This is a genomic window from Alkalibacillus silvisoli (assembly GCF_039521975.1).
GTDB classification, from domain to species: domain Bacteria; phylum Bacillota; class Bacilli; order Bacillales; family Alkalibacillaceae; genus Alkalibacillus; species Alkalibacillus silvisoli.
Map to the genome: position 1 here is coordinate 173,014 of NZ_BAAACZ010000009.1, position 347,685 is coordinate 520,698.

374 protein-coding genes, 6 tRNA genes, 2 other RNA genes, 3 pseudogenes, 2 riboswitches and 2 other annotated features (1 of these 389 only partly in view) are annotated in these 347,685 nt (G+C 35.5%); of the genes and pseudogenes, 316 read left to right on the top strand and 69 right to left on the bottom strand.

The window, feature by feature from the left end; translation table 11 throughout:
• The 5 genes in view from ruvB to yajC are tightly spaced (at most 17 nt apart) and all read left to right on the top strand, a layout consistent with a single transcriptional unit that may run on beyond the window.
• Window positions 1-961, top strand: partial view of a Holliday junction branch migration DNA helicase RuvB gene (ruvB, locus tag ABDZ63_RS05020; RefSeq protein ID WP_343782188.1) — the 3' portion only. Its footprint begins 41 nt before the window's first position; the window shows 961 of its 1,002 coding nt (coding positions 42-1,002); the start codon falls outside the window, past its left edge; its stop codon occupies window positions 959-961.
• Window positions 958-1,158, top strand: coding sequence for a DUF2905 domain-containing protein (locus ABDZ63_RS05025; RefSeq protein ID WP_343782189.1), 201 nt, complete (start codon window positions 958-960; stop codon window positions 1,156-1,158). The genes ruvB and ABDZ63_RS05025 overlap by 4 nt, the downstream gene beginning before the upstream one ends.
• A 17-nt stretch (window positions 1,159-1,175) precedes the next feature.
• Entirely contained in the window at window positions 1,176-2,201 is a 1,026-nt protein-coding gene (gene queA, locus ABDZ63_RS05030; RefSeq protein WP_343782190.1) for a tRNA preQ1(34) S-adenosylmethionine ribosyltransferase-isomerase QueA, read from the top strand.
• 16 nt (window positions 2,202-2,217) lie between these two features.
• Window positions 2,218-3,354: a tRNA guanosine(34) transglycosylase Tgt gene (gene tgt / locus ABDZ63_RS05035; protein ID WP_343782192.1), complete on the top strand. Its 1,137-nt coding sequence runs from the start codon at window positions 2,218-2,220 to the stop codon at window positions 3,352-3,354.
• Window positions 3,355-3,371: 17 nt separating this feature from the next.
• Window positions 3,372-3,629 (top strand): preprotein translocase subunit YajC, encoded by a 258-nt coding sequence (gene yajC / locus ABDZ63_RS05040; protein ID WP_343782194.1) that lies wholly within the window; start codon window positions 3,372-3,374, stop codon window positions 3,627-3,629.
• A 71-nt stretch (window positions 3,630-3,700) separates the two neighbouring features.
• On the opposite strand, the gene ABDZ63_RS05045 is transcribed toward yajC, so the two are convergent.
• The gene (locus ABDZ63_RS05045; protein WP_343782195.1) at window positions 3,701-4,081 is read right to left on the bottom strand and encodes a TIGR04086 family membrane protein; all 381 of its coding nucleotides are present in this window, start codon (window positions 4,079-4,081) and stop codon (window positions 3,701-3,703) included.
• A gap of 113 nt (window positions 4,082-4,194) precedes the next feature.
• Between ABDZ63_RS05045 and ABDZ63_RS05050 the strand changes: the two genes are divergently transcribed.
• Both ABDZ63_RS05050 and ABDZ63_RS05055 read left to right on the top strand, forming a co-directional pair.
• The gene (locus ABDZ63_RS05050) at window positions 4,195-5,514 is read left to right on the top strand and encodes an ArsB/NhaD family transporter (protein WP_343782644.1); all 1,320 of its coding nucleotides are present in this window, start codon (window positions 4,195-4,197) and stop codon (window positions 5,512-5,514) included.
• Window positions 5,515-5,588: 74 nt separating this feature from the next.
• Window positions 5,589-6,236 (top strand): DUF421 domain-containing protein, encoded by a 648-nt coding sequence (locus ABDZ63_RS05055; RefSeq protein ID WP_343782196.1) that lies wholly within the window; start codon window positions 5,589-5,591, stop codon window positions 6,234-6,236.
• Here the strand turns inward: ABDZ63_RS05055 and spoVB are convergent.
• Window positions 6,233-7,774, bottom strand: coding sequence for a stage V sporulation protein B (gene spoVB, locus ABDZ63_RS05060; RefSeq protein WP_343782197.1), 1,542 nt, complete (start codon window positions 7,772-7,774; stop codon window positions 6,233-6,235). The genes ABDZ63_RS05055 and spoVB overlap by 4 nt on opposite strands.
• A 242-nt stretch (window positions 7,775-8,016) precedes the next feature.
• On the opposite strand from spoVB, the gene ABDZ63_RS05065 reads away from it, so the two are divergent.
• From ABDZ63_RS05065 to ssrS, 10 genes are all read left to right on the top strand, one after another.
• Window positions 8,017-8,331 (top strand): post-transcriptional regulator, encoded by a 315-nt coding sequence (locus tag ABDZ63_RS05065; protein ID WP_343782198.1) that lies wholly within the window; start codon window positions 8,017-8,019, stop codon window positions 8,329-8,331.
• A gap of 42 nt (window positions 8,332-8,373) precedes the next feature.
• Window positions 8,374-10,647 carry a protein translocase subunit SecDF gene (gene secDF / locus ABDZ63_RS05070; RefSeq protein ID WP_343782199.1) on the top strand — a complete coding sequence of 758 codons (2,274 nt, stop codon included), beginning with the start codon at window positions 8,374-8,376 and terminating at the stop codon, window positions 10,645-10,647.
• A gap of 382 nt (window positions 10,648-11,029) precedes the next feature.
• The gene (locus ABDZ63_RS05075) at window positions 11,030-11,353 is read left to right on the top strand and encodes a LapA family protein (protein WP_343782200.1); all 324 of its coding nucleotides are present in this window, start codon (window positions 11,030-11,032) and stop codon (window positions 11,351-11,353) included.
• A 57-nt stretch (window positions 11,354-11,410) separates the two neighbouring features.
• Entirely contained in the window at window positions 11,411-13,729 is a 2,319-nt protein-coding gene (gene recJ, locus ABDZ63_RS05080) for a single-stranded-DNA-specific exonuclease RecJ (protein WP_343782201.1), read from the top strand.
• Entirely contained in the window at window positions 13,719-14,231 is a 513-nt protein-coding gene (locus tag ABDZ63_RS05085) for an adenine phosphoribosyltransferase (protein ID WP_343782202.1), read from the top strand. The genes recJ and ABDZ63_RS05085 overlap by 11 nt, the downstream gene beginning before the upstream one ends.
• Window positions 14,232-14,661: 430 nt before the next feature.
• The gene (locus ABDZ63_RS05090; protein ID WP_343782645.1) at window positions 14,662-16,851 is read left to right on the top strand and encodes a RelA/SpoT family protein; all 2,190 of its coding nucleotides are present in this window, start codon (window positions 14,662-14,664) and stop codon (window positions 16,849-16,851) included.
• Between the two features lie 12 nt (window positions 16,852-16,863).
• Window positions 16,864-17,307 carry a D-aminoacyl-tRNA deacylase gene (gene dtd / locus ABDZ63_RS05095; protein WP_343782204.1) on the top strand — a complete coding sequence of 148 codons (444 nt, stop codon included), beginning with the start codon at window positions 16,864-16,866 and terminating at the stop codon, window positions 17,305-17,307.
• Between the two features lie 62 nt (window positions 17,308-17,369).
• Window positions 17,370-17,606 (top strand) — a binding site (T-box leader).
• A gap of 143 nt (window positions 17,607-17,749) precedes the next feature.
• On the top strand, window positions 17,750-19,018 hold the full coding sequence (hisS, locus tag ABDZ63_RS05100; protein ID WP_343782205.1) for a histidine--tRNA ligase: 1,269 nt from the start codon (window positions 17,750-17,752) through the stop codon (window positions 19,016-19,018).
• Between the two features lie 11 nt (window positions 19,019-19,029).
• Window positions 19,030-20,811, top strand: coding sequence for an aspartate--tRNA ligase (gene aspS, locus ABDZ63_RS05105; protein ID WP_343782206.1), 1,782 nt, complete (start codon window positions 19,030-19,032; stop codon window positions 20,809-20,811).
• 97 nt (window positions 20,812-20,908) lie between these two features.
• Window positions 20,909-21,094: non-coding RNA, 6S RNA (gene ssrS / locus ABDZ63_RS05110), on the top strand.
• A 73-nt stretch (window positions 21,095-21,167) separates the two neighbouring features.
• Here the strand turns inward: ssrS and ABDZ63_RS05115 are convergent.
• The gene (locus tag ABDZ63_RS05115; protein ID WP_343782207.1) at window positions 21,168-21,824 is read right to left on the bottom strand and encodes an RsfA family transcriptional regulator; all 657 of its coding nucleotides are present in this window, start codon (window positions 21,822-21,824) and stop codon (window positions 21,168-21,170) included.
• A 180-nt stretch (window positions 21,825-22,004) separates the two neighbouring features.
• Here ABDZ63_RS05115 and ABDZ63_RS05120 point away from each other — a divergent pair, with 180 nt between their 5' ends.
• From ABDZ63_RS05120 to ABDZ63_RS05200, 17 genes are all read left to right on the top strand, one after another.
• Entirely contained in the window at window positions 22,005-23,291 is a 1,287-nt protein-coding gene (locus ABDZ63_RS05120; protein ID WP_343782208.1) for a replication-associated recombination protein A, read from the top strand.
• Window positions 23,292-23,407: 116 nt separating this feature from the next.
• The gene (gene cymR / locus ABDZ63_RS05125; RefSeq protein ID WP_343782209.1) at window positions 23,408-23,827 is read left to right on the top strand and encodes a cysteine metabolism transcriptional regulator CymR; all 420 of its coding nucleotides are present in this window, start codon (window positions 23,408-23,410) and stop codon (window positions 23,825-23,827) included.
• 22 nt (window positions 23,828-23,849) lie between these two features.
• Window positions 23,850-24,995 (top strand): cysteine desulfurase family protein, encoded by a 1,146-nt coding sequence (locus ABDZ63_RS05130; RefSeq protein WP_343782210.1) that lies wholly within the window; start codon window positions 23,850-23,852, stop codon window positions 24,993-24,995.
• Window positions 24,996-25,012: 17 nt separating this feature from the next.
• The gene (gene mnmA, locus ABDZ63_RS05135; RefSeq protein WP_343782211.1) at window positions 25,013-26,125 is read left to right on the top strand and encodes a tRNA 2-thiouridine(34) synthase MnmA; all 1,113 of its coding nucleotides are present in this window, start codon (window positions 25,013-25,015) and stop codon (window positions 26,123-26,125) included.
• An 80-nt stretch (window positions 26,126-26,205) separates the two neighbouring features.
• Window positions 26,206-26,874 (top strand): tetratricopeptide repeat protein, encoded by a 669-nt coding sequence (locus ABDZ63_RS05140; protein ID WP_343782213.1) that lies wholly within the window; start codon window positions 26,206-26,208, stop codon window positions 26,872-26,874.
• 14 nt (window positions 26,875-26,888) lie between these two features.
• Window positions 26,889-29,189, top strand: coding sequence for an SF1B family DNA helicase RecD2 (gene recD2 / locus ABDZ63_RS05145; RefSeq protein ID WP_343782214.1), 2,301 nt, complete (start codon window positions 26,889-26,891; stop codon window positions 29,187-29,189).
• Between the two features lie 88 nt (window positions 29,190-29,277).
• Window positions 29,278-29,463 (top strand): hypothetical protein, encoded by a 186-nt coding sequence (locus ABDZ63_RS05150; protein WP_343782215.1) that lies wholly within the window; start codon window positions 29,278-29,280, stop codon window positions 29,461-29,463.
• A gap of 354 nt (window positions 29,464-29,817) precedes the next feature.
• Window positions 29,818-30,017 (top strand) — a binding site (T-box leader).
• Between the two features lie 45 nt (window positions 30,018-30,062).
• On the top strand, window positions 30,063-32,705 hold the full coding sequence (alaS, locus tag ABDZ63_RS05155) for an alanine--tRNA ligase (protein WP_343782217.1): 2,643 nt from the start codon (window positions 30,063-30,065) through the stop codon (window positions 32,703-32,705).
• A gap of 46 nt (window positions 32,706-32,751) precedes the next feature.
• On the top strand, window positions 32,752-33,012 hold the full coding sequence (locus tag ABDZ63_RS05160) for an IreB family regulatory phosphoprotein (protein WP_343782218.1): 261 nt from the start codon (window positions 32,752-32,754) through the stop codon (window positions 33,010-33,012).
• Between the two features lie 12 nt (window positions 33,013-33,024).
• A complete protein-coding gene (ruvX, locus tag ABDZ63_RS05165) occupies window positions 33,025-33,441 on the top strand; it encodes a Holliday junction resolvase RuvX (protein WP_343782219.1) in 417 nt (138 codons plus the stop codon).
• A 14-nt stretch (window positions 33,442-33,455) separates the two neighbouring features.
• Entirely contained in the window at window positions 33,456-33,740 is a 285-nt protein-coding gene (locus tag ABDZ63_RS05170; RefSeq protein ID WP_343782221.1) for a DUF1292 domain-containing protein, read from the top strand.
• A gap of 233 nt (window positions 33,741-33,973) precedes the next feature.
• Window positions 33,974-35,107 (top strand): endolytic transglycosylase MltG, encoded by a 1,134-nt coding sequence (mltG, locus tag ABDZ63_RS05175; RefSeq protein ID WP_343782222.1) that lies wholly within the window; start codon window positions 33,974-33,976, stop codon window positions 35,105-35,107.
• Window positions 35,108-35,213: 106 nt separating this feature from the next.
• Complete coding sequence (locus ABDZ63_RS05180) at window positions 35,214-35,855, top strand: O-methyltransferase (protein ID WP_343782223.1); 642 nt, start codon at window positions 35,214-35,216, stop codon at window positions 35,853-35,855.
• Between the two features lie 30 nt (window positions 35,856-35,885).
• Complete coding sequence (udk, locus tag ABDZ63_RS05185) at window positions 35,886-36,518, top strand: uridine kinase (protein ID WP_343782224.1); 633 nt, start codon at window positions 35,886-35,888, stop codon at window positions 36,516-36,518.
• Window positions 36,519-36,578: 60 nt separating this feature from the next.
• Window positions 36,579-37,055: a transcription elongation factor GreA gene (greA, locus tag ABDZ63_RS05190; RefSeq protein WP_343782226.1), complete on the top strand. Its 477-nt coding sequence runs from the start codon at window positions 36,579-36,581 to the stop codon at window positions 37,053-37,055.
• A 327-nt stretch (window positions 37,056-37,382) separates the two neighbouring features.
• Entirely contained in the window at window positions 37,383-38,078 is a 696-nt protein-coding gene (locus ABDZ63_RS05195) for a YrrS family protein (protein ID WP_343782227.1), read from the top strand.
• Window positions 38,079-38,101: 23 nt separating this feature from the next.
• Window positions 38,102-38,791 (top strand): 5'-methylthioadenosine/adenosylhomocysteine nucleosidase, encoded by a 690-nt coding sequence (locus ABDZ63_RS05200; RefSeq protein WP_343782229.1) that lies wholly within the window; start codon window positions 38,102-38,104, stop codon window positions 38,789-38,791.
• A 95-nt stretch (window positions 38,792-38,886) separates the two neighbouring features.
• Here the strand turns inward: ABDZ63_RS05200 and ABDZ63_RS05205 are convergent, their stop codons facing one another.
• From ABDZ63_RS05205 to sda, 9 genes are all read right to left on the bottom strand, one after another.
• The gene (locus tag ABDZ63_RS05205) at window positions 38,887-39,036 is read right to left on the bottom strand and encodes a hypothetical protein (protein WP_343782230.1); all 150 of its coding nucleotides are present in this window, start codon (window positions 39,034-39,036) and stop codon (window positions 38,887-38,889) included.
• Window positions 39,037-39,108: 72 nt separating this feature from the next.
• Complete coding sequence (sigK, locus tag ABDZ63_RS05210; protein WP_343782231.1) at window positions 39,109-39,837, bottom strand: RNA polymerase sporulation sigma factor SigK; 729 nt, start codon at window positions 39,835-39,837, stop codon at window positions 39,109-39,111.
• Between the two features lie 575 nt (window positions 39,838-40,412).
• Complete coding sequence (gene mnhG / locus ABDZ63_RS05215) at window positions 40,413-40,745, bottom strand: monovalent cation/H(+) antiporter subunit G (RefSeq protein WP_343782234.1); 333 nt, start codon at window positions 40,743-40,745, stop codon at window positions 40,413-40,415.
• Window positions 40,726-41,031 (bottom strand): Na(+)/H(+) antiporter subunit F1, encoded by a 306-nt coding sequence (locus ABDZ63_RS05220; protein WP_343782235.1) that lies wholly within the window; start codon window positions 41,029-41,031, stop codon window positions 40,726-40,728. Before ABDZ63_RS05220 ends, mnhG begins: the two co-directional genes overlap by 20 nt.
• The gene (locus tag ABDZ63_RS05225; protein ID WP_343782237.1) at window positions 41,032-41,508 is read right to left on the bottom strand and encodes a Na+/H+ antiporter subunit E; all 477 of its coding nucleotides are present in this window, start codon (window positions 41,506-41,508) and stop codon (window positions 41,032-41,034) included.
• A gap of 7 nt (window positions 41,509-41,515) precedes the next feature.
• On the bottom strand, window positions 41,516-42,997 hold the full coding sequence (locus tag ABDZ63_RS05230; protein ID WP_343782239.1) for a Na+/H+ antiporter subunit D: 1,482 nt from the start codon (window positions 42,995-42,997) through the stop codon (window positions 41,516-41,518).
• Entirely contained in the window at window positions 42,990-43,328 is a 339-nt protein-coding gene (locus ABDZ63_RS05235; protein ID WP_343782241.1) for a Na(+)/H(+) antiporter subunit C, read from the bottom strand. The genes ABDZ63_RS05230 and ABDZ63_RS05235 overlap by 8 nt, the downstream gene beginning before the upstream one ends.
• Window positions 43,329-45,659 carry a Na+/H+ antiporter subunit A gene (locus ABDZ63_RS05240; protein WP_343782242.1) on the bottom strand — a complete coding sequence of 777 codons (2,331 nt, stop codon included), beginning with the start codon at window positions 45,657-45,659 and terminating at the stop codon, window positions 43,329-43,331.
• 159 nt (window positions 45,660-45,818) lie between these two features.
• Window positions 45,819-45,959: a sporulation histidine kinase inhibitor Sda gene (sda, locus tag ABDZ63_RS05245; RefSeq protein ID WP_343782244.1), complete on the bottom strand. Its 141-nt coding sequence runs from the start codon at window positions 45,957-45,959 to the stop codon at window positions 45,819-45,821.
• A 372-nt stretch (window positions 45,960-46,331) separates the two neighbouring features.
• On the opposite strand from sda, the gene ABDZ63_RS05250 reads away from it, so the two are divergent.
• From ABDZ63_RS05250 to ABDZ63_RS05285, 8 genes are read left to right on the top strand one after another with little or no spacing between them, the layout of a single operon-like run.
• Window positions 46,332-46,847, top strand: coding sequence for a YqeG family HAD IIIA-type phosphatase (locus tag ABDZ63_RS05250; protein ID WP_343782646.1), 516 nt, complete (start codon window positions 46,332-46,334; stop codon window positions 46,845-46,847).
• Between the two features lies 1 nt (window position 46,848).
• A complete protein-coding gene (gene yqeH / locus ABDZ63_RS05255; protein ID WP_343782246.1) occupies window positions 46,849-47,955 on the top strand; it encodes a ribosome biogenesis GTPase YqeH in 1,107 nt (368 codons plus the stop codon).
• 12 nt (window positions 47,956-47,967) lie between these two features.
• Window positions 47,968-48,771, top strand: a complete 804-nt coding sequence (aroE, locus tag ABDZ63_RS05260) for a shikimate dehydrogenase (RefSeq protein WP_343782247.1) — start codon at window positions 47,968-47,970, stop codon at window positions 48,769-48,771.
• A gap of 12 nt (window positions 48,772-48,783) precedes the next feature.
• Window positions 48,784-49,074, top strand: a complete 291-nt coding sequence (yhbY, locus tag ABDZ63_RS05265) for a ribosome assembly RNA-binding protein YhbY (RefSeq protein ID WP_343782249.1) — start codon at window positions 48,784-48,786, stop codon at window positions 49,072-49,074.
• Between the two features lie 11 nt (window positions 49,075-49,085).
• Entirely contained in the window at window positions 49,086-49,643 is a 558-nt protein-coding gene (locus ABDZ63_RS05270; RefSeq protein WP_343782250.1) for a nicotinate-nucleotide adenylyltransferase, read from the top strand.
• A complete protein-coding gene (gene yqeK / locus ABDZ63_RS05275) occupies window positions 49,624-50,214 on the top strand; it encodes a bis(5'-nucleosyl)-tetraphosphatase (symmetrical) YqeK (RefSeq protein ID WP_343782251.1) in 591 nt (196 codons plus the stop codon). The genes ABDZ63_RS05270 and yqeK overlap by 20 nt, the downstream gene beginning before the upstream one ends.
• Window positions 50,215-50,217: 3 nt before the next feature.
• Window positions 50,218-50,562 (top strand): ribosome silencing factor, encoded by a 345-nt coding sequence (gene rsfS, locus ABDZ63_RS05280; protein WP_343782253.1) that lies wholly within the window; start codon window positions 50,218-50,220, stop codon window positions 50,560-50,562.
• Between the two features lie 8 nt (window positions 50,563-50,570).
• Window positions 50,571-51,314, top strand: coding sequence for a class I SAM-dependent DNA methyltransferase (locus ABDZ63_RS05285; protein WP_343782254.1), 744 nt, complete (start codon window positions 50,571-50,573; stop codon window positions 51,312-51,314).
• Window positions 51,315-51,401: 87 nt separating this feature from the next.
• Here the strand turns inward: ABDZ63_RS05285 and comER are convergent, their stop codons facing one another.
• Complete coding sequence (gene comER, locus ABDZ63_RS05290) at window positions 51,402-52,238, bottom strand: late competence protein ComER (RefSeq protein WP_343782255.1); 837 nt, start codon at window positions 52,236-52,238, stop codon at window positions 51,402-51,404.
• A 56-nt stretch (window positions 52,239-52,294) separates the two neighbouring features.
• Between comER and ABDZ63_RS05295 the strand changes: the two genes are divergently transcribed.
• The 3 genes from ABDZ63_RS05295 to ABDZ63_RS05305 all read left to right on the top strand — a co-directional run bounded on the left by ABDZ63_RS05295 (window position 52,295) and on the right by ABDZ63_RS05305 (window position 55,772).
• Entirely contained in the window at window positions 52,295-52,900 is a 606-nt protein-coding gene (locus tag ABDZ63_RS05295) for a helix-hairpin-helix domain-containing protein (protein WP_343782256.1), read from the top strand.
• A 63-nt stretch (window positions 52,901-52,963) separates the two neighbouring features.
• A complete protein-coding gene (locus ABDZ63_RS05300) occupies window positions 52,964-53,533 on the top strand; it encodes a ComE operon protein 2 (protein ID WP_343782257.1) in 570 nt (189 codons plus the stop codon).
• A 52-nt stretch (window positions 53,534-53,585) separates the two neighbouring features.
• Window positions 53,586-55,772, top strand: a complete 2,187-nt coding sequence (locus ABDZ63_RS05305) for a DNA internalization-related competence protein ComEC/Rec2 (RefSeq protein WP_343782258.1) — start codon at window positions 53,586-53,588, stop codon at window positions 55,770-55,772.
• A 70-nt stretch (window positions 55,773-55,842) separates the two neighbouring features.
• On the opposite strand, the gene ABDZ63_RS05310 is transcribed toward ABDZ63_RS05305, so the two are convergent.
• The gene (locus ABDZ63_RS05310; protein ID WP_343782259.1) at window positions 55,843-55,977 is read right to left on the bottom strand and encodes a YqzM family protein; all 135 of its coding nucleotides are present in this window, start codon (window positions 55,975-55,977) and stop codon (window positions 55,843-55,845) included.
• 353 nt (window positions 55,978-56,330) lie between these two features.
• Between ABDZ63_RS05310 and holA the strand changes: the two genes are divergently transcribed.
• The gene (holA, locus tag ABDZ63_RS05315; RefSeq protein ID WP_343782260.1) at window positions 56,331-57,374 is read left to right on the top strand and encodes a DNA polymerase III subunit delta; all 1,044 of its coding nucleotides are present in this window, start codon (window positions 56,331-56,333) and stop codon (window positions 57,372-57,374) included.
• 84 nt (window positions 57,375-57,458) lie between these two features.
• Here the strand turns inward: holA and rpsT are convergent, their stop codons facing one another.
• Entirely contained in the window at window positions 57,459-57,725 is a 267-nt protein-coding gene (gene rpsT / locus ABDZ63_RS05320; protein WP_343782261.1) for a 30S ribosomal protein S20, read from the bottom strand.
• 172 nt (window positions 57,726-57,897) lie between these two features.
• Here rpsT and gpr point away from each other — a divergent pair, with 172 nt between their 5' ends.
• The 13 genes from gpr to deoC all read left to right on the top strand — a co-directional run bounded on the left by gpr (window position 57,898) and on the right by deoC (window position 72,514).
• Entirely contained in the window at window positions 57,898-58,992 is a 1,095-nt protein-coding gene (gene gpr / locus ABDZ63_RS05325; RefSeq protein ID WP_343782263.1) for a GPR endopeptidase, read from the top strand.
• A gap of 103 nt (window positions 58,993-59,095) precedes the next feature.
• On the top strand, window positions 59,096-60,190 hold the full coding sequence (gene spoIIP, locus ABDZ63_RS05330; protein ID WP_343782264.1) for a stage II sporulation protein P: 1,095 nt from the start codon (window positions 59,096-59,098) through the stop codon (window positions 60,188-60,190).
• 17 nt (window positions 60,191-60,207) lie between these two features.
• Window positions 60,208-60,495, top strand: coding sequence for a hypothetical protein (locus ABDZ63_RS05335; protein WP_343782265.1), 288 nt, complete (start codon window positions 60,208-60,210; stop codon window positions 60,493-60,495).
• A 101-nt stretch (window positions 60,496-60,596) separates the two neighbouring features.
• Window positions 60,597-62,423, top strand: coding sequence for a translation elongation factor 4 (gene lepA / locus ABDZ63_RS05340; protein WP_343782266.1), 1,827 nt, complete (start codon window positions 60,597-60,599; stop codon window positions 62,421-62,423).
• Between the two features lie 91 nt (window positions 62,424-62,514).
• Window positions 62,515-63,693 carry a radical SAM family heme chaperone HemW gene (gene hemW, locus ABDZ63_RS05345; protein ID WP_425541950.1) on the top strand — a complete coding sequence of 393 codons (1,179 nt, stop codon included), beginning with the start codon at window positions 62,515-62,517 and terminating at the stop codon, window positions 63,691-63,693.
• A 63-nt stretch (window positions 63,694-63,756) separates the two neighbouring features.
• Window positions 63,757-64,785: a heat-inducible transcriptional repressor HrcA gene (gene hrcA, locus ABDZ63_RS05350; protein ID WP_343782267.1), complete on the top strand. Its 1,029-nt coding sequence runs from the start codon at window positions 63,757-63,759 to the stop codon at window positions 64,783-64,785.
• A 156-nt stretch (window positions 64,786-64,941) separates the two neighbouring features.
• A complete protein-coding gene (grpE, locus tag ABDZ63_RS05355; RefSeq protein ID WP_343782268.1) occupies window positions 64,942-65,541 on the top strand; it encodes a nucleotide exchange factor GrpE in 600 nt (199 codons plus the stop codon).
• Window positions 65,542-65,584: 43 nt separating this feature from the next.
• Window positions 65,585-67,408, top strand: coding sequence for a molecular chaperone DnaK (gene dnaK / locus ABDZ63_RS05360; RefSeq protein ID WP_343782269.1), 1,824 nt, complete (start codon window positions 65,585-65,587; stop codon window positions 67,406-67,408).
• 164 nt (window positions 67,409-67,572) lie between these two features.
• Window positions 67,573-68,685, top strand: coding sequence for a molecular chaperone DnaJ (gene dnaJ, locus ABDZ63_RS05365; protein WP_343782271.1), 1,113 nt, complete (start codon window positions 67,573-67,575; stop codon window positions 68,683-68,685).
• A 27-nt stretch (window positions 68,686-68,712) separates the two neighbouring features.
• Entirely contained in the window at window positions 68,713-69,654 is a 942-nt protein-coding gene (gene prmA / locus ABDZ63_RS05370; RefSeq protein WP_343782272.1) for a 50S ribosomal protein L11 methyltransferase, read from the top strand.
• Window positions 69,655-69,666: 12 nt separating this feature from the next.
• Window positions 69,667-70,434, top strand: a complete 768-nt coding sequence (locus ABDZ63_RS05375) for a 16S rRNA (uracil(1498)-N(3))-methyltransferase (protein ID WP_343782273.1) — start codon at window positions 69,667-69,669, stop codon at window positions 70,432-70,434.
• A gap of 5 nt (window positions 70,435-70,439) precedes the next feature.
• A complete protein-coding gene (gene mtaB / locus ABDZ63_RS05380) occupies window positions 70,440-71,795 on the top strand; it encodes a tRNA (N(6)-L-threonylcarbamoyladenosine(37)-C(2))-methylthiotransferase MtaB (RefSeq protein ID WP_343782274.1) in 1,356 nt (451 codons plus the stop codon).
• Window positions 71,796-71,842: 47 nt separating this feature from the next.
• Window positions 71,843-72,514, top strand: coding sequence for a deoxyribose-phosphate aldolase (gene deoC, locus ABDZ63_RS05385; RefSeq protein WP_343782275.1), 672 nt, complete (start codon window positions 71,843-71,845; stop codon window positions 72,512-72,514).
• 37 nt (window positions 72,515-72,551) lie between these two features.
• Here deoC and ABDZ63_RS05390 read toward each other — a convergent pair whose 3' ends face one another.
• Window positions 72,552-73,496 carry a Na/Pi symporter gene (locus ABDZ63_RS05390; protein WP_343782277.1) on the bottom strand — a complete coding sequence of 315 codons (945 nt, stop codon included), beginning with the start codon at window positions 73,494-73,496 and terminating at the stop codon, window positions 72,552-72,554.
• A gap of 145 nt (window positions 73,497-73,641) precedes the next feature.
• Here ABDZ63_RS05390 and rpsU point away from each other — a divergent pair, with 145 nt between their 5' ends.
• The 24 genes from rpsU to guaA all read left to right on the top strand — a co-directional run bounded on the left by rpsU (window position 73,642) and on the right by guaA (window position 95,707).
• Window positions 73,642-73,818, top strand: coding sequence for a 30S ribosomal protein S21 (rpsU, locus tag ABDZ63_RS05395; protein ID WP_343782278.1), 177 nt, complete (start codon window positions 73,642-73,644; stop codon window positions 73,816-73,818).
• Between the two features lie 19 nt (window positions 73,819-73,837).
• The gene (locus ABDZ63_RS05400) at window positions 73,838-74,290 is read left to right on the top strand and encodes a GatB/YqeY domain-containing protein (RefSeq protein WP_343782280.1); all 453 of its coding nucleotides are present in this window, start codon (window positions 73,838-73,840) and stop codon (window positions 74,288-74,290) included.
• Window positions 74,291-74,439: 149 nt separating this feature from the next.
• Window positions 74,440-75,768, top strand: coding sequence for an NfeD family protein (locus tag ABDZ63_RS05405; RefSeq protein WP_343782281.1), 1,329 nt, complete (start codon window positions 74,440-74,442; stop codon window positions 75,766-75,768).
• Between the two features lie 22 nt (window positions 75,769-75,790).
• Window positions 75,791-76,789, top strand: a complete 999-nt coding sequence (gene floA, locus ABDZ63_RS05410; RefSeq protein ID WP_343782282.1) for a flotillin-like protein FloA — start codon at window positions 75,791-75,793, stop codon at window positions 76,787-76,789.
• A 27-nt stretch (window positions 76,790-76,816) separates the two neighbouring features.
• On the top strand, window positions 76,817-77,302 hold the full coding sequence (locus ABDZ63_RS05415) for a hypothetical protein (protein ID WP_343782283.1): 486 nt from the start codon (window positions 76,817-76,819) through the stop codon (window positions 77,300-77,302).
• A gap of 76 nt (window positions 77,303-77,378) precedes the next feature.
• Entirely contained in the window at window positions 77,379-77,666 is a 288-nt protein-coding gene (yqfC, locus tag ABDZ63_RS05420; protein ID WP_343782284.1) for a sporulation protein YqfC, read from the top strand.
• Between the two features lie 46 nt (window positions 77,667-77,712).
• A complete protein-coding gene (yqfD, locus tag ABDZ63_RS05425) occupies window positions 77,713-78,846 on the top strand; it encodes a sporulation protein YqfD (protein WP_343782286.1) in 1,134 nt (377 codons plus the stop codon).
• A gap of 3 nt (window positions 78,847-78,849) precedes the next feature.
• Window positions 78,850-79,803: a PhoH family protein gene (locus ABDZ63_RS05430; RefSeq protein ID WP_343782287.1), complete on the top strand. Its 954-nt coding sequence runs from the start codon at window positions 78,850-78,852 to the stop codon at window positions 79,801-79,803.
• 26 nt (window positions 79,804-79,829) lie between these two features.
• A complete protein-coding gene (locus ABDZ63_RS05435) occupies window positions 79,830-81,281 on the top strand; it encodes an HD family phosphohydrolase (RefSeq protein ID WP_343782288.1) in 1,452 nt (483 codons plus the stop codon).
• On the top strand, window positions 81,278-81,751 hold the full coding sequence (gene ybeY / locus ABDZ63_RS05440; RefSeq protein WP_425541944.1) for an rRNA maturation RNase YbeY: 474 nt from the start codon (window positions 81,278-81,280) through the stop codon (window positions 81,749-81,751). The genes ABDZ63_RS05435 and ybeY overlap by 4 nt, the downstream gene beginning before the upstream one ends.
• Window positions 81,741-82,097, top strand: a complete 357-nt coding sequence (locus ABDZ63_RS05445) for a diacylglycerol kinase family protein (protein ID WP_343782290.1) — start codon at window positions 81,741-81,743, stop codon at window positions 82,095-82,097. The genes ybeY and ABDZ63_RS05445 overlap by 11 nt, the downstream gene beginning before the upstream one ends.
• A gap of 135 nt (window positions 82,098-82,232) precedes the next feature.
• Window positions 82,233-83,138: a GTPase Era gene (era, locus tag ABDZ63_RS05450; RefSeq protein ID WP_343782291.1), complete on the top strand. Its 906-nt coding sequence runs from the start codon at window positions 82,233-82,235 to the stop codon at window positions 83,136-83,138.
• Window positions 83,139-83,253: 115 nt separating this feature from the next.
• Entirely contained in the window at window positions 83,254-83,397 is a 144-nt protein-coding gene (locus ABDZ63_RS05455) for a YqzL family protein (RefSeq protein ID WP_343782292.1), read from the top strand.
• A 23-nt stretch (window positions 83,398-83,420) separates the two neighbouring features.
• Window positions 83,421-84,158 carry a DNA repair protein RecO gene (gene recO / locus ABDZ63_RS05460; RefSeq protein WP_343782293.1) on the top strand — a complete coding sequence of 246 codons (738 nt, stop codon included), beginning with the start codon at window positions 83,421-83,423 and terminating at the stop codon, window positions 84,156-84,158.
• Between the two features lie 409 nt (window positions 84,159-84,567).
• On the top strand, window positions 84,568-85,197 hold the full coding sequence (ccpN, locus tag ABDZ63_RS05465) for a transcriptional regulator CcpN (RefSeq protein WP_343782294.1): 630 nt from the start codon (window positions 84,568-84,570) through the stop codon (window positions 85,195-85,197).
• 14 nt (window positions 85,198-85,211) lie between these two features.
• Window positions 85,212-86,012: a pyruvate, water dikinase regulatory protein gene (locus ABDZ63_RS05470; RefSeq protein ID WP_343782295.1), complete on the top strand. Its 801-nt coding sequence runs from the start codon at window positions 85,212-85,214 to the stop codon at window positions 86,010-86,012.
• Window positions 86,013-86,423: 411 nt separating this feature from the next.
• Window positions 86,424-88,253, top strand: a complete 1,830-nt coding sequence (gene dnaG / locus ABDZ63_RS05475) for a DNA primase (RefSeq protein WP_343782296.1) — start codon at window positions 86,424-86,426, stop codon at window positions 88,251-88,253.
• Between the two features lie 25 nt (window positions 88,254-88,278).
• The gene (gene rpoD, locus ABDZ63_RS05480; protein WP_343782297.1) at window positions 88,279-89,412 is read left to right on the top strand and encodes an RNA polymerase sigma factor RpoD; all 1,134 of its coding nucleotides are present in this window, start codon (window positions 88,279-88,281) and stop codon (window positions 89,410-89,412) included.
• Window positions 89,413-89,438: 26 nt separating this feature from the next.
• Window positions 89,439-89,981, top strand: coding sequence for a hypothetical protein (locus tag ABDZ63_RS05485; protein ID WP_343782299.1), 543 nt, complete (start codon window positions 89,439-89,441; stop codon window positions 89,979-89,981).
• A 99-nt stretch (window positions 89,982-90,080) separates the two neighbouring features.
• The gene (locus tag ABDZ63_RS05490; RefSeq protein ID WP_343782300.1) at window positions 90,081-90,437 is read left to right on the top strand and encodes a c-type cytochrome; all 357 of its coding nucleotides are present in this window, start codon (window positions 90,081-90,083) and stop codon (window positions 90,435-90,437) included.
• A gap of 110 nt (window positions 90,438-90,547) precedes the next feature.
• Window positions 90,548-91,246, top strand: coding sequence for a tRNA (adenine(22)-N(1))-methyltransferase (locus tag ABDZ63_RS05495; protein ID WP_343782301.1), 699 nt, complete (start codon window positions 90,548-90,550; stop codon window positions 91,244-91,246).
• Window position 91,247: 1 nt separating this feature from the next.
• Window positions 91,248-92,366, top strand: a complete 1,119-nt coding sequence (locus tag ABDZ63_RS05500) for a Nif3-like dinuclear metal center hexameric protein (RefSeq protein ID WP_343782302.1) — start codon at window positions 91,248-91,250, stop codon at window positions 92,364-92,366.
• Window positions 92,367-92,481: 115 nt separating this feature from the next.
• Window positions 92,482-93,945 (top strand): IMP dehydrogenase, encoded by a 1,464-nt coding sequence (gene guaB / locus ABDZ63_RS05505; RefSeq protein WP_343782303.1) that lies wholly within the window; start codon window positions 92,482-92,484, stop codon window positions 93,943-93,945.
• Window positions 93,946-93,975: 30 nt separating this feature from the next.
• Window positions 93,976-94,077: riboswitch (purine riboswitch) on the top strand.
• A gap of 91 nt (window positions 94,078-94,168) precedes the next feature.
• The gene (gene guaA / locus ABDZ63_RS05510) at window positions 94,169-95,707 is read left to right on the top strand and encodes a glutamine-hydrolyzing GMP synthase (RefSeq protein WP_343782304.1); all 1,539 of its coding nucleotides are present in this window, start codon (window positions 94,169-94,171) and stop codon (window positions 95,705-95,707) included.
• Window positions 95,708-95,772: 65 nt separating this feature from the next.
• On the opposite strand, the gene ABDZ63_RS05515 is transcribed toward guaA, so the two are convergent.
• Window positions 95,773-96,732 carry a 4-hydroxy-3-methylbut-2-enyl diphosphate reductase gene (locus ABDZ63_RS05515; protein ID WP_343782305.1) on the bottom strand — a complete coding sequence of 320 codons (960 nt, stop codon included), beginning with the start codon at window positions 96,730-96,732 and terminating at the stop codon, window positions 95,773-95,775.
• A gap of 143 nt (window positions 96,733-96,875) precedes the next feature.
• On the opposite strand from ABDZ63_RS05515, the gene ABDZ63_RS05520 reads away from it, so the two are divergent.
• Entirely contained in the window at window positions 96,876-98,192 is a 1,317-nt protein-coding gene (locus tag ABDZ63_RS05520) for a DEAD/DEAH box helicase (RefSeq protein WP_343782306.1), read from the top strand.
• Between the two features lie 15 nt (window positions 98,193-98,207).
• Window positions 98,208-99,098: a deoxyribonuclease IV gene (locus tag ABDZ63_RS05525; RefSeq protein WP_343782307.1), complete on the top strand. Its 891-nt coding sequence runs from the start codon at window positions 98,208-98,210 to the stop codon at window positions 99,096-99,098.
• Between the two features lies 1 nt (window position 99,099).
• Here ABDZ63_RS05525 and ABDZ63_RS05530 read toward each other — a convergent pair whose 3' ends face one another.
• Window positions 99,100-99,372: a DUF2624 family protein gene (locus ABDZ63_RS05530; protein ID WP_343782308.1), complete on the bottom strand. Its 273-nt coding sequence runs from the start codon at window positions 99,370-99,372 to the stop codon at window positions 99,100-99,102.
• A gap of 385 nt (window positions 99,373-99,757) precedes the next feature.
• Here ABDZ63_RS05530 and ABDZ63_RS05535 point away from each other — a divergent pair, with 385 nt between their 5' ends.
• Both ABDZ63_RS05535 and ABDZ63_RS05540 read left to right on the top strand, forming a co-directional pair.
• Window positions 99,758-100,237 carry a transglycosylase SLT domain-containing protein gene (locus ABDZ63_RS05535; RefSeq protein ID WP_343782309.1) on the top strand — a complete coding sequence of 160 codons (480 nt, stop codon included), beginning with the start codon at window positions 99,758-99,760 and terminating at the stop codon, window positions 100,235-100,237.
• 76 nt (window positions 100,238-100,313) lie between these two features.
• A complete protein-coding gene (locus tag ABDZ63_RS05540) occupies window positions 100,314-100,751 on the top strand; it encodes a hypothetical protein (protein WP_343782310.1) in 438 nt (145 codons plus the stop codon).
• Window positions 100,752-100,916: 165 nt separating this feature from the next.
• On the opposite strand, the gene ispG is transcribed toward ABDZ63_RS05540, so the two are convergent.
• Window positions 100,917-102,020, bottom strand: coding sequence for a flavodoxin-dependent (E)-4-hydroxy-3-methylbut-2-enyl-diphosphate synthase (ispG, locus tag ABDZ63_RS05545; RefSeq protein WP_343782312.1), 1,104 nt, complete (start codon window positions 102,018-102,020; stop codon window positions 100,917-100,919).
• A gap of 170 nt (window positions 102,021-102,190) precedes the next feature.
• Here ispG and ABDZ63_RS05550 point away from each other — a divergent pair, with 170 nt between their 5' ends.
• A complete protein-coding gene (locus ABDZ63_RS05550; protein WP_343782313.1) occupies window positions 102,191-102,826 on the top strand; it encodes an NfeD family protein in 636 nt (211 codons plus the stop codon).
• Between the two features lie 12 nt (window positions 102,827-102,838).
• Here the strand turns inward: ABDZ63_RS05550 and ABDZ63_RS05555 are convergent, their stop codons facing one another.
• Window positions 102,839-103,594 (bottom strand): DUF1189 family protein, encoded by a 756-nt coding sequence (locus tag ABDZ63_RS05555; RefSeq protein WP_343782314.1) that lies wholly within the window; start codon window positions 103,592-103,594, stop codon window positions 102,839-102,841.
• A gap of 231 nt (window positions 103,595-103,825) precedes the next feature.
• Between ABDZ63_RS05555 and ABDZ63_RS05560 the strand changes: the two genes are divergently transcribed.
• From ABDZ63_RS05560 to ABDZ63_RS05585, 6 genes are all read left to right on the top strand, one after another.
• Window positions 103,826-105,433: a Na/Pi cotransporter family protein gene (locus tag ABDZ63_RS05560; protein WP_343782649.1), complete on the top strand. Its 1,608-nt coding sequence runs from the start codon at window positions 103,826-103,828 to the stop codon at window positions 105,431-105,433.
• Window positions 105,434-105,617: 184 nt separating this feature from the next.
• A tRNA-Asn gene (locus ABDZ63_RS05565) sits at window positions 105,618-105,692 on the top strand.
• A gap of 1 nt (window position 105,693) precedes the next feature.
• Window positions 105,694-105,767, top strand: a tRNA-Met gene (locus ABDZ63_RS05570).
• 26 nt (window positions 105,768-105,793) lie between these two features.
• Window positions 105,794-105,869, top strand: a tRNA-His gene (locus ABDZ63_RS05575).
• An 8-nt stretch (window positions 105,870-105,877) separates the two neighbouring features.
• Window positions 105,878-105,954 (top strand) — tRNA-Ile (locus ABDZ63_RS05580).
• A 15-nt stretch (window positions 105,955-105,969) separates the two neighbouring features.
• Window positions 105,970-106,062 (top strand) — tRNA-Ser (locus tag ABDZ63_RS05585).
• 53 nt (window positions 106,063-106,115) lie between these two features.
• Here the strand turns inward: ABDZ63_RS05585 and ABDZ63_RS05590 are convergent.
• Window positions 106,116-107,210 carry an SDR family oxidoreductase gene (locus ABDZ63_RS05590; RefSeq protein ID WP_343782315.1) on the bottom strand — a complete coding sequence of 365 codons (1,095 nt, stop codon included), beginning with the start codon at window positions 107,208-107,210 and terminating at the stop codon, window positions 106,116-106,118.
• A gap of 211 nt (window positions 107,211-107,421) precedes the next feature.
• Here ABDZ63_RS05590 and ABDZ63_RS05595 point away from each other — a divergent pair, with 211 nt between their 5' ends.
• From ABDZ63_RS05595 to ABDZ63_RS05605, 3 genes are all read left to right on the top strand, one after another.
• Window positions 107,422-108,033: a superoxide dismutase gene (locus ABDZ63_RS05595; RefSeq protein WP_343782316.1), complete on the top strand. Its 612-nt coding sequence runs from the start codon at window positions 107,422-107,424 to the stop codon at window positions 108,031-108,033.
• 115 nt (window positions 108,034-108,148) lie between these two features.
• Complete coding sequence (locus ABDZ63_RS05600) at window positions 108,149-109,375, top strand: MFS transporter (protein WP_343782317.1); 1,227 nt, start codon at window positions 108,149-108,151, stop codon at window positions 109,373-109,375.
• A 141-nt stretch (window positions 109,376-109,516) separates the two neighbouring features.
• Window positions 109,517-111,649 (top strand): peptidoglycan D,D-transpeptidase FtsI family protein, encoded by a 2,133-nt coding sequence (locus ABDZ63_RS05605; protein WP_343782319.1) that lies wholly within the window; start codon window positions 109,517-109,519, stop codon window positions 111,647-111,649.
• Window positions 111,650-111,745: 96 nt separating this feature from the next.
• Here the strand turns inward: ABDZ63_RS05605 and ABDZ63_RS05610 are convergent, their stop codons facing one another.
• Together ABDZ63_RS05610 and rpmG are read right to left on the bottom strand one after the other, a co-directional pair.
• A complete protein-coding gene (locus tag ABDZ63_RS05610; protein WP_343782320.1) occupies window positions 111,746-112,312 on the bottom strand; it encodes a 5-formyltetrahydrofolate cyclo-ligase in 567 nt (188 codons plus the stop codon).
• Window positions 112,313-112,597: 285 nt separating this feature from the next.
• Window positions 112,598-112,747: a 50S ribosomal protein L33 gene (rpmG, locus tag ABDZ63_RS05615; RefSeq protein ID WP_343782321.1), complete on the bottom strand. Its 150-nt coding sequence runs from the start codon at window positions 112,745-112,747 to the stop codon at window positions 112,598-112,600.
• A 169-nt stretch (window positions 112,748-112,916) separates the two neighbouring features.
• Here rpmG and ABDZ63_RS05620 point away from each other — a divergent pair, with 169 nt between their 5' ends.
• From ABDZ63_RS05620 to ABDZ63_RS05650, 7 genes are all read left to right on the top strand, one after another.
• Entirely contained in the window at window positions 112,917-113,324 is a 408-nt protein-coding gene (locus ABDZ63_RS05620) for a hypothetical protein (RefSeq protein WP_343782322.1), read from the top strand.
• Between the two features lie 47 nt (window positions 113,325-113,371).
• A complete protein-coding gene (locus tag ABDZ63_RS05625; RefSeq protein ID WP_343782323.1) occupies window positions 113,372-113,854 on the top strand; it encodes a hypothetical protein in 483 nt (160 codons plus the stop codon).
• Window positions 113,855-113,874: 20 nt separating this feature from the next.
• Window positions 113,875-115,422, top strand: coding sequence for a rhomboid family intramembrane serine protease (locus ABDZ63_RS05630; RefSeq protein WP_343782325.1), 1,548 nt, complete (start codon window positions 113,875-113,877; stop codon window positions 115,420-115,422).
• Between the two features lie 13 nt (window positions 115,423-115,435).
• The gene (locus ABDZ63_RS05635) at window positions 115,436-115,621 is read left to right on the top strand and encodes a YqgQ family protein (RefSeq protein WP_343782326.1); all 186 of its coding nucleotides are present in this window, start codon (window positions 115,436-115,438) and stop codon (window positions 115,619-115,621) included.
• 133 nt (window positions 115,622-115,754) lie between these two features.
• Window positions 115,755-117,638 (top strand): LTA synthase family protein, encoded by a 1,884-nt coding sequence (locus ABDZ63_RS05640; protein ID WP_343782327.1) that lies wholly within the window; start codon window positions 115,755-115,757, stop codon window positions 117,636-117,638.
• Between the two features lie 87 nt (window positions 117,639-117,725).
• On the top strand, window positions 117,726-118,427 hold the full coding sequence (locus tag ABDZ63_RS05645) for an ABC transporter ATP-binding protein (RefSeq protein WP_343782328.1): 702 nt from the start codon (window positions 117,726-117,728) through the stop codon (window positions 118,425-118,427).
• Between the two features lie 18 nt (window positions 118,428-118,445).
• Complete coding sequence (locus ABDZ63_RS05650) at window positions 118,446-119,228, top strand: ABC transporter permease (RefSeq protein WP_343782329.1); 783 nt, start codon at window positions 118,446-118,448, stop codon at window positions 119,226-119,228.
• A gap of 30 nt (window positions 119,229-119,258) precedes the next feature.
• On the opposite strand, the gene ABDZ63_RS05655 is transcribed toward ABDZ63_RS05650, so the two are convergent.
• Window positions 119,259-119,441, bottom strand: coding sequence for a DUF2759 domain-containing protein (locus tag ABDZ63_RS05655; protein ID WP_343782331.1), 183 nt, complete (start codon window positions 119,439-119,441; stop codon window positions 119,259-119,261).
• A 153-nt stretch (window positions 119,442-119,594) separates the two neighbouring features.
• On the opposite strand from ABDZ63_RS05655, the gene ABDZ63_RS05660 reads away from it, so the two are divergent.
• The gene (locus ABDZ63_RS05660; protein ID WP_343782332.1) at window positions 119,595-120,215 is read left to right on the top strand and encodes an MBL fold metallo-hydrolase; all 621 of its coding nucleotides are present in this window, start codon (window positions 119,595-119,597) and stop codon (window positions 120,213-120,215) included.
• A 139-nt stretch (window positions 120,216-120,354) separates the two neighbouring features.
• On the opposite strand, the gene ABDZ63_RS05665 is transcribed toward ABDZ63_RS05660, so the two are convergent.
• The 9 genes from ABDZ63_RS05665 to comGA form a co-directional block, all read right to left on the bottom strand.
• Window positions 120,355-120,597 (bottom strand): DUF2626 domain-containing protein, encoded by a 243-nt coding sequence (locus tag ABDZ63_RS05665; protein ID WP_343782333.1) that lies wholly within the window; start codon window positions 120,595-120,597, stop codon window positions 120,355-120,357.
• A gap of 89 nt (window positions 120,598-120,686) precedes the next feature.
• A tRNA-Gln gene (locus tag ABDZ63_RS05670) sits at window positions 120,687-120,758 on the bottom strand.
• A gap of 28 nt (window positions 120,759-120,786) precedes the next feature.
• Window positions 120,787-121,077, bottom strand: a complete 291-nt coding sequence (locus ABDZ63_RS05675; RefSeq protein WP_343782334.1) for a hypothetical protein — start codon at window positions 121,075-121,077, stop codon at window positions 120,787-120,789.
• A gap of 55 nt (window positions 121,078-121,132) precedes the next feature.
• Window positions 121,133-121,600 carry a competence type IV pilus minor pilin ComGF gene (locus tag ABDZ63_RS05680; RefSeq protein ID WP_343782335.1) on the bottom strand — a complete coding sequence of 156 codons (468 nt, stop codon included), beginning with the start codon at window positions 121,598-121,600 and terminating at the stop codon, window positions 121,133-121,135.
• The gene (locus tag ABDZ63_RS05685; RefSeq protein WP_343782336.1) at window positions 121,557-121,889 is read right to left on the bottom strand and encodes a hypothetical protein; all 333 of its coding nucleotides are present in this window, start codon (window positions 121,887-121,889) and stop codon (window positions 121,557-121,559) included. Before ABDZ63_RS05685 ends, ABDZ63_RS05680 begins: the two co-directional genes overlap by 44 nt.
• Entirely contained in the window at window positions 121,873-122,322 is a 450-nt protein-coding gene (gene comGD, locus ABDZ63_RS05690; RefSeq protein WP_343782337.1) for a competence type IV pilus minor pilin ComGD, read from the bottom strand. Before comGD ends, ABDZ63_RS05685 begins: the two co-directional genes overlap by 17 nt.
• Window positions 122,315-122,617 carry a competence type IV pilus major pilin ComGC gene (comGC, locus tag ABDZ63_RS05695; RefSeq protein WP_343782338.1) on the bottom strand — a complete coding sequence of 101 codons (303 nt, stop codon included), beginning with the start codon at window positions 122,615-122,617 and terminating at the stop codon, window positions 122,315-122,317. The genes comGD and comGC overlap by 8 nt, the downstream gene beginning before the upstream one ends.
• 12 nt (window positions 122,618-122,629) lie before the next feature.
• Complete coding sequence (gene comGB, locus ABDZ63_RS05700; RefSeq protein WP_343782339.1) at window positions 122,630-123,676, bottom strand: competence type IV pilus assembly protein ComGB; 1,047 nt, start codon at window positions 123,674-123,676, stop codon at window positions 122,630-122,632.
• Entirely contained in the window at window positions 123,621-124,649 is a 1,029-nt protein-coding gene (comGA, locus tag ABDZ63_RS05705) for a competence type IV pilus ATPase ComGA (protein WP_343782341.1), read from the bottom strand. The genes comGB and comGA overlap by 56 nt, the downstream gene beginning before the upstream one ends.
• A gap of 125 nt (window positions 124,650-124,774) precedes the next feature.
• Between comGA and ABDZ63_RS05710 the strand changes: the two genes are divergently transcribed.
• A complete protein-coding gene (locus ABDZ63_RS05710) occupies window positions 124,775-125,314 on the top strand; it encodes a shikimate kinase (protein ID WP_343782342.1) in 540 nt (179 codons plus the stop codon).
• A gap of 96 nt (window positions 125,315-125,410) precedes the next feature.
• On the opposite strand, the gene ABDZ63_RS05715 is transcribed toward ABDZ63_RS05710, so the two are convergent.
• Window positions 125,411-126,214, bottom strand: coding sequence for a YqhG family protein (locus tag ABDZ63_RS05715; protein ID WP_343782343.1), 804 nt, complete (start codon window positions 126,212-126,214; stop codon window positions 125,411-125,413).
• Window positions 126,201-127,802 (bottom strand): DEAD/DEAH box helicase, encoded by a 1,602-nt coding sequence (locus ABDZ63_RS05720; protein WP_343782344.1) that lies wholly within the window; start codon window positions 127,800-127,802, stop codon window positions 126,201-126,203. Before ABDZ63_RS05720 ends, ABDZ63_RS05715 begins: the two co-directional genes overlap by 14 nt.
• A gap of 164 nt (window positions 127,803-127,966) precedes the next feature.
• Window positions 127,967-128,058: riboswitch (glycine riboswitch) on the top strand.
• 258 nt (window positions 128,059-128,316) lie between these two features.
• Here ABDZ63_RS05720 and gcvT point away from each other — a divergent pair.
• The 3 genes from gcvT to gcvPB are packed head-to-tail and all read left to right on the top strand — an operon-like array spanning window position 128,317 to window position 132,245.
• Window positions 128,317-129,420: a glycine cleavage system aminomethyltransferase GcvT gene (gcvT, locus tag ABDZ63_RS05725; RefSeq protein ID WP_343782345.1), complete on the top strand. Its 1,104-nt coding sequence runs from the start codon at window positions 128,317-128,319 to the stop codon at window positions 129,418-129,420.
• A gap of 13 nt (window positions 129,421-129,433) precedes the next feature.
• The gene (gene gcvPA, locus ABDZ63_RS05730) at window positions 129,434-130,783 is read left to right on the top strand and encodes an aminomethyl-transferring glycine dehydrogenase subunit GcvPA (protein ID WP_343782346.1); all 1,350 of its coding nucleotides are present in this window, start codon (window positions 129,434-129,436) and stop codon (window positions 130,781-130,783) included.
• Complete coding sequence (gene gcvPB, locus ABDZ63_RS05735) at window positions 130,776-132,245, top strand: aminomethyl-transferring glycine dehydrogenase subunit GcvPB (RefSeq protein ID WP_343782347.1); 1,470 nt, start codon at window positions 130,776-130,778, stop codon at window positions 132,243-132,245. The genes gcvPA and gcvPB overlap by 8 nt, the downstream gene beginning before the upstream one ends.
• Before the next feature lie 172 nt (window positions 132,246-132,417).
• On the opposite strand, the gene ABDZ63_RS05740 is transcribed toward gcvPB, so the two are convergent.
• On the bottom strand, window positions 132,418-132,810 hold the full coding sequence (locus ABDZ63_RS05740; protein WP_343782348.1) for a rhodanese-like domain-containing protein: 393 nt from the start codon (window positions 132,808-132,810) through the stop codon (window positions 132,418-132,420).
• A 335-nt stretch (window positions 132,811-133,145) separates the two neighbouring features.
• Between ABDZ63_RS05740 and ABDZ63_RS05745 the strand changes: the two genes are divergently transcribed.
• Complete coding sequence (locus ABDZ63_RS05745) at window positions 133,146-135,698, top strand: vitamin B12-dependent ribonucleotide reductase (RefSeq protein WP_343782350.1); 2,553 nt, start codon at window positions 133,146-133,148, stop codon at window positions 135,696-135,698.
• Between the two features lie 41 nt (window positions 135,699-135,739).
• On the opposite strand, the gene ABDZ63_RS05750 is transcribed toward ABDZ63_RS05745, so the two are convergent.
• The gene (locus tag ABDZ63_RS05750) at window positions 135,740-136,087 is read right to left on the bottom strand and encodes an SA1362 family protein (RefSeq protein ID WP_343782351.1); all 348 of its coding nucleotides are present in this window, start codon (window positions 136,085-136,087) and stop codon (window positions 135,740-135,742) included.
• A gap of 186 nt (window positions 136,088-136,273) precedes the next feature.
• Here ABDZ63_RS05750 and ABDZ63_RS05755 point away from each other — a divergent pair, with 186 nt between their 5' ends.
• The 28 genes from ABDZ63_RS05755 (at window position 136,274) to ABDZ63_RS05890 (ending at window position 160,962) form a co-directional block, all read left to right on the top strand.
• A complete protein-coding gene (locus ABDZ63_RS05755) occupies window positions 136,274-136,756 on the top strand; it encodes a YqhR family membrane protein (RefSeq protein WP_343782352.1) in 483 nt (160 codons plus the stop codon).
• A 51-nt stretch (window positions 136,757-136,807) separates the two neighbouring features.
• Window positions 136,808-137,254: a type II 3-dehydroquinate dehydratase gene (gene aroQ / locus ABDZ63_RS05760; protein ID WP_343782353.1), complete on the top strand. Its 447-nt coding sequence runs from the start codon at window positions 136,808-136,810 to the stop codon at window positions 137,252-137,254.
• Between the two features lies 1 nt (window position 137,255).
• Entirely contained in the window at window positions 137,256-138,317 is a 1,062-nt protein-coding gene (locus tag ABDZ63_RS05765) for a M24 family metallopeptidase (protein WP_343782355.1), read from the top strand.
• A gap of 28 nt (window positions 138,318-138,345) precedes the next feature.
• Window positions 138,346-138,903, top strand: a complete 558-nt coding sequence (gene efp / locus ABDZ63_RS05770) for an elongation factor P (RefSeq protein WP_343782357.1) — start codon at window positions 138,346-138,348, stop codon at window positions 138,901-138,903.
• Between the two features lie 163 nt (window positions 138,904-139,066).
• The gene (gene spoIIIAA, locus ABDZ63_RS05775) at window positions 139,067-140,059 is read left to right on the top strand and encodes a stage III sporulation protein AA (RefSeq protein WP_343782358.1); all 993 of its coding nucleotides are present in this window, start codon (window positions 139,067-139,069) and stop codon (window positions 140,057-140,059) included.
• Window positions 139,995-140,507 (top strand): stage III sporulation protein SpoIIIAB, encoded by a 513-nt coding sequence (gene spoIIIAB, locus ABDZ63_RS05780; RefSeq protein WP_343782359.1) that lies wholly within the window; start codon window positions 139,995-139,997, stop codon window positions 140,505-140,507. The genes spoIIIAA and spoIIIAB overlap by 65 nt, the downstream gene beginning before the upstream one ends.
• Before the next feature lie 15 nt (window positions 140,508-140,522).
• Window positions 140,523-140,732, top strand: coding sequence for a stage III sporulation protein AC (gene spoIIIAC / locus ABDZ63_RS05785; RefSeq protein ID WP_343782360.1), 210 nt, complete (start codon window positions 140,523-140,525; stop codon window positions 140,730-140,732).
• Window positions 140,733-140,745: 13 nt separating this feature from the next.
• Window positions 140,746-141,135: a stage III sporulation protein AD gene (gene spoIIIAD, locus ABDZ63_RS05790; RefSeq protein WP_343782362.1), complete on the top strand. Its 390-nt coding sequence runs from the start codon at window positions 140,746-140,748 to the stop codon at window positions 141,133-141,135.
• Window positions 141,136-141,154: 19 nt separating this feature from the next.
• Window positions 141,155-142,342, top strand: a complete 1,188-nt coding sequence (gene spoIIIAE / locus ABDZ63_RS05795) for a stage III sporulation protein AE (protein ID WP_343782363.1) — start codon at window positions 141,155-141,157, stop codon at window positions 142,340-142,342.
• Window positions 142,343-142,498: 156 nt separating this feature from the next.
• On the top strand, window positions 142,499-143,095 hold the full coding sequence (gene spoIIIAF, locus ABDZ63_RS05800) for a stage III sporulation protein AF (protein ID WP_343782364.1): 597 nt from the start codon (window positions 142,499-142,501) through the stop codon (window positions 143,093-143,095).
• 6 nt (window positions 143,096-143,101) lie between these two features.
• Window positions 143,102-143,728 carry a stage III sporulation protein AG gene (spoIIIAG, locus tag ABDZ63_RS05805; protein WP_343782366.1) on the top strand — a complete coding sequence of 209 codons (627 nt, stop codon included), beginning with the start codon at window positions 143,102-143,104 and terminating at the stop codon, window positions 143,726-143,728.
• A 1-nt stretch (window position 143,729) separates the two neighbouring features.
• Window positions 143,730-144,425, top strand: a complete 696-nt coding sequence (locus ABDZ63_RS05810) for a SpoIIIAH-like family protein (protein WP_343782367.1) — start codon at window positions 143,730-143,732, stop codon at window positions 144,423-144,425.
• A 219-nt stretch (window positions 144,426-144,644) separates the two neighbouring features.
• Complete coding sequence (accB, locus tag ABDZ63_RS05815; protein WP_343782369.1) at window positions 144,645-145,148, top strand: acetyl-CoA carboxylase biotin carboxyl carrier protein; 504 nt, start codon at window positions 144,645-144,647, stop codon at window positions 145,146-145,148.
• Between the two features lie 14 nt (window positions 145,149-145,162).
• On the top strand, window positions 145,163-146,521 hold the full coding sequence (gene accC, locus ABDZ63_RS05820; protein WP_343782370.1) for an acetyl-CoA carboxylase biotin carboxylase subunit: 1,359 nt from the start codon (window positions 145,163-145,165) through the stop codon (window positions 146,519-146,521).
• Between the two features lie 11 nt (window positions 146,522-146,532).
• On the top strand, window positions 146,533-146,931 hold the full coding sequence (locus ABDZ63_RS05825; RefSeq protein ID WP_343782372.1) for an Asp23/Gls24 family envelope stress response protein: 399 nt from the start codon (window positions 146,533-146,535) through the stop codon (window positions 146,929-146,931).
• A gap of 250 nt (window positions 146,932-147,181) precedes the next feature.
• Window positions 147,182-147,562 (top strand): transcription antitermination factor NusB, encoded by a 381-nt coding sequence (gene nusB / locus ABDZ63_RS05830; RefSeq protein ID WP_343782373.1) that lies wholly within the window; start codon window positions 147,182-147,184, stop codon window positions 147,560-147,562.
• A gap of 13 nt (window positions 147,563-147,575) precedes the next feature.
• Entirely contained in the window at window positions 147,576-148,424 is an 849-nt protein-coding gene (locus ABDZ63_RS05835; protein ID WP_343782376.1) for a bifunctional 5,10-methylenetetrahydrofolate dehydrogenase/5,10-methenyltetrahydrofolate cyclohydrolase, read from the top strand.
• A gap of 16 nt (window positions 148,425-148,440) precedes the next feature.
• Entirely contained in the window at window positions 148,441-149,787 is a 1,347-nt protein-coding gene (gene xseA, locus ABDZ63_RS05840; protein ID WP_343782377.1) for an exodeoxyribonuclease VII large subunit, read from the top strand.
• Between the two features lies 1 nt (window position 149,788).
• The gene (locus tag ABDZ63_RS05845) at window positions 149,789-150,019 is read left to right on the top strand and encodes an exodeoxyribonuclease VII small subunit (RefSeq protein ID WP_343782378.1); all 231 of its coding nucleotides are present in this window, start codon (window positions 149,789-149,791) and stop codon (window positions 150,017-150,019) included.
• The gene (locus tag ABDZ63_RS05850) at window positions 150,019-150,894 is read left to right on the top strand and encodes a polyprenyl synthetase family protein (RefSeq protein WP_343782379.1); all 876 of its coding nucleotides are present in this window, start codon (window positions 150,019-150,021) and stop codon (window positions 150,892-150,894) included. Before ABDZ63_RS05845 ends, ABDZ63_RS05850 begins: the two co-directional genes overlap by 1 nt.
• A gap of 830 nt (window positions 150,895-151,724) precedes the next feature.
• Window positions 151,725-152,186, top strand: coding sequence for a hypothetical protein (locus tag ABDZ63_RS05855; RefSeq protein ID WP_343782380.1), 462 nt, complete (start codon window positions 151,725-151,727; stop codon window positions 152,184-152,186).
• A 31-nt stretch (window positions 152,187-152,217) separates the two neighbouring features.
• A complete protein-coding gene (dxs, locus tag ABDZ63_RS05860; protein WP_343782381.1) occupies window positions 152,218-154,110 on the top strand; it encodes a 1-deoxy-D-xylulose-5-phosphate synthase in 1,893 nt (630 codons plus the stop codon).
• A gap of 4 nt (window positions 154,111-154,114) precedes the next feature.
• Window positions 154,115-154,930 carry a TlyA family RNA methyltransferase gene (locus ABDZ63_RS05865; RefSeq protein ID WP_343782382.1) on the top strand — a complete coding sequence of 272 codons (816 nt, stop codon included), beginning with the start codon at window positions 154,115-154,117 and terminating at the stop codon, window positions 154,928-154,930.
• A gap of 24 nt (window positions 154,931-154,954) precedes the next feature.
• The gene (ahrC, locus tag ABDZ63_RS05870) at window positions 154,955-155,404 is read left to right on the top strand and encodes a transcriptional regulator AhrC/ArgR (RefSeq protein WP_343782652.1); all 450 of its coding nucleotides are present in this window, start codon (window positions 154,955-154,957) and stop codon (window positions 155,402-155,404) included.
• A gap of 17 nt (window positions 155,405-155,421) precedes the next feature.
• The gene (gene recN, locus ABDZ63_RS05875) at window positions 155,422-157,137 is read left to right on the top strand and encodes a DNA repair protein RecN (protein ID WP_343782383.1); all 1,716 of its coding nucleotides are present in this window, start codon (window positions 155,422-155,424) and stop codon (window positions 157,135-157,137) included.
• 193 nt (window positions 157,138-157,330) lie between these two features.
• Window positions 157,331-158,416, top strand: coding sequence for a SpoIVB peptidase (gene spoIVB, locus ABDZ63_RS05880; protein WP_343782384.1), 1,086 nt, complete (start codon window positions 157,331-157,333; stop codon window positions 158,414-158,416).
• Between the two features lie 203 nt (window positions 158,417-158,619).
• On the top strand, window positions 158,620-159,399 hold the full coding sequence (gene spo0A / locus ABDZ63_RS05885; RefSeq protein ID WP_343782385.1) for a sporulation transcription factor Spo0A: 780 nt from the start codon (window positions 158,620-158,622) through the stop codon (window positions 159,397-159,399).
• A gap of 216 nt (window positions 159,400-159,615) precedes the next feature.
• Window positions 159,616-160,962: an aspartate kinase gene (locus ABDZ63_RS05890; protein ID WP_343782386.1), complete on the top strand. Its 1,347-nt coding sequence runs from the start codon at window positions 159,616-159,618 to the stop codon at window positions 160,960-160,962.
• 65 nt (window positions 160,963-161,027) lie between these two features.
• On the opposite strand, the gene ABDZ63_RS05895 is transcribed toward ABDZ63_RS05890, so the two are convergent.
• A complete protein-coding gene (locus tag ABDZ63_RS05895; protein ID WP_343782387.1) occupies window positions 161,028-161,249 on the bottom strand; it encodes a DUF2627 family protein in 222 nt (73 codons plus the stop codon).
• A 135-nt stretch (window positions 161,250-161,384) separates the two neighbouring features.
• On the opposite strand from ABDZ63_RS05895, the gene ABDZ63_RS05900 reads away from it, so the two are divergent.
• The 11 genes from ABDZ63_RS05900 (at window position 161,385) to ABDZ63_RS05950 (ending at window position 173,643) form a co-directional block, all read left to right on the top strand.
• Window positions 161,385-163,433, top strand: coding sequence for a sigma 54-interacting transcriptional regulator (locus ABDZ63_RS05900; RefSeq protein WP_343782389.1), 2,049 nt, complete (start codon window positions 161,385-161,387; stop codon window positions 163,431-163,433).
• Between the two features lie 38 nt (window positions 163,434-163,471).
• Window positions 163,472-164,371, top strand: coding sequence for a phosphate butyryltransferase (gene yqiS, locus ABDZ63_RS05905; RefSeq protein ID WP_343782391.1), 900 nt, complete (start codon window positions 163,472-163,474; stop codon window positions 164,369-164,371).
• Window positions 164,372-164,389: 18 nt separating this feature from the next.
• Entirely contained in the window at window positions 164,390-165,487 is a 1,098-nt protein-coding gene (locus ABDZ63_RS05910) for a Leu/Phe/Val dehydrogenase (protein ID WP_343782392.1), read from the top strand.
• A gap of 20 nt (window positions 165,488-165,507) precedes the next feature.
• Window positions 165,508-166,602 carry a butyrate kinase gene (buk, locus tag ABDZ63_RS05915; protein ID WP_343782393.1) on the top strand — a complete coding sequence of 365 codons (1,095 nt, stop codon included), beginning with the start codon at window positions 165,508-165,510 and terminating at the stop codon, window positions 166,600-166,602.
• A gap of 2 nt (window positions 166,603-166,604) precedes the next feature.
• Window positions 166,605-168,026 carry a dihydrolipoyl dehydrogenase gene (gene lpdA / locus ABDZ63_RS05920; protein WP_343782394.1) on the top strand — a complete coding sequence of 474 codons (1,422 nt, stop codon included), beginning with the start codon at window positions 166,605-166,607 and terminating at the stop codon, window positions 168,024-168,026.
• A gap of 19 nt (window positions 168,027-168,045) precedes the next feature.
• Window positions 168,046-169,056 (top strand): thiamine pyrophosphate-dependent dehydrogenase E1 component subunit alpha, encoded by a 1,011-nt coding sequence (locus ABDZ63_RS05925; RefSeq protein WP_343782395.1) that lies wholly within the window; start codon window positions 168,046-168,048, stop codon window positions 169,054-169,056.
• A 2-nt stretch (window positions 169,057-169,058) separates the two neighbouring features.
• Entirely contained in the window at window positions 169,059-170,042 is a 984-nt protein-coding gene (locus tag ABDZ63_RS05930) for an alpha-ketoacid dehydrogenase subunit beta (protein WP_343782396.1), read from the top strand.
• A 37-nt stretch (window positions 170,043-170,079) separates the two neighbouring features.
• Window positions 170,080-171,363: a dihydrolipoamide acetyltransferase family protein gene (locus tag ABDZ63_RS05935; protein ID WP_343782397.1), complete on the top strand. Its 1,284-nt coding sequence runs from the start codon at window positions 170,080-170,082 to the stop codon at window positions 171,361-171,363.
• A 148-nt stretch (window positions 171,364-171,511) separates the two neighbouring features.
• Window positions 171,512-171,943: a BrxA/BrxB family bacilliredoxin gene (locus ABDZ63_RS05940; protein ID WP_343782398.1), complete on the top strand. Its 432-nt coding sequence runs from the start codon at window positions 171,512-171,514 to the stop codon at window positions 171,941-171,943.
• A gap of 143 nt (window positions 171,944-172,086) precedes the next feature.
• Entirely contained in the window at window positions 172,087-173,040 is a 954-nt protein-coding gene (locus ABDZ63_RS05945) for an aromatic acid exporter family protein (RefSeq protein ID WP_343782399.1), read from the top strand.
• A gap of 123 nt (window positions 173,041-173,163) precedes the next feature.
• Entirely contained in the window at window positions 173,164-173,643 is a 480-nt protein-coding gene (locus tag ABDZ63_RS05950) for a GNAT family N-acetyltransferase (protein ID WP_343782400.1), read from the top strand.
• 73 nt (window positions 173,644-173,716) lie between these two features.
• Here the strand turns inward: ABDZ63_RS05950 and ABDZ63_RS05955 are convergent, their stop codons facing one another.
• The 5 genes from ABDZ63_RS05955 to ABDZ63_RS05975 all read right to left on the bottom strand — a co-directional run bounded on the left by ABDZ63_RS05955 (window position 173,717) and on the right by ABDZ63_RS05975 (window position 177,972).
• Window positions 173,717-174,253, bottom strand: coding sequence for a ribonuclease H-like YkuK family protein (locus ABDZ63_RS05955; protein WP_343782401.1), 537 nt, complete (start codon window positions 174,251-174,253; stop codon window positions 173,717-173,719).
• Between the two features lie 265 nt (window positions 174,254-174,518).
• Window positions 174,519-175,619 carry a quinolinate synthase NadA gene (nadA, locus tag ABDZ63_RS05960; RefSeq protein WP_343782403.1) on the bottom strand — a complete coding sequence of 367 codons (1,101 nt, stop codon included), beginning with the start codon at window positions 175,617-175,619 and terminating at the stop codon, window positions 174,519-174,521.
• A complete protein-coding gene (gene nadC / locus ABDZ63_RS05965; protein ID WP_343782405.1) occupies window positions 175,619-176,470 on the bottom strand; it encodes a carboxylating nicotinate-nucleotide diphosphorylase in 852 nt (283 codons plus the stop codon). Before nadC ends, nadA begins: the two co-directional genes overlap by 1 nt.
• Window positions 176,457-177,554 (bottom strand): FAD-binding protein, encoded by a 1,098-nt coding sequence (locus ABDZ63_RS05970; protein WP_343782406.1) that lies wholly within the window; start codon window positions 177,552-177,554, stop codon window positions 176,457-176,459. The genes nadC and ABDZ63_RS05970 overlap by 14 nt, the downstream gene beginning before the upstream one ends.
• On the bottom strand, window positions 177,532-177,972 hold the full coding sequence (locus ABDZ63_RS05975) for an FAD-binding protein (protein ID WP_343782408.1): 441 nt from the start codon (window positions 177,970-177,972) through the stop codon (window positions 177,532-177,534). Before ABDZ63_RS05975 ends, ABDZ63_RS05970 begins: the two co-directional genes overlap by 23 nt.
• Before the next feature lie 97 nt (window positions 177,973-178,069).
• Here ABDZ63_RS05975 and ABDZ63_RS05980 point away from each other — a divergent pair, with 97 nt between their 5' ends.
• From ABDZ63_RS05980 to ABDZ63_RS06000, 5 genes are all read left to right on the top strand, one after another.
• Complete coding sequence (locus tag ABDZ63_RS05980) at window positions 178,070-179,194, top strand: IscS subfamily cysteine desulfurase (RefSeq protein WP_343782409.1); 1,125 nt, start codon at window positions 178,070-178,072, stop codon at window positions 179,192-179,194.
• A 4-nt stretch (window positions 179,195-179,198) separates the two neighbouring features.
• Window positions 179,199-179,735 (top strand): transcription repressor NadR, encoded by a 537-nt coding sequence (locus tag ABDZ63_RS05985; RefSeq protein ID WP_343782411.1) that lies wholly within the window; start codon window positions 179,199-179,201, stop codon window positions 179,733-179,735.
• Between the two features lie 432 nt (window positions 179,736-180,167).
• On the top strand, window positions 180,168-180,629 hold the full coding sequence (locus tag ABDZ63_RS05990; protein WP_343782412.1) for an SAM-dependent methyltransferase: 462 nt from the start codon (window positions 180,168-180,170) through the stop codon (window positions 180,627-180,629).
• A 231-nt stretch (window positions 180,630-180,860) separates the two neighbouring features.
• Entirely contained in the window at window positions 180,861-181,220 is a 360-nt protein-coding gene (locus tag ABDZ63_RS05995; RefSeq protein ID WP_343782413.1) for a hypothetical protein, read from the top strand.
• A 124-nt stretch (window positions 181,221-181,344) separates the two neighbouring features.
• Window positions 181,345-182,184 (top strand): DUF4037 domain-containing protein, encoded by an 840-nt coding sequence (locus ABDZ63_RS06000; RefSeq protein WP_343782414.1) that lies wholly within the window; start codon window positions 181,345-181,347, stop codon window positions 182,182-182,184.
• Window positions 182,185-182,335: 151 nt separating this feature from the next.
• On the opposite strand, the gene ABDZ63_RS06005 is transcribed toward ABDZ63_RS06000, so the two are convergent.
• Window positions 182,336-183,571 (bottom strand): IS110 family RNA-guided transposase, encoded by a 1,236-nt coding sequence (locus ABDZ63_RS06005; RefSeq protein WP_343782653.1) that lies wholly within the window; start codon window positions 183,569-183,571, stop codon window positions 182,336-182,338.
• A gap of 535 nt (window positions 183,572-184,106) precedes the next feature.
• Here ABDZ63_RS06005 and ABDZ63_RS06010 point away from each other — a divergent pair.
• The 11 genes from ABDZ63_RS06010 (at window position 184,107) to ABDZ63_RS06060 (ending at window position 192,479) form a co-directional block, all read left to right on the top strand.
• A complete protein-coding gene (locus ABDZ63_RS06010; protein WP_343782415.1) occupies window positions 184,107-184,658 on the top strand; it encodes a putative glycolipid-binding domain-containing protein in 552 nt (183 codons plus the stop codon).
• Between the two features lie 136 nt (window positions 184,659-184,794).
• A complete protein-coding gene (locus ABDZ63_RS06015; protein ID WP_343782416.1) occupies window positions 184,795-185,538 on the top strand; it encodes an amidohydrolase family protein in 744 nt (247 codons plus the stop codon).
• A 232-nt stretch (window positions 185,539-185,770) separates the two neighbouring features.
• Window positions 185,771-186,232, top strand: coding sequence for a GNAT family N-acetyltransferase (locus ABDZ63_RS06020; protein ID WP_343782418.1), 462 nt, complete (start codon window positions 185,771-185,773; stop codon window positions 186,230-186,232).
• A gap of 132 nt (window positions 186,233-186,364) precedes the next feature.
• A complete protein-coding gene (locus tag ABDZ63_RS06025; RefSeq protein ID WP_343782419.1) occupies window positions 186,365-187,042 on the top strand; it encodes a VOC family protein in 678 nt (225 codons plus the stop codon).
• A 238-nt stretch (window positions 187,043-187,280) separates the two neighbouring features.
• Window positions 187,281-187,640, top strand: coding sequence for a YciI family protein (locus tag ABDZ63_RS06030; protein WP_343782420.1), 360 nt, complete (start codon window positions 187,281-187,283; stop codon window positions 187,638-187,640).
• 168 nt (window positions 187,641-187,808) lie between these two features.
• A complete protein-coding gene (locus tag ABDZ63_RS06035; RefSeq protein WP_343782421.1) occupies window positions 187,809-188,282 on the top strand; it encodes a GNAT family N-acetyltransferase in 474 nt (157 codons plus the stop codon).
• A gap of 79 nt (window positions 188,283-188,361) precedes the next feature.
• On the top strand, window positions 188,362-189,615 hold the full coding sequence (locus ABDZ63_RS06040) for an aminopeptidase (RefSeq protein WP_343782422.1): 1,254 nt from the start codon (window positions 188,362-188,364) through the stop codon (window positions 189,613-189,615).
• A gap of 166 nt (window positions 189,616-189,781) precedes the next feature.
• A complete protein-coding gene (locus ABDZ63_RS06045) occupies window positions 189,782-190,420 on the top strand; it encodes a hypothetical protein (RefSeq protein WP_343782424.1) in 639 nt (212 codons plus the stop codon).
• Window positions 190,421-190,578: 158 nt separating this feature from the next.
• Window positions 190,579-191,058 (top strand): hypothetical protein, encoded by a 480-nt coding sequence (locus ABDZ63_RS06050; protein ID WP_343782425.1) that lies wholly within the window; start codon window positions 190,579-190,581, stop codon window positions 191,056-191,058.
• A 237-nt stretch (window positions 191,059-191,295) separates the two neighbouring features.
• On the top strand, window positions 191,296-191,847 hold the full coding sequence (locus ABDZ63_RS06055; protein WP_343782426.1) for a SurA N-terminal domain-containing protein: 552 nt from the start codon (window positions 191,296-191,298) through the stop codon (window positions 191,845-191,847).
• Window positions 191,848-191,960: 113 nt separating this feature from the next.
• On the top strand, window positions 191,961-192,479 hold the full coding sequence (locus ABDZ63_RS06060) for an HAD-IIIA family hydrolase (protein ID WP_343782428.1): 519 nt from the start codon (window positions 191,961-191,963) through the stop codon (window positions 192,477-192,479).
• A 456-nt stretch (window positions 192,480-192,935) separates the two neighbouring features.
• Here ABDZ63_RS06060 and prli42 read toward each other — a convergent pair whose 3' ends face one another.
• Window positions 192,936-193,076, bottom strand: coding sequence for a stressosome-associated protein Prli42 (gene prli42 / locus ABDZ63_RS06065; protein WP_343782429.1), 141 nt, complete (start codon window positions 193,074-193,076; stop codon window positions 192,936-192,938).
• Window positions 193,077-193,220: 144 nt separating this feature from the next.
• On the opposite strand from prli42, the gene ABDZ63_RS06070 reads away from it, so the two are divergent.
• From ABDZ63_RS06070 to ABDZ63_RS06090, 5 genes and pseudogenes are all read left to right on the top strand, one after another.
• Window positions 193,221-194,879 carry an acyl-CoA mutase large subunit family protein gene (locus ABDZ63_RS06070; RefSeq protein WP_343782431.1) on the top strand — a complete coding sequence of 553 codons (1,659 nt, stop codon included), beginning with the start codon at window positions 193,221-193,223 and terminating at the stop codon, window positions 194,877-194,879.
• 27 nt (window positions 194,880-194,906) lie between these two features.
• Window positions 194,907-195,705, top strand: a pseudogene (mce, locus tag ABDZ63_RS06075) (methylmalonyl-CoA epimerase).
• A gap of 11 nt (window positions 195,706-195,716) precedes the next feature.
• A pseudogene (locus ABDZ63_RS06080) lies at window positions 195,717-197,265 on the top strand (acyl-CoA carboxylase subunit beta).
• 18 nt (window positions 197,266-197,283) lie between these two features.
• Window positions 197,284-198,405 (top strand): M20/M25/M40 family metallo-hydrolase, encoded by a 1,122-nt coding sequence (locus ABDZ63_RS06085; RefSeq protein ID WP_343782432.1) that lies wholly within the window; start codon window positions 197,284-197,286, stop codon window positions 198,403-198,405.
• Window positions 198,406-198,479: 74 nt separating this feature from the next.
• Window positions 198,480-199,739, top strand: a complete 1,260-nt coding sequence (locus tag ABDZ63_RS06090; protein ID WP_343782434.1) for a DNA polymerase IV — start codon at window positions 198,480-198,482, stop codon at window positions 199,737-199,739.
• A 46-nt stretch (window positions 199,740-199,785) separates the two neighbouring features.
• Here the strand turns inward: ABDZ63_RS06090 and ABDZ63_RS06095 are convergent, their stop codons facing one another.
• The 4 genes and pseudogenes from ABDZ63_RS06095 to ABDZ63_RS06110 form a co-directional block, all read right to left on the bottom strand.
• Window positions 199,786-201,159, bottom strand: a complete 1,374-nt coding sequence (locus tag ABDZ63_RS06095) for an aldehyde dehydrogenase (protein ID WP_343782435.1) — start codon at window positions 201,157-201,159, stop codon at window positions 199,786-199,788.
• Complete coding sequence (gene rnz / locus ABDZ63_RS06100; RefSeq protein ID WP_343782437.1) at window positions 201,160-202,089, bottom strand: ribonuclease Z; 930 nt, start codon at window positions 202,087-202,089, stop codon at window positions 201,160-201,162.
• A gap of 22 nt (window positions 202,090-202,111) precedes the next feature.
• Window positions 202,112-203,131, bottom strand: a pseudogene (namA, locus tag ABDZ63_RS06105) (NADPH dehydrogenase NamA).
• Between the two features lie 33 nt (window positions 203,132-203,164).
• Window positions 203,165-203,884: a glycerophosphodiester phosphodiesterase gene (locus ABDZ63_RS06110; protein ID WP_343782654.1), complete on the bottom strand. Its 720-nt coding sequence runs from the start codon at window positions 203,882-203,884 to the stop codon at window positions 203,165-203,167.
• Window positions 203,885-203,952: 68 nt separating this feature from the next.
• Here ABDZ63_RS06110 and ABDZ63_RS06115 point away from each other — a divergent pair, with 68 nt between their 5' ends.
• Together ABDZ63_RS06115 and ABDZ63_RS06120 are read left to right on the top strand one after the other, a co-directional pair.
• A complete protein-coding gene (locus tag ABDZ63_RS06115) occupies window positions 203,953-205,581 on the top strand; it encodes a M20/M25/M40 family metallo-hydrolase (protein WP_343782438.1) in 1,629 nt (542 codons plus the stop codon).
• Between the two features lie 61 nt (window positions 205,582-205,642).
• Window positions 205,643-206,614, top strand: coding sequence for an MBL fold metallo-hydrolase (locus tag ABDZ63_RS06120; protein WP_343782439.1), 972 nt, complete (start codon window positions 205,643-205,645; stop codon window positions 206,612-206,614).
• Between the two features lie 147 nt (window positions 206,615-206,761).
• Here ABDZ63_RS06120 and ABDZ63_RS06125 read toward each other — a convergent pair whose 3' ends face one another.
• Window positions 206,762-207,688, bottom strand: a complete 927-nt coding sequence (locus tag ABDZ63_RS06125) for an aldo/keto reductase (RefSeq protein WP_343782440.1) — start codon at window positions 207,686-207,688, stop codon at window positions 206,762-206,764.
• 81 nt (window positions 207,689-207,769) lie between these two features.
• On the opposite strand from ABDZ63_RS06125, the gene ABDZ63_RS06130 reads away from it, so the two are divergent.
• The 33 genes from ABDZ63_RS06130 to ABDZ63_RS06290 all read left to right on the top strand — a co-directional run bounded on the left by ABDZ63_RS06130 (window position 207,770) and on the right by ABDZ63_RS06290 (window position 236,186).
• A complete protein-coding gene (locus ABDZ63_RS06130; RefSeq protein ID WP_425541946.1) occupies window positions 207,770-208,345 on the top strand; it encodes an NUDIX hydrolase in 576 nt (191 codons plus the stop codon).
• A gap of 1 nt (window position 208,346) precedes the next feature.
• A complete protein-coding gene (locus ABDZ63_RS06135; protein WP_343782442.1) occupies window positions 208,347-209,513 on the top strand; it encodes an endonuclease Q family protein in 1,167 nt (388 codons plus the stop codon).
• Between the two features lie 81 nt (window positions 209,514-209,594).
• Complete coding sequence (spoIIM, locus tag ABDZ63_RS06140) at window positions 209,595-210,230, top strand: stage II sporulation protein M (protein ID WP_343782443.1); 636 nt, start codon at window positions 209,595-209,597, stop codon at window positions 210,228-210,230.
• A 111-nt stretch (window positions 210,231-210,341) separates the two neighbouring features.
• The gene (fur, locus tag ABDZ63_RS06145) at window positions 210,342-210,788 is read left to right on the top strand and encodes a ferric iron uptake transcriptional regulator (protein WP_343782444.1); all 447 of its coding nucleotides are present in this window, start codon (window positions 210,342-210,344) and stop codon (window positions 210,786-210,788) included.
• Window positions 210,789-210,991: 203 nt separating this feature from the next.
• A complete protein-coding gene (gene xerD, locus ABDZ63_RS06150) occupies window positions 210,992-211,879 on the top strand; it encodes a site-specific tyrosine recombinase XerD (RefSeq protein ID WP_343782445.1) in 888 nt (295 codons plus the stop codon).
• Window positions 211,880-211,947: 68 nt separating this feature from the next.
• A complete protein-coding gene (deoB, locus tag ABDZ63_RS06155) occupies window positions 211,948-213,123 on the top strand; it encodes a phosphopentomutase (RefSeq protein ID WP_343782446.1) in 1,176 nt (391 codons plus the stop codon).
• Between the two features lie 37 nt (window positions 213,124-213,160).
• Complete coding sequence (locus tag ABDZ63_RS06160; protein ID WP_425541951.1) at window positions 213,161-213,973, top strand: purine-nucleoside phosphorylase; 813 nt, start codon at window positions 213,161-213,163, stop codon at window positions 213,971-213,973.
• A 15-nt stretch (window positions 213,974-213,988) separates the two neighbouring features.
• Window positions 213,989-215,293 carry a pyrimidine-nucleoside phosphorylase gene (locus ABDZ63_RS06165; protein WP_343782448.1) on the top strand — a complete coding sequence of 435 codons (1,305 nt, stop codon included), beginning with the start codon at window positions 213,989-213,991 and terminating at the stop codon, window positions 215,291-215,293.
• A 109-nt stretch (window positions 215,294-215,402) separates the two neighbouring features.
• Entirely contained in the window at window positions 215,403-216,581 is a 1,179-nt protein-coding gene (locus tag ABDZ63_RS06170; RefSeq protein ID WP_343782449.1) for a D-alanyl-D-alanine carboxypeptidase family protein, read from the top strand.
• 77 nt (window positions 216,582-216,658) lie between these two features.
• The gene (spoIIAA, locus tag ABDZ63_RS06175) at window positions 216,659-217,012 is read left to right on the top strand and encodes an anti-sigma F factor antagonist (RefSeq protein WP_343782450.1); all 354 of its coding nucleotides are present in this window, start codon (window positions 216,659-216,661) and stop codon (window positions 217,010-217,012) included.
• Window positions 217,009-217,452, top strand: coding sequence for an anti-sigma F factor (gene spoIIAB / locus ABDZ63_RS06180; RefSeq protein ID WP_343782452.1), 444 nt, complete (start codon window positions 217,009-217,011; stop codon window positions 217,450-217,452). Before spoIIAA ends, spoIIAB begins: the two co-directional genes overlap by 4 nt.
• Window positions 217,453-217,457: 5 nt before the next feature.
• On the top strand, window positions 217,458-218,210 hold the full coding sequence (gene sigF / locus ABDZ63_RS06185; RefSeq protein ID WP_343782454.1) for an RNA polymerase sporulation sigma factor SigF: 753 nt from the start codon (window positions 217,458-217,460) through the stop codon (window positions 218,208-218,210).
• A gap of 179 nt (window positions 218,211-218,389) precedes the next feature.
• Window positions 218,390-219,001, top strand: a complete 612-nt coding sequence (locus ABDZ63_RS06190) for a stage V sporulation protein AA (protein WP_343782455.1) — start codon at window positions 218,390-218,392, stop codon at window positions 218,999-219,001.
• A complete protein-coding gene (locus tag ABDZ63_RS06195; RefSeq protein ID WP_343782456.1) occupies window positions 218,994-219,410 on the top strand; it encodes a stage V sporulation protein AB in 417 nt (138 codons plus the stop codon). The genes ABDZ63_RS06190 and ABDZ63_RS06195 overlap by 8 nt, the downstream gene beginning before the upstream one ends.
• 9 nt (window positions 219,411-219,419) lie before the next feature.
• The gene (gene spoVAC, locus ABDZ63_RS06200; protein ID WP_343782458.1) at window positions 219,420-219,872 is read left to right on the top strand and encodes a stage V sporulation protein AC; all 453 of its coding nucleotides are present in this window, start codon (window positions 219,420-219,422) and stop codon (window positions 219,870-219,872) included.
• Window positions 219,873-219,890: 18 nt separating this feature from the next.
• On the top strand, window positions 219,891-220,901 hold the full coding sequence (gene spoVAD, locus ABDZ63_RS06205; protein WP_425541947.1) for a stage V sporulation protein AD: 1,011 nt from the start codon (window positions 219,891-219,893) through the stop codon (window positions 220,899-220,901).
• Between the two features lie 2 nt (window positions 220,902-220,903).
• Window positions 220,904-221,254, top strand: coding sequence for a stage V sporulation protein AE (gene spoVAE, locus ABDZ63_RS06210; protein ID WP_343782462.1), 351 nt, complete (start codon window positions 220,904-220,906; stop codon window positions 221,252-221,254).
• Between the two features lie 16 nt (window positions 221,255-221,270).
• The gene (locus ABDZ63_RS06215) at window positions 221,271-222,731 is read left to right on the top strand and encodes a spore germination protein (protein WP_343782464.1); all 1,461 of its coding nucleotides are present in this window, start codon (window positions 221,271-221,273) and stop codon (window positions 222,729-222,731) included.
• A 263-nt stretch (window positions 222,732-222,994) separates the two neighbouring features.
• The gene (gene lysA, locus ABDZ63_RS06220) at window positions 222,995-224,272 is read left to right on the top strand and encodes a diaminopimelate decarboxylase (RefSeq protein ID WP_343782465.1); all 1,278 of its coding nucleotides are present in this window, start codon (window positions 222,995-222,997) and stop codon (window positions 224,270-224,272) included.
• Window positions 224,273-224,299: 27 nt separating this feature from the next.
• The gene (locus ABDZ63_RS06225; protein WP_343782467.1) at window positions 224,300-224,731 is read left to right on the top strand and encodes a peptidylprolyl isomerase; all 432 of its coding nucleotides are present in this window, start codon (window positions 224,300-224,302) and stop codon (window positions 224,729-224,731) included.
• Between the two features lie 148 nt (window positions 224,732-224,879).
• Window positions 224,880-225,221 carry a GNAT family N-acetyltransferase gene (locus tag ABDZ63_RS06230; RefSeq protein WP_343782469.1) on the top strand — a complete coding sequence of 114 codons (342 nt, stop codon included), beginning with the start codon at window positions 224,880-224,882 and terminating at the stop codon, window positions 225,219-225,221.
• 151 nt (window positions 225,222-225,372) lie between these two features.
• Window positions 225,373-226,122: a segregation/condensation protein A gene (locus tag ABDZ63_RS06235; RefSeq protein ID WP_343782470.1), complete on the top strand. Its 750-nt coding sequence runs from the start codon at window positions 225,373-225,375 to the stop codon at window positions 226,120-226,122.
• Window positions 226,113-226,691 (top strand): SMC-Scp complex subunit ScpB, encoded by a 579-nt coding sequence (gene scpB / locus ABDZ63_RS06240; protein WP_343782471.1) that lies wholly within the window; start codon window positions 226,113-226,115, stop codon window positions 226,689-226,691. The genes ABDZ63_RS06235 and scpB overlap by 10 nt, the downstream gene beginning before the upstream one ends.
• A gap of 43 nt (window positions 226,692-226,734) precedes the next feature.
• Window positions 226,735-227,196, top strand: coding sequence for a DUF3907 family protein (locus ABDZ63_RS06245; RefSeq protein ID WP_343782472.1), 462 nt, complete (start codon window positions 226,735-226,737; stop codon window positions 227,194-227,196).
• A 159-nt stretch (window positions 227,197-227,355) separates the two neighbouring features.
• Window positions 227,356-228,249: a D-alanyl-D-alanine carboxypeptidase family protein gene (locus ABDZ63_RS06250; RefSeq protein ID WP_343782474.1), complete on the top strand. Its 894-nt coding sequence runs from the start codon at window positions 227,356-227,358 to the stop codon at window positions 228,247-228,249.
• A complete protein-coding gene (locus ABDZ63_RS06255) occupies window positions 228,250-228,840 on the top strand; it encodes a nucleoside recognition domain-containing protein (protein WP_343782475.1) in 591 nt (196 codons plus the stop codon).
• Window positions 228,840-229,367, top strand: coding sequence for a spore maturation protein (locus tag ABDZ63_RS06260; RefSeq protein WP_425541948.1), 528 nt, complete (start codon window positions 228,840-228,842; stop codon window positions 229,365-229,367). Before ABDZ63_RS06255 ends, ABDZ63_RS06260 begins: the two co-directional genes overlap by 1 nt.
• 103 nt (window positions 229,368-229,470) lie before the next feature.
• Window positions 229,471-230,214, top strand: a complete 744-nt coding sequence (locus ABDZ63_RS06265; protein ID WP_343782476.1) for a pseudouridine synthase — start codon at window positions 229,471-229,473, stop codon at window positions 230,212-230,214.
• A 65-nt stretch (window positions 230,215-230,279) separates the two neighbouring features.
• Window positions 230,280-230,816 carry a thiol-disulfide oxidoreductase ResA gene (gene resA / locus ABDZ63_RS06270; protein WP_343782477.1) on the top strand — a complete coding sequence of 179 codons (537 nt, stop codon included), beginning with the start codon at window positions 230,280-230,282 and terminating at the stop codon, window positions 230,814-230,816.
• A gap of 29 nt (window positions 230,817-230,845) precedes the next feature.
• Window positions 230,846-232,477: a cytochrome c biogenesis protein ResB gene (gene resB, locus ABDZ63_RS06275; RefSeq protein WP_343782478.1), complete on the top strand. Its 1,632-nt coding sequence runs from the start codon at window positions 230,846-230,848 to the stop codon at window positions 232,475-232,477.
• A gap of 27 nt (window positions 232,478-232,504) precedes the next feature.
• Window positions 232,505-233,698: a c-type cytochrome biogenesis protein CcsB gene (gene ccsB, locus ABDZ63_RS06280; RefSeq protein ID WP_343782479.1), complete on the top strand. Its 1,194-nt coding sequence runs from the start codon at window positions 232,505-232,507 to the stop codon at window positions 233,696-233,698.
• 29 nt (window positions 233,699-233,727) lie between these two features.
• Complete coding sequence (locus tag ABDZ63_RS06285; protein WP_343782481.1) at window positions 233,728-234,444, top strand: response regulator transcription factor; 717 nt, start codon at window positions 233,728-233,730, stop codon at window positions 234,442-234,444.
• A gap of 50 nt (window positions 234,445-234,494) precedes the next feature.
• Window positions 234,495-236,186 (top strand): ATP-binding protein, encoded by a 1,692-nt coding sequence (locus tag ABDZ63_RS06290; RefSeq protein ID WP_343782482.1) that lies wholly within the window; start codon window positions 234,495-234,497, stop codon window positions 236,184-236,186.
• A gap of 439 nt (window positions 236,187-236,625) precedes the next feature.
• Here ABDZ63_RS06290 and ABDZ63_RS06295 read toward each other — a convergent pair whose 3' ends face one another.
• Window positions 236,626-237,123, bottom strand: a complete 498-nt coding sequence (locus ABDZ63_RS06295; RefSeq protein WP_343782658.1) for an inorganic diphosphatase — start codon at window positions 237,121-237,123, stop codon at window positions 236,626-236,628.
• A 176-nt stretch (window positions 237,124-237,299) separates the two neighbouring features.
• Window positions 237,300-237,551, bottom strand: a complete 252-nt coding sequence (locus ABDZ63_RS06300) for a ferredoxin (protein ID WP_343782483.1) — start codon at window positions 237,549-237,551, stop codon at window positions 237,300-237,302.
• Window positions 237,552-237,668: 117 nt separating this feature from the next.
• Here ABDZ63_RS06300 and ABDZ63_RS06305 point away from each other — a divergent pair, with 117 nt between their 5' ends.
• The 39 genes from ABDZ63_RS06305 (at window position 237,669) to ABDZ63_RS06495 (ending at window position 271,983) form a co-directional block, all read left to right on the top strand.
• A complete protein-coding gene (locus tag ABDZ63_RS06305; protein WP_343782484.1) occupies window positions 237,669-238,733 on the top strand; it encodes a YpbB family protein in 1,065 nt (354 codons plus the stop codon).
• Window positions 238,726-240,186, top strand: a complete 1,461-nt coding sequence (locus tag ABDZ63_RS06310; RefSeq protein ID WP_343782486.1) for a RecQ family ATP-dependent DNA helicase — start codon at window positions 238,726-238,728, stop codon at window positions 240,184-240,186. Before ABDZ63_RS06305 ends, ABDZ63_RS06310 begins: the two co-directional genes overlap by 8 nt.
• A 4-nt stretch (window positions 240,187-240,190) precedes the next feature.
• On the top strand, window positions 240,191-240,778 hold the full coding sequence (locus ABDZ63_RS06315) for a CPBP family intramembrane glutamic endopeptidase (protein ID WP_343782487.1): 588 nt from the start codon (window positions 240,191-240,193) through the stop codon (window positions 240,776-240,778).
• 5 nt (window positions 240,779-240,783) lie between these two features.
• On the top strand, window positions 240,784-241,038 hold the full coding sequence (locus tag ABDZ63_RS06320; RefSeq protein WP_343782489.1) for a hypothetical protein: 255 nt from the start codon (window positions 240,784-240,786) through the stop codon (window positions 241,036-241,038).
• 163 nt (window positions 241,039-241,201) lie between these two features.
• Window positions 241,202-241,774, top strand: a complete 573-nt coding sequence (locus ABDZ63_RS06325; protein WP_343782490.1) for a genetic competence negative regulator — start codon at window positions 241,202-241,204, stop codon at window positions 241,772-241,774.
• A 15-nt stretch (window positions 241,775-241,789) separates the two neighbouring features.
• The gene (locus tag ABDZ63_RS06330; RefSeq protein WP_343782491.1) at window positions 241,790-242,725 is read left to right on the top strand and encodes a D-alanine--D-alanine ligase family protein; all 936 of its coding nucleotides are present in this window, start codon (window positions 241,790-241,792) and stop codon (window positions 242,723-242,725) included.
• A 119-nt stretch (window positions 242,726-242,844) separates the two neighbouring features.
• Window positions 242,845-244,119: a Glu/Leu/Phe/Val family dehydrogenase gene (locus ABDZ63_RS06335; protein ID WP_343782492.1), complete on the top strand. Its 1,275-nt coding sequence runs from the start codon at window positions 242,845-242,847 to the stop codon at window positions 244,117-244,119.
• Window positions 244,120-244,243: 124 nt separating this feature from the next.
• Window positions 244,244-245,227, top strand: a complete 984-nt coding sequence (locus ABDZ63_RS06340) for a YpdA family putative bacillithiol disulfide reductase (RefSeq protein WP_343782493.1) — start codon at window positions 244,244-244,246, stop codon at window positions 245,225-245,227.
• A 6-nt stretch (window positions 245,228-245,233) separates the two neighbouring features.
• Window positions 245,234-246,193 carry an asparaginase gene (locus ABDZ63_RS06345; protein ID WP_343782494.1) on the top strand — a complete coding sequence of 320 codons (960 nt, stop codon included), beginning with the start codon at window positions 245,234-245,236 and terminating at the stop codon, window positions 246,191-246,193.
• A 179-nt stretch (window positions 246,194-246,372) separates the two neighbouring features.
• A complete protein-coding gene (gene sleB, locus ABDZ63_RS06350; protein WP_425541952.1) occupies window positions 246,373-247,347 on the top strand; it encodes a spore cortex-lytic enzyme in 975 nt (324 codons plus the stop codon).
• A 12-nt stretch (window positions 247,348-247,359) separates the two neighbouring features.
• Window positions 247,360-248,700, top strand: a complete 1,341-nt coding sequence (gene ypeB, locus ABDZ63_RS06355; RefSeq protein ID WP_343782497.1) for a germination protein YpeB — start codon at window positions 247,360-247,362, stop codon at window positions 248,698-248,700.
• A gap of 97 nt (window positions 248,701-248,797) precedes the next feature.
• A complete protein-coding gene (locus tag ABDZ63_RS06360) occupies window positions 248,798-249,457 on the top strand; it encodes a flagellar brake protein (protein ID WP_343782498.1) in 660 nt (219 codons plus the stop codon).
• 48 nt (window positions 249,458-249,505) lie between these two features.
• Window positions 249,506-250,180, top strand: coding sequence for a (d)CMP kinase (gene cmk, locus ABDZ63_RS06365; RefSeq protein WP_343782499.1), 675 nt, complete (start codon window positions 249,506-249,508; stop codon window positions 250,178-250,180).
• Between the two features lie 4 nt (window positions 250,181-250,184).
• The gene (locus ABDZ63_RS06370; protein WP_343782500.1) at window positions 250,185-250,766 is read left to right on the top strand and encodes a lysophospholipid acyltransferase family protein; all 582 of its coding nucleotides are present in this window, start codon (window positions 250,185-250,187) and stop codon (window positions 250,764-250,766) included.
• Window positions 250,767-250,835: 69 nt separating this feature from the next.
• On the top strand, window positions 250,836-251,975 hold the full coding sequence (gene rpsA / locus ABDZ63_RS06375; protein WP_343782502.1) for a 30S ribosomal protein S1: 1,140 nt from the start codon (window positions 250,836-250,838) through the stop codon (window positions 251,973-251,975).
• 94 nt (window positions 251,976-252,069) lie between these two features.
• The gene (der, locus tag ABDZ63_RS06380) at window positions 252,070-253,380 is read left to right on the top strand and encodes a ribosome biogenesis GTPase Der (RefSeq protein ID WP_343782504.1); all 1,311 of its coding nucleotides are present in this window, start codon (window positions 252,070-252,072) and stop codon (window positions 253,378-253,380) included.
• A 14-nt stretch (window positions 253,381-253,394) separates the two neighbouring features.
• Window positions 253,395-254,417, top strand: coding sequence for an NAD(P)H-dependent glycerol-3-phosphate dehydrogenase (locus tag ABDZ63_RS06385; RefSeq protein WP_343782506.1), 1,023 nt, complete (start codon window positions 253,395-253,397; stop codon window positions 254,415-254,417).
• Window positions 254,418-254,497: 80 nt separating this feature from the next.
• Window positions 254,498-254,761, top strand: coding sequence for a stage VI sporulation protein F (locus ABDZ63_RS06390; RefSeq protein ID WP_343782508.1), 264 nt, complete (start codon window positions 254,498-254,500; stop codon window positions 254,759-254,761).
• Window positions 254,762-254,985: 224 nt separating this feature from the next.
• Entirely contained in the window at window positions 254,986-255,186 is a 201-nt protein-coding gene (locus ABDZ63_RS06395) for a DUF2768 domain-containing protein (protein WP_343782509.1), read from the top strand.
• A 17-nt stretch (window positions 255,187-255,203) separates the two neighbouring features.
• On the top strand, window positions 255,204-255,926 hold the full coding sequence (locus ABDZ63_RS06400) for a hypothetical protein (protein WP_343782510.1): 723 nt from the start codon (window positions 255,204-255,206) through the stop codon (window positions 255,924-255,926).
• A gap of 151 nt (window positions 255,927-256,077) precedes the next feature.
• On the top strand, window positions 256,078-257,556 hold the full coding sequence (spoIVA, locus tag ABDZ63_RS06405; protein WP_343782511.1) for a stage IV sporulation protein A: 1,479 nt from the start codon (window positions 256,078-256,080) through the stop codon (window positions 257,554-257,556).
• 456 nt (window positions 257,557-258,012) lie between these two features.
• Window positions 258,013-258,285 (top strand): HU family DNA-binding protein, encoded by a 273-nt coding sequence (locus tag ABDZ63_RS06410; RefSeq protein ID WP_343782512.1) that lies wholly within the window; start codon window positions 258,013-258,015, stop codon window positions 258,283-258,285.
• Between the two features lie 215 nt (window positions 258,286-258,500).
• Complete coding sequence (locus tag ABDZ63_RS06415) at window positions 258,501-259,118, top strand: heptaprenyl diphosphate synthase component 1 (RefSeq protein WP_343782514.1); 618 nt, start codon at window positions 258,501-258,503, stop codon at window positions 259,116-259,118.
• A 26-nt stretch (window positions 259,119-259,144) separates the two neighbouring features.
• Complete coding sequence (menG, locus tag ABDZ63_RS06420; RefSeq protein ID WP_343782515.1) at window positions 259,145-259,849, top strand: demethylmenaquinone methyltransferase; 705 nt, start codon at window positions 259,145-259,147, stop codon at window positions 259,847-259,849.
• A gap of 21 nt (window positions 259,850-259,870) precedes the next feature.
• Window positions 259,871-260,836, top strand: coding sequence for a polyprenyl synthetase family protein (locus ABDZ63_RS06425; protein WP_343782516.1), 966 nt, complete (start codon window positions 259,871-259,873; stop codon window positions 260,834-260,836).
• Window positions 260,837-260,909: 73 nt separating this feature from the next.
• Entirely contained in the window at window positions 260,910-261,356 is a 447-nt protein-coding gene (gene ndk / locus ABDZ63_RS06430; RefSeq protein WP_343782518.1) for a nucleoside-diphosphate kinase, read from the top strand.
• 138 nt (window positions 261,357-261,494) lie between these two features.
• On the top strand, window positions 261,495-262,268 hold the full coding sequence (locus ABDZ63_RS06435) for a CheR family methyltransferase (RefSeq protein WP_343782519.1): 774 nt from the start codon (window positions 261,495-261,497) through the stop codon (window positions 262,266-262,268).
• 16 nt (window positions 262,269-262,284) lie between these two features.
• A complete protein-coding gene (aroC, locus tag ABDZ63_RS06440; RefSeq protein ID WP_343782520.1) occupies window positions 262,285-263,448 on the top strand; it encodes a chorismate synthase in 1,164 nt (387 codons plus the stop codon).
• The gene (gene aroB, locus ABDZ63_RS06445) at window positions 263,448-264,551 is read left to right on the top strand and encodes a 3-dehydroquinate synthase (protein ID WP_343782521.1); all 1,104 of its coding nucleotides are present in this window, start codon (window positions 263,448-263,450) and stop codon (window positions 264,549-264,551) included. Before aroC ends, aroB begins: the two co-directional genes overlap by 1 nt.
• Window positions 264,552-264,594: 43 nt before the next feature.
• Entirely contained in the window at window positions 264,595-265,890 is a 1,296-nt protein-coding gene (aroA, locus tag ABDZ63_RS06450; protein WP_343782522.1) for a 3-phosphoshikimate 1-carboxyvinyltransferase, read from the top strand.
• Window positions 265,891-265,914: 24 nt separating this feature from the next.
• The gene (locus tag ABDZ63_RS06455; protein WP_343782523.1) at window positions 265,915-267,168 is read left to right on the top strand and encodes a tetratricopeptide repeat protein; all 1,254 of its coding nucleotides are present in this window, start codon (window positions 265,915-265,917) and stop codon (window positions 267,166-267,168) included.
• Between the two features lie 13 nt (window positions 267,169-267,181).
• Window positions 267,182-267,730, top strand: a complete 549-nt coding sequence (locus tag ABDZ63_RS06460; protein ID WP_343782524.1) for a ReoY family proteolytic degradation factor — start codon at window positions 267,182-267,184, stop codon at window positions 267,728-267,730.
• Window positions 267,731-267,743: 13 nt separating this feature from the next.
• Window positions 267,744-268,208 carry a DUF2487 family protein gene (locus tag ABDZ63_RS06465; RefSeq protein WP_343782525.1) on the top strand — a complete coding sequence of 155 codons (465 nt, stop codon included), beginning with the start codon at window positions 267,744-267,746 and terminating at the stop codon, window positions 268,206-268,208.
• Window positions 268,209-268,362: 154 nt separating this feature from the next.
• Window positions 268,363-268,872, top strand: a complete 510-nt coding sequence (locus ABDZ63_RS06470; RefSeq protein ID WP_343782527.1) for a ubiquinol-cytochrome c reductase iron-sulfur subunit — start codon at window positions 268,363-268,365, stop codon at window positions 268,870-268,872.
• Window positions 268,873-268,875: 3 nt separating this feature from the next.
• The gene (qcrB, locus tag ABDZ63_RS06475; RefSeq protein ID WP_343782528.1) at window positions 268,876-269,550 is read left to right on the top strand and encodes a menaquinol-cytochrome c reductase cytochrome b subunit; all 675 of its coding nucleotides are present in this window, start codon (window positions 268,876-268,878) and stop codon (window positions 269,548-269,550) included.
• Between the two features lie 30 nt (window positions 269,551-269,580).
• The gene (locus tag ABDZ63_RS06480) at window positions 269,581-270,378 is read left to right on the top strand and encodes a menaquinol-cytochrome c reductase cytochrome b/c subunit (RefSeq protein ID WP_343782530.1); all 798 of its coding nucleotides are present in this window, start codon (window positions 269,581-269,583) and stop codon (window positions 270,376-270,378) included.
• A 66-nt stretch (window positions 270,379-270,444) separates the two neighbouring features.
• Entirely contained in the window at window positions 270,445-271,026 is a 582-nt protein-coding gene (gene lhaT / locus ABDZ63_RS06485; RefSeq protein WP_343782531.1) for a lipoprotein heptaprenylglyceryl N-acetyltransferase LhaT, read from the top strand.
• Window positions 271,027-271,063: 37 nt separating this feature from the next.
• Complete coding sequence (locus ABDZ63_RS06490; protein ID WP_343782533.1) at window positions 271,064-271,261, top strand: sporulation protein YpjB; 198 nt, start codon at window positions 271,064-271,066, stop codon at window positions 271,259-271,261.
• A 38-nt stretch (window positions 271,262-271,299) separates the two neighbouring features.
• A complete protein-coding gene (locus ABDZ63_RS06495; protein WP_343782534.1) occupies window positions 271,300-271,983 on the top strand; it encodes a zinc metallopeptidase in 684 nt (227 codons plus the stop codon).
• Window positions 271,984-272,211: 228 nt separating this feature from the next.
• Here the strand turns inward: ABDZ63_RS06495 and ABDZ63_RS06500 are convergent, their stop codons facing one another.
• Window positions 272,212-273,078, bottom strand: coding sequence for a YitT family protein (locus ABDZ63_RS06500; protein WP_343782535.1), 867 nt, complete (start codon window positions 273,076-273,078; stop codon window positions 272,212-272,214).
• Between the two features lie 222 nt (window positions 273,079-273,300).
• Here ABDZ63_RS06500 and ABDZ63_RS06505 point away from each other — a divergent pair, with 222 nt between their 5' ends.
• The 17 genes from ABDZ63_RS06505 to ABDZ63_RS06585 all read left to right on the top strand — a co-directional run bounded on the left by ABDZ63_RS06505 (window position 273,301) and on the right by ABDZ63_RS06585 (window position 288,826).
• A complete protein-coding gene (locus tag ABDZ63_RS06505) occupies window positions 273,301-273,612 on the top strand; it encodes a nucleotide pyrophosphohydrolase (RefSeq protein ID WP_343782659.1) in 312 nt (103 codons plus the stop codon).
• Entirely contained in the window at window positions 273,609-274,412 is an 804-nt protein-coding gene (gene dapB / locus ABDZ63_RS06510) for a 4-hydroxy-tetrahydrodipicolinate reductase (protein WP_343782536.1), read from the top strand. The genes ABDZ63_RS06505 and dapB overlap by 4 nt, the downstream gene beginning before the upstream one ends.
• A 13-nt stretch (window positions 274,413-274,425) precedes the next feature.
• Complete coding sequence (gene mgsA, locus ABDZ63_RS06515) at window positions 274,426-274,842, top strand: methylglyoxal synthase (RefSeq protein ID WP_343782537.1); 417 nt, start codon at window positions 274,426-274,428, stop codon at window positions 274,840-274,842.
• A complete protein-coding gene (gene bshA, locus ABDZ63_RS06520; protein WP_343782538.1) occupies window positions 274,835-275,965 on the top strand; it encodes an N-acetyl-alpha-D-glucosaminyl L-malate synthase BshA in 1,131 nt (376 codons plus the stop codon). The genes mgsA and bshA overlap by 8 nt, the downstream gene beginning before the upstream one ends.
• Before the next feature lie 5 nt (window positions 275,966-275,970).
• Complete coding sequence (locus tag ABDZ63_RS06525) at window positions 275,971-277,176, top strand: CCA tRNA nucleotidyltransferase (RefSeq protein ID WP_343782539.1); 1,206 nt, start codon at window positions 275,971-275,973, stop codon at window positions 277,174-277,176.
• Window positions 277,152-278,126 (top strand): biotin--[acetyl-CoA-carboxylase] ligase, encoded by a 975-nt coding sequence (locus ABDZ63_RS06530; RefSeq protein ID WP_343782540.1) that lies wholly within the window; start codon window positions 277,152-277,154, stop codon window positions 278,124-278,126. Before ABDZ63_RS06525 ends, ABDZ63_RS06530 begins: the two co-directional genes overlap by 25 nt.
• A gap of 24 nt (window positions 278,127-278,150) precedes the next feature.
• On the top strand, window positions 278,151-278,984 hold the full coding sequence (gene panB, locus ABDZ63_RS06535; RefSeq protein WP_343782541.1) for a 3-methyl-2-oxobutanoate hydroxymethyltransferase: 834 nt from the start codon (window positions 278,151-278,153) through the stop codon (window positions 278,982-278,984).
• Window positions 278,981-279,856: a pantoate--beta-alanine ligase gene (panC, locus tag ABDZ63_RS06540; protein ID WP_343782542.1), complete on the top strand. Its 876-nt coding sequence runs from the start codon at window positions 278,981-278,983 to the stop codon at window positions 279,854-279,856. Before panB ends, panC begins: the two co-directional genes overlap by 4 nt.
• Entirely contained in the window at window positions 279,856-280,239 is a 384-nt protein-coding gene (panD, locus tag ABDZ63_RS06545) for an aspartate 1-decarboxylase (protein ID WP_343782544.1), read from the top strand. The genes panC and panD overlap by 1 nt, the downstream gene beginning before the upstream one ends.
• A gap of 81 nt (window positions 280,240-280,320) precedes the next feature.
• Window positions 280,321-282,981: an ATP-dependent DNA helicase DinG gene (gene dinG, locus ABDZ63_RS06550; RefSeq protein WP_343782547.1), complete on the top strand. Its 2,661-nt coding sequence runs from the start codon at window positions 280,321-280,323 to the stop codon at window positions 282,979-282,981.
• Window positions 282,982-283,045: 64 nt separating this feature from the next.
• A complete protein-coding gene (locus ABDZ63_RS06555) occupies window positions 283,046-283,807 on the top strand; it encodes a hypothetical protein (protein ID WP_343782548.1) in 762 nt (253 codons plus the stop codon).
• Between the two features lie 320 nt (window positions 283,808-284,127).
• Window positions 284,128-284,583, top strand: coding sequence for a cell wall elongation regulator TseB-like domain-containing protein (locus ABDZ63_RS06560; protein WP_343782550.1), 456 nt, complete (start codon window positions 284,128-284,130; stop codon window positions 284,581-284,583).
• Window positions 284,584-284,598: 15 nt separating this feature from the next.
• Window positions 284,599-285,780 (top strand): pyridoxal phosphate-dependent aminotransferase, encoded by a 1,182-nt coding sequence (locus ABDZ63_RS06565; RefSeq protein WP_343782551.1) that lies wholly within the window; start codon window positions 284,599-284,601, stop codon window positions 285,778-285,780.
• 11 nt (window positions 285,781-285,791) lie between these two features.
• Window positions 285,792-287,084 carry an asparagine--tRNA ligase gene (gene asnS / locus ABDZ63_RS06570; RefSeq protein WP_343782552.1) on the top strand — a complete coding sequence of 431 codons (1,293 nt, stop codon included), beginning with the start codon at window positions 285,792-285,794 and terminating at the stop codon, window positions 287,082-287,084.
• A 62-nt stretch (window positions 287,085-287,146) separates the two neighbouring features.
• Window positions 287,147-287,806, top strand: coding sequence for a DnaD domain protein (locus ABDZ63_RS06575; protein ID WP_343782553.1), 660 nt, complete (start codon window positions 287,147-287,149; stop codon window positions 287,804-287,806).
• A 15-nt stretch (window positions 287,807-287,821) separates the two neighbouring features.
• Entirely contained in the window at window positions 287,822-288,472 is a 651-nt protein-coding gene (gene nth, locus ABDZ63_RS06580) for an endonuclease III (RefSeq protein ID WP_343782554.1), read from the top strand.
• Between the two features lie 3 nt (window positions 288,473-288,475).
• The gene (locus ABDZ63_RS06585) at window positions 288,476-288,826 is read left to right on the top strand and encodes a YpoC family protein (RefSeq protein WP_343782556.1); all 351 of its coding nucleotides are present in this window, start codon (window positions 288,476-288,478) and stop codon (window positions 288,824-288,826) included.
• Window positions 288,827-289,171: 345 nt separating this feature from the next.
• On the opposite strand, the gene ABDZ63_RS06590 is transcribed toward ABDZ63_RS06585, so the two are convergent.
• Together ABDZ63_RS06590 and recU are read right to left on the bottom strand one after the other, a co-directional pair.
• Window positions 289,172-291,811 carry a PBP1A family penicillin-binding protein gene (locus ABDZ63_RS06590; protein WP_343782557.1) on the bottom strand — a complete coding sequence of 880 codons (2,640 nt, stop codon included), beginning with the start codon at window positions 291,809-291,811 and terminating at the stop codon, window positions 289,172-289,174.
• A 1-nt stretch (window position 291,812) separates the two neighbouring features.
• Window positions 291,813-292,424 carry a Holliday junction resolvase RecU gene (gene recU, locus ABDZ63_RS06595; RefSeq protein WP_343782558.1) on the bottom strand — a complete coding sequence of 204 codons (612 nt, stop codon included), beginning with the start codon at window positions 292,422-292,424 and terminating at the stop codon, window positions 291,813-291,815.
• 133 nt (window positions 292,425-292,557) lie between these two features.
• Between recU and ABDZ63_RS06600 the strand changes: the two genes are divergently transcribed.
• From ABDZ63_RS06600 to ABDZ63_RS06650, 11 genes are all read left to right on the top strand, one after another.
• Window positions 292,558-293,511 (top strand): DUF2515 family protein, encoded by a 954-nt coding sequence (locus ABDZ63_RS06600; protein WP_343782559.1) that lies wholly within the window; start codon window positions 292,558-292,560, stop codon window positions 293,509-293,511.
• Between the two features lie 100 nt (window positions 293,512-293,611).
• Complete coding sequence (locus ABDZ63_RS06605) at window positions 293,612-293,743, top strand: hypothetical protein (RefSeq protein WP_343782561.1); 132 nt, start codon at window positions 293,612-293,614, stop codon at window positions 293,741-293,743.
• Window positions 293,744-293,799: 56 nt separating this feature from the next.
• Complete coding sequence (locus ABDZ63_RS06610; RefSeq protein WP_343782660.1) at window positions 293,800-294,150, top strand: DUF1798 family protein; 351 nt, start codon at window positions 293,800-293,802, stop codon at window positions 294,148-294,150.
• A gap of 49 nt (window positions 294,151-294,199) precedes the next feature.
• Window positions 294,200-294,607 carry a cytidine deaminase gene (locus tag ABDZ63_RS06615; protein WP_343782562.1) on the top strand — a complete coding sequence of 136 codons (408 nt, stop codon included), beginning with the start codon at window positions 294,200-294,202 and terminating at the stop codon, window positions 294,605-294,607.
• 86 nt (window positions 294,608-294,693) lie between these two features.
• The gene (locus ABDZ63_RS06620; RefSeq protein ID WP_343782563.1) at window positions 294,694-295,275 is read left to right on the top strand and encodes an SLOG family protein; all 582 of its coding nucleotides are present in this window, start codon (window positions 294,694-294,696) and stop codon (window positions 295,273-295,275) included.
• A 6-nt stretch (window positions 295,276-295,281) separates the two neighbouring features.
• Window positions 295,282-295,581 (top strand): cell division regulator GpsB, encoded by a 300-nt coding sequence (gpsB, locus tag ABDZ63_RS06625; RefSeq protein ID WP_343782564.1) that lies wholly within the window; start codon window positions 295,282-295,284, stop codon window positions 295,579-295,581.
• Window positions 295,582-295,658: 77 nt separating this feature from the next.
• Window positions 295,659-296,043, top strand: an RNA gene (gene rnpB, locus ABDZ63_RS06630) — RNase P RNA component class B.
• Window positions 296,044-296,258: 215 nt separating this feature from the next.
• Window positions 296,259-297,389, top strand: coding sequence for a THUMP domain-containing class I SAM-dependent RNA methyltransferase (locus tag ABDZ63_RS06635; protein ID WP_343782566.1), 1,131 nt, complete (start codon window positions 296,259-296,261; stop codon window positions 297,387-297,389).
• 47 nt (window positions 297,390-297,436) lie between these two features.
• Window positions 297,437-298,561: a type III polyketide synthase gene (locus ABDZ63_RS06640; protein WP_343782567.1), complete on the top strand. Its 1,125-nt coding sequence runs from the start codon at window positions 297,437-297,439 to the stop codon at window positions 298,559-298,561.
• The gene (locus tag ABDZ63_RS06645; RefSeq protein ID WP_343782568.1) at window positions 298,562-299,080 is read left to right on the top strand and encodes an isoprenylcysteine carboxyl methyltransferase family protein; all 519 of its coding nucleotides are present in this window, start codon (window positions 298,562-298,564) and stop codon (window positions 299,078-299,080) included.
• Window positions 299,081-299,110: 30 nt separating this feature from the next.
• Window positions 299,111-299,944 carry a sulfurtransferase gene (locus ABDZ63_RS06650; RefSeq protein WP_343782570.1) on the top strand — a complete coding sequence of 278 codons (834 nt, stop codon included), beginning with the start codon at window positions 299,111-299,113 and terminating at the stop codon, window positions 299,942-299,944.
• Window positions 299,945-300,067: 123 nt separating this feature from the next.
• Here the strand turns inward: ABDZ63_RS06650 and ABDZ63_RS06655 are convergent, their stop codons facing one another.
• Complete coding sequence (locus tag ABDZ63_RS06655) at window positions 300,068-300,268, bottom strand: cold-shock protein (protein ID WP_343782572.1); 201 nt, start codon at window positions 300,266-300,268, stop codon at window positions 300,068-300,070.
• Between the two features lie 359 nt (window positions 300,269-300,627).
• Between ABDZ63_RS06655 and ABDZ63_RS06660 the strand changes: the two genes are divergently transcribed.
• On the top strand, window positions 300,628-300,861 hold the full coding sequence (locus ABDZ63_RS06660) for a DUF72 domain-containing protein (RefSeq protein ID WP_343782574.1): 234 nt from the start codon (window positions 300,628-300,630) through the stop codon (window positions 300,859-300,861).
• 505 nt (window positions 300,862-301,366) lie between these two features.
• Here the strand turns inward: ABDZ63_RS06660 and ABDZ63_RS06665 are convergent.
• Complete coding sequence (locus tag ABDZ63_RS06665; RefSeq protein WP_343782576.1) at window positions 301,367-302,359, bottom strand: C40 family peptidase; 993 nt, start codon at window positions 302,357-302,359, stop codon at window positions 301,367-301,369.
• Window positions 302,360-302,463: 104 nt separating this feature from the next.
• Between ABDZ63_RS06665 and ABDZ63_RS06670 the strand changes: the two genes are divergently transcribed.
• The 6 genes from ABDZ63_RS06670 to ABDZ63_RS06695 all read left to right on the top strand — a co-directional run bounded on the left by ABDZ63_RS06670 (window position 302,464) and on the right by ABDZ63_RS06695 (window position 305,519).
• Complete coding sequence (locus ABDZ63_RS06670) at window positions 302,464-303,423, top strand: thymidylate synthase (RefSeq protein WP_343782578.1); 960 nt, start codon at window positions 302,464-302,466, stop codon at window positions 303,421-303,423.
• A 15-nt stretch (window positions 303,424-303,438) separates the two neighbouring features.
• Window positions 303,439-303,921 carry a dihydrofolate reductase gene (locus ABDZ63_RS06675; RefSeq protein ID WP_343782580.1) on the top strand — a complete coding sequence of 161 codons (483 nt, stop codon included), beginning with the start codon at window positions 303,439-303,441 and terminating at the stop codon, window positions 303,919-303,921.
• Window positions 303,922-304,017: 96 nt separating this feature from the next.
• Window positions 304,018-304,200 (top strand): twin-arginine translocase TatA/TatE family subunit, encoded by a 183-nt coding sequence (gene tatA / locus ABDZ63_RS06680; protein WP_343782582.1) that lies wholly within the window; start codon window positions 304,018-304,020, stop codon window positions 304,198-304,200.
• 23 nt (window positions 304,201-304,223) lie between these two features.
• On the top strand, window positions 304,224-304,427 hold the full coding sequence (gene tatA / locus ABDZ63_RS06685) for a twin-arginine translocase TatA/TatE family subunit (RefSeq protein WP_343782584.1): 204 nt from the start codon (window positions 304,224-304,226) through the stop codon (window positions 304,425-304,427).
• A gap of 97 nt (window positions 304,428-304,524) precedes the next feature.
• Window positions 304,525-305,286 carry a twin-arginine translocase subunit TatC gene (gene tatC, locus ABDZ63_RS06690; RefSeq protein WP_343782585.1) on the top strand — a complete coding sequence of 254 codons (762 nt, stop codon included), beginning with the start codon at window positions 304,525-304,527 and terminating at the stop codon, window positions 305,284-305,286.
• Window positions 305,287-305,303: 17 nt separating this feature from the next.
• Window positions 305,304-305,519, top strand: coding sequence for a YozE family protein (locus tag ABDZ63_RS06695; RefSeq protein WP_343782587.1), 216 nt, complete (start codon window positions 305,304-305,306; stop codon window positions 305,517-305,519).
• Between the two features lie 88 nt (window positions 305,520-305,607).
• Here the strand turns inward: ABDZ63_RS06695 and ABDZ63_RS06700 are convergent, their stop codons facing one another.
• On the bottom strand, window positions 305,608-305,697 hold the full coding sequence (locus ABDZ63_RS06700) for a YjcZ family sporulation protein (RefSeq protein ID WP_343782588.1): 90 nt from the start codon (window positions 305,695-305,697) through the stop codon (window positions 305,608-305,610).
• Between the two features lie 228 nt (window positions 305,698-305,925).
• Here ABDZ63_RS06700 and ABDZ63_RS06705 point away from each other — a divergent pair, with 228 nt between their 5' ends.
• The 4 genes from ABDZ63_RS06705 (at window position 305,926) to ABDZ63_RS06720 (ending at window position 308,375) form a co-directional block, all read left to right on the top strand.
• Window positions 305,926-306,582 carry a uracil-DNA glycosylase gene (locus tag ABDZ63_RS06705; RefSeq protein ID WP_343782589.1) on the top strand — a complete coding sequence of 219 codons (657 nt, stop codon included), beginning with the start codon at window positions 305,926-305,928 and terminating at the stop codon, window positions 306,580-306,582.
• Between the two features lie 67 nt (window positions 306,583-306,649).
• A complete protein-coding gene (vrrA, locus tag ABDZ63_RS06710; RefSeq protein WP_343782590.1) occupies window positions 306,650-307,159 on the top strand; it encodes a VrrA/YqfQ family protein in 510 nt (169 codons plus the stop codon).
• Window positions 307,160-307,178: 19 nt separating this feature from the next.
• Window positions 307,179-308,135, top strand: coding sequence for a peptide-methionine (S)-S-oxide reductase MsrA (gene msrA / locus ABDZ63_RS06715; protein WP_343782592.1), 957 nt, complete (start codon window positions 307,179-307,181; stop codon window positions 308,133-308,135).
• 36 nt (window positions 308,136-308,171) lie between these two features.
• Window positions 308,172-308,375, top strand: coding sequence for a DUF6501 family protein (locus tag ABDZ63_RS06720; RefSeq protein ID WP_343782661.1), 204 nt, complete (start codon window positions 308,172-308,174; stop codon window positions 308,373-308,375).
• 243 nt (window positions 308,376-308,618) lie between these two features.
• Here ABDZ63_RS06720 and ABDZ63_RS06725 read toward each other — a convergent pair whose 3' ends face one another.
• Window positions 308,619-309,518 (bottom strand): M14 family metallopeptidase, encoded by a 900-nt coding sequence (locus ABDZ63_RS06725; protein ID WP_343782593.1) that lies wholly within the window; start codon window positions 309,516-309,518, stop codon window positions 308,619-308,621.
• A 165-nt stretch (window positions 309,519-309,683) separates the two neighbouring features.
• Here ABDZ63_RS06725 and ABDZ63_RS06730 point away from each other — a divergent pair, with 165 nt between their 5' ends.
• The 4 genes from ABDZ63_RS06730 to ABDZ63_RS06745 all read left to right on the top strand — a co-directional run bounded on the left by ABDZ63_RS06730 (window position 309,684) and on the right by ABDZ63_RS06745 (window position 316,810).
• On the top strand, window positions 309,684-309,920 hold the full coding sequence (locus tag ABDZ63_RS06730; protein ID WP_307065967.1) for a ferredoxin family protein: 237 nt from the start codon (window positions 309,684-309,686) through the stop codon (window positions 309,918-309,920).
• A gap of 155 nt (window positions 309,921-310,075) precedes the next feature.
• Window positions 310,076-311,128 carry a GGDEF domain-containing protein gene (locus ABDZ63_RS06735; RefSeq protein WP_343782594.1) on the top strand — a complete coding sequence of 351 codons (1,053 nt, stop codon included), beginning with the start codon at window positions 310,076-310,078 and terminating at the stop codon, window positions 311,126-311,128.
• Window positions 311,129-311,144: 16 nt separating this feature from the next.
• Window positions 311,145-314,702 (top strand): dynamin family protein, encoded by a 3,558-nt coding sequence (locus ABDZ63_RS06740; RefSeq protein ID WP_343782595.1) that lies wholly within the window; start codon window positions 311,145-311,147, stop codon window positions 314,700-314,702.
• 119 nt (window positions 314,703-314,821) lie between these two features.
• On the top strand, window positions 314,822-316,810 hold the full coding sequence (locus ABDZ63_RS06745) for a S9 family peptidase (protein ID WP_343782596.1): 1,989 nt from the start codon (window positions 314,822-314,824) through the stop codon (window positions 316,808-316,810).
• Window positions 316,811-316,919: 109 nt separating this feature from the next.
• Here ABDZ63_RS06745 and ABDZ63_RS06750 read toward each other — a convergent pair whose 3' ends face one another.
• From ABDZ63_RS06750 to msrA (ABDZ63_RS06765), 4 genes are all read right to left on the bottom strand, one after another.
• Window positions 316,920-317,306, bottom strand: coding sequence for a transposase (locus ABDZ63_RS06750; protein WP_425541954.1), 387 nt, complete (start codon window positions 317,304-317,306; stop codon window positions 316,920-316,922).
• Entirely contained in the window at window positions 317,210-317,518 is a 309-nt protein-coding gene (locus tag ABDZ63_RS06755) for a helix-turn-helix domain-containing protein (RefSeq protein WP_343782597.1), read from the bottom strand. The genes ABDZ63_RS06750 and ABDZ63_RS06755 overlap by 97 nt, the downstream gene beginning before the upstream one ends.
• Window positions 317,515-317,715: a hypothetical protein gene (locus ABDZ63_RS06760; RefSeq protein ID WP_343782598.1), complete on the bottom strand. Its 201-nt coding sequence runs from the start codon at window positions 317,713-317,715 to the stop codon at window positions 317,515-317,517. The genes ABDZ63_RS06755 and ABDZ63_RS06760 overlap by 4 nt, the downstream gene beginning before the upstream one ends.
• A 609-nt stretch (window positions 317,716-318,324) precedes the next feature.
• Entirely contained in the window at window positions 318,325-318,849 is a 525-nt protein-coding gene (gene msrA / locus ABDZ63_RS06765) for a peptide-methionine (S)-S-oxide reductase MsrA (RefSeq protein WP_343782599.1), read from the bottom strand.
• A 170-nt stretch (window positions 318,850-319,019) separates the two neighbouring features.
• Here msrA (ABDZ63_RS06765) and ABDZ63_RS06770 point away from each other — a divergent pair, with 170 nt between their 5' ends.
• On the top strand, window positions 319,020-319,349 hold the full coding sequence (locus tag ABDZ63_RS06770; protein ID WP_343782600.1) for an SCP2 sterol-binding domain-containing protein: 330 nt from the start codon (window positions 319,020-319,022) through the stop codon (window positions 319,347-319,349).
• A gap of 85 nt (window positions 319,350-319,434) precedes the next feature.
• Entirely contained in the window at window positions 319,435-321,486 is a 2,052-nt protein-coding gene (locus ABDZ63_RS06775) for a penicillin-binding transpeptidase domain-containing protein (protein WP_343782601.1), read from the top strand.
• 38 nt (window positions 321,487-321,524) lie between these two features.
• Here ABDZ63_RS06775 and ABDZ63_RS06780 read toward each other — a convergent pair whose 3' ends face one another.
• On the bottom strand, window positions 321,525-322,454 hold the full coding sequence (locus ABDZ63_RS06780) for a glycerophosphodiester phosphodiesterase family protein (protein WP_343782602.1): 930 nt from the start codon (window positions 322,452-322,454) through the stop codon (window positions 321,525-321,527).
• Window positions 322,455-322,598: 144 nt separating this feature from the next.
• Between ABDZ63_RS06780 and ABDZ63_RS06785 the strand changes: the two genes are divergently transcribed.
• Window positions 322,599-322,838: a CDGSH iron-sulfur domain-containing protein gene (locus ABDZ63_RS06785; RefSeq protein ID WP_343782603.1), complete on the top strand. Its 240-nt coding sequence runs from the start codon at window positions 322,599-322,601 to the stop codon at window positions 322,836-322,838.
• A gap of 48 nt (window positions 322,839-322,886) precedes the next feature.
• Here ABDZ63_RS06785 and ABDZ63_RS06790 read toward each other — a convergent pair whose 3' ends face one another.
• Window positions 322,887-323,234, bottom strand: coding sequence for a carboxymuconolactone decarboxylase family protein (locus ABDZ63_RS06790; protein ID WP_343782604.1), 348 nt, complete (start codon window positions 323,232-323,234; stop codon window positions 322,887-322,889).
• 142 nt (window positions 323,235-323,376) lie between these two features.
• Between ABDZ63_RS06790 and ABDZ63_RS06795 the strand changes: the two genes are divergently transcribed.
• On the top strand, window positions 323,377-324,426 hold the full coding sequence (locus ABDZ63_RS06795) for a CAP domain-containing protein (RefSeq protein WP_343782605.1): 1,050 nt from the start codon (window positions 323,377-323,379) through the stop codon (window positions 324,424-324,426).
• Window positions 324,427-324,596: 170 nt separating this feature from the next.
• Complete coding sequence (locus ABDZ63_RS06800) at window positions 324,597-325,559, top strand: DMT family transporter (protein ID WP_343782606.1); 963 nt, start codon at window positions 324,597-324,599, stop codon at window positions 325,557-325,559.
• A gap of 49 nt (window positions 325,560-325,608) precedes the next feature.
• Here ABDZ63_RS06800 and ABDZ63_RS06805 read toward each other — a convergent pair whose 3' ends face one another.
• Window positions 325,609-326,940, bottom strand: a complete 1,332-nt coding sequence (locus ABDZ63_RS06805; protein WP_343782607.1) for a short-chain fatty acid transporter — start codon at window positions 326,938-326,940, stop codon at window positions 325,609-325,611.
• Window positions 326,941-327,196: 256 nt separating this feature from the next.
• On the opposite strand from ABDZ63_RS06805, the gene ABDZ63_RS06810 reads away from it, so the two are divergent.
• A complete protein-coding gene (locus ABDZ63_RS06810; protein WP_343782609.1) occupies window positions 327,197-328,966 on the top strand; it encodes a methyl-accepting chemotaxis protein in 1,770 nt (589 codons plus the stop codon).
• A gap of 87 nt (window positions 328,967-329,053) precedes the next feature.
• On the opposite strand, the gene ABDZ63_RS06815 is transcribed toward ABDZ63_RS06810, so the two are convergent.
• Both ABDZ63_RS06815 and ABDZ63_RS06820 read right to left on the bottom strand, forming a co-directional pair.
• The gene (locus ABDZ63_RS06815) at window positions 329,054-329,938 is read right to left on the bottom strand and encodes a diacylglycerol/lipid kinase family protein (RefSeq protein WP_343782611.1); all 885 of its coding nucleotides are present in this window, start codon (window positions 329,936-329,938) and stop codon (window positions 329,054-329,056) included.
• Between the two features lie 100 nt (window positions 329,939-330,038).
• The gene (locus ABDZ63_RS06820) at window positions 330,039-330,680 is read right to left on the bottom strand and encodes a lysophospholipid acyltransferase family protein (protein ID WP_343782612.1); all 642 of its coding nucleotides are present in this window, start codon (window positions 330,678-330,680) and stop codon (window positions 330,039-330,041) included.
• Window positions 330,681-330,850: 170 nt separating this feature from the next.
• Here ABDZ63_RS06820 and ABDZ63_RS06825 point away from each other — a divergent pair, with 170 nt between their 5' ends.
• The 5 genes from ABDZ63_RS06825 (at window position 330,851) to ABDZ63_RS06845 (ending at window position 335,657) form a co-directional block, all read left to right on the top strand.
• Window positions 330,851-330,976, top strand: a complete 126-nt coding sequence (locus ABDZ63_RS06825) for a hypothetical protein (protein WP_343782614.1) — start codon at window positions 330,851-330,853, stop codon at window positions 330,974-330,976.
• An 89-nt stretch (window positions 330,977-331,065) separates the two neighbouring features.
• Complete coding sequence (locus ABDZ63_RS06830) at window positions 331,066-332,292, top strand: zinc-dependent alcohol dehydrogenase (protein ID WP_343782615.1); 1,227 nt, start codon at window positions 331,066-331,068, stop codon at window positions 332,290-332,292.
• A 21-nt stretch (window positions 332,293-332,313) separates the two neighbouring features.
• Window positions 332,314-333,402, top strand: a complete 1,089-nt coding sequence (locus ABDZ63_RS06835; protein WP_343782616.1) for a class II aldolase/adducin family protein — start codon at window positions 332,314-332,316, stop codon at window positions 333,400-333,402.
• A 110-nt stretch (window positions 333,403-333,512) separates the two neighbouring features.
• Complete coding sequence (locus ABDZ63_RS06840; RefSeq protein WP_343782618.1) at window positions 333,513-334,973, top strand: alkaline phosphatase family protein; 1,461 nt, start codon at window positions 333,513-333,515, stop codon at window positions 334,971-334,973.
• Between the two features lie 267 nt (window positions 334,974-335,240).
• Window positions 335,241-335,657, top strand: a complete 417-nt coding sequence (locus tag ABDZ63_RS06845) for a hypothetical protein (RefSeq protein ID WP_343782620.1) — start codon at window positions 335,241-335,243, stop codon at window positions 335,655-335,657.
• A gap of 720 nt (window positions 335,658-336,377) precedes the next feature.
• On the opposite strand, the gene ABDZ63_RS06850 is transcribed toward ABDZ63_RS06845, so the two are convergent.
• Window positions 336,378-337,313: a superoxide dismutase gene (locus ABDZ63_RS06850; protein ID WP_343782621.1), complete on the bottom strand. Its 936-nt coding sequence runs from the start codon at window positions 337,311-337,313 to the stop codon at window positions 336,378-336,380.
• Window positions 337,314-337,963: 650 nt separating this feature from the next.
• Between ABDZ63_RS06850 and ABDZ63_RS06855 the strand changes: the two genes are divergently transcribed.
• From ABDZ63_RS06855 to ABDZ63_RS06940, 18 genes are all read left to right on the top strand, one after another.
• Window positions 337,964-338,410: a GNAT family N-acetyltransferase gene (locus ABDZ63_RS06855; RefSeq protein ID WP_017185636.1), complete on the top strand. Its 447-nt coding sequence runs from the start codon at window positions 337,964-337,966 to the stop codon at window positions 338,408-338,410.
• A 14-nt stretch (window positions 338,411-338,424) separates the two neighbouring features.
• The gene (locus ABDZ63_RS06860; RefSeq protein ID WP_343782624.1) at window positions 338,425-338,913 is read left to right on the top strand and encodes an NUDIX hydrolase; all 489 of its coding nucleotides are present in this window, start codon (window positions 338,425-338,427) and stop codon (window positions 338,911-338,913) included.
• A gap of 25 nt (window positions 338,914-338,938) precedes the next feature.
• The gene (locus tag ABDZ63_RS06865) at window positions 338,939-339,283 is read left to right on the top strand and encodes a hypothetical protein (protein WP_343782627.1); all 345 of its coding nucleotides are present in this window, start codon (window positions 338,939-338,941) and stop codon (window positions 339,281-339,283) included.
• Between the two features lie 23 nt (window positions 339,284-339,306).
• Window positions 339,307-339,846: a GNAT family N-acetyltransferase gene (locus tag ABDZ63_RS06870; RefSeq protein WP_425541955.1), complete on the top strand. Its 540-nt coding sequence runs from the start codon at window positions 339,307-339,309 to the stop codon at window positions 339,844-339,846.
• 14 nt (window positions 339,847-339,860) lie between these two features.
• Entirely contained in the window at window positions 339,861-340,256 is a 396-nt protein-coding gene (locus ABDZ63_RS06875) for a hypothetical protein (protein WP_017185640.1), read from the top strand.
• 72 nt (window positions 340,257-340,328) lie between these two features.
• A complete protein-coding gene (locus ABDZ63_RS06880; RefSeq protein ID WP_343782631.1) occupies window positions 340,329-340,685 on the top strand; it encodes a DUF4181 domain-containing protein in 357 nt (118 codons plus the stop codon).
• An 18-nt stretch (window positions 340,686-340,703) separates the two neighbouring features.
• The gene (locus ABDZ63_RS06885; RefSeq protein WP_017185642.1) at window positions 340,704-340,970 is read left to right on the top strand and encodes a DUF3953 domain-containing protein; all 267 of its coding nucleotides are present in this window, start codon (window positions 340,704-340,706) and stop codon (window positions 340,968-340,970) included.
• Window positions 340,971-340,992: 22 nt separating this feature from the next.
• Window positions 340,993-341,427, top strand: coding sequence for a VOC family protein (locus tag ABDZ63_RS06890; protein ID WP_343782632.1), 435 nt, complete (start codon window positions 340,993-340,995; stop codon window positions 341,425-341,427).
• Between the two features lie 128 nt (window positions 341,428-341,555).
• Window positions 341,556-342,191, top strand: a complete 636-nt coding sequence (locus ABDZ63_RS06895) for a uridine kinase family protein (protein ID WP_343782633.1) — start codon at window positions 341,556-341,558, stop codon at window positions 342,189-342,191.
• Window positions 342,192-342,451: 260 nt separating this feature from the next.
• On the top strand, window positions 342,452-343,333 hold the full coding sequence (locus ABDZ63_RS06900; RefSeq protein WP_343782634.1) for a protein kinase domain-containing protein: 882 nt from the start codon (window positions 342,452-342,454) through the stop codon (window positions 343,331-343,333).
• Window positions 343,334-343,786: 453 nt separating this feature from the next.
• Window positions 343,787-344,173: a GNAT family N-acetyltransferase gene (locus ABDZ63_RS06905; protein ID WP_343782662.1), complete on the top strand. Its 387-nt coding sequence runs from the start codon at window positions 343,787-343,789 to the stop codon at window positions 344,171-344,173.
• Between the two features lie 127 nt (window positions 344,174-344,300).
• A complete protein-coding gene (locus ABDZ63_RS06910) occupies window positions 344,301-344,771 on the top strand; it encodes a GNAT family N-acetyltransferase (protein WP_343782635.1) in 471 nt (156 codons plus the stop codon).
• Between the two features lie 2 nt (window positions 344,772-344,773).
• Window positions 344,774-345,097 (top strand): hypothetical protein, encoded by a 324-nt coding sequence (locus ABDZ63_RS06915; protein WP_343782636.1) that lies wholly within the window; start codon window positions 344,774-344,776, stop codon window positions 345,095-345,097.
• A gap of 35 nt (window positions 345,098-345,132) precedes the next feature.
• Window positions 345,133-345,555 (top strand): NUDIX hydrolase, encoded by a 423-nt coding sequence (locus ABDZ63_RS06920; protein ID WP_343782637.1) that lies wholly within the window; start codon window positions 345,133-345,135, stop codon window positions 345,553-345,555.
• 35 nt (window positions 345,556-345,590) lie between these two features.
• On the top strand, window positions 345,591-345,896 hold the full coding sequence (locus ABDZ63_RS06925; RefSeq protein WP_343782638.1) for a hypothetical protein: 306 nt from the start codon (window positions 345,591-345,593) through the stop codon (window positions 345,894-345,896).
• A gap of 219 nt (window positions 345,897-346,115) precedes the next feature.
• Window positions 346,116-346,898, top strand: coding sequence for a class I SAM-dependent methyltransferase (locus tag ABDZ63_RS06930; protein WP_343782639.1), 783 nt, complete (start codon window positions 346,116-346,118; stop codon window positions 346,896-346,898).
• 44 nt (window positions 346,899-346,942) lie between these two features.
• The gene (locus ABDZ63_RS06935) at window positions 346,943-347,344 is read left to right on the top strand and encodes a cytidine deaminase (protein WP_343782640.1); all 402 of its coding nucleotides are present in this window, start codon (window positions 346,943-346,945) and stop codon (window positions 347,342-347,344) included.
• Window positions 347,345-347,436: 92 nt separating this feature from the next.
• Complete coding sequence (locus ABDZ63_RS06940; protein ID WP_343782641.1) at window positions 347,437-347,640, top strand: hypothetical protein; 204 nt, start codon at window positions 347,437-347,439, stop codon at window positions 347,638-347,640.
• Window positions 347,641-347,685: the final 45 nt, after the last annotated feature.

Genomic DNA, 347,685 nt, shown 5'->3' on the forward strand with positions numbered 1-347,685 from the left:
CTCTAAAGTAGAGCAAAGTTTACGTCCATCAAATTTAGCTCAATATATTGGCCAAGAAAAGACAAAAGAAAATTTAAAAGTTTTTATAGAAGCTGCGAAAATGCGTGAAGAGCCATTAGACCATGTGTTACTATATGGCCCCCCAGGATTAGGTAAAACGACTTTGGCTTCTATTATTGCTGAAGAAATGGGGGTTCAATTTCGAACAACTTCAGGGCCAGCTATTGAACGAGCAGGTGATTTAGCTGCAATTCTTTCTTCCTTAGAAGCAGGTGATGTTTTATTTATTGATGAAATTCACAGGCTTCCCCGTTCAGTAGAGGAAATTTTATATCCTGCAATGGAAGACTTCGTATTAGATATAGTGATTGGTCAAGGAGATGCAGCCCGCTCAGTAAGGCTTGATTTGCCTCCATTCACGTTAGTTGGGGCTACAACACGTGCGGGGTTATTATCAGCTCCATTAAGAGACCGCTTTGGTGTATTAAGTCGATTAGAATTTTATAATGAAGATGACCTCTGTTCTATTATTGAAAGGACTGCTTCGGTATTTGATTTTGAAATTGAAGATGAAGCAGCATCTGAAATTGCATCTAGGTCAAGAGGAACACCTCGAATTGCTAACCGGTTATTAAAACGAGTACGAGATCTTTCGCAGGTTAATCATGAGACGGTAATTACAATCGAGAGTGCTAAGAAAGCCCTAAATATGTTACAAGTAGACGCGTCTGGTTTGGATCATATTGATCATAAGTATCTTATTAGTATTATTGATCAGTTTAAAGGTGGGCCAGTGGGGCTTGATACATTATCAGCAACGATTGGAGAAGAATCGCAAACAATTGAAGATGTCTACGAGCCGTTTTTATTACAGCAAGGATTTGTACAACGAACACCCAGAGGGCGAGTGGCAACACATAAAGCGTATGAACATTTCAATCGGGAGGTTCATGAAACTTGACTGGAATAGGAAAGTTATTTATTTTATTAGGGGTACTTTTTATTATAATTGGCATCATTTGGAGTCTGATTGGAAGATTACCTGGTGATATAACGTTTAAAACAGGTAATACGACGATTTATTTTCCAATCGTAACCTCAATTGTAGTTAGTATTATACTAAGTGTCCTATTCATGTTATTTGGTAGGTTTAAATAGAGGGAAGTGTCACAACAATGAGAGTAGAAGACTTTGACTTTGAGTTACCAGAAGAGTTAATTGCTCAAACACCATTAAAGGAAAGAGCTTCTTCTAAAATGATGGTGATTGACCGTGAGAGGCAATCTGTTTCTCATGAGGCATTTGCTAATGTAATTGATTATTTAAATCCTGGTGATTGTATAGTTTTAAATAATACTAAAGTATTGCCAGCTAGACTATTAGGTGTAAAGGAAGAAACAGGTGCTAAAATAGAACTGTTATTGTTACATCAAGTAGAAGAAGATCGCTATGAAGTATTAGCTAAGCCCGCAAAGAAATTCAAGGTAGGTTCAACTGTAACCTTTGGTGAAGGTTTATTACGGGCTACTTGTGTCGAAGCTTTAGACCAAGGTGGTAAAATTGTGGAATTTAGCTATGATGGGATTTTCCTAGAAGTATTAAATGAATTAGGTGAAATGCCTCTGCCGCCTTATATTAAAGAACAATTAGATGATAGGGACCGTTATCAAACTGTATATGCAAAAGAAGCAGGATCAGCCGCTGCTCCAACAGCAGGGCTACATTTTACTGAAGATCTATTGAAACAAATTAAGTCTAAAGGAGTAGAGATTGGTTTTCTGACTTTGCATGTTGGTTTAGGGACGTTTAGACCAGTTCAAGTTGACCAATTAGAAGAACATGATATGCATGCGGAACATTATCATTTATCAGAGGAAACGGCTGAACTTCTAACTCAAACGCGTCAACAAGGTGGTAGAATCATCGCAGTAGGCACAACATCGATTAGAACATTGGAAACGGTTATGCGGGATTATGGTGAGTTTCATCCGACTTCTGGGTGGACAGATATATTTATATATCCCCCTTATCAATTTAGGGCAGTTGACGGTTTAATTACGAATTTCCATTTACCGAAATCAACATTAATCATGCTTGTCAGTGCTTTTGCAACCCAAAATTTAATAATGTCAGCTTATCAACAAGCAATAGAACAGCGTTATCGCTTTTTTAGTTTTGGCGATGCGATGTTAATACTATAAAAGTAGGAGAATTGTTATGGCAATCACATATGAACTGATTAAAACATGTAAACAAACAGGAGCTCGACTAGGAAAGGTTCATACGCCTCATGGCTCATTTGAAACACCAGTGTTTATGCCTGTAGGGACACTAGCGACTGTTAAGACGATGGCACCTGAAGAGTTAAAAGAGATCGGTGCAAATATTATCCTTTCAAATACGTATCATTTATGGTTACGCCCTGGTGAAGATATAGTAGAAGAGGCGGGTGGATTACACCAGTTTATGAATTGGGATGGATCTATTTTAACTGATTCTGGCGGGTTTCAAGTCTTTAGTTTAAGCGATATGCGTCAAATTGAAGAAGAAGGAGTTCATTTCAGAAATCATATTAGTGGTGCTAAGCTGTTTTTATCACCGGAAAAAGCCATGCACATCCAAAATTCATTAGGTTCTGATATTATGATGGCTTTTGATGAATGTCCACCATACCCTGCAACATATGATTATATGAAAGCTTCTGTAGAAAGGACAAGCCGGTGGGCGGAGCGTTGCTTAAAAGCGCACCAAAAACCGGAGGAACAAGGGTTATTCGGCATTGTGCAAGGTGGCGAATATGAAGAATTACGTAAGCAAAGTGCTAAAGATCTAACTAGCTTAGATTTTCCTGGGTATGCAATTGGTGGCTTATCAGTTGGTGAACCTAAAGATGTCATGAATCGTGTGTTAGACTATACAACCCCTTTATTACCAGATGAAAAACCTAGATATTTAATGGGAGTTGGTTCACCTGATTCATTAGTTGACGGTGCGGTGCGAGGAGTTGATATGTTTGACTGTGTGTTACCTACACGAGTCGCTAGAAACGGTACTTGTATGACATCAAACGGTCGCCTAGTTGTCCGTAATGCGAAATTCGCTAGAGACTTCACCCCGATTGATGAGAATTGTGATTGCTATACGTGTCGAAATTATACGAAAGCTTATATTCGTCATTTAATTAAAGCAAATGAAACACTAGGAATAAGATTAACTACTTATCATAACCTATACTTTTTGGTAAAATTAATGGGACAAGTGAGAAATGCCATCAGAGAAGATCGATTAGGTGATTTTCGTGATGAGTTTTTTGAACAATATGGTTTTAATAAACCTGATGCTAAAAACTTTTAGAAAGGGGGCTAATCATTATGGATTTAATTGTGACGTTAATGCCGATTTTATTATTTGTTCTATTGTTTTGGGTTATTTTAATTCGCCCACAACAAAAGCGTCAAAAACAGGTCACTGAAATGCAAAACAATCTACAAAAAGGTGATGACATTATTACGATCGGTGGATTACACGCTAGTGTACACGCATTAGATGAAGGTACTGTAGTGTTAGAGGTCAATGATGGTCAAAGACTTACATACGATCGTACCTCAATTAGAGAGAAAAAAGCATAACAAAAACAGGTTGGCATGTGCCAACCTGTTTTTTATAGATAGAAAGTTTTAGTATATAAAGGTAGAAAGACTCAATAACCTTCACTTCTCCTTTGCATATTAACCCCTAATATACTTCCTGTAGTAGTAGCTACGATAAAGATTAAGAAGTAAAGGATTTGATAGCTTTGAATCCAAGAATCATGAGCTAAAAACTGATAAAGCATAATTCCAAACACATAAATGACACCGACTAGCGCCCCTGTCATCCAACCCTTGTACAACGTCATCCGTCCAGCAATAACCCCACCAGTGATCATAATGAGTATACTCGTAATAAATGTCACCCATTGCAAGGTTCTAGTTGACATCCAATCGAAATTAATAAACAGTGCAAAAACTAAACTAGCTACTAACATTAATACGAGAATAACAGATAAACCATAAAAAGTAGCTTTTAGTCTTTCGTTCATAAAAACGTCCCCCTTTGGCTTTTATAGGATTGTTTTAAGGATTTACAATCTAAAAGCTGTCCATTGTTGTCCCATTGATATAAAACTATGCATGTTTTTCCTGAAAAAGACGTATTTATTTATTAGGACAGTATAATAAAGGGGAAATGAACATGGATGCAATGATTGCTATAATAGTTTTCGCGATCAGCTACATATTTTTATTGCTAGATAAAATTAACCGAGCATTAGTAGCTTTATCTGGTTCAGCTATTTTAATAGTATTAGGGATTTTCTCAATTGATAGTGCATTATCAACTTATGTGGATTGGAGTACAATCGTTCTATTATTTTCGATGATGGTATTAATTACAATCACTCAACGAACTGGTGTTTTTGAATTTATTGCCCTGTGGATGATTCAACGTGTTGATGGACGACCTATTCCTTTGTTTATCTGGGTAGGTGTTTTCACCGCAGTTGGGTCCGCTTTATTGGATAATGTGACGACAGTTCTGTTATTCGTTCCTGTTCTTTTACATATGATTAAGAAATTAAATTTACCGCCATTTCCATACATTGTTATGGTGATTATTACCTCAAATGTTGGTGGCACGGCAACTATGATCGGGGATCCACCTAATATTATGATTGGACAAGCAGTTGAGCATTTTACATTTATGTCATTTGTCATTCACTTAGCACCTATAGTGGTTGTTATATTTGTTGTTACAATGGCTTTATTACTTCTAATGTTTGGTCGTTCATTAGTTAAATCTAGTCAACAACGTTCTTCTGAGGCAATTAATCTTGACCCTTATGCTGCACTAAAAAAATCCCCCTTGTTATACCAGTCTTTATCGATATTATTTTTAACTATTGCTGGATTTCTTTTACACGGGTTTATTCATGTTGAGTTAACCACTGTAGCTTTAGCTGGTGCATTAATCTTACTGCTCTTATCTGAAAAGGATGCAGATTGTGAAACAGTATTTGCGAAAGTTGAATGGACGACACTATTTTTCTTCATTGGGTTGTTCGTATTAGTTGGTGGATTGGAACAAACAGGGATTATTGATCAAATCGCCATGTCATTTATTACATTAACTGAAGGTGATCAAGTTAAGTCTTCTTTTATTATTTTATGGTCAGCTGGTTTATTGTCAGGTTTTCTAGACAACATACCTTATGTCGCATCAATGATTCCGATTCTCTTTGAATTAGAAGAGTTTGGCATGACAGCAATAGACCCAATGTGGTGGGCACTGGCACTTGGAGCTTGTTTAGGTGGGAATGGAACACTGTTAGGAGCTTCAGCAAATGTTGTTGTTGCAGGTATTGCTAGTACAAATGGTGTGAAAATTCCATTTATCCGGTTTATGTTATATGGTTTATTGATTGTTGTTGTGTCACTCATAATTGCGACTGTTTATATGTTAATCCGCTATTTCTAAAGTCTACTAAATACCGTATAAATTTAGCTATATAGTGAATGATAAGAGCGATTAAGACAACGGAGATGTACATTATGGAAGAATTAATTAACTTGGTTGTTCGCACTACAGGTGTTTATTTAGCAATTTATGCGGTTTTTCGTTTAATGGGTAAACGGGAGATTGGTGAATTGAGTATTATGGATTTAATAGTATTTATCATGATGGCAGAGGTTGGGGTTCTTTCTATTGAACAAACGGAAGAATCCTTCTTTTTATTGTTAACACCCATATTCGTATTGTTAATTATTCAACGATTGACTGCTGAGGTTTCATTTAGAAGTAATAAGGCAAGAGTACTTCTAGATGGAACACCTTCAATCATTATTAGAAAGGGTGTTATTGATGAAAAAGAAATGAAAAAACAACGTTACAATATGGATGATCTACTCATTCAATTAAGGCAAGCGGGGGCGTTGGAGTTAAAAGAAGTAGAGCTTGCCATATTAGAAACAAATGGCAAGCTCTCAGTCTTTAAACAACAAGATCAACCGTTAAACTATTTTGATCCTATTATTATCGATGGGCAGTTTCAAAAAGAAGCTTTACAACAACAGGGTGTTACAGAGAATCAAGTCTTAAATCAGCTTAGTCATTATGGGGTTTATGACATTTCTAAAATTACTGTTGCTCAAATGCATGAAGATGGATCTATTTTTCTCGACTTTAAAGAATTGGATTAAAACCGGCCTTGTTTAAGTTGTTCCCATTCATCTTTAGAAACAATTTTAAACAAGAATAAACCAATTATATATAGTATGAGTAACGAAGTAATAATCGTGATCGTCGATACTAGAGGATTATTTGCCATAAACATGGTAGTCATTTGTGAACCCATAAAGTACACAATAACGATTAGTAAAATCATACGAAGTGAAAGCCAAAAAGGCATCCTAAATTTAATTAATTTATAAAGCGTAATAAAATGTAAAAACGTTACGACTAAGACACCGACAACAATCGAGATCACGACGCCATCTATGCCGAATGATGGTTTTGTCGCTAATAGCCATAGGATACCTAATTTTACAATAGCACCGATTAAACTATTAATCATCGCATGTTTAGCGTAATCTAGGGCTTGCAAGGCTGCTTGAAGTGGTGCTTGGAAATACAATAACAAGAAAAATGGTGCCATGAACATTAAAAACTGTGCCCCATTATCATTGCCATACATGAGTTGTAAAATGACAGGTGCTAGTAATAAAAATACAATGGTAGCAATCCCACCTGAGGCAAATGAAAGCCTTAATGCTTGTCTAATACGGTAATGAACTGTTTGGTGATGGTTAAGTGCATTTGCTTCGCTAATAGAAGGAATTAATGCTACAGATAACGAATGTGTAATAAAGGTTGGTAAAAGTAGTAATGGCAACACATACCCTGTTAGTTGCCCGTATAATTTCGTGCTTTCAGCTATCGTATAACCAGCAATCACTAAACTTTGAGAGACTAAAATTGGCTCAAGGAAATAGGTAGTAGAGCCAATCAGTTTAGTTCCAGCAGTTGGTAAAGCAATGTGTAAAATACTATTAAGGGTTGAGCGCATTTTTTGATGAGCTACATTAACCCCAAGCTCTATAATAGAGGTTTTATGCTTTTTAAAACAATAGTACATGTAGATTAGAGAGATAAGTTCACCGATCACAATTGAAACCATTGCTCCAGCTGCTGCGTAAGTAATCCCATAAGGTAACATCACTTTAACAATGATTACGACAAATACGATTCTGACTACTTGCTCGATTACTTGGGCAGTTGCTTGTGGCTTCATGTTTTGCAACCCTTGGAAATAACCGCGTAAAACAGCTGAAATAGCTATAATAATGATAATTGGACTGATCATGAGCATAGGTGTATACGTTCTATCATCTAATATGAGATAAGTTGATACGAATGGTGCTGTAAAGATAAATAGAGTAGTTAATAATATGCTTAATGAGATTGTAATGGTAAAAGAAAGTGCAAGTATTTGATTAATTTTTTGCTTATTATTTTCTGTGTTAGCTTCTGCTACTAATTTCGAGACTGCAACAGGTATTCCAATTTGTGATAATGTGATCATTAGAAATAAGGCAGGTAAGGTTAACATATAGATTCCGATTCCTTCTTCACCTAACAATCGTGCTAGCACAATTCGATTAACGAATCCGAGTAGACGACTGATCATACCAGCAACTATTAAGATAATGGCTCCTTTAATAAAAGTTTGCTTAGACAATTTAAATACCTACCTTCTCAAAAGTATGAAATTTCGGTACAATAATTTATATGCTTGTCTAAGCCCAAGTCATGATAAAACTTTAGAAGTTTGTTTTCATTTAAGCCATAATGGTTTAAGGTAGATAAAAAAGTATTAATTTACTTTTTTACATAACTACAATCAGACTCTAGCATTACTTAGAAGGAGTTTACTTTAGAAATATGAATTGTTTTGAGATTTGATCACAAGGGGGATTAAAGTTGGAACCAGTTAAAAAACACGTTGAAGAATGGCGACCTCAATTGTATGATGTGATTCAAAGTAAAGTAGATGAACTAGAAATGCTAGGCTATGAACGCGTGACACACGATGAAGTGTGGAATTGCTTACTTCATAAAGTATGGCGAAAGAATAAAGAGACGACCTTATTTCAAGTCGTTCAAGATGTATTACATATGAGTGATCGTATATTTATGAGTTTTTTAACGGTTCAAGTGCAACAACAAGATGAAGAGTTATTACAGCAAATAGAAGCCTTATCACAATGGGAAAAGGAACATACTGAAGCAGAGTAGTAAATCCCATTTGCTATTGATCAAAAGGAGGTAACTTAACAGATGAAAAGGAAGGGCAGAATCGCCGCCTTTTTCCTAATTGTTTTACTTTTAGGGGGATTAATTGGTACGACTACTAATTCAATAACGAAAGATATTACATTAGGATTAGACTTACAAGGTGGCTTTGAAGTTTTATATGAAGTTGAACCATTAAGTGAAAATCAAGAAGTCAATGATCAAATGCTAGATGCGGTTGTGCAAAGTCTTTATGAAAGGATTGACGTATTAGGTGTCAATGAGCCATTAATTGATATCGAAGGTGATGACCGAATACGTGTCCAACTTGCTGGTGTCACTGATCAAAATGAAGCGCGTGAATTATTGTCAACAACGGCTAACCTTTCTTTTAGAGGGGTAGATGATGAACAGTTCTTTGATGGTACTGAACTAGTCGAAGGAAGTGCTCGTCAAAACTTTAATGACATGAATCAGCCAATCGTTACTTTAGAAACGAAACGTAATTTTGAAGAAAGTGAATATGAGAATTTCCATGAAGTTACACAAAAAGTTTCACAATTGCCAGAACCTGAAAATTTATTAGTCATTTGGCTGGATTATGAAGAAGGTGATTCATTTGAGGAAGAAGTTGGTAGTGAAGACCCTAAATTTATTTCTGCACCAAGTGTAGATGATCCAATCCCTAGTACTGATGTTCAAATTAGTGGTTCACCTTTTACAGTCGATGAAGCTCAACAATTAGCTGACCTACTTAATGCCGGTTCACTACCAGCAGATTTAAATGAAGTGTATTCAGTTGCAGTTGGTGCACAATTCGGTGAGCAAGCTCTAGACCAAACTGTTTATGCTAGTATTCTTGGTGTTATATTAATCTTTTTATATATGATTAGTTATTATCGCTTCCCGGGATTAATATCAGTTGTAACTTTAAGTGCCTATATTTATTTAATCTTACTCGTATTTGAAGCGATTAATGGTGTTCTCACACTTCCAGGAATTGCAGCGCTCGTATTAGGTGTTGGTATGGCAGTAGATGCGAACATTATAACCTTTGAGCGGATTAAAGAAGAATTAAAATCCGGAAAGACATTAAGATCCGCCTTTAAGGCCGGTAATAAGCGTTCATTAACAACAATATTAGACGCTAATGTGACAACGATTATTGCTGCTACGGTATTATTTATCTTTGGTACGAGCTCAGTAAAAGGATTCGCAACGATGCTTATTATAAGTATCATCTTGAGCTTTATTACCTCAGTATATTTCACTAGATTGTTATTAAACTTATGGGTGAGTAGTAAAGCGTTAAATAACAAACCAAAGTTATTTGGTGTTAAACAAGAAGAGATCAAAGACATTACAAAAGGTGAAGAAGTAAAACCACATTTCTTTGGTAAAACGTTTAATTTCGTACAACATCGTAAAAAATTCTTTATCATATCTGGTGCTTTAATAACTGCTGGTGTCATTTTCCTTTCAACAGCTGGGTTAAACTTAGGTATTGACTTTGAAAGTGGTTCACGTGTTCAAGTCATGGCTGATGAATCTTTAACACCTGAAGAGATTAATGATGAGTTTGGGACATTAGGATTTGAACCAACCCAAGTTGTTATGGCTGGGGATGAAGATGAGATTGGGATGGTACGGTTTGATACGGTTTTAGACCAAGATGAAATTGCTGAGGTCAATAGTCACTTTACAGAACAATATGGAAATGAACCAAGTGTGAGTACGGTATCACCTAAAATTGGTCAAGAACTAGCGATGAACGCCATTTATGCTGTTTTAATTGCTTCAGTCGCAATTATTATTTATGTGACGTTCCGCTTTGAATTGTTCTTTGCATTAACAGCGACTTTTTCATTGTTACATGATGCATTTTTCATTTTAGCTTTATTTAGTATTTTCCAGTTTGAATTTGATATTACAATCATTGCAGCCATTCTGACGATTGTTGGTTATTCTGTAAATGACACGATTGTAACGTATGACCGAATTAGGGAAAACTTAAGGATGGAGAAGAAGGTTAAGACATTTAGCCATTTAGCATCTATTGTGAATAAGAGTTTAATGCAAACATTAGCACGTAGCTTTAACACCGTCATTACGGTTGTGTTTGCAGCGTTAATGTTATTTATCTTTGGTGCACAAGCAATTACTTACTTCGCATTTGCCTTAATTGTCGGTTTACTTGCAGGTACTTATTCTTCACTATTCCTAGGTGCGCAGTTATGGTTAGTATGGAGAGGGCGTAATATCTCAGAAAAACCAGTCGATTTTCAAAAGAAAAAACGCCAAGAAGGTCCACAAGTATAAAATAAAAAAAAGTGATAGAGGAGAGAGCCTCTATCACTTTTTTATACTTAATAAGATGATCTAGACTCCTGAACTTTAAGAAAGGCTCTGTTAAAGCTTAGTGTTGATTATTTAAAAGGTTGCTCTAAGTTGTTGTATTGTGATGAGTGAAGGTGCCGACTCCTGCGGGAATAGCACGAGTCTCGAGACCCCACAGGCAATGTTTTCCTGTCGAGGAGGCTCGAGCCGTGCCCGCGGAAAGCGTCCACCGAAAGCGATTCACAATAACAACAACGGACTTTAACAGAGCGTTAAGAAAAGATGGAAAATTAGTGCAACCAGTGATTAAATTTGAACTTAATCGGGAATCTAATTGATAAGTTATAGAATTGGGGGAAAACAAATGAAACAACAAACGTGGATTATTTTAACAATTGCTTTCACAATCATCATTGCAGTTTTTGCTGTTATTAATGTTGATTCTGTACCTGTTGATTTTCTAATAATTGAAACTGAAGCACCTCTTATTTTAGTCATTTTGCTTTCGGTTTTATTAGGGGCTTTATTAGTAGCAGGTGTTAGCTTCTCGAAGTTTTATCAACTACAAAGAGAAATTAGACAACTAAAGAGTGAGTTGGACCCTTTAAGTCAAGAGGCGATTGATTCAAGTGAAACGGACGTTTCAACAGAAGAACAACCTGTTGAAAAAAATGATCACCAACCATAATAGTAGATTGATACCCCTGATTAGCTCTTGTATAATGAGTTAGTTAGGGGTGAAATTATGTTAAAAAGTAAGATGAATTGGATTAAAGCACAACAAAATCAAACACCTCACTTTGATTTATCCATTTCTTCAGTTATTAAGCGTATGTTATTGAAAAGAGGTATACATACTGAAGAAGAAGCGGAAGCGTTTTTGTACCCAAACATAAATGATTTACATGATCCGTTCTTATTTGATGGTATGGATCGTGTCGTCACAAGAATTAATCAAGCTATAGAAAATGAAGAAAAAATATTAATTTATGGTGATTATGATGCTGATGGGGTTACAGCAACGGCATTATTAGTTAAAACTTTGAGTTCACTCGGTGCAGTTGTCGATTATTATATTCCTAATCGTTTTAAAGAAGGGTATGGACCTAATGAAAATGCTTTTAGGGCTGTAAGTGAAGCTGGTGGCTCATTAATCATTACAGTAGATAATGGGATTGCTGCTTTAAAAGAAGCCAAATTAGCAAAAGGATTAGGTATGGATTTAATTATCACTGACCACCACGAAGAACAAGATGAAGTACCAGAGGCCTATGCTATTATTCATCCTCGTTTATCGGAGGATTATCCTTTTAATGATTTGGCTGGTGTTGGAGTTGCTTTTAAGCTTGCACAAGCCTTATTAGGTGAAGTACCTAAAGATTTAACAGGATTAGTAGCAATTGGAACAGTTGCAGATTTAGTTCCTTTACAAGGTGAAAATCGTGTCCTAGTCAAACAAGGATTATCCATTTTAACTCATACTGAACAACCCGGTGTCAAAGCCATTAAACAGATCGGCAAAATAGATTCACAGATGTCAACAGAACATATTGGGTTTGTGATCGGTCCAAGATTAAATGCTGTTGGTCGACTACAAGATGCTTCTTTAGCTGTTGATTTGTTACTTGAAGAGGACCCAGTCATAGCATTTGATATTGCTAAAGAGATTGATGAGCTAAACCAAGAACGTCAAAAAATCGTTAAATCGATTTCTGAAGAGGCGCTGGAACAAATAGAACAACAATATGCTAATGATCACGTGATTGTAATTGCACAAGAGAATTGGAATCCAGGGGTTTTAGGTATTGTAGCTTCTCGAATTGTTAATAAATATTATAAACCGACGATTGTCTTAGGAATCGACTTAGAGCGTGGGATTGCTAAAGGTAGTGGTCGGAGCATTCCTTCTTATGACATGTTTAAAGAAGGAATGGAAGTAAATGAATTATTCACCCATTTCGGTGGACATGCTCAAGCTGCAGGTATGACTGTTGACGAATCAAAAATAGATGAATTGAGACAAGCGTTAAATGAACGAGCCAAAACCTTCTTAACTAATGAGGACTTTATTCCCACTTTATCAATTGAGGATGAAGTAGAATGGGGAGAGGTAGATCTTAATTTTCCCAAAGAGTTAGATACGTTAGCTCCATTTGGAATGGGGAACGAAAAACCAACCTTTCAAGTAAGTGATATTTTACTAACGGATCTAAGAAAAATAGGGGCAAAACAAAATCATATTAAACTTCAAGGACAAAAAGATGGATTACCTATTGAAATGATTGGTTTTCAACTAGGTGAAGTAGCTGATCAATTAACACCGGGTGTTAGCGTTGATGTTGTCGGTGAAATTGAAGTGAATGAATGGAATGGCCATCGTAAACTACAAATTAAGCTTAAAGATTTAAAATGCGAAGAGTGGCAGTTATTCGATTATCGCGGGAAACCATTAAATCATCAATTAATTGAAAGGCTTCCTACTTCCACTGATGCATTGGTTGTATATTTTAACGAACAAACAACCCCTATATTTGATCAAGCTTATCACATTAGTGAATTAGCTTTATTAAATGGGGAGAATTACAAACGATTAGTGTGTATAGATTTACCGAATAGTTTGGAAGAATTTGAACAAGTTATACAGTTCGCATCGTATCAATCCATTTATTTATGTTTTAGCAATAAGCAAGATCAAATGTTCTCTCTTATTCCGAGTCGTCAAGACTTTAAGATGCTTTATGTTACGTTAAACAAACATCGAAATATAAAAGAAGAGCAAAAAGCTCAACTCGCCGAGGCAAAAAATTGGACCTTAAACCAATTGGATTTTATGCTAGAAGTGTTTTTTGAATTAAACTTTGTTAAAATAACTAATGGTGACATTACTTTTCAAGATGAAGTTGAATTTAAACCATTAGAAGAATCAATTACTTATACTCGCAAACAAAATGCAATAAAGGTTGAAGAAACGTTATATTATTCAACATATGGTGAATTAAAGGATTGGGTCGAGTGCAGGTTAGACTTGCATATGAAGGAAGGGGAAGTTGTATATGGACTATAAACAATATGTAACCATTGTAGAAGACTGGCCAAAAGAAGGAATTAAATTTAAAGATATTACGACATTAATGGACAATGGTCCTGCTTTTAAATCAGCTATAGATGACCTTGTTGAATATGCAAAGAAAAAAGACGTAGATGTTATTGTAGGGCCAGAAGCACGCGGGTTTATCGTCGGTTGTCCAATTTCTTATGCGTTAGAAATTGGGTTTGCTCCAGTTCGTAAAGAAGGGAAATTACCACGTGATACGATTAAAGTAGACTATGGTTTAGAGTATGGTACAGATGCTTTAACGATTCATAAAGATGCGATTAAACCAGGGCAACGTGTACTATTTACTGATGACCTATTAGCAACAGGTGGAACAGTTGAAGCTACGATTGATTTAGTTGAACAACTTGGCGGTGAAGTTGTTGGTTGTGCATTTTTAATTGAATTAAGTTATTTAAATGGTCGAGAAAAGTTAAAAGATTATGATATACTAAGTTTAATGGAGTATTAAGAGTATTGGCTGGCCTTATCAGGTCAGCCAAGTTTTATTTAACGTTAATGATTTTAAATGTTAGCTCTGTTAAAGTCCGTTGTTGCATTTTGATTCGCTCTCGGTGGACGCTTTCCGCAGGCACGGCTCGAGCCTCCTCGGCAGAAAAGCGCTGCCTGTGGGGTCTCGAGACTCGTTCTATTCCTGCAGGAGTCGCCACCTTCGCTTATCAAAACACAACAACTACGTGCTCAAGACGACATCCAAAATATATATATATTAAGCTTTAATAGAACATAAATGTTAAATATTCTTAAAATGAATGTGATATTAAAGAAATTTACGTTCTTAAGGTTTGGTGGAAGATCTTAAGGATATCTCAAACTTTACAATTTTTATTTAATCATTAATAATATTTAAAAATATGACTTTAAAACACCTAGGTGATGTTATGGCTAAGCATGAAACGAAAACAATTGAACAAGTAATCCAAAGTGCAAGTCGTTATCTTAATGAAGAACATACGACGTTTCTTAGGCTTGCCTATGAATATGCTAAAGAAGCACATGAAGGACAAGTACGAAAATCAGGAGAAGAGTATATTATCCACCCTGTTCAAGTTGCTAGTATCCTAGTAGACCTTGAAATGGATCCATCTACGATTGCAAGTGGCTTCTTACATGATGTTATAGAAGACACAGGGATTACTTTTGATGATTTATCGGAAGAGTTTGGAGAAGAAGTAGCATCGCTTGTAGAAGGTGTGACCAAACTAGGTAAAATTAAATATAAATCTAAACAAGAACAGCAAGCTGAAAACCACCGGAAAATGTTTATTGCAATGGCAAAAGACATTCGGGTTATTTTAATTAAATTAGCGGACCGTTTGCATAATATACGTACGTTAGATCATTTATCAGAACAGAAGCAAAGACGAATTGCTAATGAAACACTTGAAATATTCGCCCCCCTAGCTCACAGGCTAGGTATTTCCACAATTAAGTGGGAACTTGAAGATATTTCATTACGTTACTTAAACCCACAACAGTATTATCGTATTGTTAATCTAATGAAGCAAAAAAGAGACGAGCGAGTATATTACATTGAAAAAGTCATTGATGAAATCCAAAATCAACTACATGATGTTAACATTACAGCGGAAATCTCTGGTCGTCCAAAACATATTTATAGTATTTATCGTAAAATGGCAATTCAGAAAAAAGACTTTAATGAGATATATGATTTATTAGCTGTTCGAGTGATTGTTAAGAGCATTAAGGATTGCTATGCGGTCTTAGGAATTATTCATACGTGTTGGAAACCAATGCCTGGGCGTTTTAAAGACTATATAGCTATGCCTAAGCCGAACCTTTATCAATCTTTACATACAACTGTAATTGGACCAAAAGGTGACCCGTTAGAAGTACAAATTCGTACACAAGAGATGCATGAAATTGCTGAATACGGGATCGCAGCTCATTGGGCTTATAAAGAAGGACAATCGAATAATCATGAGGATATGTCTAAACAGTTAGCTTGGTTCCGTGAAATCTTAGAATGGCAAAGTGAAACGAATGATGCTGAGGAGTTTATGGAGTCTTTAAAAGTCGATTTCTTCTCTGACATGGTTTACGTATTCACGCCTAACGGTGATGTGATTGAACTACCAAGTGGTTCTGTCCCATTAGACTTTGCCTATCGAATTCATACAGAAGTAGGGAATAAAACAGTTGGTGCAAAGGTTAATGGGAAGATTGAACCTCTTGATTATAAGCTTAAAACTGGCGATATTGTTGAAATGTTAACTTCAAAGCATTCTTATGGCCCGTCTGAAGATTGGCTGAAAATAACACAAACTTCACAAGCCAAAAATAAAATTAAACAATTCTTTAAAAAGCAGCGCCGTGATGAAAATATTGAGCGCGGCAAAGAATTAATCGAAAAAGAAATAAAGAATTTAGACTTGATACCCAAAAAGGTTCTTGTTGAAGATAATATTCAAAATGCATTAGGACGGTTTCACCTCCATACCTTAGAGGACTTGTACGCTGCCGTTGGTTATCAAGGTATAACAGCACAGCAGGCAACTAATCGTCTAACTGAAAAGATCGTCCAAAAAGAAAGAGCTGAAGACTTAGAGAATTCAATAATAGAGGCTCAGCAGGAGGTCGAAACAAAACGGAAAAAATCAACTGGAATCGGTGTTAATGTTAAAGGTATAGACAACTTAATGGTTCGATTATCTAAATGCTGCAACCCTGTCCCTGGCGATGAAATTACCGGTTATATTACAAAAGGACGAGGCGTCTCTGTTCACAGACAAGATTGTCCAAATATAAAAAATGAAGATGAAAACCGCTTGATTGAAGTGGAATGGGAAAATGTTAATCGACAACGAAAAAATTATGGCGTCGACTTAGAAATATCAGGTTTTGATCGTAATGGCTTACTTAATGAAATATTACAAGTGGTCAATGAGACAAATACAGATATAGTAGCTGTTACTGGCAAATCAGATAAGAATAAAATGGCTGTGATCCATTTAACCATATTAATCCAAAATGTAGACCATCTAAGACGTATCGTAGATCGAATTAAGCATATTAGTGATGTATTTACTGTACAAAGAACTATTCAGTAAGGAGATTTTATTATGAGAGCAGTTATTCAACGGGTTACGACTGGATCTGTAGAGGTCAATAATGAGACAACTGGAGCAATTGAATTAGGGCTAGTCGTTCTGCTAGGTGTTACACATGATGATACAGAAAAAGATTTACAATATATCGCTGATAAAGTAACTAACTTACGTATTTTTGAAGATGAACAGGGGAAAATGAACCGTTCTGTTAAAGACGTTAGTGGAAAAGTATTATCGATTTCTCAATTTACATTGTATGGTGATAGTCGTAAAGGAAGACGCCCTAACTTTATGAATGCTGCTAAGCCAGATATCGCTAATGAACTTTATGAGCAGTTTAACAAACAAGTTGAAAGTCTCGGTGTCCCTGTAGAAGTGGGTGCTTTTGGTGAACATATGAAAGTTTCACTTTTAAATGATGGACCAGTCACATTAATATTAGATTCCAAAGAATAATGATTTAATACTTGACAATTAGACGATTACTATATATGATTATTTAAACATTTGAATAGCTAATAGAGCCAATGAAGGAAAGAGTAGTAAAAGGTAGACAATCACAGAGAGGGTTTATCATGGCTGGAAATAAACCTATCCGTTTCTTTTATGAATGACATTCTGGAGGTATGACATCGAACGCTACAAAGCAAGTAGGTGTTCATCGCAATCTGAGCGTTAACGTAATGAAGTGAAAGCATTATGAATTTTAGGTGCTTTAATCAGGGTGGCAACACGGGTAAAGTCTCGTCCCTATCAAATGATCATTTGATAGGGGCGTTTTTTTCATTTTAAGCGAATAAAATACTGACTTTTGAATGGTAAAAAAAAGTAAAGTGAGCTTTCACAGATAACTGGTTTATAACATGTAAGTTATTTATTACTTAAGGGAGGATTACTTATGAATATTAATGTTCCAAGAGGTACAGAAGATTTGCTACCGGCAAATACTAAGCAATGGCAAGTCATTGAAGAAACGTTGAAAGAATTAGCAGATCGTTACCATTATAATGAAATTCGTACACCTATGTTTGAGAGAACTGAATTATTCCAACGTAGTGTAGGTGATACAACAGACATCGTTCAAAAGGAAATGTATACATTTAAAGATCGTAGTGAGAGAAGTTTAACTCTACGTCCTGAAGGTACTGCATCAGTTGCTAGAGCTTATGTGCAACATAAAATGCATGGAAGTGCTGACCAACCATCAAAATTATATTACTTAGGTCCTATGTTTCGCTATGAACGACCACAACAAGGCCGTACCCGTCAGTTTACACAGTTTGGTATTGAAGCAATTGGCAGTGCCGATGCAGCCATTGATGCAGAAGTCATGGCATTTGCCATGGAATGTTATCAGGCACTCGGGTTAAAGTCTTTAAAGTTAGTTTTAAATAGCTTAGGTGACCAAGAAAGTCGTGAGGCGCACCGCCAAGCATTAGTTGAACACTTTAAACCACATAAAAATGAACTTTGCTCAGATTGTCAAATGCGCTTAGAACAAAATCCATTAAGGCTACTTGATTGTAAGGTGGACCGCGACCACCCATCAATGAATCAAGCGCCTTCAATATTAGAATACTTAAATGATTACTCTAATAACTACTTTAATGAAGTTAAAAAGCACCTAGACTATATGGAAATTCCATATGTCGTTGATGAAACATTAGTAAGAGGTCTCGATTACTATACTCATACAGCATTTGAGATTATGAGTGAAGCAGAAGGATTTGGAGCAATTACAACACTTTCAGGTGGAGGACGTTATAACGGGTTAATTCAAGATTTAGGTGGACCTGAATACTCTGGTATCGGTTTTGCTTTAAGTATTGAACGTTTGTTAATGGCTTTAGAAGCAGAAGGAATTGTAATAGATCCTGATTATGCACTTGATTGTTATGTGATAACGATGGGTGAAGAAGCAAAGTATACCGCTTCTAAGTTAGTTTACGAATTACGTAAAGCGGGCTTTAGAGTGGACCAAGATTATTTAGATAAGAAAATGAAAGCACAATTTAAAGCAGCTGACCGTTACCATGCGAAATACGCTATTATTATTGGCGATGAAGAAGTGGCGAGTGGTGTAGCTAATGTGAAGAATTTAGCTGAAGGCGAACAGAAAACGATTGCCTTAGATGAGATTGTAAGTGAATTAGACATAACACTTTGAGGAGGTTCACTATGAAACAACGTACACAATGTGGGCATATAACAACAGAATTAGTGAATGAACAAGTTCTTTTAAAAGGGTGGGTACAAAGACGTCGTGATCTAGGTGGGTTAATTTTCATAGACCTTCGTGACCGTTCAGGGATTGTACAGGCTGTCTTTAGTCCAGAGCATAATGAAGAAGCCTTACAAACAGCAGAAAAATTACGCAGTGAATTTGTTGTGGAAATTAAAGGAACAGTAAAAAAACGTGATGCAGAAACAATTAATGAAAAAATGGCAACAGGCGAAATTGAAATTATAGTCGATGATATAAACGTATTAAATCATTCTAAAGCTTTACCCATTAAAGTTGATGATGAAAATAATTTAAATGAAGACACACGATTAAAATACCGTTATTTAGACTTAAGACGTCAGCCAATGCAAGAAACCTTAATTTTACGTCACCAAACGACCCAAGCTATTCGTAACTACTTAAATTCAAATGAATTTTTAGAGATGGAGACGCCAATTTTAACAAAAAGTACGCCAGAAGGTGCGAGAGACTATTTGGTGCCAAGTCGTGTTCACCCTGGTGAATTTTACGCCTTACCACAGTCTCCACAGCTATTTAAACAACTATTAATGGTATCTGGTTTTGAAAAGTATTATCAAATTACACGTTGCTTTAGAGATGAAGACTTAAGAGCAGACAGACAACCTGAGTTTACACAAGTGGATATTGAAACATCCTTCCTATCACAGGAAGACATTATGCAAATGACTGAAGAGATGCTACAGTCAGTTGTTAAAGAAGTTAAAGGCACAGATGTATCCCTTCCGTTTTCACGTTTATCTTATGATGAAGCGATGGAGCGTTATGGATCTGATAAACCAGATACCCGTTTCGATTTAGAATTAGTTAATATGAGTGAAATCTTTAAAGAAAGCGGATTTAAAGTATTTAAACAAGCTGTTGAATCAGGCGGGAAAGTTAGTGCGATTAACGTTAAAGGCTATGCTGATCAATTTTCACGTAAAGATATTGATCAGTTAACTGAGTTTGTAGCAGTTTATGGAGCTAAAGGGTTAGCTTGGATGAAAGTTGAAGAAAGCGGTCTGACTGGGCCGATTGCTAAATTTTTTGATGAAAAAGAGCAACAGTCAATTTTAGAGACATTAAATGGAGAAGCGAACGATTTATTATTATTTGTTGCTGATGAATCAAATGTAGTCGCAGCAAGCTTAGGGGCATTAAGGTCTAAATTAGGTAAAGAGTTAAACTTAATTGACGAATCTAAGTTTAATTTCCTATGGGTTACGGACTGGCCTTTATTTGAGTATGATGAAGAAGACCGACGATATCATGCTGCACACCACCCGTTTACTATGCCACAAACCAATGATTTAAACCAATTACATGAAGACCCAGCTAATGTTAAAGCTAAAGCATATGATGTGGTTTTAAATGGCTATGAATTAGGTGGTGGCTCATTACGTATTTACCAAAAAGAAATGCAAGAAAAAATGTTTGAAGCATTAGGGTTTTCAAAAGAAGAAGCTTACGACCAGTTTGGTTTCTTATTAGAAGCCTTAGAATTTGGAGCACCTCCTCATGGTGGAATTGCTTTAGGTTTTGACCGATTAGTTATGATCTTAGCTGGTAAGAATAACTTACGTGATACGATCGCATTTCCAAAAACAGCCTCAGCATCAGATTTATTAACACGAGCACCAGCTCAAGTAGATAATCGTCAGCTTGAAGAATTACATTTACAAACTATTGCTGTAGATGAGGACAACCAAGGCTAATGTATTCAAAAATTGCTACCATTGGACTATTCAATAGCACTTGAAACACGCAAGCGTTCATGCTATTATTTAATTACAAAATACAAAAGCAACCGAATCAATCCTAATGTGTTCGTCTTACTCCACTTAAGTTTTGACCGAACACTTTTATAAAAGGGAGTCCGAACGTTTCCATATTGCGTAAAAGCCTTCGTTAAGGACTTACAATATATATGGAACAGGACACCCACCTGCGTTGAGCGGGTTCAAAACAATACGGATAGACGGCACAATTGGGATTGTTACATAATAAAAAAAGGTTATTTCCTGAAGGTGGAAATAACCTTTTTGTTATTGAACAAAGCGAGACGATTCACTTATTTTGCGATTTGTTGTAAATTGCCATTTTTCTCCATCTTAAATGAAGGAGCAGAAACATCATCTTCATCAAATACCATCATCTTACGCGCTCGGTCCATAATACCAATAAATGTCTGGTAGTCTTCTTGTAAATTTGCGTATTGTAAAGACATTTCTTCAACCTTTTCTTTCAATTGACTGTTTTCTGATTTCATTTCTTGATTTTCTAGTCTTAACGCCTCAAGTTCACTATTCATTTGATTATTCGCTTGATTAACAGTTTTAAACTGTTGTAATTGTTGAATGATAGAATCAATACTAGGCATGTTGATGTCTTCTTCTGTAGTTGGATCTACTGCCATTGGTAGATTTTGTTCTTGTTGGACAGTAGGCTGTGCTTTAGGGCGAGGTAGAGGTTGACTATGTCTTTCTTGTTGTTGTGCCTTCTTCCTCTGTTTTCGTTGTCTTTTAGCTAAATCTACTGCCTTATCATAGTTTTTTCGAACTTCAGCATTCCATCTAAATCCACAGGCAGCAGCGGTACGATTTAATTGATCACCAACTTCTTCAAAGGCATTTAACTGTGTACTACCCTCTCTTATATGTCTTAAGACAGTTTCAGCTAATAATAGATCATCTTCATGAGACCACGCATCTTGGCGTACTTTAACCATTTCATTTTCATCCTTTCATACTATAAATACTTTTATGTTTTGTTGTTTAATTGATAGTTTTCTATTTCTATCATGTGCAAAAAGGTATAATTATATACATCTGCCCTAAAGATTATTCGTCATAACTAAAGCGAATATAGTAAAATAATTTAAGAGTCCGAATAACAAAGGAGAAATACAATGCTATTTAAAGAGCCATTAGCTTATCGAATGAGGCCTGAGGCGATTGAAGATGTCATCGGGCAAGACGATGTAATTGGAGAATCAACGCCACTATATAAAATGATTAGGCAAGGCCATGTTCCATCTATGATTTTATATGGTGACCCAGGAACTGGTAAAACATCATTAGCTTTTGCGATTGCAGGCTCAACAAAGCAAGATTTTTACGCTATTAATGCAACCACTTCAAGTAAAAAAGAGATTGAAGATATTATTTCTAAAGCTAAAATGACAGAAGGTGCGATCTTATTTATAGATGAAATTCACCGCTTCAATAAAAGCCAACAAGATTATTTACTAAAAGCCTTAGAAGAAGGAGTTATTACATTAATTGGTGCGACGACAGAAAACCCTTACCATAGTGTTAATAACGCCATTCGTTCAAGATGTGGTCATATTAAGCAACTATCTTTATTATCACCAGATTCAGTTTTAAAATTACTTAATCATGCACTATCAGATAGCTATAAAGGTTTAGGACATTTATCGATTAAGATCGATGATTCAATGTTAGAAAAAATTGCTTCAGTCACAGGAGATGCTCGCACAGCTTTAACGTTATTAGAAGATATTGTCTTTGCATCGGATCAAAACGAAGAAGACGTTTATGTAGTTGATGAGACAACGGTCGATTATTGTATTAAAAATAAAGGTTTTTCACACGACAAAAAAGGTGACATATATTATAATCTCTTATCTAGCTTTCAAAAGAGTATAAGAGGTAGTGATGTTAACGCAGCTCTCCACTATTTAGCGAGGCTTATAGAGGGTGGTGACATTGAAGCAATTACAAGAAGAATCCTTGTGATTGCTTATGAAGATATTGGTTTGGCAAACCCCGAACTATGCTCTAGAGTATTGCCAGCTATTGAGTCAGTAGAAAGACTTGGATTACCAGAAGGACGTATTCCCTTATCTGTTGTCACAGTTGAACTTTGCTTATCACCAAAATCTAACACAGCTTATAAAGCATTAGACCAAGCAATCAAACATGTTCAAAAGGGTGTAACGTCTGACATACCAGATCATTTAAAAGATACGCATTATTATGGGGCTAAGGACTTAGGTCACGGACTAGAATATAAATACCCTCACAATTATCCCGGTTCTTGGGTTTATCAAGAGTATTTGCCAGAGAAATTAAAAGATGCTAGTTATTACACCCCTAAAAATATCGGTGAAGAAAAAAGGCTAGCACAAGTTTACGAAAAGCTTAATGCTTTAAAAAGAAAAGGAAGAAACTAGTCAAGCTTAAGTGATGCAAGGTTTAATACATCATGCTATAATGTCACATGGTTTTATTGGCGTGTTATACTGATATGAAGAAATCGGATTTTAACGGTTTGAAGGAGGAGCTTTGTTTGAAAATTTCAACAAAAGGTCGTTATGGCTTAACTATAATGATTGCATTAGCTAAAAACTATGGAGAAAAACCAATTCCCTTAAAATCAATCGCAGCTGATTATGAATTATCAGAGCATTATTTAGAACAATTAATCGCTCCCCTTCGAAATGAGGGGCTTGTTAAAAGTGTTAGAGGAGCAAAAGGTGGCTATTTATTAACACGAGAGCCCAAACTCATAACAGCAGCGGATATTATTAAGACGCTAGAAGGACCGATCCGCCCTGTTGAAGAAATGGATGATGAAGAACCATCAAAACGAGAATTATGGAAGAGAATACGTGATGCTGTTAAAGATGTATTAGAGACAACAACATTACAAGACTTAGCAGACTACGATGACAATAATTATCAAGAGGAACACATGTTTTATATCTAGGTTTAAAAGTAGGTGAAAAAGTTTGTCACATATATATTTAGATCACGCAGCTACAACCCCCATGCATGAATCTGTACAAGAACAAATGACAAAAGTAATGCAAAATCATTTCGGCAATCCATCGAGTATTCATTACTTTGGTCGTGATAGTCGTAAATTACTTGATGAAGCCAGAACGACGATTGCCAAAAGTATTAATGCGACCTTTTCGTCGATCATATTCACAAGTGGTGGTACTGAAGCGAATAATTTAGCGATTTTTGGTACGGCTTATGCTAAAAAGAATCAAGGGAAGCATATTATAACGACTTCAATCGAACACCATGCTGTATTACATCCTTTAGAGCAATTAGAATCAGAAGGCTTTGAGGTTACTTATTTAAGTGTTGATGAATCGGGTCGTATAGATTTAGAAGAGTTAAAAAACTCTCTTAGAGATGATACAATCCTGGTGACTATTATGTCAGTCAATAATGAGACAGGTGTTATACAACCTATTAAAGAAATCGGTGAATTACTGGAACATCAACTAGCCGTATTTCATACAGATGCTGTACAAGCCTATGGCATTCAAGCAATAGATGTAAAAGAGCTTAAAGTCGATTTATTAACTGCTTCATCTCATAAGATTTACGGTCCAAAAGGTGTAGGTTTCCTCTATAAAAGTGAAGATCACTATCTCAGACAGCAATTGTTTGGTGGTGAACAGGAACGTAAATGGCGTTCAGGTACTGAAAATACTCTTGCTATAGCTGGGTTCGAACAAGCAGTTAAAGTATTAATGGACGAAAGAGAAAAACGTAAAGCACATTATCAAATGCTAAATGAAACCTTAATAAATCAATTAAATGCTCAATCGATTGATTTTAACATTAACGGTGATTTAACTGAACGAGTACCTAACATTATTAATATTAGCTTTTTGGGTACTGAAGTGGAAATGTTTTTAACGAATTTAGATTTAGCAGGTATTGCCGTATCTTCTGGTTCTGCATGTACAGCCGGTTCCATTGACCCATCACATGTGCTAAAAGCCATGTATGGTGATAATGATAAGCGCATTTACAATTCAATACGATTTAGCTTTGGTTTAAACAACACGAAAGAAGAAATGAAAACCGTAGCTGAAAGAATAAAGCCCATTGTAGAAAGGCTGAAAAATCTTTAATTAAGGTGGTGAAGTAAATGGAAGATCGTTCAAATATACGTGTAGTTGTGGGAATGTCAGGTGGAGTCGATTCATCAGTTACAGCCTTATTGTTGAAGCAACAAGGTTATGATGTTGTTGGCATCTTTATGAAAAACTGGGACGATACCGATGAATTTGGTGTTTGTACAGCAACTCAAGATTATGAAGATGTGGCTAGGGTATGTAATCAGCTAGATATACCTTATTACTCTGTTAATTTTGAAAACCAATACTGGGATAAAGTTTTTCAGTACTTCTTAAATGAATATAAAGCAGGTAGAACACCGAACCCTGATGTTATGTGTAATAAGGAAATAAAGTTTAAGGCATTTTTAGATCATGCAATAGCTTTAGGAGCTGATTATTTAGCAACAGGGCACTATGCCAGGGTAAGAGAAAATGATGGTGTAGTCGAAATGTTAAGAGGTGTGGATGAAAATAAAGACCAAACATACTTCTTAAATCAAATTCCAAAAGATATTTTACCCAAAATTCTCTTCCCACTTGGTGAATTAGATAAAAAAGAAGTTCGGAAAATTGCCGAGCAACATGATTTAGCTACAGCTAGTAAAAAAGACAGTACGGGGATTTGTTTTATTGGTGAGCGTAACTTCAAAGAATTTTTAAGCGAATATTTACCTGCTCAACCTGGAGAGATGCAAACCTTATCAGGTGAAGTGAAAGGGCAACATGATGGACTAATGTATTACACAATTGGTCAACGCCAAGGACTTGGCATTGGTGGTTCGGGTGACGCGTGGTTTGTTGTCGGTAAAAATTTAGAAGACAACGTTTTATATGTTGAACAAGGCATCGAACATGAGGCGTTGTATTCTGATGAACTATTAGCCGTCGATCTCAATTGGTTAGTAGACCGTCATCTTAATGAGCCAATTAAATGTACAGCTAAATTTCGATATCGTCAAAAGGATAGTGCCGTAACGGTTTATGTGAATGACAATGGTACGGTAAATGTTCAATTTGATGAGCCACAGCGTGCCATTACACCAGGGCAAGCTGTTGTGTTTTATGAAGGGGATGTATGTCTAGGTGGTGGGACGATAGATGAAGTTTACCACGAAAAGACAAAGTTAGAACACTTAGCCTAGCTTCCTGTAGAGGAAAGTCAGCACAATACGTGGTGACTTTTTTCTACTTATAATATGTATCAATTAAAGGAGAAAGACAGATGAGTGAATTACAAAAAGGCATAGAGTATATGCAAAATCATCAATTTGAAGAAGCAGCACAAGCTTTTAATGATTATATTGAACAAAATCCTAACGACCCAGTCGGCTTTATTAACTTTGCGAATTTATTAGTTCATTTACAAGAGTATGATTCAGCTGAGCGTTTTTATCAAAAAGCGCTTGAATTAGAAGAACAACTACCTGCAGCTCATTATGGGCTTGGAAATATGTATTATGAAAAAGAACAATATGAACAAGCAACGAAACATTTTCAAGATGCGATGAAGCAAGGATTAGATGATCAAGATATTTACTTTATGCTTGGCATGTCTTTATTAAATCAAGAGATGCCTAAATTATCTTTGCCTTACATGCAACGAGCGAGTGAATTAAGTAAAGAAGATGTTGATATTCAATTCCAGTATGGATTAACATTAGCTTATGCTAATATGATCGATGAAGCATTTGAACAAATGAATGTTGTTTTAGCCTTAGATGAAGGGCATAGTGATGCTTATTATAACAAAGGAGTTTGTTTACTTTATCAAGAAAGGCCAGAAGATGCTTTAGACCAGTTTGAAAAAGCAATTAAAATTCAACCAGACCACTTACTTGCAGGAAATGGGAAGAAACAAGTTGAACAATTATTACAGGAACGAGATTCTTAAAGGGAGAAGCTAATATGGCTGATGAATTATATGCTAAGGGACAATTAAATCACATGATCTTTCATAATCAAGAGACGCAATTTTCGATTGCGTCTGTTTCTGTTAGCGACTCAAACATTGAACTAGATGAAGAAGAGCTCGTCGTTAAGGGCCATTTTCCCCCTTTAACGCATGGAAATGACTATATATTTTATGGAACGATGCAACAACACGCGAAATTTGGAGATCAGCTTCAAGTTTTTACATATGAAAAAGAATTACCGAAAACAGAAGAAAGCTTAGTGAAGTATTTATCCAGTGATTTATTTTACGGTATTGGTAATAAAACAGCTCAAAAAATAGTCGATTTACTCGGAATTAACGCTGTTGATGATATTTTAAGGGACGAAACAAGGCTCGATCAAGTCATCGGTTTGAAGCCTGAAATGAAGAAACAATTCATTTCCGACCTACGAATGCATCAAGGGTTTGAACAAGTTACAGTTGAATTAGCTAAGTATGGAATTGGTTTACAATTAGCACATAAAATTTACGAAGAATATCACGAAAATACACTGAAACAATTAAATGATAATCCGTATCAATTTGTTTTTGATGTCGATGGATTTGGTTTCCAACGGGCAGATGAAATTGCAGAATCAATGGGAATTAAAGATAACCATCCTACTCGTGTTCAAGCTGGGGTTTTACATGTTTTAGACCAAGGGGCTTCTAATGGGCATGTATTTATTGAGAAGAAACAGATCTTTAATCAGCTCAATGCTTTATTATACCAAGGGAAAATAGTTGAGGATGAACAGTCTATAGAAGAGCATTTAGAGTTACTCGTTAAGGAAGAATTAATTGTAACAGAAGGAGTGAGAATTTACTTACCACAACTTTATTTTGCTGAGGAAGGTGTAGCTTCACAATTAACCCGTATATTAGCAACAAAACAAGATATTTCTTACGATGAAAGTGAATTGTTAAAAACGATTGGAGAAATTGAGGAACAAGAAGGGATCGCTTATGGTGAGGAGCAATATGAAGCGGTTAAAAAAGCTTTAGATGAAAAAGTTATGCTTCTAACTGGAGGGCCAGGAACAGGTAAAACAACAGTTGTTAAAGGGATTATTCATTGTTATGAAGTCTTATTTCAAAAAAATCAAAACAAACACCAATCCGATTACGTATTAGCTGCTCCAACCGGAAGGGCAGCTAAACGATTAAGTGAATCAACAGGGTTAAAAGCAAAGACAATCCATAGTTTGCTCGGTTGGTCTGGTGAAGAACATTTTGAATATCATGGTGGTAATCAATTAAAAGGAAAAGTGTTAATTGTTGATGAATGTTCGATGGTTGATATTTGGCTTTTTAATAGTCTCCTTAAAGCAGTTCCTAAAGAAATGAAAGTGATTTTTGTAGGGGATGAAGACCAATTACCTTCTGTTGGGCCAGGTCAAGTGTTAGCTGACTTATTAAAGTCTCAAGCCATCCCTGTTTGTCAGCTTAAAGAAATTTATAGGCAAAAGCATGATTCTTATATTGTAAAATTAGCGCATGATATAAAAAATGGCGAAATTCCCATGCAATCAGTTGGGAAAAAGGATGACTACAATTTTATTGAGACAAATACTGAATATGCGCTTCATACGATCGAACAAATTGTAAAAAAAGCATTAGATAAAGGTTATACGATGAAAGATATTCAAGTTCTAGCTCCCATGTATAAGACAAAAGTTGGTATTCATGATTTAAATGAAACGTTACAAAATATATTTAATCCTAAAGAAGAAAAAAAGCGAGAGTTAGAGCATTTTAAGACGTCATTTCGTACAGGAGATAAAGTCATTCAGCTAGTGAATCAACCGGAAAAAGACGTTTATAATGGTGATATCGGTGAAATTATTGCAATTAAACACGCCAAAGAAGCTAAATCGAAAAAGGATGAATTAATTATTGATTTTGAAGGTCTAGAAGTGTCGTATACAAGACAGGATTTTAATCAGATCATGTTAGCTTATGCTATTTCGATTCATAAGTCACAAGGCAGTGAGTTCCCAATAGTTATATTACCTGTTGTCAGGTCATTTAAACGAATGTTAGTAAAGAACCTAATCTATACTGCCATTACTCGTGGTAAGTCTTCTTTAATAATTTGTGGCAGTTATGATGTGTTTTTAGAAGGTTTAAAGAAACAACTGGCATACGAACGAAACACAAGCTTAGTGTCAAGAATTCAAGCTTATAACTTGTCTAACCCTAACTCAAATACAGAAAACCTTGAGCCAGATTCTGAGCTTGAGGAAAATTTTTCACCTTATGATTTTATGTAATACGTTTAAACTAATAATGTTCTTACCATTGGTATAGAACAATTGTAAGTCGGAGAGGATGTATGCAAAAAGGAAAGAGGGGTTTTGTATGAATTGCCCAAACTGCCATACATCTGATGTCGGTAAAATAGGAGCTCAACAGTTTTATTGTTGGAACTGTTTTATAGAGTTGTCCGTAGAAGGTGGTAAGATGCGCGTGCATGAAGTACAAGAGGACAAGACGGTTTCCTCTTTAGACGACCTGTTTTCTTGGAAAGTTGATTTTTCTTTTTAAAGCGATGGGAACAAACGAGAAAGCATTCAGCTGACTTGTTTAGTGGTCATACCCTATATAAGGAGATAAAGGTTGGTGAACAACTTTGAGTCGAGTCATTTCAACAGGTGTCATGGGAGCTTTTGCCTTTTATTTTATGAGAAATAGAAACAACATTCGTAAAAGCGGGATGTGGAAGCAACTTCGTAGGTCTACACGTAGATTAAGAAAAAGAATGTTTTAAGGCAATCACAACCGTTCAGCTATTCTTTGAACGGTTGTGTTACATATGTAGTTACAGTTGACATGGTTGTATGGTTTAACTATAATATTCTCAAGGTATAGCATGCATTCATTCATTAAAAATTTTAAAATATAAAATCTGTGAAGGAAAGAGTAAATGGCAGACCACTTACAGAGAGGCATTTCATTTGCTGGAAGAAATGCTAAGTGAAGGGTCATTGAAGCTAATCCAGAGAGCGGCTAACCCCCGACGTCTACACTACGTTACGGTGTGAAAGTAGATAGATTTAGATCTATAACTAGGGTGGTACCGCGGATTAGTCGTCCCTACATGAACATGTAGGGGCGGCTTTTTTTATACTTTAGGAGGTATGAAGATGAAACAATTACAATCACATGAAGTAAGACAAATGTTTTTAGATTTCTTTAAAGAAAAAGGTCACGGAATTGAGCCTAGTCGCTCTTTAGTTCCACAAGAAGACCCAACGCTATTATGGATTAATAGCGGTGTAGCTACTTTAAAAAAATATTTTGACGGTCGAATCATTCCAGAAAATCCGAGAATTGTAAATGCACAAAAATCAATTAGAACAAATGATATTGAAAATGTCGGATTTACAGCAAGACACCATACGTTTTTTGAAATGCTCGGCAACTTTTCGATTGGTGAATATTTTAAAGAAAAAGCAATCGAATGGGCATGGGAGTTTTTAACGAGTGAGAACTGGATTGGCTTTGATGAAAATAAATTGTCTGTAACGGTTCACCCTGAGGATGAAGAAGCATATGAAATCTGGCAAAACAAGGTTGGTGTACCAACTGAACGCATTATCCGTATAGAAGAGAACTTTTGGGATATCGGTGAGGGACCTAGTGGGCCTAACACTGAGATTTTCTATGACCGTGGTGAATCATATGGAAATGACCTAAATGACCCAGAGTTATATCCTGGTGGGGAGAACGAACGTTATTTAGAAATTTGGAACCTCGTGTTTTCACAATTTAACCATAACCCTGATGATACTTATACACCATTACCTAAGAAAAACATTGATACAGGTATGGGCTTAGAACGTATTGTTTCAGTAATACAAGATACAAAAACGAACTTTGAAACAGACCTATTTAAACCTATTATTAATCGCACAGAAGTAATCTCTAACATCTCCTATGGTGAAACAGTAAGGCAAGATTCCGCGTTTAAAGTGATTGCAGATCATGTCAGAACCGTTGCGTTTGCAATTGGTGATGGTGCTTTACCATCGAATGAGGGTCGAGGCTATGTATTAAGAAGGCTTCTTCGTCGGGCTATTCGTTTTGCGAAAGATTTAAATATCAATGAACCTTTTATGTATCAATTAGTTGATGAAGTAGCAGACATCATGTATGAATTTTATCCAGAAGTACATGAGAAGAAAGATTTTATTAAAGAAGTCATGAAAAAAGAAGAAAAACGATTCCATGAAACCTTACAAGAAGGGTTAACTATTTTAGAGAAGGTCATGAAAACTGAAAAAGAAAAAGGAAGTAATGTATTTCCAGGTGAAGAGGTGTTCACTCTTTATGATACATATGGCTTTCCTAAAGAATTAACAGAAGAGTATGTACAAGCAGAAGGATTTACAATCGATGAAGCTGGCTTTGAAAAAGAAATGACAAAACAACGTGAACGTGCACGTGATGCCAGACAAAAAGTTGACTCAATGCAAGTACAAGATGAAGTGTTGCAACAAATTGAAACGCCAAGCTATTTTGTTGGCTATAAACAGTTAATAAGTGAAACAACAGTAGATGTTATGATCAAAGAGCAAGAAGAAGTCTCAGAAATCCAAGCAGGTGATGAAGCTACATTAATCCTTGCTGAAACACCTTTCTATGCAGAAAGTGGAGGGCAAATTGCTGATAGGGGAATAATTGAGACTGAAACTGGTAAAGCTTCTGTGATGGATGTGCAAAAAGGACCTAATGGCCAGAACTTACACCAAGTGGACGTCATAGAAGGCTCTTTACAATTAAACCAGAGCGCAAAAGCACAAGTTAAACGTTATGAACGCCAACAAATAATTAAAAACCATACTGCGACACACTTACTACATCAGGCATTAAAGGATGTATTAGGGGACCATGTTAATCAGGCTGGTTCACATGTTGCACCAGACAGACTACGCTTTGACTTTACTCATTTCAATGCGGTTACAGATGAACAACTACAACAAATTGAAGCGATTGTGAATGATAAGGTATGGAATTCACTCCCTGTAATGGTTTCACACCATTCATTAGAAGAAGCAAAGCAAATGGGTGCAATGGCATTATTCGATGCGAAGTACGGTGAACAAGTACGCGTTGTATCAGTTGATCATTATAGTATAGAGCTATGTGGTGGTTGTCATGTTGATAACACAGCAGAAATCGGGTTATTTAAAATTACTCAAGAAACAGGGATTGGTGCTGGTACAAGAAGAATAGAAGCTTGTACTTCTCAAGGTGCTTATGAGTATTATCAAACTAGAGAACAGCTATTAAAAGAAGCAGCAACGAAATTAAAAACGAAAACAGAACAAGTCCCACAACGAATTGATGCACTGTTCCAAGAAATAAAAGATTTACAACGGGAAAACGAATCAATTTCAGCAAAGCTAGCTAACGTTGAATCAGCGAGTATATTAAATCAAGTTGAGACAGTTGAAGAGGTTAACTTATTAGCGCAAAAAGTAGATGTCAGTGATATGAACGCTTTAAGAAATATGGTAGATGAATTGAAACAGCAATTAGATTCAGGTATTATCTTGTTAGCAATGGAGAATAATGGTAAGGTACAGTTAGCATCAGGAGTTTCTAAAGATTTAGTTGAACAAGGCTTCCATGCTGGTCATGTGATTAAAGAAGCGGCAAATCGCTGTGGTGGCGGTGGTGGTGGCCGTCCAGATATGGCACAAGCTGGAGGTAAACAGCCAGAGAAGATTAATGAAGCTTTAGAGTCGGCGAAAGATTACATTAAAACTATTTTAACTTCGTAGCTTTTAAGTATATAATGAAGATAAAGTGGTATGAGGGGGATTCAAGATGACGAACGATCATACAATGAAATTTCAGTTTTCAGATGACTCGCAGGAACAATTAGTCAATGAAATTTTACACCAAGTCTATAATTCTTTAGAAGAAAAGGGGTATAATCCGATTAACCAAATTGTTGGGTACTTACTGTCGGGTGACCCTGCGTATATCCCTCGTCATAATGATGCTCGTAATTTAATCTCTCAAATAGAAAGAGATGAAATTATTGAAGAGGTTGTTAAGACATATTTAAAAACGAATAACGAATAAAGAGGATTGTTAATGAAAACATTAGGTTTAGATGTTGGTGAAAAAACAATAGGAGTGGCTGTATCAGACGCTCTACAATTTACTGCTCAAGGAATTAAAACGATTCATTGGAATGAAGATGATTATTCTACTATTCATGAGTCCTTTGAACAATTAATAAAAGAACATGAAATTAGTAAAATTGTTGTTGGCTTACCTAAAAATATGAATGGTACAATTGGTGAACGGGGTGAGGCAAGTGAAAGGTTTGCTTCATACCTTGAAAAGAAATTCTCTCTACCTGTTGTACTATGGGATGAACGTTTGACGACTATGGCTGCTGAGCGCGTATTACTTGATGCTGACATAAGTCGAAAAAAACGCAAAAAAGTTATAGATAAAATGGCGGCGATGATGATTTTGCAAAGCTATCTTGATTCTAACCGCTAAAAGGAGTGTTACTCATGCAAGAGAAAGAACGGATTATTATTCCTGATGAATCAGGTGAAGAGCATTTATTCGATGTCTTGTTTACATTTGATGTCGACCATACCGAAAAGTCTTATTTAGTTGCTGTACCGGTTGAGCAGGCTGAAGAAGAAGAAGTCGAAGTATTCGCTTTTCGATTTGAGGAAACTGAAGGTGACCCTGATGATCTCACTTTATACCAGATTGAAACTGATGAAGAGTGGGAAATGGTTGAAGAAATGTTATCTACATTTACTGAATCAGAAGAAGAATCAAACTAAAATTTTGATATAAAAAGGCGAACATTGACTAGTATAGTGTGCATATTTCGGACAACGGGTATTAGACCAGTCAGGTTTGCTAGTAGTTCGGATATTTTATTGGCTGAAGACTTTTGTCTTTAGCCTCTTTTTATATGTTATTTAGGTTATTTGTAGACAAAGATAGAAAAATATCAAATTTTATTTTATACTTTTAGTTGTATTATAGAAAGGTAATGATAGGGGGAAGAACATTGGCAGCTTCCAATGATCAAAATAAATTAATAAAAGAACGGATTAAAGAAGCAAGTATCGCTAGAAAGATTGTATTGATTGTCATTTTAGTGTCATTAATTGTATTAGGTGTAGGAGGGTATTTGGCTTATAATTATGTCAACGAAGGATTAAATCCGGTTGACCCTGATGATGATGAATTAATTGAAGTTGAAATACCAATGGGATCAAGCACAGGGGATATAGCAGATATTCTTGAAGATCATAATGTGATTAATAATGCTAATATATTTCAATTGTATGTCACGTTTAAGAACGAGTCAGGTTTTCAAGCGGGTGAATATCAATTATCAAAAAGTTTAGAGCTTGATGAAATTATCGAATCATTGAAAACAGGTGTCATCATGGTTGATCCTCTGTTTTCAATTACAATTCCTGAGGGTACTAATATTGAGCGGATCGCTGAAATAGTTGCCAGTGAAACTGCAATTGAAGAAGACGAATTTCTTGATTATATGACAGACGAAGAGTTTATTGAATCCATGATGGAGCAATTTCCTGATTTACTTAATGAAGAAATTTTAGATGAAGACGTTAGATATCCATTAGAAGGTTATCTTTACGCTATTACTTATCCATTTTTTGAAGAAGACCCTACGATTGAAGAAATCATTGAAATGATGCTAGAGCAAACGCAAAACCAAGTATATGAGTATATTGAGCAAATAGATGCAAGAGGCTTATCTATTCATGAAGCATTAACTTTAACTTCAATCATTGAGATGGAAGCAGTTGGTGAAGAGGATCGTCGTATGATTTCAGGTGTCTTTTACAATCGTTTAGATGAACCGATGCCTCTACAAACCGACCCAACGGTTTTATATGCCATGGGTGAGCATCATCAAAGAGTATTGTATGAACACTTGGAATATGAGAACCCTTATAACACATATGAAAATTCTGGATTACCACCAGGACCTATTTCAAACTTCCACGAAAATGCATTACAAGCAGCTGTGCAACCAGAATATCATGATTATCTATATTTTGTTGCCTCATATGAAGGTGATAATTATTATGCTGAGGATTATGATGAGCATCAACAAAATATTGAAGAACACAGACCACCACGTGATGAAGAGGAAGAAGACTAAAAAAATAGGGAATGCTGAAAATCATTCGCATTCCCGTCTTTTTTTGTGGTAAAATACTTTAATTGTAAAGGAAAATAATATGTCATTGCCTTTTTGGGGGTAAACAATGAATCAAACTAAACAATACATCCAATCATTATACGAGGACAAAGATTCATTAATTCAATCAATGCAACAGTATGCTGAAGAACACGGGATTCCAATTATGGAGAAAGACGGAATAGAATTTTTAAAACAATTAATTCGTATTCATAAACCGAAGTCTATTGTTGAAATAGGTGCGGCTATAGGCTATTCTGCTATACAGATGGCTAGCAGTAATTCTGAGGTTAAAGTTCATACAGTCGAACGTGACGAACAACGTTATCATGATGCCATTTATTTTATTAAACAAGCTGGGTTAGAAGCAAGAATTAACATAACACATGATAATGCGATTAATTGGCTTAATCAATTCTCTAATGATCTACACATCGATTTCGTGTTTGTAGATGCAGCTAAAGGTGAATACAAAGATTACGTAGAGAAAATCGATCCATTTTTAAAACCGGGTAGTCTTTTAGTAGTTGACAATGTGTTGTTTAAGGGGTATGTTTCAAAAGAGAAACAAGAGAACAGACGATTTGTTAAAATCGGAGATAAGATTGCTTCTTTTAATGAGTGGCTATATAAACATCCTCACTATACGACAACAATAGTTGAAACAGGGGATGGTGTAGCAATCGCTATAAAAACTAACGAAGAATGAACATGACCTTAGAAGGGAGTACTCATAAAATTGAACGACAAGCCGATTGTAATTGGTGTTGCAGGTGGTACAGGCTCTGGTAAAACAACCGTGACGCGTACAATCTGTGATCAGTTTGAAAATACATCTATACTTATGCTAGAACAAGATTCATATTACAAAGATCAGTCTCATATACCATATGAAGAGCGTTTGAATACAAATTATGACCACCCTTTAGCTTTTGACAATGACTTGTTATTAGAACAAATCGACCTTTTGAGAAAACGTCAATCAGTTGAAAAACCAGTCTATAATTACGAGCTTCATACACGTTCTAATGAAACAATTACAATTGAACCACAAGAAGTTATAATTTTAGAAGGAATTTTAGTATTAGAAGACGAAAGATTACGTAATATGATGGATATAAAAGTTTTTGTTGATACTGATGCTGATATCCGAATCATAAGAAGAATGATGAGAGATATTAAAGAGCGCGGAAGAACGCTTGAATCAGTTATGGATCAATATATTAACGTAGTTAGACCCATGCACCTACAATTTGTGGAACCGGCAAAACGGTATGCAGATATCATTATTCCAGAAGGTGGACAAAACCACGTAGCAATAGATTTACTATCAACTAAAATAAAAAGCATTATTGATCAAAAACAAATATAAATTATACATCATAACTAATAGTAATGGAAACAGAGAAATGAAATAAAGGAGTGTTAAGTCATGGCAGAAGAAAAAAGCTATTATATGACTGAAGAGGGGAAGCAAAAAATCGAAGAGGAATTGGAAGAGCTAAAAACCGTTAGACGACCAGAAGTGGTAGAACGTATAAAGGTAGCTCGAGGGTTTGGAGATCTTTCTGAGAACTCTGAGTATGATGCGGCTAAAGATGAACAGGCATTTGTAGAATCACGCATATCACAACTAGAGAATATGATTCGCTATGCTGTCATCATAGAAAATGATGAAGAAAATACCGAAGTTGTCCAATTAGGAAAGACAGTAGTATTTGAAGAATTACCAGATGGTGATGAAGAAGAGTATCAGATCGTAGGTAGTGCAGAAGCAGATCCATTTGAAGGTAGAATATCCAATGACTCACCGATGGCTCAAAGTTTAATTGGTAAAGTGATTGGTGATCAAGTGATGGTTCAAACACCAGGTGGCGAATTTGAAGTGAAAATTAAAGAAGTAAAATAATCATCTTATAGTCCTACACAAAAGCTGTGTAGGACTATTTAGAAGCTTCTAAGAGTATATTGTTTGCATTTAAGATTTGTACTTGAGTTTGTCGTGGTAGGATGGTCGAAGGTCGCACATTAGTTTGAATAAATCTGAGTCTTGAGATAAAATCTTCAGTTTGTAAAAATCCTAACTAATACAAATTTGATGGGTGCTATAATGAGCTACTTCGCTTTTAGACTATTTAAACTAAGAAACAAAACCAGTTTATTCTCAAATGTTATGTTTGTTTCTGGCACATTCAATGTCTAAAGAAGGATTTGGTCTTTTAGGGGGGAATCACTTATGGAAAACGAAAATTCAGCATATAGTCGTTCTGAGCGTTTCGAGAAACGCCGTAAAAACACAAAAACGATGAATTATCTTATTTGGATTGTCATTATTCTGATTATTATTTTGATCAGTTTTTGGGTCTTTGGAGGAGATGACGATTTAGATGAAAATGAAGAAAATGAACAAACAGAAGAGCAAACTGATGAAGAAGTAGAAGAATCAGAACAAGAGGAAAACGAAGCCGGTGAAGATAATAGTAACTCTGAGCAAGAAGGCTCAGATGAAAATCGTGATGAAACAACAGAAGAGAATACTAATCAAGAAGAGGCTGAAGAAGAAGTAGTGTATGACTCAGATGAAGACAATGTCAGTCGCGTATTCGAGCGAAATTGGGATCCAATTGGAACAGAGCAAGATGAACCTCACACGACAGAGTATAGTGAGGGAACACAAGATCGTTTGGAAATGGAACAAGCAATCATTTATGCAACAGGTTTATCTGAGGATAACATCGTCTTCTGGCGTTTAGAAAGTCATGGTATTCCCAATCATGTCATTGGTACTGTAACCAACTCACAACAAGATGAGATTTACCGAGTTTATTTAGATTGGATTGAAAACGAAGGCTGGCAACCTCAAAAAGTAGAAGAATTATATGAAAATGACCGTCATCCTGAATACAACACTGAAGAAAATGAAGAAGAATAAAAGTGAAAGAAGGGTATACAACGATGAGATACGGAATTATTGGAGCAATGCAAGAAGAACTAGATTGGCTAAAATCACAAATAGAAATTAACGAAGAGGTTGTTGTCGCTAACTGTAAGTTTTATATCGGGAGTTACGGTGTTCATGAAGTTGTATTACTCCAATCTGGAATAGGAAAAGTTAATGCAGCCATGTCGACAACAATTTTACACGAAAGATTCTCACCTGATTATGTTATAAATACAGGTTCTTCAGGAGGAGTCGAGCCTAGTTTAAATGTTGGAGATATAGTCATTGGCAAAGAAACGATCCACCATGACGCTGATGCAACAGGATTTGGTTATAAATATGGACAAATCCCGCAAATGCCAGAAACTTTTTCATCAAATAACGAGTTAATCGAAAAAGCATTACAAGTAAAAAATGTTTTGCCAGATAATCTTCAAGTAACAGAAGGGTTGATTGGAACTGGTGATTCATTTATGTCCGACTTAGAGCACGTCAATGCTGTGAAGGAACAATTGCCTAATGTTAAAGCTTTAGAAATGGAAGCTGCCTCAATCGCACAAGTCTGTTATCAATACGATACACCTTGTTTAATTATACGCTCCTTATCTGATATTGCAGGAAAAGAATCAAACATTTCATTTAAAGAGTACTTAGACGAGGCTGCTAAGAATAGTGCATCATTTATTTTAGAAATGTTAAAGTAACTGTAACGTAATAAAACACAGCTAGCTATAAATCAGTTAGCTGTGTTTTTAGGTTGGTTTAATATATTTAATTTTAAAAAGCATTGAATGTGCTCCTACCAATAGTGAGAATACCAATAATAACCGCCAAATATAAGCAGTAATAGTAATGTAACGATCAAAAGCGCATAGCCAAATCCAGAATGACCATAACCAAAATTATAAGGCGGGTGAGGTGGGTAAATTGGTTGACCATAATAATACATAACTTCCCACTCCTTTTGACTGTTCTTATAGATAAATTATGACAGTTCTTAAGAATTGGGAAGGTTGTTGGCCTAGTTAGGGCGTTCTCTCTCTTGCTTTTTTCTCTCCTCTTCGCGATAAAAGGCATGAAACATCTTCATTAAGGCCCTTTTTTCTATTCTAGAAACATAACTACGAGAAATTTTTAATGATTTAGCAATTTCTCGTTGTGTATATTCCTCTTGATTGCCTAATCCATAACGTTTTGTAATCACTTCTTTTTCTCTGTCATCTAGTAAATGTATATACTGAAAAATTTGTTCGATTTCGATTGCTGTTTGAATTTTTTCTGTTAGATCGGGTTGGTCTGACTTCAATACATCAATCAAACTAATCTCATTCCCCTCTTTATCGTGCCCTATTGGATCTTGTAAAGATACGTCTTTATTGCTTTTTTTAGACGATCTTAAAAACATTAAGATTTCGTTGTCTATACACCGTGCGACATATGTAGCAAGCTTGGTACCTTTATTTAGTGAAAAGCTTTCAACACCTTTAATTAGGCCGATTGTACCAATGGAAATGAGATCTTCTTGATCCTCTTTATTTTGTTCGTATTTTTTGGCGATATGAGCGACTAGCCTTAAATTGTGTTCGATTAGTTTATTACGAGCGTTGGTATCACCTTCTTGCCACTTCTTTAAGTAATACTTTTCTTCATCTGGTGATAATGGTTGGGGAAATGCATTGCCTTTGACGTAAGCAATTAATAAATAAGGGTTTTGAAAAAGGAGAGCGAGCAACTTTAAGAAACTAAACATGTCATCAACTCCAAATCGTGATGGGTAGTTGCCTATACTTTAATTGTATGGTTGATGAGCATAATTGTGCGTGTACACATAAACTTTTTAATTTGTATACTTATGTACTATGAATTAAAGTAGGGGAGTTTATGTTATGATGCATATGCACGCAACTCCTTTTGTTTATGTGGCATAAAACAAGGATAACAAATCAGGAGCTTGCGTGCTTTTTTGTCTTTCTTCCTTTAGGAGAGGGTTTCCACTAGCCGTTTCTAGCATTCGAGGCATCGCGTGAGGCGGCGACTCCTGCGGGAACAGCGCGAGCCGAAGATCCACTTTGGCAAATGCTTTTCTTGCCAAAGTTAGCTGAGGCCGTGCCCCGGCAAAGAAAACACTGCGACAAATGACCGTAGGGAAGTTTGAGCAGATGTTGCACTTGTGCCCTGCGGGTGAAAGCGTCCGCCGGTAAGCGATGCCTCGAATGCCTCCACCCAAACTTGTCAGAATTTTATCCAAACCCCAACATATATATTAGAGCCCAAAGAAAAACCTCGGATTAAGGTAGTTACTAGCCTTAATCCGAGGTGGAATGATTATTTTCTTTCATTACTTAAATGATCACGTTTTGTTTTTTGCCACAATTCCACACCAGAGTTGTATGCGGCTCTAGAAATCATGTGTCCACTGATTGGAGCTGTAATTAAAACAAATACAATACCTAAAAGAAGTTTTCCACTTACAATTCCTTGATCAAATAACAGGTATAAGAAAGCACCTAATAAAACACCAGCTACACCAAGAGTTGCGGCTTTAGTTGCAGCATGAAGTCTTGAATATACATCAGGGAATCGTAAAATGCCTAATGAACCAGAAAGGGTAAAGAACGTACCTATTAATAACAACAAACTAATGATTATGTCGATCAATGATAACACCCTTTTCTAAGAATTTCGCTATGGCGATTGTACCGATGAATAAAAGGATACCGATTAATAATACGACATCATTTAATCGATCAGTCCCTAAATTAATCGCTTGTAGACCAACTAAGGCCATCATATTAATTCCAATTGCATCTAAAGCAACTGCACGGTCAGGGTTTGTAGGACCAATTATGGTTCTAATTAATAAAATGAAGATGGAGATTGTGACACCAATGAAACTAATCCATAGAACAACCTCTAACATCTGTGCTCCGAATTCATTTAACATTTAGCGTGTCACCTCCATAATTGCTTTTTCAAAGGTTTCTTTAATCTCAGTAATGGATGCTTCAACATCAGGTAAGTCCATTGCATGGATATAAATTTTAGAGTTATCATCTGCAACAGCCACAGACAAGGTACCTGGAGTTAATGAGATTAAATTACCTAACAAAGCAATTTCCCAGCTGCTTTTCAATTCGATTGGTAAAGCAAAAATACCTGGTTCGATATCTAATTTCGGTTTATAAGCAAGTGCAACAATACTCACACTAGACAAAATTAATTCACGTAAGAAAATCATGTTAAGTTTAGCGATTCTATACAAACGAATAACATAGAAAATATCAGGTACGAATCTTCTTAAGAAGAATAGTAGTCCCATACCGATAAATAATCCAATAAAGAACGACAGGACTGTATAAGATTCACTTAAGAACATCCACATAATTGCAATTAAAACGTTAAAAATAATCTGTATGGCCATAATCACATTACTCCTTTAACACAGAACTAATGTAATCTGTTCTGTCTACTAACATATTTGCAATTGTTTCAACATGAGGGTATACGGCCTCTGCACCAACTCCTAAGAATATAGAAATACTAACTAATATTACACCAGGAATGGTTAAGTTTCGGACTCGTTTACGATCATCAGAAATATTCTCCATCAATTCTCCCCAGAATCCTCGGATGAAAATGCGCATCATTGAGAATAAGATTAGTAAGCTTGAGATTAGGGCGACGATGACAAGTAAAAATTCCTCTTGTGCTAGACCGCTACGAAGCAGTAGAATCTTGCCAATAAATCCACTAAATGGTGGTACACCCGCTAATATTAATGAAGCTATGAAGAATAACCAACCTAGTAATGGGAACTTCTGAATGACACCGCTCATCTGTCTTAAGTCTTTTGTTCCTGCTGCTACTATTAAGGCTCCAATTAAGAAGAATAATGCCCCTTTAATTACCATGTCATGCATTAAGTAATAGACAGAACCAGCAATTGCTTCTTCAGAATAAAGACCAATACCCATTAACATAAACCCAACTGCAGGGATAATGTTATACGTTATGATTAATTTGACATTGTTGGTCGATAATGCACCAATCACACCGAATAACATGGTAAACATAGCTAGGTAAATGAATATCTGGTGTGTAACGCCTGTATCATGTACGAATATAAGCGTAAACACACGTAAGATTGAATAAACACCCACTTTAGTTAATAATGCACCAAATAGTGCTGAAACAACAGCATTTGGTACGACATATGAGTTTGGTAACCAATAGTAAAGTGGGAAAATAGCTGCCTTAACAGCGAATACAAAGAATAAGACTATGGCTAAAGTTGATAAAATACCTTGTTGTTCTACAAATTCGACACGTTCTGCTAATTGTGCAAAGTTTACTGTACCTGTAACAGCATAAATAAAGGCAATTGATACAACAAACAGCATAGAAGAGAACAAGTTAAATAGAACATATTTCATAGATTCTCTTAACTGTATTTTTCCATTTCCAAGCACAATTAATCCATATGAAGCTATTAATAATACTTCAAAGAATACGAATAAGTTGAACAAATCACCTGTCATAAACGCACCAGCAACACCAGAGATCAGCAAGAAGTAAAAAGCATAGAAATAAAAGCTTTCTTGCTGTTTATCCAGTGCAGAAGGAGCATAGAAGACAGCTGCAGTACTAACGATATATGTCGTTAGCACTAATAGCATAGATAGCCCATCACCAACAATTGAGATTCCAAATGGTGCATCCCAGCCACCTGACTGTACAACAATCGTACCATTCATAAACACATGCCACGTTAATGCAGCTGTCATAATAGTTAAGAGGACAGAAGTAATCTGAGCAAACCTACGAGATATATTTAATTTTTTAGGAAAGAACGCAGCGACAACACTTGCAATTAGTGGTAGGACAATAGGTAAAAATATTAAATTATTCATGATCACTACCTCGCAATTCTTCCATATTGTCTGTCTCATTTACCGTATAAGTACGATATGCTAAGACTAATAAGAAACTAGTTACACCAAAGGCAATAACAATAGCTGTTAGTACTAATGCCTGTGGTAATGGGTCAGTATATTCCGTAACACCATCAACAACTAATGGAGGCGCACCTCGCTTTAGTTGAGCCATGGTTAGGAAGTATAAGTGTGCCCCATGTGAGACTAATACTGTACCCACTACAATTCTAAGTAATTGCTTTTGTAACAAGTTATATATGCCAGCACCGAATAAAATCGATGCTAGGCCGGTCATAATAATCTCCATTTATTTCGCCCCCTTATCTCGGCGAAGTTTAATCATCGCTATAATCGCTAAAGCTGCACCGAATAACACAGCTACTTCAAATAAAGTATCGATTCCACGGAAGTCAACTAGAATAACGTTAACCATGTTATATCCACCAGCTAATGGATCAGCATTTTCAATGAAATACTCAGAAATAGAATCGAATGCTCTGCTGTTATATGCACTAACACCAATCACCATCAATAGTAAGCCAAAACCGACTGAAATGATAATATTGATTCCTTTTGTAAATAAAGGAGTTGTCGATTTCTTTAAGTTTGGTAAGTGATAGAAACAAAGCATAAATAGTACTACAGTAACTGTTTCAACGATTAACTGTGTCAACGCTAAGTCAGGCGCACGATAAAACACGAACAGAATGGCCAAACCATACCCAACAACACCGACTATTAGAATTACAGCAATTCGGTTGTGTACAAAAATTGTTGCTATAGCAGCAATAGCCATAATTGTAGCTACGATTAATTCTTGTGTCGTGATCGGAGCAACATCTGTTACTTCAAAATTTATACCATTTGTCTTTAGTAATACACCTAAAGTAATAGCAAATATTGCTGTTAACAATAGGACCATATAAAACCTTAACGAGCCTGTCATATAAGATGTTGTGATTTTATTTGAAACCTTCTCAATCATCTCTATAAGCCAATCATATACGCGATTGAAACTTAATCGACCAGGCAAGACAGAATAAATGCCTTCCCATTTGCTTTTCGTTAAGTATAATAAAATTCCTAATACAACAACCGCAATAGACATATAGAATGCTGGGACTAATCCATGCCAGAAATATATGTCTTGATTGTTTTCAGCACCAAATACTGCATCAGCAGCATGAGTGATTAATGATTGGTTAAACACTTCAGGGAATAAACCAATTGTAATGACACCAAGAACTAAAATGAATGGTGGTAATAACATCATCTTTGGTGCTTCATGTGGCTTCTGTGGTAGTTCTTCTTCTTTATATTTACCTGTAAATGTACCAAAGAATAAGTACATTGAGTAAATAAATGTAAAGATACTACCAACAACAGCTAATATTGGAAGAGCAACCACAAATGCTTCTAAAAATGGACTTGTCGCACTATTAACTAATGTTGCATCAAAGAACATTTCTTTACTATAGAAACCGTTTAAGAATGGTAGTGGAACACCGGCCATTGAGAATGTACCAAAGATCATTAAAGTAAATGAGATTGGCATGAAAGTCATAAGGCCACCGAGTTTACGAATGTCCCTTGTACCTGTTTCATGGTCAACGATTCCTGCAACCATAAATAAGCTACCTTTAAAGGTGGCATGGTTTAAAATGTGAAAGACTGCGGCAAATAAAGCAACATCTGTTCCAAACCCTAACATAGCCATAATCATACCTAGTTGGCTAATTGTAGAATAAGCTAAAATACCTTTTAAGTCTGTTTGTCTTACAGCCATGTAAGAACCCCATACTAATGTCACGATACCAAATAAACTTAATATGAAGAAAAAGTTCGGATCACCAGCAAAAATCGGTGAGAAACGAGCCATTAGGTAAATACCCGCTTTAACCATTGTTGCTGAGTGTAGGTAAGCACTAACTGGTGTAGGTGCTTCCATTGCATCTGGTAACCAAATATGAAACGGGAATTGAGCTGATTTCGTGAAAGCACCAAGTAATAAGAATGTTAATATGAATGGGAAATAATGGCTATCTACAATAACATCCGCTTGTCCAACCATTTCACGAATACTTGTTGTTCCTGTCACAATAGTTAAAAGTAATATACCAGCAAGTAAGCTAAAACCACCCAAAATGGTGATTAACATTGATTTTAAAGCCCCGTACCGTGAACGTTCACGGTAATGCCAATAACCAATTAATAAAAATGAAGAAATTGATGTGAACTCCCAAAACGCATATAACGCAAATACGTTATCTGAAAGAACAACACCTAACATAGCGGTCATGAAAATATAAAGATATGTGTAAAAATGGCCTAATTGCTCTTTATGATTTAAATAGTAAATGGAATATAGAACAACTAATGTACCAATACCGCTAATAAGTAATGCGAAAAGTAAGCTTAACCCATCTAGATAAAACGACAGTGAGATATCAAGCGATGGAATCCAATTTACTGATTGCATGTGTGGTTCAAAATTAGGACCCACGTGTAGCAAAAAGTAAAGGAATATAGCAAACGGTACAGGTAGAATAAGCCAACCTGTATGTACTTTTTCCTTCCATCGACTTAAGAAAGGGATAAGTACCGCAAATATTAATGGGGCAAAAACTGCATAGATCATACCTGTTTCATCCTTTCGAAAAATCTAAGCCGCAATAAATACAGTAACATTATAACGATAATTTAGCTCTTTTGAAAAGAAAAACTCTGTGAACATTGAGCAAAAAAAAGAGACACTCAAGCTGAGTGCCAAATCATTATATATAGGAAGAAACTCTTGTCAAGATGACTCTTTTAGTTGGTCAATTAAATTTCTTTTTTTTAATTCTTTTTTTATGAGGTGGATGAAGTCATGATTTAAATCCAACTTTTTAGCTTTATAATAAGAATCAATTAGCAATTGGTCAGATAAGGTTTCCATAATAGATCGGCCGTATTGGCTCGCACCTCCTATGCGTTCGCTTTCGATTGATTACATAATACCACTCATTTTATCTAGCCTCAAATCCACAAAGTTGTGTGTAAGTTGTGAATAAAGTGTTGATATATGTTGAATAAAAGGATGTATAAGTTGTTATATCGCTGTGGATATTGTGTATAAAGTTATCCACAAGCAAGAAAAATGAAAGTATTTGTCGAACGAAACTGAAGTTCTTTTGGTATATTTACACTTCTCGACACATACTTATAAAATTTGTAAAACTTTAATATGATCCTAAATGACTTTGAAAGGTGACGAGTTTTTGTATATGATGTAAAATTAGTGAGAGTAAAGAAGTTAGAGGTGAAGTCGTTGTTAAATAAGTTTTTACCAAATGAGCACGTTCAAACAGTTCAAGAAATAACTCCTAAACAGTTAAAGGACAAAGGTATTAAAGGTGTTATTACGGATTTAGATAACACGTTAGTAGCATGGGATCAGCCTCAGGCTACTCCTGAAATTAAACAATGGTTTCAAAGTTTAGAAGATGAAGGCATTCAAGTGACGATTATGTCAAATAATAGTGAAGAACGAGTTTCTAAATTTAGTGAACCGCTAGACATATCGTTTATATCTAAAGCTAGAAAACCTTTAACACGAGCCTTTCAGAAAGCTAAGTCGGAATTAAGATTAAATGAAGATGAAGTTGTTGTTGTCGGCGATCAATTGTTAACTGATGTATTAGGAGGGAACCGCTCAGGGTTTCATACTGTATTAGTTGTACCAGTAGTAGAAACAGATGGGTTCTTTACCCGGTTTAATCGAATGATTGAAAGAAGAATATTTAATTATTTTAGGAAAAAAGGAAAGCTACATTGGGAGGAATAGCATGGAACAAATTAATTGCCAAGGTTGTGGGGTTTTAATTCAAACACATAGTGAAAGTGAAATAGGGTATGCCCCTCCTTCCGCATTAGAAAGAGAAGATGTCATTTGTAAGCGTTGTTTTCGTTTGAAAAATTACAATGAAGTACAAGATGTCGATTTAACAGAAGATGACTTTTTAAGTATGTTACATGAGATCGGTGATAAAGACGGGTTAGTTGTCAATATTGTTGATTTATTTGATGTACATGGCAGTTTTGTAAGAGGCTTAAATCGTCTAGTAGGAAATAATGAAGTTGTAATAGTAGGCAACAAGGTTGACCTATTACCGCAATCGATCAATTTAAATAAAGTGAAAAATTGGTTGAAGCGTGTGGCTAAAGAGTTTGGTCTGAAAGTAAAAGATGTCTATCTTGTTAGCTCAGTTAAGGGAACTAATATGGAAGAAACGGCTTTTGAACTTGAGCGTTTGAGAAAGGGTAAGGATGTTTTTGTTGTAGGATGTACGAATGTCGGAAAATCAACATTTATTAACTTTTTAATCAACCGTTCAATCGAACAAGAACAAGTGATTACTACGTCTTATTTTCCAGGGACTACGTTAGGGTTTATTGATATCCCATTAGATGATGAGTCATCAATGATTGATACACCAGGAATTATTAATGATCATCAAATGGCACATTATTTGTCTAAAAAAGACTTAAAAACAGTTACCCCTAAAAAAGAAGTTAAGCCTAAAGTTTTTCAATTAGAAAAAGACCAGACCTTGTTTATGGGAGGTCTTGCAAGGTTAGACATTGATAAAGTGGATTATCAAAAAGGGTTTATTTGTTACTTTTCAAATGATATTAATATTCACCGAACTAAAACTGACAAAGCGGACTTGTTGTATGATCAACACTTAGGTGAGCTCTTATCACCACCAACAGATGAAACAATTGAAACGATTTCTGAACTAGAAGGACAAACTTTTCAATTAGACAGTCATCAAAAGCAAGATATTGTATTTTCAGGACTAGGATGGATCACAGTTCCGAAAGGGCAAACGACAGTTACAGCTTATGCACCAAAAGGGGTTAGAGTATTAGTGCGTGATGCTATTATTTAAAGGGGAAAAGTTATGTATCAATTAGGATTAATTGGAAATCCGGTCAGTCATTCTAAATCACCTGATCTTCATCATAACTTTTTAAATCGTGCAGGACTTAAAGGGTCTTATGAGTTGGTCCATGTTGAAGAAGATGAGTTACAAGAAAAAGTAGAAGAGTTAGTCAATCAAGGTTTTTCAGGTTTTAATGTTACGGTACCCTACAAGGAAAAGGTGCTAAATTTATTAGACAGCCTTGAGGAGTCGGCAGAACTAATGGGTTCTGTTAATACCGTAAAAATAGAAAATGGCAAATTAGTCGGTTATAATACTGATGGGAAAGGTTATGTACGTTCGTTAATAGAAAGCTACCCTGACTTTCTTAATCAGTCTAAACACAAGCGTGTCTTACTAATCGGGGCAGGTGGAGCAGCGAAAGGTATCGCTCATCAATTAAATCAATACTTATTCCATGACTTAATGGTTACTAACAGAAGCTATGATAAGGCAGAAGCTTTATCTCATAATTTTGCTCAATTTAGACCGATGTTACTTGAAGATATAAGTGTGATGAAAGGACAATTTGATTTAATCATAAATACAACAACGGTAGGGATGTATCCAAGTGAAAGTGAACAAATTATTTCACTAGAAGGAGTAGGCCCAAGCTGTATTGTTAGTGATATTGTTTATAAGCCTAAGTGGACAGCATTATTAAAAGATGCTAAATATAGAGGCTGCCAATTACTTTTTGGTGAATCTATGTTATATTATCAAGCGTTGAATTCGTTTGAAATTTGGACAAACCGTCAACTTAATTTTAATCTTATGAACTAGGAGGAACTTCTTTTGTTAACTGGTAAACAAAAACGTTATTTAAGGAAAGAAGCACATCATTTAAATCCAATTTTTCAAGTTGGTAAAAGTGGAATTAACAAAAACATGCTCGATCAACTTGATGAAACACTTGAAAAAAGAGAGTTAATTAAGGTAAGTGTTTTACAAAATAATTTTGAAGATAAAAATGACTTAGCAGAACAAATAGCTAAAGGAACAGATGCTTATATTGTTCAAATTATTGGTAATATAATTGTTTTATACCGCGAGTCATTAGAAGATAAACAAATTGACTTGCCGTAGAGGATGATCATATGAAAAAAATCGGTTTGTTTGGAGGAACCTTTGATCCACCTCATATCGGGCATTTGTCAATTTGCCATACGGTTTTAGATAATTTAAAGTTAGATGAAATATGGTTAATTCCGACTTATCAGCCACCTCATAAAAAAGGAGCAAATGAAACGTTTACTCATCGCTTAAACATGTTAAAACGGTTAACCAATGCAAATCAAATTAAAGTTTCGACGATCGAGAGTGAACGAAAAGGCTTATCTTATACTATTGACACCGTTAGACTGTTGAAAGAACAGTTTCCACAAGATGAATTTTATTTTATTATTGGTGGTGATATGGTGGACTTTTTACCTAAGTGGTACGCCATTAATGAATTGAAAAAAATCATACAATTTGTAGGGGTTGCTCGAGCAGGCTCTCACTTTAGTGATGAATCGGTCATCAAAGTGGAAATGGAAGAAGTTAATATTTCTTCTACCCATATTCGAAATCAAATTAAAGCGGGAGAAAAACCTCAAGGGCTACCAACGCGTGTTTTTAAGTATATAAAGGAGCATGACTTATATGCAAATTGATTTTGCTTTACTAAAATCTAAAGAAGTTCTCCCAACCAAGCGGTATGAACATGTTGAAAGAGTAACCCATACAGCGTTAGATTTGGCTAAAAACTTTCAGGCTAATGAACATGGTGTTGGCTTAGCCGCTGCTTTACATGATTATGCTAAACATATGGACCGAGGGCTTTTAAAACATTGGATTGAGTCATCGGTCGATTTGCCAAAGGATTTATTAAATTACCATCATGAGCTATGGCACGGCCCTGTTGGAGCTAAGATGGTGGAGAAATGGTTTAGGTTAGAGCAACCTGATATATTAAATGCAATCCGGTGGCATACTACTGGAAGAGCAAATATGGGGCTAGTTGAAAAGATTGTGTTTTTAGCAGATTATATCGAGCCTAATCGACAATTTGAAGCTGTTTATGAAGCGCGTGAATTAGCTCAAACCGATCTAAACCGCGCTTGCCATTATGCTCTAAAACAGTCTATTTTATTTTTAATGGAAAAGAGACAGCCAATCTACCCAGATACATTTCATGCATATAATGAATTAACAAATGTTTTAAAAAATAATGGAGGTAACTAGTACATGAATAGTCTTGAATTATTACAACTTACTGCAAAAGCTTGTGATGATAAACGTGCAGAAGAATTAGTTGCTTTAGATATGAAAGAACTTTCTTTAATAGCTGATTATTTTCTGATTTGCCATGGTTCAAATGAGCGTCAAGTAGATGCCATTAGTAAAGGAATCAAAGAAGCTGTAGAGGAAAAAGGTGTTGAAGTGAAAAAGATTGAAGGTAAAGAGGGGGCGCGATGGGTTTTAGTAGATTTAGATGACGTCGTTGTACACATCTTCCATAAAGAGGAAAGAAGTTATTACAACTTAGAGAAGCTTTGGGGCGATGCTGAAAAAGTCTCATTATCAGTATAGGATTACGTATGTATACGCGAATGGCTCAAGTCTACGATCAACTGATGCAAGACGCTCCTTATGAAAAGTGGGTTGATTTTACTATAAGTGCTTTAAATCAATTTGGAAATGATCGAAGTCTAAACGTATTAGACGTAGGGTGTGGGACAGGTGAAATATCCGTTAGATTAGCACAAAGCGGCTTAAAGGTAACGGCTTTCGATCAATCTCAAGATATGATTGACCTTGCAGCGGTAAAGGCAAAAAAGGCGGATCAAAATATCCATTTCTTTCAAAGTGATGCGAGAGCGTTTACTGTTAATGATTATTATGATGTTGTCGTGAGTTATTGTGATGTATTAAATTATTTGACTGAAGAGAATGAACTTATTGACGTGTTTACTCACATTTACAATAGCTTATTGGATGATGGTTTATTTGTTTTTGATGTGCACAGTCAACATTATCTAAACTTCTTAGCTGAATCTGAAATTTTCTCAGAAGTTAGAGATGAAATTACTTATATATGGTTTTGTGAACAAACTGAACGTGCTTTTGAAGTGGAACATGACTTAACCTTTTTTGTTCAAGATGAAAATCTACAATACACTCGCTTTGACGAACGACATAAACAACGTGCTTTTACAGTTGATGTTTATAACGATTTACTGAAGAGTGCGGGTTTTACGAATATTTTAATAACAGAAGACTTTACCTTTCAACCTTACACCGAAGAATCTGACCGATTGTTTTTTATATGTAAAAAGACATGACTATATGTAAAAAAGCAACCAAGTGTGAACATGTCCTCACCTTTTTGGTTGCTTTTTTGACTATTTTTATTAAAATATTAATTAGAATTAATTTTTTGTCTTTAACTCGTTAACCAATTCATCTGCATGGTTTTGCTCATTGTAAAACTTCTCATGAGTTTTTTTAAAAACTTCATTAAAACCATCGGGTACACATAATTCTAATGCTTTCATACCCTCTCCGGTGATACCACCTTTAACCATAACTTTTTCTTTTAATGAATTTAAATCATAAATTCCTTCTTCGAGTAACTTACCATATCCAATCATCATAGTTTCAACTAACTGTGTTGCCGTCTTTTCATCCACTCCTGTCTGTTCTTGTGCACCTTTAATTAAAGTTTGTAATAAATAACTAATAAATGCAGGGCCACAAGATACTAAATCTGATGAAACACGAACGTATTGTTCATCCACTTCAACAGGATCTGAGAATAGTTTACACGTTTGTGTTAACATTTGCTTCATCTCTTCAGTTATAGAAGAGCTAAAAGTCAGTAACGTGGTTCCATGAAGTACTCGATTCGTTATACTTGGAATCATTCTGGCGGTTTGACAACCTAGTAATTGCTGTAAGTGATCTACTGAGATTGAACTAGTGATTGAAATGACTAACTGTTTATCATTTAATTGTCCATTTAAACGGTGGGCAATTGAGATAATTTCTTTTGGCTTTGTACATAAAAATATGACATCACAAGTCTCAGCCATCGCATCAACTGTTTGAAGAACGTGTAATCCAGGGTGATCTTCTTTAAGTTGATAAGCTTTTAAAAAAGTACGGTTATTGACATAAATATTACGATCATCTACTGCATTACTTTCAATTAATGCGTTCAAAATGACTGTACCCATATTTCCTGTTCCGATAATTCCCCAATTCATATGGATCCTCCTTTAAAACGAACTTACCCTCATTTATATGAAAGAAGGTCGAAAACATGTTAATTCCAAAAAAGTGGATTATAGTTGTTATTATCATTTTTATGATAGTGATGGTTGTTATATTACAATCGAATCAACAAGATAAAGTGACTGATTATTTGAACGGTATAGAATCAGAAGCGTTAATGGAACCAGATCAAAATTTAGAAATGTTGGAATTCGAATTAGAAGAGGAAGAAGAAGTGGTGTGGGCTGTTGATGTAAAAGGTGAAGTGAAAGAAACAGGTGTGATTAGTGTCGAAGCTGGTAAGCGCGTAGTTGATGTTATTGAATTAGCTGGAGGATTTACTGAAGATGCTGATACAAATCATGTTAATTTAGCAGAATTAGTTTATGACGAAATGGTTATATATGTACCAAATCTGAAAGAGGGTGAAAGTGTGCCTCATTCCAATTTAGAAGCTAATAATCAAATAAGAGTTAATAGCGCAACGATTGATGAGTTAACATCATTACCTGGTATTGGGGAACAAAGAGCGAAAACGATTATAGATTACCGTGAAGAACATGGCCCTTTCTCAAATGTAGAGGATTTATTGAATATAAGTGGTATTGGTGAGAAGACTTTAGAGAATTTTAAAGATGATGTTGTTATTCCTTAAATCAATTATTTACGTTTTAGCAATCGTTATATAAAATGAATAATAATAAAGGGGGAATTAATTATGGAACGAATATCTTGGGATCAATACTTTATTTCACAAAGCCAGTTGCTTGCACTTAGAAGTACGTGCGAAAGGTTAGCTGTTGGTGCAACTATTGTTAGGGATAAACGTGTCATTGCTGGTGGTTATAATGGTAGCCCCTCAGGTAGTGTTCATTGTATCGATGATGGGTGTAAGGTAGTTGACGGGCACTGTGTTCGTACCATTCACGCGGAAGTTAATGCGATTTTACAGTGTGCGAAATTTGGTGTGGCTACTGAGGGTGCAGAGATGTATGTGACTCACTTCCCTTGTCTTAACTGCTGTAAGACGATCATCCAAAGTGGCATTAAGAAAATTTATTATGCTAATGATTATAAAAATAGTCCGTATGCGATAGAATTGCTACAAGAAGCAGGTGTTCAATTCGAAAGGGTAGAAATTGATTATCTACATATCGATACAAACACGAAGGAAAAACTATATTTTATTACATCATTAATTGAAAAGTTAGAAGCAAATGGAGCAGATGAAGAAGAATTAAGAGAACTTAGAATTAAAGCTAATCAATTATTTACGTTTGCTGACTAAGAACATGCGTGGAAAACTATATATACTCGTTTTCTTTTACCTCATAGGATATTTGCCAACAGAAATAAGCTTAGTGTTATTTGGAGTGCTACTATACCTTTTCTCTAACATTTTAAAATACAGTCGATTGCTGTTGGCATTTTCTTTCCTGTTCTTCTTAATCTCTTCCTTTCATTCTCCAAAAACTGATGAACTTCTAACTATTGAACATAATGAACCATATGAAGGAGAGATAACCGTTGTCTCTGACCTTCAAAAAACATCATATTACAACCAATACGTATTCGAATTAAATAATAACAAGCGAATTCAAGCTCGCTTTACTCAAGAATTCCCTTTAGATTATGGTGCTGTATGTCATTTCAATGGTGAGTTAACACCTCCAAACGGACCGAGTAACCCCGGTCAATTTGATTATCCGAACTTCTTAGAGAAGCAAGGGATGATCGCACTTACCAATGACCCTAAAATCTCAAATTGCCATTCAAAGTCTTACCTATCTTATTTATACAACCTACGCACAAAGTTAATCAATTACGTTGAAGCAACATATGAAGAAGAAACTGTCGCCTGGCTTAAAGCTTTACTCTTTGGTGATCGCTCTGAACTCCATGATGAAGTTGTTGAGGCATTTCAGTTTTGGAACATTTCACATTTATTAGCGATCTCAGGATTGCATGTAGCGTTTTTTATCGGTTTTGTTTACGTGGTATTACATTTTATCTTTAGACTTCCAAATGAATATATAAAGTGGTGCCTCTTAGTGATTATCCCTATTTATATATTTGTTGCTGGAGCAAACCCACCTGTTTTAAGAGCAGGATTGATGGCGGTTTTAATACTTATATTTTCTATGATTCAAAGAAGGGTAGATACTACAGATGTTATTTCCGTTGTGTTAATTTTAATCTTGTGGTTTGATCCGTTTTTAATTTATCAATTAGCTTTCCAATTTTCTTTTGTCGTCACATTATCTTTAATTCTTTCTAAGCATTTATTATTCCAAGACCATTGGATCCTCATATCATTAAAGGTCAGTATTATTAGTCAACTCGCTATATTGCCTCTCCAATTTGACCATTTTTATTTTACGAATGTTTTATCATTTTTAGCTAATTTAATTTTTGTTCCATATTATACCTTTTTCGTAATCCCTGTTAGTTTAGTTTTATTAATTTTTATTTGGTTCCCACCGTACTTTAATCAAATGGTTGAGTCAGCATATTTAATTGTTCAAGAACAAGTCCACTCTTTTGTCGTTAAATTAGATGAGCCCTTTATTGCAGCTTGGGTTGTTGGAGATGTTCACTTAATAACTGTTGTAGCTTTTTACTTTCTATTTATTTTAATGATGCGCACTTGGGATTTAGGTAAATTAAAAGTAGCGGCGATATGTGGATGTTTAGCTATTAGTGTATTTTTTGTTGAACAGTTTGCGCCTTATTTCGATCAAACATTTAAAATGACAGTATTAGATGTTGGACAAGCAGAATCCCTTGTAGTTGAACTACCTAAACGTGAAGCGGTATTTGTCATTGATGTTGGCGAACAATTATCGTATCCATTCGGTGAAGAGGATCACAGAAATTATCATAACGTTATAAAACCTTATCTTTGGTCTAATGGTATTAGTCAAGTGGATGCTTTATTTATTAGCCATTTTGATTATGATCACGTAGCTTCTGCTCAATTACTGGTGAATGATTTCAGGCCTTCTTATATTTTCTCCCATCCTTATATTGAAGACCAAACGTATTTAGATGAATCAAGTATGGAAAAGTTTATCCCTTTGTATGAAGGTGTTTCCTTCAATTTGAGTGGAGCTCAATTTTATGTGTTGGCGCCTGAAGGTACCGAACAGGAATCAAGTAATAGTGAGAATGAATTGTCAAATGTGTTTATTTTAGAAGTTGAAGGATACCAAGCGCTATTTACAGGAGATATGTATGAATCAGCTGAACATAAACTAATTGAAAAGTTTGATTTGAGTGGGGTTGAGTTTCTTAAAGTAGCGCACCACGGAAGCGAGACATCAACTCATGAACAATTTTTAAAAGCTATTGACCCAAATACTGCGGTCATTTCAGTGGGCAGGAATAATCGTTATAACCATCCAGATTCAGATGTTTATGAACGTCTGATCAGTGAAGGAATTGAAGTGTTTAGAACAGATGAAAATGGAGCCATTATCATTAAAATAAGAAATGGACAAAGTACAATTTCCCCTTTTATCCCATAATATAAAATACAAAAAGGGACTAAATAGTTAGCCCCTTTTAGCAAATGACACGAACATTACACCTAATCAATTAATTAACGAATAAAGTGAAAATCGTACCAATCGCAAAGATTAAAAAGAAGAAAATGAACGAGAAGCCAAATCCTTTGATGGAATCGACTACATCATTATTCTTGGACTGTACATCCTGTTCGAAATCGTTCACAACCATCCCTCCTAAATCACTAATCAGTATAAGCGATTCATTCAAAAAAATCTATAATTTTTGATGAATGTCAAAAAATCTTAGAAAACCACGAGCAATTTAATTGTAAAGACTTAACAGCCATAAACAATTGGTTAATACACACAATAAGTATAACACCAAACGTCGCTAAAGACAAAGCTTCCCGGGGATTTGTTTTTAGCGTTTATATAGATATCTGGGAGGAGTCATAATGGCTCCTCTCTTTAATATGGTACTGTCAAGCAATTAAACGCCATAACGCTATGAAATACCTTTTCATCTTGTGATTTTTATAAAATCAGTATACGATAAAACAAGAAGGAGGGTCATTCATGCAGGCACAGCAGTTTCTAGAACAAAAACGAATTAAGGTCGCACCTATTTATTTATTATTTGGTGAAGAACCATATTTTATACAAAAAGTAAAAGAACGGATTTTGAATGCTGTTAATGAACAAAAAGATAATCAATATGATCTACAAAGTTATGACATGGAGTCTGTAGTTGTTCAAGAAGCTATCCACGATGCAGAAACTTTCCCATTTTTTAGTGAGCATAAAGTGATCGTAGTGAATCGTGCGAGCTTTTTAACGGGACAAACTAAAAATGAAAATATCGAACATCATTTGGAATCACTACAAGACTATATTGAACAACCAGTTGAATTTACAACATTAATTATTGTAGCCCCTTATGAAAAGCTTGATCAAAGAAAAAAAATAGTTAAATCGATAAAAGGAAACAGTGTAGAAATTGACTGCTCTTCGCCAAATGTTTATGACATGAACCAAATGGTTAAAAATATGGCGAGTTCAATGGAAATAAAATTACCGAATGAAGTGGTAGACATTTTAACAGAACGAGTTGGCGATCACCTAGAAGCTTTACAAAAAGAATTACAGAAATTAGCTCTATATTTTGGTGAAGAGCCCATTACAATTGAGGAATCTGAGCAATTAATTAGTACATATGCTGAAACGAGTACATTTACGTTAATTGATGCTTTAGTCCAAAATGATTTAGGGAAAGCTTTAAATATATTAAAAGAGCTAAAAAAACAAAACGAGGAGCCGATCGCTTTATTAGCTTTGGTGGCTTCACAGTTAAGGTTAATATTGCAATGCAAGCTGTTAAAAAAGAAAGGTTACCACCAACAACAAATGACAAAGCAAATAAAGGCGCATGCTTATGCAGTTAAAATGGCACTTAAAAAAGAACGTTACTTTTCTGAGGAAGCATTAAAGCAAATGATTATTGAAGCTGCAAATACAGATGAGCATTTAAAAACTGGTAAAATGGATAAATGGTTAGCTTTAGAGATGTATTTACAATCGATTGCCTCTAATTTGAGTACAACAGTTAATCAAGGAGTATAAGTATAGTTTCTTCGACAACATTAAACTTTCTATAAAAAACGTTCGCTTACGTGTGGTAAGCGAACGTTTTTTATGTCATATCATTTAGTTAGCGATTTGATTTACCTTAGTCATTAGGCTGCTCTTCTTACGATCACCATTATTTTTCTGAAGGATTCCGCGTTGAACAGCTTTATCAATTTTGCTAACTGCTGTTTTAAGTTGGTCTTGAGCAGAAGTTACATCATTTTGTTTAACTGCTGCCTCAACACTCTTAATTGCACTACGCATATCTGAACGCACGACTTGGTTACGCTCACGCTTTTCTTGGTTTACACGAATACGTTTAACACCTTGTGGGTTGTTTGCCATTTCCTTTCACCTCCTGATGAATCTGTCCGTTCCAATAGTTCGATTTAATCTTGGACAAAAGTCATTTTATCAAAGCATCGGTAAGTTTTCAATAGTTTGGTGTCAAGAAGCAGTGCTTGTCGTTTAAATTATAACAGATTGGTAATGCTATTTTTAGATAGGAGGTATAAAAATGGCAGAGAAACCAATTCAACCACGTACGGACCTAGCGGTAGAGGCTAGAGAAATGTTTATAGAAAGAAACCCGGATAAGAAAGAAGAATTAGATGGCATTATTATTAAGGAATATGAAGAAGATGATCTTAAGCTAACTCGTGTAAAAATTGATGAGGAAGGAAGTGAAAGGGTAGGGAAAAATCCCGGTCACTATATCACGATTGAATCACAATATTTGCGTGATTTAGATTACAAATTCGAAAAGAAAATGGCCACTATTTTAGGAGCCGAAATCGAACGATTAATTCAATTACATGATATCCACCCAGACTCAAATTGCTTAATGGTTGGCTTAGGAAATGATTATGTCACACCTGATGCTTTAGGCCCGCAAGCAATAAAAAAGACTTATATTACACAACATTTATTTAAACTACAGCCAGAAACAGTGGATAAAGGTTTTAGGCCAGTTTCAGCTTTCACACCAAGTGTTATGGGCTTAACTGGTATTGAGACAAGCGACTTAATTTTCGGTGTTGTAAAAGAAACTGAGCCAGACTTCATTGTAGTCATTGATGCACTAGCTGCAAGGTCAGTTGATCGTGTTAATACAACTGTTCAACTTTCTGATACAGGGATTCATCCAGGTTCTGGAGTTGGAAATGACCGGAAAGAAGTAAGCGAAAAAACTTTAGGCGTACCAGTGTTTTCGATTGGGATCCCTACTGTTGTCGATGCTGTGACAATAACAAGTGATACTATTGACTATATTTTAAAGCACTTTGGTAGGGAGATGAGAGAAGGAGACCAACCAAGTAGAGCTTTAACTCCTGCAGGGATGACTTTAGGTCCAAGAGTAGAGTTAACAGATAAAGATTTACCTGATGATGAAGCGAAAGAAAAATATTTAGGGGTTGTGGGTTCATTATCAGAAGAAGAAAAAAGACAGCTCATTAAAGAAGTTTTAAGTCCAATTGGTCATAATTTAATGGTAACCCCTAAAGAAGTAGATGATGTTATAGATCACATGAGTAAATTAGTCGCATCTGGTTTGAACCAAGGGTTACATTCTCAAATTAAACAAGAAAATGCTAGAGATTTTCTGACTTAATTAGTTCTACCTTTTCAACTAGCTGAATAAAGTTTTAATAGAACTTTAATAGAAGGGTTGAAAAGGTTATATGAAAAATCGTGTCAATTTCAATCGTAACAGTATGAACCAGTTAAAACGTAATCCATTTGTTATGTTTATCATTCTTTTTTTGTGTGTTTTAATGCTAATCCCTTTATTCTCCAAAAACTTCTCAGAAGCATCAACGAACATTCTTCAAGGTTGGGTGAATGAAATCGATGGTGCTTCTTTTTCTTATCTAATGTCGATTGACCAACCCATCATGACAGGTGTGTTGGATGAACAAGAAGAGCCATTGACATTTTCAAGTGTTATTTTACCAGCTATTACAGACTTACCGTATCAAGATTTAAGAATGTTGTTTGGACATGAATTACCAAACTTTCCAGGTATGGATAATACGATTGTTATTGCTGGAAGTGGAACGAATTATTTCACTACTTCAATTGAATCTGCACCTCCTGAGGAGTTATTTGAAATTGAAAAAGAAGTTGAAGAAAGTGAAGAGCGACAACAGGAAGATTATGAAAATCAATCCGTTTTCATTTATAACGCTCATAATCGTGAAGGCTATTTACCTTATATGGAAGAAGGCACGAGTGCTAATGAAGCCTTCAATCATAAAGATAATGTAGTTGACCTTAGCTTATATTTACAAGATTTGCTAAATGAACATAGTATTGAATCGCATGTAGATCAAACCGATCATTACCAAATTCTCCAACAAGAAGATCTCCCTTATGCAGAATCTTATAATGTAGCAAGGAATGTATTGAAAGAGACGATGGAAGAAAATGATGACATTGAGTATTTCATAGATATTCATAGAGATGCACAACCACATCATATTACAACCACAACAATAGATGGTGAATCTGTAGCTAAGTTAATGTTTGTAGTTGGCGGAGATCAAGATGATTATGAAGCGAATTTAGAGTTTGCTGCTGAACTTCATCAAATGCTTGAAGAGCGTTACCCGACGTTAAGTAGAGGTGTTCAAGTAAGTCAAGGATCAGGTACAAATGGTGTCTTTAACCAAGATTTATCCGACAACAAGATATTACTTGAAGCAGGTGGAGTTGATAATAACTTTGATGAGTTAAATCGCAGTCTTGAAATGTTTGCAGAAGTATTTGCTGATTATTATCGAAATGAACAAAGTCAAGAGTCCGAATAAGAAAGGAGTTCGAGCTTATGAGGTTAATTGGGTGGGCAGTTGTGATCTTTATCATTTTTCAATTAGGTGTTGAATTTGGTCAAACAGAGGAAACGGTTGATGTCATTCATCAAGAAGAACAATTAGAAGAACAAGAAGCGGACTCCTTTTTAGAAAGGCATGAGCGTGTGATTCAAAACGAGGAATTAAGCGAGAACCAAACAGGCTTATATTCTGTAGCATCGTTAATTGAAACTTATGTGAAACAAATTTTCACTTTCTTATTTCACATTTTCCACCGCCTAGCGGCCACATTTGGACTCTAGTTATAAGTATTGATTGACAAAACTAGATACCGACAATTGAATAAAATGCTCGGTATTGCTATAATCGAGCTAGCGAATGGACGTGACAGGAGTGGTGAATTTTGACTAATAAAAGACAACAATACATTCGAAATTTCTCGATTATAGCTCATATCGACCATGGTAAGTCGACTTTAGCTGATCGTATTTTAGAAAAGACAAAAGCATTAACAAACCGTGAGATGAAAGAGCAGTATTTAGATGCAATGGACTTAGAACGCGAACGAGGCATTACAATTAAATTGAACTCAGTCCAACTAGAATATGCTGCAAGTGATGGGGAGGATTATATCTTTCACCTAATTGATACCCCAGGTCATGTTGACTTTACATATGAAGTTTCACGTAGTTTAGCAGCATGTGAAGGTGCTATTTTAGTTGTTGATGCAGCACAAGGAATAGAAGCCCAAACGTTAGCGAATGTTTATTTAGCTTTAGATAACGATTTAGAAATCATTCCAGTCATAAACAAGATTGATTTGCCGAGTGCCGATGTTGATCGTGTTAAACAAGAAATTGAAGATGTGATTGGTATTGATGGAGATGAAGCGATTCTAGCATCTGCTAAAGATGGACTTGGTATTGATGAAATTATGGAACGTATTGTAACAGATATTCCAGCACCAGAGGGTAAAGAAGAAGACCCAACGAAAGCGTTAATTTTTGACTCCCTGTACGATTCTTATCGTGGAGTGATTGCTTATACGTGTATTAAAGAAGGATCATTGAAGATTGGCGATAAGATTAAAATGATGCAAACAGATAAAGAGTTTGAAATTAATGAATTAGGTGTATTTACACCAAACCCAGTGAAGAAAAAAGAGTTATCAGTTGGGGATGTTGGCTTCTTAACGGCTTCAATTAAAAATGTAAAAGATACCCGTGTTGGTGATACGATTACACTTGCCAATCGTCCAGCTGATGGTCCTTTACCTGGTTATCGACGCTTAAATCCTATGGTTTATTGTGGTTTATTCCCGGTAAGTGCTGATGATTACAATGATTTACGTGATGCGTTAGAGCGTCTTGAATTAAACGACTCTTCACTACAGTATGAGCCTGAAACATCACAAGCATTAGGATTTGGCTTCCGTTGTGGATTTTTAGGTTTATTGCATATGGAGATTATTCAAGAAAGAATTGAACGTGAGTTTGATATAGAGCTCATTACAACAGCACCAAGTGTAATTTATGAGGTTGAGATGAATGATGGTGAGGTTATCGAAATTGAAAATCCATCTCTTATGCCTGAAACCCAACAAATTAAAGAAGTACGTGAACCATTTGTAACAGCATCAGTCATGGTCCCAAACGACTTTGTTGGTCCAGTTATGGAAATTTGTCAAAAGAAGCGCGGCGAATATGCAGATATGCAATACATGGATGAAAACCGCGTGAACATCGTTTATGACATTCCACTTTCAGAAATCGTTTATGATTTTTTTGACCAGCTTAAATCACAAACAAAAGGTTATGCTTCATTCGATTATGAATTGAAAGGGTATAAGCCGTCTGACCTTGTAAAAATGGATATCTTATTAAATAGTGAAACGATCGATGCGTTATCCTTTATTGTACACCGTGACTTCGCATTTCACCGTGGTAAACAAATTGCAGAGAAATTAAAGAATTTAATTCCTAGACAACAATTTGAAGTTCCAGTACAAGCTGCAATCGGAAATAAAATCGTTGCGCGCTCAACCATTAAAGCGATGCGTAAAAACGTTTTATCTAAATGTTATGGTGGTGACATTTCACGTAAGCGTAAGTTATTAGAAAAGCAAAAAGAAGGTAAACAACGTATGAAGATGGTAGGAAAAGTCGAAGTGCCACAAGAAGCCTTTATGTCAGTTTTAGAAATGGACGATGATCAAAACAAAAATAAATAATGCTAAAAAAGGCCGGCCGCTTTTGGTCTGGCCTTTATTATGTTTATCGTAATTGGCAGTGAAAAATATTTTATATGAGAGTAGGGATTATATGAATGCACAAGCTGTTTATATACACATTCCATTTTGTCATGAAATTTGCCATTACTGTGATTTTGCCAAAATGTATTATCATGAGGAAATCGCAGATTCATATTTAGAGTCTTTAGACAAAGAAATAGGGATGTATATTAAAAATACACGAGCGATCGTACGTACTATTTATATTGGTGGTGGTACACCAACTAGTTTAAACGAGAAGCAATTAGAGAGGTTATTTCAAATTATATCTTCTTACTTTAATATCAACGAGATAGAAGAATATACGATTGAAGCGAACCCAGGGGAATTCCAAGAAGGCCATGTACAGCTTATGGCTCAATATGGTGTGAACCGAGTTTCTTTAGGAGTTCAAGTATTAGATAACGATTATTTAACTGAGCTTAACAGAATTCACTCTGTAGAAGATGTCGATCGTTCTGTCTCAATGTTACAGAGTTATGGGTTGAATAATATTAGCATGGATTTTATTTACGCTTTACCCAATCAATCACTAGAGCATTTCCAAAGTACATTAAAACAAGCTTTATCCTATGACTTACCTCATTATTCTTCATACGCCTTGCAAATTGAGCCAAAAACGGTATTTTACATGCGTTATCAAAAAGGGAAATTATCAAAGCCTAAAGAGGAAGAAGAGGCTAAGATGTTTCATGCGTTAATTGACTTAATGGCAGCTCATGGCCTAAACCATTATGAAATTAGCAATTTCTCAAAGCCAGGTTATGAAAGTAAACATAATTTAACATATTGGGATAATGTGCCTTATTATGCTTTTGGTGCAGGTGCTCATGGTTATCTAAATGGAGAACGATACGTTAATTTACGACCTGTTAACCATTATGAAGATCAAATTAAACAAGGAGTGAAGCCTGTGCTTCATTCTGAGGAAGTACCATTAAAAGAACAAGTGGAAGAAGAAATGTTTTTAGGGTTGAGAAGACAAAGTGGTGTGTCAGACCATTTATTTAAGGAAAAGTACGGTTTTTCAATGTTTGACCTTTATAATAAAGAGATTGATTATTTACAGCAACAAGGTTGGATCAATCAGTTCGACCAAACAATCTCGTTGACTCGAGAAGGTATGTTATTTGGTAATGATGTCTTTGCTTCATTTTTAATTGATGATGATGTTTGGAATAAGAAGTTTCCAATTGACAGTCTATCTTGATTTTGATAATTTAATATTAGTATTAGCACTCAAGAGTGGTGAGTGCTAACAGGGGTGATGCACATGCTTACAGAACGTCAGGCATTAATATTACAAGTCATTATTGATGAGTTTATCGAAACAGCCCAACCAATAGGGTCAAGGAACATTGCGAAGAAAGAACACATTTCTTACAGCCCAGCTACTATTCGTAATGATATGGCCGATTTGGAAGAAGAAGGATTTTTAACGAAGACGCATAGCTCATCAGGACGAGTCCCCTCTGAAAAGGGTTATCGATTTTATGTTGACCATATTATGTCACCATTTAATCTGTCTAGTGATGAAGTGCGCCTGATTCAATCTCAATTCGATGAAAGAATGATTGAGATGGAGAAAGTTATGCAAAACTCCGCCCACATTTTGTCTGATCTTACTCAATACACCACTTTGGTTTTAGGGCCAGAAGTTTATGAGACGAAACTTAAGCAATTACAAATTGTTCCGATTAACAAACAATCAGCAATCGCAATTCTAGTAACGGATACAGGGCATGTGGAGCATCGTTCTTTCGCTGTTCCATCAACCATTGACCATTCTGATTTAGAGAAGGTCGTCAATATTTTAAATGAAAAGTTGGTTGGCGTACCGATTATTTATTTAGATCGTATGATTGAAAGTGAAGTCATCGACCTTTTAAATCGATACACATCCAATTTTCAAAAGTCTTATGATTTAATCCAGCAAGCCTTATTTAATCATCAGACATCCAGTTTATACGTGAGTGGTAAGTCGAATATTTTAATGCAACCAGAATTCAATGATATTGAGAAGGCACGTTCTTTATTTAATATTATGGAAAGTGAGGAAACAATCACTCCATTATTAAAAGCAAGCGAAGAAGGAATGCATATCTCAATAGGTCAAGAAAATGAAATTGAAGCTATGAATAACTGCACTTTAATTACAGCGACTTACTCAATTGGTGAGAATCAAATAGGTACGATTGCCTTACTAGGGCCAATACGTATGGAATATGCAAAAGCTGTATCTTTATTGGATTTATGGTCAAACAACATGAGTCAATCACTGCATAATTGGTTTAAAGACTAATATTGCGGGAAAAATGGATTATGTCTAAGTTGACTATATTCACTTGGCGAATGTATAAAATTCGTCAAGTTTCTTAACGTTTAGGTTTTGTTTTAACTCATGAAGTGGTATATTTAACAATTGGAAAAAGCAATGATCTAATAGGGGGTGACTGTAATGGATGAACGAGTTAATAATCAAGAAGAAGTGAAAACTGATGAAGTAACTGAAGAGAGACCAAATGAAGCTCAAGATTCAGATTCTGAGGTAACTGAAGAAGGACAAGTAGCTGAGGGTCAACAAGAGCATACTGATGAAATTAGTGAAGGTTCAGAAGTTGAACAATTAAATCAGGAAAAAGAAGCTCTTCAAGAGAAACTCGCTAGACTGCAAGCTGACTTTGATAACTTCCGTCGTCGTACGAAGAAAGATAAAGAGTCAGACCTAAAGTATAAAGCACAAGATATAGCTAATGACTTGATTCCTGTTGTCGACAATTTCGAGCGTGCGCTTCAAGTTGAAGTAAACGATGATAGTACACAATCATTTGCTGATGGTATAAAAATGGTTTATAACCAATTGAAGCAAGCTTTAGAGCAAAATGGGATAGAAGAAGTTGAAGCAGAGGGTGCCCAGTTTGACCCACAAAAACACCAAGCAGTGATGCAAGTAAGTGAGGAAGGTTATGAATCTAACCAAATTATTGAAGTACTTCAAAAAGGATATCAACTAAAAGACAGAGTTATTCGACCAGCAATGGTTAAAGTAAACGAATAAAAAAACAAAAGGATTTCTTAATATAAAGGAGGATGTTTTACTTATGAGTAAAATAATCGGTATTGATTTAGGTACAACAAACTCATGTGTATCGGTAATGGAAGGTGGGGAATCAAAGGTTATTCCAAACCCAGAAGGTAATCGTACGACACCTTCAGTCGTTGCATTTAAAAATGGTGAACGTCAAGTAGGTGAAGTAGCTAAACGACAAGCAATTACGAACCCTAATACAATTCAATCAGTTAAGCGTCATATGGGTACTGACTATAAAGTTGAAATTGAAGGTAAGGAATACACGCCTCAAGAAGTTTCGGCTATTATTTTACAACATATTAAATCATACGCAGAAGATTACTTAGGTGAAGAAGTATCTAAGGCAGTTATTACGGTTCCAGCATATTTCAACGATGCAGAGCGTCAGGCGACTAAAGATTCCGGTAAAATTGCTGGATTAGAAGTTGAACGTATTATTAACGAACCGACTGCAGCTGCTTTAGCTTATGGAATTGATCAGGATCAAGATCAAACAGTACTTGTCTATGATCTTGGTGGTGGTACGTTTGACGTATCTATTCTAGATATTGGTGATGGTACATTTGAAGTAGTAGCAACAGCAGGTGACAATAAACTTGGTGGTGATGACTTTGACCAAGTAATTATTGATCATATGGTAGCTGAATTTAGAAAAGAGAATGGCATTGACCTATCTCAAGATAAAATGGCACTACAACGCTTAAAAGAAGCTGCTGAAAAAGCGAAGAAAGATTTATCAGGTGTTGCACAAACTCAAATTTCATTACCATTCATTACGGCTGGTGATGCAGGACCATTACACTTAGAAATGAACTTAACACGCGCTAAATTTGAAGAAATTGCTTCAGAGCTAGTTGAGCGTACAATGGGACCGACTCGCCGTGCACTAAAAGATGCAGATATGTCTCCTTCAGAAATTCATCAAGCGATTCTTGTTGGCGGCTCTACTCGTATCCCAGCAGTACAAGAAGCAATTCAAAAAGAAATCGGAAAAGAACCATCTAAAGGTGTTAACCCAGATGAAGTTGTTGCACTAGGAGCAGCTATACAAGGTGGAGTTTTACAGGGTGATGTTAAAGATGTTGTATTATTAGACGTTACTCCACTTTCATTAGGTATTGAAACAATGGGTGGCGTATTTACAAAGTTAATCGAACGTAATACAACAATCCCAACAAGTGAATCACAAGTATTCTCTACAGCTGCAGATAACCAGCCTTCTGTAGATATTCATGTCCTACAAGGTGAGCGTGAAATGGCAGCTGATAACAAAACATTAGGTCGTTTCCAATTAAGTGATATTCCACCAGCACCACGTGGTGTACCACAAATCGAAGTTAAGTTCGATATCGATGCTAATGGTATTGTAAACGTAAGTGCAAAAGATTTAGGTACGAATAAAGAACAATCAATTACCATTAAGTCATCTTCAGGTCTGTCTGATGAAGAAGTTGAAGACATGGTGAAACAGGCAGAAGAGAATGCAGAAGAAGATAAAAAACGTCGTGAAGAAGTTGAACTTCGTAATGAAGCAGATCAATTAGTTTTCACAACAGATAAAACGATTACTGATCTTGGTGAAAACGTCACAGAAGAAGAAAAGCAAAAAGCTGAATCAGCAAAAGAAGAGCTTCAAAATGCACTAGAAGGCGAAGATATGGAAGCTATTAAAGAGAAGAAAGAAGCCTTAGAGCAAGAGGTTCAAAACTTATCTGTGAAAATGTATGAACAAGCACAACAACAAGCCGAGCAAGCACAAGAAAGCGAAGGTCAATCAGATGACAACGTTGTAGATGCTGAGTATGAAGAAGTTAATGAAGATGACAAGAAGTAATTGAAGTCAATGTTCAAAAGTCAAAGTCAAGAACAAGTATTACTTGGCTTTGACTTTATTTATGATTGCTATAAGTGGACGGTCACTTATGGATAATTGCAGGAAACGCAATTAGAATGTTATTATAAACTTTATGCGAGAAGATACGGGAGTGTGGTCTTCAATTGAGTAAACGAGATTATTATGATGTATTAGGTGTGTCAAAGGACGCATCAAAAGATGAAATTAAAAAAGCATATAGAAAACTAGCAAGGCAATATCACCCTGATGTAAGCGAAGAAGCAAATGCTGCAGACAAATTTAAAGAAGCTAAAGAAGCTTATGAAACATTAAGTAATGAACAAAAACGCCAGCAATATGACCGCTTCGGCCATGCTGGTGCTCAGCAAGGTCAAGGGTTTGGTGGAGCAGAAGGCTTTGGCGATTTCGGTGATATTTTCGACATGTTCTTTGGTGGTGGAGGTAGAAGAGACCCGAATGCCCCAAGACAAGGTCAAGATCTTCAATATACTATGGAAATAGAGTTTGAGGAAGCTGTATTTGGTAAAGAAACGACCATTCACCTTCCTAAAGAAGAAAAATGTGAAACGTGTGATGGATCGGGTGCTAAACCTGGTGCTACAGTATCAACTTGTTCGCACTGTAATGGAGCGGGCCAAATGAATGTTGAACAAAATACACCATTTGGTCGTGTTGTTAATAGAAGAGTATGTAATCACTGTTCAGGAACAGGACAATTTGTTGAAGAAAAATGTTCGACTTGTGGTGGTGCAGGGAATGTTAAAAAGCGTAAGAAAATTGATATTAACATCCCTGGTGGTATTGAAGATGGACAGCAAATAAGAGTATCTGCTCAGGGTGGACCTGGAGTGAATGGTGGCCCTCCTGGAGATTTATTTGTTGTTGTACGCGTGAAACGACATGAATTTTTTGAGCGTGATGGCGATGATATCTTATGCGAAATCCCAATTACGTTCACACAAGCAACATTAGGTGATGAGCTTGAAGTGCCGACTGTACATGGGCGGGTTAAATTAAAAATCCCAGCCGGTACTCAAACAGGTACTCATTTCCGCTTGAAAGGTAAAGGAGCACCTAATGTCCATGGCTATGGTCAAGGTGATCAACATATTCTTGTAAAGGTTATGGTTCCTAAAAGCATAAATGATCGTCAAAAAGAATTGCTGCGTGAATTCCATGAATTAAGTGGTGAAGATTCTTTAGATGAACAACAAGATAGTCTATTCAAGCGTTTTAAAAGGGCTTTTAAAGGTTAATAAAATATTAAAGCGAGTTGATGGTACGTGAAATGGTCTGAAATAAAGATTCATACCACTAATGAAGCAATTGAACCAATTTCGAATATTCTTCATGAATCTGGTGCGAGTGGCGTGGTTATTGAAGATCGTCAAGATTTGTTTCAAGAAAGGTCTACACTTTATGGCACAATCTATGATTTAGACCCAAGTAATTATCCTGAGGAAGGCGTTTATATTAAAGCTTATTTACCTGTTAATAGCTTTTTAGGTGAGACTGTAGAAGAAGTTAAACAGGCTATTAACAACCTTGTTAAGTTTGATATTGATATCGGAAAGAATAATGTTACAATTTCTGAGATTAACGAAGAGGAATGGGCAACAGCTTGGAAGAAATACTATAAGCCTGTCAAAATCTCAGAAAAAATTACCATTATACCAACTTGGGAAGAGTATGAGCCGGTAAGTAGTGACGAAATTATTATTGAATTAGACCCTGGGATGGCTTTTGGAACGGGAACACATCCGACAACGGTACTAAGTTTACAAGCACTTGAGCGCTATATTAACAAAGGAGATACCGTGATAGATGTTGGCTCAGGTTCTGGTGTCTTATCAATTGCATCAGCTTTACTTGGTTCTATTAATGTTAAAGCGTTTGATTTAGATGATGTAGCTGTTAAAAGCACAACCATTAACACTAAATTAAACCGTGTCCATGAATATGTTGAATCAAAACAGAATGATTTATTAAAAAACATTGAAACCAAAGCAGATGTCATTGTTTCAAATATTTTAGCTGAAATAATCGTGCAAACAACTAAAGAGGCATTCGACTTAATTAAACCGGGTGGTTATTTTATTACATCTGGTATCATTAAAGGTAAAAAAGAATTAGTGAAATCTGATTTAGAACAGCAAGGGTTTAACATACTAGAAGTAAACCAAATGGAAGATTGGATCTCAATCATCGCTAAGAAGCCAGAATAATGAGGAATTTACATGCAACGATATTTTATCCCAGAGAATCAATGGCAATTGCCTAATGATCGTTTAATTATTAAAAATGACGATTATCATCACATTGTAAACGTCATGAGAATGCAAATAGATGATGAGTTCATTTGTTGCGATCCTAGTGAACAAAGCTATCTTGTTAAAATAGTAGAAATTGTTGACAGTGATAAAACAATTCATGGTGAGATTGTTAAACCACTAGATGAACAAAATGAATTACCGGTAAATGTTACGATAGCTTATGGTTTACCTAAAGGTGATAAGCTAGACTTAGTTGTCCAAAAAGGTACTGAACTTGGCATGCGTGAATTAATTCCTTTAAAGATGGACCGTTCAGTTGTAAAGTGGGATGAGAAAAAAGCCGACAAAAAAATTCAAAGATTACAAAAAATCGCGAAGGAAGCTGGTGAACAGTCTCATAGGCAAACTGTTCCATCAATTGGAAGCCTTCAAAATTTAAGGTCGCTTTTACAAGATCGAACCTTTGATCAAATTATGGTAGCCAGTGAATATGAAGCTAAAAGTTTAGAGAATAAGGATAATTCGTTCGCTCATACGATTGAACATTTTAATGAAGGTGATGATGTGTTAGTCATAGTTGGCCCAGAAGGTGGTATTTCTGAAGCTGAATTACAGCTGTGCCAAGAAGAAGACGTGACACCAATTAGACTGGGACCAAGAATCTTAAGAAGTGAAACGGCCCCACTATACATTTTATCTGCTCTTTCTTTTTATCTTGAAGAATGGAGGTGAATAATGTGACAACAGTTGCATTTCACACATTAGGTTGTAAAGTAAACCATTATGAAACAGAAGCGATTTGGCAATTCTTTAAAGAACAGGACTATGAACGTGTTGACTTTAACCAAATTTCAGATGTCTATGTTATTAATACTTGCACGGTAACAAACACTGGAGATAAAAAAAGTAGACAAATTATTCGTCGCGCTATTAGAAAGAATCCAGATGCTGTAATTTGTGTAACAGGATGCTATGCTCAAACATCTCCAGATGAAATTATGGAGATACCAGGTGTTGATATTGTTGTAGGTACACAAGAGCGTCGTAACATGCTCGAGTACATAGAGCGTTACAAGAAGGAACGTCAACCAATTAATGGTGTAAACAACATTATGAAAACACGTACCTTTGAAGAAATGGATGTCCCTTTCTTTACTGACCGTACTAGAGCATCTCTTAAAATCCAGGAAGGTTGTAACAATTTCTGTACTTTTTGCATCATTCCTTGGGCGAGAGGTTTAATGCGCTCTAGGCCACCAGAAGATGTAGTTAATCAAGCACAACAATTAGTAGATGCAGGGTATAAAGAAATTGTCTTAACAGGTATTCATACTGGTGGCTATGGTGAAGATTTAAAGGATTGCAATTTGGCTGCGTTATTAAAAGACTTAGATGAAAAAGTAACAGGCTTAAAGCGTATTAGGATCTCTTCGATTGAAGCAAGTCAAATAACAGATGAGGTCATTGATATATTAGATCAGTCTGATAAAATTGTTAGACATTTACACATTCCGCTTCAAGCTGGTTCTGATACAGTACTTAAGCGTATGCGTCGTAAATATACAATGGACTTCTATCATAGTCGCCTAGAGAAAGTTAAGCAGGCATTACCAGGCCTAGCTATTACGTCTGATGTTATCGTTGGATTTCCTGGTGAGACTGAAGAGGAATTCATGGAAACTTATCACTCTATTCAAGAAATCGGGTTTTCTGAATTACACGTTTTCCCATATTCTATGAGAAGCGGTACGCCTGCTGCTCGTATGAAAGATCAAATTGATGACGATACGAAAGTTGACCGCGTTCACCGTCTTATTGAGTTATCCGACCAACAAGCAAAAGAATATGCCTCTCAATATGAAGGCGAAATACTAGAGGTTATTCCTGAAGAACCTTATAAGAAAGATTCAAATAGTGGCTTATATGAGGGTTATTCAGACAACTACTTAAAAGTGGTTTTTGAATGCCCTAAAGAATTAGTCGGACAAATTGTAAGAGTTAAGATAACTAAAGCTGGCTATCCTTATAATGAGGGACAGTTTGTTCGTGCGATGACTGATGAGAGTCATAACGAAGCTCTGAATATTTCTTAAACGTATTTTAACTTTTATTTGGATTTAATAATTAAGGAGAGATTACAATGGGACAAACATTAGCAAGCATGATCGATCACACACAGTTAAAACCAGAAACCCAAACTGAAAAAATTAATCAAATCTGCCAAGAAGCAAAAGAGAATAGTTTTGTATCTGTTTGTGTTAACCCAACATGGGTAGCACACTGTTATGAACTACTTAAGGATACAGATGTAAAAGTTTGTACAGTTATTGGGTTCCCTTTAGGAGCAACGACACCAGAAGCAAAAGCTTTTGAAACAAAACAGGCTATTGAAAACGGAGCAACAGAAATCGATATGGTTATTAATATTGGTTCACTAAAAGATGGCCAATATGAAGAGGTCGAAAGAGATATTAAAGCAGTGGTTACTGAAGCGGAAAAACAAGCTTTAGTTAAAGTTATTATTGAAACATCATTATTAACGAAAGACGAAAAAGTTAAAGCATGTGAAATTTCTAAACGCGCCGGCGCTGACTTTGTTAAAACATCAACAGGCTTCTCCGGAGGCGGTGCAACAGTAGAAGATATCCGTTTAATGCGTTTAACAGTGGGTCCTGAAATGGGTGTAAAAGCATCTGGTGGTGTAAAGGGACTTGATGATGCTAATGCGCTGATTGATGCAGGTGCTACACGCATCGGAGCATCTTCAGGTGTTCAAATTGTCAATGGTGAAACATCTACAACAGATTATTAATAGTTTGTTTAAATTTAAAAAGAGAGGTACGCGCGACTTAAGCTCGTACCTCTCTTTTTTCTTTATGAATAGACGTTATAAACTTACTAAATGGTCTTAGAAACAACAAAAATATAATACCTGTAGCAACGTTATATAATATTGAAATAAAAACAATTTGTTGTTCTGGGTTAGATGTAAGCCAAATAGATAACTGGATTAACGGCTCTCTGAATATACTTGGGAATGCGATAATCGCCCCTAAAACATTAATCCATATATGAGCATACGCCGTAATTTTAGCATAAAAGGGCTGACTAATTGAGACAATTAAAATTGTAATACAAGTCCCGATATTAGCACCTAATAGCAAATAGTAAGTATGAGCTAACGGAATTAAACCATCCTGTGAAAAACTCATTAATATTCCGGTTACTGTTGTGGAAGATTGAATAATTGTCGTCATTGTAAACCCTAAAAAGAGTAGGTGCAATGTAGATTGTTGTTCGGCGCCAACTAATTCCTCGATCCTAGATGATGGTATGACACTTGCTAGATTATCAAGTCCATATAAAGCTGTAAAAATCACACCTAAACCAAAAAGGATTACACCAGTAGAAAACCATAAATAATGTTGTAGTGGGATCATAATTAAAAAGAGCCCAACTAATAAACAGAACCACATTAAATCTAAATTATTCCAAACAAATAGTTGAGCAGTAAAAGTTGTTCCGATGTTAGCGCCAATAATATAACAAATAGCAAACTTTAATGACCTGCGCATTGAAGCCATAAAGGTAATCAGGATAGCTATAGATGCAGAACTACTTTGAAGTAAAGCGGTTAAAATTAACCCAGCTAACAATCCGTTTAGTGGGGATAGATTTGGTGTGAATTGTTTAATGTGGGTATAGGTTAAAGTTTGAAAACCAATGCGCATTAAAACAATTCCAAAAATAAATATTGCGATAAAAACAAAAACCAATAAAGTTAATGAATACATAATCAACACCTCGATTCATTTTATGGTAGAATAGGACAAGTCATGCGTAAAAGATTGACCAATTGGCAAATCTTTAATATAATAAGCAAAGATGTGCTAAGGGCACATTTTGATTTATGCGTTTTATTTGGAGGGAGGGTAGAGCATGTCAAATTCAACTCGCGTTAGAAAGAATGAGTCTATTGAGGATGCTCTTCGACGCTTTAGACGTTCGGTTTCTAAGAACGGCACGCTATCTGAGTATCGTAAGCGTGAATTCTATGAAAAACCGAGCGAACGTCGTAAGAAGAAGTCAGAAGCTGCAAGAAAGCGTAAAAAGTAAAAAGAGGGTGTAATTTTTAATGGCTTTGCTTGATCGTTTAAACGAAGATATGAAACAAGCTATGAAAAACAAGGAAAAAGATAAGCTTACGGTCATTCGTGGAATTAAATCTTCATTGCAAAATGAAGCAATCAAGAAAAAAGATGAAGAGCTCACTGAAGAAGAGGAGCTTCAAGTCCTAACTCGTGAAGTAAAGCAAAGAAAAGACTCCCTCCAAGAGTTCAAGGAAGCTAGTCGTGAAGATTTAGTTGACAAAACGGAGCAAGAATTAGCTCTTATTGAGACATATTTACCTGAACAGTTGTCTGATGAAGATTTACGTCAAGTTATTGAAGAGACTATTCAAGAAATTGGTGTAACTTCAAAGCAAGATATAGGTCAAGTTATGAGTGCTGTTATGCCTAAAGTAAAAGGTAAAACAGATGGCTCTAAAGTGAACCAGTTAGTTATGCAACAATTGCAGGTAAGGTAAAGGAAGATAGGTGCTAGCATTTCAATGTAAACATCGTGTATGAATGTTATAATATACAGATGACATTGATTTAGTTAGCACTTATTTTTTAATTATAATTAATGTGAGAATAGTATAACTATTTGAAAGTGGAGGGAGGGATACATAAGATGAGGAAAACAATGTATCTTGTTGTAATCTTTGCTTTGTCATTTATAGGGCTATATCAAGGGCTTGTGGAAGCAGAAGATGATCCTTCAAGGCCGCTTGTATATGTTGTTCCTGTTGAAGAGGAAGTCGAACGTGGATTAGTCGCTTTTATGGACCGAAGTATTCAAGAAGCTGAAGAGAACTTCGCTGATCATATTATTTTTGAAATTGATACACCTGGCGGGCGTGTTGATTCAGCTAATGAGATTGCAGGGTTACTCTCAGCAGTAAATATTCCAACAACCGCCTATATTAAAAGTCAAGCCTTATCAGCAGGCTCATACATATCACTAATGGCAGCTGATATTTATATGAATGAAGGGGCAACTATGGGTGCTTCAGGGGTTGTAACAGGAGATGGGTCAGCTGCGGATTCAAAAGCACAATCAGCTTGGGTTTCAGCTATGGAAGCAGCAGCTGAAAGAAATGATCGCGATCCCATTTTTGCGCGAGCCATGGCTGATGACTCAATTGATATGAGTGAATATGGAGCAGGCCAAGGTGATTTCTTAACGTTATCACCATCACAAGCTTATGAGGTTGGTTATGCTGAGGGTGTTGTGAGTGATCGAGAGGAAGTGTTAGCAAGCTTAGATATTGAAAATCCTCAAATCGTTGAAACATCACCAACTATATCTGAGAATATTGCAAGGTTTGTAACAAGTCCGATCGTGATTCCGATATTGTTATCAGTTGCAAGTATTGGTTTAATCGTCGAATTATACTCGCCAGGTTTTGGTATACCTGGTATCATGGGAGTATCATCACTACTTTTATTCTTCTATGGTCACTTAATTGCTGGTTTTGCTGGGCATGAGGCAATGATTTTACTGCTCTCAGGTTTAATATTAATTATACTCGAAATATTCTTCCCTAGTGGTGTATTTGGTATTATTGGTGGGGGAGCTATCTTAGGAGCTATGCTTGTATCCGGTGCTGATATGGGCCATATGGCAATGAGTATTGGTATTTCATTATTATTGGCCCTTGTTCTAGCATTCATTTTATTTAAAAAACTTGATACTAATAGAGGGTTGTTTAAATACTTAGTTTTAAAAGATCAAACCAGTAATGAATTAGGTTATGTGTCCAATGAAACAAGGCGTGATCTTATTGGAATGGAAGGGTATGCTCTAACATTCTTAAGGCCATCAGGTGCAGCTTTATTTGGTGATGAAAGATTAGATGTTGTAACTGAAGGTGCTTTTATTGACAGGAATAAACCGGTCAAAATTGTTAAGGTGGAAGGTTCTCGAATTGTCGTTCGAGAATTAAATAAAGAAGAATAATATTTTTTAGGAGGAGTTAAACATGGAATTAGCAGATTTATTTCCACTCATTATTGTTGCCGTATTAGTTATTGGTATAGCAATTCTATTCACTTTTGTACCAGTCATGCTATGGATTAGCGCATTAGCAGCTGGTGTGCGTATTAGTATCTTTACACTAGTAGGTATGCGTTTACGTCGAGTTGTACCTAAGATGGTGATTAATCCATTAATTAAAGCACATAAAGCTGGCTTGGCAGTTAATACGAACCAGCTTGAAAGCCACTACTTAGCTGGAGGTAACGTTGATCGTGTTGTTAATGCATTAATTGCTGCTCAACGCGCTAATATTGAATTAAGCTTCGAACGTTGTGCTGCTATTGACTTAGCGGGTCGTGACGTATTAGAAGCAGTACAAATGAGTGTAAATCCAAAAGTAATTGAAACGCCATTTATCGCTGGTGTTGCAATGGATGGTATCGAAATTAAAGCTAAATCACGTATTACAGTTCGAGCTAATATTGACCGCTTAGTAGGTGGTGCGGGTGAAGATACTGTAATTGCCCGTGTAGGTGAAGGTATTGTTAGTACAATTGGTTCTTCTGAAAGCCATAATAAAGTGCTAGAAAACCCTGACATTATTTCTCAAAATGTACTATCAAAAGGTTTAGATGCGGGTACAGCATTCGAAATCCTATCAATCGATATTGCAGATATTGATATTGGTAAGAACATTGGTGCAATCTTACAAACAGACCAGGCAGAAGCGGATAAAAACATTGCACAAGCGAAAGCAGAAGAACGTCGTGCCATGGCCGTAGCACGTGAGCAAGAAAACATTGCTAAAGTACAAGAAATGCAAGCTAAAGTTGTTGAAGCAGAGGCGTTAGTACCACAAGCATTAGCAGAGGCCCTACGTAATGGTAATATGGGTGTTATGGACTATGTCAACTATAAGAATGTTCTTGCTGATACTGATATGCGTGAAATGATTGGTAAGTTAAGCAAGCATGAAAATGATGAACATGATGAGAATAAGTAACCTCCATATTAAGGAGAGTCGATAATTATGGGTGGTTTATTTGAAGTGATCGTTGGCAATATATTTATAATCATCGCGGTATTAGTTGGTTTGTTAAGTTTGTTCCAAAGAGAGCAAAAGGGTGGAGAAAGGCAAGATCGTCCTCCAGTTTTTGGAGAAAACATACCAAAAACCCCTAACCGGGATCAGGCTGAGCAAGCGATGGAAACTGTTCAACAGAAAAACCAAGAGAAACTCGATGAAATATCTAGTCAAACATCTAGTTGGTATGAGGCTATGCAAGATTCTAAAGAGCGCTTAGAAGAAGTTGAAACTCAAGCTTTAGATTCTATACAAAGTGAAGCGATTGGTGGAATGGATGCAATCAAAAGCGGATCACTAGCCGATGAAGACCGACCAACAATTTCAAGGGTTTCAGTCTACCATAATATTACGAGAAAAAGAATTGTAGAAAGTGTGATTATGGCTGAAGTACTTGGTAAACCAAAGTCTAAAAAACAACGTACCATATAATTTTTGTTTTGAAACACAGGATGTAGTATACATCCTGTGTTTTTTTCATACATTGATGATGATAGGGGGTAACAGAATGAAATACATCCCAGGTAAACTTAATCGACTTTTTACAAATTATGGAATGTTACCTAAAGATGTCATCTATGATTATCCGCGCGTTACGATGATTGGAAACATCCATTTATATATTGAAAATCATAAAGGCTTACTAAACTTCAATGAACATGAAATTATTATTAAACAAGACCAAGGTACAATTAGAATTAAGGGAAAGCAGCTGGTTATAAAAAATTTATTAGCTGAAGAAATTGTCATTGAAGGAGTTATTGATTCAGTTGGTTGGGAGAGTTCTAATACATAATTTGAAAGGAGGAGCTTTCATTAGAAAGAAGTTGTCTTATCGGGGAATGGTTGAAGTTGTAGTTAAAGGTGGACAAGTTGAACAATTTTTAACTAGTCTTAGTGTTGAAGGTATCCAAATTGAAAATGTTTCACGTATTGATGAGAATACCGTAATGGTTCAGGTAAATTATTTAGCTATATCAACTATGAAAGCGAAACGGAAGAAGTACAATTGTAAACTAAAGTTTAAAAACAGATATGGAATGCCTTTTTTTTATAGTAAGCGCAAAAAGTGGATTCCACCACTAGTTGGAGTTGTCTTATCATTTTTATTTATTCTTGTTCTATCAAATGTTGTTTGGAATGTTGCAGTTGATGGTGGTAGTCCAGAGACACGTTATGAAGTAAATGAATTGTTAGATACATTAGGATTAAAACAAGGGAATTGGGTTCAAAATATGGAGGATATCAGTACAATTGAAAGAGAAATCATGAATAATATTGATGAGGTTTCCTACGTAGGTATAAGTAAAAGTGGAAGTTCCTATAATATTTTAATCGAAGAATCTGAAACAATGGAACCAAATGTTGAACAAGACCCAGCTAATCTTGTGGCAAGTAAAGCAGGTACTGTTGATTCTATGTTTGTTATTAATGGACGACCATTAGTTGAAATTAGTGATTTCGTTGAAAAAGGTGATGTGTTAGTTACAGGAGAATTGGATGAAGATGGCGAAGTATTAACATATGCTGAGGGAGAAGTTATTGCAGAAGTTTGGTATGAAATCGATGTAACCGTTGATTTATCACAGTATTTACTCTCCTTAAGCTCAGATCCCCAAAAACGTTACTCAATATCACTGTTTGAAAGTTTAGAATGGATGCCTCGTAGTTCAGGTGATAAAAGGTTGCTATTAACCAATGATCGGCCGATTTATTTTTTGAATTGGGAATTACCGATATCTTTTCATGAGCATTACTTTTATGGAGAAGATGAAGAAATAACTGAGACTGAAGTCGACCATCATGTTCAAGAAATTGTAGAAGATCAGTTAAAACGTAAGCTAGGACAATCGGTTGATATCATTTACCAAAAAGTTTTGCACGAGGAGAGGGACAGTGATAAAGTAAAATTAGAAATGTTTGTTAAAGTTCTAGAAGATATTACCGAAGAACAAATAATCGACCAAGGAGATTGATGTATGCAAGCAAGAAAACAAACGATTAATTTACATCTTGAAGACCATAATGACACGTTAAATTTATTTGGCACAAACGATCGTCACATTAAGCAAATAGAAGAATATTTACCAGTTAAAATTATAACGCGGGGCGGTCAAATAAAGATTGAAGGCAATCAAGAAGATATCGAAATGGTTCATGAACTGTTACAAAAAGTCCTTAAAGTTATTAAAAAGGGGATAACCGTAACAGAAAGAGATATCATTTATGGAATAGAGCTAGCTAGAACAGATAAGCTAGAGCAATTCGAAACTTTATTTGAAGATGAAATTACTAAAAATCAAAACGGAAAACCAATAAGGGTGAAAACACTAGGTCAGCGTGATTACGTTTCTGCAATGAAGGCGAACGACTTAGTATTTGGTGTAGGTCCTGCTGGTACAGGTAAGACTTATTTGGCTGTAGTTATGGCAGCTAAAGCTTTACGGAATGGAGAAGTTAAACGGTTAATTCTGACTCGTCCCGCTGTTGAGGCAGGAGAAAGTTTGGGTTTTTTACCAGGGGACTTAAAGGAGAAGGTTGATCCATACTTACGTCCATTATATGATGCCTTACACGATGTAATTGGTACTGAACATACAGCAAGGCTCATGGAAAGAGGTACGATTGAAATCGCTCCTTTAGCGTATATGCGTGGTAGAACCTTAGACGATGCATTTGTCATATTGGATGAAGCACAAAACACAACACCTGAACAAATAAAGATGTTTTTAACACGATTAGGTTTTGGCTCCAAAATGGTCGTTACGGGTGATATTACACAAATCGACCTACCAAAAGGTGTGACATCAGGATTGAAAGTTGTAGAAAATAAATTATCTAGTGTTAAAGGAATCTCTTTTAATTACCTAAAAGGTTCTGATGTAGTTAGACACCCGTTAGTGCAACGAATTATTGATGCGTATGAAGAGTAAATTATTTTTAGTACTGGGGAATGGATATGGGGAAGCGGAAGTGGAGAAAACACAGTAAGGCAAGAGGTGGAAACCTTAGTGTTGTTACTACAGCAATTACAGCACCGATTATTTTTGTGCTTATTATGTCTGCGTATTACTTTCAAGGCTATGTGGGTGAACATGAGTTAATTCTTACGGGTTTAGTAGCTGTTTTGTTTACGTTAATTTTGTCATTAGAAGTTAATTATTATAAAGAGTGGACGAAAAATATGTCATTGGCCAACACCTTGTTAAGTGGTGGTATGCTTCTTTTAATTAGTGCGATTCAAACATTTGGCCCTAATGTAGAATCGCTCTTTTACATTGTTCCAATTGCAGCATACGCCGTATTAACGACTTATTTAGTCCATGAACGCTTTGCAATTGTATCATCAGTTTTAATCGCAATTATGGGAAGTTTGATTTTTACATTACAAGGTGATCTAAATCAGTTTTTATATGTTTTAATCTACTTTTTATTATCACAATGGTTTGCGATTTTTCTATACGATTTTATAACAGACCGGCTATCGTTGTTTAAAACATCGATTCCCGTTATTATTTTACATATTGGTATTGTGGCTGCATTTCAAGTTCGATCTATTGAAGGCTTATTATCAGTAGAAACAGTAACGGCTTTTATATTTGCTGTATTATCGATATTTGTTTCAGCTGTATTAATCTTAGGGTTATTTCCGTTATTTGAAGCGAGTCTTAACTTACTAACAGAGTCCAAACTCTTAACACTAGCGAACCCTAATCACCCGTTATTAAAACAAATTTTAGTGAAAGCTCCCGGCACATATCATCATAGTGTTATGGTGGCAAATTTAAGTGAATCAGCTTGTGAAGCAATTGGCGCTAATGGATTGTTGGCTCGTGTTGCAGCTTATTATCATGATATTGGTAAGTCATTTCAACCTAAATACTTTATAGAGAACCAACATAATATAACCAACCCACATGATGATTTAAGTCCAATAGTGAGCGCAGAAATCATCTTAAAACACCCCTTTGAAGGTGCAGCGGTTCTCCGTGAGTATGGAATTCCAGAAGAAATTATTGATATTACTGAACAGCATCACGGAACAACGTTGTTAAAATACTTTTACTATCAAGCTAAAGAGCAAGGTGAAGATGTATTAGAAGAGAAGTTCCGTTATATTGGTCCAACACCACAGTCTAAAGAATCTGCTGTCATTAATATCTGTGATTCTGTAGAAGCAGCTGTACGTTCCAAGACTAATCCTACCGTCGATGAAATTAGGCAAATTGTTCGTGCTATCATTCATGATCGTCTAATTGATGGACAATTAGACGATAGTCAGTTAACCTTGAAAGACTTAAGAGTAATAGAAGAATCGATATGTGACATGCTAAATGGTATATTCCATTCACGTATAGAGTATCCAGAGTTTGATGACAACGAGGACGTTAAGGAGGGCTCATCATCATGAATATAGATCTAGTCGATGAAACAAATGAAATTAAAAATGATCAATTGAAATTAATTAATGAAGTGTTAGAGTTCACAGCTCAACAAGAGTCAGTAGAAGAAGAAGCTGAAGTGTCTGTCACGTTTGTTAAGGATGAAGACATTAGACAAATTAACCGTGACTACCGTGATAAAGACTATGCAACAGATGTCATTTCTTTTGCTTTAGAAGAGCAAGGTGAAGGGGAATTAGAGGTAGTTGGAGATGACCTTCCTATCCATTTAGGTGATATTATCATTTCAATAGACCGTGCGAAGGAACAAGCTCATGAATACGGGCATTCATTAGACAGGGAATTTGCTTTCTTAGCAGTCCATGGCTTTTTGCACCTATTAGGTTTTGATCATGATTCTGAGGAAGACGAGAAAAAGATGTTTGAGAAACAAGAAACCATTTTACAAAAGTTTGGGTTAAAGCGTTATGAAACATAATCGGGTCGGACTTAAGTATGCTATATCGGGTTTTTATTCTGCTTTAAAAACAGAGCATAATATTAAAGTCCATTTTGTAATCATGTTTATCACACTTTTTGCGGGTCTTTTATTTGGACTTTCGCGTTTGGAGTGGTTATTTGTTTTATTAGCGATTGGCTTAGTTTTAGCACTAGAATTAGTCAATACCGTTATAGAGCTTATTACAGATGTATTATTTGAGGATAAACACGAAAAAGCCAAGTTGATTAAAGATATAAGCGCTGCTGCTGTACTAGTAGCGGCTACTTTTGCAGCTTTAGTAGGAATTATTATTTTCTTACCTAAGATTTTAGGATTATTTTAAATCATAATCGGTTCGTTTCAATAACTCGCTAAATTGCGGGTTTTATTTTATTCGCAAAACATTTGTCGATTATGTGAATTTGAATTATTTTTATAGTACACTAAACTTAACAGCATTGAATAGGAGAGCATTTATATGACAGAACAATTTCACTCAGGTTTTATTGCAATTATTGGACGACCGAATGTAGGTAAATCGACGTTTATGAACCGTGTGATCGGGGAGAAAATCGCGATTATGAGTGACAAACCCCAAACGACGCGTAACAAAATCCAAGGTGTAGTAACTACAGACGAAGCACAATTCGTATTTATAGATACACCAGGTATCCATAAACCTAAACATCGCTTAGGAGATTTTATGGTGAAATCAGCCATTGATACATTAAATGAAGTAGATGTCATTATGTTTATGGTGAATGCCGATGAAGGGTACGGAAAAGGTGACGAATTTATTATCGAAAAGCTTAAACAAGTAAGTAACCCAGTTGTATTAGTCATTAATAAAATTGATCAAGTTCACCCAGATCAATTACTACCAATCATTGATACTTATAGGGAAAAGCTTGATTTTGATGAAATAGTACCCATCTCGGCACTAGAGGGTAACAATACAGACCACCTGTTAGATGTATTAACTAAAAAGCTACCAGAAGGACCGCAATATTATCCAGAAGATCAAATAACAGACCATCCCGAGCGCTTTATCATTAGTGAATTAGTCAGGGAGAAAGTATTACACCATACGCATGAAGAAATTCCACATTCTATTGCTGTTGTTATTGATTCAATTAAATCAAGAGAAGAAAAAGATATAATCGATGTACAGGCTACTATTATTGTGGAACGAAAATCACAAAAAGGCATTATAATAGGGAAACAAGGGAAAATGTTAAAGCAGATTGGTACTGAGGCAAGAAAGGATATTGAAGCTTTATTAGGTTCAGGTGTGTTCTTGGAATTATGGGTTAAAGTTCAAAAAGATTGGCGTAATCGTGTATTTCATCTGCGTGATTATGGCTATAAAGAAGATGATTATTAAACAACCACTTTACAAATTATAACTGGTAATAATTTTTACTTATGAACTGTTTCATTCAGGTGAAAATAGGATTAAGGTTTTTCAGTTAAATTCAAGCTGAAAGGTGGAGAATATGATGTTTGACATACCATGGAAGGTTTTTGAGAAGACAGGGAATGTTGAAGCATATTTATTGATGAAACAGGTAGAGGACTTAAAATCACACACACCAAAAGACAGTCATTCTAAGGATTTGTCGACATTAAACCCCAAAACATAATGAAAAGAGAGTGGTGAGGGGAATTGGAACAAGTTAATGGTATTATTTTAAGAACACAAGATTACGGCGAAACGAACAAAATTATAACATTTTTAACTGAAGAATATGGGATGATTAGCGCTGTTGCAAGAGGTGCTAAAAAGTCAAAAAGTCGAATGGCTGCGGTGACGCAGCCATTTATATATGGACAATACTTAGTTTATTTAAGTAAGGGGTTAGGCACTGTTCACCAAGGTGAAATATTACATAGTATGAGGCATATTAGAGAAGATATTGTTAAAACAGCCTATGCTACATATATGGGAGAATTAACAACAAAGCTTGTTAATGAAAGAGAACCAAACAGACCACTTTTTAATGAGTTGTTAATTAGTTTTGAAAGGATGGAAGAAGATGTACCGCCATTAGCAATTTCATTAATGTATGAATTGAAATTATATCACATTGGAGGCTTTGCGCCCGTATTACACCAATGTGTGAATGGGCATGAGAATGAACCTATTGCCGGTTTCTCTGTAAAAGAAGGTGGTGTAGTTTGTCAGCAATGTAAATACCGTGTTTCCGATTTGTTTGTGCTTTCACCGCATGTTTATCATGTGTTAAGATTGATGAGCAGTCGCAGCTTAGCAAATATTAAAGACATATCAATCAAGGAAGACTCGCTTAACTTAATCAAAACCATTCTAGAACAATATTATGACTATTATGGTGGAATGACCATTAAGTCAAAACGTTTCTTAGATCAAATTCATCTCTTTTAACCGCTCTCGTCACAGGAATAGCACGAGTCTCTAAGACCTCTAAAGGCCACGCTTTTGGGCCGAGAGATGCACCTTTAGTCTGGCTAGTAACGCTCCGAAGTAGGCTTCCTCTAGTGCAAAACACTAAGATGTTTAATCGATGAAGCTGTTTGGCTCTGATTTGTGCTGCGGCAAAGAAAACACTGCGACAAATGACCGTAGGGAAGTTTGAGCAGATGTTGCACTTGTGCCCTTTTGGTGAAAGCGTCCACCGAAAGCGAATCACAATAACAACAACGGACTTTAACAGAGCGTAATTTAAAAGAAATAGTATGACAAATTTTAAAAATATCACTCATTATTTAAAAAATCGCCAAAATAGTATATAATATATGCGGAAGTATGACATCATTAAAGGTGGTGAAAGGCGATGGACTTGACTCACCGTCAAGAGCAAATATTAGAAATCGTTAAAAAACATGGTCCGATTACAGGTGAAAATATTGCAGATGAACTAAACTTAACCCGTGCAACATTAAGACCAGATTTAGCCATATTAACTATGGCTGGCTTTTTAGATGCTAGGCCAAGAGTGGGATACTTTTATACAGGTAAAACAGGTAGTGAATTATTAACAGATAAAATTAAAAAGTTATCTGTAAGAGATTATCATTCCATCCCTGTTGTTGTTAATGATCAAGCAAACGCATATGATGCAATTACAACAATGTTTTTAGAGGATGTAGGGACTCTATTCGTAGTAGATCATCATGGGATGTTAGTTGGTGTGTTATCTAGAAAAGATTTGTTAAGGACAAGTATAGGACAACAAGACTTAACTGAGGTTCCTGTACATATCATTATGACACGATTACCGAAAATTAAAGTGTGTCAGAAAGATGACTTATTAATAGATGCTGGAATTAAGTTGATTGAAAACCAAATCGATGCTTTACCAGTTGTTCAAGAAAAAGGAAAAGGTTTAGAAGTCATTGGAAGATTAACGAAAACAAATATTACAAAAGCTTTTGTAGAGCTTGTAAAAAATGAAGACGTTTAAAGGGGGGAAAAGCAATGCACCCAAAAACTTTCTACATAATTTCTGATTCAGTTGGAGAAACAGCAGAGTTAATGGCAAAAGCGGCTATAAGTCAATTTACCGATGCCAATATGCAAATTCAAAGAATCCCATATGTAGACGACTTCGAAACTTTAGAAGAAGCGGTATATACAGCAAAAGACAACGGTAGTCTAATCGCGTATACATTAGTTAAACCAGAGTACCGACAAAGAATTGAAAATCTAGCAGAAGAGTTAGACCTTGTGACACTTGATTTATTAGGACCATTAATTGAAAACTTAGAAAATCATTTAGGACAACAACCTGTATTAAAACCGGGGTTAGTCCATAAACTAGATGAAGATTATTATAAACGAATTGAAGCAATTGAGTTTGCAGTAAAGTATGATGATGGACGTGATGCTAAAGGGATTCTTAAGGCAGATCTAGTTCTGATTGGAGTTTCCCGAACTTCTAAGACACCATTATCACAATTTTTAGCGCATAAAAAGTTGAAAGTGGCTAATGTGCCAATTGTCCCAGAAGTTGAGCCACCAGAAGAGTTATTTCAAGTCCATCCCAGTAAGTGTATTGGTTTAAATATTAGTGCAGACAAACTAAACCATATAAGAACAGAACGACTTAAGTCTTTAGGTTTGGATGGGAATGCTAACTACGCACAATATAACCGGATTCAAGAAGAAATAAGTCATTTTAACAAAGTAGTTGAGAAGATTGGTTGTAAAACAATTGATGTATCAACAAAGGCCGTTGAAGAAACAGCTAATGCTATATTAAGTACTGTGAAAAAATAAATTAAGTCTGGGAACAAGGTAAAAGGTGTCACCTCAATTAATCAACATTCAGGTTTTTTTAAGAATGTTAGAGAATCGCAAAAATCCGAACGAGTTCAGATCTAATGAATCGTTCGGATTTTCTATTGTTCCAATTAGTTTTAATCTCATTTTAAATTGGGTGTTTTCAAATACGTTTTCTTCTCAGGTTCGTTTCATTGTGTCAAACGACGACATTTTTTAGTTAAACTATTAGCGTTAAACAATATTTTGAGTTATAATTCATATTTGTGATGATTTAAACGAAAAAATGGCATGACTTAAAGTGATTAAAAACGCAAACGCTATTAAAAGAGATTATTTCTTAAAAAATGTCGATTCTTGAAGGGATTTAAGTTCTTTTATCGAATAAATAACTATATGGTGATCTATATGCAACATAAAATCCCAGATGAACTCATTGATCAAATCGTATCTAAAAATGATATTGTAGATGTGATTGGTGAGCATATCCAACTGACAAGGAAAGGTCGGAATTACTTCGGTCTGTGTCCATTCCATGGTGAGAACACACCTTCATTCTCAGTATCCCCCGATAAGCAAATTTTTCATTGCTTCGGGTGTGGTAAAGGTGGGAATGTCATTAAGTTTACCATGGAATTAGATTCGATTTCATTTATTGAAGCGGTTCAAAACCTAGCTGACAAAACGGGTGAACCACTGCCTGAACAATATGTCCAAGGTTCCAATGAGCCTTTTTTATCTGATGCTTTGAAAACAGCATTAGAAGGGTATGAATGGTCGACTAAACTTTTCCATCATGTCTTAAAATATACTTCAGACGGAAAAGAAGGGCACAATTATTTACAAAAAAGAGGATTTGAACAAAGCGATATCGAACAGTTTCAATTAGGATACTCGCCAAACAAGGATCAATTCTTATCAACATTCCTACAGAATAAAGGTTTTAAACTCGAAAACTTGTTAGAGGTAGGTTTATTGAGTAGCCGAGATGGGAATACCTTTTTTGACCGTTTTAAAGGTCGAGTTATATTCCCAATCCAAAACCATCAAGGTAAAGTTGTCGGTTTTGGTGGACGAGCCATTGAAGATGGAATTGAACCAAAATACTTAAACAGCCCTGATTCTAAGCTTTTCCAAAAGGGGAAACTTTTATACAACTTTTATGAAGCTAGGAAACATTTTCAAAAGCAGAAGGAAGTTGTGTTATTTGAAGGATATGCTGATGTTATAAAAGCCTACCAAGCTAATGTTTATCATGCTGTGGCCACTTTAGGAACGAGTTTGACTAAGTATCAATCTAACCTTTTAAAGCGCTATGTTGATCGTGTTGTTATTTGCTTTGATGGTGATCAAGCTGGTAAGGATGCGAGTTACAAAACAGCTGAGCAACTTAAAGAAGTTGGATTAGATGTGTTAGTTGCCAATGTTCCATACCAAATGGACCCTGATGATTTCATTGATACTTATGGACCTGAGAAATTCCAAAACCAAGTTTTAGGTTCAGCTGAATCATATATTGCGTTTGCGTTAAACTACTTAAAAAAAGACTATAATTTACAAGCGAAACATGATCAATTAGCTTACATTGAAAAGGCGCTCGATTTAGTAGCAACCGTTGATCATGCAGTTGAACGTGATGTATATCTTAAAGAATTAGAAGAGACTTTTGACTTATATCGTGAAACCTTAGAAAACGAAATTATAGAGCGCAGAAGAATAAATAACCACCAGAATGAACAAGATAATCGTGTTAAGTATGATGAAAATAGGGAAAAACATACTAGAAAACGCGAAAAAATTTATCCAGCATATCAAAACGCAGAACGTCATTTAATAGCTCATATGCTTCAAAATGACTATATTGCAACTCAAGTGCAAGATCGAATAGGCTCTAAATTTAATATGCAAGAACATCAAGTATTAGTTACTTACTTATATGCATATTATGAGGAAGGAAATGAGCCTAATGCCAGTCGATTGATGGAGAAGTTGCCAGATGAGTCGTTAAAGCAGTTGGTTGCTGAATTAGCTGTTTTATCTATAAATGAATCATTAGAGAGAGAAGAATTAGATGATTATTTGTTTGCCATTTTGAAAGAGGCAGATATTGACCAAGAAATACGGTCTTTAGAAAAAATGTTAAAAAATGCAGAAAAAGAAAGTGATCCTAAATCTGCTGCGAGAATAGGTATGAAAATTCTAGAATTGAGGAAAAAAAGTAATAAATCCAAGCTGTAGCAGTCGGTTTGGAAGGAGGGGTATCATGGCTGAGAAGCCAATAGAATCAAAAGAAGTTGGACAAGATCAAACTCAAGAGCAGGATTTAACTGTTGATCAAGCAAAAGAACAGTTACTTGAAATGGGTAAAAAACGAGGTGTGCTCGTTTACGAGGAAATTGCTGATAAATTAGGTCACTTCGACCTTGACTCTGAACAAATGGATGAATTTTATGAGCAATTAGCTGACCAAGGGATCGATATTATTGGCGAAAATGATGATCCAAATATACAAAAAATCGCTAAAGAAGAAGAATTTGATTTAACTGATCTAAGTGTACCTCCAGGTGTGAAAATTAACGACCCTGTTCGTATGTACCTTAAAGAAATTGGTCGGGTTGATTTACTTTCAGCTGATGAAGAAATTGAATTAGCCAATCGAATCGAACAAGGTGATGAAGAAGCAAAACGACGTCTTTCTGAAGCTAACTTAAGACTAGTAGTAAGTATTGCAAAGCGTTATGTAGGTCGAGGAATGTTGTTTTTGGACTTAATCCAAGAAGGTAATATGGGTCTGATTAAGGCCGTTGAGAAGTTCGATTACCGAAAAGGCTTCAAGTTCAGTACGTATGCGACTTGGTGGATTAGGCAAGCTATTACAAGAGCTATTGCTGACCAAGCGAGAACAATTCGTATTCCTGTTCATATGGTCGAAACAATTAATAAATTAATTCGTGTTCAGCGACAATTACTACAAGACTTAGGACGCGAACCAGTACCAGAAGAAATTGCTGAAGAGATGGACTTAACGCCTGACAAAGTACGTGAGATTTTAAAGATTGCTCAAGAACCAGTCTCATTAGAAACACCAATTGGTGAAGAAGATGATTCACACTTGGGTGATTTCATTGAAGACCAAGAAGCGACTTCACCCTCAGATCATGCAGCTTATGAGCTTCTTAAAGAACAGCTTGAGGATGTGTTAGATACATTAACAGACCGAGAAGAAAATGTGTTAAGATTGCGTTTCGGTTTAGATGATGGAAGAACACGTACATTAGAAGAAGTAGGTAAAGTGTTTGGTGTTACAAGAGAGCGTATTCGCCAAATTGAGGCTAAAGCATTAAGGAAGTTAAGGCACCCTAGCCGAAGTAAACGTCTAAAAGACTTTTTAGAATAACCTCTCCTTATCTTCGGAGGTGCAAAATGGGAAATGGTGATCACAAGCAAGTTATTATTGATGAGATCAAACATTGGAAGCAATCTAAATTATTGCCAGCAGAGTATTGTGATTTTTTATTAGCTTTATATACGTATGGAGAAGGGGTAGAAGAAAGTACAGAACCAAAACAAAGAAGATCACACCATGTCTTCTTTTACATTGATATCGTTCTTTTACTACTCCTTCTACCTCTATCATTAATTTTGATGATCGTGTATCAATTTGGAATGGCATTAGACATTTTAATCTACACGGTGATATTGCTTGTAATTTCATTTCATATTTATTGGTACAAACGTAAGTCAAAATCATTGATTCATATACCAATTATGCTATTTTTTTTAGTCTTATTAATTAGTACTATTTCAATTATTCATTCATTGTATGGACAAGGCTTTGTTTTAAATACAGCAGTAATCTTTCACTGTTTACTATGGATTGTAACAGGCTTTGTTTTTAGGTACCATTATTTGATTGCTTCTGGTTTTATTGGGGTTATATTATTTATGATTTTCATATTTTTATAATAAATTTCACATTTTAACCCTTTCCGTTGAACGCTTTTTCGAGTAAAATATATATAGTTTTGGGATACATATTAGGTGACATAAGGAGGAAGAAAACACATGAGCAGAAATCCAATTATACCATATGTAACAATTGCAATATTAGGTATTGTTGCAATGATTGTTATGGGTGGTATTGGCTTAGATCAATTGCGCCATGCTGAGGATGCAACTGAAGAGACAGAAGAAACAGCAGAAAATCCAGAAGCGATTTATGAACAAAACTGCATGTCCTGTCACGGTGGCGATTTAGAAGGTGCAAGTGGTCCAGAGCTACAAGGTGCTGGTGACCGTTTCTCAATTGAAGAACTAGAAGACATTATTGATAATGGTGTTGAGGGAAGTTCAATCATGACTGGAGACTATGCGACCACTGAAGAAGCAGAGATATTAGCTGAGTGGATAATGGAACAGTAACATCTTAAATAAAGAAGTCCAGGAGCATGTTTGTAAGACGACCTTGCAGACGACCGTTTCTGGACTTTTATTTTTAGAAAAATTTAATATTAAATTACAGGAGAATAATTATGCAGGAGATTGGTTTATCTAAAAGGCTCAACAAAGTTAAGGATATGATTCCTCATGAGGTTCAAACTTTCGCAGATATTGGCTCAGATCATGCTTATTTGCCGTGCCAAGTATGTCTAGAACGTCCAAATGTATTTGCGATTGCAGGTGAAGTAAATGAAGGGCCATATCATGCGGCAGTACACCAAGTTGAATCAGCACAACTAACGGAAAGAATTGATGTAAGATTAGGTGATGGGCTCCAAATTCTTGAGAACAGAGAAGTTGATTGTATCACAATTGCTGGTATGGGTGGCTCATTGATTACAAATATATTAAAACAAGGCATGCACGTATTAGAAGGTGTTAAAACGTTAGTATTACAACCAAACATTGATGCTAGTTCTATTCGGCAATTCGCAATTGATTACCAGTATGAAATCATTAATGAAGATGTCATTTTAGAAGATGGCTATATTTATGAATTAGTCGTCTTAACACCTAGTGACACCTCAGTCGATTATACTGGAAAACAAATATATTTAGGACCTGTTATGTTACAATCAAAAAATAAGGCATTTTATCAAAAATGGAAGCAAGTCTATTACAAAAAGAAATCGATCATCGAACAGATGAAACAAGCAAAACAGCCTAATGAACTAAAAATTAAAGAGTTCAAACAACAAATACAGTGGATTGAAGAGGAGGTTTTTAATTAATATGCACGAGGCAAAAGTGAAAGACGTCATTAAAATAGTTGAAGAAATGGCTCCTAAGCATTTGGCTTTTGAAGGTGATCCAATAGGTTTACAAGTAGGTGATTTTAATGGAAAAGTAAAGCGTGTCATGGTTGCATTAGATGTGTTAGAAAATGTAGTTGATGAAGCTATTGTTAAAGAAATCGACTTAATCATTGCGCATCACCCCTTTATTTTTAAACCGTTAAAATCTATTGACATAAATAGTGAAAAAGGCAGGATAATCAAGAAGCTTATTAAACATGATATTACTGTTTATGCTGCTCATACAAACTTAGATATCACAAGCGGTGGCGTCAATGACATGTTAATGAATCAGTTAGGAATTGAAAGTGAAGGTGTTGTTGTGTCGACTGAGAAAGAACGACTTTATAAGCTAGTCATCTTCGTGCCGACTACTCATGAAACTGAACTAAGAGATGCTTTAGCTGAAGCTGGTGCGGGTCATATTGGGAACTATAGCCATTGTACTTTTAATAGTGAAGGCTTTGGAACGTTTAAGCCACAGGAAGGGACAGATCCTTTTATTGGTTCAACTAATCAGTTAGAAAAGGTGAATGAATTAAGGATGGAAACGATCGTACCAGAGTCACTACTGGGCCAAAGTATTCAATTGGCTAACGAAGCTCACCCATATGAAGAAATGGCATATGACCTTTACCCACTTCAATTACAAGGTGAGGATAAGGGACTAGGTAGAATAGGACGATTAGAAAGTCCTAAGACATTAGAGGAGTTCGCTCAAGACGTTAAGCATTCTTTTAACGTTCCACAGTTAAGGTTTGTTGGGGACCCTAGTAAAAAAGTTAAAAAAGTAGCAGTTATTGGTGGAGATGGTAATAAATTTATAAATCAGGCTAAACTTAAAGGAGCAGATGTGTTAATAACAGGTGATGTATATTACCATACTGCTCATGATGCTCTAGGGATTGGTTTAGCGATGATTGACCCAGGACACCATGTCGAACAAGTGATGAAGCAAGGACTAATGAATATTCTTGAAGAGAAAGCGAATGATCATCAATTTGACCTTGAGTTCACCTCATCAGGCCAAGTAACTGAACCTTTTCAGTTTTTATAATAACTAATAACATTGAATATTTAAAATCTTTTTACTTATTTATGTTTTATTGACAGTAAGGCGACCGATTGATAACCTACTAATAATATTTAGGAGGAGAGGAGAATGGTTAATCGTGTGGGAAAAGAAATTTGCTAAAGAAGGTTTAACATTTGATGATGTATTATTATTACCTGCAAAATCAAATGTCGTGCCACGAAATGTTGATGTAACAACAAGTCTTACAAACACTCTAAACTTAAAACTACCAATGATTAGTGCAGGTATGGATACTGTTACAGAAGCAAAAATGGCGATTGCAATGGCTCGTAATGGGGGATTAGGTGTCGTTCATAAAAATATGTCAATTGAGGAGCAAGCGGATCAAATTGACAAAGTAAAACGTTCTGAACGAGGTGTGATTACAAATCCATTTTACTTAACACCCGATCATCAAGTATTTGATGCAGAACATTTAATGGGAAAATACAGAATCTCTGGTGTTCCAATTGTTAACAATAAGCAAGATCAAAAGCTTGTAGGAATCATTACTAATCGTGATCTACGTTTTATTAACGATTATTCAATTACTATTTCAAAAGTAATGACTAAGGATAACCTTATAACAGCACCAGTTAACACTTCTTTAGAAGAAGCGGGGCATGTTTTACAAAAACATCGAATTGAAAAACTACCGTTAATCGATGATGAAGGTGTGTTAAAAGGATTAATTACGATCAAAGATATTGAGAAGGATGTAGAGTTCCCTAATTCTGCTGTCGATTCGCACGGAAGGCTACTTGTAGCTGCTGCTGTTGGAGTTTCAGGAGATACGGATGTTCGAGTTGAGAAATTAGTTCGCTCAGGTGTTGATGCTTTAGTGATCGACACTGCACATGGACATTCTCAAGGCGTTTTAGAGACAATTAGTCAAATCCGTCAGAAATATCCTAATGTAAATATCATCGCAGGTAATGTTGCCACAGCTGAAGGCACAAAAGCCTTAATTGATGCTGGTGCAGATGTCATTAAGGTTGGGATAGGACCTGGTTCTATTTGTACAACACGGGTAGTCGCTGGTGTTGGTGTACCTCAGATTACAGCAGTTTATGACTGTGCTACAGAAGCAAGAAAGCATGGTGTTCCAATAATTGCTGATGGTGGTATTAAATACTCAGGCGATATTATTAAAGCCCTTGCAGCAGGTGGACATGCAGTTATGCTTGGAAGTATGTTAGCTGGTACGACTGAAAGCCCAGGAGATATCGAGATCTATCAAGGTCGTCGTTTTAAAGTATATCGAGGAATGGGTTCAGTTGCGTCTATGGAAAAAGGAAGTAAAGATCGTTACTTCCAAGAAGATTCTAATAAATTTGTCCCAGAAGGAATAGAAGGAAGAGTGGATTACAAAGGTCCAGTGGCTGAAACACTATTCCAAATGATTGGTGGCATTCGTTCAGGAATGGGATATTGTGGAACAGATACTTTACAAGACTTAAGAGAAAAAGCCCAATTTGTGAAAATTACTGGAGCAGGCTTAAAAGAAAGTCATCCACATGATGTTCAAATTACAAAAGAAGCTCCTAATTACTCTGTATAATTCAATAAAAACACATACGATTAACCATATAGCTTTAATATAGTATGGCTTCATATATCCTCACTAATAGGGAGTGAGAGTCTCTACCGGGTTACCAATAACAACCTGACTATGAAGGCAGTATTTCTTATTACAATTCTGCCTTCTTCCCCCTTTTAGGAAGTAGAATTGTATTTTTTTATGGTTAATCTAGTTCTAAGAAAAAACAAAAGGTGGAACTAGCATGAATTCAATTGATGAGAAAATTATTGTTTTAGACTTTGGTAGTCAATATAATCAACTTATTACAAGAAGGATTAGAGAACTTGGAGTTTATAGTGAACTATACTCTAATCAACTAACCGCAGAAGAAATTAAAGAAATGAACCCTCAAGGCATTGTTTTATCCGGAGGGCCAGGAAGTGTTTATGATGACAACTCTAAACAGATTGATGAAGCGATTTTTGATTTAGGGATTCCGGTTTTAGGTATTTGTTACGGAATGCAGTTAATGGCTAAACAATTAGGTGGCAAAGTTGAAAAAGCAAGTCATCGTGAATATGGAAAAGCAACACTTAAAGTCGAACATTCATCTAGCTTATTTCAAGCCTTACCTGATGAACAAGTTGTTTGGATGAGTCATGGTGACCTTGTAACAGGAGCGCCAAGTGATTTTACAGTAGATGCTACAAACCCTTCATGCCCGGTCGCATCGTTTAGTCATGAAGCGAAACATTTATACGGTGTACAATTCCACCCAGAAGTAAAACACTCAGAACACGGGAATGATTTATTAAAGAATTTCGTTTTTAATGTTTGTGACTGTGATGGCGAATGGACGATGGAAAATTTCATTGAACTTCAAGTTGAAAAAATTCGTGAAGAAGTAAAAGACCGTAAAGTGTTATGTGCTTTAAGTGGAGGTGTTGATTCATCAGTTGTAGCTGTTCTGTTACATGAAGCGATTGGTGATCAATTAACATGTATTTTTGTTGATCATGGGTTATTAAGAAAAAATGAAGCAGAAGATGTCATGAAGATGTTTGAAGAAGGATTTAATATTAATGTTATTAAAGTTGATGCTAAAGATCGCTTTTTATCGAAGTTACAAGGTGTAAGTGACCCTGAGGAAAAACGCAAAATAATCGGCAATGAGTTTATTTATGTTTTCGATGATGAAGCAGAGAAACTTAAAGAAATGGACTATTTAGCACAAGGAACGTTATATACTGATATTATAGAAAGTGGAACAGATACAGCCCAAACGATCAAATCACACCATAATGTTGGTGGGTTACCGGAGCATATGGATTTCAAATTAATTGAACCATTAAAAACGTTATTTAAAGACGAGGTTCGAAGACTAGGGGAAGAATTAGGAATCCCAGAGCACATCGTTTGGCGTCAGCCTTTCCCAGGGCCAGGTTTAGCCATCCGTACTTTAGGTGAAGTAACAGACGAGAAGCTTGAGATTGTTCGTGAATCGGATGCTATTTTACGTGAAGAAATTAAGTTAAATGATTTAGAGAAAGATGTGTGGCAATATTTTACTGTATTGCCTGGGATCCAAAGTGTTGGTGTTCAAGGAGATGAAAGAACATATAATCATACAGTAGGAATTCGCGCTGTTACATCAGTTGATGGAATGACTTCTGATTGGGCTCGTTTACCTTGGGATGTTCTTGAGAAAATCTCAAATCGTATTACGAATGAGGTGAGCGGTGTGAACAGAGTCGTGTATGATATTACAAGCAAACCACCAGCTACTATTGAGTGGGAATAGTGGATAATTGATTAGAGAAATAATGGAGTGAGCCTAGTTTGCTCACTCCATTATTTTAAGTTTAGTTATACGCGTTTTTTAGGCTTGACTTTAGGTAAAATTTTATTATTTGTAATCTTACTATTTTGGTCCCAAGTTAAATCGTCTTGTGGATTGTATTGTTCAATAAATTTAATAACCTCTTTAGTTATTGGAGTAGGTGTAGAAGCGCCCGCAGTAATAGCAACTGTTTCACAACCTTCTAACCATTCACGTTTAATTTCAGATACATCAGCGATTCTGTACGCTTCTGTATTAGCTTTTTCTTTAGACACTTGTGCTAAGCGATTGGAGTTATTGCTTTTCGGGTCACCTACTACTAAAGTTAAATCAGCTTCTACCGCCTGTTCTGCCACAGCTTCCTGGCGAACTTGAGTCGCCATACAAATCTCTTGAATCATCTCAGTTTGTGGATACTTTTCCTGTACTTCTAACATAATGTCGTAAACATCCCATTGACTCATTGTCGTTTGGTTAGTCACAACAATTTTTGAATCTTTCGGTAAATCTAAATCATGTACTTCTTCTTCAGTTTGGATTAAATGTACATGATCAGGAGCTACCCCAACAGCGCCCTCAGGTTCCGGGTGTCCCTTCTTACCTATATAGATTACCTCATATCCTTCACCGACTTTTTCGCGGATAAGATCATGTGTACGTGTTACATCAGGACAAGTTGCATCTAAGACAGTGAGTCCTTTATCTTCAGCGACTTTTTTAACTTCTGGTGACACACCATGAGCTGTAAAAATAACGGTTCCTTCATTTACGTCTTGAAGGAGTTGATCACGAGTGCGGTCTTTACCATCTAAAGTAATCACACCTTCGTCTTCAAACGCTTGTGTGACATGACTGTTGTGTACAATCATACCTAGTATATATATTGGTCGTGGTAAATTAGGATCTTTTGCAGCATTACTCGCAATGACCATAGCATCAACCACACCATAACAATATCCCCTTGGAGCAATTTTAATGACTTCCATGAAATCATAGCCTCCTCATATAATTCATCTCTATTCGTTATTATAATGGTTATAGACTACTTTGACAAAATCTTTCTATGAGTAGCATTTATAATTTGTGTCATTTATAATGTAATTTGATAGCAAAGGAGTTCTGAGTGAATATGAAAAGATACTTTCAATCGTATGATTTAAAACCAAACACGCTTGAGGTCATTGAACAGTTAGGCTTCAAACATCCAACTGAAATACAACACAGAGTGATCCCTCAAGCGTTAAAAAAGAAAAATATGATCGGACAATCCCAAACTGGGACAGGAAAAACACATGCTTATTTAATACCTATGTTTAACCAAATTGACTTTGAACTAAATGATGTACAAAAATTAATCATTGCACCAACAAGAGAATTGGCGATGCAAATATTTGAAGAAGTAAAGAAGGTGAGTGATCTTTCTAATGAGCAATGGACAGCTAAGCTTGTCATTGGTGGTACAGATAAACAAAGATTAAAACAAAAACTTCAAAATCCGCCACATATCATTGTTGGAACTCCAGGGAGGGTTTTAGATTTTATAGAGGAAGGAGCTATTAATCCTTCTACAGTAAATAGTGTAGTCATTGATGAGGCTGATTTATTAATTGACCTAGGTCTAATTGATGAAGTTGACCAAGTGTTGTATCGAATGCATGAGGATGTTCAGACGATGATATACTCAGCAACGATTCCAAAAGGATTACAACCTTTCTTGAAAAAATATTTAACAGCTCCTGAACACATTCAAATTGATGAGAATGTGTTAAGTCCTGAGCAGTTAGAGCACCGCTTAATACCATTAAGGCATAGAGCACCTGCTGAAATTATTGTAGAGGCTTCAAAGTTAATAAACCCTTATATAGCCTTAGTTTTTGTGAATAAAAAAGAACACGCTGATGAATTAGCCAAACAATTACTTGATCGTGGAATTGAAGTCGGCGTTATACATGGTGGTTTAAAACCGCGTGAACGTAAACGAGTTTTAAAGGAATTAAGATCGTTAAGGTATCAATATATTGTAGCGACTGACCTAGCTGCAAGAGGGCTAGATATACCTGGAGTTAGCCACGTGTTTAACGCAGAGATGCCGTTTGATGTTGATACTTATATCCACCGGGTGGGGCGTACAGCTCGAGCAGGTTTAGAAGGTACTGCTGTAAGTTTTTATCAGGAAGAAGACTTAGATCTTATCGAATCATTAGAAGATCGTGGTATAGAATTTCTGAATTATGATATTAAAAAAGGTGAATGGGTCGAAGTTAAAAAGTGGAATGAGCGTAAACAAAGACAGAAAAAAGAGAATGAATTAGAATCTGAAGCATGGAAAAAAGTTAAAAAACGTAAAAAAGTTAAACCAGGTTACAAGAAGAAAATGAAAAATGAGAAAGAACAAATCAAAAAACAATTAAAAAAAGATCAATATAAAAAGGGAAAACGTAGATAGAGAGGGGATATTCAAATGAAGTTAGGATCACACGTATCAATGAGTGGGAAGAATATGTTACTTGGTTCGAGTGAAGATGCGATCTCATACGGTGCTAATACTTTTATGATTTATACAGGAGCTCCACAAAATACGCGTCGTAAAGCAATTGAAGAATTAAATATTGCAGCTGGAAATCAACATATGGCTGAAAATGGCATTGAAGAAATCGTTATTCACGCACCGTATATTATCAATATTGGGAATACAACTAAACCAGAGACCTTCAGCTTAGGTGTTGACTTCCTCCGCTCAGAGATTGAGAGAACTGAAGCCATTGGTGCTAAACAAATTGTTTTACACCCAGGTTCACATGTTAAAGAAGGTGTTGATAAAGGAATAAATAAAATTATTGAAGGTCTAAATGAAGTATTTGGTGAAAAAAGAGATGTTCAAATAGCACTTGAAACAATGGCAGGTAAAGGATCTGAGGTAGGGCGTAGTTTTGATGAATTAGCTCAAATTATTGATGGAGTCACGCATAATGAACGTTTGTCTGTATGCTTGGACACTTGCCACGTACATGATGCTGGATATGATATCGTTAATGATTTTGATGGTGTTCTTAAAGAATTTGATGATATTATTGGTCTTGATCGTCTAAAAGTTTTACACATTAACGATAGTAAAAATGAACGTGGTGCCCGAAAAGACCGACATGAAAATATCGGATTTGGTCACATCGGCTTCGAGGCACTGCATGACATTATTCATCATGATGAATTAATGCACTTACCGAAAATTTTAGAAACACCTTTTGTTGGTACAGACAAAAAGAATAAGAAGCCGCCATATAAATTTGAAATTGATATGCTAAAAGGTGATAGCTTTGATGGCGAATTGAAAGATAAAATTATGGAACAATAACTTATAACCAGTTATCCAATTGATATTCCTTAGCTAGCCGGTATAGTAGTTGATATGCTTGGTCTGCTTCTTTTTTACCAATATTTTTCTCAATAAATTTAAATGTTATTAATCGATCCTTCTCTTTGAAAGGGTCGATTTTTTCTTTTTTTATGAAGTCTAAAATAGACGTTGCATCTTGAACATGTATAGGAATACCATATTCACGACTATACTTAACCACTTCTTGTGGACTAGCATGATATAGCTTAGTCGTAATTAATTGTTTAAGCATTTAAAAACACCCTTTATATTTCCAGTGATGTTTATGTATATGCGATGTAGGGAAAGGTGTGTTTCTATAACTGTTTTGTTTGATTCTTCATCGAAATTTCGTTAGTGTATCTCCTTTGGTCCAAAAGTTACCAATGACTTGTTGGCCAGAAAGGAAAGGGTGTTTTTGTGAAATTAAGGCATTATACAATATTATTTATGATGGTGACTATATTGGTATTTGTTGTGAACAATAACTATTATGAAGGCAAAATAGACGAATTGAAAGAAGATATGAGCATCTAAAGACACAACAAGAGTCAATTCAAAGTCAAAATGAGTATTTTCAAACAGTCAATCTGAAATGGGATTCTGATGTTTCTTATCGTAATTGGAATGACATTGAAATGCAGGCTAATATAATGGTTGAGGATAGCGAAGGGTTATTTGAGAAATCTTGGGCGATGTTCTTAATTCAAAAAGCGAACGCTAATGATTTGGATCCATTCATTGTTTATGAACTCATAAAAATAGAAACAGGCGAAACGTTTGATCCTGAGTTAGTTGGGCCTCCAACTGAGTATGGACATGCTTATGGTTTATCACAATTTATGGAAAATACTGCGCCTTGGATTGCTGATATGGCGGATTTACCTTATGAAAAAGAGTTACTGTTTGAACCGACTTACAGTATTCAGTTAGCAGTTGTATACCTAGATTTCTTATATAGTGAATATGAAAATTGGGATGAAGCTTTAACAGCATATCATCGTGGAATTGGTGGATTAAAGCAATACCAAGAACAAAATGGGCATGCTAAAAGTTGGTATGCCATTGAGATTCAACAGAAAGCTGAGAATAATCGGAGTCTTGTCTTTGCTAATTAATTCAATGGCGCTCTGAGTATAATTTAATGACTACCTCACACACTAAGTGTACTCTTAGGAAAGTGAGGGAAGAAAAATGAGCAACGATGATCGACATCCTAGAAGTTACAGTGAAGATGACAATTATTTTGATCAAAACAATAATAACTTCAATCCAACTAATGATCCCATCACTGGCGTTCATAACGCAGAAGCTGAAATAAATAATCGTAGTGACGACGTAGAATTCTCAAGTGATGCAGCAACATTTAATCCAGATGAATTAGATGAAGAAAAGATGAAGAAAGAAGATAAAGAGTCCCATTATGAGGAACATGTTGATGCTGGTTGGGGTTGGATTGCCCTGGCAGTATCGTTACTTTCTTTTTTCGTATGGACATTACTATTTGCCGTAGTTGGTGTAGTGATGGGTATTTATGCTAAACGTCGTGGTGCTAATACACTTGGTAACATTGCAATTGGTTTAGCCATTGCAGCAGTAGCAATCCGAATGTTTTTATTTCCAGTAATATAGATCAAGGGTCTGCTTTAAAAGCAGACCCGTAATTTTTATTTATAAAATTGTTGGGATAGATCCACAATTAGACAAAAGTGATTAAACGTAAAATTGTGCCGCTATTCAAACAAATAGTTTAAAGCCATAAAAGAAGGCCTACCATATTGGTAGACCTTCTAAATATTATGCTTCTTGTTCTTCTTTTTGTTTTTGATAATGCTCTTCAGCCAATTTATCGACTTCTTTCTTTAACTCATCAACCATAATTTCCTCAGGCACTTTTCGGATAATTTCGCCATGTCTAAATAATAAACCTTCGCCACGTGCACCGGCAATTCCAATGTCAGCTTCTCTTGCTTCACCAGGACCATTTACTGCACAACCTAGGACTGCCACTTTAATAGGTGCTTTAATGTTCTGGATATATTCTTCAACCTCATTTGCAATCGAAATTAAATCGATCTCAATACGTCCACAAGTTGGGCATGAAATCAATGTTGCGGCATTTGATGCTAGACCAAATGATTTCAATAATTCCTTAGCTACTTTTACTTCTTCAACGGGGTCTGCACTTAAGGAAATTCTTAATGTACTTCCAATTCCTTTGCTTAAAATGGCCCCTAAACCAGCAGCACTTTTTACTGTTCCAGCAAACAATGTACCTGATTCAGTGATTCCTAAGTGGATTGGGTAAGAAATTTCTTGAGCAGCTTTCTCATAAGCTTCAACTGCTAAATGAACATCAGACGCTTTTAGAGATACAACGATATTATGGAAATCAAGGTCTTCTAAAATTTTAATATGGTGAAGTGCACTTTCAACCATCGCATCTGCTGTTGGGTAACCATACTTCTCTAATAAATGACGCTCTAATGAACCAGCATTAACACCAATTCTAATGGGAATTCCTTTTGCTTTAGCAGCGTTTACAACTGCTTCTATACGTTCGCGCTTACCAATATTCCCTGGATTAATACGAATTTTGTCTGCACCGCCTTCAATGGCTTTTAAAGCTAAGCGGTAATCGAAGTGAATATCTACTACTAATGGGATATTGATTTGTTTTTTTATTTCAGGAATTGCATCTGCTGCTCTCTCATCAGGACAAGCTACTCGAACCACTTGGCATCCTGCTTCTTCTAGACGATGTATTTCTTTAACAGTTGCTTCTACATCGTGTGTTTTAGTTGTCGTCATTGATTGAATGACAACTTCATCTTTACCACCAATCATAACATTACCAACACGTACGGGCCTTGTATCTTTACGATGTATAATCGTAGACATCATACAACTCTCCTTTTATAAACAATGGAAAATATTATAAACCTCTCCATAAATGATAATAACATATCTTTAGTTTAACATGCTAACTCTGTTAACTGCTATAATAAATATATAGTGTTTTATATGTCAGAAAAATGAATTAAAATATATAACAGAAGGGAGAGAGTATTATGTTAGAAAGTGTACTAGGCGTATTTTTATTAACGCTTATTGCCATGTTTTTCTTTTTTGGTGAGATCTTAATTCGTATGAGGGGATTGGGTGCATTAATTGGTGTCATCACAATAGGATTGTACTTTTCAACTTATCTGTCAACGACTGACATGATTTTAGTTGGTTTAGGTTTTGCTTTAGGACTTGTGTTAATCATTGTTGATGGAAAGTTTATTGGTGATGGAATTATGGGGGTTATTGGCTTTTTAGTTGTGATCTTTTCAGTTGCATTTGCAGCCCCAAATGGATTATATGCGACATATAGTATTGCAGGGGTCATTTTAGGAGCATTAAGTAGTCTTGTTTTACTAAAAGTTAATGCGTTGCCTAAACGTACGATGTGGAAAAAGATGGCGTTAAAAGACCAATTAACGAGTGAAAAAGGTTATAATACAATGAATGAGTCATATAAAGAACTGATTGGCAAGACAGGAGTTACAGAAACGGTATTAAGACCTATTGGCACAATTAAGGTTAATGATGAGAGGCTTAGTGGTGTGTCAAATGGACAATGGATTGAAAGTGGCGAGCAAATCAAAGTTGTTAATGTAGATGGAACTAAGATCTTAGTTGAAAAATTAGAAGAACAGTGAAGGTGTATCTCTTCACTGTTCTTTTTGTTGAGGGATGTTTTTTAATACCATGTATAGAATAATAAAACTACCTAACCAAAAGATGATGCCAGATATGTCTTGTTGGAAGCCAGTCCATTGAATAAGACTAACAATCAAAGTAGGTAAAGTAACTACGTATACTGATAATTTCCAGACTTCGCTATACGTTGCTTGACGATTTATTGATTTAATTCCGACCAAACCAGCTAATGCCAATAAGGAAACCTCAGCCAGTTTAATGACAATTGAAAGGATTAGATAAATGAATGAAGAAACAAAAATTAATGTTAATATAAACTGATCCAAACCTTGGACGAGTTCAAGTAAATTGAAGTCGCCGTTTGTCAAAACATCGTCATATAAGAATGAATAATGGTTTCTTTCAGTTATTAATGTTGCCTCGTTTTCTTGTAAATACAAGATGATACTATTACTCGCATTTTCAAAGCCTTCTTGAGTAATTGCTATTGATATATCATCATCTTCATATAACTCTTCATGATCATTAAAAGTTAAACTATCACCCTCATAATTAAAGTTCAGCGATTCGACATATTCTGAGTTATTAAGTTGATTAACGGCATGTTGTGAATCAACTGCCATAATAACTGCATATGGAATAGCTAAGATTAACATTAAGGTGAACAAATACAATATTGATTTCCTTATTTTTTCGAAACGAAAAGTCGCGATGTTCTTAAATTCATATAAGCTCCATATAAATCGTTTAAATATATTCACATTCATACAATTCCTCCCATACAACTGTCTTAATAATAACTAAGAAGCACGTTGCAAACAATAACTTTATCTCTAAAATTATATTGAAATTAGCTATTGTAAAGTTTTTGTAAAGAATGTCGAAAAGAGGTTTACTTTAGCGTGCGATAAGAAACATAATGGACTTGTTGAAATCGACATAAACAAACATATTTTTGATCTGAGGTGAGGAATGTGGAAGATATTTCAGTTCAACAAATGATTTTTTTATTTGTTGGGGGATTAGGTCTTTTCCTATTTGGAATTAAGTACATGGGGGATGGTTTGCAACGTTCCGCTGGAGATAAGTTAAGAGACATACTTGATCGATTTACGACTAATCCATTTATGGGTGTATTAGCTGGTATTGTTGTTACGGTATTACTTCAAACAAGTACTGGTACGACAGTGTTAACGATCGGATTAGTCAATGCAGGCTTCATGACATTAAGACAAGCAATCGGAGTGATCATGGGAGCGAACATAGGTACAACAGTAACCGCATTTATTATTGGTATTGATATATCTGCCTATGCCTTGCCGATCCTTGCAGTTGGAACATTTTTACTTTTCTTCTTTAAAAATAAAAAAGTCGTTTACTTTGGACAGACTGTTTTCGGTTTTGGTGCGATTTTCTATGGCTTAGAGTTAATGAGTGATGGTTTGAGACCATTACGTGATTTTCAAGCATTCCAAGATTTAACTGTAACCATGAGTGATATACCATTACTGGGAGTGGCAATTGGTACAATATTTACAGTTAGTGTTCAAAGTTCAACTGCAGCTATTGGTGTGTTACAGTCATTGCATGCAGAAGGAGCAATTGAATTACAAGCTGCAATACCTGTACTATTTGGCGATAATATTGGTACGACTATTACAGCAGTGTTAGCAGCAATGGGAGCAAGTGTAGCCGCTAAACGTGCTGCTGCTTCTCACGTTATCTTTAACTTAATTGGAACGATTGCATTTTTATTATTACTCATTCCTTTTACAGCGGTAGTTGAATGGTTTAGAGACATATTAGTGCTAGAGCCTAGAATGACCATTGCTTTTGCACATGGAATATTTAATGTTTCGAATACTGTTATTCAATTCCCGTTTATTGCGTTGCTTGCATTAATAGTAACTAAATTAGTTCCAGGTGAAGACACGGCAATTGATTCTAAACCAAAACATCTAGATCCGATCTTTTTAGAGCAATCTCCTTCGATGGCTATTTCTCAAGCGAAAGCAGAATCGATTCGAATGGGTGAGTTAGCTATAGCTGGATTAGAGAATACTAGAGAATATTTAAACACTAATCAACCGAAGTATTCAGAGATTGCATTATCTCTTGAGGATGGAATTAATAACTTAGATAAGAAAATTACGAATTATTTAGTGCAAGTATCAAGTGCTGATATTACTGAAGCGGATAGTGATACACATTCAACGGTTGTAGATGTTGTTCGTGACATGGAGAGAATTGGGGATCATTTTGAGAATATTGTTGAACTGAATGAATATAAAATTACAAATAAAGTTCTTTTAACTGAACGAGCTATGGAAGATTTAAATGAGATGCTTGATTTAACAGTTGAAACAGTCTCACAAGCGATTGAATCGTTTGAGAAAGGTGATGTTGAATTAGCTAAAAAAGCTATGGAAAAAGAGGATAAGATTGATGAAATGGAACGCGTTTATCGTAAAAAGCACATTATGCGACTCAATGAAGGTGAGTGTTCAGGAACAGCTGGTATTATCTTTGTCGATATTATTAGTAACCTTGAACGTATTGGGGACCACGCATTAAACATTGCTCAAAAAGTTAATGAAAAACAATAAACATGAAAAACTAAGGGATTCAGATTTCCCTTAGTTTTTTTATAGGCACCGTTAAAATATAGACTAAAATTAAATTATTTCGTAAAAAATATTCAACAATGTTGACAAGGGTTTAGTATCGTGGTAAATTATATCTCGTCGCTGTTAATAGAGAATGATTAAAACGGTCGATAATTTTTATTTTTCCAGCGTAGCTCAGTGGTAGAGCAGTTGGCTGTTAACCAATTGGTCGCAGGTTCGAATCCTGCCGCTGGAGCCATGGCGGTGTAGCTCAGCTGGCGAGAGCGTACGGTTCATACCCGTGAGGTCGGGGGTTCGATCCCCTCCGCCGCTACTTATTATTATACATACAAATATATGGCGGTCGTGGCGAAGGGGTTAACGCACCGGATTGTGGCTCCGGCACTCGTGGGTTCGATTCCCACCGATCGCCCCATATAAAGTGGACCCTTAGCTCAGCTGGTTAGAGCTATCGGCTCATAACCGATCGGTCGCAGGTTCGAGTCCTGCAGGGTCCACCATATAATTTAATATTCGGAGGAGTACCCAAGTCTGGCTGAAGGGAGCGGTCTTGAAAACCGCCAGGGGTGTCAAAGCCCGCGGGGGTTCGAATCCCTCCTCCTCCGCCATAATAAATCAAGCTTAATGAAAGCTTGTTTTTTCTTTTTTACGGGAGGAAAGACTAGGAAACCTCGATATGTTTTGTCCAGTCGTTTTCAAATTGCTTGTAAAAGTTGACGATATTCGGTAAATAGTCTTTTAAATCTGGACAATGAATATTTGCCTGATTAAGTTCATTGATCGCTTCAGTACAATCATAGTCAGAGTCACAGTAAAAGTAATCTAATGCCTCTTTTTCAACACGAAACCACCTTCTAAATATCGAAAACGATAAAAATAATCTTCCTGCTGTTAAGGGAACATTCCCAATTGGCTTCTTACCTAAATAACTTTTTGTAAACATCTCATAAACGTCCTGAGCGTGATATGGATTTGGGTCTGTTAAATGAAATGTCTTACCTACTGTCGTTTCACTGTGTGCTAAATGCATCGATCCTTTTATAATATAATCAATTGGAACAAAGTTAGCTAATGCGTTTCCTTTACCTAAATACGGAATGACTGGAACTGCCCTTATACGCCTTAAATAATTCAATATAAAATACGGTCCATCAAATTTACTTGTTGTTCCATGCTCGGAATTGCCAATCACAATTCCAGGCCTGATAATCGTGATTGGCACTTTGGATTTAATGGCTTCTGTCATCTTTTCTGCTTGGAATTTCGTTTGTTCGTAATGATTTTTAAAAGTTTGGTCTTGATCTAATTCATGTTCGTAAATTTTTCCTTCTCGTTTTCCTGATACATATGCCGTACTAAAGTAAATATATCGTTTTAAGTTTTTACATTGTTGGGCAAATGAATTAACATTAGCTGTACCAGTAACATTAACTTTATCTGCTTGGTCAAAAGGCGCTGCTAAGTCATATAGTGCGGCAAGGTGAAAAATGTGGGTGACTTTTTGATTAAGTAGTTCTAATTCTTGGGCTTGCACGCCGATGTTCGATTTAGTTATATCACCTTTAATGATTGTTATTTTATGGGTTGATTTTTCTTCTTCAATTGAAATTTTCTCTAATAATTGTGTAGCGTCATCTACCTTCTCGTTTAAAACAAGCAAGTAAATATGGTCATAGTCATTGTTTTCGATAATAAAGCGAATTAAATTAGCAGATATGAAGCCGGGGAATCCGGTGATTAAATATGTATCATTCATAGATATCACTCCTTAATATTATTTTATATAATTCAGAATATTAAATTCAATAGATATTATGAGTTTAATTGATCTAATCTTTGGGTATTTGGAATATATCACCACTTTTAATGCAAAAAACTTGCATATAAACGGTTCGGTTGATAATCTTTTACTGAGTGGAAATAAAGAAAATACTTTCCACCGTATTATGTTGAAGGAGGAATTAATTATGGCTAAATTTGAACTACCAGAATTACCTTATGCTTATGATGCATTAGAGCCACACATCGACCAAGAAACTATGAAGATTCACCACACGAAACACCATAATACGTATGTTACGAAGTTAAATGCTGCACTAGAGGGGCATTCTGATCTTCAAGACAAATCCCTAGACGAACTACTTCAAAACCTAGATTCTTTACCTAGTGACATTCAAACTGCTGTAAGAAATAATGGCGGTGGTCATGCTAACCATACACTTTTCTGGACAGTCCTTTCACCAAACGGTGGCGGTGAGCCAACAGGTGAACTTGCTGAGAAGATTAAAGAAGCTTTCGGTAGCTTTGACCAATTCAAAGAAGATTTTCAAGCAGCAGGCGCAGGTCGTTTTGGCTCAGGATGGGCTTGGTTAGTCGTTAAAAACGGTCAATTAGAAATTACATCCACTCCAAACCAAGACACGCCAGTTATGGAAGGTGTAACGCCGATTCTTGGTTTAGACGTTTGGGAGCATGCTTACTACTTAAAGTATCAAAACCGTCGTCCAGATTACATTAATGCATTTTGGAATGTTGTCAATTGGGATGAAGTAAAAAAGCGTTACGAAACAGCTAAGTAATTATTATATAGTTTTTAGAAGCTTGTACCATTTTAGGTGCAAGCTTTTTCTTTTTGTTTTAATTGCATAAGCACTTTCTTATTGCAAAAACTACCCTTAGAAACGAGGGAGTTGTATGTTGTTAAACCGCCTAGGACAAGATGTTAGTGATCATGAACGAAAAAATTTATATTTGTTATTAACTATTGGTTTGTTATATACATTAGGTATTTTCCTATCTAATATATTTGTCAATATCTTTCTTTGGAAACAATCAGAGGACATTCAAGTCGTCGCTTGGTACAACTTATTTATAGCTTTATCCCAAATGATTATTTATATTGTTTTTGGAAAATGGGCAAAGAAGATTGACCGGATTTTAATATTACGAGCTGGAATTATTTTAATTTCTATATTTTTTATATCAGTCTTAGCGTTCGGTGAGAATGCGGCTCAGTTTAATTATTTACTTGGTTCTTTACTAGGTGCTGGGTATGGTTTTTTTTGGTTAGCATTTAATGTTCTGACTTTTGAAGTGACTGAACCTTATACGCGTGATTTCTTTAATAGCACTTTAGGAATGTTACAGTCAGCAAGCGGGATGGTTGGACCGATTTCAGCTGGTTTTATTATCACAGTTCTCGAAGGTTATACAGGATATTTAACGATATTTTTTATATCATTTATTTTATTTATTCTAGCTGTTGTTTGTAGCTTTTTTATTGAAAGAAGACAAGTGGAAGGGAATTATTCATTACGTGTAGCTATAAATGAACGAAATAAAAATCCGAATTGGAAAATGCTTTTAAATGCTCACTTTTTTCAAGGGACGAGAGAAGGAGTCTTTTTATTTTTAGTTGGTTTATTAGTTTATATGGGTACAACGAGTGAAATGACAGTCGGTATATATAACTTTACTTATGCTGTTACGTCATTATTAGCTTATCAGCTAGTTGCAAGAGTGGTGACACCATCTAATCGAATCAAATTTATTACAGTCGGTGTCATCAGTTCATATTTATCTGTTTTTTGGTTGTTAATATCGGATGTACCGTATGAATTTTATATTTATGGAGCAGTTATAGGGATTGCATTTCCACTATTTTTTGCTCCTTATATGTCAATTTCTTATGATGTGATCGGTCAAGCTAATCAAGCGAGAGATTATCGGATTGAGTATATTATTTTAAGAGAAATAGCTCTAAGTTTTGGAAGAGGTACGTCATTATTATTGTTTATAGTTGGCTTGCTGTTTATAGAACAATCAACTTGGATCCAATACGGACTTGTTATATTTGGTGTTGGGTATTTGATTGTTAATTTATATCTTGCCAAAATTGTCCGTTATAGTTCGGACTCTTAAGGAAAAGTGAAGCTTAGATCAAGAGAGAGATTAAGATTAATCCTTTATACGTCTGATCACAAAACTGTACCAATCTTCCCTTATCTGCTTTTAAAAAAAATGCTATAATATGAATAGCATTTAAGGGGAGGAGCTAATCTTTTGAATAAAAATAAAAATAAATCACATTTACCTCTTCGCTTAAATTTATTATTTTTCTTGATCTTTTTATTGTTTTCGATGCTAATTTTACAACTTGGTGTCGTTCAAATATTATACGGACAAGATGCTCAAGAGGAAATTGACCGAACAGAACAAGACACATCTCAAACACCTGTTCCTAGAGGGAGGATGTTTGATAGAACTGGTGAGTTAATTGTTGATAATGAACCTGTATTAGCTATTACTTACACACCACCTAAGCATGTACAACCTGAAGATAATTTAGAAACTGCAGAAAAATTGGTGGATTATATAGACTTAGACTCAGGTTCAGTTACACAAAGAAATATGGAAGACTATTGGATTTTGAAAAACTTTGATGAGGCATATGAACGCCTAACTCCTGATGAAAATGAATTAAATGATACAGAGCAGTATTATGCTGTTTTAGACCATATTACAGATGATGATTTAGATGAAATTACAGATGAAGAAGTTGATGTCATTGCCATCTTTAGCGAGCTTAACCAGGCGAGTGAATTAACACCACATATTATAAAACGAGAAGAAGTATCAAATGAAGAGTATGCGATTATTGCTGAGAATCTAAATAAATTTCCAGGGATTAATGTAACGACTGATTGGGATCGGAGCTATTTGTTTAATAATACATTTAGAAACTTTTTAGGTGGGATTACCACTGCCACTCAAGGGATTCCAAGTGATGAGCTGGACTACTTCATGACTCGTAATTATAGCCGTAATGACCGCGTTGGACGTAATGGCTTAGAAGATGAATATGAGCTGTATTTATCTGGTCAAAAGGAAGTTCGCGAGCACATTACAGATTCAAGTGGAAACGTTATTAGTAGCGAGGTAATTCGTGAAGGTGAGCGAGGAAAAGATCTGGTTCTTACTGTTGATATGGAGTTACAGCAACGTTTAGATGAAATCGTAGGGGAAGAATTAGCAGAAGCAATCGAAGAACAGCCATATGAAAATCAATATATGAATGAGGCATTAGCAGTTTTAATGGATCCGAATACTGGAGAAATATTAGCGATGTCTGGTCAAACTTATGATCGTGATGCAGATGATGAAAGTGAACGATTAATTGATGAGTCATATCGAGCTATTTATGACGCTCACATGCCTGGATCAGTCATCAAGGGCGCAACTGTGTTAGCTGGTTTTGATGCTGGTGTTATTTCACCAGGTGAGGTAATTCAAGATAGAACGATCCAATTACCGAGAACAGAACAAGGTGATTCTACGTTTAGTTCACATAATACGTTAGGGAGTATGGATGATATCGGTGCACTACGTGAATCATCGAACGTTTATATGGGCTTTATTGCGTTACGAATGAATGGCGAAACAAGGCATCAGTATGATTTTAGAGGTACAACGATGGTCCAAAGTCAACAAGCTTATCGAGATTTACAAAACTACTACAAACAATTCGGTTTAGGCGTTGAAACGGGAATTGATTTACCTTATGAATCGAGCGGATATGAAGGGCCGAATGATAGCCCAAGTCCAGGTTTACAAATGCAATATGCGATTGGACAGTTCCACTCATATACAACATTACAGTTAGGCCAATACGTATCAACGATTGCTAATGGTGGATATCGAATTGCTCCTTCTATTGTCCGGCAACTCCATAGCTCTGGTGATACGAGTGGGTTAGGGCCATTGTACTCATCTACTGAACCGAAAGTTTTAAATCGAATTAATATGGAAGATCGTTATTTAGAGCGTGTACAAGAAGGATTTAGGCAAGCGTTTCAGTCTAGTGGCGGTACTGGAAGAAGCTACTTTGGTGATAAAGATTATGACCCTGCAGGAAAAACAGGTACTGCTGAAACGGATTTATTTGAAGATGGAGAAAAGATTGCAGAGGTTAACAATATTAATCTAGTCGGGTATGCCCCTTTTGATAACCCAGAAGTCGCGTTTGCAGTTGTCGTTCCACATACGGGTAAGAATTCGAATCATTCAACAAACTTAAGAATTGGAGAGCGTGCATTAGATGCTTATTTTGAGCTTCAAGAAGAACGACAAGGGACTGCTGAGGAAGAATTAGAAGATCAAATTGAAGATGGTGAAGAGGAACAAGAGGAGAATTAAGACACTGTAAATGAATAATATATGTAAACCAGTCGGGGTTGATTTTAAGCCTCGACTGGTTTTATTTAGGCTCTAAAAAACATGATCGTAGCCAAACTAAAAACATTGGTATATTTGTTTATCCGAAATAATATAATCAACAGGGATATCATAGTCATCGTAAGGAATTGACCTAACAATTTGTTCTTCCATAGCAATGGATAGTTTAGTGTTCGGATAGTTTGTTAAGTAACGATCATAATAACCACCACCATACCCAATACGAAACCCACTATGGTCAAATAACAAACCAGGAACGATCATTAAGTTAATTTGAGAGGGTTCAACCAAATAATCATCTCTTTCTTTTGGTTCATATAAGTCAAGATACACATTTTCTAGTTCTAAATCGTTTGTGAACTTAAAAAACTTCATGAGATGACCTTCATGAGGGTAACACTTCGGAATGACGACTTCTTTTCCTTCTTTCCATGCTTGTTTAATAATTGGGTGAGTATCAAGTTCGATTTGTCTAGAAATTGTTATGGCAATTGTTTGAGACTTGTTCCAAAAATCTGTCTTAAACAAAGTGCTACTGATCGCTTTAGCTGCTTGTTCTTTATGCTCTATACTTATGTGATTCAATAAGCGTTTACTTAAAGTCCTAAACGAATGTTTGTACATATAAAATCTCCTAAAAGAATGATTTATTGAACAATTATAATTAAGGGTCATTTTACCTGTGGTATAACTTATCAGTATGGTGAAAAAATATTAAGCCGTTAAAATAGGGTGTTGTTCCAGTAAAGAGTTTGTCTATTAAAACTTGGGTTTTAGTAGTATTGTGATGATTGAAGTTGGCAGCTTCTATTACTTAAAAAAGTAAAAGCTAAAAAGAGATTCACAATATCAACAACAGACATTAACATAACCAAATATAAAGAAAAACAGCAGGGAGTCCCTACTGTTTTACTTCGTTTCACGGTGTAACGTATGACGACCTAATCTTGAAGAGTATTTTTTCAACTCTAAACGGTCAGGGTTCGTACGTTTATTTTTAGTTGAGATATAATTACGATCACCAGTCTCAGTGCAAGCTAGTGTGATTTGTACACGCATGCTAATTCCCTCCGTTTCTACATATCTTTCAATTTGACTTAATTATCATACCAAAATTGACACAAACTTTCAACCTTCTATAAAAGCGGATTTACAATAAACTAATTTCTCTTCTTTTAAATAAAATGATAAAATATAGCTATGAAATGAAAAAGTAAGGGTGAAGATTATGATTTATGTATTATTAACATTATTAGTTACAAGTATAGTTTTGCTCGTTATTTCTTTTTTTATGAGTAATCGCTTTAATGAACTTGAACAGGAAATCGAGCAATTATCAATGTCACAAATACAAGAACAATATGTGATTAAAAATAAATTAAAAGTGCTAGAAGAAGAGCTTCTAACGGATACTTTAGACTTAAGTGTAAGTAGTGATTTATCAACCCCAGGTCATACTGATACTCATCCAACTCAGTATAAAGGCAATCGAAAAGAGCCAGCTGTTGTTGTAAAGGTTAAGGAACTATATGAACAAGGTTATAGCGATCAAGAAATAGAATCACAAACTGGACTAAGTCAAAACGATATTAAGGTGATTATCCAACAAAAGACTAACAACGAGGCATTTGCTTAAGCTATGTAGAAGAAAGGAACGGTTTGTGAAATATGAGACCCATCGTCATGTCATTTTCATTAGGGATTTTATTAACAACACTTATTGTCGGTGTTACTTATTTTTTTGAAAGTCATGAGCAGCACTCTTCTTTTGAAGTCGATACAGAGCATCTTGAGTTCACTGAGGAACAAGCAAGGGAATTAATCGAAAGCTCTGAGAAAGTTATGGTAACTGAAGAGGAATTGAACCAATATAAAGATTATGAACAAGAAAATATAAGTTTAAAAGAACAGATCAAACAATATGAGGATGAATTAGAAAATCAAGAAGGTCAAATAGGTCATGATATTTTTACACTTGAAATAGAAAGTGGGATGAGCACTCGAAATATTGCAGACTTACTAAAAGAAGAAAATATTATTGAAGATGCTACAGAATTTGTAGAGTTTTTAACAGAAAATGATTATAGTCGTCAAATACAAGTCGGACAATATGTTGTTACATCAGCCATGAGTGATCAACAAATAGCTATTACGATTACCAATTAAAAGAGAAAGGGGGGAGTGGTTTGTATATAAGTGAGAAATATACCATGTTGAAAGTGATTGATCATTTGATTAATCAAAAATTTGAAGTTCGTTATATTTCTAATGACCGAGATTTATACATTTTAGAGAAATATGAAAATCAAACAAGTCATGTCATTTTATTAAACCAAAAGCAATTTGATTGGGCTAATCACTTAAAAAGAGATATAAATAACAAGGTCGATTTTTTATTTAAGAAAGTAAGAATGCTACGTGGTCGTAAAGTTCATTATCATATCACTTATTTTGCGGACTTACCCCCCGTAGATTATTGGGAAGAAGTAAGAACAACGAACCAAGTAAAAGATCGTAAAAATAAGCATTTAACAGTATATTATTTTAATCAGGGTGATAAAAATGATGAATTAGAGCGGCTTAAGAAAAACACAGAGCAAGAAGCTACATTTCATCAGAACCTTGAATTACAGCCTTACTCTGAAGAATTAGATCGCCAAACAATCTATTTGGAGCAGAAGATTGTTGGTTATCATAAAGCAAAGGAAAGAGAGTTCAAGGAAGTATTCTTTTTCGGAAAAACAAAATTGACATACTTTCTGATCATGATAAATTTATTAGTATTTGCCTTAATTGAATTAAATGGAAGCAGTACAGATACATTTCACCTTATAGATTGGGGAGCTAAATTTAACCCTGCTATAAAAGACGGTGAATGGTGGCGTATTTTATCCTCGATGTTTTTACATATTGGTGGATTGCATTTATTTATGAACATGTTAGCTTTATATTTTTTAGGTGAAGTGGCTGAGAAGATTTACGGTACGAAACGTTTTTTGTTTATTTACCTTTTAGCAGGCATTTTTGGAGGGTTAGCAAGCTTTGCTACCAATGATGCCGTTGCAGCTGGTGCATCAGGTGCTATTTTCGGTTTGTTTGGTGCCTTATTATTTTTCGGGTTAAATTATCGAGAGTTGTTCTTTAAAACAATGGGAACCAGCTTATTAATCATAGTTGGAATAAATATTGTATTTGGATTTACAGTTCCCCAGATTGATAATGGGGCTCACTTAGGTGGTTTAATTGGAGGTTTTCTTGCTGCACAAATTGTTCAGCTTCCTCATAAAAAAGGAAGAGTTAAACCATTAATAGCCACTATATTGTTTGTATTGTTAACTTTAACGATGAGCGTTTATGGTGTTAATCATGCTGAAACATCTGATGATCCACAGGCATTAGCGCTCATTGCACAAAAGCATATAAATGATGGTGAATATGAACGGGTGATAAATCAATTGTCTTCTTCCTTAGATGATGGTAGCGAGCATGAATACTTATATTTTTATCGTTCAGTAGCCTACATTGAGATGGGTGAATTGTCTAAGGCTGAAAAAGATCTACATCAAGCCATTACCTTGAATGAAAGATTTTCTGAAGCCTACTATAATCTAGGTGTCTTATACGAACAAAGAGGAGAAAGAAACCAAGCGCTTGAGTATGTTGAACGTGCAATGGAATTAAGTTCTAATCAAGAACAATATATTGACTTTTACAATGAACTAACGGATTTTTAGAAAGGAGAAGCAAATGAACAGCTTCATAGATGTACAAAAACTTCTTAAAAGCTTTGGTGTTTTTGTATACTTAGGAGACAGAGATTCTGATATACTATTAATGGAAGAAGAGGTTAAAGAATTATACAAAAATAATTTAATCTCAACAGATGAATTTCAAAAAGCTCTTTTAATTTTGCGAACTGAAAAGAAATCGTAATAAAAATGTAGTTGTAAGATGTTTGAAATGGTGGTAAAAAGGGTATTGGAATTAATAAGTTTTTTGAAACGATTCTCTTTATAATTACGTCTAATTTAGGGGAGAGTTTTTTAGGGGAAGTGGAGGGACACTTATGCATCGCGTAAAACAGATTCCGTTGTTTATTATTGCGGCGATCTTAGTAGGAATAAAAACTTACATTGTATATAGATTTTATTTTGACTTATCGATTGAGTCAGCTTTTCAGGAAATTATACTAGTTGTAAATGCTTTTGCTATTAGTATGTTTATTTTCTCTATTGCTGTATGGTTAAAACCTAAAAGTCAAAAACGCTTTATTATAACGACATCGATCGTTTTATCAGTCATTATTATGGCTAACTTAATGTACTATCGAAATTTCACTGATTTTGTAACGGTTCCAACTTTATTCCAAGTTAATAATGCTGGAGATTTAGGAACAAGCGTTGTTTCATTAGTATATTTTTCGGATCTATTGCTATTTTTGGACGTTGCTTTAATTATGACGTTCATGAAATTAAACACATTTAAGCTAGAACAATTCTCTAGTGTGTTTAGAAGACGAATTATCTCAGTCGCTATGACGGCTGTTGTCATTAACTTAATACTTGCAGAAATTGAAAGGCCAATGTTATTCCAAAGAGGTTTTGATCGAGAGTATTTAGTTAAGAATGTTGGTTTACCAGTATTTCATGGTTATGATATTGTGATGACCACCTCGACTCAGTCCAAGCGTCTATTTGCTGATGGGTCTGGAATTGATGAAATCGATGAATATGTTAATGAGAATGTTAGAGAAAAGGAAGCCCCTGTAGATTTAACAGGTATTGCAGAAGATCGAAACATTATTTACATCGCTGTAGAATCAATGCAAACATTCTTAGTAGACGAAACACTTCATGGTGAAGAAATCATACCATTTATAAATGAATTTAAAGAAGATAGTTATTACTTTGATAATTTTTATCACCAGACAGGATTAGGTAAAACATCGGACCATGAATTTCTTTTAGACAATAGTTTGTATCCCTTGCCAAATAGTGCAGCATTTTTTACTCATGCACAAAATGAATATAACTCATTACCAAAAATAATTAAAGAAGAGCTAGATTATAATTCGTATGTTTTCCATGCGAATAACGAGAGTTTTTGGAACAGAAACGTTATGTATGACTCATTGGGATATGAAGAGTTTTTTGATGTCGAGTCTTATGAGTTTGATGAAAGTGATGAAATTGGTTGGGGACTTAATGATAAAGATTTTGTAGATCAAACGGTTGATTTGATAAAGGATTTGGATGAACCATTTTATTCAAAAATGATCACTTTAACTCACCATTTTCCATTTGAAATGCCTGAGGAAGAAGCAACAATTGACCAATTTGATTCAGACTCTGTTACACTTAATCAATATTTTCAAACAGCAAGATATACTGATGAAGCACTTGAGCAGTTTATCGACCAGTTAAAAGAAGAAGGTATTTATGAAGATTCAATAATTATTATGATGGGTGACCATTACGGTATTAGCTCTTATCATAATGATGCAATGGCTCAGTTTTTAGGTGAAGATGAGATTACACCTTATGATGAAGTGAAGTTACAACGTGTACCGATGATTGTTCATATACCAGGTCATGAAGACACAGGTACCATCTCAACACTTTCTGGCCAAATTGATTATAAGCCAACAATGTTAAATATGTTAGGAATAGAAAACCAAAACGATATCATGTTTGGTAATGATCTTTTCTCACAAGATCGTAAAGATTTCATTGCATTTAGAGATGGTCGTATTGTAGGCGAAGATTACATTTACGCTTCTGGCAACTGTTATGAAAACTCTTCAGGTGAAATTATTGAAGAAGCTCATTGTGACACAATGCGCGAACAGGCTGAACAAGAGTTGAATTATTCAGATGAGATCATTTATGGAGATCTTTTTAGGTTTTATGACTTTGAGCAAGGCGAAATTGCTGATGAAAATGAATCATAATATAAAATTGACCCACTCTATTATTTGAGTGGGTCAGTTTTTTTTAGTATTGTTATGTTTATAAGTAGCTTTTAGTAGGTGAACTGAATGACTAATCATATATTTCAATTTAATCAAGTGAATCGTTTAATCTTAAAAGATGTGAATTTTAAGGTTAATGAAGGGGAACGTTTAATCATATTTGGCCCATCAGGGTCAGGGAAATCGACATTGTTACATCTGTTTAATCGTATGGATGATCCAGATCAAGGTGAAATATATTTTCAACAACAATTGATTAATGATTATGATATTCCTCAATTAAGAAAGAAAGTGGGGCTTGTTTTACAACAACCCCATTTATTTCCAGAAACGGTATTAGATAATTTAAAGTTTGGTCCAAGTATGTTTGATGAATGGGAAGAAGAGAGGGCTTATCAGCTGTTGAATTATGTTAATTTGCCAAAAGAGTACTTAACTAAACCTGTAGAAGAACTATCAGGTGGTGAACAACAAAGGGTTTCTTTAGCTCGTACTTTAGCTAATAAACCAGATGTATTATTATTAGATGAACCAACAAGTGCTTTAGACGACCGGAATATTGAAGCAATCGAAGAAGATCTCATTAACTTAATTGAACAACACAGTTTAACAGTTGTTATGGTGACACATAGTATGGATCAAGCTAAACGAATAGGGACAAAGGGTTTATTCATTGATGAAGGACAAGTTATAGAATTTGGTGATATTGCTCAATTATTAGAAACACCCAAAACGGAGGAACTAAAGAACTTTTTACACAAATCATAAATTCTTTAGGAGGCCATCATGGAGCGAGATATTCCAACATATTCACTTTTATTACTAACTGTTTTTGTTATGATTCCATTCACCATTGCTTACTTTTATCAATTAGGGTTAAAAAAAGATATTATTTGGTCTACGATTCGAGGGACATTGCAGCTGTTTCTGATCGGTCTCATATTAACTTATTTATTCGACTTGCCACCTCTAGTAGGTATTCCAATTATGTTAACTGTGATTATTATCGTTGCAACGTTTCATGCTCGCAAAAAAGGAAAAGAATTGCCGTATATATTCATTACTATTTTAATTGGTTTAATTTCAGTAGAGCTAATTGTCCTAGCTATGTGGTTAGGTTTTGATATGATTTCATTTACACCTGAAGAAGTCATTCCTATGAGTGGTATGGTGATTGGAAATAGCATGGTTGCTATGGGATTAGCGTTAGAACGTCTAAAGTCAGAGTTTGAGCAGAACCGCGGAAAGTTATTGGCTGCTCTATCTTTAGGAGCAACACCCAAGTATGCTGCTCATATGACGGTTAAAAAAACATTAAACGCTGCATTAATTCCTAATATAGATCAATTAAAAACTATCGGATTAGTACAATTACCAGGGATGATGACAGGATTAATTTTAGGTGGAGTAGCGCCGATTGTAGCGATTAAATATCAACTGGTCATCTCAATTAGTATTTTCTCATCTGTCTCTTTGAGTGCTATTTTTATTTCTATGGTCATGTATCGTTTCTTTTTTAATAAACAAATGCAATTACTTAAGTTACAAGACATAAAAAAGAGCGGCTAACAAACTGATTGTTACGCCGCTTAAGTAAAACTATGAGGTAAACAATTGACTATAAATTGTCATTACTGAATACCAACCAAAAAGAAAAAGTGATGCAGTTGCAAAAGCTACAGCGAAGAAGTTACGAGTCTTTAATTCACGTATAACTGCAAATGCACTTAAGATTGCTACAACTAGCATCATAACTCCAAATACGAATTCTCCTACTTGCATGTCTGTTCCTCCTTGAATGAAAAACTTGCTCTTTGTTATGATTACATTGAAACTAAGAAATTATCCGTAAGATTTCTCCCTTATATTTTATATAAAAAGTAGTGGCATGTCGAGTGATTTCAATAAAAATAAGCGAAAAAGGTGGAACGTTTTGTGAACTATTATATTTTCTCACTTGGATTATTAGGTACAAATTGTTATGTAATTGAAAAAGAAGGTAGAGCTTTAGTTGTAGACCCTGGTGGTGATACGGATCAGTTAATTGAATATTTTCAAGAACATGACATCATCCCAGAAGCGATTTTATTAACTCATGCCCACTTTGACCATATTGGCGGAGTAGAGGAGTTAAGAACATACTATAAAATTGATGTTTATATGCATGAACTAGAAAGAGAATGGTTAACAAATCCAGATTTAAATGGGTCATCAAGGTTTCAAGTTGGTCGTATAAGCTCAAATAATGAAGCGGAACATTTCTTGGAAGAAGGTCACTACAATATAGGTGGCTTTGATTTTGAAGTGTTACATACACCCGGCCACTCCCCTGGTAGTTTATCTTTCTGGTTTGAATCTGATCAAAAATTAATTGCCGGTGATACGTTGTTTCAAATGGGCATTGGTCGCACGGATTTACCGTTCGGTGACCATGAAACATTGATTAACGCGATCCGCCAAAAAGTCTTAGTTTTACCTGATGATACTGAAGTATTACCAGGCCATGGCCCTTTGACAAAAGTTAGTACTGAAAAAGTAAAGAATCCATTCTTGTAATGGTTAATGTATGACATGAAAAAAGCTCAACCCCTTAAAAAGGGTTGAGCTTTTTGCAGTTAGGAAAATCCTACTGCACCTAAGTACAAGTAAGCCTATGTTTTTTTCTAAAATTTTTCTTGCCACACGCAAGTTTTCTTTAGTGAGCAAAACCTGGCTCTAATAGGAATGTTACGTAATAAGTAAAACCTACCATAAAAACAGTTAAGTATGCACCAAAAATATACATATAAAGGCGTTCCGATAGGTTTAAGTAACCAACTCCTAAAAAGAAGATCGTCTGTGCTAGAAATAATACGGACATTCCAATATAATCTCCTGCATAAAAAAGAACAGTAAAGATACCAGTCCAAAATGCTAGAACACGAAACATACGATCCATGTCTTTTCCTCCTTTGTACAGGAACTCATCAGACATATTATATACGATGTATTAAATAATGTAAATGAACATTTTATGAAGCGATAAAACTGGGCCACCAGGATTCGAACCTGGGAATCACGAGACCAAAACCCGTTGCCTTACCGCTTGGCTATGGCCCAATCACAGTTGTTATTATAGAACAATTGCTTAGTTATTATACATCATAGTTGTAAAATGTTCATAAGTATAATCATTATTTGTATTAACCACCATTCTTAATTCAACTTCTTGATTATTCAATACTTCGTAAACGATGCTGACTTCACCTGTCTCATACTCAAAAACCATATTTTCTTCGTTGTTTGTTGAAATTACATTGCTATGCCCAAAATCAAAAATAGCATTATTAATCAAGTTTTGGATCGTGAGTTGTTCATCACTCCAATTTAGCTGCTCTTGTTGATAATGAGCTTGTGAAAATAATATTACTAAAGACATAGAGAATGTCAATAAATAAAAGACAAGAGTTGGAAAAATTAAACCATGATCGTTCTTAGTATGATTTAATATTATGGTGGGTATAAACTTTCTCAACCTGCTCCCCCTCTCTTATATAATGGACTTTAAATGCTGTATCATTTAAATCTTCAATAGAGTAATGATCAACGTCGAACATGATAACCTCATGGCCTTGATGATTTGAGCGCCTTCGAATTAAATCATTGTATTGTTCAAATGTAACAATATTTCCATTTGCTCGAACAAAGTGTAATTGGTTATTAGTTAATCTAATTTCAACACTTCGGTTAAGTTCAAAGGAGATCAAAAAATCCATTTGCCTTATTTCTAATTGATTAGAGTCGTACAAATGAGATAGGTCGGCTAGTGGTTTTGTGAAGTAAAACATTATAGGCAAAATCGTGATTAGAATAGATAAAGCAATTAAAGAGGTTAATAACGTAAATCCATTATTATTTTTAACGACTTGGGATATGTCTACATAACTTTTCTTCAGTCTCATTTGTGTTCACCCAACTTATACAAACGACGATTTGTTTGTTTTTCTCTTCTATTTCGATATTATAATCATTATAGTGGTCGCTTTCTTTTGAATTACTGATCTTCTCAGTTACAACTTGTTCCGTTTGTTGATGTAATAAGTGATAAGCGTTTTGACGTAACTCTATGTCTGTTTTATATTCATATAAGTGAACAATAAATGGAAAAAGCACGCTCATCATGATGATGAAACAAGAGAGTGAGAGGAGAGCATCTTGTAAAACAAAGCCATCTTCATGTTTTAGTAACATAATATCTTCCTTTACCAAATGGGAACGTAATCAGAAATTCATTTTCATCTATTATTAGTCTGAAGCTACCTGGGCGAGTAATAGAGCCTGTTGTGTTGAAGACAATTCGGTTATTTATAGCAGAAGTATTGAGGCGAATGTTTTCATCAAATTTCCTTTCAACTAAAGGAGGATTGAAAGGATTTTCATAAATTATATAACCGCTATTTGACGAGTTAAACAACAATGTTAAACGGCGTTGATGAAGAAGAGTGTACTGTTGAATGTAAAACACATCTTGCTCAAATGTTTCAAAGAATTGATTTTCAGCTCTGTTTTGATCAATTAGCTTAATCGCATTCCATGAAAAGTGGGTAATTAATAGAACAATGCTTAGAACTAATAATATTTCAATCAACGTAAAACCTTGGTTATTGAAATTATTTTTAATCATTAATGGTGACACTACCATCACTATTAATAGTTAATGGTCGACTGTCTGGACAAGTTGATTCATCTATATAACCTTCCTGTTTTAACACGCTAATATCTGATGGGTATTCACCTTCATCAAGCTTATATAATTGAACTTGTGATTGGACAAGGTCTATATAAGCTTCACACCCTTTTTCATCTACAAAAGTATTATGTTGAATCACATTCGGAATTGTTAGTAATAGAAGAACAGAAATTATCAGTAGTACAATTAACATTTCAATTAGTGTAAATCCTTTTTCATTTTTTAGCATAAATATTCACCTCTACATATAATTCATAATTTGAAACATGGGTATTAAAGTTAAAATGTAAATAAGGATAATCATAGTGCCTAACACTCCATATAAGATCGGTTGGATGGTGAAGATGAGCCGTTTTGTTTTATCTTCTAATGAGGCTAGTGCGAGTGATGAATAAGCTTTTAAATCTTCCATCAAGGTCCCCTGTTCAGCGCTTCTTAAAATTAAAATCTTGAAATCGGGTTCAAGAAGACTTAAGTCATTAATCGCTTTGGATAAAGTTGCACCTTCTTTTAGTTGATCAATAATTTGGTTTGAGTAATACTTTAGAATGGGTAAGTCATTTTGTTTACTGATGATGATTAGTGCCTCTTTTAATGTTTTTCCGTTATTCATAATTGAAGATAAGTGATAGGAAAGTTGTGCAGTAGTGGATAGTTTTATATATGGTTTTAGAATAGGAATCCGTTCAATCACCTCCAATTTATTTCTTAAATCAGCTCGTTTGTTATATAAGTAAAAAGAGATGCTCAAGACAGTAAGCAATGAAGCGCCAACAAATATGAAGGTTTGAAATAAAGAAATCACGATATTGAGCCAAAAATTGGAGCTGTCGTTGCCAAAACTGTCAATAACTTGGTTAAACATCGGTAAAAGGAAGGTACTCATACAAAAGAAAATCACCATTGAAAAAGTCAATAAAATTAGGGGGTATCGCATAATTTCTTTCAGTTTTTTTCTGAAATCTAACCTCATTTTTAACATGTTATGGCAGTTTATAATTTGTTCTGTCATTTGACCTGTTTCTTTCGAAAAATACAAAAAGGCGATAACAAACGGGTGGAAAGAAAGTTTTCGAAAACAATTTTCAATACTTTCTCCAGTTTGTAAGAGATGAACAAATTGCTTCGCCAAGTCACTATGTTTAGGGTCATATAACATAAATTCTAATGAACGTCTTAATGTGAAATGGTTAGATAATAACTTTGAAAGTCGGTCTAAAAAATCAACTTGTTCAATCAATGGTATTGATGGTTGTTTTTTCTGGATTAATTGTATACCCATAAGCATAAGCTTTTCTCCTTAAATGTTGGAAAGTAATAAAACGGTGACTGTTTTCAGGAGGGAACCCGTTTATAGCTCTTGTTAAGTCTTGACCTTCTAGCAACTCAGCAATGGCTGCTCTACCTTGTCCGTTTTTTCTTTGGATTGTTTTCGTGAGTGGAACTAACTCTTGTGAAGCAATACCTAATAATACTTGATGTAATTCGGTTTGTGTTAACCCCATTTCTAATAGCCTTTCAATTGTCCCATGGGCATTTTTTGCATGGATGGTTGTTAAGACTAAATGACCTGTAAGTGCTGCTCGAAATGCAAAGTGTGCTGTAGACTCATCACGAATTTCTCCAACTGTAATAATGTCAGGGTCATGTCTTAAAGCAGCTTTTAGCCCTATATCATAACTAAAGCCAGCTTTTTCGTTAACTTGGACTTGTAATATTTGATCAACTGAACGTTCGATTGGGTCTTCTAAAGATATTGTTTGATACCCATAACGTTTGATCGCTTCTTTCATTAAGGCAAACATGGTAGAAGACTTACCACTTCCTGTTGGTCCAGTGAATAGAAGTATTCCAGATTGATTGGTAATCCATTTCAAAAGTGTTTCAGATTGATTCGGAAATAAAAATAAGTCTTTTAAATTAGGGGTTTGATAATTTGGTAACACTCTTATAGCCAAACTTTCTGTTAAGGAAAGCGGTAAAGTTGATAACCTTAAGTGATAGGAATCTCTCTGATTTGAAAAGGTAAGTGTACCGTCTTGTGGAATTCGGTTTTCAGCTATATCCATACCAGAAGAAAATTTGTAGTAACTTAATAATGTTTGATATTCTTTTAAGATAAGACGTTTGTAAAACCAGCGATAGCCATTTATTCGGAAGTATGTGGGTACTTCTACTTCCTCAGGTGAAAAATGAATATCTGTTGCTCCGTGTTTTATAGCGTCATGTATGATGTGCTCAGACAGACTTTCCGGTTTCACTTAGTGACTCCTCCTTTAATTTAATTTACGATAGTTTAACTTTAAAATTTCAGATGTGAAAATCTAGACTTTTACCAAGTAGGGGTAGCAGTGAATCGGACTCTTTAAATAGGCAGGTGTGAAAATTGACTTCAATTGCATTAATTGGTTTTATGGGTTCTGGAAAATCCACGGTTGGAAAGATGTTAGCCAGACAGTTAAAAAAGCCTTTTTATGACCTTGATCAAGAAGTGATTAATAAAGTAGGTATGGAAATACGTGACATTTTCAGTAAGTATGGTGAGTCATATTTTCGTGAGGTTGAAAGTGATGTGTTAAGTTCCCTACAAGTTAATAATTGTATTGTAGCAACAGGGGGTGGAATAGTAGAGTCTGAGGATAATCAGCAAATTTTAAAAAGCAAGTATTTAACTTTCTGGCTAAAAGCAGACTTTAATACGATTTCTAACCGCCTAATAGGTGACAAGGCACGACCACTATGGAGTCAAGATCGTGATAAAAAAATGGATTTATTCAATAGGAGACAACTATTGTATGAAAGGTCATCGAATAAGGTGATTGATGTGAATGATCTTGAAATTAAAGAAACTACCGATTTGATCCTGCGCTATATATATTTTTATACACGGTTTTATAATTCGAGTCAATATGACAAAAAGCTTTAAGTTTTGGCTAAACAAAGATAAGTAGAGGTTTTAGTTATTTTTATAACCAAAACCTCTACTTACTTGCTTATATTCGACTTAAAAAAATCTCGAAATTTAATGAGAAATTAGCTTTTTTGTGCTTTCATTAGATAAGTAAAAAAGACCTCCATTGATCCAATTCATTTCAACTTTTGGATAAAGCCTTTCATAAATTTGTTCTTTTGATTGTTCGAAAAATTGATGGTCTTCTTCATTTTGTAAATCAGTTAATTCCTCTAACATGTTTAATTCTTTGTTATATAAATCAATAGACTTTTGAGTGAACTCAATTGTTTCTTGTTCAATACGCTTTTTTAACTCATTTGAAATGTGTTCTATTGATCGTTTAGGTGAAATGATATATGGAATTTTGTAAGCATAATCAGGGACATGTTGTGTGAAGCTTTCTTCTATATTTTCCTCCATCCAATCAAACCTCATCGTTCCATTGGTTAATAAGATGCCAACACTTACTATTTCATCATGAGTATGCCAGCCTTGATATTTAATTTGTAAATTACAGACAAACCAAGGGTATAAGGGGGTTCGGTTCAATTCGTTATTAACTTTTTCATATAAAGTGGTGTATTGACCTTCTTGTTTAATGACATTAAAAATTTGTTGAAGTCTTGGAGAACCAAAGTGAATCCATTCACCATCTGAATCGATATCTTCTTTGGATTTAAAGGATACCGTCATTGGCTCTCCACTCCATCCCATTGTGTTGACATATTGCCAGTAAAATGGACGGTTCATTAATTGTTGGTCTAGGTCTTTGGTTAACTTTACCGTTAATAGCCCTTCTTCACTATTTATGATCGACGCTTGCCTTTTTAAAAAAAACTTATATAGAAACCCGTGTATTTCAGCTTGTCTCATCTTTTAACTCTCCTTGATCTTGTTCACTTTGGATAACTGAAATTAAATTATCGATTTTGATTTCGGCTTCTTTAGTTGATTGTGATTCGTTCATTATTTCAGCAACTTCTTCTTCAAAACTACTAGCACCAAAGCTACTTAAAATTTGATCAATTTCTCCAATAACACCTTCGAATAGTGATAATTTGTCATAAAGTAGGTTTAGAATTTCTTCATCAATCGTGTTGTTTAAAACAATGTAGTAGATATTAACTTCATCTTTTTGTCCGAAGCGGTGAATACGACCGATTCGCTGTTCTAACCGCATTGGATTCCAAGGTAAATCATAGTGAATCATATTTTTGCAAAACTGTAAATTCAACCCCTCTGCTCCGGCATCAGTTGCAATTAATACATCGGCATTATTTTCGAACAACTGTAACATCCATTGCTTTTTACTTTTTCGAAAGCTGCCATTATAAGGTACTGCACTGATCCCATTTTGTTGACATAACCACTGTAGATAAAGTTGTGATGATTTATATTCAGTGAAGATAATAACTTTATCATCTAATTCTTTAATCAGCTCAATGGTTCTTAATGCTTTAGAGTGATTCGGTAGTTGTTCGATTGAGTCAACTATGTGTGAATCTTTCAATCCTTCTTGTTTCTTCATTGATAAATAACAAGCTTCCCTACTAGAGCAAAACTCTCTAGATAAGGTGATATTGGTTAATGTATGCGATGTTTCAAGGGATTGTAAATCATTGTAAATTTGTTGTTCTTCTTCAGTAAAATCAACATGTATCGTTTGAATATCCCGGCTAGCCCAATTGTCTTGAACGTCACTTTTACGTGAGCGGACCATGGATTGTTTAATAAGTGTTTGGACTGATTCATAGTGACTCTTCTTAACTTTTTCTTTAAAAATTCGTTTATCACCTAATAATCCAGGGCGAACAATCTTCATTAAGTGATAGATTTCATCAATCTTATTTTGTATAGGTGTTGCAGTTAGTAGTAAACAATAAGTCGATTTAAGTTGCTTAACAAATTGATAGTTTTTTGTTTGTGCATTTTTTAATCGGTGTGCTTCATCGACGATCAGTAAATCATAGTCTTGTTCAATTAAGTGGGAGGCATGTGGCTCTTTTTTAGCCAGATCAATAGAAGATATTACAATATCATAAGCTTCCCACGGATATGAACGGTGTTTAGCTCTTGCAGGAATGAAAAACGTTTGATTCATTTCATACTCCCATTGTCGAATTAAAGAGGATGGGACTAAGATTAATACTTTTTTAACTAGTCCTTTAATCATCATCTCTTTTAGAATGACACCAGCTTCTATCGTTTTACCTAACCCTACTTCATCTGCAAGAATTGCTCGTCCATGCATATGAAATAAAACCTTATCTACAGCCTCACGTTGGTGGGGAAGTAGTTCAAGGTTTGGTAAGTATTTTAAGGAAGTTAATTCATTTTTATCAGTCATTGATAATTGACTAAGTTGATATGCTTTTGTAAATGTGTCCCAATCACTGTTAGTTTGATCTTGAACTTCTTCAAGGACATTGTATAAGTTATCAACATTAATTATAGGCTTCATATAAAATCTCCTAACTAAAATAAACTTTATGATGACGCTTACACATCATTTAAGATTGTGGTATAATGTCATTTAGAATTTAATTCATACTTTTTGTACAATTTAGGAGTGTTTAAAGCATTTCATTGTTTTATTATGCTCAAAAAAATGAAAATTATCAGCGAATGATTACAAGGGGAGAGCTCACAGCCAAGTGACGCCGACGGAGCAAATACGAAAGTATGAATCTCTCAGGCAAAATGACTCTTGTATGACGCACCTCTGGAGAGAGTTTGTCGTCATAAGACGCGATAAACCACCAAAGATGTAAGCATTGAACTTGCGATGTGAAACTTTCAGGTGTCAGGACAGAGAGAATGCCAAAGCTTATTTGGCATTCTCTTTTTCGGTTTGTAGACACTATTTTACTGAAGCTCTAATTATTATTTTGGACTGTTTTTAACAAATGCATGAATAATTGTTGAAAATCTAACGGTGATAGTAGAGCAAATCTTAAATGTAGGGGGTAAATGAAATGGGAGAATTAAAGAGAACACCAATTTTTCCTGAATATGAAAAGTTAGGTGCTAAAACAATTGATTTTGGTGGCTGGGATTTACCTGTACAATTTTCTAGTATTAAAGAAGAGCACCATGCAACAAGGGAAAATGCTGGCTTGTTTGATGTTTCTCATATGGGTGAGATTGCTGTAACAGGAGTAGATAGTGAAGCATTCCTTCAAAAAGTCGTAACAAACAATGTTAGTAAATTAAAGGTTAACCAAGCACAATATACAGCTATGTGCTATCCAAATGGTGGTACGGTTGATGACTTTATTATTTACAAACGTGATGAAGATGATTATCTATTAGTTGTGAATGCAGCAAATACAGAGAAAGACTTCGATTGGCTTATTGAAAATAAAGAAGGTAATGTTCAAATTGAAAATATTTCTAATGATTTTGCACAACTGGCTTTACAAGGGCCAAAAGCAGAAGCGATTCTACAAAAACTTACAGATGAAGATTTAAGTGAGATTAAATTTTTCCGCTTTAAAAATGATGTTCAAATTAAAGGTGTAGAACATGGCGCATTAGTATCGCGTACAGGTTATACAGGAGAAGATGGGTTCGAAATTTACATTAATGATGCATCTGGGCCAAAGCTATGGCAAGTTATTTTAGAAGCAGGTGAACCTTTAGGCTTACAAGCAATTGGACTAGGTGCTCGTGATACGTTAAGGTTTGAAGCGAACCTAGCTTTATATTCTCAAGAGCTAACAAAAGATATAACACCTGTTGAAGCGGGCATTGGCTTTGCGGTTAAAGTGAATAAAGAAGTAGATTTCATTGGTAAAGAAGTATTAAAAGAACAAAAGGAAAATGGCCCTACTCGTAAGTTAGTGGGCATTGAAATGATTGATAAAGGCATTCCTCGTAATGGCTATGAAGTGTTGAAAAATGAAGAAGTAATTGGCTTTGTTACATCTGGGACACAATCACCTACATTAGGTAAAAATGTTGGCTTAGCGTTAATTGATGTCCAGTATGCAAATGAAGGTGAAAAGCTAGATGTCAAGGTAAGAAAAAGAACATTGACAGCTAAAATTGTTCCAACGCCATTTTATAAAAGAAAGTAAGAGGTGAAAGTATATGCAACATCGTTATATTCCTATGACAGATCAAGATCGAAAAGAAATGTTAGATACCATTGGTGTCTCATCAACTGAAGAGCTTTTTCAAGATATCCCAAAAGAAGTGCGCTTTGAAGGTGAATTAAATATTAAGCCTGCAAAATCTGAGTATGAGTTAACGAAAGAATTAACTGAACTAGCTGAAAAGAATAGTCACTCGAATTCTCATACATCCTTTTTAGGTGCAGGTGTATATCAACACTACATCCCATCCATTGTAGATCATGTCATTTCTCGTTCTGAATTTTATACGGCTTACACGCCATATCAGCCTGAAATTTCACAAGGTGAATTGCAGGCAATCTTTGAATTCCAAACGATGGTTTGTGAAATGACGGGAATGGAAGTCGCTAACTCTTCAATGTATGACGGTGGGACAGCACTTGCAGAGGCTGTAAACTTAAGTGCTGGTCAAACAAAAAAGAAAAAAGTATTAGTTTCTAAAGCCATCCATCCTGAATCTATGGATGTCATTTATACTTATGCTAAAGGTTTTAATTTAGAAATTGTTGAAATTGATCACCAAAATGGCTTAACTGACTTAGATCAATTAAAGTCCGAATTAGATGATGAAACAGCAAGTGTCGTTATTCAATATCCAAACTTCTTCGGTCAAGTAGAACCATTAAAAGAAGTCGAAGCCATGTTAGAAGACCAAAAGAAAACAATGATGATTGTTTCAAGTAACCCACTAGCATTAGGGTATTTAACACCACCAGGTGAATTTGGTGCTGACATTGTTGTTGGTGATACACAAGTATTCGGTATTCCAACACAGTTTGGTGGGCCTCATTGTGGTTATTTTGCAACGACAAAGAAATTAATGCGTAAAGTGCCCGGGCGTTTAGTCGGTCAGACGGTCGATGAGGAAGGACGTCGTGGCTTTGTTTTAACTTTACAAGCTCGTGAACAGCACATTCGTCGTGATAAAGCGACTTCAAACATTTGTTCAAATCAGGCTTTAAATGCATTAGCATCATCAGTAGCTATGACAGCTCTTGGTAAAGAAGGTGTCCGTGAAATGGCTGAACTAAACATGAAGAAAGCACGCTATGCAAAGAAGTCATTTGAAAAAGCAGGTTTTGAGACGTTGCATGATGGAGCATTCTTTAATGAATTTATCGTTAAATTAAATAAGCCTGTATCAGAAGTGAATGAAATGTTGCTACAAAAAGGCTTCATTGGTGGTTATGACTTAGGTCGAAACAATTCAAGTCTTGAAAACCATATGTTAGTAGCTGTTACAGAGGTTCGATCGAAGGAAGAAATCAATCAATTTGTTAAGGAAGTGGGTGAAGCTAATGGCTAATGAGCAAGATTTTTCAGTGATTTTTGAATTAAGCAAAGAAGGTCGTAAAGGTTATCATTTACCTGACTTAGATGTAGAGGACCTTAATCTTGATGAAGAGTTTTCTAATGAATATATACGTAAAGATGCCCCAGATCTACCAGAGGTAAGCGAGCTGCAAATTATGCGTCATTATACAGCGTTATCAACACGTAATCATGGAGTTGATTCTGGTTTTTATCCTTTAGGTTCATGTACGATGAAGTATAACCCAAAAATTAATGAAGATATTGCACGAATTCCAGGGTTTAGTATGGTTCATCCATATCAAGAGGAAACTTCTGTTCAAGGTGCATTAGCGTTAATGTATGATTTACAAGAATCTTTAAGTGAAATTACGGGAATGGATTCTGTTACATTACAATCTGCAGCGGGCGCACAAGGTGAATGGACTGGTCTAATGATGATCCGTGCTTTTCATGAGGCAAATGGTGATGATCACCGTACAAAGGTTATCGTCCCTGACTCAGCTCACGGAACAAACCCAGCATCAGTTACAGTAGCAGGTCTTGAAGCGGTTACTGTTAAGTCAAATGAAAATGGATTAGTCGACCTAGAAGACCTAAAGCGAGTAGTCGATGAAAATACTGCTGCTTTAATGTTAACGAACCCAAATACGCTAGGTTTATTTGAAGAGCACATCTTAGAAATGGCTAAAATTCTACACGATGCAGGAGGGCGTCTATACTATGATGGTGCTAACTTAAATGCCATTATGGGTTATACACGTCCAGGTGACATGGGCTTTGATGTTGTACACTTAAACTTACACAAAACTTTCACTGGTCCTCACGGCGGTGGTGGTCCTGGTTCTGGACCGGTCGGTGTAACTAAAGAACTTGCACCTTATCTACCGAAGCCATTAGTTTCTAAGCGTGATTCAGGTGAATACTTCTTTGAGTATGACCGTCCACAATCCATTGGAAGAATTAAGCCTTATTATGGAAACTTTGGCATTAATGTTCGTGCGTATACGTATATCCGTTCAATGGGACCAGATGGCTTAAAGCAAGTTAGTGAAAATGCGGTCTTAAATGCGAATTATATGATGCGCCGATTAGAAGAAGAATTTGAACTACCATTTAATCAGCATTGTAAACACGAATTTGTATTGTCAGGTAAGAACCAGAAGAAGATGGGTGTAAGAACACTTGATATGGCAAAACGTCTATTGGATTTTGGTTACCACCCACCAACAATCTACTTCCCATTAAATGTTGAAGAGGCGTTAATGGTTGAACCGACTGAAACAGAAGCGAAAGAAACTTTAGATGAGTTCATCGATGCCATGATTCAAATTTCAAATGAGGCAAAAGAAGACCCAGAGAAAGTGCAAGAAGCACCACACACTACGGTTGTAGATCGTATGGATGAAACAACAGCGGCAAGAAAACCAGTCTTACGCTTTTATCGTGAAGAATAAACATTAAAATTAAAGCAGTTCAGTTTAGAGTGCATGTCACTCTAAACTGAACTGCTTTTTGTATTTTAACTATATATTTCCTTAGCAGGTATAATCCAATCAAACTTCAAGTAATTCGGATTCTTAATTAAATTCTTTCGTCCCAGTCTCTCAAATTTTAACTCATCTTGCTTTAATATGCTTTTTTCTTCACTTTGATTTTACCTGTCCACTTACTAAAGCCACCTTTTAATTGGTGAAGTCCTTCATAGCCATTTTTACGTAGTTTGTTAGCTGCTTTCATCGACCTTGAACCACGTTGACAGTATAGGTAAACAGGTTGGTCTTTTCTTACTTCGCCCATTCTTTGCTTTAATTGGGAAAGTGGAATATTACGTGCGCCTAAAACATGACCTCTTTCAAATTCCTTTGGTTCACGAACATCAATTAACTGAGCCTTTCTATAGCCTTCTTTAAACTGTTCCTCTGTTAAGGTTCTTAAATGCTTTTGCATACGCATGTTTCTAAATACAGCAAATAATATTAAAACAGCAATCGCAACAAGTATAATTAATAATGCTTCCATTATGCTTCCCCTCTTTCTTCTTGTTCAGTCCCATATTTATTATAAGAGTGTTTTGTGTTTGTTTCAAAGATTTTTTCTAAGTTATTCTATTAACGAGTTAATCGTGTTATTCTAATTGTTTAAAATGCTTAACAAAAAAGTAAGGAATTCTTATTAGTGAGCTGTTGACTTTTTAGTTAGATTATGAGTAAAACACTACATATGGATGTTTTATAAAAATAACAATACAATATATTGATTTATTGATTCTGTTTTGATACTGTAATTATAGATTAGATAGAATCGTTATGATATAAAAACATAACGATTCTATCTTACGTGAAGGAGGTAACGTAATGCAAGATATAAAAGATAAACAAATTAATTTGGACATTGCACAATTGAACGAAGACATCAAAGAATTTCCTCACGTGCACCCTATTACACCTGATATGCATACGACACATCAAGGTGTTTCTCGGTTAGTCATGTTAGATCGTTATGCGTTTAAAGATACGGAAAAGAAAACAATTAAAGAGGGTGACTTTGTCGTTTTAACGATTAAAGAAGACCCGAAATTCCCAGCTCGAGGGACTGGATATATTGTTGAACTAAACGGTACTCAGGCGGTTGTAAAAGTGGAAGATGAGTACGTTCATGTACTAGAATCTGAAGAGTCACAAAAGACCGGTTTAATAGAAAGACCACTTAGTGTAATAGATAAACCTCTAGAAATTTATTACGAACAAATCGCACTACGTAATGCGACTGGTTTAGCTGAAGTTGAACAAACCGAAGAAAAGCGCCAAGAGTGGTTCGAGAAGTTTTATCGAGAATTATCAGCATTGAAGTTTGTACCAGCAGGTCGTGTTTTGTATGGTGCAGGGTCGAATACTGATGTTACTTATTTTAATTGTTATGTTATGCCATTTGTTAAAGATTCCCGAGAAGGAATTAGTGATCACCGTAAGCAAGTAATGGAAATTATGTCTCGTGGCGGTGGTGTAGGTACAAATGGATCAACATTAAGACCTCGTAATGCGTTAGCCCGTGGTGTTAATGGTAAATCTTCTGGTTCTGTCTCGTGGTTAGATGATATTGCAAAGCTTACACATTTAGTCGAGCAAGGTGGTTCAAGACGTGGTGCTCAAATGATTATGTTAAATGATTGGCACCCTGATATTATTGAATTTATTATTTCTAAAATGCAAAACCCACGAATCTTAAGGTATTTAATAGAGAATATAGAAGATGAAACGATCCAACAATTGGCTAAAGATAAATTGAATTTTACGCCATTATCGAATTCAGAGTTACAGCTATATCAAGGTATTGCTAATTATAAGCACATTGAAGGATTAGGCGGTTTTACAGAAGAAAACATTCGTGAAGCAGAGCAAAAATTACGAGATGGTGGCACATATAGTGTCCATAATCCAGAATTTTTAACAGGTGCCAATATTTCTGTTTGTATTACAGATGAATTCATGGAAGCTGTTGAGAATGATGATGTTTACGAACTTCGATTCCCAGATGTAGAACATTATTCTGAGGAGGAAATGGCATATTATAACGAACATTGGAGCGAATATGGTGATGTGCGTGAATGGGAGCAATTAGGTTTTTCAACGAGAGTCTATAAACAAATTAAAGCAAAGGAATTATGGAATTTAATTAATATCTGTGCGACTTATTCAGCAGAACCAGGCATTTTCTTTATTGATAATGCAAACAAGGAAACAAATGCTAAAGCCTATGGTCAAAAAGTTGTTGCGACTAATCCTTGCGGCGAACAACCTCTAGCACCGTATTCGGTTTGTAATTTAGCAGCAGTTAATCTAGCGGCAATTGCTGAGGAAGAGTTAAAACAGCCAAATTTTGAAAAGCTAAAGCAAACGGTAGAGGTAGGCGTGCGTATGCAAGACAACGTAATTGATTCAACACCGTATTTCTTGGATGAAAACCGAGAACAAGCTTTAGGAGAACGTCGTGTTGGTTTAGGTGTTATGGGGTTACATGATTTACTTATTTACTGCGAAACAGCGTATGGTACTGCAGAGGGTAATCATTTAGTCGATCAAATATTTGAAGCAATCGCTACAACTGCTTATCGTACGTCGATTGAATTAGCAAAGGAGAAAGGAAGCTTCCCATTCTTAATCGGTGAAACAGATGAAGAGACACAAGTATTACGTGAACAGTTTGTAAACACTGGTTATATGAAGAAGATGCCTGAAGATATTCGAGAAGGTGTCTTAAAGTATGGAATTCGTAATAGCCATTTATTGACTGTTGCACCAACTGGTTCTACGGGTACAATGGTTGGCGTTTCAACAGGATTAGAGCCTTATTTCTCCTTTACGTATTATCGAAGCGGCCGTTTGGGTAAATTTATCGAAGTTAAAGCTGATATAGCACAAGATTACTTTGAAAAGAACCCTCAAGCCGATCAAACTGAGCTACCTGAATGGTTTGTAACTGCTATGGAACTTGAGCCAGAAGCTCACGCGGATACGCAATGTGTCATCCAACGTTGGGTTGATAGTTCAATTTCAAAAACAGTTAATGCACCGAAAGGATATCGTGTTGATCAAGTGGAACAAGTTTATCAACGGTTATACAAAGGTGGAGCAAAGGGTGGTACGGTTTATGTAGATGGAAGCCGTGATACCCAGGTACTAACGTTAAAAGCAGAGGAGAATGGCTTCTCTGAGCAAACAGAATTGTTTGAAGAAGAAGAGCAAAAAGTCGTTTTAATGGATACTGTACAGGAATTAGACAAAACAAATGTTACAATTGGCTCTGAAGTTGGAGATACTTGCCCTGTATGTCGTAAGGGGAATATTGAAGATGTAGGTGGTTGTAATACTTGTACGAATTGCGGTGCACAACTTAAATGTGGACTATAAGGTAAAAGAAAGCGTTAGACTCTTAATAAGTCTAACGCTTTCTATTTTTTATTTCCTTTAATGACTTTTAAGTGAGTTCGTTGGGGTTTACGTCTATTAATTTTCTTTGGTTTTTCGATATGTGAATTGTAACCCATGTTTCGATCAACACTTCCATACTTTTGCTTCGACTGTTGAACGGCTTTTTTATAACTTTGACCTACGCCCCGATTTCGCCCGCGAAAAATTAAAAAATAGTAAACAGCTGCCCCAATTAAAGCTGCGATACCAAGCATCATGAGGATACTTTGAATAAACCCTAAAGGATTGGTCGCTAGTTGACCTAAGATTCCAATAATAGCTAAACCACCAATTACATACAACAGGATTGCGCCTTTCCCTTTTGGCATATTAAACTCCTTTCATAAACTAGATTTAAGACCGTACAAATCTATAATTATCTGATTACATTATACCACGTTTAACCAATTTTATACGCTTCTTAGAATAATTTTAACTGAAATTGAAATATATACACAAATCGAATGAAACTCTATAATTTCGTACAAACTATTGCGTGAAAAGGGGTGTTTAATATGGAAAAGGAAAAACAATCTTCAGTCTTTTTGAAAAGTTTATTTGCTGGATTTGTTGGGGCTATTCTTTTTGGTATAGTTGGTTCCGTTGCTTATTATCTATCTTTTACAGATGTTTCACATGCTTCATTTTTTATAAGGTCGTTTTTTGATGGTGATTGGACGACTGGTTGGATTAGTGAATTAATTAGTGTCATAATACTTGGTCTTATCGGTATAGTACCCGCTCTTATTTATTACCTGTTGTTTAAAAAGCTTCGCGGTATGTATCCGGGGCTACTTTATGGTGTAGCATTGTGGTTTATTGTGTTTGCTTTTTTAAACCCACTATTTTCATATGTACCAGACTTTTTTTCTTTAGATCTTGATACAATTGCAACTACAATGAGCCAATTTATATTATATGGAGTATTTATCGGCTACACAATTTCATATGAACACCACGATCAAAGAGTTATGCGAAAAGTATCACAAAACGGTTAATTATATGATAAACTGATAAGTGGAATGGGATTGAAGGGGAGAATAGGCTTGATGAAAAAGCTATTAGTTTTAAACGGACCTAACTTGAATTTATTAGGTCAGCGAAATGAAGACCAATACGGACAGCAAACCTTACTAGAAATTGAAGATGAATTAAAAGAATACCTTCAACGCTTATCATTTCACTTAGATGCTTTTCAATCCAACCATGAAGGGGAATTAATTGATTGGATTCATAGTGCTAATGAACATTATGAGGGAGTGATTTTCAATCCTGGAGCTTATACTCATACAAGTGTAGCTTTACGTGATGCAATTGAAGCCATCGATATTCCAGTGATTGAAATTCATATCTCCAATATACATAACCGCGAATCCTTCAGACATCATTCCTACATTTCACCTGTTGCTACTGGACAAGTTGTTGGGTTTGGAACGATGGGGTATAAAGTTGCTGCATTTGCTTTAGTAGAAAAATTAAACGAAAGGGAGAGCTGAGATGGAGAAAATTAATCGATTAAGAGAAAAACTTAAAAACCATGACCTTGATGCAATGTTGATTACGAGTGGACAAAACCGACGTTATATGACAGGTTTTACGGGTACTGCAGGGGTTGTCTTACTAACTCATGAAAAAGCGATCTTTATAACTGACTTCCGTTATACAGTTCAAGCGGAAGATCAAGTAGAAGGTTATGAAATTGTTGAACATAAAGGGCCAATCCATCAAGAAGTTTCAGATCAAGTAGAAAAGTTAGGCGTTAAAAGACTAGGTTTTGAAAAGGAACATGTCACCTATCAGACATTCGAAACATATGAAAAAGCACTAAAATGCGAATTTATACCTGTTTCAAGTCTAGTAGAACAGCTTCGTTTAGTGAAGACAGATGCTGAGATTAAAATACTTAAAGAAGCAGCTAAGATTGCTGATGCTGCATTTGAACATATTCAAACAGTTATTAAACCAGGTGTTAAAGAAATTGAGGTATCTAATGAATTAGAGTTCTTTATGAGAAAGCAAGGGGCTGTCTCATCATCATTTGATATCATTGTTGCCTCAGGCTATCGTTCTGCATTACCACACGGTGTTGCCTCAGAGAAAGTCATTGAGTCAGGTGAATTAGTTACATTAGACTTTGGTGCGCTTTATAAAGGATATTGTTCTGACATGACGAGAACTTTTGCGGTTGGTCAAATTAATGATGAGTTAAAAGAAATCTATGATACTGTACTTCAAGCGCAAATTCGTGGTATGGATGGCATTAAAGCTGGTATGACTGGTAAAGAGGCTGATGCTTTAACACGTGATTACATTAAAGAGAAAGGCTTTGGAGAATACTTTGGTCATTCAACAGGACATGGTTTAGGGATGGATGTACATGAAGGGCCATCTTTGTCTTTTAAGAGTGATACAGTCTTAGAGTCAGGTATGGTTGTAACAGTCGAACCAGGGATCTATGTGCCAAATGTTGGAGGTTGCCGTATTGAAGATGATACAGTCGTAACTGAAAATGGTAATGAGCGCCTAACATTCTCAACTAAAGAATTAATCACACTATAGAAATGTTTGTTATAGGAGGAGTAATGATATGATTTCAGTAAACGATTTTAAAACGGGACTAACAATTGAGTTGGAAGGTTCGATCTGGCAAGTAATGGAATTCCAACATGTTAAGCCTGGTAAAGGTTCAGCGTTTGTGCGTTCTAAATTAAGAAATTTAGAAAATGGAAATTTACAAGAGAAGACATTCCGTGCAGGTGAGAAAGTTAATAAAGCACACTTAGAGCGCCGTCAAATGCAATATTTATATGAATCAGGTGAAAACCATACGTTTATGGATATAGAAACATTTGATCAAATTGAAATCCCAGGCAGTAAAATTGAGTACGAATTAAACTTTCTATCAGAAGGTATACAAGTTTATGTCATGATTTATGATGGTGACACATTAGGAATTGAACTTCCTAACAATGTGGAACTAGAAGTGGTAGAAACTGAACCAGGGATTAAAGGTGATACGGCTTCAGGAGGAACTAAGCCAGCGACTTTAGAGACAGGCTATACGGTTCAAGTGCCATTTTTCATTGATAAAGGTGAAAAGCTTGTTGTTAGCACTAGCGAAGGTAAATACGTATCACGTGCTTAATGTACTTACATTAGAAAACTATAGCCCTATGAACAGGCATATGCTTAAGGTCGATACTTTTATAGTGTCGGTCTTTTTTTATGGCTTCAATAATTATACTCAACGTTCATATCAAAACTTTTTCAATCATATAGTAGTGGTAAACAAATGGAGGCATTTAATAGTGGATGAAAAGATTTTGAAATTCTTACCAGATCAATTGGCTCAAATCATTCAGCACCGCTTTAATAGTAAACAGTTAATAGATTTAGAAGAAATTAGACTTCGGGTTGGTAGACAAGCTCAAATGCTTTTTCATGACCGCGAACAAATTATAGATGAATACACATTCAAAAGGGAAGATGCAACTACTTTACTAGCTAAGATTAGTGAGTATTCTGTTTACCGACTAGAAGAGGAGTTAAGAAATGGTTATATCACCATACAAGGCGGTCATAGAATTGGTATTAGTGGCAAAGTCTCGGTTGAAAGTGGACAAGTTAAAGCCGTCACACACGTCTCATCATTTAATATTCGGATCGCCTCAGAAAGGAAAGGTGCAGCTAAACATTTATTAAATCATATTGCTCAAGATCAATTGATGAATACCTTGTTGATTGGACCACCAAAAAGTGGAAAAACAACGATATTAAGAGATTTGATTAGAACAGTTAGTAATGGAGCTGTAACAATTAAACCTTCAAGAGTTGCATTAGTAGATGAACGTGCAGAGATAGCAGCATCCTACAATGGTGTACCTCAACATGATGTTGGAAGAAGGACTGATGTTATGTCTGATTGTCCTAAGGCTGAAGGGATGATGATGATGGTTCGTTCAATGTCTCCTGAGGTATTAGCTGTGGATGAAATCGGACGTGAGGAAGATGTAGTCAGTTTGATGGAAGCGATTCATACTGGTGTTCAAGTCGTCTGTAGTGTACATGGTTATTCAATGGATGACTTAAAACGCAGACCTAACTTACAGCCATTAATAAATGATGAAATTTTTAATCGATATATAGTGTTAAGTCCTCACCCAAAACCTGGGCATGTAATTGGTATATACGATAAAAGTTTTCAGCAATTAACAACCAATGTTAGGAGTATGACTAATGAAGTGGGTCGGAGCCATCATGATTCTGTTCACGTGCACGTGGGTCGGAATCGATATAGCTAAAAATTATGCTAAGAGACCAAAAGAGATTAGAGAGCTATTACAAGCTTTGCAAATAATGGAAGCAGAGATTGTATACGCCCAAGAGCCGATTCACCGAGTTCTTTCATATGTTTCTAAACAGTTATCTCCCCCTGTTACTTATATTTTTTACGATTTAGCCGAGCAGTTGATGCTCGGAGATACGACTTTACAAGTTTTATGGGAACAAATCATTACAAATCAATGGCGAAACACAGCAATGAAATCAAAAGAAAAAGAGATATTAATGCAGTTTGGACAGTCATTAGGACTTCACAATGTTGAGCAACAACAAAAACAAATACAGCTTGCTAAAGTTCATCTACAACATGAGCTTGAAGATGCACAAGAAGAAGAAAAACGATTTTCTGGGATGTTTAGGACATTAGGATTTCTATCAGGTTTGTTATTCGTTTTAATTTTCATTTAAGGGGGCTTTAGTAACATGACCGATATATATTTACTGTTTCAAGTCGCTGGAATAGGAATTATTGTTGCAATGTTAAGCACACTTCTCAAACAAATGGGAAAAGATGATTTATCTCAATGGGTAACATTAATAGGCTTTATTATTGTTTTAGTGATTGTCATTGATTATTTAGCACGCTTATTCCAACAAATCCGATCAGTGTTTTTATTCCAAATGCTAATGTAAAGGGTCGAAAATCATGCCTTTTTTGCAAGTACTTGCTGTCATTATAATAGCGGCCATATTAATTATTGTTGTTAGAGAAAAGAATAGTTCAGTTGGGTTTTTACTTACTTTGCTAACTGGTGCGTTAGTTTTTTTATTTATTTTAACTCAGATTAATGAATTAATGTCTGTGTTTCAACAAGTGACCTCACGTATGAATGTTTCACTCCTTCATCTAGATACCATCTTCAAAGTAATCGGTGTAGCATACATAACAGAATTTGCCTCGCAAGTTTTACGAGATGCGAACCTTAGTTCAGTTGCGATTAAAGTAGAAATCGTAGGTAAATTATTTATTTTACTGATTGCCCTTCCTATTTTCATAACTGTAATAGAAACATTATTGTCCTTTATCCCTCAATAGATTTTGAAGGAGATGTAAAATGGTTAAATTCATAATATCCTTCGTAGTTGTTTGTATCATGCTAAGTTGGAATGGAGATGTCGTTAATGCTGAAGAAATAGATGATGAAATAGTAGAGGATGAAGAGATACAAGAAGAATTTGAAGAGTTGCTTGAGAGTGATGAGCTTGAGCGTCAGTGGCAAGAATTATTGACCGAATACCGAGATTATATGCCTCTTAATCAAACAGATAGCTGGCGAGACATCATTAGTGACGGATCAATCTTTTCACCTTCAGACTGGTTACATGGTATAACCCGTTTTTTTTTAAATGAATGGATTGTAAACGGTAAAACACTAGGGATGCTCATTTTCCTTACTTTGCTGAGTGTCTTATTAAAAGTACTAATTCACTCGTTTGAAAATAAATCCGTTGCAAAAGTGAGTTACTTGGTCATCTTTGGTGTACTTATGACAATTGCCGTAGCAAGTTTTCACCAAGCTGTCACTTACACAATTGACGCCATAGAAGCGATGAGTCACTTTATGATTTCACTATTACCTTTGTTTTTAAGTATGATGGCCGCTTTCGGTAATGTAGCTACCGTTGCGTTTTTTAATCCGTTCATACTCTTTTTTACACAAATTAGTGGTGTGTTCGTTTCTACTATTATTGTTCCTTTGTTCTTTTTATCAGCGATCTTAAACATAGCAACTGAAGTGAATGAAGAGTATAACGTTTCTCAGCTTGCAAATTTATTAAAGCAAGTGGCTTTCATATTAATGGGTGGGTTTCTAACGATCTTTTTAACGGTCATGTCACTTCAAGGTGTCAACACTGCAGCAGCGGATGGTATTGCTGTTCGTGCAGCTAAATTTGTTACGAGTAATTTTATCCCTGTTGTCGGTAGAATGTTTACTGATGCGACAGATACTGTCCTATCTGCTTCATTACTGATTAAAAACACAGTCGGAATCGCAGGTATTGTTGTTATATTAATCATAACCTTATTCCCGGTATTAAAAGTGCTTGTATTAGGTTTGATTTTCCGAGTAGCAGCGGCCTTGTTGCAGCCAGTAGCTGATGGCCCAATTGTTAATATGATTGATGGGATGGGCAAGCATATCCTTTACATTTTATTAGCGTTACTAATGGTATCCATTATGTTTTTCTTCTCGTTAGTAATGCTCGTGATTATTGGGAACATGTCACTCATGATCAGGTAATATATTCTTAAAAAAGTTCTAGAAGTAAAATTAAGAAGGTGCATTAGTCTTATAAATATTCAAACTTATACGTAATAAATATGGACAACCTTCTCATATACTGTATTACTAAACTTACAAACCTATTTACTACATGCAGTAGAAAGGAGGAGGAGGTTGTCATTTTTAATAGATTGGATTTCACAAATCGTTATATTTATATTTTTAGCAACTCTTATATCCCTTCTGATCCCAAAGTCGACCCATGAAAAAATTATAAAAGTTGTTTTTGGAATGATTATTTTTCTATTGTTTTTACATCCGTTAGCAGCTCTATTTCAGGTAGAACCAGAGTCTGTTATAGCAGAATTTGACCTCCCAGACCTATCGATTACCTCAGAAGAAATGGAAACTGAAATTTCTAACAAAAAAAGTGAAATACAAGCCTCATCTGATGCATATATATTAGAACAGCTAGAACAAAGTATAAAAACTTCAATAGAAGAGGAGTTGGTCCAACAATATGGTGTAACGATTCATGATGTTTTCGTAGAATTAGATGATGATTCAGAAGGTAGTGAAGAGTTTGATGAAATGATTGATCAAGTCACTTTTCATCTAACTGAAAATGACGAAGTTCAGGAGGTGGAAGCCGTTCAAATCCCTCTTGAGCAGTCAGAAGATGGAGAAGGCCTAGATCAAATGAAACGGACAATTTCCTCCTTCTTAGGTTTACCTGTCGACTCAATTAATATCGAGTGGGAAGGAGAATAAGTAGTAATGAATTTTAAGTCTCTATTTAAGTTAAAAGATGACATGGACCGTCCTACCAAACGTTCATATATTTTGCTAATAGGGTTAATCGGTCTATTGTTTCTAATTGTCTCCAATATTTTTTCTGGACAATCTGATGAACAAGACCCTTCTTTTGATGATGAGCAGGAAGTCTGGTTAGGAGATGATGAAGAAAGTGAGAGAACCTCAGCAGGGGAAGATGATATAGCAGGATTACAAGAAGAAATGCAAGATGAATTAGCGCGAGCACTTGAAGCGATCTATGGTGTCTCTGATGTGGATGTTGTCTTACAGTTAGATTCTTCTGCTTTACGTGTTTATGAAAAAGACACGGTTGAAGGGTATCAGACGACCGATGAAACAGATCAAAGTGGAGGGAATAGGCAGGTAGAGGATGATACAGTTGAAAAACAAACTGTATTAGTCAGAGATAACAATAGTGAGGAGCCATTACTCGTTCAAACACAAAGTCCTGCTGTTCGAGGAGTATTAATTGTTGCGGAGGGGGTTGATCAAATTCAAATCAAACAGATGGTAATTGAATCAGTATCAAGATTACTGGATGTGTCATCACATCGAATCGCAGTAATGCCAAAAGGTGAGGAGGAATAATATGGTTTTGAAAAAACAAACTGTATGGTTAATAACAATGTTAAGTTTACTTATTGTGTTAAGTGTGTATTATATGACATCGCCGGGTGGTGGAGAAGTTGCATTAATTCCTGATGATGATGAACGTAGTGAACAGCAAGAAGGAGTAGAAGGAGATCCTGGTGAGCAACCAGATGAACCAGGTGAAGGGACAGAAGAAGGAATTGAAGAAGAGATCCTTGATGATATTGATGAAGGAAATGATGAAGGTACAGATGAAGGTACAGATGAAGGAACAGAAGAAAATGAAGCCGATGAAACTTCAGGGTTAGGCGTTGACTTAAATATAGACGAGCTCTCAGCAGATGAATTATTAACGACTATTCGTTTGGAAACAGAAGATACTAGAAGTGAGTTGAAAGAACAATTTTCAGACATTGTAGCGTCGAGCTCATCTTCTACTGAAGAGAAGAATGATGCTATGGAAGAAATGTATGCTTTACAAACTACAGCTCAAAAAGAATCGATCTTAGAACAAATGATTCAACAAGAAAAAGAGTTTCGTGACGTGTTAGTTCGTCGTGACGATGATGTTGTCAATATTACCGTAATCTCGAATGATTTATCTCCAACTGATGCTAATCATTTAATGCAAATGGCAAGAGATGAATTTGGAGATTTAGAAGTAAGAGTTCGTTTACAAGAAGATGAAGCATAATCTTAGACCTCCATATCTAGTAGATATGGAGGTCTTTTACTGTTTACAATAGCTTTAATATTGGTAAGATGGTAATGGTGCGGTTGATTCTTTGTTTGAATAGACGGTTATTTTATATTGTTGTTTATTATTAAGTTGAAGATTAGTATTAATTTATCGTACAATATTATTAGGAATTATTAGTACCTGTTATTAATTTTTAGAAGGAGTGCTAATCAAATGTTAAAAGTACAAGAAATTCGTGAACTGATTAAATTAGTAGATGAATCATCCATTTCAGATTTTAGTTATGAAGCAAACGGAACTAAAGTTTCCATGAAGAAAGAAAATGGTGAAGTGGTTCAAGTTGCAGCGCCTAAAGTAGCTCCAACTGAACCTAAAGTTGAGCCTCAAGTAGAAGAGAAACCTGTTGAATCTAAACAAGAAGAAGTTCAACTAAACGTAGAAGCTAAGGAAACTTCAGCTCAAAATTCTGTTGATTTTGATCATGAAATTGTCTCACCAATGGTTGGTACTTTCTATGAAGCGCCATCACCTGAGGATGATCAGTATGTTCAAGTAGGCGATCATGTTGATCAAAGTACAGTTGTATGTATTGTGGAGGCTATGAAGTTATTTAATGAAATTGAAGCGGAGACGAAAGGTGAAATCGTTGAAGTACTTGTAGATAACGGAGAATTAGTAGAGTACGGACAACCATTATTCCGCGTGAAAAATAAGTAAGGAGGGGATTGTCCGTGATACAAAAAGTACTTATTGCAAATAGAGGAGAAATTGCGGTACGTATTATTCGTGCTTGTAAAGAAATAGGGGTTGAAACTGTTGCGATCTATTCTGAGGCGGACCGAGAATCTTTACACGTTCAAATTGCTGATGAGGCTTATTGTGTAGGTCCAACATTAAGTAAGGATAGTTACTTAAACAAGACTAATATTATGAGTGTTGCAAAGCTTACAAATTGCGATGCAATCCATCCAGGGTATGGGTTCCTCTCTGAAAATGCTGATTTTGCAGAAATGTGTGAAGCATGTAACGTAACGTTTATTGGTCCAACAGCAGATGCAATTTCTAGAATGGGTACTAAAGATGTTGCGCGTGAAACCATGAAAGAAGCTGGTGTGCCGATTGTACCAGGTTCAGATGGTATTATTGAAAGCGAAGAAGAAGGCAAAAAGGTTGCAAGCGATATTGGTTATCCGGTTATCATAAAAGCTACAGCAGGTGGTGGTGGTAAAGGGATTCGCGTTGCAAGGGATGAAGAAGAACTTGTACAAGGAATTCGCGTCACACAAAACGAAGCCGAAACAGCCTTTGGTAACCCAGGTGTATACTTAGAGAAGTATATTGAAGATTTTAGACACGTTGAAATTCAAATCTTAGCTGACCAACACGGTAACACAGTTCATCTAGGTGAGAGGGATTGTACAATTCAGCGTCGTCTTCAAAAGTTAATTGAAGAAACACCTTCTCCAGCTGTTGATGAAGAGTTAAGACAAGAAATGGGAGATGCTGCTGTACGTGCTGCACAGGCGGTTGATTATGTAGGCGCAGGTACGATTGAATTTATTTATGATAAGAATGATTCGCGTTTTTACTTCATGGAGATGAATACACGTATTCAAGTTGAGCACCCAGTAACTGAAATGGTAACAGGCATTGACTTAATTAAAGCACAGCTTAATGTTGCTAATGGAAAGGCATTATCCTTCCATCAAGAAGATATTCAATTTAACGGTTGGTCGATCGAATGCCGTATTAATGCCGAGAATCCATATAAAAACTTTATGCCATCAGCAGGTAAAGTTGAAATGTATTTGCCACCAGGAGGCTTTGGTGTTAGAGTAGATTCTGCAGCTTATACTGGATGGAATATACCACCATATTATGATTCCATGATTGCAAAGCTAATCACTCACGGTAAGACTCGTGAAGAAGCAATTGAAAGAATGAATCGTGCTTTAGATGAATTTGTTATTGAGGGAATTCATTCAACAGTTCCATTCCATAAACGTATGATGAACCACAACGTATTTATTGATGGTGAATTTAATACTAAATTCTTAGATGAGTATAAGGTTATGGAAGATGATAAATAGAGGTGACAAAAATGGATGAAAATCAGTTATTAAATGTTAGTGACGATGATTCATTAGGTCGAGTAGAAATTGCACCTGAAGTAATTGAAGTGATTGCCGGGATTGCAGCTAATGAAGTGAGCGGGGTTGCGAACATGAGAGGTAACATCGCCTCAAATGTAACCGAAAGACTAGGTAAGAAAAAGCACGGTAAAGGTGTAAAAGTAGAGCTTAAAGAAGACGGAATTGAAATTGAAATTTATACTGTATTAGATTACGGAGTGTCGATCCCTAAAGTAGCTGAGAAAATACAAGATAGTATCCGTACGACATTAAAAAATATGACGGCCTTAGAAATTGTAGAAATTAATGTTCATGTCGTTGGAGTACAAATCGAAGAAAAATCTCAAGAATCAAAATCAGATAAATAAACTGAAAAGTCTAACTCATGTCTAAGGTGTATGGTGTGAGTTAGACTTTTTTACTTACAATTTAGATAAATTAGTTAGAGTTAGTGTTGTCATTGTTCCCTTTGGGTAAAACGTAGTAATTTACAATCATAAGAACAGCCTTTAATATAGCTCTTTCATAAAATAATATTTTTTATTTATTTCTTCATTCATGATAAACTTACAGTGTAACATAATAGCGGTATACCAATTGTTAGAAGGAGAAAACGAAATGAGCAGGAGACATAGTCGAGAAACAGCTTTTCAAGTTTTATTTCAAATAGATATTAATAAAGAAGCAAAGCATGACGACTTATTTAAAGTGATGGATGGAGATATAAGTGTCTTTGCTATACAAATCATAAAAGGTGTCATTGAGAAAAAGAAAGAATTAGATCAAATAATTGAAGAGAATTTAGAGAACTGGAGTATATCACGCATAGGAGCAGTTGAAAAAACATTACTCCGTATCGCAGTCTATGAGATGAAACACGTTGAAGAAACACCATATAAAGTAGCAGTCAATGAGGCTGTTGAATTAGCCAAGCGTTTCCATGACGAACAATCAGGCAAGTTTATAAATGGTGTCTTATCTAAGATTACACGTAGTTAGAAGGTGAGAGGTCATGAATACGAAGGTTATGTATGGAAGCACGGTTGCTCGGCATATTCGCACAGATCTAGAAGGTACAGTTTTAAAATTAAAGGAAAAGGAAATAACTCCAAAACTTACCGTGATCATTATTGGTGACAACCCTGCTTCAGAAACGTATGTTAGAATGAAGAAAAAAGCAGCAGAAAAAATTGGTATACAATCAACAATACTTGAGCTACCAAGTGATACTACAGAGCAATATTTGTTAAGTATCATTCAGGATTTAAATCAAGACCTTTCAACTCACGGAATACTCGTTCAACTCCCTTTACCAGACCATATTAATGAAAAGAAAGTATTAGATGCTGTTTCACCCGATAAAGACGTAGATGGGTTTCATCCTATTAATGTTGGCCGTCTATCCATTTCTCAAGAGGCTTTCTACCCTTGTACCCCTTTAGGGATTATGAAGTTGTTGGATTTTTATGGGGTTCAGATGAAGCGTAAGCATGTAGTGGTAATTGGACGTAGTAACATAGTTGGTAAACCAATTGGTCAAATGCTACTTAATGAAGATGCTACAGTGACTTATTGTCATTCAAAAACGGAAGATTTATTTGAATACACTAAACAAGCAGATATATTAATTGTAGCTGTTGGTAAAGCACATTTAATTACTAAAGAAGCTGTTAAAAAAGGTGCTGTTGTTGTAGATGTTGGTAATACTTTCTTAGATTCGGGTAAAGTAGTTGGCGATGTTGTTTTTGACAATTTATTGGGTCATGCAAGTCATATCACACCTGTACCAAAAGGTGTTGGTCCTATGACGATTACGATGCTTCTTTACAATACAATTGAAGCTGCAAAACGATTAGGTTAAAGGAGAACTTCTAAATATGAAGCAACAATATTTAACTGTTACTGCTTTAACAAAATATATAAAAAAGAAATTTGAAATTGACCGCCATCTAAAAGGTGTATGGCTACAAGGTGAAATTTCAAACTTTAATCATCATTCACGAGGCCATATGTATTTTACTATTAAGGATGAACAAGCGCGAATTTCGGCTGTCATGTTTTCTTCTCATAATAGAACATTAACTTTTAAACCAGAAAATGGTATGAAAGTTCTGCTTCATGGTGATATTAGTGTTTATGAACGAAATGGACAATATCAATTATATGTCAATAAAATGGAGCCGGATGGACTTGGTTCATTGTATATGGCTTATGAACAATTAAAGAAAAAGCTTGAAACTGAAGGGTTATTTGACCAAGCAAGAAAGCAAACGGTCCTGAAGTTTCCTTTGAAGATTGGAATTGTGACTTCACCGACTGGAGCAGCGGTACGTGATATTTTAACAACGTTAACCCGTCGATACCCACATGCTCGACGTGTCGTTATTCCTGTATCGGTACAAGGGGACCTTGCCTCAAAGTCAATTGCAGATGGGATTGAAAAAGCTAATGAACAAGGTGGTTTTGATACCCTTATAGTTGGTCGCGGGGGTGGTTCGATTGAAGAGCTTTGGGCTTTCAACGAAGAGGTGGTAGCTCGTGCTATAAGCCAATCAACAATTCCTGTTATATCTGCTGTAGGTCATGAAACAGACCTTACGATTAGTGATTTGGTTGCAGATTTACGAGCCCCAACACCCACAGCAGCTGCTGAATTAGCCGTCCCTTCTTTAGAGGAACTACATAAACAGGTTCAGGTTTCAACTCATCGCTTGAATCATCAAATGAAGCAACAATTAAATGAACAATTTGAAAAGCTGAAGTCAATTAAAAATGCTTATGCCTTTAAATACCCAGTTCATTTAACGAGACAAAAAGAACAAGATTTAGATCGTGTTGTACTACAATTAAATAAAAATATTAAACAAGCAGTTGACAATAAAAGCCAGCGATTAGTTAAATCACATAATCAGTTAATCGCGTATTCACCAAGACAACTAATTAATGAAAAACACAAACAAAGAGTGCATTCAGAGGAACGGTTAACACACTTTATTAAAAATATTTATCAACATAAGTTCAATGCATTTGAAACGCAGCTTGAAAAGCTTTCCATATTAAACCCTTTAGAAACGATGAAAAGAGGGTATTCTATTACTTACAACCAAAATGGTGAAATTATTAAATCTACAGAAGACTTATCAGTTGGCCAAGACGTAAAAGTTTCATTAGTTGATGGTAAAGTTCACTGTCACGTTCAAAGTGTCGAAGAAAGGGATGAGTAGCATGGAAAAAGAAAACCTAAACTTTGAACAAGCTATGGAAAAGTTAGAAAACATAGTAGATCAACTAGAACAAGGAGATGTTCCTTTAGAACAAGCAATTCAATATTATAAAGAGGGTATGAAGCTCTCAAAGGTATGCCATGACAAGTTGAAGAACGTTGAAAATGAAATGGCTGAAATATTAAACGATCAAGGAGAAACAGAACCTTTTACAGTGGAGGAAGAGTCGTAGTGAACAATTTGTCTTTTGAACAAAAGCAACAATGGGTAAATGAACAACTCATTCATAAAGCTGAACAGTTAAATTTGCCAAAACCATTAAGAGAGGCCGTTTTTTATTCGATTAATTCTGGCGGTAAAAGGCTAAGGCCAGTTTTGATGGTGGCTGCATATGGGACATTTTCAAATGATTATGAACGAATCGTTGATATGGTTGTTGCATTAGAGATGGTTCATACGTATTCACTTATACATGATGACTTGCCGGCAATGGATGATGATGATTTAAGGCGTGGACAACCTACTATACATAGGCAATTTGACGAAGCTACTGCTATCTTAGTTGGTGATGGTTTGTTAACATACGCTTTTCAAATTATCTCGACCTCATCAAAACTCGAAGCAGAAGAAAAGGTCTACTCCATATCTGAATTAAGTAAAGCAAGTGGTTTTGAAGGGATGATTGCAGGTCAATACATGGACTTAAAGGGTGAAGGTGAAGACTTAACTGTAGAACAGCTAAGTCGTATCCATAGAAGAAAAACTGGGGAATTGATTCGTACTGCAGTGAAAGTTGGAGCCTATTTAGGTGGCGCTACCCCTCCACAGATTGAGTCTTTAGACGAGTATGCAAGTCACCTAGGTTTAATTTTTCAAGTGCAAGATGATATTCTAGATGTAACAGGTGATGAAGATGAAATTGGTAAACCTGTTGGTAGTGATGCATCGTTAGATAAAAGCACATATCCGCGCTTATTAGGCTTAAAAGGCGCGATAAATAAGCGAGATGAGTATATGGCATTAGCAAATCAAGCGTTAAAAGATGCTCATGTAGAAAATTCTCAATTAAAAGACTTTATTAGATTGTTTGGCAATCGCAGTCATTAGCGGTTTAATCAATTGTTAGTAAGAAGCGAATGTGTTAAAATAGAAATTACGCAAGGGGTGGTACAGTATTCTAGTCGGTCCCCCACTTCTGAAGGCGGGCCTAAAAATCCGCCAAAGGGCACATCGATGAAGTTCCTGGTGTTGGCTTGAGGCGCCCAGCCTTGGGTCGATGCTGGGAGTTAAGGTTTTAGGGCGATCCACAATGGCATGTGGGCGTTGACCCTACTTCCGTGGAGGCCCATCTTTGTGCTTCATTAATCGCATTTAATGAGGTATGAAATGGGGTATGAACCTGCATGATACCGAGGAATTCGCTATCTGCAGCGTAGCCTGCCTTGAGTGGCGTTTAGGGGATTGCAATTCATATGTGTTCAATTGTATGGCCAACAATCAGCACATTTAACGTTGCATGAAATAGATTCTGCAAAAGAGGCTAGGAAGTGGTTAAAGACTGTCGAGGAAAACTCCTAGACTGTTCAGCCGACATTTAAATGGGATTATAGTGCGGTCTAAGTGGTAATCCAGTCTAGCTTTCGGTAACGGAGCTAAGGTCGTTTTAAAGGGGAACCACCGTAGTGGCAACACACGGTAGCGACTTGGGAAAACCTACTGGACCTAAGCCGCAATTTTTACCTTTTAAATGACCACCCCTGCACGTACATATGATTTTAAACTAAGGTTACAATACATTCTGAGGTCATATCATGATCAAAATAATAAAAGAATCTTTTAAATTTTGTTTAAGTATTGCCGTTATCACCTTGGTGTTAGCGGCCATTTTTTCAATTATATCTAATTCCATTTTAAGTGGCGTGGGATGGCTCTTAGGTATGTTGATTGTATTGATGATTGTATTAATAGGTGTACTATCGGACATGTTGGGGATTGCAGCAACAGCAGCTAATGAAACACCATTTCACTCAATGGCATCTGAGAAAGTTTATGGGGCTAAAAATTCCATAAGAATTGTTCGAAATGCTGATAAGTTTGCGACATTTTGTAATGATGTCATTGGTGATATTGCGGGTGTTATTAGTGGTACCGCATCTACTTTAGTCGTTTTTCAACTTGCGACATCTTTAGCAAATGGACAAGCTGGTACATACCAATTTACAATATCGATTATTTTTACAAGTGTTGTGGCAGCTTTAACAGTGGGTGGTAAAGCTATGGGTAAGGCAGTTGCAGTAAGAGCATCTACTGAGTTAGTTCTCTTTGCAGGAAAGTTAACTACATTTATCGAAGAGAATCTACGTATACGCGTATTACCATCACATAAACAAAAAAAATAGTGAAATTAATGATAAAGGTGAGTGGTCCGGTATGGATCTTAAAGACATTAAACATCCATCTCAAATTAAAGACTTATCAGTTGAGGAGTTAAGGAGTTTAAGTGAGGATATTCGTTCGTTTTTAATTGAAAACTTATCAAAAACAGGTGGACACCTAGGCCCAAACCTAGGTGTAATTGAGCTGACGCTAGTTTTACATCAAGCTTTTGACAGCCCGAAAGATAAGTTTTTATGGGATGTGGGACATCAAGCTTATGTGCATAAAATGCTTACCGGTCGAACAAGTGATTTTGATACGCTAAGACAGTATCAAGGTTTGTGTGGTTTCCCTAAGATGAATGAAAGTGAGCATGACGTTTGGGAAACTGGACATAGCTCTACTTCACTATCAGCAGCTATGGGAATGGCGATCGCACGTGATGTTAAACAAGAAGATAACTATGTTGTACCCATTATCGGTGATGGTGCTTTAACAGGTGGTATGGCCTTAGAAGCATTAAATCATATCGGACATGAAAAAAAAGATATGATTGTAATTTTAAATGACAATGAAATGTCGATTGCTCCAAATGTAGGTGCATTACACAACGTTTTAGGTCGTCTAAGAAGCGGGCAACGTTATAATTGGATTAAAGATGAATTAGAAGTTCTATTAAAGAAAATACCATCAGTAGGTGGGAAGATTGCCAATACTGCCGAGCGGATTAAAGACAGTATGAAGTATTTAGTTGTCCCTGGCATGTTTTTTGAGGAATTAGGTTTTACTTATTATGGACCTGTAGATGGCCATGACTTTGATGATTTATTCAAATCAATTGACTACGCTAAGAAAACAGAAGGACCTATTTTAATTCATGTTTTAACAACGAAAGGTAAAGGTTATCAGCCAGCTGAAAGTGATAAAGTAGGTACATGGCATGGTGTTGGACCATATAAAATTGAATCGGGTGAATCACTCAAGAAAAGTTCTGGTGGTCCTGGCTGGAGTAAAGTCGTTAGTGACACATTAATGCAAGTAGCAGAACAAGATGAAAAAGTTGTTGCGGTTACTCCAGCGATGACAGTCGGTTCAAAATTAGAAGATTTCAAGGCTAAGTTCCCAAATCGATTATTTGATGTTGGAATTGCAGAACAACATGCAACGACTGTTGCAGGTGGATTAGCAACTCAAGGTATGAAGCCGTTTTTATCAATATATTCAACATTTCTTCAAAGAGGGTTTGATCAAGTCGTTCATGATGTATGTAGGCAAAACCTAAATGTAGCCTTTGGTATAGATCGTGCAGGTTTAGTAGGTGCAGATGGTGAAACACACCAAGGCGTATTTGACATCTCATTTTTAAGACATTTACCTAATATGACAATCATGATGCCTAAAGATGCTCATGAATGCCAAGACATGGTTTATACGTCATTGAATTATGAGGAAGGCCCGATTGCTGTTCGCTACCCAAGAGGTAATGCAAATGAAACTCCTAAACCAGGTCAGTTCGAAATGGTGCCAATAGGAACATGGGAAGTATTAAAAGAAGGTAACGATTTAGTTATCTTAACTTTTGGGACAATGATTGATAAGGCAATGGAAGCAGCTTCACAGCTCGAAAAAGAAGATTTATCTATTCGAGTTGTCAATGCACGTTTTATTAAACCACTCGATTATGACATGTTACGGTCTATTGTTAATGAACAATTACCTATTTTGACTGTTGAAGAACATGCTCTTCAAGGTGGCTTTGGTAGTGCTGTGTTAGAATTTTTTGAAGAAGATAAATTAGTCCACCCTTATATGAGACGAATGGGAATACCTGATCGTTTTATTGAACATGGAAGTGTTGATGACTTGCTTCAAGAAGTCGGCTTGACAGTAGATCATATAAAAAATGAAGTCAAAGAAATGGCACCAACTAAAGAGAAAAGGGCATAGTTTTATGAAAAAAGTTCGATTAGACACACTATTAGTGGAACAAGGATATTTTGATTCTAGAGAAAAAGCTAAACGTTCAATTATGGCAGGTTTAGTCTACACAGACCATGAACGCTTAGATAAACCCGGTGTTAAAGTCGATGAGACAATTAACATAATAGTCAAAGGAAAAGCTGTCCCATATGTAAGTAGGGGCGGCTTAAAGCTTGAGAAGGCAATTAAAAGCTTTGACATTAATTTTCACGACCAATTAATTGTTGATATTGGTTCTTCTACCGGAGGATTTACTGATTGTGCATTACAGCATGGTGCTAAAGCAAGCTATGCTATAGATGTTGGATATAATCAACTAGACTGGAAATTACGACAAGACGACCGTGTAAATGTAATGGAACGCACAAATTTTCGTTATGTCACGAAAGCTGATTTTGAACATGGTCTTCCATCCATTGCGGTGACAGATGTCTCATTCATATCGTTAAGATTGATCTTCCCTGTAATTAAGGAAATTGTTACAACAAATGCTGATATAGTTGCTTTAATTAAGCCGCAATTCGAGGCTGGTAGAGAACAAGTCGGTAAAAAAGGCATTGTTCGTGATCGTTCTGTACACAAACAGGTTGTTCTTAATTTATTGCAATTTTTCAAAGAAGAAGGCTTTGTCGTTGAAAACCTTGACTATTCTCCCATAACAGGTGGGGATGGTAATATTGAATTTTTAGTTCATGCTAAATGGCTTAATGGTGAAGGGAAAGTTATGATGGAGGATCAGAGGATAAATGATGTCATCGAACGAGCGCATCGTGATTTTAATAAGTAGATTAACTTAGAAGTTGGTGGAATGGTGAAAAAAACACAACGTTTATTGAAAATTCGGGACTTAATTTACAAATTTGATATCGAAACTCAAGATGAACTTGTTCAAAAGTTTCACGATTTAGGTTACGATGTAACACAAGCAACGATCTCTCGCGATATTAAAGAATTACAATTAGTCAAAGTTCCAACAAATAATGGAACATATAAATACAGTTTACCTGGTGATACGAAAGTGAACCCAACTGAGAAGTTACAAAGAACTTTATTAGAAAGCTTTGTTTCTATTGACCGTGCTGATCACTTTATTGTATTGAAAACAGTTCCAGGTAATGCTCAAGCTGTTGGAGTATTAATTGATCAGTTAGACTGGGAAGATATTATGGGAAGCATTTGTGGTGATGATACTTGTTTAATTATTTGCCGAACACCTGTACATAGTGAAGAAGTGTATGGTGAATTTATGAAAATGCTATAAATACTGAGGTGGCCATCGTGTTAGCACAAATATCCATTAAAAACTTTGCAATTATTGATGAAATATCATTGAACTTTAGTGAAGGATTAACTGTTTTAACTGGTGAAACCGGAGCAGGAAAATCAATTATTATTGATGCTATACAACTGTTAGCAGGTGCGCGTGCATCAGTAGACTTTGTTAGACATAATGCTGAAAAAGCATCAATTGAAGGATTATTTTTTATTGATGATACCAAACATAGTGCTTATTCAGTAATGGAGCAGTTTGACCTCCCACTAGATAAAGAAGAAGGCAGTATCGTCATAGAACGACACATTACATCAAAAGGAAAAAGTATTTGTAAAGTTAATGGGAAGTTAATTACTCTAGCTGTATTAAAAGAGTTAGGCACTCAACTCATTGATATACATAGCCAACATGAGACACAATCACTCATGAACCCTGAACGTCATATTGAATTGTTGGATTTCTTTGAGCATGAAGAATTGGAACAGTCAAAGGAACATTACCATGAATTGTATAAGCATTTGTTATCACTAAAGAAAAGGTATGAAGAATTGTCTAATAATGAACAAGAAATTGCACAAAGAATGGACTTATTAAAATTCCAATACAATGAGTTAAATGACTCTCAATTACAACCGGGTGAAGACGAACGATTAGAAGAAGAAAGAAGTCATTTAATGAATTATGAGCGTATTTACGAAGGTTTGAATACGACTTATGAATCGTTATCTGCAGAAAATCATGCATTAGACTTCTTAGGCCATGCGATGAGCGCACTAGAGCAGTTAGAGGATGTCGACCATGACTTTGAAGAATTATCTAAGCAGTTAAAGTCCAATTATTATACGTTAGAGGAACTCTCGTTTGACATTCGTAATCGATTAGACCAATTAGAGTATCAGCCTAATCGATTAGATGAAATTGAAACCAGACTTTTTGAGATTAATCGTTTGAAACGAAAGTATGGAAAAGAGGTAGACGATTTAATTAAGCATATGGCTAAAATGGAAGAAGAGTTAGAACAACTCGAAAACAAAGATAGTCATCTACAATCACTTGAACATGAAATAAAAGAAGCAGAAAAAGATGCTTTAACTGAGGCTGATCATCTTCATAAATTAAGGACAAAAATTGCAGAAAAGCTAACTATCGCAATCCAACAAGAGCTTAAGGATTTATATTTAGAAAAAGCTAAATTCGATGTGCAATTTAATACACAAGAAGGTCATATAAATTGGAAAAATCGTAATATTAAATTGTTGAAACAAGGATTAGACCTTATTCAATTTTTAATAACAACAAACCCTGGTGAACCGATGAAATCACTCCATAAAGTGGCTTCCGGTGGTGAAATATCAAGAATAATGTTAGCTATTAAAAGCATATTTTCAAAACACCAAGGAATTACAAGTGTGATCTTTGATGAAGTTGATACAGGTGTAAGTGGGCGTATTGCTCAGGCTATCGCTAAAAAGATTCACCGCATCTCGCATGAGTCTCAAGTTCTTTGTATCACACATTTACCACAAGTAGCAGCTATGGCTGATCATCATTACTTAATTGAAAAAGACGTATCTGGCCATACCAATACAACTGTTCAAAAACTCTCTGAAAAAGATTCAATTAATGAAGTTGGAAGAATGATTTCGGGTAATGAAGTAACTGAAACAACCTTTAAACATGCTCAAGAATTAATTGTACAAGCAGAAGAATTAAAAAGCTAAACACGCCAGACTTTTGGTGTTTAGCTTTTTTAATATAGCTAGTTACTCCTGATTAACTTTATACAAAAAAACTTAATCTAATCAAGGAAATGATAAACTAAATTGCATTTACTTTTATCGTTTAAAAACACCCTAAAAAGCTCAAATTAACGTTAAAGCTTCAATTATAAGAAGAAATGAGGAGTGTAACTTGATGAACCATTCACGATTAGCATTAAAACTGATTCTCCTTGTTTCGTTTGTTCTTCCATTCACTTTAACGTACCATGTTGCGGCTGAAACATTACAACCAGTCGAAGAAGTCATTCCAGGTGGGCAATCCATTGGTGTTAAGCTTCATACTTCTGGTGTAGTTGTTGTAGGATTCAGCCCCGTTTCTTCTGAGGATGGAGAGGTATCACCTGCTGAGGAGACAGGTGTTGAAATAGGCGATATTATTTTACAGATTAATCAGCATAAAATAGAGGATATGCAAGCTTTTACGAAATTAATTCAAAAATATGAATCAGATGATACCCCAATCGAATTGTTAATTAAACGAGAAGAGCACATTTTCCCGTTAACCATAAAACCTGCCTCGGATGAACAGGAAGATGTGTATAAGTTAGGGATGTTTATTCGCGACGCAACAGCTGGTATTGGTACAATGACTTTTTATGATCCTCAATCTAAGCGTTACGGCGCTTTAGGCCATGTTATTACTGACCAACAAACAAAAAAGCCTTTAGATATATATAACGGTAAAATTGTACCGTCTAGAATAACTTCGATCAATAAAGGTGAAAGTGGTGCCCCAGGCGAGAAAAGAGCTCGATTCTCCATGGATGATCAAGGCTTAGGAACAATTCAAAAGAATACAGATTATGGTATTTTTGGTAAGTTAGAAGAAGATTCTATATTTTTAGATAACCACGTTGATCCTTTGCCAGTCGCACAACCTCACGAAGTTAAAGAGGGAGAAGCAACAATTTTGACAGTGGTTGAAGATGATACAGTAAAAGAATTTGAAATTGAAATTGTTAGTAGTGTACCTTCACAAAATCCTGAAACAAAAGGGATGGTTATCCAAATTACAGATGAAGAATTATTAAATGCATCTGGTGGTATTGTACAAGGAATGAGTGGAAGCCCGATTATTCAAAATGGAAAGCTTATAGGTGCAGTTACGCATGTATTTTTAAATGATCCAACGAGTGGTTATGGTGTGCATATTGAGTGGATGCTAAATGAAGCAGGATTAAAAATAAAAGAAGATGACGACATGGAACAAGCTAGTTAAATTAAAGCCCAGTACTTTATAAAGTATTGGGCTTTTTGTTTGTGTACGTGTCGAATATTACAATTTGCTGTAGAACCTTTCGTATAAACGAATAAAAATGATAAATGATTAAAAATTTTAAGAATTTAAAAAGGAGTTTAATTGTATATGTCGAAATGGTTAATTGTGGGTCAAGCGGACAATTATATTCAGGAGGGAATATTATGGGAAAATTGAAGTTAGGAATTGCTGATGACAATCGAGAGTTAGTCTCAATGTTGGAGGATCATTTTTCTGAAGAGGAAGAAATGGAGGTCGTTGGAACGGCTTATAATGGAAATGACTGTTTAAATATGGTCCAAGAACAACAGCCAGATATTTTAATCTTAGATATTATTATGCCTCATATTGATGGTTTAGCAGTTTTAGAAAAGCTACGTGATATGTCATTGGATCAAACACCAAAAGTGATTATGTTAACAGCGTTTGGTCATGAATCAGTGACGAAAAAAGCTGTAGAGTTAGGCGCTACATATTATATGTTGAAGCCTTTTGATTTAGATATGTTAAAAGACCAAGTGCTGATGGTTGCAGGTTCCAAGCAAGTCTCTCCAATACAACAAGGAATAGAAGGAAGAAAGCCACAGAAAGTTGACCTAGATGCCAATATTACTTCAATCATTCATGAAGTTGGAGTCCCAGCGCATATTAAAGGTTATTTATATTTAAGAGAAGCAATTTCTATGGTATATCATGATATTGAATTATTAGGATCTATAACGAAAGTACTATATCCAGATATTGCAAAAAAATATAATACAACAGCCTCCCGTGTTGAGCGAGCAATTCGCCACGCTATCGAAGTTGCTTGGAATCGTGGTAACATCGATTCATTATCGGCAATTTTTGGATACACTGTAAGCGTTTCAAAAGCAAAACCAACAAATAGTGAATTTATTGCAATGATTGCTGATAAGCTACGTTTAGAGCACAAAGTTAGTTAACTTTTGTTTTTGACAGTTAACGAAAATGACTGTGACTATTAGATGTCACGGTCATTTTTTTGTTTTTATAAAAGCTCTATACACCTTTATTGGCTAGAGTGTCCTTCTTAAAAGAGTTCATCATTTAAATAATTTTTGCGAGTTTCCCGCTTTTATTTTCTCTCTTTTATGTTAAAATAATGACTATTGAAAAAACATGATAATAGTGGTGATAATATGAAAGTAGCAAAATTTGGAGGAAGTTCTGTAGCTGATAGTTCGATGCTTGAACAAGTAGCGAGTATTATTGAATCAGATCAAGACCGTAAATTCATTGTCGTATCAGCACCTGGTAAGAGGTACGGTGAAGATGTGAAAGTAACTGACCTTTTTATCCAACTTGCTGAACAATATGACAGTGGTCAAAATTACGAAGAAACTTTATTTAAGATTTCACAACGCTTTTTGTCTATTACTGAAGAGTTAGATTTATCAAAAGACATTGTCGGTCGAATTGAAAATGAATCTCGACGTTTATTAAGAGAAACAACAAATTCTTCACACCTTATGGATGCTTTAAAAGCAATGGGTGAAGATTCATTAGCTCGTATTTTAAGCGCCTACCTTAATAAGAGAGGCACTAAAGCTACATACGTGAACCCGAAGGATGCAGGCGTTATTGTTAATTCGGAACCTTTAGGTGCTCAAATTTTAGAGAAAAGCTATGAGAAAATTTATCAATTGAGAAACCGAGAAGGTGTTGTAGTGATTCCTGGCTTTTTTGGCTACACGGAATCAGGTGTTTTAACAACTTTCCCACGTGGTGGTTCTGATATTTCTGGGTCAATTATTGCAGCAGGTGTTAAAGCTGATTTATATGAAAACTTTACAGATGTTAACTCTGTGTATTGTGTCAACCCTAAAATTGTTGATAAACCTAAAGAAATTCATACATTGACTTATAAAGAAATGCGTGAATTATCTTATGCAGGCTTTTCAGTTTTCCATGATGAAGCGCTAATTCCTGCATTTAAGAAAAATATTCCTGTCTGTATTAAAAATACAAAAGATCCAAATTGTAAAGGAACAATGATTGTAGCTAATAAAAAAGACAATGGACAACCTGTAGTGGGAATTGCTAGTGATGAAGGATTCTCATCAATTTATGTTAGTAAATATTTAATGAATAGAGAAATTGGGTTTGGTCAAAGATTATTAAGTATTTTGGTTGAAGAAAATATTTCATTTGAACATGCGCCCTCAGGGATTGATGATATGTCAGTCATTATCCGGACTGAAGATTTGAAGAGTGATAAAGAAGAGGTATTAATCAACCGCATTAAAAATGAATTGCAAGTTGATACAGTAGATATTATTCATGGCTTAGCGATGATTATGTTAGTGGGTGAAGGGATGAGTAATCGATTAACTGTAGCTTCGAAAGCAACGAAGGCTTTTGCAGAGGCAGATGTCAATATCGAAATGATCAACCAGGGCTCATCAGAAGTTTCGATGATGTTTGGAATTCATGAACATAATATAAAAGCAGCTGTTAAGTCATTATATAGAGAATTTTTTCACTAAATAATCACGATTTAGATGCAATAAGCTTAAAAAAGCGAGCACAATGCTCGCTTTTTTGTTTTCGATTATTTGGTTCGATTTCGCTTTCGATCTCGGTGCAATATAAATCCGCCGATGAACCCAATTCCAATTATAATGAATATAACCCCAGCAAATAATTGGATTAATACATTATTGAAAAATATTGCAGCTGCCTCACCAAAGAAAGAATCCCTTATAAGCTTAATCCCATAAGCCGCTAGAACCCCTGGTAACACCATTATTAATAAAGCAATTAACCTAATCATATATTTCTCTCCTTATTTACCCTTTGTAGTATACCAAATTTATTCCGAATAAAAAATATGAAAAAAACTTGCATATCTAAAACGCTTTCATTATGATGGAAGTATGCAAAAACTTGCAAATGTAGGTGTATAACTATGCAAAATGTGCTAATAGTCGGAGCTGGCCAGGGTGGAACAGCAATATTAAAGCTTTTCGAACAAGTTGACATGATTAATGTGCAAGCAGTTGCAGACATTGATCACCAAGCACCAGGTGTAAAGCTTTCAAGATTAAAAGAAATTAATACTTATGAGTCTTATATAGATGCTTTAGAAGAGCCGATTGATATTATTGTTGAAACAACGGGCAAAGAAGAAGTGTTCAATGACCTAAAAAAACATAAAAAGAAACGTGCTGTGCTCATTCCTGGAACAGTTGCTCACATCATTTATAATTTATTAAATGAAAAAGAAGAGTTACTCGAACGACTTAAGAAAGAAACGGACTCTCGAGAATTACTCTTAAATTCAATTCATGACGGTATGATTGTAATTGGTTTAGATCATCAGATTACATACGTTAATGAAGCTTGTGAAAACATTCTAGATTTAAATAAAAACGAAATGGTTGGACATTTGATAACGGAAATTATTCCAGATTCACATTTGCCAAATGTCATGAAAACTCATAAGAAAGAACTCAACCAATCATTAAATTTAAATAATGGTAAACGGATCATAACAACTAGAATTCCTTTATTAACTGAGTCAGGGGAATTGCTAGGAGCTTTTGCTGTTTTTAAAGATATTACAGAAGTTGTTGATTTAGCAGAAGAAATTACCGATCTGAAAAATATACAAAATATGCTTGAGGCTATAATTCAGTCTAGTGAAGAGGCTATTTCAGTAGTAGATGAAGACGGACGTGGCTTGTTAATTAACCCTGCTTATACGAAAATAACTGGACTTACAGAAAATGATGTCATTGGTAAACCTGCAACAGCAGATATCTCTGAAGGGGAAAGTATGCATATGCAGGTACTTGAAACGAGAAGACCAGTTAGAGGAGCTAGAATGAAGGTAGGTCCATTAAAAAGAGACGTCCTCGTTAATGCAGCTCCTATTTTAGTTGATGGTGTTTTAAAAGGTAGTGTGGGGATCATTCACGACCTTTCAGAAATCGAATCATTAACATCTGAGCTTAAGAAAGCAAGGCAGATTATTCGAAATTTAGAAGCAAAGTATACGTTTGATGATATTATTGCTAAATCAACTGAAATGAAATTAACATTAGAACAAGCAAAAGTTGGAGCAAAAACACCAGTAACTGTACTTTTAAGAGGAGAATCAGGGACTGGAAAAGAATTGATTGCTCACGCGATTCATAATGAAAGCGACAGGAAACATTATAAGTTTATAAGAGTGAACTGCGCTTCTATGGAAGAAGATAATTTAGAAAAAATGCTATTTGGTGAAGAATCAGGCCCGCCGGAGAAACAAAGAGGTATATTTGAAGAAGCTAACAATGGCTCGGTCTTTTTAGATGAAATAGGTGATCTATCTTTACATTTACAAGCAAGGGTATTGCATGTATTGGAAAATCAAGAAGTGCTTCGTGTAGGAGGGCAAGACCCGATTCCTGTCAACGTAAGGGCGATTGCAGCAACGAATGTTAACCTTGAAAGAGCGATGATGGAAAAAGAATTTAGAGAAGATTTGTTTTATCGCTTAAATCGACTACCGGTTATGATTGCACCTTTAAAAGAGCGAAAAGAAGATTTAAAACCATTAATCAGTCATCTTATAACAAAGTTAAACGAAGATTTCGGACGTAATGTTAAAGGTGTTAATGAGCAAGCTATAACGTATTTGAATGAATATGATTTTCCTGGAAATGTAAGAGAGTTAGAAAATATTCTCGGGCGTGCCATGATCAGTATGGAACAATATGAAAATTTTATAAGTGAGAAACATTTGCCTCCACTTAGAAAGCATTCACTCGATGAATTAGACTTGGTTAATGAGCCAAAGAAGACTGATGTTATTCCGCTACAAGATGCATTAGATGAATTTGAAAAACAACTCATAATAGAGACGCTTGGGAAGAATAATTATATTAAATCGAAAACAGCGAAACAATTAAACATATCGTTAAGAAATTTGTATTACAAAATGGAGAAGCATAATCTCAGCAAAGAAGGCTGAACAGGACGAAACTAGACAACATGAAGGTGAGAAAAATAATGAATTTAGATCAATTAGTTAATGATCTCTGTCAAATGGAAGAGAAGAAAACTGTTGCAGTAGCAGAAGCAACAAATGTAGAAACATTAAAAGCGATAAAGGAGGGGGTAGAACGGGACTTAGCAGCGTTTAAACTTTTTGGTAATATGGAACAAATTCAAGAAGCAGCCGATGAAATTGATTTAAACCTTAATCAAGAAAGGATTACATTACACCATGCTACTTCAATAGAAAATGCCGTTGATAAAGCGGTTATGTCTGTTTCTGAAGAGCGCTCAGATGTATTAATGAAAGGTAATGTAGCAACCAAGGTTGTTTTAAAGGCAGTTTTAAAGAAAAATTCTGGTTTAAGAAATGGAAGGGTTCTGTCACACGTTGCTTTATTTGAATTACCAGAACGTGATGGCTTGTTGTTTTTAACGGATGCAGGGATGAATATTGCGCCTAATTTAGAAGAGAAAGTTCAGATTATCCAGAACGCAGTGGATGTGGCTAATCGAATGGGTTATGATAACCCTAAAGTTGCCCCTTTAGCAGCGGTTGAAATTGTCAACCCAGCAATGCAAGCTTCAATTGATGCTGCTGTATTGTCTCAAATGCAAAAACGTGGACAAATTTCAGGTTGTACTGTAGATGGTCCTTTAGCATTTGATAATGCAATATCACTAGATGCAAAAAAAGAAAAAAATATACATTCAGATGTTGCCGGAAACGCTGATATTCTAGTATGTCCATATATAGAAGTTGGTAATACTCTTTATAAGTCATTCACATATTTTGCGAATGCTAAAGTTGCCGGTATTATTAGCGGGGCTAAAGCACCTATTGTGTTAACTTCACGTGCTGACACAGCAGAAAGTAAAATTTATTCACTAGCGTTTGCGTTAACATCATCTTAATTTAGGGAGGAATATGAAATGGAATTATTTACGTATATGGAAGAGTATGATTACGAGCAAGTTGTATTTTGCCAAGACAAAAATTCTGGATTAAAAGCAATTATCGCACTACATGATACAACATTAGGTCCTGCATTAGGTGGAACAAGAATGTGGACTTATGATTCTGAGGAAGAAGCTGTTGTTGATGCTTTAAGATTAGCAAAAGGTATGACTTACAAAAACGCTGCAGCTGGTCTGAATTTAGGTGGTGGAAAGACGGTTATAATTGGTGATCCTAAAAAAGACAAAAACCCTGAATTGTTCAGAGCGTTTGGCCGTTATATTCAAGGACTGAACGGTCGCTATATTACAGCAGAAGATGTAGGGACAACAGAACATGATATGGACTATATTTACATGGAGACGGATTATGTAACAGGTATTTCACCTGAATTTGGTTCATCAGGAAACCCATCTCCAGCTACAGCTTATGGTATGTATCGTGGGATGAAAGCAGCAGCTAAAGAAGCTTTTGGTTCTGATTCATTAGAAGGAAAGACAATTGCCGTACAAGGTGTAGGTAATGTCGCTTACCACATGTGTAAACATTTACATGAAGAAGGCGCTAAGCTAATTGTTACAGATATTAATAAAGAGTCAGTAGAGCGTGCTGTAGAAGATTTTGGTGCTCAAGCAGTTGACCCAGATGATATTTACTCTGTAGATTGTGACATTTATGCACCGTGTGCTTTAGGTGCTACTATTAACGATGAAACAATTCCTCAACTAAAAGCAAAAGCGATTGCAGGGTCTGCTAATAACCAGCTGGCTGAAGATAGACATGGTCAAATATTACATGAGTCAGGTATTGTATATGCACCAGATTACGTAATCAACTCTGGTGGTGTTATTAACGTAGCGGATGAATTAAATGGCTATAATAAAGAACGTGCATTTAAACAAATTGATTCAATTTATGATAGCTTAAGTAAAATCTTTGAAATTTCTAAACGCGACAACATCTCGACACATATTGCTGCTGATCGTATGGCTGAAGAACGTATCGCAAGTGTTCGTAATACAAGAAGTACGTTCTTACAAAATGAACACAGCATTATCTCAAGAAGAAAATAAATGGAGGCTTCATCAAGAATATGGACTATCGTGTATTAGTGATCAACCCAGGGTCAACTTCAACGAAAATCGCAGTATTTGAAAATGATCATTGTTTATTTGAACAAACCATTCGTCATCAAACAGAAGATCTTAGTCAATTTTCTAATATTATTGAGCAGTATCAATTTAGAAAAGATGTCATTCTAGAAGCATTGGATTATGAAGGGTTTAATATATCTAAATTAGATGCTGTTTGTGGGCGTGGTGGCTTATTAAAACCTATTGAAGGTGGAACTTATGCAGTCAATGAAGCTATGCTCCATGACTTAAAGGAAGGCTATTACGGTGAACATGCATCTAACTTGGGCGGCATTTTAGCCCATGAGATTGCCAATAATGTTAATATACCAGCTTATATTGTTGATCCAGTTGTGGTGGATGAGTTAGATGATATCGCCAGAATTTCTGGTATACCACAATTACCAAGGAAAAGTATTTTTCATGCATTAAATCAAAAGGCTGTTGCAAGAAGAGCCGCTCAGTCTATAGACCTAACTTATGAGAAAAGCAATTTAATTGTCTGTCATATGGGCGGTGGGATAACGGTTGGAGCACATCATCAAGGTAAAGTAATCGATGTTAATAACGGATTGAATGGTGAAGGACCTTTTTCACCAGAGCGAGCAGGAACCATTCCAGCAGGTCAATTAGTAGATTTATGCTTTTCAACTGTTTATACAAAAGAACAAGTTCACAAAATGTTAGTTGGTAATGGTGGATTAGTCGCTTATTTAGATACTAACGATGCTTTAGAAGTTGAGAAACGAATTGAACAAGGTGATCAGGAAGCAAAACACATATACGACGCTATGGCTTATCAAATCGCTAAAGAGATTGGCAGTATAAGTACCGTGTTACAAGGTAATGTCGATGCTATTGTCTTAACAGGTGGTCTTTGTTACGGTCAAGAATTTGTTAAGGAAATTACCAAACGCATTGACTGGATCGCAGACATACTAACATTACCTGGTGAAAATGAATTAGAGGCATTAGCTGAAGGTACGATTCGAGTACTTAATGAGGAAGAAGAAGCAAAGCAGTACCATTCAATGCCTAATAGAAAGGAGTTTTAAATATGGCAAAAGAATACGATATTGCCATACTTGGCGGTGGCACAGGTGGATATGTCGCTGCTATACGAGCTAGTCAACTCGGATTAAAAGTTGCAATCGTTGAAAAAGGACAACTAGGTGGAACATGCTTACATAGAGGGTGTATCCCGTCCAAGTCACTTTTAAGAAGTGCTGAGGTTTACCAGCAGACACAAAATGCTCTAAATTATGGTGTAGAAACAGATAACACAAAACTAAACTTCCTGAAAGTCCAAGAACGTAAGCAAGAAATTATCAACCAACTGCATCAAGGCGTTCAAGGTTTAATGAAAAAAGGAAAGATTGATGTTTTTGAAGGTCATGGTCGTATTTTAGGTCCTAGTATTTTCTCACCTACTGCAGGCACAATTTCTGTTGAAATGAACAATGGTGAGGAAAATGAGATGATCCTACCTAAAAATGTAATTGTTGCAACTGGCTCAAAACCTAAGTCTTTACCTAGTCTAGATGTTGATGGTGAATTAGTTATGACATCAGATGAAGCACTGCAAATGGACCATTTACCAAAATCAATTGTAATTGTTGGTGGTGGAGTTATCGGAATTGAATGGGCATCGATGTTAAGTGATTTTGGTGTTGAAGTTACCGTTGTAGAGTTTATGGATCAAATTCTACCTACTGAAGATAAAGATGTTGTTAAAGAAGCTGAAAAAGCGCTTAAGAATAAAGGGATTAACATTGTCACAAGTGCCAAGGTACTTCCTGATTCTCTAGAGAAAAATAACGGGATCAAGATTGATGCTGAGGTTAATGGTGAAAAGCAAACATTTGAAGCAGAAAGAATGTTAGTTTCGGTAGGAAGAGCGCCAATTGTTGATAACATTGGATTAGAAAACACGGATATTGTTGTTGAAAATGGTGCGATTAAAGTTAACCAAAACAATCAAACGAAAGAGTCACACATTTATGCAATTGGTGATGTTATAGGTGGTATGCAATTAGCACACGTTGCTTCGCATGAAGGTATTTTAGCTGTTGAGCATATAGCGAATGAAAATCCAGAACCAATTAACTACAACCATGTGGCATCATGTATTTATTCAAATCCAGAAATAGCTAGTGTTGGTTTAACTGAAAAGCAAGCAATTGACCAAGGCTATGATGTGAAGGTCGGTAAATTCCCATTCCAAGCAGTTGGTAAAGCATTAGTTCATGGTGAAAAAGAAGGGTTTACAAAAATCATCACGAATAAAGATAATGAAGACTTATTAGGTGTTCATATGATCGGACCGCACGTGACTGACATGATTTCAGAAGCAGGCTTAGCAATGGTGTTAGATGCGACAGCTTGGGAAATTGGAGAATCAATACATCCACACCCAACCTTATCTGAAGTCATTGGAGAGGCAGCTTTAGCTGTTGATGGTAAACAAATTCACGGATAATTAAAGGGAGGTAATACACATGAGTAAAGTAGAAAATCGCCACCACGATTTAGGTTTATCTGATGAACAAGTGCTAGATATTTACCGGACAATGCTTCTAGCACGTAAAATTGATGAGAGAATGTGGTTATTAAACCGTGCAGGAAAGATTCCATTTGTTATTTCATGTCAAGGACAAGAAGCGGCACAAGTTGGAGCAAGTTATGCACTAAACCGTGACAAAGACTATGCTGCACCATATTATCGTGATTTAGGCGTTGTTTTAGCGTTTGGAATGACAACGAGAGAATTGTTTTTAGCTGCGTTTGCTAAAGCTGAAGACCCAAACTCAGGTGGACGTCAGATGCCTGGACACTTTGGGCAGAAGAAAAACAGAATTTTAACTGGCTCTTCACCAGTTACAACACAGCTTCCACACGCTGTGGGGGTAGCACTTGCTGCTAAAATGGAAAATAAAGAAATCGCTTCGTTTGTTACATTAGGTGAAGGCTCTTCTAACCAAGGTGATTTCCACGAAGGTCTTAATTTTGCTGGGGTTCATAAATTACCTGTTATTACAATGGTTGAAAATAATAAATATGCTATTTCAGTACCATTAGAGCGTCAAGTAGCAAGTAAGTCCGTTGCAGACCGCGGGGTTGCTTATGGTATGCCTGGTCACCAAGTTAATGGTAATGATCCATTAGAAGTGTATAAAGTTGTTAAAGAAGCACATGAAAGAGCGATGAACGGTGAAGGACCTACATTAATCGAAGCAATGACTGAACGATTAACGGCTCACTCAAGTGATGATAATGATAAAGCTTACCGCACAGAAGAGGAACTTGAAGAAATGAAAAAGAAAGATAATTTACTTTCATTTGCTCAATATTTAAGAGATGTAGGTGTGTTAACAGAAGAGAAAGAAGAGGCGCTAAAGAAAGAGCTTGATGATGAAATTAATAAGGCGACAGATGAAGCGGAAAATGCACCTTACGCTGAACCAGAAGATGCACTTAAGTATGTGTATGCTGAAGAGGGAGGGGAATAATTATGGCAGTAATGTCTTATATTCAAGCAGTAACAAAGGCAATGCAAGAAGAGATGGAACGTGATGATAAAGTTTTTGTGCTGGGTGAAGATGTTGGTAAAAAAGGTGGCGTCTTTAAAGCGACAGATGGATTATACGATCAATTTGGTGATGCGAGAGTATTAGATACACCCTTAACAGAATCTGCAATTGCAGGTGTTGGTATTGGTGCTGCGATGTATGGTATGCGCCCTATTGCAGAAATGCAGTTTGCTGACTTTATTATGCCAGCAGTTAACCAAATCATATCAGAAGCCTCACGTATTCGTTATCGCTCAAATAATGATTGGCATTGTCCAATGGTTATTCGTGCTCCTTATGGGGGTGGCGTTCACGGTGCATTATACCACTCGCAGTCTGTAGAAGCTGTCTTTGCTAATCAGCCTGGTTTAAAGATTGTGATTCCATCAACACCTTATGATGCTAAAGGTTTACTTAAAGCAGCGATCCGTGATGAAGACCCTGTTTTATTCTTTGAACATAAACGTGCTTACCGACTTATTAAAGGTGAAGTACCAGATGATGATTATGTATTACCAATTGGTAAGGCTGATGTAAAACGTGAAGGTGATGATATTACGGTCATTACTTACGGCTTAGGTATACATTTCGCATTAGAAGCAGCTGAAAAACTATCTGAAGAAGGTATCTCGGCTCATATTTTAGATTTACGTACCGTATATCCATTAGACCAAGAGGCAATTATTGAAGCAGCGAAGAAAACAGGTAAAGTATTGCTTGTAACAGAAGATAATAAAGAAGGTAGTATTATGAGTGAAGTTTCAGCCATCATTTCTGAAAACTGTCTGTTTGATTTAGATTCTCCTGTTAAAAGACTTGCTGGGCCTGATGTACCGGCTATGCCGTATGCTCCAACAATGGAGAAATATTTCATGATTAACCCAGATAAAGTAGAGAAAGCAATGCGTGACTTAGCTGAATTTTAAAAGTAATTGACTTGGCACAAAAAGGAGGTAAACAGGAATGGCAGTCGAAAAAGTGACAATGCCTCAGTTAGGTGAAAGTGTAACTGAAGGTACGATTAGTTCATGGTTAGTCAAAGAGGGTGACCATGTCAATAAGTACGACCCGATTGCAGAAGTTATGACAGATAAAGTAAATGCTGAAGTCCCATCTTCTTTTACAGGAACTATTAAAGAACTGGTTGCTCAAGAAGGTGACACGATTGAAGTTGGTGGATTGATCTGTCATATGGAAACAGAAGGTGGAGGAGAAGAAGCTAAAGATGAAGCGCCTTCTAATAAAGAAGAAACAACCTCTTCACCTTCAAAAGAAGTAAGTGATGACCAACCGATGAAAAAGCGCTACTCACCAGCCGTTCTAAAGCTGGCACAAGAAAATGACATCGACCTTAACCAAGTAGACGGCTCTGGTAAAGGTGGTCGCATTACACGTAAAGATGTAGAGAAGATTATTGCCTCTGGTAAAATTCCACAAGCACAAGAGACGCCTAAAAAAGAGCAAGCTCAATCAGAACAACCAAAAGAATCAGCGCAACAGGCTCCAAAGAGTGCACCATCTAGCCAACCTGCTGCAAGTGCACAACCAGGAGATGTTGAGATCCCTGTTTCAGGTGTTCGTAAAGCTATTGCTCAAAACATGGTTAAATCGAAAACAGAAATTCCTCATGCGTGGATGACTGTTGAAGTTGACGTTACGAATTTAGTTAAGTTCCGTGACAGTAAGAAAAATGAATTTAAGCAACAAGAAGGTTATTCATTAACTTATTTTGCTTTCTTCGTGAAAGCTGTTGCACAAGCGCTAAAAGAGTACCCCGAGCTTAATAGCATGTGGGCAGGAGATAAGATCATCCAAAAGAAAGACATAAACTTATCAATTGCTGTTGCTAGCGATGATCAATTATTTGTTCCTGTTATTAAACATGCTGATGATAAGAGTGTTAAAGGAATTGCCAAAGACATTGTTGAATTAGCAACAAAAGCTCGTGATGGCAAGCTAACGAATGACGATATGCAAGGTGGAACGTTTACAGTAAACAATACAGGCTCATTTGGCTCAGTACAATCTATGGGTGTTATTAACCACCCACAAGCAGCGATTTTACAAGTAGAATCCATTGTCAAACGTCCTGTTTATATTGATGGTATGTTTGCTCCACGTGATATGGTTAATTTATGTCTATCCTTAGACCACCGTGTGTTAGACGGATTAATTTGCGGTAACTTCTTACAACGTGTGAAAGAAATTTTAGAAAATATGTCAGAAGAAAATACATCTATTTATTAATATTTAGATCATAAAGGCTGTCTCATACCACAATAATGATGAGTAGAGGCAGCTTTTTTATTTATATCCGCTGCACACAATTTGAAACAAGTCTGAAATGTTGATAATATTAGTATTGGTAATATTAAATATAAAGGAGCCATATGCCATGGATTTTAACATTTATATGCAAGATTTCGTTAATCAAGCAAGAACAGAAATTACAGAAGCAGGCTATGAAGAATTAACAACGCCAGAAGAAGTAGATCAAGCTTTTTCTCGTAAAGGGACTACCCTAGTTGCGGTTAACTCAATTTGTGGTTGTGCTGGTGGTGTTGCTCGTCCTGCAGCAGCAAATGCTGTTCATTACGATTACCGCCCAGACCATTTAGTAACTGTCTTTGCAGGTCAAGACCGCGAAGCAACAGAACAAGCAAGAGGATATTTTGAAGGTTTTCCACCATCTTCACCATCATTTGCTCTTATGAAGGATGGTAAAATTGTAACAATGGTTGAGCGTCATGAAGTTGAAAGCTCAACTCCAGTAGAGGTTGTACAACAACTACAAAAAATCTTCGATGAACATTGTGAAGAATTCTAATTTTTAGAAAGGTGGCGTCATACCACCTTTTTTCTTTTATGGTTTAACAATCATAATTTTTCTTATAAACATGGTTATTACAGATTATAGACGGGTAAATTATGGTATATTGAATACATAATAATCTAGAAAGAGGATGATCGATGTTTAAAGTCGGTTCAAGGACGATTAAAACGGCTATTGGAGCACCTGTGTCGATTATTGTTGCACTAGCTTTAGATTTAGATAATGCGATTTCCGCTGGTATTTTAACAATTCTATGTATACAAGTGACTAGACAGCGGTCGTTAGAAACTGCTTGGTATCGGTTTTATGCTTGTTTAATAGGAATTGCAGTCGCGGGTATTTTATTTGAATTAATTGGATATAACCCGTTAGTCATTGGCTTAGTTTTACTTGTGTTTATTCCAATAACTGTGCAGTTAGGTATAACAGAAGGGATTATAACCAGTACTGTTATTATTCTTCATTTATACGGTGAAGGAGCAATGTCTGGGGCAATTGTTGTGAATGAAATTGTTTTATTATCAGTTGGTTTAGGTGTCGCTTTAATTTTAAATATGTATATGCCAAGTTTAGATACTGAATTGAAGAAAATCAGAGACGAACTAGAAGAAAACTTTTCTAAAATCTTAGGTGAAATTGCCAATTACTTAAAGACAGGAGATTATTATTGGTCAGGTCATGAAATAACAGAAACTGCTAGATTAATTGAAGAAGCAAATGAATTAGCATCAAGAGATGTTGAAAATCACCTACTTAGAAGGCATCATCCGTTTTATCATTATTTCCATATGAGGGAGAAACAGTTTGATATTTTAGAGCGTATGTTGCCACTCATTAGCCGGATTGATGCCACAGATGATGAGTATAATTATATCGGTGAGCTGTTTGAAGACCTAGCAGATCATGTGCACCCAGGAAATACAGCTGTTAAATATTTAGAAAAGTTAAACCACATTAGAAAGAAATTCAATAAGGAAAGCTTACCTAATGATCGTGAGATGTTTGAAAAAAGGGCTAACCTTTATTTGTTGTTGAATGAAATAGAGCAGTACCTTATTTTAAAGCGGTCTTATAAAAAGAGTGATATTTAAATGGAGTGAACCAGGTTATATTCTTGGTTCACTTTTTGATAGAATCATCTATAAGGAAAAATGATCATTGGTCTAAGAGTGATATAATAATTGTTAAGCAATTGGGAGGTTTATTGGTTTATTATGCAAATTAGAGAAATTGAAGCAAAAGACAATAAAACAATAGAACAAATTATTAAACGTTCATTGGAATCATGTGATTTAAATATTCCAGGAACAGCTTATTTTGACCCTCAACTGAGTAATTTAACCCAATATTATAATCTGCTTCCTAATGCAAAGTATTGGGTTTTGGTGAATGATCGAGATGAAGTAGTTGGTGGTGTAGGTATTGGACCATTTGGGGAAAAGAAAGAGATTTGTGAGTTACAAAAGTTATACATTAAACGTGAATATCAAGGTTTTGGTTTGTCCAAGAAGTTGATGGAAGAAGCGCTTAACTTCGCTAAAGAACATTATACATATTGTTATATTGAAACAATGAATCAACTTCAAACAGCTAATCAGCTTTACATTAAATTTAATTTCAAACAACTCACAAACCCGCTAGAAGGATCAGAGCATAATGCAATGGATACGTGGTTTATCAAAGAGCTTTCATAAATAGGGTATTTAGATAAATTTATGTACTAACTCCCGTTTTAAAAATCATACTTGACCTATTATCATTGATTGTTCATTTTGTATATCGATTTGCATAACTGCTCGCAACAAACGCTTCAGGCTTAATTTTAGGTTCCGCACCATAAGACTCAATTCGAGCGACCATTTCATTGATAAACATATTGGTTTTATTACGCTTTCCTGCGCCTATATCAATATGTCCTTCAATAGTAAAACTAGCACCACGATCGATGTGGGGTAATACCATTTCATACATCGCATCTTTGCGTTCTTGGGTGAACATAGTGAAGACGTCTTCAGAAAGGGATGTTTCATATGAGATCTTTTGATGTAAGTTGGTTATTTTCTGAGGGAATTTAACTTTTCTTAGACATGCCCATGCTCCTTTTCCCTCGTTTTGAATGACAATCCCAGTAATAAAAGTTGTTTGGCTTTTATGGACTTGTGAATCCGTTCCAATCATCAGTTTATAATTTCCACCTGGGTCTATGCGTATGAAATTCTTTATATGGTCAAATACCTGTTCAAACGTCATGTTCTTCTCTTTTAAATTTTTGAACGTATAGTTCAGTACTCGATAATGTAACATGACAACCCTCCATTTTCTTTCGTCTTAAGCGTTTGTCTAATATTATTATATTTTAAATTTATTTTATTATTATGGATAAAATGGTTGGGCTTTGCACTTGTGATGGTTGGTTTTACGTACAGTAAAAGAGATAGAATTAGAGACGAAATATTTAGGTGCTTATTGAAGTACCCGGAATAGGTGATCAACAGCAGATGACTTTTAAAGATGCTGAAAAAAATTAAGCATCAAATTGTTTTTCAATTCAATGCTTAATCCACAATGACTATTTAATTAACATACGATTTAATGCTCTTGTGGCATCGTTACTGATTTGGTCGCTTACAGTAATTGGATTGACTGGCTCACCATTTTTAAGTGAATCAAGGCACCATGCTAGGTGAGGCAAATCAATTCGATTCATTGTTAAACAAGGGCACATGTGTGGGTTTAATGAAATGATATGTTGATCAGGGTTCTCTTTAATAAGCCTCTTTACCAGGTTCATTTCTGTTCCGATTGCCCATTCGCTACCGGCTGGTGAATTTTCGATCGTTTCAATAATATGACGAGTTGAGCCTGAATCATCAGATAATGCTACAACCTCACGTTTACACTCAGGGTGTACAATTATGTTCATATTGGGATGTTTAGCTCTAACTTCATAGACATTAGGTACAGTGAAATTTTCATGTACAGAACAATGCCCTTTCCATAGAATAACTTTTAAATCATCTAAGTCCCCTTCATAATTTAATGTCTCTAAAATAGGATCCCAAACTGCCATTTCTTCTAAAGGAATGCCGAGGTTATAGGCTGTATTTCTTCCTAAGTGTTGATCAGGTAAAAATAAGATCTTCTCCTTACGTTCAAAAGCCCATTTCATCATGTCTTTTGCGTTAGAAGAAGTAATCGTTGCCCCCCCATGCTTACCAACAAAAGCTTTAATAGCGGCAGTTGAATTCACATAAGTAATCGGGATCATCGTACCTTTAACTAATTGAGTTAGTTGATCCCATGCCACTTCAGTTTGATTAATATTAGCCATATCCGCCATTGAACAGCCAGCACGCATGTCTGGTAAGTAAACGTGTTGATCATGATCTGTGAGAATGTCTGCTGTTTCTGCCATAAAATGAACGCCACAAAAGACAATATGTTTAGCTGTAGTACTGGCTGACTTTTGAGCTAATTCTAATGAATCTCCTCGTGCATCTGCAAATTCGATGACCTCATCTTTTTGATAATGGTGACCGGGTATAAACAATTGATCTCCTAAAGTGTCCTTTGCCCTTTGAATTAATTGTCTTAATTCATCTTCGTTCATGTTTTTATATTTCTCAGGGATTTTCGATACAGATTGCTCTATTTGTTGTAATAAGGACATTACAGTACACGCTCCTTTTCAAATTGATGATTGGCACTAAAATCTAATGATTCAATTTGATGGGTTAAACAGCCCATTGAAATAACATCAACATTTAAACTTCGATATTGTGGTAGCTCTTGAATGTTAACCCCTCCTGAGAGCTCAATTGTGATGTCTCTTGGAATTAGTTGAATGAGTTTATAAAGTTCAGAGATTTCTATGTTATCAAGCATAATCACATCAACATTTGATTCAACAGCTTCAACCACTTGCTGTTCATGTTCTGCTTCAACTTCAATTTTGACCATATGACCTATGTTTTCACGAATCCGCTTAACAGCTTCTTTAACTGACCCAACAAAGGAAATGTGATTGTCTTTAATCAATACAGCATCATCTAAGCGCAGGCGGTGATTAATTCCACCACCGACTCTTACGGCATATTTTTCTAGCATTCTTAACCCTGGTGTCGTTTTACGTGTATCTGAGATTTTAGTATGATCATGGTTTAAAGCTTTGACGGCTCTGTTTGTTTTGGTTGCAATACCAGAAAGTCGTTGAATCAGATTTAATACGACTCGTTCACCTTTTAATAATGTATTAACTGATCCTTCTATATAAGCAATTTCTTGATTCTGTGAAATACTTTCGCCATCTTGAACAAGTAAAGAAACGTTAGCATTTTCATCTAAAATTTTATAGCCTAATTTGATTATAGATTCACCACAAAAAATACCAGCTTCTTTAGACTGAATCGTCAGTGTACCGCGCTCTTGTTCGTTAAATAAATAATCTGTTGTCACATCTAAATCTCCAAAGTCTTCTATAAAAAAATCTTTTAACATTTGCTCAAGCTTAAATTTGTTCAACATATTCCCCTCTTTCTAAGTGCGTGTGTTTTAAAGCTATATTAGAACCAACCATATGATGGCATCCAAGGCTTTCTGTTCGTATTAAAGCAGCCGTTGTGATGAGGTTCGCCATTTTGTATGCGACAAATCTGTTAAATGTTTCTATATTAACTTCAACTAGATTGCTAGAATTAAGTAATAAGTTTAACCAATCATGCTGCTTCTTTAACTGTTCAAATTCCCTTATAATGCCGACGTTCTCCATCATAGAGTTTTTGAGTTTATATAAGGGAGGAAGTTCAGGTACTTGATTTTTCTCTATAGTTGACAGTGTGATCTCTTCATCTATTAAAGGTTGATTGTTTAAATGGTTAGCTAATTCCTGCCCCATAACGAGTCCTTCTAATAGTGAGTTGCTCGCTAAACGATTAGCCCCATGAAGACCAGTGTTAGCCACTTCACCAATACAGTAAAGTCTATTAATATTTGTTTCTCCTTTAATATTTGTTACGACCCCACCAATCATAAAATGAGCACCTGGACTAATCGGAATCAACCCGCTTTCTATATCAATGCCATACTCAGTGCACAGTTTACTAATTGAAGGAAAACGTGTTTGAAACTGATTTATATTAGCAACTGATAAATAAACATCGTTCCCAATTAACTTATTGTTATAAATCGTCTGAGCTACTATATGCCTTGGTGCTAAGTCTTTTAGAGGGTGAATGCTATCCATGATCGGTTTTCCATTTTGGTTGACTAGTATTGCACCTTCTCCACGAACAGCTTCAGAAATTAATCCATATGTTTCATCGTTTAAATAAAGTAATGTCGGATGAAATTGGATGAATTCTAAATCAGAAACGACAGCACCGACTTGGTGAGCCAACACAACACCATCACCTAATGCGTGAGAACTATTGGATGTATATTCATAAATTGAACCACATCCCCCTGTTGCTAAAACAGTGTGGCTTGCTGTAATGGTATAAAATTGTTCGTTTGAATCGATCAATTGAGCGCCATAACATTCATTTGATTCAGGATTGGCTAACAATCGATAGATGACATTATTTTCAGGTAAGCGTAATAGAATCATCCAATTGATTGATTAGCGAATTTATTAAGTGTTTTCCTGTCGCATCTCCACCAGCGTGCACGATTCTTCGTTGTTGATGTGCGCCTTCTTTCCCTAAGATCAGTTGTTGGTTTATATGATCAAAAATTACGCCATCATTAATCAACTGTTTAATAATATTTGGTGCTTTCTTTGTGACATAATTCACAATGAATGGCAAATTAAAATATTCTCCGGCTTTAAGTGTGTCATAAGCGTGATCATAGACGTGATCTGATTCACTGATGGCAGCGGCAATACCACCTTGTGCTAAATAAGAATTACTATTCGTTATTTTACCTTTAGTTACAATGGTTACGTCATAATGTTGGTTTAACTTCGTTGCAAGTTGGAGGGCGGCAATCCCACTACCAATAATGAGGATGTCTGTCTTTAACATCATTCACCTCTAAGTATACATGTGTCTTGACACCTATATTTACATATTATTAAATAAATAGCAAGAGCATTAATTAAGTTTTTGGGGAGAGGATTTTTTGATTTATTTTGATTACGCCGCTACAACACCAATGAGTAATACGGCGTTAACTGCCTATACTGAAGCGGCTAGGAAGTATTTTGGCAATGCGAATAGCATTCATGATTGTGGAACAGAAGCTCAACAAGTTTTACATTTATGTAAGCAAAAAGTAAGCACGTATATAGGAGCAACTCCCGAACAGATCCACTTTACTAGTGGAGGATCAGAAAGTAATTTGTTGGCTATAGAGTATTTAAAACAACAGACTGTCGGTAAACATATTATTTTGTCTGCTGGTGAACACAACTCAATTAGACAAACTGAGGATAAGTTAATCAATGAAGGATATGAAGTTAGTATTGTCTATTTTAATGAACAAGGAGTTATGGATCTTGAAATGTTGTATGAACTAACAAGAGACGATACAGCATTCATTAGTGTACAACACATTAATGGTGAGATTGGAACAATTCAGCCAATTGATGAAATAAGCATATGGTGTCAGGAAAATCATATCAAACTCCATGTTGATGCTGTGCAAAGCTTTGGGAAAATAGATTTAACTCAAATAGCTAATCAAGTTGATAGCCTTTCAGTATCAGGTCATAAGATATACGGGCCTAAAGGAATTGGGTTACTATATTTAAAGGAAACCCCCATTTATGAACCATCTTTGTTTCAATTTGTCTTAAAAGGTAATACAGTAGATATCCCAAGTGTTGTTGCTTTTACAGCATCTTGTGAAGAGTCTGTGCATTTATTGAAACAAGAAGTGGTTCAAATGGAACAATTGAGACAAACATTTAAACAATCCTTAAACTATAAAGAATATATCCGTTTTTTTGAAGCGGAAGAAGAGAATCAGCTTGCCTCAATTATTGGTATGGCTATTGAGCGTATGGATGGTCAATATGTTATGTTAGAATGTAATCGACATAACTTTGCGATATCAACAGGAAGTGCATGTGATGTACGCTATCAAAAGATGACAAATACAATGGAAGCATTACAAGTTGGTGAAGAGACAGCGCGACAATTTTTTAGAATATCATTTGGTCGATATACGACTGAATCTAATATTAGGTCCTTAGCTAAATGTTTAAATGACTTGATTCAATCACAAGTCATAAGTGGGGTGTGATAAATTGACTAATCAAAAGTTATCGAGTACTGAGCGTCGTCAACAAATACAAGCTTTATTAAAACATAGTGATGAGCCGAAAACAGGAAAAGAACTTTCAGAAGTCTATTCCGTTAGTCGTCAAGTGATTGTAGGTGACATTGCTTTATTAAAGGCGCAAAATGAACCGATTATGTCAACAAGTCAAGGCTATATTTATATGAATAACCAGGATAAAGACTATTTATATGAACGAACCATCGCTTGTAGACATAATAGAGAAGAAACAGAAGAAGAGTTGAATATCTTAGTAGACCACGGAGTATATGTAAAAGATGTCATTGTCGATCATTTGGTTTACGGCGAATTTAAAGCAGTCTTACATATCTCGAACCGGGTTGACGTTAAAAAGTTTGCAGCACAAATCCAAGAATCTAATGCATCTTTATTATCTGAATTAACAGGAGGTGTTCATCTACATACAATTGCAGCAAATGAAGAAGAGTTACTTGATCAAGCTGAAAAAGCGTTAGATGATCAAGGATTCATTGTCAAAGAATAGTACAAAATTAATCATCATTTGTAACGTGGGTTCATCATTTGAATCCACGTTTTTCATTTGATTATTAAATTTAAAATAGTTAGAAAAATATGTTAATATTAATTGAACTAAACATAGAATTGAAATGGTTTGAAGGTGGAACTTGTTAAGGGAAGGGGATAGTTAATTGATAAAACAAAAGCTTTATTTTGGCTGTGTTTCGTCACCATATAAGTTATCAATTCATCTATTTTCAGGTTCAGTTATATCCACTTTGTACCGTGGAAGACGAGTAGTGTGACAACAATTGTTGTGGTTTTATTTTACATAATAGTTATAATTCCATTAACAGCATATTTAGCAGAAAAATTAGTAAAACACTCCTGACATAAAGTTCAATTGTTGTCGTTTGTAAGGTTAAATACAAATGTTAATAATCGAGGTGTCCGGTGCATGATTAATTTAAATCCAATTGGTATAGCTTACAATCAAAGAAATGAAATTGAGGATGATTACTGGGGAGGTATCGTAAGTCAGATTATTATTGATTCTAATTTGCCACAAGATGCTCTTGATGGAATTGAATCCTTCTCTCACGTTGATGTCATATACTACTTTCATCAAGTAGATCAAGATAAGATCGTGACAGGTGCAAGACACCCAAGAAATGATCATAGCCTGCCAAAAGTCGGCATATTTGGTCAGCGTGGTAAAAACAGGCCGAATCAAATAGGACTAACGACAGTTAAAGTTGTCAAAACGGAGGGGAGAAAGTTAATGGTTGAAGGGCTTGATTGCATTAACGAAACACCTATACTAGACATAAAACCAGTAATGCAAGAATTTCTCCCACAAGGCCCAGTTAGACAACCAAAGTGGTCGCATGAAATTATGAGAAACTATTGGAATAATTAAAGTGTTGGAAGGGATCGTTATGAAATTATGTTCTTTGCCAAATTTTAAAATTGATTCGATGGGAAAGGTTTCAAGAGAGGTGTTGGATTTAGGGCTTCAAGATTTTCATCAAGTTGTAAAGTTTGTTCATGAACTGCCTTATGGTAGGACTACCGATCGGTCTGATTATCACCTAGTTTTAAGAGAAGGTAAAGGGACTTGTAGCACGAAGCATGCACTGCTTTCTGCGTTATGTATCGAGCAAAAGTACACGGTATTGAATTATATGCAGGTATTTACGAAATGAACGAAGCTAACACACCAGGTGTAGGTGGTGTGTTAGAGCAATTCGGGCTTCGTCCAATCCCAGAAGCTCATTGTTATTTAAAGTATAAGCATGAAAGGTATGACTTCACTAGATTTTGTGAGTCAGGTCATTCAAGCCTTCATATTATAAAAGAAGAAAATATATTACCAAACCAAATTGGTGAATTTAAGGAGATATTCCATCGTTCATCCATACAAAATTGGCTACAAGATTATGAGTTGAGATCATTTCAATTAGAGGATATATGGAGCATTCGAGAAGCATGCATTCAAGCGTTATCTTGACGTATCCAGTATTTTAAAGAAATTGGATAATTATCTCTAACGGGTTCTGTGGAGAGATGTGCTTCAACTAACGTGAGCAGTTTAGTAGAAGAAGCAAAAGAAGTTTCCGAAAGGGAGAGGTTATGTGGATTTAAAAATATTAGCATCAGAAATAGCGAATATCTATCAACAAAACCCAAAAGTTGAAGCTGTTTTATTAGGAGGTTCCGTATCACGAAATTGGCAAGATGAACATTCGGATATTGAACTATTTATTTTATGGAAAGGAGCTCCTACTGACGAGGAAAGGAAGGCTGCAATCGTGAAATTAAATGGTAATATTATTGATTTTCACCCATATGAAGATGAGGAATGGTCAGAAACATACATAACTCAGGGAGTGAAATTAGAAATAAGTAATTTTCTAACAGAAACAATTAACAGAGTTATAAGTGATGTGATTATATCCTATGATACGGATTTAGATAAGCAATGTATCGTAGCTGCGGTTTATAACGGAGTTGCTCTCAGTGGTGATTCAGTTATTAATATTATGAAAGAGAAGGTAAGTAAATACCCTTATGAATTAAGTGTGGCTATGGTAAAGGAGAATATTTATTTAGGAAACAGATGGAATAATCGCGAGGCTTTACTTGAGCGTAAAGACTGGTTAATGCTTTATAAAGTTATGGTGTCCGTTCAAACCAATTTAATGGGTATATTATTCGGATTAAACCGTCAGTTCGTACACCACCCAGCTTTTAAGTGGCAAAAACATACACTTAGTTCAATGGAAATCATTCCTGAAAATGTATCAAATCGCTTAGAGTCTATTTTTCTAAATGACCCAAAGGTTTCTATAAGAGAATTAGAAGTAATAATTAAGGAAATGTACGAACTAATACAATGTGAATATCCGCAAATAGATTTATCTTTAGTTCTTGATAAATCGTTATTTTTGAGACCAAAAAATGAAATGAAATAGAAAACTTGCTAAGCTAAACCAGCTAATAGTTTGTCAACATTTTTCAATAAAAAGCTAAAAATATATGTGATATACTAAATTTGCGCATGCCAAATAACCTTCCCACATCTTGTGGTTGGAAGGTTTTGCTTTATTTGGTTAGATGTAGTTGTTATGCTGCATCTTGGAAAGTTGACTTACTTTTAAGTAAAGCATAAATCCAATGTAAGAGTTTATTGACGCAAGCGATGATGGCTGCTCTATATGATTTTCCTTCGTCGCGTTTCTTATCGTAGTATTCTCTTAACCTTTTATTTCGCGGAATAACGTCTTCGCTCGTTTTCTTCTTTCGAGCGTCTCGTATTCCGCATTGCACAGCCATATAAAGGGCGTGCCTGAGTCGGCTTGATCCTCTTTTGGTAATTCGATTAACTGAGGCTGTAAATTTACCAGAAGCATAGACACTTGGATCAACGCCAGCGAATGCAACAAGTTTTTTAGGATGATTAAACCGATTGATTTCCCCAATTTCTGAAATGATTGTGGCGGCAATCTTTTCACCAATACCAGGGATCGATTGGATAATCTTATATTCTTCAATGTCTTTTGCAAGAGTATCTATTTCAGTGTTCAACTTGGATAGATGCCCTTGGTATTGAAGAATGAGTTGGATTAATAACTCTAAATTAAATAGATGACTTTGATATACATTACTTTGAAATGGATTCTTTATTGCGGCGTCTCTTAGCTTTCGTGCCTTTTCTTCTGCCCATTTATTAGAACGACTCTTACATTGCGAAGCTATGGTATCGGTTATTTCGGCTTGAGTAGCACTTAAAACCGTTTCAGACGTTGGAAAAGTTAAGAGTGTCTGTAAGGATACTCTAGAATATAGGTCACCAAATACACCTCTATATTCAGGAAATACTTGATCTAAAATCGATTGAAGCTGTAACTTGGTTTGAGCTGCTGTACTAGATAAACTTTCGTGCTGTCGTGTTAGATTACGAAGGTTTAAGAGTTGAACACCTCTTCTTCTATGAGGTTCCAATTCTTCCTTATAATAAAGCTCACACAGGTGATAAGCATCAATGGCATCCGTTTTGACTTTGCGTAAGCTTGAACTTTTAGCTCGAAAGGCTATTAATGGATTCACCAAGATATATACATATTGATGTTCCTCTAAAAAATGAATAATCGGAGTATGGTAGTGTCCAGTTGATTCCAGCACAACCGAAGGTTTAACTCCTGTCTTTGATTCTATTTCCTCTAAGAACTTTAACAATTGATTCAGTCCATCTAGATCATGATGAATACTAAAACTCTTACGATAAGGCTTGCCTTTATCTAAGAATGCCTGAACCTGACTTTCCCCTTTGGCAACATCTAGACCAATAACTGGATTCATACGATTCTCCTCTCTAAAGTAATCAGATTTGTCGGTATCCCCTAAGGCTCCTTGTAACGTCATAGGTTCGCTTGTTAAACGGGATCAATGTCCCAACCAGCTTGAATCATGATTATACAAGTAGGGGGTGAACAGTTTAGCTAACGGGATCAAATTGAGAAGGAATAGACTTCTGCACGTTAATTAGAGCACACGCCATGTCGTTTGACATGGAGCCTCTGCGAACACGATTTCTTTGCCAGGAAACCAGCTTTAATAAATGACGCTGGCTTAGCCTTGAAAGGCTATCACGTTCACTTCTCCAAGTAAAACGCAGTGTTTTCCTATATTACTCAGATAGTCCCACGGGGGCTCCGTTCTACCCCGACTACCGTAATCATAAAACCTTATAAAAAAAGGTCAACCAGAAATATCTGGCTAACCTTATATTACGAACGGGGGCGATTGTTTATCCCTGCTTTCACTATTGTGACAGTTTACTTTAATAACCTTGTTTAATATTAAAGTTACTCGAGAAATTAATGGGGGAGTGTACATGACTGGAAAAGTAGTATGGAACAACGAAGAACTTTATGGTTGCGAGTACCTTAGAATAAGGAGTACAAACGAAAATATCATTGTTCACAGTACAGTAATTTATGTAGATAACAGCAATGCTCATAATTTAAATTATAATGTTGAGTTAGATGAGCATTGGCTTACTAAGAAGTTTAATATTGATGTTGAAAATGCAGATAGTTTAGAATTACATACTGACGGAAAGGGAAACTGGTTTAATGGTGGTGAAGAAATAATTGAGAAGCTTGAAGGTGCAGTTGACATAGATATTTCAGCTACTCCTTTTTCCAACTCTTTACCTATTAATAGAATAAATTGGAGTATTAATCAAACAGAACACTTTCATATGGTTTATGTATCAATTCCTTCTTTAGAAACAAAAAAGGTACCCCAGTCTTATCAATATATTCGTAAGGAAAGTGAATTAAGATACTTCAAATACCGTTGTTATGATTATGAGACAATCATATGTGTTGACTCAAATGGGTTAGTTGTTGATTATCCAAATACATTTTGTAGGGTTCTATAGTGTGCTTAACAAGTGACTCTAATTATTTAAATTAACTGTGCGATTGTTCAATAAGGTCAGTCTCTTCTTTAACTAACGAAGCAGGATTGTGGAATAAGGAATTTGAACTGTTCAAGAATAGAGAGGGGAATTTAAAATGAGAATTTTTGATGCACATTTTCATATTATTGATTTTGATTTTCCTATTATTGAAAACCAAGGATATACACCACCGAGTTATGTTGTAACAGATTATCAAAATGAAACTACCGATTTGAATGTATTAGGTGGAGCGATTGTATCTGGTTCTTTCCAAGGCTTTGACCAAGACTACTTATTGAAAGCACTTAAACAAATGGGTCCAGCATTTTGTGGAGTAACACAATTGCCTTTTACTGTGACGGATGATGAAATTATAAGTTTACATAGCAGTGGAGTAAGGGCATTGCGATTTAATATCAAACGAGGCGGTTCAGAAGATTTATCAAAACTCGATTACCTTGCAAGAAGAGTTTACGATTTAGTAGGGTGGCATAGTGAACTTTATATTGATGCAAAAGAGTTACCCGATATTGCACCGACTATAGAAAGATTACCTGCTATTTCAATTGACCATTTAGGATTAACTGGAGAGGGATTACCACATTTATTAAAGCTGGTGGATAAAGGTGTTAGAGTTAAAGCCACTGGTTTTGGTCGTGTACAATTGAATATCGAGAATGCCTTAAAGTCCATTTACGATATTAACCCAGATGCTCTTATGTTCGGAACAGATTTACCATCTACAAGGGCGAAAAGACCTTTTGAATATGCCGATATCGAACTAATTCAGCGTCTATTTGAGGAAAAATCTACCGATAAAATCTTGTATTCTAATGCTTTAAAATGGTACTTCAAGTAATTCATTTACAATTATATTTATAATGAAATTTGTGAAGTTTGTAAGTGAGTGAGTACACTTAAAGTAACGGGTGGCAAGAGTTTAACAAGGCGCTCAAGAAGAAAATTATTCTTTTTTTGATACAATTACTGGAATATTATGTTAAAATTGGTGTGGAAGGTATTGAACTAATGAAGTAGGAAGAGTTGAATAAGGAATTAAGTATTTTTCTAATATAGGGGGATGGATAACAATGGAAAAGGAAATTAACTTTAGAATAGCAGCAGAACAAGATTTGGATAAAATTGTTGAAATGCTTGCTGATGATGTCTTAGGTAGTAAGAGGGAAAGATACGAGCAACCCCTTCCAGATAGTTACATAAGAGCGTTCCAATCTATTACATCCGACCCAAACAATGAATTGGTTGTAGCATACCAAGGAGATGAAATTATTGGGGTTCAACAAATTACCTTCACTCCTTATATAACGCATCAGGGAGGTTGGAGAGCTACCCTTGAAGGTGTAAGAACTTCATCTTCATCTCGTAGTAAAGGCATTGGGACTGAGCTCATTAAATGGGGAATTAACCGTGCAAAAGAACGTGGTTGTCAAATAGTACAGCTTACAACAGATAAAGAACGTCCAGATGCTTTGAGATTTTATGAAAAGTTAGGTTTTAAGGCAACACATGAAGGATTAAAAATTAAATTATAATATTTTCACTAACTGGGGGCGTTACTTGAATAAGGTTGAACATTCCTTGTTGAACTAACGGGGCAAGATTACTTAAAAAGAAAGTTCAATATTTAAATTAGTAAATAATTATTTTGAAAGGGGGAACTTTATATGGAAATTAAAACAATGACTTTACAGACAGCAAAATTAACTGAAATGAAAGATTTTTATATTAAGCAATTAGGATTTATTTTGATAGAGGAAAACGACGACAGTTTTAGGTTTGCTGTCGGTAGTAGCGAATTAGAATTTACTTCAAATGGAGTAACAAAAAATCCTTACTACCATTTTGCCATCAATATTCCTTCAAATAAATTTATTGAAGCAAAAACATGGATAAAGGAGAGAGTTAGTTTAAATTTAGAAGACGGACAAGATGAGGTTGATTTTACTCATTTACCTGCCCACGCTTTATACTTTGATGACCCATCTGGTAATGTGGTTGAGTTTATTTCAAGGCATTCAATGAAAACAGACCAAGACAAACCATTCTCAATAAAGAGTGTTCTAAATATAAGTGAAATAGGTGTGACAGTCAATGATGTATACAGTGCAGCGGGCGCTCTAAACAGAGTTGGTGTAACTGAACGGGATAATGAAGTCATAAATAAACAAAATCTTAATTTTATGGGGGATAGAAAGACAGGCGTATTTATCATTTTGAATCAACCTGGTAGAAGATGGATTTTCTCAGAAAAACTTTCTAATATCTTTCCACTTTCAATCACGTTATCTAATAATAGTAAAATAGATGTTAATACGAACGGTGAGTTAAGTACAACAGCGTAAAGGTGTTTTGATGGGAAAGGAAGTACCTTAATTGGGTTCCGTTAGCCCCAGTAGGTCTTGTTATGGTACTAACAGGGGCAAGAGTTTAACAAGGCGATCAAGAAAATTGGTCGTCTTTTTATTGGTACAATTATTGGAATATTATGTTAACATTGGTGTAGAAGATATTGAACTTACGAAGCAGAAAAGTTTAATAGCCTCAAGATGAAAACTTTATTTAATTAAAGGGGAAATGTCCATGAGATACCTGATATTGTTAACTCCATCAATAAATTGGAGAGAGGGTGTAGTCCTACATAATCAACCGTTTATGCCTGAACATGCTGTGTATGTTCAAACCGAATATAATAAAGGAAATATAGTTTTAGCTGGACCATTTGGAGGTTCAACTGGAGGAGCAATAGTTATTGATGTTGCAAAGGAAGAGGATGTTATTAAATTCGTTGAAAATGACCCTACTGTTAAAAATGGTATCTTCAGTTATGAAATAAAGCAATGGGATTATAAAATGAGCAAAATTGAATATGAAAATCCAGGTTTTGACCAAGGATATATTGATTACAAACATAAGATTCAAAAAGAATTAGGGATTATTTAGGATGTTTCCAATTCAAGTAACGGTGCAAGCGTTTAAGCAAGGCGGTCATTAAGTTGATCGTATATTTAATTCTGGTTGATAAAATATTGGAATATTTTGTTAACATTAAATTAGAAGTTTTTGAGCTAACGAGAGGAGTTTTGTTCAAGAAAGAAAGGATGTTTAAAAGTGGAAATACGCAATGTGAGAAGTTCTGACTATAACGTAATCTCACCTTTGATTAACGAATGGTGGGGCGGAAGGCAAATGTCCGATATGTTACCTAAGTTATTCTTTGTTCATTTTAATAATACAAGTTTTATTGCTGAAAAAGATGGTGAAATTGTTGGATTTTTAATTGGCTTTCTGTCTCAATCTGATACGGATGTTGCATACATACATTTTGTTGGAGTTAATCCAGAGTACCGTAAAAACCAAATTGGAAAGCAACTTTATAATGAATTTTTCAATGTGGTAAAAAAGAATAATAGAAATGCTGTTCGTGCTGAAACTTCACCAGTAAACAAGGTTTCAATTGCTTATCATACCAAGATGGGATTTCATATTGACAAAGGTGACAAAGAAGTTGATGGAGTATCTGTATTTTCCGATTACGATGGAAAAAATCAAGATAGGGTATTGTTTATTAAGAGAATTGTTTAAAACTCATTCTTGCTGTGCTAAAGGGCGCATCAGACTTCTGTAGTAAAATTATATAAGAACATCACAGGAGAGATATTAAATGATTAAGGGAATATATGAATTTATAAGTGAAGCACAGTTAAAAAAGTATGCAGAACTTGCTGTACGAGCTGGTGTAAATTTGCAAAAAAATCAATTATTGATTATTCATAGTGATATACAAAATGCTACGTTTGCACGTCTAATCCAAACGGTAGCCTACGAGGCAGGAGCTTCAAATGTTTTTATAGATTGGACAGATGAACAGTCCACCAAAGAATTTTACTTAAATGCAGCAGATAGTGCCATCGATTACTTTCCTGATTGGCAAGCTGACCGTTTTAAGGAGTGGGGCGATGCAGGTGCTGCTTACATCCATATTATTTCTGAAAACTTAGGTGTCTTTAAGGAGGTTTCTACAGAAAGGATCAATCGTTTCCAAAAAGCTTCACGTACAAAATTGAGGGATTATCATGCGAAAATTAGGTCCCACGAGGTACGCTGGTGTCTTCTAGCTGTTCCATACGTTGAATGGGCAACTAAAGTTTTTCCCAACCTAAGTGAAGAAGAAGCTTTACAATCATTATGGAAATTAATTTTAAGAGGAGCTCGGGCAGATGGGAAAAATCCTATAAAAGATTGGGAGAGTCACAATAGAGCCTTCGAGTCTCGAAAGAAAATCCTAAACGAGAGCCAATTTGAAGCCCTGCATTTTACAAATAGCCGTGGAACTGATTTATTAGTTGGTCTACCTAAAAATCACCTCTATATCGGTGGGGGTGTCACAGATAAAAATGGAGTACCTTTCTTTCCGAACATTCCTACCGAAGAAATATTTACTGCTCCCCATAAAAATAAGGTGAATGGCAAATTGGTAGGTACTAAACCTCTTATTTATGGAGGGAGTGTCATCGATGAATTTTATCTAATTTTTAAAGATGGACGGATTACAGACTATAATGCCGCAAAGGGACAGGAAGTGTTACAAAATCTCATCGAAACAGACGAAGGTTCACATTATCTAGGTGAAATTGCCTTGGTCTCTAATGAATCACCACTTGCTCAGACAGATACTCTTTTTTACAATACTTTGTTTGATGAAAATACGTCCTGTCATATTGGAATCGGAAATGCATCTCCCTCCAATATTCAAAATGGCATTGACCAATCTGAGGAAGAGTTGAAGGCAGCGGGTCTGAATACTTCACTTTTGTTAGTCAATGTGACCTTTGGCACCGAAGATATGGAAGTAGTAGGCATTAAAGAAGGTGGAACTGAAGCCCTACTAATAAAGGATGGGGATTTCCAATTCTAAATCGTCTACAACTTAAAAACAGAGTAAACGGATTTGTTGTGGTTTATACTTAGTGCTAACTCTAGCAATAGTAAAAACAAACTGGGCAGCATTCCTGCAACAACTGAAGATTATGGGTTATGTTTAGATATACGATAATTCAAAAGAAGTTAAGAGGGGATTGTTGATGGAAAGTAAAATTGAAATTTATGAAACAGAATCTCAATATTTCAGCCCCTATAAACACTTTATTTCACGAATTCAAGAAATGGAAGAAAAATCTGTTTACGGGGCTAAGGTTGCCAAAATGTGGGCTGAAATTTTAAATCAATCTCTTTATAAAGAAACCTATCCTGTAATTCATCCGATTGGGCAGGAAACATTTTCACTATATGCGGAGTATCCAATTGGTGTATTTGAATATGCTTTAGACATTGATGGTGCTTCTTCACTTATAAAAGAAAGAAGTATTAAACCAGTACAGTTTACTCCGTCGAACATAATTGATGCAGTTGATCAAGAAAATATAAATAAAGACCCAAATCGAGTAAAACCAAACCATAAAAACCCTGTAATGGCACTTCAGAGTCGGTATCTAACTGTTAATAAACCTTATTGTATTAATGGAAACCACCGGATATTTGAAGCATATCGAAATAACGATACGCAAATAGATGTTTTTCTATTTAAAGATTTGGAGTTTGTACCTTTCTTTTATGACATTCTTAGTAAAGCAACTTACTTTTTGGAGATTGATTACAAAAATGTAGTTTCTGATGAGAGGTACATACCAAGCGAAAAAGGTGCATTTGTATATGAATTTTAATTGACTTGGGTTAAAGGTCTCTTTAACAAGTAACAAGGCGATCAAGAAAATTGGTCGTCTTTTTATTGGTACAATTATTGGAATATTATGTTAACATTGGTGTAGAAGATATTGAACTATAGAAGCAGGATAACTTAAGAAGGGGGGAGAATTTTATTGTGTTGTTTGAACAAAAGGACAGTAAATTAAAATTATTGTTTTACATTTACTTTTTATTCATGTTGCTCTTTTATTTAGGATACACGTTATTGTGGAATCATCGAATGAATATGTCAGAGCACTGGCAATCAGTGAATAATTTTAGGGAAGAAGATATGGAAACGCTTACCCGATTAGCCAATTGGACAGAGGTTTTTGAATTAGCGTTTGTTATATTATTCATATCAATGAGTATCTTTTATTTTTATAAATACAGAAAAGATAAAAATAATATTTTGATAGTTAAGCAATATTTATTTGTGCACTTATTCTTGCTTATTATAATCGTGACATCGAGTTTTATTTTAGCTCGAGTTACACCGTTACTTATTGGAAATTTACTTGTTCCATTATATATGCCAGCTATTATTTTTGTAGGGTTACTGTGTTATATGGTATTAGGATTGATAAAATCAAATCGGCTAAATAGTGGTTTATAAGTAATGAACAGTTGAATAGAGATGACTACCTTCTACAATTATTCCTTCTTCAACTCAGGGGGGCAAGAGTTTAGCAAGGCGATCAAGGGAATTGGTCGAATTGGTCGTCTTTTTTATTGGTACAATTATTGGAATATTATGTTAACATTGGTGTAGAAGATATTGAACTAACGAGGCAGGATTGTTGAAGAAGCTTTTATCACAAAGTTGGTACTTATACAGACTTAGGGGTGAACGATGAACAAATTAATTAGTAGTATTATTTTGATAAGCTTAAGTTTTATAGTGGGATGTTCAGGCTCAGCCACATATGACACTGACGAAGTAGCCGCTATTGTAAGGGGAGAAGAAATAACAGTTGGGGACATTCGCTTTTTTGTTGAGGCGGAAGATGAAGATTTACCTGAAGTTGTTGAATCAATGGTTAGGGAAACTGTTGTTATTCAAGAAGCTAAGGAAATGGGAATCGATGTATCAGATGAAGTCGAAGAGTCAATTAAATCCTTTGGTCAGTATCCTTCTGAAAATGTTGATACTGATAAAGCAAATGAAATTAGAGAGTTTGCAGAGGCTCAGGCTGAAAGGTTTGATATGAAGCCAAAAGAGTTTCATAAGGAGTTTATAGAGAGAAGTGCTAAGAGAAGTGCCTATCCAAATGAATTTTTTAAAGAACATTTTGATAGTAATCCTGAAACAGAAGAAGCTGAAGAAATGAATGAAGAAATACAACAAATAGTTGATGTGTTGTTAAAAGAACACGAAGATAAAATTGAAATACTAATCAAATAATTGATAAATAATAATTTGTAATTGAACTAACATGGGGCGATTGTTTAATAAATAGGATACTCTTCTTGTGCTAAAGTAGTAGGTTAAAGAATGATGATACGGAGGAGATTTATTTGTCAAAAGCTATTTTTATTGATAGAGATGGCACAATTGGAGGGACAGATAAGGTTGTATTTCCTAGAGACTTTCAACTGTATCCTTTCGTTGGCAATTCAATTTACAAATTAAAAAAGTTAGGAAATCCTATATTTTCTTTTACAAATCAACCAGGTATTTCAAGGGGAGAAGCAACAAGGGAAGACTTTGAGAGAGAACTTATAGGTTTTGGTTTTGATAAGGTATATCTTTGTCCACACCAACACAACGAAGGATGTCAATGTCGGAAACCATCGACTGGAATGTTGATTCAAGCAGCAAAAGAAAATAATTTAAATTTAAAAGAATGTGTAGTCATTGGAGATAGATGGACAGATATGCTTGCGGCTCAAGAAGCAGGTTGCATTAAAGTATTAGTCAAGACAGGTGCTGGGGATTTAATAAATACAAAAATAAGGACTATTATGGTAAGTATGCTGGGGTTTCTCCTGAATATTTTGCATCAAATTTTCAGGAAGCAGTTGATTGGATCATAACTAATTTTAAGTGAATCAATGTTCAATTAAAGGGGGCGATTGTTCAGTAAGAATGATCGTTCTTAAATTAACGTGAGCAGGATTCTTTAACAAGATTTTATTTTGGTGGAGGTTATTTTATATGGGGAAGGATACTCTGTTGTTTTGGGTGTTTTTTCTAATATTTTTGTATGTGAGTCATCATTTTTACTTTTACTTTGTAGATCCTTTTTTACTTTCAATTCACCTAGGTGTAATGTATTTTGTTATTTTCCCGGTGGTATTTATTTCGTTATCGGCTGTCTTGGCAAATGTGGCAAAGAATTTTTTTCTTTAAGATAATTAAAGTAACGGGTTGCGTTAGTTGAATAAGGAATATACTACTAAAGGACCTAGAAAATTCTAAGTCCGTTTTTTATGATTTCTAATGAAAATAAAAAGCATAGCCCTCAATCAGGCTATGCTTTTTGACTGCGTTTATACAAACATGCTAAGCCCCATCATTAGTGAGCTTAACAACATCGCAATAATCATTAAATAGATTACAATCGTTGTCCATTTCTTTTTCTTTCTGCGACTAGAAGCATAAGGAGCACGAGGCTTTTTGTTGTTAGACACAGTAATTCCTCCCTTAAAGTATCCATTAACATCATTGTAAAAGAAAAACTAAGATTGGACAAGATAAAACTTTGCTTTACAATAAAAGTAGATGACGAATTTTTCTTACAATTGTAAAATGGTAACAGGAGGGAGACGCTTTATATGAGTAACCATTTTAATGAACAGTATAATCAATGGAAAGAACAGGTTAAGAAGACAAATGAGAGGTTTAAAGAGCGTAAAGAGGAGTTCTTAAATAAATCCGACATTGAAATTGATCCGCTGTATGTTCCTAAAGAGAATCAAGTTAATGACGACTACGTAGAAAATATTGGTTTTCCAGGACAGTACCCTTTTACTAGAGGGATCCAGCCTTCAATGTATCGTAATCGTTTCTGGACGATGAGACAATATGCGGGTTTTGGTTCTGCTAAAGAAACGAATGAACGTTTTAGATACTTATTAGATCAAGGTCAAACTGGGTTATCAGTCGCTTTTGATTTGCCTACTCAAATCGGATACGACTCAGACGATCTGATGAGTGAAGGTGAGGTCGGTAAAGTAGGAGTAGCAATTGATTCATTAGAAGACATGGAAACACTTTTAAAGGGTATTCCATTAGACCAGGTCAGTACGTCGATGACCATTAATGCACCTGCTTCTGTTTTATTGTGTATGTACATAGCAGTTGCAGAAAAACAAGGTGTTCCTAAAGAGAAAATCACTGGTACGATTCAAAATGATATATTAAAAGAATATATCGCAAGAGGTACTTATATTTACCCGCCAAAGGCATCGATGCGTTTAATTACGAATATTTTTGAGTATTGTGCTCAAGAGGTACCGAAGTTTAATACAATTAGTATTTCGGGCTATCACATTCGTGAAGCTGGCTCAACTGCTGTCCAAGAAGTAGCATTTACGCTTGCAAATGGAATGGCTTATGTTGATGCGGCAATTGAACGCGGTTTAGAAGTCGATCAATTTGCCACTAGATTAGCTTTTTTCTTTAATGCTCATAATAATTTCTTTGAAGAAGCAGCTAAATTTAGAGCAGCGAGGAGAATCTGGGCTAAATTAATGAAAGAGAAGTATCAAGCTCAAAATGAAAAAAGCTGGCGCTTACGTTTTCATACACAAACAGGTGGCTCAACGTTAACAGCACAGCAGCCAGACAACAATATCGTAAGAGTAGCTCTACAGGCATTATCGGCTGTCATGGGTGGTACCCAAAGCTTACATACGAACTCTAGAGATGAAGCACTTGCTCTACCAACTGAGGATTCAGCCCGTATTGCTCTACGTACACAACAAATTATTGCTCATGAAAGTGGTGTAGCTGATACAGTCGACCCTCTAGCTGGTTCATATTATGTCGAGCAATTAACTGATGAAATTGAACAAGAAGTCATGTCTTATCTTGAGAGAATCGAAGAAATGGGTGGCGCAGTTAAAGCAGTAGAAGAAGGCTATATGCAAAGAGAGATCCATCAGACAGCTTACGAGACGCAGAAGAAGATTGAGTCACAAGAAGAAATTATTGTTGGTATGAATGAATTCCAGATTGAAGAAGAAGTTCATGAAGATTTATTAAGAGTAGATGAACAATTAGAACAAGACCAAGTGAAGCAAGTAGAAAATGTTAGAAAATCACGTGATCAATCACGAGTGGATCAAACTTTAAACGAACTGAAAGAAGCGGCTCAACATCCTAATAGTAATTTAATGCCATACATTTTAAATTGCGTTAAGGTTTATGCCACTGTAGGAGAAATTTGCCATGTATTACGTGATGAATTCGGTGAGTATACAGGTATGTAGTATGTAAAGCAGAGGGGAGAGTTTTAATTGGAACGAAAAATTAGAGTTTTAATAGCGAAGCCAGGTTTAGACGGACATGATCGTGGGGCGTTAGTTATTGCACAAGCTTTACGTGATCATGGTATGGAAGTAATCTATACTGGATTAAGACAATCACCCGCACAAATCGCGCAAGCTGCCATTCAAGAGGACGTTGATGTCATCGGGCTTTCATCTTTATCAGGTGGACATAAAACGCTATTTCCGAAAGTGGTTGAAGCACTTAAAGAAAAAGGGGCAGATGATATTCCGGTAGTCGGTGGTGGGGTTATTCCAGATGAAGATATTGCTTTTCTCGAGGAGCGAGGTGTTCAAAAAGTCTTTACTCCTGGTACACCCATGACAGAAACAGTAGAATTTATTAAATCTTGTGTCAGAGGTGATCAAATTGAATAAAATCGCACATATTGGAATTGCGGTCTCGAGTATTGAAGAAACTTTACCGTTTTACCGTGATCACTTAGGGTTAGAATTTAAAGGGGTTGAAGAAGTAGAGTCTGAGCATGTTAAAGTCGCATTTCTTAAAATTGGAGAGAGTGCTATTGAATTATTAGAACCACTTAACTCACAATCGCCCATTGCTAAGTATATCGATCAGAAAGGTGAAGGGATTCATCATATAGCTCTAGATGTCAATGATATTGATGAACGCTTAAATAACTTAAAGGAACAGGGTATCCCATTAATTCATGAACAACCAAAAGAAGGAGCCCATGGAAGTCAAATTGCTTTTTTACATCCGAAGGCAGCAAATGGTGTATTATTTGAACTTTGTCAGCAAAAGTAGGAGGCTTGGTTATGGATATTTTTGATAAAATTAATGAATTGTATGACAAACGACGTAAAGTCGAACTAGGTGGTGGCGACGATAAGATTCAAAAGCAGCGTGATAAAGGTAAAATGACAGCTCGAGAACGTATTGGTTATTTATTGGATGAAGGCTCTTTTGTAGAACTCAATCCGTTTATTGAGCATCGTGTTACCGATTTTGGAATGCAGGGGAAGGAAGTACCTGGAGAAGGTGTCGTTACTGGCTATGGTACGGTAAATGGTCGAGCAATCTATTTATTCGCTCAAGACTTTACCGTATATGGTGGCGCGTTAGGAGAGATGCATGGTAAAAAGATTGCGGCTGTCATGGACTTAGCAGCTAAAAATGGGACACCTTTTATTGGTTTAAACGATTCTGGAGGCGCTAGAATTCAAGAGGGGGTCGCATCTTTAGATGGATATGGCCATGTGTTCTATCGTAATTCTGTATACTCTGGTGTCATTCCACAAATCTCTGTTATAATGGGTCCTTGTGCAGGTGGAGCTGTTTACTCACCAGCTATTACAGATTTTGTCATTATGGTAGAAGAAACATCACAAATGTTCATTACAGGTCCTAAAGTAATCGAAACCGTAACTGGTGAGAAAATTTCATCAGAAGACCTAGGCGGTGCTGATGTACATAATAGTAAAAGTGGGAATGCACACTTAAAAGCTAAAACGGAAGAAGAAGCATTAGATCAAGTTAAACAATTAATTAGTTATTTGCCACAAAACAGTCAAGAAAAAAACACCTATTCAAACAAGTGAGGAGAAAGAAGATTTCCGTAATGAGTTGGCTGATTTAATACCATTTGATCCAATTAGACCATATGATGTCAGAACGGTGATTAATGAAGTAGTTGACGAAGATTCCTTCTTTGAAATCCACCCTAATTTTGCTAAGAATGTTGTCGTTGGATTCGCGACAATTGATGGAGAATCGATTGGATTAGTATGTAATCAGCCGAAATTTTTAGCTGGTGGATTAGATATAGATTCAAGTGATAAGGCATCAAGGTTTATTCGTACGTGTGATTCATTTAATATTCCAGTGATTACATTTGAGGATGTTACAGGATTTTTCCCAGGTGTTAAGCAAGAGCATGGTGGTATTATTCGTCATGGTGCGAAGATTTTATATGCTTATTCAGAAGCTACAGTTCCAAAAATTACGGTCATCACAAGAAAAGCTTACGGTGGGGCTTATGTGGCATTAAATAGTAAGTCAATTGGAGCTGATCTAGTATTTGCGTGGCCAAATGCGGAGATTGCTGTTATGGGTCCTGAAGGTGCTGCGAATATTATTTTTGCTAAAGAAATCGCAGAGTCTGAACAACCTGAAATAACCCGACAAGAAAAAATCGATGACTATCGTGAGAAGTTTGCTAACCCTTATGTAGCAGCTGGATTAGGTATGGTCGATGATGTCATTGACCCAAGAGAAACTCGGATTAAATTAAAGCAAAGTCTTGAAATGTTAAGAAACAAAAAAGAAGATCGCCCAACTAAAAAACATGGAAACATTCCATTATAAAACGGAGGTATGAACAACATGAATGTAAACGAACAACGATTAATCGATGAATTTATGGAACTTGTTCAAGTAGATTCTGAAACGAAACATGAAGGACAAATTGCAGAAGCACTAAAACAAAAGTTTATTGAGCTTGGCTTAGAAGTCCAAGAAGACCAAGCAAAAGATAAAACAGGTCATGGTGCGAATAACTTAATTTGCACATTGAAAGGCAATAACCCTGATGCTGAGGTAATATATTTCACTTCTCATATGGATACAGTAGTTCCAGGTAAGGGGATTAAGCCATCAATTGAAGGGGGTTATATTGTCTCAGATGGAACAACGATCTTAGGTGCTGATGATAAAGCAGGGTTAGCAGCGATGATCGAAATGATAAAACGCCTCAAAGAAGAAGAAGTTCAACATGGTGATATTCAGTTAGTGATTACAGTTGGTGAAGAGTCTGGTTTAGTTGGCGCAAGAGCATTAGATTCATCATTAATTAAGGCCAAATACGGCTATGCAGTAGATAGTAATGGTGATGTTGGTAATATTATTGTTGCGGCACCTTCACAAGCTAAGTTAGAAATCATTCCACGCGGCAAGAAGGCACACGCAGGAGTAGCACCAGAAGAAGGCGTATCTGCTATTACACTGGCAGCTAAGGCTGTTTCTAAAATGCCTTTAGGTCGTATTGATGATGAAACGACAGCTAATATTGGTCGATTCGAGGGTGGACAAGCAACCAATATTGTATGCGATGAAGCCTATGTTTTAGCAGAAGCACGTTCATTAGAACCTAAGAAGCTTGAAAAACAAATAGAAAATATGAAAAAAGCTTGCCGTCAAGCAGAGGCGGATATTGGTGGAGAAATTGAAGTGAAAGTAACTTATATGTACCCGGGTTATAAGCAACAAGAAGGTGACCAAGTCGTAGAAGTTGCACGAGCGGCTGCGAAAAGTATTGGCCGCACAAGCGTGCTTGAATCTAGTGGTGGCGGTAGTGATGCTAATATTATCTCAGGACTAGGTATTCCGACTGTAAACTTGTGTGTAGGATATGAAAATATTCATACAACAGATGAACGTATGCCAGTTCAAGAACTGATTAAAATTGCTGAATTATTAACAGCTATTTCAATTGAAGCCGGTAAATAAAATCATGTTATAATAGGGTCTGGGCAATTGATTTGTCCGGACTTTTGTTTTTTTTACTTGTAAAGACAATAATTTTGGGATTTGAAGTGGGTGATGAATTGTCTAGGGGAAGAATTATTTTTCATGTTGATATGAACAGTTTTTATGCATCTGTTGAAACAGCGTATCGACCTGATTTAAAAGGGAAACCTGTTGCAATTGCTGGGGATCCAGAGAAAAGAAAAGGAATTATTGTCACCTGCAATTACGAAGCACGCGCTAAAGGTGTAAAGACAACGATGCCTTTATGGCAAGCGTATGAGTTATGTCCTGAGCTTATTGCTTTAAGACCTAATTTTGACCGCTACCGTGAAGCATCACAAAATATGTTTGCTATATTATTTGAAGTGACTCCATATGTTCAACCAATATCAATCGACGAGGGTTATATGGATGTGACAGACTATGATGGAGTTTTAACCCCTGTTGAATTAGCCCATTGGATTAGGCAAAGGTTATTAGATGACCTTGATTTACCTTGTAGTATTGGAGTAGCACCGAACAAGTTTTTAGCTAAAATGGCATCAGATATGAAAAAACCACTTGGCATTACTATATTACGGAAAAGGGAAATTCAACAAAAGCTATGGCCATTACCGATTGGTGAAATGTATGGGGTTGGTCGTAAAACAGAAGAAAAGCTCAAGCAAATAAACATTGATACAATTGGCGATTTAGCCAAGAAAAATGTATTAACAATCAAAAATCTCTTAGGCGTTAACGGTGAAAGGTTACATGTAAGAGCGAATGGCAATGACAATAGCGAAGTCGACCCTGATGCAATAAACGATTTTAAAAGTATCGGAAATTCTCAAACCTTCCCATATGATACGGCTGATTCTAACGAAATTCAGAAAATGTTAAACAGATTGTCTCAAAGTGTTACAGAACGCATGAAAGCCAAGCAAGTTGTTACTGAAAATATTCAATTGATGATCCGTTATCATGACAGAAAAACGATTACAAGGAGTAGACACCTATCAGAGTATGTAGAAAGTAAAGAACAAATTCTCCAAATTGCTTTAGATTTGTTCCATTCGCATTGGAATGAAGAAGCTATTCGTTTGTTAGGTGTTACTGCACAACAGTTATCACATAAAGAAGAAATCTCCAAACAATTAGATTTATTTAATTATGAACAAGAAGCGGAAAAAGAGCCGCTTTATGATGCCATAGAAGAAATGGAAGAGAAGTTTGGAAAAGATGTCTTTGTTAAATTACACGATCAAAAGCAGCCGGCGGTGAAAACTAGTTTTCAAAAAGATTTCTTAAGTCAAAATAAACCCAAAAAATAGCCTTAAGTCTGAATTTTACTTTAATCGGACTTAAGGCTATTTTAAATTACTTTTTAAAGATTTTTGTTAACACCTTTTCAGCGATCTTAGAATGAGGATAACGGAAGGATAAGTCAAATGCTGTTGTTTGTTTCACAACGCTTTTACGATGTGTGAATGTTTCAAAGCTATAAACACCATGATAACTTCCAATACCACTCGTGCCAATGCCACCAAAAGGTAAATTATTATTACCTAAATGCATAATCGTATCATTTATACAAGCTCCACCGAATGATAAGTTCTTAATCACCCAATCTTGTTTTTGGATGTTTTCAGAGAAATAATATAAGGCTAATGGATTTCTAGCTTGTTCTAGGTGTTCAACCACTTCATCCAATTGATCAAACGTTAATAGAGGTAACAAGGGGCCAAAGATTTCTTCTTGCATAATCGGTGAATCCCAATTAACATCATCAATTAATGTAGGGTTAATTTTAAGTTTTGATTGATCAGATTGACCTCCGTAGATAACATTTTCTCCGTCTAAGGATCGAATTAGTCGGTTAAAATGTTGGTCGTTAATAATTTTAGTAAAGTCATCATTTTCAATCGGGTTTTCTGAATACATGAGCTCTATTTCTTTTTTTAGTGCATCAATAAATTTAACCTTAATACTTTGATGTATTAATAAATAGTCAGGTGCTACACAGGTTTGTCCAGCGTTAATTAATTTACCCCACGCAATTCTTCTTGCAGCAATTTGAATTTTAGCGTCAGAATCAACAATACAAGGGCTTTTACCACCTAGTTCTAAAGTGATTGGAATTAATTGTTTGCTTGCTTTTTCCATTACAGCTTTACCTACTTGGGTGCTGCCAGTGAAGAAAATATAATCGAACGGTTCATCTAGTAGTGCCTCACTCACTTCTTTTTCACCTTGTATGACTGTTATATATTTTTCTTCAAATGTTTCTTTAACCATTTTTTCTATTAATTGACTCGTGTTTGTTGTGAATTCTGAGGGTTTAATAACTGCTGTATTACCACCTGCAACAGCGCCAATTAGTGGGGCTAGTGCTAAATGTAATGGATAATTCCAAGGGCTTATGATCAGTGTGACTCCATAAGGCTGTTTGTAAATTAAGCTTTTTGCTCCTTTATGACTTGTTGGCGATTTAACTTTTTCTGGTGCCATCCAGGACTTTAAATGTTTCATCGTTTCATCAATTTCATTATACAAGAAACCTAATTCAGTCATTAGCACTTCATATGAAGACTTATTTAAATCTTGTTTTAACGCATCATAAATTTCTGACTCATGGCGAATTAACATGTCTTTTAACTTTTGCAGTTGATGATTTCTAAATGTATGAGTCATCGTCTTACCTGCTTTAAATAACTTTTTCTGCTTTTTAACAATCGAACTGACCTCAGTCAATTATCGTCCCTCCTTTAGCACTGTGTATGAATCAAAGTCTGACACATATATGGTGGGTTCATAGGCTTCTTGTAATTGCTTTAATGCTTGTTGTAGTTCTTCAGGTTGATAACGTGAAGAAATATGATTGAGTAGCACCTTTTTAACTTTTGCTTCTTTCGCAATTTGAACAGCTTGTAGACTAGTTGAATGGTTATAGTCTTTAGCTAACCTAGCATCTTCGTTAATAAATGTTGCCTCGTGAACTAAAACATCTGCTTCTTTAACAAAGTCTACTACACCATCAAACGGTAATGTATCACCTAATATAGCCACTTTTCTACCAGGTATATCAGACCCTGTTACCTCGTCTCTAACAATTTCAGTTCCGTCTTCTAATGTTAAGACTTCACAGTTTTTAATTTCTTGATATATTGGGCCGGGTTTAATTCCTTTTTCCTTAAGTTTTTCAGGTATTAATGGACCGATTTGATCTCTTTCTTCAATTAAGAATCCATATGAATCTACACCATGAACAAGTGGCATTGCCGTTACTTTGATTTGTTCGTCTTCATAGAGAACACCTTCTATTAACTCATAATATTCAATAGAATATTTTAAATGCGTTTGACTTACGTTTAGCGAGGTTTCTATAAACTCTTTAACCCCTTTAGGTCCATAGATTTCTAATTTAGATGTTCCCTCTTGGAATGAGCGGCTACTAAGCAGTCCAGGTAATCCGAAAATATGGTCACCATGAGTGTGAGTAATAAATATTTTACTGATTTTTCGTGGTTTGATCGTTGTGTTTAATATTTGGTGTTGTGTGGCTTCTCCGCAATCAAACAGCCATATCTCATCACGTTCTTGGTGCATTTGTAGAGCTAATGATGAAACATTTCTTTGTTTTGAAGGTACACCAGAACCCGTTCCTAAAAAAGTAATTTCCACGACTGTTCCTCCTAAAAGTTTTCTATGACCAACCACGTTCGTATTGTTTTGGACTTGTGATGTTTGTTTGTAATTCGTCGGCTGCTTGCTTTGGCCAATAAGGATTTTTCAACAATTCTCTTCCGATAAAGATTAAATCTGCTCTATTGTTTTGCAATATCTCTTCAGCTTGATTACCTGTTGTAATGAGCCCGACTGCGCCAGTCTTAATACCAACCTCTTGCTTTAATTGTTCTGCAAAAGGTATTTGATAACCTGGATAAGGTTTAATTTTAACGGGAACAACACCTCCAGAGCTGCAGTCGATTAGCTCTACTCCTTGTTGCTTTAATTGTTCAGCGAAATAATGAAAATCGTCAAGTTGATTGCCTTCATCATGGTATTCAGAAACTGATAAGCGCACGAAAATAGGTTTATCCCAAACTTCTTTAACAGTTTGAATAATTTCTCTGAGAAAACGATACCTATTGTTCTGGTCTCCACCATATTGATCATGTCGTTTATTCGTTAAGGGTGATAAAAATTGATTAATTAAATAGCCATGCGCTCCATGTATTTCAATTATATCAAAGTTAGCTTCCTTAGCTCTTTTGGCAGCAAGTTGAAACGCTTTAATCGTCTAATGTATATCAGCTTCAGTCATGGATTGTGGTTGTTGAAAATGTTCATTAAATGCATCAGCTGTAGGGGCTAATATAGGTTCACTAAGGTTTGCTTTTCGTCCTGCGTGTGCTAACTGAATGGCACTTTTTGAACCGTGAGAATGGATTCTTTCAGAAATAGATTTTAACCCTGGAATATGTTCATCTGACCAAATGCCTAAATCTTCATATGAAATTCTACCGTTTGGCTGTACGCTTGTCGCTTCTAACATCACTAATCCTACCTGACCGATTGCTCTGCTTTCATAATGTGTCAAGTGAAATGGCGTAACTTTACCATCTTGGTCGTAACATGAATACATACACATCGGTGACATGACAATTCTATTTTTAATCGTTAAATCTTTAATGGTAATGGGGGAAAATAGTTTAGTATCCATTTTACCTCTTAACCTCCTACACACTTGTAAATTTTACTGTATTAAATCTGGAATATCTGTCATGATTGCTTTTGCATTCAAACTTTCACATTTGTAATAGGTCTTCACTTTGTTGACAGTATACACTCTGAAGGGGATTTTTTCTTGTAATATGCGCTTAATCATATTAGAAGTCAGTAGCCTCGTTTTAATATGAATTCCGTGCGCTCCAATATCATTTAACAATAAATGGACTTTTCGAATTTTCATTTGCGTTAACCAAGCTAATTCAATGTTCGAGTTAATTTCACTCATTCTCTTAATTGTTTCTGGGTTAAAGCTTGATATTACGGTTTGGTCTTCAAGTTTAAAATGATTAATCAGTTCATTAACACGTTCTTCGATGTGGGGGTAATGAATGACATTAGTTTTTAACTCGAGATTGATTATCATATTAGTATTCTGTACCCATTTAAAGAATTCTTCTAAACTAGGAATAGGTGTGTGCTTGTACCTTTTGTGGTACCAGCTTCCAGCATCTAATTGCTTTAATTCATTATATGTATAATTTTGAACAAAGCCTCTACCATTCGTCGTTCGTCTTACATTCTCATCATGAATAATGACTGGTACAAGGTCTTTTGTTAGTTGTACGTCAAGCTCTAGACCATCTGCCTTCATTTCGTGTGCTAGTTGAAATGAAGGCAGCGTATTTTCAGGTGCATAGTGGCTAGCACCTCGATGCGCAAAAATTTTAGTATTAATTGCCAACACCTCTTTCAATTCTCTGTTATGATTGTGGTGTATGTATTATGAAAAGTCAATATAGTGAGGTGGTTTTTGTGAAGAGATGGCAATCGAAACAACAGTTAACGGAACTATTGTGTGAACTAGTACATTATCAAAGTATTACAGGTTCAACTGATGAAGTTGAAGTAGTAAACTACATACATCAATTACTCGAATCAGAAAACTATTTTCAACAAAATCCTAATCATTTAAGAATAGACGAGTTAGAGGATGGAAGAGGTGTTTTAACAGCTTTTGTTAAAAATGGACCAAGTGATGATACGATTGTTTTATTAAGTCATATTGATGTTGTTGACATTGATGATTATGGTGCATATAAAGATTATGCTTTTCGTCCAAGAGAATTGACTCATATGTTTAAAAATAATGTGGATGTTTTACCTAACGAAGCAAAAGATGACTTGCTGACAGGTGAATGGTTGTTTGGCCGAGGGGCAATGGATATGAAAGCGGGTACAACACTTCATTTGTCAATGGTTGAAAGAGCGATTAATAGTGAATGGAATGGAAATATATTATTACTCGTAGTACCAGATGAAGAAGTTAATTCATTAGGGATGATTAAAGCGACTGAAGTGTTACAAACGTTACAAGAGCAAGAAAAGTTGAATTATAAATTATGTTTAAATAGTGAACCGATGTTTAGACAATATCCGGATGATCAAAATATGTATTTATATACTGGTTCTTTAGGTAAAGTACTGCCTGGTTTCTTATGTTATGGAAAAGAGACACATGTTGGTGAACCCTTTCATGGTCTGAATGCTAATTTATTAATCAGTTATTTAAATAAAAATCTTGAATTAAATGATGCGTTTCTAGAAAAGGTGGGCTCAGAAGTAACTCCTCCACCAGTTAGTTTAATGAATCGTGACCTAAAAGAGAATTATTCTGTACAAACACCTGTAACGGCTGTTTCTATGTATAACATATTGTTTATGAAACAAACTGTCACTGACATAACAGATAAATTATATCGAGTGATGGAACAAACAAAAAGTGAAGTAGAAGCGCACATGGCTGAACGATTTGATCGTTTCCAAGAACAGATGGATCACTCAAGTGATGTTAGTTTGTTTGAGGTGTCGATTTTAAGTTATGAAGAATTATATCAAGAAGCGGTTAGGAAATTTGGTGAAGAGGAAGTAGTGAAACGTCAACGTCAGTTAGTTGAGGAACGTGAGGAAGGAGATCGAGACTTTTCGACTAAAGTTGTTCAAGAATTGGCTTATATGTGTAATCATTTAGCACCAATGATTATACTGTTTTATAGTCCACCATTTTATCCTGCTGTATCGAGTGAAGGTGATCATTTGGTCCAAAGTGTAGTAAATGATGTAGAACATTATATGAAAGTTAGAGATTTCAAACCAACGACACTATCTTATTTTAATGGCATCTCTGACTTAAGCTTTATAGGCGAAAGTACGAATAATGACCATGACATGCAAACGTTAATTAATAATCTACCACTACAACAATTAAAGGGAAATTATATTCCTAAACAATCTTTAAAAGTTCCAACGATGAATGTTGGTCCATTAGGTAAAGATGCTCACCAGTGGACAGAAAGGTTAGAGCTCTCATATTCTTTTGGCCAGTTACCTCATATTATTGCCCATACAATTAGCCAAACGTTTAATGAAAAAGTTGGAAAATAGATGCAAAATTATGTTTTTGTAGTATAATGTTAACCAAACTTTCGTTAAAGGTGGAAACAAGATGACACAACCAAAAATCCATCAAATAACGGTACCTACACCGTATGCAGTAGGGGATGTCCATTGTTATCTATATGTTAATGACACTGTGACACTGTTTGATGCAGGTGTTAAAACAGAAGAAGCTTGGAATGCGTTTCAAGAGCAGTTAAAAGAAATTGGTTTAAATAAAGAAGATATTAAACAAATCGTACTAACACATCATCACCCGGACCATACAGGTCTTATCGGGCATTTCGATCACGTTGATGCGATTTATGGGCACCCCATTGTTGATTTGTGGTTGAAACAAGATGATCATTATTTCAAACATTATATGAATTTCTTTAATAAATTATATAACCAATTTGGAGTGCCGCACCAATTTAGACAAATTGATAAAACAGTACAAAATGCTTTTAAGTTTCAAGGAGAAGGAAGATTAACGCATACGCTATTAGAAGGTGATGATATTCCTGGTTTACCATCAATGTCAGTTATTGAATCAAAAGGTCACGCTCAAAGCCATTTATCATTTTATGACAGGCATAACGGGAATTTAATAGCAGGTGACCATTTATTAAAGCACATTTCATCAAACCCGATTTTAGAAGCGCCGTTAATGGGTGAATCAGAACGCCCCAAGTCATTAATTGCTTATCGTGAATCGATGCAAAAGATGGACCAATACGCTATTGATACAGTCTTCCCAGGGCATGGCGAGACGTTTAAATTTAACTCAAAATTAATTGCCCACCGTTTGAAACGTCAAGAAGAGCGAGCGGAACATGTATTGAATTATTTAAAAGAAAATGAGTCAACGCCTTTTGAAGTCTGTCAATATTTATTCCCAAAGCATTATGAGAAGCAATTTGGTTTAACGATGTCAGAAGCGATCGGCCAGTTAGATTACTTAGAGGAACAAGGAAGGGTTCAACCTCACTTTGATGGGGAAGTGTTGAAGTATACACCTTGTAAAACGTTTTCCATATAAAGAGCTTAAATAAACCTCTATTTTAAGCTTTAATTTTCTTAAGAAGATTTAAATAACAATTGTTTTCATTTAAGAATAAAGTCAACATTTAAGCCCCACTTTAGGTGATATACCTTAAGTGGGGCTTTGTTCATACACATTTGACATTCATGCACGATGCTGTTCATAAATGTTTTGCTTAGTCATATTGGTTATATGGTTAATTGTCTCATGATCAGTCGATGCGCTCTGGTATGCTTTGATATTAGATTGGACTTGTTCTGGACTACTCGCTCCTAATATTAGACTTGAAACAGCTTGATGATTTAAGGCGTAACTTATGGCAATGGATTGTGGTGGGACTTTAGTTTCTTTCGCTAAATCGTGCAACTTTTCAATAATAATTTTAAGTTCATCCTTTTCATAATCTAAAAATCCCTGATTCCCTTTTCTCTCCCACTGTTTCATTCCCATATCAGTCAACATACCTTTACCTAAAGCGCCTCTAACTAATACACTAACTTGATTTTGCTCTAGGTAATGTAACATCTCCTCTTCTGGACGACGATCTATTATACTATATTGCATCATAACGCTAGAGATCGTTGTTTTCCTAACAAAGGATTTTATAACGTTTGGTCGAATAGAAGATAAACCAAAATAACGAATTAACCCTTCTTGTTGCAACTCTTCAAACGCCTCGATCACTTCATCAATAGAATCTTCAATTGTACCGCCATGTAACTGGTATAAATCAATATCATCTAATCCTAATCGTAATAGACTGTTTTTAACTGCTTCTTTCAAATAACGCTTTGATGGATCCCAATACCAACCTTCTTGGCCTGGCTCGAAACGATTACCTCCCTTTGTCGCAATAACTAAGTCATCTCGTTTTCCTTTGATCGCTTTTCCAATGAGTTTTTCGTTGTGTCCATAATCATATAAGTCTGCTGTATCCAAATAATTAATACCAGAATGAATGGCCTCATCAATTGTTGCTTTAGCATTTTGCTCATCAGCTCCTAGGTTCATACACCCTAATCCAACCTCAGAAATATGTAAATCTGTTTGGCCTAATTGTCGTTTATTCATGAAACCCCTCCTTACCGATATTTTACTGCCTTTTAGTTGATCGTTACAAATATTAACTAGTCGGTGAAGGCTTGTGATAAAATGACGAAAAGAGGTGAGTCAATAGTGAATAAGTTTGAAGAAAAAACGGTAAATACAAATAAAATTTATGAAGGAAGAATCATTGATGTTGAAGTGGATGATGTGACCTTACCTAATGGAAAAGCTTCTAAAAGAGAATTAGTTCGCCATCCTGGTGCTGTAGCAGTAATTGCTTTAACTGATGAGGGTAACATTGTAATGGTAGAGCAGTATCGAAAAGCTTTAGGAAAAAGTATAATCGAAATTCCAGCTGGTAAGCTTGAGGATGGTGAATCACCAGAAGTTACAGCAGCAAGAGAGCTGGAAGAAGAGACAGGATATCAAGCAGCTTCTTTAGACTTTGTCGTATCTTACTATACATCTCCTGGGTTTGCAGATGAAATTATTTATATTTATAAGGCAGAAGGGTTAAGAATAGTAGAAGAACAGCGTCAAATGGACGAGGATGAATTCGTTGATTTAAAGGAAATATCTCTTGAAGAAGCTTTAAGCCTTATTGAGCAAGAACGTATACATGATGCCAAAACGATTCATGCTATTTATTATTTAATGTACCAATCTTTAAAGGGTGAATAACTTGTCAAAACAATACTATGCTGATTTGCACATACATATTGGTCAAACCTATTTAGGCAACCCGGTTAAAATTTCAGCTTCAAACAATTTAACGGTACCTAACATTATTCATTTCGCTAAAAATGTAAAAGGTATTGATTTAGTTGGAATTATTGATGCACATGTACCTGAGGTTTTGAAAGAAATAGAAAAACTAATTAAAGATCAATCTTTATATGAACTCGACCAAGGCGGGGTGACTGACGGTAATGTTACGGTATTGTTAGGGAGTGAGGTTGAAATCTATGATGCAAATTGCTCAGGTCCTATCCACGTATTATGTTATTTTCCTACGATTGAAAGAATGAAACAATTTGCTACTTGGTATCAACAGTATGTGAAGAATCCCCATTTAAGCTCTCAAAGATTATATGTTACTGGGAGTGCATTGCAACAGAAAGTTCGTTCTCTTAAAGGCATGTTTATCCCAGCACATATCTTTACTCCATTTAAAAGCTTGTACGGAAAAGGTGTGAAAAGTAGCCTTACTGAAGTTTTTGATGCTGATTTGATTGATGGGATCGAGTTAGGGTTAAGTTCTGATACATCAATGGCGGAAGTGATTCGTGAATTAAAACCTTATACCTTTTTAACTAATTCTGATGCTCATTCTTTAGAGAATATTGGTAGAGAGTATCAAGTTTTAACTTTAAAAAATTTGAGTTTTGAGGGAGTAAGATTAGCTTTAAAAGGAGGGGAACATCACTATATTAAATCTAATTTTGGAATGAATCCTAAATTGGGTAAGTATTTCGAGTCGAAGTGCCGTAATTGCAATCAACACGTTAGTCAAGTCGATTTATGTGAACATTGTGGTTCAAAGCGAATTGTTAAGGGAGTATCTAAAAGAATTGAAGAAATTAGCCAAACTCATGGCCCAACTACTCCTGTAGATCGTCCACCTTATATTCATCAAGTGCCACTGACATATGTTCCTGGAATTGGCCATAAAACCTTAGAGCAATTAAGGGAAAAACTACATCATGATATGTACATTATTCATCACGCAACTATTGAAGAATTAACTGAAGTAGCTAATGAATCCATTGCTCAGCAAATATTGAATCTAAGAAAAGGGTTACGACAAGTTGTGCCAGGTGGAGGGGGTAAATACGGTAAAATAAAATAATAAATAATCTCTTAATTAGTTCTATATTTATTTCTACTAACATAGTTTTTTACTAGAGTAGAAATGAATGGAGGAACTAAGATGAAGCACTGGCCTAAAGCCCTTTCAATTCAAATTCAACCCTATTATAGTTTATATGTTTTCTTGTTTGTTCTATTTATTATTGGCGTTATTTTTGGGTCCATGATGGTAAGTAGTTTGAACTTTTTACAACAGCAAGACTTATTTTTCTACGTAGATCAATACTTTCAAACAATGACTGAACAACCAACAGGAAGTTACCTTGCTGTATTTTGGGACACTTTGTGGACACACGGGAAATACATTACGTTTTTATTCTTGTTTGGTTTATCATTTGTTGGTTTACCAGTCGTTTGGTTTTTGCTGTTTGTTAAAGGTGTTGTCATTGGTTTTACAGTTGGATTTTTAGTGAATCAACTATCATGGCAAGGATTTTTATTATCAATAATGTCGATCGCTCCACAAAACTTATTAGTCGTACCAGCTTACCTCATAATAGCAGCAAGTAGTATGGTATTTACCATTCACGTTTTGAGAATCTTGTTTGTTAAACACCAAAGCTCTAACACAATTAGTGATGTCAGTGTTTTTTATATCCGTTCATACCTAGTGGCTTTAATGCTCGTGATCGCAGGGTCAGTTTTTGAAACGTTTGTATCGATGAATATGTTAGAATGGATTGTTAGCAGTCTGTAATTATTATTAAAAAACAATAATTATCATGAGTAATTTATAATTATTTTAATTTGACACATACTCTCCCATTTTCTATAATTGAAGGTGTATGAAACGAGGGGAGAGATTGTAGTGGAAGACCGCATAGAAAATATTAAAAAACAATTACACTCTCAAAGTTATAAATTAACACCACAAAGAGAAGCGACTGTCCAAGTTTTGTTGGAGCATGAGCAAGATCATTTAAGTGCGGAAGATGTTTATCTCCTCGTTAAAGATAAAGCTCCTGAAATTGGATTAGCAACGGTTTATCGAACATTAGAATTGTTAACTGAACTAAAAGTCGTTGATAAAATTAATTTCGGTGATGGTGTTTCGCGTTATGATTTAAGAAAAGAAGGAGCAGAGCATTTTCACCACCATTTAGTATGTGTTGAGTGTGGTTCTGTAACAGAGATTGAAGAAGACTTGTTGGGTGATGTTGAGAAGGTTGTTGAATCACGATTTGAGTTCGATGTGAAGGATCATCGCCTAACTTTTCATGGCATTTGTAAAAACTGTCAAAATAAAAGCGAATAAATCAATGAGTAGGCCTTTGACCCTTGTGGAAAAAGGTCTTTTTAAGTTTGTGATATATTTAAAATAATAGCTTCGTTAGATTACCGTGTTGCTATTTTATTCTTTACACATTGAGTTGTTGTATGGTGAAACCACGTCAACAGAAAGTGATTCACTATAACAAAAACGGTTTTCACAGAACCAAATTTAAAAGGGGAATGTTTATGAAGGATGCCGTGCAAGACTTTCTACATTTTTTGCGAATAGAAAAAGGATTAGCCGAAAACTCGATCAATTCTTATGAAAGAGATTTAAATCAATACATAACTTATATAAAAGAAAAGGAAGAGTTGCAATCTGTAGAACAAGTCGAACGTCACCATATACGAGGGCTGTTAAAACAAATGAATGATCAAGGTAAGTCCGCTGCTAGCATTTCACGCATGATATCGACATTACGATCATTTCACCAATTTATCGTTCGCGAATATCAAACCTCGCATGACCCAACACTTCACATCGAAAGGCCTAAACGAGATAGGCAATTACCGAAAGTGTTAACAAACGAAGAGGTTGAACGCTTGCTTGAGGTTAAAGGTGAGAAGCCGATTGATATAAGAAATAAAGCCATGTTTGAGACTTTGTATGCAACAGGTTTACGAATCTCGGAGTTACTTTCACTTCAAATAGATGATTTGCATCTATTAATGGGCTTTGTGCGAATTGTCGGAAAAGGTGGGAAAGAACGAATTGTCCCATTAGGCCAACATGCACAAAATGCAATCCAAAATTATGTTGACTATGGCAGGGGTTCATTATTAAAAAAATATAAAAATGATGCTTTATTTTTGAACCATCGAGGGAATACCATGACTAGACAAGGATTTTGGAAAGTATTAAAAACGCACGCTCGTCAACAAGAAATTTTTAAAGAAATTACTCCTCATATGCTAAGGCATTCTTTTGCCACACATTTGTTAGAAAATGGCGCTGATTTAAGGGCGGTACAAGAAATGCTAGGCCATGCCGATATTTCGACTACTCAAATTTATACTCATGTTTCTAAAACAAGGTTAAAAGATATTTATCAAGATTACCATCCGCGTGCATAATAATATTAGATTATGTTATATTGAGAAGCGTTTCCTTTATGATGATAGCAAAATGGAGGTTTTTAGAAATGTCATTTAAAAGAGTATTTTTAATAGTAATGGATTCTGTTGGGGTAGGTGAAGCTCCAGATGCTCAGCAGTTTGGTGACCAAGGAGCTGACACTCTAGGCCACATCGCACAACATATGGGCGGATTGAAAATGCCAAATATGAAGCGGTTAGGTTTAGGGAACATACATGAAGTAGAAGGTATAGGTCAAGATACCCACCCTCAAGCTTACTATACAATGATGGAAGAGTTATCTGCTGGTAAAGATACAATGACTGGACATTGGGAACTTATGGGGCTACGTATTGACCAACCATTCCGCGTGTTTCCAGATGGTTTCCCAGATGAGTTAATTAAGCAACTAGAGGAAAAGACCGGACGTAAGGTAATTGGTAATAAACCTGCTTCTGGTACTGAGATCTTAAAAGAATTAGGTCAAGAGCATATGGAAACTGGTGCACTTATTGTGTATACATCAGCGGACTCTGTTTTACAGATTGCAGCACATGAAGAGATTATTCCGGTTGATGAACTATATGAAATATGTGAATTTGCTAGGGAAATTACGAAAGATGAGCCATATATGATTGGTCGTATTATAGCAAGGCCATTTGTAGGTGAGCCAGGTGCATTTGATCGAACACCAAACCGTCATGACTATGCACTTAAGCCTTTTGGCGACACTGTTATGAATTATTTAGAAGATGATGGTTATGATGTTATCGCTTTAGGTAAAATTTCTGATATTTATGACGGTGAAGGGGTAACTGAAGCGATCCGCACTGAAGATAATTCAGATGGATTAGATAAATTAGTTGCTTCAATGGATCAAAATTTCCATGGGTTAAATTTCTTGAATTTAGTTGACTTTGATGCTAAGTTCGGTCATCGTCGTGATCCTCAAGGTTACGGAGAAGCTTTAGAAGAGTTCGATCGTCGTTTACCAGAAGTGTTAGATAAGTTACGTGAAGATGATTTATTAATTATTACAGCTGACCACGGTAATGACCCAGTTCATCATGGTACTGACCACACAAGAGAGTATGTACCTCTTTTAGCTTATCATCGTCGAATTAACGAAGCTCAAGAATTGTCAATAAGAAAAACATTCGCTGATGTTGGTGCAACAGTAGCTGAAAACTTTAATACAAAGATGCCAGAATTTGGTGAAAGCTTCTTGAAAAACATAAGATAATATATGGGCAAAGAAAAGGAGAATGAACATGTCATTAATGGAACAAATTAGGGAATCAGAGAAGTATATCAGTAATCAATTAAATGGCGACAAACCAAGTATTGGACTTATTTTAGGTTCTGGTTTAGGTGTGTTAGCTGATGAAATTGAGGGAGCAATTACAATCCCTTATCAAGAAATTCCACATTTTCCTCAATCAACAGTAGAAGGACATAAAGGACAACTAGTCATTGGTCAATTACAAGGACAGCGAGTTGTAGCGATGCAAGGGCGCTTTCATTACTATGAAGGCTACTCGATGCAACATGTTACATTCCCAGTCCGCGTTATGAAACAATTAGGCGTTGAAAAGTTACTCGTAACAAATGCTGCAGGTGGCATTAATGAATCATTTAATCCAGGTGACCTGATGTTTATTGAAGATCATATTAACAATATGGGAGATAATCCATTGATTGGTAAAAACGTTGATGCATTAGGCGCAAGATTTCCTGACATGTCTCAAGCTTATGATCGTGAATTAATAAATACTGCTCAACAGGCAGCTACCGATTTGAACCTTAATGTTCAAAGAGGCGTTTACGTAGGCAACACTGGACCTACATATGAAACGGGAAGTGAAGTAAAAATGTTAAGAACGCTAGGTGGGGATGCAGTAGGTATGTCTACAGTCCCTGAAGTGATCGTAGCGAATCACACTGGTATTAAAGTGTTAGGGATTTCTTGCATTTCGAATATGGCAGCTGGAATATTAGATCAACCTCTATCTCATGATGAGGTAATTGAAACAACAGAAAAAGTTAAACAGTCATTTATTCAACTAGTAAAACAAATATTGCAGTCAGTATAAGAGGAGGTAAAGGTCATGCGAATGTATGATATTATTGAAAAGAAGCGAGATCACCTAGAATTAACGGATGAAGAGTTAAATTTCTTTATCAATGGTTATACAGATGGGTCAATTCCAGAATACCAAGCAAGCGCGCTTGCAATGGCTATTTATTTTAACGGAATGTCAGAACAAGAGCGTGCAACATTAACGATGGCTATGGCTGAATCAGGTGATATGATTGATTTATCACCTATTGATGGAGTTAAAGTAGATAAGCACTCTACAGGTGGCGTTGGTGATACAACAACATTAGTCTTAGCCCCACTTGTAGCAGCCGTGGGTGTACCTGTTGCTAAGATGAGCGGGCGAGGCTTAGGTCATACTGGTGGAACAGTGGATAAACTAGAAGCAGTACCAGGCTTCCACGTAGAAATTGATAATGAAGAATTCATTCGTTTAGTTAATCAAAATAAGTTATCCGTTATTGGCCAGTCAGGTAATTTAACACCTGCTGATAAGAAGCTTTATGGTTTAAGGGATGTGACAGCAACAGTCAATTCAATTCCATTAATCGCTAGCTCAATAATGAGTAAGAAGATTGCAGCTGGTGCGGATGCAATTGTTTTAGATGTTAAAACAGGTGCCGGTGCATTTATGAAGAGTGAAGAAGAATCAATTGAACTTGCAAAAGCAATGGTTTCTATAGGTAATAATGTTGGCCGTAACACGATGGCAGTTATTAGTGACATGGCACAACCATTAGGGCGTGCGATTGGTAATGCACTTGAAGTAAGAGAAGCAATCGAAACACTTCAAGGAAAAGGACCAGAAGACTTAACTGAACTTTCATTAACCTTAGCTAGTCAAATGGTTGTAGTAGGCGGAAAAGCTAATACAATTGATGAAGCACGAAAAATGCTTGATGAAGTGATTGAAAATGGTAAAGCACTTGAAACGTTTAAGACATTTTTAGCTTCACAAGGTGGAGATGCATCAGTAGTTGACAATCCAAATGATCTGCCGCAAGCTAAACATCAAGTTGAACTTCTAGCTAAGAAGTCAGGATATGTAAGTGAAATTGTTGCTGATGAAATTGGTAATGCAGCTATGCTTCTAGGTGCAGGTCGCCAAACAAAGGATTCTGAAATTGACCTTGCTGTTGGCGTAGTTCTCAATAATAAAGTAGGGGACTATGTTGAAGAAGGTGCATCTTTATTAACCATTCACAGTAATTCTGACGATATTGAGAATATTAAAAATAAACTTTATGAAAATATTACCATTTCAGAACAGGTTGTTAAAGCACCAGATTTAATTAAAACACTGATATCTGAATAATATTGAATCCTGAGTTTTCTGGTAAAAGAAAACTCAGGATTTTTTATTTTTATGTAATAAAATTCTCTTCTATGGAAAAAATATGAAACATGAATGGAGGGAATGGATTATGTTTCGTAAAGCGTTTTTAATTACCTTGATCTTATTACTATTATTACCACAATCCAATATATGGGCAGAGGATGAAGGCGGTGATTTGGTTGAATCTGCTAAATCAGCGATCTTACTGGAGGTAGACACGGGAACGGTTCTTTATGATAAAGATCCTCACGAAGAATTACCACCAGCTAGTATGACAAAGTTAATGTCGATGTTACTTATTATGGAGGAGCTTGATGAGGGGGCTTTAACTCTTGATGAAACTATTCAAGTAAGTGAATATGCCGCTTCAATGGGAGGTTCACAAATTTATTTAGAACCTTTTGAAGAAATGACGGTTGAAGACTTGTTAAAAGCGGTCGCTATAGCTTCTGCTAACGATGCTACTGTAGCATTAGCAGAACGTATCTCTGTAACAGAGCAATCCTTTGTTGAAAGAATGAATGAAAGAGCTAGTGAGCTAGGGTTAGAAAATACTAACTTTGTTAATTCAACTGGTTTACCAGATGATGATCAATATAGTTCAGCACACGATATGGGAAGAATTGCTCAGGAATTGTTACAACATGAAGAAATTACAGATTACACAAAGATCTATGAAGATTACTTACGACAAGGGACAGATGATGAGTTTTGGTTAGTTAATACTAATCGGTTAGTTAAGTTTTACCAAGGTGTAGATGGCCTTAAAACTGGTTATACAAGTGAAGCTGAGTATTGCTTAACCGCAACGGCTAGACGTGGGGATATGCGGGTTGTATCTGTTGTTATGGGAGCTGAAACCCCACAAAAACGTAATGCGGATATAACATCAATGTTAGATTACGCTTATGGTCATTATGAATTACACCAACTGCACACTAAAGGAGAGGAATTATATCGCTTTCAACACCTTAAAGCGAATAATGACTCTTTAGTTGTTTCTCCAAAACACAATATATCAATGCTATTAAATAAAGGTGAAAGTATTGATGATTATCGTACTGAAATATCAATTGACGATAAAGACCAATGGCCATTAGAAAAAGGTGATGAGGTTGGACAGATTGAAATTTATAAAGATGAACAACTAATGCATGATTATCCTTTAGCAATTCGAGATCATGTAGAAGATGCTTCTGTTTGGACGTTGTGGAAAAGAATGATGAATCAATTACACAACCGTGATGTAATGTCGAATTTAAACTAGTTTTGTCTTTAAGCAGGAAAGTCATATAAAAATGGCGAAAAGGCTCAATAGCATCAATTCAAAGGAGGAAGAGTGCGTTGAGCCTTATTTCACATTTTGAGAAAAAAGAAGATGTGTTACTTGTTCGTTTAGTTGGAGAATTAGATCACCATGAAGCTGAAACATTAAAAGATGATTGGCAAAACCAATTGCAAGATGAAGCAATTAAGCATGTTGTCGTTAATTTGGAAAGACTATCTTTTATGGATTCTTCGGGGTTGGGTGTATTTTTAGGTCGGTATAAGCAGGTTAAAACTAATGATGGTGAAATGGTTATTTGTTCAATTAATAATTCGGTTAAAAGGTTGTTTGAACTTTCCGGTCTATTTAAGTTAATTAACACTGAGGAGAATGAATCCGAAGCGCTATCTCGTTTGGGGGTGGCGTCATGAATAACCATATGAAAGTAGAAATGTCAGCAAAAAGTGAAAATGAATCATTTGCTCGCATTGTTGTTGCTTCTTTCATTTCACAATTAGACCCAACAGTAGATGAATTAACAGAAATTAAAACCGTCGTTTCTGAAGCGGTTACCAATGCGATTATTCATGGTTATGAAGACCAGGATCATGGTGTAGTTGAGCTTGAGTGTAATATAGACGATCATGAAGTATCACTAAAAATTATTGATTATGGTAAGGGTATTTTTGATATTGATGAAGCGGTTGAACCTATGTACACGTCAAAGCCTGAATTAGAGCGTTCGGGTATGGGCTTTACTATTATGGAAAATTTCATGGATGACTTTGAAGTAGTCTCAGCTAAAGGTCAAGGTACAACGGTAATTTTAAGGAAGAACTTCAATTACAATGAACGACATGTCCTTAGGTGATGTCGATGAAAGAAAATAATCAACTAAAAGATGATCGCGTTCTATCTAACGACGAAATAAAAGAGCTAATTGAACGGAGCCAGCATGGTGAACAAGAAGCGCGTGATTTGATAGTTAATAAAAATACACGACTCGTTTGGTCGGTCGTGCAACGATTTTTAAACCGTGGTTATGAAGCTGATGACTTATTTCAAATAGGGTGTATAGGTTTAATTAAGTCAATAGATAAATTTGACTTAAGTTATGATGTTCGATTTTCGACGTATGCTGTACCAATGATTATTGGTGAAATTCAACGTTTTATACGGGATGATGGATCGATTAAAGTTAGCCGTTCATTAAAAGAGCTGAACCATAAGATTCGTGCAAAGAAAGACGAATTGACAAAGACTTATGGTCGTTCACCTTCAATTGCTGAGTTAAGTGAAGCTCTTGAAATTCCTAAAGAAGAGTTAGTTATGGCGATTGAAGCTAATCAAGGACCTCATTCAATTCATGAAACAGTTTATGAAAACGAAGGAGATCCGATTACATTGATGGATCAGATTGCAGATAAGGAAACAAGGTGGTTTGATCATATTGCTTTAAAAGATGCCATTCAAAAGTTAGATAATCGAGAACGGTTAATAATTTACTTAAGGTATTTTAAAGATCAAACACAATCAGAAGTTGCTAAACGTTTGAATATATCACAAGTTCAAGTTTCCAGATTAGAAAAAAGTATTTTAACTGAACTAGAAGAATTACTCGAAAACTAACACCAAAGGAATTAACTCATAAAAACTAAAAAGAAGGGCTGTCTCAAAAGGTCACGAAAAATGACTAATTGGGTACAGCCCTTCTTTTAGTTGATTAAAGATCGAATTTCTAAAAAATACATGGATTGTTTTTCGATGTACATAATAACAGTATAGCAAATTAAAGGGATGGGTCTATGATGTCAAAAGTCATTTATTTACGCCTGAAATATAAAAGAAAGGTAAATGTGAATGACCAAATCCGACTAGGGGATATAGCTTGGATCAGTTGTTCGGGTGAACTACAAAATAAGCTGTTAAATTTATTTGTTTATGAGGTTACAGAAGAAGACCACACGTATAAAGTAGTTGACTTATATAACGTCATAAAAAAAGTCCAAAATCTATATCCAGATTATGATATTGAATCAGTTGGTCCATCACAAACCATATTAATTATGGAAAAACCTCGAGCAAAGATGTACCCGCTCTATGTCTTTTTTATTTGGACCTTGCTTTTTATAGGGGCTGCAATGGCAATCATGAACTTTCATTTTGATGTGAGTATGCCAGAAGTACAAGATAAGCTTCACGCTATGATGACTGGTGATATTGACAGAAGTGTTCTCTGGTTACAAATCCCATATTCAATTGGGCTTGGTTTAGGGATGATTTTATTTTTTAATCATTTTTTCAAGAAAAAATTTAATGAAGAGCCTAGTCCACTTGAGGTTGAGATGTTTAATTATGAACAAAATTTATATGAGTATGTCACATTTAACGAAAATGAGTTGAACAAAGATAATGATTAGTTATTTCGTTGAAGTAGTGGTCGGATTAGCTGCGGGGTTAGCTGTGGGTTCTGGTTTTGTTGCGTTTTTAACAGTTTTGGGGATTATTCCGCGTTTAGTTCAAATATCTAATTCAAACAAGTTAATTCGGTTTTATGAATGGGCAGTCATACTCGGTGTATTATTTGGAATTTACATCACATTCTCTAATCAAATATTTGAAGCACCAATTTTCCTTGAGGTTTACTGGGGATTATTGCATGGCATTTTTGTCGGTATGTTAGCTGCAGCACTTACTGAAGTGCTTAATGTTTTCCCAATATTGGCGAAACGAATGCATGTTGATGATTATATCGCACTACTTGTATTAGCTATTGTATTTGGAAAAATACTAGGATCACTGTTTCAGTGGATCATTTTTGTTAATTAGAAAGGGGTTATGGATTTGATCACAAAGGATAACTACAAACAATCAATTAAATCTTATCAACCGAAACCAAAATATTTTATCAATTGCTTAAAAGCTTTCCTGGTCGGTGGGTTTATTTGTTTAATTGGCCAAGGTTTGACGGTGTTTTACATGGAGATGTTTGGCTTCTCGACGAAAGAAGCAGGTAATCCAACGATTACGACGTTAATCTTTATAGCGGCTATTTTAACTGGATTTGGTGTTTATGATAAAATCGGTCAATTTGCCGGAGCAGGTTCAGCTGTTCCTGTTACAGGATTTGCTAACTCGATTACTAGTGCTGCATTAGAACACCGTACAGAAGGTATTGTGCTAGGGGTTTCATCAAACATGTTTAAGCTTGCAGGTTCAGTAATCGTTTTTGGTACAGTAGCCGCCTATGTTGTTGGCATGATCCGATATACCATCCAAACATTATTCTAGAAAGTTAAGGTGAGTATTATGAAACAAGGAAAACAATCATGGTTATTTAACAATGGTGTATATATAAAAGGCACGGCCACTGTATCTGGCCCCAAAGAGAGAGCAGGCCCATTAGGTCAAACGTTTGATTATTCTTATGATGATTTGTATTGCGAAGGGAAGACATGGGAGCAAGCTGAACAAAACTTGCTCGATCAATCAATCAAAATATGTATAGAAAAATCTAAGATTAGAGAAGATGCTATTGATTTAATCATTAGTGGTGATTTGTTAAATCAAACTGTTTCATCGAACTACACAGCAAGAAATTATGGTAACCCGTTTTTAGGTGTGTTTGGTGCATGCTCTACTTCTATGCAAACTTTAGCAATTGGGTCATCTTTAGTTGATAGTGGGAATTGTGATTATGTTATGGCGAGTACAAGTAGTCATTATTCAAGCGCTGAAAGACAATTTAGGTACCCGACTGAATATGGCGGACAAAAACCTAATACATCAACTTCAACTGTTACAGGGGCAGGTTCAGCCTTAATATCACAAGAGAGAAGTTCAATTCAAGTTGAAGGTGCGACGATTGGTAAGGTTATCGATTTTGGTGCTGACGATCCTTTAGATTTGGGTTCTGCAATGGCGCCTGCCGCTGCAGATACGATTGTTCAACATTTTACTGATTTTAATAGCAGCCCAGAAGACTACGATTTAATTTTAACAGGTGACTTATCAAGTGTCGGTACACCAATTGTTAAGAAGTTAGCGTATCAAGCTGGGTATGACATAGAAAATGTACATCGCGATTGCGGCTTAATGGTTTATCATTCGAATCAAAATACCTTTGCCGGTGGAAGTGGTTGTGCAGTTTCTGCTGTTGTAACTTATGGTCAAATCGTTCAAAAACTACGATCTGGTGAACTAAATAAAGTGTTGGTTGTTGCAACGGGTGCATTACTTAGCCCTACCATCGTACAACAAAAAGAAACAATTCCATGTATTGCTCATGGTGTTGTATTAAAGCGGGTGAGTGAATCATGATCATGGACTTTTTTTGGGCTTTCGTAGTAGGTGGAAGCATTTGTGTGATAGGTCAATTATTGTTAGATATTTTTAAATTAACACCAGCACATGTTATGTCGTCATTTGTAGTGGCTGGAGCTGTTTTAGATGGATTTGGGTTATATGACAAGTTGATCGAATTTGCAGGGGCTGGGGCTACAGTTCCGATTACAAGCTTCGGTCATTCCTTGTTACATGGAGCAATGGTACAAGCTGAAGAACATGGCTTTTTAGGCATAGCTGTAGGGATCTTTCAGTTAACATCTGCTGGTATCGCCTCAGCCATTTTGTTTGGATTTTTAGTAGCAATCATTTTTAAACCTAAAGGATAAAGGGTGCGATTCTTTCATGGAACAAGAAGAACAGAAGATTCAACGTTCGATCACAGACAATAGAAAAATATTCGAGGAAAAACTAGGCCTCGATGTATCCTTTGATATAGGTTATAGAACGATTATTGTTCTTGGACGTGAAGTTGACTTTTATTATGTTAATGGTCTAGCTAATACAGACTACGTCACAGAAATTCTCAAGAAAATAATTGAAATTAATGACTTTGAAGAGAACGAGAATAAAGTTCCTGAAATTGTTAAAAACCGCTTAGCTAACCATCAATTCGAAGAGTACCGTAAAGTTGATGATGCAGCTACTGAAATCATGTCTGGTCTATTGGTTGTTGTTGTTGATGGTTTAGAAAAAGCGTATTGCGTCGATGTACGTAATTATCCTGGTCGGGGACCGGAAGAACCCGATACAGAGCGAGTAGTCAGAGGTTCAAGAGACGGATTTACCGAAAATATTATTGAAAATGCTGGTTTAACAAGGCGTCGGGTTAGAGATGAGAATTTACGTTTAGAAATCATGCAAGTAGGTAGGCGTTCTAAAACTGATGTCTCAATCATGTATATTGATGATATCGCAGACCCTGGATTAATCGATACGGTAAGGAATCAAATTGATGATATAGTAGTAGATGGTTTAGCGATGTCAGATAAAACCTTAGAAGAATTTGTATTAGATCAAGCCAAAACCCCGTTCCCGCTAGTGAGGTATACAGAAAGACCAGATGTCGCATCAGCCCATTTATTTGAAGGCCACGTACTCGTGATGGTTGATACTTCACCTAGTGTTATGATTACGCCAACAACAATGTTTCATCATGTCCAACATGCCGAAGAGTTTAGACAAGTTCCATTTGTTGGTACGTTTGTCAGATGGATTAGGTTTTTAGGTATTTTTGCTTCTCTATTTTTATTACCATTATGGCTATTATTCGTATTAGAGCCTGACCGCTTACCTGAAAATTTGGCTTATATCGGACCTTCAGATGAAGGGAATGTACCTATAGTGGTACAAGCATTAATGGCTGATATTGGCTTAGAGTTCTTAAGGATTGCCGCCATTCACACTCCAACTGCTGTATCAACGGCACTTGGGTTAATAGCAGCAGTGTTAATTGGTGAGATAGCGATCGAGGTTGGATTATTTACACCTGAAATCATATTATATGTTGCAATTGCTGCAGTTGGAAGTTATGCAACACCTAGTTATGAGTTATCAGTTGCGAATAAAATTGCAAGAATGTTATTAGTAATCTTAACCGCTTCATTTGGTGTATTAGGGCTCGTCTTAGGTTTCACACTATATATTTTAATTTTAGTGAGGACGTATTCATTGAACACACCTTATTTATGGCCATTAATCCCATTTAACGCTAAGGCTATGTATAGCATATTATTTAGAATATCTGTTCCTATAGAAAAGCGTCGTCCTAGTATAGTTCATCCGCAAGATGATAAAAGAAGATAAATAATCATTAGGCTATGGACTTAACTTTATGTTCATAGCCTTTTTCTGATCTACATAAGTGCCACTATGTATTGATAAAGTATTCTAATTAGAAGTATTCTTTACTTAAAATAAGGAATGTTAGCCGTTACAAAAGTTATCGTATTGAATGATGATATACAATTTCAAACTAAAAATAATTGAACGTTGTCTCTCCATATGGTAAGTTTACTGTATTGTAAAGCGACAAATGTGGTAACAGAAATGGATGGGTGAGTTTCAAGATGGTTAAAGACACACTAGAAATTGGTGGTAAAAGCCTAATTAGTTTAACTGAAAAATATGGAACACCACTTTATGTATATGATGTAGAAAAGATTCGAGATAACGCAAGAGCATTTGTTCATACCTTTAAAAAGCAAGGTATTGATTTTCAAGTAGCTTATGCGAGTAAAGCTTTTTCTTCTATTGCGATGTTACAAGTAGCTAAACAAGAAGAATTAAGCTTAGATGTCGTATCAGAAGGTGAATTATATACGGCTATACAAGCAGGTTTTCCAGCAGAAAAAATACACTTACATGGAAATAATAAAAGTATTTCAGAATTAGAAATGGCTATTGAACATGAAGTAGGTTGTATCGTTATCGATAACTTTCACGAAATTGATTTGTTGAGTGCGATTTTGAAAGAAAAAAATAAAAAAGTAAATGCTCTGATTAGAATAACTCCTGGTATCGAAGCTCATACACATGAGTATATATTGACAGGACAAGAAGATTCCAAGTTTGGTTTTGACCTTTTAAGTAATCAGGCAGAACAAGCTGTTAATACTATTTTAAATCAAGAAAACATTCACTTATTAGGTGTTCATAGTCATATAGGTTCACAAATTTTTGAAACAACTGGTTTTGAGATGACTGTGAAATCCTTATATAATGCGCTAAGCCGGTGGAAAGAACAGTATGATTTCGATGCGGAAGTCATTAATCTAGGTGGCGGATTTGGTATTAAATATACTGAAGATGACCAACCACTTCCATTATCAAATTATGTAACTGCTCTAGTAAAGTCAGTGAAGCAATGCGCAATTGAACATAACTTATCAGTTCCAGAAATATGGATCGAGCCAGGTCGTTCTATTGTAGGTGATGCTGGTGTTACAGTTTATGAAATCGGCGCAATAAAGGATATACCTGGAGTCCGTAAGTATGTTTCAGTAGATGGTGGAATGACTGATAATATTAGGCCAGCTCTTTACCAAGCAGAATATGACGCTGTAGTCCTTAATAAGTTAGAAAAACGTAACGAAGAAACAGTTGCAATTGCTGGAAAGTGTTGTGAAACTGGAGATATGTTGATTTGGGATTTAGAAGTGCCTAAAATAGAAAGTGGAGACTATTTAGCAGTCTTCTCCACAGGTGCTTATGGATATTCAATGGCTAGTAATTATAACCGCTTTCCTAAAGCAGCTGTTGTTTTTGTTGAGAATGGTGAAGATAATTTAGTAATAAAACGTGAAGAAATTCAAGATTTGACACGTTTTGACCTTTCATATGAGTAAAATAGATAAGAAAGTAGGGATTTTATAATGAAAAAAGCAACGATTCATTTTGAAAATGGAGAACAAATTAAAATTGATTTATTTGAAGAAGATGCACCCAACACAGTAGAAAATTTTGTGAAATTAGCGAATGATCACTTTTATGACGGTTTAACATTCCACCGTGTTATTCCTGGTTTTGTCATTCAAGGTGGATGTCCAAAAGGAAATGGAACAGGTGGGCCAGGTTATACGATTAAATGTGAAACAGAAGGTAATCCTAAGAAGCATGAACGTGGTTCTTTATCTATGGCGCATGCAGGAAAGGATACAGGGGGAAGCCAGTTCTTCATCTGTCATGATGCACAACCACACCTTGACTCTCGTCACACGGTTTTTGGTAAGGTAACAGAAGGTTTTGAAGTAGTTGATCGTGTTCAACCAGGTGATGCCATGCAAAAAGTTGTCATCTCCGAATAATAGGTTTTATGGGCATTGATTACTCGTTTCCCTCTTTTTAATTTAGTGTTATTGACAAATGAACGAAAACGAGTAAAGTATATATTGTATTATATAAGGATAATTGGCAAAAATATGTAAGTAAAGATAGTTTTAAAGAGGGGTTTTTATGCTTATTAAATATAAAAAAAGTTTTGAGAAGATTGCAATGGGCCTACTTTCTTTTATGCCTGATGAAAAAGAGGTAAAAAAATTGCAAACGACAATCAAAGAATATGAAACGAATGACAAATGGCAGCTATTTCTATGGAAAGATGAAGATGTCCTAGGAGCATTAGGGATTCGTTTTGAAGATGAGACAATGGTTGTTCAACATATTAGTGTAACACCATCACATCGTAACCAAGGTATAGGTAACGATATGGTTAAGGCGTTAAAAGATCAATTTGAAGAGCAATATCATATTTGTGGCGATGATAAGACAAAGGATTTCTTTGACCAATGTGACTAATATAAAGTGGTTTCAACTAGGGCGTATTACCACAGTTGAAGCCACTTTATTTGTTGATTCCGCTTAAATAAGGCTAATCTATATTCCTTTTTGCTTGAATATTTGGTAACATGATTATGGAGAAACAAAGCGTTTTGAAATGAGTGAGTTCATGACCGAATCTATATATAAAGTTAAAATTGACGCTTTTGAAGGACCATTAGATTTATTACTACATTTAATTAATCAATATGAAATTGATATTTATGATGTACCTTTAAAGGAAATTGCTGTACAGTACATGGAATATATTCATACCATGCAAGATTTACATTTAGACATCGCGAGCGAATATCTTGTCATGGCCGCTACATTACTAGAAATTAAGAGTAATTTGTTACTACCGAAGCAGGAGCTTGATTTTGACGATGAGTATGAAGAAGACCCACAAGAGGAATTAATTCAGCGGTTAGTTGAATATAAAAAGTATAAAGAAGCTTCGAAAGTGTTAAAAGAAAAAGAACTTGAATCGAATCAAGTTTATACCCGACCACCTAAAGATTTAACTCCGTATCAATCTGAGGATGTGGTTAAAAGAAGCGACGTTTTATCAGTTACTGATTTAACCGAAGCATTTCAAAAAGTACTTAGAAGAAAAAAATTATTAGAGCCTATGGAAACAACGATTCAACGTCAAGAAATTTCAATTGAAGAAAGAATGGACGGTGTAATTGAAACGTTGCAACGATTTCAAGGTAAATCTTCATTCTACTCTTTATTTAGCTATGAAGAAAGGTTTGAAGTCGTCACAACATTTCTAGCCTTGCTTGAATTAATGAAATCTTATAGGGTGGTTTGTTATCAACAACAGAACTTCGATGATATAACAGTTGCTCTTACGGAGGATTCAATATGGAATTAGCACAATTAAAAGGTGTGTTAGAAGGTTTGTTGTTCGCTTCAGGTGATGAAGGAATCGCAATGCCTCAGTTAAAAAAAGTTCTATCAGTTAACGAAGAAACAGCAAATGTATTGATTGAAGAACTAAAATACGATTATGAACATGGACAAAGAGGTTTATCTATCTTAGAACAAAAGGGTGTTTATTATTTAACAACAAAATCAGAACACGCCTTATATTTTGAAAAAATGCAAGAAACAAATGCTAGCTCCAAGCTTTCGCAAGCCGCTCTGGAAACCTTAGCCATAATTGCTTATAGGCAGCCGATTACACGAGTTGAAATTGAAGATATTCGAGGAGTGAAAAGTGATGGACCAATTCAGACGTTGGTTTCACGTTTTATAATCGAAGAATGTGGCAGGAAAGAAACAAGTGGCCGACCGATTTTGTTTCAAACAACGAAGGAATTCTTAACATTCTTCGGTTTAACTTCATTAGATGAACTTCCACCACTACCGGATGAGAACATTCAAGAAGCGGTACAAGAAGCAGATTTATTCTTCGATGGAATGGAAGAGTCACTGACTTAATATTATTTGATGATTGTTCGTCAAGGAGGTAACTTTGTGGCCGATGAGCACAAACTTATATTTACAAGCTGAAAAAGTTTATAATCAGTTAAAATTAATCGAGCATGATTTAAGCCACTTTCTAAATGATAAAAGTGTCTCATATATTTTAACAGAAGAAGATGATTTAGATCGGGAATATATACAGTCAGTCGTTAAACATTTTCGGTATTTAGAGGTTTATTGTATGGAAGGAAAGCATGCATTAGAAAGACTGATTGCAACAGAAGATATACAAGAAGAAGTGTTAGAAAAAGTGTTGCAAGGGGTCTATCTGAAATGTGTTAATGGGTTCTTTTCCCCTAAGGATGATATATGGCATGAAGATAGCCGTGCATCGTATCGTAATAAGATGTCAATTGACTTTCAATATGAACCAGGTTCACATATTGTTGATTTAACTGAAATAGTTGAACCAGTCTTTCAGGATTTAAGAGAACAACTAGATTATTTAGAGGCAGTTTAAAATAGCTTTATTTTTTACGACTTAACTAAGAGCGAAATGCTCTTAGTTTTTTTGTTTATGAACTATTTTTCTCAAAGCTTTAATCATACAAGTGAAGTACTAGCCATATAATGTTTTATGAGAAAAGGACAAGACTGGATACAGAATAGGAGATGTCAGATGAGAAAACTTATAACATTTGCTCTTATTTTATCTTTATTGTGGTGGAAGCCTGTAACAACGGAAGCTGAGCCTGGTGTATCAGCTAAAAGCGCTATTGCAATGGATTTGGAAACACAAGAAATCTTGTATTCAAAAAATATGTATGATGAACTACCGATTGCTAGTATTACTAAGATCATGACCGCGATTGTTGCATTAGAACATGAAGATTTAGATACTAAGACTGAGGTATCAAATGAGGCCTCTCGAATGATTGGTTCTTCATTATATACTCAAGCAGGAGAAACCTATTCATTTGAAGACTTGTTATATGGATTAATGTTGAGATCAGGTAATGATGCAGCGTATGCCATTGCTGAGCACGTTGCTGGTAGTGAAAAAGGGTTTGCGTTTTTAATGAATGAAAAAGCGGAATGGATCGGGATGCAAAACAGTCAATTTCAAAATCCTCATGGCCTAGATGAAGATGGGCATTATTCAAGTGCTTATGATATGGCGTTATTAACTAGTTATGCGATGAATACAAGTGAAGACTTCCGTGAGATCTTTGGTACAAAACGATATTTATCTGAAAATGTCGGTTATCATTGGATGAATAAAAATAAACTATTAATGACATATGATCAAGTTTGTACAGGTGGTAAGACTGGATACACAAGTGTTGCTGGTCGTACTTTAGTAACGACAGCAGAACAGGATGGTAATGAAATTGTGGTGGTAACAATTGACGCATCTGATGATTGGAATGATCATCGCCTTTTATATAATCATGCTTTTTCACATTTAGAAGATCGCCCTGAAATTCCAATATTTTTTGATGAGGAACCAACTAACCCTTCCATTTGGGAGCGTTTTATAACATCGTTCCGTTATTTACAAGGAGCAATATAAATGGTTAATATCATCTGGGTAGCACTGGCAGCAATTGGGATTATTTATGCTTTCTTTAATGGCACAATAGAGGAAGTTAATGAAGTCATTTTCAGTAGTGCCCAAGATGCTGTAGCATTAACGATCAGTTTAGTTAGTGTTTTAGTTTTTTGGTTAGGTTTAATGAGGATTGCAGAGAAAGCAGGTTTGTTGGACAAGTTGGCTTATGTATTTAGACCAATTTTCACAAGGCTATTCCCAGAAATTCCAGCAAACCATCCTGCAATGGGATATATATTATCTAATTTCTCAGCAAACTTGTTTGGTTTAGGTAATGCTGCAACACCCCTTGGGATCAAGGCGATGCATGAGATGAAAAAGCTTAATAACGATAGTATCGAAGCTTCGCGTTCAATGATTACATTTTTAGCTTTGAATACATCAAGTGTGACACTCGTTCCAACAACGATAATTGCAATTCGAATGCAGTATGACTCCATGGCTCCTACTGAAATTGTAAGCTCAACAATTATAGCCACTTTTATCTCGACCATTGGTGCGATATTAATAGATCGTTATTTTCACTATCAAAGGCAAAGGAGACTCATATAATGCTTGTCCATATCAGTAATTGGATTATTCCACTTATAATACTTACGGTATTGCTGTATGGGACATTCAAAAAAGTCCCAACGTATGAAACGTTTGTTGAAGGAGGTAAGGAAGGCGTGAAAATGGCTGTTTCCTTGCTTCCTTTTTTATTAGGAATGATTGTATCGATTAGTATTTTCAGAGCATCTGGTGCATTAGATGCGTTTGTTAATTTAATTGATCCTGTATTATCCATATTTAATATTCCATCAGAAATTGTACCACTTGCAGTCACTAGACCTATATCAGGGACTGCTTCATTAAGTATCGCAACAGATTTAATTAAAACAGAAGGTCCAGATTCGTTTGTTGGTCAGTTAGCCTCAACAATGCAGGGTAGTACAGATACTACGTTGTATGTGTTAACAGTATATTTTGGTGCAGTTGGCATAAAGAAGATGGGAAATGCATTAAAAGTTGGACTTTTAGCTGATTTCGTTGGTATAATAGCTTCATTATTTGTATGTTACCTTATATTTGGTTCATAATGTTAGGTAAGTATTAAAGCGTTAACCGTGAAGTTAACGCTTTTCTTATGCCATAATATATAAAGACTACATAACCAAGAATAAGACTAAGAAGGTGGAAGCCATGAGTGGACAAAAAGAAAGATTACAAAAAGTTATAGCAAATAGTGGAGTCACATCAAGAAGAAAGGCAGAAGGATTAATTGAATCAGCTCGAGTGAAGGTGAATGGTAAAGTGGTCACTGAGTTAGGGACAAAAGTATCTCAAAGTGATGATATAGCTGTTGATGATATTGTCATAGAAAAAGAACAACCCGTTTATTTTATTATTAATAAACCAAGACAAGTTATATCTACAGTAGAAGATGATAAAGGAAGGAAAGTAGTAACTGATTTACTTTCTAAAGAAATAAAACAAAGAGTGTATCCGGTCGGACGATTAGATTATGATACGACGGGGTTATTACTATTAACGAATGATGGGAATTTAACGAATAAGCTGATTCACCCTAAATATGGAGTTGATAAAGTTTACATTACTAAAGTAAATGGAACTTTAACTAAAGAAGAAGTTTTACAATTGAAAAAAGGTGTTACACATGATGGTGAGAGGCTAAAAGCAGTTAAAGCCAGATTATTAGAAGTAGATCAGAAGAAGGGGAAAACGAAAGTCGAACTTGTTTTACACCAAGGCAAGAACCGTCAAGTTCGTCGAATGTTTGAGGCGTTAGGATATAAAGTAGAAAAACTAAAACGTGAACAGTTTGGTACCCTGACTTTAGGTAAGTTACAGCCAGGAGAGTACCGAGAGCTCACACCGCATGAAGTGAAGCGATTGGTGGATTTAACACAGAAAAATGTTAAATAATGTTCAAACATGTAACTCTAGATAAAAATCCTCAATGATATAATAGCCTGTGAGGAGGGATCCTTTTGGACAAAAAAAAGAAGCGTCTGATATTTCGTAGTATAGTTCTTGCTATTTTAGCAGGTACTTTAGTATTTGTTTTAATTGTAAACGCAGGTTCTGACCGTCCTTCTTTACAAGAAGGCATGGAGGCGCCTAATTTTGAATTAGAACGTCTTGATCAAGAAGGTGAATCGATACAACTTCATGATTTGCGCGGTCAAGGTGTAATGATTAATTTTTGGGCAACATATTGTGAGCCGTGTAAAGAAGAGATGCCCTACATGGACCAATTATATGAAGAGTATCACGATGAAGGTATAGAAATTGTTGCTGTAAGTGTCGATAAAAATGAATCGGTTATAAATAGTTTTTATAATAGTCTTGATTTATCTTTTCCAAGTACACATGACCGAAATGAAACTGTAATGGAAGCATATGAGATCGTACCACTTCCAACATCTTATTTCATAAATCCAGATGGAACTATTGAGCGAATTGTCAGGGGTCCTGTAACATTAGAGAGCTTGGAAGAGTATTTCCATGAAATATTACCTCAATAAAGAAGTAAACAGAATCGCGAGGGGTTATAATGAGTGAAAAAGGGATACGTTGTGAGTGTGGCCACTTAAACAAAGAAGGCACTGTGCTTTGTGAAGCATGTGGTAAACCGATTGAAGGAAACCAGCACATTGATGGTAATGATGAAAAACAGGTGCTTGAAATGCGCTATGAAGGAAGTGCCAGACGTTCACAAACTTATAAAAGAACATTTGTTGATAAAACTTGGGCATATTTCTCTTCAGTAAAAGTGGGGGTATGGTTAATTGCCATTACGTTATTTATGTCTGCATTAGGGACTATTTACCCTCAAGAACAGTTTAAAAATTCACCATTACCATCATCACAATTTTATGTTGAAGAGTATGGCTTAACGGGACAGATTTTCTATCAGTTAGGTTTTCATAATATGTATAGCTCATGGTGGTACATAACATTAGTCGCTTTAATTGGTGTATCAATCATTGTTGCAAGTATTGATCGTTATGTGCCTTTAAGAAGAGCGTTAAACAATCAAAAAACAAAACGCCACGAAGTCTTTGTTAAAAGACAGCGTTTAGTAAGTAAGGATAATGATTTAAGTGACAATGAAATTGAGTCATTAAAGAAGAATTTAAAAGACAAGCGTTATAAAGTCTATGAAGATGATGGTCACATTATGGCAGAGAAAAACCGTTTTTCTAGATGGGGCGCTTATGTTAATCATATTGGACTAATTATTATTTTAATGGCGGCTATTTTTAGAATGTTTGAAGTGATGCACGTTGATGATTATGTTTGGGTACGTGAAGGAGAAACCAGAGTCATTCCAAGTACGAATCAAGAGTACTACGTGGAAAACACTGAGTTTGTTTATGAAGAGTATGACCCTGAAACACAAGAACAATTTAGTCGGGCTTTAGAAGATGTTGAAGACCCAGTACCGAAAAACTTTCAAACAAACACAGTCATTTATCGAACAACAGAAGAAACACTTCCAGGTCAAGAACCTGAATTAGAGGAAGTCACAAGAGGAGAAATTCGCTTAAATCAACCGGTTACATTTGATGGTTATTCACTTTATCAGGCTGGTACTCAGTTAGAATCAGAATATGATTCAATGTCTTTTGATGTGCAGTTAGATGAGGAATCATTAGGTGAATTCACTTTCTATACTGATGAAGCTCCTCCTGAATTTCAATTAGAAGAGAGTGGATTAACCATTAATGTTGATAATTGGTTCCCTGAACTAGAGTTTACTGAAACGGGTCCATCTTCATTTTCAAAGTTTCCGAGAAATCCTGGGTTAATTCTCTCAATTGAAAATCCAGAAACTGAAGAAAATGAAAGATTCTTTTATCTACAAGAGGATATTATTCCATTATCAGATGCGAACCAAATAGAAATGAGTGTAACTGATTTAGATAGACGATCTGCTTCTGGTTTAACTGTTAAAAAGGATAATACACTTCCGTTATTCGGGCTTGGAGCAGGGATCTTTATGATTGGTGTCGTACAAGGTATGTATTGGTATCACAGACGAGTGTGGATTCATCCTAAAGACGGAAAATATCATATTGGCGTTCATACGAATAAAAACTGGTACGGGATGAAGCAAGAATTAGAGAAAGTTACTGATGGTACAAATATTAAAGAATTTGAAGACCAACAAGAATTAAAGTAAGTAAAGAAGAGTCCGAGGAGGGATTCGATGGATTTCTATGAATTAAGCAGTACATTTTTATATATTACTTTTGTCATTTACTTAATCGCAACTGCATTTTTCGGAATGACGTTAGGTAATAAAAGAGATGAAAACAAAAAGTCAAAAGCAACTAAGTATGCTATGATTTTCACAATAACCGGCTTTACATCACAGCTCATATCATTTGTTTTTAGATGGCTTGAAGCAGGGCACATTCCGGTTAGTAATATGTTTGAATACATTTACTTTTTCGGAATGATGTTAGTTCTTTCATTTATTGTGATCCACTTTGTATATGGTGTGTCGGTTTTAGGTTTAATCGCTTTACCTATCGCTATTGTAATTATTGGTTATGGAAGTATGTTCCCACAAGAAGTAGCCCCTTTAGTTCCATCGTTACAATCACATTGGTTATATATACATGTTACGATGGTAGGACTAGCACAAGCTATTTTAGCGATTAGTTTTATAGCAGGTTTGTTATTCTTAATTGTAAAAATTAATCAGTCAACTAGAAATAAAGAAACCACGTTTTTAGAGCTTATTATTTATGGTGTCGTTGCGACGGTTGGGTATATTATTCTATCAACTGGATTTGGTGCAGCAGGTTATGAAGCGATGTTTATCAAAGATGCTGATGATGGTTACCAGTATGAAATCGTGTATGAAATGCCCGCTTTATTTCAACCGAACAATTCAGAACTCATGAGTGAAGACAGGTTCAATTCAGGACTTGAGACTCCGGCATGGATGCAAGGTGTTGATGCAGGACAGAAGCTAAATACCTTAACTTTATCTTTATTAACGGGTCTTGTGTTATATGGCTTAATCCGCTTAATATTACGTGGTCAAAGAATAGGTGCTTATCTGCAGCCTAAGTTTGGTAAAGTGAATCCTGATGTGGTTGATGACATTATGTACCGAGCAATTGCAATAGGTTTTCCGTTATTTACATTAGGAGGCTTAATCTTTGCGGCGATTTGGGCTCAAGAAGCTTGGGGTCGCTTCTGGGGTTGGGACCCGAAAGAAGTTTGGGCTTTAGTTACATGGTTATTCTATGCAGTGTTCCTACACCTAAGGTTAACAAGAGGATGGCATGGTAAGAAATCAGCTTGGTTAGCTGTTATTGGTTTTGCTATTATTATGTTTAACTTAATTGTAATTAACTTAGTCATCGCTGGATTACATTCATACGCTTAATGATTATTTAATTGAAGGGGTTGTCTTTTATGTCAGAAGAGGCAAAGATTTTAGTTGTTGATGATGAAGAACGAATCAGACGTTTACTTAAACTTTACTTAAACCGTGAAGGGTATGAAATTGAAGAAGCTGAAAATGGTGAAGAAGCTTTAAGTAAAGCTTTAGATGTAGACTATGATTTGATTTTATTAGACTTAATGTTACCAGGAAAAGATGGAATGGAAGTTTGCGGAGAGCTTCGTGAACATAAAGCAACTCCTGTAATTATGTTGACAGCAAAAGGGGAAGAGTCTAATCGTGTTCACGGATTTGAAGTTGGAGCAGATGATTATATTGTTAAGCCGTTTAGTCCACGTGAAGTGGTGTTAAGAGTTAAAGCTTTACTAAGACGTTCATCTGTAACTAAATATTTAGAGACGAAGCCTGACTCACAAAATGTATTAGTGTTTCCGCATTTGACAATCGATAAAGACGCTCATCGAGTATTAGCCGATGATATTGAAGTAAGCTTAACTCCAAAAGAGTATGAATTACTATATTATTTAGCAAAATCACCTGATAAAGTATTTGATCGTGAAGAACTTCTTAAAGAAGTGTGGGAATATGAATTTTTTGGTGATTTAAGAACAGTTGATACTCATGTTAAAAGGTTACGTGAAAAACTAAATAAAGTATCAGAAGAGGCAGCAAAAATGATTGTAACAGTGTGGGGAGTAGGCTATAAATTTGAGGTTATGGACACGTAATGTTTTGGAAAAGTGTTGTTTTTAAACTTTGGTCAACGATTATATTATTAGTGGCTTTCGTACTTTTAATTTTAACGGTTCTTTTACTAGAATTTTTTGAGAACTTTTATGTTGAAGATGCCGAGATGAATTTACTGAATCAAGCAGAAAGTGTTTATTCCTTAGTCGAAAGTCATGAAGAAGACGAAATTAGTATTGAGACGGTTAACCAATTAATCGCTCCATCTACTAGAGCAACGATTTTCTTTGATGAGCACCAATATTGGCAAAATGATGTCTACGAAGATTATCTAGAAATTGATCCGAGTTGGTTTATTACACATACAGATATTAGTCGTGTATTAACACATGATGAAGAAATTAAAGAAATATCTAGCGTACCAATTTCAAATGAGGATTTAATTATAGTCGGGATCCCAACTCATGATGGCAGTGGTGCGATTTATGTTTATCAATCATTAAACGTAGTTGAGGAAACAACAGAACAAACGACTAATATAATTTTAGTAGCTGCAACGATTGCTATTGTGTTGACGACGATTTTTGCATTTTTCTTATCAACTCGAATTACAGCACCATTAATTAAGATGAGAAAAGCAGCATCAGAGTTGGCAAGAGGAGAATTTCATACGAAAGTCCCGGTGTTAACTTATGATGAGATCGGTGAGTTAGCTAATTCATTTAATTTGATGAGACGTCAGTTAAACTATCATATTACAGCGCTAAATCAAGAGAAATCACAACTATCAAGTATTCTAAAATCTATGGCAGACGGTGTTATTACTGTAAATAAGAAACTAGAGGTTTTAATTATTAACCCACCTGCAGAACAATTTTTAGAACGATTATTGTATGAAAATAATTTACAAGATGAACCCTTACCAGAAGAGTTAAAAGTATACTTTAACCAAGTGTTAGAAAATGAAGAAGAACATTCGACTGAAATAGTTGTTCAAGGGCGTTCTTATGTAATAGTTATGACACCACTATATGATGACTCGGTTGTTGTCGGGGTAGTAGCAATTATTCGCGATATGTCAGACGAAAGACAACTTGATAAATTAAGGAAAGACTTTCTTGCTAATGTTTCTCATGAACTAAGAACGCCTATATCTATGATGCAAGGTTATTCAGAGGCAATAGTTGATGATGTAGCTGAAACGAAAGAAGATAAACAAGAGCTTGCACAGATTATTTATGACGAATCATTGAGGATGGGACGTCTCGTTAATGAATTATTGGATTTGGCACGTATGGAAGCAGGTCATATACAGTTAAATTTAGAAGAAGTAAACATTGAAGATTTTATTTCAAAAATTACAAGGAAGTTCTCAACTGTTGCACATGACCAAAATATATTATTTGAAACAGATGTTAACTTAGGTCTAAACAATATGAATGTTGACCCTGATCGTATTGAACAAGTGTTAACGAACTTAATTGATAATGCATTTAGACATACGGGAGAAGGCGGAATCGTTCAAGTAAATGTTGCAGACGAAAGCGATGATATAATAATTGAGATAATAGATAATGGATCGGGTATTTCTAAAGATGACCTACCATTCATATTTGAACGCTTTTATAAGAGTGATAAGGCAAGAACAAGAAACCAATCGAAAAAAGGTACTGGATTAGGACTTTCTATTGCTAAACATATTGTTGAGGCGCATGGTGGTAACATTTATGCGAAAAGTAAGTATAACGAAGGAACATCGTTTACATTTACAATTCCAAAATAAAAAGATTGTGTCGTAACTAAAATAGATGAAATTAAGAACCTAAAAAACCCAGTTAGGGACGCCTTTTAAGCGCCTCTAACTGGGTATAATTTAGTTTTACAGTTAATTTTTGGCTCTAAAATATTTGTTGGGGTAGAGACACAATTTAGGATGTGGTTATGATAGCGGCCGTTGGCGTCAGGTGATCCGCTTACGGTGGATGCTTGCACCCAAAGGGCACAAGTGCAACATCTGCTTAAACTTCCCTACGGTCGTTTGTCGCAGTGTTTTCTTTGCCGCAGCACGGCTCGAGCCTCCTCGGCCGAAAAGCGTGGCCTGCGGGGTCTCGAACCGTGCCCGCGGAAAGCGAAGCATTTTGATGGAGCGATGATATATATTCGTTAAAAGGATAATAAGTGGATGGTGTAAATTTTTACACCACCACATTTGAAATAGAACCTTATTTATTCCCTTGATAACGCGCGATGCAGTCATCAACTAAATTATTGGCCGCTTCTACACCTTCATACTCACCAATCTCAGTCTTCTTACCTTGTAAGTCTTTATACGTTTGGAAGAAATGAGAAATCTCATCTAATTTATGTTGAGGTAAATCATCTAATGAGTTAATGTCTTTAAAGCGTGGATCTTCAACTGGTACTGTAATCAGCTTCTGATCCTCATCACCATCATCGATCATGTTTAAGAAGCCTAAAACTTTAGATTCAATAACACAACCAGGGAATGTAGGGTTTGTTGTAAGTACTAGTGCGTCTAATGGGTCGCCATCAAGCGCTAAAGTTTCATCAATATACCCATATTCAGCTGGGTAAAATTGTGGAGAGAACAAAACGCGGTCTAATTTAAAGACACCTTTCTCTTTGTCATACTCATACTTATTTTGGCTACCTGTTGGAATTTCTACAAACACTTCAGTAATTTTATTTTTTGCCACAATGCCTTCCTCCTTATACTTCTAATTTGCCTATTCATTATATCAATCTTTATATAGTAAGAAAAGAAACATCCATGTTAAAATATAAGAAAATAATAGATTTGTGTTAAAGAAGACTAAGATTAACTTAAATAAGAATTTGGTACCGTAGTAAAAGATGGACAGATCCTAATGTCAATCTATAGTTTAACGTTATTTGGTGTGTGGTCGAATGCTTTTTGATTCATTTTAATAGATGAAGTTGGACAACCTTCAAATGCATCTTCTAGGTCATCCTCTAATTCAATAGGAATAGGGGTTGTGCCTTTATTATCATCTAATATACTAAAAGCAATACCTTCTTCATCATAATCAAATAAATCAGGGGCAGATGCGCCACAAGCACCACATGCGATACATGTATCCTTTTCAACCAACGTATACTTAGGCATAATTTTCATCCCCAATCTTACTAGCCATAAAATTATACATTTTTATTGTAAATTGATAGCCCAGATATTTCAACTTTTTTACGAACGATATATTGCAAATGTACTGGAGTGAGGAACATGTCATTTCACGTTTTTATTCTTTATTTACTTAATCACATAGAAGGTCAACGGACGACGAGTTCAATTTATCATATTTTACGTGGAAAAAAATCATCGCAGACAATCCAAGATGCTCGTCTGTTTAGGTTAGGGCCCTATTTAGGTTTATTACCTAGGTTCAATAAAGAGGAATTTGACCAAATCGTTAATGAGTTGGTGGATAAAGGGTTGATTGTGAATAGTGATCATATTACATATTTAACGGACCACAGCAAATCTCTAATTAAGAAAGATCAATGGTATTCTAGTATTTACTTTAATGGTGAAGAGTTTAGCCACCTGATTGTTTCTTTTTATCAAAAATTACAGTTACTTGTCCAAAGTGTTTCGTATTTAAGTAACCAACAATCTAACTTTATTCCAATTGCTGAGGATTTCAAAGTTCAACAAGATGTTAAGTTAATTTTAAAATCACCAAATGTTCTTAACCAACAAGGTGAACAATTATATCAAGAAATGAATCAATTATTGCACGAAGTCGATGAACAACATGCTAATATTTTAATGATGAATTTAACCGGATTTGATCAAGTTGGAATGAGTATTCGCCAAATAGCTAACCAACTTCATGAACCAGAGCGGATTATTCAATTAAAACTTATTTCAACTATTCATGTGTGGTTAACTGTTATAAAAAGTAATGAAAATGACTTCCAGATAGTTAGTCAGCTTATACCAAATCAACATCATATAAATTTAACACAATCAGCATTAAAGACTTATGAGTTATTAAATCAAAACCATTCAATTGATCAAGTGGTTTATATTAGAAAGTTAAAAAGAAGTACAATTGAGGACCATGTCGTGGAGATCGCAACAAAAAACAAGACGTTTTCCACTAATTTATATGTACCATCTAAACTAGAACAGGAAATCAAAAAGGTAGTTCTTAAACATGATACGAAGAGGTTGAAGCTTCTAAAAGAAAAGTTACCTGAAGAAGTATCTTATTTTCAAATTCGATTAGTTATTGCCCGTTTACATGACGAACAAGCAATGCGTGAGGTGGCTTCCCATGAATGATTTGATAAATTTAGAAGAAGAACTAAAACGTTACTTTAATTACGAAACCTTTAGAGTCGGTCAAAAGGAAATAATAACATCCGTTTTAGATGGTTCTCACACATTAGCAACGTTACCAACAGGAAGTGGAAAATCCATTACATATCAACTCCCTGCGTTAATTTCTTCAGGAATTACAGTCGTTGTTTCGCCCTTGATTTCACTAATGTTTGACCAAGTAAAAATATTAAAAGCGAAAGGTATAAAGAGGGTTGCTGCTTTAAATAGCTTAATGAGCTATGAACAAAAACAACAAATTCTTAACCATTTAAAGCACTTTAAATTATTATATTGCTCACCGGAGATGTTACAGCAAGAATGGCTTATAAATAGATTGAAATCAATCAATGTTTCATATTTAGTCATTGATGAAGCTCACTGTATATCGCAGTGGGGGCATGAATTTAGGACAGATTATTTAAAACTTCACAGCATTTATAAACAATTAGACGAACCTACTGTATTAGCGCTAAGTGCAACAGCAACACCTGAGGTTCAAGTGGATATTGTTGGGCATCTTCAAATTAATATGAACAAAATCATTTATCCAGTCGACCGACCCAATATCACTTTAGCTACTAAAAAGGTGGAGCATCAAAACGAAAAAGAAGAGTATTTAATTCATTTAGTTGAGAATAATCGTGTTCCAACGATGGTGTATTTTTCGAGTCGGCAAGTTAGTGAGGAAGTTTATCAAAAATTACAAGCTTATTTCCCGGATCGTAGAGTAGCTTGTTATCACGGTGGGATGGAACAAGATGAACGGTTACTTATTCAACAGCAATTTATGTACGATCAATTAGATGTGATCTGCTGTACAAGTGCATTTGGCATGGGAGTTGATAAGTCTAATATAAGGCTTGTCGTCCATTATCACATGCCATCTACTTTAGAGTCCTACATACAAGAGATGGGTAGAGCCGGACGAGATGGAAAGCACAGTTTAGCGGTATTAATTTATCAATTAGGTGATGAAACAATTCCATTTCAGTTAATCAACTCAGAACTTCCTAATGACCTCGAGATAGAAACGTTTCTTCAAAGTAATCGAAATGAGGAGTTGATAGACCCCTTAACAGAAACGAAAACCAAGTTTCTAAATTTTCAGCTAGAGCGCAATAAAACAACTGAAACGAGTGAAATCGCCTCTAGTATTAAAAATGTAAGAGATCACCGGTTAGAAGTAAAAAAACAAAACATTTTTAAAATGTTACATTGGATTCATACAAAAGGTTGCAGGCGTGAATCATTGTATCAGTCTTTTCAAGATGGTGTTGAAAATCCGATAAACTTTTGTTGTGATTATTGCGATTTTAACCTTAATCAATGGTCCTTTTTAACTAGCGAAGAACAAAAGTTAAACGTTTTATATGATTGGGAGAAGCGATTAAACGCTATATTTAATAGAAGGTGAAATAATGAGTAAATACAAAAGGCCTAGTCAAGCTGAAATCGTGAAGCAACTAACTGATCGAGAACTTATATTAAATGTTTATTTTTCGCAATTACTATTTTTAGTTATTGCAACTGTTCTTGTTTTTTTCTTTTTTGACTCTGTTTCTGATTTTATGGCTCTATGGGATTTTAATGTTCGTGAAGTCTTATTATATGCAGTGGTGCCGGCTGTGATTGTTGTATTAATCAATATTATATTGATTAAGGTTATGCCAAAGCGATCTTATGATGATGGTGGAATTAACGAACGTCTATTTAAGTCACTATCAATTCCACATATACTATTCATTACACTTGTTATTGCATTTGCAGAAGAAGTATTATTTAGAGGGGTCATTCATACTTTTGCCGGTTTTATAGTTGCAAGCTTGTTGTTTGCTTTAATCCATTTTAGGTATTTAAATAAAATGGTATTATTAATTTCAGTTTTGTTTTTATCGTTTTTGATCGGTTATATGTATGAGTTAACTAATAACTTATTAGTTCCCTTCGTAGCTCATTTTTTAATTGATTTCTTATTAGGGATATATTATCGATTTTTTATGAGGTGACAACTATGAATACAGACGAAAAGAGACATGAAGGTGAGGAACATTTAGATATACTGAATTTACCTCCAAGAAGTGAGGTGCAAAGGAAACCTAAGAAAAAACGCGAGAATCAAGGTGAAAAAACTGAATCGAAAGAGAATGAAGGAAAAACCGATCAATCTAATCTGTTTTATCACAAGTTATCGATTCATGCTGTATTGATCTTATTTGTTTTATTAATTATTGGTATTCCTTTGTATTATTACTTTGTCATGCCGTAAAATGTTAACTGGTTTTTAATTATAAATAAGCTTTTGTAGTTTTTTATTGTGCTCATATGATTTAAAATAATTGTAGGTATTAATATTTATACATACCTATACAGGCAATTTTTACAGTAGTAAACACATATACTATAAGAAGATATTAGTTGGAGGTGGTTGCGTGAGACTAGAACGAATCAGCGTTAACCAGTTTAAAATCTTTCTGACTTATGATGACTTAAATGACCGCGGTTACTCCAAAGAAGATTTGTGGAACAATTTACCGAAAGCAAATCAACTTTTTCAAGATATGTTATATGAAGCATCAGAAGAACTTGAGATGGATTTAGACGGGATGTTAGTTGTACGTGTGCATATGTTACAGGCACAGGGGATGATTATTGTAGTAACTCAAAATGAAGGAGAAACGGATGATGAGTATATCGAGCTAAAAGTAACGATGGATGAGAGTAAAGAGTTAATGTTTTCCTTTGAAGCTTTAGAACCGATTATACAAGTTGCGAAGGCGTTAAATTCTTATAAGGAATTAGAATCTTCACTTTATCAATATGAGGCTCGTTATTTTATGATGATCAGTGATCAATTAATATCGAATGAACAACGAGACAATCTAATATCCATTATGTCTGAGTTTGGAGCGCCAAGCACCGTTACTTCCTACGTATTAGAGGAATATGGAAACAAGATTGCAACAAAGAATGCGATTGAAATAATCAATAAATATTTTGACTAATTTTGAGGTGAACAAATGAAAGTTGCAGTATTATATGGTGGTACATCAAAAGAGAGAGAAGTTTCATTATCAACAGGCAAGGGTATGATAAAAGCGCTAGAGGAATTGAATCATGACGTGCTAGCTATTGATTTCAATCCATCTCAATTAGATGCTTTACTCACCCAATTAAAGGATGTTGACTTAGTATTTATTGGTCTACACGGAAAACAAGGTGAGGATGGAACAGTACAAGGATTATTAGACTTATTAGATATACCATATGTTGGTTCAGGTGTTTTATCTTCTTCACTGGCTATGGATAAGACTAGAGCAAAACAAGTTTTTGCTATGCACAATATTCCAGTTGCTAAAAGCGAAACATATCATTTCAAAGAAACACGTTTTAAAGTAATTGATCATGTTAAAAAACATTTTGACACACCATTTGTCGTTAAACCCAATCAAGAAGGTTCTACATTAGGCCTAACTGTAGTGGAGTCATGGGAGCAGTTAAATGATGCGATTCAATTAGCTTTTACGCATGATTCTGACATAATCGTGGAAACCTATGTGCAGGGTAGAGAGTTAACTGTTGCAGTATTAGGAAATTATGGTGATGAACAATCGCTACCTGTGATTGAGATTGTACCTAAAAGTAAATATTATGATTATGAATCAAAGTATGCTGAAGGTGGTAGTGAGCATATTGTCCCAGCAGAGATTGATGAAGAATTAACGATGGAAATTCAAAACTATGCTAAATTAGCTCATCAATCATTAGGTTGCGAAACATATTCACGAGTCGATTTCATTCTGAATGAACAATTAGAGCCTATTATTTTGGAGGTAAATACACTTCCTGGTATGACGCCGACAAGCTTATATCCGGATGCTGCAGCGGCAGTTGATTTAAGCTATGTAGAAATGATTCAATTATTTATTGATTTAACTCTAGAGAAATATAACTAATTTTTACGAAGTTTTTAGTGATTTTGCCTTTCAATTATATTGCATATTCTTATTTAAGATGTATACTAATCATTGAAAGATTACTTAATATTGTTTGCATAGATATAGGAGGTAAACGAATGGTAGCCGAAAAGCCAGCAGATTCTCAAAATGAACAATCCAATGATATTTTAGCTTCGACACAATCCGTAGTTAAAGACGCATTGGACCGACTAGGGTACGCTAATGAAGCTTATGAACTGATGAAAGAACCCGTCCGCATGATGACTGTTAGAATTCCAGTTCGAATGGATGATGGTAACATTAAGGTGTTTACAGGTTATCGAGCACAACATAATGATGCTGTAGGTCCTACTAAAGGTGGTGTTCGCTTCCACCCAGACGTTACTGAGAAAGAAGTTAGAGCATTATCTATTTGGATGACATTAAAATCTGGAATTGTTGATTTACCGTATGGCGGCGGTAAAGGTGGTATTATTTGTGATCCGCGTGAGATGTCGTTTAGAGAGTTAGAAGCAGTAAGTAGGGGATATGTCCGTGCTTTATCACAAGTTGTAGGACCAACTAAGGATATCCCTGCACCTGATGTTTTTACTAATTCTCAAATTATGGCTTGGATGATGGATGAATATAGTCGCATTGACGAATTTAACAGTCCTGGTTTCATTACAGGTAAGCCGATTGTTTTAGGTGGCTCACATGGTAGAGAATCTGCAACAGCCAAAGGTGTTACAATTTGTATTGAAGAAGCATGTAAAAAACGAGGAATCGATATTGAAGATGCTCGAGTAATTGTTCAAGGTTTTGGTAATGCAGGAAGCTTCTTAGCAAAGTTCATGCATGATATGGGAGCTAAGGTGATCGCGATTTCTGATGCAGAGGGTGCACTTCACGACCCAGAAGGTTTAGATATTGATTATTTATTAGATCGTCGCGATAGCTTTGGAACAGTAACAAACTTATTTGATGATACAATCTCTAATGATGAAATGTTAGAGTTAGAAACAGACATACTTGTTCCAGCAGCGGTACAAAACCAAATTACTAAAGATAACGCACATAACATTAAAGCAGAAATTGTTGTTGAAGCAGCAAACGGTCCAACGACATTAGAAGCGACTCAAATTTTAACAGAAAGAGACATTTTAATCGTTCCAGATGTATTAGCATCTTCTGGCGGCGTTACAGTATCTTATTTTGAATGGGTACAGAACAACCAAGGTTTCTATTGGAAAGAAGATGAAGTACAAGAGAAATTACGAGAAGTTTTAGTGAAAGCGTTTAATAACGTTTATACGACTTCACAAAATCGACAAATTGATATGCGCTTAGCAGCATACATGGTTGGCGTTCGTAAAATGACAGAGGCAGCTCGATTCAGAGGTTGGATTTAATAACTTTAAGTTGAATAAATCGATTAAATCTCCTATCATTATTTTGGTAGGAGATTTTTTGACTTGAATCGGAAAAATGGGACACAAAAATTGATTTACGTTTATGATTATAGGAGTGTGCACTATGCAAACGGAAAAAGTTATTATAATAGGGGCAGGACCGTGTGGTTTATCCACTGCGATTGAACTTAAGAAAAAAGGTTTTGACCCTTTATTAATTGAGAAAGGGAATGTAGCCAATTCAATATATCATTACCCTACGCACCAAACATTTTTTAGTTCGAGTGAGAAGTTAGAAATTGGTCAAATTCCGTTTATATCAGAGCGTCAAAAACCGGTAAGGAATGAAGCGTTGACGTATTATCGTACCGTTGCAGACCGTAGTAATTTAAGAATCAATACTTATGAGAAGGTTGAAGAAGTTGAGCAAAGTGATGCTGGTTATACGCTAGTTACTAAAACTGATAAGGGAGAATCTAAGCAATATCAATCAACATACTTAATTATTGCAACCGGCTATTATGATCACCCTAACTTATTAAACGTGCCAGGTGAATCATTACCGCATGTTTTTCATTATTTTAAAGAAGCTCACCCTTATTTTAATAAAAAAGTCGCGGTAATTGGCGGGAAGAACTCAGCTGTAGATGCCACATTAGAGCTTGAGAAAGCTGGTTGTGAGGTAATTGTTTTATATCGTGGTAGTGATTATTCACCAAGTGTCAAGCCTTGGATTTTACCTAATTTTGAATCTTTAGTTAGACATAACAAGATCACAATGGAGTTTAATGTGAATATTGAAGAAATTACGGAGAAGTCGGTCTTTTATCATGTTAACGGTGAAGCACGTGAGGTTGAAGCGGATTTTGTATTTGCGATGATTGGTTATCATCCTAATCAAGAATTTCTATCTTCAATTGGAATCAAAATCGACTTTGATACAGGTAGACCACAATTCCATGACAATTCAATGGAAACGAACCAATCAAATATATATATATCTGGAGTTATTGCTGCTGGTTATAACAATAATGAGATTTTTATTGAGAATGGTCGACACCATGGAGAGAAAATAGCAATCGATATAGCAAACAAAGAAACTAGGTGAAAAATAATGAGTAAAGTTGTCCTTATTACAACAGGTGGAACAATTGCAAGTAAACCAAAACACCCAAGTGGAAAGTTATCATCAGGAGCTATGACAGGTGAGGAACTTGCCTCTTTATGTGAATTACCTGAGGAAATTGATGTTGTTATTGATTCAGCTTTTCAAAAACCGAGTGTTCATTTAGATTTTAATGATTGGATTAGGCTTAAAAATAAAGTTGAATACCATTTCCAAGACGAATCAGTTTCTGGAGTTGTTGTCACCCACGGAACTGATACTTTAGAAGAAACAGCTTACTTTTTAGATTTAACGGTTAATGATGAACGTCCTGTTGTTGTAACAGGTTCACAAAGGTCGATTAATGACTTAGGTAGTGATGTTTATATCAATTTAAGACATGCTATTTACTCAGCGTGTAGTTCTGATTTAATTAATGTGGGCACTGTCGTTGTATTTAATGAAAGAATATTTGCTGCTAAGCATGTCAAAAAAGAGCATGCCAGTAATATACAAGGATTTAACTCTTTTGGATTTGGATATTTAGGTATTATTGATAACGACTTAGTGCAAGTTTATCAAAAACCACTAAAGCGAGAAGTATATTCTTTAGGTAATCAGATGCCAAGAGTTGATATTGTTAAATGTTATACTGACGGTGATGGTGTAGTTATTGATAGTCTTATAAATGCAGGGACGAAAGGGATCATCTTAGAAGGAGTCGGAAGAGGGCAAGTATCTCCGAAAATGATGCCAGCGATAATTAGAAGTATTAAAAAAGGTATTGTTGTTGTCATCACAACGGCTTCTGAAGAGGGGGCAGTTTATCCAACTTACGATTATGAAGGAAGTGCATACGACTTAATTAATCACGGAGTTCTATTAGGTAGTGATTATGATAGTAAGAAAGCGCGTGTAAAATTAGCTGTTCAACTATCAGAGAATCATGGTCATTATAAATTCGACTAAATCTCCTATAACATCAATAAAATAAAAGGCTAACAGGTGGTAATTATTTCATCTGTTAGTCTTTTTTTATTTTCAAAGAATATTAACGAAAAAGATACAGAAAATAAGCAACAAGATTAGACAGTATTGAGGAGGATTCAACATTGAGAAGGAAACATCTATTACCTAAAATTTTGTTACTGATCGCTTTAATCGTTGGAGTTGTAACAGTAATTCCTGAGCAACCTTCAGAAGGTTTTAGTGAACAAATTATTCAAAAAGGTGCAACAGGTGACGATGTAGTCGAACTACAGTCAAGATTACAATATATAGGCTTTTTTGATGGAACAATTGACGGCGTTTATAGTTGGGAAACATATTGGGCTGTCCGTAACTTCCAAGAAGAGTTTGGTTTAGAGGAAGTAGATGGCTTAGTAGGTGAAAAAACAAAAGAAATGCTCGTACGCGCTACTGAATATGATGAAGGGTGGGTGCGAGAACAGTTGAATCAAGGAAGAGATTTCACACATTATGGTGGTCAAGAGCGACAAACACCGAGTGAAGATGAGCAAGCACCACAAGAAGGTGAACAGGCTCCGCCTGAAGGAGAAGCGCCACAAGAGGGTGAACAAGCTCCCCCTGAAGGTGAAGCACCACAAGAAGAGCAGGAGCCAGTACCTGAAGATGGTGAGCCTGCACCAGGTGAAGCACAACAACCAGAAGAAGGGGAAGGGGCTGAGGGTGATGTACCAGAAGAGCCCCCACAAGAAGAAGCCCCTGAAGGTGAACAAGGAGAAGCAGTTAACGTTCCAGGTGGTTTCTCACAAAACGATATTCAGTTAATGGCACAAGCTGTTTATGCTGAGGGTCGTGGTGAGCCATACAATGGTCAAGTTGCAATAGCGGCAGTTATTTTAAATCGTATAGAAGACCCGGAGTTCCCTGATACTATTTCTGGTATAATCTTTGAACCGTTAGCTTTTGAAGCTGTAGATGATGGTCAAATTTATATGGAACCAGATGAACAAGCACGTGAAGCAGTGATGGATGCTATAAATGGTTGGGACCCATCAGGTGGTGCGACATATTACTTCAATCCAGATACAGCTACATCGGATTGGATATGGTCAAGACCACAAATTAAACGTATTGGTAAACACATTTTCATGAATTAGGAGGGTAATGATATGGGTGCACTAAGATGGATCGTATATATTGTTCTGTTAGTCGGTGTAATCGGTGCTCTGATTTGGGGCTATCAAGAACAACAAGAGAAAAATGCAGTATTAGTCAAGGCAGAAAATAATTATCAACGTGCTTTTCATGATTTATCTTATCGTGTTGATACGTTGAATGAAAAAATTGATACAGTTTTAGCAATGAATGCACCAGATAATGTTTCACCACAAATGACGGATATTTGGAAAATTACATCAGAAGCTAAAGCAGATGTCTCGCAATTACCTTTAACATTAGTACCATTTAATAAGACAGAAGAATTTCTAAACAATATCGGTGAATTCGCGTATCGAACTTCAATTCGGGGCTTGGATGATGACCCTTTATCAGATGATGAGATTGAAATGCTTGGTCAACTAAGTGATCAATCAAATGAAATTAGACGAGATTTACGAACTATTCAACATGAAGTGTTATCTGATGGTGTAAGGTGGATGGATGTTGAAGTAATGTTAGCGACCAACGAACCAAGAGAAGATTCAATTATTAATGGATTGCAGACAGTTGAAAGTAATGCAGAAAGCTATGACACTTTTGATGAAGAAGTTGGGTTATCGGCGGCTGAACGTGGCGATAGAGAGATTGAAATAGAAGGTGAAGAACAAACAGAAGAAGAAGTAAGAGAAATTATCCATGATTATTTTGAATTGGGTGATGAATCTGAACTAGTCATAACTGAAACAGGTGAAGGGTCTGTAATCCCAATGTATAATGCTTCATTTGATACAGAAGAACTTCATGGATATGCTGAGATCACTCGAGAAGGTGGGCATGTTTTATCATATTTATTAAGTAGAGATTTGGATGATGCTAATATCAGTCTACATGACGGGATGAATGAAGCAGAACAGTTATTAGATGACTTAGACTTTGATGATGTTGAAATGGTTGAAAGTATTCAGTATGACAAAGTGGGTGTTTATGAGTTTGTTCATGAGCATGATGACATACTATTCTACCCAGATGGTATTCAAGTTAAAGTAGCTTTAGACAACGGTGACATTATTGGTTTAACAGCAAAAGATTATGTGTTTAATGAGCAAACAAGAGCAGATAGAGAATTTGAGCCAACCTTAGAAGAAGTAGAAGCCGAAGAACATGTTAATCAAAGCTTAGACGTAAGAGAACAGAGGCTTGCAGTAATTGAAAATGATTTAGGAGAAGAAGTTTTAACGTATGAATTATTAGGTACAATTGATGCCACAACCTACCGAGTATTCATTAATGCTGAAGATGGTTTTGAGGAACGCGTGGAGCGACTTAAACAAAGTGAAGAAGTTTATAGTTAATTTAGTAGAAATTAAAAAGGAAAAGACAACTTAGTCTTTTCCTTTTTATAGTTTTTTGTCATAATATAGTTAGCTCATGTAAAAGGGGAAAGTACATATGTTATCAGTTGGGATGAAATTAACAATAGAAGTTGTTAAAGGTGATCAGGTTGAAGAGAAGCTACATACTAAAATTGTAGACCTTACAAAAAAACGAATTTATGTTGATTACCCTATCAATCAACGGACTGGTAGAACGTTTTATTTTATAAATAACACGAAAGTAAGAGTGTCTTTTGTTAGTGATCATGATATAGTCTATATGTTTTATTGTGATGTTAAAAGGCGAAAGAAAAAGAAAATACCTTTAATTGAAATACCCTTTCCTAACCAAGATGAGTTAATTAAAGTTCAAAGACGGGAATATGTCAGAATAGAAGCTAACTTAGATGTAGCAGTACATTCTTTAGATGAAGAGAAGGAACCACTTATTACACACACATTAGACTTAAGTGGTGGTGGTATTGCTGTTAAAAGTACATCTCAGCAATTTGAACAAGGTGAAGAAGTAGACCTTATGCTTGTTTTACCGTTTGGACCAAATGATTATGTTTATTTAAATATTAAAGGTGAAGTTATTCGCTATGCTCCTTCAAAAGAAGGACAAGACTATATATTGTCACTTAAATTTAAATCAATAGAAGATACAAAACGAGAAACCATTATCAAGTATTGCTTCGACCAACAATTAGAAAGAAGAAGGAAGCTTAACACATAAAGAATTGAAACTAGATGAATGACAGTGATGACTTAGGAGGAAATGAAGATGAAAGTAGCAATCGACGGACCTGCTGCTGCTGGAAAGAGTACAGTAGCTAAAAAAATTGCTAAAAAACTGGACTACTTATATTTGGATACGGGAGCTATGTATAGAGCGTTAACTTTAAAGGCTTTAAGAGAAAGTATAGATTTAGAAGATGAACAAGCCCTTGCCAAGTTGTCTTCAGAAATTAAAATCTCATTTAAACATAAAGAAGAACAGCAAGATGTTTTATTAAATGGTGAAGATGTAACAAAATCCATTCGAAAAACAGATGTAACGAACAATGTGTCTATTGCCTCAAAGCATCGATTAGTACGTGAACAAATGGTAGATATGCAACGAGACTTAGCGAATGAGGTGAATGTTGTTGTTGATGGTCGTGATATAGGGACTTATGTACTGCCGGATGCTGAAGTGAAAGTATTTTTAGTGGCCTCAGTACAAGAGAGAGCTGAACGCCGTCATAAAGAAAATATTAAAAGTGGTATTAATTCAGACTTAGAACAGTTAAAAGCAGAAATAGAACGGCGAGATCAAATTGATTCACAAAGAGAAATGGCACCACTAACTAAAGCTGATGACGCAGTTGAAATTGATACGACATCAAAATCTATCGAAGACGTGTGCAATCAAATTCTGACTATTATTAAAGAACACTCTAATATTAAAGGAGTCTAAAGGCATGTTGTATAAATTTGCTAAATTCGTTGTCTATATGGTTTTTAAGTTTTTATTTAGAATCAAAATTATCGGTAAGACTAATGTACCAAAGGAAGGGCCAGTGATTGTTTGTTCAAACCATATATCTAACTTTGACCCGCCGGTTGTTGGTATTACATGCCCACGTGATATTAATTTTATGGCTAAAGAAGAATTATTCGAGAAGAAAGGTATTGGTTTTTTACTAAAACATTTAAATGCTTTTCCAGTAAAGCGTGGAATGCGTGACCGTAATGCGTTACGAAATGGTCTTGGCTTGCTTGAAGATGGTGGAACATTAGGGTTATTTCCAGAAGGGACTCGAAGTAAAGATGGAAATATAAAGAAAGGCTTAGCCGGTGCTGGGTTCTTTGCCATGCGTTCAAATGCAACTGTAATCCCTTGTGCTATTATTGGACCTTATGAGAAATTCAAACCGTTAAAAGTAATCTATGGTGAACCGGTTGAATTTGAATCTTTAAAAGCTGAAAAACCATCAGCCCAAGAAGTAACGGATGAAATCATGGAAAATATTCAATCCTTAATAGATGAATACAAAAAATGATGTTATGATTAACTTATTATAAGTTACATAAGGAATATTGTGCTTTTGTAGGAAGAAGGAGGAATTAAGATGTCTGAAGGTCAAGAAAACGTAAACGAAAAAGTTTTAAATGTTGGAGATGAAGTGAAAGCTTCTGTTGTAAAATTAGAAGAAAAGCAGGTCATTGTAAATATAGGTGCGAAATTTGACGGTATTGTACCCATTTCAGAACTTTCGCATTTACATGTTGAGCATACGAATGAAGTTCTTTCAGAAGGTGATGAATTTGGTGCTGTCGTGACTAAAGTGGAAGAAGATACTATAGTATTATCCAAAAAAGCGAAAGATCAACGACTAGCTTGGGACCAATTATTAAACCAATATGAAAAAGAACAGGTTATTGAAGCAACTGTAACTGAAGTTGTAGATGCGGGCTTGATTGTTGATGTAGGTATTCGAGGATTTATTCCAGCTTCACATGTTGAAACGTTTTATGTTGAGAACCTAGAAAAATATAAAGGTAAACAGTTAGAAGTAAAAATTATTGAAATGAGTCAAGAACGTAATCGCATTATTTTATCTCATAAGGTTGTGACAGAGTCTGAAAATGAGCGTGAAAAGCAGCAACTACTTGATCAATTAGAAGTGGGCGATGTAGAAGAAGGTGTTGTACAACGTGTAGCATCTTTTGGTGTATTTGTTGATTTAGGCGGAATCGATGGGTTAGTTCATATTTCACAACTTTCACATGATCACGTTGAACGAGCAGAAGATGTAGTAGAGGTAGGGCAAAAGGTGAAAGTCAAAGTCATTACCGTTGATCGTGATTCTGAACGTATTGGTTTATCGATTAAAGACTTACAACCTGGTCCGTGGACTAATGTTGAAGAAAATTTAAAGGCCGGCTCAGTAATTGAAGGTAAAGTGAAGCGACTAGTAAACTTTGGAGCTTTCGTTGAAGTACTTCCACAAGTTGAAGGGTTAGTTCATATTTCAGAAGTGTCTAAAGAACATATTGGTTCTCCTCATGAAGTGCTTGAGGTTGGACAGGCTGTTCAAGTTAAGGTCTTAGATGTTAATGAAGGTGAGAAACGAGTTTCTTTAAGTATTAAGGAAGTACAGAAAGCTTTAGAAACTGAAGAGGTCCAGAAATATCAAAAAGATGATGATGATCGTGCTTTTCAAATTGGTGACTTAATTGGTGATCAATTAAAAGATTTCAATAAATAATCTAAAGGGTGGCTTTTAACGCCACTCTTTTTCATCTGTAGATTAACTACAGTTGGTTATAATATAAAAGAATAGTCGTTAAAGGATGAGAAAGATGAGAAAATCAGTAGTAGCGATCGTTGGAAGGCCGAATGTCGGAAAATCGACTATCTTTAACCGATTAGTTGGTGAAAGAATTTCTATTGTAGAGGATGTACCTGGAGTTACACGAGATCGTATTTATGCAGAAGGTGAATGGTTAAATAATACGTTTAATGTAATTGATACAGGAGGCATTGATTTAAGTGATGAACCATTAATTGTACAGATTAGAGAACAAGCTGAAATTGCAATTAATGAAGCAGACGTCATCATCTTCTTAGTGAATGGTCGAGAAGGGATTACGGCTGCTGATGAGGAAGTAACTAAAATTCTTTTTAAGTCTAATAAACCAGTCGTATTAGCCGTCAATAAAATCGATAATTATGAAATGCACGATTTGTTGTATGAATATTATTCATTAGGCTTAGGACAACCATTCCCGATCTCTGGAACTCATGGGCTTGGCTTAGGAGATGTATTAGATGAAGTTGTGAAGCATTTTAACACAGATATTAAAACAGAGGAAGATGAAGACCGAGTTTACTTTTCATTAATTGGAAGACCAAATGTAGGAAAATCTTCTCTTGTTAATACTTTGTTAGGTGAAGATCGCGTGATTGTAAGTAATTTAGCTGGTACAACAAAAGATGCGATTGACACAGATTTTAAACGAGAAGGTCGAGATTTCACGATTATTGATACTGCCGGAATGAGAAAACGTGGAAAAGTTTATGAGTCAACTGAAAAATATAGTGTGTTAAGAGCTTTAAAAGCTATTGAACGCTCAGATGTGGTACTCGTTGTAATTGATGCTGAAACGGGAATTATTGAACAAGATAAGAAGATTGCCGGATATGCTCATGAAGCTGGCAAAGCAATTGTTATTGTAGTTAACAAGTGGGATACTGTTGAAAGAACAGAGGACGCTATGAAAAACTTTGAAGAGGATATTCGTAAACAGTTTCAATTTTTATCTTATGCGCCAGTCGTTTTCTTATCTGCAGAAACGACGAAAAGAATTCATACGTTGGTACCTAAAGTAATCCAAGCTAGCGAAAATCACGCTAAACGAATTAAAACAAACCTTTTAAACGAAGTTATTGAAGACTCTTTAGCTATTAATCCAACTCCTTCGATAAAAGGCCAAAAGTTAAAAATATTATATACGACTCAAGTAGCAGCTAAACCACCAACTTTTGTCGTATTTGTCAACGACCCTAGTTTAATGCACTTCACATATGAGCGCTTTTTAGAAAATCGGATTAGAGAAGCATTTGGGTTTGAAGGTACACCAATTAAAATTTATGCTAGACAAAGAAGTTAAAATGAGGTGAGTTTATGGGGAAAGTAGCTGTATTAGGTGCAGGCAGTTGGGGAACTGCTTTATCTATTGTTTTAGCTGATAATGGTCATGAAGTTGCGCTTTGGTCTCATCGAAAAGAGCATGCAGAGCGTATAAATCATGCAAGAGAAAATGAACAGTATTTACCTAACGTAGCTTTAGACTCCTTGATTCAAGTGAGCTCTAGTTTAGAAAACGCAATCCAAGGTGCTGATGCTGTTTTATTTGTCGTCCCTACTAAAGCGATGCGACAAGTTTGTCAACAAGTGAGTTCACTTTTAACTGAAAAACAAACAATAATTCATGCATCTAAAGGCATCGAGCCCGAATCGAATAAACGAATTTCTGAGATGATGTCTGAGGAATTAGGTGCTCACCATGGTAAAGGGATTGTTGTTCTATCAGGACCTAGTCATGCTGAGGAAGTTGGTTTAAAACAGCCAACTACTGTAACCGTATCATCATTGCAAATAGATCAAGCGGTGAAAGCACAAGATTTGTTTATGAATGAAAACTTTAGAGTCTATACCAATGAAGACTTAGTAGGTGTAGAAATAGGTGGAGCGTTAAAAAATATTATCGCTTTAGGAGCAGGTATTTCTGATGGGTTAGGATATGGTGATAATGCTAAAGCAGCTCTTATTACAAGAGGGTTAGCAGAAATCGCCCGTTTAGGAAAGCGTTTAGAAGCCAATCCGTTAACTTTTGCAGGATTAACAGGTGTTGGGGATTTAATTGTAACTTGTACAAGTCAACATAGTAGAAATTGGCGTGCTGGGAATATGTTAGGTCAAGGGTACGTGTTGGATGACGTATTAGAGCAAATGGGAATGGTTGTTGAAGGAGTTCGTACTACGAAGGCAGCCTATCAAATGTCTGAAAAGCTTGAAGTAGATATGCCGATTACAAAAGGTTTATATGATGTGGTGGTTAACGAAAAACCACCAAAAGAAGTAGTCGATCAATTAATGAACCGTGGAAAAACAGATGAACTAGAGCAAATATCAAAAGGGTTATAAAATAAACGCTTGTTTTATCATAGAACAACTTCCTCAGTGTTGCATATATTATTACGAATGCACACTGAAGGAGGATCATCATGAGTCAAGATTTTCAACAGTCAATATTTGAACACTTGAATAAAAATGCTAACATATCACCAGATGAAATTATCCAAGTGGCACAATCCGTCCAAAATGCTGATTTCCAAGATCAAAGAACCGTACGTAGATTAGTTAAACAGCTAGCTAGAATGGCTAATAAACCGATGAGTCAACAAAAAGAAGACCAGCTTGTTGATCTAATTATTTCAAAGAGTGATTCGATAGATTACTCAACATTACAACAGATTTTCAAAAAATAGTTATAATTTGGGCAAGAGGACTTGGCATAACTATGCTAAAATTCATATGATGGGTTGTAATAGAATATTGAGCTACTTTTGAGGAAATTAGTCGTTAAAAAGAGGTGTATGCCCCTACACCTCTTTTAAATATGTTTGGACAAGTTTTATACCCCATTTATGTTAAGCTTCATGTTATAATTTTATTGATTTATTTAATTTGTCGTGAAAGGAAGGCAACATATATGTCAGAACCTATGCTAAGAATGTACATATCTTTTGTTGGCATGATTTTACTGTTTGTCGCTACTGGGTTAATTTTATTAGCAAGACATAAGTTAACAGGAGTAATTAGCGGTATTGTAGCAGCTATTGCTTATATTAGTATGTTAATTGGTGGTTTTATTATTTTCTACATTGTCTTTAGTGGACCAACACCACCATAGAAGGAGGGTTTTGCAACATGAAGACCAAAATTGTTCTAATTATGATATCGACATTAATGCTTCAAGCTTGCTTGTTTCCGAACGAGCGTCTTCAAGAAAACCAAGGAACCAATGAAGAGCAATTGGAAACAGTTCAACAAGCTGTAGATGAATATAGGGAACGTCATAATGGAATATTACCTATTCAGACTAGAGAACACGACACCCCTCTATTTATTAAGTATCCCGTTAATTTCTCAGTTTTAAAAGAAGAGAATATACTTGGAGAAACACCGGGCAATGCTTTTGAGCAGGGAGGTTATTATTCTTATGTCATTGTAGACCCAAAAGATGAAGTGCTTGTTCAAGTTTCCGATGTTCGAATTTCGCAATCTTTAAGATCCATAAATTATGAAATTAATATGTATCGTAACAACCACGGTAACCCGCCTTATGGTGAATCCATTGGTGATGGAATTTTCAGAATTAATGAAGACCGCATTAATTTACGTGAAGATACGGTGGTAACGAGCCCTTATACTGGAGGAGAGTTAGATGTTGTTATGACAACCCAAGGTGAAGCGGTCGTTGATTATCGTCCGGATATTTATCAGCTTATGGAACGTGAAGGGATCGAATCCTATGATGGTGACATTAGGTATTTGTTATTAGAGTATTACCCAATTGTGCCAGCATATTCTCCTGAAATGTATTTTAAAGACGGTGAAATTAAGCTAGAAGAAGGTATTATAACTGAATAATGATCAATTTCTTGAATAGAGATTCTATTAGGTGTAAATAGAATCTCTATTTTTTTATATTTTAAGTCATATTTGTTTGGGACAACGACATAAATTAGTAGTGCCAAATCATAACAAGTGATCGATAAATGGATCAGGTCGGAGGGATAAAATGGAAAAGTTTAACGTGTTTCATGACATATCGAGACGGACTAACGGGGATATTTATTTAGGTGTTGTTGGAGCAGTTAGAACTGGTAAATCAACGTTTATCAAACGGTTTATGGACCTAGTTGTTTTACCAAATATCATTGATGAACAAGAGCGAGAGAGAGCTAAAGATGAATTACCCCAAAGTGCTGCTGGAAGAACAATTATGACAACAGAACCTAAATTTATACCTAATCAAGCTGTTGAAGTTGCGGTTGAAGAAGGGCTAGATGTTCGAGTTCGTTTAGTCGATTGTGTCGGGTATACTGTAGAAGGTGCTCAAGGCTTTGAGGATGAAAATGGACCAAGAATGATTCATACTCCATGGTATGAAGAAGCAATCCCATTTCATGACGCTGCAGAAATGGGAACAAGAAAAGTAATACAAGAACATTCAACAATTGGAATGGTTGTTACAACAGATGGATCTTTTGGAGACATAGCGCGTGAGGACTATCGTGAGGCAGAAAGGCAGGTAGTAGATGAGTTAAAAGAGGTTGGTAAACCATTTATTATGGTTTTAAACTCTAGTCAGCCTCACTCATTTGAAACAAGCTCACTTCGTCAAGAGTTATCAGAGGAATATGATATTCCTGTTTTACCAGTATCAGTTGAAAATCTTCAAGAAGATGATGTGAACAATATTTTAAGAGAAGCGCTCTACGAATTCCCTGTCCTAGAAGTTAATGTTAATTTACCGAGCTGGGTAATGTCACTTAAAGATGATCATTGGTTACGTAAACAATTCCAAGAAGCGATTCAAGATACAGTTCAAAATATAAAACGTTTACGTGATGTTGATCGTGTCGTTGGTGAATTCCATGAATTTGAATTCATAACAGAAGCAAGAATGGCAGGTATGGAAATGGGTGAAGGTGTAGCTGAAATAGATCTACACGCATCAGATGAACTGTACGATGAAGTGTTAAATGAAATTGTCGGAGTTGAAATTCGAGGTAAAGATCACTTGTTAGAGCTTTTACAAGATTATTCAGACGCAAAAAGAGAGTATGATCAAGTAGCTGATGCCTTAGCAATGGTTAAACAAACTGGGTATGGCATTGCTAGTCCGTCATTAGAAGATATGCGCTTAGAAGAACCGGAAATTATTAGGCAAGGGCCAAGGTTTGGTGTTAGATTAAAAGCTGTTGCCCCGTCCATTCATATGATTAAAGTCGATGTTGAATCAGAATTCGCCCCAATTATAGGTACTGAAAAGCAAAGCGAAGAGTTAGTTAGATACTTGATGCAAGACTTTGAAGAGGATCCATTATCAATTTGGAAATCAGACATATTTGGTCGCTCACTAAGCTCAATTGTAAGAGAAGGAATTCATGCGAAACTAACCTTAATGCCAGAACATGCTAGGTATAAATTAAAAGATACTTTAGAAAGAATTATTAATGAGGGTAGCGGAGGTTTGATCGCAATAATTTTATAAGATTTACGTAAAAAGGCAAGTGACCTTGATGTTCGCTTGTCTTTTTTGTTTGGTTAAATTTTGATGGTTTAATTTTAAAATTTTAAACTTATATGGAATATATAGTAACTACATAGTGGGTCAGAATACCTAAGAATTCGATAAAAACACTGATTTGATGCAATTTTATGTTGAAACACCGCAAAGCATGTGATAATATGCAATTACATCAATTAGAAAAATATGCTACATTATCAATTTTGAAATAAAAAACGCTGAAACCCGCTTATATATTGCATTTTACACGTATTTTTGTTTTAATTTTGGTAACAATGATACTAGTTTTAAAGTTTGAAACTTTGAAACTTATAAATAATTTTATGATTATATTATTTGTGATTAACTTTTACTTCTCATAAAGTTAAAAGTAAAAGTTTAATTAATATGTCAATACACTTCTGAGAGGGGGTGAGACGGATGAACAAGACAGATCTTATCAATACAGTAGCTGAAAGTGCTGATCTTTCTAAGAAAGATGCTTCAAAAGCAGTAGATTCTGTATTTGAAGCAATTACTGAATCATTAACAAAGTCTGAAAAGGTACAATTAATTGGTTTTGGTAACTTTGAGGTGCGCGAACGTTCTGCACGTAAAGGACGTAACCCACAGACTGGACAAGAAATCGATATTCCAGCGAGCAAAGTACCTGCGTTTAAACCAGGTAAAGCCCTTAAAGATGCTGTGAAATAAGCGATACATAGGGCATAAAAGAGGGGTGAATACCCCTCTTTTTTAATTCCTTTCTCTAAACCATTAATATGAAGTTCATTATGCGAGTTAGATGAGCGGTGATTTTTTAAACTGTAGATTAGATAAAACGAGCGAAAAGTGCTAAAATACATATTGTAATGATATTAAAAGTCTATTTAATTATGGTTTCTTAGGCTTAAATTAGGTGATTATTAATGAAGGTGAATGCTCAACATATTGATAATTTTAAAGAAAACTTTCTAAAACAATATAAACATCCATACATAAGTAATGATATATATGAGAAAGTCTTTATTGAAGAATATATGTATTTGATTTATGAGGCGGCTAATAATTATAACCAAGTAATTGCAGATGCATTAATTAATATGCAAATCTCTTTAAATGTTCATGATTTAGTCGACCAACACTTCTCTGATCAGGCATCAAGTGGTCACTTAAAACAAAATCAGCTTAAAGTTTTACTCGGTGATTACCATAGCTCTCTGTTTTATAAACTATTGTCAAATGAGCGGTTAACTGAGGCGCTGTATCATTTTCTACCATACATAAAACAAATAAATGAAATGAAAGTAGATTTGTTACATAACGATTTCCCTCCAAATAAATGGGTAGACAATGTTTTATTAGTTTACACAAACTTATTAAAAGGAATTGCAAGCTATTACAATATAGCCCGGTTTGAGGAACTGTGGTTACCTAAGGTCGAATCAAAAATTTTAAATATTTATAAACAATTACCTTGGTTTATCGAACTGAAGAATCATGACCAAAGCCAATTAGAAAAGGTGATTGAGTTGCGCAAACAATAAAGGACAACATAGGAGTAGAGAAATCGATGGACCCTAATACTAAGTCAGAAAAAGTACACAACGTTTTTGAAAAAATATACAAAAGATATGACCGAATGAACTCTATTATTTCTTTTCAGCGTCATAAAGCTTGGCGAAAGAGTGTCATGAAGCAAATGGATGTAGAAGAAGGCTCATCTTGCTTAGATGTGTGTTGTGGAACGGGGGATTGGTCATTAGCCCTTTCAGAAGTAGTGGGTAAGAAAGGACATGTAGTTGGTTTAGATTTCAGTAAAAATATGCTTTCTGTTGGGGAGGAAAAAGTCCAAGCAGACGGAATAGAAAATGTAACCTTTGTTCATGGGGATGCAATGTCTTTACCTTATGAGGATAATCAATTTGATTATGTAACGATTGGCTTTGGATTACGGAATGTACCAGATTACATGCAAGTGTTACAAGAAATGTATCGCGTTGTTAAACCTGGTGGACAGGTTGTTTGTTTAGAAACATCTCAACCCACTCTCCCTGTATTTAAGCAACTATATTTCTTTTATTTCAAACATATCATGCCATTATTCGGTAAGCTTTTTGCAAAAAGTTATGATGAATATGCTTGGCTTCATGAGTCAACTAAAAACTTCCCAGGTAAGACAGAGTTAAGGTCAATGTTTTACGATGCAGGCTTTAAACCAGTGAAGGTTAAAAGTTACGCATTGGGTGCAGCTGCTATGCATTTAGGTAAAAAGTAAACTCATAAAAAGGTGAATTTGATGAAGTTGGCGACCACTATTAAATATATGAATGATGACATTAATGAAATTGAAAACCGAATGAAGGAAATAACTGGGAAAGAACATACGATGATCAGAGCAGCTTCTAACCATTTATTACAAGCTGGGGGTAAACGGATTAGGCCTATCTTTGTTTTACTATCATCACAATTTGGAAAACCTGAAACTAAACAAGTGATTAATGTAGCTGTTGCCTTAGAATTAATTCATATGGCATCACTTGTGCATGATGATGTAATTGATTTTTCTGATACTAGAAGAGGGCACCCTACAGTTAATAGTAAATGGGATAATCTGACCGCGATGTATACAGGTGACTTCCTTTTCGCAAGAACGTTGGAGTTAGTGAAAGGAAAAAACGAACAACAAATTCATAATGTAATCTCTGAAACAATTAACCAAGTGTGTATTGGGGAAATTGAACAGCTTCGTGATAAATATGATATTAATCAGAGTTTGTTCAATTACTTTAGAAGAATCAAACGAAAAACAGCACTATTAATTGCAACGAGCAGTAAATTAGGAGCTATTGCAGCTGATTGTGATCAAGAAACGATCGAACGTCTTGAGTTGTATGGCTATTACATAGGTATGTCTTATCAGATTATTGATGATATATTAGATTTTACATCGAGTGAAAAAGAGTTAGGCAAACCAGTTGGTAGTGATCTTTTAAACGGGAACTTAACACTACCAACTATTTTAGCCTTTAATGACGACGGTTTATATCGTGATGTGGAACAATTTTTTGAAAATCCTGATCAAGAGGAACTGGCTCAAGAAGTTATTCAAAAAATAAAGCATTCAGATGTGATTGAAGATGCTTTTCAATACAGTCAAACGTATTTAAGAAAGGCTTTGCAACAACTAGACGCTTTACCTAATAATAAATCTAAACGAACATTACAAAAAATTGCTGGTTATTTAGGAAAACGTAAATTTTAAATTGTATTTTGTCGTAAAATTTGATAAACTTTTTAACGGTTTGTATGAAAATACTTTAAGAGGTGACAAAACAATGGAAAAGACATTTATTATGGTTAAACCAGACGGAGTACAAAGAAACTTAGTAGGTGATATTGTTTCACGTTTTGAACAAAAAGGTTTTAAATTAGCAGGTGCTAAACTTATGCAAATCCCAACTGAATTAGCTGAAGAGCATTACGGAGAACATAAGGACAAGCCTTTCTTTGGAGAACTTGTTGATTTCATTACTTCTGGCCCAGTATTTGCAATGGTTTGGGAAGGTGAAAATGTTATTTCAACAGCTCGTAAAATGATGGGGGCAACTAACCCTGCTGAATCAGATATCGGCACGATTCGCGGTGATTATGGTTTAACAGTAGGTAAAAACGTTATTCACGGTTCTGACTCTCCTGAATCAGCTGAACGTGAAATTGGTTTATTCTTTAAAGAAGGCGGCTTAGTAGAATACACGAAAGACGCTAGCAAGTGGGTTTACTAATTTCTCTTTAACCTTGTGTATATAAATACACAAGGTTTTTTTACAACTTCCCGACATTTTCACAAATTCTAGCCTTACAACTTAAAACTATTATATAATTGAAATAGTTATATCAACATTGGGAGAGGTACGGTAAAAATGAAGGATGATTACATAGCATTTGTAGAACAAGTAAATAAGCGAACAGGAATTGATTTATCATTATATAAAGAAAAACAAATGAAAAGAAGACTCACAACGTTAAGAGATAAAAGAGGTTTTAATCATTTTCACGATTACTTTAAGGCAATGATTGAAAACGAACAGCTATATTATGAATTTTTGGACAGAATGACTATTAATGTATCAGAGTTTTATCGGAACTCTACACGGTGGGAAACTTTTAGGGTTAAAATACTACCGAACCTAATGAAAGGAAAGCAAAGTTTAAAAGTTTGGAGTGCTGCTTGTTCAACTGGAGAAGAACCATATACGATTGCAATGATTTTAAGTGATTATTTTCCATTAGACCAAATAACAGTTCATGCTACTGATATAGACGAACAAGCACTTAATAGGGCTAAAGAAGCGGTATATCCAGAACGATCTTTAAAGGAAGTGCCTGAGGATAAAAAAAGAAAGTTCTTTACCAAAAAAGGTAATTACTATGTATTATCAGAAGAAATTAAACAGTGCGTTCAATTTAGTAAGCATAACCTTTTAGCTAAGAGTTACAAAACTAGTTATGACTTAATTGTATGTCGAAATGTCTTAATCTATTTTACAGAAGAAGCTAAAAGCCAAGTGTATGAATGGTTCTCACAATCTTTAGTAACTGGAGGGGTACTTTTTGTTGGTAGTACAGAACAAATTTTTAACCCTCAAACATTTAATTTAGAAGTTGCAGAAACATTCTTTTATGAAAAACAGTGAATTGGGGGTGTTTAGTTTGCGGTATTTAACAGCCGGAGAATCACATGGTAAACAACTAACGACAATCGTAGAAGGTGTTCCAGCTCATTTAAATTTATTAAAAGAAGATGTAAACGAGTCTTTAATTCGTAGACAAGGCGGATATGGTCGTGGCAGACGAATGAAAATCGAAAAAGACTTAGTTTCAATCTTAAGTGGTGTTAGACATGGCTACACACTTGCCTCACCAATTACACTTGCTGTGACAAATGATGATTTTAAAAATTGGGAAGATATAATGGGAGAAGACCCAGTTGATGAAGACCAACATATAAGACGTCAAGTAACTAAACCAAGGCCAGGGCATGCTGATTTAAATGGGGCTTTGAAGTACAATCATCGTGACATGCGCAATATTCTTGAAAGGTCATCTGCTAGAGAAACAGCAGCTAGAGTAGCAGCTGGTTCTATAGCGAAAAAAATATTAAGCGAATTAGGAGTTAAAGTAGTCGGATACGTAAAAGAAATTTATGGTATAGAAGCATCTGACCTTCCCATTTCTGTTGATGAAAAAATAGAGAAGTCCAATAAGTCTTTAGTCCGTACTATTGATGAAACGGTAGAAGAATCGATGAAACAAGCAATTGATCAGGCTAAACAAGATGGGGATTCAATCGGTGGAGTCGTTGAAGTGACAGTTGAAGGAGTTCCAGCAGGTTTAGGGTCGCATGTTCAATATGATCGTAAGCTAGACTCAAAAATAGCAGGTGCAGTTGTTAGCATTAATGCTTTTAAAGGTGTTGAGTTTGGGCTTGGCTTTAAAGCAGCTCAAACACGTGGCAGCGAAACACATGATGAAATTGATTATGATGAAACATCAGGTTATTACCGCAAAACAAATAGACTCGGCGGTTTTGAAGGTGGTATGACTACTGGTATGCCAATCGTAGTTAAAGGAGTCATGAAGCCGATTCCAACACTTTACAAACCGCTAGAAAGTGTTGATATTAATTCTAAGGAACCTTTTAAAGCTAGTATTGAGCGTTCTGATAGTTGTGCAGTTCCTGCTGCAGCTGTAGTAATGGAGCATGTTGTCGCTTGGGAAGTTGCTAGTGCTATTGTTGATCAATTCCCATCTGACTACATGGAGCAATTGAAGAAATCGGTAGAAGATGAACGAGAAAGGATTAGAACATTTTAATGAAAGAAATCACAGTTAAAAGTTCTATAGATTATAAAATTAATATTGGTACTCGTATAAGGTTTAATATTTATGAGTTTATTAAAGAGTTCAATTATAATAAAATCGCCGTTATTACAGATGAGAATGTGGCGAAGTATTATCTAGAGGATGTAGTTAACGGTTTAACTCCATTTATTCAAGTGGTAACTTACAACCTCCCTAGTGGAGAAAAAATTAAAGATATAAGTTGGTTTGAGCGATTACAACAATTTCTTCTTAATGAACAACTAGATCGTCATTCTGCAGTGATTGCTTTAGGTGGTGGTGTGGTTGGTGATCTTTCAGGGTTTGTTGCTTCAACATATATGCGTGGAATTGGATTTGTACAAGTGCCGACAACTCTACTTGCGCATGATAGTAGTATTGGCGGGAAAGTAGCGATTAATTTAGGTAGCATCAAAAATATTATCGGTCACTTTTATCCACCTCAAGCCGTGATCTATGACCTTGATACGTTATCGACTCTTTCAGAACAAGAGTTTCGTTCAGGATTAGCAGAAGTGATTAAACATAGTTTAATTGGCGATGCTCATTTATACGAGCAACTTATTACTAAGCAAGAACTTTCAGTTAAAGATCAGTCCTTTGAAAAAATATTGCATCGCTCAATTGATGTTAAACGTGTAATTGTTGAAGCAGATGAATTAGAGTTAGGGAAACGGAAGTTCTTGAACTTTGGCCATACTTTAGGACATGCGATTGAATCGGTATATCAAAGCAAAAACATAACGCATGGTGAAGCGGTGATGGTTGGAATATTATTTGATTTATTCGTTTCAGACTTAGAAAATGGAGAGAGGCAAGGTATGTTAAGTGGGGGTCTTATAACTTGGCTAACGAATATTGGTTATAAGCTAGCGTTATCTGAATGGAGAGTTAATCAATTATTACAGTTGATGTTAAAAGATAAAAAGAACGAAAAGCAACTAATCGCATTAGTTCTATTACGTGATTATGAACAGCCTTATGTAAAACATTTCTCACCAAAAGAAGTGAAAAATCTTTTAGAAGCATTTGCTAAGTATATGGGGCAATATTCTAATGTTAAATATTTAGTTTAAGCTGGTGTACACATTTTAAAACTATTAGTAAGGGGATAATGTAATGAGCGAACGATTCCATTTTAAAGATTACTCATTAGCTGGTGAAATAGAAGTTCCAGGTGATAAGTCTATTTCACATCGAGCTCTCATGTTAGCATCTCTTGCTCAAGGGGAAAGTGTTATTAACCGTTTTTTACTTTCTGAGGATTGTAATAGAACGATTGAAGCTTTTAAGGCATTAGGTGTTCAAATCGAGACGCACGGGGACCAAGTATTAGTTAAAAGTGAAGGTGCTTCTGCTTTTAAAGAGCCGAGTAGTCCACTTGAGATGGGCAACTCGGGAACAACGATACGACTATTAGCAGGGTTATTAGCAGCGTTTTCTTTTCAAGTCACTTTAACGGGTGATGAATCTCTTAGTAAGCGACCAATGGAGCGGGTGATCACACCATTAACTAAAATGGGTGCTCACTTTCAATCAATAACTGGTGATAATAAACTACCCATAAAGATTAATGGCGGAAAGTTAATGCCGATTACATATCATTTACCAGTAGATAGCGCACAAGTTAAATCAGCTATTATATTAGCGGGCTTATTAACAGAAGGGCAGACCACTGTTGTAGAAAATAACCCGACTCGTGACCATACTGAAAAAATGCTACCTGCTTTTGGTGGTTCAATAAAAGTTGAAGAACAAACAGTTACGATTAAAGGTAAACAAAGCTTAAAACCTACAAACTTAACAGTACCTGGTGATCAATCCTCAGCTGCATTTTGGGTTGCAGCAGCGCTAATCACTCCTGATAGTCATATTAAAGTTAAAGAAGTCGGAGTTAATGAAACAAGGCTAGGGTTTGTGAATGTATTGAGGCGAATGGGTGCTAATATTAAAGTGAAAGTTGACCGGTATATTGGTGATGAACCTATTGGAACAATTGAAGTTTCATATTCTACTTTACACCCAACAACGATTAAACCTAATGAGGTTCCTGCAATGATTGATGAAGTCCCATTATTAGCTTTAGTGGCAACTCAAACTTATGGCGATATGACAATTGAGCATATTGAAGAATTACGCTATAAAGAAACAGACCGAATTAGTGCTACTGTTGCTTTATTAAAGAATCTTGGTGCTAATATTAAAGCTTCAAACGACCAGATTGAGGTTTATGGAAGAACTTTACTTAAAGGTGGTCAAGTGAAGACTAATGGTGATCATCGTATGGCTATGATGGCAGTGATTGCTTCCATTATAAGTGAAAAACCTGTTACGATTGATGATGTTGAATGCATTCAAGTTTCTTATCCCAATTTTTTAGATGATTTAAGAGGCTTATTGAAGGAATTTGTTTAGTAAAAATAGAAAGGTGATGGAGACATGGAAACAATCAGCGAAGCATTAGAGCTGAAAAATGAAGGAAAGATTAGCGAAGCCGTTCAATTACTTAAAAGTTATGTCAATGAAGCGGATGACGTAGAGCGATTTGATGTTGCGCAACTACTCCATGAATGGGGTCTTCTAAATGATGCAAGTGACGTTTATGAAGATATGTTAGTCATTTATCCAAAAGACTGTTATGTTAAATTACTGTTAGCAGAAGTTTATATTGAATTGGGTGAAGATGAAAAAGTTATCGATTTATTAGAAAGTATTGACCCAGAAGATGACTCTTATGTTACATCACTAGTGGTATTTGCCGATTTTTACCAATCTCAAGGATTGTTTGAAGTAGCAGAGAAAAAACTAGAAGAAGCAAAATCGATCGAACCTGATGAGCCAATTATTGATTTAGCTTTTGCAGAATTAGCATTTTCTAATGGGGAATACCAAAAGTCAATTCCGTTTTATCAAAAAGTAGAGAGATATGATGATGAAATTGATGCAGTCAATATTAAAGAACGTTTAGCAGAAGTATTATCTTCAGTTGGAAATTGGGAAGAGGCTTTAAGTTATTATGAGCTAATCGAATTAGAAACACCTGATCAACTATTTAAATACGGTTATACAGCTTTTCAACTAGACCGCTATGATATTAGTACTAGGGTTTGGAATCAGCTGATTGGTGTTGATGCAGAATATACAAGTGTTTATCCATTGCTAGCACAAGCCTTATATGAAGAAGGTGCGCTACAAGAAGCGTTTAATACAACTGTACAAGGTATTGAAAAAGATGAACATAATAATGAATTATATTTATTAGCAGCACAGTATGCCGTTAAGTTAAAGAAACTTGAAAAAGCTGTAGACTATTTAAAAGAAGCGTTAGCTATTGACCCAGCTTATGAAGATGGTATAGAGCTTTTATTAACCCTTTATATCGAGAATGAGCAATACAATGAAGCTAAAGACCTTGTAGAAGAGCTAATGCGACTTGAAGGATACCCTGTTGTATTAAATTGGCGTGCGGCACAAGTGTATAATGAATTAGAAGAATATGAACTAGCAAAAACACACTTTGAACAAGCTGCTCCATCTTATAGTGAAGAACCAGACTTTCTAAAAGAATACGGAATGTTTTTAGTAGAAGAAGGCGATTTCTATAAAGCTAAACAAATTCTTGATTCATACTTGAAAGTTATTCCAGAAGATGATGAAGTAAGAGAGTTTTTAACAAGAATGCAAGAACAATAAATGGGGTGAAGGAATGAACGTCTCACCATTAAAGAAAAAAGCGTTTATAGACTGGTTTTTAGATCATTATGATCTGCCTCAACGTGAAATAGTGTGGTTGTTTGATTACTTATTAAAACGCGATGAGTTGTTAGAAAACCTACACTTTGTATTTGAAGCTCATCTTTGTCCACGCAGTATGATTATATCTGTTCAACAAGGTGAAAAGAGGCCATTCCGTTATTATAAGGAACACGTCGTTACCTCAGAAGTTGAAAAAGCCTTTCATGATATTAGAATGAACCAAGGCGAACCACTTTACTTGGAGATTAGTTTTGAAGGCATTAGGCATTCGAAAGAGTATATATCGGTTTTAGAAGATAATCCATTCTTACCTGATGACTATTATTTAAATGACCAAGACTATAAAGAACTCGATACACTGTTAAACTATGTAACAAATGAACAATACATTGCAGGTTTGAAAACTAAAATTGATCATGCCCTAGATACCGGTGACTATGAAGCTTTTAACTTCTATAGCAGCTTATTAAACAGTCAACATACTAAAAAGACAAGATAGGAGGTAGCTGCATATGAAATGGATGCATCAAGATGTACAAAGTTATACACAAGCTAAAGAATATATCGATTCAGCTGTGATGCCGTTAATCCCTTTCTCCTTTAGTGATGATGATGAGCTAACAAAGCTTTCATTCCAGCATGAAGTGATGCAAATTTATATGACGCAAATTGAAAAACAACTGAAAGGTCGAGTTTTTTTATTACCTGTATATAATTACCTAAAACAAAACACACTAACTGATGAATATGAACGTTTAGCATCTGTTGTAGGTCAGATTCAAGAACAGCCATTTAAATATGTATTTTTATTCACTTTTGATAAGAAGTGGAGAAAATATAGTTCTGAATTAGATGCTGAACTAATATGGTTGCCAGCCCCTCAACAAAGTGACTTAAACCAGGTTGAAACACAACAACTCGTCCAATCACAAGTTGCAGAAATAGAAGAACTGATTAAAGAACAGTGGAATGACTAGATTTATGACAATCTTGTAAAGAAATTGTGACATTTTTCTATTCAGTTTGTTGTTTTTATTGACCGATGTTGAGGGATACGCTATCATTATATTGTCCTAATAAATATGTGAAAAAACCCTGTTCGTTGATCAGATGGATAGAGGGGGGAAAGACATGAGCGAAAAGAAAAACAATCAAGTCTCTCGTAGGCAGTTCTTAAACTACACGTTAACAGGTGTAGGTGGCTTCATGGGTGCGGCTATGGTTGCACCAATGGTTGGTATGGCTGTCGATCCATTATTAAAAGCTGATGGTTCTGATGATTTTCAGTATGTAATGGACGTTGATGAAATTACTGATGAGCCACAACGTAAAACGTTCTATATTGACCAACAAGATGGTTGGTACGATACAGAGGCTGAACGTACTGCATGGATTTATCGAGACGAAAATGGTGACATTTTAGCACTATCTCCTATTTGTACTCACTTAGGCTGTGTTGTTGACTGGGAAACAGGTGACCATGGTAATGAATTCTTCTGTCCTTGTCACTACGGACGTTATGACCAGAATGGAGTTAACATTCCAGGTACACCGCCAGAAGGACCATTACATGCTTATGAGTATCAAATTGAAGACGGTCGACTATATCTAGGTAGAGCGAATCCACGAGAGGGGGCGTAATTGATGCTACAGAAGATTTATGACTGGGTTGATGAGCGGCTAGATATTACGCCTATTTGGCGCGATATTGCTGACCACGAAGTGCCTGAACATGTAAACCCAGCACACCACTTTTCAGCATTTGTATACTGTTTTGGTGGTTTAACATTCTTTGTTACAGTTATTCAGGTATTATCAGGTATGTTTTTAACGATGTACTATGTTCCAGATATTGAGAATGCTTGGAATTCCGTTCAATATCTACAATCACAAGTAGCACATGGACAAATTGTTCGTGGTATGCACCACTGGGGAGCTAGTGTCGTAATTGTAATGATTTTCTTACATACGTTACGCGTATTCTTCCAAGGTGCTTATAAGAAACCACGTGAATTAAACTGGGTTGTTGGTGTGTTGCTATTCTTCGTAATGTTTGGACTAGGGTTTACTGGATACCTATTACCATGGGATAACAAAGCATTCTTCGCAACTCAAGTAGGTCTTGAAATTGCTGAGAGTGTTCCTGTAATTGGCACAGATATTAAGACGTTACTTGCAGGTGACCCAGATATTGTAGGTGCACAGACCCTAACAAGATTCTTTGCGATTCATGTATTCTTCTTACCTGCAGCTCTATTTGGGCTAATGGCATTACACTTTATTATGATTCGTCGTCAAGGAATCTCAGGTCCACTATAAGAGGAAAACTGAAAAAAAGGAGGGAACACTGTGCATAGAGGAAAAGGAATGAAGTTTGTCGGGGACTCCAGAGTTCAAGACAAAGAACAACGTAATACAATTCCAAAAGATTACTCTGAATATCCTGGTAGAACAGAAGCATTCTGGCCGAACTATTTATTAAAAGAATGGCTAGTTGGGGCAGTATTCTTAATTGGATTTTTATGTTTTGTTGCCGTTACCCCAACAGCTTTAGAGCAACAAGCAGACCCTAACAATGCTGCTTATATCCCTTTACCAGACTGGTACTTCTTATTCTTATATGAATTACTTAAGTTTGAGTTTGCTGCGGCAGAATATATTGTGATCGGTACAGTCGCTATTCCAGGCTTGGCGTTTGGCGCTTTACTATTAGCACCATTCTTAGATACCAAACCAGGAAGACGACCATCACAACGTCCAATTGCAACAGGTATGATGTTAATAGGTGTACTTGCAACAATTTGGTTAACATATGAGTCTGTTGTAGCTGTTGACTGGGACGAACGTGAAGAGTACTCAGTTGAAAATATGGTAGAGCATGAAGTCGACGAGACCCACCCAGGTTACGAGCCGTACGCGCAAAACTGTATGAGTTGTCACGGTGGTTCATTAGAAGGTGAGCCTGGTTTAGGTCCTGACCTATTAGATTTACCAACACCGGCAGATGCAATTAAAGAAATTGCAGTTGAAGGTATTGGCGATATGCCAGCTGATATTTTTGATGGAACGGATGAAGAATTAGAGCAATTAGCTGAATTCATCGTTGAAAATACAGAAACAGATAATGGTGAAGACACAGAAGAATAAAAGACAAAAGCTGACTTGTAATAAGTCAGCTTTTTGCTTACATAACACTTTTTTAGGAGAATAGAAATGATCTATTTATTAATGGACCGTAGAATTTTAATATTATTATTGATCATCAATACGTTAGGTACAATTTATGGGTTTTATTGGTACCGATATCAGCTAGAAATAACACCTACAATCTTTATCCCATTTGTTCCAGATAGTCCAACAGCGTCTATGTTTTTTGTTATTGTATTAATTGGATTCTTATTAAATAAAAATTTTAAATATATGGAAGCTTTAGCCATGTTAACGTTATTTAAATATGGTATATGGGCTGTTGTAATGAATATTTTAACTTTTATGCATGGACAACCTGTCACACTAATTGCCTTAATGCTAATCGCATCCCATGGAGCAATGGCCATTCAAGCTTTATTGTATTCGCCGTTTTTTAAAATTGAAATGAAGCATTTAGTGGTTGCAGCTGTTTGGACACTTCATAATGATGTGATTGATTATGTTTATGGTCATATGCCTATGTATCCTACATTATCTCAATTTCAAGACCACATTGGTTATTTCACATTTTGGTTAAGTTTGCTGTCAATTTTACTTGTTTACCTTTTTGGAATGAAAAGAACACGTTCTACTCATTTAGCATAAGCATATAATAAATATTAGTTAAAAGGGGATATATCAAATGGGGTTAAGTAAGTTAATTATACTTTTCATCCCTTTATATGCTTTGTCGGTCGTTGTTGACATGAGTGAGGTGGTTTTTACTATAATATTAGTGACTTCCATTATCTTAGCAACATTATTTTATGTTGGGTGGAAAAAATACAAAGAAGACCAAGCTAGAAGCAACGAAATTGACGATGAAAAACAGTTTGACTAAAATTGACTATAGATAGATAACAATGAGGAGGAGTCGGTATGGGAATCGGGACTTTCTTAATTTATTTTGCGATTTTGTTGCTACTCCCGCTCTGGGCGCAAAATAAAGTTAAAAAAACATACAAGAAACATATGAGGATCAGAAACTCTTCTAACATGACAGGAGCAGAGGTCGCGAGAAGGTTGTTGCAAGAAAATGGAATTTATGATGTGAAAGTTGAAGAGACAAAGGGTTTTCTTTCAGATCATTACGATCCAAGGAAGAAAGTCGTCCGTTTATCTTCTCACAATTACCACGAACCTTCCCAATCAGCTGCAGCGATTGCAGCTCATGAAGTTGGACATGCTGTACAAGATTTTGAAGAATACGCATTCTTGCGATTTAGACATGCTTTAGTACCTGCAGCAAGCCTTGGTTCCAATATGTCTTTCTTCTTTATCATTGCAGGCATTATTTTTACTTCGGCGCAAATGTTTTTAGTCGGGATTATTTTTATGGCATTTGCTGTCTTGTTCCAGCTGGTCACATTACCTGTAGAATTTGATGCGTCCAACCGAGCAATGGGGCAATTAGTGAGTACAGGTATGATTGGAAGTGCAGAGCATAGAGAAACGAAAAAAGTTCTTGATGCCGCTGCTTGGACATATGTCGCGGGTGCAGTAGTTGCCTTAATGGAGCTAATTCGTTTTATATTTATGTTTCTCCATATGGCAGACGATTAATTTTATTAAATGCTAAAATCAATGACTATTCACAAAGAGGTAAAAAATAGTTAATAATAGAAATCCGAACGATTCATCATCAATGAATTCGTTCGGATTTTTGCGGTTTTAATAGCTACTCATCTAACATAAGAAATCGAATGTTCGTATTTTAACAACTCTATTTTCACCCCAACTTCATCAATTTTAAAGAGGTTTAGCCGACATCTTAAGCTGATAAATTACAAACTAATTAATAGGCTTTTTATCTTCATCTAACGTAAAGCCCTCTCCTAATACATCATGTACATGAGAAACAGTTACAAATGCGTGAGGGTCAATCTCTTGAATAATATTTTTTAATTTAACAATTTCATTTTTCCCAACTACACAATAAAGGATATGACGATCGTTGCCTGTGTAATACCCTTTTCCATTAATAATCGTTATACCACGTTCCATCTGTTCAGTGATACCTTTAGCTAGTTCATCACTAAGCTCTGATATAATAATCACACCACGCGCGGCATAAGCTCCTTCTTGAATGAAATCAATAATTCTTGCACCGATAAATACCGCTACTAAAGTATACATACCTTCTACTTCATTTAAATAAAACACAACAGAAGCGAGAATAACGAGCGCATCAAACAAGAACATAGTCCTACCCATGCTCCATCCAGCGTATTTGTTTACAAGACGAGCAATTATATCTACTCCACCAGTTGTCCCACCAAATCGGAATATTATACCTAATCCAACTCCGATAAATGTTCCAGCGAATAATGCAGCCAAAGTCATATCGTTTTGTAATGAAAATGCTGGGTAAGCTTGAAATACCCATAAATAGACTGATACAGCAATGGTTCCGATGATCGTGTAAATAAAAGTGATTCTTCCTAACAACTTTAGTCCAATAAAAAATACGGGTATGTTTAATACTAAATTCATAATTCCAGGATCCCATGAAAATAAAAAGTATAATAACAAAGTGATTCCGGTAAATCCACCTTCTGATAAATTGTTTTGCATATTAAAATTAACAATACCAAATGAGAATATAGCAGCTCCAATTAAAATAAAGATAACGTTTTTTACTTTTATACCTTGAAACATCTTAGCCCTCCATAAAAACAAATTACACTCAAACCATTATAGCCAAATTTAGCCAATGCAGCAATTTCTTATTGTAAATCAATATCATATTAATTCGTTAAATTCGTAAAGATAAAATATTTAAATTGAATGATTTGTCAAAACCTTATTCTTTAGCTAACATTATGATAGATTATAAAGAGGAAGTGATTGCTAGTGGCTAATCAACATACGACTGAAGAAATGCAAAAACGTGTACATGCATTTATTAGTCAATTTGAAGAAGGGTACTTTTCACCCTTAGCTATGATGACGAGATTAACTGAGGAAATGGGTGAATTAGCCCGTGAAATCAACCACTATTATGGTGAAAAACCGAAAAAATCTACTGAAGGTGAGAAAGAATTAGAAGAGGAACTAGGTGATTTACTTTTCGTGATCATCACACTAGCTAATTCATTAAACATTGATTTAAACGAAGCATTCGACAGAAGTATGTCAAAAATTGAAATTAGAGATCAAGATCGTTGGACGAAAAAGGAGAATGAATCATGACTGAAACAATCAACATTATTTTAGCAGGACCTCGAGGTAAAATGGGAACAGAAGCCCTTAAATTAATCGAACGTACCGAGCATTTTAATTTAGTTGGGTGCATTGATCGTAAGAATGAAGGGTTATCTATAAAAGATATAGATGGTCTCCCTGATATAGAAGCGTCAATTTACACTAATGCTAGTGAAGCATTTGACCGTTTGAACGCAGATGTATTAATCGATTTAACAAACCCTGAAGTTGGCTATGAAAACACACGTCTAGCTTTATTACATCAAGTAAGGCCAGTTGTTGGTACATCTGGTTTTTCAGATGAACAGTTAACGACTCTTGAACAGTTAAGTGACGAGAATAATACTGGCATTGTTATTGCGCCTAACTTTGCAATGGGTGCTGTCTTGATGATGCGTTTCTCTAAAATGGCAGCGAAATATTTTCCTAATGTCGAAATTATTGAAAAACATCATGACCAAAAGCTAGACGCACCATCTGGTACAGCAGTGAAAACAGCACAAATGATCCAAGAGTCAAGACAAGCACAACGACAAGGTCATCCTGAAGAGAAGGAAACGATTGATGGTGCTAGAGGTGCAGGCTTTGATGGGTTTAGAATCCATAGTGTTCGACTACCAGGATATATCGCTGAACAAGAAGTCACCTTTGGTCAAACAGGTCAAACACTTAAAATTACACATAGTTCAATGGACCGTTATTCCTTTATGAGTGGTGTTCAGTTTGCAGTCGAACAAGTTGTCGAAATGGATGATTATGTTTACGGTTTAGAAAATTTAATGGAATAGTAGGTGAAATCAATTGAAAATAGCTTTAATCGCGCACGATCAAAAGAAGCAAAATTTACTAAACTTCGTCACAGCCTATGAACCCATTTTCAAACAACATGAGCTATTTGCAACTGGTACAACGGGGAGAAGAATTCATGAAGAAGTCGGATTAGATATTAAAAGATTACAATCTGGCCCATTAGGTGGTGACCAACAAATTGGTGCTAAGGTTGCTGAAGATGATTTAGATTTAGTGATTTTTTTTAGAGATCCTTTAACAGCACAGCCACATGAGCCCGATGTCACAGCTCTTTTAAGGTTATGTGATGTCTATAAAATTCCAGTTGCCACAAATGTTGCAACAGCAGAAATTATTGTTCGTGGCCTTGAAAATGGGTGGTTAGACTGGAGAAAACTTAAAGAATCGGTAGGGCTATATCATGAGTAAGCGAATTGGTATTGTTTGTTATCCAACAGTAGGGGGTTCAGGAGTAGTCGCTACTGAGTTAGGGATATTTTTAGCGGAACAACAATATGAGGTTCATTTTATTTCGACCACAATGCCATTTAGGTTGAAGCGCCTTTATCCTAATATCTATTTTCATGAAGTAGAAGTGGCAAACTACCCTGTATTCAAACATCCACCATACGATTTAGCCTTAGCTAATAAAATTGCTGAAGTAGTTGACCGTGAAAAACTAGATATCATCCATGCTCACTATGCTGTGCCTCACGCCATTTGCTCGCTTTTTGCAAAACAGATGGCGTCTAGAGATGTTAAGATTGTGACGACTTTACACGGAACAGATATTACTGTGCTTGGAGCTGATCATAGTTTAAAGAACATGATCCGCTTTGCAATCGAGCAATCAGATGCTGTAACCGCTGTGTCACAAAGTCTAAAAGAGCAAACAAAAGATGTGTTTCAAATAGATACAGACATAAAAGTGATTCATAATTTCGTTGATTTACGAGAGAGAGTTCCAGCTTTTGACCAAGACTTGAAAGAGCGTATTGGCCTATCATTAGAAGACAAAGTCGTAATACATATATCAAACTTTAGAAAAGTAAAGCGAGTTGAACAAGTGGTTGAAACTTTCGCTATGGTTAAAGACAAAGTGAAATCCAAGTTATTATTAGTCGGTGATGGGCCTGAGTATGGAAGTGTAAGAGAAAAAGTAATAGACCTTAATTTACAACAAGACGTGATTTTTTTAGGAAGACAAGATAATATCCAAGACCTACTACAAATAAGTGATGTCAAATTACTTCTTTCTGAGAAGGAAAGCTTTGGACTCGTCTTATTAGAAGCAATGAGTCAAGGTGTTCCTTGTGTTGGAACTAAAATTGGCGGCATACCTGAGGTGATTGAAGATGGGGTTAATGGTTTTATATGCCCATTAGGTGACTTAAGTTGTGTTGCAGAAAGAGTTGTTCGTCTTTTAACTGATCAAAATTTATGGACAGAGTTATCAAAACAATCTAAATCAATTGTTGAAAAACATTTTCAAACAGAACAAGTTGTCAGGCGATATGAAGAAGTGTATGATCACGTACTAAATAAGGATTGATAGACATGTTAGGAGAACCATTTATAAAAGCGAAAAATATTATAAATACTTTTGAAAATCATGGCTTTGAAGCTTATTTTGTAGGTGGTTCGGTGCGTGATTATTTATTAGATATACCGATTGGTGATGTCGACATTGCAACGAACGCAAAACCTGATGAAATGTTAAAGTTATTTAAAAGAACAGTTCCAGTCGGTATTGAACATGGAACCGTAATAATTATTGATAATGGGCATGATTTTGAAGTGACAACTTATCGGACTGAAGGCGATTATGAGGATTTTAGGCGTCCGGATTCTGTTGAATTTGTAACAGATTTAAAGTTAGATTTAAGTCGTCGTGATTTTACTATTAACGCGATGGCGATGAATATGAATGGTGAGGTGATTGATCCTTATGATGGTCAATCTCATTTAAAAGAAAGAATGATTCATACAGTAGGTCTAGCTAAAGACCGCTTTTCTGAAGATGCACTTAGAATGCTTAGAGCAATCCGTTTTGCTAGTCAATTAGATTTCAACATATCTAATGATGTGAGTGCAGCAATTCACCAATATAAAGACTTACTAAGTAAGATAGCAGTCGAACGAATTCAAGCTGAACTGTTTAAGATGTTTAAAGGTGCCGGTGTTCAACGGGGTTTATCATCATTAGAAAAGACAAAACTAGATCAAGCATTACCATTATTCAACTATGAACCGAATCTAGTTTCCAAGTTGAAAGCTCATGTGATCGATTTAATTGAGTATCCGAGTGTGGTCATAGCCGCTTTAACGTTATTAAGTGACCATCATTTCTTTGATGATTGGATCAAAACTTATAAAATATCTAATCAAATTAAGAAAGGCGCTATACTCCTAATTAACTCACTTAACCATTATAATCAAAAGGGTGTGAATGAAGAGCTTTTATACAAATTAGGTGAAAGTCAGTTCAGACCGTTCATTGAAATAGTTCATGTTATGACTGGTGAATGTTTAGAGTTAAAAGCTTTGACTATGCAGTATGAACAACTTCCTATTCATTCAAGAGGTGATTTAGCAATTTCAGGTCATGACATCATGAGTATGTTTCCAAATATGAGTAAGGGTCGTTGGATCGGCGAATATTTAGAACAGGTTGAACGGTTAGTCCTTTTAAAACAAATTTCTAATAACCATAAGGATATAGAGAGTGAGGTGAAGAGATGGAAGGAACTAGACATAAATTAATTGACCTTCTTTTTCAAAATCAGGATAGTTATATTTCTGGGCAGGAACTATCAGACCAATTAAACATTTCTAGATCTGCTATATGGAAACATATGAATGAGTTGAAAAAAGCTGGATATGAGATTGAAGCTGTAACAAATAGAGGATACAGAATAGTTAATTTACCAACTGTTTTATCTGAAGATGCAATTAGATGGGGACTTGAAACAGATTGGCTAGGTCATCATTTACATTACTACCCATCTGTCACATCAACACAAAATATTGCTCATGATTTAGCACGAGATAAAGCTTCGCATGGAACCGTAGTTATGGCAGGTGAACAAACAAAAGGTAAGGGTAGGATGAAGCGTTATTGGGATTCTAAACAAAATGCAGGTTTATGGTTTAGTACAGTATTACGTCCTAAGTCTTTAGAGCCTAAAAACGCGACACAAATTACTTTAGTAGCTGCAGTCGCACTTGCGAAGGTTATGTCTAATTATAGTATACCTGTAAGAATAAAGTGGCCCAATGATTTGTTTATAGGTGAGAGGAAACTGTCAGGCATTTTAACTGAGATGCAGGCAGAACAAGATCAAATCGACTATATTATTTTAGGAATCGGAATTAATGTTAATCATGATAAGAACGATTTTGACCAATCGATCGTGAATCAAGCAACGTCTTTAAAAATCTATGCGGAAGAACAAATTAATTTAAACGATTTATTTAAAAGCGTTGCTAAAGAGTTCGAATTACAATATGAAAGATTTATTGAACAAGGGTTTAAGCCGATTAAATCAGAGTGGGAAAGTTACGCATACAAAATGGGAGAATGGCTAAAAGTACGTGCACAAGGTGAGTGGAACGCTAAATTGGTTGGTATACATGAAGATGGTGCACTAAAAGTGATCGATGAAAATGGACAAGAACACTTACTGTATTCTGCTGAAATATTATGGTCTTAATAGATTATTAAGAGGTGTTAATAGATGAAAACGACAAAAATGTTGAGTCAAAAGAAACAGAATGGTGAAAATTTAGCTATGATTACTGCTTACGATTACCCGTCTGCTAAACTATGTGAACAAGCTGGTGCTGATTTATTATTAGTAGGTGATTCATTAGGAATGGTTGTATTAGGCTATTCCTCAACGATTCCCGTTACGATTGATGATATGATTCATCATGGAAAGGCAGTTCGTCGTGGAGCACCCAATACATTTACTGTTGTGGATATGCCATTTATGTCATTTAATGTTTCAATGGAACAGACGCTAATGAATGCTAAAAAAATGTTTCAAGAAATTGAACCAGCAGCGTTAAAAATCGAAGGTGGACAAGAGGTTACAGAAGTAGTTAGCAGTTTAACTGAAGCTGGGATTCCGATTGTCGGCCATATCGGATTAACACCTCAGACTGTCAACGTGTTAGGCGGTTACCGTGTTCAAGGTAAATCGGAAAAAGAGGCTAATAAGTTGATTGAAGACGCAAAAGAAGTTCAAGGTGCAGGGGCTGTTGCTTTAGTTTTAGAATGTGTTCCAGCACCTTTAGCAGAGATTATTACAGAAGAACTTGACATTCCAACAATTGGAATTGGTGCAGGTGCATCTTGTGATGGACAAGTGTTAGTTTATCATGATCTATTACAATATGGCGTTGAACGATTGCCTAAATTTGTAAAGTCATATACTGATTTGAACGAATTAACAACTCATGCATTAGCAAGTTATGTACAAGATGTAAAAGACAACCAGTTTCCACAAGAAGAGCATACTTATTCAATAAATGAAGATACATTAAAGGGGTTATATGGCAAGTCATGAAAACTATCAAAACCATTGATTCGATGCGACAAACTAAAAAAGGATTTCATGAATCTAATAAATCAATAGGCTTTGTACCGACTATGGGATCATTACACGAAGGCCATTTGTCATTAATTAGAAGAGCGAGAGAAGAAAACGAAATCGTTATTGTTAGTATCTTTGTTAATCCACTACAATTTAACCAATCACATGATCTAGAGCAATATCCGCGGAATTTTAAACGGGATGAACAGTTGTTAATGAATGAAGATGTAGACTACGTTTTTTATCCTACTAAGGAGGAGATGTATCCTAATTCGTTATCAGTTGATTTGAATTTAAGTAAACGTAAAGATGTGTTATGTGGTGCTACAAGACCAGGTCATTTTGAAGGTGTGTTAACAGTATTAACGAAATTATTTAATATTATTGCACCTAACCGTGTTTACTTTGGATTAAAAGATGCACAACAAGTAGCTGTTGTTGATGGTCTTATTAAAGATTTAAACTTCGACATTGAGTTAATTCCAGTACCAACTGTTCGTGAATCTGATGGATTAGCGATGAGTAGTCGAAATGTTAACTTGCTTAAAGAGGAGAAAGAGGAATCACACTATCTTTATCAAGCACTCCTAAAGGGAAAAGGTGTTGTAGAAGAAGGCGATTGGAGTAGAGAACAAGTTATATCAACTGTTCAATCAGAATTAGAACATCATTTATCTGGTGAGGTCGATTATGTTGATTGTTTAACATATCCTGAATTATCAAGTGAAATTTCAAAAATTCATGATATAATAATTGCGGTTGCTATTAACTATAAACAGGCTAGGTTAATTGATAACATAATCTTAAAACCTTCAGGAGAAGTTAAATATAGGAGTGAACCATAATGTTTCGTACCATGTTAAATAGTAAAATCCATCGTGCAACGGTAACAGAAGCTGACTTAAATTATGTTGGAAGTATTACAATTGATTCTCATATTTTAGAACAAGTCGGCATTTTACCACATGAGAAAGTTCAAATTGTTAATAATAACAATGGGGAGCGCTTTGAGACATATGTCATTGCTGGAAAGAGGCATAGTGGAGTGATTTGTTTAAATGGTGCAGCTGCTAGAAGAGTTCAAAAAGGCGATACCGTTATTATAATATCTTACGTCACTTTATCAGATGAAGAACTAGATGGCCACCAACCTAAAATTGCCATTATGGAAGATGATAATCAAATTGGTGAAATCATTGTAGAAGAACCGCCCCTTACTGTCTTATAACTCCCTTGGTTTTAGGGGGGGGTTATTTTTCTTTAATCGTTAGTTATTACATAATACTTGATTTAAGGAAGGGGGTTAATGATGGACAGGTATGTTGTAGTTGACCTTGAGACAACAGGGCACTCAGTCAAAAAGGGCGATGAGATTATTGAAATTGGTGTCGTTGTTGTCGAGGACTCAAAAATAGTAGAAGAATATGCGACAAAAGTTAAACCGACAACAGATATTCCAATGTTCGTATCGAATTTAACAGGGATTAATGAAGAAGATTTAGTTGATGCCCCATATTTTAATGATATCATTCCTGATTTGCTCCCTATAATTGAAAACAGTTACTTTGTAGCTCATCACGTTCATTTTGATTATGAATTTTTAAATGCTGCATTGGAGAGTGAGGGTTATAAACCGCTTAATTGTCCAACAATTGATACGGTTGAATTAGCAAGGATTTTATTTCCTAAGGCACCGGGATACAAATTATCTGAGATTACACAGTATTTAGGGATTGATCACTCTTCACCACATAGAGCTCTTTCTGATGCTTATGTAACAGCTTTATTATGGGTAAAACTTAAGCAAAAACTTCAAGCATTACCGTTGAAAACATTAGAAACCCTAGATCCATTTATTTCGATATTACATAGCCAACTTGATGACTGGTTTCAACCATTGTTAGAAAGTAAACGTCATTTATATGATGCATCAAGTAATTTGACCGAACAAAATGGATTAATGATTCAACAAATTTCAGAGGATAAACAGCTTATTGATCATGATTCTTTTTCTTTTAATGAGGTTATTGAAAATACTTTACGTCTTGGCGATGATGACGTTCGAGAAGGCCAGCTAGAAATGGCTCATTTAATTTATGAAAAAATGAATCAACAAAAAAATGTTGTCATAGAAGCTGGAGCAGGTTTAGGAAAGACAAAAGCATATTTACTACCTGCGTGGTATCAAGCCTATGAGAATGGTAAAAAGTCAGTTATTAGCACTAGTACAATTCAATTACAAAATCAAATCGTAAAAGAAGCGGAAAAGTTGTCTTCTGCAATTAATCAACAAATTAAGATTACGGTTTTAAAAAGCCCTAAACATTATATTAATACTAAACGTTTTAAAATGTATTTAGATCATTTTGATGAGTATGAAAATTATGATGCAGTCTTAACGCTTGCGATTATTGTGATCTGGTTAACTGAAACAAAAACGGGTGATATTGACGAATTAAATTTACCATCAAATGGTGAGAATATTTGGAAGTATGTTAACTGTGATCAGCTCCAATCAAGTGATGATAGTTCCTATTTTCATAAAGCTCTAAACCAATGTGAGAGTTCAGATTTAATTGTTGTGAATCATGCTTTTTTAATGACTGATTCTCTTAATGGGTATAATCGGATACCAAGCTTTCATTATGCTATTATTGATGAAGCTCATCATCTTGAAAATATAACACGAGATCAGTTTTCTAAAGCTTTAAGTTATGTGAGTATTGTTCATTTGTTGCAAGATTTACAAAAGGTTGTTCAAAATGACGCGGTCGATCAAGCTAAGTTTTATGCAGATGCGTTTTTTAGATCGGTTTATCAAGCTGTGGAATTTCTGCACAGTGACGATGATTTATTAACTGATACCGGCAGAGCTCAACTGACAGTCGGAGAAGATTATTTGAATTTAATGTTAAATGGTGAGATTAAAGACCACTTGAATCAATTATTACTAGCCATTAATCACATATTAAATGAGCTCAAGGGTCGCAAAAACTTAAATCAGTGGACGAAGTTAGTTATTCAGTATGCAATTGACAAACTAAATGAAATGATGAATATTTTTAAGGGATTTTTTGATTTGTCAACTCAAGATGTACGTTGGATTGAAATCGATCAATATGGAGCTAAAAATGCTGCAACCATACATGTCGAGCCAATTATAGTTAGTGAGCAATTAGAAAAGGTTTATGAAAATGCTGATTGCTTTGTATTTACAAGTGCGACAATCCAAACAAACCAATCATATCAGTCATTTTTAGAAGGGACTGGCCTAAATGAAGAGACTGAATGTGTAACCTTAGCATCACCATTTAATTTTGATAAGCAAACCAAAATTTTAATCCCTAATAATATCCCCGATGTATCAAAAACTAAGGTAAATGCTTATACAGCTTATGTTGCTGGTTTTTTAGAGGATTATGTGACTAACGCTGGTCGTAAAGTGTTAGTCTTGTTTACATCGTATGACATGTTGCGACTTGTTTATAAATATTTAAAAAGATTAAAATCACTCAATCAATACTCAGTCATCGGACAAGGTGTATCAACAGGAAGCCGCGATAAGTTGAAAAAGATGTTTGAAACAGAAGAATCCATCATTTTACTGGGTACTAATTCTTTTTGGGAAGGAATCGACTTAACCGATCAAACTTTTAAAACAGTTTGTATGGTGCGACTCCCGTTTGAAACACCCAGCAACCCTTTTATGCAGGCAAAAAGTTATGCACTTGAAAAAGAAAACTATAATGTTTTTGAACAATTAGCCTTACCGATAGCAATACAACGGTTTAGACAAGCTTTTGGTCGAATTATTCGTAGCAAAGATGACCGAGGGGTTTTTATTATTCTTGATCAACGGATTATGAAAAAGGGATATGGGAAAAAGTTTATCCAATCACTTCCGAAGACGCCTGTTATTTATGATGACCAAAAAGAGATTATTGAACATGCAAAAAAATGGCTTTCATAATCATCAATGAATTACTAAATAATAGGTCTAGATGTTGATTAAATAATGGATAGGTGTTGGGATGATGGGCTTTTGGGTCAAACTACTAATGATAAGCTTCTTATTAACAAACTCAACGATTAGTTCTGTTGCTGAACGCGAATTAATATTTACACCAATTGATTCTGGTGATATGGCTGTGTTACACCTTAATGAGGAAGAAATGTTTTTGATTAATACAGGGGATGCTAAAAGCTTACCAACTGTAAAAAACACACTAGCTCAATGGCCAGAAAAGACTTTAAAAGGGATTTTAATTACTGCTCCTAAAGCTGAGAATTGTGGTAATTTAGAGGCTATTTCTTCTGAATGGGAAGTTGATCAAATTTATGTATCTTATGAATCAGAGACGATCTGTGAATTATCACACGAGGAGTACAATATATTGTCACTTACAGACCAAAAAGTAATTGCTTTAAGTAATGATTTCTATTTAAAGTATGTTGGAAATAATAATCAAGGTAATATTATTTTGTCTAATGAGGTATTTTCAATTTATTGGTATGAAACAGACCAAAAAATTAATGGAGAGCATGATGAGCAAATTCAATTAATTTATGTGCCATCTTATGCAGATGCTAGTAGTATCAACCGAGAAGAAATTAATCGAATTGATCCACAAATGGCAATTATAAATGAAAAAAATGACCAAAAACGAAATAAACAAATTCATGGTCTTTTTCAAGAATCGTGGGTGGAAACTTATTTTTTAAAGAGATTTATTGCTATTCACATTTCTATATATGATAGCGATTATGATGTTTATTTAGAAAGATTGAATAAGTAAAGTTCTTAAGCGGTTGCAACAGATTTCTGCTGAGTGCAACCGCTTAAGTTCATATCACCGGAAAAAAGTATTAAATCTAATAAAAATCCCATCTAACTTCAATGTTATAGACGATTCGACTCTCATTAGTGTCATTAGGCTAAAGAAACTAACGCCAAACCTTTCATAAAAAAATGTCTAAAAATACATAAAAACTTGTTATAATATAGAGGGAATGATTAAATAGAGTATGATACTTAAGTAGAGGATGAATATGTTTGTCGCTAAAGAAAATATTTAGCAATAAAATTGTGGTAATCTTATTTAGTGTCTTCGCTTTAATGATGATCATTGGAGTTCTTGTATCCTCATATTTCTATTATGAAATACAAGGAACACACAATGATGAACAACAGACGTATATCAATATTGCACTTGATTATTCGCCAATTGAAACTGTTGAAAAAGATTATGCTTACAACGGTGAAGAGGATTATACAGTTGTTCAAGGAATAGATGAAGATGAACGGTATTATACGTTTGTTCCAAAGAAGGAAGAATTAAATGAAGATGATGTTGAGTGGATACTTGAAGATGAAGGTATTACAGAAGAAGAATTAATATCAGAATGGCGAAAAGACTGCAGTAATTGTAAGCTATTAAATGTCACCCCAGGTATTATGAATGATCAATTTATTTGGGAATTAATTTATGAAAATGAAAATCGTATGTACTTTCGAACTTTTTTGTTTGAAACAGGAGAATTATACGATTCGATATCATTCAACAAAAATTAATAAGGAGCGATACATATGGAACTAGCAGATCGCGTACAATCGTTAACACCATCTAGCACATTAGCCATTACATCAAAGGCAAAGGCATTAAAGGCAGAAGGACATGATGTGATTGGGTTAGGTGCAGGTGAACCAGATTTTAATACACCTTCATATATTTTAGATGCTGCAAAGCAGGCGATGGATGAAGGGAAAACGAAGTACACAGCTTCAGGTGGTCTTCCTGAACTAAAAGAAGCGATTATTAATAAATTTAATAGAGATCAAAATATTGAGTACACCCCTAACGAAATAATCGTAACTACAGGTGCTAAGCATGCACTTTATACGTTATTTCAAGTGTTACTTAACCGTGGAGACGAAGTGATCGTTCCAATACCATATTGGGTAAGTTATCCTGAGCAGATTAAACTTGCAGAAGGACAACCTGTTTATGTCAAAGCTTCTGAAAATAATAGCTTTAAAATCACACCAGATCAATTAGAAGAATCCATTACTGAATATACGAAAGCCGTTGTCATAAACTCACCTAGTAACCCTACAGGTGTTTTGTATACTGAAGAGGAATTAAAAGCTTTGGGAGAAGTAGCATTAAAGCATAATATTTTTATTGTTTCAGATGAAATCTATGAAAAGTTAATTTATGGCGAAAAGGAACACACTTCGATTGCACAAATTTCGAGTGAGCTTAAAGATCAAACGATTATCATCAATGGTGTAAGTAAATCACATTCAATGACAGGATGGAGAATAGGTTATGCTGCTGGTAATCAAGCGATTATTTCTGCAATGACTAACCTAGCTTCACACGCAACATCTAACCCAACTTCAATTGCACAGTATGCTGCAGTTGCTGCTTATGAGCACTCTGAGGAGGAAATTGACAAAATGAAGTTGGCTTTTGATGAACGCCTTAATAAATTGTATAATTGGTTATTGGAGATTCCAAACTTATCATGCGTTAAGCCAGATGGTGCATTTTACTTATTTCCAAATGTTAAAACAATCGTAGAACAATCACCATTTGATTCAGTAGATGAGTGGGTTAAAAAACTTCTTGAAGAAGAGAAGTTAGCAATCGTACCAGGTTCAGGCTTTGGAGCGGAAGATAATGTCAGGCTATCTTATGCGACATCGTTAGATCAATTAGAAGAAGCAGCAAAAAGATTGAAACGCTTTGTTGAGAAGTATAGTTAGGAGGAACAGTAGTGAGAACAACAATCGCAAATGTATACAAACATGTTAATGAAACAGTCACAATTGGTGCGTGGCTACATAATAAACGTTCAAGTGGAAAAATTGCATTTCTACAGTTAAGAGATGGTTCTGGATTTATTCAAGCAGTGGTTGCAAAGGCAGCAGTTTCTGAAGAGGTCTTTGAACAATCTAAAAATATTACTCAAGAGACATCTTTATATGTAACAGGAAAAGTAGTGGAAGATAGCCGCAGCCCGTTAGGTTTTGAATTACAAGTAAGTGATGTAGAAGTAATCCAAGAAGCACTTGACTATCCCATTACACCTAAGGAACATGGTACAGAGTTTTTAATGGACCATCGTCACTTGTGGTTACGTTCTAAGAAGCAGCATGCCATTATGAAGGTGCGTAATGAAATTATCCGTTCAACATATGAGTTTTTCAACGAAGAAGGATTTGTTAAAGTTGACCCACCAATTTTAACGGGTGCATCAGCAGAAGGAACGACAGAATTATTCCATACGAAATATTTTGATGAGGATGCCTATTTATCACAAAGTGGGCAGCTATACTTAGAAGCGGCTGCTATGGCATTAGGTCGTGTTTTCTCTTTTGGACCGACATTTAGAGCTGAAAAATCTAAAACGAGAAGGCATTTAATAGAGTTCTGGATGATTGAGCCTGAAATGGCATTTATGGACCATGATGAAAGTCTTCAGCTACAAGAAGAGTATGTAGCATATGTCGTTCAATCTGTGCTTAAAAACTGTAAAATAGAATTAGAAACTTTAGAGCGTGACACAACTCAATTAGAAAAGATTAAAGCACCATTCCCGAGAATCACCTATACAGATGCAATTAATTACTTAAATGAACAAGGCTATGACGATATTAAGTGGGGAGATGACTTTGGAGCACCACATGAAACAGCAATTGCTGAAGCATACGATAAACCAGTATTTATAACGCATTTTCCAGTTGAGATTAAATCTTTCTACATGAAACCAGACCCAGATAATCCTGATGTGGCTTTATGTGCAGATTTAATTGCTCCAGAAGGTTATGGTGAAATTATCGGTGGCTCTGAGCGTATTGATGATTATGAACTAATGGCCAAGCGATATAATGAGCATGAACTAGATGGTCCTGCTTATGAGTGGTATTTACAATTACGTCAATATGGTTCAGTACCACACTCAGGTTTTGGTCTTGGTTTAGAGCGTACTGTGGCTTGGATTACAGGAATTGAGCATATTCGTGAGACGATTCCATTCCCACGCTTACTAAATCGTTTATACCCATAAATAAGAGGATGACTCATTTGTTTGAGTCATCTTTTCTATTCGAGTCTTAAGGGAGTGATGGTATGCACTTACCGTTTTCTTATCAAAAGTTATTAACAGAACAGATTAATATTCCAAGTAAATTAATAAACGATTATAATGGATTAGATTTAAATGAAGAAGATCTAATGGTCATCCTACAAATTTTGAATTTACAAAAGTATGGTGAATTATTACCATCATTTGAACTAATTGCTAAAAATATGACGATTAATGCAAATGAAGTTGCCAATGTACTTAAGAAATTAAGAAATAAAAATTACTTACAAATTGAACAGTTAACAGATGAAGCAAATGCACAACATGAATGGTATTCACTATCACCTTTGTTTGAAGCGTTGTATGATGTTGAAAAAGAGTCGTCAAAAGAGGAAGAAGGAAAGCTATTTCAGCTTTTTGAACAAGAATTTGCCCGCACATTATCACCAATCGAAATCGAAACAATCAGTTATTGGCTAGATGAAGATCAATTCAAACCACCTCTAATTAAAGCAGCATTGCGTGAGTCTGTTTTAATGGGGAAGCTCAACTTCCGTTATATTGACCGCATATTAAACGAATGGAAGAAAAAAGGGGTTCGTTCGGTAAAAGATGTAAAGCAATCATCTCAAAACAATCAGGAAGTACAAGCACCTAAAGAGAAAAGGGACACATCTGTTTATTATAATTGGTTAGAAGAATAGAGGGGGAGAAGAAAGGTGTTAACAAAAAAGAATATTCGATTTGTATTAGATACTTTAGAAGAAATGTACCCAGATGCTGATTGTGAATTAACTCATGACAATGAGTTGGAATTATTAATTGCAGTTGTATTATCAGCCCAAGCAACAGATGCTTTAGTTAATAAGGTGACACCAGGGTTGTTTTTGAAATATAAGACACCAGAAGATTATATTAATGTATCATTAGAAGAACTACAAAATGACATTAGAAGAATTGGATTATATCGTAATAAAGCGAAAAATATCCGGAAGCTTTGTGCCGATTTAATTGAAAAGTATGATGGGGAAGTACCTAATGATTATGATGCGCTTGTTAATTTAGCTGGGGTAGGTCGAAAAACAGCTAATGTTGTGGTTTCTGTAGCTTTTAATCAACCAGCTATTGCTGTTGATACCCATGTCGAAAGGGTATCTAAAAGGCTTGGAATATGTCGCTATAAAGACTCAGTTTTAGAAGTAGAAAAAACACTAATGCGAAAAATACCTGAAGAAGAATGGAGTCCAACGCATCATCGTATGATTTTCTTTGGTCGTTACCATTGTCAGGCTAAAACACCAAATTGTCCTGAATGCCCATTACTTGAAATTTGTCGTGAAGGTCAAAAAAGGATGAAGAAACGGAGTTAATACATGAAGACAGAAGAGATTGATTTGAGGTTTGAACGTTGGGATGAAGTTTCTCTAGAAATCGAACAACTTGTTTTAGCCCGTGAATTTAGTCAGACTAAAAACCATGTGTTATATTATTTAGATGAATTAAAAGTGGTCATTCTTCATGTTAATGAAGTTGAAGTCGAAGATCAGTATAGTGTTTCATTATTTGATTCATTAACATATATCCCTCTAAACGTTAGTGAGCGATTAGCTTTTATTGAAAATAGAAGTCATCACCGCCATGGTTTTGTTCAACTCAATGAACTCTATAAAGAAATGAAGAAAAAATACGCTATTGCTAAATTAAAAGCTAACCAAAAAGGCTAGTGTCACTTGATTTGACACTAGCCTTAAATATGATCTCTTTTATACCATTAAAACAAAAGGAGTTGCGAACACATGCACCATAACATAATATTACTAGGGTTGGAAAACTTTCGTGTGATGGTGGATGATCAGACACTGAATCGTTCAGTGGTATCCAAGTCTTATTGCATTATAAGTTTTAAACATGTACAAACAGGTGGAATAAATAAGGAGTGCTCTTAGATGAGCACCCCTTATTTGAATAGAGTTACAGTTTAGAGTTAGAAATGTTTTCCCTCAAGATCGAGATCATCTGTTAGCTAAGACTGTCGAATTTGAGGGTACAATTCAAAAAGTAATAGTCTGTTATTCCTGATCTTCTACCTCTTCAGGGTCAGGTGGAGGGTCTATACCGATTTCTTCATCAATTTCGTCATCCCCATCACCGTCTCCATCTTCATCTTCGTCATCAGTTCCGTCATCATCGTTGTTTCCATTCCCATTCCCATTTCCGTTTCCATTTCCGTTACCTTCACCATTTCCATTACCTTGGCCATTCCCATTTCCATTACCGTTGCCTTGACCATTGCCGTTACCTTCACCGGGTTCGTCTTCTTCTGGTGGTGACTCTTCTTCTTGTTCTTCTTCATCTTCATCTTCATCGAAGAAATCATCCCAGAAGTTAGAGTCTTCACCAGGAATTTCAATGGATTCAGAAATAGGGTCACTTCGGTTCTCATCATTGTCTTCATCGTAGGCGATTACTTCAAATGTATAAGTTGCGCCTAATTCTATATCAGTAAACGTAAATTCTGTATCAGAAAGGTTTGTGTTTTCAACTTCGCTGCCATCTTCACTAATTGTTAATTCAAATTCAATATCATGCTCATCAGAACCAGGGTGACTCCAAGTAGCCTCAATAATTTGATCTTCTTCATCAAAGTTTAAGTTTAATGATTCTGCTGGTTCTACCATGTCATATTCCTCTGATTGTTCACTTGGTTCTGTGCCTTCTACAAAGAGTTCAGTTACAATTTGATCGTCTGGCGTGAACTCACTAGGAAGTTTAGCAGGTCTTGATCCTCTTTCAATATCGACTTCAACTACTGAATTAGGACGTGTGAAGTCTGCTGTTTCTACACCATTTGAAAGGTTTTCCATCATACTCTGGAATAAAGGTCTTGTTCGGCTACTTACTGATTGACCTTCATCAGAAGGATAACCATTCCAAACTGAAACTGTATAGTTAGTTGTATAACCAACTAACCAAGAATCAATATCCTCGTTAGTACCCGTTTTAGCTGCAACAGGTAAACCACCAAAGTTTAATCCACTTGCAGTACCATTTGGATGAGCAATCGTATCTTTCAACATGTCACTAATCATGTATGCAGTATAATCCGACATAACTGGATTACTTTCCCGGTCGACTTCTAATGTCTCACCATCTCTAAATTCAATTTTAGTAATAGTGTGAGGGTCATTATAAACGCCTTCATTACCAAAGGCTGCAAATGCTCCCGCCATTTCATAAGGGTTTGTTTGAATGTCGTTTACACTACCAATAGGGTACGATTCAGCCACACTATTTTCAATTGATGAAATACCTAAACTTCTGGCAAAATCCCCGGCTTGAGAACGATCAATTTCATCACGAACATTTTGTACTGAAGGAACGTTTAATGAGCGGTATAAAGCTTCACGCATTGTAACCCAACCATAATAATACTCACCAAAGTTACGGAAGGATTGTTCTCCTTCACCGTCCCACGTATAGTAAGCTTCTGATGAATCATCTAAATACTGATGATAGGTTGATAATTGGTTTTGTTCAATAGCAGGTCCGAAGCTTACGATCGGTTTAATTGCCGATCCAGGTCCACGACCACTGTCTGTAGCATAGTTAAAGCCACGGAAGTCATCTTTATTTCTTCCACCACCAATTGCAAGAACTTCACCACTTGCTGTATCCAAAGCGACAATAGCCGCTTCTTGGCCTTCAGGGTGATCAACAGGGCTCTCTTCGCTTAATAAGTGCTCAACATGCTCTTGAGCGCTTTGGTCTAGTGTTGTGTGAATCGTTAATCCAGCTGTGTATAGGTTAATGTCATCATCATCGATTATTTCTTCAGCCTCTTCATAAACTGTTTCAATGAAGGCTGAATACTTTAATTCACTTTCATAACTTTCTTGAATCATATCCTCAACAGATATTTCTTTTGCTTCTTCAGCTTCTTCTTCAGTAATCTTTTCATGTCTTACCATTAAATCTAAAACAGTATTTCTTCTTTGTTCAGCAAGGTCAGGGTTATTAGCAGGGTTGTAAGCATTTGGTCGTTGCGGAATTCCTGCTAGCAGTGCTGCTTCAGCAAGCGTTAAGTCATCAAGGTCTTCTTTGCCAAAGTATACTTCTGAAGCTTTTTGCACACCATAAATGCCATTACTGTAATAAATCTTATTTAAATACATCATTAAGATTTGTTCTTTTGAATATTCGCGTTCAAGTTGTAAAGCCAAGTATTGCTCTTGTACTTTACGCTCCATACGCTTTTCATTAGTTAATAAGAAGTTTTTGATCACTTGCTGTGTAATAGTACTAGCACCTTGCGAACCAAACCCGCCCGTGATATTGGCCATAACAGCTCCGCCAATACGCCTTACGTCAATACCACTATGGTCATAGAACCTGACATCTTCAGCTGCAAGTACAGCATCTTCCATAATAGGTGATAAATCTTCATAATCGATAATAGTTCGGTTTTCAGCTGCCAAATCTGCAACTTCTTCACCATTTCGGTCGAGTATAGTTGTGCTTGCTGGGACTTCTAGTTCTTCAGCAGTTAACTCAGGTGCATTACTAATAAATGAATAGAGCACACCTAAACCAATAGCAAATGTCACTAAACCAATAACTAATAAGGTGACAAATACTTTTTTCCAATTTATTTTTCGATTCTTTTTTTTGTTTTGTTTTCTTACTTTACGACTTTTAACTTGTTCAGTCATTTCAATCTCCTCCGTTAATGTACACATCGTCGATTATACTTAGATAGTCTACTTTTGCCTGTAATTGAAACGGAATTAAATATCCGTGCTCTTTTATAAATGGATAAGAAAGTGATTTACGTCCACCAAGTTCTTGTTGTTCCCATACAACTAAGAGTGGCTCTAATGGCAAAAGATAGGTTTCATCTTTTATTGTGAAGCGAATGATTAAAAAGCTAATTCCACCATGTTGTTCAATTCTTTTCATATGCTTAACTTGGTGAGGATGAATATTGGTCAAAGGTAGTGATTGCTTATTTTTTGTTTCTTTCGCTTCAAAATCAAGATGCTTCCCTTTATAAATACCATTAAAATCTGTAGTCGATGGTTTTTGATAATAAGCTTCCTTGATGACAGCTGCACTTCTTTTAGGATAATCGACTTGCACAACTTGAACCGGTGTCGGCTTTTTATGGATTACAGCCTTGCCTGATTCTAAATAATAATTATTCGATTCTACGATCTCTTTTTCGAGGGTCATTCCCCTGTTGGCGAAAGCATCGTTTGTTTTATAGGATTGTTTATTTGAAAGGCTTGTATAATGGCTTTGCCGACTTCCCTTTGGGTACTTCAAAAATGATTCCTCCTAACAATCCTATTATACCAAATTTTAAATTAAAAAGATTTGGATATACTGTGAATATAGTCAGCAATTAACGACACAAAAAGTACATAAAGGAATGGCGAATGGCAATATGATCCCTTTAATGGTTAATTATATTAAAGCACAGACAAAAACACATAACATCAATAATGTAGCTCGTACAAAAGCTTATTTGTCCTTTTATGAAGAAAACCCTGATGTTAAATGGACATTTCTTGCAAGTTTTGTATCTAGAAATGCCGGTTGGAACATGACAGACTTACAATCTAATACTTATAAGGCTTTATTGAGTAAACAACAGTTAAAGTCACTTTATTTAACGTATGAAAGCATAAATTGGTTCATATTCCAAGATGCTTATCCGCAACTATTAATTTATAAACTTTCCAAAGAACAAAAGAAGCCATTATTCTTTTTATTTAAATATTTTCACATATCTTCATTTATGGAAAGAGAATGGTATCACTTTTATCAACATCAAGATTTTAACAGATTAATGTATTCCCAAATTATAAACGAACAAAACATTATTCAACAGCCGATTATTAAACATAATCCTTACAGAAAAGCAGTTTTTAAATCATTACCATATCGCTTACAAGAGCTGCTTCATTTAAATGCTGTATTGCTCCCAACTGAACAAGGAAAGGTTTATGGAGAGTTTGTACCTCATTTCACTCATGTTCATAAAAGGATTAAGTTTGGAAAACAACTAGCAGCTATATTGTTTTATCCCTATTTATATCCATTGTTTAATAGTTTTTCAAGAAATATACCTGTAACTGGAGAACGGAAAGAATATGAACAGTTTATAAATTTAAACAATGAGTTATCAACTAAACCATTGACTGAATTATACCAAGACACTGAACATGAATTAACAGCACCTCGAAAAGACTGGTCTAATCATACTAAAATAAAGCGCAAATGGTGGAAAGAACCAAACGTTAAGAGAATTGAACCTTTTGCAAATCAATTTTATGAAAAACGTAATCAACTTCATAAACTTAGTGATGCTAAAGGGAAATTAACTCAAGTTACTGTCGAAAAAAAGTAGCTTAAAGGAAGTTTTGTGTGATCACTTCTACTTTTGTCATGTATGAAGGAGATATAGATCATAAGACTGAATTAGGTTAAGTAAGAAAGGGGGATTGCTGATGTATCCGAACCCGAAAGAGCATCAACATTCCAACAAAGAAAAATTAATTCAGTCACTTGGTCAACTAGAAATGGCCTTAGACCAATTACAAACTAGAATATATGACCCGACAAAAGAAAAAACGAACTAATTTGTAGTATGTTGCATAAATTCATGATACATTTAGGGGGAAGAAGGGTGGTCGTTATGCAAGAATTTATGCAGCTAACAACTGATTTAAGAAATAATGTACTTGAAGATTGTTTAAGGCGATATGAGCATGGTCGAAAGTTCGATCGGAAAAACTATGATGATTTTAATTACATTAAACATGAAACATTACCGCAATTTGAAAAGATAGAAAAATGGGAAGAGGATGCGAATACAGTAGTTCATATGATTGCTCTGTTCCCAAACCAAATAAAAAATACAAAAGATAACCTAGAGATTATGATTCTTCATAGTTACTTTCACGACGTCAGAAAGAAAAGGTTCATGGAATTATATCAATCTGTCATGTACAATTTAGATCTCATATTAAATGATGAAAAACAATAATAACTGTTGAATTATATAAACCCACTAATGATCGCGAGGGAGCGTTAATATGGAGAGAAAAGAATTAATACAGTCAGCAAAAGAAATGCTATCAAAAGCTTTCGTACCTTATTCTAAATTTCCAGTTGGAGCGGCATTACTAACGAAAGGTGGAGAGGTTTACCAAGGTTGTAACATTGAAAATGCAGCATATCCTGTAACTTGTTGTGCTGAACGTGTCGCAATTTTCAAAGCAGTATCAGAAGGAGAAAGAGAATTCGAAGCACTTGCTGTTATAGCGAATACTGAACGCCCAGTTCCGCCATGTGGCTCTTGCAGACAAGTTATGAGCGAGTTTTTTGAACCTGATATGCGTGTTTATATCACAAGTAAAGAGTTAGAAGTAAAAGAAACAACCGTTAAGGAATTGCTGCCATTTTCTTTTACACCTGGAGACTTAGAATCTGGAAGAGAATAATTGATGAATTAAAAACGTTTAACCATAATTCACTTAATTTCAAAAGAGCTAGTTAAAACTAGCTCTTTTTTTGATATACTAGTATTATGGATATTAAATCATTAACCGCAACAGGCTATAAACCACATGAATTAAATATTTTTAATGAAAACGACATTAAAGTACAAGTTATTAAAGAAGCTATAAAAAGGCGACTTCTGCCATATGTACAAGCTGGTCTTGAATGGATCGTTATTTCAGGACAGCCGGGTGTAGAAATGTGGGCATATGATGTCATTCATTCACTAAAAGAGGACTATAATATAAGAGTAGCTGTTATCCCACCATTTGTGAATCAAGAAAAGGTGTGGAATGAAGAGAGGCAAAATAAGTATCAAAAAATGCTAGCTCAAGCTGATTTTACAAAGCCATTAAGTGAAAAAGAGTACGAAAACCCAAGGCAGTATCAAACTCGTGATCGATGGTTGATTGAAAAAACGGATGGAGCCTTAATTCTATTTGAAGAGGAGTACGGTGGGTCTCCAAAGTATTTTTATCGATTAGTCAGACAATATCAAGAAGAGCAATCTTATGAATCGATTATTATTAATGCTTTCGAGCTTGATGATGTCGCTTTTGATTTGCAGGAATCGGGACAGTTAAAACAAAATGATGATAAGGGGGATTAATTAGAGATGAAAAAACCACAATTATCTAATCAAGAAATTTTGGACAAGGAGTTTAAAACAACTATAAGAGGTTATAATCAAGATGAGGTCGATGAATTTTTAGACATTGTGATTCAAGACTACGATTATTATGAGAAAGAGGTTAAGCGCCTCAATGAAGAGCTAGAACGATTGAAAAATGCTACTGCCTCGGGTTCTAATACTACATATGCTAGTAATCAAAGTCGAACACAAGTTAATGCAGATGTATTACAAAGACTTTCTAACTTAGAGAAAGCTGTATTTGGAAGAAAACGAACAGAATAATTACCAATATCTACACTAGCATGCTTACAAGGAGTGTGCTATAATACCTTATTCAGGCATAAGTAAAGAGATCATAAATGTCTACGTAATCGCTCAGATGTCTCATTTGAGAGGAAAGTCCATGCTCACACGAGCTGAGATGCTCGTAGTGTTCGTGCTTGACGAAACTATAAGTCAAGGTAGCTATTTAGATAGCTAACGGCAGGGAAATGACCTAAATTTTCGGATATGGTCAGATTACCTTTAAAGTGCCACAGTGACGAACTTGATTGGAAACAATCAAGGTGGAACGCGGTAAACCCCACGAGTGAGCAACCCAAATTATGGTAGGGGCACTTTTTGCAGGGAAATCAACCTAGCAAAAAGACAAGTGTCACATACACTTGTAGATAGATGATTACGCCTAGAGTACGAGGTTGACCACCGCTTGTAGTACAACAGGACAGAACATGGCTTACAAGACATTTATGGGTCGTCTTTTATTATGCCTTAATTTTATTTATTGCGAGAGTTCTGTTTAATTTTACGAAAAATAAATGACGCGCAGGTGGTTATTGTGGAGACACATATTTAATAGAGCCGCAATATAATTTATTTCAACAATAAGTTTACATAATATTGTTAATATCAACTTACTGAAGTTATTAATTTCTACTGTTTGAAAGGACTGGATCATAGTGACAAATCAAGTAACATTAATCGCAACTGCTGCAATGGGGTTAGAAGGTCTAGTTAAAAGCGAAGTAAAAGATCTAGGTTATACAGATATTCAAACGGAAAACGGGAAGATAATATACAAAGCTGATTACTTAGGCATTGCACGTAGTAACATGTGGTTAAGGACAGCAGATCGTGTAAAAGTGTTGATTGGGGAGTTTAACGCTTATAGTTTTGACGAATTGTTTGAACAAACGAAAGCTATGCCGTTTGAAGATTGGCTACCAGAAGATGCGTTTATTCATGTTGTAGGAAAATCTCATAAATCAACTCTTTATTCGGTACCTGACTGTCAATCCATTGTCAAAAAAGCAATCGTTTCACGTTTACAAGATCAATATAACATTTATACTCGTCTAGATGAGTCAGGTGCACGTTATAAAATTGAAGTAGCCATTTTGAAAGATAAAGTGACATTGTCGATCGACACGACAGGTTCAGGTCTACATAAGCGTGGATATAGAGTCGAACAAGGCGAAGCTCCTTTAAAAGAAACTTTAGCAGCTTCACTAGTCAAGTTAACAAATTGGACGCCTGAGAAACCATTTGTCGATCCCTTTACTGGTTCAGGTACGATAGCAATCGAAGCAGCATTAATTGGGCAAAATATTGCACCTGGATTTAACCGAGAGTTTTCTGCTGAAGAGTGGGCATTTTTACCGCAGTCAATCTGGAATCAAGCACTCGAGGAAGCAGAGGATCTAGCCAATTATGATCAACCACTTGATATAACAGGATCAGACATAAGCCATCAAGCCATAGAAATGGCCCAAAATAATGCCATGGAGGCTGGATTAGTCGACCTGATTAAATGGAAACAAATGAATGTTAAAGATTTTAAGCCTAAAACAGATGTCGGTTATTTACTCGGTAATCCTCCGTATGGTGAACGCTTAAATGATCGACCTGAAGTCGAACAGTTATATAAAGCTCTAGGCGGTATTATGAAGGATTACCCAAAATGGAGTGTCTATATTATGACAGCCCATGAAAACTTCGAAAATTTTTATGGAACAAAAGCGTCTAAAAAACGTAAATTATTTAATGGTTTCATTAAGACAGACTACTACCAATTCTTCGGTAAAAAATAAATCTAAGATATCAAGCCACTTAGCAACTGCTAGGTGGTTTTTGTTTATTGTCAAATTACATAAATATATATGTAAAAGGGCAATTTAATAAAAAAAAGGATGAAACTTCCATGGCCTTAATCGCTTCTGTTGGAACAGCAGTACCAAAATATCAATTTGAACAAAGCTTTGCGAAAGACATTATTAGTCAAATTGTACCTTCAAATTCACTTAAAAAGTACTTATCAGTATTTGATGAAGCTGCGATTGACCACCGTTATTTCGTTACAGATGAGACTTGGTTTCAACAAGCTCATCATGGCTTAAAGGAAAGAAATGATTTATGGCTTAATGAAGGAATTAAGTTAGCTAAAGAAGCGATTAAAAATTGCTTAGGTGAAGTATATGACGTTTCTAATGTAGATGCAATTGTGTCTGTTACGAGTACAGGTATATTAACACCATCAATGGAAGTTCATCTATTGAATGAATTGAACTTCAAAACTGATATAAAAAGGATGCCATTGTTCGGTTTAGGGTGTGCAGGAGGGGCTATTGGATTGTCAAGAGCCTTTGATTACATAAAAGCACACCCTGATGAGAGTGTATTATTAGTGACATGTGAATTGGCATCAGTTGCATTTCATCATCAAAACCTGAAACCCAAAGATATTGTAGGTGCTGCTATATTCAGTGACGGAGCAGCGGCAACTTTACTCTTAGGTGAAAACCACCCTAAAGCTAATCGGTCAAATCAAAGTCAATTTTTCATTAAATCATCTGACTCAAAAGTAAAGCCTAAGTCAATGGATGTCATGGGATGGGATGTCCATGATGATGGGTTTTATGTCATTTTTGATGTTTCAATTCCTAAACTTATTGAACCGTTTTGGAAGTCGCATGTAGATCAATTCTTGAATAAACACAAAATGAAAGCAGAGGAAATTAAACATATAATCGCTCATCCAGGTGGTCGTAAAATTATTGAAGAGATGGAACGTGTGCTATTGACTCCCAACTTACTTTCTCACTCGAAAAAGGTTTTAAGTCAATATGGTAATATGTCCTCGCCAACCGTTTTATTCGTCTTAAATGAATTAATGAAACAAGCTGATCTTGAACAGGGGTATGCACTTTTATCTGCTTTAGGACCGGGATTTGCTTCAGAAGTTGTCTTAATGGAGGTTGTTTGAGTGGTTTTTATTTTATTAATTATTTACTTGATTGCTTTAAGGCTCTTGGAGTTAGCTATTGCAAAATCAAATGCTCGTTACCAAACAGAACGTGGTGCAATCGTTGTTAAAGACCAGTACTATCCATTAATTGTCATTACACATGTCTTATTTTTCGTAAGTTTAACCATAGAAAGTTATGTCACACATCAATTTGACCAAAGCTTACCAATGGTTTTATTTGGTGTTTTTATTATTTTGCAAATTTTGAGATTTTGGGTTATTTTATCTTTAGGGAGGTATTGGAATACAAAAGTGGTTATAAATCCAAAGAGTGGGGGGTTAGTAAAGAAAGGGTTGTATAAGTATATTAAACACCCTAATTATTGGGTCGTGTTCTTTGAATTATTAGTCATTCCATTAATGTTTGCAGCTTATATAACAGCTGTGATTTTCCCTGCTGCTCATATTTTCTTAATGACTAAACGTATTCCTTTAGAGAACGAAGCATTAAAGAAATACTCTAAAATGAAAGAGTGACAATCTATAGGATTTAAAAGGTGGGGAAGTATGATTATTTCAGTGCAACAAGCAAAACAAATGTATGATCAAAAAGAAGTCATATTTGTTGATTGTCGTTTTGATTTACAAAACCCTAGTATTGGTTTACAGAATTATGAAGCCTTACACTTACCAAACGCTGTTTATTTTCATTTAGAAGACGATTTAAGTGGTTCTGTAAAACAAACAGGTGGTAGGCACCCACTACCGAATATAGATCAGTTTATAGAAACGGTGAAGTCAAAAGGTATTAGTGATCAATCGATTGTGATTGCATATGATGATCATCATGCTTTCGCATCAAGATTTGCTTGGATGATGAAAGCGATTGGGCACGAAGAAGTGTATATATTAAATGGTGGTATAAAAGCGTGGACAGACCAAGAATATCCTATAAGTGTTGATGCAACTGTCACTACACCAGTTGCTACCAAACAAAATTGGCGATATAAACATGAATTGGTTGCTAGTCAAGAATATGTCCAATCACAAATTGAAAATGAGCAAGTAGCTCTAATAGACTCCAGAAGTTATGAACGGTTTATTGGTAAGGTAGAGCCTATCGATAACAAAGCGGGTCATATACCTTCAGCTAAACATTTTGATTGGATGAATCTATTTATAGATGCAGAATTTAAATCTACAAAGGAATTGCAATCACATTTTAAATCACTAGACATGTATGATGAGGTTATCGTATATTGTGGCTCTGGTGTAACAGCAGCACCTAATGTTATAGCTTTATGGGAAGCGGATTATAACCATGTCAAATTATATGTAGGAAGCTTTAGTGATTGGATCACAAATGATGACAACGAGGTTATTACATTTGAAGATGAGTAAAATAAGAATGTTCTTTTACACGCATATTTAAGTATTTGCTTTGACTTGAAATGCGTGTATTTACTTTGTCTTAAAAAAAATCGGCAACCATAAAATGATTGCCGAATAATATATGTTGTATAATTATTTTTTAACTACGTTAGAAGCTTGTGGGCCGCGGTCGCCTTCAACAATTTCGAAATCAACCTCTTGACCTTCATCTAAAGTTTTGAAACCTTCTTGTTGGATTGCAGAGTAGTGTACGAATACATCATCGCCACCTTCAACTTGGATAAAACCATAACCTTTCTCTGCGTTGAACCATTTTACTACACCGTTTTGCATTTTAAAAATCCTCCTAAAAACTGTCCACCTGAAAGTCAGATGGTTATTTCACAATGTTGAAGTAAAGACCTAAAAAAGGGCAACCTCTACAGAAATGAAGGATCACAAATGCATCTTTCACTTCTATAGAAGTTGCCCGACTTTCATTATGATACTTCACATCTTCATTGCACTTTCAGTATAATGGATGGAGAATTTCAAGTCAAGATTGAACTATTGTTGGTGTTATATAAGGGTTGAGAAGATGACATTATTAATTTGGATTAACTGTATGGGGGACCATCCATAGCTACATAATTATAAAAATTCGAATCAACACAAGTTAGAAGCGTATGCTGCTTATTTTCCCGTTGCCCGAGTTGGATAGTGATTTTTATAGTATTATGGAAGCTGCTCAATTAAAAAAATGGTCGCAACAAACACCAGATAACTTTTCATTTGTTGTAAAAGCCTATCAAGCATTTACAGGACACGATCGTAAACGGTATACGAGAAAAGAAATGGAGGAATTATTTACTTTATACCAAAAACAACTAACCCCTCTTCAACAAGCGGGGAAGTTAAACTGTATTTTATTTCAGTTTCCACCATAGTTTGATGTGAATAAGGACCATATTAAGAAGGCTAAAGTTTATTAGAGAACAATTTAAAGATTATAAGGTCGCTATAGAATTTCGCAATAGAACTTGGTATGATGAGCATATTAGAGAAAATACGCTAAATTTTTAAAAAGAAGAAGGTTGGGTCCACACTGTTTGTGATGAACCCCAAGCAGGCCGCTCATCTATTCCAATTGTTCCTGTTGTGACGAACAAAGAGCAAGCGTTAGTCCGCTTTCATGGTCGTAATGTTTACGGTTGAAACAATAATGGTCAGGAAAACTGGCGTGAAGTCCGGTTTTTATATAACTATACTGATGATGAACTCGCATAATGGCAATCAATAATTTGAGCGACTGAATAATGAAACAAATCAAATAACTGTATTATTTAATAACAATTCAAGTGGCCACGACTTCTCTAACGTTAAAAGGTTTCAACAGATGTTCAACCTTACTTATGAAGGCTTAAACCCTAAGCAGATCGATTTATTTATGGATTAATTTACAGACCTTGCACCTAGATATCGTGCATCCCAATATCGATCTGACATGCTACTGATCGTGACACCACTAGAAGTACCAGCATGAACAAATTGACCATCACCAATGTAGACACCGGCATGAGAGGGACCAGGCTTATATGTTTCAAAAAATACGATATCGCCGACACTTGGATTAGATACAGGTGATGTTACATTCCAAATATCATTGACGGTCCTAGGTAGTGATGCACCGTGCTGGAAGTAAACGTATTGCAGAAAGCCACTACAATCAAATCCAGTAGGTGATGTCCCGCCCCAAGTATAAGGGGTGCCAACGTAAGCTTTTGCTGTGGCTGCAGCATTGTTATAAGATGTGGATGTTTCTTGGATGTCAGTTTGATTAGACTGCGTATTTGCAGAATGGCTTGTTTGTTCAGTTGTAGTGGTATGCGATACTGTAATTATTTGATCTAAGTTACTTAAATCTAAGTCTTGATCATTGAGTTGATTAAACTGTTTAAGTGCTTTTTTAGTATTTTGACCAGCATCGCCATCAATATTGTCATAATAGAGACCTAAACCAGACAATGCTCTTTGAACCCGTTTCACGCGATCAGATTGTTCTCCAAAAGTAATGTCTTCAGCAAGTTCATTTATGACACTAATATATTGATCATAGATCACTTCATTGAGCATTTCTAAGGTTTCCTCATTTAACTCACCACTAGGGGTTAAATGATAATCATTTTGAAAACTTTTCACTGCAAACTCAGTCAGTGCATTGTACCGGTCAGTTGCCTTATTAGGGTAGTAATTTACTGTTTTGAGCTTTCTGTGAAGCGTGACAACTGAATCACCATGGTCTCCATAGGATAACTGATTTAGTTCTTTAACTTGTTGTTTTGTATATGCATCGACTGGTACATGAAAAACAAACGGAGAACTTAATGCTAAACTACCTGCCATTGCACCAACCATGAAAGTTCTCGCGGGTTTGTGTTTGATCATTTTACCAACACCTTTTCATTTCATTGTTATCTGTTCGAAATATATGTGCTGTTTGATCTGTCTATGAATTACAAATATATTACGAAAAATTACGAGGTGAGATAATGGAAAAAAATAATGAAGCAAGTTACTTAGGTTTATGTAAACATGTGTTAGAGGGTGGTAGTGATCGTAGTGATAGAACAGGTGTAGGCACTCGTTCTGATTTTGGTTATCAAATGCGATTTAATTTAAAAGATGGATTTCCACTACTCACTACTAAAAGAGTACCTTTTAAATTGATCGTTAGCGAATTACTATGGTTTATTAAAGGTGACACCAATATCCGTTATTTACTTAAACATAACAATAATATTTGGAACGAATGGGCTTTTAAAAATTGGGTTGAAAGTGATGCTTATCAAGGGCCTGACATGACAGACTTTGGTGTCCGATCTCTTACTGATGAAGTATTTAATGAACAATATCAAAAACAAATGGAACGATTTAAGAAGCTTATATTAGAAGATGATGAATTTAAAGAACGATTTGGTCACCTAGGGGATGTGTATGGAAAGCAGTGGCGTCATTGGAAGAGCTCACAAGGTGAAACGATCGACCAATTAAAGCAAGTGATTCATGATATAAAAACAAATCCAAACTCTAGAAGGTTAATTGTATCTGCGTGGAACCCTGAAGATATTCCAACGATGGCTTTACCTCCGTGTCATACTTTATTTCAGTTTTACGTTCAGGATGGAAAGTTGTCATGTCAACTATATCAACGTAGTGGCGATATTTTCCTTGGTGTACCATTTAACATTGCTAGTTATGCACTATTAACCCATCTAATTGCACATGAATGTGGTTTAGAAGTCGGTGAATTTATCCATACCTTAGGTGATGCACATATCTATCATAACCATTTCAATCAAGTAAAAGAGCAACTAAATAGAGATGTTAGACAAGCACCCAGTTTAATTATTAATAAAGAAAAAGCATCTGTGTTTGATTTTGATGTTGAAGATATTTCTTTAGAAAATTATAATCCTCACCCAAGTATTAAAGCTCCTATTGCTGTGTAAGGAGGTACATTGATTATGAAGCTTTCACTTATTGTAGCTATGGATGAAAATCAAGTAATTGGCTATAACAATGATATGCCTTGGCATTTACCTAATGATTTGAAATATTTTAAAAAAGTGACTACTGGTTCACCAGTTGTAATGGGGCGTAAAACGTTCGAATCAATTGGAAGACCTCTTCCTAATCGGAGTAATATCATTATGACAAGAAATAAAAACTATACTCAAAGCGCGTGTACTGTCATTCATGATTGGGACGACCTGAATGAGGTAATAAATGAAGAACAAGCTTTTATTATTGGTGGATCAGAGCTTTTTAGTAAAGCATTGGAACAAGTGGATTACATGTATATTACAAGAATACATGAAGAATTTAAGGGTGATACTTATTTTCCAAACGTCGATTGGTCAAAGTGGAAACTAGTCGAAGAACGACGTGGAGAATTAGATGAGAAAAACGAACATGAACACACGTTTAAAGTTTATAAAAGAAAATAAGTGAACATTTTGTAACATAATACGTTAACATTTGCAAAAACGCTTTAATTAAGCGACAATATGGTAAGGACTAGTATGAGATTGGTAGGTGTTATCATGACAATCGGAGTACCAGGGCTAATATTAATTTTAGTAATCCTTTTAATCATATTCGGACCTAAGAAGTTACCGGAATTAGGTCAATCACTAGGTCAGACGTTAAAAGAGTTTAAAAAGTCAACAAATGAATTAACAAAAGAACAAGATGATCAACCAAAGAAGACGATTGATCATCAATAACGTTTAAGTATGGGAGTGATATTATGGGCATTGGCAGTATTGGAATTCCAGGACTAATTTTAATTGTACTTGTTTTATTACTAGTATTTGGCCCATCTAAGTTACCTGAGATTGGAAAGGCGTTCGGTTCGTCATTAAAAGAATTCAAAAAAGCTACGAACGATCTTATTTCTGACGACTCCTCTAATTCCAACTCAAAGAAAAACTCAGATTCTAACAACCAATAAGCTTGCATGATTAAGATGTAAGGGAGCCCCTTACATCTTCTTTTTTGGAAACTTTACTTGTGTGAAGATTTGGTTTAAACATAAGAGGGTGAAGTAGATGGCAAACGACAATCAATTTGACCAAAACGATATGGACTGGACAGAGCATTTAGGTGAGTTACGAAAACGTTTCTTTATAAGCTTCATCGTATTTGCTTTATCATTTGGTGTTGGTTTTTATTTTCGTGAAGAAATTTATTTATATATTGCTAATGATGTACCTTTCCAATTAACGGTTTTAAGCCCTTTTGATATTATATGGGTATATGTCATTATTGGTACGATGCTTGGTTTAATTATTACAATACCCTTTTTAGCTTTTCAATTGTGGTTATTCATAAAGCCTGGTTTGACAAAGCATGAAAGAAGGGTAAGCTTATTATATGTACCAGCGATTTTTATTTTATTTATTTTAGGTTTAATCTTTGGGTACTTTATTATTAAAGATCTAGTATTAAACTTTTTACTAGATTTAAGTGACGGATTAGTCAATGAGATGTTTACGGTTAATAATTATTTCCGCTTCATCTTACAAATAACAGTACCATTTGCTTTCTTTTTTGAAGTTCCTTTAATTGCCATGTTTTTAACGAGTCTAGGTATAATAACACCAGCATTTATGAAAAAGACACGTAAGTTTGCATATTTAATTCTAATTATTATTGGTACAATGCTTTCGCCGCCTGATTTTATTTTGCAGCTTATTGTGGCTGCTCCATTAATCTTCCTATATGAACTCGCTATTATCATGTCGGGGATTGTGTATCGTAAGCGAATGAAAAAGCTTGAAGAACTTAACCGTGAATTAGAAGAAGAATAATTGAAGCAGGTGTTTACATGAAAACTTTTTATCATTTTGCGATGCAATTTAGAGGAATTGAAAGTAAAAGTGATGAAAGAAAACAATTAGCTGAATGGATGTTTCGTGATCATGATTTCCCGAAACAATCGACAAATTACGATGATATTACACGTTATTTAGAAATGAATAGCCCGTTTCCAGGAGCGTTAAAAGCGTTTGATGCGTTATGGGATGAATTTTTAGAATCATAATTAAAAGCCAGGTGAAAAGTCACCTGGCTTTTTTGATGAAAGGAGGGCTTAATCCGTACCATTCATCATATTTTCATTGTAGTCATAACTAGCACATGTAAGAGCTACCAACAATGATCAATAGAATGAAAAGAACGACGATTAAAGTGAAGCCTCCACCATAATAACCTTTACTCATAGTTCATTCCTCCTTCATGGTTTTCACTGTTAACTTATGCAAACTAATGAAAGTGCGTATAGGCTATCGTAATGGTACTTGTTTAAATGCATAAATTTTACTTAAATACTTAGAAATTGATATCAAAATGCATAGTTTCGTATTTTTCGACACTTCATTTTCTTATATTAATGTAGAAATGAGTAAAATAGTGCGCTTGCCCAGGAAATGAAGGGAGGTACATAGGAAATGAATATCACAACCGATTGGAAAGAAGTATTGCAACAAGAATTTAGTCAGCCTTATTTTAAACAATTAACTGAAGAGGTTAAGAAGAAGTATGAGATTGAAGAAGTTTATCCACCATATGCTAATATATTTTGTGCGTTTAATATAACCTCTTATGAAATGACAAAAGTTGTACTTTTAGGGCAGGATCCTTATCATGGACCTAATCAAGCTAATGGTTTAAGTTTTTCGGTTAATGCTAGGGAGAAGCTTCCACCGTCATTAAATAATATCTTTAAAGAATTAGAAAATGATATTGGTTGTAGACCATCGCATGGTGACCTGTCTCATTGGGCTAATGAAGGTGTTTTGTTATTAAACACGGCTTTAACGGTCAAAGAAGGTGTAGCGAATGCTCACCATAATTTAGGATGGGAGAAGTTCACAACATCAGTCATTAAGCTCTTAAGTGATCAAAAGGACCATGTGGTTTTTGTGTTGTGGGGGAAACAGGCTTATAAGAATCATTCACTAATTGATTCAAGGCACACCATTATTCACGCACCACATCCAAGTCCGCTATCTGCTTATAGAGGTTTTTTCGGAAGTAAGCCCTTTAGCCACGTTAACGAGGCATTAAAAAAGAATGGGCAAAAGCCCGTTAATTGGTGTTACTAACATTAGCCTATACAGGATATGCTTTTATCCCGTACATTATAATAGTTGATTAAAGGGAGGAATATGTATGTATCCTGCAAGGCCAAACCCACACAATTACTGGAATCAACCAGCACAACCACCAATGAGGCATCATGGCTATCCTAAACCGAACATCATTCATCAATTTTTATCTAAGATTAAAGGTCCGGGACCAACGCCTAAAGGACCTTTTCATGCACCAATTACACCCTTTCAATATGGCGCATCTAATTACCATGGATTACATGGAACACTTAATCAGATTCAAAAAGGTTTAGGGATGGTACAACAAGTCTTACCATTATGGAAGCAATACGGTCCACTCATAAAGAATGCACCAATGTTCATAGATATGGTAAAATTAATGATGGAAGAGGATGAAACAAAAGACCCTAAAGTTGAAAAGGAAGAAGCCTCAAAAGATGAATTGATCAAGCAATTAGAAGATGATATAAAACAAGAATCTGGCTTCGTAAAAAAAGGCGATGAAAAACAAAAGACTGCTGAATTGGAACAACATCCTCGTGGACTACCAAAGCCGAAGTTATATATTTAGGACTCATAGGAGTGATTAAATGAACAATAAGCTAAGTAAAGCAACATTTGCAGGAGGCTGTTTTTGGTGCATGGTCGAACCATTTGATCGTCGGCCAGGAATTGATAACATTGTTTCTGGTTATACAGGTGGACATACGGAAAATCCAACATATGAAGAGGTGTGCTCTAATACAACAGGTCATTTGGAAGCTGTTCAAATCACGTATGACCCAGAAGTGTTTCCATATGACCAGTTATTAGAGCTCTTCTGGCAGCAAATTGATCCCACTGATTCCAAGGGGCAATTTAATGACCGTGGCGAATCATACAAGCCTGCCATTTTTTATCATGATCAAGAACAAAAGCGTCTTGCAGAACAATCTAAACAAGCATTAGAAAATAGTGGAAAGTTTAAAGAGCCTATAGTAGTCGAGATTAGGGAGGCGGCCACTTTCTATCCTGCTGAGGAAGAACATCAAGACTATTATAAGAAAAATTCATTTCACTACAAACTATACAAAAAAGGATCAGGGCGAGAAGGATTTATTAAGGAACATTGGTCTTCTGAGAAAGATCAGTCGACCTTACGTCAAACTTTAAGTGACATTCAATACAAAGTAACACAAGAAGACGCTACTGAACCCCCTTTTCAAAATGAATATTGGGATCATGAAGAAGAAGGGATCTATGTTGACATCGTAAGTGGTGAACCCCTATTCTCTTCAAAGGACAAATATGATGCAGGTTGTGGCTGGCCGAGCTTTACTAAACCGATTGCCCCTTTAGAAGAAGAGTTAGATACATCACACGGTATGCGAAGAGTTGAAGTTAGAAGTCAACATGCAGATTCCCATTTAGGACATGTGTTTGACGATGGGCCTAAAGAAGATGGTGGGATGCGTTATTGTATTAATTCAGCAGCCCTGAAGTTTATCAATAAAGATCGTTTAGAAGAAGAAGGATACGGAAAATACAAACCGTTATTTGATCGTTAATCAAATGTTTGATTAAATTTAGAGGAAGGTGTCATGATGATTCATAAAACTTGGGAAAATAACGAAACAGTTAAACAAATTAAGTGCGTACACACAAATGCAAAAAAATTTACCGTAGAAAACGTTCTAACACCAGGTAAAACTTATGATGTTAAAAATGAATCTGGAGAATTTTATTTTGTGATTGATGATTTAGGTAAAATGGGTGGATTTTATAAAGAATATTTTGAGGAAGTTTAATGATCTTGTGAGTTGGACAAAAGAATTCCCCTTCTCGAAAACCTAAGGCGAATAGATGTTAGTAGGTGCTAGTATCCGCTACGGAAATAAACTCCTTTAGGGGACCTGCCGAGTCTCTTGGTCCCTAAAGGAAGTGGCTTTTCTTCCGAGGCGCTCTGAGCCGTGCGTGCGAAAAGCGTCGACTGAAAGTGAGTCACAATAACAATAACCCAGTTTTTTATTTTTTGGAAGCATTTTGTAGCATTAAACTCGAATGTTTGCTAAGAAAATGCCTAAGGTTTCTTCGTACATTTCCTCTAAGTCCGTAATGGGTAAAGGGTTTACACCTTGAGAAAGCTCTAGTGTGAATCCTGGCCTTCTAAAGTCTTGGATAAACCAATCTTTATAGCCTGCATGACTATCGACGTATTGAATAGGTCGATAACCACTCACCCGACCATATTCTTGTGCGATCTCGGCGGAAATGGGAGGCTCCAAACCTTCATACCCCCAAAAAATAATTGCACCTTGAGTGTGTAATGCTAATACCCGATCAAAGTCTTTAGCTAATGTTAAGTCATATATAGCTAAAGCTTCTGGTTCTGTTAAAGGTCCATATCCTGGAAAATCACGGGGGGATGGATTTTTAGGTTTGCGTTGCTGTTCTAAATCCCAATTTGCTGGAAATTGGTTATTTAAGTCTACCCCTCTTATATTAGCTTTCCATTGATCAAAATTTGTACTTTGATTATTAATACTTAACACTAAATCACGGAATGACTCATCCATAGGTAATCCGTTATTAAGTAAATCAACACCATCTGGGTTCACCATGGGTACAAGGCTTAATGTGATCTCATTAAAATAGTGATGCATATTTTGGCCTCTGATGGGTTCGTTTGAAGATAAAGCATGTAAATAGTCGTTCATAAATCTCATTATAACGCTTGTTGTAATGGACTCATGAGCGTGAAAAGAACCATTAATATGTATGTGCTGTTCCCCGTTTCCAATAACAACTTCATATATGGGTCTACCCATAATGGAATGGCCAATGACATTCAATGCAAACTGATGATATAAAGATTCTAACCTGATTAAATCCTCTTCAAACTTTTGAAAAGTATATAGGCTATCATCTTGAATGATCCGATAATATTTCATTAGTCGTCCCCCTTACATTTTAAATGTATGTTTTTAACTTGGTGAATTTGCACAATTTATGAAAAGTCATTATAATGTTGGGTAGAATTGCTACATACACGTGGTTATTCTGTGAAATAAATGATATCATAGCAGTAAACATTATTAATGAAGGAGGGGTTTACATTGGCATTCATTATTTCATCACCGTGTAAAGACGAGAAAGCAGCTGAATGTGTTGATGTATGTCCAGTTGATTGTATTGAAGAAGGTAAAGACATGTTCTATATAGATCCAGATATTTGTATCGATTGTGGAGCATGTGAAGCAGTATGTCCAGTAGAGGCCATATACCATGAGGACGAGCTTCCTGAAGAGGAAAATGAATATATTGAAATTAATAGGAAGTTCTTCCAAGAATAACGGATACAAAAGAGGCTGGATAAACGTATTCAGTCTCTTTTTTTCACTTTTTTATAAATAACTTTTATAATAATCAAGATGAGTAAAACTAAAGGTGTTCACATATGTAGTCGATTAATTATTTTCGATAAAAATAAATCTAGGGGAAATGGGAAATGTTCAATAAAAAGGATGATTATATAGAGCAAGTTTTTTCGGTTTTTCGTTGGTTAATGTTAGTGGCGATTATGGTTGTTTATTATTTCACACCAGAAAACCATGTCTTTAACATTAACCAACAAGAACTACTTTATTTAGTCGGGAGCGGAGCTTTATATAGTCTTATTATTCAAGTAGCTTTACTAAAATTGAATACCTATACAAAAGCCAAGCTCAGGTTTTCTCAAAGTGGTGTTATTTTAGATTTATTCTTTATTTCAGCACTAATACTGGTAACGGGTGGAGCCTTAAGCTTATTTACGCCATTGTATTTTATCTGGCTATTACATGCTGCTTTAGTGTGGCGTATTAAAGGCGTACTTGTTGCTACTTTTTTCGCCTTTATAAGTTATTCAAGCATAGTCTTTTATTATGAACAGCTTTTAATTGAAGTGTTAACTTTTACCACCCATGCAATATTAATTGGTTTAGTTGGGTTATTCGCAGGGTTGTTGACTACAAGAAAGCAAGCATCTTCAATTGATCATATTAATTATAAAGATGAAGCTATGAAAGATTATATCTCAGGGTTATACAATCATCGTTCTTTTCAAAACACTTTAACGAAACTAGTTGAAAAGGATAAAGAATTTACGTTAATCAAATTGAACATTGACCATTTTAAAGAACTCAATGATCGTTATGGGTATGAAATGGGCGATCGTGTTTTAGCCATATTAGGGAGCACGATAGACTTTTGGGTTGAACCGAGAGAGGGTTACAACTTTAGGTATAATGGTGATGAATTTACCATCATACTATTCGAAAAGAATCGTAGGAAAATTGAACAGAATATTGAGCGGTGGAACAATTATTTCACAGAGCACGTACAAATGATTGATGATTTAAGTGAAGAAAAAGTGACACTAAGTTATGGAATTTGCTCATTAATGGAATCTGATGATCGTGATGAGTTGTTAAGACGTGTTGATCGTTGTGTCCATCAGGCTAAAGCCAAAGGGAGAAATAGAGCCGTCTTTGATGAGACGTTTAATGCAATAAAGAAATAAGCTAGGGGAATGACGAATGACAATAAAGGTCAAACCAAGTATTAATTTCGAAAAACTTTATGATATAACAAAGCAGTATAACTATATTGAAGAGCAAAATAAAATGATCCAGTTGTATGAAAAGTGGTCTAATAAGTCAATGGTGATTGGCTTTACTGGCCACTTTTCTGCTGGAAAATCTTCAATGATTAATGAAATTGTTGGTGAAGAGTTGTTACCATCAAGTCCCATTCCAACAAGTGCAAACATTGTTGAGATACAAAATGGCCAAGAACAAGTGACCTACTATTTTAATAAAACAAAATTTGCTAAAGAACCTGAGGTCAATATTGATCAAATTCAAAGGTTTTCAAGAAATGGCGAAGAAGTGGAATCCTTAACAATTGAAAAGTCGTTGCCGTTTATTCAAGATATCACTTTAATGGATACACCAGGAATAGACTCGGCTGATGATGAAGAGTTTAATCGAACGTTATCTCGTGTTCATTTAATTGATTATTTTGTTTATGTAGTTGATTATAACCATGTTCAATCAGAAGTGAACTTTTTGTTTTTAAATGAGTTAGAGAAAAAAAGCGTCCCTTACATGATTGTTGTTAATCAAATTGATAAGCATAATTCTACTGAGATAACGATGGAATCCTATCGGCATGCATTAGTTGAAAGCTGCGATAATTGGGGTTTAAATCCTGATTTAATCCTCTATACATCACTAAAGGAATTAAATCATCCAGAAAATCAATTGCATGCGTTACAACAACATATTGATAACCTGATTCAAAATAAGGTTGATTATGTTGAAAAGCGTGTCATGAATGAATTGAATGACATGATTACTCAGGTAGCAGAAAAGCAATTTGGTGAATATGACCATATTTCAAAAGAACAACTAGAGCTTAATGAACAACAATACTACGATTTGAAATCACGGATCGACGTCCTAAATAAGACCATTGATCAATTTAAAGCGTATTATTCAAAATCGATTGGAAAACTGGTTGATGAATCTTATTTAATGACATTTGAAATACGTGAAGCGGCAAAACAATACTTAGAATCGTTACAGCCAAAGTTTAAGGTGGGTGGATTGTTTTCTAAGAAGAAAACGGCTGAGGAGAAAGAACAACGCTCCAATCAGTTTATTCATAACCTTAATGAGCGCGTTAAGACTGAAGTTAACTGGCATGTCCGCGACTTCTTAATGAAAACGATAGAGGATAATGGGGTTCAAGACCAAGATCTTAAAAAACAAGTTCAACAGTTTGAATATGTTGTCACAGAGGAAGCATTACTAGAAAATGTAAACCCGTCAGCGGAAGTGAATGGCGATTATGTTTTACTATTTACAAATTTATTACAAAAGTCAATCGCAAGTAATGTTAAACAGCAGCTTTCAACTCATTTAGCTAAGCTTCATGAATTGCTTCAATTAGAAGTGGACCAACAATTACCTCAATTGAATGAACAATTATCTGAATTGGAAATGGGACTTAATCAATCTAAGCAATCAATAGATCAGTCACAAGAAATAAAACGGTTTGAGTCGACTTTTAAAAAGGCTTTAGTGGATGAGTATTCAAATAACGAAACTGTAAAAGCGGCATATCAGGATTATTTAAGCAGCTATCATCAAGTTGAAATAGAAGATGTATTATCTGAGGAAATTGTTAAAAATAGCCAAGAGGTTGAAGTAGATGATTCTTCATATCAACCAGTGTTTTCAGTTGATGAAGTGAAAAGAGATGCTGAACGAATTTTAAATAGTATAAAAGAAATTTCGATATTGGATCATTATGAACGACAGATCCGCACGAAGAATGACCAAATTAATGATATGTCATATACAGTTGCATTGTTCGGGGCTTTTAGTGCAGGTAAATCATCATTTGCAAACGCTTGGGTAGGCGATTATATTTTACCTGTCTCGCCAAACCCAACAACAGCTGCCATTAACAAGATTTCACCAGTTAATGAACAATATCAACATGAAGATGTCGTTGTTAGCTTTAAAACAGAAAAATCAATGATCAATCAAGTTAACCAAATCATTGCACCCATTACAGACGAAACATTCCAATCTGTTCAAGCTTTGAAGAAATTTATTCAGAAGAACATTAAAAAAATTACAGACCAATTATCTAAGATGGACGTTTCATTTGTTCAGGCGTTTTTAAATGGATTATCAGATTGTGAAAGCTTACTTGGTGACCAAAAGCAAATTACGATTCAAGACTTTCGTCAATACGTCACAGAGGAAAGCTTATCTTGTTTCGTTGAAGAGATCGTTATTTACTATGATTGTGAATTAACACGTTCTGGTGTCACATTAGTTGATACACCAGGCGCAGATTCCATTCATGCTAGACACACGAATGTTTCTATGCATTATGTGAAGCATTCTGATGTATTAGTTTATGTCAATTATTATAATCACGCTTTTGCTCGAGCTGATCGTGAATTCCTTAAACAGTTAGGTCGTGTGAAGGATGCATTCACAATGGATAAAATGTTTTTCGTGTTAAATGCTTCTGATTTAGCATCTAGTCGGAATGAATTAAAAATGGTTGAATCCTATTTACAAGACCAGCTTCAACAGCACGGAATTCATAATCCACAAACCTATCCAATTTCGAGTAAAAGATTAATCGAACAACCAGCATTAAAGCAAGAAGATGAACAGGCATTATCGTTTTTTGGTAGGTTTAATCACTTTATTGAACATGATGCCAAGGCAATGCTTACTTATAATTTAAAGTTAGAAGTGGATGCGCTGACATCTTTCGTTCATAAAACCGTTAATGAAATTGATCAAAATCAAGAAGAACAAGACCGCTTAATTGCACAATACAAACAAGAACAAGAACAATTAAGACAATACATTGAATCAGTAGAACCAACAGTTTATGTAAAGCAAATCCAAAAGCAAGTTGATGAATTAACACATTATGTTCATGAACGTACGAACATACAGTTGATGGATTTAATGAAAGACGTCATTAATCCAGCAACGATTACACAAAATGGTAAAAAAGGCCAAGAAGAATTACGTACAGCGTTAAAGCAATTATTTATTGACCTTAAAAAACGGGTGGAGAAGGAATATCAGTCTACTAATATTTTATTAGATTATCATTTCAATCAAGTAGGAAAATCATTTATTGGTGATCTAAATCATTATGTGGAAAAGAATACACAATTTGATCAAGTTTATTTTGAAGAACAATCATTAGATAATGCTACCCAACCGAATTTCATGGATGTTAATGACCAAATTGACTTAAAGGAATTAGTTTCGTTATATAAAAACAAGAAAGAATTCTTCGAGCAAAATAAAATCAAAGATCTTTTTTCACAATTAGAGAAAATCGTGGATGAGTATTTAGCTTCAGTCGTTACCCAATTTAAACATGCGTTTGAGCATCATTATGCTAATCAATTTGAACAATACCAACAAGAAGAAACATCGCGTTACTTAGAACTAGTTTATACATTGATTCATTCAAAACAATCAATTTATCAAGATGAAACACAAAAATCCAAGCTTAAACAACTTGACCAAATGTTATCCGACTAGCTTCGAATTTTCATTTTTATTCGACAATTCTAACAAATTATTTTATGATAAATGTAGTACTAGTTTGATAGAGAATAAATGATGCTAGTTTATCAAAAATGAAATTATAGGGGGAGACGATGACGACTAAGCGTAAAGTAAAAGCAGAAGATCTCTTTAACATTAGCTCAGTGACTGACCCAAGGTATTCACCTAATTGTTCTGAGGCCTTATTTATTAATACTGAGTTAAACGAGCAAGATAATAAGTATGTTTCAAACTTATATCATATTGATGTGGAATCGAATCGAGTAAGCCAATGGACATTTGGTGATTCACAAGTCTCTAATCCGAGGTGGTCACCAAATGGAAAGTCAATCATTTTCTTATCAAATCGTGATGACAAAAAGAAGCAGCTTTATATGATGTCACGCTTTGGTGGAGAAGCTAAAAAGTTAACGGATGAGGATGAAGGTGTGAGCCGTGTTGAATTCTCACCTGATGGAAAAAGGATCATCCTACAAACATCTGTTAAGGAAGACGAATTAAATAAGCCAGATCAAGATGATGATTCAGAAAGTGATAACTTGCCTAAACCGACTGTTATTAATCGAATGAAATATAAAGCGGACGGGGCAGGCGTTATTGAGAAAAAATATCAAGTTATTAAATTCCTTGAGCTTGAGAGTGAAAAAGTAGAAATCGTTAAGCAAGGGGAGCAAAACTTTATGTTTCAGACGTGGGTAAATGATACGCAAATTATTTATTCAACGGATGATTCAGATGACGATGATTTTAATTTTAACCATGAATCATATCTATTTAACCTTAAATCTAAAACAGATTTAAAATTATTTACCGAGGAAGGTTATGCATCAGGATTCACAGTGTCTCCAAATGGTGAACATTTATTGTTTGCACATATGGGGCGGACTTATGAAAATGCGACACATGCTGAGTTATATGCTTATCATATCTCAAGTGGCGTAACGGCTTGCTTAACAGAAGCTTTCGATGCACCAGTGGGTGATTTCCTAGTAGCTGATACGCAACAGCAGACAGTATTAAGATCTTGTAAATGGGTTAGTAATGAAGAGTTTTATTTCCCGGTATCAAATCAGGGAAATGTGGTGTTATATTATGGTCACATAGATGGTAGTTTATATCCAGCAATAAATGAACGTTTACATGTTTATGGTTTTGACATTGATGCAGGAGAACAAAAAGCTTTACTGACTATTAGTAAACCAACTAACCCTAGTGAGCTCTATGAACTCGAATTAACGACTGGCAATTTAACACAACTGACAGCGTTCAATGAAACGTTTATGGAAGAAGTTGAGATAGTTGAACCAGAGCCAATTAGTTATCATAGCTATGATGATTGGAAAGTTCATGGTTGGTTTATGAAGCCTGCTGGTTTTGATGAAGATGAAAATTATCCGATGGTTGTTAATATCCACGGCGGACCGCATGCATTTTACGGCAATTCATTTTTCCATGAAATGCAGTATATAGCAAGTAACGGTTATGCTGTCTTATATGTTAACCCACGTGGTAGCCATAGTTACTCTCAGGAATTTGTAGATGCTGTTCGAGGTGATTATGGTAATGGTGATTACCAAGATATTATGAGCGGTGTCGATTACGTATTGAGGCAATATGATTGGATCGATGAAAACCGTTTAGGTGTAACGGGTGGTAGTTATGGTGGCTTTATGACCAACTGGATTGTGGGTCATACGGATCGTTTTAAAGCGGCTGTTACACAGCGTAGCATTTCAAACTGGATTAGTTTCCGTGGTGTTAGTGATATCGGCTATTACTTCAATGACTGGCAAATTAAAGCGGATTTCAATGATTTAAATAAAATGTGGAAGCATTCACCTATTGCTTATGTTGACGAAATTAAAACACCGATTAAAATCATCCATAATGAACATGATTTCCGTTGTCCGATTGAACAAGCCGAACAACTATATGTTGCATTAAAATATCAAAAGAAGGAAACAGAATTTGTACGTTTTCCAGAGTCAGATCATAACTTGTCTCGTACAGGTAAACCAAATTTAAGAATTGAAAGATTAAATCATATCGTAAGTTGGTTTGATCAATATTTGAAGAAGTGAAAATAGATGGTAGGGCAAAGGAGTTTATTTATCGAAAAGTAGAAGTGAAACTACAATAAATTTGGTTCTAATTCAAATGTTGGGGTGCTTTTTTAAGAGCACTCCTTATTTATGCCATTTGGATTTGTATATCCTTATATTTATGATGCAATAACACTTTTCGTCGCAGGCGATCAAACCGCCGAAAACCAAACGCTTGGCGCTTAATCACTTTCGTCTGATTATTAATCTCTTCAATGTAACCATTGTGTAAGTTATAACCAAAGCTGTTCATGATTTCTTTTTGCCAATTCTGAAGCGTTTCAATCGCCTTCTCGAACTCGGGTATCGCTGATGTTCTTACGGTATCGTAAAAATCATATAAGTCCGTTTTAATGGTACTTAAGGCTTCAGATCCATTTAAGATATCAATCGGCTCTCGTTTGATGGGATCTGTGATGATGGTTTGAAAGCGTTCGCCATCTGTATCCCCCTTAAAATCATCAATCGCAATGATGGAAGGAAGTTGTTGCGTTTCCTTGTTGGTGAAACGCCGAATCGTTGGGCTGTATCTTTGAACGTTTTACCATGAATCGTTTCAATCCCTATAGCTTGATTGAACTCTTGTGATTGGCGCTGATAACGATCGACAAGATCATTCGTTTCATCAAATCGTTTCCGGCAAGTAATATGGTGACATTGATAGCTCCGTTTGCGATACCAAATCATCGTAGGGCGATTAATACTCGATTGTGTTTAATTTTTTGCCAGCGATAATCATGAACCTTTTGAGTCGATGTTTGGCATGCAGGATACGCAATCACCTCACACGGACGTTCGACATAGATGTGATAATAGCCATTTTCGTCTCGCGTTTCAATGACGTGAAAGCTTTCCAATCCTGGTAAAGTCATGTTATGATGCATATGCACGCAGCTCCTTTGCTTTGTTTTGGTGGTATAAAACAAGGATAACAAATAAGGAGTTTGCGTGCTTTTTTTGTTTCAACAAACCGCTAAGTTGGTGTCAGGTGAGGAGTGTCGGTGGTGACGCCTGCGGGAAGAGCACGCGTCTCGAGACCCCGCAGGCCACGCTTTTCGGCCGAGGAGGCTCGAGCCGTGCCCCGGCAAAGAAAACACTGCGACAAACGACCGTAGGGAAGTTTAAGCAGATGTTGCACTTGTGCCCTTTGGGTGCAAGCATCCACCGTAAGCGGATCACCTGACGCCAACGGCCGCCATCCAAAACCTCACTCTGAATTGTGTCTCTACCCCAACAAATATTGTAAAGCCATAAATTTGATGGGTGTTACTACTCGCTACAAGAAATATACTTCCTTAACGAAGCACAAAAATCCGAACGAGATCATTTAAAATGAATCGTTCGGATTTTCTGTTATCATACTGCTAATTTGTAGTTTGCACCGATAAACGCTATTAGATTTTATCATCCGAACTCAAATACTTAGCTCTATATGTGAGTAGTGTGGAATAATCGGTGTAAACTGCTGTCACAATTGAAGAGGGGCATTTTTATTATGTCCAATGTTTTTGTATGAACTGATCACGACCTGATTTATTACGATCATTTTGATATTCATCTGGATTCTTTTGATAAAAGTCTTGATGATATTCTTCTGCTAGGTAAAACGTTGAAGCAGCAAGGATTTCTGTTACTATAGGTTGATTAAACTTCCCAGAGTTATTAAGACGATCTTTGCTAGTTTCGGCTAATTGCTTTTGATCTTCATCATGGTAAAATATAGCTGTCCGGTATTGTGGACCACGATCATGGAATTGTCCATTAGGGTCAGTTGGATCAATTTGTTGCCAATAGAGCTCTAATATTGTTTCATAATTTATAATATTAGAATCATATGTAATTTCTACAGCTTCATAATGACCAGTAGTTCCTTGTTTAACCTGTTTATAAGTTGGATTTTCAACGCTCCCACCTGTATACCCCGAAACAACATTATGTACACCTTCCCATTGATCAAAAGGCTTAACCATACACCAGAAGCAACCACCAGCGAAAGTAGCACGTTTGATATTTTGCATTTACAACCATCTCCTTTTTCTGTTTTGATTATAGCAGTCGTATTACGCATTTAAAAGCAAAACACAGCCTTAATCACAGTCTAGGAGTTGAATTTTTAGAAAATTCCCCCAAAAAGATTATTTTTTTGCTAAAATATGTAGTAAGAATATTTAAAAGGGGCGCTATAAAGATGACGATTGAAGAAAAGTTAAATTCACTAGTGGAAAAGATGAACCAAGACCCTAGTGGGTTAAACAATTTGAATGCTACATATTCCTTTGACATTACTGATGAAGAAGGTATGGAGTGGGGGGTTAAAGTAACTTCTTTGAAAGTGGAATTATCACAATCAATGTATGATGAATCAGATTGTCTGTTAAGAATGAATGCAAAAAACTTTGAGAAGTTACTAGATGGTTCACTAAATGCTACTTCAGCCTTTATGATGGGAAAAATAAAAGCAAAAGGTGATTTAACTTATGCATTGAAGCTACAAAATGTATTAAATGAGTATCGTTAGTCAATTAAGTCTCCGAATTTGCTTGGGAGATTTAATTTTTAATCGTTAATCGTTTATAATAAGTAAAGGAGAGGGGGGCTCAATGATGAAAAAATTAAGTTTCATTTTATTGATGAGTGTTTTTAGTTTAACAGCATGTTTTGGTAGTGATGATGAGGAAGTTATGACACCTTATGATGAAATGTTAAACTACATATCATTGTGGGAAAATGAACAGTATCAAGATATGTATGATGATTATTTAACTGATGAAAGTCGAGATTCATTTTCCTATGAAGACTTTGGTGAACGATATGAAAACTTATATGACGTTTTAGACGTACATGACCTAACGCTTGAAATCTCAGGTGATACAGAAATGACAGAAGATGAAATAGAAGACTTAGAAGAACTTGAGCAGTACTCTATACCGCTACATATTAGTTTTAATACACTAGCTGGTGAAGTTGATTATGAGCTTGATGTCACATTAGAGAAAGCAGTCGAAGAAATTGAACAAGATGGTGATGTCATCACAGAGGAACAATGGCGGGTTAGTTGGCACCCTGAGTTAATCTTACCTAATCTTGAAGCAGGTGAAGATGTTAGGTATAACACTTTAGAGGCAAAACGTGGTGAAATACTTGACCGTAATGGAAATGAATTAGCGACTCAAGGTGAAGTTTATGAGGTTGGTATTACACCAGAAAACTTTAATGAATCAGACTTAAGTTCATTAAGCGAATCATTAAACTTAACAGAAGACTATATTGAAAATAAAATGAATCAAAGTTGGGTTCAGCCAGAACACTTCGTACCCGTCAGAAACATCACTTTAAATGAAGAAGAGATGGTGCAGGAAGCGACTAGTATCTCAGGGGTGACGACTAGAATAATAGTTGATCGTGTATATCCCTACGGTGAATTAGCAGCTCATTTGACAGGGTATATTGCACCAATCTCAAAAGAAGAGCTAGAGGAAATGGAAGGTGAGGGTTATACTTCATCCGATCGTGTTGGTAAAAGAGGATTAGAACAATTGTATGAATCTGAGTTAAGAGGGCAAAACGGTGTTGAAATTTATATCGAGAAAAATGATGGGTCAACTTACACCGTTACTGAACAAGAACAACAAGATGGGGAAGATATTCAATTAACAATTGATATGGGCATGCAAGAAAAGCTTTATGATGTTGTTGATGGTGAAGCCGGAACAGCTACTGTTATGGACCCTACCTCTGGTGACGTACTCAGTATATTAAGTTTCCCATCTTTTGACCCCAATCAGTTTATACTAGGTATGACTAATTCACAGTATGAAGAATTAATGAGTGATGAAAGTTTACCGACAGTTAACCGTTTCTCTTCGACTTATTCACCAGGGTCAACCATGAAACTGTTAACTTCGATTGTTGGATTCGAAACAGGTGTTTTAGACCCTGATAATATAAGGGAAATTGAAGGACTACAGTGGCAAAAAGACGATTCTTGGGGCGATTATCGTGTTACTCGTGTCAGTGATCAGCATACTGAGATTGATTTAGATGCTGCATTGAAGTATTCAGATAACATTTACTTTGCGATGCTTGGCCTTGATATTGGTGGAGAACAATTTGTAGATGGCTTAGAAACACTAGGTTTTAATGAATCATTACCATTTACTTACCCAATGACGACCTCGCAAGTCTCTAACTCTGGTAGTTTAGGGTCTGAAGGGCAAATTGCGGATACTTCATTTGGCCAAGGAGAGGTATTAATCAATAATACTCATTTGGCTAGTCTTTATGCAGGTGTGGCTAATGATGGTGTTTACATGGAGCCAAGGCTTATGCTTGATGAGTCTATGGAAGTGTGGTTTGAATCAATAATTAGTGAAGAAGATAATGATATGTTAAAACAATCTTTAAGAAATGTCGTATCAGAAGGAACAGCAACAGACTTCGATATATCGGGGCGTGAAATGGCTGGTAAAACAGGTACTGCTGAGCTAAAAGCTAGTCATGATGATGATGATGGTGCACAAAACGGCATTTTTGTATCATATGACCAAGCTGATGCATCCATTTTACTAAGTTTAATGATTGAGAACGTCGAGGATCAAGGTGGAAGCGGCTATACAGTTGAATTAAGTAAAGAATTCTTTGAATCACTTGATTAAACAAAACGGGACTGACAATAAGTGTCAGTCCCGTTTTGTTATGAATCATATCCAAGGTCTTCTAAGACATCGAGTAATAAATCTGGTCGATCTGTTATAATACCATCTGCACCAGCCTCAATTAACTCTCGCATTTTGTCTGAATCATTAATCGTCCAGTATGTTAAATGTAAACCTAAGCGCTCAGCCCCACTAATGACATCATTCGTTGTTAAATCGAAACCACTTTCATCTGTTGGAATCAAAACCGCATCAACACTAGGATTATATAAGTTCCTTAAGAATATTTTATGTGTAATGATAAAGTTTCTAATCTCTTGTCTTCCCCCAGCTACAGCAATGTCATACGGATCCTTATCTTGTAGGGCTTGAATGATATCTTGATCAAATGAGCTAATTAGAACTTGTTCTTGCATATTATGTTCGCTAATTAACTGAATGAGTCGATCCAGCAGCTCGTCAACCCGGTCATCAGGATTCGTGTTTTTAATTTCTATAACAAACCGTTCATTAGGAAACGCTTCAAACAATTCTTCTAACGTTACTAACTCTAATCCTTCATCACGATAAGGGTGATTAGCTTGCTCATCCTCAAAATAATAACCGGCATCTAACTGTTTCAATTCATCTAATGACATCTCTGAAACAGTTCCAGTTCCATCAGTTGTCCGGTCAACAGAAGGGTCATGAATATTAATTAAATAACCATCTTCTGAAATATGTAAGTCTGTTTCTAAGGCATCCACTCCCAGTTCAACTGCATTTTCAAAAGCTACCATTGTTGAAGATGGTTTAAGGTGCTCACCACCCTGATGGGCAATGACTAGCGGGCGGTCATTCTCAAAGAAAGGCTTAGGACTAACTGAATGCATAGGGATTAAGTAAAGAAAGATATAGATCGCACCTAAAATCGTAAGACCAATTGAAAAGGTTTTTTTATATGTTTTCTTGGATTTATGCTTCCCCATTAAGAAATCTCCTTATAAAATTATTCTATAAATAAATGTACTATAATATATTCTATTAGACAATCTTATTTAGTAGTACAATGAGTTGACCATATAATAGTTATGCCTACTTAAGTTTTATTTAACTTTTACTTTAAACGTGATATGATAAGGTTGAATTTTGATAAAGGGGGATGTACGATGAGTGAACAAAAACCAATTATTCAAGTTAGAGATAATGGATCGATTTTAGTTAAAGGTGATGTAACGTTGTTAGATGCTGAAGGTAATGAGTATGAAACTAAACCGGCATTCTCACTTTGTCGTTGTGGCGCTTCAAAAAATAAACCTTACTGTGATGGGTCACACAAAGAAATCGAATTTAAAGACAGTTCTAGAGTTTAAATTACATAGAAGGTCCCTCGCAGTAAGTTGTGAGGGACTAAACAATTATTATTTACTTGAATAGTATTCAAATGCATCTTTTGCTAGTGTTACACCTTGTGCAAAGGCTGCACCACCACCTAAAGCAGCACTGACACCAATTGCTTCTGTTACTTCTTCTTCTGATGCACCGTTCTCAACAGCACCTTTCATATGATAAATGATGCAATACTCATCTTGAGAGTAAATGCTTACGCTTAAGGCCATTAATTGCTTATGTTTTTTGTCTATTGCACCATCAGCAAAACAAGCCTCTGTGAAATCGAAAAAACTTTGAGTAAGGTTAGGTAGTTTGTCTTTAAATGCGTTCGTACCTTCCTTATAATGTAGTAAAGCATCATGGAAAAACGCTTCCATATCTTCTGAATGTTCGATACATATCACTCCTTTTTAGACTAGACACATTCTTATCGTGATTTATGATGAATAAAATATACATAAAACATTTTACTAACATATAATAAAAGTGTATTTTCTTGTTTGGTGGGAGGAGAATAAGGTGAAGAAGCCTGTTGTAGGATTAACTTTGTTGGTATGTATTTTGGGTGTGTTTTTGGTCTATATGCTATTAAATAACTTGTACGAACATGAAGTTAACATGAAAGCTAGCGCAAATGAATTATTGGTCAATAATCATTCACTTGAAAGGTCTTTGATTGAACTACAATACGAGCGGGAGAATACAACAAATGAAGAAGTAGAAGATGATGATTCTGATGAGGTCGTTTTAGAAGAAATAGAAGAAGAAGTGGATGAAACTATTTCTGATGAAGAATTAACTGAAGAACTTATAACAAAAATGAATCGTTATCGCGAAGATCGAGGTTTAACACAGTTTAATACTCTAGAAGATTTACATGAAGCAGCAACGTTAAAGTCTGCTGACATGAAAGATAACCATTACTTTGATATGGAGTCCCCGAATTTGGGGAATGCAAGTGACATTATTGGCTCTTATGACATTCCATACTTTTCAATCGCAGCAAGTTTATCAGCGGGAGTGCAAGATCCAGTGCGTGTTTTTGAACAATTGAAAGATGGTAATTTTTCTAATTATTTATATGACCCAGAATTTACACATGTGGGAGTTGGTTATGAAAGTGGAGGGAGTTACGGGCATTATTGGACAGTTTATTTCATTGACCACCCAATTGAGCAAGATGTTGATGAAATGGAAGAGCTCGTATTTAAGATCGTCAATGAAATTCGAGAAGAAAACGGTTTAGATCAATTTTTAAGACATGATGATTTAGCTGAAGTGGCTCGTATGAAATCAGAGGATATGCGAGATTACAATTATGTAGCTCATGAATCCCCTAACTATGGTGCTCCTTACGAGATGGTGGAACATTTTGAAATTGACAATAGAGGTTCAGCAGAAAACATTGCTGCTGGTCAGAAGACACCGGAGGAAGTTGTGGGTGGTTGGATGAATAGTGACGGCCATCGCGCGAACATTCTTAACGAAGACTTAACTCACTTAGGTGTTGGCTTTGCACAAGGTGGCGAACAAAACAGTTATTGGACCCAGCTTTTTATAATAGAATAGTCTAATAGGGTTTATTGCTTTAATCAAAATTGATAAAATCAATAATATGAGACGGTTTAAAGAGATTCTCAACCTGATTGTGGGTTGAGGTTTTCTTTATGTTAGATCTGTTAAAGTATAGTGCACTAAAAGTGATTCGCTATTCCAACAACGGGCTTTAACAGATGCTTATGTTAAAATGGAATGAAGAAAATCAGATAGGTGGTTATCGTTTGCTTGTATGTCAACAGAACATAATTAACTACATAAAGGAACGTCCATGGTTAATTGCTTTATTAATTTTCATCACTACTATAATTTGGGGCTATGCTTGGACGTTAATGAAAGAAGCTTTACAATACATGGGACCTTTTACGTTTTCAGCTTTCCGCTTTGGTGTCGGGGCCCTTACGATGTTTATCATTTTATTTCTCTTTAAGATTGGTATACCTGAACGCAAATATTGGAAGCATTTAGTAATCATTGGTCTATTACAAACAGCCGTTGTATTCTTACTGGTGATGTATGGCTTAAAGTTTGTTGAAGCAGGTAAATCTTCTATTCTATTATATTCGATGCCAATTTGGAGTAGCCTTTTAGCAGGTATAATTTTAAAAGAAAAGCTGGCCAAGCCCAAAGCGATTGGATTATTTGTAGGGCTTGTTGGCTTGTTGACGATCCTAGGGTGGGATTTGTGGTTAGAACAAGAACCAGCTGTTATATTTGGAGAGCTATTAATTGTAATTTCTGCGATCTCTTGGGGCTTATCGAACGTTTATTATCGTAAATATTTACAGAAGTTATCACAACTTCAAGTGAATGGTTATCAAATGGCATTTGGAGCAATAGCTATTATTGTTGTTGCTATAATAGCAGAATCAGATCAAGCCATCGTATTAAATGGAGAAAGTATTTATTACATCTTGTTCACAGGTGTATTAGCTTCAGCGTTATGTTTTACGTTATGGTTTGTGCTCTTAAGCGTTATTGATATGGTGACAGCGACGATCTCTACCTTACTTGTACCGGTGTTTGGCTTATTTTTCGGTTGGTTATTATTAAATGAGTCATTAACAGCAAGTATTTTAATCGGTTCAACATTAATTATTATTGGTATTATCATTGCGAATATATATAAAACAACTGCCCCTTAAGTGAGCTCACTTAAGGGGCAGTTGTTACACTTATGGCTTAGCGATAAGCTTAAAATAACAATAACCCAATTGCAATGGGGATAAAGCTCCATACGAGAATAATTAAACAAAAGCCCATGATGTCCTTAACTTTAAGTCCTGCAATTGCAAGAAGTGGTAACGCCCAGAACGGTTGGATCATATTCGTCCATGCATCACCCCATGCAACAGCCATGGCAGTCTTTGCCGTATCAACACCTATTTCCATCGCAGCTGGGATCATAATGGGTGCCTGCACAGCCCATTGACCACCTCCAGATGGAACGAAAAAGTTAACTATACCAGCACTTAAAAAGGCAAATAAAGGAAGGGTTACTTCATTTGATACGTTAACAAACATCGTCGACATCTGCTCTGATAGCCCTGAGGCAACCATCATTCCCATGATCCCTGCATAAAACGGAAATTGAATAATAATTCCACTAGCATTTTTGACCGCATCTGATACACTATTTAGAAACTTACGAGGCGTCTTGTGAAATAGTATGCCTAAAAATAAGAAGATGAAGTTGACAATGTTAATGTTCAAATCAAATCCGCTTGTTGCAAAATGGTAAAAAATAAAGGCTAAACCTAGTAATCCAATCACCATTGAGATCACTTGACTATGCTCTAGTCGATCAGAAGGCGTCATTTCTTTTGGGTTTGGTTTTGATTCTTTAACTGGTTGTGTATGTGTCTTGAGTAATTCAGGATCGATATTTGAATTACCATCACGTGCCTTTAATAAAAACCAATTAAGGATGGGGAGTGTAATTAATAGAATGAAAACGATAAATAAATTTAATTCACTAAATAAGGTTTCTGTAATAGGAATTTGTCCTATCAAATCTTCTAAAAAATGCCCTTCAGTTGCGATTGTGAGGGGAACAGAGCCAGAGAAGCCTCCGTGCCAAAGTAGGAACCCACTATAAGCGGCTGCGATTAATATACGGTAATCAAGTGAAGGGATGCGCTTAGCGATATGAATCGCTAGTAAGGCACCGACAACAAGTCCAAAGCCGTAGTTAATTAAACATGCGACAGAAGCAACTACAGTAACTAATACAATTGCTTGCCCAGGGGAATTTGCCATATTACTAACTTTAGATAATATGCCTTTGACAAATGGTGTGTTAGCTAGTATATAACCCGTAATGACGATTAAAGACATCTGCATCGCAAAATCTAGTAAATCCCAGAAGCCATGCCCCCAGTACTCAACCATGTTAACTGGAGTACTATTAGTGAAGACTAGTCCAAGTATAAATACGATAATCGTTAAAATAATAGCAAATAGAAAGGCATCTGGTAAATAACGTTGAACTAGACGATCACTAAAAGCTGTGATCGATTTAAGCATAAAAGTTATCCTCCTTTTAATAAGCATTTAATAAATCTTATTAACCAAAGAGTCTTAATATTCAGATAATGTCGTTGGGAAAATTCTTAGAATGGCTGTCGAATTACTTTGTAAACTATTGCAAGAAGGAGTCGTTTTATGCGCTTACCTGGGAAATGAGATTGAAATAATTATGACTGTCTTTTTAGAAAAATATAAAAAATATAATATTATATCCGATATAAAAGGAAATCGCTTGATTGAGGGGGAGTCAAAATTGAAAACTATTAAATTTAAATTAACAGTGTTAATGCTTACGTTGTTGATTGTACCGCTTGTAATCATTGGAGTTGTTTCTTATAGTCAATCATCTGTTTTAGAACGAGTGGTTATACCTAAAGAAGAATTAGAAAAAGAGAGTTCACAAGCTCTAGATGTATTTGAAGAGTATGAAGTATTACTGAATACATATAGTCAGGTAGAAGAATTACAGTATATAACGCATGATATTCCGGGTTCTGATACGACTTATGATAATATGCCTGCTACAAATGACCAGGATATGACAGCTTATTATGAAAACTATTTAACAGAATATGCCCAAGGATATGATTATATATTGAATTTATATTTCGGAACGCCTGATGGTTCATTATATTTGAATGATATACCAGAAACTGACTTATCAGATTACAATTCTACTGAACGTGATTGGTATGAGCAAGCAATTGCGAGTGAAGGTGAAGTCATATGGACCGAACCTTATATGGACGCTGCGACTAATCAATCGATTATTACCTTAGCAACAACTATTACTGATGACCAAGGAGAAATCATTGGTGTAGCAGCAATTGATTTCCAAATGTCAAAGCTAGCAACATTAGTTAGGCAAGAGACAGCTCAAACAATGGGAATGATCGGCTTAATTTCAGTTGTTATTGGCTTAGGCGTCGTATTTTTCTTCGTGCGTTACATGAATAAACAAATCAATACGGTTTATAGTGGATTACAAAATGTTGCGAACGGAGATTTAACAAGACGAATTGAAGTTAACAGCAAAGACGAATTTGGTGAATTAGCAGCGCAATATAATCAAATGCTTGACCAAATGCATGGTTTAATTAAACAGGTAGTAGAATCTTCACAACAAGTTGCTGCATCATCGCAACAGCTAAATGCTAATGCTGATGAGACCAGTAGAGCAGCAGAACAAATTGCGAATTCGATTCAACAAGTATCACAAGGCAATGAAGAGCAAGTTCAACAAGTACAGGAATCAACACAGTATGTAACGGATATTTCTTTAGATATTAAAGAAATATCAACGAGGGCAAAACGAGTTAATGAATCATCAGAATCTACTTCACAACAGGCTTCAAGTGGTGAGGAAGTCGTTAAACAAGCCGTAAATCAAATGGATGCTATTAGTCAAAACACAGAATCAACACGAGATATTATTCAAAGTTTAAATGAGCATTCTAAAGAGGTTGAGAAAATTTTAGATATAATCAATGACATATCTGAACAGACAAACTTACTAGCATTAAATGCAGCAATTGAAGCGGCTAGAGCTGGTGAGCATGGTAAAGGGTTTGCGGTAGTAGCAGATGAGGTTAGAAAGTTAGCAGAGCAATCGACTGAATCGACAGGTAAAATCTCGAATATTATTACAGAGATTCAAAGTCAAACACACCAAGCTGTACAATCAATGGAAAATGGAGTTGTGAATGTAGAGGAAGGAAAAGAACTTGTTAATAAAGCGGGTCATTCCTTTGAGGATATTGCACATGCTGTTACACTAGTTTCACAACGAATGCAAGAAGTATCTGAATCGATCGGGCAAATTGATGAAAGAAGTCATAAACTAGTAACTTCAATGGAGTCTGTTTCTAGTCAAACAGAACAAGCTTCTAGTTTAGCTGAGGAAGTGGCAAGTGCTACTGAAGAGCAAACGGCTAGTGTGGAGGAAGTAACTTCAGCAACTGATGCATTAACTCATATGGCTGAAGAACTTCAAGATGCTGCGAGTAAATTTAAAGTAAAATAATTTAAATAAAGTGTAAGACACCTCAAAAGTTTATCGTGAGATCATCCTTTTGAGGTGTTTATTTTCGATACAACATTGACAACTAAATTACAAAATGTAAATCAATGAAGGAAGGACCTTAATGTTGAACGGTGTTTGACCAATAACTTCGCCATCACCATGAGCAACCATTGGATTACTGGATACAATCTTTAAACTTTTACCTTTATAAGTAACTACTGCTGGGTGATCGATGTGTTTCCCTTTAAAGACAGATGGGAAAATCCTAAGTAATCCCCATTTAGAAACGCCTTTCACAATACAAATATCAAATAGATCATCATTATTTTTAGCCTCTGGACAGATCTTCATACCCCCAGCGTAAAAAGGTGTATTAGCAATTGCAATTAACCAAACTTTCTCATGTTTTACATGATTTGTGTCAATGTTGAGATTAACATTTATTGGTTTATAGTAGAGCAAGACTTTAAACATATTAAGTATATAAGGAATACTGCCAATTTTAATAACACTAAATAACCTTTTAAATTTGGAAGTACTTGTTACTTGAGCAATCTTCCCGTCAAAACCAATCCCAGCAATAGTCGCAAATATTTTATCATTAATACGGCCGACATCGATTAATTTTTTATCATTTTTTAAAATACGCTCTAATGCTTCCTTATAATGAGACGGGATTCCCATACCGCGACAGAAATCATTACCTGAACCGGCAGGGATGATGCCTAATGGTGTTTTTGAACCTTGTAAGCCATTGATTACCTCATGAACGGTTCCATCTCCGCCGACAATAATAATGGCTTTTACCTTTGAATTAATTATTTGTTGAACTAATTGTGTTGCATGATTAGGACTTTGTGTAAAGCTTACCTCATAATCAACTTCTCTTTCCCAAAGGATCGATTCAACATGGTACCATACTTTAAGCGCTCGACCGCTTCCAGATTTTTGATTGACGATAAAATGATACATTGGTCATCACCTATCTAGTTAATTAATACATCAATTATTACCACAAGATTATATGTCTATTCAATTTAGTGGCTAGTCGGATGGGAAAATTGGGTGTGTCTTATAAATCATTAATCCCCTTTTGCTGGTTTTCTCCAAAAACGACTTCAGTGCGATCGTTTGCATTTGAAGGATTACTCTTTAATTCCATAACACTTTCCATGACTAAGGACGCAAACCCAGAATAATCGAGGTCTTGATAATGAATAGGGTCAATTGCTTCACCGATATTCACCTTAACAATAGGGCGATAACGGCGTTGGTCATAGGTAATGTAAATCGGTAAAACCGGTGTTGCAGTTTTAAAAGAAAAAAATGCGACACCTTTTTTAGGTTGAACAACTTGATCGGACTTACATCGTGTTCCCTCTGGAAAAACGCCAAGTAATCCACCTTCATTTAATACTCTCAATCCTTTTCTAACAGGTCTTATGACATTTCCGCCGTGACGGTCAACAGGGATCGCATTTATATTTGTTAACAACCATCTTAACAATCTATTTTTAAACAGTTCTTTTTTAGCTAAAAAGTGAATTTCTCCATCAATAACACACGAGAGAACTATTGGATCATAACCACTAACATGATTAGATGCGATAACGACTGGTTGGTCTAATGATAGGTTCTCTTTACCTTTAATAATGACTTTAAATTGCGAAGATATAACTAACTTGGCGAGTACTTTAAAAGATTCATATAACATTTTTAACACCTCATAACTGTTTTATCTCATCAAAAATTGAGGTTGATCGTCTTTCTTATTATGAGTAAAAGTTGGAAAAAATATAAGAACATTTACATAAAACATGGGTGAAGTTGTTAATACTATGGTCAGGTATTCCACCAATTTAAATTAAGAAAGGGTTTATTCGTATGATTAAACTAATTAAAAATATCTATAATGAGTTTGAAAGAATGATCGTTGCTTTAGTGGAATTTGATTATGAAGAAGCCTTAAAGGAACAACAAAAAGAGGACGAGTCCAATGATTTAACATAAGAAAATTGGAAAATTAACCTAATTTTGATTAGTAATAGGTCAATTCGGAAATAATAACCTTAAAGTCTATAAAAATAAGGTGATTCGTTGTGGGAGCATTACAATTTGATTATAAATTACCGCGTTATGTCATGAGTAAAGTAGGAGGACGGTTTAAGTCGTCACTATATTGGAACTCTAAACTATCTTGTTTACGATTTGTAGATGAAGCGGATACAACACTACCAAATGAACAGTGGGTAAAAGTGAAAGTAAAATATAGTGGGATATGTGGTAGTGATCTCAATTTAATATTTTTAAATGATAGTCCGGCTACATCACCCTTTGCCTCATTTCCTTTTACAATCGGTCATGAAATAGTCGGTGAAATTGAAGAAGTAGGTCCTCAGGTAAATGGCGTTCAAGTTGGAGATCGAATTGTCATTGATCCGGTTTTATCTTGTGAACCAAGAGGGATTGAAGACAAGTGCACAGAATGTCTGAAAGGTAATTTCAGTTTATGTATACATAAGACAGAAGGTGATATTTCGCCAGGGTTATTAATTGGTACTTGTAAAGACACTGGTGGTGGTTGGTCAACTCATGTTGTTGCACACCAAAGCCAAATATTTAAGTTACCTGATGAAGTGAACGATTTAAATGGTGTCATGGTTGAGCCATTTAGTTGCGCTCTGCATAGCGTTATGAGAAATCCACCAAAAGAAGACGATACAGTCCTTGTCATCGGTGGAGGTGTTATAGGGTTATCAGTCATTGCTGCTATTCGAGCACTCGATATTCCATGTAACGTGATAGCGTTAGTCAAGCATAATCTTCAGAAGGAAATGGCTTATCATTATGGTGCCAATGAAGTGATTGATTTAGATCGGTCAACTTATGTAGAGGGACTATCTAAAGTTTTAAATGCTAAAGTCCTGAATCCGATATTTGGTGCAGAAGTGGTTGAAGGTGGAGCGGATATCGTGTTTGAGTGTGTGGGTCGTAAGCAAAGTGTTCATGATTCATTAAGGTTTACAAGAAGTGGTGGACAAGTTGTGTTGTTAGGTTTGGCTGGCATCATGGAACGGATTGATTGGACGACTGTATGGTTAAATGAATTAAAAGTAAAGGGGTGTTTTGCTTATAGTCTTGAACACTATCAAGGTGAGAGTCGAAGGACATTTGAAATTGCTATTGACCTTATGCAACAAGGAAAAGTAGATCTTTCACCGTTAGTCACCCATCAGTTTCCTTTGGAGGAATACCGTTATGCTTTAGAGACCGCTACGAAAAAAGGGAATCGTTCTGCTGTAAAAGTTGTGTTTGAACCAAATTGAAACATTTAAAGGAGGATTATTATGGGTAATTTTATTGTAACTGGAGCTAAGCAAAGTCAATTTCTATCATGGTTTACAGAAGGGTTAAAGGAGAAATTTATCGAGCAAGGCTATCATTATTCTCATGAACCAGTTGAAGATTTAAATGTTGTCTTCAATGTATTGGACCCCGAGAAACCCAGACCCTTTCGTAGGCATGCACAAGCAACTTTTGTTATTTCAGTGATTGAACAAAATCACAAGTCACAGAATACGTTTCAAAAGGCGTATCCGTATTTGATCAGATCATTAGCGAACCACTTACTCTATATTGTTCATCATGAAAACCAAACAGAAGTTTATTTTGTCACGCCTGAACAAGGTTTTTATAATGTAACCTATAATCAAGATGAGGCGGATTTCTTTAATAAAGTTTTTACGAGATTAGAGCCAGTCGCTTCATCACAGCTAGTTATTAATAATGAATTTAGCGAGGATTTAAAAGAGGATCTTTGGCATGGGAATGAACAGACTGAGAAATTATCACAATCAGGTAAAAGGTTAGATCAGATGAATTTACTACCTGCCCCTTTTCCAATTGAAAACTATTTGAATAATCGTGACTTAAGACAATTGAAGAAACTATACGGTATTGGCGGGCTTAGTTACGGTAACTTAAGCTGTCGTGAAGATGAAAATCGCTTTTGGATGAGTGCAAGTGGTATTAATAAAGCAGATATGAAAGTTATTGGTCAAGATATGTTATATATTAAAGGCTTTAACCAAACTAAGAATGCTATGGAAATTAGCATTCCACCAAACATAACTCCAAAACGTGCGTCAGTTGATGCGATCGAGCATTGGATGATCTATAAAGAACACCCTGAAGTCGGTGCTATTGTTCACATTCACGCTTGGGCAGATGGTGTTAAAGCAACTGAAATTAATTACCCATGTGGTACTATTCAGTTGGCCGAAAGAGTAGCGGAGCTCATTAGAAACGAAGATGACCCATCAAGAGCGATTATTGGGTTGAAAAATCATGGACTGACGATTACAGGACGTAGTTTGGATGATATTTTTAAACGAATAGAAGGGCGGATCCAACATCAAGTGCCGATGTCTAGTTAACAGGAATATGTGTAACCTCTCTTATGGGGTTACACTTTTTTATGAACAGGAATATATCCAATCAACTTAGAGAACCTTATAAAAAACAGTCTTAAATAAGGATGAACATCATGATCAGTCAAAATAAGAAAAAGCCTATTATCTTAATCAATATCGACAGTTTAGTTTCAGATCCGCTTCAAATTGCCATTCAAACAGGCAGGGCACCAGCTTTACATTTCTTAATGGAAAATGGTTACTTTACTCCAGATATGGTGAGTTCTTATCCCACTATGTCTGTTACGATCGACAGTACATTGTTAACAGGTACGTACCCTGATCAGCACGGGATTCCAGGTCTTAATTGGTTTGATTTTAAGCATCGAAAAATGATTAATTATGGAACAGGAGTAAGAGAAGTATTTCGAATGGGGTTTAGTCAAGCTGCTCACAACATGGTGTATCAATTGAATAACGTGGATTTGAATCAAAGCGTGTCTACGATTTATGAGGAATTAGATCATCAAGGCTTATCAGGTGCGAGTATAAATTCATTTGTATACCGTGGACCTAAAAAGCATGACCTGAATATTCCTTATCTTTTGCGTCGGACTGCTAATTTAAGTGATCATTTGACTACAAATGCTCCTGAATTATTTTCTTTAGGGTCCTTGTCTAGTTTTAGAAAATTTAGCTTCAACCCACAAATACTCTCAGGAAATCGGAAGTTTACCAGTAGAGAATTAAGGTATTTAATTAAACGTAATCTGTTACCAGCTTTTACTTTAGGTGTTATTCAAGAAACAGATTTAAGAGTTCATTTTAAAGGACCTTATGATTTGCGTGGAATTGCTAAGGTCGACAAAGAAATTCAAAAAGTATTAAATGTTTATAAAAGCTGGGAAGATGCAATCAATCAAAATATTTGGATCATTATTGGTGATAATGGTCACTCCCGAACAGGTTGGAGTTATAACCAAATCATCATTGATTTAAGAAAAATACTTTCAGGGTTTAAAATTAACAAAATAAACACACCTGTTGAAAATGATGATCAAATCGTCTTATCTGTCAACCAAAGAATGGCATATATATACATTCTTGATGAACGTATTCCATTAAGAGATATAGCAGGAAGCTTGGTAAAAGATCCTCGTATAGATGTGATTGCCTGGCAAGAGGATGAGAAGAATATTATTCAATCTGGGACAAAATCAGGTGAGTTGATTTATCAACCTGGTGGAGATTTAACCGATTTATACGGGCAATCCTGGACAATAAGAGGAGACTTATCGTTACTGAATATTAAAAAGAATGAACATAATCAATTAGAGTACGATGATTTCCCAGATGCACTGGCTAGGATCCACGGAGCATTACATTCTCATGAAGGACGATATATCGTGGTAAATGCTAAACCAGGATCAGAGTTTAAGGCACAATCGACACCATTTCATATTGCGGGTGCTTGTCATGGTTCATTACACAAACAAGAATCACTTATTCCTTTTCTGATTACAGGTGTAGATGAAGAGGTCAAGTTACCTAGGTTAGTGGAACTTAAGGATTTAATTCTACGTCTTGCAAAATAAAATTGAAGGAAAATAGTTTTTTAACAGGTTATCTAAAGTATTACACGTGAATTTTTCATTGAACTCACGTGTTTTTTATTGATGATGTTCTATATGGGGAGAGCTAATACTAATCTCTTTAAAGCTCCATGTAAAAAGGTGTATGAGCAATAGCTTATGAAGGCGATCATTAAGATCTAGTAATAACTCATGAAAAAATAACATTATGTTCGCTTCTTATTTTTATTAATGGTTGATATAATAAATGTCAAAATGGAGGTGTTAATTATGGACAAGCAAGTTGAGCAACAAATTCTCTCTTCGCTTATGCAAATACAAGGAACGTTGGATGAGCATAGTAACATTCTCAACGAACATAGCAAAATTCTCAATGAACATAGTGAAATTCTTAAAGAGCATAGTAAACTTCTCAAGGAGCATAGTAACATTCTTGAAAGCCATGACGCCAAGCTACAAAGCCATAGCGATATGTTAAAAGAGCATGGCAGAATGCTGTCATCATTAAGAACAGGTCAAGAAGAGTTAAAGGCAGAAATTGATGGCATGAAACTTGAAAATGCAAAAGAGTTTGGAGAAATCAAATCAAGAATTTCGATTGTTGAAGCGCAAAACGATGCTTTAAAAGACGAAACTTGGCAAAATAAAATAGAAATTTATCGCTTTAAAAAACTATTCGGTTTTTAACATCCCAAGCATAGAAGAAAAGGTGTAAAGCCTTCCTTCCAATCTTTCTGCTCATTCATTAATCACCCCAAGAGCTACTCGCAATCACCCTATTCTATTCCTTTGGAGTTTACTTTCCGTTTTCACTCAAACCCAAATTGCTGGTAGTTATAATTAGCTCATTTCATCCATAGAAGAAAAGTAGCGATCAACTCCTATATGCATGCCTGAGAACACACACCGGCACTCTTGCTTACTGCATTGATTAAACTCGTATAAATATTTCTAATACCCCCATACAATTACTGAAAATGGCTTGTCTAAGGCATATTTCAGTTCGACTACTCCATAAGAAGCGCCACAAAAAAATGGATTAATGTTACATAAAACCTAAAATTGATATCAATAGACATAATCTCAAGCATTTACTAGTAAAAAATTATCAAGAGAGGACATCTTTCTTATGCACAAACCAGAATGATTAGTATTAACAGCAGATTTTGCGGGAGTGATCCTATAATGTTGTAATATACTTAATGATAATTGTCGGAAGGGACCTATTATGTTTACACTTAAAAATGCGTCCGGAATAAAATCCAAACGCGTTTTTAAGTGTGAAATAGTTAGCGATTTACCCCCGTACTTCTAAACAGAGTCTATAAGCTGTTTTTCCTCTCTTTTTTAAATCCCATATAATTTAATTGTGCACTTACTACATAAATTGTTACGAATTTCACCGCTCTAATACTGCTCCCATTTAACCTCTCTTGCCGTATTGAACCTTCTTTCAACTTCATCCCAATTGACAATGTTCCACCATTCATCGACATATGAGTCGCGGTCATTTTCATATTGTAAGTAATAGGCATGCTCCCATACATCAAGGACTAATAGTGGAATAACGTCCCATTGAGTTAAGTCTTGATGTCTTTCCGCTTGTAAAATTTCCAACCTATGAGCACGTGGTGACCAGACTAATATCGCCCAACCGACACCTTCAACCTCTTTAGCTGCTTCAGAGAAATGTTCCTTAAATTGACCATAACTACCAAATGATTCATTGATGGCATTTAGTAATTGACCGTTTGGCTCACCACCACCATCAGGACTCATTACATTCCAGAAGATGGTATGCAAATAATGGCCAGCACCGTTAAAAGCAGCTTCTCGCTCCCAATGTTTAATAAGGTCAAAGTCTCCTGTTTGCCTTGCCTTTTGCATTTCTCTTTCTGCCTCATTTAATCCATCCACATAACTTTGATGATGTTCATTGTGATGAAGTCTCATAATTCGTTCATCGATATAAGGTTCGAGTGCATTATAAGCATAAGGGAGTGGAGGGAGCTCATGCCCACCGATTGGTACGAAACGATTATCTTGATTGTTATTTGTGTGATCATCATGCTTTTGATCAGGTTTGATTAAATGATGCCACCTGTTGAATAAGTAAGACGCTTCACGTTGTAATTCGTGTGCAATATCAAAAGACAACATTTCTTGACGTTCATGATACCTCCTAGCGGTTTCAATAAATTGATTAAGCTCTTGATCATAGCTCATAAGCTCTTCGTTTAAATTGTTATCCTGTTCTGATTTAAACCGTTCCCATTTATCATATAACTCAGAACCCCACACTTCTAATTCAGCTATAAATTGACTTAATGACTCATTATTCAAATACATTACCTCCTTTTTCTTACCGTGATATGTATATGAGTGGAGGTGATGTTTCGATAGTTGTATACCTAAATTACACTTAATTAGACAGATTCGATAAGGTCATATACACTTGGTTCAATGCCGAGGAGATATATGACACGACGTCAGAGAAGAACGTTTACCCAAGAATTTAAAGCCCAAGTAGTCCAGCGTTATATTTGTGTTTTGGTCGACTTATATAACCGTGAAATCATTGGCCATAGTGCTGACCACATAAGGATGCAGCGTTAGTTCATCGTGCGTGAAAACTGTCTTGAAATAGCTCAAAAGAAGGCGAAGTGGAAGTGTGTTTTTCTTGATGCTTCGTTTAACCTCGGTAACAATCTTCAAGTATTGAATGTTTTCTCGAAAGAAAGTTGAGTTTCATTTGAAAGACTGATGTGAGGAATGTGAGGTCTTTTAATCAAACAAACTTGATCATTAATAAACAGTCACTATTCAGTTGATTTCTTTAATATATTATATGATAGCGGGATAAATAGATTGGTAGTTCAGTTTGGTTCATAATTGAACTACTTTTTATTTTATAGAAAAGTCCGTAAAGTAATTTTATGGTAAAATGTGAAGTGTAGGTTTTAAAGAGACTGTAGAGTCCGGGGAGGGATAAGGTGAAGATTAGAAAAGCAGATAATACTGATTGTAACCGCCTGAGCACAATTGCATATAACTCAAAGTCTTACTGGGGATACTCACAAGACTTTTTAGATAAATGTAAAGAAGACTTAACGGTCACTGTAGAATATATTAAAAACAACCCTACTTATGTAATGATCGAGGGAAAAGAAATCGTCGCTTTCTATAGTTTTTCACTAAGTAATGAACAGCTAGATGCATTATTTATTGATCCTGTTTACATAGGTAAGGGCTTTGGTCAATTATTATGGATAGATTTAATGAAGCGGGTAAAAGAATTAGGTGTTAAGCAATTCACAATTGATAGTGATCCTGGCGCAGAAGGTTTTTATTTAAAGATGGGTGCAGAGAAGGTGGGTTATACACCATCAACTGTATTCCCGCAACGTAGCCTGCCTTTATTGAAAGTTAAAGTAACCTAATAAGGAGGAACGCTATGACAAGCGAGCAGAATTACCACCGAGCCTTCGGTGTCTATGGGCTTTGTATTGAAAACGAGAAATTATTAGTTATACATAAAAGCGGTGGTCCTTATATTAATAGATTTGACTTGCCAGGTGGAAGCTTGGAAGAGGGAGAGTCATTAACAGATGCGCTGAGAAGAGAAGTGCATGAAGAAACGGGTTTGCAAGTGGAAATAGATGAAAATATTGGTGTGGTCGACTTTAAGCTACCTTGGTTGTGGAAAGGTCACACGGATGTGCATCATATCGCTGTTTTCTATACAGTTAGACAAGTTGCTGGAGCGTTAATCGAGCAAAATCAATTTGAAGGTCAAGACTCTCTTGGCGCTTTATGGGTGTCAGAGGAGGAAGTGTCCTTGGATAACGCTTCACCGCTAGTTTTAAAAGCTTTTGATTGGATGAAAACTAAGAAACTAACGATTGAGGCCGAGTGTTTTGATGAATGGAAGGTATTAAATTAGTTAAGATTTAAAAGGTGGGACTATATTGTTTGTGGGATTTATTAGTGTATTAATTCCGGTCCCAACGATTGTCTTGTTAATCGTTGGGCTAATCTTTTCTAGAAAGCTTTCTTTTACTGGTGGTTTTTATTTTTTCTTATTGCTCTTAATTAGTGAGCTATACCAAATTATTTTGGGGACAGGTGGTATTAGAATAATGGATTACTTCCTAGAACATGGTCCGCCAATGGGGATGACTATGGGAGAGTTTGTAGTGTGGACTACATATATTCCTAGGGTATTAGAATTAATAGCATTTACTTTTTTAGTCGTTGGATTGTTTAAACTATGGAAGTCAAGTACAAGTAAAACAAAGGAGACGTCTCATTGAAAATAATTGAAAAAACTTTTGATATTGTGTCAAAAACTGATCGGTTAATCATTAAGCCTTTAGAGAAATCTGATTACGAAAGTTGGCTCGATGGTTTTGAAAGTCGGAAGCCTTCGCAGCACCGTCATGATGAAGGCAAGCGAGACATGAGTAATTGTACAAAAGAGTGGTTTCGTGATTTAGTAGACAAGCATCAGGAGTTAGCCATTTCAGATACGGCGTTTGTTTTTGGTCTTTTTAGAAAAACGGACGGCGTTCATATTGGAATGATAGATTTCTCAACGCTTGTACGAGATAACTTCCAGTGGGGAAGGATTGGGTATTCAATTCATAACCATCAATGGCGCAATGGATACGGTCAAGAAGCGGTTAAAGAAGCTCTCGAAATAGGTCATAAACAATTAAACTACCACCGTATTGAAGCGCATATTAATGTGGATAATGATGCGTCTTTTCAATTGGCAGAGCGTGTCGGAATGGAGTATGAGTGTACGAGAAAAGAATTTATCTATGAATTTGGTAATTGGACGGATAACTTAGTTTACTTTAAGAATTCGGTTTAAAAAGGTGATAGAGCATGAAGAATAATAGTATTTTAATAGTTATGGCATTAATTTTAACAAGCTTAGTTCTTACGGCGTGTTATTCAGATTATGAGGAACTTTCCTTTAAAAACGAAACAGATCATTGGGAAGTAGAGTATTTCGTTTCGATAAGAGGAGGAGATAGTGAAAACGTCAGTCTAATAATGGAGTATATTGGTGAAGGTGAACCACCAGAAAGCATTAGTTATTCCGTTGATGCTGTGACTAGTTCTACTAGAGGGGGAGACATATTTATTTCTAATGGTGTACTCAATAACTCTATTGGGAGATGTGTTGATTGTGAAGTAACTCAAGAAGATGCAGAGATTGATGTTGATATTAGATGGGAAGGCAACCATGAAAGAATGATGTTGGAATTAGAGGACTAAGTGTTTTAAATGGATGTTTAGAAAAATGTGTTAAAATAGAAGTGAAAGGTTACCTTGTGGGAGGGTATGATCATGATTGAGACGATGGTTATAGTTGCTTTTATTATGTTTATAACATGGTTATTGATGTGTTATGTGTATATTAAATATAATCTTCCCGTTGAAATGTATCGAACCGTTAATCAATTTCATAAATGGTTAGAGATTAGTTTATTCGTTATGTTCATAGCTTCTGTAACCGTATTAATGCTCACTTCCCTTTACACATTCCTGGAGCCTGTCATTATAGCTTTTCTCACAATAGGGTTTGGAGTTAGAGCTTATATGGAGTACAAACATGGAATAGAAGAAAAATCACACCTTCCTGATCTGGTAGGTGCTTTCGGTAGTAGTGCCGCTTTAATTGTTGTTATTATGTTTTTGATATAAGATGTTAGGAGTAGATTTATGGAAACATTCGATTTTAAACCAATTAAGATAATTTTTGCTGTCTTAACTTTAATTCTTGTTGTGCCATTTTTGTTTAACCCATCTGTTGGGATTGTTTTAACTTTATTGCTGTTATCATTAAGCTTTTTAATAGCTACTTTAGGATTCGAACAATTTGAGAAGAAACGAATAGCATTATCTATTATTCTTGTTGTAACGTCACTGTTTACAGCAGGTGCAGCGATCTATGTGTTGTGGCTTACATCTAGTCTTGTGATAAGCTAAAATTTCAAATGGAGTGTGACTTATGGTTGGAGTAGAAATTGATTTAGTTGTGAAAGATAGCTTGAAAGCATTAGAGTTGTACGAAAAAGTATTTGACGTAAAACGAGTAGAAGTTTCAAACCTTCCTCGTGGTGAGAATGAAGCAGTCTTCAAATTGTACGAGGTTCAATTTCATTTGTTGGATGAAAATCCTGATTTTTATCTGATCGCACCAAAGCCAGACGACCCAAAAACGAGTTGGGTAAACGTAACGGTCCCAGACATTAACGAAATGTATTCAAAAGCAATGGAAATGGAGTGCACGGAAATTCAACCAGTAACTGAACTTCCAGATCACGGTGTTTCCAATGCTATATTTATGGACCCTTTTGGTTACGTATGGATGCTGCATCAAGTTCATAAAGAAGTGAGTCATGAAGAGCGTTTGCAGTTATGGGAAGAGCAGAAGAAAAAATAATGAAGGTAAAAAGGAAGGCGCGCTAATGAGTAGCGTGCCTTCTTTAAATTAATTTTTGTTAATTTACTTTTTAAAATTGATTTGAGAGCGATTCAAATAATCTAGCAAACAAAATAGAGGGGGCACATATGGAAGACATATTATATAAGATAGCTAATTTGGTAAATAAGAAAGATGAGAAATTAATCATCGGTATATCAGGTCATGGCGCCTCTGGTAAAACAACGTTTGCTAACAACCTTGTAGGCTTGCTGGAGGAAGAAGTTAATTATTTAAATACTGATCCATATATTATTACTGATGCTAGGAAGTACACGACGATTGATTATGAATATAACAATGAATGTTTTTCTTATAAGATGACAGCTTGTCACCCGGCTGCTCATAATTTGTTAGCTTTAGAGAGATATATAAACATGATTAGAAATTCACTAGATTTTTATACAATTGGCACTCATTACACGGAAAGTACTTTGGTTTCCTCACAAAAAGATATAAGTATTGTAGAGGGGATGAGTGTTGCATTTCTTAATCCAAATTTATTTGATCTAACCATTTATTTATACACGGATGGAGAAACTGAATTAATAAGAAGAGGGATCCGTGATGTTTCGGAAAGAGGAGCAGATTTAAATTACATAAAACATTCTCATGAACAACGTAGAATTCAATATCATTTATTTATGCATGATGATCGTCAGCAATTTGATATTGTAATAAAGAACTCCGATGAAGAATCTATCTTGGAAAAATTCAGGGTATAGAAAAATGCACGCTAGTTATTAGCGTGCATTTTTTATGTTAATTTATTTGGAATTTTATGTTAACATTAATTTTAGAAATATTCAATTAACAATCAAGTAAATGAAGAGTTGAATAGGCAAACTGATCCGTTTTTTTAAAACTATAGGAGAGTGTTCACTTGAATTTAAAGTTATGAACACCTAGTGCAGGTGTTGCTTGGTGTTCATAATACTTCTGATCCAGATGTGTAAGAAGGTTGAGAAAATAATGGAGGCTTTAAATGAGCGAATTACAACTTATATATTTAGATAACGTGTCACTTCATTTAAAAGAGAAACATAACTTCGAATGGCTTACGAATATGGGGGAAGTCTTCACCGTTTTTGATGAACAAGACTCAGGAAATATATGTTTCGGTGTTGAAAAGAATGGTACAAAACAGTTTGTAAAGTATGCTGGTGCAAAGACAAAAGAATATAGAGGGCAACCAGAGGATGCAGTCGTGAGATTAAAGGATTCAATTCCCATTTATGAGGATTTGCGACATAAACATTTAATAAAATTGCTTGACCATTTTGAAGTTGAAGAAGGGTATGCGTTAGTGTTTGAATGGTTTGATGGCGAATGTCTTCACTCTCATTGGGCTTTTCCACCACCTCATAAATACACTCATCCTGATTCTCCTTTTTATCGCTATAAGATCTTACCGATTGAACAACGCTTAGATTCATTTAAAACTATTTTAGAATTCCACCTATATGTTGAAAGAAATAACTATGTAGCAGTTGATTTTTATGACGGAAGTATTTTATATGACTTTAAAAATAATGTAACAAAAATTTGTGATATAGATTTATATAAGAAAAAGCCATTTACTAACACAATGGGGAGGCTTTGGGGTTCTTCAAGGTTTATGTCACCAGAAGAATTCGAATTAGACTCTAGTATTGATGAAAGAACAAATGTATTTAATATGGGTGCCATTGCATTCGGCTTGTTCGGTGGAGAACTTGATCGATCAAGATCAAAGTGGGAAGCAGGAGAAGAACTTTATCAAATAGCCATGAAGGCAGTCAAATTAGATAGATTAGATAGATATTCGACAGTAGAAGAATTTTTCTCAGCTTGGGACACAGCTTCAAAGCAAGAGCTTGTGAAATAGGGAGGGATAAGATTGAGTGTGTTGACAAGGGTCAAAGCGAGGTATAAACAAAGTAATAAGTTTTATTAGCCTTGAAAATTCTCTTTAGCGCTTTAACCATTTATTTTGTTATTCAGGTTATATTTATATCCACTTCAGGATTAGTAAGCTCTGATTCTTCAACTGATTTCCCGGGTTTATTACTTTTTGGTATGCTCTTTTTTTGGGGGTTATCAAATACTGTTGAACTTGTTGAAATGTTAGTTACCAAGAAAAAAGAACACTTTACATTTTTGCTCATAGCTACAATATTCGGCCTGGGCGTATCAGTATATGTATTGTTGTTATCGTTATAAAAAGCATGGAAGGAAAACAATGTACATGATAACTATTAGACCTATAACGACAGATGATTATGAATATGTTTTAAATTGGAGTAAGGATGAGAAGTTTTGATTTGCAAATGGCTGGGAGATCAACAGGGACGAGCAAGACTTATATCGATGGTGGGTGCATTGTGTTCATAATGACTCAAAAGACTTTCTCCGATTAGGGATTGAATTGGAACAAAGTTTAATTGGCTATGCGGACCTTGCTTTTATTGATGGTAATACGGCTGAATTAGGCATAGCCATTGGTGATAGATCTATATGGGGGAAAGGCAATGGATTTAATGCTTGTGTAAAAATGATAGATTATGCCTCAAGTTATTTAGGAATTACAACTTTTACTGCTGAAACAACTGAATCTAATATTCGTGCAAAGAAAATGCTTGCTAAATTAGGATTTAAAGAGGTCAGTAGGATAGGTAAGGAAGAATACTTAGGAACAGATAGCCAGCTAATCCAATATAGGCTTTAATAGTTCCATGAATTAGTATGAATGGGAGATTGATATTTTCAATCTAAATTCTTCTGTTTCAATGGAGAAAAAATTAGAGAAGCAACTGAATAAATCCATTGTTTGAAGAAAGGAGGAGGTGTGAAAAATGGACATTTCTATTACAAAAGCAGAACCAGAACACACAGAAGAAATTAGTAGTATTTGTTCAATTGGATGGAGACAAACGGTTCAAGGTATTTATAGCGAGGAATATCAAATAAAAAATGTAGAATATTGGTATAACCTTAAAAAGGTGAAGGAGGACATTGTGAAAGGTGTCTATACGCACGTAGCTATGGTAGATCAGACAGTTGTAGGGACGATTGGAGGAGTTATGACTGAGCCAAGTGCTAGTGAAATTTATGTGTTTTATATAGACGAAAATTATAGATTTAAAGGAATTGGAAAAAAGCTTTTAGATGCTTTTACAAAGGATCATATAAGAAAAGGTGCAACAGACCAGTATGTTTCTGTACAAGATGGTAATAGCTTGGGGATTCCTTTTTATAAATTACGAGGTTTTCAGCAAAAAGCTGAAAATGAACGTTATTGGCGAAAGCTTGATAGGGAGGGATAAGGTTGAGTGTGTTGGCCAAGGTCAAAGAAAAATATAAACAAAGTAATAAGTTTTTATTAGCCCTAAAGGTTCTCTTTAGTGCTTTAACCATATATTTTGCCATTCACGTAATATTTATATCTACTTCAGGTTTAGTGAGCTCTGATCCTTCAACTGAATTTCCTGGTTTACTTCTTTTTGGTATGCTGCTTTCTCTAGGGTTAGCTAATGTTGTTGAACTAGTTGAAATGTTAGTTGCAAAGAAGAGAGAACAATTTACAATTTTACTCATGGCTACAATATTCGTTCTGGGCGTATCATTTTATATCTTGTCGTTATCGATATAAACGACGTGGCATTGGGAAAAGGGAGTTGGAATTATATGTTCATAGTAAATGTAGAAGGTGCCATTTACAGTGATGGAAAATGGCTATTAATACGAAGAAGTGAAAAAGAAGAACACGCTGGTGGGTTACTTTCACTTGTTGGTGGAAAGTGTGAGGTCGAGGGGAACTCCAGAGATATTTTAGAAAGAACCTTACATAGAGAAATACTAGAAGAAGTAGGTATTGAAGTAGAGGTTTCTAAGTATGTGAATAGCTCTTCATTCGTCACTGATAAGGGTTTAAATGTGATCGACATTGTATTCCTTTGCCAACACAAATCTGGAGAGGCTTATGCTAAGAGTAGTGATGAAGTTGATGAGGTGATCTGGATGACAACTTCTGAGATCTTATCCCATTCTGATGTACCAGACTACCTAAAAGAGAACGTAGAACTTGCGGATATAATATTTGAGCAATAGATTAAGAGATTTTAGTGTGAGTTAGGAGATTTATTATGGATACAGTTAATTTATTATTTAACATCTTCTTAGTGGCTATTGTCGTCATAAGCTTTCCACTTGGCCTTATAGTCATGAAGAAAAGGGAGGATTATAAGAGTGGCTTAAGCACGGTTTTTCTTGTAAGCTTTGTATTACTTTTATTTGTTTTTTCTTGGTACCAATCTGCTGCGGCTGAACAATTTGCGGGTACTATGGGTGTCTTATTTAGTCTAGTACTAGTGTTTATGTTGTATATTGTATATATTATTTTGGCTTGGTTAATTTTGAAGTTGGTACATAGAAGAAGTTTAGTAAGCTAAAAGAGTAATAGATGTTGATCTACTAAATTTGAATCACATTTACCGTAAAAATACATAGAAACTTATGTTTGTTACTTCTGTTGCACAATTGATTTATACATATGTGAAATGGAAGGATGAATCCAAATGTGGGGAATCGGAATGAAAGTTATTTATTAACAAGGTAGGTTGTTAAAGAGAGCTATAATTAATGTCACAACTTTAATTAGGGGGAACACAATGGATACAACACAACAAAATAGTCATGCATGGGATCAAAAAGTTGAAGAAGGATCTAGGTACACTCAAGCTGTAAGTAGTGAAGTTATTGAAAAAAGCAAATCTGGTGAATGGGAAATCACTGTCACAACTGAAAAGTCAGTTCCTAGAGATTGGTTTCCTAATTCCTTAAATGGATTGAAGATCCTTTGCTTAGCATCAGGTGGAGGTCAACAAGCACCAGTTCTAGCAGCGGCAGCAGCAGATGTAACAGTGACTGATATATCTAAAAAGCAATTGGAACAAGATGAGAAGGTAGCTAAACGAGATGACTTAACTTTAAAAACGATTCAAGGTGATATGTCAGACCTTAGTGACTTTGATGATGAGTATTTTGATATTGTCGTCAATCCTGTTTCTAATTTATTTGTAAAAGATGTTCAGCCTGTATGGGATGAGGTTTCAAGAGTGTTGAAAAATCAAGGCGTTTTAATTGCTGGATTTACTAACCCTTTATTATGGATATTTGATGATGATCAAGAGAGAAAAGGTATTCTTGATGTTAAACACTCAATTCCTTCATCAACATTGGATTATTTACCAGAGGATAAAGTACAAGATTATATCAATTCAGGTCAAACAGTAGAATACGCTCACACCCTCGAAGACCAAATTCAAGGTCAAATTGATGCAGGATTTGTTATTACAGGTTTTTATGAGGATGATTTTGGCGGAACGAGAATTTTAGACAAGCACATAAAAACTTTTATGGCTACAAGGGCTTTAAAACTAAATGTAGTTTAAGTTGAACTGGTCGATCAACAATTGGTGGAGAGAGGAGCAAGAAAATGAACATCGAACAAAAACTTTATCAAACAGCAATAGACTTGATAGAAAAAAGATATCCTTCTGGTTGGGGGGGAGCCGCAGCCATGTATACCGAAGATAACCATATCTTAACAAGTGTATCACCTGACGTGATCAACGCTTCAACTGAATTATGTATTGAAACTGGAGCAATTCTTGAAGCGCATAAACAAAATACTAAGGTCACGCATACAATTTGTGTTGCAAGAGAAGATGAATATGCTGATTTTACAGTTTTAACCCCCTGTGGAGTATGTCAAGAAAGGCTGTTCTACTGGGGAGAAAATGTTAAAGCGGCTGTAACTAATCCAGATGGAAAGTTGGATTACAAAACATTAAAAGAAATCCAGCCATATCATTGGTATAAGGCTTATAAAGAGTAATCTTATATATTCAAAACGGGGAGATTCTTCAAGGATGATATTCGATCCATACTGAAATTAAATAGTTTAACTGATCAAAGGGGAATAAATTAATGAAAAAATTTTACGTCGCATCAAGTTTTAAAAATAAAGATACAGTACGTAGGGTTAGTAATGAGTTGAAAAACAAGGGTTTTATTCCAACATATGATTGGACACAAAATGAAAGAGCTTCCACAACTCATGATCTAAAAGTTATAGGTCAAGAAGAAAAAAATGCTGTAATGGAAGCAGTGTATTTCGCAACCCAAAATTGACCCAAATCGCAACTTAATTTTGACCCAAAGTTTGATCACTTTGTT

What these genes read in the sequence shown, in the direction of transcription:
- queA (WP_343782190.1), top strand. Translation starts at nt 1,176, where the DNA reads ATGAGAGTAGAAGACTTTGACTTTGAGTTACCAGAAGAGTTAATTGCT.
- tgt (WP_343782192.1), top strand. Translation starts at nt 2,218, where the DNA reads ATGGCAATCACATATGAACTGATTAAAACATGTAAACAAACAGGAGCT.
- yajC (WP_343782194.1), top strand. Translation starts at nt 3,372, where the DNA reads ATGGATTTAATTGTGACGTTAATGCCGATTTTATTATTTGTTCTATTG.
- ABDZ63_RS05045 (WP_343782195.1), bottom strand. Translation starts at nt 4,081, where the DNA reads ATGAACGAAAGACTAAAAGCTACTTTTTATGGTTTATCTGTTATTCTC.
- ABDZ63_RS05055 (WP_343782196.1), top strand. Translation starts at nt 5,589, where the DNA reads ATGGAAGAATTAATTAACTTGGTTGTTCGCACTACAGGTGTTTATTTA.
- secDF (WP_343782199.1), top strand. Translation starts at nt 8,374, where the DNA reads ATGAAAAGGAAGGGCAGAATCGCCGCCTTTTTCCTAATTGTTTTACTT.
- ABDZ63_RS05075 (WP_343782200.1), top strand. Translation starts at nt 11,030, where the DNA reads ATGAAACAACAAACGTGGATTATTTTAACAATTGCTTTCACAATCATC.
- recJ (WP_343782201.1), top strand. Translation starts at nt 11,411, where the DNA reads ATGTTAAAAAGTAAGATGAATTGGATTAAAGCACAACAAAATCAAACA.
- ABDZ63_RS05085 (WP_343782202.1), top strand. Translation starts at nt 13,719, where the DNA reads ATGGACTATAAACAATATGTAACCATTGTAGAAGACTGGCCAAAAGAA.
- ABDZ63_RS05090 (WP_343782645.1), top strand. Translation starts at nt 14,662, where the DNA reads ATGGCTAAGCATGAAACGAAAACAATTGAACAAGTAATCCAAAGTGCA.
- dtd (WP_343782204.1), top strand. Translation starts at nt 16,864, where the DNA reads ATGAGAGCAGTTATTCAACGGGTTACGACTGGATCTGTAGAGGTCAAT.
- hisS (WP_343782205.1), top strand. Translation starts at nt 17,750, where the DNA reads ATGAATATTAATGTTCCAAGAGGTACAGAAGATTTGCTACCGGCAAAT.
- aspS (WP_343782206.1), top strand. Translation starts at nt 19,030, where the DNA reads ATGAAACAACGTACACAATGTGGGCATATAACAACAGAATTAGTGAAT.
- ABDZ63_RS05115 (WP_343782207.1), bottom strand. Translation starts at nt 21,824, where the DNA reads ATGGTTAAAGTACGCCAAGATGCGTGGTCTCATGAAGATGATCTATTA.
- ABDZ63_RS05120 (WP_343782208.1), top strand. Translation starts at nt 22,005, where the DNA reads ATGCTATTTAAAGAGCCATTAGCTTATCGAATGAGGCCTGAGGCGATT.
- mnmA (WP_343782211.1), top strand. Translation starts at nt 25,013, where the DNA reads ATGGAAGATCGTTCAAATATACGTGTAGTTGTGGGAATGTCAGGTGGA.
- ABDZ63_RS05140 (WP_343782213.1), top strand. Translation starts at nt 26,206, where the DNA reads ATGAGTGAATTACAAAAAGGCATAGAGTATATGCAAAATCATCAATTT.
- recD2 (WP_343782214.1), top strand. Translation starts at nt 26,889, where the DNA reads ATGGCTGATGAATTATATGCTAAGGGACAATTAAATCACATGATCTTT.
- ABDZ63_RS05150 (WP_343782215.1), top strand. Translation starts at nt 29,278, where the DNA reads ATGAATTGCCCAAACTGCCATACATCTGATGTCGGTAAAATAGGAGCT.
- alaS (WP_343782217.1), top strand. Translation starts at nt 30,063, where the DNA reads ATGAAACAATTACAATCACATGAAGTAAGACAAATGTTTTTAGATTTC.
- ABDZ63_RS05160 (WP_343782218.1), top strand. Translation starts at nt 32,752, where the DNA reads ATGACGAACGATCATACAATGAAATTTCAGTTTTCAGATGACTCGCAG.
- ruvX (WP_343782219.1), top strand. Translation starts at nt 33,025, where the DNA reads ATGAAAACATTAGGTTTAGATGTTGGTGAAAAAACAATAGGAGTGGCT.
- ABDZ63_RS05170 (WP_343782221.1), top strand. Translation starts at nt 33,456, where the DNA reads ATGCAAGAGAAAGAACGGATTATTATTCCTGATGAATCAGGTGAAGAG.
- ABDZ63_RS05180 (WP_343782223.1), top strand. Translation starts at nt 35,214, where the DNA reads ATGAATCAAACTAAACAATACATCCAATCATTATACGAGGACAAAGAT.
- greA (WP_343782226.1), top strand. Translation starts at nt 36,579, where the DNA reads ATGGCAGAAGAAAAAAGCTATTATATGACTGAAGAGGGGAAGCAAAAA.
- ABDZ63_RS05195 (WP_343782227.1), top strand. Translation starts at nt 37,383, where the DNA reads ATGGAAAACGAAAATTCAGCATATAGTCGTTCTGAGCGTTTCGAGAAA.
- ABDZ63_RS05200 (WP_343782229.1), top strand. Translation starts at nt 38,102, where the DNA reads ATGAGATACGGAATTATTGGAGCAATGCAAGAAGAACTAGATTGGCTA.
- ABDZ63_RS05205 (WP_343782230.1), bottom strand. Translation starts at nt 39,036, where the DNA reads ATGTATTATTATGGTCAACCAATTTACCCACCTCACCCGCCTTATAAT.
- sigK (WP_343782231.1), bottom strand. Translation starts at nt 39,837, where the DNA reads ATGTTTAGTTTCTTAAAGTTGCTCGCTCTCCTTTTTCAAAACCCTTAT.
- ABDZ63_RS05220 (WP_343782235.1), bottom strand. Translation starts at nt 41,031, where the DNA reads ATGTTAAATGAATTCGGAGCACAGATGTTAGAGGTTGTTCTATGGATT.
- ABDZ63_RS05225 (WP_343782237.1), bottom strand. Translation starts at nt 41,508, where the DNA reads ATGGCCATACAGATTATTTTTAACGTTTTAATTGCAATTATGTGGATG.
- ABDZ63_RS05230 (WP_343782239.1), bottom strand. Translation starts at nt 42,997, where the DNA reads ATGAATAATTTAATATTTTTACCTATTGTCCTACCACTAATTGCAAGT.
- ABDZ63_RS05235 (WP_343782241.1), bottom strand. Translation starts at nt 43,328, where the DNA reads ATGGAGATTATTATGACCGGCCTAGCATCGATTTTATTCGGTGCTGGC.
- ABDZ63_RS05240 (WP_343782242.1), bottom strand. Translation starts at nt 45,659, where the DNA reads ATGATCTATGCAGTTTTTGCCCCATTAATATTTGCGGTACTTATCCCT.
- sda (WP_343782244.1), bottom strand. Translation starts at nt 45,959, where the DNA reads ATGGAAACCTTATCTGACCAATTGCTAATTGATTCTTATTATAAAGCT.
- yqeH (WP_343782246.1), top strand. Translation starts at nt 46,849, where the DNA reads ATGGAACAAATTAATTGCCAAGGTTGTGGGGTTTTAATTCAAACACAT.
- aroE (WP_343782247.1), top strand. Translation starts at nt 47,968, where the DNA reads ATGTATCAATTAGGATTAATTGGAAATCCGGTCAGTCATTCTAAATCA.
- ABDZ63_RS05270 (WP_343782250.1), top strand. Translation starts at nt 49,086, where the DNA reads ATGAAAAAAATCGGTTTGTTTGGAGGAACCTTTGATCCACCTCATATC.
- yqeK (WP_343782251.1), top strand. Translation starts at nt 49,624, where the DNA reads ATGACTTATATGCAAATTGATTTTGCTTTACTAAAATCTAAAGAAGTT.
- rsfS (WP_343782253.1), top strand. Translation starts at nt 50,218, where the DNA reads ATGAATAGTCTTGAATTATTACAACTTACTGCAAAAGCTTGTGATGAT.
- ABDZ63_RS05285 (WP_343782254.1), top strand. Translation starts at nt 50,571, where the DNA reads ATGTATACGCGAATGGCTCAAGTCTACGATCAACTGATGCAAGACGCT.
- comER (WP_343782255.1), bottom strand. Translation starts at nt 52,238, where the DNA reads ATGAATTGGGGAATTATCGGAACAGGAAATATGGGTACAGTCATTTTG.
- ABDZ63_RS05295 (WP_343782256.1), top strand. Translation starts at nt 52,295, where the DNA reads ATGTTAATTCCAAAAAAGTGGATTATAGTTGTTATTATCATTTTTATG.
- ABDZ63_RS05300 (WP_343782257.1), top strand. Translation starts at nt 52,964, where the DNA reads ATGGAACGAATATCTTGGGATCAATACTTTATTTCACAAAGCCAGTTG.
- holA (WP_343782260.1), top strand. Translation starts at nt 56,331, where the DNA reads ATGCAGGCACAGCAGTTTCTAGAACAAAAACGAATTAAGGTCGCACCT.
- rpsT (WP_343782261.1), bottom strand. Translation starts at nt 57,725, where the DNA reads ATGGCAAACAACCCACAAGGTGTTAAACGTATTCGTGTAAACCAAGAA.
- gpr (WP_343782263.1), top strand. Translation starts at nt 57,898, where the DNA reads ATGGCAGAGAAACCAATTCAACCACGTACGGACCTAGCGGTAGAGGCT.
- spoIIP (WP_343782264.1), top strand. Translation starts at nt 59,096, where the DNA reads ATGAACCAGTTAAAACGTAATCCATTTGTTATGTTTATCATTCTTTTT.
- ABDZ63_RS05335 (WP_343782265.1), top strand. Translation starts at nt 60,208, where the DNA reads ATGAGGTTAATTGGGTGGGCAGTTGTGATCTTTATCATTTTTCAATTA.
- hemW (WP_425541950.1), top strand. Translation starts at nt 62,515, where the DNA reads ATGAATGCACAAGCTGTTTATATACACATTCCATTTTGTCATGAAATT.
- hrcA (WP_343782267.1), top strand. Translation starts at nt 63,757, where the DNA reads ATGCTTACAGAACGTCAGGCATTAATATTACAAGTCATTATTGATGAG.
- grpE (WP_343782268.1), top strand. Translation starts at nt 64,942, where the DNA reads ATGGATGAACGAGTTAATAATCAAGAAGAAGTGAAAACTGATGAAGTA.
- dnaK (WP_343782269.1), top strand. Translation starts at nt 65,585, where the DNA reads ATGAGTAAAATAATCGGTATTGATTTAGGTACAACAAACTCATGTGTA.
- ABDZ63_RS05375 (WP_343782273.1), top strand. Translation starts at nt 69,667, where the DNA reads ATGCAACGATATTTTATCCCAGAGAATCAATGGCAATTGCCTAATGAT.
- deoC (WP_343782275.1), top strand. Translation starts at nt 71,843, where the DNA reads ATGGGACAAACATTAGCAAGCATGATCGATCACACACAGTTAAAACCA.
- ABDZ63_RS05390 (WP_343782277.1), bottom strand. Translation starts at nt 73,496, where the DNA reads ATGTATTCATTAACTTTATTGGTTTTTGTTTTTATCGCAATATTTATT.
- rpsU (WP_343782278.1), top strand. Translation starts at nt 73,642, where the DNA reads ATGTCAAATTCAACTCGCGTTAGAAAGAATGAGTCTATTGAGGATGCT.
- ABDZ63_RS05400 (WP_343782280.1), top strand. Translation starts at nt 73,838, where the DNA reads ATGGCTTTGCTTGATCGTTTAAACGAAGATATGAAACAAGCTATGAAA.
- ABDZ63_RS05405 (WP_343782281.1), top strand. Translation starts at nt 74,440, where the DNA reads ATGAGGAAAACAATGTATCTTGTTGTAATCTTTGCTTTGTCATTTATA.
- floA (WP_343782282.1), top strand. Translation starts at nt 75,791, where the DNA reads ATGGAATTAGCAGATTTATTTCCACTCATTATTGTTGCCGTATTAGTT.
- ABDZ63_RS05415 (WP_343782283.1), top strand. Translation starts at nt 76,817, where the DNA reads ATGGGTGGTTTATTTGAAGTGATCGTTGGCAATATATTTATAATCATC.
- yqfC (WP_343782284.1), top strand. Translation starts at nt 77,379, where the DNA reads ATGAAATACATCCCAGGTAAACTTAATCGACTTTTTACAAATTATGGA.
- yqfD (WP_343782286.1), top strand. Translation starts at nt 77,713, where the DNA reads ATGGTTGAAGTTGTAGTTAAAGGTGGACAAGTTGAACAATTTTTAACT.
- ABDZ63_RS05430 (WP_343782287.1), top strand. Translation starts at nt 78,850, where the DNA reads ATGCAAGCAAGAAAACAAACGATTAATTTACATCTTGAAGACCATAAT.
- ABDZ63_RS05435 (WP_343782288.1), top strand. Translation starts at nt 79,830, where the DNA reads ATGGGGAAGCGGAAGTGGAGAAAACACAGTAAGGCAAGAGGTGGAAAC.
- ybeY (WP_425541944.1), top strand. Translation starts at nt 81,278, where the DNA reads ATGAATATAGATCTAGTCGATGAAACAAATGAAATTAAAAATGATCAA.
- ABDZ63_RS05445 (WP_343782290.1), top strand. Translation starts at nt 81,741, where the DNA reads ATGAAACATAATCGGGTCGGACTTAAGTATGCTATATCGGGTTTTTAT.
- era (WP_343782291.1), top strand. Translation starts at nt 82,233, where the DNA reads ATGACAGAACAATTTCACTCAGGTTTTATTGCAATTATTGGACGACCG.
- ABDZ63_RS05455 (WP_343782292.1), top strand. Translation starts at nt 83,254, where the DNA reads ATGTTTGACATACCATGGAAGGTTTTTGAGAAGACAGGGAATGTTGAA.
- ccpN (WP_343782294.1), top strand. Translation starts at nt 84,568, where the DNA reads ATGGACTTGACTCACCGTCAAGAGCAAATATTAGAAATCGTTAAAAAA.
- ABDZ63_RS05470 (WP_343782295.1), top strand. Translation starts at nt 85,212, where the DNA reads ATGCACCCAAAAACTTTCTACATAATTTCTGATTCAGTTGGAGAAACA.
- dnaG (WP_343782296.1), top strand. Translation starts at nt 86,424, where the DNA reads ATGCAACATAAAATCCCAGATGAACTCATTGATCAAATCGTATCTAAA.
- rpoD (WP_343782297.1), top strand. Translation starts at nt 88,279, where the DNA reads ATGGCTGAGAAGCCAATAGAATCAAAAGAAGTTGGACAAGATCAAACT.
- ABDZ63_RS05485 (WP_343782299.1), top strand. Translation starts at nt 89,439, where the DNA reads ATGGGAAATGGTGATCACAAGCAAGTTATTATTGATGAGATCAAACAT.
- ABDZ63_RS05490 (WP_343782300.1), top strand. Translation starts at nt 90,081, where the DNA reads ATGAGCAGAAATCCAATTATACCATATGTAACAATTGCAATATTAGGT.
- ABDZ63_RS05495 (WP_343782301.1), top strand. Translation starts at nt 90,548, where the DNA reads ATGCAGGAGATTGGTTTATCTAAAAGGCTCAACAAAGTTAAGGATATG.
- ABDZ63_RS05500 (WP_343782302.1), top strand. Translation starts at nt 91,248, where the DNA reads ATGCACGAGGCAAAAGTGAAAGACGTCATTAAAATAGTTGAAGAAATG.
- guaA (WP_343782304.1), top strand. Translation starts at nt 94,169, where the DNA reads ATGAATTCAATTGATGAGAAAATTATTGTTTTAGACTTTGGTAGTCAA.
- ABDZ63_RS05515 (WP_343782305.1), bottom strand. Translation starts at nt 96,732, where the DNA reads ATGGAAGTCATTAAAATTGCTCCAAGGGGATATTGTTATGGTGTGGTT.
- ABDZ63_RS05520 (WP_343782306.1), top strand. Translation starts at nt 96,876, where the DNA reads ATGAAAAGATACTTTCAATCGTATGATTTAAAACCAAACACGCTTGAG.
- ABDZ63_RS05525 (WP_343782307.1), top strand. Translation starts at nt 98,208, where the DNA reads ATGAAGTTAGGATCACACGTATCAATGAGTGGGAAGAATATGTTACTT.
- ABDZ63_RS05530 (WP_343782308.1), bottom strand. Translation starts at nt 99,372, where the DNA reads ATGCTTAAACAATTAATTACGACTAAGCTATATCATGCTAGTCCACAA.
- ABDZ63_RS05535 (WP_343782309.1), top strand. Translation starts at nt 99,758, where the DNA reads ATGCAGGCTAATATAATGGTTGAGGATAGCGAAGGGTTATTTGAGAAA.
- ABDZ63_RS05540 (WP_343782310.1), top strand. Translation starts at nt 100,314, where the DNA reads ATGAGCAACGATGATCGACATCCTAGAAGTTACAGTGAAGATGACAAT.
- ispG (WP_343782312.1), bottom strand. Translation starts at nt 102,020, where the DNA reads ATGTCTACGATTATACATCGTAAAGATACAAGGCCCGTACGTGTTGGT.
- ABDZ63_RS05550 (WP_343782313.1), top strand. Translation starts at nt 102,191, where the DNA reads ATGTTAGAAAGTGTACTAGGCGTATTTTTATTAACGCTTATTGCCATG.
- ABDZ63_RS05555 (WP_343782314.1), bottom strand. Translation starts at nt 103,594, where the DNA reads ATGAATGTGAATATATTTAAACGATTTATATGGAGCTTATATGAATTT.
- ABDZ63_RS05560 (WP_343782649.1), top strand. Translation starts at nt 103,826, where the DNA reads ATGATTTTTTTATTTGTTGGGGGATTAGGTCTTTTCCTATTTGGAATT.
- ABDZ63_RS05590 (WP_343782315.1), bottom strand. Translation starts at nt 107,210, where the DNA reads ATGAATGATACATATTTAATCACCGGATTCCCCGGCTTCATATCTGCT.
- ABDZ63_RS05595 (WP_343782316.1), top strand. Translation starts at nt 107,422, where the DNA reads ATGGCTAAATTTGAACTACCAGAATTACCTTATGCTTATGATGCATTA.
- ABDZ63_RS05600 (WP_343782317.1), top strand. Translation starts at nt 108,149, where the DNA reads ATGTTGTTAAACCGCCTAGGACAAGATGTTAGTGATCATGAACGAAAA.
- ABDZ63_RS05610 (WP_343782320.1), bottom strand. Translation starts at nt 112,312, where the DNA reads ATGTACAAACATTCGTTTAGGACTTTAAGTAAACGCTTATTGAATCAC.
- rpmG (WP_343782321.1), bottom strand. Translation starts at nt 112,747, where the DNA reads ATGCGTGTACAAATCACACTAGCTTGCACTGAGACTGGTGATCGTAAT.
- ABDZ63_RS05620 (WP_343782322.1), top strand. Translation starts at nt 112,917, where the DNA reads ATGATTTATGTATTATTAACATTATTAGTTACAAGTATAGTTTTGCTC.
- ABDZ63_RS05625 (WP_343782323.1), top strand. Translation starts at nt 113,372, where the DNA reads ATGTCATTTTCATTAGGGATTTTATTAACAACACTTATTGTCGGTGTT.
- ABDZ63_RS05635 (WP_343782326.1), top strand. Translation starts at nt 115,436, where the DNA reads ATGAACAGCTTCATAGATGTACAAAAACTTCTTAAAAGCTTTGGTGTT.
- ABDZ63_RS05640 (WP_343782327.1), top strand. Translation starts at nt 115,755, where the DNA reads ATGCATCGCGTAAAACAGATTCCGTTGTTTATTATTGCGGCGATCTTA.
- ABDZ63_RS05645 (WP_343782328.1), top strand. Translation starts at nt 117,726, where the DNA reads ATGACTAATCATATATTTCAATTTAATCAAGTGAATCGTTTAATCTTA.
- ABDZ63_RS05650 (WP_343782329.1), top strand. Translation starts at nt 118,446, where the DNA reads ATGGAGCGAGATATTCCAACATATTCACTTTTATTACTAACTGTTTTT.
- ABDZ63_RS05655 (WP_343782331.1), bottom strand. Translation starts at nt 119,441, where the DNA reads ATGCAAGTAGGAGAATTCGTATTTGGAGTTATGATGCTAGTTGTAGCA.
- ABDZ63_RS05665 (WP_343782333.1), bottom strand. Translation starts at nt 120,597, where the DNA reads ATGGATCGTATGTTTCGTGTTCTAGCATTTTGGACTGGTATCTTTACT.
- ABDZ63_RS05675 (WP_343782334.1), bottom strand. Translation starts at nt 121,077, where the DNA reads ATGTCTTTAGTAATATTATTTTCACAAGCTCATTATCAACAAGAGCAG.
- ABDZ63_RS05680 (WP_343782335.1), bottom strand. Translation starts at nt 121,600, where the DNA reads ATGAGACTGAAGAAAAGTTATGTAGACATATCCCAAGTCGTTAAAAAT.
- ABDZ63_RS05685 (WP_343782336.1), bottom strand. Translation starts at nt 121,889, where the DNA reads ATGTTACTAAAACATGAAGATGGCTTTGTTTTACAAGATGCTCTCCTC.
- comGD (WP_343782337.1), bottom strand. Translation starts at nt 122,322, where the DNA reads ATGATTAAAAATAATTTCAATAACCAAGGTTTTACGTTGATTGAAATA.
- comGC (WP_343782338.1), bottom strand. Translation starts at nt 122,617, where the DNA reads ATGCTAAAAAATGAAAAAGGATTTACACTAATTGAAATGTTAATTGTA.
- comGB (WP_343782339.1), bottom strand. Translation starts at nt 123,676, where the DNA reads ATGCTTATGGGTATACAATTAATCCAGAAAAAACAACCATCAATACCA.
- ABDZ63_RS05715 (WP_343782343.1), bottom strand. Translation starts at nt 126,214, where the DNA reads ATGAGACAAGCTGAAATACACGGGTTTCTATATAAGTTTTTTTTAAAA.
- ABDZ63_RS05720 (WP_343782344.1), bottom strand. Translation starts at nt 127,802, where the DNA reads ATGAAGCCTATAATTAATGTTGATAACTTATACAATGTCCTTGAAGAA.
- gcvT (WP_343782345.1), top strand. Translation starts at nt 128,317, where the DNA reads ATGGGAGAATTAAAGAGAACACCAATTTTTCCTGAATATGAAAAGTTA.
- gcvPA (WP_343782346.1), top strand. Translation starts at nt 129,434, where the DNA reads ATGCAACATCGTTATATTCCTATGACAGATCAAGATCGAAAAGAAATG.
- gcvPB (WP_343782347.1), top strand. Translation starts at nt 130,776, where the DNA reads ATGGCTAATGAGCAAGATTTTTCAGTGATTTTTGAATTAAGCAAAGAA.
- ABDZ63_RS05740 (WP_343782348.1), bottom strand. Translation starts at nt 132,810, where the DNA reads ATGGAAGCATTATTAATTATACTTGTTGCGATTGCTGTTTTAATATTA.
- ABDZ63_RS05745 (WP_343782350.1), top strand. Translation starts at nt 133,146, where the DNA reads ATGCAAGATATAAAAGATAAACAAATTAATTTGGACATTGCACAATTG.
- ABDZ63_RS05750 (WP_343782351.1), bottom strand. Translation starts at nt 136,087, where the DNA reads ATGCCAAAAGGGAAAGGCGCAATCCTGTTGTATGTAATTGGTGGTTTA.
- ABDZ63_RS05755 (WP_343782352.1), top strand. Translation starts at nt 136,274, where the DNA reads ATGGAAAAGGAAAAACAATCTTCAGTCTTTTTGAAAAGTTTATTTGCT.
- aroQ (WP_343782353.1), top strand. Translation starts at nt 136,808, where the DNA reads ATGAAAAAGCTATTAGTTTTAAACGGACCTAACTTGAATTTATTAGGT.
- ABDZ63_RS05765 (WP_343782355.1), top strand. Translation starts at nt 137,256, where the DNA reads ATGGAGAAAATTAATCGATTAAGAGAAAAACTTAAAAACCATGACCTT.
- efp (WP_343782357.1), top strand. Translation starts at nt 138,346, where the DNA reads ATGATTTCAGTAAACGATTTTAAAACGGGACTAACAATTGAGTTGGAA.
- spoIIIAB (WP_343782359.1), top strand. Translation starts at nt 139,995, where the DNA reads ATGAAGTGGGTCGGAGCCATCATGATTCTGTTCACGTGCACGTGGGTC.
- spoIIIAC (WP_343782360.1), top strand. Translation starts at nt 140,523, where the DNA reads ATGACCGATATATATTTACTGTTTCAAGTCGCTGGAATAGGAATTATT.
- spoIIIAD (WP_343782362.1), top strand. Translation starts at nt 140,746, where the DNA reads ATGCCTTTTTTGCAAGTACTTGCTGTCATTATAATAGCGGCCATATTA.
- spoIIIAE (WP_343782363.1), top strand. Translation starts at nt 141,155, where the DNA reads ATGGTTAAATTCATAATATCCTTCGTAGTTGTTTGTATCATGCTAAGT.
- spoIIIAG (WP_343782366.1), top strand. Translation starts at nt 143,102, where the DNA reads ATGAATTTTAAGTCTCTATTTAAGTTAAAAGATGACATGGACCGTCCT.
- ABDZ63_RS05810 (WP_343782367.1), top strand. Translation starts at nt 143,730, where the DNA reads ATGGTTTTGAAAAAACAAACTGTATGGTTAATAACAATGTTAAGTTTA.
- accB (WP_343782369.1), top strand. Translation starts at nt 144,645, where the DNA reads ATGTTAAAAGTACAAGAAATTCGTGAACTGATTAAATTAGTAGATGAA.
- ABDZ63_RS05825 (WP_343782372.1), top strand. Translation starts at nt 146,533, where the DNA reads ATGGATGAAAATCAGTTATTAAATGTTAGTGACGATGATTCATTAGGT.
- nusB (WP_343782373.1), top strand. Translation starts at nt 147,182, where the DNA reads ATGAGCAGGAGACATAGTCGAGAAACAGCTTTTCAAGTTTTATTTCAA.
- ABDZ63_RS05835 (WP_343782376.1), top strand. Translation starts at nt 147,576, where the DNA reads ATGAATACGAAGGTTATGTATGGAAGCACGGTTGCTCGGCATATTCGC.
- xseA (WP_343782377.1), top strand. Translation starts at nt 148,441, where the DNA reads ATGAAGCAACAATATTTAACTGTTACTGCTTTAACAAAATATATAAAA.
- ABDZ63_RS05845 (WP_343782378.1), top strand. Translation starts at nt 149,789, where the DNA reads ATGGAAAAAGAAAACCTAAACTTTGAACAAGCTATGGAAAAGTTAGAA.
- ABDZ63_RS05855 (WP_343782380.1), top strand. Translation starts at nt 151,725, where the DNA reads ATGTTGATTGTATTGATGATTGTATTAATAGGTGTACTATCGGACATG.
- dxs (WP_343782381.1), top strand. Translation starts at nt 152,218, where the DNA reads ATGGATCTTAAAGACATTAAACATCCATCTCAAATTAAAGACTTATCA.
- ABDZ63_RS05865 (WP_343782382.1), top strand. Translation starts at nt 154,115, where the DNA reads ATGAAAAAAGTTCGATTAGACACACTATTAGTGGAACAAGGATATTTT.
- spoIVB (WP_343782384.1), top strand. Translation starts at nt 157,331, where the DNA reads ATGAACCATTCACGATTAGCATTAAAACTGATTCTCCTTGTTTCGTTT.
- spo0A (WP_343782385.1), top strand. Translation starts at nt 158,620, where the DNA reads ATGGGAAAATTGAAGTTAGGAATTGCTGATGACAATCGAGAGTTAGTC.
- ABDZ63_RS05890 (WP_343782386.1), top strand. Translation starts at nt 159,616, where the DNA reads ATGAAAGTAGCAAAATTTGGAGGAAGTTCTGTAGCTGATAGTTCGATG.
- ABDZ63_RS05895 (WP_343782387.1), bottom strand. Translation starts at nt 161,249, where the DNA reads ATGATTAGGTTAATTGCTTTATTAATAATGGTGTTACCAGGGGTTCTA.
- ABDZ63_RS05900 (WP_343782389.1), top strand. Translation starts at nt 161,385, where the DNA reads ATGCAAAATGTGCTAATAGTCGGAGCTGGCCAGGGTGGAACAGCAATA.
- yqiS (WP_343782391.1), top strand. Translation starts at nt 163,472, where the DNA reads ATGAATTTAGATCAATTAGTTAATGATCTCTGTCAAATGGAAGAGAAG.
- ABDZ63_RS05910 (WP_343782392.1), top strand. Translation starts at nt 164,390, where the DNA reads ATGGAATTATTTACGTATATGGAAGAGTATGATTACGAGCAAGTTGTA.
- buk (WP_343782393.1), top strand. Translation starts at nt 165,508, where the DNA reads ATGGACTATCGTGTATTAGTGATCAACCCAGGGTCAACTTCAACGAAA.
- lpdA (WP_343782394.1), top strand. Translation starts at nt 166,605, where the DNA reads ATGGCAAAAGAATACGATATTGCCATACTTGGCGGTGGCACAGGTGGA.
- ABDZ63_RS05925 (WP_343782395.1), top strand. Translation starts at nt 168,046, where the DNA reads ATGAGTAAAGTAGAAAATCGCCACCACGATTTAGGTTTATCTGATGAA.
- ABDZ63_RS05930 (WP_343782396.1), top strand. Translation starts at nt 169,059, where the DNA reads ATGGCAGTAATGTCTTATATTCAAGCAGTAACAAAGGCAATGCAAGAA.
- ABDZ63_RS05935 (WP_343782397.1), top strand. Translation starts at nt 170,080, where the DNA reads ATGGCAGTCGAAAAAGTGACAATGCCTCAGTTAGGTGAAAGTGTAACT.
- ABDZ63_RS05940 (WP_343782398.1), top strand. Translation starts at nt 171,512, where the DNA reads ATGGATTTTAACATTTATATGCAAGATTTCGTTAATCAAGCAAGAACA.
- ABDZ63_RS05945 (WP_343782399.1), top strand. Translation starts at nt 172,087, where the DNA reads ATGTTTAAAGTCGGTTCAAGGACGATTAAAACGGCTATTGGAGCACCT.
- ABDZ63_RS05950 (WP_343782400.1), top strand. Translation starts at nt 173,164, where the DNA reads ATGCAAATTAGAGAAATTGAAGCAAAAGACAATAAAACAATAGAACAA.
- ABDZ63_RS05955 (WP_343782401.1), bottom strand. Translation starts at nt 174,253, where the DNA reads ATGTTACATTATCGAGTACTGAACTATACGTTCAAAAATTTAAAAGAG.
- nadA (WP_343782403.1), bottom strand. Translation starts at nt 175,619, where the DNA reads ATGTCCTTATTACAACAAATAGAGCAATCTGTATCGAAAATCCCTGAG.
- ABDZ63_RS05970 (WP_343782406.1), bottom strand. Translation starts at nt 177,554, where the DNA reads ATGATTCTATTACGCTTACCTGAAAATAATGTCATCTATCGATTGTTA.
- ABDZ63_RS05975 (WP_343782408.1), bottom strand. Translation starts at nt 177,972, where the DNA reads ATGTTAAAGACAGACATCCTCATTATTGGTAGTGGGATTGCCGCCCTC.
- ABDZ63_RS05990 (WP_343782412.1), top strand. Translation starts at nt 180,168, where the DNA reads ATGATTAATTTAAATCCAATTGGTATAGCTTACAATCAAAGAAATGAA.
- ABDZ63_RS05995 (WP_343782413.1), top strand. Translation starts at nt 180,861, where the DNA reads ATGTATCGAGCAAAAGTACACGGTATTGAATTATATGCAGGTATTTAC.
- ABDZ63_RS06005 (WP_343782653.1), bottom strand. Translation starts at nt 183,571, where the DNA reads ATGAATCCAGTTATTGGTCTAGATGTTGCCAAAGGGGAAAGTCAGGTT.
- ABDZ63_RS06010 (WP_343782415.1), top strand. Translation starts at nt 184,107, where the DNA reads ATGACTGGAAAAGTAGTATGGAACAACGAAGAACTTTATGGTTGCGAG.
- ABDZ63_RS06015 (WP_343782416.1), top strand. Translation starts at nt 184,795, where the DNA reads ATGAGAATTTTTGATGCACATTTTCATATTATTGATTTTGATTTTCCT.
- ABDZ63_RS06020 (WP_343782418.1), top strand. Translation starts at nt 185,771, where the DNA reads ATGGAAAAGGAAATTAACTTTAGAATAGCAGCAGAACAAGATTTGGAT.
- ABDZ63_RS06025 (WP_343782419.1), top strand. Translation starts at nt 186,365, where the DNA reads ATGGAAATTAAAACAATGACTTTACAGACAGCAAAATTAACTGAAATG.
- ABDZ63_RS06030 (WP_343782420.1), top strand. Translation starts at nt 187,281, where the DNA reads ATGAGATACCTGATATTGTTAACTCCATCAATAAATTGGAGAGAGGGT.
- ABDZ63_RS06040 (WP_343782422.1), top strand. Translation starts at nt 188,362, where the DNA reads ATGATTAAGGGAATATATGAATTTATAAGTGAAGCACAGTTAAAAAAG.
- ABDZ63_RS06045 (WP_343782424.1), top strand. Translation starts at nt 189,782, where the DNA reads ATGGAAAGTAAAATTGAAATTTATGAAACAGAATCTCAATATTTCAGC.
- ABDZ63_RS06055 (WP_343782426.1), top strand. Translation starts at nt 191,296, where the DNA reads ATGAACAAATTAATTAGTAGTATTATTTTGATAAGCTTAAGTTTTATA.
- ABDZ63_RS06070 (WP_343782431.1), top strand. Translation starts at nt 193,221, where the DNA reads ATGAGTAACCATTTTAATGAACAGTATAATCAATGGAAAGAACAGGTT.
- ABDZ63_RS06085 (WP_343782432.1), top strand. Translation starts at nt 197,284, where the DNA reads ATGAATGTAAACGAACAACGATTAATCGATGAATTTATGGAACTTGTT.
- ABDZ63_RS06120 (WP_343782439.1), top strand. Translation starts at nt 205,643, where the DNA reads ATGACACAACCAAAAATCCATCAAATAACGGTACCTACACCGTATGCA.
- ABDZ63_RS06125 (WP_343782440.1), bottom strand. Translation starts at nt 207,688, where the DNA reads ATGAATAAACGACAATTAGGCCAAACAGATTTACATATTTCTGAGGTT.
- ABDZ63_RS06130 (WP_425541946.1), top strand. Translation starts at nt 207,770, where the DNA reads ATGACGAAAAGAGGTGAGTCAATAGTGAATAAGTTTGAAGAAAAAACG.
- spoIIM (WP_343782443.1), top strand. Translation starts at nt 209,595, where the DNA reads ATGAAGCACTGGCCTAAAGCCCTTTCAATTCAAATTCAACCCTATTAT.
- xerD (WP_343782445.1), top strand. Translation starts at nt 210,992, where the DNA reads ATGAAGGATGCCGTGCAAGACTTTCTACATTTTTTGCGAATAGAAAAA.
- deoB (WP_343782446.1), top strand. Translation starts at nt 211,948, where the DNA reads ATGTCATTTAAAAGAGTATTTTTAATAGTAATGGATTCTGTTGGGGTA.
- ABDZ63_RS06160 (WP_425541951.1), top strand. Translation starts at nt 213,161, where the DNA reads ATGGAACAAATTAGGGAATCAGAGAAGTATATCAGTAATCAATTAAAT.
- ABDZ63_RS06165 (WP_343782448.1), top strand. Translation starts at nt 213,989, where the DNA reads ATGCGAATGTATGATATTATTGAAAAGAAGCGAGATCACCTAGAATTA.
- ABDZ63_RS06170 (WP_343782449.1), top strand. Translation starts at nt 215,403, where the DNA reads ATGTTTCGTAAAGCGTTTTTAATTACCTTGATCTTATTACTATTATTA.
- spoIIAB (WP_343782452.1), top strand. Translation starts at nt 217,009, where the DNA reads ATGAATAACCATATGAAAGTAGAAATGTCAGCAAAAAGTGAAAATGAA.
- sigF (WP_343782454.1), top strand. Translation starts at nt 217,458, where the DNA reads ATGAAAGAAAATAATCAACTAAAAGATGATCGCGTTCTATCTAACGAC.
- ABDZ63_RS06190 (WP_343782455.1), top strand. Translation starts at nt 218,390, where the DNA reads ATGTCAAAAGTCATTTATTTACGCCTGAAATATAAAAGAAAGGTAAAT.
- ABDZ63_RS06195 (WP_343782456.1), top strand. Translation starts at nt 218,994, where the DNA reads ATGATTAGTTATTTCGTTGAAGTAGTGGTCGGATTAGCTGCGGGGTTA.
- spoVAC (WP_343782458.1), top strand. Translation starts at nt 219,420, where the DNA reads ATGGATTTGATCACAAAGGATAACTACAAACAATCAATTAAATCTTAT.
- spoVAD (WP_425541947.1), top strand. Translation starts at nt 219,891, where the DNA reads ATGAAACAAGGAAAACAATCATGGTTATTTAACAATGGTGTATATATA.
- spoVAE (WP_343782462.1), top strand. Translation starts at nt 220,904, where the DNA reads ATGGACTTTTTTTGGGCTTTCGTAGTAGGTGGAAGCATTTGTGTGATA.
- ABDZ63_RS06215 (WP_343782464.1), top strand. Translation starts at nt 221,271, where the DNA reads ATGGAACAAGAAGAACAGAAGATTCAACGTTCGATCACAGACAATAGA.
- lysA (WP_343782465.1), top strand. Translation starts at nt 222,995, where the DNA reads ATGGTTAAAGACACACTAGAAATTGGTGGTAAAAGCCTAATTAGTTTA.
- ABDZ63_RS06225 (WP_343782467.1), top strand. Translation starts at nt 224,300, where the DNA reads ATGAAAAAAGCAACGATTCATTTTGAAAATGGAGAACAAATTAAAATT.
- ABDZ63_RS06230 (WP_343782469.1), top strand. Translation starts at nt 224,880, where the DNA reads ATGCTTATTAAATATAAAAAAAGTTTTGAGAAGATTGCAATGGGCCTA.
- ABDZ63_RS06235 (WP_343782470.1), top strand. Translation starts at nt 225,373, where the DNA reads ATGACCGAATCTATATATAAAGTTAAAATTGACGCTTTTGAAGGACCA.
- scpB (WP_343782471.1), top strand. Translation starts at nt 226,113, where the DNA reads ATGGAATTAGCACAATTAAAAGGTGTGTTAGAAGGTTTGTTGTTCGCT.
- ABDZ63_RS06245 (WP_343782472.1), top strand. Translation starts at nt 226,735, where the DNA reads ATGAGCACAAACTTATATTTACAAGCTGAAAAAGTTTATAATCAGTTA.
- ABDZ63_RS06250 (WP_343782474.1), top strand. Translation starts at nt 227,356, where the DNA reads ATGAGAAAACTTATAACATTTGCTCTTATTTTATCTTTATTGTGGTGG.
- ABDZ63_RS06255 (WP_343782475.1), top strand. Translation starts at nt 228,250, where the DNA reads ATGGTTAATATCATCTGGGTAGCACTGGCAGCAATTGGGATTATTTAT.
- ABDZ63_RS06260 (WP_425541948.1), top strand. Translation starts at nt 228,840, where the DNA reads ATGCTTGTCCATATCAGTAATTGGATTATTCCACTTATAATACTTACG.
- ABDZ63_RS06265 (WP_343782476.1), top strand. Translation starts at nt 229,471, where the DNA reads ATGAGTGGACAAAAAGAAAGATTACAAAAAGTTATAGCAAATAGTGGA.
- resB (WP_343782478.1), top strand. Translation starts at nt 230,846, where the DNA reads ATGAGTGAAAAAGGGATACGTTGTGAGTGTGGCCACTTAAACAAAGAA.
- ccsB (WP_343782479.1), top strand. Translation starts at nt 232,505, where the DNA reads ATGGATTTCTATGAATTAAGCAGTACATTTTTATATATTACTTTTGTC.
- ABDZ63_RS06285 (WP_343782481.1), top strand. Translation starts at nt 233,728, where the DNA reads ATGTCAGAAGAGGCAAAGATTTTAGTTGTTGATGATGAAGAACGAATC.
- ABDZ63_RS06300 (WP_343782483.1), bottom strand. Translation starts at nt 237,551, where the DNA reads ATGCCTAAGTATACGTTGGTTGAAAAGGATACATGTATCGCATGTGGT.
- ABDZ63_RS06305 (WP_343782484.1), top strand. Translation starts at nt 237,669, where the DNA reads ATGTCATTTCACGTTTTTATTCTTTATTTACTTAATCACATAGAAGGT.
- ABDZ63_RS06310 (WP_343782486.1), top strand. Translation starts at nt 238,726, where the DNA reads ATGAATGATTTGATAAATTTAGAAGAAGAACTAAAACGTTACTTTAAT.
- ABDZ63_RS06315 (WP_343782487.1), top strand. Translation starts at nt 240,191, where the DNA reads ATGAGTAAATACAAAAGGCCTAGTCAAGCTGAAATCGTGAAGCAACTA.
- ABDZ63_RS06320 (WP_343782489.1), top strand. Translation starts at nt 240,784, where the DNA reads ATGAATACAGACGAAAAGAGACATGAAGGTGAGGAACATTTAGATATA.
- ABDZ63_RS06330 (WP_343782491.1), top strand. Translation starts at nt 241,790, where the DNA reads ATGAAAGTTGCAGTATTATATGGTGGTACATCAAAAGAGAGAGAAGTT.
- ABDZ63_RS06335 (WP_343782492.1), top strand. Translation starts at nt 242,845, where the DNA reads ATGGTAGCCGAAAAGCCAGCAGATTCTCAAAATGAACAATCCAATGAT.
- ABDZ63_RS06340 (WP_343782493.1), top strand. Translation starts at nt 244,244, where the DNA reads ATGCAAACGGAAAAAGTTATTATAATAGGGGCAGGACCGTGTGGTTTA.
- ABDZ63_RS06345 (WP_343782494.1), top strand. Translation starts at nt 245,234, where the DNA reads ATGAGTAAAGTTGTCCTTATTACAACAGGTGGAACAATTGCAAGTAAA.
- ypeB (WP_343782497.1), top strand. Translation starts at nt 247,360, where the DNA reads ATGGGTGCACTAAGATGGATCGTATATATTGTTCTGTTAGTCGGTGTA.
- ABDZ63_RS06360 (WP_343782498.1), top strand. Translation starts at nt 248,798, where the DNA reads ATGTTATCAGTTGGGATGAAATTAACAATAGAAGTTGTTAAAGGTGAT.
- cmk (WP_343782499.1), top strand. Translation starts at nt 249,506, where the DNA reads ATGAAAGTAGCAATCGACGGACCTGCTGCTGCTGGAAAGAGTACAGTA.
- ABDZ63_RS06370 (WP_343782500.1), top strand. Translation starts at nt 250,185, where the DNA reads ATGTTGTATAAATTTGCTAAATTCGTTGTCTATATGGTTTTTAAGTTT.
- rpsA (WP_343782502.1), top strand. Translation starts at nt 250,836, where the DNA reads ATGTCTGAAGGTCAAGAAAACGTAAACGAAAAAGTTTTAAATGTTGGA.
- der (WP_343782504.1), top strand. Translation starts at nt 252,070, where the DNA reads ATGAGAAAATCAGTAGTAGCGATCGTTGGAAGGCCGAATGTCGGAAAA.
- ABDZ63_RS06385 (WP_343782506.1), top strand. Translation starts at nt 253,395, where the DNA reads ATGGGGAAAGTAGCTGTATTAGGTGCAGGCAGTTGGGGAACTGCTTTA.
- ABDZ63_RS06390 (WP_343782508.1), top strand. Translation starts at nt 254,498, where the DNA reads ATGAGTCAAGATTTTCAACAGTCAATATTTGAACACTTGAATAAAAAT.
- ABDZ63_RS06395 (WP_343782509.1), top strand. Translation starts at nt 254,986, where the DNA reads ATGTCAGAACCTATGCTAAGAATGTACATATCTTTTGTTGGCATGATT.
- ABDZ63_RS06400 (WP_343782510.1), top strand. Translation starts at nt 255,204, where the DNA reads ATGAAGACCAAAATTGTTCTAATTATGATATCGACATTAATGCTTCAA.
- spoIVA (WP_343782511.1), top strand. Translation starts at nt 256,078, where the DNA reads ATGGAAAAGTTTAACGTGTTTCATGACATATCGAGACGGACTAACGGG.
- ABDZ63_RS06410 (WP_343782512.1), top strand. Translation starts at nt 258,013, where the DNA reads ATGAACAAGACAGATCTTATCAATACAGTAGCTGAAAGTGCTGATCTT.
- ABDZ63_RS06415 (WP_343782514.1), top strand. Translation starts at nt 258,501, where the DNA reads ATGAAGGTGAATGCTCAACATATTGATAATTTTAAAGAAAACTTTCTA.
- menG (WP_343782515.1), top strand. Translation starts at nt 259,145, where the DNA reads ATGGACCCTAATACTAAGTCAGAAAAAGTACACAACGTTTTTGAAAAA.
- ABDZ63_RS06425 (WP_343782516.1), top strand. Translation starts at nt 259,871, where the DNA reads ATGAAGTTGGCGACCACTATTAAATATATGAATGATGACATTAATGAA.
- ndk (WP_343782518.1), top strand. Translation starts at nt 260,910, where the DNA reads ATGGAAAAGACATTTATTATGGTTAAACCAGACGGAGTACAAAGAAAC.
- ABDZ63_RS06435 (WP_343782519.1), top strand. Translation starts at nt 261,495, where the DNA reads ATGAAGGATGATTACATAGCATTTGTAGAACAAGTAAATAAGCGAACA.
- aroB (WP_343782521.1), top strand. Translation starts at nt 263,448, where the DNA reads ATGAAAGAAATCACAGTTAAAAGTTCTATAGATTATAAAATTAATATT.
- aroA (WP_343782522.1), top strand. Translation starts at nt 264,595, where the DNA reads ATGAGCGAACGATTCCATTTTAAAGATTACTCATTAGCTGGTGAAATA.
- ABDZ63_RS06455 (WP_343782523.1), top strand. Translation starts at nt 265,915, where the DNA reads ATGGAAACAATCAGCGAAGCATTAGAGCTGAAAAATGAAGGAAAGATT.
- ABDZ63_RS06460 (WP_343782524.1), top strand. Translation starts at nt 267,182, where the DNA reads ATGAACGTCTCACCATTAAAGAAAAAAGCGTTTATAGACTGGTTTTTA.
- ABDZ63_RS06465 (WP_343782525.1), top strand. Translation starts at nt 267,744, where the DNA reads ATGAAATGGATGCATCAAGATGTACAAAGTTATACACAAGCTAAAGAA.
- ABDZ63_RS06470 (WP_343782527.1), top strand. Translation starts at nt 268,363, where the DNA reads ATGAGCGAAAAGAAAAACAATCAAGTCTCTCGTAGGCAGTTCTTAAAC.
- qcrB (WP_343782528.1), top strand. Translation starts at nt 268,876, where the DNA reads ATGCTACAGAAGATTTATGACTGGGTTGATGAGCGGCTAGATATTACG.
- lhaT (WP_343782531.1), top strand. Translation starts at nt 270,445, where the DNA reads ATGATCTATTTATTAATGGACCGTAGAATTTTAATATTATTATTGATC.
- ABDZ63_RS06490 (WP_343782533.1), top strand. Translation starts at nt 271,064, where the DNA reads ATGGGGTTAAGTAAGTTAATTATACTTTTCATCCCTTTATATGCTTTG.
- ABDZ63_RS06495 (WP_343782534.1), top strand. Translation starts at nt 271,300, where the DNA reads ATGGGAATCGGGACTTTCTTAATTTATTTTGCGATTTTGTTGCTACTC.
- ABDZ63_RS06500 (WP_343782535.1), bottom strand. Translation starts at nt 273,078, where the DNA reads ATGTTTCAAGGTATAAAAGTAAAAAACGTTATCTTTATTTTAATTGGA.
- ABDZ63_RS06505 (WP_343782659.1), top strand. Translation starts at nt 273,301, where the DNA reads ATGCAAAAACGTGTACATGCATTTATTAGTCAATTTGAAGAAGGGTAC.
- dapB (WP_343782536.1), top strand. Translation starts at nt 273,609, where the DNA reads ATGACTGAAACAATCAACATTATTTTAGCAGGACCTCGAGGTAAAATG.
- bshA (WP_343782538.1), top strand. Translation starts at nt 274,835, where the DNA reads ATGAGTAAGCGAATTGGTATTGTTTGTTATCCAACAGTAGGGGGTTCA.
- ABDZ63_RS06525 (WP_343782539.1), top strand. Translation starts at nt 275,971, where the DNA reads ATGTTAGGAGAACCATTTATAAAAGCGAAAAATATTATAAATACTTTT.
- ABDZ63_RS06530 (WP_343782540.1), top strand. Translation starts at nt 277,152, where the DNA reads ATGGAAGGAACTAGACATAAATTAATTGACCTTCTTTTTCAAAATCAG.
- panB (WP_343782541.1), top strand. Translation starts at nt 278,151, where the DNA reads ATGAAAACGACAAAAATGTTGAGTCAAAAGAAACAGAATGGTGAAAAT.
- panC (WP_343782542.1), top strand. Translation starts at nt 278,981, where the DNA reads ATGAAAACTATCAAAACCATTGATTCGATGCGACAAACTAAAAAAGGA.
- panD (WP_343782544.1), top strand. Translation starts at nt 279,856, where the DNA reads ATGTTTCGTACCATGTTAAATAGTAAAATCCATCGTGCAACGGTAACA.
- dinG (WP_343782547.1), top strand. Translation starts at nt 280,321, where the DNA reads ATGGACAGGTATGTTGTAGTTGACCTTGAGACAACAGGGCACTCAGTC.
- ABDZ63_RS06555 (WP_343782548.1), top strand. Translation starts at nt 283,046, where the DNA reads ATGGGCTTTTGGGTCAAACTACTAATGATAAGCTTCTTATTAACAAAC.
- ABDZ63_RS06560 (WP_343782550.1), top strand. Translation starts at nt 284,128, where the DNA reads ATGATGATCATTGGAGTTCTTGTATCCTCATATTTCTATTATGAAATA.
- ABDZ63_RS06565 (WP_343782551.1), top strand. Translation starts at nt 284,599, where the DNA reads ATGGAACTAGCAGATCGCGTACAATCGTTAACACCATCTAGCACATTA.
- ABDZ63_RS06575 (WP_343782553.1), top strand. Translation starts at nt 287,147, where the DNA reads ATGCACTTACCGTTTTCTTATCAAAAGTTATTAACAGAACAGATTAAT.
- ABDZ63_RS06585 (WP_343782556.1), top strand. Translation starts at nt 288,476, where the DNA reads ATGAAGACAGAAGAGATTGATTTGAGGTTTGAACGTTGGGATGAAGTT.
- ABDZ63_RS06590 (WP_343782557.1), bottom strand. Translation starts at nt 291,811, where the DNA reads ATGACTGAACAAGTTAAAAGTCGTAAAGTAAGAAAACAAAACAAAAAA.
- ABDZ63_RS06600 (WP_343782559.1), top strand. Translation starts at nt 292,558, where the DNA reads ATGGTTAATTATATTAAAGCACAGACAAAAACACATAACATCAATAAT.
- ABDZ63_RS06605 (WP_343782561.1), top strand. Translation starts at nt 293,612, where the DNA reads ATGTATCCGAACCCGAAAGAGCATCAACATTCCAACAAAGAAAAATTA.
- ABDZ63_RS06610 (WP_343782660.1), top strand. Translation starts at nt 293,800, where the DNA reads ATGCAAGAATTTATGCAGCTAACAACTGATTTAAGAAATAATGTACTT.
- ABDZ63_RS06615 (WP_343782562.1), top strand. Translation starts at nt 294,200, where the DNA reads ATGGAGAGAAAAGAATTAATACAGTCAGCAAAAGAAATGCTATCAAAA.
- ABDZ63_RS06620 (WP_343782563.1), top strand. Translation starts at nt 294,694, where the DNA reads ATGGATATTAAATCATTAACCGCAACAGGCTATAAACCACATGAATTA.
- gpsB (WP_343782564.1), top strand. Translation starts at nt 295,282, where the DNA reads ATGAAAAAACCACAATTATCTAATCAAGAAATTTTGGACAAGGAGTTT.
- ABDZ63_RS06650 (WP_343782570.1), top strand. Translation starts at nt 299,111, where the DNA reads ATGATTATTTCAGTGCAACAAGCAAAACAAATGTATGATCAAAAAGAA.
- ABDZ63_RS06655 (WP_343782572.1), bottom strand. Translation starts at nt 300,268, where the DNA reads ATGCAAAACGGTGTAGTAAAATGGTTCAACGCAGAGAAAGGTTATGGT.
- ABDZ63_RS06665 (WP_343782576.1), bottom strand. Translation starts at nt 302,359, where the DNA reads ATGATCAAACACAAACCCGCGAGAACTTTCATGGTTGGTGCAATGGCA.
- ABDZ63_RS06670 (WP_343782578.1), top strand. Translation starts at nt 302,464, where the DNA reads ATGGAAAAAAATAATGAAGCAAGTTACTTAGGTTTATGTAAACATGTG.
- ABDZ63_RS06675 (WP_343782580.1), top strand. Translation starts at nt 303,439, where the DNA reads ATGAAGCTTTCACTTATTGTAGCTATGGATGAAAATCAAGTAATTGGC.
- tatA (WP_343782582.1), top strand. Translation starts at nt 304,018, where the DNA reads ATGACAATCGGAGTACCAGGGCTAATATTAATTTTAGTAATCCTTTTA.
- tatA (WP_343782584.1), top strand. Translation starts at nt 304,224, where the DNA reads ATGGGCATTGGCAGTATTGGAATTCCAGGACTAATTTTAATTGTACTT.
- tatC (WP_343782585.1), top strand. Translation starts at nt 304,525, where the DNA reads ATGGCAAACGACAATCAATTTGACCAAAACGATATGGACTGGACAGAG.
- ABDZ63_RS06695 (WP_343782587.1), top strand. Translation starts at nt 305,304, where the DNA reads ATGAAAACTTTTTATCATTTTGCGATGCAATTTAGAGGAATTGAAAGT.
- ABDZ63_RS06700 (WP_343782588.1), bottom strand. Translation starts at nt 305,697, where the DNA reads ATGAGTAAAGGTTATTATGGTGGAGGCTTCACTTTAATCGTCGTTCTT.
- ABDZ63_RS06705 (WP_343782589.1), top strand. Translation starts at nt 305,926, where the DNA reads ATGAATATCACAACCGATTGGAAAGAAGTATTGCAACAAGAATTTAGT.
- vrrA (WP_343782590.1), top strand. Translation starts at nt 306,650, where the DNA reads ATGTATCCTGCAAGGCCAAACCCACACAATTACTGGAATCAACCAGCA.
- msrA (WP_343782592.1), top strand. Translation starts at nt 307,179, where the DNA reads ATGAACAATAAGCTAAGTAAAGCAACATTTGCAGGAGGCTGTTTTTGG.
- ABDZ63_RS06720 (WP_343782661.1), top strand. Translation starts at nt 308,172, where the DNA reads ATGATTCATAAAACTTGGGAAAATAACGAAACAGTTAAACAAATTAAG.
- ABDZ63_RS06725 (WP_343782593.1), bottom strand. Translation starts at nt 309,518, where the DNA reads ATGAAATATTATCGGATCATTCAAGATGATAGCCTATATACTTTTCAA.
- ABDZ63_RS06735 (WP_343782594.1), top strand. Translation starts at nt 310,076, where the DNA reads ATGTTCAATAAAAAGGATGATTATATAGAGCAAGTTTTTTCGGTTTTT.
- ABDZ63_RS06740 (WP_343782595.1), top strand. Translation starts at nt 311,145, where the DNA reads ATGACAATAAAGGTCAAACCAAGTATTAATTTCGAAAAACTTTATGAT.
- ABDZ63_RS06745 (WP_343782596.1), top strand. Translation starts at nt 314,822, where the DNA reads ATGACGACTAAGCGTAAAGTAAAAGCAGAAGATCTCTTTAACATTAGC.
- ABDZ63_RS06755 (WP_343782597.1), bottom strand. Translation starts at nt 317,518, where the DNA reads ATGATTTGGTATCGCAAACGGAGCTATCAATGTCACCATATTACTTGC.
- ABDZ63_RS06760 (WP_343782598.1), bottom strand. Translation starts at nt 317,715, where the DNA reads ATGCATCATAACATGACTTTACCAGGATTGGAAAGCTTTCACGTCATT.
- msrA (WP_343782599.1), bottom strand. Translation starts at nt 318,849, where the DNA reads ATGCAAAATATCAAACGTGCTACTTTCGCTGGTGGTTGCTTCTGGTGT.
- ABDZ63_RS06770 (WP_343782600.1), top strand. Translation starts at nt 319,020, where the DNA reads ATGACGATTGAAGAAAAGTTAAATTCACTAGTGGAAAAGATGAACCAA.
- ABDZ63_RS06775 (WP_343782601.1), top strand. Translation starts at nt 319,435, where the DNA reads ATGAAAAAATTAAGTTTCATTTTATTGATGAGTGTTTTTAGTTTAACA.
- ABDZ63_RS06780 (WP_343782602.1), bottom strand. Translation starts at nt 322,454, where the DNA reads ATGGGGAAGCATAAATCCAAGAAAACATATAAAAAAACCTTTTCAATT.
- ABDZ63_RS06785 (WP_343782603.1), top strand. Translation starts at nt 322,599, where the DNA reads ATGATAAGGTTGAATTTTGATAAAGGGGGATGTACGATGAGTGAACAA.
- ABDZ63_RS06790 (WP_343782604.1), bottom strand. Translation starts at nt 323,234, where the DNA reads ATGGAAGCGTTTTTCCATGATGCTTTACTACATTATAAGGAAGGTACG.
- ABDZ63_RS06800 (WP_343782606.1), top strand. Translation starts at nt 324,597, where the DNA reads ATGTTAAAATGGAATGAAGAAAATCAGATAGGTGGTTATCGTTTGCTT.
- ABDZ63_RS06805 (WP_343782607.1), bottom strand. Translation starts at nt 326,940, where the DNA reads ATGCTTAAATCGATCACAGCTTTTAGTGATCGTCTAGTTCAACGTTAT.
- ABDZ63_RS06815 (WP_343782611.1), bottom strand. Translation starts at nt 329,938, where the DNA reads ATGTATCATTTTATCGTCAATCAAAAATCTGGAAGCGGTCGAGCGCTT.
- ABDZ63_RS06820 (WP_343782612.1), bottom strand. Translation starts at nt 330,680, where the DNA reads ATGTTATATGAATCTTTTAAAGTACTCGCCAAGTTAGTTATATCTTCG.
- ABDZ63_RS06825 (WP_343782614.1), top strand. Translation starts at nt 330,851, where the DNA reads ATGATTAAACTAATTAAAAATATCTATAATGAGTTTGAAAGAATGATC.
- ABDZ63_RS06835 (WP_343782616.1), top strand. Translation starts at nt 332,314, where the DNA reads ATGGGTAATTTTATTGTAACTGGAGCTAAGCAAAGTCAATTTCTATCA.
- ABDZ63_RS06840 (WP_343782618.1), top strand. Translation starts at nt 333,513, where the DNA reads ATGATCAGTCAAAATAAGAAAAAGCCTATTATCTTAATCAATATCGAC.
- ABDZ63_RS06845 (WP_343782620.1), top strand. Translation starts at nt 335,241, where the DNA reads ATGGACAAGCAAGTTGAGCAACAAATTCTCTCTTCGCTTATGCAAATA.
- ABDZ63_RS06860 (WP_343782624.1), top strand. Translation starts at nt 338,425, where the DNA reads ATGACAAGCGAGCAGAATTACCACCGAGCCTTCGGTGTCTATGGGCTT.
- ABDZ63_RS06875 (WP_017185640.1), top strand. Translation starts at nt 339,861, where the DNA reads ATGAAGAATAATAGTATTTTAATAGTTATGGCATTAATTTTAACAAGC.
- ABDZ63_RS06880 (WP_343782631.1), top strand. Translation starts at nt 340,329, where the DNA reads ATGATTGAGACGATGGTTATAGTTGCTTTTATTATGTTTATAACATGG.
- ABDZ63_RS06885 (WP_017185642.1), top strand. Translation starts at nt 340,704, where the DNA reads ATGGAAACATTCGATTTTAAACCAATTAAGATAATTTTTGCTGTCTTA.
- ABDZ63_RS06890 (WP_343782632.1), top strand. Translation starts at nt 340,993, where the DNA reads ATGGTTGGAGTAGAAATTGATTTAGTTGTGAAAGATAGCTTGAAAGCA.
- ABDZ63_RS06895 (WP_343782633.1), top strand. Translation starts at nt 341,556, where the DNA reads ATGGAAGACATATTATATAAGATAGCTAATTTGGTAAATAAGAAAGAT.
- ABDZ63_RS06900 (WP_343782634.1), top strand. Translation starts at nt 342,452, where the DNA reads ATGAGCGAATTACAACTTATATATTTAGATAACGTGTCACTTCATTTA.
- ABDZ63_RS06910 (WP_343782635.1), top strand. Translation starts at nt 344,301, where the DNA reads ATGGACATTTCTATTACAAAAGCAGAACCAGAACACACAGAAGAAATT.
- ABDZ63_RS06920 (WP_343782637.1), top strand. Translation starts at nt 345,133, where the DNA reads ATGTTCATAGTAAATGTAGAAGGTGCCATTTACAGTGATGGAAAATGG.
- ABDZ63_RS06925 (WP_343782638.1), top strand. Translation starts at nt 345,591, where the DNA reads ATGGATACAGTTAATTTATTATTTAACATCTTCTTAGTGGCTATTGTC.
- ABDZ63_RS06930 (WP_343782639.1), top strand. Translation starts at nt 346,116, where the DNA reads ATGGATACAACACAACAAAATAGTCATGCATGGGATCAAAAAGTTGAA.
- ABDZ63_RS06935 (WP_343782640.1), top strand. Translation starts at nt 346,943, where the DNA reads ATGAACATCGAACAAAAACTTTATCAAACAGCAATAGACTTGATAGAA.
- ABDZ63_RS06940 (WP_343782641.1), top strand. Translation starts at nt 347,437, where the DNA reads ATGAAAAAATTTTACGTCGCATCAAGTTTTAAAAATAAAGATACAGTA.